We start from the raw sequence: 461,373 nt of genomic DNA, 5'->3' as shown, positions 1-461,373 counted from the left end.
GCACTGTTTGCAAGGTAGGAATCAATATCCCTGCGCCGACTCCCTGCAGAAGCCTGAAGCCGATCAGACTGCCAGGATTCCACGCCAGAGAGCAGAGAACGGAGCCTGCAAAAAATACAACGAGTGCAAACATATATACCTTTTTGCCGCCAAAACGATTGACAGCCCAGCCGGAAACCGGTACTGCCATGCCCATGGTCAGAATATATCCGGTAATTACCCATTGAATGACCGAAACAGTGCTGTTCAGATCATATCTGAGTGTGTCTATCGCCACATTGACCATCGTTGAATCAAACAGCGGCGCTAGAGCACCGAATACCAGTACAAGGGCTACTTTGAGTACATCAGGATCGAGCTTTTCAATCTGTGCTTTTTGAGGTTTGGCTTGAATATCTGACATGTAAAGACTCCTTCCATACACCTTTTAAGGTACGGTACGTACCGTACCTTATTGGTAATAAGGTATACTATCTTTACCTGAAATGCAATGAAAAAATGGTGAATATATATGAAAGAAGGAATAGCTATGGATCAAACACAAAATGATCTGTTATCTCCACCTGAGCAATCAAAGGGGGAGGAGGATCAGCCCAAGGGCGCACGCCGCCGTGGCGATGTCCTGGAGAATGCTATTTTGCAGGCTGCCTGGGAGGAGCTTGAAGAGGTTGGATATGCCCAACTGACGATGGAGAATATTGCGGTACGGGCAAAAACAAACAAAACCGCCATATACCGCCGCTGGCCGAACAAAGTCAAGATTGTGGTTGCGGCCATCGTCAAGCATGTGCCCCAACCGGATATTTTTGCCCCGGCAACAGGTGACCTTCGCAAGGATGTGATTAATCTGCTTCAGGGAATCTCGAAGCCCATGCAAAAGATTGGCGCGGAAACCATGCATGCTCTGATGGTGGAGTACCACGGCAATGACCTGTCCTCGCAGCTGATGCGTCCAAAAACTGAAGATAAGCTGAACATCGCCATGAAGAACATTTTAAAAAACGCGCAGAAGCGTGGTGAGGTCAGACTGGAACAAATCAATGAGCGGGTGATTTCTCTTCCTGCAGATTTATTGCGCTATGAAATCCTCACCACCCATGAGCCGGTATCGGATTCAACGATTTTGGAGATCGTGGATGATATTTTTTTGCCGCTGGTTCGTCAATAGTTGCTGCCGATAAGCTGTATATTTGAGTGGGAGCCTATTTCGGCAATAATTGTTAGGCAGCAACCATCATAGAGGACAACCAAACTCCATATGCATAACTGTAGATGATTCCATTTATGCAAGGGAGGAATAGCCATTGGATGAATTTGTGGCCCGGTCGCTAGATGAAATACGTTTTTGGTCCAGGATCATGAAGGAGCATTCCTTTTTTTTGGGTTTGGGGTTTAGGGCTGAGGATACGCAGCTCAAGAATGAAGCCAACCAGTTTTACGCTATTTTTGAGGAGATCGAGCGCAGGTCCTATGAATTCCAGATTGGGGTTGATCCCCACACCATTCAGGCTTTTAATACGGAGGTTCGTATTGCGGCGACCAATATCTGGGCGTTCAAAAGAAAAGTGCTGGGCCTGATCCTGCAATGCAAGCTTCCGGGACAAACGAATTTTCCTTTACTGGTGGATCATGTTAGCCGGGAGGCTAATTATTTCAGAAACCGCTTGGAGGAGCTGAATTCGGGAAGACTCGAACCGCTGCCTGATGCCATAATTGATGAGAATGTCTTTTTCCTGAAGATCATGGCTGATCATGCCAAATTCATTGGTCATTTGCTGGACCCATCAGAACGGAAACTGGTCGATCAAGCACGGGAATTCAGTAATGATTTTGATAAGCTACTGTTTCAGGCCATGGATTTGAGCCACATGCGACCGCAATCTCAAACACCTCCGCTCCTCAGCCAGTTCGTGGACGAAAATCGGGTATCTGTAAAATCATTGCGTGATTTCAAGAAAACCGCACGTGATCTAATCGATGAATGCCGGATCAAAAGCATCATTCACCCTTTACTGGCGGATCATGTATTCCGTGAAGCAGAACGCTTCCTCTTTATTCTCGATATGTTTGATCAATCGTTATCCGGTGTTAAAGTGAACAAACGGGAAATCCTGCATTAAATATTCCGAATGAAATTAGCTGCAAAGGCTCAAAACCGCCGGCAAAAAGTCTGCGGTTTTTTTGTTTTTTGTGGAGGAAGTATAAAATTGTTTTTTTACCGTAACGATTTATGGAACAATTTCTTCATTTTTGTAATCCAAAGCTCTGATTTAACCGTTAATATGAAAAAGGGATAAAGTGAAAATTTGAAGTTCGCAGGATCATAAATTTGAGTGTTACGGGGAGAAGTCATTATGGAGAATGTATCGGCCCAGGAAGTTACAGATGCCCTCGTTATTAGAGCTTTGGAAAAAAACCTCGCCTTGATCCGCTTTAATCTTGAGCGCAAAGTGGCCTATGTCAATGAGGTTTTCGCCAACTCAATGAAGTACAGATCACAGGATATGTACGGAATGCAGCACCGTGAATTTTGTTTTCCTGAATTCGTGAATAGTCCGGATTATGAAATGTTCTGGCAGGATTTACTCTCCGGCAAGAGCTTTCAGGATAAAATCGAACGGATGGACTCCGAGGGCAATCCGGTATGGCTGGAGGCTACGTATATGCCTATTTTTGATGAGACAGACAAACTGGTCATCGGTGTGACCAAGGTCGCAACTAATATTACCTCTAGGCAAATCAACATTAGCGATGTAGTGGAGCGAATGCAGGAGATGGCCGACAGTCTGAATCAGCGTGCAGAAAAAGGGATTGAGCGGAGCCAGGAGCTGCTGCTGAGCATTGACAAAATCGCCGGAGTCTCGAGTGAGAATACCGTGACGCTGGTCAATCTGCAACATAAAGCTGGAGAAATTCAAGGTGTGGTACAGACGATCCGTGATATTGCCTCGCAAACCCATCTGCTCGCGCTTAACGCGGCAATTGAAGCTGCACACGCCGGTGAATTCGGGCGCGGGTTCGATGTGGTGGCCAAAGAAGTCCGAAAGCTGTCGGCTATGGTTCAGGATTCTATCACTGAGGTACGTGACAGCGTAAAAGGTATTACAGAGGAGATTGGCAGAATGTCCTCAGGAATAGACCAGGTTCAAAATAGTGTAGAAGAAAGCCAGCGGCAGGTTGAGGTCGCCCTGCAGGAGTTCACCGGAATCGCAACCTCAGCGCAGGAACTGGATACCCAAGCCCGTGAAGTGCTGAATATTATCTGACCGGACTATATAAACAGCATGGACCTTTTTACGAAAGGTATCCATGCTATTTTTTTTGATTAATACTCCAGAAATGAACCTTTTACAGGGCTGGTTTGTTGAATACATAAGGAAACAAGAAAGGAGGGCGCATGAGTTGGAGAGCAACCGGGAAGTGTTCGAAACCTACAATAAGGATGTGTACCGGACCTGCTATTACATGGTGCATGATGCGGCGGATGCTGAGGACCTGTGCCAGGAGGTTTTTATTACGGTTTTTCGCAGCAATTGGCAGAGTATTGATTATCTCAAAACCTGGATCATGAAAATCACGGTGAATGCCTGTCTGAATCATCTGAAGCGCCGGCGCAGCCTGCAGCACAAGTTGGCGGACAATCTTCATCTGTTTCAGGGAAGAGGTATGGCGAAATCAGTAGAAGGGCTGATCGAGCAAAAAGAAACCTCGCAGGAGTGGGTGGTTCATCTCTCTCGGCTTCCTGTGAAGATCCGGGCGGTGCTGACCTTGAGGTACATGCACGACTTCAGCCTGGCTGAAGTGTCGGAGGCGCTGTCCATTCCGCTCGGAACAACCAAATCAAGACTGCACAAGGGCCTGAAGCTGATGAAGAACGTGCTGCTGGAAGCTGGGATGCCGGAAGAGGCGTGGAAAGGAGAACCTTATGAAGCAACTGGAAGATGCACTCAAGCGTCAATTAAATGAAGACCAAGCCATAACTTATCCTGATTTCGATGAGATGTGGACACACATAGAGCAAGCAGAAAGCGACTCCTCCTGGTTACAGGCAGGCAGAGCTTCTGCTATTCCCCGCCGTCCAAGAAGCTGGAGCAAAATTGCAGCTGTAGTTTCGCTTAGTGTGCTTGTGGCTGCGGCTCCTGTATATGCGGCGATTCACTATGATTGGGGTAACCTTTTACGCAGCAATGAGGGGATTCAGGCCGCATTGGATCAGAACCTTGGACAGTATTTGGGCCAATCCATAACTAAGGATGGGGTGACGCTTACGCTTCAGACAGCCATTGTGGATGAGAACCGAACGGTCATACTTTATAGTCTAGATGTTGGGAAGCATAGAGAAACCGATTTCTGGAATGTGAAGGGTATGACCTTAAAGGGAACGAATAGCAGCTACAAGGAAGGTGAATATAACTACGAGCAGTGGGATGAGGAAAATCAGCGGTATAACGGTTATTTTGAGAGTGATTGGACACCGGGTCAGGATACAGCGAAGATTATTTTAACTGCAGATGCAGTGACAGCCGTAAGTGTTCAGGACCTGGAGATTCCACTTGACATCAAATCCATGGAGATGCAGAGCTTTCCAATAGGCAAGGGGGGCATGCAAAAGGTAGAAGTCCAGCCCTTTACCCAAAGCAAAGATAAGCTGCTGCTTTCTTCGGCCGTTACTTTCGATGATCCTATGAACAAGGAAGGGATATTTCCGCAGATTGTCGCATACAACGGCACGACTAGGGTAACTGATTTGTCAGGTGGCACCTTTGGTGAACCGGGGGAACACGGGGAATACAAGATGAGGCAGTATTTAAAGACGGACGATATCACTGCAGGGCAGACTGCCTTCAAGCTGGAGTACTCTAAGCAGGAACAGAACATCTCCGGACCATGGTCCTTTGACCTGCAATTGAGCAAAAAGCAGATGGAGAGCGGAACGCATATAAAGGCACTGCAGCTTCCGCTGGAGACGGGCGATACAGAGAATACGATTGAAAAATTGGCGGTTACCCCCACGCAAATCCGTCTCTCTGTAAGAACTGAGGGCAAAAGCTTCAGAAGGCAGATGCCGTATAAAAAATATTTTTTAGAGGTAAGCGGCAAAACGCTTGAGGGGAAATTTTTTGGATATTTGAAGGACGACCCTACTTTACTCAATCTCCGTTTTGAGCGTCCTGCAGGACTGTTGGTTGACGAGGGCACACCGATCACTTTTGTTGGAAAATATAAAGTGACGATTCATACCGAAGATAAAGCTCCGACACTTTTAAAGAATATATCGACCCAGAAACAGACCTTGATCCGCGATGTTGGCGGTTATCCTGTGGAGTGGACGTATTACATGCAGGGAAAAGACCTGTACATTGAAACTGGCAGTGACGACCCTCATTTTGGCGGGATCAACCAGACTCATCTGGGCGAGAGCTACGACAAACTGCCTGGCAAACCCGTAACCGCAAACTTTAGCGGGGACGGGAATAATAAAGCCATTGATGTCTATAAAGACTTTAAAGACAGAGAGGTTTCCCTCTATATGTACTACTACACAACAGACGATCCGGACAAAGAGACGCGGGTACAACTGCAGCCTTAAATCCGCTGTGATTATTAGAAAAAATACGTAAACGATTTTTAGCATTGGAGGTGTCCAGACCCATTGGGGGGTGAGGGCACCTCTTTACTTTTGCAACGAATCCCCGCTGACTACGTATGGTAAGGGAGGCTTTTTACTGGAAAAAATAAGGAGGATCCCCCTATGAGCAACACCCCTTTTGCCGGCCCTGAGGTGCAGGGAGAGATCAAGTTTTCTATCTTAATTCCCGCACATAATGAAGAGAAATACATAACCAAATGCCTTCAGTCCATTGCGGCGGCGGCGGAGTCTTTTCCGGATCAGGTGGAGGAAATTGTCATTCTTAACCGCTGTACAGATACAACCGAAGAGATAGCGAAGTCTTATAACTGTATAGTTATTCACGATGACCGCAAAAATCTCTCACAGATCCGAAATGCAGGTGCCGCAGCCGCCAGAGGAGAAATACTGGTCACGATTGATGCGGATAGCCAAATGACTGCGGGTATGCTGACCGAGATGGACAGACTGCTCTCGCTGGGAACTTATATCATGAGGGGGCACAACGGCCAGATTCGAGCGAATGTCTCTGGGGATTGTGGTGTCAACGCTCATGTTGATGATCCCGCTCGTTTTTAAATACGGGGCTATATCTGTAGGGATCTTCTGGTGCTACAAGTCTGATTTTGAGGCTATTGGGGGATTTAATGAAGAGCTGCTGATGACCGAGGATGCCGATTTCGCCTTGCGACTGAAGAAGTGGGGGAAGCGGAACGGCAAGAAATTTGGTACGATTACCAAAGCCCATATGATTACCTCCTGCCGTAAATTTGACCAAGCGGGCGATTGGGTGCTGGTGAAGCGTCCAGGGCTGCTATTGGCTTATTTAAAAGGAACGGACCCCAAATATGCCGATGAGGCTTATTACGAGAATCATGAAAGATAACTGCCTGCCGCGGGAAAAAGGAGAGAGACTGATTTTGAATATTACACGTTGTGGCTGGGTCAATGAAGACCCGCTGTATATGGCTTATCATGATGAGGAATGGGGCAAACCCCTGTACGATGACCGGAAAATGTTTGAGCTGCTGATGCTGGAAGGGATGCAGGCCGGATTGAGCTGGTATACGGTTCTGAAGAAGCGGGAGCACTTCCGTGAAGTGTTCGACGAATTTGATCCGCAGAAGATTGTGCTGTATGACGAAGCGAAAATTGAAGCGTTGATGCAGGATACGGGAATCATCCGCAACCGGCTGAAAATTAATGCAATTATTCAGAATGCGGTAGTGTACCAGCAGATTTGCCGGGAAGAGGGGAGTTTCGCTAAATATCTCTGGACTTTTATCGGCGGAGAGCCAGTGATTAACGGGTGGGAAACACGGTCTGAAGTTCCGGCTACCAGTCCTCAGTCCGACCAGATGAGCAAAGCGCTGAAGAAGAAGGGAATGAAGTTTGTGGGCTCTACCATCTGTTATGCGTTTATGCAGGCCTCCGGCATGGTGGATGATCATACGACAGATTGTTTTTGTCACCAAAAAGGCCTGATGTCCGGGAGATAATCCGCAGTTTGGCGCTACGTGGGGAAGAAATGGTATACTGTTAAATATTCAATTGTTACAAAACTTTTAGGAGGACCCACACACATGTTATGGCACGAACTGACGGTACATACAACAGAAGAAGCACAGGAGATGATATCCAATCTGCTGTATGAAGCCGGAGCAGGCGGTGTTTCCATTGAAGAATCAGGAACGCTGAATAAGGTACGGGACACCCGTTACGGTGAACTATATGATGAACCGCTCAATGATATCCCTGAAGGGGAAGCGGTGATTAAGGGCTATTATGCCGAAACTGTCTCCATGGACGATATTATCCAAGAACTGGCTCCAAGAGTTGCGGAGCTGCGCGAGTTCGGGATTGACCCCGGCAAAGCGCTGATTTCCTGGAAAACGGTAGATGAAGATGAATGGGCCCATGCCTGGAAGCAGTATTTCAAGCCACTTCGTGTATCGGAACGGTTGACCATTAAGCCGACCTGGGAGGAATACACGCCTCAAGGCCTTGATGAAAAGATTATTGAACTGGATCCCGGCATGGCCTTCGGAACCGGAACACATCCAACCACGGCACTCTGCCTGCGCGCACTGGAAAAGCATATCCAAGGCGGCGAAGAGGTGATCGATGTGGGTACTGGCTCCGGCATTCTTGCCGTAGGTGCGATGCTGCTTGGCGCTAAATCGGTGTTGGCACTGGATCTGGACCCGGTAGCGGTAGAAAGTGCGCGGGAGAATGTGGCGCTGAACCGGCTGCAGCAAGAGATTACGGTAAAGGAAAGCGATCTTCTGTCGCTCTTGGGCGGCGAGCGGGCTTTGGATTCGGCGGCCGGAGAGATGTGGCCTTCAGCCAGACCCGGCCATGTGGCGGAACCTGAGGCTGCTTCTGCTGCTCCGTCTAACGAAGTGGGCCTTGGTGTTACCTTGCCGGTCAAAATTGTGGTCGCCAATATTTTGGCAGAGATTATTGTATTATTCACGGATGATGTCTACCGTGCACTTCAGCCGGGCGGAATCTATATTACCTCCGGCATCTATAAGGATAAGGAAGCGCTTGTTGCTGGAGCGCTGGCAGCTTCCGGTTTTGAGATTAGGGAAGTATCCCGTGAAGAAGATTGGGTGGCGTTTACAGCCGGAAAGAGGTAAAGATGGATTTCTTGCAAAGTATTATACGTATTCCGCTGCAGCAACTCCCGTTCTTTCTGATTACAATTGTAATTGCATTTACGGTGCATGAGTTCAGTCACGCTTATTTTGCCAATAAATTTGGCGATCCTACCGCACGGATGCTGGGCCGGATGACGCTCAATCCTGCGGTTCACTTTGATCTGTTCGGAATTATTCTGCTGCTCATCGCCGGCTTCGGCTGGGCCCGTCCGGTTCCCGTGAACCGCGACAACTTCAGCCGTCCCCGCCTGATGGGCGTGATCGTCTCAGCAGCCGGCCCGATTAGTAATCTGCTGCTGGGAATCTTGGGTTCCTTCATCTATGCCATATTGCTGGGAACCGGAATCATTGATTCCATTACAAACGAACAATTGCTTCGGGCGGTTGTCTGGTTTTTCGGGATTTTTATCCAGTTCAATTTCTTTCTTTTTTTGTTTAACCTGATTCCGCTGCCGCCACTGGACGGGTACCGCATTGTGGAGGATGTGGCGCCCCGTACTATCCGCGGAAGTTTGCAGCAATACGAACAGTGGTTGTCCTTTGTTTTTCTGCTGGTTATTTTCATTCCCGGGCTGCGTAACTATACAATTACCCCAATGAACAATTGGTCTATACAGATTGGGAATGATTTCCTCAAGCTGTTCCTGAAGCTGTTCGGAATGTGAAGCCTGTAACTGGGACTATTCACAGCCAGGCAAACGTTGTATGATGTAATGTGGCATTTTTAGAGGAATATAGGTGTACAGAGCGGCGGCAGGGAACCTGAGAAGCAGGAACGCTGCCGCTTTTATGCTGAATAAAGACAGGATGATGAGAAGATGCAGCGTTATTTCGTTACACCGGAGCAATTTCATCCGGAAACGGTGGTCATTAGCGGCGAAGACGCCCGTCATATCGCGAAGGTGATGCGCGGCAAGGCCGGGGACAAGCTGATTGTCAGCGATGGAGTGTCCCGTGAGGCGCTGGTGGAAATTGCCGGGATTGAAATAGGTGAAGTGAACGTCAATATACTGGAAATGCTGGATATGACGCATGAGCCGAGGATCAAGATTACCGTGGCCCAGAGTTTGCCTAAGGGAGACAAGCTAGAGACCGTGATTCAGAAATGCACCGAAATTGGTGCGGTGGGTTTTGTTCCCTTTCTCTCCGAGCGCACGATTGTTCAGTATGATGAGCGTAAGGAGAGCAAACGGCTGGAGCGATGGCGCAAAATCTGCAAAGAGGCTGCCGAGCAGGCACACCGGAACATCGTTCCGGAAGTGCACTCACCGCTCAGCTGGAAGCTGCTCTTGAAGAGCTTCAGTGAGTATGACGCCGTGTATTTCTGTTATGAAAAAGAAGAAGGCCTGCAGCTCCGAAGCGCTGCTGCTCCCTGGCTCTCCGGACTACCTCAGCAGTCGTCCGGCAAGGTGATGGTAGTCGTCGGCCCAGAGGGTGGTTTTAGTCCTGAAGAATGCCGTGCTGCCGAAGAGGCTGGAGCGGTTTCAGTCGGGCTTGGACGGCGTATTCTGCGCTGCGAGACGGCAGGCATGGTTGCCGCAGCCTGTATACTTTATGAATCCGGAGAAATGGGGGGAGTTTGAACAATGCCATCCGTAGCATTTTATACTTTAGGTTGTAAAGTGAATTTCTATGACACTGAAGCCATCTGGCAGCTTTTCAAAAATGAAGGTTACGAGCAGGTTGATTTCGAAGGGCCCGCCGATGTCTATTTGATCAACACCTGTACGGTAACCAATACGGGCGACAAAAAAAGCCGCCAAATGATCCGCCGTGCTGTGCGCCGCAATCCGGAAGCGATTGTTGCCGTTACCGGCTGCTATGCACAGACCTCGCCTGGCGAGATCCTTGATATTCCCGGTGTCGATCTTGTGATCGGCAACCAGGACCGTGAGCATATCATGACTCATGTGAAGAATATTCAGGAGTCCCGCGTGCCGGTGAACGCTGTCCGCAACATTATGAAGACGCGGGAATTCGAGGAGCTGGATGTGCCTGGCTTTGCCGACCGTACGCGGGCTTTTATGAAAATTCAGGATGGCTGCAACAACTTCTGCACCTTCTGCATCATCCCCTGGTCGCGCGGATTGTCGCGCAGCCGTGATCCGAAGTCGATCGTTGCCCAGGCGCATCAACTTGTGGAAGCCGGATACAAGGAGTTTGTGCTCACCGGCATTCATACCGGAGGCTATGGTGATGATCTGGACAACTACCGTCTCGCTGACCTGCTCTGGGAGCTGGACAAGGTAGACGGGCTGGAACGGGTTCGCATCAGCTCTATCGAGGCCAGTCAGATTGACGGGAAGCTGCTTGAGGTCCTGAACCGCAGCTCCAAAATGTGCCGACATCTGCATATTCCGCTCCAAGCCGGACATAACGAAGTGCTGAAGGCGATGCGCCGTAAATATACAACAGAAGAGTATTACGCCAAAATGGAGCTGATCCGCCAGGCGATGCCGGATGTAGGCATAACCACTGACGTCATTGTCGGCTTCCCGGGTGAAACCGAGGAAATGTTCCGCGCCGGTTATGACTTCATGAAGGCTGTCAACTACTCCGAAATGCACGTATTCCCTTATTCCAAACGGACGGGTACGCCGGCAGCACGGATGCTGAACCAGGTGGACGAAGAGATTAAGAACGCCCGCGTACAGCAGCTGATTGACCTCTCCGAAGAAATGCAGCTGGCATACGCCCGCAAGTTCGTAGGCAAGACAGTTTCCGTTATTGCTGAAAGATCAGCCAAAGACGCTCCAGAACGCAGCACCCAGCATGGCTTCAGCGATAACTATCTGCAGGTTTTCTTTGGCGGCGATGATTCGCTGCAGGGAGAGCTCTGCCAGGTGAAGATTACGGAAGCCGGAGTGAATGAATGCCGCGGTGAGCTGGTCAGTGTAAGCCGGAGCGGGCTTAGTCAGATCGTGTAGAGGGATTAGATTATGAACGGACATAGAAGAGTTCCGGTTAGTGTTACTTTTTCCAGCTTAGCTGCAGTTTAACTCTACGCCCCACTTTGTGGGGCTGTTTTTCTATTTGGGTAATAAAATCAGAGGGGCATATGCTTACGAAGTAAGTTTTGCCTGAAGCACAATCATGAAGTAATGCAGGCAAAACTTTTAGGAGGATGAATATGGCGTACAAGCAGATTTCAGCGGGCGGGGTAGTCTACCGGACTGGGGCTGCCGGTCTGGAAATTCAGCTTATTGTGGACCGTTATGGTAAAATTTCGCTGCCCAAAGGCAAGATGGAGCAAGGCGAGACCGTGGAGGAGACGGCACTGCGTGAGATTTGTGAAGAGACAGGGACGGTCGGAGTGATCAGAGCACCGATTGATGTTATTAAATACACGTTTCAGCATCCGGTTCACGGCATAGTGAATAAGGAGGTTCATTACTTTCTTGTAGAAGCTGTAGGCGGAGAGACCAAGGCTCAGACCGAAGAGATTAACGCTGTAGAATGGCATGAACCGGCGGTGGCCTGGACCCGTGGAACCGGGAATTCATACTCCAATAATATCCGTATTTTACGCAAAGCATTATCGATGTTAGGGATAAAGACAATATAGTTAGAAAGTCCTGAATTTGGCTTGAACTCAAAATAAAAGGAACTAAGGGTAAAGACTCGGGCTCTAATTGTCGATATAGTGGAAGAGTGTGGAAATCAAGCACTAATAATTTCAATGCCTAAGGAGAGAACAAATGACTGTGTACAGGAAAATGACGAAAATGCTCCTCATTATGATATTGCTGACTGTTGTAGCTCTTCCGGTAAACGTCTTCGCAGCTACTGGTGACATCAATTCCATTGAATTCGACAGCTCTGCAAAAATAGAGCTTACCGTAGGCCAGACACCTAAGCAGCTTAAGGTATATGCCAACGTGGAAGGCTCCTCCTCCAAAAGAGATGTGACGGCTGCGGCCACGTGGACTTCCTCCAATACGAGTGCAGTAAGTGTACTCTACGGACTATTGAAGCCCGAAGGTGCAGGTACGGCAATCATAAGAGCAACCTACAACAATGCAGTTGCTACGATTGAAGTATCTGTAAGCTATCCCTATAAGGAATTAACACTGGAGCGCAGCTCCGATGGCAACTATAAGCTGGGCGACACCCCAGAGACACTGCTGGTCAAAGCCAAAGTCGTTGGCGGAGATTCGGCCACTTCTGTAAAAGATGTGACTGCTGATGCGGACTGGACCAGCTCCAGTACCAATGTACTGACCATTGATGATGGCAAGATTACCCTTGTGGGTGAAGGATCGTCAACCATCACAGCGAAATACAAAGGCTTGACTGCCACCTTCAAAGCCGTGGTACAGCTGCCCTATTCGGCTATTGTCTTGAAGGCTAAAGACGCAGCTGTGAAAGAGCTAGAACTAGTCGTTGGAGATTCTCCGCTGCAATTGAGTGCAATGACCAAAGCCACAGAGAGCAGCCCGGAGAAAGATATTGCTAAAGATGCCAACTGGACAACCTCTAGCGAGAGCATTGCCAAGGTAGACAAAGGTATGATTACAGTACTCGGTCCTGGTAAGGCTGTTATTACAGCCAGCTTCCTGGGCGTGTCCAAATCGGTTGATGTCTATGTGCGTTCGCCGTATGAGGCGCTGCAGCTCACGCCGGATGGAGATCAATTCCTGTTCCTTGGGGAAAGTCTGAAGGTTAAATCATTTGTGCGGGATGCCGTGAATTCAACCAAAAATCAAACAGCAGGCACAATCTGGACTTCTGACAACCAACTGACAGCGACAGTAACGGCCGACACGGTAGCTTCTGAAAATGCTGTGGCAACACTAACAGCCAAAGCAGTCGGAACGGCTGTTATCAAAGGGGATTATCTGGGTGTCAATAAGTCGTTCAAGTTGACTGTATACCCGAATCTTACAGATATGACTGTAGAAAAAACTGAGCAGGAGCTCTACACGGCGGATACTGTAAGCCTGCCAAAAGTAAGCGGAACGAAATATGACGGAACGAAGCTCGACATCAGTGATCAAATAGAGTGGACTTCCGCCAACGAAGAAATTGCTCAGATCAAGGACGGAAAGCTTGTCGGCGGTAAAGCCGGTACGGTAACCCTTACAGGCAAGATTAAGGGGAATTCAGTAACTGCTCCTTCTTCTGCGATCCGGAGCAAGAGTGTTGAAGTCAAAGTGACCGTTCTGAATAAAGTGCTTGTATTGATCGGACCAGAGGAAGCACTGGGACTGGTTATTGGTGAAGAGGAGCCGCTGCCTGCGGTTCAGGCAGTGCTTGAGAACGGGGATGAGCTGGATGTTTCCGCGACGGTAAAATGGGAGCTTAGCGGCAGCAATGCTGTAATCAAGCAGACTACTGCAGGCAAAACCCTTAAGGGATTGGCCAAAGGATCTGCCACATTGAAGGGAACCTATTCCAACAAGACAATCAGTATTCCTGTAATAATTGAGCAGAAGGTCGTCAAACTGCTCATAGAGCCAAGCACACTTGAAATGAATCTCAAGTCCTCCAAAGCAATTAAAGTGACTGGAACCTTCTCTAACGGAAAAACAGCGAATTTCTCCGGTGCTATGGATTGGGTCTCCTCCAATCTGGAAGTGGCTACGGTTAAAGGAACATCTGTAAAAGCTGTTGGCGAAGGTACAGCAACACTTACCGGGTCTTACCAGGGAATCACGGCAACTGTCAAAATTACCGTGGTACCTAAGCTGACCAAGATTACCATCAGTGAAACCAGGCTGTATCTGGCAGCAGGTGCTTCCCAAGCTGTGGTAGTGACTGCTCTGTATGATACCGGCAAGACAGCCATTGTCACTGGAAGCACGGTTTGGACAAGCTCCAAGCCTTCCGTGGCCAAGGTGAACGATTCCGGAATGATCACTGCAGTTAGCAAAGGAACAACCTCTATCAAAGGCAAGTTCAACAATAAAACAGTAACAGTATCTGTTACAGTAAAATAGGATGTTTATCCGGTACAACCGGATCTTCTGACGCAGAACATCAAGACCTGTTAATCCGCCTTTATGAGGGGATACAGGTCTTTTTTCTTAGCGCTTAAACAAGCATTAGAACTGTAGGGCTGATTGAAGTATAATGGTACAGCGATAATGCATTCTGGACAGTTATCCCTGTAGCCGTTGCTCCAGCCGGGTCCATACCGGCAGGTAGCACAGCGGCAGCACGCCAAGTGAACAGACGACATTGAAGATCGTCTGGGCATGGGCGAGCTGAGCGGCAGGACCGCCGCCGATCCAGGCAGACAAGGATTGCAGCGGTTGAATGAAGGGCAGGAACAGCAGGGCGCCGCCGACATTCAGCACGACATGTGACCCGGCGACGAACTTGCCGGAAGCCGAGCCCCCGATAGCGGCGATGATGGCGGTGACGCAGGTGCCGATGTTGGCCCCTAGCACGACGGCGATGCCAAGCGTCGGCGGCATTACCCCGGAGCTTGCAAGGCCCATCGCCATGCCGATGACCGCTGCACTGCTGTGCAGCATCGCGGTCAGGCAGGCTCCGGCAGCCAAGCCCCAGAGCGCACTGGTTGCCGCATGGTCCAGGAACCAGCGGAACAGGCCGCTGGCCTGAAGTGCGGGACCGACAGACTGCATGACTGCAATGCCCCATAGGACCATCGCGAACCCGGCCACCGCCAGGCAGATGAACTGCAGGGGGGTGGAAATCCTGCGTATGGTGTCCGCCAACCTTGAGCCTTGGGACGGCCGCTCGCTGAGCATAACGGCTACCGCCCACATACAGAGTGATACGACCAGCAGCGGCGCAGCCATCGAGCTAAACTGCAGGCCGATCAGCTCTGTGGTCAGGCAGGTGCCGATGTTGCTGCCCAGGATGATACCCAGCGTCCGGGCATACGTCAGCAGTCCGGCGTTAACCATGCCGATGGTGAGCACCGTTACGGCAGTGCTGCTCTGCAGTAGTGCTGACAGCAGGCTGCTGGCAATCAGGCCTTTTAGGGGCGTGGAAGTTGCTTTGTGCAGACTTCTCGTAAGCAGAGGGCCGGCGAGCCTCGCCAGCGCAGCCTCCATCAGTTTCATGCCGGCGAGGAAAATGACAAGACCATATATGACAGGGAACAGCAGATCACGGATCATAGGGACAAGCTCCTTTGAACGGGGTTGTACACCAATATATGAATGCAATGAAGTGGACATGTATACAAATCAATAACAAGAACAGGGAGTTGAAGGTATTGGCATCGGTTATTCTGGAACGCAGCCGTAAAAAAAGACTGGAGCAGGGCCATCCGTGGGTCTATGCGAGTGAAGTCGCATCCGTAGACGGAGATCCGCAGGCAGGAGGATTGGTAGATGTACTTAATCATCAAGGCAGATTTCTCGGGACAGGGTATTACAATCCTGCTTCGCAGATCCGGGTAAGAATTCTAGCTCAGGGTCCGCTGGCGGCAATGGATACCGCTTTTTTTGCCGAGCGGTTTTCGAGCTGTCTGCACCATAGAGAACGGTTTCTGCCTGGAGCGGATGCGTACCGCCTGGTATACGGGGAAGCTGATTTTTTGCCCGGGCTGATCATCGACCGCTTCGGTGATGTCCTGGTAGTGCAGCTGCTGACGCTGGGCATGGACAAGTGCCGCGACCAGATTGTACAGGCGCTTGTAGAGGTTGTAGCGCCGCGAGGTATTTATGAGCGCAGTGATGTAAGTGTACGCGAGCTTGAAGGATTGGAACAGAGAACCGGCGTGCTGTACGGGGAGTGTCCGCGCCATATCACTGTGAGTGAGAACGGCCTCAAGGTGATTGTAGATATAGAAGAAGGTCAGAAGACCGGATACTTTTTTGACCAGCGGGAAAACAGGGCTTCCATTGCTCCGCTGATCCAAGGCTGGGGTGGACGAAGCGGCATTACCCTCCAGGAGGTTACGGCAGAAGATGGGACGCTTCAGACTCTTCCGGTTAACAAAAGCGGCAAACCGGTCACTTTCCCTTACTGGGACGGTGCAACAGTACTGGAATGCTTCGCACATACCGGCAGCTTCACTCTCCATGCGTGCAAATACGGGGCCAAGAAGGTCACCTGCCTTGATGTATCTGCCCATGCGATTGAGAGCGCCAAAGCTAACGTGGAGCTGAACGGCTTCACCGATCGTGTGGAATTTGTGGTCGACGATGCTTTTGCTTTCCTGCGCAACCAGGTCAAAGGCGTGGAAGAACGCTCTGAGCGGGCCACCGGCAAAACGGATACCGCCAAACCGATGACAGCCGGAGGTGGGCGCACCTGGGATGTTGTTATCCTGGACCCGCCTGCTTTTGCCAAGACCAAGAGTGCGGTTGCAGGCGCTTGCCGCGGTTACAAGGACATCAACCTGCACGGTATGAAGCTCGTCAACGAGGGCGGCTATCTCGTAACGGCAAGCTGTTCCTATCACATGCAGCCGCAGCTGTTCCTAGACACTATCGCGGAGGCCGCCAAGGATGCGGGTAAAGTGCTGCGTCTGATCGAGTGGCGGGCCGCAGGCAAAGACCATCCGCAAATTCTCGGTGTGGACGAAGGCCATTACTTGAAATTTGCCATTTTTGAAGTACACAGCAAATAGATCTGTATAGAAGAGCCTCTCCGGCTGCGGAGGGGCTCTTTGTGTAAAAAGGAGAATCCAGAATATCCTAGATGGAGATATGCAAAGAATGGCAAACGTATGTTCTTGCTGGAAGAGGTATGCTATAATATTGGGACGGATTCACTTGAATATTTTCGGATTATAGATGGAATATGAACAGAACCTGTTTGCATTCCTATACGCAGGTAGCACCTATAAAACTCGTATAGCATGTTATAGCTTTAACTATTTCTCCGCTACGGAAGGGGTTTACTGTGATGACAGTACACTTTTTGATTGGCCGCTCAGGTAGCGGCAAGACTACGAAAATATGGGAGGATATCTCCTCCCGTCTCGAAGCGGAACCACTGGGTGTGCCGATTATTGTGCTTGTCCCGGAGCAGGGCTCCTTCGGTGCAGAGCAAGGGCTGCTGAAGACGGGCAAGACGAAGGGCAGCATCCGTGCCCAGACGCTGAGCTTCTCGCGGCTGGCCTACCGGGTGAAGCAGGAGACCGGAGGCAGCGCGAGTCTGCCGATCAGCGAGGAAGGCAAGAAGATGCTGATCTACAAGATCATCAGCCGCCGCAAGGAAGAGCTGAAGCTGTTTGGTCAATCAAGCGACAGACCGGGCTTTGTAGAACGGCTTAGCCAACTGCATACGGAGCTGAAGCGCTGCTGCCTGGGCACTGCTGATCTGGAGGAGCAGATCGCCCGAATGCGGGACTCCATAGGGCGAAGTCCCATTCTCGCAAGCAAGCTGGATGATGTACATATGGTGTTCCGAGAGTTGGAACAGGAAATGTCCCGGCTGTACATCGATGAGGAGGATCGGCTGGCTGAGCTGGCTGAACATATTCAGGAGTCTTCTTATATTCGCGGTGCGGAAATCTGGGTGGACGGTTTTCACGGCTTCACAACACAGGAATTTGCCGTGCTGCGGGAGCTGATGCTATATGCCGCTAAAGTCACGGTCGCTTTGACACTGGACCGGATATATCCTGCGGGCATGCAGCCTCATGAGCTGGAGCTGTTTCATCCCGCAGCAGTAACCTGTATCAAGCTTCGCGGAATGGCAGAGGAAATGGGCCTGACGGTATGGGATGAACTTCTGGCACCACCGGTGCTGCCGCGTTTTGCCGGAAGTCCTGTCCTTGCCCATTTGGAGAAGGGGTTTGGCCGGCGAATCCGCTGGAACGGTGCCGCTTCAGAGGTTACAGATGCGATTACCCTTACTGCGGCAGCTTCGCGCAGAGCCGAAGTAGAAGGAAGCCTGAGGGAGATGCTCCGTCTTGCTCGTGAGGAAGGTGCAAAATACGGGGAGATGGCAGTATTTATGCGCAATATTGCCGACTATGAACAGCTTGTGGTTCCCCTGTTCCAGGACTACGGAATCCCATTCTTCCTTGATCAAAAGATGAATGAGCTGCATCATCCGCTAGTAGAATTTATCCGCTCTGCCTTTGATGTGGTACGCAGACGGTGGCGGTATGAGGATGTGTTCCGCTGTGTGAAGACGGAGCTGTTGCTGCCGATGGACTACAGTGTGACGCGCGCCGATATGGATGCACTGGAGAATTATGTGCTGGCTTGCGGTATTCAGGGCCACCGCTGGACGAATGGCCGGTCCTGGAAAGGAATTCCGAGTCTGTCGCTGGAAGGCGAGAGAGTCGTGGATGAAGTGCTCCTGGCAAGAATGGAAGCATGCCGGGAGATTATTACAGGTCCGCTTCAGGCTTTTGAGAAGCGGGTCAAAACAAGCCGCAGCGGACTGGAACTGTGCAAGGCGGTTTATTTTCTTCTGCAGGACACGGACGCCGCACGCAAGCTGGAACAGATGAGTGCCAAGGCGTTAGGGCTGGGGCAGCCTGAAGCGGCCCGCGAGCATACCCAGCTATGGGGAGCGGTACTGGATCTGCTGGATCAGATTGCCGAGATGATGGGTAACGAAAGAATGGAGTTTGACATTTTTGCCGGGGTACTGGAGACAGGCTTGGCTGAACTGAAGATGGGGCTGGTGCCGCCTGCGCTGGATCAGGTGCTGGTGGGAACTATGGACCGCACCCGGGTATCGGGAGTCAAATATGCCTTTTTACTGGGATTCAATGAAGGGGTTGTTCCCGCCCAATTCAAGGAAGACGGCATCCTCTCGGAAGGGGAACGTATGCTGCTGGAGAATGCCGGGATGGAGCTTGCTCCAGGTTCTTCCCGCAAGCTGCTGGATGAGCGTTTTCTGATTTACAATACACTCACTACAGCAAGCCGTAAGCTTTGGATCAGTTATGCGACAGCGGATGAAGAAGGCAAGGCCCTGCTGCCATCCGAAATGATCCGCCATTTGCACGGCATGTTTCCAGGGGCACTGAAAGAGCAGTTTGTTTCCGGATTTCCATCAGCTGCGGCTGAATCGGCAGAAGAAACTGAGGCGCTTGAAGCGCTGCATACGGGTTTTGTGGGTCACCCGGAACAGACGCTGCGCATGCTGATTATGCAGCTTCGGCAGTGGCGGCAGGGCGTGGACATTCCCGCACTCTGGTGGGATGTTTATAACTGGTTTATCACGGATGAGGAGCATGGATCGAAGCTGGTAAAGCTGCTCGGTTCACTGTTCTACCGCAATGACGGAATCCGGTTGAAGCAGGAGACCAGTCTGCGCTTATACGGCGGAACAACAGTGCGGGGCAGTGTATCTCGCATGGAAAAATTCGTCGCCTGCGCCTTCTCGCATTTCGCTTCCTACGGACTGAGACTGAAGGAACGCCAGCTCTACAAGCTGCAGGCCCCGGATATCGGTCAGCTGTTCCATGCCGCTCTCAGCGATATGGCTTTACGGCTGCAGAAGCAGGGACGCAGCTGGGGAAGTATGACGGCGGAGGAATGCCGCCGTGAGGCCGGGGAGACTGTGGACAGGCTCTCACCGCTTCTCCAAGGTGAAATCCTGATGAGCAGTAAGCGTTACGGATATATCTCCCGCAAGCTCAAGAACATCGTCGGCCGCGCCTCTGTGATCCTTGGGGAACATGCCAGACGGGGCAGCTTTGAGCCGGTGGGGCTTGAGCTTGATTTTGGACCGGGCAAGGACCTTCCGCCGCTTAGAATCACCCTGCCAAACGGCTGCGTGATGGAGGTGGTGGGCCGGATTGACCGTGTGGATATGGCCGAAGGCGAGCAAGGCATTCTGCTGCGGGTCATCGACTATAAATCCAGCCAGAAGGACCTCAAGCTGCATGAGGTCTATTACGGGCTGTCGCTGCAAATGCTTACCTACCTGGATGTTCTGCTCACCTATTCGGAGCAATGGCTCGGCAAGACTGCTCTTCCTGCCGGAACGCTCTATTTCCATGTGCATGATCCGCTCTTGACTTCAGCGAATGGCATGAACCGCGAGCAGGCAGAGCAGGAACTAATGAAGCGTTTCAAAATGAAAGGGCTGCTGACGGCTGACCGCGAAGTAGTCTCGCTTATGGATACCACTCTGGACAAGGGGCATTCCTCGATTGTACCGGTGGCACTGAAGAGCGACGGGAGCTTTTACAGCAGTGCTTCGGTCGCTACGCCTGAGCAATGGGGACATCTGCTGACCTCGGTACGCAGCACGATCACCGATATCGGGACACGCATTACCGAAGGTGATGTGGCCATTCAGCCTTACCGGATACAGCAGGAAACAGCCTGCACCTTCTGCTCTTACCGGCCGGTATGCCAGTTCGATGAGGCTGTGGAAGGCAATGCTTACAACATTCTCGGCAAGCCGGGCAAAGAAGTCATCTGGGACCTGCTATCCCGCGAAGGAGGAGAAAAGCCATGATACGAAAAGCGGAACTAGAGCCCAAACCGGAAGGAAGCCTATGGAGCGACGACCAATGGCGCGCTATCGCTGTGAGCGGTGATGATATCCTGGTCGCGGCGGCGGCAGGCTCCGGCAAGACTGCGGTGCTGGTCGAACGGATTATCCGTAAAATCAGCAGCGAAGAGAACGGGTTCAGTGTAGACCGGCTGCTGGTGGCCACGTTTACAAAGGCAGCGGCTGCTGAAATGCGGCAGCGCATCCGCGAGGCACTGGAACGAAAGCTGGAGGAGGAATCCGGGGATGAAGAAGGGAGCCAGGGCTATGAGCATCTGCGCCGCCAGCTTGCCCTGCTCGGCAAAGCTTCGATTACGACGCTGCATTCCTTTTGTCTGGAAGTCATCCGGCGTTATTACCAGCTCATTCCCATTGATCCGGGTTTTCGGATTCTGAATGAGCATGAAGCAGAGATGATGCGCCAGGAGCTGCTGGAGGAGTTGCTTGAAGAGAAATATGGAGAAGTGAGAGAAGACGGGGAAGATACTGTTTTTGTACAGCTGGCTGACTGGTTCAGCGGTGAACGCAGTGATGATGCTGTGCATGCGCTGGTACAGCGGCTGCATGATTTTGCGCGCAGCCATCCCTGGCCGGCGGAGTGGCTGCGGGGTACCGCTGCGGATTTCTCACTGCCGGACACGGAAGCCCTTAGCCACACGCCATGGGTCCAGAGTATTATGGCGGAAGCGAAGCTGACACTGGACGGGGCTGCGAGTCAGCTCCGCCAGGGCCGGGATATCGCTTTGCAGCCCGGGGGGCCCGCTCCTTATGCTGAGAATCTGGCTGCGGATCTGGAAATGGTGCAATCGCTGCAGGAAGCTCTGGAACTCCGTCCGTGGGCCGAGTTGTATGATATTTTTATGGAAATATCGTTTGGAAAGCTGAAAGCCTGCAAGAAGGACTCGACCGATCCCGGGCTGCAGGAGACGGTGAAGGATCTCCGTGACAGTGTGAAGAAGAACCTGCTGGAGCTGCAGAAATCCCTATTTGGGCGCCCGGCCGAGGCCTTTTTGGGCGAGCTGCATGAGGCGGCACCGCTGATGCGGGAGCTTGCGGAGACGGTAATCGAATTCGGTGAACGCTACCGGATTGAGAAGGCAGGCCGTGGCCTGGTTGATTTCAGTGATCTGGAGCATTACTGCCTGAAGATCCTGCGCCACGAGGATTCTGCACCTGGTCATTCCGTGCCATCGGATGCGGCGATGGAGTACCGGGACCAGTTCGACGAAGTGCTGCTGGATGAATATCAGGATACAAATAGCGTGCAGGAAGAAATTGTGCGCCTGATCTCCCGCGAATCCCCGGGCAACCGCTTTATGGTTGGAGATATGAAGCAGAGCATCTACCGTTTCCGGCTGGCGGAGCCGGGACTGTTTCTGGATAAATACCGGAGCTTTGGCTCAATCACAGGCAACAAAAGTGATGGCGTAACCGGGACTGGGGAGGATGCCAGGGGGGATGAAATCCCGGATCCAGGCAAGACGGAAGGCGGCTCGGTAATCGATCTGGCCCGCAACTTCCGCAGCCGCCTGGAGGTGGTTAATGCGGTAAATATGATTTTCCGGCAGATTATGGACAGTAAGGTTGCTGAAATAAGCTATGATGAGCGCGCAGAACTGGTCTACGGAGCACATTTCCCGGGGGCTGAGGAAAAAGGGCCAGATCTTTATTTTGCCCCTGAGCTGCTGCTAATCGACCGGGGGACATCGTTGTCCGGACGCTCAGAAGAGCTGGCTGAGGACGGGGAGCTTCCTCCGCAGGAGAATGAAGCGATTGAGAGTGAAACCGCACAGCTTGAGGCGAGGGCTATTGTGCGGCGCATCTCGCAGATGACCGGCATGAGCGGCGGTGAGCCGCTGCTTATTTATGATAAAGCCCTGAAGATCATGCGCCCGGTTGTTTACGGCGATATAGTCATTCTGCTGCGGTCCGCGCGGATCTGGACACCGCTGATGATCGAGGAGCTGCGTCTGGAGGGTATCCCGGCGTATGGTGACCAGAACAAGGGTTACTTTCAGGCTACCGAAGTAGAAATTGCCCTTTCGCTGCTGCAGATTGTGGACAATCCCCGTCAGGACATCCCGCTGGCTGGCGTGCTACGTTCACCTGTGGTGAATTTGCGTGAAGAAGAGCTGGCTTTGGTGCGTCTTTGCAGCAATGGTTCATTTTTTGATGCTGTCCTTGCGGCAGCCGGGGAAGAGAACAAGGCAGACTATTCTTCAAAATCTTTACATGCGGAAATACAGCAGGCAGCAACAGGACTGGCAAAGGCTGTTCAAGCCGAGAGTGCTGCTGCTAATGAAGCAAGCCTGGCACAAAGCGGTGGATTAGCGGAAGATAGAGCCGCTGCCGGAGGCACGCCGGAGATTCCTGTGCAGCTTCAGACGAAGCTGCAAGCTTTTCTGAAGCTGCTTGAGGGCTGGAGAAATGCCGCCCGGCAGGGCAGTCTCAGTACATTGATCTGGCGGATTTATGGTGAGAGCGGCTATCTGGAGTGGGTCGGCGGCCTGCCTGGAGGCTTTCAGCGCCAGAACAATCTGACAGCACTGTATGACCGGGCTGTACAATTTGAAAAAGACACCTCTGCGCGAGGATTGTTCCGCTTCTTGGTGTTCATGAACCGGCTGAGAGAAAACGGCGGAGACTTGGGCGTGGCCGGAGGAACGGGCGAAGAGGCCGGTGGAGTCAGAATTATGACCATTCACAAATCCAAGGGTCTGGAGTTTCCGGTGGTGTTTCTGGCCGGGATGGCGAAGCCGTTCAACCGTCAGGATTTGTATTCCCCGTTCCTGATGCATAAAGAGCTAGGATTCGGACCGCGTTTTGTAGAACAAGATACCCGGGTCAGCTACCCTACACTTCCTTATCTGGCCATTAACCGCCGTTCCCGGCTGGAACTGCTGGCAGAGGAGATGCGTGTGCTCTATGTCGGATTAACCCGGCCGCGTGACAAAATGATCCTTGTCGGCACGGTAAGAGATTTATCCCGCACCCTTGCAGGCTGGAGCAGCGTGCAAGCCCGTGAAGAATTACTGCTGGAGGACCATTTGCTGGCCCGGGGACGCAGCTATTTAGATTGGGTAGGACCGGCACTCATCCGGCATCCAGGAGCAGCTATTCTCCGTAAGCTGGCAGGAACAGAGGGATCTGTATCTGCGGTACTGCATAATGATGCTTCCAATTGGAGTATCTCAGCGGTGAACGCGGCAGAACTCAGTTCCGGCTCTCTTGCTGCGGCTGGTACAACGGATCAGAATGAGGAACGGTATACTATGCTCGAAGCATTGAAGTGCGGCCGCAGTGTGGCATTTAAGAGCACAAGTAGAGAGACTGATATCACCGCACGACTGAACTGGGTCTATCCTTATGCCGCCGCATCCGGGATTCCCGCCAAAACATCAGTCACCGAACTGAAATCGATGCTGTCCATGCAGGAGCAGCCTTCCTATGATTTGCTGGAAGAGTCCCGGCTCCCGGCTTCGGGGAACAGCCTGGCACGCGGGGTGGCAGGAACAGATAGTCTGCATCTGCGGCGCCCAAAATTTATGGAGAAACGTGGCTTGTCGTCTTCAGAGCGGGGAACGGCCTATCATACGGTCATGCAGCATGTTCCGCTGGAAGGTGTTGTAGACCGTGTTGTCCTGGAAGCCACAATAGCACGTCTTACACGGCTTGCCATTCTCACAGACGAGCAGGCTGAGGCAGTTGAGCTTGGTGAAATTGAGGCGTTTTACATGGGGGAAATGGGCCGGAGGCTAATTGGGGCTCCCTGGAAAAGAAGAGAACAGCCTTTCAGCTATATGGTTCCGGCAAGTGAGGCCTACCATGGACTCATTGATCTCAATGAAGCGGCAGCGGGACTTGAAGCTTCTGAAGTAAGCCCGGTCATGGGGGAATCCGTCCTGATTCAAGGTGTAATCGACTGCCTCTTCCGGGAGGAGGGACGGCTGATTCTGCTGGATTACAAGACGGATGCTGTTGTGGAGCATCAGGGCGGAATTGATTCTCTGAAAGAAAAGTACCGGTTTCAGCTGGAACTGTACAGCAAGGCGCTGCTGAATATTCTCGGGGAGCCGGTCAGCGAGATTTGGCTGTACTTTTTTGACGGTGGTCATGCTGTAAAGCTATAAATCGATCCATATTTTTGTTGATGAAACTATAAATCTATCAATTGAGAAATACCGCATGAGGGCGGGGAAAAGAGGACGACAATGCGCATATTGCATACGGGGGACTGGCATCTGGGCCGGACGCTGGAAGGAAGAAGCCGGCAGAAGGAGCAGGAGCAGTTCATCGATGAGCTGGTAGAGATTGCCGATGATTCCCAGGCAGATCTTATTCTGATGGCGGGAGATGTCTATGATTCCGTGAATCCACCGGCAGCAGCAGAGCAGCTGTTCTACGATGCTGCCGCCAGACTTACGGCAAATGGCCGTCCGCTGGTGGTCATTTCCGGCAATCATGATCAGCCTGAGCGTGTAGTATCCGTATCCCCGCTAGTCCGCAGACAGGGCATTACACTGGTGGGTTTGCCTACCTCTGAGCCGGTGACGGTCCATGCCGTACGTACAGGAGAAATCGCCAAAATCGCTGCCCTTCCATATCCCTCCGAAGCCCGGCTGGGCGAACTGCTCGCCGGGGATAGCGGAGAAGATGAGCTTCGTCTTGCCTACAGCGCAAGGGTAGGCAGGCTGATGAACATGCTGGGGCGGGAATTCACACCTCATACGGTCAATTTGGCGATGAGTCATATCTATGTCCTGGGCGGGGTAGAGAGTGATTCGGAGCGTCCTATTCAGGTCGGCGGGGCGTACACCGTTGATCCCTCAGCGCTGTCATGCGGCGCACAATATACAGCGCTTGGGCATCTTCACCGTGCCCAGCGTGTGAAAGGCGACGGCATGATCCGTTATAGCGGATCGCCTCTGGCCTACAGCTTCTCTGAAGCGGGTCAGGCCAAGTCCGTGGCATTGCTTGAGATTGCACCTAGCGGAGAACCTTCCTTTGAGGAAATCTATTTGCGCTGCGGCCGTCCTCTGGTGAACTGGAAGTCTTCCGGCGGGTTACAGGAAGTATACAACTGGCTGGACGAAGGCCGGGATGCAACAGCTTTTATTGATCTGGAGCTCCGCCTGACGGAAGCGATGTCGCTGAATGATATCCAGCGGCTGCGCAAATCCAGAGAGGGGATCATCCATATTCGTCCGGTGTATCCGCAGATGGAGCAGGAGCTTGAGGAGATGGCCCGCTCGCGCATGCCGGTGCAGGAGCTGTTCCGGAGATTCTACCAGCGGCAGACCGGCGGGGCAGAGCCTGAGGACAGCCTGATTGAACTGTTCCTGGAGCTGGCGGAAGAAGAGCGGCGCGAGCCTGCGGAAGGGGAGGACAACTGAAGTGAAGCCAATTCTACTAAAGGTAGCCGGGCTGCAAAGCTATAGAGAGCAGCAGGAGATTGATTTTGCGAGTCTGACCGAGACAGGACTATTCGGTATTTTTGGGCCGACGGGAAGCGGCAAATCCAGTTTGCTGGACGCGATCACACTGGCCATGTATGGCAAAGTGGAACGGGCAGTGAACGGGACACAGGGAATCATGAACCATTCCGAGGACCAGCTTAGCGTGGCATTTACTTTTGAGCTAACTTCCTCAGCAGGCCCCCGCCGTTACCGGGTCGAACGGAAATTCAAGCGGACCGGGGACCAGTCCGTGAGCAATACAATCAGCCGTTTCATCGAGGTTGCAGATGACGGTGATCACGTGATGGCCGATAAGCTGGCAGATGTTACACGCTGTGTAGAGGAGCATATCGGACTTAAAATGGATGATTTCACCCGGGCCGTTGTGCTGCCGCAGGGTAAGTTTGCTGAGTTTCTGTCACTGCGCGGTGTAGACCGTAGACAAATGCTCCAGCGTCTTTTTCATCTGGAGCAGTACGGTGACGGGCTGGCGCTGAAGCTTAGCCGCCGGGTGAAGGAGAATGAGGCTGCACTGCGCGCACTGGAGGCTGAGCAGCAGGGGCTGGGCAGTGCAGGCAAGGCGGATGTTGAGGCTGCTGAGCAGCGCCTGCAGGAAGCGGTCCTCCAGGCGGCAGATTGCCGCAAGCTGCTGGATGAGGCGGTGCTGCGGGCGGAACGCTATGCCCGCATCCGTGAGCTGCAGGACGAGCGATCCCGCCGTGAGGGTCAGCGGCAGGCTTTGCTTGCGCAGGAGGCAGATATCCTCCTGCTGGAGCAGAAGCTCGGCAAGGCTGACGAAGCCGAGAAGATGCTGCCCGCGCTGAAGGCCTGGCGCAGCGCAGAAGAGGGCTGGAAGAGCCGATTGGCCCGTGCGGAGGGCCAGGAGGTTCAGGCTGCCGCAGCCGAGCGGAAGGCGGCGGAGCTGGCCACGGCGGAAGCGGCGGCGCAGGCCGCGCTGGCCGCGGAGGAGCCCGCCCTCCGGCAGGGGGCGGATACCTACCGCCGCGCGCTCGAGCTGGAAGCTGAGCTGGGCGGACTGCGGCGCGAGCGCACAGCGGTGCTGGAGCGCCGCGATGAGGTCTCCCGCGGGCTCGCTGCCCGGCGGGAGAGCATGGCCCGGGAGCGTGAGCTTTTGGCCAAGGGCCAAAAGCGCCAGCAAGAGCTGCAGCAGAGCCTGCAGCCGCTGGCGGTCCGCTCCCAGGAGCGGCAGACGCTGCAGGAAGCCATGCAGCGTCTTCAGGGCCTGCGTTCCGCCTCCTCCCAGCGGGAGACAGCGGAACGGGAACGCGCCGAGCGCGCCGCGGTGCTCGCGGCGGCAGAGGCGCGGCTCGCCGCCGCCGGCGACCGGCGGCGCTCGCTTGAGGCGCAGCGCGGCGCGGGAATCGCCGCCGCAGCGCTGCACCTGGAAGAGCTGCGCGCCGGAGAGGCCGCAGCGGGAGCCGCCGCCGATCAGCTGGAGCTTCACGGAAGCACGCTTGCGGCGGTGCTCAAGGGCCAAGAGCGGCACCGGCTCTCTCTGTCGCTCGCCAGTGAACTGCAGGACGGGCAGCCGTGTCCGGTCTGCGGCAGCCAACATCACCCCACCCCTGCGCTGGCAGAGGACAGCGGGGAGCGGGAAGAGCTGGAGCGCCAGCTTGAGCAGTCCCGTGCGTTAGGCAGACGGGCGCTTGAAGCGCGTCATCTGTTCCGCAGCCTGCTGGAGCAGGATGTGACCTGGCTGGAGCAGGTGTACGGCGAAGGGGCAGCAGAATCCTTCGCAACACCTGCAGCTGCGGGTCTGGAACAAGGCAGCGCTATCGGCTCAGCCTCGTCTTGGACCTCGGCATCTTCAGATCGCCCTGTAGCCCTGGCCAATCCATCTGGAGCTTCGGCTCCTGCCGGTCTCTCTTCTGATCCTGTTTCATTCAGCACTAATACAGTTTTGGCTGAGCAGGCATTATCCGGATTGGAAAATGATTATTCTGCTCTAAAAATCCGCTCCGGCGAGCTTCGCCGAAGTGCGGCAGAATGGCAGCGCTCCTTGCAGGAAGAGCAGCAGCTGACTCACAAGGAAGCAGCGGCGGCGGAAGCCGAAGCAGCTTGGGTGCAAGGCATTACAGCCAAGGCCGCGGATCTGGCACGGCAGCTGGATGAGCTCCATAACGAATGGACGCGGCTCTTTCCGGAGCTGGCTCCGGATGATGCAGAGCATGCCTACCGTGAAATGCAGAAGAAGGATGAGCAAGCTGAAGAAATCAGGGGACGGCTGGAGATTAGCGTCAAGTTTCTGGATGACAAGAGCACTTCCGTACAGGTGCTTCAAGAGGAAATAGCGTCCTTAGACAAGGAACTGGCCCAGTGGAACGCACAGCTGGAAGGCAAAGAGGCGCTGGAGAGCGAGAAGGAGCAGCGCCTCCTGGAGTGGACTGGCGGCAGGTCTGCTGCCGTTTTGCTGGCGGAATGCGAGCAGCGCCTGCAGGCGCTGCAGGCGGGTCTGGACAGCAGCAGGCAGTCTCACCGGACAGCAGCGGAACAGGCACAGCATGCGGTGAAGGAAGCAGCTATCAGCCGCCAGGCGGCGGAGTCTGCCCGGGAGCATTATGCTGCGGCTGCCTCGTATTGGGAAGACAGTTTGAAGGCCTCGCTGTTTGCTTCAACCTTTGAGGTAGAAGGTGCGGCGCTCACCCCTGAAGAGCGGACGGAGGCGGGAGCCCGGGTGCGGGCCCACCGTGATGGTGAAGCAGAAGTTACGCTGCAGCTGCGGAATATTGAAGAGAAGCTGGGAGGGACTGTTCTAAGCACAGAGGAATGGCAAGAGAGCCAGGAAACCCTGCGCAGATGCAAGGATGACGATGAGGCCGCTTTGCAGGGCCGGGCACGTGCTGAACGTGATCTGGAAGACTTGCAGCACCGCCACGTCCGATGGATGGAGCTTGAAGGGAAGCGTGCGGAGCATGCTGAGCTTCAAGACCGGCTGTCCAAGCTGCAGACCGTGCTGAGGGGAAACGCCTTTGTAGAATATATTGCGGAGGAGCAGCTCATGCAGGTATGTCAGGCAGCATCACAACGGCTTCGTTTCCTGAGCAAGCAGCGTTATGCGCTTGAGGTGGATTCCGGCGGCGGGTTTGTCATTCGTGATGACGGGAATGGCGGAGTAAGACGACCTGTATCCACCTTATCCGGCGGAGAAACGTTCCTGACCTCTTTGTCCCTGGCACTGGCGCTTTCGGCTCAGATCCAGCTGCGTGGGCAGTATCCGCTGCAATTCTTTTTCCTGGATGAAGGCTTCGGTACATTGGACCCGGATCTGCTCGACACAGTAATCACATCACTCGAAAGACTGCATAACGACCAGCTCTCCGTTGGGATCATCAGCCATGTTCCTGAGCTGAGGGCACGTCTGCCCCGCAAGCTCGTTATCGTTCCGGCAGAGCCGGGAGGCGGAGGTTCGAGGATTATTTTGGAAAAAATGTGATGCCTGATATACAATGTGATAACTGTCACAGATACAGTATCATACCCTTGTTATAATACAGCTAAGCCGACATCATTTTGAAACACCTCGGCGGACGTATGACCGGGAGTTTTGCTCCTTTTCATACGTCCGCCGCCGAATCAGCTTTTTGAGCTGATAGGGTGTTTCTTTTTTTTTGTCTTTTTTTCATGGCAGAAATGTATAATGAATTCCCAGCAATCTGTATCTATAACAGAGCTGATGATCTTCAAATTCCATGATTTATATAAAATGAGTTTTTGAATTTTCTATTATGGATCTGCTGTGACTACAGACAGTCCACATTCCTACTCCCTATGCTTCCACATTCTCCCTGAGCCAACTCCCCGTTGCCACCGTTATCGTCACTGTCACAGTCACCTGTCTTTCCCAATCCGCAATTATCCTGTATGATAAGAGACATAAAAATAATGATGCCGCGAAGTAAGCCATTCTCGAGCACGGATTAGCACAAGCTGGATTCACCTGCTGGCTTTTCACCACAACTATAGGAGGAAGCGTCCCGATGGAAACCGTGTTTAGCAAAATCATTGAAGGTTCGATACCTTCCAAGAAGGTATTCGAAAATGAACGGATTCTGGCTTTTTATGATATTGAGCCTGCAGCTCCGGTACATGTGCTGATTATTCCAAAGAAGTTCATAGCTTCCATGAATGACGTTGCACCTGAGGACCTGCCGCTAATCGGTGAGATTCATGCCGTGGCACAGCAAATTGCTGTCCAGCTTGGGATTGCAGACAGCGGATACCGCCTGATTAACAATTGCGGACCGGACAGCGGACAAGCCGTGCCTCATCTCCACTATCACTTGCTTGGCGGGGCCAAATTAGGCGCACTTGTCGGAAATTCGGCATCTCACGCCTGACAGATTTTAAATACGGAAATACCTGGCCGAAAAAAAGAATAACACGAAGGTTGACACCATATTTCGCTTTGACCTATAATGAAATTTGATGAACCGTGTTGTTATGCTCTTGGACGGTCTGGTCGGAGGGAGGGAAAACTGGTGTCTGAAACGAAAGTTCGCAAAAACGAGACAATTGATGCTGCACTTCGTCGCTTTAAACGTTCCATTGCTAAAGATGGTGTCTTGGCTGAGGTGAAGAAACGCAAGCATTATGAAAAGCCAAGCGTAAAGCGCAAGAAGAAGTCTGAGGCTGCTCGTAAGAGAAAGTTTTAGGAGGATTACCCACGCATGAATCTTAGCGAACGATTAAACGAAGATATGAAGCAAGCGATGAAGAGTAAGGACAAGTTCACACTCTCCACGATTCGAATGGTTCGTTCTACAATAAAGTATCTTGAAATAGATTTGAAGAGAACATTAGACGACAACGAAGTGCTTGATATCCTTAGTCGTGAAATCAAACAGCGCAAAGATGCCCTCCAAGAATTTGAATCAGCGGGTCGCGACGAGCTTGCCGCGAGTACGAAGGCAGAAATCGAGATTATCATGAAATACCTACCTGAACAGCTTTCCGAAGAAGAAATTAAAGTAATTGTACAGCAGACCATCCAGGAAACCGGTGCTTCTTCGAAAAGTGAAATGGGTAAGGTGATGAGCGCACTGATGCCTAAGGTAAAAGGTCGCGCCGATGGTAAACTCGTGAACCAGGCGGTTCTGCAATTTCTGCAATAATATAACGCTAGCACCCCTTTATTAAGGGGTGTTTTTCATTTTTCGGGGAATTTATGCATGTATAGGTTTATAAGATTATGTTAGGGACACATTCTATGAATAGACTTTGATGTGTCTCTTTTTATGCTGCATTCTTTAACTTCGTTTGAAACGCTTGTGTCTAAGGGGCGTACTATGCTCTAAGAGCTGGAATTATGTGAAGAGGAGGTAGAACCTTGGACAGATTTCGTAAAATCGCGGTATCCAGTATTTCCTTTCTCCTATTACTGCTGCTGCTGATACCGATAACGGGTGTGGCAAGCGCAGATAAGGCTTCACCGCGTACATCGGCAGCTGCGCCTGTGTCCAAGAATGGACCTGTATTTATCATTCCGGTAGATCAGGAAATTGAACGTGGGCTCCAGAGCTTTCTGGAGCGGGGATTCCAGGAGGCGGCAAACTACGGGGCTGTTCTGATTTTGCTGGAAATAGATACACCGGGCGGACTCGTGGATTCAGCCGAACAGATCGGCATGATGGTACGCGACAGTAAAATTCCGACTGTAGCCTATATCAGGGGGGATGCCGCTTCGGCAGGCAGCTACATTGCGCTGAACGCAGGAAACATCATTATGAAACCGGGTAGTATGATTGGTGCGGCTTCCCTGGTGGACGGCAGAGGAAATAGTGTGGAAGACGCTAAGATCACGTCCTATTGGAAATCAAAAATGGTCGGTGCCGCTGAGCTGAACGGGCGTGATCCGGAAATAGCTGCCGGGATGATGGATAAGAATATTGTCGTCAACAAGCCCGAGCTTGGTGTGAAAAAGGCACAGGGCGAGATTATCGCACTAAGCAGCGATGAAGCGCTCAAAGCCGGGTACGCAGACAGCATCGCAAGTACGCCTGAAGAAGCGATTACCTCACTGGGCTATTCCACAGACGACATTTTTCGCGTGGAGCATACCGGTGCGGAAAAAATGTCGCATTTTCTGACCAATCCGATTGTGATGACGATTCTGCTCTTCATCGGAATTGCGGGAATTGTCATTGAGATGCTGGTTCCGGGCTTTGGTGTTCCGGGGATTATCGGCACATTGGCCTTTGCGCTTTATTTCTTCGGTAATTACGTGGCGGGCTTTGCCGGTGCAGAGACCTGGCTGTTGTTCATTCTGGGACTTGTGATGCTGATTCTGGAGCTGTTTGTCCCGAGCTTTGGCATACTCGGTATCCTGGGCTCAGTACTCCTCGTAGCGGGCGTAGTAAGGGCTGCTTACAGCTATACACATGCGTTGTTCAGTCTGGGCATTGCTTTTGCGGCAGCGGCAGTAGTCATTATTGCTGTGGCTGTCACTTTCAAGGAGCGGGGGATATGGAACCGGTTTATTCTGAAGGACAGTCTAACCAAAGAGCAGGGATTTGTGCCTGTATTGGAGAAGCTTAGTTTGATTGGAGCCTCTGGCGTCAGTATAACACCGCTTCGTCCGGCAGGAACGGCTAGTCTGAATGGGGAGCGGGTGGATGTGGTTACCGAGGGCTCCTTTATTGACACAGGTGTTTCCATTTCGGTGATCAAGGTCGAAGGCGGACGAGTGGTTGTGAAGGAAGCCGCGAAATAAGAATTGTGAAATTACATTTTAACGGAGGTTGGAAGAGGTATGATTGAAGCGTCTACTATTACGATTTTGCTGATCGCGGTTGTTGTAATTGTTGTATTGAGTGTGTTTTTCAGCTTTTTCCCGGTCATGTTATGGGTTTCAGCCTGGGCTGCCGGAGTGAAAATCAGTATTATTACCCTGGTGGCGATGAGACTTCGGCGGGTTACGCCAAGCCGGATCGTCAATCCGCTGATCAAGGCAACCAAGGCGGGGCTTGGCGTGAATATTAATCAGCTCGAAAGCCATTATCTGGCGGGCGGGAATGTAGACCGGGTTGTGAATGCGCTAATTGCCGCGCAGCGTGCAGACATTCCGCTGGAATTCACACGTGCCGCTGCAATCGATCTTGCTGGACGCGATGTGCTGCTGGCGGTGCAGATGAGTGTTAATCCGCGCGTGATCGAGACTCCGATTGTAGCCGCAGTAGCCAAGAACGGTATCGAGGTTAAGGTAAAAGCGAGAGTAACCGTACGCGCCAACATTGACCGCCTCGTCGGCGGTGCAGGTGAAGAAACCATTATCGCCCGTGTAGGGGAGGGGATCGTCACCACAGTAGGTTCAAGTGATTCCCATAAGGACGTGCTGGAGAATCCGGATTCCATCTCCCGGACTGTATTATCTAAGGGACTAGATTCGGGGACGGCTTTTGAAATTCTGTCCATAGATATCGCGGACATTGATGTAGGGAAGAATATTGGTGCCTATCTGCAGACCGAACAGGCTGAGGCAGATAAGCGCATTGCCCAGGCCAAAGCAGAGGAGCGCAGAGCAATGGCTGTCGCCCATGAGCAGGAAATGAAGGCCCGTGTCGTTGAGATGAAAGCACTTGTAGTCGAGTCCGAGTCCAAAGTGCCGCTGGCTATGGCGGAAGCGCTGCGCTCTGGCAAACTTGGAGTTATGGATTATATGAATCTCAAAAATATCGAAGCTGACACCCAAATGCGCGGCTCGCTTGGCAAACTAAACGACGGTGATGACAACACCCGTCCAACCAATAAATAAGGGGATGTGAGTCCCATGGGCAGCTTGATTTATGTAGCAGCGATTATCATCATCGCAATCATTTCGAGTCTGAATAAGGCGGGTAAAAAGAAGGGGGACCCCGCTCCGCGCGGAGGAATGCCTACTTTTGGCAGTGGAGGCGGGAATCCCCTTCAACCTTCCGGGCGAACGCAGAGCAAGCCGAAAAATGAGCGCAGTGGTTTTCCTGTTCCCGGAGGCGATTCCCCTAACCTTAGCAGGCCTTTGGCTTCCTTCCCGGAAACGGGGGATGAGGCATCTCCGGCATGGCCGGAATCTGCAGAGTCGCCATCCCCCGATTACCAAACCGGTGAAGGTGTTTCTTTAGAGCAAGCCTGGGGAGATGGCGTACAAGTCCGTGCAGAGCGGATGGAGCGGGAGTTGAAACGCTTGGAATCGCAATTTACCGGAAGTGCGTCCACCGTGAGCTCTGGAAACGCCGGTAAACGGCCTGATGCCGCCCAGGAGGTTGACCGGGATTTCAGGGCAGACCGCAAGGCGCTGCAGGACGGTCTTCGATGGGCGGAAATACTGGGTCCCCCGCGATCGCGGCAGCCCCGTACTTTTCGCAGATAACCTATGAGCTTCGGATTCCTATGAGGGGTCCGGAGCTTTTTTGCTTCATGTTAACCTGCACTTGTTATTCGCTTCCCGAGTTCTTCTCATAAACAAAAGCGCTCCCGCATAAGGTGTACAGAAGGCAGGAAGGGGGAGAAGTCTACTTATGACCCGTATAGGCCGCAGGCTGCGGGGATGGACAAACGGGGTGCTGGATCTTCCGCAGGACGTACTGCAGGAGCTGCCCCGAATCACCCTGATCGGCAATAAAGAACTGTATATTGAGAACCATCGCGGTGTGCTGCATTTTTCCTCCGGGCAGCTGAAGCTGGCGTTAGTTAACGGTTCGCTGGAGATTTCCGGCGAGGGGCTGATGATACGCAATATATTAGGCCAGGAGCTGACGGTAGAGGGAGTTATCGGAGAAATCAGATATAAGGGAAGCGAGGAGAAAACATGAAGGAACCGCCTCTGTCATCACTGCGGGGGTTCGTTACACTGCATGTGACGGGACCGCAGGTGGAAAAGTTTATCAACGCCGTAACCGAAGCAGGAATCGTGATCTGGGACGTGAGGCCTGCCGGCAACGGTGCTTCCCTGAACCTGTTACTGGATGACTTTTTTGTCCTTCGGCCGCTCTTGAAAAAGACAGGCTGCCGCTCGCGGGTCACAGCCAGATACGGACTGCCGTTCCGGGCGGCCAGGCTGTGGAAACGGAAGTTTTTTGCCGCAGGCGTGCTGCTGTTCGGAATTGGCCTGCTGCTGTTATCCTCGATGGTATGGACCATTCGAATTGAAGGCAACAACCGGATTGCTTCTGAGGATATCCTGCAGGCCGCACGACAAGAGGGGGTATACCCCTTCCAGTGGATTTGGCGAATGAATGATCCGGACAAGCTCTCCAAAGCGCTGACCTCAGAGCTTCCGGGTGTCTCCTGGGTAGGGGTGCAGCGGACTGGGACGAGCGTCAAAATCCAGATTGTGGAGTCCGACCAGCCGGAGAAAAAGCCTCTGCTCAGCCCGCGGCACCTGGTCAGCAGGACCGATGCAGTGGTCAGCGAAATCTACGCGGAGCAGGGCAGACCTGTAGTAAGCCGAAACACACGGGTTAAAAAAGGGCAGATATTGATCTCCGGCACACTGGGTGATGAAGAAAATATGGAATCTGTTGTTGCTAAAGGCGAGGTGAAAGGGCTCGTCTGGCATGAATACAATATAGAGGTACCGCTGAAAAGATCGGGAAGCTCCTATACTGGAGAACGGAAGGACCGCACCTATCTGGTGCTTGGCAAATGGGCGATTCAGCTGTGGGGATACGGTGTTTCCGGCTTTACAGAATCACGTACGCTTACGGAGCATGATCCGCTGACGTGGCGGTCATTCCAGCTGCCGCTGGGGCTGATGACCGAGAAGGAGATGGAGGTCCGTAGCACAACTGATACACTGACACCCGAGGCTGCGCGGCAAGAAGGGATTACGGGGGCGAAGAACGATATTTTGGCCCGTTACGGCACGGACAGCACCATAAAAAGTCAAAAAATTTTGCATGAGAAGAAAGACAATGGTAAAGTTTATATGAAAGTGCTCTTTGAAGTGGAAGAGAGAATCACGGAAGAACTTCCGATAGTAAACAACTGAGGAGAATGAGGCTACTTGTCAGAACAGACTGCAAGCATTCGTATATCTTTGCAAAATGCGGGAGAAGCGCAATCCCTGTTCGGCCCGCAGGATGGTTTTCTGAAAATAATCGAAAGTGAAATTCCTGCCGTGATTGACTCGCGTGAAGCTGAAATTACGGTTCGCGGAGCGGAGCGGGAAGTGGACATGCTGGAACAGCTGTTTGGTGTGCTGCTCTCCCTGATCCGCAGCGGCTACATACTCAGTGAACGGGATATTCAGTATGCGGTGGAGCTGGCCAAGGATTTCCGGGCCGACCAGCTGCTTGATTTGTTCAAAGGTGAAATCACGACCACCTTCCGTGGCAAACCTATCCGGGTCAAAACGATTGGCCAGAAGCATTACGTAACTACCATCAAAAAGCGGGACATCGTCTTCGGCATCGGTCCAGCCGGTACCGGCAAAACCTATCTTGCCGTTGTGCTGGCTGTTACAGCGCTGAAGGAAGGCTCCGTCAAACGTATAGTCCTTACACGCCCGGCTGTGGAAGCAGGAGAGAGCCTGGGCTTCCTTCCTGGCGATTTGCAGGAAAAGGTAGATCCGTACCTCCGTCCGCTTTACGATGCCTTATACGACGTTATGGGCCCCGATCAGGTCGCTAAGGCATTGGAACGTGGGTTGATTGAGATCGCTCCGCTTGCTTACATGCGCGGGCGTACGCTGGATGACTCCTTTATCATTCTCGACGAAGCCCAGAATACAACCCCGGAACAGATGAAAATGTTCCTGACCCGCCTTGGATTTGGCTCCAAGATGGTAATCACGGGGGATGTCACCCAGATCGACCTGCCGCGCGGCAAGAAATCGGGCCTGATCGAAGCCAAAGCGATTTTATCCGGCATTGATGAGCTGGGTTTTGTCTATTTCGCAGAACAGGATGTAGTCCGGCATTCCCTGGTACAGAAAATTATCGTCGCCTATGAACGCTCTGCCGAAAACCGCGAATAAAAAAGGGGACTGTCTTCATGGCCTCAAAGCAACCATCCAAATTAAGCGGATTTGTATACAGCAACAACGGCTGGAAGTATAGCGCGGTAACGCGCTATGCTCTTTTCCTGTTACTTGGGCTCATTTTCTACTTCAGCCTGTCGTCAGATCTGGTACCCAAGAAGTATGATATCAAAGAGGGAACCCACAGTGCCAAGGAAATCACAGCACCCAAGCAAATCCTAGACACCAAAGCCAAGCTTAAAGCCCAGGAAGAAGCGGCTGAGAATGTAACCAACCGTTATGCAATCATACCAATGAGAGCGGATAATCTCGTAACCTCCCTGCTCGACCGGATTGACCGGCTGAACCAGGATGATCTCATCTCGCAATCCGACAAAACGGCTATTTACCGGGAGGAGATTCCTCAGCGGGCCAATGATTTTATTTTGAATTTTGTGACCTCCAGCCGAAGTTCCGGTACCTATTCCGAACATCTGCTGGATGAAATGCAGTCGGTGATCAAGGATCAGACGTATGTTATTCCAGAAGAGACCTTTATCAAGATCCCGCGTCTGACCTCTCAGGATATAATCGAGATGAAGCCGGTTGCCCGGGATATCGTAACGAAGCTAATGAACGATCAGATTACAGACGCCCAGTCTGCACGTGCCAAAGTGGCTGAGCAGGTCAGCGTCAGTTCGCTTAGCCAGCGCACGGCCCGTGAGGTTGTGCAGGAACTGGTGCGGCTCGTGATTACAAGCAACAAGTTCTACGATGAGGATGCGACCAAAGAAGCCAAGGTACAGGCCCGGGAGAATACGCCTGATGTGTTCATTGAGCAAGGGGATGTACTTGTTGCCAAAGGGGAGCTAATCACTCCCGAGTTATATGCACTTCTGGATGACAACGGCCTGCTGAGCAACGAGGTTAATTATTGGCCGCAATTTGGTCTGCTGCTGCTTTCGGCTATGCTATCCTTTGGCCTTTTGACCTTCATCCGTTATAACGGGGGAACCTCCGGCTTTAAGTACAATAACTCCCAGCTGCTGATGCTGGTGCTGGTATTCATAATTACGATAATTACGATGAAGCTGGCTGCGTTCCTGCAGACAGATGTACGTTCTTATGTCGGTTTTCTGGCCCCGGTTGCTATTGGTGCAATGTTAATCACCATGCTGCTGGATATGACCCTGGCATACTTTTGTTCCATTTTGATCAGTATACTTGCCAGCATCATCCTAAATGTGCAGCAGAACACCGTGTTTGATTTCACCTTCGGGTTCTTTGCACTTATCGTTTGTTATGTCGCCATCTTTGCCACACACCGCGCGGGACAGCGTTCCACGCTCCTCAAAGGCGGGATCATGGTATCCTTGTTCGGCTGCTTGACTGTATTTATGCTTACGGTGCTTGGCGGAGGCGTCTGGAATCAGACGCAGACGCTCTATGCGATTGGCTTCTCTTTTGCCAGCGGTCTGCTGACTGCCGTGCTGGTTATCGGTCTGATGCCTTTCTTCGAGGCTACCTTCGGTATCCTGTCGGCGCTGAAGCTCGTCGAACTGTCGAACCCGAACCATCCCCTGCTGCGCAAGCTGCTTACGGAAACGCCGGGTACTTATCATCACAGCGTGATGGTTGGCAACCTGTCGGAAGCGGCGGCGGAGGCTATTGGAGCAGATGGACTGCTCTGCCGGGTCGGCTCCTATTATCATGATATTGGCAAGACCAAACGGCCGTTTTATTTCATAGAGAACCAGAACAACATGGAGAATCCACATGATTCGATCGAGCCGATGCTCAGTAAATCAATCATTGTGGCACATGCAAGGGATGGGGTGGAAATGCAGAAGGAGTACAAGCTGCCGAAGCCAATCCGCGATATTGCTGAACAGCATCACGGCACAACATTCCTGCATTATTTTTACCACAAGGCACTGAAACTGGCTGAGGAAAAGGGTGTGGAGCCCGATTTCACCGAAGAGGACTTCCGGTACCCCGGACCGAAGGCTCAATCCAAAGAATCCGCCGTGGTCGGAATCGCCGACAGTGTGGAAGCCGCCGTCCGCTCGCTCCGCAAACCTACAGTTGTGCAGGTAGAGACGATGATTGAGAAAATCATCAAGAGCCGGCTGGACGATCATCAGTTCGATGAATGCGACCTCACGATCAAGGAGCTCGATATTATCGCGCGGACACTGAAAGAGACGGTAATGGGGATTTTTCACTCACGGATTGAATATCCCGAGGATGTGAAAAAACCGAAAAAAGAGGAAGGGGCCGTAACAACATGAGTTTAGCAATCGTTTGGAACAACGAGCAGGAAGAGCATCTTATAAGCGATGAGCTGATCACCCTACTGGAGAATATTCTGCAAAAGGCAGGACAAATGGAAGGGATTGACGAAGGCGAAGTGGATCTTACTTTTGTCAATAATGAGCGTATTCACGAATTGAATATGGAGTACAGGGGGATTGACCGTCCGACGGATGTACTCTCCTTTGCCATGAACGAAACCGGAGAAGATGAGCCGGAAATTATATATGTTTCCCAGGACAATGGGGAAGGAGAGGATGTGCCTTATGTTCTGGGCGACATCATTATCTCTGTGACCCGGGCGCAAGAGCAGGCGCTGGAATATGGACATTCCCTGGAACGCGAGCTTGGTTTCCTGTTTGTCCACGGTTTCCTGCACCTGCTGGGCTATGATCATCAGGATGAGGCTTCGGAGGCTGAAATGATGTCCAAGCAGGAGCAAGTGCTGGTCCAGGTCGGGTTGACCCGCTAATGGTCAAGAATACAGCGGTAGGCCATAAAAAGTTCTGGCACTCTTTTCGATTTGCTGCGCATGGCATAGCTTCGGCGTTCAAATCTGAGCTGAATATGAAGGTGCACAGCACTTTAGCTGCATTGGTGCTTGTTGCCGCTGTTCTATTCAGACTTCCCCTGTCCAGCTGGATGCTGCTGTTGCTTGTGATTACGCTCGTTTTGACCGCTGAGCTGCTGAATACCGCCATTGAGGCGACGATTGATCTGGTCTCCCCTGAGATACATCCCTTGGCTAAAAAGGCGAAGGATACCGCCGCAGGTGCTGTACTGCTCACGGCAGTCTTTGCGGTCATCGCCGGAATCTATGTATTTTATCATCCTGTGATGGACTGGATCACCGGACTTATGTCATAATCAGTGTACAACTTGAGCTTATGGGAGAGGCGGACCCGCGTTTTGCGCTCCGTCTTTCATTGTCTTTACTTCAAAGCCAGTTTGTACGAAGTTATTCAGTGAAGTAATCCTAACAAACTCTTAGGAGGACAACTATGGAATCTGCCCTACTCTTACAAGAAGCGATCAAAGCTCGGGCCAATGCCTATATCCCCTACTCCCGTTTCGGTGTCGGTGCAGCATTGCTGGACCAGGACGGCCACGTGCATCATGGCTGCAATGTTGAGAATGCCGCCTTTGGGCCGACAAACTGTGCCGAACGGACTGCGCTTTTCCGCGCCATTGCGGACGGCCACAAGGCTGGAAGCTTCAAAGCGATCGCAGTCATTGCGGATACAGACGGACCAGTATCGCCTTGCGGCGTCTGCCGCCAAGTGATGGTAGAGTTATGCCCTCCAGATATGAAGGTCATTCTCGGCAACCTGAAGGGTGACATTCAGGAAACCACGGTGCGGGATTTGCTTCCGGGCGCGTTTGGACCCGCCGATCTGGAGCAGGGCCAGGCTCCCGAGTGAGCCGGGAATTACGGATCGATTCAGGGACTTACTAAGCGTATGCTACACTTCTTACAGCAGAGTTCGAGAATACAATAGATTGGTTAATCAGCCTTTTAAATGCGAATTCTAATGGGCAAAGTGCAGCAGAATAAGAATTGAGCTTCAAATGAACAGAAGTATTCATTTAGCACTTTAGTAAATTTGTTCCACAGTCAAGCGTGTTCCCGTAGGGAACTTAAGCGCTCCACCCTCTATCCCTTATTCCCATACGCCTACAGTTACTGCCACGCCCATTTCAGGGTGTCCAGAGGGCCGGGGCCCTTGGGGTCCCCCTTGGCTAAGGGGGATTTAGGGGGATCGAAACGCCTTTAGGGGGATCGAAAAAGCTTTTGCAAAAGGGTTAACTCATGAATTCAGGAAGGAAGATCATATGAAATTCAAATCAGGGTTTGTCGCCATTATCGGCAGACCGAACGTAGGCAAATCGACACTCATGAACCAGGTGATCGGACAGAAGATCGCCATCATGTCGGACAAGCCGCAGACAACCAGAAACAAAATACACGGGGTATACACCGCTAATAATTCGCAGATCGTATTCCTGGACACGCCGGGTATTCATAAAAGACAGTCTAAGCTGGGCGACTATATGAATCAGACGGCGATGAGCACACTGCATGAGGTAGAAGCTGTGCTGTTCCTGGTGGACGCTTCCGAAGGCATGGGCGGTGGTGACCGCTATATTGCCGAGCAGCTGAACGGAATCAAGACGCCGGTCATTCTCGTGATGAATAAAATTGACAAAATCGAGCCGGAAGCTCTCCTTCCGATGATCACCGAATACAACAAGCTGCATGAGTTCGCTGAAATTGTACCGATTTCAGCCAAGCTCGGCAGTAACGTGAATACACTGCTGGATCAGGTGGCGAAATATCTGCCGGAAGGCCCGCAGTATTATCCCGATGATCAGATTACCGACCATCCGGAGCAATTCGTCTGTGCGGAATTGATCCGTGAGAAAATCCTGCATCTGACCCGCGAGGAAGTGCCGCATTCCATCGCGGTTGCGATTGAGGACATGCGTGTCGAATCCAATGGCGTTGTACATGTTTCGGCTGTCATTTTTGTCGAGCGTGATTCCCAGAAGGGGATTATTATCGGCAAGCAGGGTGCTCTGTTAAAAGAAGTGGGCAGACGGGCCCGTACGGATATCGAGAACCTGCTGGGTTCGAAGATTTTTCTGGAGCTGTGGGTAAAAGTGAAAAAAGACTGGCGTAACCAGGACCGCGTTCTGCGTGATTTGGGCTTCCACAAAGACCTTTAAGATCCGCATCTGCGGCTTTTTTGAAATATACTTGGCAGGAATTGCAAGGATAGATCCTGGCCTATCGCACATCCTATTTCTGAAGAGACATCGTGTTTCCGAAGAAAGGATGAATACGAATGCGAGACTTTTCGTGGAAGTATTTTGCAATGACTGGAGATGTCGATGCTTATCTGCTGTACAAAGAAGCCGCAGATCCGCTTAGTGGCAGTATAGAGCTGCCCGCGGAGGAAGAGAAGGTCCTTGATGAAGAAGCACAATAAGGACTGGTTGCTTGCCGAGTGGTTGGGGGAAGAGGCATGCTATACAGGGTGGAAGGGATCGTCATCCGCAGCATGGACTACGGCGAGGGGAACGCGATTATTACGCTTTGCACCGAGAACGCCGGCAAAGTAGGCGTTCTTGTGCGTGGTGCCAAAAAGGTTAAGAGCCGCCATGCTGCCTTGATCCAGCTGTTCACTACCGGAGAATTTGTGTTTTTCCGCAACAATGGGGGACTCGGAACACTGAATGCCGGGGAGATTACGAAGTCTCACCATCCGCTTCGTGAGGATCTGGTTAAAGCGGCCTATGCTTCATATGCCTGTGAGCTGCTCGACCGTGTGCTCCATGATGAGGAAACCGGCAGCTTCTGGTACCGGCAGCTCTCGGCTTGTTTGAATGCGATCGAGGAAGACAAAGAGCCAGGTATCATTACTAATGTTTTTGAAATGAAAGTTCTGCAGGCAGCAGGCTATGGCCCGCAGCTGGATCATTGTATTGTTTGCAGCTTGGACAAGCCTGACGAGGAACTCCGGCTCAGCCCCCGCCTCGGCGGTGTCCTCTGCCGCAGTTGCAGGCATAATGATCCTCCGGCAATGGAGGTCTCCCCCCGTGCACTCAAGCTGCTGCGTTTATTCGCTGCTCTTGATCTGACACGGCTTGGCAGCGTAGATGTGAAGGAAGAGACACGGGCTGAACTCAAAAAGATTATGCGGGCCTTTATGGACCATCAGCTGGGGCTGAAGCTGAAGTCGCAGAATTTTCTGGATCAGCTTGATAAATACAAGATTTGACGAAATGCAAAAAATCCGTTACTATAGGTTCAGTTTCTTTTATAGTTGCGCCGTTATAGCTCCTAACATGGAGTAACGTGCAGTGATCGGGAAAGTAATGAGCAGCTTGTCGCTTAAGCGAGCCGGGGGTAGTGGAAGCCTGGCGGGACAACGTTCATGAACATGGCACCCGGGAGTACGCAAGCGGCCAAATGAAAGTGGATTTCGTCATTATGGATGAGATCAAGTAGGGTGGAACCGCGGGAGTAATTTCAAGCTCTCGTCCCTATGTCTGTATATCAGGCATGGGGGCGGGAGCTTTTTTGCCTTGTGATGAGCAAGGATAGAAAAGTGACGCCTCCATCGCACAGCAGGCAAGATGAACCATGGCAAGAGGCGCAGTTAAACTTGTGAAGCGAAGGAGTCGGTAGTATGAATTTTCAGCAGATGATTTTGACGCTGCAGCAGTTCTGGTCTGCACAGAACTGTATTCTCGTCCAGCCGTATGATACGGAAAAAGGGGCAGGAACGATGAACCCTATGACCTTCCTGCGTTCGCTCGGACCAGAGCCGTGGAAGGTAGCTTATGTGGAACCTTCACGCCGCCCGTCAGACGGACGTTACGGGGAGAACCCGAACCGCCTGTATCAGCATCACCAGTTCCAGGTGATTATCAAGCCTTCGCCCGACAATATCCAGGAGCTGTATCTGGACAGTCTGAAGGCGCTTGGGGTAGATCCACTTCTCAATGACATCCGTTTTGTAGAAGACAACTGGGAGAATCCGTCGCTGGGCTGCGCAGGCCTCGGCTGGGAAGTATGGCTGAACGGCGAGGAGGTTACACAGTTTACCTACTTCCAGCAAGTCGGAGGAATCGAGACCAAACCGGTTGCGGTTGAGATCACTTACGGAATGGAACGGCTGGCCTCTAACATCATGAAGAAAGAAAACGTGTTTGATCTGGAATGGGTGGACGGCATGACCTACGGTGATGTATTCCATCAGCCGGAGGTTGAGCACTCGACCTATACCTTTGAAGTCTCCGATGTCAAAATGCTGTTCACACTTTTTAATACCTACGAAGAGGAAGCACGCAGAGCTATGGAGCGTCATCTGGTGTTTCCGGCTTACGATTATGTGCTGAAATGCTCGCACACCTTTAATCTTCTGGATGCGCGCGGAGCCATCAGTGTAACCGAACGAACGGGATTTATTACCAGAGTCCGTAATCTTGCCCGCACCGTAGCGGCAACATATCTGGAGGAACGTGAGAAGCTTGGCTTCCCGCTGCTGAAGAAAGAAGGTGTTGATCTTGTCTAAAGATATATTGTTCGAGATCGGTCTGGAAGAGGTTCCCGCACGCTTTATCCGTGCTGCTATGGAGCAGCTTCAGGACAGAACATCTAAATGGCTGGAAGCTTCACGCATTTCCTATGGCGGAGTCAGCGCATATGCAACACCGCGGCGTCTTACGGTTTTGGTGAAGGATGTTGCCGAGAGACAAGAAGATATTAGCGAAGAGGTGAAGGGGCCTTCACGCAAAATCGCGCTTGACGCCAGCGGCGAATGGAGCAAGGCGGCACTCGGCTTTGCCCGCAGCCAGGGGGTATCCCCGGAGCAGTTAACCTTCAAAGAGTTGGCCGGAGTGGAATATATCTACGCCACCAAAAACAGTGTCGGTGTAAATACCTCCTCGCTGTTATCTGAAGGACTCAGCAGCATTGTCAACTCGATGACCTTTCCCAAAAATATGCGCTGGGGAGCGTATGATTTCAAATTCGTCCGTCCGATCCGCTGGTTGGTTGCCCTGTTCGGTCAAGAGATTATCGATCTTGAAATCACCGGTGTCAAAGCCGGAAATGTAAGCCGGGGACACCGGTTCCTGGGAACCGAAACAGTCATCGCCGAGCCGTCACAGTATGTGGAGACTATGCGCAGCCAACATGTACTGGTGGATGTGAAGGAACGTGAAGAACTGATTCTGAACCAGATCCACAAGCTGGCTGAAGAAAAGAACTGGACCATCGCGATCAAGGAGGACTTGCTGGAAGAAGTATTGTTCCTCGTAGAAACTCCGACCGTCTTGTTCGGTACGTTTGATGCTTCCTTCCTGAACATTCCGCAGGAGGTGCTGATCACCTCGATGCGTGAGCATCAGCGTTATTTCCCGGTTTTTGACGCGTCAGGTACGCTTCTGCCATTCTTTGTGACCGTTCGCAATGGTAATGCCCAGTCGCTGGACGTGATCGCCAAGGGAAATGAGAAGGTTCTGCGTGCACGCCTATCGGATGCGAAGTTCTTTTATGGAGAGGATCAGAAGCTGCAGATCAGCGATGCGCTGGCCAAGCTGGAAAACATCGTGTATCACGAAGAGCTCGGCAGTGTCGGAGACAAGGTTCGCCGGATACGGGCCATCTCTGATCGTTTGGCCTCTAAGCTTGCACTATCCGAGACAGCAACTGCTGAAGTAAGCCGGACCGCCGATATTTGCAAATTCGATCTGGTTACACAGATGGTCTATGAATTCCCTGAGCTTCAAGGCACCATGGGTGAGGATTATGCGCGCAAGGCGGGTGAACCTGAAGCGGTTGCCAGAGGGATCTTCGAACACTATCAGCCACGGTTCGCAGGAGATGCGGTCCCTGCCTCTGAAGTAGGAATGGTTGTCAGCCTTGCGGATAAAATCGATACCATTGTCGGCTGCTTTTCGATCGGTATTATCCCGACAGGTTCACAGGACCCGTATGCGCTTCGCCGCCAGGCGGCAGGTATTGTGCAGATCGTACTTGAGCATAAGCTGGCCATCTCTTTGCAGGAAATTTTTGATGCGGCGGTGGATGTGCATGAAAATTTACGCAAAGAGAAACATTTTACCCAAGACCTGCGTATAAACCTTTACGAGTTCTTCGGACTGCGAGTGAAACGTCTGTTATCCGACAATGTGCGCTATGATGTTGTGGATGCGGTGATTGCTGCAGGTTTTGATGATATCGTGGCTGTAGTAGGCAGAAGCCGTGCGCTTATGGATACTGTGAATGGTCAGGCTGATTTCAAAATCACCGTAGATTCACTGACACGGGTAAGCAATTTGGCAGCCAAAGCGGCTGAAGGAACCAGCGTAGATCCTACTTTGCTGAAGGAAGAAGCGGAGCTCACGCTTTATGAAACTTGGCAGGCTATACACAAGCCGTACCAGGAAGCGCTGAGTGACAGAAATGCAGAGGAAGCATTGCGGATTCTGTCCGGTCTGAAGGATGCAGTTACCGGGTTTTTCGATTCCGTAATGGTCATGGCCGAGGACGAACAGATTCGTGCGAACCGTCTGGCGCTGCTGGCTGGTATTGATGCGGACTCCAAAGCCTTTGCCGATTTTGGCAAGCTGGTGTGGTAATCTCTTCCTGAGAAGACCCTTATGTCTGTATCGGAACCGAAAAAATGTACAACTTTGTGCAGTTATGGTATAGATCGATGGTTTGGGGGATAAATATACGGAACGGTGCCAATGCGTAAGTTGACATCCGTTCCGTATTTATGCTTTTCAAAGCAGGATTTCTGTTCGGCAAAGCGTATATATATTACACGGGAAATTGGTGATGCTCATGGAAGGTTCCCAGGAAAGAAAGATCGTAGTTGACGGGGATGCTTGTCCGGTGAAGCAAGAAATCATTACGGTCGCCCGAAGCTTCAGGATCCCGGTAATCATGGTCTCATCCTACGATCATGTGCTTAAGGGTGAAGAGGGCGTCTCCATCGTTCAGGTGGACCGCGGGGCAGATAGCGCCGACCTGTATATCGCCAACCATATTTCTGCAGGAGACATTGTCGTTACGCAGGATTTTGGCCTTGCTGCACTTGCGCTTGGCAAACGCTGCAGGGTTTTGTCTAACCGCGGACAGGAATATGACGATTCCACAATGGATTTTATGCTGGAGGGCAGGCATGCCAGGGCCGTGGAGCGCCGGCGGGGACACTATTCCAAGGGACCTAAAGCGATCACCACGGAAGAAAAAATTTATTTTCAACATAAACTGACAAAACTTTTAACACTTTTGCAGGAGAATGTACAGCTATAGCGAATTATATTTACTTGTTAAGAGATGAAGGTGGTTGAAGTGGCTAGCGGACAAGGTAATATTCCGGAAGAGGTTATCGAGAGTGTGCTCGCACGGCATGACATTGTCGATACAGTCGGTAAGGTTGTTCATTTGTCCAAGCAGGGGAAATATTTATGGGGCCTCTGCCCGTTTCATTCGGAGAAAACTCCTTCCTTCACTGTAACCCCTGATAGGGGTGTCTTTCATTGCTTTGGCTGCGGTATGGGTGGAAATGCCATCAAATTCAGGATGGAAATCGAAGGATTATCCTTCCCCGAAGCAGTTCGAATCATGGCGGAAGAAAGCGATATATCTGTTCCCGAAGGAGCAGGGGGGATTCAGTCTCCTCCTGACCCTGAGCGTGACCGGCTGATTCAGGCCTATGAGCTGTCGGCAAAATTTTATCATTTTCTGCTGAAGAATACGGAATACGGCACTGCCGCCATGGATTATTTGAGATCCCGGGGCTTCAGCGACAAAATGATCGACCAGTTCCAAATCGGCTACGCACCGGACCGCTGGGATACACTGCTGCAGTTCCTCGAGAAAAGAAATTTTGATCTCGCTGAGATGGAAAAGGGCGGACTGCTGTCTGCCAGAGGCGAGGGGAAAGGGTACGTTGACCGCTTCCGCGGACGTGTCATTTTTCCGATTGCCAACCGCACAGGGAAGGTAATTGCTTTTGCCGGAAGAATTCTCGGAGAGGGTCAGCCGAAATATTTGAATTCCCCGGAGAGCAGATTATTTAACAAAAGCCGGATTCTGTACAATTTGCACCAATCCAAAGCATCCATCCGCAAAACGCGGCAAATCGTCCTTTTTGAAGGCTACGGGGATGTCATTTCGGCTTGGGAAGCAGGTGTGCATAACGGCGTAGCTACCATGGGCACCTCACTTACAGATGGGCATGTGGCGTTGATGAAGAGCCTGGGTGATGAAATTGTTCTGGCGTATGACGGCGACAAGGCGGGACAAGCTGCTGCGATTAAGGCGATCCCGATGCTGGAGGACAATGGCCTGCGGGTAAAGGTTGCCGTGCTTCCGAGCGGACTCGATCCCGATGAGTTCATCTCCCGTCATGGCGGAGAGCGTTTCAAGGATCAAGTCATTGATTCAGCGGTCTCATCGATTAAATTTAAGCTTATATATCTGAAAAAAAACCATATACTCCTAGAGGAAGACGGCAAAATTGCCTATGTCAAGGAGGCACTGGAGATTATTGCATCACTGCATTCCTCCACAGAGCGCGAGGTCTACCTGCGTGAAATCTCCTCTGAGCTGGAGCTGTCATATGATAGCTTGAAGCAGGACTGCAATTTACTTCGGGCTTCGATGCAAAAAAACATCCCCGAAGGGGATAATAACGACAAAAGGTGGAATAATGGTAGGCATAAAAAAGGGCAAGTGCAAACACCGACTTTGCTGCCGGCTTACCATGTTGCCGAAAGGCGCCTGCTGTCTTTGATGATACAGGACCCGGAAGCTGCCGCATATGTAGGCGAACGCCTCGGAGAAGAGTTCAACATTGATGATCATGCGGCAATAGCCGCTTATCTATATGCCTATTACGCGCAAGGCAAACCACCCGGCATCAGCCGGTTTCTATCATCACTTCAGGATGACCGTCTGGAAAAGACTGCAACAGCCATTTCCATGATGGACACTCCTCCGGACTGGAATACGCAGGTCCTGGATGATTGTATCCGTGAAGTGCGGAAATACCCCGTGCAACGCGGGATGGAACAGAAGCGTGAAGAGATGATTCAGGCTGAGAAATCAGGCGACTTTTTGCGTGCGGCACAAATTGCAAGTGAGATTATAGCCCTAGAGAGACAATGAGCAGTTGACAGGATGTACCTAGGGAGGAGGGAGTCGAATTATGGCGAACGATCAGCACACTGAACTGGAAGCGGAATTTACTCTGGATCAGGTGAAGGACCAGCTTATTGAGCAAGGCAAGAAAAGATCATCATTGAACTACAAAGATATTATGGAGAAATTGTCGCCGTTTGATCAGGACCCCGAGCAAATGGAGGAGTTCTACGAGCAACTGAGTGATTTGGGTATCGAGGTTGTGAATGAGAATGACGAAGAGGTGAACAGCCTCCGTCCAAGTGAGGATAATGAGGACAAAGACAGCGATGACTTCAGCTTCGACGACGATTTGTCACTCCCGCCCGGAATTAAGATTAATGACCCGGTCCGGATGTATCTGAAGGAAATTGGACGGGTGCCGCTGTTGTCGGCTGACGACGAGGTAGAACTGGCGATGAGAATCAAAAACGGGGATGAGGAAGCGAAACGCCGTCTGGCTGAAGCGAACCTGCGTCTCGTAGTTAGTATCGCCAAACGGTATGTCGGACGCGGAATGCTGTTCCTGGACCTGATTCAGGAAGGCAATATGGGTCTGATCAAAGCCGTTGAGAAGTTTGACCATAACAAAGGATTCAAATTCAGTACGTACGCGACCTGGTGGATTCGTCAGGCTATCACACGGGCGATTGCAGACCAGGCCCGTACGATCCGTATTCCGGTACACATGGTAGAAACCATTAACAAGCTGATCCGGGTATCCCGTCAGCTGCTGCAGGAGCTTGGACGTGAGCCGTCGCCGGAAGAAATTGCCGCCGAGATGGAACTGACAGTTGAAAAGGTCAGAGAAATTATGAAGATTGCCCAGGAGCCGGTATCGCTGGAAACACCGATTGGTGAAGAGGATGATTCGCATTTGGGTGATTTCATCGAGGATCAGGAGGCCCTTGCGCCTGCGGATGCGGCTGCTTATGAACTGCTGAAGGAACAGCTGGAGGATGTGCTGGACACGCTAACCGAGCGTGAAGAGAATGTGCTTCGTCTGCGTTTTGGCCTGGATGACGGACGGACGAGAACGCTCGAGGAAGTTGGCAAAGTGTTCGGCGTTACCCGTGAGCGGATTCGCCAGATTGAGGCGAAGGCCTTGCGTAAGCTTCGCCATCCGAGCCGCAGCAAACGTCTTAAGGATTTCCTCGAATAGTTGTTATGAACCGACCTTCTGCTGCACGGTGGCAGGAGGTCTTTTATCTTGAATAGAAGCAAGTGCCAGAGTCAAGGTCCGAAAGAGGGTTGAGCCGTTGAACTTGGAAAAACGTGAAATTATTTTAAGAGAAATTCAGTACTGGAGAAGAAGTAAAGTGTTGCCGGAGCAGTATTGTGATTTCCTGACCAACCTCTATGATGATGAGGCAGAGGTGAAGGACAGCAATCCGATTTCATTCCGCAATCTTCAGCAGGGAAGCATCAAAATTTGGCTGTTTGGTTTTGGAATTATTTCCTTGATTTTCTTGATTAGTCTTTATTTTAGCGTTTTTCCCTGGCCTTTGCAACTTGCAACAGCACTCTGTGTCCTAATTGTTTGTTATGGCTACTCCGCCATTTACCGGGACCGGAACAACATGATCAGTCTCATGCTCGCAGGGATAGGCAGCATATTAACGCTGGGATTCGGATTATGGCTGATTGCACTACATAACCTGGACCCGGACTTCTGGAGGCCTTTGCTGATTGCAGGCTGCGGACTGCTGTGGGTCGTTCTTGGTTTTCTCCTCCGCATTAGCCTTTTGCATTTTTGCGGTTTTGCTTTCTGGACCCTGCTCTATGCCGGATTCTTCGGTCAGGTGCGTCCGGATGCCTCTATTCTTGAACTGGAGCTGCTGTATCTGCCGCTGTGTGTGCTTATGGTATGGCTGAGCTGGCTGCTGCATCACCGGGTGAATGGTGTTTCAGGAGTCTACCTGGGCGTTGGTGTTTTGCTGTGGATTATGCCTGAGATCGACGCATTGCTGCTGAGACCTGATTTTCCACAGTGGGTTTCGCTAATACTGATATTGAAGATCGCGGCAGGTCTTGCTCTGCTGTTTATATTTCGTAAAAAATGGATACCGTGGGTGACTTCATGAATAACAATAAATTATCAAAACGGCTTCAGGTTGTACTGGAGCAAATTCCGCAGGGCAGCGTGGTCGCCGATATCGGATCGGATCATGCGCTTTTGCCTGTAGCGGCTGTTGGGAGCGGACGGGTACGGTCTGCTATTGCAGGAGAGGTGAACCCGGGGCCGTTTGAAGCTGCCCGAAGAGGGGTTGCAGAGGCCGGACTCGGGAAGGCGATTGCCGTACGACATGGGGATGGGCTTGAGGTACTGGAGCCTGGAGAAGTGGATTGCATTACCATAGCAGGTATGGGGGGAGCCCTCATTGCTTCGATCCTGGATCGTGGGTTGAACCTTGGCAGGCTGGAAGGTGTCAAAACCCTCGCGCTGCAGCCGAATGTGGGAGAGGATATTCTCCGCCGCTGGCTTTTGAACCACGGGTGGGTACTTACCGCCGAGCATATTCTGGAGGAAGACGGCAAGATCTATGAAATTCTGACGGCAGTGAGGGAAGCGGCGGCTGCCGGAATTACGAATGAACAGCTGTACCAGGAGCTTAGGTTGTCTTCCGGTGTGGTATGTGACCGTGAGCTGCTGCTGGAGATGGGACCTTGGCTGCTTCAGGCGCCCAATGAAGCCTTCTTCGCCAAGTGGCAAGGGGAGATTGATAAGCTCGAAGGTATTCTAACTTCTCTGTCACGCTCAGAGCTTGAATCTGCAGAGGAGAAACGCGGCAAGATCAAAGCACAGATCAGACGAATTACGGAGGTGCTGGAATGTTTGCCAAAGGCCAAACGGTAATCGGTTATATGGAGCAGCTTGCTCCCAAACATCTGGCGGAGGAATGGGATAACGTAGGCCTCCAGCTGGGATCTCTGCAAAAGGAAATTACCGGCGTCCTTGTGGCGCTTGATGTGAATGAAACCGTTGTGGACGAGGCTATCGTCCGGGGTTGCAATCTGATCATCGCCCACCATGCGATTATTTTCCGCCCGATCAAGGGAATTCAGACCGATACTCCAATGGGTAGGCTCTATGAGAAGCTGATCAAAAATGATATTGCCGTCTATATTAGCCATACGAATCTGGATGTGGCAGAAGGCGGCATGAATGATTGGATGGCTGAAGCTCTCGGCATTCAGGAAGGTTCTCCGATCAAGGATATCCATACTGAACAGTTGTCCAAGCTGGTGGTCTTCGTGCCAAAGGATCATCACCAGAAGGTGCTGGATGCCATCCTGAATGCCGGTGCCGGCTGGATTGGCAATTACAGCCACTGCAGCTTCAATATTGAAGGGTACGGCACGTTCATCCCGAGAGAAGGCTCTGATCCGTTCCTTGGGGAGCAGGGCAAGCTGGAGCATGCGGAGGAAATCCGCATTGAAACGATTGTGCCCCTGCCCATCCGGAACAAAGTTGTGCAGGCCATGCTGAAGGCCCATCCTTACGAAGAGGTGGCTTATGACCTCTATTCCATGGACCTCAAGGGCCGCAGCTTCGGACTGGGCCGGGTCGGGAAGCTTAAGGAGCCGATAACGTTAGGCCAATTCATTGAAACGGTCAAAAGCGGACTACAGGTGGACCATGTGCGCGTCGTCGGCGACTTGAACCGCCCCATCCGTAAAGCTGCCGTAATGGGGGGCTCCGGGGCAAAGTATTACAGCAGTGCCATCTTCAAAGGAGCAGATGTGCTGGTGACTGGAGACATTGACTATCATACAGCCCAGGACGCTGCTCTGGCCGGTATCGCCCTAATTGATCCGGGACATAATGCAGAGAAGATTATGAAAGTGAAGGTAGCCGAATGGATGACGGGCAAGCTGACTGAGCATAAATATGATACAGCTGTGCATGTCTCTCAAGTGAACACGGAGCCTTTTGCATTCCTGTAAAACCACATTTTTACACTTGTGCGCCAAGGTGCAAGTCTGTATAATATACAATGTTGTTCAGGAAAGTTTGACAGACAATCGCCGGTGCGCGTGAAGACGCCGCGGGAGGAAAGTCCGGGCTCCACAAGGCAGGGTGCTGGATAACGTCCAGTCGGCGCGAGCCGAAGGATAGTGCCACAGAAATGGACCGCCGATGGCCGCTTTCGAGCGGCACAGGCAAGGATGGAACCGAGGTGTAAGAGACCCCGAGGAACGCTGGTGACTTCGTTCCTGGTAAACCCCATCTGGAGCAAGACCTAATGAGACGCAGCTTCTCCTTACGGAAGAAGCAGCCTTCGCCTGAGGCGCGTCTAGGTTGGTCGCTGGAGCTGTGCAGTAATGTACGGCCTAGATAGATGATTGTCGCTTATGGTGGGAGGGTAGTTCCCGTTTGAACCACGACGAGCACAGAACCCGGCTTACGGCAAACTTTCCTAACTGACAACTTACAAGTATTGTTGAATTCAACTGGTTTAATCATAAGACAGCGGCCCTCCTCGGAGGGCCGCTTATTTGTATAAATATAGGACTTTATATGCTGAACTGTTGTTTAATCTGCTTGAGCAATCGGCTGCGAGGCTTCTGCACTTTGCCCGTATATGTTCAGGGCTTCATCCAGCCGCTGCACGGCAATTTGCATAAGCTCAGGCGGCGTATGAGTGAAATTGAGCCGCATTGTATTCCTGTGCGGCTGCTCGGAATAGAACACCTCGCCGGGTACAAAAGCTACGCCTTGCCGGACGGCATAAGGAAGCAGCTTAGCAGCGTTAATGTGTTCGGCCAATGTCAGCCACAGGAACATACCGCCCCGCGGCTTAAGAAAATGAGTGCCTTCCCAGCCACGGGATGCCAGCTCACCGGAGAGCAGTTTCATCCGTGAATGGTACTCGCGCGAAATCAGGCGGATATGCTCCTCAAGGTCAAAGTTATGCAGCAGTTCGGACAGCGCCCGCTGGTCAATAGCGCTTGAATGCAAATCTGCAGCCTGTTTGGCTTTGGTGATCACTTGGATCAATTCAGGAGGCCCGATGATCCAGCCGGTGCGCAGCCCCGGGGCGACGATTTTGGAGAAGGTTCCTGTGTAGACTACACAGGATTCGCCCTCACCGCTTCGATCAATCGCTGCAAGAGTAGGAGGGTATGCGCCTTGAGCATCATCGAAGGTAATTTCCCCATACGGATTGTCTTCAAGAATAAGAACATTGTAGCGCCGGCATAATTCTACTGTCTGTTCGCGGCGTTCCCTGCTCCAGGTGGCACCCGAGGGATTGTTGAAGGTAGGAACGGCATACAACAGCTTGGGCCGCTGGATGCGAAGCTGCTCCTCCAGATGATCCGGGAGCATACCGTGTTCGTCACTCTTGACAGTGTGGATGTCCGCACGGTAAGAGCCAAGCACCTGAAGCGCAGCCAGATAAGTAGGCGCTTCTACAAGCACACTGTCGCCAGGGTCGAGCATAATTTTGCATAGCAGATCCAAAGCCTGCTGCGAGCCTGTAGTCAGAATCATGTCGGAAGCAGACACAGCAATCCCCTGTCCGGTGAGTCTTGCAGCGATTTGTTCACGAAGCGGCAGATAGCCTTCGGTCAAGCCATACTGAAGGGCTGAAGTATCCGCAGCTAGCGCCCTGTTGTAAGCATCCCGGACCGCCTGCATTGGAAATAATTCTTCTCCGGGCAATCCCCCGGCCAGCGATATTATATTTTTACCTTGGGTTACCTTTAGTATTTCACGGACTGCCGAGGAACCCAAGTGTTGTGCCGCAGTTGAAAAATTAATCTTCATAAAAAAATACGCCCCCGCTGCTTTGATTTTGTTGTATCATAACGGCATAGCGGTATAACAGTAAAGCGCTGAATATAACAGTTGGGAGGACGGAAGAATGCATATCGATTTGCTCCGCAGCGGCAGCAAAGCCTTGCCGCAGCAAATCAGTGATACGCTGGCTCAGCGGATCACTTCCGGGCTCCTGCAGCCGGGAACCCGGCTCCCCTCCGTCAGGGGACTGGCAGTTACACTGAAAGTAAGCCAGGTTACGGTGAGCAAAGCCTACGCTGATTTGGAGAAGAGGGGACATATTGTATGCAGCCAGGGCAAAGGCTGCTTTGTAGCGGAGCATGAGCCAAGCGGAGCAGGGAACGGGACACGCTGGCAGGACAGATACGATGATTATTTGCCGCGTGCACAGCTGTGGCGCAATTTTGACTACACCGAGGTGGAATTCCCATTCCATCTGGCAGCGATTCATAGTGAACTGCTTCCTCTCGAGCCGATTGGTTCGACCATGGCAGCATTGGTAACGGGCCAGCCTGAATTGATGGCTTCCTACGGCAATTTTCAGGGTGATCCAGAGCTGCGTGAGATCATGCGCAGGCATTTGCAGCCGCGCGGCATACACATCAGTTCCGCTGATCTAATGATTACCAGCGGAACACAACAGGGGATCGATCTTGTAGCACGGACCTTTGTGGGTCCGGGGGATACTGTATATCTGGAAGCGCCTAGTTATACCGGGGCTATAGATGTTTTTGCCGGAAGAGGAGCGGAGATGATCTTTGTGCCTATGGATCATGAGGGGATGCGGGTGGATGTGCTGACCCGGCTGTGTGATGCCAGGCCGCCCAAACTGATCTATACCAACCCTACCTATCAGAATCCTAGCGGTGTCACTATGAGCATAACAAGAAGACAGCGGCTGCTGGAGCTTGCCCGCAGCTACCGCTGTCTGATTGTGGAGGACGATCCGTTCAGCGACCTGTATTTCCGCACACCGCCTCCCCCTTCAATCAAGTCAATGGATGAGGACGGGCATGTAGTATATATGAAAAGCTTCAGCAAAGTCATTGCCCCGGGCTGCCGGATCGCCTGTGTGGCTGCTGAGGGGAACATTCTGTCCAGGCTGATCGCTGCCAAGTCGGCCAGTGATCTGGGAAGTCCTCTGCTTACGCAGGGGGCTATACTCCCGTTCATTGCCCATAAATATGAGGATTATGCCCGCAAACTCCGGATTGCCCTCCGGAGACGAATGGAGAAGGCTGCCAAGCTGCTGAAGCAATATGCCCCACCGGGCGTGACATGGGTTCTTCCCGAAGGAGGATTGAATCTTTGGCTGCAGCTTCCTTCCGCATCCGGTATTAAGAAGCTCCATGAGCTGGCGGAGCAGGAGGGCATTTCTTTTCTGCCCGGCGATGTGTGTTATGCCGGTGATCAGCCTTCAAGACATATCCGCTTGTGCTATTCGCAAATGAAGGAAGCGGATATGGAGCGTGGCCTGAAGCTGTTCCTTATTTTGCTGGACAAGCATCTCCGCTCTTCGGATTAATGATTTTCGAGACTCTGCCGGAGACTGTTGAGCTGGCGGCCGACACGTTGCGGGAACAGCTGAAGCGGAACCTCGCCTCCCGCTGCTGCCTGCAGAGTCCTGTAGATATCCACTTGGCCTGAGCCGTAATATTTGTCATGGCCGGGATCACCCAGATCTATGGCGTTTGATGTCATCATTGCCATTACTTCCTTATTGGTCAGAGCCGGGTTCAGCGAACGCACCAGTCCGGCGAGTGCCGCAACATGCGGGCTGGCCATCGAGGTTCCGGACAGTGCCGCATACTGGTTGTCGGGATAAGTGCTCGCAATGCTCTCCCCGGGAGCGGCGACATCAATATATTCCCCGTAATTGGAGAAGGAAGCTCTTTCACCCGTGGCATTTGTTGCAGCAACTGCAAGGACCTCGGGATAGGCGGCAGGAAAACCAGGACGTTCTGTATTGTCATTTCCTGCAGCGGATACAATTACCACATCGCGGTCGTAGGCATATTTAATCGCATCATGCAGAAATTGCGAATCGGCATAGTTGCCCAGACTGAGGTTAATCACTTTGGCACCCTTGTCTGCAGCCCAGATAATCCCTTCGGCTACGGAATAGGTAGTGCCTGCACCTGAGTTGTCTAGTGCTTTTACCGGGAGAATCTTATTATACCAGCTAATGCCGGCCACACCTTCTCCGTTATTGGTTAATGCCCCTATAATTCCCGCAACATGTGTGCCGTGACCCACATCATCGTCAGGGGGGGACGTTTTCGTTATGGCATTATATCCGGCAAGCAGTTGGCCTTTGAGGTCCGGATGATTTGCCTGCACCCCGGTATCTACCACCGCGACAATGACATCTTTGCTGCCTTTGGATAGATTCCAGCCCTGTTCAGTTTCGATAGCCGGCAGATTCCACTGGTAAGCGGAAAAAAGTAAATCATTCGGTGTAATTACTGTGGCTTTATTTTCGCTGACGGCATCATTGGTTAAATACATATAGTGAGGTTCCGTATACTGCGGATGCCATTTGTCGTTGAAATAGGTTTTTAACTGGGTATAGTTCATCTTCCCCGAGCGGAAAATGTAGGCGTAACCGAGTTTGCGCGGCTCCTTACTGCGGATATCAGCGGCAATGGTCTGCAGCTGTCCTGCGGTAGGGTGACCATTTTTGAAGCGGACGACAATCTCATTTTCGTAATAATGGCTGGCATTCTCGTTGTCATGGCCAGTTTTGACGGTGAGATCCTTCAGAGTATCGGCGTGGACTGATTCGACGCGGTACTTGCCTTCCTTCGGATAGGGGATTAGCCGCAGATTCTTGAGCTGGTGCTCAGCCACCTTATCCAGGATCCTTTGATGAATCAGGGCGATGACCCCATAACGGCCTTGCTGATCGCGCTGGGCGGTGAAATAATATTTTTTATTGCCGATAATAAAAGAAGGGGATTCATAAGCCTGATGCCCCTTGATTGCGGCTTTTGCAGTATTCAGATATTTCAGTAGCTGTTTGTTTTCCTGGTCGCTTCCCTCTGGAAAGGATGATTTAAAGGTACTGGTCTGCTTCGTTCGGAAATCAATCCACATCAGCATGGTGATATGGCCGTGTCCCTGCTGTAGACGTTTGGCATATGCTGAAATATCCTCGGGCGTTTTGCCATTCGTCTCGAGGAGCATCGTTCTCAGATGCTTGCTGACATCTACCCGGTTCAAGCGGTCAGTGGCGATGACATCCTGAGAAAGTGTGGCCTTCTTAATCGTTTTTTCCTGTGAAGGATTAGGCACAGAGGCTTGCCCCGGCTTAGGCTCTCCATCGGAACGAAATGTGAACGTTAGAACTGCTATGGTAAAAGCGGCGGTGACCAGACCGGCAAGCATTACATTTTTGCGTGACATATTTTCCGCTCCTTCATGGAATCGTAATAGCTGTAGGTTTAGGAGTGAACACAGGTTTTATGCATTGCAGAAAAGGATACCGTCGTCCAAGGATTTATGTTAATATCAGAAAGTAAGTGCTTACTAAGTAAAACACTTGGAAAAACCTCGCTTAATTTAATTCAACTTTCATGAGCCAGGAATAATAAGGGGGAGCAATCGCCATGTCAGCAGCCAATGTGCAGAAACTGTGTGAAACGACGAGAGAAAAGCTTAAATCCGTAATCGGAAAAATGGAATTATTCCTGAATCAGCATGCGCTGCCGCAACTGGCTACAGAGGAAGATGAGGAAACGCTGCTCTTTTATCAAGGCTTTTTGTCCGATCTCCGCCATTTGTTGGTGTTCTCGGAAATGTCATATGAGAAGCTTGGGGTTGCTTTGCGGCGTGCCACATTCGATGAAGCCTTTGCGCAAAAAGCGCTATATAACGTATATCATTTTGGGGTAAACAACTTCTTTTATCCCAAGAATGAAAGCTATTCCGAAGATGGGCGTTATGCCTATACCGGCCAAGATGCCATCCGTTTCCGGAAAAAGCCGGTTCGTCCGGCCCGCGACATTATTATGGATATCACCAAGGTTTACGAAGAACTGCGGGATGACCTAAGCTACTATGAAAATGATTATTTGACCGAGAAACGCATGCAGAATCAGGTATAGCCTGAGCTGAATAGTCCCGGTACAACTGGACCGCATTTGCCATGGATATGGCAGATGTGGTCTTTTTTGCGTGCCCCGGCATCGGCGATAACTTGGCGGTGAAAGTCCGCTACAGGCTTGGCAGTAGGAGTGGCAGGCTTACCAATGGGGAAACTGAAACGGCTTCCGTCCTTATAAGGATTTCTATGCCGTTTCCACTTGATTGTTGGCGGAAGCTGGGGGGCGTGTGTTCAATTGGAAACCCTTTTTGCAGGATAGGTGTGGCCTTCCGCGGACATAATGAAGCCGAGGTGATAACGATGACAACCGCCAAACCACTTGTGAAATGCAGTGTGAGCAACTGTAATTATTGGGGAGAGCAGAACCTGTGCCGCGCAGATCAAATTTTGATCGAAATCGACAAACATTCGGGCAGTGCTTATCTGGAAGAGTATGCCGAAGAAATGACTGACAAGGGCCATCACGATCATGCGTCTACTTCTTCTGCCACCTGTTGTCTGACGTTCAAGCCGAAGGATTAGGAGGGCACCGCCATGGACAAGCGTAGTGATGATTCCAGTCTGGACCGTGATTCACGCCCAAAAATAATTCTGCGTCCGCGGAGAATAGATTATCCCCGGCGGGACAGGGCCCTAAATGAGGAATATGCAGCCGAGATCAACCCGTTGCCGGCTCATGTGCACAGAGGGCATATTAACGGGGCAGATGCAGAAGAAGCCAAAAAGGAAGACGGAACAAACACGGGGAGCCGTACGATTGGGTATGTCGGCTTGGGGTTTGGGATCGTTTCCTTATTTATCTGGTCTATTATTTTGGGACCCATTGCAGCAGTCCTTGGCTATTATGCCTATGCCAGGGGGCAAAAAACTGCAGGGGCGTGGGCCATGGGGCTGGGAATTGTATCCACACTCAGCTATTTTATTATGATTCCTTTTGCCCGTTAGCCGTATAATCCAATGTAAGAAGGGAATCGAAACAGGCTTTAAGACCTATCTATGCGGGTCTGAAGTCTGTTTTTTCGTGTCGGCATATAGCAATTACAGCGGAGAAATTGTAAAATAAAGGCGTATTTTAGAATTGAAATGAGAACCTTAACATATAAAACAACCTTGAAAGAAGGAATGCTCAGAATGGTGATTAATGCCGCAGCAACAGGAAGCGGAACCGGCCAGCTGAAATGGATCGATTTACGAAGCTCTTCCCAGGTTAAAAATGTGATGGTCAAAAATAAATCGGCAGCTTCGGGCAGCTCATCCGCAGAATTTGCGGCCCTCCTGCAGGAGAGTGCACTCAAGAATACCAGCGGGGACATCGGCAATGCGCTGGCCTCAATGGACAGTTCATCCTTAAACGGGCTGTTGTGGCAGCAAATTGGCGGGGGAGGAGAAGCCTATAACTCCATTTCCGGGGAAATAACGGAGACGAAACCTACAGATTATGAAGACCTGATTCAAACGGCGAGTGCGAAATACGGCGTTCCTGTTGATCTGATCAAAGCGGTTATTGATACAGAATCCTCTTTTAATCCTCATGTTGTATCTTCAGCCGGAGCCAAAGGGCTGATGCAGCTAATGGATGGAACGGCAAACGGACTGGGTGTATCAGATCCTTTTGACCCGGCTCAGAGCATCGACGGTGGGGTACGCTATTTATCCTATCAATTGAAACGGTATAACGGGCAGGAGAACATGGCGCTTGCCGCTTATAATGCCGGTCCGGGTCGTGTGAACAAGCTGGGTGTTAACAATGACCTGGAGCTGTTGGCCAATCTGTCGCAGCTTCCAAAGGAAACCCAGGCTTATATCACCAAAATAGAACGCGCCCGCGCGAAATACGCGGTATAATAAAAAGGATCAAACGGGTTACCCTTAGACCACAGTGGTGGCAAAGGACCGTTTGATCCTTTTTCGCCCTAGATGGGTTGCAGGAGATTCCTGCACGCTGCTAAGAAAGACACAAAGGAGACCTTCAATATATGCTTTATTGGGATTACGCAGCTGCTGCACCTCCTTACGATGAGGTGGTGCAGACCGTAGAACAAATCATGAGGCTGCATTATGCCAACCCCTCTTCCCTGCACCGCGCAGGGGTGGAAGCAGAGCGGCTTATCACTCGTGCGCGGGAAGTGTGCGCAGCTTCACTTGGCGTACAGCCGAATGAAATACTATTTACCTCGGGAGCAACCGAGAGCAATAACCTGGCTATAAAAGGTGCTGCCCTGCAGTATCAGGGCAGGGGGCGTCATATCGTAACAACACAGTTGGAACACCCTTCCGTGTTTGAGAGCTGCCTGCAGCTGCAAGGTCTAGGATGGGAGGTTACTTTTGTCGCGCCAAAAAGCTCGGGAATGGTGGATCCGGCAGCTGTTTCCGCTGCTGTCCGCCCGGATACGGTGCTTGTTAGTGTCATGCATGTCAACAATGAGATTGGAACAGTGCAGCCGCTGCGGGAGATTGGCGAGGGAATCAAAGCTGTGAATCGGCGGACCTTGTTCCATGTTGACGGGGTGCAGGGATACGGTAAGCTTGAAACTCAGCTGAAGGAGTGGCAGGCTGATCTGTACAGCTTGTCCCCGCATAAAATTCGCGGACCACGCGGTACAGGTATCCTGGTTGCCAGAGAAGGGGTAACACTGTTTCCGCTCTTGACGGGAGGCTCTCATGAGAATGGAAACCGTGCCGGAACCGAGAATGTAGCGGGGATTGTGGCTTCAGCCAAGGCTGTGCGAATGAGCGGTGAGAATCGGGAGGAGCTCAGCAGACGGCTGATTCCGCTTCGTAACCGGCTACTGCATTTTATCTCACGTATACCCGAGCTAATTCTGAACAGCAGAGAGGACGGTGCCCCTCATATTGTCCATTTCTCCTACCCGGGCATGAAGGGAGAGGTTCTCGCCCGAAAGCTAGAGGAGCTGGGGATGACCGTCTCGACCCGTTCAGCCTGCTCTTCGCGTCTTGCCGAACCGAGCCGGATCTTGCTGTCGATGGGCCGAGATGTCCCGGTGGCACTTGGCGGTATCCGGATCAGCCTTGGGGATAGCCATACGGAAGCTGATGTTGACAAGCTTGAACAAGCGCTGCTGGCTGCGGTACAGTCATTGAAGAAAGCTGAAGGAGGCATGAAGTAATACATGAAAGAGATAGAGAATGGATACGCGGTTGAACCCAGGGCAGGGATAGTAAGAAGTAGCGAGTATGCAGACATGTTGATGCTGCGGTTCGGAGAGTTTACTTTAAAAGGGAAAAACCGCTCGCGGTTTGAAAAAACAGTGTTACGCCATGTGCAGGAGATGGTCAAGCCCTTTCCCAAGGTCAGTTTAAGCAAGGAATTCGGACGCATTTACGTTCAGTTGAACGGAGAACCTGCAGAGGAACTGATCGCTGTGCTGCGCAACGTTTTTGGTATTGCTTCCATCAGTCCGGTCAAAGTTTCGCAATCGGAATTTGAGGATATATTATCCGTCAGCCGGACCTTTTTGCAGATTGCAGCGCCACCAGCCGGCACGACCTTTAAGGTGAATGCACGGCGGGTATGGAAGGAATTCCCTTATGGTTCAATAGAAATGAATAAGCTTATTTCAACACCGCTGCTACAAGGCTATCCGGGTCTGCTTGTGGATGTGAAGTCACCGCAGATGGAGCTGAGAATTGAAATCCGGGAAGGCCATACGTTTATTTTCTGTGAAAATATTGCCTGTGTGGGAGGCTTCCCTCTGGGCACCAACGGCAAAGCCATGCTGCTGCTGTCTGGCGGTATTGACAGTCCTGTCGCTGGCTGGTCCTCCATGCGGCGGGGACTCGAAATCGAATGTGTCCATTTCTACAGCTTTCCCTATACCAGCGAGCTAGCCAGGCAAAAAGTCGTAGATCTGACGCGGGTGCTGTCAAGATATGCGGGTGTCATTAAGCTGCATCTTGTTCCATTTACGGAGGTGCAGACCTCTTTTACCGGTATCGGACAGGATAATCTAATCGTTACGTTGATGCGCCGGGCCATGCTGAAGATTGCATCGCGTTTGGCTGAGCAGGAGGGGGCACTGGCTCTCGTTACAGGAGAAAGCCTCGGACAAGTTGCCAGCCAGACGCTTTCCAGCATGAATGTAATCGGCCGTGCGACCCCGCTTCCGCTGCTGCGTCCTCTCGTGATGATGGACAAGAGCGAAATTGTGGACATTTCCAAAACCATTGGTACCTATGAACTCTCTATCCTCCCCTACGAGGATTGCTGCACACTGTTTGTCCCCAAATCGCCGACGACTAATCCTAACCTGCGGATCGTGGATAAAATTGAAGCTACCCTTCCGGGTTATAGTAGCCTCCTGGATGCCGCGGTCGCCGGCACAGAGACGGTCACCATTACTCCTTACGGGGATGAAAAGCCAAGGGATATGGTCCCGGCGGACGCTGGGCTTCAAGAGGAATGGTTCTAGTCAAAAAGAAGGAGTGCTACCAGACCTTATGGTCAATGGTGCACTCCTTTATTCATTCGGTGTTATCCTGTGACGGGTTGGGAATTCCTTAGACAGCCGGTCCGCCATGTACCGATTTCCGGTGATCCCGGACCCGCTTCCAGTGTCCGGCTGCTAGGATCCCTGTAATCACCAGCAGAATAAAAAGAACACGCAGCAGCGGATGCTCTTCAACAAATGGACCGATCCGCTGCTCTTCGGTAATCATGCTTGAGGCCGTCAGTCCAAGTACGGCAGCGCCGATATAAATGATCCAGGGATAGCGCCCCATCAGCTTAATGAATAGGGTGCTGCCCCAGACGACAATTGGAACACTGATCAGCAGTCCCAGCACAACCAGCACTATATTATGATTGGCAGCCCCGGCGATGGCGATCACATTGTCCAGACCCATGGCAGCATCCGCAATAATGATCGTCCGGACCGCCGACCAAAGTGTCCCCCCGGCCTGAATATTTGGCCCCCCGTTATCTCCGGTCAGCAGCTTATAAGCAATCAGAATGAGCAGAAGACCCCCGAACAGCAGCAGCCAGGGAATCTTAAGCAGCCAAACTACCAGAATAGTGGCGATAATCCGTAGTGCTACAGCTCCGCCTGTACCCAGCAAGATCGCTTTTTTCTGTGTTTTTCCCTGTAAATTCCGTGCAGCGAGGCCAATGACTATGGCATTGTCACCGGCCAGAATCAGATCCAGAAAGATAATATTGAGCAGCGGCAAAATGAAATCCCAAACGGATGTGTTCAAGAGCGTGTCACTCCTAGTGTTTTGTTAGAATTACTTTTTGGATCAGCTTCGTACAAAACGTTCATCCTGAGTATGTGTATGCATTTTGGAAGTTGCCCTGAACCGTATAGTGTTGTATACGCTATAAAAACCCCGGACATTCGTACCTTGCAAAAAAGCCTGCCCAAGAAGCATAGCTTGCCCGGCTTGGACATACATGTAAATACATGCAGTTCGGGGAGGCTGAAGTCAAATGGATTCTTTATTGCTGCTTGGTGAAATACTGATGATCAATCTCGTGCTGAGCGGAGATAATGCAATGGTTATCGCAATGGCCAGCAAAAATTTGCCGGAGCAGCACCGCAAGCTGGCGGTTTGGTGGGGGGCTGCCGGTGCAGTTGTGCTGCGTTGCCTGCTGACGTTTGCCGCAGTACTGCTGCTGAAGATTCCTTATATCGAGGCCGGCGGGGGGATATTGCTGCTGTGGATCGCGTTCAAGCTGCTGCTTGAGGAGGAAGAGGATGTCCGGGTAGAAGAGAGCTCTACCATATGGAAATCCGTCCGCACCATTCTGCTCGCTGACTTTATTATGAGTCTGGACAATGTGCTGGCCATTGCAGGCGTGGCGAAGGGGGATCTTGCACTGATTGTGATCGGTATCGCTTTAAGCATTCCGATTGTAGTCTGGGGCAGCGGAATCATTGTGGGCTGGCTGCATCGTTTCCCAGTACTAATCTACATTGGGGCATATATTCTTGCATATACGGCGGGAGATATGCTGCTTCAGGATGCCAAATTTGGTGCGGTGATTTCCTTCCTGCTGCCGTCGATCCACTCGATGCTGCCGCTGCTGCTCGGAATCATTGTGGTGGTATCGGGCTTGTTCAAGCGCGGCACCTTATCGGTAAAGTAGAACTCTGAAAAGGATCCCTAGGCTGAGTCAGAGCTGTACAACAGCTTTGGCCCGGTCTTTTTGAAATATAAGAATTGATATGTTTCACGCTATAAATTATCCTTATATTTTTGGAGAAACGGCTGCAAGCCTCTTTCAGAGGACGGCGAAGTCGTTTCTTCTTAGCATGGGAACCAATAACAAGAAGAATGATGGTGTTTTATTTATTTTTCAGATAAAATATAAAGGGAATCCTGTCACATGCTTGTGTGTCGCAGTGGCGGGTCTGAGTGAAGAGACATGAATCTTGAAGGGACGGGTGGAAAATGTCTTCCAAAAATGACGCAAAACTGGGTATATTTATATTCGTTGCCGGCATAGTGATACTGTTCGGAAAGCTGGGGGTGTTCGGCTTTCTCGGGCGTGCGCTGTGGCCACTCGTGATTCTGGTTCCCGGCCTGTTCCTGCATGTGCTTTTCTTCAGCCGCCGGGCTCCCGCATCCGTGCTGCTGCCCGCTGGGATACTGACCGTATACGGTTTGCTGCTGGGTTTCTGCAATACCTGGGGCTGGGGACTGATGTCTCATCTGTGGCCGTTGCTGCTGCTGGGCATTGCTGTCGGACTGTATGAGTATTCACTCTATTCACCGGGACGAAACGGCGGACTTACGACTACAGCTGTCCTTCTGGGACTGCTCAGTCTTGTACTGTTGATCTTCAGCATGCTGGGAACGGGAGCACTCTATTTGCTCGGAGCTATTCTGATTGCAGCAGGTGCCTGGCTGATCTTTGGACGGGGCAAACCGGGGGGCCGTAAAAAGTGGAACGGAGGCTGGTAAAACAGCTATATCCTGCGAAACTAGATCAAAGAAGGAACGGGGAAATTGCCCGAATGCAACTTTAGCAAAATTAAACGGAGTTGGAAACCGTTTTTTCATAAAAAGACTTGCTTTTCATAGTACTTTCACTATAATATTAAGGATATGTTGAAGCGTCGGCTTTCTGCCTGGCGCTTCTTTTGTGAGACTGCCGCGACAAGCTATAAATTTAAACATTTTTAATTTGATAAATGAGAGGATTTGGATACAAATCATGCATTCAAGAAAAGATATCCGCAATATTGCGATCATTGCCCACGTTGACCATGGCAAAACAACACTCGTCGATCAGCTTCTGCAGCAATCAGGAATTTTCAGCGCTCACGAGCACCTGCAAGAACGGGCCATGGACTCGAACGATCTGGAGCGGGAACGCGGAATTACCATCCTAGCCAAAAATACAGCAATTACCTATAAAGAGTTCCTGATCAACATCGTAGATACCCCTGGACACGCCGACTTCGGCGGTGAAGTAGAACGCATCATGAAGATGGTTGACGGTGTACTACTAGTTGTCGATGCGTATGAAGGCTGCATGCCGCAAACGAAATTCGTTCTGCGTAAGGCGCTGGAGCAGCACCTGACACCTATCGTTGTCGTGAACAAGATTGACCGTCCGGCTGCACGTCCGAAGGAAGTTATTGATGAAGTCCTGGATCTGTTTATTGAGCTTGAAGCCAGTGACGACCAATTGGAGTTCCCGGTTGTTTATGCTTCCGCAATTAACGGTACATCCAGCATGGATCCTGAGAAGCAGGATGAAACGATGCTTGCACTGTACGAAACCATTACCCAGCATATCCCGGCTCCAACTGAAAAAATTGAAGAACCACTGCAGTTCCTTGTAACATTGATGGACTACAATGAATATCTGGGACGTATTGCTATCGGACGCGTGAACCGTGGCATAATTAAGCAAGGCCAATCCGTTACGGTCATCATGCGTGACGGCAAGAGCAAAACAGCCCGTATCGAGAAGCTGTTCGGCTTCCAGGGTCTTAAGCGTGTAGAAACAGAAGAAGCGGGCGCTGGCGACATCGTGGCCATTGCCGGTATCAAGGATATTAACATCGGTGAGACGATTGCCGATCCGGCGAACCCTGAAGCGCTGCCTGTCCTGAAGATTGATGAACCAACCATGCAAATGACGTTCCTCGTGAACAACAGTCCTTTTGCGGGTAGAGAAGGTAAATGGGTGACTTCCCGTAAGCTGCGTGAGCGGCTCTTCAAAGAGCTTGAAACCGATGTGAGTTTGCGCGTGATGGAAACTGACAGCCCGGATGCATTTATCGTTTCCGGACGCGGTGAGCTTCACCTGGGGATTCTGATTGAGAATATGCGTCGTGAAGGTTATGAAATGCAGGTATCCAAACCTGAGGTTATTGTCAAGGAAATCGACGGTGCCAAAATGGAGCCGCTTGAGCGTCTGATGATTGATATTCCTGAAGAAAGTATGGGAGCCGTTATGGAGAGTCTGGGTACTCGCAAAGCGGAAATGGTCAACATGATCAATCACGGTACCGGACAGGTTCGTCTGGAATTCCTGATTCCTGCACGCGGATTGATCGGCTATAATACGTACTTCCTGACGCTGACACGCGGCTATGGTGTAATGAACCATGCCTTTGACAGCTACGCTCCACTGATTGGTGGCCAGGTTGGCGGACGTCATCAAGGTGTACTTGTATCCAGTGAGACTGGAAACACTACTCTTTACGGCATGATGGGCGTTGAGGACCGTGGTATTCTCTTCCTGGAACCAGGTACTGAAATTTATGAAGGCATGATCGTAGGGGAGCATACCCGCGATAACGATATCATCGTTAACATCTGCAAAGAAAAGCAGTTGACCAACGTTCGTTCGGCAACGAAGGATGAAACGGTGAAGATGAAGACCCCTCGCCTGTTCTCACTGGAAGGTGCGCTTGAGTACCTGAACGATGATGAATATTGCGAAATCACACCAAAATCTGTCCGTTTGCGCAAAAAGATCCTGAATAAGGGCGAACGCGAACGTGTGGAAAAACAGCGTAAAGCGGCGCAAGCCAGCCAAGCCTAAGTTGTTCTGAACGAATGGTTGTTTGCTCTGCCACAGTACAGCATTCCGTTCTTCATTTAAGCCGCCGGATCATTCCGGCGGTTTTTGATTTAAATAAGCCGATTTTAATTCCCTCAAATTCTTAGGATTCTTGCGGTATAAAAGCGTGTTGAATGTTATAATGTAAGCGAACTTATTCCCGGAGGGAGTGACGAGCTTTGCAGATCTGGTTCGCTGAGCATCCTATTGTCGCTTACATTGTCATCTTTATTTTACTGACTTATGTGTACAACCGCGTTTTCCGCGTGAATCAGAAGCTGCCTATCGGCAAGGAAATTGTGTTATACCTGATGATGGCGGTGGGCTCGGGCATGTTGCTCATCTTCCAGCACGACAAGCTGCCCATTATCCAGTGCCTGTTGGTGGCTGTAGGGCTTATGCTGCTTGTACGGGTCCGCTACATGGTTGAGGCCCGGCAGAGACGTAAGGCGGCAGCAGCGGGCAAACGACAGTAATCGCAACTTTTGCCGCTTGAATTCGTCTAATTGAAAGAGTGAGCAATTGAATACCAGTTGATATGAAAAGGACCTTATTCCATTATGAGTACAAATAAAGGCAGTTTGCCTCCAAGATCGAGCGGGAATCAGAGAAGCGGCAGACCGCAGCCGAACAGCACGGTTAGACCCGTGCCAAAGAAAAATGTTAAGAAACGCGGAGCATTGGCGAGGATGGGAAGAATGCTTTTGGTTATTCTAATCATTGTCATTCTCGCTGTTCTGGGATATGGCGGCTTTCTGTATTGGAAGTTTGACCAAGGCAGCTTCGGTGTAGACCAGCCAGTAAAGGCGGGACATTCCGCCTCAGAGAAGCCCATCACAATGCTGCTGCTGGGGACAGACAATCGGCCGAAGCATCCTTCCAATCTGACCGATGTGATTATGGTCGTGTCGCTTAACCCCAAAACACAGTCCGCTACAGTAGTCTCGCTTCCCCGGGATACTTATGTGGAGCTTAGCGGGTACAAGAAGACCAAGATTAATGAATTTTATGCCCGGTTCAAAAGCAAGGAGAAATCCTCAGGTATTCTTGCTGAAGATGAGATGAAGACCATGATGGGCAAATACCTTGATGTTGATGTGGATTATGTGACCGTCCTTGATTTCCAGGGCTTCCGTGATGTTGTGGATGAGCTGGACGGAGTGGATGTCAATATTAGTGAAAATATGTGTTACACGGATAGTGTAGATGGTACGGATATCGACCTGAAGAAGGGGCCGGCAAAGCTGAACGGCGATGATGCGCTCGATTACGTGCGCTACCGCAAGTCGAACTGCAGCCCAAAGACCAAGGCTTCAGATGATTTTGACCGCAACAAACGCCAGAACGAAGTTCTGCATTCATTGGTTGGACAGATGCAGTCACTGGGCGGTGTTCTGAAGATCGGTAAGGTGCTCGACGCTGTGGATGACAATATGAAGACTGATATTGAGAATGAACAGATCAAGAATATGATCACTACCTATTGGAAGATTTCCAAGGAGAACATTGAATTCAAACCGGTAACCGGAACGTGGCGCAGCCCATATGTATATATTAACGATGAAGAGCTGGACGCAGCCAAGAAAAGTCTTCAAGACCGCATTGCCGGCATTGCACCAACATCCCAAAATTGAATGCAAGTTCGGGCATGTGCTATAATATAATAAATTGAATGCATCCAAGCTGCATAGGGGGCCTGTACTTATGTCCGAAGCCGTTGCACAGCTTAACGAAACATTGCTTACCATGCTGCAGTCGGAAACTTTTGTTCTACTGAACACTGTGGATGCGGAAACTGGCGGACCAACGTCCACCGCGATTTCCTGGATCTATGCAGTTAGCCCTTCTATTGTGCGACTGGCTGTCGACCACCGTTCCAGACTTGTGAACAACATGAAGGTAAATCCGATGGTCACCATCACGGTCTTTGGCGAGGGTACCGTTCATGCTATTAACGGTCGTGCTTCCGTCAGGCAGGATCCGCTGTCCGATGTTCCGTTCAAGATGTGCTGTTTTGATGTTGAAATTGAAGCGGTCCGCAATGCGCTTTTCTATGGCGCACAATTGGAGTCCGCACCAAAATATGCGAAGGTATACGATGCGCGTGCGGCTGATAAGCTGGACGGACAGGTGTTTGCCGCCATGCAAAAAGCCCAGTGATCAAGTCACTAGGCTTTTTTTGTCCAATTCTTTGAACCAAGACAGCTTCTATTGATTGCCTTTGGGCTTGGTATCTTTCGGAAGCTGCGGGATAATACGTCCGATAATGTCTGCCATCTCAGAGGCGAAACCAGACACCGGATGTCCCTTGCTGATGTGTTTGCCCATTTCGGCAAGTCTGCTGGATATATCCATGTCAGCGGTGACGAATGCTTTTACACTTCTTGGATCCTTGCTTCTAGGGTCCTTGCGGATGGCTTCTGCCACAGAATATTTAATGCTTCCGACTCGGGACCGGGTAAGAGATCCATCAACATCAATACCGACAACAGCGACATTGTTCATAACGACGCAGTGAGCGCCCTTTACACCGGGAACTCTTTTGGCAAGCCGCTCAAAATGGTCCTTGAGTACAACATCACTTTCACCTCTGCCGTCAGAAGGTTGTCCGGGCTGTGAATAAGGTATGGGGGCGGCAGTGGCTCCTTCACCCGATAAATTTTGCACTCCCTGGTTCCCCTGGCTGCTTAATGATTTTGCCGATTGTTTATCCTGAGGAGAGGGTGATGACTCTTTATTAGCGATACCGCAGCTTGTCAGCAGCAGCAGTACCAGCAACAGACACATTGATTTTCTCATATGCGTACTCCTTTCAGCGAAAGATCAGGTCTTTACCTTAGCTTACCCTCGCTGAATAGAGTTATGTATGACCAATCAAACCAGGCGCTGTGGAGGGGATAACATGAAAAAGATATTTGTACTAGACACCAACGTGCTTTTGCACGACCCCAATTCGATTTTTGCTTTCAAGGAGCATGAAGTTGTCATTCCGGCAGTAGTCCTGGAAGAAATCGACTCCAAGAAGCGCAATGCCGATGAAATCGGCCGCAACGCCCGCACCGTGTCGCGCTTATTAGACGGACTTCGTGAACTCGGCCACTTGCATAGCGGTGTGGTACTGGAGCATGGAGGCACGCTGAAGGTAGAGCTTAACCACCGCAGCTTCGTAAAAGTACAAGAAATGTTCGGTGAAGTCTCCAATGATAACCGGATATTGGCTGTCGCGCTTAATTATCTCCATGAGGAGAATGAAAAGGCTGAACCAAGTCCTGTGGTGCTCGTGAGTAAAGATGTGCTCGTCCGCATCAAGGCGGATGTGCTTGGCATAACACCGGAGGATTATTTATCCGACCGTACGGGTGATCTGAATGAGCTGTATTCCGGCTATCAATCGCTGATGGTCCATCCTTCGCTTATCGATGAATATTACAGCCACCGTTCCTTGTCTATCAAACAATTATCCTTGTCTTATCCGTTGTACCCGCATGAATTTGTTATTTTAAAGGATGAGATTGGCACCGGCAAATCGGCTCTGCTTAAAGTCAACAGCGATGCGTCCCGTCTGGAGCCGCTTTATCTAGGAAATGATGCGGTATGGGGAATCAGTGCCCGCAATGCTCAACAACGGATGGCGCTGGAGCTGCTGCTCAATGACGATATCCCGTTGGTCACTATCACCGGTAAAGCGGGAACAGGGAAAACGTTACTGGCTCTGGCTGCCGGACTGTTCAAAGTAGAAGATGAGCATAAGTACAAGAAGCTGCTGATTGCCCGTCCGGTGGTGCCAATGGGTAAGGATATCGGGTACCTTCCCGGCGAGAAAGACGAAAAGCTGCGTCCATGGATGCAGCCGATTTATGATAATCTGGAATTTTTGTTCGATACAAAGAAGTCCGGTGATATCGATAAAATTTTGATGGGTCTCGGCAGTATTCAAGTGGAAGCCCTCACCTATATTCGCGGACGTTCGATTCCGTCTCAATTCATTATCATTGATGAGGCACAGAACTTATCCCGCCACGAAGTGAAGACCATCGTCTCCCGAGCGGGAGAAGGCAGTAAAGTCATCCTTATGGGTGACCCCGAGCAGATTGATCATCCTTATCTGGATGCTGCAAGCAACGGACTCAGCTATATCGTGGAGAAGTTCAAGCAACAGGGGATCAGCGGACATATTACCCTTGAAAAGGGCGAGCGTTCACACTTGGCCCAGTTGGCTGCCGACTTGCTATAAGTATCGGGCTAACATACCAGCATCCTTTTCCAATTAGTACTCTTTCATCAGTCCAGCCGCAGAAGGGCTGCAATTTACAGCAAACAGCCGGGAGATCATTTCCGGCTGTTTGTCATTGCCCCCCCCAAAGGAACGGCGGGGGATAAATTTTTTTGTGGCAAAGAATGGAGAGGAAGTTTGGAACTGGAGAAGCGGCAGCGTTCGCCTTTATCCTCGAATTTCTACCGCAGCGGCGGTAATTCAAATCAGGAAATCTGAGGATAACAGCGATCGGAAGTCCAAATCTTTCTCGGAATGACCAAATGCCGCAAAGTTTTGGTCCTCGCCGTTCACACCTATATAATAGAAAGAGAACGTTTTCAAACCCGCAGACAAGCGGAGAATCATCTGGTAAAATAGGGGTGACGAGTCATAGGCGGGAGGAGAAAGAATCGTGCTGAGAAGGAGAAACTACTGGCTGTTGTTTGCTATATTATTGCTATCGCTGACAAGCCTGTCCCCCAGCATGGAGCTGGACACCAGTGATGATACCTATCCGCTGAAGCAGCCGCTTAACCCATCAGAGCATTCTGAATCTGGCGATAAAGACAATGTTGAAAGCTTGAGCATCCGGGTGTCCATGAGCAAAGAGGAATTTAATGAACTGGAACGGATCAGCAATAACTATAGCTTGTCGAGCGGTACCCGGGTAATCTTGAGCAATGTTGACAGCGCTGAAGCTAATGAGATTCTGCAGCAGGATCTGACGATTGGCCGGAGTCCGGATATTATTATGACCGACGGCCGCAGCATCACGGACTTGGCGACACAAGGCTATTTGCTGCCGGTAGATATTTACCAGAGTGTTCCGGGAAGTGCACCGCTGACCACCCTGATTCCGCAAATGCAATGGAATGGTTACGATTGGGGAGTTCCCCTTGATATTGACCCCTACGTACTTGTATATTCGCCGAAGCGGCTCGCGGAACTGGGAATTACAGGGTTGCCCAGAAGTCTGGAGCAGTGGAATGAGCTGCTTAAAGTAATTCGTGAACAGCCAAATAAGCAACGATACCTGCTGGCAATGGATACGCGTAACCCCTACGGCTATTCGGCAGTTCTGGAGAGCATGGGCGGAAACCTGGAATCGATCAGTCCAGCTCTGCTGGAATGGACACAATATGCAGGCAATTATTTCTTTCTCACCAGCCGTACGAACACAGACCTCTGGGATATGCTTCAGGATGGTAAGCTTGCAGTTGCTGCGCTTCCGCTCTCGGAATGGCAGAAGCACGGGAACTCTACCCTGTCCGCTGAAGCGCCGCTTACCGCCAGTAGCGGGTCAGGGTATGAGGCGATCTACAGCCGCTTCTTCGCACTCCCCGCACAATCCGGTAATCCGGAGGCAGCTGTCAATTGGCTGTCCTATGTCACATCCAGCACAGAACAGCTCGATTGGCTGGAGAATACGGGGCGGCTCCCTGCACTCGATGAGCTATACCGTACAGGGTTGCCGGAGAGCGTAAAGATTCCTTTTGACACCCGGCTGCTGCTTGTAGACGAAACGAATCTTGAGAGTAAATCAACAGGCGGTTGGACAGCATTGTCGCTGGCAGTAACACAACTGCTGACAGGAAAGCTTGATCCGGCGGGATATGCAGCCGCGGCTGCACAGGCCTCAGAATGAGAGGGAGAGCTTCACATGTAACACACCGTCCCGGCTGCTCACTTCAGTTGCACGGAGAAAAGAGACGATTTTTTCCGGATAGAAACCCAGGTCAAATTCTTCCTCCAAAGTCTTGCGCGTAGTATCGGGCAACTCAAGGCCATTAAATAATACATGATCGACATGGAATATCAATCCGTTGACCGGTTCCTCCTGAATGGTGTAATGGCCGGTCAGCGTCAGTGATAATCTGCCACTTTTACCGGAAGCCGTTATTTCATTATCATTGAAATGGAAGGCAAAATCCTTGAACAATTCATTCTGCGACAAGAGGAATTCATTTAGATCCTCTTCCTTTAGAGCCAAATTGTAGATCATACCTTTACGGGTCATGAGCCCATCATGACTCTGAACGAACTCTGGCAGATGCTTCATGGCAGAGGACAAAGCTTTGAAATAGGTTTTGACTTCGTGAACCCCAATGTTTTCCCAATATTTCGTGAATTCCTCCAATAAGGCGCTCATGCTGGCCGGATCACTGCTGGACTGGATGCCTTTATTAATATCTTCATGTAATGCCTCGATCCGATCCTTCTGCTGCACCAAAGCTGTTTTGAGCGTCGCAAGCTCTTCTGAACTGCGCTGTGCCGCGGAAAGCGTTGCTTTTAACTTTTTATAATCCACCTCATATTGCGACAGAATGTCTCGGTCTCTTCCAATAATGATTTCATAATAATCATACAAGGCCAGTAATCTGCCGATGCTTTTAGCCGAAAGTACTGCAGTCAGGAGTCCATCTCTCTCTCCCATATAATAAGAACGTATGATAGCGCCAGCCTGCTCCCGCTGATTCTGAATTGCACTTTGCTGAGAAGCTGCCCTTTTTTCCAGTAGCGATGTTTTTTCCTCAAGAGCCTGTTGCTCAGTGGTGATCCGTGATATCTCCTGCTCAATTTCTGCCGAGGATAACGTCTGTTCCAGCAGCTTGCGGGTGACCTCATTATCAGGCATGACAGGAGGAGAGCTAGAGGATAGACCCGTACCCGGATCTGCACTTAAAAAGTCTGGGGGCGTCAGCGGCAGCACAGTAAAGCAGAGAAGGATGAGAAGAACACAAGTATAACGGCTTCGATTATTGCAGGATCGCACCACTCCACCACCTTAAAAGAGATCAGAATATGTATGTACTAATAATATGATTAGCCCTGCTAAAATATCATACCCTCTTTTCTTTCCAAGACCTACTATGAATGCACAAAAAAACGGAAGCGCTCCTCAGAAGAAGGAATAGCCTCCGTTTCTATAAACTTAGAAAAACTTACAGCGGCAGACCCATTTCGAAGATCGTCCAGTAACTGAAGCCGGTAAATGTCAGAATCATATATCCCCAAAAAAGCAGAATATAGACTTTTTCTGTAAACTTCATATATCCGAGGATCACGAAAAAAGCGGTTTGCAGAAAGAACAGCAGAGCCATCTCCGTTAAATTCCCGGCAAAAGCCATGAGTCCAATAACAAGCGTAAAAAAACCCAAGACACGAAACATGCGGTCCAAGAGAACATCCCCCTCCTGTATGTATCCGGCAATTTCTTCTTTGTAGCTATATTATAACGGCTGGAATAAATGGTGTAAACGAATTCATTGAAAAAAAGCTGTTTTTTTGGAATTATTATGATTTTTGTTATAGACACGGCGTTTTATTTTGAAAGTAGAGAATTTATAGCATAGCAAGTATGAGGTTTAGCCAAAATGGAAATACAATTTAGTATCAAATAGATTCTATGAACTCTAATAGAGGCATAGAAATGGAGTAAGCAGCTTTTATCCTATTCACTATCCGGCGGAGCTGCCGGTTATGAAGATGGTTATTTCATGATGTTGTTAGGAGGGTTAGGCTTTATGACAGCCGTTAGACAGGATGCTTGGAGCGTGGAAGATGATTTGATATTGGCCGAAATAACGCTGCGTCATATCCGGGAAGGCAGCACACAGCTTGCTGCTTTTGAAGAGGTGGGTGAAAAAATCGGCAGAACCTCGGCGGCATGCGGATTTCGCTGGAACAGCTGTGTTCGCAAGAGCTATGAAGATGCAATTGGAATTGCCAAGAGCCAACGCCAAAAGCGGAGCTATTTGAAAAAGCAGCCCTCCGCTAGAGGCGCACAGGTAGCGGGGCTTATTCTCGGAAACATGGAAGAGGAGTACAGCCGCAGCGAGGGACTAGGCGAGAACACTTTGTCCATTGACGCTGTTATCCGCTTCTTAAGACAGTGGAAGGGCAGTTTTCAGGAAGCCGGCCGCCAGTTGAAAATGCTTGAGAGGGATTTGCGCGAGAAAGAAGATGAATTAACTGAGCTGAGGGTGGAAAATGAAAGATTGTCCAAAGAGGTCAATCTGGCCCAAAGTGACTATCGCGTAGTCAATGATGATTACAAAGCGTTAATTCAGATCATGGACCGGGCGCGGCGACTTGCTTTTCTTAATGAAGAAGAAGAGGAAATGAAGACAAGATTCAAAATGGATGCCAACGGTAATTTGGAACGGATTGAATAAACGAATTATGCTTCTTCAAATCCCGCATGCAGCGGCTTACCGCCAGCATTTGCGGGTTTTTTGTATAGATAGTGACTGTTTTTCTTTTACTGGAGAAAGGATATAATGAGGAAAAATGTGTACGAGATGGCGGGTGTCGGCATGAAAATGGATATTATCGGTGCAGGCTCACTCGGCCTTCTGCTTGCCGGAAAGCTGATTCTCTCTGGCGCAGAAGTTAGAGTGTGGTGCCGGAGCGAGGAACAAGCGGGGGAGTTAACCCGGTCTGGAATAACCATAAGTTACGAAGACGGGAGGGCTAGCCAGCACTTTCCGGGCACAAGCTTTCAAGCAGGACCAATAAGCAGGTTCTCAGAAACGATCCTCCGGCAACCGGGGGAATGGATAGCCATTATGCTCAAGCAGAATGCGTTTCACGCTACGCTACCAGAGATTCTGGCGCCTCTTCGGCATATTAGACTCCATGTGGTTTGCTTTCAGAACGGTAATGGACATCTTGAACTTCTTCAGGAGCTTTTGCCGGAGGCTTCAGTCTGGGCTGCAGTGACTACTGAAGCGGCCAAGAGGAAGACATTAACAGAGATTAGTCATACGGGGCATGGGGAAACATTTATAGGGAAGCGAGGAAACAAAACCTCAAATGTTCCAAAAGACACCTTAGAGGAGGATGACACCGCGGCAATTAGTTTGACACATGCTCTCACAGCAGCAGGATTCAGGGCATTGGTGTCGAAAGAAGTGGATACCATGATTTACCGGAAGCTGCTATTCAATGCTGTGATTAACCCGCTTACAGCGATCTGGCGCATTCAGAATGGCGAGTTGACCGCCTCCGGGGAGCGGATACAGTTAATGAAAGAACTGTATCTGGAGGCAACCTGCGTATATGATGCCTGCGGTATCAAGGTTGATACTCATGCGTGGGAGGGGATACTTGAGGTTTGCCGGGCAACTTCAGGTAACATCTCGTCTATGCTCGCTGATGTTCTAGCGTCCAGGGATACGGAAATACGCTGGATCAATGGGAGTATTGTGGCAATGGCGGATAGCGCTGGTATTGCGGTCCCTTTACACCGCTTGATTTGCCGGATGGTAGAAGGCATGAATGTGAAGGAGAGGTGAGGCTGTTTGGAATTTCTGCGGAATTCGTTCATTTCATTAAGCGTTATTCCGGTTGTTCCTTTTTTGATTGTATATTTCATAGGAATTGGCCTCAGAAAAGAAAAAAGAAATACGTTATTACTGGCTATGGATATTACTACTGTATTTTTATTTTTTTCCGTATCGGCCTTGTTCAATACCACTTTTAATTCGCGGTTCGGGTTTTACCTTATACTACTTATTGTATTAATATCCGCTGGACTGATTGGAGGCGCCCAAAATCGCCTAAAGGGAAATGTTGACGGGAAACGTTTACTTCGGGCAGTTTGGAGACTTTCATTCTTTTTTATGAGTACCATGTATGTGCTGTTTATAGTCGTAGGCCTTATCCATTACATATCACAAGCCATGTAATGTTCCATTGCTCCGGTGAAGCGTCAACGTCACAAAACTTTTAAGTTTTAAAAAAAAAGTGTTTTCAGAAAATATTGCTCTAGATTTTTTTGACCACTGGTTGTATAATCATAAACCATATACCACATTCTATTTAGGGGGAACTGCTAGATGAAGAAGAGTAAAAGTCTATTGCTCATGATTGCAATGGTTCTCGTTATCGGCACAGCACTTGCTGGCTGCGGCGGAAACAATGCAAACAAAGGCAACAACGCTGCCGCAACAAACGCAGCAGGCAATGAAGGCAGCACGAACACAGGCACTGCAACTGGTGACGAGAAATTGGCCGCTGACCAGACACTTAGAGTCAACCTGACTGCAGAACCACCTACTTTTAATCCCGCACTAGCTCAAGACAGCCAGGCAAATACGCTGTTGAAAACTATGTATGAAGGTTTGACCCGCATGAATGAGGAAACTGGTCAAGCTGAACCGGGAATTGCTGAGAAATGGGACATTTCTCCTGACGGTCTGGTATATACCTTCCACCTTCGCGATGCTCAATGGAGCAATGGCGACCCTGTAGAAGCAGCTGACTTCGTTCGCGCATGGAAAATCGTACTCGACCCTAACACAAACCCAACTGCACCATATGCATATCAATTGTATTACCTAAAGAATGCAGAAGAATATTACACTAAGAAAATTACAGATTTCAATCAAGTAGGCATAAAAGCTGTAGACGCGAAAACTCTTGAAGTTACGCTGAAAGCACCAACACCTTACTTCCTTGGATTGCTGTCCTTCTATACGTACTACCCTGTGCACAAATCTGTTGAGGGTAATCCGAAATGGGCAACTAACAAAGACACTATGATTACAAATGGTGCATTCACATTAACTGGATGGACTACTGGCCAATCTCTCGAAGTTACTAAAAATGAAAAATATTGGGATGCGGCATCCATTAAACTCAGCAAAATTGATTTCTCCATTGTTAACAGTGGTGCAACTGAATTGCTGAGCTATAAAAACGGAGAACTTGATCGTGCAGGTGCACCTCATGGTGAAATCCCGCAAGAACAGCTTCCTATCGTGAAAAAAGAGCTTCCTAACGAGTTTGTCTCCAAAGGTATTGCAGCTACTTATTACTATGAATTCAATGTTACTGAAAAACCATTCAACAATGCTAAAATCCGCAAAGCACTTGCCATGTCGATTAACCGTCAAGCTCTTATCGACAATGTAACATTGGGAGGACAGCTTCCTGCATTTGGTTATGTGCCACCAGGTATTGCTGGTGCTAACGGAGAATTCCGTAATGCAGTTAAAGACGATTACTTCAAAGAAGATATTGAACAAGCCAAAAAATTGCTTGCTGAAGGTCTGAAAGAAGAAGGTCTGACTACACTGCCTCCAGTGGAACTGTCTTACAACACAAGTGAAGGCCACAAGAAAGTTGCCCTGGCTATCGCTGATATGTGGAAACAAGCTCTGGGTATTACTGTTAACACAGTGAACCAAGAATGGGCAGTGTTTATTGATAACCGTCAAAACAAGAACTACCAAGTTGCACGTGCTGGCTGGACTGCAGATTACAATGATCCAATGACCTTCCTGGATATGTGGGTAACAGGCGGCGGTAACAATGATACTGGTTACGCTAATCCTGAATATGACAAACTGATTGCTGACGCAAAAGCAAGCTCTGACCTGGCTAAACGCCAAGAAGATTTTGCTGCAGCTGAAAAAATGCTGATCCAGGACGATATGGTCCTGATGCCAATCTACTACTACACAAACAACTCCCTGACTAAAGAATACCTCAAAGGTGTATCTCTTGACTTCAGTGGTGCAATTGACTTCACTCGTGCTTACCTGCTTGAGCACTAAGAATCAAACTTTAGAAATTCAATTAAATAGTTAGTCGTCTGAAGGTAGCTGTACACTTCGGGATATATATGTGGAATTCCATATATATCCCTTTTTTTTGTATTTACGGCTTTTTGTTAATGTTTTCACAAGCTTACAAAAATAGAAAATGGACAAATGGCCGTTTTTTGAATAGAATTCAATTGTATGTCTAAAAAATATGTCGAGGGAGGTGTTGATGGGGATGGTTCGTTATGTTGCCAATAAGTTTTTCTATATGATCGTATCGCTGTTTGTACTTATTTCAGCGACTTTTTTTCTGATGAAAGCAATTCCGGGAGATCCGTTTACTGCCGAGAAAAAAGTTCCGCCGGAAATTAAAGCGCGTTTATACGAACAGTATGGTCTGGACAAGCCGCTCTATCATCAGTATTTTAAGTATTTGGGTGAAGTTGCCCAAGGAGACCTGGGTGTTTCCATGAAACGTCTGAACCAGGATGTAACTCATTTGATTGGTCAGACATTTTCATCATCCTTGAAGCTGGGGATTTTTGCGATTATTGTGTCTGTTATTGTCGGTGTATTATTGGGTATGCTGGCAGCATTGTATCACCGGAAGTTCATTGATAGCGCTGCGATGGTACTGGCGGTATTGGGGATTGCAGTCCCGAGCTTTGTAGTCGCGTCACTGCTGCAGTATATGTTCGCTTATAAGTTTCATATGTTTCCGGTTTCAGGATTTAAAGGCCCTATGTATTATTTCCTTCCGGTAGCCGCGCTCTCGGCACAGCCGATAGCCTTTATTGCGCGTCTGACACGTTCAAGCATGCTTGAGGTGCTGCATGCAGATTATATCAAGACGGCTAAGGCTAAAGGCCTAAGCTGGTTCGCTATTTTGAGCCGTCACGTTCTTCGCAACGGAATTCTGCCTGTCGTTACATATATGGGACCCATGACAGCTAACATCGTTACCGGTTCTGTGGTTATCGAGCAGATTTTTGGTGTGGGCGGTATCGGGAAACAGTTTGTGGAAGCGATTGGTGTCCGTGACTATACCGTAATTATGGGGATCACTATTTTCTATGGTGTGCTGCTCATGTTGGCCCGCTTCATTACAGACATTGCTTATGTATTTGTAGATCCGCGTATCAAACTAACTGGAGGAAAGGAGGGCTAAAGATTGGCATCTGACAAAAATATGAGTTCGCTGGATGCGAACCTGAAACCAGAAGATTTTCAGAAAATTGGTATTGACGAGAAGCAGGCAGAAGTCATTCAACGTGAAAGTCTTTCAGCTTGGAAGGATTCCTGGGAACGGCTTCGTCAGAACAAAATGGCGATGACTGCTCTGGGTGTGCTTGCCTTAATTATTCTTGCAGCACTGATTGGTCCGTTGTTCTCAAAATACAACTACTACTCTAATGATTTGCTCAGCACCAATAAGCCTCCTTCAACCAAACACTGGTTTGGAACCGATGATCTTGGCCGTGATATTTTTGTCCGTACTTGGTACGGAGCACGTATTTCACTGATTGTCGGGTTGGCTGCAGCGGCAATTGACTTGCTGATTGGTGTTATTTATGGTGGAATCATGGGCTTCTTTGGCGGCCGTGTGGATAACATCATGAACAAGATTTCCGAAGTGTTGTACTCCATTCCTTATCTGCTGGTGGTTATCTTGCTGCTTGTAGTAATGGAACCAAGCCTGTTTACAATTATCGTTGCGTTGACTATTACAGGCTGGATCACGATGTCCTGGATTGTGCGCGGGGAGATTATGCAGCTGAAGAACCGTGAGTTTGTTCTGGCTTCGCGTTCCATGGGCGCAGGCTCCAAAAGACTCTTGTTTCGCCACTTGCTGCCAAATGCGGTAGGACCTATTATTGTAACGATTACTTTGTCCGTACCAAATGCCATTTTTGCTGAAGCATTCCTCAGCTTCCTCGGTCTTGGTGTACAGGCTCCAATCGCTTCCCTGGGTTCGATGATCAGTGATTCACTGACTGGCTGGATGTATTATCCATGGCGCTTCCTGTTCCCGGCTATCCTGATCAGCTTGACCATGCTATCCTTTAACATTTTTGGTGACGGTCTACGTGATGCACTGGATCCTAAGCTGAAGAAATAGGAGGTGAATATGATGGAACCCATTCTGCAAGTCAAGGATCTGCATGTTTCCTTTTTTGTAAAAGGCGGAGAAGTACAAGCTGTCCGTGGTATGAATTTTGAAGTAGGCAAAGGTGAAACAGTAGCCATCGTCGGTGAATCCGGCAGCGGCAAAAGTGTTACCGCACAATCGATTATGCGGCTTATTCCTACCCCGCCTTCCCGGGTGAAGAAGGGCGAGATTATTTTTCAAGGACAGAATCTGCTGGACAAAAGCATGAAGCAAATGGAAACGATTCGCGGCAAAGATATTGGCATGATCTTTCAAGACCCGATGACTTCTTTGAACCCAACGATCAAGGTGGGCAAACAGATAACCGAAGTTTTGATCAAACATCAGAAAATGTCAGCGGCCGAAGCGAAAGAGCAAGGTATCGAGATGCTGAAGCTCGTAGGCATCAAAAATGCGGAGGCTCGCTTTAACCAATATCCCCACGAATTCTCCGGCGGGATGCGCCAGCGTGTAATGATCGCTATTGCCCTGGCCTGCCGCCCGGCTCTGCTCATTGCAGACGAGCCGACAACGGCGCTTGACGTAACGATTCAGGCGCAGATCATGGAAGTTATGCAAGATATGCAGCAAAAGCTCGGGACCTCCATCATACTGATTACACATGACCTCGGCGTTGTTGCCGGAATGTGTGACCGGGTCATCGTCATGTATGCTGGTGAAGTAGTGGAAACCGGAACCAGATGGGAAATCTTTAAAAATCCGCAGCATCCGTATACCAAGGGGTTGCTGCGGTCGATGCCGCGTCTGGACCAAAAGAAGGGCGAGCCGTTGATCCCGATCATCGGTACTCCCCCGGATCTGATCAAACCGCCGGTCGGCTGTCCGTTCACAGCGCGCTGCAGTGAAGCGATGCATGTCTGCGAACAAATCGATCCCGGTGCAACAGAATTCAGTGAAACGCACATGGCGCGTTGCTGGAATCTGCATTCGATGGCCAAGGAGGTGCAGTTCGTTTGAGTAAGAACCTGATTGAAGTTGAAGGTCTTAAGAAGTATTTTAATGTAGGCAAGGGCAAAGTTCTTAAGGCTGTTGATAATATTAATTTCACGATTCGCGAAGGCGAAACCCTGGGTATGGTAGGGGAATCCGGATGTGGTAAAACAACTGCCGGCCGGACAGTGCTTCGTCTTTACGAACCCACTGCTGGCAGTGTGAAATACAACGGTACAGATATCTACAAATTGCCTCCGGGCAAAATGAAGGCTATGCGCCGTGATATGCAAATGATTTTCCAGGATCCGTATGCGTCGCTGAATCCGCGCTTTACGGTTTCGGATATCATCGGTGAGGCACTGGATATCCATGGTATGGCCGGAAGCCGTGCGGAACGCAAAAAACGGATTGAAGAGCTGCTGGATATGGTTGGACTCAACCATGACCATGCAACCCGCTATCCACATGAATTCTCCGGCGGACAACGCCAGCGTATCGGAATCGCCCGTTCACTGGCGGTTAATCCTAAATTCATCGTCTGCGATGAGCCGATCTCCGCACTGGACGTGTCCATTCAGGCACAGGTGGTCAACCTGCTGAAAGAACTGCAGGACCGCCTTGGACTAACGTATCTCTTTATCGCGCATGACCTGTCCATGGTTAAGCATATCAGTGACCGTGTAGCTGTTATGTACCTGGGTAAAATGGTTGAGCTGGCAGAGAGTGAAGAACTGTACGCCAATCCTATCCATCCGTATACGAAGTCGCTGTTGTCGGCGATTCCAGTACCGGATCCGGAGGTTGAAGCGAACAAGAAACGTATTCATCTGCATGATGAATTGGGTAGCCCCATTTATGCAGCAGGGGAAAAAACCAATGACAGTGATTTTGAATTGGTTGAAGTTTCGAAGGGCCACTTTGTGGCCAAGCAATACGCATGAGAATATACATGCAGTCTTACTGTAATATATTTTAGCGAAGTATACTTTAGGCGGGAGCGTTCAGCTCTCGCCTATTGTTTCGTCAGCAGCCGGCTGCTGGACAGGACATGAAATATGAGAGTATTGTAATTACGGCAGCAGGATGGTGTTGTTCTTTTGTTGCAAATTTGATGAACAGAGGGATTCTTTGACGCCACCCCTAACTTTGGATACAATCATAAAGAGTTTACCCGACTCAGTGATTACATATAGCATTACAGTAGAACAGGAGGCAATTGCACATGAATGTAAACCCCGAACCACTCCCGGGCGGATCGGCACTAGCCCGCGATTATATACATCATTATGAAAAGGTAGGACATTTGTATGGTGGAGATTTCCGTAATGTAGACAGCAGAACAGAACGTGCAGCCTGGCTGGACAGCACTGAAGAGCTCCGCGCTGACCGTGCAGGGATTGCTGAATGTTTACGACAATATAATCTGAAATTGAACCCTCACCCTGCAGTGATGGAGTCCCTGGCTCTTCTGGAACAGCAAGGGACTTTGGTTGTTACCGGCGGTCAGCAGAGCGGCTTGTTTACGGGTCCGTTGTTTGTGATTTACAAGGCAATTACTACGATTCAGGCCGCAAAGGAAGCCGCAGCGCAGCTCGGACGGCCTGTGGTTCCGCTATTTTGGATCGCAGGTGAGGATCATGACTGGGATGAGGTCAATCATACCTATGTATTGAACCGCACAGGGGAGATCACCAGACTTAAGCTGGATAAGGCAGATGAACTTCGTTCCTCTGTCAGCGCAATCAAGGTCGAGGAAGAAAGCTGGCTGCAAATCACCGGACAATTAGATAACTTGCTGCAGGAAAGTGAATTCAAGCCACAGGTTATGGAAGTGATCCGCGAATCTTCGGCTGAGGGATACAGCATGAGTGAAGCTTTTGCGAAGCTGATCGGTTCGCTGTTCGGCAGATTTGGTCTCATTCTGCTGGATTCCGCCGATCCGGAGCTGCGTAAGCTCGAAGCCCCAATGTTCAAATCTTTGATTGAACACAACGATGAATTGGAATCCGCGTATCATACGGCGGCAGGAAGGATTACGGATAGTGGGTATGAGCTTCAGGCTGCTGTGACGGCTGGCGGGGCCAATCTTTTCTATATACATCAAGGAGCACGCCTGTTGCTCCACAAAGAGGAAGGCAGATTCACCGACCGGAAGGGTATGGTTTCCTTTTCCCGTGAAGAATTGCTGGAGCAGCTAGAGACTCATCCTGAACGGTTTAGTAATAATGTGCTGACGAGACCGCTCATGCAGGATTATGTGCTGCCAGTACTTGCGACGGTGCTTGGTCAGGGTGAAATCGCCTATTGGGCCATTCCGCAGCCTGCGTTCGAGGTAGTGGGTGAACGGATGCCATTAATCATTCCGCGGATGTCGTTCACTGTCGTGGAAGGAACACTGCACAAGCACATGGACAAGTATCAGCTTGTCTTTGGCGATGTTCTTCAGGGCTTGGACGAGAAAAGAAAGAAATGGCTCGCCGCTCAGGATGAGCTGGAGCTGGAACGCCGGTTCGAAGATACGAAGGCTGCATTCACTGCAATGTACGAGCCGCTGATTGAACAGTTGGGTTCCATTCAGGCGGGACTTCTGAAATTGGGTGCCAACAATAAAGATAAGATTCTGGATCAGATTACATTCCTTCAGGCCAAAGCCCAGGATGCGATGGCTAAGCAGAATGAAGCTGCGCTCCGCCAGTGGGAGCGGATTGAACTGTCTCTTATGCCGCTGGGTAAGCTGCAGGAAAGAGTATATAATGTAATGTATTATCTGAACCGTTACGGCCCGGGCTGGCTGGATGAGCTGATGTCGATCCCTGTGGATTACAGCGGAACCCACCGCGTGATTTATATATAAGACGGAGCTTAGGCTATCAATACTTTTGGCTTATGCTTTTGAAGCGGATTTTGCTGTACCAGCTATTCAAAGAAGCGGTTTTTCCGCAAAAACTTTCAGGAGGTATCATAATGAGTTCATTGTCGAAGGAAAACAGTATTGTAACGGATATGTCGCTGGCTCCAGAAGGGCATCTTAAAATCGACTGGGTTCGCCAGCACATGCCGGTATTGAACCGGATCCGGGAGCAGTTTGAAGCGGAGCAGCCGTTCAAGGGTTTGAAAGTGTCGATCACGCTTCACCTGGAAGCCAAAACAGCTTATCTGGCAAAGGTTGTTCAAGCGGGCGGTGCCGAGGTAACCATTACCGGTTCCAATCCATTATCCACCCAGGATGACGTATGTGCAGCATTGGTTGAAGACGGCATTACGGTATTTGCCAAATATAATCCGTCACCTGAAGAATTCAAGGCTCTGAATATCAAAGCTTTGGAAAGTAAGCCGGATTTGATCATTGATGACGGCGGTGATTTTGCTACACTGCTGCATTCGGAGCGTCCTGACCTGATGGAGAATATCCGGGGTGGCGCAGAAGAGACCACTACCGGTATTATCCGGCTAAAAGCATTGCAGAAACAGGGGATTCTCAAATTCCCGATGGTGGCCGTCAATGATGCTTACTGCAAATATTTGTTCGATAACCGTTATGGTACCGGCCAGTCCGCTTGGGACGGGATTATCCGCACTACGAACCTGATTGTTGCCGGCAAAACAGTCGTCGTGGTTGGTTACGGCTGGTGCGGTAAAGGCGTAGCCATGCGGGCCAAGGGCCTCGGTGCCAACGTAATCGTTACTGAAGTGGACGCGATAAAAGCAGTCGAAGCCCACATGGATGGCTTTCACGTGATGCCGATGCTGGAAGCCGCAAAACGCGGCGATTTCTTCGTTACCGTGACAGGCAACCGTTATGTGATCCGCGGAGAGCATTACGATGTGATGAAGGATGGAGCGATTATGTGCAACGCTGGCCATTTTGACGTTGAAGTGAATAAACCTGAACTATCTGAAAGATCCGTATCCCAGCGGACGGTACGCAAGAATATAGAAGAGTACCAATTGAAAGACGGCCGCAAGCTGTATCTGCTTGCCGAAGGCCGCCTGGTGAATCTGGGTGCTGCAGACGGACATCCGGCTGAGATTATGGACACCACTTTTGCGCTGCAGGCACTTTCGCTTAAATATGTAAATGACAACTATAAGAGCATTGGCGTTAAAGTAGAGAATGTTCCTTACGATCTGGACGAGCAGGTGGCCCGCTACAAGCTGGAGAGCCTGGGGATTTCCATTGACAGCCTGACTCCGGCACAGGTCGAATATCTCGACAGCTGGAATCTCGAAGCATAACCTATAGAACGTAATACAAGGTGTCCGGGCCATGTAAATGGTTCGGGCACTTTTTTTTGAAATGTAAGACGTGTATGTGCTGCTGAGCACTATAAAGTATCTTTCCATTCCTCGCTTTAGCTGAAATTGCCTCTTGTACAGGAGGGCGAAACCATTTTGACTTGCCGACTTGACAAATAAGAAAAAATTACCTCACCCGTGAAAAAGGTTTTTGATTTTTAATGGCGAATCTATTATGCTTAGGTGGTGTAAAGTGGGGCAAAGTGGGGAATTAGAAGTTAGAGGTGGGGAATAATCATGTTTATGGGGGAATACCAGCATAGCATTGATGACAAAGGCCGTATCATTATTCCGGCCAAGTTCCGTGACATGCTCGGAACCTCCTTTGTGGCAACCCGCGGCCTCGACACCTGTCTTTTTGTTTATCCCATGGAAGAATGGGGAATCATGGAGCAAAAGCTCAAAAGCCTTTCACTGATGAAATCGGATGCCCGTGCCTTCAGCCGCTTTTTTTTCTCGGGAGCGACCGAATGTGTATGGGACAAGCAGGGCAGGGTTAATCTGCCGGGGAATTTGCGGCAATATGCCAAGCTGGACAAGGACTGTGTAATTCTGGGCGTTTCGAACCGGGTGGAGATCTGGAACAAGGAGCTATGGGAGCAGTACTTCGAACAGTCAGAGGAAACGTTCAACGAGATTGCCGAGAAATTGGTTGATTTCAACTTCGATCTATAACACATACAAATATTCGAATACTGCCCTGGAGGGATGCAGCTTGTTTCACCACATCACGGTGCTTAAGGAAGAAGCGACAGAAGGGCTGCACATCAAGAAGGATGGCATCTACGTGGATTGCACACTTGGCGGAGCGGGACATAGTTCTCTAATTGCCAGTAAGCTCAGCGGCGAGGGCCGATTGATTGGTCTGGATCAGGATGATTGGGCGCTGGAGAATGCTAGGGAACGGCTCGCTGAATATGGAGAGAAGGTAGTTTTGGTGAAAACCAACTTCCGCGATCTGGAGCAAGTGCTTAAGGAACTCCCCTTTGTTCCGCAAAAGGATGGCGTTCCCCAAGTAGATGGAATTCTATACGATCTTGGTGTATCCTCGCCCCAGTTTGACGAAGGGGAACGGGGATTCAGCTATAATCACGATGCTCCGCTGGATATGAGGATGGATCAGTCTGCTCAGCTGACTGCAGCCGAAATAGTGAATACCTGGCCTGAACAGGAGATTGCCCGGGTGCTTTTCCAGTATGGGGAAGAGAAGTTCTCACGGCGGATTGCCCGCAAGATTGTTGAGCGGAGAGAAGAACACCCTGTGGAGAGCACGGGAGAATTGGCGGAGCTGATCAAGGAAGGCATTCCGGCAGCCGCACGCAGAACGGGTGGACATCCCGCGAAACGCAGTTTTCAGGGACTCCGGATTGCGGTGAACGATGAGCTGGGTGCGTTTGAGGAAGGGCTTCACGCAGCAGTGCGCTGCCTTGCACCCGGAGGAAGAGTATCGGTGATCACCTTTCACTCCTTGGAGGACCGGATTTGCAAGCAGATTTTCAGCAGCTACTTAAGCAGATGCACATGTCCGCCCGACTTCCCATATTGTGTATGCGGTGCCGAAGGTACCCTGAAGCTGATTAACCGCAAACCGTTTGTTCCATCAGAAGAAGAGCTGGAGCAGAACACACGTGCACGTTCAGCGAAGCTGCGGATTGCAGAGAAATTGTAAATAACCATAAAGGAGAGTCAGAGATGGCCTATACCCGCGGCAACTTAGCAGTTCAACCCAAAAGAAAAGAAGAGGCAGACAGGCTTTACCGCGAGAAGACAAAAGTAGTCACAAGACGCATGGTGCTTCCGCTGCAGGAGAAACTTCTCTACATGCTGACACTAGGTGTGTTCGTACTGGTGGCTGTCACCCTGATTTGGCGTTATGTCCATATTTACGATTTGAATCTGCAGGCGCAGAAACTGGATGCCCAAATTGCTTCAACCAAGAAAGATATCGCAACGTTTCAGATGGAGAAGGAGAGCCTTGAGCAGACAGTGGCCCAGAGGGCTGCTGAGCTTGGATTTGTCAAACCTTCCGAGGATTCTACCATCTATATTCCCCTGAACAGCACGGCCACTGACGGAGACCATTAATCAGCGATTGGCGGCAATCGCAATAATAGAGTTGTGAGGTTGGCTTATGGTGAAAAGAATAAAACTTCGCACGCTGTTTATAGGAGGGTGTATTACCCTCTTTTTTCTTGTTTTAGTCGGCCGGGTGTTTTGGCTCCAGATTCTGGACGGTGAGTACTGGCAGAATAAGGCGGCCTCGCAGTGGGCCCACTCTGCAACCATCAAAGCAGTCCGCGGTGAGATTGAAGACCGCAACGGCAACGTCCTCGCCAGTGATGTTCCTGCATACACCGTTGTAGTTAACCCTGAGGTTATTGCAGAGCAGGGGATTGGCCAGGAAGTGATTGATGGTTTGCACAATCTACTGGGTAAACCGGTTGACGAGTTAAAGCCATTGATTGAGGCCAAGGATAATAAGACTGGCAAGTATCTCAAAAACCGCGAGATCCGCAATGAGGGCTGGAAGATTGATAAGGCGCTTAAGGATAAGGTGGTTGCCTTTTATGAGGAATTGGGCAAAAAACATGATATCCGTGAAACTGGTGTCGGGTATGTAACGGAGCAGAAACGCTATTATCCGAAAGGTACACTGGCCGCACATATATTGGGTTTTACCGACAGAGATGGCAAGGCGATCATGGGGCTGGAGAAGTATTTTGACAAGCAGCTGAAAGGCACTGATGGCAAACTTCACTATCAAAGTGACGGTAAAGGGGTCAAGCTTCCGAATTCCAAGGATACTTATCAGCCTGTAGTTAACGGGAGCAATATCAAACTGACGATAGACAGCACGATTCAATACTATATCCAAGAGGCTATGCAAAAGGCATATGACAAGTACAAGCCCAAGAGTATAAGTGTCATAGCTGCCGACCCCAATACGATGGAAATTCTCGGTTTGGCGAATATGCCTACCTTTAATCCCAATGAGTATTGGGATACTAATCAGAATGCCGCAGGCTTCTATAACCACGCGATCAAATCCAGATATGAGCCGGGCTCAACCTTTAAGATTGTTACGTTGGCCGGAGTGGTACAGGAGAAACTATTCAATCCAGATGATAAGTTTCAATCCGGTCAAATTTACATTAAAGGATACAGTAGACCGCTGCATGATATTAACAGAGTAGGCTGGGGGAAAATCTCATTCCTGGAGGGCGTTAAGCGTTCAAGTAATGTAGCTTTCGTTAAGCTTGGCTATGAGATGCTTGGTCAGGAGAGATTGCTGAAATACATTAATGAGTTTGGCTTTAATGAAAAAACCGGAATCGACCTGCCGGGTGAAACCATCGGTATCGTCAACCCTGACCCGAACAAGTCTGTCGAGAATGCAACCTTGGCCTACGGGCACGGTAAGGTGCTGGTTACACCGATCCAGCAGTTGACGGCAGTGTCCGCAATCGCTAATGGCGGCAAGTTGATGGTTCCGCATGTGGTCAAGGAAATCACCGACCCGAATACCGGCAAGAAGACCATTACCCAGCCTGAAGTGGTACGTCAGGTGATTTCGAAGGAGAGTGCCCGTGAAACTGGCGGCTACCTGGAGCAGGTGGTGGCGGATCAGGTTAAGGGAACCGGACGGCATGCCTACATTGAAGGGTATCGTGTAGCGGGGAAGACGGGTACTGCGATTAAGGTCAACGGTACGGATTATGACCGGAACAAGGTACTGTCTTCTTTTATCGGCTACGCGCCGGTTAATAATCCCAAGATTGCGGTGATCGTCATTATTGACGAGCCGCAGGGTGAAAACGGCGGGAATGGCGGTGGAGCGGTTGCTGCTCCGGTATTCCAGGAAATTGTGTCGCAGGCGCTGCCTTATATGGGAGTACCAAAAGTGAGCACGAATTCTGCGGACAGCACGTCCAAAACCGTTAAGTCTACTACTGCCGCACTGCGATCCACTCCGGATCTCACCGGCAAAACAGTACAGGCGGCTAGACAACTGCTGATTGATCAGGGCTTTGATTTTGAAGCTGTAGGTCAAGGAACTAATGTGGTCAGCCAGTATCCAGAGAAAGGAACTCTACTGGCAGTAGGTCAGCGCATCTATCTGCTGAGTCAGCAGGGAGATAAGCCTGTGATACCGGATTTGCGCGGACAGTCACTTCGTGATGCACTGGAAGTGCTCAGCCTGCTCAAGGTTGGTATTTCAGTGGATGGCGAGGGTTACGTGTCGGGGCAAACGGAAGGAACCAAGAACGGGAAGACACAGGTCACGCTGTCGCTAAAACCTATGAATGAACATGGTGAGAATATTCCTGCACCCGCTGATGAGGAAGAGCCACCCGTAAAGTAATGCCTTGGCATAGGCTTGTTCTAACCCCTGTTTGTCCTGAATAGTCATGAAGATAAGAGCTCATGTCTAGAACAGCGAAAGCGGGGGGACGGAATGAAGGTTTCGAAAGTCGTAACTCGTAGGAGAATGCTGTGGACGCTGCTGGGATTGGCCTTGTTATTTGGTGCGCTGGCTATACGTCTGGCGTATGTCCAGCTGTCCGAAGGAGAAAAACTGAGTGCCAAAGCGGAAAGCCAGTGGCGCCGCAATATTCCTTTTACCGCCAAACGCGGTGAAATATTGGACCGGGAAGGGAAAGCACTGGCTTATAATATCAGCTCGCCGACTGTGTATGCAGTTCCTGTACAGGTGAAGGAGAAGCAAAAGACAGCACAGACGCTGGCTCCACTGCTCGGCATGAGCGAGATGAAGCTGGTGACTCTCTTGTCCAAAAGTCAGTCATCGGTGAAGTTACAGCCCGGCGGCCGCAAAATTACGATGGAGCTGGCTGCGAGCATCCGTGATTTGCAGCTGCCGGGCATCGTTGTGGCCGAGGATAACAAACGGTTTTACCCTTACGGAGATTTGGCTGCGCATATTCTGGGCTTCACCGGTATTGACAATCAAGGCATTACCGGGGTGGAAAGCATATACGACAAGCTGCTCCAGGGCAGCGCAGGGGATATTTCCTATTTGTCTGATGCCGGAGGCCGGCTGATGCCGGGTTCTTCGGAAAAGTATTCAGCTCCTCAGGACGGCCTTAAACTGAAGCTGACGATAGACAAGCAGATCCAGTCCATAATGGAACGCGAGCTGGATCAAGCCATGGTGAAGTATCAGGCACAGGGCAGTTGGGCTATAGCTATGAACCCGAAGAATGGCGAAATTCTGGCCATGGCCAGCAGACCTGGATTTGAGCCTGGAGCCTACAAGGAATATGATGCTGAGGTCTACAACCGGAATCTGCCCATCTGGATGACTTACGAACCGGGCTCCACATTCAAAATTATTACCTTGGCCGCTGCGCTCCAGGAAGGCAAAGTGGATTTACAGAATGACCACTTTTTTGATCCAGGCTATATCGAGGTGGGCGGGGCCAAGCTGCGTTGCTGGAAAAAGGGCGGGCATGGTAGCGAGACTTTCCTGGAGGTGGTAGAGAACTCCTGCAATCCGGGCTTTGTAGCGCTGGGACAGCGGCTCGGTAAAGATACCTTATTCAAATATATCCGTGATTTTGGATTTGGCGCCAAGACCGGTATTGATCTGAATGGTGAAGCAAGCGGAATCCTCTTTAAGCCTGCGCAGGTGGGACCCGTGGAGCTGGCGACCACGGCTTTTGGCCAAGGGGTGTCCGTCACGCCGATTCAGCAGATAACCGCTGTCTCGGCAGCCATCAACGGCGGCAAGCTCTACACGCCGCATGTCGCCAAGGCCTGGATCAATCCGGATACCGGGGAGACCGTTTCGGAAGTGCAGCCGGAGATGGTGCGTCAGGTCATCTCAGAGGAAACCTCGAAGAAGGTGCGCGCTGCCCTTGAGAGCGTGGTTGCCAAAGGCACGGGCCGGCCGGCTTTTATTGACGGCTACCGTGTGGGAGGCAAGACAGGGACGGCACAAAAGGTAATTAACGGCCGGTATTCTCCTACAGAGCATATTGTATCGTTTATAGGCTTTGCACCTGCGGATGATCCGCAGATCGTAGTGTACACAGCGGTGGATAATCCTAAGGGCATTCAGTTCGGTGGTGTTGTGGCAGCTCCAATCGTGCAGAATATCCTGGAGGATTCCCTCCATTACATGAAGGTTCCAGAACGTAAAGATCAGCTTCCCAAAACCTATAAATACGGTGAAACTCCTATTGTGACAGTTCCTGATCTTACAGGGGCTACCGTACAGGATATTTATGAGGATCTGAACATGAACTTTACACTCGCCCGTTCCGGAACAGGCAATACCGTAATTAATCAGGCACCAAAAGCGGGGGCCAGAGTCGAGCAGGGTTCGACGATCCGGATATATATGGGCGCTGAAGATGGGAAATAATGTTTGAAGACGTCTTCTATTCCGAAAAATGCAGAGTGAGGGATGGCTATGAAAGTATATGAATTATCATCTTGTCTCGCGGCTTCGCGGGTACATGGAGATGGGGAGACGGAAATAACGGGACTCCAGGCGGATTCGCGCCGTGTCAAGCCCGGCGATTTGTTCATCTGCCTGCCGGGGTTTACGGTGGATGGGCATGAATTCGCTCCTCAGGCAGCCGCGAACGGAGCTTCTGCCCTGGTCTGTGAGCGGAAGCTGGAGATCGATTTGCCTCAGATCGTAGTGGATGACTGCCGGTTTGCAATGGCTGTATTGTCCAATGCCTTTTTTGGTTCACCGAGCAGCCGGATGAGAATGATCGGTGTGACCGGCACGAATGGAAAAACAACGACCACCTATCTGATAGAGCGTATTATGCAGGACCAGAATGTTAAGACAGGGCTGATTGGAACCATTCAGCTGAGATATGACGGACAGACCTATCCCGCTTCCGGTACGACGCAGGAATCCCTTGAGCTGCAGCGTACGCTACAGGATATGGTTCAGAAAGGCGTGCAGTGCTGTGTGATGGAGGTTTCCTCGCATGCCTTGGAGCAGGGACGGGTAAAGGGGACGGATTTCCGGACGGCCATATTTACCAATCTGACCCAGGATCATCTGGATTATCATCATACGATGGAAGAGTACAGGGCGGCTAAAGGGCTGTTCTTTTCCCGGATGGGAAATATGATCTCACCATGGAAGGAAGAACGAAAATATGCTGTCCTGAATGCGGATGACGAGGCAAGCACTTATTTTGCTGCACAGACTGCCGCAGAGGTGATTACATACGGCATCGATACTCCAGCGAATGTCCGGGCTTCGCAAATTTCCATCACCTCCAAAGGAACTTTTTTCCATGTAGATACGTTTAAGGGAGAGGCTGACATCTCATTGCGTATGGTAGGCAAGTTCAATGTGTATAATGCGCTGGCTGCGATCACTGCAGCGCTGTTGGAAGATATTTCGCTTGCGGACATCAAGGCCAGTCTTGAGTCTGTAGCAGGTGTTGCTGGACGTGTGGAGTCAGTGGATGAGGGCCAGGACTTCGCGGTAATCGTTGACTACGCCCACACACCGGATGGGTTGGAAAATGTGCTGCGGGCGGTATGTGAGTTTGCTTCCGGCAAGGTTCTTACCGTCTTCGGCTGCGGTGGAGACAGAGACACGACCAAACGCCCGCTGATGGGCAAAATTGCTGCGAAATACAGCGACCATGTCTTCGTAACCTCCGATAATCCCCGCACTGAGGATCCCCTCCTTATCCTTCGGGATATTGAAGCAGGGTTGCAGGAGGATGGAGTGGCACAGGACCACTATGAAATGATTGTAGACCGTAGGGAAGCGATTAGAAAAGCTATTGAAATGGCAAGCCCCAGCGATGTAGTATTGATTGCGGGGAAAGGTCACGAGACCTATCAACTGATCGGCGGAGTGGTTCATGATTTCGATGACCGCGTCGTCGCCAAAGAAGTTATAAGGGGCCGAAGCTATTGATTACAAGAACGCTGCGAAACATCGCTGCCATGTGTGGGGGAGAACTGTCCTCCGCTTACGATATGGATAAGAGAATTGCGGGAGTCGTTACCGACTCCCGCAAAATTACGCCTGCCTGTCTTTTCGTTCCGCTGGTTGGGGAACATTTTGACGGGCATGACTACAGTGCCGCATCTTTGGCGGCGGGTGCCGCCGCTACCTTGTGGCAGAGGGATAGGGGGGCTGCCCCTACGGGGGATGGCGTGATCCTGGTGGATGATACTCTTGCTGCACTGCAGAAGCTATCTTCCGCATATTTGTGCCAAATTGCTCCGCAGGTGGTCGCCGTCACCGGCAGTAACGGGAAGACAACTACGAAGGATATGATTACAGCCCTGCTGGAGGGACAATACAAAGTCCATAAAACTGCAGGAAACTTCAACAATCACATCGGTCTGCCGCTGACGATTCTCTCCATGAGTGAGGATATTCAGATCGCTGTGCTGGAGATGGGGATGAGCTCGCGGGGAGAGATTGCGCTCCTTGCTTCTTTAGCACCGCCTGATGTGGCGGTTATTACCAATGTGGGCGAGTCCCATTTGCTGCAGCTCGGGTCCCGTAAGGAAATTGCCCGGGCCAAGCTGGAAATTGCCGAGGGGCTGAAGCCGGGAGGTCTCCTGGTTTATAACGGTGACGAACCGCTGCTCTCCGAAGTTATGGCAGAGCCCGCCTTTCATACACCGGAGGGGATGAAAGGCTTCCGCTTTGGCTTGAACGCTGACAATGATGATTATCCCTCTGGAATGATGACCCATATCGGGGGGATGACCTTCACTTCCCATCTGCATGCGCAGCGCGCCTTCACGCTGCCGCTGCCGGGCCGGCATAATGTGGTTAATGCTTTGGCTGCGCTGGCGGTTGCCCGCCACTACAGCGTATCCGAAGACAGCATCGCAGAAGGCCTCAGCAAGCTTAAACTGACCGGGATGCGGATTGAAATGATGCTGGCAGCTTCGGGGCTTACTATGCTGAATGACGCCTATAATGCCAGTCCAACTTCTATGAGAGCAGCCATTGATGTGCTTCAAGGCATGAAATGCAGCGGCAAAAAAATCGCTGTGCTGGGGGACATGCTGGAACTTGGGCCGGATGAGGCGCTTTTCCATCAGGAGATCGGTGCTTACCTGGATCCATCCTTAACGGATCTGGTCTTTACCTATGGACCACTTTCTGCACATATCGCCAAGAAGGCAGAGGAGCGGTTTGGATCTGAACGCGTATTTGCTTTTATGGATAAAAAGGAGCTTACAGCGGCCTTGCTTAATAGAATCGATCCCAAAGATGTTGTACTCTTCAAAGCTTCAAGGGGAATGCGCCTTGAGGAAGTGCTGCACAGCTTGAATGAGCATTCTCAGACGGATCCAAACAAATAGGAGGGGGTGTACCCATGGATTATCAATTACTTCTGCTGACTATTGCTGTATCCTTTATCCTTGCGGTCATTGCCGCTCCGCTCTTCATTCCGCTTCTGCGGAGGATGAAATTTGGACAGCAGGTTCGTGATGACGGACCTCAGACTCACTTAAAAAAAGCCGGAACGCCTACGATGGGCGGAATTATCATTATGGTGGCATTCACGTTGTCTTTTTTGAAATTTTCGGTTGTAGACTCAGACTTCTATGTCCTCTTGGTAGCTACGCTCGGCTATGGGCTGATCGGCTTCCTGGACGATTATATCAAAATTGCGTTCAAGCGTTCACTGGGGCTGACACCGCGCCAAAAATTACTGGGGCAGCTGCTGGTTGGTGCCGTAATGTGCGGGCTTCTGATTAACGCCGGGCACAATACTGGAATCAGCATCCCGGGAACTTCGATCAGCTTTGATTGGGGAAGCTGGTTTTACTATCCGTTCATTATCATTATGATGATGGCTGTAACGAATGCAGTGAATTTTACCGATGGAGTAGATGGGCTGCTGTCGGGCGTCAGTGCGATTGCCCTAGCTGCTTTTGCCGTAGTAGCAATGCAGGCTACCTCGATTGCGGCAGGTGTTTGTGCGGCGGCAATGATCGGGGCGGTACTTGGCTTTCTCGTTTTCAATGCACATCCGGCGAAGGTATTTATGGGCGATTTCGGATCCTTCGGAATTGGTGGAGCTATTGGTGCGATTGCCATTGTTACCAAAAGCGAGCTGCTTTTTGTTGTCATCGGCGGTGTATTCGTCATTGAGATGCTATCTGTCGTGCTGCAGGTGGCCTCATTTAAAACCCGCGGCAAACGCATTTTCCGTATGAGCCCGATCCATCATCATTTTGAGCTTGGCGGCTGGTCGGAATGGCGGGTAGTTGTCTCCTTCTGGGCGGTGAGCCTGGTGCTGGCGGCAGTAGGACTAATCTTAAGCAAGGGGTTGTAAAGAATGAAGCATCCGGATGAATACCGAGGTGAAGAAGTGGTCGTCCTGGGCCTTGCCAAAAGCGGTGTCCAGGTGGCCAAGGTGCTGCATGAGCACGGCGCCGTTGTAACGGTCAATGACAAAAAAGAAAGAGATCAAAGTCCCGAAGCTTCCGAACTGGAATCTTTGGGAATTTCTGTTATATGCGGAGGTCACCCGGAGGGATTAATTCATCCGGGCGTGAGCCTGCTAGTGAAGAATCCGGGAATTCCCTATTCCGTACCTCCGGTGCAAAAAGCAATGGAGCTGGGTATCGAGGTAGTGACTGAGGTGGAGGTGGCGTACCACCTTTGCGCAGCACCTATGATTGGTATCACCGGTTCTAACGGCAAGACGACGACAACCACCTGGGTGGGGCGTATGCTGGACGCTGCGGGAATGAACCCTATTGTGGCCGGGAACATCGGCACACCGCTCTGTCAGGCCGCACAGGAGGCTCATGATGACAATTGGATGGTAGTCGAGCTTAGCAGCTTTCAACTCAAAGGTACTAAAGAGTTCCGCCCTAAGATAGGCTGTCTGCTGAATGTGGCAGAGACCCATCTGGACTATCATGGCGGTATGGAGGATTATATTGCTTCCAAGGCTAAGCTGTTTGAGCGGCAAGGGCCAAGCGACACAGCGGTGCTGAACTGGGATGACCCTGTCTGTAGAGAGCTAGTGCCTTATATCAAAGCAGGAATCTTGCCCTTTTCAATGACCGAAGAGCTGGTTCAGGGTGTCTTTGTCCGTCCTTCATTTGTCCAGGGTACCGAAGATGATCTCAAGCGGGTAATTGTCTATCGGGATTACTCCGAGAGTGAGACGGAAATTGCCGACGTTGATACTATCGGACTGCCGGGCCGCTTCAATGTGGAGAACGCCCTGGCTGCCTGCGGGATTGCAATCGCCGCAGGTGCAGACCCTGCCGGACTTGCCGAAGTGCTGGCAAATTTCAGAGGTGTCGAGCACCGGCTGGAATATGTAGCAGATAAAGCCGGAGCCGCTTATTACAACAACTCCAAAGCCACCAACTCCAAAGCCACCTCAATGGCGCTGGCCTCCTTCCGGAAGCCGGTTGTTCTGATTGCCGGCGGACTCGACCGCGGTTCCGATTATATGGAGCTATTGCCTGTCCTCGGCGGGGTCAAAGCGCTTGTAGCGCTCGGACAGACCAAGGACAAGCTCGCGGCCGTCGCAGGCATGGCAGGAGTAAAGCGCATCATCTCCGTCGATAATGGGGAGAGCGCCGCCGCCGTGCTGCAAAAGGCCGTGCGGGAGGCTTCCGCTCTGGCGGAAGCGGGGGATATTGTTCTCCTGTCTCCTGCCTGCGCCAGTTGGGATATGTTTACATCCTATGAGGAGCGCGGGCGTATTTTTAAAGAGGCGGTGCATAACCTTTAAGTAGGGGGGTGGATAAGCCCCTACTACAGATGCAAGAGGTGTGCTCCTGATGAACAAATCCCGTCATGCGCCCGATATCTGGATACTTATGGCTATTCTGTCCCTGCTGTTAATCGGCATGGTGATGGTTTACAGCGCAGGTTCTGTTTTGGGCTTCCGCAATTATGGCGATTCGTTTTATTTTGTCAAAAGGCAGCTGTTGTTTGCGGGGCTTGGGCTTGGCGCAATGTTCGTTACCGCAAACACCGATTATCTGGTGCTGAAGAGATTTGCCAGACCCGCGTTGATACTCTGCTTCATTCTGCTTGTCATGGTGCTGATCCCCGGTATCGGCGTTGTGCGCGGCGGAGCCCGAAGCTGGCTCGGCATCAGCTCTTTCGGGATTCAGCCTTCCGAATTCATGAAAATGGGGATGATCCTCTTTCTCGCCAATTGGCTGGGAAAGGATGATTATGATATCTCTGCCTTCACAAAAGGGTTGCTGCCCCCGCTCGCACTGATCGGCTCCGCATTTGCCCTTATTATGCTCCAGCCGGATCTGGGGACAGGCACCGTCATGTTCGGAGCTGCCCTCATGATGATTTTTACTGCCGGAGCGCGTATGAAGCACCTGCTCTCCCTGGGCTTTTTGGGAGTCGTTGGGTTTGCCGCGCTGGTTGCTGCAGCTCCCTACCGTCTGCAGCGGATTACAGCATTTCTGGACCCGTGGTCCGATCCGCTAGGGAAGGGCTATCAGATTATCCAATCGCTCTATGCAATTGGCCCCGGCGGCCTTGGCGGTCTGGGACTTGGCATGAGCCGGCAAAAGTACAGCTATGTGCCAGAGCCGCAGACCGATTTTATTTTTTCCATTTTGGCCGAGGAGCTTGGTTTCATTGGTGGGCTGATTGTACTGGTCCTATTCCTGATTCTGATCTGGAGGGGGATGAAGGTGGCAATGAGTCTGCCCGACCGGTTCGGCAGTTATTTGGCGGTAGGCATCGTCTGTATGGTAGCCGTCCAGGTCATCATCAACATTGGCGTTGTCATCGGCCTAATGCCGGTTACAGGCATCACGCTTCCGCTAATCAGCTATGGGGGATCATCGCTGACCCTAATGCTCACAGCACTCGGCATTTTACTCAACCTATCCCGTTATGCGAGGTGAAAGACATGCGTATCGTATTAAGCGGCGGCGGCACAGGCGGACATATCTATCCTGCTGTCGCTGTTGCAAGGCAACTGGAAGCGGAAGAAGAAGGCTCGGCTTTTCTGTATATTGGTGGAAAGCGTGGGCTGGAGAGCAAGCTGGTTCCGCAAGAGAATCTTCCGTTCAAATCGATTGATATCACAGGTTTCCGCCGCAAGCTATCTATGGACAATGTGAAGACTGTGATGCGTTTTCTGAAAGGGGTCAAAGCCTCCAAGGCAATGCTCAGGGAATTTAAGCCGGATGTCGTGATCGGCACCGGCGGTTACGTATGCGGACCGGTGGTTTATGCGGCCTCCAAACTTGGCATTCCTACCCTTATTCATGAGCAGAACGCGATACCGGGGCTGACGAACCGTTTTCTCAGCCGTTATGCCGATACGGTTGCCGTTAGCTTTGAAGGAACGGAGTCGGCGTTTCCCGGCGGGAAACATGTAATCTATACCGGGAATCCCCGGGCGACCACTGTAACCACTGCGAACCCCCAGCGCGGCTTTGCTTCACTCGGTATTCCTGAGGGCAGTACGGTGGTTCTGATGGTCGGCGGCAGCGGCGGAGCAAGAGCCATAAATCAGGCTATGATTGAGATGGCTCCATTTGTGGGTAAGGGTAATGGTGTTCATTATGTATATGTAACTGGTGAGTCCTATTTCGAAGAAACCCGCAAAGCTCTGCGCGAAAAGCTGGGGGGCGTGCCGAATTGGCTGCATCTTCTCCCTTACATCCATAATATGCCTGAGGTGCTGGCTTGTACTTCTCTTATTGTGAACCGGGCAGGCGCTTCATTTCTGGCTGAAATTACAGCACTAGGTATTCCCTCAGTTTTAATCCCGTCCCCTAACGTGACGAATAATCACCAGGAGGCGAATGCAAGACAATTGGAACGTGAAGGGGCATCTGTCGTGCTGCTTGAGAAGGATTTGAACGGCCAGACACTGATGGAGGCTGTACAGAAAATTATCAGTGTGGAGTCCGTTCGCAAGCAAATGTCTGAAGCCTCGCGGCGTTTAGGCAAAAGGGATTCTGCGGCACTTGTCGTTAGCGAGCTGCGCAGGCTGGCCGCAATGCGGAAATCGTAGTGGAGACTTGCTTCCAGCAGGCTGGAAGACGCTTCCTGTTATTGGTCTTCACTGTCACACACCCGAGGGCACGAACATAGGATAATCCTATAATCGTGACTATCACCCAGAGCACTTCCGGTCCATGAAATGCGGACACGGACAGCTTTTCCTGACCGTAATTGATTTTTGTATAGGAAGTGCTTGTGGTGGGTGAGCGGTAATCTCGGAGGTGATACATTGGACAAATTGGTGATTGAGGGTGGAACCCCCCTGTCAGGCACCATACGTATCCATGGAGCAAAAAATGCGGCACTGCCGATTCTGGCGGCTAGCCTGCTTGCCGAAGGAGTTCACTCACTGCATAATGTGCCGAAGTTGCTGGACATTGAGACAATGCTGCACATTCTGGAACGGCTGGGGTGCAGTTGCACTCACGAGGACGATACAGTAACGATGGATACTTCGTCTGTGGATACATCCCATGTTCCAGAGGATCTGATGCGGCAGATGAGATCCTCAATTTTTCTGATGGGGCCGCTGTTATGCAGATTTGGCGAGGTGACGATTTACCAGCCGGGAGGCTGTGCGATCGGTGAACGCAAGATTGACCTTCACCTCCAGGGGCTCAAACAGCTTGGTGCGGAGATTGAGGAAGTTAACGGACGGATCTCCTGCCGGGCTGCCAAGCTGACGGGAAGCGATATTCATCTGGATTATCCGAGTGTCGGAGCGACGGAGAATATTATGATGGCGGCTGCCATGGCTGAAGGCACTACAACGATATCGGGCGCAGCCAGAGAACCTGAAATTCAGGATCTTCAGAATTATCTGAATAAAATGGGTGCTCAGATCATAGGCGCAGGTACCGATACGATTACGATTCAAGGGGTCAAAAAACTGCAACCCTGCAGCTACGAGGTGATCCCGGACCGGATTGTAGCCGGTACAGTGATGATCGCAGCGGCTGCGACACGTGGAAATGTGACATTGACCCATACGAATGCCGGGCATTTAACCTCGCTTATTCATGTGCTCAGACGGGCTGGTGTTCAAATTACAGTGTGCAATGATATAATTAATATCAGCTGTATGGGACGTCCCCGTGCGGTAGAGAGAATCGTAACATCTCCTTACCCTTCCTTTCCCACAGACTTGCAGTCTCAAGTGATGGTACTGCTGTCACTGGCCGACGGATTCAGTGTGATCAAAGAGACTGTATTCGAGGGACGCTTCAAGCATGTAGAGGAAATGGCCCGTATGGGGGCGGATATCTCTATTGATCTGAACCGTGCATTCATACGCGGGGTGCAGAGGTTATACGGAGCTACGGTAGAAGCTACCGACCTGAGGGCAGGGGCTGCCCTGGTGATCGCTGGACTCGCAGCTCAAGGTACTACGGTAGTTGAGCAGGCGCACCATATTGACCGCGGATATGATGGCATTGAGAAGCTGTTCCAGAAGCTTGGAGCACGCATCAGCCGCAAAGTACCTGTGCCGGGTCCGTTAGATTTGGCCAATTAAAGCTCCCTGTCTCCTTCGGCTTCACGCGAGGGAAGGAGACAGGGCCTTATTACGGAGATATGAGAATGCCTAAAACCCGTTTACCTCTGCTTAAAGAGGACAAGCCAAGCAAAAAAATGAGCCGGAAGGTCACAATGATCCTGCTGCTGCTGTTTATTGCGCTGCTGGCTGTGATTTTTTTCCGTTCGTCGCTCAGCCGTATTACAGAGATTCACTTTCAGGGTAATAAGTACACGACCCGGGAAGAGCTGATATCCCAAAGCGGGCTTTCGGTCGGAGGACAGTTCTTTGCCGTTTCTAAGACTTCAGTGAAGAATTCCCTGAAGGAGCTTAAGACCATCCAGGAGGCTTCGGTAAGCAAAAGTTTCCCTGGCACGGTTACCATTACTATCAAGGAATATCCTGCAGTTGCTTATGAATTGGATCAGTCCGGTGAACTTGAAGCCATTCTGTCCAGCGGGGCGGCTGTAGGCGTGAATGAGTCCGGAATTGCGGTGGAGAAGCCTATTCTGACAGGCTGGGACGCTAAGGACCCTTATAAGGCCAAGCTCTGCCAAGTGCTCGCCAGCATTCCCAATGAATTGACCGGTGATATCTCCGAGATCGTACCTTCACCGACGCTATCCTTTCCGGACCGGATTAAGCTTTATACACGTTCGCATTTTGAAGTCATAACGGCGATTTCTCTGCTTAAGGATAAGGTGGAATATTTGAATCAGGTCATTGAGACCGAGGAGCCCGGACTGATTAAGATGCTGGAAGCCGATTCATATGTTCCGTTTCAAGCTCCACAAGAAACAAATGAGGACAAAGCAGACACACAAGAGTAAATAGTCCCTACTAATAGAGCGGGAAAAATGCTACAATCGGATTTACGGGCAATAAGCTGGATCCCTCTTTTTTCTCCGGATTTTTTGAACTAATGCCGTAAATATGGATGATGCTTCTTGAATACACTTATTTTAACTTTATAGTCTTCTAGTTTCATGGTTTTAGGAAAGCATCTATGTTTATGCGGAATGCTTGTTATATTATTCCACTCAAAAAATTTGTAGAAAAAAGAGGGAAAGGATTAGGTATGTTGAATATGTACAGAGAAGTTTCCCGGGACCGGGAGCAAACTGTTTTACTGGCTTCACCATCTATTTTGATCATAACAGGAGGTGCCATAGAGCTTGAGCAACAATGACATCATTGTTAGTTTGGACATCGGTACATCCAAAGTTCGGGCTATAATTGGGGAAGTTACCAATGGAACCTTTAATATTATTGGCGTTGGATCTGCTGATTCAGAAGGAATACGGAAAGGTGCGATAGTCGATATTGACCAGACTGTCCAATCGATCAAAAGTGCGGTAGACCATGCGGAGCAAATGGTAGGCATCCAAATTTCCGAGGTCTACGTCGGCATATCCGGCAATCATATCGGACTGCAGTCCAGTCACGGTGTTGTAGCCGTTCAGAATGAGGACCGTGAAATTGGTGAGGATGACATTGACCGGGTAATTAAAGCTGCGGAAGTCATCGCACTGCCTCCTGAACGCGAAGTGATTGATGTTGTCGCCAAACAATATATCGTAGACGGTCTTGAAGGTATCCAGGATCCGCGCGGAATGATCGGTGTCCGTCTGGAAGTTGAGGCAACGATCATTACCGGAGCCAAAACGCCAATACATAATCTGCTTCGCTGTGTAGAGAAATCAGGACTGAAAGTTAAAGATCTTGTGCTGATGTCTCTTGGAGCCGGTGGATTGGCGCTTTCCAAAGATGAGAAATCAATGGGCGCTGTACTGGTAGACATCGGTGCAGGTTCAACTACGATAGCCGTATATGAAGAGGGTTCCCTTTGTGCAACATCCACGATTCCGATCGGCGGAGAATTTGTAACGAATGATATTGCTTACGGACTTCGGACACTTACAGACCAGGCAGAGAAGGTCAAGCTGAAATATGGCTGCGCCTGGGTTGATGATGCCGCTTCGGATGTAGTATTCAAGGTGTTACGTATCGGAAGCAATGTTGAAAAAGAGTTCAACCAGGAAGATTTGGCTGCAATTATCGAGCCAAGAGTGCAGGAGATTTTTCATCTGATCCGCCAAGAAGTGAAACGGCTTGGTTACACGGAGCTTCCCGGAGGTTATATACTTACGGGTGGAACTGTATCCATGCCTGGTGTTCTGAAGGTGGCGCAAACTGAACTATCTGCCTCCGTACGCATAGCTGTGCCTGATTATATCGGTGTCCGGGACCCTGGTTTCACCGGTGGTGTAGGCATCCTGCACAATGTAGTCCGCAGTTACCGGGGACGCAACAGTGGCGGAGGAAACGGCAATAAGAAAACGGTCAACCGAAACAAGCAGAACGCCGTTCCAAGCCAAGATACCGGGAAGAAGCCCGGTTTGGTGGAACGTCTTAAGAATATGTTCAGCGAGTTCATATAAGTGTAAGTCCAGATATACTTGGACCGGCCATCCAAGCACTATTCTAGGGGGAGATGGAACAATATGTTGGAATTTGATTTTGAAATGGGGAGCTTGGCGCAAATAAAAGTCATCGGCGTAGGCGGCGGCGGAAGCAATGCTGTTAACCGGATGATTGAAAACGGCGTTCAGGGTGTTGAATTCATCACGGTTAATACAGATGCCCAAGCGCTGCATATGGCCAAATCGGAGCATAAACTGCAAATCGGGGATAAGCTTACCCGTGGACTAGGCGCTGGCGCCAATCCAGAGGTTGGCAAGAAAGCGGCCGAAGAATCCCGCGATCTGATTTCCAATACGCTCAAGGGTGCAGATATGGTATTTGTGACCGCGGGCATGGGTGGCGGTACAGGTACAGGGGCTGCACCTGTAATTGCTGAAATTGCCAGAGAATGCGGAGCGCTGACGGTTGGCGTTGTGACGCGTCCGTTTACTTTTGAAGGAAGAAAACGTTCCAACCAGGCAGAATTTGGTATTGAAGCGTTGAAGGAAAAGGTAGATACCCTTATCGTCATTCCGAATGACCGGTTGCTTGAAATTGTCGACAAGAAAACACCGATGCTGGAAGCCTTCCGCGAAGCGGACAACGTGCTCCGGCAAGCGGTGCAAGGGATCTCTGATCTTATTGCCGTTCCGGGTCTGATCAACCTTGACTTTGCCGATGTGAAAACGATTATGACAGAACGCGGTTCGGCATTGATGGGCATCGGAATTGCCACCGGTGAGAACCGTGCCTCGGAAGCGGCCCGCAAAGCCATTATGAGCCCACTGCTCGAAACTTCTATTGAAGGTGCGCGCGGCATAATCATGAATATTACTGGCGGTTCGAACCTCTCCTTGTATGAAGTCAACGAAGCTGCCGAGATTGTGAATTTCGCTTCTGATCCTGAAGTCAATATGATTTTCGGGGCCATGATTGAGGAGAGTATGAAGGATGAAATTAAAGTTACGGTGATTGCTACCGGCTTTGAACATAAGGCATCCCCTGTTGCGCCTAACCGACGCCCGGCAACTAGCAGTGAGCCTGCCGCTGACAAGAACGCCAACCTGCGTCCTTTTGGCAATCAGACAACCTCTGACCAGCTCGACATCCCGACGTTCCTGCGCAACCGCACACGCGGCAACAACGATTAGACAAAGAGACACATACACGTTTACGGAAGCACCGTATCCGGATAGCAGATTGCTATGGCCGGATACGGTGTTTTTTTGTTTTTTAAGCTGATATAATACGAATAACGGGAGTGGATATAATGGAATTGCTGGACCCCCGGGTGGATTTTGTATTCAAAAGAATTTTTGCAAGCGAGAGTAACAAGGATGTGTTGCTGGCGTTTTTGAACCGTATTCTTATGGATGCCGGAGACGCTCCCTTGAACGAAGTGGTGCTTCTAAACCCGTATACAGATAAAGATGACCCGCTGGATAAGCAGTCAATCTTTGATATCTGGGCAAAGACGGAGGACGGAAAGCTGATCAATATCGAAATGCAGCTGTTCAACAGATATGATATGGAGAAGCGGACCTTATATTACTGGAGCAAACGCTACTCCGGCCAGTTGCAGACTGGCGGCAGGTATACAGACCTCAAAAAATGCGTAACGATTAATATCTTGAATTATAAGGTATTACCTAATGAACACACTCACAGTGTCTTTCATCTACGGGAGGACATCAGCGGTTCACGACTGACAGATGACATAGAGATCCATTTCCTGGAGCTCCCTAAGCTGAATCAGCCGGCGGTTCCGGGTGAGAGCGGTTTGGTCAATTGGCTGCTTTTTTTGAAAGGGAGCGACAATTCGAATTGGGAGGTACTGCGGATGAATGAACCAGCTTTGAGAAAGGCAATGGAAACATTGGAATTTTTAAGTCAGGATTCTGAAGCCCGGCGTAAATATGAAGACCGTCAGAAGTTTTTGCATGATGAAGCCTCGCAAAGAGACGGTGCTCAAAGAGAAGGCTTTGCTAAAGGAATGCAAGAGGGAAAACAAGAAGGGATCAAGGAAGGGATTAAAGAAGGGATCAAAGAAGGGATCAAAAAAGGCAAGAAGGAAGGCAAGAAAGAAGGCAAGAAAGAAGGTTTGAAGGAAGGCAAACTCGAAGTAGCAAAGAACCTGCTGGCTATGGGGCTGGACCTCTCATCCATACAGGCTGCTACGGGTCTGACAGAAGAAGAAATACAATCTATCTAATGAAAAACAGTATACTTAACCGAAGTCAGCCTTACAAAGGCTGGCTTTGTACAAATATTAAGAATTTATATGCTTCGCGCTATTTCTCGCTGAAACGGATACCGTCCTTAAATGGATGGTATCCGTTTTCTACTTGGTTTAGGGATAAGTTAGTGAACGCGGGCCATTAGCTCCCTATATACCTTAGCTGTTTACGCTGCTTCCAGTAGTCGGACTTTGCGAATGAGTCGCTTATTACAGTTAAGGTAGCATATAACTGGCATGACGCTATAAACCGACAAAAAAACCTCAGGTTTGCCCCCCAAGTTTAGACAGACTTTGGATGGGAGTCTTTCTATACTAATCTTATCGTCCAAATAGAGAGCCGGAACCTTGGTCTTTCGGATAGATACCACCTTACAGGCAGGTGAATCCGCTGGTTGTTTATATTGACTTGATTTTCACCGCCAATTTACTGATCGATGGTATTTTGTTGTGGCTGACAGGCTGGCTGGTCAAGCAGAAGGTCTCTTGGTGGCGGCTCATTAGTTCGGCGCTGGTTGGCGCACTGTATGTGGTGATGATGTTTGTGCCGGAGCTCTCGTTCCTGTACACCTTTATCATCAAGTTTGGATTGTCGGTAGTGATGTTGTGGATTGCTTTTGGTTTCACAAGTCTGCAAAGCTACCTTCGGGCGTTAGGGGCATTCTATATCATTAATTTTGCAGCTGCCGGGGGGATTGTCGGCGTTCACTATTTGCTGCAGAGCTCGGGCGACATCTGGAACGGGATTCTATTCACCTCCTCGGGCGGCCAAGCTTACCGGCTGAAAATCGGGTTTTGGTTCGTGCTTGCGCTTTTACCTGTGGTGCTGTTTCTCTTCAAGATGATCCATTCCTCCCGAACCCGGAGAGAGCAGCTAGAGACTTATATAGGTGAAGTTTGCGTAGAGATCGAAGGGGTGAGCGTGTCATGTCCCGGCCTGCTGGACACCGGGAACCGTCTGAACGATCCATTGACCCGGATACCAGTGATGGTGATGGAGGCTTCACTGTGGGAGGGTCATCTTCCGGCCTCCTGGAAAGGAAGGCTTACCCAGATTAGTGCCGACCAGCTTCTTCTGGAAGCGGACGGGCAGTCCTTTGCCTGGCAGGACAGATTGCGGCTTGTGCCCTATAGGGGAATCAACCGCGGAGCATCCTTTATGCTTGCGTTGAAGCCGGATCTGGTGACGATAAAGCTTGGGGAGGAGACTTTTTTTAGCAAAAGGGTCCTCATCGGGCTGGATGGCGGAACACTGTCGGGAGACGGTGCGTACCGGGCGGTCATACATCCTGACCTGACCCAAAGAGAGTCCCCTGCAAAGGCGGCGGTGCCTTCCTGAGCTCGAACAGAGTTTGTGTGCAACAACTCCGTCGTGTTGGAACAGATGTGGCGGAAGGGTCAGGGGACAAATAACTACCTCAGGGCAATGGTGTACTTCTTGAAGGAGGAACAATAATGGTTAAATGGAAGATTGTGCTGCAGCTTCAATATTACCGCATGCTTTTTCTGCTGGGGCTGAAAAGTCAGGAAATCTATTATATCGGTGGAAGCGAGGCATTGCCCCCACCCCTCACGAGAGAGGAAGAGGAGTTTCTGCTGCAGCGGCTCTCAAGCGGTGACGCGGCAGTACGAGCCATGCTGATTGAACGCAACCTGCGGCTGGTAGTCTATATTGCCCGCAAATTCGAGAACACCGGCATCAACATTGAGGATCTCGTATCCATCGGGGCGATTGGCTTGATTAAGGCTGTTAACACCTTTGATCCGGAGAAAAAAATCAAGCTTGCTACCTACGCCTCGCGCTGTATTGAAAATGAGATTCTGATGTATTTACGGCGCAACAGCAAAACCCGGAGCGAGGTTTCTTTTGATGAACCGCTGAATATCGACTGGGATGGCAACGAGCTGCTGCTCTCGGATGTGCTGGGCACAGAGAATGACACCATCTACCGTAATATTGAAGAGCAGGTGGACCGCAAGCTGCTGCAGAAGGCGCTGGAAAAGCTCAGTGAGCGGGAAAGACTGATCATGGAGCTGCGTTTCGGGCTGCGCGGCGGGGAAGAAAAAACGCAAAAGGATGTTGCCGATCTGTTGGGAATCTCCCAATCTTACATTTCACGACTGGAAAAAAGAATTATCAAGCGGCTGCGCAAAGAGTTCAACAAGATGGTGTAAGGTGAAGAGGCCAAGGAATAAAATGCCCGACCGGGGAGATAATGTACAGTAATGTTTCTCCTTGGGAGGTAAATCATCATGACCCGAAATAAAGTCGAGATTTGCGGTGTGGACACCGCCAAACTGCCCGTTCTAACGAATGTGGAAATGCGGGAATTGTTCACTTCGCTGCAGCAGCAGGGCGAGCGATCCGCCAGAGAGAAATTGGTAAACGGTAACCTTAGACTTGTGCTTAGTGTGATTCAAAGGTTCAACAACCGGGGAGAGTTCGTTGATGATCTGTTCCAGGTAGGCTGCATCGGGCTGATGAAAGCCATCGATAATTTTGATTTATCGCAAAATGTAAAGTTCTCCACCTACGCGGTACCGATGATCATTGGTGAAATCCGCAGGTATTTGCGTGACAACAACCCGATACGGGTATCGCGCTCCTTGAGGGACATTGCCTACAAAGCATTACAGGTGCGTGACAGTCTGACCAATCAGAATTCAAGGGAACCGACGATTTTTGAAATCTCAGAGGCACTTGGGGTTCCCAAAGAAGATGTGGTATTTGCTCTTGATGCTATTCAGGACCCGGTCTCTTTGTTCGAACCTATTTACCATGACGGCGGAGATCCCATTTATGTAATGGACCAGATCAGCGATGACAAGAATAAGGATGTGTCGTGGATCGAAGAAATTGCGCTCCGTGAAGCGATGCAGAGGCTGGGGCAGCGGGAGAAGCGGATTCTGTCGATGCGTTTTTTTGAAGGCAAAACCCAAATGGAGGTTGCGGACGAAATCGGTATCTCACAGGCGCAGGTTTCTCGGCTTGAAAAGTCGGCCATACAGCAGATGCAAAAGCATGTTAAGTCATAAACACACATAGCAGGATTGTCACTGGGGTGGTCTGGAAGCGTGAAAAGCGCTCCCGGAGCATCCTTTTTATGTTGGATAGCACTATTGCTAATCAATCATTAGCATGTTGCCAAGCCCGCCGGGCATATATTGGACTATACGTCTGAATGTACAGGGGTGAGGAAGTGAACGACGATTCGTTAGGCAGCAGCAAGAAAATGAAAATCTCCGATTTTCAGACGAAGGATGTGATTAATATTGTAGACGGAAAGCGGCTGGGGCAGATCAGTGATCTGGAGCTGGATCTTCGCCGCGGCGTGATTGACGCGCTCATTATCCCGGGGTATACACGTTTTATGGGACTCTTTGGAGGAGGTACGGATCTGATCATTCCCTGGCGGAATATCGTGAAGATCGGCGCTGATGTCGTCCTCGTCAAGATGGAGGAAATCCGGATGCCGCAAAATCAGGAAGAGCGGGAGACCATGTATCTGGAACGGGGAGACCGCACCGATCGGCGCACTTATTGACTGGGTGCGTTTTAAACTGCATGTTCTAAAAAAAGAAGCCAAATCCGTTTCTACATGTTTATTTTGGGGATGTATGAAGTAGGGGATTGCCAAAGCTGTTTAGCCAGCAGTTTGACCCCACTCTGTGAGGGCACATGTGGTACACTTAGGCGGAGGTGAAGATATGGAACCGTTTATTCAAAAAGGCGGCACACCTATGCTGCTTCATCTGAAACCTTGGTATGCGGTGCACGCTGAAATTACGGCAGGCTTCACAGGGAGACAGGGTGGTATAGGCAAGATGCCTTATGACAGCTTTAATTGTGCCTTTCATGTTGGGGATGAACCGGAGGATGTGCTCGGGAATCGTAAAATTCTTGCCGAGAGCCTCGGGTTTACCCTTCAGGATTGGACCTGCGGAGAGCAAACTCATGGAAAAGATATAGCAGTGGTCAGAGAGGAAGACCGCGGCCGGGGCAGTCTGGACAGAACATCGGCTTTTCTGGCAACGGATGGTTTGCTTACTAATGTGCCAGGTGTGCTGTTGACTTCATTTTATGCTGATTGTGTTCCCCTTTATTTCTATGATCCTCACAAGCAAGTAGTAGGACTCGCACATGCAGGCTGGAAAGGGACTGTAGCGGAGATTGCAGCCGCAATGGTGGCCCGTATGAAGGAAGTGTATGGCAGCCAGGCAGAGGATATTCTTGCCGGAATTGGTCCTTCCATTGGCGACTGCTGCTATGAAGTGGATGATTATGTAATGGATCATATCCACCGTCTTGAGGGGGGACTGAAGCCCGTGACACCTTCCGCTGCTCGGCAGGACCTGTACAGAACATCGGAAGCGGATAGCCGTAAAAGCATGCTGAACTTGAAAGAAATGAATCGACGCATTATGATTAAAGCAGGAATATTGCCGACTCATATCGAATGTACATCATGGTGTACAAGCTGTAATCAGGATCTGTTCTTTTCATACCGGAAGGAAAACGGAGTTACAGGAAGAATGACGAGCTGGATCGGAATAAAGGAGAGCTGAACGTTGACACTGCAGGAAAGAATAGCCGGGGTAGAGGAACGTGTAGCACGGGCCTGTGCGGCAAGTGGCCGGGATGTGGCGGACGTCAAGGTTATCGCAGTGACGAAATATGTGTCTCTGGAAACGGTATCCGCTGTGCTGGATGCAGGCCTTGAAGATATCGCCGAGTCCCGCTGGCAGGACGCCGAACCGAAATGGAACGCCCTGGGGCATAAGGGAACCTGGCATTTCATCGGACATTTGCAGACCAATAAAGTTAAGGATGTTATCGGTAAATTTCAATATATACACTCGCTCGACCGCCTGACATTGGCGCGGGAACTGCACAAAAAGGCTGAAGCGGCAGGAATTACCGTCAATGTCTTTCTGCAGGTGAACATCTCAGGAGAAGACACCAAATTTGGTCTTGCTCCTGAGGAGGTGCCAGGTTTTCTGCGTGATATTGCTGCTCTGCACCGCGTAAAGGTCATCGGACTGATGACTATGGCGCCTTATGAAGCGGAACCGGAGCAGACTCGTCCTGTCTTCCGCGGACTTAGAGAACTCCGTGATGAGCTGAATCTGCTCGCTTTGACACCTGAGCCTATACAAGAGCTGTCCATGGGAATGTCGAATGATTTTGAAGTGGCGATAGAGGAAGGAGCCACCCGGGTGCGCCTGGGAACGGTATTAGTAGGTCATGAGGAGGGAGAATGATGGGCGTGATGAACCGTTTTATGAGTTTTTTGGGCTTGCAGGAGGAAGAGGAGATTGTAGAGCGGGAGCAAATATCTCGCGATGAAGATGAGTACGAGCCCGCCCCTGTAGAAACCCGCAAAAATCAGCGGGCGAACGTCGTCAGTATTCATTCCCAAAAGAATGTAAAAGTCGTGCTGTATGAGCCCCGCTCTTATGAAGAAGCTCAGGAAATTGCTGACCATCTCCGGGCCCACCGCACGGTGGTAATCAATCTGCAGCGTGTAAGAAATGACCAGGCGATGCGGATCATTGATTTTCTCAGCGGAACTGTTTATGCCCTGGGTGGAGGAATCTCCAAAATTGGGGGCAATATATTCATGTGCACCCCGGATACTGTTGAAATTCAAGGCTCCATTTCGGAGATTCTGGGTGAGGATCAAGACTACAACAGAATGAGGTGAACGGGCTTTGTCCCAAATCAATCTAATTATTGATATTCTATACAACATCTACTTTGTAATGATCATTTTCTACGTCCTCATGTCCTGGCTGCCGAATGTACGGGACAGCTTCATCGGAGAACTGCTTGGCAAGCTGGTGGAACCGTATCTGTCACCGTTCCGCCGGTTTATCCCGGCGTTGTTCGGCACAATTGATATCTCCCCGATTATTGCACTGTTCGTGCTGGAATTTGCGAAAACCGGATTGCAGTACATTGTGGCATATGTATTTTAGGCTGCTGCGATGAAGAATGAAATTTACGGACATTTCCACCCTGATGAACGACAATTTGTGGACAAGGCCTGGGAATGGGTTACCTCTGCAGGAGAATACCACGAAACCAAGCTGACTGAATTTTTAGATCCCCGCCAAGGTTTTATTCTGCAGACACTTGTGAACCGTCATCCCGATGTAGCCGTAAGGTGGGAGGGGGGAACCGAGGAAGCTGAACGGAAGCGTGCCTTGGTGGCTCCCGATTACCGGGACCTTGAGGAAGAGGATATGGAGCTGAGGGTGCTCGCGATTTCCTCGGGAGAACAGAAATTCCTCGAATTGGAACATGGCGACTATATGGGGGCAATCCTTGGCCTGGGAATCAAAAGAGGCAAAATTGGCGATATTCATGTGCTTCCGGATGGTTGCCATGTAGTCGTCGCTGAGGATATTGCCAATTATTTAGCGATGAATCTGATCGGTGTGCACCGGATCAATGTCAGTACAGAGATTTTACCGTTGTCCAGTCTGCGAAGTAGCAGTGTTAAGCTGGAGAAACTGGAGCTTACGGTAGCTTCGCTACGGCTAGACGGTATTGCTGCAGATGTGACCCGGCTTAGCCGGAGCAAAATTCTTGCTCCCATCAAAGCAGGCCGCGTCCGTGTCAACTGGAAGGTAGAGGAAGATCCTTCCTGCGGGCTTAAGGACGGTGATATGGTCTCGATTCAGGGTTTTGGACGCTTCAAGGTTCTGGAAATCGGGAGTCTGACCAAAAAAGGCCGTTACCGGGTGCAGGTTGGCAAATTTGTCTGAATTTCATGCAGGAATCCGGCACGGCTTGTCGAAATTGAATATCTCTATAGGGAGACAAACATTTTGCAAGCTGGACGCCGATACTTGTAGAAGAGGCGGACTGTAACCGCGGGTACCGGATGAAATTCGGCGATCCGCGAATACTTGAACTATATAAGGACATATAGTAATATCCTATGCCCGAACATATAGTTCTCGCAGATACGGATACCTGAAAGCGATACATCATATCGCTGCTTAGGGAGCATAAGCTTTTTAAAGGCCAGCGAAACCGTTCCCACTTGAATACAGTCTTTCCTCTTTGTCTTCGGACAAATTAAGGTTCAGGGGCACAAGAGGTCCGAAATTTCTAGGAGGTGCACAGCATGCCATTAACACCGCTCGATATACATAACAAGGAATTCTCCCGGAGAATCCGCGGTTATGATGAGGACGAGGTCAACGAATTTCTGGATCAGGTGATCAAGGATTATGAGAGCGTCATCCGTGAGAACAAAGAGCTGCACAATCAGCTGTTGTCCATTCAGGAGCGGCTTGATCATTTTGTGAATATTGAAGAGAGTTTGTCCAAAACCATTCTCGTTGCTCAGGAAGCTGCAGATGATGTGAAGAACAACTCCAAGAAGGAATCACAGCTGATTATCAAGGAAGCAGAGAAAAACGCCGACCGGATTATCAACGAAGCACTGTCCAAATCCCGCAAGGTAGCGATCGAGACTGAAGAACTGCGCAAGCAGGCCTCGATCTACCGTACCCGGTTCCGGACACTGCTCGAAGCTCAGCTGGAGCTGCTGTCCACAGATGACTGGAATGCCCTGGAAAGTCGTGAAGTGAGTGAGAATACGCTCTGAATAACAGACGGTTCTCTTCAAGATTGACATTTTCACTTAAAACGTCTATAACTAGAACATATCTGTAATCTGTTCATATCTATTCGATGACGGGACAAGTACGATGAGGTAACGTTCTCCAGAGAGTCGGCGATTGCTGTAAGCCGATGTTCATGCCTTGCTCGGAAGATCTTCCCCTAGAAGCTAAGCTGAAGCGTTAACCACGTGTGTAAGCTTAAGCCGTCTGCCGGACGTTATCCCGGACCTGCGTGGCTATCTTTACGCAGAACTGAGATTGTGCTGAATAACACTCCCCTTAAGGATGTGCATGAGGCGCAGAATTAGGGTGGTATCGCGAGCGTCGTCTCGCCCCTTTGGGGCGGGTCGACGCTTTATTTATGTTTACATCCCCCTAAATCCCCCTTCCAAGGGGGACCCCAAGGGCTGGCCGCCCTCTGGACACCCGCAACAAGGGATTATCGAGGAAAGATGGACGTCCGCGGAAGGGAAAGGATTTGTTCGGCGGGGGAACGGCCCTTCTTAGGCTCCCCATGCGGGGACGCCTGCAGGGCCTTACATGCGACCAGGGCGAAGAGCCAAACAAGCGCGGCGGGCTTCGCCCCACGCCGCCAAGGCTCCCGGCCAAGAGCTGCCCTACGGGTTCGCGGGCCGGAACGCCAAGAACTTCCGGCCCAGAGCTGCCCTACGGGTTCGCAGGCCGGAACGCCAAGAACTCCCGGCCCAGCGCTACCCTGCGGGTTCGCGGGCCGGAACGCCAAGGCTCCCGGCCCAGAGCTGCCCTGCGGGTTCGCGGGCCGGAACGCTAAGAACTCCCGGCCCAGCGCTGCCCTACGGGTTCGCGGGCCGGAACGCCAAGAACTCCCGGCCCAGAGCTGCCCTAACGGGTTCGCGGGCCGGAACGCCTGAGGTAGAGCGTGCCGCTTGCGGCGACAAGCGGGCACTACAGCCACATTAGATCAAAACCCGCCTCTCCCCTGGAAATAGACAATATTCCAGGTGTCCAGAGGGCGGAGCCCTTGGAGCCCTCCCTTGGCTAAGGGAGGGTTTGGGAGGGATCGAAAAGATTCGAAAAGGTTTAAGACCAAACCACGGAAGGATTGACCGATCATGCAAAAAGTAGATGTCAGAGAAAAAGCACGGGCCAGAGACGTCCGTATCTTGAAGAAATGGAGCGACGAAAATACGTTCCGCAGATCTATGGAGAACCGTGAAGGCCGCCCGAATTATGTATTCTACGAAGGTCCGCCGACGGCAAACGGTGTGCCGCATATCGGGCACGTGCTGGGCCGGGTTATCAAAGACTTTGTCGGCCGCTACCAGACAATGAAAGGCTACCGGGTGGTGCGCAAGGCGGGCTGGGATACTCATGGCCTGCCGGTAGAACTCGGCGTACAGAAGAAGCTGGGTATCTCTGGTAAGCAGGATATTGAAGAATATGGTGTGGAGAAGTTTATCAAGGAGTGCAAGGAAAGTGTCTTCGGATACGAGAAACAGTGGCGCGAGTTCACGGAAGCCATCGGTTACTGGACCGATCTCGATAATCCTTATGTAACCTTGGACAATACGTACATTGAAAGTGTATGGAACATCCTCGCTACGGTTCATGAGAAAGGGCTGCTGTACCGCGGACACCGCGTAAGCCCGTATTGCCCAAGCTGTCAGACGACACTAAGCTCGCATGAAGTGGCACAGGGCTACAAGACAGTCAAAGATCTCAGTGCAACGGCTAAGTTCAAGCTGGAGGGCAGCGGAGACTATGTATTAGCATGGACGACTACACCTTGGACCCTTCCAGCACATATGGCGCTGGCGATGAATCCGGATATGGAATATGTACGTGCCCAGCAGGAAGACGGCGTATATATCCTGGCGAAGAATCTTGTGGATGAAGTACTGAAAGGTGATTACACGGTCCTGTCCACACACAAGGGAACAGATTTCATCGGACAGAGCTATACACCGCCATTCGGATACATCAAGGCGGAGAAACACAATGTAATCGTAGGCGCATCTTTCGTTACAGATTCCAGTGGTACCGGGATCGTACACATGGCTCCGGCTCATGGGGAAGATGACTATAAGAGCTGCCGCGATAATGGTATCAGCTTCGTGAATGTGGTGGATACATCCGGGAAATATACCGATGTGGTTTCTGATTTTGCCGGACGGTTTGTGAAGGATTGCGATCTGGATATCGTGAAGGTGCTCTCTGAGAGAGGGCTGCTGTACAGCAAAGAGAAATACGAGCACAGCTATCCGTTCTGCTGGCGCTGCGATACTCCGCTGCTGTACTATGCAACAGATAGCTGGTTTATCCAAACGACTGCAATCAAGGACCAGCTCATCGCGAACAACAACAGTGTGGATTGGTACCCGGAACATGTGCGTGATGGCCGCTTCGGCAAATTCCTGGAGGAACTGGTGGATTGGAACATCAGCCGTAACCGCTATTGGGGAACTCCGCTGAATATCTGGGTCTGCCAGGATACAGGCAAGGAATTTGCGCCGCACAGCATCGCTGAGCTGAGATCGATGGCGATAGGCGAGGTGCCTGAAGATATCGAGCTGCACAAGCCTTACGTAGACAACATCAAGCTGCGCAGTCCGTTCAGCGAAGGCGGAGAGATGGTGCGGACCCCCGAGGTCATCGACGTATGGTTTGACAGCGGCTCGATGCCGTTCGCCCAAAGCCACTATCCTTTTGAGAATGAAGATAGGTTCGAGGATCAGTATCCGGCAGACATGATCTGCGAAGGGATTGACCAGACACGCGGCTGGTTCTACAGCTTGCTCGCCGTGTCGACGTTGTTCAAGGGCAAAGCACCGTACAAGGCAGTTATTGCCCACGGCCACATCTTCGATGAGAATGGTCAAAAAATGTCCAAATCCAAAGGCAACGTTATTGATCCTTGGGAAATCATGAACGAATACGGCACGGACGCATTCCGCTGGGCGATCCTCTCCGACAGCGCGCCATGGAATAATAAACGCTTCTCGCGCGGCTTGGTGGGTGAGACCAAATCCAAAATTGTGGATACACTGGTCAATACCCATGCATTCCTTACGCTGTATGCCGGCATTGACGGTTACGACCCGGCAGATCACCCGTTCAAAGTGTCAGAGCATAAGCTGGACCGCTGGATTCTCTCCCGCTTGAACAGCCTGATTCTCGTAGTGGACAAAGGCCTGGCTATTAACGATTTTGTCAATACGTCCAGGGCTGTTGAGAATTTTGTGGATGAGCTGAGTAATTGGTATATCCGCCGTTCCCGTGACCGTTTCTGGGGCAGCGGCCTGGGTGAAGAGAAGCTTGATGCCTACCGCACATTGACGCATGTCCTGCTGACTACAGCCACACTGATGGCACCTTTTACACCAATGCTGTCCGAGGATATCTTTACGAACCTGGGTGGCGGCGAAAGCGTGCATTTGGCTGACTATCCGGTGGCGGATGAGAGTCTGATTGATCTTGAACTGGAGCAGGATATGGAGAGTGCAAGACAAATCGTTGAACTGGCCCGCAATGTTCGGAATGAGTCGGGCATCAAGACACGTCAGCCGTTGTCCGAGCTGATTGTATCCATCGACCGCAGCTTCCACGTAGCCGATTATGAAGACATCATCAAAGAAGAGATCAACGTGAAAGAGATTGTGGTCGAGAGCAGCGACAGCGGATTCGTTGATTTTACATTGAAGCTTAACCTCAAGGTAGCCGGTAAAAAATACGGTAAAAATGTCGGCTTCCTCCAGGGCTTCCTGAAGGCACTGGACAGTGAAGCTACCCGCAAAACGGTACAGGAGGGTGTCATTGCCATCGTCTCTCCGGAAGGGGAGGAACTACAGATCACCGCTGAAGAGCTGCTTGTAGAGAAACAGGCCAAATCTGGCTTTGCCTCGGCTTCCGGGTACGGTCTCACTGTAGCGTTGAATACAGAGATCACGCCTGAACTGGTGCAGGAAGGCTGGGTGCGTGAGATTGTGCGGGCGGTTCAGGATTACCGTAAACGTCTGGATCTGCCAATCGATAAACGGATTGCATTGACACTCAAGTTAGACGACGAGCTCAAAGCTGCGGCCTTGGCATTTGAACATGTGCTTCGTGAGAATGTACTTGTAACTACGGTTGATTTTGATGGAGAGCAACCCTTTGAGACTGTAGATGCCGGCGGCAAATCGATCGGAATGCACATCGAAGCCTAAAGCCCTGCATGACCTGTCCCCAACTGGCATATACTAGCGGCAAAGGAAAAGGTTCTAGGGGTTAGCAGCAAAATGACGAGCCCGGTACTTAAGGAGAGTTTTCTCTCTTTTGACCGGGCTCGTTTGTGTGGACCCTGTAGGACGCTAGGGAGGAGTCAATGCCATGGAGGGACGGGAAGGGGACAAGCACCGGTTCGGGAGATCCGGGAGAATCTCCATCAGAACATCAGAGGCTGGCAGAAGTTCGAACGGCATCAAGGAGAATCCATATGACATTCCGCAGGAAGAAAAGCTGAATGCCATCTACCGGCTGACATCGGGATTAGTCCAGCAAATGGAGAAAGCGAGGATTGCTGAGTACACGCAGCTCCTGAATTCACCCTGGCGTCTGATTTGGCTGAATGTATTGTCGGGAACAGCGCGGGGACTGGGGATCGCGCTGGGTTTTACCTTTTTTGCAGCGACCATTATTTACGTGCTTCAGGTTCTTGGAGCACTTAATCTGCCGATCATCGGTGATTACATTGCAGATATCGTGCGGATCGTCCAGCATCAGCTGGAGCTGAAGACTTTCTAAGGAAGATCATACCTGAAAATAGTAAAGAGTAGCCCGCGGGCTACTCCCTTTGCTTTTTGGCCTGAGGATCAAGCAGGTAGCTTCCTTCTTCACTGTCCATATAATGGCGGTAGCTTGATCCCTTAATAACCATCGTATGGTTTCCGGCAATGTCGGTGGCGATAAAGTTTTCCCAAGGCTCTACGAAGCCCTCAGTTTCGTCAGCTTCAATCTCCATATCATTATAAGAGGAAATATCATTGCCTTCGGCCATGGCGGGTGAATTGGAACTGCCCCAGCTCTCCACGATCTGCCAGGCATCTTCACCGTCGAATCCGTTCTGCTCATGTTCATCCAGACTGGTGCGCCCGAACGGCGGGAATAGAAATTCCTCTTCTGCAGGCCTAGTAAAGGGCGAGCTTTGTCGGGGATTATGCTCTTTACAGAAGCGGGTAAGCGGTACGGCATCTAAACGTTCAAGAGGAATCGCTTCGCCGCAGACTGCACAGATTCCATATGTTCCTTTATCCATGGCAGCCAGGGCGGCAGCGATGTCATCAAGTTCATGCTCATCACGCTCCAGCAGTGAAATATCCATGGACCGGTGATACAGCTCCGTAGCGGCATCGCCTGGATGGTTGTCGATCTCGGTCAGGTCTCCCGTCATGTCACGCATGGAGTCCTGCAGCCCGTAATGCGCATTGTTTTTTAGTCTATGCTGGATATCTTCCCGCTGCTGAATGACCGCAGCCCGCAGCTTTGAGAGCTGCTCTGCTGACAGATGGCTCATGGGTGTTAGCTCCTTTCGTGTCGCTTCCTTAGCATCGTACATTTCCAAACGGTTTCGGATGCTTCTTGGATAGGTTGACCGGAGAGCCGGCTTTTTAGCGATGGCAAATCCTCCCCGGTTTGGAGAGAGTGGCTATGTCCTTGCAATAGACGGCTTCTTGAGGCCTGTGCTACAATATACAAGTCTTTATACAGTATTCGTACCGCTTTCAGCGGGGAAAATAAGAACGGAGTGACAACTTCTGTGGTGTACTATCTGATAGCGCTAATCGTATTTTTGGTGGACCAGGGTACCAAGTATTTAATTGCTACCCGGATGGAGCTCGCGGAGCAGATCCCGGTAATCAAGGATTTTTTCATCATTACCTCCCACCGCAATCAAGGAGCGGCTTTTGGTATTCTTCAGGGACAGCAATGGTTCTTTTTTCTAATTACCGTTATAGTGGTTGCCGGAATCGTCTGGTATTTGAACAAGGCCAGAGCGACCCGGAAGCTGCTGCCCACTGCACTGGCACTGGTGCTTGGCGGAGCCGTAGGCAATTTTTTGGACCGGCTGTTGAACGGAGAGGTTGTTGACTTCCTGATGTTCAATTTCGGCAGCTACACCTTTCCAATCTTTAACGTAGCCGACTCGTGCATTGTTGTCGGTGTGGCGCTGATTATTCTGGATACTCTGCGTGATATGAAGAGCGGAGATGAAATCACCGAAGTGAAGGAAACCAAGGAAGTTAAGGAAGGGAATGAATGATTTGAATAAGGACGTCAATGAGCAGGCGGCAACCGGCGCCTTCGAAGAAGATAAGGACGTCACCGAATGGATTGTTGCCGGAGCAAATGCCCGGGAACGGATTGATAAATATATTACGGAGTCCTGGGAAGAAGAGGTTTCCCGCTCACAGGTGCAGCTGTGGATCAGCGGCGGACATGTAACCGTTAACGGTGCCCCGGTCAAAGCGAATTACAAGCTGACCGAAGGTGATGTGGTTGGGGTTACTGTACCTGAAGCAGAGGTTACGGATCTGATTGCTGAAGATATTCCGCTTGAAGTAGCGTATGAAGACAGCGATGTTATCGTAGTGAACAAACCGCGCGGAATGGTGGTCCATCCGGCAGTGGGTCATCCTTCCGGGACCCTGGTCAATGCGCTGATGTACCACTGCAAGGATCTGTCTGGCATTAACGGCGAGATTCGTCCGGGTATTGTACATCGTATCGACAAGGACACCTCAGGACTGATTATGGCTGCCAAAAATGATGCCAGTCACGCCTCGCTCGCAGCCCAGCTTAAGGAGCATAGTGTAACCCGCCGCTACATAGCTGTAGTGCACGGAAATCTGTCTCATGACAAGGGTACGGTTGATGCCCCCATTGGCCGTGATCCGCATGACCGCAAGCTCTATATTGTAACGGAGAAGAACAGCAAACGTTCCGTGACTCATTTTACCGTATTGGAGCGTTTTGGTGATTATACTCTGCTGGAACTGCAGCTGGAGACTGGCCGTACGCATCAGATTCGGGTGCACATGAAGTTTATCGGTCATCCTCTGGTCGGAGATCCAATCTATGGACGCAGCAAAGGAACAACCATGAACGGACAAGCCTTGCATGCCGCTATTCTGGGATTTGTGCATCCTTCTACTGGTGAATATATGGAATACAGTGCGCCGATTCCGGCGGATATGGAAGAAGTGCTATTTACTCTGCGCAGCAGATAAGTACAAATCAAGTGATTATAAATCCATGGTTTTGAAGGCGGATTTACGTCATATTTAAGTCATGGGAACAAGCAGACACGGTTTTACTGTCCTTACAGAGAGCCAATGTTTTTATTTTAAAATTAGCCAGGAGATGAAACGTAAATTATGAGTATTGAACAATATCAGGAGACCTTCATTCAGACTAATTTTGCAGACCGCATCGGCGGCGCGAACTATGGCAAAGATACAGCCATCTATAAATTTGAAAAAATCAAACGCGCCAAAGCATCGGCGAAACAGGATTTCCCGAATATTGAGCTGATTGATATGGGTGTCGGTGAACCCGATGAAATGGCGGATGAAGGCATTGTTGCTAAACTCGCTGAAGAAGCAGCCAAAGAAGAAAATCGCGGGTATTCTGACAACGGGATTCCTGAGTTCAAGGCCGCAGCAGCAGCTTACCTTAAGGAAGTTTTCCGTGTGGACGGCATTGATCCTGTAACCGAGGTTGTCCACTCCATTGGTTCGAAGCCGGCGCTGGCGATGCTGCCGTCCTGCTTCATTAACCCGGGTGACATTACCATTATGACGGTTCCGGGCTATCCGGTCCTGGGTACCCATACCAAATATCTGGGTGGGCAAGTATTCACGGTGGAGCTCAAGAAGGAGAATCATTTCCTGCCGGACCTTAACTCCATTCCGGAGGATGTCGCCCGCAAGGCAAAGCTGTTATACCTGAACTATCCTAATAATCCAACGGGCGCTAGTGCGACTCCTGAATTCTTCAGCGAGGTTGTAGCCTGGGCGAAGAAATATGATGTAGTTGTAATCCACGATGCTCCGTATTCTGCTTTGACCTATGACGGGAAGAAGCCGCTCAGCTTCTTGTCTGTACCTGGCGCTAAAGATGTCGGTGTAGAACTTCACTCCCTGTCCAAGTCCTACAACATGACAGGCTGGAGAATCGGGTTCGTAGCCGGTAATCCGCTGGTAGTCAAAGCGTTCAGTGATGTGAAGGACAACAATGACTCCGGTCAATTCATCGCTATTCAAAAGGCAGCAGCCTATGGTCTGGCTCATCCGGAGATTACTGAAGCGATTGCCGCCAAGTATTCCCGCCGCCATAACATGCTGGTAGACGCGCTGAATAGTCTTGGCTTCTCCGCAGAGAAACCCAAAGGATCTTTTTTCCTTTATGTGGCTGCTCCAAAAGGGATCAAAGGCGGACGCCGCTTTGAATCCGGCGAAGACTTCTCGCAGTTCCTGATCCGCGAGAAACTGATCTCCACTGTGCCTTGGGATGATGCCGGCCCATTCGTACGCTTCTCTGTAACCTTCATCGCCAAAGGTGAAGAAGAAGAGAAACGTGTCATTTCCGAAATTCAAAGACGTCTTAGCGACGTTGAATTCGAATTTTAATTGATTTGGTTCCTGAAAAGCTGCCGTGGAGAAATCTGCGGCGGTTTTTTTGCTTCTATCTCTTGAACTAGAAAGACAAATTGTATGGTGTAAGTAGTGGATGGGAAGTTTGGAACTGTAGGAGCGGAGCGTCCGCCTTTAGGTTTGGATTTTAACCGCAGACAGCGGAACAAATTCAAAAAATCCAAACCTAACAGCGGCCGGAAGTCCAAACATTCCCTGCAGCTGCGGCCGTCACCATAACAAACTGTGTTTTTTATTCCTCCTCCCATTTGACACCCGACGCAACATCTGTCATAATTTCTGTAGTTGAATATGCGCCTTTAATTCAGTCCCGTGAGGCTGGCAAGGTAACGTGAATCGAGGTTCGCGACATGTAGAGAGGAATCCGTATGTGTACGGAGGGTCTTTATATACGCGCGGACACGCCATCTTTTTGAATCTGCGGATTTCACTCCTTGCCTGCTTCGGGCAAGGAGTTTTTTGTTATCCGCGGAACTTGAACAGGCGATCAAGCAGGAGGATGGCAGGGATGATGGTTACTGAGAAAAATGTGATTATGGACGAAACGGCAATCCGCCGGGCGTTGTCACGCATTGCCCATGAGATTTTGGAGAAGAACAAGGGTATTGAGAATTGCCTGCTGGTGGGAATCCGTACTCGCGGAGTGTATCTGGCGCAGCGGATTGCGGAGCGCATTAAGGAGATTGAAGGGATCGAGATTCCTTATGGCGAGCTGGACATCACGCATTACCGCGATGACCGGGAAGCCATGGACCGCACGGTGGTGAACAGCAATCTGACTTTCCCCGCCGGGTCCAACGGCATCCATGACAAGAAAGTGATATTGTTCGATGATGTTCTGTACACAGGCCGTACCATACGTGCTGCTATGGACGCACTGATGGATTGCGGACGGCCCCGGATGATCCAACTGGCGGTACTTGCTGACCGTGGACACCGTGAGCTTCCGATCCGGCCGGACTATATCGGCAAAAACGTACCTACCTCCAAACATGAGCAGATCGAAGTGGCGCTGACCGAGTTCGATGGCAAGGATGAGGTTTACATTATTTCCAACCGGGAGGAACGATAACAATGATGACCGCAACCAAGGTGAAGGAACGCAGTTTGCTGGGGATTAAGGAGCTGGACCGGACGGAGATTATGCAGCTTTTGAACAGAACAGCGTACTGGGACAATCAAGCCGAGAAGCTGACACCGGTGCTGAGGTCACATTTTGTAGCCAATATGTTTTTTGAGAACAGCACGCGAACCCGGTTTTCCTTCGAAATGGCTGAGAAACGCCTGGGCGTTCAGGTGCTCAACTTCACGGCTGCGGCTTCCAGTGTAGAAAAAGGCGAATCCATCTATGACACCGTACGCACGCTGGAGTCGATGGGGATTGACGCAGGAGTTGTGCGTTTGAAGCCCGCAGGGGTGTTGCAGCAGCTGGCAGAAAAGGTGTCGGTCCCGCTGATCAATGCGGGGGATGGCAATAACGAGCATCCGACACAGGCACTGCTGGATATGTACACCATGAGCAAGAATTTTGGAGAGTTAAAGGGCCTTAAAGTTTCAATTATCGGGGATATTATGCATAGCCGGGTGGCCCGCTCGAATCTATGGGGACTGACGAAGATGGGCGCCAAGGTGCAGTTCTGTGCACCAGATAACATGAAGGCTCCCGAGCTTGCGGAGTTCGTGCCTTATGTAACCATGGAAGAAGCACTGAAAGCAGATGTGGTCATGATGCTGCGTGTACAGCTGGAACGCCATGCTTCGGGTATCCTGCTATCGGCGGAGGAATACCGGAAACAGTTCGGACTTACGGAAGAGCGCGCTGCGAAGCTGGACAAGAGTACCATCATCATGCACCCTGCACCGGTGAACCGGAACGTCGAAATTGACGATGCCGTCGTGGAGAGCGACAAGTCGCGTATTTTCCCTCAGATGGCAAATGGTGTGCCTGTACGCATGGCAGTGATGGAAAGAGCAATGCTCTAAAAAACCTAACATAATCTCATTAATAAATATACACAAAGATGAATTTTTATTATATAATAATCACAGAGCTCGAGGCCGATCGCCTGCGGGTAGAAGGAGAATCATAACCGTGATCATCAAGAACGCCAGTGTACTGAATGAGGAAGGCGTGCTAGAGCGCAAACATATCGTAGTGCAGGATGGAATCATCTCAGCGATCAAGAACGACAACGAAGCCGTGGACGAAGCCGGGGAAATCATAGAAGCGGAAGGCAAGCTGCTGATTCCGGGGCTGATCGATATGCATGTGCATCTGCGGGAGCCGGGTTTTGAGCATAAGGAAACTATTGAGTCGGGGGCACGTTCGGCTGCCAAGGGCGGTTTTACCACCATTGCTTGTATGCCGAATACCCGGCCTGTAACGGATAGTCCTGAAATTGTGAAGTTCGTGAAGGATAAAGCGGATGAAGCCGGACTGGTGAAGGTGCTGCCTTATGCTGCAATTACGAAAAATGAGCTTGGGCGCGAACTGACTGATTTTGCCGCCTTGAAAGAGGCTGGGGCGATTGGGTTCACGGATGACGGTGTAGGCGTTCAGAACGCCCAGATGATGAAGGATGCGATGAAAATGGCGGCAGGGCTGGATATGCCGGTCATTGCCCACTGTGAGGATAATTCGCTGGTGGAAGGCTGTGCGGTAGCTGAAGGCACTTTTGCCGATAAGCACGGTTTGAAAGGAATTCCGAATGAATCGGAGGCCATTCACGTCGGACGTGATATCCTGCTCGCTGAAGCAACAGGAGTACACTACCATGTCTGCCATGTCAGTACAGAACAATCTGTCCGGCTCATCCGCCAGGCCAAAGAAATTGGCATTAAGGTAACTGCAGAGGTATGCCCGCATCATCTGCTGCTCTCGGAAGAGGATATTCCGGGCATGGATGCCAATTGGAAAATGAACCCGCCGCTGCGCTCGCGCCGTGATGTGGAAGCCTGCATCGCCGGTCTGCTGGACGGTACGCTGGATATCATCGTCACCGACCATGCGCCACACAGCGAAGAAGAAAAGGCTAAAGGCATGCAGCTTGCGCCTTTCGGCATCGTCGGGTTTGAGACAGCGTTCCCGCTGCTCTATACGGCTTTTGTAGCCACCGGCAAATGGGACCTGTCGCTTCTGGTACGGCGTATGACGGCTGATCCGGCCCGGGTATTCCGGCTGAATACAGGCAGCCTGACGGTGGGTTTACCGGCAGATTTGACACTGATTGATCTTACGGAAGAAAAAGAAGTGAATCCCGCTTCGTTTGCCAGCAAAGGGCGCAATACTCCTTTTGCCGGATGGAAGCTTAAAGGCTGGCCGGTTAAGACATGGGTAAACGGCACAGCCGTATGGACTGAAGAATAACGGACGGACTGGTAGAGCGAAGCTGCCGGCTGTATGGGGGCGGATTTAACATACGGCGGCATTTTCGCGCGCTTGCTCCGGAAATCCAGGCAAGATACAAGAACCAGACTACAGAAACAAGAAGGAGTGGAAGGAAATGCAGGCGAGATTGCTGCTTCAGGACGGAACGCTGTTCACAGGTACCGCATTTGGTGCGGAAGGTGAAAAGACGGGCGAGGTTGTTTTTAACACAGGGATTACAGGTTATCAGGAGGTTCTGTCAGACCCTTCCTACTGCGGCCAGATCGTGACTATGACTTATCCGCTGATCGGAAACTACGGCATTACCCGCGATGATTTTGAATCTGTGCGTCCATTCGTGCACGGCTTTGTCGTGCGCCGCCATGAGACGGTTCCGAGCAACTGGCGCGCTGAGTATAGTGTAGACGACTTGCTGAAGGAATATGACATTCCGGGAATCAGCGAGATCGATACACGGATGCTCACACGCATTATCCGCCACTACGGCACCATGAAGGCGATCCTCACCACCTCCAATAAGCGTGTGGAAGAGCTGATGGAAATGATGGGCGGCACCACTATTGAAGAACTGCGTAACCAGGTGGCACGCACTTCTACCACTAAGACCTACAGCAGCCCTGGCAACAAGGAGCGGATTGTGCTTGTTGACTACGGTGCGAAGACCGGTATTCTGCGCGAGCTGAACAGCCGCGGCTGTGATGTGGTTGTAGTGCCGCATGATGCAACCGCCGACGAGATCCGCAGACTGAACCCGGACGGTATTCAGCTGTCCAACGGCCCTGGGGATCCCAAAGATGTGCCTTACGCCGTGAAGACAATCTCTGAGCTGCTTGGCGAATATCCGATCTTCGGGATCTGCCTGGGGCATCAATTGTTCGCGCTGGCCTGCGGCGCAGATACAGAGAAGCTTAAATTCGGCCACCGCGGCGGCAACCATCCGGTCAAAGAACTCGAAAGCGGACGCTGCTTCATCACCTCCCAGAACCATGGCTACACGGTGAACGAGGAGTCAGTCCTGAAAACCGAGCTTGAAGTGACTCACATCAACAATAATGATAAGACCGTCGAAGGACTGAGACATACCCGCTACCCCGCATTTTCGGTGCAGTATCATCCAGAAGCGGCGCCGGGACCGCATGACAGCAGCTATTTGTTCGACCGTTTCCTGCAGATGATTGCCGATCACAAGGCCAAGACACCGGCAGGCTCGCGCCAGGCGCAGCTTGCGGCCAATGCCAGAATCACGGCACCGAACATTACACCGCAGCTTGAAGCCGTGAAAGGAGCTCTATAACATGCCAAAGAACGATAAGCTTAAAAAAATCCTCGTGATTGGCTCCGGCCCAATCGTCATCGGCCAGGCCGCTGAGTTCGACTATGCCGGAACCCAGGCCTGCCAGGCCCTCAAAGAAGAAGGCGTAGAGGTTGTACTGATCAACAGCAACCCGGCCACGATCATGACAGACACCAATATGGCTGACAAAGTATATATCGAGCCGATTACCCTTGAATTCGTTACCGCAATTATCCGGCAGGAGCGTCCGGATGGACTGCTGCCTACGCTTGGCGGACAGACCGGCCTGAATATGGCTGTAGAACTGGCACGCGCTGGCGTGCTGGAAACGGAGAACGTGAAGCTGCTGGGCACACAGCTCGAATCCATCGAGAAGGCGGAAGACCGCGACTTGTTCCGTGAACTGATGCGCGAGCTGGAGCAGCCGGTACCGGAAAGCTCTATTATTACCACTGTGGAAGAAGCCATGGACTTCGCAGCCGGCATCGGCTATCCGTTGATTGTTCGTCCAGCTTATACGCTGGGAGGAACTGGCGGCGGGATTTGTGACAACGAAGAAGAACTGCGCGAGACCGTAAAGGCAGGGATCCGCTATAGCCCGATCGGCCAATGCCTGGTGGAGAAGAGCATCGCCGGTATGAAGGAAGTAGAGTATGAAGTGATGCGTGACGCGAACGACAACTGTATCGTGGTGTGCAACATGGAGAACTTTGATCCGGTTGGCGTGCATACAGGCGACAGTATCGTCGTAGCGCCAAGCCAGACCTTGTCCGACCGTGAGTACCAGATGCTGCGCAGCGCTTCTCTGAAGATCATCCGTGCGCTGAACATCGAAGGCGGCTGCAACGTGCAGTTCGCACTCGATCCGCAGAGCTACCAGTATTACGTGATTGAAGTGAACCCGCGTGTCAGCCGTTCCTCGGCACTGGCGTCCAAAGCGACCGGTTACCCGATTGCCAAAATGGCAGCCAAAATCGCCCTAGGCTACACGCTCGATGAAATTGTCAATCCGGTTACCGGCCAGACCTATGCCTGCTTCGAGCCTACACTCGACTATATCGTGAGCAAAATTCCGCGCTGGCCGTTTGACAAGTTCATCTATGCCAACCGCAAACTGGGTACACAGATGAAGGCAACCGGCGAGGTGATGGCAATCGGCCGCACCTTTGAAGAGTCGATTCACAAGGCAATCCGTTCCCTGGAAATCGGTGTGCACCGTTTCCGCCTGCCGGGTGCTGAGCTGCTGGAGGATAGCGTGCTTCGCACAAGGCTCGCCAAACCGGATGATGAGCGTCTGTTCCTGATTGCTGAGGCCTTCCGCCGCGGTTATGGTTTGCAGGAAATTCAGGACATCACAAGTGTGGACTGGTGGTTCCTCTCCAAGATCGAGGGTCTCGTGAACTTTGAAGATGAGATCCGCAGCGAAGCAACACTGTCGCCGGAAATACTGTATCAGGCCAAGCGTAAAGGCTTCACGGACCGGGCCATTGCTGAGATCCGGGCGGAAGGACGTTCCGGTCTTGAACAGACCAAAGAGTCCGAAGTCCGCGTGATGCGTATTCAGCAAGGACTGGTTCCCGTATTCAAAATGGTTGATACCTGCGCTGCCGAATTTGAAGCCTCAACGCCATATTACTACTCGACTTACGAAACAGAGAATGAGGTTATTCATTCCGATAAGCAGAAGGTTATTGTGCTTGGTTCCGGTCCAATCCGGATCGGCCAGGGTATCGAATTCGATTACTCAACAGTGCACGCGGTATGGGCGATTCAAAAAGCCGGCTACGAAGCTGTAATTATTAATAACAATCCAGAAACGGTATCTACGGATTTCAATACCTCGGACCGGCTGTATTTTGAGCCGCTGTTCTTTGAGGATGTTATGAACGTGATTGCACAGGAAAATCCAATCGGCGTTATTGTCCAGTTCGGAGGACAGACAGCGATCAACCTGGCAGCACCGCTGGCTGCGGCGGGTGTGAATATTCTGGGCACCAGCCTTGCGAGCATCGATGAAGCCGAGAACCGCAAGAAATTCGAAGCACTGCTGGCGCGTCTGGATATTGCACAACCGAAGGGCAAGACCGTTATCAACATTGATGAGGCTGTCGAAACTGCTCAATCGCTCGGTTATCCGGTCCTGGTTCGTCCTTCCTATGTACTGGGCGGCCGTGCAATGGAGATTGTCTACAACGATACAGAGCTGCTGAGCTATATGGTTGAAGCGGTGAAGGTCAACCCGGAGCATCCGGTGCTGATCGACCGTTACATGCTCGGCAAAGAGGTTGAGGTAGATGCCATCTGCGACGGTGAGACAGTAGTCATACCGGGCATTATGGAGCATGTAGAGCGCGCAGGTATTCACTCCGGCGACTCCATCGCCGTCTATCCGCCGCAGTATCTGGATGAAGGCCTGAAGCAGAAGATTGCAGAGATTACCATCAAGATCGCCAAAGAGCTGAAGACCATCGGGCTGGTAAACATCCAGTTCGTGATCTATCAAAATGAAGTGTATGTCATCGAGGTTAACCCACGCTCCTCACGTACAGTTCCTTTCCTCAGCAAGGTGACCGGCATTCCGATGGCCCATCTGGCTACCAAAATTATCCTCGGCGGCAAGCTGAAAGAGGACGGTTATACAGAAGGCCTGTGGCCGGAGAGCGACTATGTTTCGGTAAAAGTACCAGTGTTCTCTTTTGCCAAACTGCGCAGAGTAGAGCCTACGCTCGGACCTGAAATGAAATCGACCGGAGAGGTTATGGGCCGCGACAAGTTATATGCCAAAGCTCTTTATAAAGGGCTGATCGGAGCGGGCATGAAGATTCCGGCAACCGGAGCCATCATCGTTACCGTAGCGGACAAAGACAAGGCAGAAGCGGTGGAATTGATGAAGGGCTTCCACGCCATGGGCTACAAAATCATTGCCACCGGCGGCACTGCGCTTGCGCTTGAACAAGCGGGCCTGAACGTGATGAATGTCAACAAGCTGGATGAAGGTGAGCCGACTATCCTCGATCTGATCCGCGGCGGTCAAGCCAACTTCGTCTTCAATACCCTGACCAAGGGCAAAACGCCGGAGCGCGACGGCTTCCGCATCCGCCGTGAAGCAGTAGAGAACGGTGTTGTATGTATGACATCGCTCGATACGGTAACGGCGCTCCTGAGAATGCTCGAGACGATCAATTTCTCATCGCAGTCGATGCCTGCTTTTGTCGGACAATAATCTATGAATGAACAAGGCAGCCCTCCGGGGCGGGCCACAGGGACGGTTTGCGTTAGCGCAGACCGTTCCGCTGCGCCCGGGGATAAATCCTAGTAAAGTGGAGGCTGCTGCTGAGGTTAAATAGCTCTAGGGCAAGGAGCGATAGACGATGACCAAAGGAGAGGATCGACAAGTGGATCAGACGGTTACACAGCACGGGCATGAGAATATCGGACAAGTGGAGAAGCGGGAGGAAATGGCGGGCCGCCTCATGGTTGCCCTCGATTATCCGGATGTCGCGCAAGCGAAGCTTTTGATCGAGAAGCTGGAAGGCATTCCGTGTTATATGAAGGTGGGCATGCAGCTGTTTTATGCGGCGGGTCCGGACTTCATCAGAGAGCTGAAGGCACACGGCTATTCCGTATTCCTGGATGTCAAAATGCATGATATCCCGAATACAGTCCGTGGCGGAGCAGAGAGCCTGACCATGCTGGGGGTAGATATGTTCAACGTGCATGCAGCCGGGGGGACGGCAATGATGGCTGCTGCGCTCGAAGGCGCGGCGAAGGCGGTCAGCCTGCATCCATCGCTGCATATTCCACTTATTATCGCAGTAACACAGCTTACGAGTACCAGCCAGGAGATCATGAACACTGAGATCGGCATCTCAGGTACGGTAACCGATACCGTTGTACGATATGCCAAGCTTGCAGCAGAAGCGGGCTTGCACGGCGTAGTGGCCTCACCGCAGGAAGCAGCGGTAATCTCCGCTGCCTGCGGACCAGAGTTCCGCACAGTAACGCCGGGAATTCGTCCTGCAGGGTCATCTATGGATGACCAGTCCCGTGTGATGACACCTGGGCAAGCCATCCTTCAGGGAAGCCATTTCCTGGTAGTCGGACGCCCGATTACGGCTTCGGCAGACCCGCGTCAGGCCGCACTTAACATTATTGAGGAGATGAGCCAAGCATGAGCCCATTATTGAATAAAAGTGAACAAGTTGCCCGTTACCTGCTGAAGATCGGCGCGGTGGCGCTGCGTCCGCAGGACCCTTTTACCTGGACCTCCGGGATTAAATCACCGATCTATTGTGACAATCGTCTGACGCTGTCCTTCCCTGAAGTCCGGGGCTACATCGCCGATGCCTTTGTAGAGACGATTGCCAGCACTTACCCGGATGCCGAAGTGATTGCAGGTACGGCTACCGCTGGGATTCCACATGCTGCCTGGGTAGCAGACAAGCTTAACTTGCCGATGGCTTATATCCGTGACAAGGCCAAAGGGCACGGCAAGCAGAACCAGATCGAAGGGCTGATCACCCCGGGTCAAAAAGTCATCGTGATCGAGGACCTGATCTCCACCGGCGGAAGCTCCATCAAGGCCGCTCAAGCCGTTCAGGAAGCGGGAGGCATACCGCTGGTTGTACTGGCTATTTTTAGCTATGAGCTGGATCGTGCTACCGAAGCATTCGCCGCAGCGGGTGTGCCACTACAGACCCTGTCCAACTACACCACCCTGATTGATGTGGCCCTGGCACAGGGAACCATTGCCGATACGGATGTGGAGCTGCTGCAATCGTGGCGCAAGGATCCGGCGTCTTTTGGCGTGTAAGATCTGAAATCATAAAGAGCTCTCTTCAAGTCCTCACCTGACGGTGGGGATTTTTTTGGAAATATAAGAATTTATATGTTTCACGCTATAAATTATCCTTACATTTTTGGAGAAACGAATGCCGCCTCTTTCAGAGGACGGCGAAGCCGTTTCTTTTTACATTCTATGAAGAAATCGTAGTGCATCTTTAAACTGCCTGTAACTTCCCCGCCCGCACAACTCTATATAATGCTATATAGGAAAGGTTCATTTCCGTTAAGGGAGAGAACGAATTTCGCCCAGGAGGGGATTAGCACATGAATAGTAAGGGAATCAGTACGGCAGCCAAACGCGGGCTGTTACTTGGCATCTGTACGGCACTCGCGCTGCCGCTGACATCAGCAGGAGGGATTGCCGCCGCCGAGGGTTCTAAGGTCTCTGAAGGGCAGCGGGTGCTGCGTATCGGAAACTTATGGAGTGGGGAGGACGACAATTATTTCCGCCAGCAGTTTACCGATCTCTATGAGCTGACGCATCCTGAGGTTAAGCTGGAGATTGTCCCAGCCATCGATACAGAGAAGCTCCGCTTCAGTACCTCAAATCCTCTGACAAGTCCGGATAATCTGGACGATATGCGGGCTATCATGGGCGGTGCTAAGCCGGTGGATGTGGTTATCGGCGATAATACACTGCTTAAGAGACTGGCCGACTACAATTTGGTGGACCCGCTGCAGCCGCTGATTGATCGTGACCATTACGACCTCAGCAATATGGCTCCCACTGTTCTGGACGGCATACGGGAGCTCGGCAATGGGGAACTGTATGCATTGACGCCTACCTTTTCTTCAAGTGCACTTTATTACAATAAAAAGATATTCGATGCTGCCGGAGTGGCCTACCCTGAGAACGGGATGACCTGGGAAAAACTGATCTCGGTCGCGGCAAAAGTTACCAAAGTATCCAAACAGGACAAAGGTCGTGTCTACGGGTTGGCCTTTAACCGTTATTTAAGCGATCCTTTCTGGGATATGCAGAATTACCTTTCTCCGCTTCAGCTCGCGATGTACGATAATAAAGGCGGGAAAATGACCGTGAACACTCCTGCCTGGAGCAAGGCTTGGACCGACTACAGCAGTCTGATAAAGAAACAGATCATTCCGGGAGCGAATGTGATTAATTACTTGGAAGAGGATGTTCCTTTAGCTGGTGACCTGTTTCTGACAGGCAAAACTGCCATGGCAGTTGGGGAATACAATTATATCAACGAGCTTATGGTAGCCAACAGGAATGCATCCCTCATTAAGAATTTCAAGCCTGTAGACTGGGGCATCGTTTCAGTACCTACTTTTGCAGAAAAGCCAGGAGTAGCTATGGGAACAACGCTTGGCAGCTTGATGGCGATCAATACCCTCGCACAGAACAAAGAGGATGCCTGGGATCTGATCCAATTCGTCAACAGCAATGAGGTTGCCAAAATTAAAGCCCATAACCGTTACGAGCTGACCGCACGCAAAGATTATAATGGATTCCCGGAAAAGGCGCTGGATCTTACCCCATTCTTCATCCAGAAGCCTCTACCGGCGAGTGACCCGGTCATGGACAGTCTGAAGGCGCGTCTTCCCGGAATAACCCAGATCAATGATGCCGGGCAGATACTATTCACCGAGGTGTATCAAGGCAAACGAACGGTTGCGAGTGCGCTTCAAGCTTGGGAGAAACAGGGGAATTTCATGCTGAAGGCACTGCAGAAAGACCCTGATCAATATTTTGATCTTCAGAATGGCTGGCCTGATAAAAGTGTAACGAAAAAATAAACATATCCAAAAATTACGCAACCGCCGCCGGAAACCGGCGGCTTATTTTTTGGGAAATGGGCATGATATCTTTAGAAACAGAGAGACCTTAATTTTGCGGAGAAGGAGAAGAAGGTATCATGAATTGGATATACTTCGCGAAGCTGTTCAGGACAAGATTTCAAGCCGGATGTCTGGCCAAAAGGCTCGAACAGGACGGCTGGATTTATGGCTATCATGACCCGCGTTTTGTGGAAATATACCGTTCACGCAAGGGCCGTTATGGGGTTCGTTTTCTTCCTTGAGCTTATTAACCAAAATCATCCTTGACTTTTGACCCGGATATGATGTATATTATCTATTGTCGCTGTTTGAATATGTTTACTGACGCGGGGTGGAGCAGCCCGGTAGCTCGTCGGGCTCATAACCCGAAGGCCGCAGGTTCAAATCCTGCCCCCGCAACCAATTTTATTTTCTCAGACAGCCATTGTATATACGGAATCCTAGATCCGGGCCCTTAGCTCAGTTGGTTAGAGCGGTCGGCTCATAACCGATTGGTCACAGGTTCGAGTCCTGTAGGGCCCACTTCTCAAAACCCCTTGCCTAGCAAGGGGTTTTTGCTATATGTAGGCTCGACGGAGCGTATGCGGGAGTAGGGAAAGGCCATATTTTTGAGCTTGCTAACGGATTTCTAACGGAGACTTTTATTCAACAGGTTCAAGCTGCTTTTCTGCGAATTTATTGAGTTCAACTTCAATTCTGTCAACGGCTTCTTCCTGCATAATGGGCAGGAGGTGAGAGTAACGCTCGTTGAACATAGCAGGAGTCATGCCCCCTTCAGAAAGGGACTCCTTTTATCCATTTTGTTTCCGCTCAATGCTATCCTACAAAAAATGGATCACTAAAACCTAATTAAGTAGCGGCCATCAATTGATAGAGGAGGTTAATGTTGAAAATAATTTCTTTTCTTATAAATTTATTGCTATTTTCGATAATTCCGGTATTAGGGAGGATAACCTGTAAATTTTTAATAGTAGTTGCACTTAGTACAGGAGAGGGGTTTGGTGATAATAATTCTTATGATCTATATACATCCTTGCTGTATTTATTACTTATTCTAGGCATTTTATATTTGATTATTCTCTGGTTCAGGAAGCAAAAACAGCCACTCTTATATAAAGCAAGTATAATAGTTTATTTTATATCTATAATTTACACATTTGTAAATCTCTAAATGCAAACATCCCGCGTACCTAGAAAGGTACACGGGATGTTTGTCTATGAATTATATAGGAAAAGGAAATGGCATAGGCAGGGAAACTAATGTGATACTTTGTTCGTTTGACAAAGTTTTGATGCCTTCACCGTCGGCATCCGCCGTGAATTTAATCAGATAGTTTCCAGCAGGGGGCATAACTTTTCCGTGAAGTTCAAACGAAAAATCATTTGCATTGTTGATACCTGTAATATGGATGGTATGTCCGTCTTCACTGATCTGATCGGAAGTGGGATGAAGCCACTGTGAGCTCACGTTATAATAATCATCAGTGGAGAAGGTCAATCCCTCCATGGTTACATTAATGAATCCATCAACAAATGGTTCAGATGTAATAAAGTCATAGCGAATAGAATTTGGAGTGCTTCCCTCAATTAATTCTTTGGTTATGCCACTATCAAATTCAACTATGCCAGGTGCAGTTTGTGCATAAATCGCCTGTTCAAAGGTTTTGGTAACGGGTTGGCCATTGGTTGTTCCAGTAGCAGCAACAGGTGTAACCTCGACTGTGATATATTTTCCGAAATCTTGCGCTGAAGGCGTATAATGATTAATGTCATTTCCAGGTATTAGTACACGATCCGTACCATCAATAGCTGAAGAGACAAACCATCTGTAATGAATAATGGACGGATAGTCCAGTTCTTCGTCTTCATAATCGAAATTAATAGAAACTACTTCACCGACTGCAGGAGCATTATATCCAGGTTCATACTCTAATCTAAGATTCTTAACGACAGGAGCATAATTAACCGGTGTTGGCTCTGGAGTAGGCGATGGTGTTGGTGCTGGTGTTGGTGATGGTGAAGCAGTAGGCTCTGGTGATGGTGAAGCAGTAGGCTCTGGTGATGGTGAAGCAGTAGGCTCTGGTGATGGTGAAGCAGTAGGCTCTGGTGAAGGTGATGCAGTAGGCTCTGGTGATGGTGAAGCAGTAGGCTCTGGTGATGGTGAAGCAGTAGGCTCTGGTGATGGCGCAACTGTAGGCACAGGTGTTGGTGCTGCAGTCGGATCCGGAACGTATACCGCTGTCGTGATTGGAGTAGGAGATGGTGTTGGCGTCGGAGTCTGCGTTGGCGTGCTTGAAGGCATTGCTGTTGGCTGATTACTGCTTTCATCAAGAGTATTCTTCTTCACCAGGAATTTGGCAGTAACCAAAGCCACATCCTGTCTGCTGGCGCTTATTGAAGGGCTGAATGTCCCATCAGGTCTGCCTACCATTAATCCATACTCTACAGCTGCGGCTACAGCATCCTTGGCCCAAACTGCAATAAGGTCCGAGTCGGGAAAGGTAAGATTTTTAGCTTTTCCTGCGGGATCTACTCCCAAGGCGTTCACGAACATCACTGCCATTTGCTCCCGGGTAATGCTTTGGAACCCGCCGAACAAATTCCCGCCCATACCTTTGACAAGGCCGGCTTTAGCGGCAGCTTCCACCGCGGCAAAGGCATAACTATCCTTCGGGATGTCTTTAAAGGTTGCTGTAGCTGGAGGTGCGGAAAGATTAAGGTTAAGAGCATTGGCAAGGACGATGGCAAAATCCTGTCTTTTAATATTCCCTTCCGCATTAAACTTTCCATCGCCGGTTCCGTTCATGATCCCTTTGGAGATAAGTTCCTGAATTGCAGCCTTAGCATAATTGTTTGGAATATCCGAAAGAGTGGGTGCAGCTGAAGCTGGGGACACGAGCGTTCCTAGTAAGACTGCTGTTGATAAAACGGACAAGGACTTAAATTTCAACTGTTGTTTTTTCATAAATTACTCCTTTTAGTGGTTAATTTCTCTAGTTGATGGACGAAGATATACTGATTCCAAAGAACCATTACTATCGTCTTATATTTATCGGATAAAGATACAACTTTATTAATATTATTAATTGATTAAAATTTATTAGTACGAACCTCAATGGATGCTTTCAAATACATGTTCACCGGAGGTATAATTTGAAGAATTTAGGGGTTATTTTTCCATTTCTGTTGTTCATGCTTACGGGTTTGTTTACGGTCTACAGTTTTGTGTTTCCCTTTGAGGCGGGAGAGAAGCTGCAAGGCGTTTGGGTTGTGATGATCGTCTTTTTGAGCCCGCTAGGGCTGGTATTGGCAATTACTAACAAGGGCAATACGCAGCCTAAGCTCAAAAAAGTCGCAATTGGCGGGAATGTGGCATTGATGCTGTTTCTTTTTTTATATATGACGCTAGGCGTTATCGTTCTTGGGGTTTAACGTTTGGTGTGGAGTATCTGTCATCAAGGAGGAGATTTGCGTCCCGGCATAAGATAAAGAGGCTGATCAGGGAGTCAGCAAGTGCACGTGAACTGCGTGAGCGGGGGGATGATGCAGATGTGATCTACTGCTGCCAACTCGACAAGTATGCTATGGTGCCGATGCTGTATGAGGAGTATTGTACAGAAGCAGATAACAGATGATTTCGGAAAAGAAGGCGGGGCCCTCCTATTCAGATATTTGGACCCTGCCGGATGCCGGCGGGGCCGCTTTTTTAACCGGGCAGCGTTATGGCATAAGTTACTAATCTTCTTGCGGTTCTTGCAGGAGAATGGAAAAAGTCTGGGTCTCGTGGTTCACTTCAATGGTTTCGATGCCCACAAAATCCGGAATTTCGGGGTGTACTGCGTCCACGCTGTAATCCGGATGGGTCAACAACAAGTGGATAACTTCGATGGCTTCCATACCGCTCCCCCCTAAGGGTAATTTCTTGATACCTATAGGCTCTGATCTCAGATAAATGCATGTCTGCATTATTATCTCCTCTGCATTTACCGAATATGTCTGTGGCTTAATTTTCTGTCCTCGTTTCGCTCCATCACAGCAATCAACTGGCCCTGGAACACACGCCGCTGAATTTGATCGATCCGCTGCAGAGCCAGCTCGCAGGGAACCTGAAAAGCAGCAGCAAGCTCCTGAATCGCATCTTCACGGAGTTCAGGCAGAGTCATCTTCGAAATCATGGAGTAAGGCATTGCCGCATACAGAATGAAGCGTTCCGATTCATCCCTCTCCGCTTGACTAAATTGCTCAGGCATCAGTGTGTGGCTGCCGGCATGACGGAGCAGATGGCAGAGCTCATGCAGAAATTCCAGGCGCTGAAGTTCATCCGGAAGCCGGTTGTCGATAAACATGCTATACATACCGGCAGAGGCCTCAATCCCTTTGCTCCTCACATCCAAATAATGGACCCAAATATTCAGGCGCTCGGCAATATATGCAATCGAAATTTGTGCCGGCTTACGGATATCCAACCGTTCATATAAATCTTCCGTCCACTTCTCCAGAGCCGTCATTTGATAGTAAGAATGCATTTGATTCACCTCAGATACAAGATCGTATGTTCGTATTTATGGCCAAAAGAAAAGCCCGAAGGGCTTAAGGTTGACGCGAACCTGTGTTCTTATGTATCTAAGCATAAAGCAATCAAACTCTAATATCAAGTGTTTTTCCCAAGTTAGGGTGTACGCTCTGTTCAAGCATTTGAGCCATATTCTGTCCCTGAACCTCTGCCTGATCCTTGGCAATGCTGAGCACTTGCAGACTTGCAGCCTGTTGCAGACTGGCCTGACCCAATGATACGGATAAAGCGGCGATATCCATTTCACACCTCCTAAAAGTTTTGTGAGCATGGCTTCCTGTCCTACTTCGTACAAAACTCACTTCGGAAGCATAGTCTTAAGTTTTGTGAGCATGGCTTCCTGTCCTACTTCGTACAAAACTCACTTCGGAAGCATAGTCTTAAGTTTTGTGAGCATGGCTTGAAGAGGAGCATTCCTATTGTATATCGACTTTCTTCACACAATTGATTAGGTGAATGGGATTTCTTTGCCAATTGGCCCATGCAGCACATTAGCCTGCAACATATTCTGTGCTGTAGTCAATATTTAAGAGGAGGAATTAACTATGGGAGCAGATTATGGTTGCGGTTGTGGTAATAATGTCGGTGGAGTAAATCAAGGTCCTCCAGTAGTGCCGGTTTGTAGCCCTTTTACTTCGACAGGTGCGATTCTGGTACTGTTCATTCTGCTGGTTATTATCACTAGAGCCTGTATATTCTAGAACGTATTATAGTATTTCAATCTGCAAATGTGGTCCTGTCTGGCGAATGCCGGATAGGGCTATTTCTTTAATAATGCGTCTTTTTCGCAGATCATCGAATATAGAACATCTGTTTGCATATAATACATACAAACGTTCTGTTTCTTCGAAGGGAGGGCCTTCACTTGCGCCCGAAGGATATAGAAAAGCTGATCGGTGAGGTGGTTGAAATTATATACGAAGATAAGGCAGGCAAAATTACACAGCGGAGAATAAAAGTTCACGGACACAAAGCCGGGCTTCTCAGAACAACTTGTTTTACAACCGGCGGACCCCGGGTTTTTCGGGTGGAGCGAATTCTGGCCTGGCGGCGGGATAAGGTAAGCCATGCCGGGTGATACAGCATGCAAGCTGATACGAATCATATATCACCAACGGCGGGTGCCGGGCTATTTGAACATGAACTCCACCCGCGTGCCGTCAGGCAGCTCATCCAGTTGATTGCCCACCCAGCTGCCGGCACCGCGGTTGTCCTTAGGCGTTATGTATTCGATGTCAGCACCGCTCCCGCCTTCCTCACACATGGCCATCGGCCATTCGTCGCGGTCATATCCTTTTTTGGTCGGGATCCCCTTCAAGGATTCTTTGCGGTTCTCTTCGGCTTCCTGCCGGTCGATGGTGCAAATGGACGACTCTCCACTTCGGATGGCATCCTGAATGTGCCTGGCTGTCTCCGGGTAACGGTCACTGGGGAACACCAGTTGGACAACATCAGTGTCTCCTGTAGTAGACTGACTGCTAGGCAGTGGCCCTTTCTCCTCAAACCAGTAAGCGGCGGCCAAGAGCAGCAGGACGATGATGAAACTTGGGATGAATTTCTTGGACTTCACTTTGCTGCCCCCTAAAAGTTTTGTTAGCCTATGCTTCTAAATACAGCTTCGTACAAAACTGCTTCGCAAGCATAAGCCTAAGTTTTGTGAGCCTATGCTCTCGCCAAACGTAGACTTAACCAGTATATCTTAAATCCCGCCCCATTTAGTATACTGAAAATCAGACGTTGATTGCCTGCGCACAGGAAATCATCAAGAAGCGCTATGAATGGGAGAGACATCATGTGGGAGCGGCTCTCCGGACCAAGACGGGGGAGATCTTCACCGCAGTACATGTGGAGGCCAGTCTATCCAGAGTTACCGTATGTGCGGAAGCGATGGTGATCGGAAAGGCAATATCCGAGGGATACAAGGAGTTTGATACGATAGTTGCGGTAAGACATCCCGATCCCGATAATGCTGAAGGGGAGATCCAAGTTGTCTCCCCATGCGGCATGTGCAGAGAGCTGATTGCCGATTACGGCAAGGATTGCAAGGTGATTGTTCCTGTAGAGGGAACTCTAGCCAAGGTGAGTGCAGTCGGGTTGCTGCCAATGAGGTATTCCAGATAGCTGAAAAGGAATATACATAGCTTGAATATGGTTTTTGGATTCCGTGCGGGTTAGGTATGCCGATTTCATGTCGATTCGCCGTGCACTTGTCCTACACATCCCCATATGATGTAGAAAAAAGGGATAGGATGGTGGAAAAGATGGAATCACGTATACTTCGGGATTTACTGGATTCCGCCTCACGGCTGGTAGGTGATGTGCAGTGGCAGGCAGCCTTTCGAAATGTGCTGATGGCTCCGGCAGATGCTGCGCTCGCTCCCACGGCAGTGAAGCTGTTGAAAACGTTATACCGGCTGCAAGGGCAAGGAATTCTCAGCGGGCAACATGATTATCTGGAGAGCCCCGATGAGTTCAGCAGCAAGCTGAAGATGCTTAGCGGTCAATATGCGGCAATCCACGGCTATGAGCTGGGAGCTATTGAGAACCAGACGGTACAGCAAATCGAAAGCCAGCGGCAGGCGGTGGTCGATAGCGCGATTAAGTGGAATAAAGCGGGCGGAATAGTGACGCTGACGTATCATGCCCATCTGCCGGGGACAGCTCCGGTGTGGCAGAATGTCCAGATGAGTCTCAGTGACGCAGATTTTGCCAAGTATATTTCGCCGGGTACTGTCCAGTACAATGCACTGATTACGGATCTGGACAAGACAGCCGAGTCGTTAAAAAAGCTGAATGATGCAGGTGTCCCGGTGCTCTGGCGGCCGTATCATGAGATGAATGGCGATTGGTTCTGGTGGGGGCAGAAAAGCTCGTTCAGCCAGTTGTGGGACATCATGTTCGAACGGTATACGGCATATCATAAACTTCATAATCTGTTGTGGGTGTGGAGCCCCAATGCCGAAAACCAATGGTCAGATGAACCGGGCAACTATTATCCGGGCAGCAGCAGAGTGGACGTACTGGCAATGGATATCTATGATGCGGATTTCAAGGTTAGCCATCAAGATTCTCTATGGGAGCTGGGGCGCGGCAAACTAATTGCCATTGGTGAAAATGGGGAGCTTCCGCCTCCGGCTGTGCTGGCCAAGTCCCAGAATAAATGGTCTTACCAGATGAACTGGGGCAAGCTGCTGTTTGAGAAGAACAGTGATGTGGCGATCAAGTCTTTTATGAAGGATTCCTTTGTGTTCACCCTGGATGAATATACGGCAAAGGCGGCAATATATGCCTCTATGCCTGAAGCAGCCCCTATGCCGGGGTTATATGGGCAATATTACAGTAATGCAACGCTTAGCGGAACACCCGCGGTTACGCGGACCGATGCAGATATTAATTTTGTCTGGCGGCTGTCAGCTCCCGATCCGGCACTTCCAGCCGATGTATTCTCTGTTCGCTGGAGCGGCAGGCTGAGTGCGGCTTACACAGAGAGCTATACGATATATTCGTCCTCAGATGATGGTATCCGGGTGTGGATAGACGGGGTGCTGGTCATTGATAGCTGGGTGAAGCAGAGCGGGCAGGAACGGAAGGGTATGGTGAATCTGATTGCCGGGAAGCTGCATGAATTGAAGGTGGAGTATTATGAAAACCAAGGTGATGCGCGGGCAGTTCTGATGTGGGAAAGCCCCAGACAGGTCAAAGGCGTCATTCCAGCCGGGGCATTCTATCTTCCCTAAAAGGCAGGGCGGTGTCTAGATTTGTTCGCGATAGCTGATATTATTGGCGATTTTTTCATCGCGCACAGCTTTGCGGAGCGCATCCTTTACGGTTTGGGGATGGCGGATTCTGCGCAATATCAACTGTGGCGATGAAGCATCATCCGAAAATACCGTAAGGATTCCAATGCCGAGAATACGCTGCATGATGGACTGGTCGACAGAGAAGTCATTCACCCGCAGCAATTCGATTTCTTCAACGTCTTTGCCAATCAGTCCGGTTTTGACCATAATACGCTGGCTGGTGATCGTATATGTAGTTGTGTTCAGGCGTATAATGCCTTTGAGGCGGTCGGAAATACCGGCCGGTTTGCCCTGCCACAGTTCGATTTCAGGTCCTGAACCCGATCCGGGTGCAGCTCCAGCCGAGGAACGGCGTATGGGTGCAGCTCCAGCCGAGGAACGGCGTATGGGTGCGGCTGAATCCCCCTCAGTACTTGCTCCACATTCTCCGCAATATTTGGCGCCTTGCTTGTATTCTGCGCCACAGCTAGTGCAATAAGGCATCGCAATCTTCCTCTCTATTAATCATGTTGCAATCATTATAGTATAAACAGAGATTTCCAGACACTGCTGGCGGTCTTTTTTTTTGGAATTTATATGCTCAACGCTATACATTATCCTTCTATTTCTCGCTGAAACGGTAGTTCCCTTAAAAGGACGAATCACCGTTTCTACTTGTTTTCACTGAATGGATACGCTTCAATTCCGCCAAATATACCATTCCTGCTATTTTTACATTATTTTCAGTTGCACTTTACAATACTCGATATTATTCTGTTAATTGGAGGGATTTAAATATGAGACAAGCCTTACTGGCAGTATTACTAATGGTAGTTATGGTTCTAAGCGCCTGCAGCAATAATTCGGCACCAGCTTCCCACGAAGAAGTGCAGGAGAAGGTACAAAGCTTTTATAATGAAATGACAAAATTTGATCAAATGGGAAAATCCTCGTTGGACGCATTCAACACAACCTTAACCTCATTTTCGTCAGGAAAAGCAACGGACAAGGAATTGGAAAAGGCAATAGATCAATTTCAGGACACGGCTTCGGATATCGCTGATGAAGTCAAAGATGTGAAAATTTCCAAAAGCCTGCCAGAGAATATTCAAAAGCTGCTAAAAGACTCAATGATTGCGTTTAAGAGCGCGTACTCCATCAAGGAGCAGGCCTCGAAAAGTGCGGCTTCCCCGGACGTTACAGCCGATGAGTTCAAGGATATGAACCAGCAAGCGGATGTGGCGATGTTGTACGGCATCTCCAAGCTGAATGAAGCCAGAGTAGCCGCAGGACTGATCGAGAAGGGGAGTGCGGCGGAAGAAACATTGTCTGGTACAGATACTAGCACCGCTGCAGACACACAAGCAAATACAGACACTACGGACAAGAATACAAAGTCCGGTTCAGGTACTTCGGTCACTGACGTTAAGTAAAAAAAGGAACGCCGCATAAGCGACTTCCTTACATTAAGGCACAAACAAAGGCGCTGCACAGAATAACTGTGAGCGTCTTTTTGTTAGCTATTGGGAACGTACCAGACAGAGATTCAAACGTCTGGACTTCACTCTTGTCATTCCATTGCGGCTGCATACATTATTTTGTGATTGATTAAAAAGCGGAGATGGGCGTATAATACAAACATACGTTCGTGTATGGTGGGGATGCAACCTGTAAAACGATTTAAGAACACCATGGAAGGAGGAACGGCAATGGGAGAAAAGCTGGAAGGGAACCGCCTATGGGAGAGCAGCCGGATGATGCTGCCGGAGCACAAGAGCCGGATTTGGAATGATAAGCGGGAAATGCTTCGCCGCATGAAGCCGGTTCTGAACGAGCAGAAGCTGGAGGAGATTGAGTTCACGCTGGCGCTATCGCTGCGGAGTCATGTCCGGGTAACGGTGGTGTTGTTTGATGCTTTTGAGAATAAGCAGCTGAACGGCTTTGTGACCTCCATTCACACCCACTCGCGCGAGATCAAGCTGCAGTGGGCGGAGGAATGGAAGTGGATTGATGTGGATGATATTGTGGAGGCATACATCGTCTGAGGGCCAGCCTTGACCCATTAGATGAAGCCCTATTCTCTATTTGTGGAATGGGCTTCTGTTCTCTCATAAGCAATCAGGGTCACTGGCTTATTGCCGTTCATTTGAGCAATTGCCGCTTCGGCCTGGCGGATGATCTCCACCGCATCCTCCTGTTCACTCAATGCCGCGACTTTGTAGCTGTCACTGTGGATGTCCATGCTGTTATCCCACCTTTCACTTTTATCTTAGCCTGTTTGGGTAGAAATCATCCCGGAAAGCGGCGGGCAGATGGTGGTAAACGCACACCCATATAGGCAAGATGCTCAGGCCCCGCATCGTTCGGGGTTTTTTCTTTTACAATGAAGTAAGAAGGTACAAGCAACGGCGGATTCTAGGGCATTTACTATATCAGGAGGGGATTCGATGCTGACTATAGATGAGTTGAAAAGTAAATCGGCAGACCGGATCGGCGGTCTTCATTCCGTCCTGCTGGCGGCTGCAAATGTCCTGATACAGCGATGTTATGCCAGAGGGATCTCCATTGTCATTACTCAGGGCATGCGTACCATAGCCGAACAGAATGCGCTGTACGCACAAGGGAGAACCAAGAAGGGCAGCATTGTAACCAATGCCAAGGGAGGCAGCAGCTATCATAATTATGGCCTGGCGATGGACTTCGCGCTGCTGCTGCCGGATGGGCAGAACGTCTCTTGGGACACGAACAGGGATGGGAATGGAGATAAGCTGGCAGACTGGCAGGAGGTCGTGCAGGAAGCGAAAAAGCTAGGACTCGAATGGGGTGGGGACTGGACTTCTTTTAAGGATTATTCGCATTTGCAGCTGGCTTTTGGCCTGACTATTGCACAGCTTAAGGAAGGTCAGCGTCCGACCGCCCAGCAGGTTAAGGAAACCTTAAGCCGGATCACCGGAGGTGAGCCTGAAGTGAACAAGGATGTGGAAGTTACCATTAATCTGAATGGGATGAAGCTTACGGTTGGGGTATTGGATAATGGAACCACCTATGTTCCCGTGCGGGCATTGGCTGAAGCGCTCGGGGCCAAGGTTTCTTATGATCCTGTCAGCAAGACAGTGAATGTGGTGACTGTGTAAAAATTACTTGCATAGTTTAGGCGCCTAAGGGGGAAATTATCAGCGACAAACCACACAAGGGGGTATCACATCTTGAACAAGCTGATAACAAGTCTTGCCTGCGGCACTGTATTGTCCATGAGTCTGCTGGGTGTAGGATATGCATCCAGTGCTTCCGGTACTACCGGTATGGGTGGAACGGCACCGGTATATAACGGTTCTTCCACCAATGACCATATGATGAATAACACCACCGGCACCCTGCGTAACAATGATACGATCATGAGAGACAAGATCCGCACTGGTGACAACACCACTGTCTCTCCACTGTCCAACACCACGACAACTGGCAGATACCGGGCCACAAGCACGACGACCAACGCAACAGACAACGACAACAACCGCTCCAATTGGGGCTGGCTCGGATTGGTCGGCCTGCTCGGTCTGGCTGGCATGAGAAGCAAAAGCGGCGAACGCGAACGCCGTTAGTCCTGCAATACAAGTGGCCCGCAGCAGCTCCGGCTGAGCGGGTCTTTTTGTTAAGCACAACTTAACGAAAATTTTGATTGCGTATTCACAAGTTACGTGATATCATATTTCTTGTCGCGTTAAACAACGCACCAACCATGCCGGGGTGGCGGAACAGGCAGACGCACAGGACTTAAAATCCTGCGGTACGTGAGTACCGTACGGGTTCGACCCCCGTCCTCGGCACTAGAAGAACAAGGGTTTCAGCTCATTAGAGCTGGAACCCTTGTTTGTTTTTAAGATGGATTGCTAACATTTTGCTAACGGTGCCTCTTTTTCGTGTAGATTCGAGGTTTCCGATACGCTTGGAATGATGCTTGTACCGACTTCACGACGAACGGTTCTTGTTCACTCTCTGCGTTCGATAATTCTGTCACGCTCCATTCTCAGTCGCAGGATTTCTGCTCTAATGACTTCTTTACGACAAGGTAAAGTATTCATGATCGGACCGGGTCCTACGCCAATCGAAACGGACAAGGGCTGGCTGCTGATTTATCATGGCGTAATTAATACCTGTAACGGGTATGTGTACCGCATGGGCTGCGCCTTGCTTGACATTGCTGAACCCTGGAAGGTTAAGGCGCGCTCGCGCAACTATATTCTCGGTCCTGAAACCCTGTACGAATGTGTGGGAGATGTCCCTAATGTGACTTTCCCTTGTGCGGCTTTGACGGATTCGGCAACAGGACGAATTGCTATCTACTATGGCTGCGCCGATACGGTGACCGGACTGGCCTTTACTACAGTGGAAGAGCTCCTCAATTATATGAAGTTGTATCCGTTAGAAGAAGCTTAAGAAAAGAGGAGGATAGACTATGACTAGCAAAAGAACGGCTCACATCGTTTCTCATTCACACTGGGACCGGGAATGGTATTTACCCTTTGAGAAGCATCACGTCCGCCTGGTACAGCTGATGGATTCGCTGCTGGATAAGCTGGAAGGAGATTCAGCGTTTAAAAGCTTCTATCTGGATGGACAGACGATTATTCTGGAGGATTATCTTCAGGTTCGTCCGGAGAACAAGGAAAGACTGGAGAGATGTATCACGGAAGGCCGTCTGCTGATCGGGCCCTGGTATATTTTACAGGATGCGTTTCTGACAAGCGGAGAAGCGAATGTACGTAACATGCAAATCGGACATCAGGATGCCAAACGGTACGGGGAACCGGCAAAAATAGGCTATTTTCCCGATACGTTCGGCCTGGTGGGCCAGACTCCGCAGCTTATGCTGCAATCCGGCATCACCAACGTTTTCTTCGGGCGCGGAGTGAAGCCTACAGGATTCAATAATACGGTTTCTGATGGAGATTATGAGTCCTCCTTCTCTGAACTGATCTGGGAAGGCCCGGATGGCTCCAAAGTACTCGGGATTTTGTTTGCCAACTGGTATTCTAACGGAAATGAAGTGCCAACGGATGAAGCAGAGGCCAGGGCTTTCTGGGACAGGAAGCTGGCAGATGCAGAAAAATATGCTTCAACAGATCAGCTATTGTTCATGAATGGCTGTGACCATCAGCCGCTGCAGCTTGATTTGCCAGAGGCTATCCGTACAGCCCAGGCCTTATACCCGAACGTGGATTTCGTTCATTCGAACTTCCCTGATTATTTAAGTGCCTTGATTGCGGAGCTTAACCATCAGCAGTCGTCTGTAGATCCCGGATTATCTACAGTCATGGGTGAACTTCGCAGTCGACGTACGGATGGATGGGGCACACTTGTGAACACAGCTTCAGCCCGCATTTATTTGAAACAGATGAACCAGGTAGGACAGTCCCTTTTGGAAAAGGTAGCGGAGCCGCTAGCTTCCATCGCGAATCTTGCTGGTAAAGTTTATCCCCACCATCTATTCACCTATGCTTGGAAGACCTTAATGCAGAATCATCCGCATGATAGTATTTGCGGGTGCAGTGTAGATGAAGTGCACCGTGAGATGATCACCAGGTTTGATAAAAGCCGCCACGTTGCTGAAAGCATCGTTAAAGATTGTGCAAAGTATATCGCTGATGCTGTAGATACATCGATTTTTACGGAATATGGAGACGATGCGTTGCCCTTTGTAGTGATGAATACGTCGGGCTGGAGACGTACAGGAACAGTAACTGTTGACTTGGATGCAGCCCGTCTTTATCTCCGTGAAGGCTTTACGTTGCAGGAGACCTGCCGAAGAATGCAGGAGATCGATCTCAGTGGACGAATGCTGGTGGATCAACATGGAGAAGCGGTACCCTGTACCTTAGAAGATCTGGGGCTGTAGTTTGGCTATGATCTGCCAGATGATAAATTCCGGCAGTCCTATATGTGCCGCAGGGTAAGAGTGACGTTCGAAGCTATGCAAGTGCCTGCGCAGGGACTTCGCAGCTATGCTTGGGTACAGTCGTCGCGGCCCACTCTTGAACATTTAAGCCTGCTATCCGGTAACCGAGTAATGGAGAATGACAGCCTCCGGGTAGAAATCGGAGAGGATGGTTCGTTTACTCTGATGGATAAGCTGAGAGGGATTTCATACCGTGATCTTGGGATTTATGAAAATACCGGAGACATTGGCAATGAATACATGTATAAACAGCCTGAAGGTGAGAGCACCTTGACCACACAAGGCCAGGCTGCAGAAATCCGTGTACTTGAAGATACAGCTTTCCGTGCTGCTATAGAGATCAAACATCATTGGGAAATCCCTTCTTCAGCTGATGAGAGATTAGATGCGGAGCAGCGTGCTTTGGTTTATTATCCGGAACGCAAGGCTCAGCGGAGCCGAGATACTGTGATCCTTAAGCTCCGGACTGTGATTACTCTGGAGCGCGAAGGCAAGGGGCTGCAAATTGTTTCGACCATAGACAATCAGGCTAAGGATCACCGAGTTCGGATATTGTTCCCGACCGACGTGCAAACGGCTGTACATCAAGTGGATTCGATGTTCGAAATAGTCAAACGAGATATTGAACCTGCACCGGAGTGGATAAATCCAAGTAATACGCAGCATCAGCAAACGTTCGTCGATATCAGCAATGATTATTAAATTGTGAAAAAATAAAGATGCCTAGGTACTTTTACTGGGTATTTTTATTTTTTACTGCTGGGTCTGTATAAAAGGTTAGGTACTTAATAAGTCTAGCTGAAAATCACAAGCGAGTTTTATATTCCAGCTTAGGAGTAGTACATGTAATTCTTGTTTTAAATAGAAAGGTTCAAGAAAAAAAAACCGACAATCGAATATAAAAGGTTAAAATAATAGGTCGAAATTGCGCCATGTCATGAATATCAAGGATTTTAACAAAAACTACACATTGAAATGAGATGTATTTAATCTAATTAGTGACTGAATTACAGTTGGCATGTATTTTTGTTGACTATCCAAAATGACATATTTACGAACAAGCGCCTGAGAACTAGTGTTTATGTAAGCGCTAGCAAAATTTAAATCCTGATACAGATCAAGTAGCTAGACGAAAAAGAACTTAGTTCTGAAGGGGGAGATACTATGCAGGGTACAAAAAGGTTGCTCATGAGCAGCCAGCTTCAGAAAAGGCGGAAAGAAAGTAATAAAACATGGAAGAGAATTATTCAAAACTGGGAACTTTATATATTTATCGCCCCGGCGTTCTTCTACTTCCTTATTTTTAGCTATGGTCCGATGTACGGTATCCAAATCGCATTTAAAAACTTTATCCCGACAAAAGGGATATTAGGAAGTGATTGGGTCGGTTTCGACCATTTTATCCGCTTCTTCGATTCTTATTACTTCTGGGATTTGCTGTGGAACACATTTAGCATCAGTCTATACGATTTGGCCATAGGGTTTCCGATTCCCATCATTCTTGCACTTGCGTTTAACGAAGTGAAAGATGGATTTTTCAAACGGTTGACACAGACCATTACGTATGCACCGCATTTTATTTCGGTAGTTGTTATGGCAGGTATGATTATTACGTTCCTCTCTTCTTCAACGGGTATTGTTGTTCATATCATCCAATGGCTTGGATTTGATGCTCCGCAATTCCTAACTGATCCCAAATGGTTCAAGACGGTATATGTATTCTCTGGCGTCTGGCAAAGTGCGGGATGGGGCACGATCATTTACCTGGCCGCATTATCAGGTGTTGATCCACAGCTCCACGAAGCGGCAATTATTGACGGTGCTACAAGGTTTCAACGTGTTCGTCATATCAACATTCCGACCCTAGTTCCAACGATGACAATTCTTTTGATTCTAAATATGGGTAGCCTACTTGGGGTAGGATTCGAGAAAATATTGCTGCTTCAAAACTCATTGAATATGGGAGCTTCCGACGTTATTTCGACCTTTGTATACCGCTCGGGTCTCGTCGATGCGCAGTACAGTTTCTCCACGGCAGTTGGCTTATTCAACTCCGTGATTAATGCAGTTCTGCTAATAGTTGTTAATCAGATTGTTCGTCGCACAAGCGAGAACAGTTTATGGTAGAAGAAGGAGGCTTCGACAGATGATATCTGGAGTAAGGGAGACTGGAAGGGATAAGGTTTTTTTAATAATAAATTATATTTACGTTTTATTAGCATTGGTTATTGTGGCTTATCCTGTGATTTATATGATAAGCGCATCCTTCAGCGATCCCAAATATGTTGGGTCGGGTGAAATGTGGCTGTGGCCAAGAGGATTTACATTGAAAGGATATCAAATCGTATTTGAGAATTCAAAAATATGGACAGGGTATGCCAATACGATATGTTATACCTTACTTGGAACAGCTATAAACTTGGTCGTAACGATGCCCGCTGCCTACGCCCTTAGTCGCAAAGATTTCGTTGGCCGCAATTTTTTTATGGGGATGTTTATGATTACAATGTTTTTCGGCGGAGGTCTGGTACCAACTTATATTCTTGTCAAAAACTTGGGGATGGTGAATACGGTTTGGTCCATTGTTATCCCTTCGGCAGCTTCGATCTGGAATATCATTGTGGCCCGGACGTTCTTTCAGTCATCCATTCCGAAGGAACTGCAGGATGCTGCCCAAATTGACGGATGCACCAACATGCGGCTATTCGTCAAAATCATTCTGCCTTTATCGATGCCGATCATTGCCGTCATGGCTTTGTTCTACGGTGTGGGCAACTGGAATAGCTACTTCTCGGCACTTATTTATTTGAATGACGAATCCAAATATCCGTTGCAACTGATCTTGCGTCAAATTCTTGTCCTGCAGGAAATGTCAGCACAGGCAGGAGGAGCGATGGATTCAGCGTCGGCGGCGGCTCTCAACAACAAGGCTGAAGTTGCATCACTCGTCAAATATGCTGTTATTATCGTTTCAACAGTGCCAATCATTGCTGTTTATCCGTTTCTACAGCGTTATTTTGTCCAAGGTGTCATGATTGGTTCCGTTAAGGGCTGATCTTGAACATATATAAAAATTAAAGGGAGGTTGTTAAAAATGAAAAAGCCTCGTAAATCATGGGCTCTGTTGTTGTGTCTCACAATGTTCGGCTCCATGCTGTCTGCTTGCGGTTCAACTAATGATGATAAAAATGCAGCGGGCAACACCAATGCCAATGCTTCAAAAACGGGCTCGGAGGTGAAAAAAGAGGGATTTCCGATCGTCGACAAGCCGCTTACCCTGAGCTTGATGGCACCGGATGTTGGAGTTCAGGATTGGGAAAAGATGGTTGTCTTGCAAGAGATGGAGAAGTTGACAGGGATCAAGTTTAACTATCAGAATGCACCCCAAGACAGCTTTGAAACCAAAAAGAACCTGGTATTCGCGAGTGGCGATGTCCCGGATATATTCTACGCTGCCGATCTTAAACCTGCGGATCAAGTAACATACGGCAGTCAAGGTGTACTTATTCCTCTTGAGGATCTCATTGATAACTACGCGCCGAACCTGAAGAAGATCCTGGACGATCACCCGGATATACGTAAGTCCATGACTACTCCGGATGGACATATCTATGCGCTTCGGACAATCGACTTGTCTGCGGTATGGTATCGGGGTCCAATGTGGTATAACGGCAAGTTCCTCCAAAAATTCGGAATGGAAAATAAACTGCCTGCTTCGACGGAAGAACTGTACACTTATCTGAAGCGCGTAAAATCTGAAGATGCGAATGGCAATGGCAAGGATGACGAGATTCCACTTACCTCTGTGAAACTGGATGATCTGCGCATGTTCTTCTTCGGCTTCTGGAATATGTACGATGAGCAAATCTATGCCGACAAAGATGGAAAAGTACATTTTTCACCTCAAGAAGAAGGTTACAAAGGGTATTTAACATTCTTGAACCGTCTATGGGCTGAGAACCTGCTGGATCATGAGACATTCTCACAAACCGATGAACAGAAAAAAGCCAAGGGTAAAAATAATCAAGTGGCCGTATTCAGCGACTACTACCCTTACTTCACATTAGGCGGTGAGCCAAGTGGAGACAATCCGTTGATGACGCCAGTGAAGAGTGATATTGCAGGATCACCGGTTTACGGCAAACACCCAGGTCTTTCTTCGAATGGTACATTTGCAATCACAAAAAGTAACCCGAACCCTGAAGCCTCGATGCGTTGGGTAGATTATCTCTACAGTTATGAAGGTGCTACATTGTTCTCTCAAGGTCCAGAGAATTTGCTGTGGAAATATACGGATAAAGAGAAGCATGTTAAAGAATGGCTTCCAGTTCCTGGCGGTAAAGACCGTGAAGAATTTAAAGGAACAATGACGCCGAACTACGGTATTTTGAATCCTGGTGTGAACGATAGTTCGTTCAGCTTGGGACTCAAGAGTGATTTTGACAACTGGATTGACAAGGAAAATGCAGAGAAGCTTACACCGATTGCCAAAGTACCTTTCCCAAGTGTATATCTGTCGGTGGATGAACAGTCTGAGGTGTCTGCTCTAATGTCCGATCTGAACACTTATGTGAAACAAATGGAGGCTAAATTTGTAACGGGCGCAGAATCTCTTGATAATTGGAGTAAATATACTGATCAGCTCAAAAAAATGGAAAGCGACAAAATCGTAAAAATCTACCAAGATGCTTATGACCGTTGGAATTCCACCAAATAACCAGGCTCTGTAGCTCATAAAAAAACAACTTCCCGATGATGTTAGATCATGGTCGGGAAGTTGCTATTATTTTGTGAGGTCATCCAAAACAGGAAAATGTGTCTTCTATCTGGAGGTATACCATGAGTGAGTTGAATGTGACGGAACAAGAGCAAGTTGTAGAGCAAGGGGTTCACAATTACAGCAGTGAAGAGCAGTGGGTAAAGCCGGAGAGTCCGCTTCTGCTTGAGCGTCTGGGATGGTTCAAGGATCAGAAGCTGGGACTCATGATGCACTGGGGACCTTACTCGCAGCTTGGTGTGGTAGAATCGTGGGTCCTTAGCGATAAGGATGAGGAATGGTCACGCGACGGGATCAATTGGAATGTCGATACGAATGAGCTGAAGCGTCAATACGTCGGTTTAAACAAAAACGTTCAATCCAGTGCGCTTCCAGCCGGAGCTGTGGGCAGAATTGGCTGCCGAGAATGGATTCAAGTACTTGAATTTCACGACCAAGCATCATGACGGCTTCTGCATGTGGGACACTCACACCACGGACTACCGCGTTACAGGTCCGGCTTGTCCCTTCCATGCGCACAAATATGCCGACATTTGCAAGCAGTTATTCGATGCGTTCCGTGCAAAAGGTTTAGGCATCTCTGCTTATTTCTCGAAAGCAGACTGGAACACGCCTACATACTGGGCACCTGGAATGGAGCGCGGTACTTTTACGTCGCGGGGGCCTTCCTATAATCCGAAGGAATATCCTTGGCTTTGGGAGCAATTTGTGAAATTCACCCATGAGCAGATTATGGAGCTGATGACCCGATATGGCCGCATTGAAATGTTATGGCTGGATGCGGGATGGGTCTGTGAAGAGAGCGGCCAGGATATCCGGCTTGGAGAAGTCGTCGAAAAGGCACGCGAAGTACAGCCTTGGCTGCTGTCCGCTGACCGGACTGTCGGCGGAGCCTATGAGAATGTCATTACACCGGAGCAGACCTTGCCTGAACAGCCGTTAAATGTCCCTTGGGAGAGCTGTATAACGATGGGAACCTCGTTCTCCTACCGTTATGAGGACAATTACAAGTCTGTACGCCAGTTGATTCATTTATTGGTTGAAATCGTGGCAAAGGGCGGCAATTTGGCGCTAAATGTCGGACCGCAACCTGATGGGAGACTTTCTCAGACAGCCATTGACCGGATCAAAGGCATGGGCACATGGTTGAACGTTCACGGCGAGGCGATTTATGGGACACGCGTTTGTGAGCCGTATTCGGTGGGGAACTATCATTTTACTCAAACCAAGGATACAACGTATGCCTTCTACTTATATAAAGATGAACATGAGACGGTGAAGGAGGAATTGCATTTACCTGTGCTCCAAGAATTCAGCCGGATTGATCTCGCCGGAGGAGAAGATAACCTGCAGTTTCATCGAACGGAGAATGGGATCATTGTTCGCCTACCGGAGAATGCGGTATCAGAGCCAGCGCCGATTACGCATGTATTTAGGTTGCACAAGCGAAGGGGGAAATGAGAGATGCAAAAGTGGTTCAAAGAAGCTAAACTCGGTATTTTTATTCACTATGGAATCTATGCAGTAAATGGAGTCTCGGAATCATGGTCTTTTTATAATGGGAGAATGTCTTACGAAGATTATATGAAGCAACTGGACGGATTCACGGCATCGAAGTTCGATGCCGACCAATGGGTTGAGTTGATCGAAAAGTCAGGTGCCAAATACGCGGTTCTTACGACGAAACACCATGACGGGGTCGCCTTGTGGGACACGCAATACAGTGACCTGAACGTTGTGAAAAAAACTCCAGCCCAGCAGGATCTTGTTCAAAAATATGCTGAAGCCGTGACAAAAAAAGGCATTCGTCTGGGCATGTATTATTCTCTGATCGACTGGTCGCACCCTGATTATCCAAGTGTATATGAAGACGGTAAAGTTCCTGAGGATTTGAGCAAAGTGAACAAATACTCAAGCCCTACAGACGGTATCCAGGATGAGGAGAAATGGAAGCGTTTTTTACAATTCAACAATAATCAGCTTAAGGAAATTTTAACGAACTATGGTAAGGTCGACCTGCTGTGGTTCGATGGAGATTGGGAACGAAGTGCCCAGCAATGGAACTTGCCCGAGTTCAAGCAATACCTTCAATCGTTCAACCCGGACATCATCATCAACTCCCGTCTGCAAGGACATGGGGATTACAAGACGCCGGAGCAAGGGATACCCATCACCCGGCCGGAGGGGCCATGGGAATTCTGCACGACGATCAACAGCTCTTGGGGATATGTGCCTACGGATAATCAGTACAAATCATTGAACCAGATCATCCGAATGTTCTGTGATTGCATCACTCTGGGGGGCAACATGCTGTTGGATATTGGGCCGATGGAGGACGGAACGATCGACAAGAGACAAGAAGATATTCTGCTGGGGCTGGGTGAATGGATTCGAACGCACGAAGAAGCTGTATTTGGAACAGATGAAGGGATTATGACCCGTTATTACTTAGGCGGCAGCACCATTTCAAAAGATAAAAAGACATTATACCTCTTTGTATATGACGATCCGAAAGAGAACCTATGTCTGAAGGGACTATGCAACCCTATCCAAAAAATCACCGTGCTTCATTCAGGAAAAGAGCTTACCCATGAAATTCACGGCGGGGTTCCCTGGTTCAACATTCCGGGAACAACGTGGATTCATATGACACCCCAAGATACACATGAGCAGGTTACGGTCTTGAAGCTGGAATTCAAAGAGGTGCTTGAAATGTATGGAGGATCCGGCGCTGTGGTTACACATAACTAAAATGCTTGAGCAGGTTGTCTAATTATTAAATGCATCAGATCTGGGATGAGATGAGTGCTCTCTATTTTAAGACATACACAATGAAACAATAGGAGGAGAAAAGATGAAGCTTAGCGGAGTACCAGAGCCGAATATTGAATTTGCTCCAAAGCATTATATTTGCAGGCGCGCTGCCGGGCCGCTCGTCCTGGATGGGCGCGTGGATAAACCATTCTGGGCAGCAGCTGATTGGACGGAGGATTTTGTCGATATCGAAGGGGATCTTCGTCCGCTGCCCGCGAAGCGGACCCGGGCCAAAATGCTGTGGGACGACGAATATTTCTATTTCGCAGCGGAACTAATGGAAGATCAGATCTGGGCGACGCTGACGGAGCGGGATTCGGTCATTTTTTATGACAATGATTTTGAGATATTTATTGATCCTGATGGGGATACACACCAATATTATGAGTTTGAGATCAATGCATTGAACACGGTATGGGACCTCTTCCTGGTGAAACCGTACCGCGACGGCGGACCCCCGGTCAACGGCTGGGATATTAACGGACTTCAGACCGCCGTGCATATTGACGGCGAGCTGAATCAGCCGGGCGCGGCGAATCGGAAATGGAGTGTTGAAGTGGCTATGCCGTGGACCAGCTTGCGTGAGTGCGCACCTGAAGGCCGTCCCCCGGTAAAAGGCGAGTTCTGGCGTGTTAATTTCTCCCGTGTAGAATGGCATATTGAGGTCAAAGACGGAGAATACCGCAAGGTGCTGAACCCGGACACAGGCAAGCCTTACCCTGAAGAGAATTGGGTCTGGTCTCCAATGGGCATTATCAATATGCACTATCCGGAGCTGTGGGGCTATGTCGTATTCGCAGACGAGGACGGCCCTGAATCGTTCCAGCTGCCACCCGATGAACGAATTAAGTGGGAGCTGCGCAAGCTGTACTACCGTGAACGCAATTTCTTCGAAACTTACGGTGAATTCACCTTAGATGAGAATATATTGATGAGAAACGAGCCGTGGAGCATCACACCGGCGATTGAGGCGACCCGCAGGCTGCTGCAGATTTCCGCACCGTCGTCGGACGGGAAGTCAAGCTACTGCATCAGGGAAGACGGAAAGTTATGGAAGGAGTGATTACCAATGACCCAACTGACGTCTGTGTTCTCATTGGATGAAGAAATGATGCAGCAGATTGAGCAGAAATATGATAAAAAAAGACAGATCGCCCAGCCGAGGGAACATGAGCTGTTCGATATCTTTCAGGAAGAATTGACCGAAGAAGAGACATGGGCGCTTAAGTACTTATTTGCGTATATGCCTCTGAATGATTTGGCTGATTATGAGGGTTCATTATTTCTAAGTCATGTGCGCCGAACGCTGGACATTCGCAATCAGGTTCCCTGGGGCAAGCGGGTTCCGGATCACCTGTTTCTGCATTACGTACTTCCGTACCGCGTAAATACCGAGAATATTGAGGATTCCCGCGGTATTCTGTATGACCAACTGGCGCCTCGAACGACGCAATTAAGCATGGCGGAAGCCATTTTGGAGACGAACTATTGGTGTCATGAAAAAGCGACATATATTGGAAGCGACATGCGGACGATCTCCCCGCTGACGATGATTCGCAATGCACGCGGCCGCTGCGGTGAAGAATCGACTCTGGCAGTTGCAGCACTGCGGAGCATTGGTATTCCTGCCCGCCAGGTCTACACGCCGCGCTGGGCTCATTCTGACGATAACCATGCCTGGGTGGAAGCCTGGGCTGACGGGCAGTGGTATTATATCGGCGCATGCGAGCCGGAAGCGCAGCTGAATCAGGGCTGGTTCAGTCCGCCAGCCCGGCGGGCAATGCTTATCAATACAAGGATTTTCGCCGATTACCCTGGGCCTGAGGACATCACACTGGCCGATGAGTGGTTCACGGAAATCAATCTGCTGGAGGGCTACGCGCGAACGCGGACCATCACCGTTCAAGTGAAGGATGAGCAGGATTGTCTGGTCAGCGGGGCCTATGTACATTTCCAATTATATAATATGGCTGAATTCTACCCGCTTGCTACACTGCCCACAGACGGAATGGGTGAGGCGTCATTCAAGACAGGGTTCGGTGATCTGATTATCCGCGTTGTAAAGGCAGGCCAGTGGGGAGAAAAGAGAGTCACGGTCTCGGATGGTGAAAACATCGAGATTGTGCTTGGACAGATATACCAGCCGGAAGGAACGGCAGACTTTGATATGATTCCTCCGCCGGAAAGGGAGGGTGATGTTTCGGAACCGGTCTCCCAGGAGAAGATGCAGCGGCATCAAGGCCGGCTCGAAGAAGGAACGATGATCCGTTCAAGCTATGAGGATACGTTTATGGATGAAATACAGGCATCAGAGTTGGCCCAAGCTGCCGGCCTCCCGCAGGACCGGGTATGGGATGTGCTGCGAAAGGCGCGCGGGAATAGCCGCGAGATTGCTGCCTTTCTGCGGGAGCGCTCTGCCGAATATGGAATATTGCCGCTGCGGCTGCTGGAGAGTCTGAATGAGAAGGACCAGATAGATACCGTATATTCTACGCTGGATGATCATTTGATAGGTGCTCTTGCACACCAAAGTAAACTTCCGGAAGAAGTATTTATTCAGTACGTTCTTTGTCCCCGCGTGATGTATGAAATGATTGCGCCCTATAAGCGTTTTTTTCAAACAGCGTTTACCGAAGCGGAATCCGAAAGGTTTAGAGCCGATCCTTCCGAACTTGTTCGCAGGATAGATGAGGGATGGGGCCTCTGGGAGGACCTGCCTAATTTGAAGGGCAAGGGAACGCCAGTAGGCACCTTCCAGATGAAGAAAGGGGACAGAGCATCCCTCGATATCCTCTTCGTGGCTATTTGCCGGAGCCTCGGTATTCCGGCGCGCCTGCATCCGAGTGAACATACACCGCAATATATGGCGGCAGGAAGCTGGGCAGATGCGGTATTCACGCCGGAATCTGTGCTGCCGGAGAAGAAGGGCACCGGAACGCTGCGATTCATTCAGGACAATGAAGCAGCAGCAGAAGCTCCGGCAGCCTCGTATTGGGAGAATTTTACGTTCGCGCGGTTGGAGAACGGTATTTATAAGACGCTGTTCTACCCGTATGGGAAATCGGATGTCTATGATGAACCTTTTGAAGTGGAGCAGGGCTCCTATCGAATGACTACGGGCATTCGTCTGAAGGATGGCAGTGTGCGGGTACGCTTTAATTATTTCAAGGTGCGTGCCGGGGAACAAATTGAAGTTCCGCTGACATTCCGGGAGGTGCCGCTGGACATTCCGGTCCTTGGCAAGTTTGACAGGGACAGAACATTCTCTTTGCCGGACGGAACTGGCAGGACTTTAGGAGAGTTGGTGGGCAAGAGAGGGGCCATAGTCACCTGGATAGAACCGGAACGGGAGCCTTCCAAGCATTTGATCCGCGAACTATGCGAGCTTACAGAGCCGCTTACTGAGCTTGGCGCCCCCGTTGTTCTTGTTGTCGGAGATGGTCACTGGACGTCTTCGTTCGATCCTTCCAGCTATACTAAGCTGCCGGAAGGCACCCTTTTTGTACGGGATACTGCCTATGACTCATTGCCGGACTTCATATCACAGCCTCCGGCGAATGAGGCGGGCTTCCCGCATCTCTTCGTGCTGGACGGCCAGGACCAAATCCGGTATACGGCGTCAGGGTACAAAATAGGATCCGGCAAAGAGGCATTGCAGGTGCTCTCCGGGGTATGGCAACCATTGACGGATAGGGGGGAATCGAGTCGATGAAGGAGAAAGAGAAGTACATTGTAGCGGGTTATGTGCTTGATTCCAAGCTTTCGGAGATGACACAGGAAGACCTGAATAAACTGACTCATCTGAATGTGGCGTTTGGACATGTCCGGAACGATGAGATCCGCACGGATCATATGAAGCATATGGAGGTTTTGGATGAGATCAAACGCGATCATCCCGAGCTGAACCTGCTGTTGTCTGTCGGAGGATGGAGTGCAGGAGGGTTCTCGGAAGCTGCCGCTACGGAAGATGGAAGAAAACGAATGGCTAATTCCGCACTCCGTGTATTAACAGACTTTCCTTTCGACGGAATCGATCTGGATTGGGAATATCCTTGTTATGGAGAGGCCGGCATCCATTCAAGTCCTGAAGACAAGACGAATTTTACGCTGCTTCTGAAGACGATGCGGGAAGCACTGGATCGTAAAGAAGCACAGGATGCACGGCATTATTTGCTCACCATTGCTGCGGGAGCGGATCAGTATTACGTCGACGGTACCGAGATGGATCAGGTCCAGAATTATATCGATTTTGTTCAATTAATGACCTACGATATGCGTGGAGGATTTCAAGTTCTGACCGGACACCATACGAATTTATATACTCCCACCGGTGATTTATTCCGCATTAGTACAGATGCCTCCGTGCATATATTCGTCCAAGCAGGCGTGCCAAGGGACAAAATCGTGATTGGCGCAGCATTCTACTCCCGTATCTGGAATCAGGTTCCCGATCGTAATCACGGGCTTCTTCAAATGGCCGGAAGCACAGGCGGCTATGGGCCGGATTTCACGGCCCTTACCTCGGATTACATCAACAAAAACGGGTTTACCCGATATTGGGATGAGGAGGCTTGTGCGCCTTACCTTTTCAACGGTTCAAGCCTCATCTCTTATGATGATGAGGAGTCGCTGCGGCACAAATGCAAGTACGTGAAGAACAACAACCTGGCCGGCATGATGTTTTGGGAGTACAGTTGCGACAAGACACACCGGCTGCTGAATGCCATCCACTCAGGATTGAAGGCAGAGTAGAACTGCTAACTAAACAGAAAAATAAAAATACCAGCTAATTGTGTGTCATGTATACGGTTTTGGATACCCCTAAAGTTAGTTATACTGTTGAACACATAACGAATGAACCTCCATTAAATAGAAGTTTATGAAACTAAAGAGTGTAGGATTACCCTTTCTGAAGATAGCGTACACGTGATCGAGTAACTTGTTGGCGCAATCGATCAATGCTATTTTAGTGGGGCTTTCCTTCACTCTTTTTCTGTCGTAATACTCCCTGAGACGAGGGTTCAATTCTCCTCCTAATCCGCATGTTACCGCTTAAAATATCGACTGTCGTAGTTTTTTGGAGCCTAGTTTCGTGAACTTGTTCTGAGTGGCATGTGTGCCACCAGTTGTTTGGGAGGATGAAACTGCGATGCATCTCCAATTTCAGAAACTATGGCCTTGGCGAATCTTGATTCCGACCCCCTGGGATAGATTCCACTGAACTTCAGCCAGAGCCTCTTACTTTTCCAGAATTACTTTTTCGAGTGCTGCAAGTTGCTTTTGAAATTCCCAAACAGGAGTCAGCAGACTTCGAACCGCCATCTCCAGATACTTTTTAATGTACGTGTACATCTTTCTAAATGAGTTTGAAACCCTTACTTGATCTGCGTAAAGACATTACGATTTAGGTGGAATTATTCCTACCAAAGCTCTCGGTAGAATGGTGACTATCATAATGACCATCATAAGTCTGATAAGGTGCCCGTCTTCTCTTCTGGTATATGCAAACTACGGTACTGACCTGGGGTATACCCGGTCTCTTTCTTGAATTTACGAATGAAATTTGGTGTGTCGAGATAACCGACCTGGACAATAATGTCTTTAAGAGAATCATTCGTTGTAATCAGTTTGTGCATAACTTCATTCATTCTTTTTTGCCAAATATATTGGATAAAATTAATACCTACCTTTTCCTTAAAGGATCTGCTCAGGTGTGAAGGCGAGATACTGTATTCTTGAGAAATAGTTTCCAGGCTAAGTGTATGCTCCCTATAGTGACTGTCTATATATAATACAATTTGATCCATAAGTGTATGTTCTTCATTCTTTTGATCATGCTCAACCTGCGAACAAATCCGCGAAGCCAGGTTTACGAAAGCCTGCTTGAGTTCCTCCAGTGAATTGTAGGTGATCTTGGGCGGAACTTCATGCATCAGATTATGAATTCCAAGCTCAGAGGCAGTCTTTAGCATCGTATTCAGAATATCGTAAACGATGAAGCGCAGGAGTTGTGAAGAGAGCAGAGAAGTTGGCAGTTCGCTGATAGCAACCGAAATAGTTCTCTCTGCAACTTCAAAGCTTCCCTGCTTCAGGCTTTGGGAGAGTTTTAGTAGTACATGATTTGGGACCCAGAAATCTTGTTCAGATGTAGAGAACAGCTTCTCAAAGAACGTAATGCTTTCATGAGATGAAATGTTCGTCTCCAGAGCTGAACAAGCTTCAATATAGGATTGATTTAGAAGAGAAATGCTTGAATAACACGTTCCGACACCAATCACTGGATGGATATCGAACATTTCCAATAAATTATTACGAGTTGCTTCAACTATATGTCTAATGTGATCAAAATTCTGGAGCTTACCGTCCGAATCATAACCGATAATGAGTGCTAGCTGGTTTGGTTGAGGCAGTTCGACACTGTAGGCCCTTGCGGATAATTCAGGGAAGCTAACTTGTGTGAATAGATGGAATATAGCCTGACGATTCTGGCTTTCATCCTGTTTGTTGGAAAATTCATCGCATTCGATAATCACAACAAAATAATGAGAACTTTCAAATGTAAAATCAAAACTGCCTAGAAGATCAGAGGACACACCTTGAGTATTTCCATATTTCAGCAACATCATGAGAACATGATTGCGCGCATAGGGCTCTTGGAGATCCGCACGCACGCTGTGTTCCTGCAGCAATATGCGTATGCCTTCAAGCTCGTTACCGAATGGCCGTTTCGATCTAGATGTTGAATTTGCGAACTTTACCAGTTCGGATATTGGTACATACTGCATTCTGGCCAGCATAAGAGCAATAGCCCCACCAACGGCCACACTGATCAATAACAGCATGATTATAAAGCTGCGTACTTGCAGAACATTACTGAATATTTGAGCGCTGGGCATTAGGGTGACATAAGACCAGCCGTTTTCGGAGGACTTTACGGATATAATGGAGTGCGACTTTCCGTTTAATACCTCATTATGAATACCTGGTTCCAGAATAAATAAGGACTTCACCTCTTGCGTGGACAATGATCTTTCATTACCATTAGAGGTCAATATTTGGCCGTTATTATCAAAAATGTAGGTTAACCCGTGGTAACTGCCCAGCACAGAGTCAATCATCCTGTTGAGTTCAGATTCGGGTATGAAGTACATAATAGTCCCGTGAGGGTTAGGGTTGTTTGGTGTGATTGGAACAATGTAAGCCAGAATTGATTGTTGGAGAGATGGGGTTCGGTTGACTAGATCTGCTGGACGCATCGCCGGAAATTTAACTTTGTTCAAATCATGGAATAGTGTATTCTTGGTCCAATTGTGGAAGCTGTAGTTGCTTGCGAATACCTCCAAATTGGACATGCCCCGGGAAGAATAAATCCGGTCATCATTATAATAATATAGAAACAATTCTCCTATGATCGAACTGGTTGCTTTGTAATTGTTCAATGCACTGATTGCCTCTCTACTGAAATAGGGATCATGCACCCGATATGGTGTTAAGCGTTCGTCATAGGAAATTCGGGAAGCCATATCATTCAATTCCTTAATCCGTCCGTCAATAATCGTTTTGGCTTGGTTCAATTGATTGATGTGGGATAGTTCAATCTCTGATTGGAGGCTTCGGGTCGCATTCCGATAAATGAATGCGGTTACAATAATGAGCGGAACCACCAATATCAATAAGTAAGAAAAGATGTATCTTAGGAAAAGTTTAGATTTAAAGTAACTGCGATTCATTGTAGACTCCCCCTAATTTCATCAACGTTATTTACATTAATCATATCATACCAAAAACTCAGGACTTGCATAGTGGAAATACGGAAATTACAGAGACTGGTCCGTTGCCGTTTGTAGGGGGATAGGAACGTGCTAAATGAAAAGAGATTGTATAGGTAGGGGACTGGAGGGCTCTAACATCCGGATTGGTCATGACCATACACATCGTCATGAGATAGAGAAATTGATCAAGATCTTAAGATTAATCAAGTGGCTCGCATACATTGTTTGCTGAAATGGGTTTTGTTTTGCAGCATCGAGTAACCGTTGAACTCGTTCGTTAATCCACCTCTCTGATCGACCACGTTTTGAAGATAGGAGAGCACTGATTGTATTTTTAAGTGTCTCTTCACTGACCTGTAGAACAGAGGATGAAGTCGGAAACTCGTGTAAGAACCGAAGGGATACTTTAGAATACATAGCCCCAAAAACACCTTTGTACACCGGGAAAACCTGATCTAGAACGGCTTGGAATTGCAGTTTCGTCTGCACGCACATCTTAGAAAAGGATTCGTATTGTCGCGTTAGATAACGCATATTAAGCAGTTGCGCACCTCTTTTTTTGAATGGTTCGATCCTCCCTATAGTAAAGTTCACCCAGAAGATAGGCATCTGCAGCATCCGTTTTCACTTTGCGAAGATTGGTTTTTCGAAGCCGATTAAAAATGAGCGGATTGATAACGATGAATAAATAGTGATGCTCCTCAAGGAACTGAACAACGGGGCTTTGATAGTGCCCGGTTGCTTCCAGGATTATTGTAGGTCGACGTCCTGATGCTTGTTCGACGTCCTGAATGGTTTGAAGCAATATCTTGAGACCATCTCTTGTATGTTCAAAATGAAAGGTTCCTTTGTATGGTTTCCCTCGATCTAAGATAACGAACGAGAAAATATATTTTACCCGGGTAATATTGATTTTATATTTTTACCCGGGTATAATTAGTGAGGCAATCAGAGAGGAGGTCAGCATGAGTAATTCGCTAATGCGCTTTTACTGCACGGCATTTTTGGGTGTGGGAGTCGTCGCCAGTGGTTCGTTACAGCACGTTGTTACTACAGTGAAGAATGCTCTAGATGACAAAGAGCTCACACAGTTGCTTTTATTTGACGATTCCACGGGGAAGCCAATAGATGTTGATTTTCGTGGGAAGACAGATGATGTGCTTAAACGTTTAGGAGAACAGTTTGGTGACTCATCCAGTACAGAAGTGACTCACCAGACTACACGTCGGGTCGGTCGACCCAAGCTGGGGGTTGTATCCGGTGAGGTTACGTTATTGCCTCGACATTGGGAATGGCTCAAGAGTCAACCTGGAGGGGCGTCTGTAACATTACGAAAGCTCATTGATGAAGCTCGCCGTGCTGGAGAGCAACAGAGCACAATCCGAGAGTCACAAGAAGCAACATATAACTTTATGACAGCTATGGCCGGGGACTTCCATCAATACGAAGAAGCTCTACGGGCACTGTATGCTGGTGATTTGGATCGTTTTTACCACTTCATCGATGACTGGGCACCTGATATCAGAAACCATGTCAAGCGATTAGCCGCTAATGCATTCCCCGAAGAGAACTTATGAATGAAAGCATATGAGGGCGTAAAGAATTAAAAAGGACTTGCGGAAGGAGTCACTATGACTCGTGATGTTGTTGATTACACAGCCAATCCTGAACTAACACCAGAGGTCTCTATTAGCGGTGCCGAAGCTTTCAACCGCTATATTGAGCACACCCTCCCATATCTCCGTGAAAGCGGAGGCAACATCGTGTTTCTTGGCGATGGCGGAGAGTTTCTTATCGGACCCGAAGACGAGAAATGGGATCTTGTCATGCTGATCCGCCAGAGTAGCGCGCAGTTATTCCTAGCTTTCTCAAGTCATCAAGACTACCTGGCCGGTATCGGTCACCGGACTGCAGCGATCGAAGATTCACGCCTTCTGCCTATGGCAGAACTTCCGAAACCGAATTAATTGAGGAGAACATGACCATGAACATTTTAAAAGTTAACGGTGTTGAGTTGGCCTATGATAGTTTCGGTAACGAAAATGACGAGGCTATTATCCTAATCGCCGGGCTTGGAACCCAGATGATCCGCTGGACGGTTCCGTTTTGTGAACTATTGGCAGCGCGGGGCTTTCGGGTAATTCGCTTTGACAATCGCGACGTGGGCTGCTCGACACACTATAGTCATTATCGGGCGCTGAATTTTGACGCACTGGCGACTGCTCTCATGTCGGGACAGCGACCGGATATCCCTTACACTCTCGATAACATGGCAGGCGACGCTATCGGACTGCTCGACGCCCTTTCCATTGACCGGGCACATTTCGTTGGCAGGTCGATGGGCGGAATGATCGCTCAGATTGCAGCCAGTGAGTACCCTGAACGGGTTGTATCACTCACCTCCATTATGTCTAGTTCCGGTAATCCCACCCTTCCGCAAGCTTCCCCGGATGTCATGGCGATGATGACTAAACCTGCGCCGAACCCCTTTGAGGATCAAGCAGGATTTTTGGCGCACAGCCTCTCTTTTGCCAAACACATCGCCGGCACCGGCTATCCGTTTGAAGAGGACGCTTATCGGGCGCTCATTCTGGAGGAAGTCCAGCGAGCCTACGATCCAGGCAGTGTCGGACGACAAATTGCTGCGATCGCTGTCTCCGGTGACCGTCGTCCGCGGCTGGCGACCATAAAAGTACCAGCACTTGTCATTCATGGGGTGGACGATCCCCTGTTCGTCCCGGCGTGTGGCGAGGACACGGCTTCTGCCATCCCGGGCGCCGAGCTAATGTTGGTTGACGGCATGGGACACGACCTGCCGCACCAACTGTACAAAGAAACAGTTGATGGCATAGTGCGAACGGCTCGTCGCAATTGACACGCGCTTCCTGAATAGCAACCAGCCGGAGTCTCACGCTATCCACTGGGGTTGAGTAGGCCTAAAAGCCATTGCTGATCAATTTGCACCTTTGGCGCATACGACACGGGTGGAAGCGGCGGTGCTCTTGGAACAGTTCCGATTCATCAATTAACGGTGCTTGCTAACAGAGCCTCCATTTTTACGTATATGTGTAATCGATCGAATAAGCGCTGGTTTCATGATACCATTGTGAGCCGGCGCATTTTCTGTGAGGATTTTTCAATTAGAAAAGCAGCGTGGAATAAAGCCATCTAGCTATATTTTATTTTCTGCTGACAATTTTTAGAGAATTAATTGTGGAAATTTAATCAATTTTTATGGCACTTATTGTTCGATAGCAATCATAATTTTGGTAATATATTGATCTGTATCTTGGACCGCAAAATCATCAATAACATTCTCTTCGTAAGCATCCCCCTTCAATTTTACAGCGTTCTCATAAACATAATCCATAATTTCTGTATACGCTTGGGGTAACGTTTCCCAACTGCCTTTCCAAAACATTTGCAGATAAGTGCCGTTCGGCTTTACGAATAGAAAAGGATGATCCAGCTTCGTAGGGACTTTAAGGAAGTAGCGCGCATAGCTGCTGAATTTATGATTCATCAAACTCCCATGCGGGATTACGCTCCCATAGGAATGACAATATAGGTGCCGATCGTGCAACTGCTTCAGGGATGAAGAATAAAAGATATCGCCGTTTTCTCAGAATCATCTGTAAGTATAGGGCTGACTATAAGATATTCTTCATCACACTTTTCCATAAAAATATTACTCTGATTTGGCAAAAGCGAAGACTCGACAGAAGCAGACTTTGGACTCAAATAATTTGAGCAATTTCTCTGGAGAACGATTCACCATATAATCCTTGATTTCTTTAATCGGCATATCTAGTCCTCGAAGTCCTTTATACAACAACAAAATAAGGGGCGTATATGGGATGGGACATAACCGAATTTTATAATGACTTAATGTTTAGAGTTCCGGCCACGGTTCAGGCATCCTCACATTCAAAGAATGGCGGCAATACTTATATGTACTACTGGACGTATCCATCCGCCAAAAAATATTATGGGGCTAGCCACGCAATGGAGCTTGCATATGTTTTTAACAATTTACAGGAAACGATTTATACTGGGAATAATACTAATGTTGAGCTTTCATCTGTAGTTCAAAACATGTGGGTGAACTTTGCCAAAACAGGAAACCCCAGCATAAGTGACATAGAATAGCCACGAATCGAAATTAGGCGATATATCGGAAAAACTGACGGGAAAGACGAGCTTCATTGTTCCTGGGGTAGAAACTACAGACGCGGGCGTCAAATCTGCAGGGGGCCGTGGCTAAAGGCAGCTTGGCTAAAATGATCGGATGGTTAGAAGAAGAGGAAGTTGCAGGATTGAATGTATTGAAAGGAGAAAAGAGGCAAAACGGAATCGTAAGGGGTACGGTTCCGAAGAGTGGGGAAGCTGGTGAATGTAAAAATTCAAGAGTTCGGAACCAATGAGCGAAGAACGGTTGATAAGGAGAATTAAATGAAACCACGTACTTTATACGCCAAAGCAGGGGAAATAGGGAGGAAGTCTTTCTTCCATGAACGCGAGTCTATATTTAGACCAATTACATCAACAAAATGATTAATATTATCTGCAGCAGTTTGACTTACTTCAGAAGCACCAACCCATTTATTCGTTTTGTCGAAGACAAGTGTTAATTTTGCATTCTAATCTTTACTGGCTGCTTTGTTACGGGTGCTGTCTTACGTAGTGTCCTGTAATTAAATAAAAAAAGAACACCTCATCCAAATCCATGGACGACGTGTCTTTTTTTGGTACTCATTGATATCTTTTATTTTATTTCATTCATAAATCTCCTGAAATTTTCCGCGATTTCTTTGGATCGGGTATAGTGCAAATAGTGCTCTCCTTCAAATGTCATCACTTTTCCATGTACTGAGTTTTTTATTTGCTCGTCATGAAGAGGTATCCAATTTTTCGTTTCGGTATCATTCGCTTGTAAAAAGAAAATAACAGGAAGCTCTTTGGGGAAGGACAAGTTCTCAGCTGCTTTGAAATTAGGACCAAAATTTTCGCCTTCATTCAGGTTGTTCGGATTAAACGTATTTTTGAGTGAAAGCATTCTAATTTGTTCTCTGGTTTCATCATCAACGTCGGGTGCAAGCAGTTGGTCAGGGGCCAGTTTCATTAACAAGCGGTAGAACCCTGATTTTTTAAGCAGTTTATACGTTCCTGCCGGGAATGGATCGTCCGTACCGCCTTGTGTTGGAACGCTGCTTTCAATTCCGACAAACGCACTGACTTCGTTTGGATATTTGTTCACATAATCCAGTCCGTAAATCCCTGAAATGGAGTGAACCATGAGCGTGTACCGATGAATATTAAGTTGCTGTAAAGCTTCATGAATTTCACTAACCATATTTTCAGTGGTACGCTCTTTTTCAGTTACGTCACTTAATCCATAACCGAAAGGCTCAATTACGACGACTTTGTATAAGGGAGATAGCTCATCAATTAACGGTTTAAAATCAAGGGCTGGAGCTGGTGTTCCATATCCGGGAAGCAATACCACCGTTTCTTCGCCTTTTCCTTGAATCAACACATTCATGTTTTTCCCGTCAACCGCTACAAACTGGCCATAGGGTTTTATTTTCCCTTCCTCCGATTTGTTACTAAATACATTAATAATAAAAACAGTGGCAATAAATAATACAGAAGCAATAACTATGGCTCCGAATATTTTGAGCAAAATGATTAATATTTTTTTCATTTACTTTTTAATAAAATTTCAAATTGGGAGCCAGCCTCACCTGCAAATACAATACGGCCGTTTTCTGGTAAGACAACTTCATTCTTACCGCTGACCACGCTGTGATTAATACAAATACCTGTCTGGTCATATACCGCAAATCCCCCATTTGCAGGCATCTTCACGGTCATGACTTTTCCTTTCACAGTAGCTGGTACCCAAAACCATTTGGCATATCCATCTGCTTGGATGGTTGTTGCGGATTGTTTACCCGAATAGATTGGTTTCACCATTTCCTCACTGGCGTATACATAACCTGAAAATGTAAGATACTCTCCTCCGTTCTTTTTGGAGAAATGAATGTCCATCGTATCCCGTCCGGCAGTACCAGGAATCTGCAATCGATTGGCTGCTTCGTTGGCTCCAATAATCTTATTATTGGACATATACCCTGGATTCTCTTTATTCATATGAATAGGCAGGATCGATGTAGCATTAAGATAGAGCATTGATGTGTATTTCTCATTCACCAGATAATATTTTTTACCATCGCGCTTTGCCCATGCAGCGTTAATCTCCTTGGATAATGTATTGGCTGTAAGCTTCTCCGCATTATATTCTGAGAAAGCCAGCTGTCCGAGTCCTGGAACGGATATATAGGATCGAGACCACAGGTAGGTACTCCCATTTTTCTCCACAACGAATTTTAACTTTTCTGTACCTTCGTCGTTAACAAAATTACCATCCGCAGTATATGTGTATTTTTGAACCGGATTACTCGGAGCTGTGAGTGAGGATATAGTCATTTGTCCGGCCGTATTTATATTGATCTTCGTAACCGAATTATTGCCACCATATATACCTGCATACTTGGAGATTTCCTTAGGCATATTTGCCTTCACTGGCACGACAAATGATTTTTCCGGCTTCCGTTCTGTAATCATGCCCTTTTCTTCAAGTGCGCTGAGTAATAATTCATTCGCAATGAATTGATTGGTTATGCTTGACCCGCCTGAAGAGATAACCGCTGCAGCCATGTTATATCCTGGAAGCACCACTAATGAAGAATGATAAGATAACGTATCTCCTCCTTTTATAACGGCCTGAATACCGTATTCGTTGAATGGGAACAAGTTCACGCTATCCCACCCTAATCCGTAAGACATAAGCGAATCGCTATCCTTAGGCCACATGCCTCTTTTATACTCTTCTTGTGCCATGGCTTTTACCGACTTACTTGAAAGAATACCCTTAACTTCTCCCGTGAAGATTCGTGAAAATTTGACCAGATCTTCAGCGGTGGAATACAGACCTCCAGTACCGAGGACATTATAATTCTCTTTTGGAAGTTGTCCTTTATAAAAAGGGGAATAGATTCCCGCCATTTCTGCCGGATCAAGCACATCCTGTGGTGTTTTGGTATGGTTCATGTCCAAAGGCTCCGTAAAATAGTTGTGTATATATGCGGTATAGCTGATACCGCTAACTCTTTCAACCAGAATCTCGGCTAACGTAAAGCCATCGTTGCTGTAAACTGAGTATGCGCCGGGATCTGCCTTCAGGTGTTGAATCGCCAATTGCTCCAAAAACGTATCATGTGAATACGTGTCATTATCTCCGTACAGTGTGGCATTGCTGGTTGAGGTGCCCAGAAGACCAGAGGAATGATTCAGCAACATACGGGGTGTAATCTGTTTGTATCGGTTATCTTTCATTGTAAAGTCAGGCATATAGTTCACAACAGGCACATCCAAATCGATCTTACCTTCGTCAACGAGCTTCATTACAGCGGCTGTAAGCATCATTTTACTGGTTGAACCGATGCCATAGATCGTATTCGAAGTAAGCGGTACCTTGTCGTTGATATCATTCTTGCCCGTTTGACCGGAGACCACAATCTCTCCACCATCGATGAGCGCATATTGCAGACTTGTCGTCCCGTACGTCTCGGTCAGTAATTTGGCTTTTTCGATCACGTTGTTCTTCGTTGTCTCATACGTAAGATTGCTGTTGTTATTCATGGCAGTCGGTGCGGCCATTGCAGACATTGGAGCAAGTATCGTCAGCATGAGAGTCGCAGCAGCTATAGTAATTCTTTTTCTTGTTGTCCCCATACTCATCTTTGTTACCTCTCCTGGTTTCACTCTCGCATCTACTCCTGTCTTCATCATTATGTTAGGCCACCTTAACGGGGGCGCTAAAGACAGTATAACCAACCAAGATGTCCCCCTAATGACTACAACATGAACGTAGGATGAACAGGCCAAAAAAGTTTGCATCATCACATGCAAGAAGGTTTATACATGGTGTCGTAGCCTAGAGAAGGCATGAAATCCAATTACCCTGCAGGTGTTGTGATTGGCAAGATGACTATGAAGGTCGTTCCTCTTCCGTATTCGCTCTCCACCCGGATGTCCCCTTGATGAAGCGATACGATCTGCTTTACAATAGCCAGTCCCATACCGCTGCCTTCATATTTCTGGCTGTGGGAACGATCAGCTTTAAAGAATCGGTCAAATATACGCTTTTGGTCTTCCGGGAGAATACCAATACCCGAATCCGATATGCGGACGGTCACGTTCTTGATATTCTGTTTGATCCTGACGCTAATTCGGGCACCATCCTTGGAAAATTTGATGGCATTGCTGAGGATATTGGTCCACACCTGATTTAGCTGGTCATGATCGGCCGTGATTTTGGTGGGCTGCAAATCAAGATCGAACTGAATGTTGCGGGCTGACCATTGGGGTTGAATAGCGACGATTACTCGTCTGATCTGTTCATCCAGACTGAGTGTGGAGAGCCGCATTTGCAATGAATGAGATTCAAGCAAACTCAGCTTTAGCAGACTATCACTTATTTTGGACATTCGTGCAGTTTCAGTGATGATAATATCGAGATAACCGCTTCGTTCGTCATCCGGAAGGTCTACCTGCTTGAGCGCTATAGCAAAACCGGAAATGGAAGTGAGCGGAGACTGAACTTCATGGGACACGTTTGTCACGAATTCCCTGCGCATCTGCTCAAGCCGCTGTAGATCGTGCATCATTTCTTCGAAGCTACGAGCCAAAGTACCTATCTCACCCTTTTGTTTAATATTAAGCTTGATGTTGAAATCTCCAGCAGCTATAAGCCGGGTCGCTTCTGTCAGCTTTTTGATCGGTCTCACCAGAAACATCGCGGAAATTAGAATCAATAGGCTTCCTGCTATTAACGAACAAATCAAAAAAGTTACAACAAACTTGATGAAAAATGAGGTGGAAGAGGAAGTGAGGGGCTCTACAAACATGGCTTTGCTGCCCATTTCAGTTTTTATCGGCAATCCCAAGAAGATCGTATCAATCCCATTGACTTGGACCTTTCCCCCCTCCAGCACTTTCTTCACTTGTTCCGTAGTCACCGGGAAAGGATATTGTCCTTTAAGTTCTCCGAAGGATTGGAATTGATCCGTTGCTTTATAGATTCGAATGTGGTAGGAATTGAGTTGCTTCATTTCACTTATAAATATTTCTGCTTCAGGTAACGGCAATGTCTCGTAGATGCGGACGATATCCTGGCCAAAGTCAAGCAAGGTGAGTTGCAGGTTTTCGTTTAATTTATCTTGAAATATCCAGGTTGCAACAAAAAAAGCAATGATTGTGCCCCCGATCACGGAGACCAGAAAGGTCAGGACTACGCGTGTATATAAGGAACTCATCACTCCTGCACCTCAAGCCGGTAGCCAAGTCCGCGCACCGTTTCGATACGAAAATCGGAGATAGCCGCGAAACGTTCGCGTAGGCGTTTAATATGCACGTCTATCGTTCGATCATCGCCAGTATAATTAATCCCCCAAACTTGATCGATTAATTGCTCCCGCGTATAGACTTGTCCCGGTAATCCAGCAAGTTTATACAATAATTCGAACTCCTTAAGCGGCAAGGTGAACGACTCTGTACCTCTCATGACTTTATAAGTCTGCCGGTTCAGAATGACGTTGCCTAACTGGATGGTCTGCGTTAAACCTATACGGTATCTTTTCAACAGTGCCTTGACGCGAGCCATCAACTCAAGTGGATCGAATGGCTTCGTCAAATAGTCATCTGTCCCGAGCTGGAATGCTTGTACTTTCTCCCAGGTTTCGCTTCTTGCCGTCAACATTAGTAACGGAAGATCAGGATTGGCTCTTCGAAGTTCCTCGCATAATGCCCAACCGTCCATGACCGGCATCATAATATCAAGAATGACCAAATCGACTGGCGTGGAGGTATAGATGGCCAGTGCTTCCTTTCCGTCTGCGGCGTTTATCGTTGCAAATCCGTCTTTGTGCAAAAATAAACAGATGAGTTTGCGAATGTTCGCATCGTCGTCAGCAACCAATATCGTAGGTATCGTTGCCACTCTCCTTAAAAAGAATAATTCTTCGGTTGTGCAAGAGCGAAGAATGTCTAAATTATGCTACCTCATTGGCTGGAATCATGCAACGAAATTGATGTGAGAAATGATTTAAGAGTTATAGACGAAAGGGGGTGTCCCAAAAGCCATGAAATGGCTACTTGGGACATCCCTTGTTTTTGGAGTCGGACAAACGTTGTGCTCCGTGAGGACGCTCCGCGAACGGACCGTTGTTCCAATCGCTGTTGTGTCCAGATTTTTTTAATTCCCCTTAGCGGTGAAAATCTGGGGACAAAGGCGAACGCTACCGCTTTTCCACAATCAGTCCGTCCTCTCCGCTGTTTAAGCGGAAATTAGTACAAAAATCGTTAAAAAACAAAAAAAGAAACCGTCCTTTGGTAAAATGGAGTTACCACACAACCATTTCATAAGGAGAGGTTTCTTTTGTACATTCAATATACCATGGACCAACTTTGCTTGCCAATGGATCTCGAAGAAGATATTCCTTCGACCCACCTCGTTCGTGTCGTCAATGCAGCCGTCAACCGGTTGGACGACGCCATCTTTGACGCGGCCTATCCCGGTGGCGGTCGTGACAGCTACCATCCTAAAATGCTCACCAAAGTTATTATCTACGCCTACACCCAGCGAATCTATTCCTCCCGGCAAATCCGTGTCCAAAACTGGGGTCAGATGCTACTCCAGCTCTCCGTTTTCTTTTGGGAACGGATCGGCCAGTGCTTACGCTAGTGTCGCGAATTCCCCTTCGGGGGAATTCCTTGCTAAAGAGTTTACACAAAATTATTGACAGACCCGTTTCCTCTTAAAAAATAATGATATTAATGAAATTGACCATTCAATACAGATAAGTCCAAATGTGCATGCACCGTTAAGACTAAGGCAAGTTGTTTCATTACTGGTGCGTGCTAATTTGAGCTTGGCATGTAACTATAAAATAAATGCTCCTCTTCAATCTGGATAATGGATTCTTGAGTGTCGTCCTGCATTTGAGCCTGGATCTCCGTCCGGTAATTTTTAGGGGAAGAGCCTTTTACCTTTTTGAACATTTTGGAGAAGAGCAGTGGATCATTATAGCCTACGGATCGGGAAATATCAGCGATCGAAAGTTCCGCATTCCCCATCATTTCACAGGCTTTGTTAATTCTATAATGAATTAAGTAGTTTTGAATGCTGACCGACATTCGCTCCTTAAATAATGAGCACAAATAGCTTCGGTTAAGTCCGATATATTGGGCAATGTCCTCAATAGTAATGCTCTGAGGATAATTCATTTCGATAAAATCTTTTACCTGTTCAACGTAGATTTCTGCCCGGGTCTCTTTAACTTCAGGGGATGCCACCGGGCCGTACTCCACCAGCTGCGATAACAATAAATATAGTAACCCTGTCAGCCTGGTTTCCCGGGCTTTATGGAATACTCTTGATTCGTTCATCAACTGTAAGTACTGGTAAATCATATCATCTCTATCATAGTGAATGATTGGAGATGCTTTGGTTAGCCCGGCTTGCTTGAGGAGCAGCTCCGCCGAGGTTCCGTTAAAGCCAACCCAGCAATAAGTCCAGGGATCCGCTGTATCGGCTTGATAATAAGTAATAATATCCGGAAAAATTAAGAACCCCTGTCCCTTCTTTAAGGAATACCTCTTTCCCTCGACTTCAAAAATCCCTTGTCCGCTTAATACATAATGGAGTAGATAATGACTTCTCACCGCTGGCCCAAAAAAGTGACCCGGTATACATTCCTCAATACCGAATTGAGTAGTATGCAATTCTGTGTGTTGTTTACTACGTGGCAAATACTCGAGCACAGTAAGCCTCCTGGGTATAATAATCTAGCATTATTATATATTTAGTGAGTACCAAGCCATGTACTAGACGGCTTATTTTATATATCATTTCTATAGAACTGACTGCTATATTATATAAGCTTATCAAGTATTAAGCCATGTATTAATAGTTGGAAGCAATAAACTCTTAATAGCATGAACTAGAAAGAAGGGGATTTTCAATGGGCATATTCGTACAAGAGCAGGAAGGGCTGTTTCATCTGCAGTCGTCCGGCATGAGTTATATTTTTCAGATCGTTAACGGGTATCCAGTACATGTCTATTGGGGAAGCAGGCTGATACACCGGGAATCTATGACTGAACTGATGCTTCATACCCCGGTAAATGCCGGATTAGACCGGCTGCCGCAAGAATACCCGCAATATGGGAGCGGAGATTTCCGGAATCCGGTATACCAGGTTGAACTTGAGGATGGAACACGCATCACAGAGCTTAAATATATGGGGTACAAGCAAATAAAAGGCAAACCGTCCTTAACCGGACTGCCGGCTGTTTATACAGAGGATGAGACTGAAGCGGATACATTGGAAGTGGAACTAAAGGATGCTTATTCGGGTCTAATAGTTGTGCTGAGTTACTGTATCTACGCAGACCGTAACGTCATTGTCCGCTCGGCCCGTCTATCCAATAAGGGAGACAAGAAGTTACGGCTTCGCCGTGCCTTGAGTGCCAGTGTCGATTTTCCGGGTAACCGCGATTTTGAGATCACTTATCTTTCAGGTGCATGGGCTCGGGAAGGTAATATCACCCGCAAAGGTCTTCATCAAGGGGAGACCCGAATCGATAGTAAAAGGGGCATGAGCAGCCACCAAATGAATCCATTTGCTGCGCTAGTCACTTCGGAAACGAACGAATACCAGGGGGAGGCTTTTGGTTTTAGCCTTGTCTATAGTGGTGGCTTTGAAGCAGTGGCGGAAGTGGATTCGTTCGGCTCTACCCGTTTTAGCATCGGTATAAATTCCTTTGACTTTACTTGGCTGTTAAGTCCCGGGGAGAGTTTCCAGACTCCGGAGACTGTTATGGTATACTCCGGACAAGGATTGGGAGAAATGTCACGGACGTATCACCGGTTGTACCGGACCCGCTTGTGCCGGGGGAGATACCGGGACGAAGAACGTCCGATATTGGTCAATAACTGGGAAGCTACCTATTTTGACTTCAATGCTGAGAAGCTGATATCAATAGCAGAAGAAGGCGCTAAGCTGGGGATCGAGCTTTTTGTGCTGGATGACGGCTGGTTCGGAAAACGGGATTCTGACAATTCGTCGCTTGGCGATTGGTACGAGGATCGTCGGAAGCTGCCAGGCGGTCTTGCCGATGTGGCGGAGCGCATCAACCAGTTGGGCCTTGAATTTGGGCTATGGGTTGAGCCAGAGATGATCTCGCCGGACAGCGAGCTGTACCGCAAACACCCGGACTGGTGCCTTCATGTTCCAGAGCGCAGACGCAGTGAAGCCAGATGGCAACTCGTTTTGGATTACACCCGCCAAGATGTACGTGATTATATTTATGACTCACTTTCCGCTATTTTCTCAAGTGTGCCTGTCGCTTATGTGAAATGGGATATGAATCGGTGTCTGACGGAAATTGGCTCGGCTGGCCTGCCGCCGGAACGTCAATCCGAGACTGCTCATCGTTATGTTCTAGGGTTATACGAGCTGTTAGAGCGTATTACTGCCTCATTTCCGCATATTCTGTTCGAAAGCTGCTCCAGTGGGGGCGGGAGGTTTGATCCTGGGATGTTATACTACATGCCGCAAACCTGGACCAGTGACAATACCGATGCGGTAGAACGGCTAAAGATTCAATATGGTACCAGCCTTGTGTATCCCGTAAGTGCAATTGGAGCGCATGTATCCGCTGTGCCGAATCATCAGGTTGGGAGAATAACCCCTCTTGATTTTCGGGGTGATGTCGCAATGTCTGGAAACTTTGGTTATGAGCTTGATTTGACGAAATTCACTGAAGAGGACAAAGTGACGGTCAAGCGCCAAATCGTAACCTATAAGGAGATACGCGGATTGGTACAGAGTGGGGACTTGTACCGTCTAAAGAGCCCGTTCGAAGGCAACGAGTCAGCTTGGATGTTTGTTTCCGGCAATAAAGAAGAAGCACTGGTTTACTACTTTCAGGTGATGGCCGTGCCAAACGCGCCTCAGAGATTTTTGCGTCTTGCCGGCCTTCATCCGGAATTGGAATATGAGATTCGTCCGGGGCACAGTGATGAACAGTACAACTATGGCGGAGACAGGCTGATGCAGATTGGACTACCGATTGTTTATGAACAAAAGGATTATGAAAGCGGATGGTTCAGAGTTAGGGCATTAAAGCCAACTATTGCTTGATTTATAGGATTAGCCAATCGCAGAAGAAATATCTTCAACCAATCAATACCCCTTTCTGTATGAATAGGGGTATTTGGTATGTAGCGGTTAACATTGGCCTGGGAGGGTTAACCATGTATTTTATCCGCATGATGAATGATATGAGAATGAAGAAAAAACTAGCGTTTACCTTTATTTCAGCGGCTATACTTCCTTTGCTGTTATCCGGACTTTATTTAACCGGAAAGCTCAGGGAGATCGTAATTAATAATGCCTTTATGCAAGTATCGGATAATGTAGATCGCGTTCGCAAGCGTACGGAGGAACTGATTAAGGTACCGCTGGACATTTCCTACCGTCTATCCGTGGATAACCGGATGAAGAAGGTAGCCTCGCGGGAGTATGCCAATTACGGTGAAGTTATTCAGGCTTACCGTGAATATACGGATATTCGCGATTATATCCAGTTGTACAAGGAGATATCCGGCATCCGGGTATATGTCGAAAACCCGACTGCACTGAATAACTGGGAATTTATACAGCCGGGCAAAAGCATTATGGACCAAACATGGTATAAGGAAGCCATCGATCAGAAGGGACTGGCCGGTTGGAATCTCATTAAGAATGAACAGAGTGATACAGAATCTATCAGTCTCATTCGCTCTTTCCCCGTGGATGCCATAGGTAAAAAGGGAGTATTGGTCATTAATGTGGATCAGCAGCAATTAAGCTCGATTCTGGATCAGGAATCATTTACTACCTTGATTGTGGATAGCCGAAACCGGATTGTCGGATCTAATGAAGCGGAACTGACCGGGATGAATCTGTCGGACATCAAGGTTGATGAACAGATCCTTTTAAATCAGGAGGGAAGCTATAACACGGTCGTTAAAGGGAAAGACTCCAAGGTGGTTATAGCGGATCTGAATCCGCCGAACAGCTGGAACGGGCTGCGCGTGATCTCTATCATTACCGTTGCCGGGATTACCCGTGAAGCCGATCAGGTTATTCTGCTGGGTGCAGTTGTGATCATGGTCAGCCTGTTGTTTGCTGTCCTGCTTATCTATGCTTCTGCTACACTGTTGTCCCGGAGAATGCTTCGTTTAAGCAAGCATATGGCCAAAGTGGGTTCGGGATCTTGGGAAACGTATATCCATATTGACGGTAAAGATGAAGTCGGCCTGTTGTCCAAGCAATTCAATACGCTTCTTAGAAGCGTGCATGATCTGGTCCAGGAAGTTCAGGAAACAAATGCCCAGAAGAATCTTATCGAGCAGAGACAAAGCGAGATCAAGTTCAAAATGCTGGCCAGTCAGATTCATCCGCATTTTCTCTTTAACTCCCTGGAATCCATACGGATGGAAGCCCATATCCGCAGGCAGGACGATATCGCGGAGGCTGTTTGGCTGCTGAGTACCCTGCTGCGGAGCAGCCTGGAGGCTGGGAGCGGCAATATTCCCCTTCGGGAAGAAATCGAGCGCGTACGCTGTTATCTCGATATGCAGAAGTTCCGGTATGAAGACCGCTTGGAATATCACCTAACGGTTGATCCGGTCCTGCAGGAGCTGCCGGTTCCTCCGTTAATTATTCAGCCCCTGGTAGAGAATTCTATTCTACATGGCTTGGATAACCGTGAAGAAGGAGCTGTCATTACTGTTGAAGTGAAGAAAATACCGGACGGAGCTTTAATTAAAGTATTTGATAACGGTGCTGGCTTCCCGCCAGAACGGCTGGCCGGGATTCGGGCGGAGCTTGCAGAAGACGTTCATGAACAAGAGAGTGAGCGGATTGGTATGCGAAATGTAAACGACCGGCTCGTTCTGATGTATGGGGAATCCAGTGCTTTAAGTATCGAAAGTCAACCGGAAACCGGCACCACGATTACATTCTTTATTCCTGGAGGCGTAGATAATGATTAAGGTTGTTATTGTGGACGATGAACCGAAGCTGAGACAGGGACTCCAGACACTGATTGCATGGGAAAACCTTGGTTTCACTATCGCCGCCACCGCAGGCAATGGCAGAGATGCATTGAAGATCATCGAGGATGAAGAGCCTGAACTATTAATCGCAGACATTCGGATGCCCGTTATGGACGGCCTTCAGCTTATTCAGCACTTGCGGTCGGCGGATCATCAGATGCAGTGCATCATTCTTAGCGGATATGCCGACTTCGAATATGCCAAACAAGCGATCAAGTACGGTGTAGCGGGATATCTCGTTAAACCAGTCAATATCGCAGAAATGACAGCTACGCTCAAGCTCGTACGCGGGCAGATCGAGAAAGAACGTTTGCGGAGGGACTGGAATAGGACGCAGGTGAATAACCCGGAGCTGTGTCTGCAAAAGCTGCTCAACCCGGAGAAGAATGAAGATCCGGCCACGCTGCGAAGCATGATCAGACAAACGGGTTTATTATGGAGCCACTACGAGATCGTAGTCATATCTCCCCGTGTATCTGAAGCCGACCGTTCGGAATCCTTAAGCCAGCTGTCTGCAGGACTGAAGCAAGGGATGGAGGAGCGGAATATGGGGATCGTGACTGAAAGCTCCCCGTATATTATTCTCCTGCTCAACGCGCCCTTACACGGAAGGCAGCGGCGTGATCAGCTATACGATGAGATCCGGTGCATCGCTGGCGATACCCGGTTTATTGCTGCGACCGGAGGAACTGTTACTGAACCCGAGCATATTTACAACGCTTATGTGAATGCAAGGCAAGCGGTTAAACAAGCCTTTTTTAGCTTTAATGACCGGCTTCTGGAGCCAGGCCTTATTCTGTTGTCTTCTCCCGAGTATCCCTGTCTGAGCGGTGAAGCTGATGAAAAGGTGCTGGATAATTTAATATTCCGCTTGTATTACAGCTTGGATGCAGGTAATAAATCCATGGTGATGCTGCTTCTCAAGGAGGCTGCTGCTTTATTTTACAGACAGGAACAAGAGGAGAAGTCGGTCAGGCAATCCTTCTTCTTCCTGACAAACGCGATTATTCATAGGCTCGCAGCCTCCTCCCGGATAGAACCCAAAGAAATGGAGTCCGTTTCACGCTTCTTAAACGGGATTTATCAGTATGATTATCTACTGGATCTTCTGGAAGAGACCCATCATTTCCTGTTGGAGTTTATGGAGGACTCCGGGCCGAAAGGCAAAGAACAGGAGATTAAGCAAATGATCGACTTTATTCAAAGACATTATGCAGAAGACTTAAGGCTATCAACACTGGCGGGCCTGCTGAACTACAGCACACCGTATCTGGGGCAATTGTTCAGGAGTAAGACCGGAGAGTACTTTAATACCTACCTGGACAAAGTCCGGATCCAAAAAGCCAAAGAGCTGCTGGCCCAGGGAATGAAAGTCTATGAAGTGGCTGAGCTGATCGGATACGCGAGCGTGAATTACTTTTTCAGCAAATTCAAAAAATACGAGGGCCGTTCTCCGTCCGAATATAAAAATCCATAGTTTGTGTATGATTTTTCCCGAAATCCGTAGTATGGGATACACCTCTCCTCTGAATTATGATGATAAACAAGAGAGGGGAGGAACTATGAAAACGATAACACTAGGAACGGAAAACGCATACAAAAAAAGAAGGAAGAGTGCGTGGAAGCAACTGAAGAATCAGAAATACCTGTATTACATGTCTATACCCTTTGTGCTGTGGGTCTTTGTCTTTCAGTATTTACCCTTATGGGGCTGGACAATGGCCTTCCAGAAATATAAGCCGGGAATCGGTTTTTTTGATCAAAAGTGGGTAGGCTTTGAGCACTTCCGAACATTGTTCCGGGATGAGCACTTCTATCAAGTGCTGCGAAATACGCTGGCAATGAGCTTTATGGGACTGATCGCCGGGTTCATCGTACCGGTCATCTTTGCCCTGCTTCTTAATGAAGTACGTGTGCAGAGTATGAAACGGTTCGTGCAGACTGTATCCTATCTTCCGCATTTTGTCTCTTGGGTCGTGGCTGCAGGGATTGTCAGTAAGATGCTCTCTACGGATGGCGGAGTAATCAATGATATCCTCCTTGGCCTGAATATTGTGGATCAGCCGGTTCAATTCATGGCACAAGGCCACCTGTTCTGGGGGATTGTCACCGGCGCGGATATTTGGAAGGAAACAGGCTGGAATGCGATTATTTATCTCGCTGCCATATCCGGCATTGGCCCCGAATTATATGAAGCTGCAAGGGTAGACGGTGCGAGCCGTCTTAGACAAATGTGGCATATTACGCTGCCGGGGATCCGGCCGACGATTATAGTCCTGCTGATTATGTCCATCGGACATTTGCTCGGAACGGGATTTGAGAAACAGTTTTTGCTGGGGAATCACCTGGTCATCGATTACTCTGAAGTGCTTGATTTATATGCGCTTAATTATGGTCTGGCCATGGGAAGGTACTCCTTCGGAACAGCAATCAACATCTTCAATTCTGTGATTAGCCTGATGCTGTTATTTGCGGCCAACGGAGTATTCAAGCGCTTTACGAATGAAAGCATTATGTAGGGAGGAAGGGTGACATGGGGGTTGTCAACAGCAATACGCAGGTCGGCAGGTTAAAACAAAGCCGTCAGGCGAAATCAGCACATGACCGGTTTCTTGAAATCATTGTTTATGTATCCATGATTGTTGTAACTGTTCTGACGATTTATCCGTTCTTAAACGTGCTGGCCATCTCACTTAACGATTCGGTGGATACGGTCCGGGGAGGTATCACCGTTTGGCCGAGACAGTTTACGCTGGAGAATTTCAGTCTGATTTTTACTTATGGAAGTCTGATTACCGGTTTTAAAATATCAGTTTTGCGGACGGTTATTGGTACAATAGCAGGCCTAATCAGCGGCTCAATGCTGGCCTTTACGCTGGCGAGGAGCGATTTTCAGGCAAGAAGATTTGTCTCCATGTTTCTTGCTGTCACGATGTATGTCTCAGGCGGGCTGATTCCGGGATTTATTCTGATGAGAGATCTTCACATGATTGATACTTTCGCTGTTTATATTCTGCCTGGTCTTGTAAGCGCGTTTAATGTCTTCGTCATCCGCTCGTTCATCGACGGTTTGCCGTTTGCATTGCAGGAATCCGCTAAGCTGGACGGGGCTAACGATTTCACGATATATTGGCGCGTTATTCTGCCGCTGTGCAAGCCGGCATTGGCGACCGTGGCCCTGTTTCTTGCGGTAGGCCAGTGGAACTCATGGTTCGATACGTATCTGTTTAACGGCAGTAATGAGTCCTTGACCACGCTGCAATATGAATTGATGAAAATTCTACAGAGTACGACTACAAGTGCAACTAATTCCCAAGACACTGCTAACATGGCTGAGCGGATGTCACAGGTCTCACCGGAGTCGGTGAAAATGGCGATTACTATTGTGGTTACAGTTCCGATTTTGATTGTGTATCCGTTTTTACAAAAATACTTTGTCAAAGGTATGACGCTCGGTGCGGTAAAGAGTTAGTACCTCTCAGCTGTGGTGTGTCCAGGCTAAGGCCTGTCTCATACGAAGTATGATCGAATTCATAAAATTAGGGGGTTGCTTCATGAAGCCGGAAAAAAAGAAGTTTGTTGTCTCTTCCTTGGTGGCGCTGACTATAGCGTCGACACTTGCGGGATGCAGCGGGAATAATGGCTCTACTGCCGGAGAGGGCAGCAACGCGGAAGATTCTTCGTCCGGGACAGATATAAAGCCAATCACGCTAACCTATTTTTCGGAGGACGGCAGCACGAATTGGAATAACATGAAGGATGAAGTCGGCAAGATTATTACGGAGAAGACGGGTGTAACCCTGGATGCAGAGTTTGCTGTCGGTGATCCGGTACAGAAGATCTCACTGATTGCCGCAACAGGCAACTATCCTGATCTGTTAGCTGCAAAGGCAGATGTCGGCAAGCTTGTAGACGCCGGTGCGGTCATCGATCTGACAGATTTAATCGACAAGTATGCTCCGAATATCAAAAAAATGTTAGGAGATAAGCTTGTACGGACCAAGTACAGCCTGGATGATGAGGCGATTTATGCCATACCAACCTGGTCAGCAGTGGATGAGAAGAAAATGAAAGCCGACGGCGGATTTGAACTCCAGCATCGTGTAGTTAAAGAGGCCGGTTATCCGGAAATAAAAACAGTGAAGGATTACGAAAAGGTTATTCAGGATTACATCGATAAACACCCGACGGACGAGAACGGAAATAAAAATATCGGGCTCTCACTAAACGGGGACGATTGGCATATGTATCAGGTTACCAACTCGGGATTCCAGACAACCGGGGGACCGGACGACGGCGAATATTACATCGATCAGGCAACGCATCAGGCAACTTATCATTTCCGCCGTCCGGAGGAAAAGGAATATTTCCGCTGGTTGAATCATATGAACGACATCGGTCTGCTGGATCCGGAAAGCTTCGTGCAGAAAACCGACCAGTTTAAAGCTAAAGTGGCTTCGGGCCGTGTTCTCGGGCTGGCGGATCCGGAATGGGATTACGGAGATGCACAGAATGCATTAAAGGCGGCAGGTAAGTTTGGTCAGACTTATGGTCATTATCCGGTTACCTTGAGTAAAGAGTACAAGGATACCAGCTTCTGGCCGGCCGGCTTCGACGGAGGGTATGGGATCTCGATTTCCAGCAAGTGTAAGGACCCGGTACGTGCCATTCAGTTCCTTGACTTTTTGGCCTCGGAAGAGGGTCAAATTCTCAATAACTGGGGAATCGAAGGGAAGCATTATACGATGGAAAACGGTAAACGTGAGGTTATTCCGGCAGTGCAGCAACGTATGGATAATGATAACGCCGCTTTCCAAAAAGAATCGGGTGTCGGACTTTACTGGAATATGATGGTTCATTACGGGGACGGGATTAAAGATTCAACCGGAAACTATTTCACCCGGAGTTTTCCGGAACAGCTGACGGCGAGCTATAGTGAAGCGGAAAAGGAAGTACTGAAGGCATACGGTGTGGATCATTGGAAGGAACTCTTCCCGTCAGAAGAGGAATTCGAGCCAAGAGCGTATGGTGCGGCTTATACGATGTCACTTGCCAGCGACGATCCTGCTGTGATTCTTGGAGCCAAAATGAAGGATATTACCTGGAAACGAATTCCGGAAGCAGTGATGGCTAAGCCGGAGCAATTCGACAAGATCTGGGACGCCTACATGGAAGATCTGGATAAGGCCGGAGTGAAAGAGATGGAAGAAGCCTATACCAAGCATGTCCAGGACCGTATTAAATTGTGGTCTTCAAAGTAATCTAGTTGCTCATCCGGGCCCGTTTCCAACGTCTGTGCGAGGGAAACGGGCCCATTGCTATGATGAGTGATAGAGATAGACTGTTCCGCCAGCGGCAACGGCTAAATTTATTGCCATATATGTAAGCGCTTTAATGTGTGGTGGAATCCTATTGCTATCAAAGATATTCAAGGAGGTACGTTAATGAGGCTGGAGATTAAGAGATTACTATTAGGCTTATTATGTTTTAGTTTGGTCTTCTCTTTACTGGTATATTCAGGTGCGAATCGTTCGGAGGCCGCAGCTTCCGCTGCAGAGTCGGACAGCCAACCAGGCGTTATCAAACTTACTTATGCAGATGCAGTATTAGATGGCTATGGCATCGAGAAGCGCGGAAATGTCTTTGAAGATCAGGATCGGCTTTATAATGGCGAAGGGTACCTCTCATTCTTTTTCGCTGAAAATGCGTCCTCTACGGAGCAGGCCGGAAGTGCAACCTTTACTGTAGAGGTTACAGAGGCTGGATTGTACAAAATGAGTATAGGCTACTATATTCCTGAAGGCTATGGCGGGAAAGCGACGAGCATTCAAATTAATGGGGTTGGCACTGGTGAGTTAACACTGGATGCACCTGCAGCAGGTATGGTTAGGGCTGAAAAAATGGTTAGCAAAGTGATGTTAAATGCCGGTAAGAATACCATCAAGGTCAACCGGGGCTGGGGGTATTATGGCCTTGAATATCTGAAGCTGGAAGCGGCCAGGGCATCTCAGGCAGGGGGCATGCTGGAAGCGGAGGAAGGTGTGATGAGCGGCGGCGTTTCAATAGAAACCCAAGGTGAAGGGTATTCCGGCCAAGGTTATGCGGCATTCCAGCAATCAGGTTCACTTACCTTTACTTACAAGGCACCCTCGGCAGGAATGTATAACCTTCTAATAGGCTACAGTGCTCCAAACGGTGAGAAGAAAACCAGTATGATTGTGAACGGGCAAACTTCGGAAATTTCTCTGCCGGAGCAGACAGGTTTCAGCGAAATTTCTGCCGGAAAAGCATTGCTGAAGGAAGGCGATAACACGATCGAGTTCTCAGCGAACTGGGGCTGGTATAATATTGATTATGTCAAATTGACGGCTGCCGATAAAGCGGAAGGCAATGCCGTGACGGGCAAACTAATTAACCCGGAAGCGACCTCTGAAGCCAAGGCGCTGATGAATTATTTGGCAAGCCAGTATAGCCATAAAATCATATCGGGTCAGCAAACATTGGAGGATGCCGAATGGATCGGACAGCAGACCGGCAGATTTCCGGCGATAATGTCCACGGATTTAATGGATTACTCCACTTCCCGTGTCGACAATGGCGCCACTTCAACTGAGGTCGAAAAAATGATTGATTGGTACAAACGCGGCGGTATTGTAGCTCTGTGCTGGCATTGGAATGCCCCCAAGGGGATTGGTGGGAATGAGCCCGGCAATGAATGGTGGAGGGGCTTCTACACTGAGCATACAACCTTTGATGTGGAATATGCGCTCGATCACCCGGATTCTGAGGACTACAGCCTGCTTATCAGGGACATTGATAATATCGCACTCCAGCTGAAACGTCTGCAGGATGCAGGTGTTCCCGTGTTATGGCGGCCACTGCATGAGGCAGAGGGCGGATGGTTCTGGTGGGGAGCAAAGGGACCGGAGCCGGCGAAGCGGTTATGGAAGCTGATGGTTGACCGGCTAACCCATTATCACCATCTGAACAATCTGATCTGGGTATGGAATTCCGAGAAACCGGAATGGTATCCGGGAGACGATGTCGTGGATATTGCCAGTGTGGATACGTATAACCCGGCAGGTGATTACAACCCCAGCATTGCAAAGTATGAGGGACTAAGCTCTTTGGTGAATAATAAGAAGCTAATCGGATTGGCGGAAAACGGGCCGATACCCGATCCGGATATGCTGCAGGCTTATGGTGCGTACTGGAGCTTCTTCAGCACTTGGACAGGCGATTTCATCAAGGATGGCACTACAAACGCTGCTGAACACTTGAAGAAAGTATATCAGAGCGACTATGTTGTCACACTCGACGAACTTCCGGCTAACCTGTATACCTTTACGGAATTTTCCGATCTCAGCGGCCATTGGGCTAAGGAGGATATTGAATTATTAGCGGATAAATTGCTGGTCAAGGGTGATGGCGGCCGGCAGTTCGCCCCCGGCCGTTTAACGACACGTGCTGAATTTACAGTGATTATTACCAGAGCACTGGGTCTAAACGCTTCAAGTACACCCGTCCAATTTACAGATGTTCCGGAAACAAAGTGGTATGCGGAGCCGATTAGAACCGCTGCTCAAGCTGGTTTGATTACAGGTTATTCGGACGGTACCTTCCAGCCGGACACACAGATTACGCGTGAGCAAATGGCAGTGCTGATCGTTCGCGCTGCGGCACTTGCTGGTCAGAAACCGGCAGCGGTAAAGAATGTTCTGAATCAGTTCGCGGACGCTTCATCTATTAGTACCTGGGCAATGGACAGTGTCAATGTAGCGGTTGCTTCAGGACTTATGAAGGGATTAACCCGCGACCATTTTGCGGCAAAGGATTCAGGAGATCGCGCACAGGCTGCAGTCATGATTAAACGTCTGATAGCATATGTGAACTAAATAATTAAATGCGGTTGATGATGTGAAGACCATCTTGCAATATTTAAGCGAATGTCCGGGAGCTGGATTAAAGGTTCTATACTTAAAATACATTATTGATGCCTCCCGGGCATTGGCGGCAGGAACAGATTAGTATATGTTGCTGCTGGCTAACAAGGATCACATGGCAGCTTGTTTAAGCCTTTCTGGTAGATGCGGATTCCCGTACCTATGGCGTCCCTTCCACGAATCCGAAGGGGAAAGTTCTGGTGAGAATTATAGTATTGAAACGTTTCCAAATTAACTGTTGAAACGTTTCCACTTTGGTGATATTATAATTTCCATAAGAGAGTTCGGGGGTGTTCAATGACAAGCATTAAAGATGTAGCCAACTTAGCTGGTGTTGCTGTAGGAACCGTGTCCAGAGTCATTAACAACTCTGGCGCTGTGAAACCTAATACACGCAGAAAAGTAGAGGAAGCGATACAAGAACTGAATTATTTCCCTAATGAAGTCGCTCGAAACTTTAAGATGCAGAAATCCAAGATGGTTGCTTTGTTGCTTCCAAGTATCTGGAATCCGTTCTTTTCTGAATTGGCTTATTACATTGAGGATGAATTGGATCGGGAAGGCTTTAAGCTTATGCTGTGTAACAGCGGCGGAAAGCCCGAGAAGGAATTGTATTATCTGGATATGCTGCGGCAAAATAAAGTGGCTGGTATTGTGGGCATAACTTACAACGATATCGAGAATAATATTAGCAACGACATTCCGATTGTAAGTATCGACAGACACTTCAACAAGAAAATCACTTGCGTCACTTCGGATAATTACGAGGGAGGACGATTAGCTTTAAGGGAACTGGTGAATGCAGGGTCGCGGAAACCAGCTTTTATTGGAAGTGTTACTTCTGTTTTCAGTGAAACCATGAACCGGAAAAAAGGATTCATTCATGAGGCACAAGCCTTGGGAGTCGATTATGTGATCTATGAGAAACCGGACCCCATTGTGGACGACAATGCCTATTTTAATGAGTTCTTAGATAAGCATTCTGATGTGGATGGTATTTTCGCTATTACTGATATGTTAGCCGCCAACTATATAGAAAGAGCACGCAGGCAGGGTATATGTGTTCCTGAAGATGTAAAGGTCATCGGTTACGACGGGATTCAGGATAATCCTTATTTTCATCCTATACTATCAACGATCAGACAGCCAGTGGAAGAAATGGCACGCATGACAATCAGATTACTCTTTAGCAAGATCGAAAATATTACCTTGGATCAGCAAGTGTATCGTATCCCCGTTATATTCAAGAAAGGTGAAACTACCTGATCTTCTTGGATCGGAAAAACATCAGCTCATCGATTTGGATGTACGATCTGAAGTTTTTCTTTTCTAAATTGGAAACGTTTCAATACTATTTTGGAAACGTTTCAAATGAATGATTACTTTTACATGAAAGGGAGTTTAAGGGTGAATTCAAGAACCAGCGGGACGGATCATTCTTTGATCAAACCAAATCGTAATCGATGGAGTCGAGTTAAACGCGACTATGAACTGTATCTGTTTTTGCTGCCGATCATTATTCTTTATCTCGTATTTAAGTATTATCCAATGTACGGTGTGCAGATTGCGTTTAAGGACTTTTCACCAAGCCAGGGGATCTGGGGGAGTGAATGGGTAGGATTCCAGCACTTTGTAGATTTTTTTAATTCCTATAACTTCTGGACGATCATCACGAACACGCTTACACTCAGTTTTCTGTCACTTTTGTTTGGCTTCCCGGCTCCTATCATCATCGCAATTATGCTGAACCAAATGCTGGGCAAGTCCTACAAAAAATTTGTGCAGACCGTGATCTATGCACCGCACTTTATCTCTACCGTTGTACTCGTCGGTATGCTCAATGTGTTTTTGTCTCCAAACAGCGGAATCGTGAATCACGTCATCACCTTGTTCGGAGGAGATCCCATTCTGTTTCTGGCTGATGCAGGTTGGTTCCGTCCTCTGTATATATTGTCAGGGATTTGGCAGGAGACAGGCTTTGCCACCATTATCTACCTTGCTGCTCTTGCGGGGGTCAATCCCGAACTGCATGAAGCTGCAATTATGGATGGAGCGAGTAAATGGAAACGTGTATGGTTTGTGGACATTCCAAGCATCTTGCCTACGATCGTTATCCTGCTGATTCTGGCACTCGGCAACATTATGAGCATCGGCTTTGAAAAAGCGTTCCTTATGCAGAGTGATTTAAATTATGCCACCTCCAATATTATTCCAACTTATGTGTATGAAATGGGGATTCAGAAGGCTCAGTACAGCTTTTCTACGGCAGTTGGCCTGTTTAATTCATTTATTAATATTATCCTGATTTTTACCGTAAACCGGATCGCCAAAAAGATGACAGAGACCAGTCTTTGGTAAGGAGGAGTTCATATTGAATCAATTATTGAAGAGAAAGAGCAGAGGAGACGCATGGTTTGACATCATCAACTATCTTTTGTTGACCGTAATTATGCTGCTCGTATTATTTCCGTTGTACTTTGTACTGATTGCATCATTCAGTGATCCTAATTATATCTACTCAGGTGAAGTTTGGTTGTTTCCTAAGGGCTTCACGCTGGATGGGTATGAGCGGATTTTCAGTGATTCGTCCATATGGATAGGTTATGCCAATTCAATTTTATATGCGACTCTGGGAACGTTAATTGGAGTTGCGGTGACAGTATTTGCGGCCTACCCGTTAGCTCGTAAAGATCTGGCAGGGAAATCTGTAATTATGTGGTTTCTGCTGATTACTATGTTTTTTAGTGGGGGGCTGATTCCAACCTATTTGCTGATTAAGGATCTTCATATGCTGAATACGATCTGGTCACTTGTGATTCCCGGAGCAGGCGGTGTATTCAATGTAATTATCGTGAGGACCTTTTTTCAGTCGTCCATACCGGATGAAATGTGGGAAGCGGCATCTATAGATGGATGTTCCAATACAAGATTCTTTTGGAGCATCGTCCTGCCTTTATCCAAGTCCATCCTGGCTGTAATGGTGCTGTATCATGTTGTTGGCTTCTGGAATGGTTTCTTCGACGCTCTGATCTATCTGAATGATGAAAGTAAATATCCGCTGCAACTGGTGCTTCGCAACATTCTTGTTCAGAATCAGGTCAACTCTGGCATGATGCTTGATGTAGAATCCTATGCAGCGAAGATGCGCGTTACCGAACTGATCAAATACGGTGTCATCATGGTATCCAGTCTGCCGCTGCTCATATTGTATCCTTTCCTTCAGAAGTACTTTGTTAAAGGCGTGATGATTGGCTCAATCAAGGGTTGATTTTGACATGGTGCTTGAAGGGGGGGATGTACAGCAGCATTCAGACAAATGCAAAGAAAGAGCAATGTGTAATTATCTTGCGGGATGAACTCAAGGGAGGTTATTTACAATGAAATCTTTATTCAAAGGTGCGGGGATTCTAGTGCTGGCCGGAGCATTTGCGTTAAGTGGATGTTCAGGAAACGGTAACGGCTCAAAGAATCAGGCTAAAAGTCCGGATCAAGAAGCGAATTTCAACAAAACCGGTCTTCCGATTGTTAAAGAAGTAGTGTCGTTAAGAATGGTATCTCCGAAGGCTGCATTGGCACCGGAATATTCGGAAATGGAAATTTTCAAACGACTAGAAGCGCAAACAAACGTTAAGATCAACTGGGAGAACATCCCAGACACTGATTATACAGAAAAGAAAAACTTGTTACTCGCTAGTGGAGATTTGCCGGATGCTTTTTACGGAGCTGGATTTACCGATTACGAGCTAATTAATTATGGCAAAGACGGAACCATTATTCCTCTGGAAGATTTAATTAATCAATATGCGCCTAACTTGAAAGCGCTTCTCGACCGCCGGCCTGACATCAAATCATCAATTACAGCGCCAGATGGGCACATCTACGGACTGCCGTCATGGGAAGAGAACAACCTCGGAACCAATCCCTTCTTTCACGTTATCAATAAAGCCTGGTTAGATAAGCTGGGGCTGAAAGTACCGCAAACACTGGATGAATACACGGAAGCTCTACTTGCCTTTAAAACAAAGGATCCGAACGGCAATGGTAAGCAGGATGAAATCCCATTAAGCTTTATGCACATGCAGTGGTGTATGGATATTGCCGGGATCTTCGGGGCATTCGGACTTCCGGATAATCTGGAGCACCGTGTCGTCCGCGACGGGAAAGTTATTTTTACCGCAACTCAGCCTGAATATAAGGAAGCTCTTAATTATTTTCATGAAAAATGGTATAAACAGGGCTTGATTGATCCGGAATCCTTCACCCAGGATGCAGCACAGTATCTGGCAAAAGGTAAAACAACGGATGAGACGCTTGGATCTTATATCTGGTGGGAAATTGAAGAGGTTGTCGGAACCGAACGCAGTAAGGATTATGTTCTGCTGTCTCCGCTGAAGGGACCGAAGGGTGATCAAATCATTGGACGTGCTAATGGCGGTGGTCCGGGCCGCGGGGCTTTTGTGATTACAAAAGAAAACAGCAATCCGGAAATCACCATGCGTTGGATCGATCAGCAGTACGAACCGTACATGGCTGCCCAAATCCACTGGGGCCCGCTGGATGTTGTATTCAAGAAAGACGAAAACGGAAAATTGGTGAATCTGCCGCTTCCTGAGGGAGCCTCTGCAGGTGAATTCCGTCAAAAAGTTGCACCAGGCGCAGGTGGACCAGGCGTTATTACCATCCAGGATCTGGGGAAAGTTGTAGATCTGGAGCCACGGGCCCAGCAGCGTGCTAAAGATCTAGAGAAATATTATGATCCTTACATGGAAAAGGAAAATTATCCAAGTATTTTCTTTGAGCCGGAGGAATTGGACAAAATCAATAAGATTGAGCCGGAACTGATTAAATATGTAAATACTCAAAGAGGTAGATTTATTGTTGATGGCGGTGCAGATGAGGGGTGGAACAACTATCTGAAGACTCTGGATAAGATGGGTCTGAACGAATTGATGAAGATCTATCAGACCGGACTGGATCGCTATAACGCAAATCTAAAAAAATAAATAGATGATAGGTGGGGAGAAGCTGTGCTTGATGTTATCGCTATCGGAGAAGTCTTAATAGACTTTACTCCAGCAGGTCGTACAGCAGGGGGGAACGAGCAATTTGAATGTAATCCAGGAGGGGCTCCGGCTAACGTGGCCGCTGCGCTATCCCGGTTAGGAGCCAAATCTGCACTCATTAGCAAGGTCGGGGAGGATCAATTCGGTTCCTTGCTGCACAATACCCTGCTAGACAGCGGTGTGGATGTGTCAGAAGTTTCTTTTACAAATGAAGCGAGTACAACGCTGGCCTTTGTCCATCTGGATGATACAGGAGACCGGTCATTCAGTTTCTTCAGAAAGCCAGGAGCAGATACCTTCTTACACTCGAAGGATGTCCCGCTTGACCGGATTGAAAGCTGCAGGGCTCTACATTTTGGCTCATTGTCCATGACCCATGAACCTGCCCGTACGGCAACAAAGACGGCAGTGCTTAAGGCTAAGGAAACAGGAATTTTGCTCTCATTCGATCCTAATCTCCGGTTTGCGTTATGGGACAGCAAGGAGGAAGCCAGACAGAATGTTATTTGGGGCATGAATTATGCCGATATCCTGAAAATATCGGAAGACGAGCTTTCCTTTGTAACCGGTACCAGCGATGTTGAACAAGGTTCACTAGAAATCCAGCAACAATTTGGTATTACACTAATCGTCGTCACTTTGGCGGAAAAAGGCTGCTATTACCGTTTAGCTGGTCAGGATGGATATGTGCCGGGTTTTCAAGTCAAGACCATTGACACGACAGGGGCCGGCGATGCTTTTCTGGGCTGCCTGTTGTACAAAATTCTAGAAGCCGGAAGTGCGTTGCATGATCTGACCAACCAACAGATCCTAAGCATGCTGACATTTGCCAACGCAGGCGGAGCGTTAGTTACCACTCGAAAGGGGGCTCTTGGGTCCATGCCGACGACAGAGGAGATTAACCGGATGATAGAGTCCACTAAAAAGTATAATGATGAGCGCTTCAGACCGGGGTTTCATTTCTCACCACCCTCCAACTGGGCGAATGATCCCAACGGATTAGTCTATTATGAGGGAAGCTATCATCTCTTTTATCAATATCATCCTTATAGCAATAAATGGGGTCCGATGCACTGGGGCCATGCCATAAGTGAAGATCTGGTTCACTGGCAGCATGAGCCTATTGCCTTATTCCCGGATGAACATGGAGCTATTTTCTCCGGTTGCTGTGTAGTGGACTGGAATAATAGCAGCGGCTTGTTCGAAGATTCTCATGGATTGATAGCGATCTTTACCCATGCGGATACAAGTCCAGTCACTGGCCAGCCGCGCCAGCGGCAGAGCTTAGCCTACAGCAGCGATAAAGGTCAAACCTGGAAAAAATATGCGGGCAATCCTGTACTTGCTGAGGAGGATATAGTGGACTTCCGGGACCCAAAGGTGTTCTGGCATCCGCAAAGTAAACGGTGGGTTATGGTACTTGTTGCGGGAGACCGTGCCAAATTTTATGGATCTGAAAATCTGCGTGAATGGTCGCTGACCGGAGAATTCGGCAAGGAGGAAGGCTCGCATGACGGCGTCTGGGAATGCCCCGATCTGTTTGAATTGCCGATAGATGACACCGGCCTTTCCAAGTGGGTACTCCTCATAAGCATCGGAGATCATCCAAGCTGTCCCGAAGGATCACGTACGCAATATTTTATCGGGGAGTTCGACGGAAATACGTTCATTAATGACAATCCGGCCGATCATATCCTGTGGCTGGATTATGGTAGAGACAATTATGCGGGAGTTACCTGGTCGGATATCCCTGAGCAAGACGGACGCCGTGTGATTATCGGGTGGATGAGCAACTGGAAATATGCCAACGAGACACCTACCGGTTCCTGGAGAGGTGCCATGACTCTGCCTCGCGTCTTGTCATTGACGAAGCAAAGCGGGAATGTGTCTTTGTCCCAAATGCCTGTCCGGGAAATAGAGCAGCTACGCAAAGAATCAATGGGCTGGAAGGGAATCACAGTTACTTCAGCGTCCTCTTTTATACAGAAAATGAATGAAGATCTGCTGGAAATAGAAGCGGATATCGATATCAGTTCCGGTGCAGAGGTTCATATTAGGCTGAAGTCTTCTGGGCGGAGTGAGATTGTTATCGGATATGATCCAGTTCAGCAATGGCTATTCATCGACCGCTCGAACTCAGGTGTGACTGATTTCCATCCTGCATTCGCAAACAAGCACGGTGCCAGACGGGTATCTAAGAATGGGAAGATCAAGCTGCAGATCTGGCTGGACCGCAATGCGGTTGAAGTGTATGCAGATCATGGCCTGGTTACATTGACGGATCAGATTTTCCCTGATGCTCCAATTGAAAAGGTTGAAGTAAGCACGCAATCAGGGCAAGCGGTATTGGATTCGCTTCAGATCCATATTCTTAAATCCATCCAAATTCCGGAGGGTGTCTCAGAATAGAACTAAGGGAGGAATGATGCATGAGCCGCATAAACGGTGATCAAGGATTGGTGATGCACTGGGCCTTTGATGAAGGTACCGGAGCAAGTACTCTGGAGAGCGTATCTGAGGTCCGGGATGACATTCAGTACGTATTTAATCAAGCAGAGTTTACTGAACAGTCCGGTCCGCAGTGGAGACCCGGAGTAGCGGGAAACGGACTCCTGTTCGACGGTTACTCTACTTCTATTGTCCATTCTGTCAATGAAGAAGATACACAACATGATCAGGAATCCACGTCAGCATTAAGTATCGGAGTATGGGTAGCGCCGCGCTTCTATGATTGGGGATATGAAGGTAAGTTGACTGCCATTGTGAACCGCCACCATATGGAGCGCAAGCAAGGTTATCTGCTAGGCATGTTCCGGCACGGGTCTTGGTCCTTCCAGGTTGGGCTGGAAGGAGGAGACTGGAGGGAACTCTGGTCACCAGACGGCCATGAATTGCCCAAGAACGAATGGTCATACGTGAATGCTGTATTTGATGGAACCCTTGGCACAATCAAACTGTATCTGAACGGCAGTGAAGTCGCTTCGACGGATTTGCCGAGCGGTTCCCGTCTTGCTGAAGCATTTGGCACGGATCTGCTCATCGGCAAGAATAATCACAGCAGCCTGCTGGCTGGAGTCTTCAGCCTTCAGATGTTCAGCGGGATCATCGATGAGCTTAAGATTTATAACCGGGCCTTAAGTGCAGAGGAAGTGGCCGCTTCCTATCAGCATGTGCTGGACTCTGCACATGGAGGCGTCCATCCGCACGTGCAATATGACGAGATCAAGCTGGACCGCACACCTCTGCTGACGGATCGGCACAGACCGCAGTACCATGTCAGCCCGCCTGCACATTGGATGAACGAACCTCATGCGCCGATCTATTTTGACGGGCAATATCATTTGTTCTATCAGCATAATCCATTGGGGCCGTTCTTTTATCATATCCATTGGGGACATTGGGTAAGTAAAGATCTGGTAGATTGGCGTGATCTTCCTGTAGCCCTGGCACCCGCTAAGGATCAGCTGGCACCGGACGGTATCTGGTCGGGGAGCGCGACTTATGATGCAGACGGCTTGCCTGTCTTGTTCTTTACGGCGGGAAATGACAGTGCTTCACCGAATCAGAGTGTTGCGCTTGCGCGGAGTACTTATGCTCAGGATGGAGACCCGGATCTGGTTCATTGGGTGAAACATCCTGAGCCGCTCATTGTACAGAAGCAGGGAATAGGCGCATTCGGAGATTTCCGTGATCCTTTTGTCTGGAAGGATGATGACGGCTGGTTTGCACTGGTCGGATCGGGGATCGAAGGCGAAGGTGGAGCAGCGCTTGGGTTTGCCTCACAGGATATGCTGAATTGGACGTACAAAGGACCATTTTATCAAGCAGATATTCAGAAGTACCCTTATCTTGGGCCTATCTGGGAACTTCCTGTGCTTCTTCCTCTGGGAACCGACAAACAGGGTCGACATAAACATCTTCTATTGGTCAGTCCCGTGGGAAAGGGAGCCGATGTCGAGGTATTCTATTGGATTGGACAGCTTGATACACACAATCTTTCATTTCTTCCAGATCAAGAAGAGCCGGAACTGATCGACGTCGGAGATTTCCATTTCACCGGACCGAGCGGCATGGTTGATCCGAAGACCGGCAGAAAGATCATATTTACCATAGCTCAAGGCGACCGGACGTCCCAGCTTGAATATCAATCGGGCTGGGCCCATAATGGCGGCTTGCCGTTAAGTGTCTTTTTGAGGGAAGACGGACGGCTGGGAATCGAGCCTATTCAGGAGCTCCAGTCTCTGCGCGGTACTCAACGTCTATCGATTCGTGACAATTCCTTGGCTGAGGCTAATCTGTCGCTAAAAGATGTTCGAGGTGACATGCTTGAGATTCAAGTGGAACTGGAGCCCCGCCATACTACACAACTAGGAATCAAAGTCCGGTGTACACCGGATGGAGATGAAGAAACGCTGCTGTATTATGATTTTAACGAAGCTAAGCTCTGGGTAGACCGGACAAAAACGACACGGCATCCGGGTGAAAAGTGCAGTGGGGTTCAAGGCGGTAAGCTGGAGCTGCTGGGGGAAAATTTGAAGCTTCACATCTATTTGGACCGCTCCATGGTCGAAGCCTATGCCAACGGTTTGAAAAGTCTGACGACCCGGGTATATCCGAGCCGTAAGGATGCCTTGGGGCTGGAGATCTGGGGAGATGGAGAACCGCTTATTAAATCTATGGAAATATGGAATATGCAGTCCATTTGGTAGCAGAAGCGCTATGGCGCTTCTTGCCATCTGGCTCAGGGAATAAATGATCAAGAAGATTTACATTCCTTTGATTTGGAAGCGCTTTATTTGGTATCTCTCCTTTCATCATCTTAACTATTCGTCCTTGTATAAGGAGAGCATCTCGAAATTAGGTTTGAAGGAGGCTCTTGAATGAGAAAAGTTAAAGGCAGAAAACCTTGGATTTCCAGAATGGTTGCAGGGGCGATGGTTCTTCAGCTTGCAGCTTCCGGAATCCCGGCCGCAGCCGAAGCTGGAACCCTGGAAGCAACTATTCCAAAGGTAGAAATAGGCTCAACAGTTACGGATACAGTCTATCAAACGCCAAGGGATGGTTTGGAATTATCAGCTACAGATGCGGTCTATCAAATTCAGAATCCAGGCTTTGAAACTGGGGATATGTTAGGCTGGACGGTTGTCAGAGGCCAAGCGTTCGGTCAAGATAGTGTATCGGACGAAACCACTTGGTGGGCAGAACAAATCCCGTACAATCAGGAAGGTGCTTATCATCTTAACGGCTGGAAGCATGACGAGGCTGCGACCGGCGTGCTTCGTTCCAGCACCTTCGAGCTGGGCGGCAGCGGCTGGATCAGCTTCAAGCTTGGCGGTGCGAAAAACCCTAACAAAGTATACGTGAATATCGTAGAAGCCCAGACGGGACAAGTCGTTGCCCGGTATGGCAATAGTGCTTTTGCCGACGTCGGCTTTCCGAACCCCGCTCAGGGTCTACGGCTTGCCAATATGGAGCAGTATAAGGCGGATCTCTCCGTCAATTTGGGCAAGAAGCTGTATGTGGAGATCGTCGATAATGCAACCTCCGATTGGGGATTGATTTTTGCGGACGCATTCTTGATGTACCATGAATCCGAGCCAGCCAAAGGCATTGTTGCCAAAGATATTAAGCCGGATTTCCAACGCTATCAAGTCCAGAATCCAAGCTTTGAAACCGGAGATTTGACAGGATGGACCGTTGTGGAAGGTGATGCGTTTGGTCCAGACAGTGTATCGGACGAAACCACCTGGTGGACAGAACAAATCCCGTACAACCAGGAAGGTACATTCCATTTAAACGGCTGGAAATACGCCGAAGCTGCAACAGGTGTGCTTCGATCCAGCACCTTCGAGCTGGGCGGCACAGGCTGGATGACCTTCAGACTGGGCGGAGGCAAGCATACGGAGCAGGCCTATGTAAGTGTTGTCGATGCAGATACCGGAGACTTGATAGCCAGGTACGGAAATACCGAATTTAACGAGTCCGGGTTTCCGGATCCGGCACAGGGCCTCAGACTCGCGAATATGGAGCAATATAAAGCCGATCTCTCGAAGTATATCGGAAAGAAGCTGTATCTAGAAATCGTGGATCATGCAGCCTCGGATTGGGGACTGCTCTTTGCCGACGCCTTCAATACCTTCAATGAACTTGTACCCGAAGAAGGAGTTATGGCGGATAATATTGTGCCGACGGAAATCCAGAATCCTAGTTTTGAAACCGGAAATTTAGAGAGCTGGGCCGTTGAAGGTAATGCTTTTCAAGTCACTAATGAAGCTGGGACCGGCAAAGAGGGTAGCTTCTATGCCAAGTCTACCTTGGAAGGTCAGGGTTCTATTACGTCTAATACCTTTAAGCTTCAGGGAACCGGAACGATCACCTTCACTGTTGTAGGCATCGATAATCCGCAGGAAGCCTACGTCGCATTATATGATGCCAGCACTAACACATTACTTGAGAAGACCGGGGATGTCAGTGCGAATGAGAAGATTTCCTGGGAAATGCAGGAGCATTACAATAAGAGGCTCTATGTTAAGGTTGTCGATCAATCCAATCAAGCCAGTATTGCTGTTGATGCTTTTCAAGCTCACGGTACGGGTAACATTTTTTTTATGAACTTTGATGAAGGCACAGGAAAGAAGGCACTGGAGGAAGTAAATAATCTTGAACATGACGTGAACTATGTGTTTAATAACGCCAGATATATGGCCTCGAAGGATCCAAGATGGACCTCACGCGGAGTAAAAGGAGGTGCCTTGCTATTCGATGGATACTCGAATGATGTTGAGGTCAAAGCAAAGGATACCATTCCTGTAAGCGACGCGTTAACGCTTGAAGCATGGGTCGCTCCGCGCAGCTACGAATGGGGGGACGGAAACAAGCTGTCTGGAATCGTGAGCCAGTCCGATCAGGACAAAGCAGAAGGATTCGCACTTGGCATGTACCGGCACGGAACATGGTCGATGCAGGTCGGGATTGGCGGCCAGTGGATTCAGGTATGGGTCAAAGATCATCCGCTCGAAAAATACAAGTGGAATTACGTAGCGGCAACGTTCGACAAAAAGGACGGAATCATTAAATTATATTTAAATGGTCAGGAAGTAGCTTCTGAGGCGACTCCTGTCAACGTTCCAATTACACCGTCTACGGAAAACCTGATGATCGGAAAAAACAATAGATCTGCAGAGTTTGCGGGATTATTCTCCTACAATATGTTCAGCGGACTTATCGATGAAGTGAAGCTGCAGAACAAAGCGCTCACGGGTCAAGAGATCCTTGCTGAATATGAGAGTGTGAAGACACTTCATGGCGGCGCGGTTCCACAAATTCCAAATGGCGACATTGATGAGGATCCTAGTGTGTTTGATGGTGATCAGCACCGGCCTCAGTACCATGCTATGCCTCCTCAAAACTGGATGAATGAAGCACATGCACCCATTTATTATAACGGCAAATACCATTTATTTTATCAGCATAACCCGCAAGGTCCATACTGGCATCAGATCCACTGGGGACATTGGGTGAGCGATGATATGGTACATTGGGAAAATGTGAGACCGGCTCTTGCCCCTGAAGCAGGCACGCTTGATCCGGACGGTACATGGTCAGGCAGCGCAGCCTATGATCGAAACGGCAATCCCGTTCTGTTCTACACTGCCGGCAATGACTCTTTGTCACCGAACCAAAGAACAGGTCGGGCGACTCCGTCTGATTTGTCGGACCCTAACTTAGAGCAATGGGATAAATATCCTGAACCAGTTACAGAGCAGAATGGAAACGGTATTCATAACGAGTTCAGGGACCCGTTTGTATGGTATGACAAAGAGACAGACAAGTGGTATCAGTTAGTCACTTCCGGTCTTCAAGACTTCAGCAGCGGCACAGCTTTGGTGTATGTTTCGGGCGATATGTACAACTGGGAGTATAAGGGGCCTTTATACGTAAGTGACAGAAGCCTGTATCCGGAGCTCGGTACCGTATGGGAACTGCCGGTATTACTGCCGTTAGGTAAGGATAGCACGGGCAAGCAAAAGTATATTTTTATGGTTAACCCCCATGAGAAACCGGAGCAAGTGCCTCCGGCGAACGATGTGCAAAGAGATGTTGAGGTTTTTTACTGGATTGGTACTTGGGACCGGGATCATTTCAAGTTTATTCCCGATCAGGATGCGCCTTCTAAAATGGATGTGGGCGACGGCTATTTAACGGCAGAGAGCGGTATGGTTACACCTGACGGTAGAACAGTCGTATACTCCATGGTGCAGAATGTAAGAACACCGCAAGCCGAATATCAAGCCGGTTGGGCTCATAATCTGGCACTGCCAGTTTCCCTAAGCTTGGATGAGCATGATCAATTGCGTATTGAACCGATTCAAGAATTGCAAAGTCTCAGGGGAGATAAGGTGGTTGATTTCTCGGACAAAAATTTGGCCGCCGCCAATCAGTTGATCCGGAGTGTCAAAGGCGACATGTTGGAGATCGTGATGGAAATTGATCCGGGTGAAGCCCAGAAATTCGGTCTTAAAGTGCGGCGCTCCGAGAACGGCCAGGAGGAAACGCTGATTTACTATGACAAAACAAATGGGACGTTCAATGTGGACCGGACCAAGAGCAGCATTGATCCGGATGTGCGCGTGGACGGTATTCAAGGCGGATACGTAGATCTGGACGGAGAGAACTTGAAGCTTCATATATTCCTGGACCGCTCGGTTGTTGAAGCTTTTGCCAATGATAAGGAAAAGCTAACAACACGCGTCTATGTAGGCCGATACGACTCCTTGGGCTTACAGGTCTGGGCCGACAAGGATATAACGGTCAAGTCGATGGAAGTATGGAATATGAATGCCTTGACGGGTGAGCCGGCGGCTCCAGTCGATGTGCCTGACAATTGGGATAACTCAGTGTATACCGATATTACAGATCTGCCCAATCATGATTTTGCCACAGGAGACTTAACCGGTTGGATTACAGAAGGAGATGCTTTCCAGGATATCCATGTGACCGACGCGCAGTTTTTCTGGGACACGATCTACTTCAATCCTTCGCATAAAATTCCAGGCGGCTATCATTTGTGGGGCTTCAACGAGGAAGCCGGCGGAGACAGCTTAACGGGAACAATGAAATCGCAGAATTTCGTCCTTGGCGGGAACGGCAAGATCAACTTCCTGGTCAGCGGCGGGCGTGATATCGATAATCTGTATGTAGCGCTGGTCCGGGCATCGGACGGGAAAGAACTATTTAAAGAAACCGCCACCAACTATGAGGAGTATCAACGGAAGATTTGGGATGCATCACAGTATATCGGCCAGAAGCTTTACATTAAGGTGGTTGACCAATCCACAGGCGGTTTCGGACATATTAACGTTGATGATTTCAATGTGCCGGTTAAGGTACAGAATCCGACGAATCCGAATGAACCGACCGACCCAACTGATCCAACTAGCCCTGCCGGTCCAACTGACCCAACTAATCCAAGTGGTCCAACTGATCCAACCGATACAGCTGTCCCAACCAGTCCTCCGAATCAGCCTGTGATTCCGGCAAGCAAACCTGAGAGTCAAAACAGTTTGTCATTCGAGATGGCAAAGGGAGAGCGGCAAGTGATGTTTCCGGTGTCCATCGCGGCAAATGACGGCAAGAATGCCCTGAAAGTTAAAAATACAGATGTGGAGATCGAAGTTCCAGCAGAGTTATTGAAGGAATTACAGGCACGGGTCACGGGCAGCGAGCTTGAACAGGCGAAGATCTCTTTTGAAATGGGAACTTTATCTTCAGAGCAGAGCAAAGAATTACTTTCGTGGGCCGGACAGAAGAATCATGCAGATATCTCTGTAACCGGGGAGGTCTACGACTTCAAATTGTCAATCGTGAAGGCCGATGGAACGGCGCTTACGCTTGAGAAGTTCTCCAAACCCGTCACCATCAGATTGGGTGCACAGGAGAATTCCCGCCAAGATTTAACGGGCATTTATTACGTCGCAGATGACGGCCGACTGGAATATTTGGGTGGAACCTACGCGGACGGTACATGGACGGTCAAGGTGAATCATTTCAGCAAGTATGCCGTCCTCACTTATGATAAATCATTTGAAGATGTGAATGCCTCCTATTGGGCCCATGATGTTATAAAAAGGATGGCAGCAAAGCAAATGGTCTTGGGTGTGAGCGATACAATATTTGCTCCAAAACAAAAGGTAAGCAGAGCTGAGTTCGCTTCTTTGATTACTCGTGTACTCGGAATAACAGGGATGAACTTAACTACATTCAAGGATGTAGAACCCACGAAGTGGTACGCTTCTTCCATTGCCGCAGCATACGAAGCGGGAATTGTCACCGGAAGAAACAAGGATACCTTTGCGCCGGAGGACACCGTAAGTCGTGAAGAAATGGCGTCCATGATTTACAAAGCCTATCTGCACCACACAGGACAGAACGCTGCTGCTAGTCGCTTGAGTAATTTCAAAGATGCCGGTACGATCAGCGGCTGGGCTGCAAATGCGGTCGCTGCTGCACAGGAGCTTGGCTTCATCAGCGGTCGCGGGAACCAGGTATTCATGCCACATGAACTTGTAAACCGTGCAGAAAGTGCACATGTCATCTCACTATTGCTTGACAAGCTCAATAAATAACTGCAAAAGGAAGGCCGGGGAAGCAAGGTGATGTCAAAGGGGAATCCAGTATTTACGAAAGAGTGTAGAACAGGAGGAATAAATTAATGAAGGAATTTTTTTATCGTCCGGAAAATGCATGGGTAGGGGACATTATTCCCTATTACGAAGATGGGGAGTTCAAGCTGTTCTATCTGCACGGGTGGAGAGGTAACTTCCGGGAAGGTCTCGATCATGGCTGGCATTTGCTTGGTACGAAAGATTTCGTGAATTACAGGGAAGATGGAGCTTGCAAGATCGAAGGCGGGACCGGCCATATTCTCAAAGTGGGCAATGTCTATCACATGTTCTATTGTATCTTTCCCGAAGGGAAACAATTGGCCTGCCACGCCATCAGCAAGGATCTGCAAACATGGGAACCGATTCCTGAAGACACTTTTGGTCCGGATGGTGAAATTTATGAGCTGGCAGACTGGCGTGATCCCTTTGTATTTTGGAATGAAGAAGAAAGCCAATATTGGATGCTGATTGCAGCCCTGGCAAAAGGACCAACGAACCGGAAAGGCTGCACCGGTCTCCTATCGTCCAAGGATCTCAAGCATTGGGAGTACCGTGAGCCGCTGTACGCACCGAACTTGCATGTAGGCGCACATGAATGCCCGGACTTGTTCCGCATGGGCGATTGGTGGTATCTGATTTATTCTTCGTATACGGGGCGTTTCGGGACCTTTTACCGGATGAGCCGGTCTTTAAAAGGGCCGTGGATGACTCCGCAGGAAGAGGCTTTTGATGGGCGTGCTTATTATGCGGCCAAATCGGTATCCGATGGGCAGAAACGGTATTTGTTCGGCTGGAATCCGACTAAGGATGACGATCTGTTCGGCTGGAATCCGCCAAAATCTCCAGGCAAGGATTATGATACCTGGGATTGGGGCGGTAATATGATTGTACATGAAATCATTCAACGTTCAGACGGAACGCTTGGTGTGAACGTGCCTGCAACGGTTGACTCTGCATTTGCCCAACAGGCACCCGCGAACTTTCAGAGAATCGCCGGGGATTGGGCGATCACAGACGATGGGCTGCTCTGTGAATCTCCTTATGCCTTTGCAGGTTGTATCACACAGGAGGAATTGCCTGATCAGTGCAAGATCTCTACAACGGTATGTTTCTCGGGATCAACCCAAGGTCTGGGATTCATGCTTCGGGCAGGCGAAACTCTTGATTTTGCCTACTATATCACGCTGGAGCCCCAGCGTAGCCGAATTACCTTCCGTGGGCCGATTATGCAATCTGAAGAAGGAGGTAAAACCTTCCCTTATGATGTGGAGCTCGAACGTCCACTCAAGCTGCTGCCGGAACAGGAATATGAGCTGAAAGTGTTTATAGACGGCACGATTTGCGAAATTTATGTTAACGGAGATGTGGCGATGAGTGCCAGAATGTACGACATTCAGCAAGGGAAGCTTGCCATATTCGTCAGTCAGGGTGCAGCGGAATTTCACCGGGTGAAGATTGAAACGTTAGAAGCCGATCCGGCCCTGCAATTAGAACAGAATATAAATGCATCCGGTTAACTTCATACTTTTCAGGTTTAATATAAGAACAGCCATTTGATTAGAATGGTTGTTCTTTTTACTGGCCTTAGATCATTCGGCTTTTCCTTTATGATAACCGGTTGACATAAAAATGTTAACCGGTTATCATAAAGTGACAATAGAAATGAATGCGCATTCAAATGAACTGCTGAAATACGCGCAGAATTCAAATATAAATTGGATTTAAAAACAAGGTGGTACATATGCCGAATCTTAAAGACGTCGCGAAAAAAGCAGGGCTTTCTATTAATACCGTTTCTAGAGTACTTAATAATAGAGGTTATATCAGTGAAAAGACGAAGGAAAAGGTCTACCGGGTGATGAAGGAGATGAATTATCAGCCGAACGAAATGGCCCGGGCCTTGTTCAGAAAAAGATCGAATATGATCGGTCTGATCATACCGACGATCTCGCATCCTTTTTTTGCTGAACTTACTTACCATCTTGAATATTACGCGCATCATAAGGGTTACAAACTATTGTTATGTAATTCCAACCGCGATGTCTCCAAAGAAATGGAATACATTGAGATGCTGAAAAAGAATCAAGTGGATGCCATCATCATGGGCAGTGCAGTGCTGGATGTCCAGCATTATCTACATTTGAACCTGCCGATTGTTTCATTCGATCGCGTGATTTCGGAGGATATTCCTGTGGTCACCTCGAACAATTTAGCAGGTGGTAAACTCGCCGCGAGATTATTAATCGACAAGGGCTGCCTTCATCCTGTCTTCATTTATCGTGGAATAGACGGTCCCCAGCATCGTTCGTTGCTCGCTGCCCAGAGAAGGCAGGGATATGAAGCTGAGGTGGAGAGCGCAGGCTTAGAGCCGCTGCAATTGCAATTGGATGCTGAAGGGAGCAAGCTCACCCGGAACTCTGCTGTAATGATCGCTTACTTTCAAGAGCATCCGGAAATAGACGGAGTATTCGCCAGCAGTGACGTGATTGCAGCAGAGGTCATTCAAGCTTGTTACCTGATGAAGAAGGATATTCCTTCAGAGATCAAAATTGTAGGTTACGATGACGTTCAGATCGCTTCACTGATCTCACCGCGTCTTAGCACGGTCAGACAGCCGATTCAGGAGATGAGCGACTCTATCATTCAGTTGATTGTTCAGCAAATCGAAGGCAAAGAAATTTCTATGGTTAACACGTTCCCGGTGACTCTTATCGAACGTGATACGACATAAAACAAATCGGTAGGAGATGAATTATCAGCCGAATGAGTGGCACCACTGCAAGTTTTGAAGCAAATTCTGAAAAAGGAAAGACTGGATTCAACTAAAAAATCATAATGGAGGAAACGTAGATGGATTTTATGAACCGAGTGGCTCCAGAGTTAAAACAAGGGGTAGCAGAATTGCCGCCACTTCATTTGCCGGGTGATCTGGATTCTGCCAGAGGATATATTCAATACCCTGCGGAAAAGTCGGAACACGTTCGTATTACAGAACGATCTCTGTCCGTTGCCGGTTCATACCAAATGCTGGTTAGAATCTACGAACCGGCTCAGAGAAATGGTAAGGCGCTGCCTGCTCTTCTCTGGACCCATGGCGGAGGATATGTGCTCGGCCATCCCAGTGGGGATGATGCATTATGTGAAAGCTTTGTTATAGCAGCCAACTGCGTTGTCGTTTCGCCCGACTACCGTCTTGCACCTGAGCATCCATTCCCGGCAGCAATTGAGGATAGTTACGCGGCGTTAGTGTGGCTGGCCGATATTAACAATGATCTCAATGTCGATTTGGCCCGGATTGCAGTCGGCGGAGCGAGCGCAGGAGGAGGACTGGCCGCAGCCCTGGCATTAATGGCGAGGGATAAAGGAGGTCCTGTCCTCTGCTTCCAAATGCCGCTGTATCCGATGATTGACGATCGCAATGATACGCTCTCCAGCCATGAGATTACACATTCTTCGGTTTGGAACCGGGCGAATAACCTGGCCGCATGGAAGATGTATCTTGGCGGACCTGCCGGCGGAGATACTTCTCCTTACGCTGCACCCAGCCGGGCGGATAATCTGTCTGATCTGCCTCCCGCTTATACCTGCGTCGGACAGCTTGATCCGTTTCGCGACGAAACCATCGAATATGTCACCCGATTGGCTCAGGCCGGCGTCGATGTGGAATTTCATCTCTATCCCGGCGGTTATCATGGCTTTGAGCACGCCGTTCCAACCGCCGGGATTAGCCGGCGTGCCAGAGAGGACTATATCAACGCTATGGCAAGAGCACTGAATCCGTAAGCACTGGCTCTGTTCCCGTGTTCTGTCTTTGAATTGAAAAAAAAGAACGTTTTTTTTGAAGTATTGCATATGCAGAAGCAATAGAATGTATATGACGAAAGGATATTGGAGTTTTAGGGGGAGTACGTGTGTTTAATCTCGGTGAGGCAATACCCTTTGAAGATAAAGCAAATGATGTGTTAACGGTTGGAGAACTTCTGGTTGACATGATTTCTAATGACTATGGCGATGCTTTTGAATGCAACGGATATACGAGATTTTTTGGAGGGTCACCTTCCAATATTGCCATCAATGTTAATAAGCTTGGCATCCGGTCTCAAGTGGCTTCGGCGGTTGGCCGGGATGGTCTTGGAGCTTTTCTGGTAAAGGGATTGCAAAGGGCAGGAATAGTTACCAGCGGAGTCCAGCGGGTGGATGAATCTACCAGCATGGTGGTGATCACGAAGAGTCAGGAAACGCCCATTCCGATCTTTTACCGCGGAGCGGATAGCGAATTGCTGTACAATGATGCTTTGGAACAAGCCTTGATCCATTCCAAAATTGTCCACTTTTCGTGCTGGCCGATCTCGAGAGTTCCATCGCGTTATACGGTTGAACGGGTTATCGGGATAGCAAAAAAACATAAGCTGCTGATTGGCTTCGATCCGAACTATCACCCCTTGATTTGGCAGAAGGGTGAAGATGGTGTCTCCTATGTCAAATCTATCATCCCCAAAGTTGATATTATCAAACCTTCGGAAGATGATGCAGAGCGTCTGTTTGGGCCAGGCACACCGGCTGAACAGGTCGGGAGGTTCTTGGAGCTTGGCGCCAAGCTGGTGGTGATGACCTTGGGCAAAGAAGGGGCGATGGTATCGAACGGCATAGAAACATTGAAGTTCGATACCAAAGCTACCGAAATCGAAGATACGACCGGAGCAGGTGATGCCTTTTGGTCCGGATTTTATGCGGCTGTCGTCAAGGGGCATACCCTCAGAGAGGCACTGGAGCTCGGCTTTGCCGTCAGCGCGTACAAGCTAAAATTCATGGGTGCGGTAGTGAATCTGCCAACTCTGGAAGAAATCAAACAACAATTTAACCTGTAGGAGGTTTCAGATGACACTGAAGAATCAAGTACAGTTGATTACGTATCCCGATTCGCTGGGCGGGGACCTGAAGAAGCTTCATCAGGTGCTGCGCAAACAATTCACCGGCCTCTTCGAAGGCGGAATCCACATCCTCCCGCCATTTCCTTCCTCCGGGGACCGCGGATTTGCTCCTCTGACCTATCTGGAAATCGATCCGGGCTTCGGGTCATGGGAGGATATCCGGGAGATAGGGGAAGAATTCGATGTGCTGGTGGACTTGATGGTGAATCACATATCCAGGCAATCTCCTTATTTTCAGGATTTCCTGAAGAAAGGCCGCGCTTCTGAGTATGCTGATTTATTTATAACCCTGGACAAGATTTGGGAGAATGGTAAGCCTGTCCGGGAGGATATTGAGAAGATGTTTTTGCGCAGGCCCCTGCCTTATTCAAGCTTTTCTATAAGCGGGAGCGGTGAGGAAGAGAAGGTCTGGACAACCTTTGGCAAAACAGATCCTTCCGAGCAAATTGATCTCGATGTCCATTCCCCGTTGACCCGGGAGCTGCTGCGGTTATTTTTTGAGAACTTCAAGCAACAAAATGTCAAAATAGTCAGGCTTGATGCGGTCGGGTACGTGATCAAGAAGCTGGGAACCAGTTGTTTTTTTGTGGAGCCGGAGATTTATGAATTTCTCGGCTGGATCAAATCAATGGCGGATTCGCTGGATATAGAGCTGCTGCCCGAGGTCCATGCGCACTACAGCATCCAAGCCAAGTTATCGGAATACGGGTGCTGGATATATGATTTCATCCTGCCTTACCGGGTGCTTGAGGCACTCACCGGCAGGTCCAATACGGAACTCTATTCCTATCTGAAGACCCGCCCGCATAAGCAGTTCACCATGCTCGACTGTCACGACGGTATTCCTGTTAAGCCGGATCTTGATGAGCTGATCGACACGAAGGAAGCGCGGGAGCTGGTTGATCTCTGTGTGGAGAGGGGAGCGAATCTGAGTCTGATTCTGTCGGAGGAGCATAAGGCGCAAGACGGATTCGATGTCCATCAGATACGCTGCACGTATTATAGCGCGCTAAATGAAGATGACGATGCTTATCTCGCTGCAAGAGCGATTCAATTCTTCACACCAGGTATTCCGCAGGTCTATTATGTGGGTCTGCTGGCCGGCAGCAATGATCTGGAGCAGGTAACCCTGACGGGTGAAGGACGCGAAATCAACCGCCATAATTATACCCTGGAGGAAATTGAGGAAGGGCTTGAACGGGATGTTGTGAAGCGGCTAATGAAGCTGATTCGCTTCCGCAATACTTACAGTGCCTTCGGAGGAACGTTCCAGGTGCTTGAGGCGGCAACGGATGAGGTCCGGTTGTTATGGGAACAAGGTGAGAAGTATTGTAAGTTGTTCATCAACCTGCAGACCTATCAAACCGTTATTGAATATGTGGATGAGCAAGGCATTGCTGTTACTTATCAGGTATAATTCGAATTCCGTTTTTAAGGAGTGGTTATTTTGGCTACGCTACAAATAAGCTTTCATTCGAAATGTCTGAAAAGAGAAGTCACGTTCAATGCATTAATGCCGGTTGATCTGCCTGAAGGATTAGGACTGCCGGTATGGTCGGGAGAACCTTTGAGGGCGCTATATCTGCTGCACGGCTTTTCCGGGAGCCATAACGATTGGATGAACTTCTCACGAATCCGGGAGCTGTCGGACAGATATCAGGTTGCGGTTTTTATGCCCGCAGGAGAAAATCACTTCTATCTGGACGATGAGAACAGGGGAGAATACTACGGGGAATATATCGGCAGGGAGCTGGTGGATTTCACACGCAAGCTGTTCCCGCTGTCTGCGGCGCGCGAGGATACATGGATAGGCGGTTTATCCATGGGCGGCTATGGGGCAATCCGCAACGGTCTGAAATATGCAGATCAATTCGGCCGTATTATAGCCTTGTCTTCGGCACTGGTGCCTTATAAAGTTGCCAATGTATCCCCGGATTACAATGACGGTATCGCCAGTTATAGTTACTACACAAGCACCTTTGGTGATCTGAGCCAGCTGCTTGGCAGTGATAAAGACCCGGAAAGGCTTGTCCTGGACCTCAAGGCGAAAGGACTTGAGCTGCCCAAGCTGTATATGGCCTGCGGGACAGAGGATTTCCTGCTGGACGTGAACCGCCGGTTCCATGATTTTCTTGAAGGGGAACAGGCCGTACATGTGTATCATGAAAGTGAAGGCGATCATAACTGGAACTTCTGGGATAAGTACATTGAGGCGGCACTGCAGTGGGCTGGAGAAGACAGCAACTCTATATAAACGCTTCAAGTCTTGATAACTGAAAGTCTAATACAAGTACGCCCCTGGGTCCGATTGAGAATATATCGGCTCAGGGGCTTGCTGAATTCCGGGGAGGAAGAAATGGTAATATGATTCGAACAAACAGTATCGTGTTCAAATTTTCGTTGCAGATGACAGTTATTCTTGCGATCCTGTTGTCCATCCTTGTTCTGAGTAATATTTACTCCCTGGAAGTTGTACGAAGCAATGCACTAACAAGCTCGCGTAATACACTTGCCCTCTATCAGGCCAACATTCATAATAACTTCAACAATTTCTCCAAAGATTTAATTGAGGTATTTGATAATAACATTGATGCCGCTGTGAATGTAGCCAACCTGGATGAGAGCAGCCGCTACTTCAAAGTGCAGGAGCTCAAAAATAACCTGCTGACAAAAATGGCGAACGATTATTCCAGTGATGGCATGTTTATCAGACTTTCCGGAGAGCTCGTGCTTGAACAATTCAGCAGCCGGATTCCATCTGCGGGTAAGCTGGCTCTGGTCGATTTCCTTAATACGCACAAGTTCAGCTCCAGTCCAGCGGATGAAAGTGATGAATGGAAGGTGTTCCAGATCCAGGGTGATTATTATTTGTTCAAATATATCACCTACTCACAAGTCAGCTTTGGAACGTTAGTCAAAGCGGACACTCTTTTATCGATGGTAGACAGGGGGAGCAATGATCATAACCGTTATGTATTGAGTAATACAGAGGGGAGCATTTTATCTGCAAATAATATCGTCCTGAAAAAGGCAGATACGACCTTGGGCAGCTTAACCAAAGAGTATCAGCGCAGCTTTCTGATTATTTCTGAACCGATTGAAGAGTTTGGCCAGATTACAAATATGGTTGCCAAGGGGGGCCTGTTCTCGGGATTGAAGCTTATTCAGTGGGGCATCGCCTTATTGGCGGTTCTTTCGGCTATCATTGTACCGCTCGTACTGAGGTTCTTAACAAGGGATGTGTTGAAGCCGATCCTCGAGTTGGTGAAGGCGGCCAAGGTGGTTGAGCAGGGGCAGCTGGAATACCAGGTTCCTCAGGGTGTACCGTACTCCCTGGAGTTTATGAAGCTGTTCCATGCGCTCGAATCCATGGTTAGTGAAATCAAGGATCTGAAGATTCAATCCTATGAAGAACAGATCGAAATCAGCCGCGCGGAAATCAAATATCTGCAGATGCAAATCAGGCCCCACTTTTTTCTGAATGCGATCTCGACAATAACCAGCTTGACGTATCACAATAAAAATGAAGAAATACGGCGGATGATTCACTGCCTCTCGGAACATCTTAGATATATGTTTAAGGGAGGTCTTGTGGAAGTCTCGATGGAGGAAGAGATTAAGCACGCCGAAAATTATATAAGGATGCAAGAAATCCGGTATCCGGACCAAGTGTTTTTCATGATAGAGATGGATGATAAAGCCCGCCAAGTGCCCATTCCGCAATTCATGATCCAGACTTTTGTTGAGAATACGTTCAAGCACGCGATGTTCTATAAAGAAATGCTATCGATCTTCATACGAGTGCGGTCAGAGACAAGAGACGGAAAACCATTTGTCAGTATTGTGATTGAGGATAACGGAGGAGGCTTCTCTTCGGAGTGGCTAAGCAAGGCGGAGATCGAGGAGGTAATGGAGGATGGGGGCAGGGTCGGCATTGCCAATATCCGCAAAACTCTGCAACTGCTCTACAAGCGTGACGACCTGCTCAAGCTCTCTAATGCAGAGACGTCTGGTGCAAGAGTAGAAATGTGGATACCCGTACCTGAATCCGGCCACCCAGAGTTGTAGGGGGGATAATATGCGTTGTATGTTGATTGATGATGATATACCTACAGTTGAAGCCCTGCTCGGTATTGTGAATTGGGATGAATTTGGAATTACCGAGGTGCAGACCGCTCATAATATACAGGATGCGAAACAATTATTCGAGAACGGCGAGCCTGATGTAATCATTTGCGATATCGAAATGCCGAGAGGCTCCGGTATTGATATGATCAAATGGGCTAGAGACCGCCAATATGAAGGAGGTTTTATATTTTTAACCTGTCATGAGAGCTTCAGCTTTGCTTCCAAGGCGATCTCGTACGACGCCGACTCTTATCTGGTCAAGCCGCTGGATAAGCAGGAGCTGGAAGCGGCGCTGCGGAAGTCCATGGATACATTGAAGAAAAAGATGATGATGGGCGAATACAGTAAGATGGGGCTTGCATGGCTGAAGAACAAAGATGTGGTCGAAAGAGGATTCTGGAGTGATGTGCTGACAGCCACTCTGTCTCCCCGAATTCATCTTATTCAGAGTGAAGTACAGAAACGTGAGTTATCATTGTCTGTCCATACGGAATATATTCTATTTCTCGTAAGTGTTCCGCGTTCCCAGATCGAGAGTGAGTGGGATGAGAGTATTTTCCAATATGCACTCTCTAACCTGATTTCTGAAATTCTCATCACTGAGGTCAGCTTAGGACGGATGATTGCCTACCAAGTCGATAAAGTGTTCTACAATGCAATCCTTATTGAGAGCCCACTCGATAAGAAGTGGCTGCAGGACAGCGCAGAGAATATTATTCTGATGTGCAGGCAATATTTGAAGTGTACGGCTACCTGTTATTTCAGTGAGAAAACAGCGGTCTCAGGACTTTCACAGGTCAAAACGGAGCTGGAGCAGCTGGATGAGTCCAATATCATTTTCAGAGGGAAAGTACATTTGCCGAATGAACCTTTTCATTATGATATTACGGACCGCTTTACCCTTGATATGGAGCTCTTCACCCTGTTGTTTGTCCAGAAGGAGAAGGTACAGATTGTTAACCGGCTGAAGAAAGAGCTGGAATTGCTGACAAGCTTGAATAAGCTGGATTCAACAACTCTCCATTCGATCCGGGAGGACTTCCTGCAAGTGGTCTATTCCCTTCTCTCGCGGCAGCATATTCAGGCGCATCGGTTATTTGCCGACGATGTGACTCAAAGCTTGGCCCAGAAAGCCGACAGCAGTGTGTTTGACTTCATGAAGTGGGCTCAGGCGCTTACGGACAAAACGGTGGATTCTATCAAAGAAGTACTGCAGTCCGAAGGGGTTGTCGAGAGAGCGAAGCGATTTATCCAAGAAAACTACAGACAGGACCTCAGTCGTGAGGATGTCGCTGCAAGCGTATATCTGACAGCGGATTATCTGGCGAAGGTGTTCAAGAACGAGACCGGGCAGACAGTCAAGGAGTACTTGAACGACTTCCGCATAAGAGCCGCGAAGCAAATGCTCATTGAGAGCACGGCGAGCATAGGCGAGATTGCTATGGACGCCGGATTTGATACGATTTCTTATTTCTCGACGGTATTCAAAAAGCTGACAGGGGAAACACCGATAGCCTATCGTTCAAAGCACAAAACTGCTAGATAGCAGGAAGCTCCGCTTTTCCACAGAGAAGCGGAGCTTCTTGCTGCAGTACGGTTTTTCGAAAAAACAGCCCGTCTTTTTGAAAGCCTGCAATCCTCCAAAGAAGTACAATGAAAGTGAAATTACAGAACAGGAGGCATCATCATGAAAAATAAAAAGGGGTTAGGCTCACTGTTGTTGTCCATGGTAGTATGCGGTTCACTGCTCTCGGCCTGCGGCAGCAATTCGAATACATCGGCCAAGAATTCCGGGAATGCCAATGCAAAAGTTGCTGAAATCGTATTTGCCCTGCCGTCCTTCAACCGGATTCCCGATGATTTGAGCAAGGTGACGAACGCAATCAATGCAATCACAACCAAAAAAATCGGAGTCAAAGTGGATTTCCGTCTATATGGTCCGGCGGATTATGCCCAGAAAGTCAACCTGGCGCTCCAGAGCGGAGAGAAAATGGATATCTTCACTACTCTCGGACAATTCTCCAACTATGTGTCCAAAAGTCAGGTGGCTCCGCTTGAAAAACTTCTTCCCCAGTATGGTAAAGAAATGACTGCAATTCTGGATAAGGATTTCGGACCGGATATTCTCAAAACCACAACGATGGATGGGCATATCTATGGGATTCCGGTAAATAAAGGGATGGCTTTGCCTACGAATATCATCTACAACGCCGATATGATGGCAGATGCAGGTGTTTCGGCTGACACTATTCAATCGGTGGAGGATCTGCCTGCCGTCTTCGCTGCCGTTAAGAAGAAGTCACCGGATGTGGTTCCGTTTGGCCCGATTAATGTGAATCCAACTGATACGGGACTTGTTAATCTGATGAAAGGTGCGAGCAAGGTAGATTACCTGACAGATACAACCGGAGTCGGTGTCGTAATCGGTGACAACGGAAAGGTCGTTAATTTCTATGAATCCGATGTTTTCAAAAACGGGGTTAAGATGATGAGAGACTGGTACAATGCGGGTTATTTACAGAAGGATACCGCAACAACTACCGTTAACGCCATGGAGATGGTATCTTCCGGACGCGGTTTCTCCTTCCTTGGCGGCTACAGCGGTATGGAGGTGGGCAAAACCCTGAGTGCGCAAGCCGGCAAAAAAATGGAGACCAAACGAATTGCCCCGTTCTATTTCGATACAAGTGCCGTTAATGCTGTAACTTGGATGGTATCCAGCACCTCTAAAGAAACGGAAGCCTCTGTTAAATTCCTGAACCTGCTGTATACCGACACAGATCTGATTAATACCATTCTCTATGGGGTTGAAGGGGAGGATTACCTGAAGGTTGATGAGCATCATGTGAAATTCCCGGAAGGCAAGGACGCTAATACGGTACCCTACACAGCGATGCTGAGTTCAGGAATCGTAGGTTCTGAGTCCCTTCAGTACCAGTTCGAGGGAATCAACTGGTCGGATATTGAACTGAAGCTTAAGGAAAACAAGGATACGGAACGATCACCTTATTTCGGATTTATCTTTGATCAAAGCCCAGTGAAAACGCAGATGAGTGCTGTGAACAACGTAGTAAGCCAATTTCTGCCTGCTCTTGTTAGCGGCTCGGTAGACCCGGAGACGATCATTCCAAAATTCAATAGTGCGCTGAAAGATGCGGGCGCTGAGGCGATCATTGACAGCAAGCAGGAACAGCTGGATAAATGGCTTGCAGCGCAAAAATAATTATTCCTATAAGCTTGTTGAAGGTAGAGCCGCCAATAGAAGCTCTGCCTTCAGCAATGGAGGTGAATCCAACATGACAGCCAAAGCTAAATCAAAGCCTCTCAAAAAAACACTTCCTTTATTGATTTTAGCTGCTCCAGGTTTGCTTTACTTTATCATTAACAGCTATTTTCCCATGTTCGGGGTGTTTATCGCATTCAAGGATGTCAATTACGCAAAAGGTATATTCGGCAGTGACTGGATCGGTTTGAAGAACTTTACCTTTCTGTTCCAGACCAGCGATGCCTGGATTATGACCAGAAATACCCTTCTCTACAACCTGGTCTTTATCGCGCTCGGGACGATTGTTTCGATTATCATTGCCATTCTCATGTCAGAGCTGCTGAATAAAATGTACTCGAAGTTTTTTATGACAGGCTTGATCCTTCCAAATCTGATTTCGATGATTGTCCTTTCTTTGCTCGTCTTCGCTTTTCTGAATGCAGATAGCGGTTTTGTGAATCATTCTATTCTTCGTCCGCTCGGTCTTCCAGAGATCAACTGGTATTCGGAGCCGAAGTATTGGCCGTATCTGCTGGTTTTGATTCAGATCTGGAAAACGGCAGGCTACGGCTCCATTGTTTATTTCGCATCCATTGCCGGAATCGATAAGAGCATTTATGAGTCTGCCAAAATTGATGGCGCTGGCAAGCTGAAGCAGATCCGTATGATTACTTTGCCGCTGCTGAAGCCGACAGTCATTGTACTGGTGCTGATGTCCATGGGACGGATTTTCAACTCTGACTTCGGACTGTTCTATCAGGTTCCTATGAACTCTGGAGCGCTGTTCAGCACCACACAAACGATTGATACGTATGTCTACCGCGCCTTGATGCAGCTGAATGATATCGGAATGTCGGCCGCAGCCGGCTTGTATCAATCACTGGTTGGCTTTGCGCTTGTTCTTACGGTCAATACCATCGTCAAGAAGGTTAATCCAGAAAACGCATTGTTCTAGGAGGAAATACGGATGATACAAACAAGAGGAGAGCGAACGTTTACTGTTTTTTCTGCGATCGTGATGATCTTGCTGACGGTTTTTGCTTTTTTACCATTCCTTCTGATTGTGATTGCATCGTTCACCGATGAAACGACTTTGATTCGAAACGGATACAGCTTTTTCCCTGAGCATATGAGTTTTGAAGCGTACCTGTATATCAAATCCTCAGCATATATTTTCATTAGGGCGTATGGGGTATCATTTTTCGTTACGATAATGGGAACTGTGATTGGACTTCTGATAACAAGTATGTTAGCTTATCCTATGTCCCGAAGAGATTTCAAATACCACAATGTGCTGGCGTTTATCGTGTTCTTCACCATGCTGTTCAGCGGAGGAATCGTTCCATCATATATTATGTGGACGCAATATTTCCATATTAAAAACACCCTGCTCGCGCTGATCCTTCCCAACCTGCTGTCCAACGGCTTCAATGTACTGCTGGTGCGGAATTATTTCAAAAACAATGTACCGCTGGAAATCATTGAAGCTGCCCAGATCGATGGCGCGTCAGAGCTGCGGACCTTTTTTCGGATCATGCTTCCCTTGTCTATGCCGGTTATGGCAACTGTCGGTATGTTTATGGGACTCGCTTATTGGAACGACTGGATCAACGCGCTGTATTTTGTATCCAAACCGCAATTATACGGGATTCAAAATCTGCTGATGCAGCTGATGAACAATATTCAATTCCTCAACTCCGGTCAGGCCAGCAGTGTGCTCGGGGCGCAGGCAGCACAGCTGCCAAGCACAGCTGTGCGGATGGCAATGGCGGTTCTGGGCATTGTGCCGGTACTGTTCGTACTGCCCTTTATGCAGAAATACTTGACCCGTGGTGTTGTGATTGGTGCAGTCAAAGGCTGAGGAGAGAAATGAAAGGAGAACGAGCTTATGAAAGTGCAGGAAGTTATTGACCGGATTTTGCTTGATTGCTGCGGCGGCCGCAAGCTGGAGCAGACGTGTGATGTGCTCGCGAGCGGCCATGAGGACATGGAAGTAACAGGAATCGTTACTACGTTTATGGCGACCGTTGATGTCATCCGGGAAGCTATTGCCATCAACGCGAATTTGATTATCACCCATGAGCCCACCTATTATACCGGAATGGACACCTTGGACTGGCTTCAGTCGGACCCTGTGTATCTGGCCAAACGGAAATGGATTGAAGATAACGGGATTGTGATCTGGAGATTTCATGACCACATGCATTTAGCGGATACGGACAGGATTTATGATGGTCTTCTCAAGGAGCTGGAATGGGAGGACAAGAAACTTGACGGGAACGATTCCTGGGGGTATCAGATCGAAGAGACCACGGTTGGAGCGCTGGCAGGCTTCCTGAAACAGAGACTGGGAATGAAGGTCATTCAGATCGTAGGGAATCCGGAGGCTGCTTGCGCCCGCATAGGGATATTGGTTGGAGGCGGAAGCCTCGGGCTGGGCAGGGAACAAATGCCAATGGAGCTTATGCAGGAAAAGGATCTGGATGTGATGATTTGCGGTGATATCACGGAGTGGACGTTATGCGCTTACGTGAATGATGCCTCTATGCTCGGCATGAACAAAGCAATGATTGTGATTGGCCATGAGAGGTCCGAGGAATGGGGCATGAAGTATATGGCGGAATGGCTGAAACCACTGGTCGGCAGCCTCACGGTTACCTTTGTAGATGCGAAGGAGCCATTCATATATTTGTAATTTTTGTAACGGGGCTGTCCCAAAAGTGGGTTTTCTATTACGGGAGACCGTTCTCATCATTCTTAAAACTACAATAAGTGAGCAAGGCAGCGATTCTCCCGTTATTGGAGGATCGCTGCTTTGCGTTAAATTTCCCGCTGGAACAACGGTCCGTTCGCGGAGCGTCCTCACCAAGCACAACCGTCTATCCACTACCCAAAGAGGAAGTGTCCCAGCCATTTCTGATGGCTTATGGGACAACCCTGTTTCTGTCTCCTTCGAAATTCTTGCAAATCTTATTTCCGTGAGATTTTAAAATAAATCGTGCATCGCTCTTATATGAACTTCAATTCATAATTGTTACTATAACGGTGTAGCAAGACAATACAGACTTCAATTGGAGGGTTAAAGATGTTGAAATGGAAGCGTTCTCTTACAGTCTTGGCCATGACAGCCTTGCTGGGGACGATGACAGCATGCGGCGGGACAAAAAACAATGCGGAATCTACCGCTGAGCCTGCCGGCACTAATACTGCTGCAACGGCTGCGCCAAGCAATGAACCTGTCAAGCTGCGTATTATGTGGTGGGGATCCCAGCCGCGCCACGAGGCTACTCTGGCAGCACTGGACTTGTATACAAAGAATAACCCGAATGTTACGTTTGAACCGGAGTATTCCGGTATGGATGGATACTTGGACAAATTATCTACTCAAGCCGCAGCGAATAATGCACCGGATATCATTCAGCTTGATCCGGGCTGGATGCCGGACTGGATGTCACGCAAGCAATTAGCTGAGCTGGCTCCAGAGGTTGATGTAAGTAAGTTCGATGCAAAATTACTGGCCGGTGGCCAGCTTGACGGCAAGCAATATGCTGTTCCTCTGGGTTCGGTAGCGTTCGGTATGGTGTATGATAAAGCCGCTATGGATAAGCTGGGGATTGCGAATCCGGCTAATGGATGGACATGGGATGATTTCTTCGCTTTAGCCAAGGAATCCAAATCCAAACTGCCAAGAGGACAATATTTTACCTTGGACTATGCAGGCAACTATTTTATGTATTCGGCCTACCAATATGCCAAAGGTAAAGGTCAGGTTATCACGGATGAGGGTCACTTTAACGTAGATCAGGCTACCTTCTTGGACTGGACCCGAAAATTTGAAGAGTTGCGCAAGGATGGGCTGGTGCCTCCGGCGGACGTAAACGCATCCGACAAGGAAAATGATCCGCAAATGGACTTGATGGCAGCAGGCAAAGTATTATTCCGGTACAGCTTCTCCAATAACCTGGGGACTTGGGACAGTATTAAACCAGGCGCTTACGCGCTTGTAACCATGCCGCGTGCTGAACAAGCAGGCGGATGGCTGAAACCATCGATGTACCTGTCCGTTTCCAAAAACTCCAAGCATGCTGAAGAAGCTAAAAAATTCATCAATTGGTTCGTGAATGCCCAGGAGGCGGGGAACATTCTGCAAACATTCCGCGGCCTGCCGGCGAACAAGGAAATCTCTGCCGCCCTGGAAGCAAGTATGAGTGATCTGGATAAGGTTGGGTTAGAACTCCTCCGTGCTACTGAAAAGGATGGCCAGACCTGGTCGGCTGGAGCAGGCGGCTGGACAAACTTTATTGACAAAGACTGGGTGCTTGTCCGGGATCAGCTCAGCTTTGGAAAAGTCACGCCGGAGAAAGCCTTTGAGCAGTTGAAAGAAGCATCGCAATCTTACGAAAAATAATTCAGCAAGCAAGGCCCGGAACAACCTTGTTCCGGGCCTTGCATGATATCGGTAGGGATAGGGAGGATTATAGATGAGTAATTCTAAGTTGAATCACCCGGGAGACGGATATCTGGCCTGGCTACAGTACCGCCGGGTCACACCGGAGGCAAATGTCAATCCATATGCGGGATATGAGCATATTGTTGTGGCTGAGGGAGATGATGTCGTTATTCGTTCCGCAGTGAACGAGTTGACTCAAGGCCTGGAGGGAATCACAGGAGGAAAAGTGTCTGTCTCGGGGAAAACTCAGAAAACTCGTAGTGTCATCATAGGAACCTTCGGGACTGGGTCAGGGATAGATGAAGCATTCAGTGAAGAAGTAAGCAGTGCGATTCAACCGGAGGGCTACGCGATTCATACGGACAGTCTTACTGGTAACATTACCATCGGAGCCGCTACATCCCAGGGGATATTATATGGAGTATTTCATCTGCTGCGGATCATGGGTACAGGGGGCTCTGTCCACAATTTGAATATTCTTGAGAACCCTGTAAATCAGCTGCGTATGATCAACCAGTGGGACAATATGGACGGGAGTGTGGAGCGGGGATATGCCGGGGAATCGATATTTTATGAGAATAACCGGATTACGGATAATCTTCAGCGTATCCAGGATTATGCCCGCCTGCTGGCCTCCAGCGGAATCAATGCCATCGCGATTAATAATGTAAATGTTCACCGGGTGGAGAGCCGCCTGCTAACGGAATTCCTGCCGGATGTGGTGAAGCTGGCCGCGGTCCTTCGCGCTTATGCCATCAAGCTGTTCCTGAGTATTAATTATGCCAGCCCGATTGAGCTTGGCGGCCTGTCATCGGCAGATCCGCTGGATGCCGGCGTGCGTGAATGGTGGACCGCTGCGGCCTCGGAAGTATATGCAGCCATTCCTGATTTCGGAGGATTTCTGGTCAAAGCCGATTCGGAGAACCGTCCGGGACCGTTCACCTACGGAAGAGATCACGCCGACGGCGCCAATATGCTGGCTGAAGCGCTGAAGCCGCATGGCGGCATCGTCATCTGGCGCTGCTTCGTGTATAACTGCAAGCAGGACTGGCGCGACCGTACAACAGATCGTGCGCGGGCTGCTTATGATCATTTCCAGCCGCTGGATGGCCGCTTCATGGACAATGTCATTCTCCAGGTGAAGAATGGGCCCATTGACTTTCAGGTCAGAGAGCCTGTCTCTCCGTTGCTGGGGGCCATGCCGCATACGAATCAAGTGATCGAATTTCAGATTGCCCAGGAATATACCGGTCAGCAGCGCCATGTGTGCTATCTGGTGCCGCAGTGGAAAGAGATTCTGAACTTTGATACGCATCTTCGTGGAGAAGGAACTACGGTCAAGCGCATTGTAGATGGAAGTGTTCACGGCAATGGCTACAGTGGCTTTGCCGCCGTATCCAATATTGGAAATGACACCAACTGGACAGGCCATCTGCTGGCACAGGCAAATCTGTTCGGTTATGGCCGTCTGGCCTGGAATCCGGAGATGTCTGCCGAGAAAATGGCTGTGGAATGGATTACACTCACCTTTGGCACCAATGAGCTGCTGGTTCAGACCTTACTAGATATCCTTATGAACTCCTGGGAGATTTATGAATCGTATACAGCCCCGCTGGGCGTCGGGTTTATGGTCAATCCTGACCATCACTACGGCCCTAATGTGGATGGATATGAATATTCAATGTGGGGTACTTATCACTTTGCAGACTGTTATGGTATTGGTGTTGACCGCACCTCAGCAACCGGGACCGGGTATACCTCCCAATATGCCCGTATGAACATGGAATGCTACGAGTCGCTTGAGAGTTGTCCGGATGAGCTACTGTTGTTCTTTCACCATGTCCCTTATACTCATGTTCTGCATTCCGGCAAAACGGTGATTCAGCATATATATGATACACATTTTGAAGGTGCGGAACGGGCAGACGGGCTGGCGGCTGCATGGAAGCTTATGAAGGAACATGTAGATGAACAGGCGTATAGGCAGGTAGCAGACCGCCTGGCGGAGCAGGCGGATCATTCTAAAGAGTGGCGGGATAGAATCAATACGTACTTTCTCCGGAAAAGCGGAATTGCCGATCAATGGGGAAGAACCATCTATTAAAGATCATTGTAGTGTAGAAGCGGTGGATACCGCTTCTTCTTTTTTGTCGTTATATTTTGAAAGAATTCGAGCATTCCCCTCCTTTAGCAGGCGATGAGCGGATTATATACTTAAAGTATAAAAATTGACCACAAGAGGTGACCACAGATGAACCATTCCACAGCCACTGTAGCCCAACCTGCTGTCAAGTCGAAAAAAAGCTCGTATTTTCGAAGCAGATGGAACGCTCCGCTTGCAGGCTATATGTTTATTTCGCCCTGGCTGATCGGGTTTCTGGCGCTTACGGCGTATCCGTTATTCTTATCCCTGTACTATTCGTTCACCGACTACACTTTAATGCAGCCGATGAAGTGGATCGGGACCCGCAATTATGAGCGCATCTTTACAGCGGACCCCAAATTCATTCAATCCGCTAAGGTAACCTTCACTTATGTGCTGGCTTCCGTGCCTCTAAAGCTTATAGCGGCGCTCTTGGTTGCGATGATCCTGAGTAAGGCGGTCAAAGGAATCAGCTTCTACCGCACGGCGATTTATTTTCCTTCACTTATCGGAGGGAGTATAGGGGTATCGCTGCTCTGGCGCAACATTTTTGGTGTTGACGGAGTCTTTAACAAACTGATTGGCGTCTTTGGCTTTGAAGGGAAGGGCTGGATTACAAGCCCTGATACAGCGCTTGGTACGCTGATTCTGCTGACGGTCTGGCAATTCGGGTCCACCATGGTTATTTTTCTGGCAGGCCTGAAGCAGATTCCAAACGATCTGTACGAGGCGTCTTCTGTGGATGGGGCTAACAAGGTAACCCAATTCTTCAAAATCACCCTGCCAATGCTGTCGCCCATTCTCTATTTCAACCTGATTATGGCCGTCATCGGCGCCTTCCAAATGTTCACTTCCGCATTTGTAATTACGAACGGCGGTCCAATGAACTCCACTTATGTATATGCAATGTACTTGTACGAACGGGCGTTCAGCCGTTACGAGCTGGGTTATGCTTCGGCTCTGGCATGGATTATGCTGGTTGGAATTATTGCAGCAACGGTTCTGATCTCGTATACCTCGAAGTATTGGGTATTCTATGAAACAGACACTGGAGGGAAAAAACGTAAATGACAACCCTACAATTCAAGCCGGCTCTCCGTCATCTGTTCATGATTCTCTTCAGCCTTATTATGGTCTATCCGGTTCTTTGGTGGGTAGGTGCTTCTCTGAAAAACAGCACAGAGCTTGGCTCGGCGTCCATTTTCCCGGCTGCCCCGCAATGGAGCAATTTCACCAAAGGCTGGAATTCGGTTCCCGGACATACGTTTACGGATTTCTATCTCAATACTTTTGGACTTGAATTTGCTGTAATCATAGCAACGCTGCTATCCTGCACATTGGTTGCCTTCGGTTTTGCCAGATTGGATTTTCCGCTTAAGAACTTCTGGTTCTCCATCTTGATGCTGACTTTAATGATGCCTGGACAAGTACTGATAATCCCTCAATACGCACTGTTTTACCAATTGGGCTGGGTGAATACGTATCTCCCGTTTATCATTCCCCATCTGCTCGCTGGAGGGGCAGGCGGCAGCTTCTTCGTCTTCCTGCTGATTCAATTTATACGCGGTGTTCCAAGAGAATTAGACGAATCGGCTAAAATTGACGGGTGCTCCTGGTTCGGTATCTTTTGGCGAATCGTAATGCCGCTGGCCTTTCCGGCTATCGTTACCGTGACGATTTTCTGCTTCCTGTGGAATTGGGACGATTTCCTGGGGCATCTCTTGTACATCAATACCGTAGACAAGTATACGGTCGGGCTGGCGCTTCGGATGATTAATGACTCTCAATCCGCTCAGGAGTGGGGGCAACTGCTTGCCATGTCACTGGTATCTATTGTTCCGGCAACCATCGTCTTCATGTTCCTTCAGAAGTATTTCGTTGAAGGGATTGCGACAACAGGAATTAAAGGATAAGATGTAAAAAAACATCCGTCCGTTAACGGTAAAGCGCCGAATGCCCTTCGCAGCTTTACCGTTTGCTGTGTCTGAACAGGAGCCCGAAGGAAGGTAGAGCAGGTGACCAACCCTTTTAAAAAATATAGAATCGACCGTCTGTTTTTTCATAGCTTTGCCATCGTCCTTATTGCGGTTATCGTTATTACTGCATGGACGAGCTACAGCAATTCCTCTAAGGCGCTCGTACAGACTACCTCCCATTACCAGCAGCAGCTGCTGGATGAACTGAATAATGAAATTACGACCCGGCTGGTTATGATTGAGCAGATTTCACTGTCCAGCTCCCGCGACGGCGAGCTGATTAATTTTCTCTTGAACAGGCAGGATGAATTTGAGAGATACCGCAGCCGTGCAGGTGTAGAAAGTGCGCTCGCCAATTTGACCTATGCGATTCCGCTGATTCAAGGGATTGACCTGTATATGGATAATCCTATTCAAAGTGAACGGCAAAGCTACATCCAGTTCCGGAACCTTGCGGATCTGAACAAGCAGGTAGGGGCCGGTTGTCTGGCGAAAAGCGATTTTTGCTGGTCCAAAGAGTATAATTTCCCCAGCGCGCAAGGTGAGGTTCCGGTGCTCAGCTTTTCCAGAAAAATAATAGATGAGAATGACTATCTAGGTGTCCTTGTCGTCCACATCAAGGCCAATGAGATCCGGAAGCTGCTAACCGGCAATTCTGACGGCTCTAACCGGATCATGGCGGATAGTGAAGGACAGCAAATTATGAAAATAGGCGATACGCTGGACCCGAATAACTGGTCCCGGTGGATTGATCTGAAAAGCAATAAATCGGGTTATGTCCATATCCCGGCAACCGGTGGGTCCCGCGACACACTGCTCGTCTATTCCAGAATGGATAATTCCATCTGGACCCTAATCGAATTTACGTCCTGGAAACAGATCACGGCAAGCAGCCTGAAGCTGGCAGAGTGGATTGGTCTGATCGGTATCGCTGCAGTGCTGCTGGTATTGCTCCTGACCCATTTTTTAAGCAAGCAGTTTACAAAGCCGATCAAGAATCTGGTCACCGCGATGCGTATGTATTCCGTAGGAGGCGATAATGTCGAACTTCCGGTGGATTATGAGAATGAATTCGGTTATTTATTCTCCGGCTACCGCAAGCAGAACGAACGGATTGAAGAACTGTATCTCTCACTTGAACGTCGTTACGAACAGCAGCGGAAAGCCGAAATTGAGGCGCTTCAGGCCAATATCAATCCCCATTTTCTGTATAATATGTTGGATCAACTCAACTGGATGGCCATTGAGGCCGGACAAAATGAACTTAGCCGCATACTGGAGCTGATGGGCCGTATGTTTCGGATCGGTTTGTCCAACGGCAACAGCTTTATCAAGATAGCAGATGAACTGCACCATATAGAGTGTTACCTCGAAATTCAGCAGCTGCGCTGGGGGGATGGATTGGATTACCGGATTATGGCGGTGCCCGAGCTGCAGGAATTATACATCCCGAAGCTAACGCTGCAGCCGTTCGTGGAGAATTCCATCGTTCATGGATTCAACAAGCAACGCAGCGGCTATGTATCTATCGAAATGGAGAGAACCGGAGATGCTCTGCACATTGTCATTGAGGATAACGGAGCCGGACTGAAGCAGACCGATCACAGCCCTCATAAACGTCATACAGGCGGCTACGGTATACGCAATGTGAGAGAGAGGGTCGCCGGGTATTTCGGAGAAAGTTATGGTATAACGCTTAGTGAACGTGAAGAAGGGGGAACAAGGGTGGAAATGTTGCTGCCGCTGCTGATAGAACCTCCTAGCAAGAACGATTAATTCTGAAAATTCCGTTTAGAGCAAATATCGTCATGCTTCGGTACTTACCGAGTTTAAGGAGGTAGCGGGAATGTGGAAAATTGCAATCATTGATGATGAGCGCCAAGTCCTGAGGGGGATGAGACGGGCGATTCCCTGGGATGACCTGGGAGCTGAATGGGCTGGGGAGGCTTTGAACGGGGAGGATGGGCTGGAAATGATCCGCAATGCCTGTCCGGATATTGTGATCACTGATCTTTATATGCCCGTAATGAGCGGCCTGGATATGATGGAGCAGCTAAGGCAGGAAGGTTTTCAGGGGAAAATCATTATCTTTAGCGGTTATTCAGACTTTGAGCATGCCAGACAGGCGCTACGGTTTCAGGTGAGCGACTACGTCTCTAAGCCGATCAGTCTGCCAACGCTTAAGTCGATCTTAACCAAAGTCATCCAGGAGCTTGAAGCGGAGGAGGAGAAGCGGGCCAGGCAGTGGGAGCTTGAGTGTAAAATGACGCTGTATGAGCCTTTTGTTGAAAAGGAGTGGGTTCGTTCAGCAGCTGTCGGAACCCTGGACCATGCCTACAAAGACAGCACGCGTCTTCCGCCGTCATACCTGTATTGGCAGGAACGCAAGCATGTCACGGTCGGTATCGACTTGATCCGTGATGAACGGGCCAGATGTTTATCCGTCTCCGACTGGAACCTGTTCCGGTTTGCAGTAAGCAATATTGCCTGTGAAGTAGCACGTAAGCTGTTCCCGGAGCTGGAATACACAGAACTGCATAGTACCCGGTCATTATTGATTATTCATCCGGGTCCAGAGCATCCGAAAGAGTTAGAGAATAAACTGGAGGAACTGGGGATCAGGCTGAATGACAGTATCGGCGGTTATCTTAAGCTGGTGACACGGATAGGGATCGGGGGAGTGAAGGATACCTGGACGAAGCTCTCCGACTCGACGGAGGAAGCCTTCCGCGCGATGGATCAAAGAGTATTACGGGTCGCTTCCGCACATGAAGTGTATAGATACCGGGAGAACAGCAGTGAACCGGGAAGTGTCGCCCTCTTTCCGGTCAAGTTCTCCTATAAACTGGCAACAGCAATGAAGACATCGCAGGAAGCGGAGGCCCATCAGCTTGTACTGGAATATATAACGGAAATGAAAAAACAAGAGGGGATGTCACAGGGATACGTACAGATGCTTGGAAGTGAGCTGTGGGGAATTATAACTTACTCGTTATATGAATCCGGGTTTGTACTGGATGACCTATTCACCAATGACCAGATTGCCAAGGAGATCAGCAGCCTGATCGTACCGGATCAGCTGGCTAACTGGCTGATGGACAAAATCACCAGGATCTGCAGCAGCAGGCAATGGAAAGGGAGCAGCAAGCATAGACAGGTTGTCGACTTTATGACCAGTTACATTCATGAACACTATGCGGAAGAACTGACACTCGCCGAGCTTTCGGATAAGGTATTCATTTCGCGGAACCATTTATCCATTATTTTCAAAAATATTACCGGTGAGACCTTCAATAACTATTTGACCCGGGTTCGCATCGAGAAAGCACGGGAGTTGCTTATAGAGCGAAAAATGCTGGTCTATGAAGTGGCGGAACGGGTCGGCTATAAGAACATTCCATACTTTAGCACACTGTTCAAGAAAATAACCGGCATGAACCCTACAGAGCTTATTAAAAGCTAATGCCTGGAAGCACAGCCTTCCCATTATGGGCATCCTCATTTTCTGTAACGCAAGTCTTCTGCTCTAAGAAGGCTTGCGTTTTTTGTATAAGAAAACCTTCAGTTCGGCTGGAGGTTACGGAAGCCTATAAGCCACAATTGCCCTGCGTGCTCTATAGTATTGACAACCTTTTAATACAGATGTAATATGCATTCGGTCTAACACACAAACGGAGGTCTCACTAATGCCACGGATATTTTTGGTTGAGGACGATAAGGCAATCGCCAAAAACCTTGTACTGCTGCTTCGCTCGGAGGGATTTACAGTTACTCACGCCCCTACGCGGAGTGAAGCCCTTGCCGCGCTTTCCGGGAATAAATTTGATTTGGCGTTGATTGATATTTCTTTGCCTGACGGAAATGGCTTTACGGTTTGTACGGAAATCAAAGAAACAGGGGATATTCCCGTTATCTTTCTGACGGCTTCCGGTGATGAAGCGAGTGTGGTTACCGGTCTGAACATGGGAGCGGACGACTATATCACCAAGCCCTTTCGTCCGCGTGAATTGATTGCGCGAATTGGAACCGCCTTGCGAAAAAGCGGGCGTTCCGGGTCGGATTTTGAAATTCGCGGGCTTCACGTCGACATGGCAAGCGGCATTGTGAAAAAAAACGGCAACGAGGTTTTTCTGTCAGCATTAGAATACCGCTTGTTGCTGGTGTTTATTAGCAACCCTAAAAGTATTATCACGAGGGGCAGGCTGCTTGACGAATTGTGGGACGCGGCGGGCGAGTTTGTTAATGACAATACCTTGACCGTGTACATCAAACGCTTGCGGGAGAAGATAGAGGACGACCCGGCCAGCCCGCAAATCATTCTGACCGTTCGCGGGACGGGGTATAGATTGGGTGGCGAATATGCTTCGAAATAAAGAGTTCGGGCAGTTTGTCATTTGGTTCTCCTTGCTGGCTGCCGCCGCTGTAATAGTGGGATTTACAATCAATACAGCGGCGGGAATCCTGTCCATTGCTTCTGCCGCTGCCTTTGGTACAGTGTTTTTCGTGTTTACCCAAGCCCGATACATAAGCATTGCAAGAATTTCAAATCAAATCGACCGTGTCCTTCATAATGCTGACCACCTGTATATTGGTGAATCGGATGAGGGTGAACTGTCTATTCTGCACAGCGAAATAACAAAAATGACGTTGCGAATCCGGGAGCAGAACGACGCGCTGACAAAAGAAAAAGAACATCTTGCCGATTCGCTGGCCGACATCGCCCACCAACTCCGAACGCCGCTCACATCCGTGAACCTCATTCTGTCGTTGTTAGCGAATACCCCTGATGATAACGAGCGGAAAGCATTTGTACGGGAAACAGAGGAATTGCTTGTGCGGATGGATTGGCTGATTACTTCCCTATTGAAATTATCCCGCTTGGACGCGGGCATTGTGGTGTTCCAAAGCGAGCCGATAGATATAAATAACTTGATCTGCACCGCGCTTCGCCCGCTCCTAATCCCAATGGAACTGCACGGTATGGATGTACAAATAGATGCACCGCAAGGGATGACAATTCAGGGCGATTCAGGTTGGATTGCGGAAGCGATTCAAAATATCCTCAAAAATTGTATGGAAAGCGCAGGAGAGAACGGGAAGATTGAGATTGTCTGCACGGACACCCCATTGTATACCGAGATTGGCATTCACGACAGCGGTGCGGGCTTTGAAAAAGAAGATTTACCTTGCCTGTTTGACAGGTTTTATCGTGGAAAAAGCTCAAACGCTACAGGATACGGGATTGGACTTTCTCTCTGCAAGATGATCATAACACGGCAGGGAGGGACGATTACCGCAAAAAACCACCCGCAGGGCGGCGCGATATTTGCCATTCGTTTCCCAAAGTGACGAATCTCTCACCTGAAAGTCACAGAGATGTAAGTTGAAGGTTCTATTATATGAGTAAAGCATGAGAAGGGAGACTCACATAATGGAGTTTTTAAAAATTGAGAATTTATGCAAAACCTACGGCAAGAGCGAAAATCAGGTTACCGCACTTGACCATGTTTCGCTTACCATCGAAAAGGGGGAGTTTACCGCAATCATCGGCTCCTCCGGTTCCGGCAAATCGACATTGCTTCATATCATCGGGGGCGTGGACGTGCCGACAAGCGGAAAAGTGTATCTGAACGGACAAGATGTATATGCCCAAAACAATGAAAAACTCGCCATTTTCCGCAGACGGCAGGTCGGGCTGATCTACCAGTTTCACAACCTTATTCCCACTCTGAATGTGGTGGAAAACATCACCTTGCCGATCCTGATGGACAAGCGGAAGGTTAACGGGGAACGGCTGAATGACTTGCTCGAACTGCTTGGGCTAAAAGACCGGGAAACGCATTTACCCAATCAGCTATCGGGCGGTCAGCAACAGCGCGTTTCCATAGGACGTGCTTTGATGAACGCCCCGGCGGTCATGCTTGCCGACGAACCCACAGGCAGTTTGGACAGCCGGAATGGACATGAAATCGTCAAACTGCTGAAGGAAAGCAATAAAAAATATGGGCAGACCCTGCTCCTCGTCACCCATGACGAAAATATCGCCCTGCAAGCAGACCGTATAATCGGCATTTCGGATGGTAAAGTAGTGCGAGACGAGAGGGTACGACCATGAATATTTTCAACAAAGTGACCCTGCAAAGCATGAAAAAAAGCCGTACCCGGACGATTGTCACGATCATCGGAGTTATTCTGTCCGCCGCCATGATCACGGGCGTAGCCACCTTCGGCGTTTCCCTGCTGAACTATATGGCAGACGGCGCGGCCCAGAAGTACGGCGGCTGGCACGTCGAATTTGAGGATGTAGATTCTTCTTTCGTAGCGAAACAGGCAAGTAACGACAAAGTTGCAGACACCGCAACCTTTGAAAATATCGGCTACGCAACACTTGACGGCGGGAAAAACCCCAACAGGCCGTATCTTTTTATCGCCGGATACAACGAGGAAGCCTTTGATACCTTGCCCATCACGCTGCTTTCCGGCAGGCTGCCGAAAAACAGCGGGGAGATTCTTATTTCGGGGAGCGTCATGACAAAGGGCGGCGTTCAATATGCGGTGGGCGATACGCTTTCCCTTGCTGTGGGAAGCCGCATGAATGGAAAGGAAAAGCTCGGCCAGAGCGATCCGTACACATCCGGGGGTGAAACTCTTGTGCCGCAGGGCGAGAGGACTTACACGGTGGTCGGCATCAGCCAAACGCCCCGCTTTGAGGAAGATTCCGCGCCGGGATACACCGTAATCACAACCACAGATGCTGCAGACACGGCGGACGATCTCAGCTTATTTGTCACGCTGAAAAACCCGCGTGAAGTTCATGCTTACGCAAAAAGTACAGCTGGAAGCCATGCTTACATCTTGAATAATACTGTGCTGCGCTTCATGGGTCTTTCGGACGATTCGGGCGATAAGGTGTTGAACGCGCTTCTGTACTCAGCCGGGGGTATTGTAGTCCTCATCATCATGCTTGGTTCGATTTTTCTGATTTACAATTCCTTCAACATCTCCTTGAACGAGCGCACACACCAGTTCGGGATTCTCTCGTCGGTGGGAGCCACCGCAAAGCAACTGCGTCATTCGGTGCTGTTTGAAGGGTTTTGTATCGGCGCCATTGGCATCCCGATTGGTGTTCTCGTCGGCATAGCCAGCATCAGACTTGTGATTGGCGTCGTCGCCAAGAACTTCGCAAACGTTCTCTACAACAGTGTTCCTTTGACCTTGACGTTGTCCGCTCCCGCAATCCTCGCGGCGGTGGCAGTCAGCACGATCACAATCCTGATTTCGGCCTATATCCCGGCCAGGAAGGCCGCAAGCACTCCCGTAATGGAGTGTATTCGCCAGACGAACGAGGTCAAAGTGGAAGCCAACGCAGTCAAAACCTCAAAACTGGCACAGCGCATCTACGGTCTGGAAGGTACGCTTGCGCTGAGAAACTTCAAAAGAAACAAAAAGCGCTACCGCAGCATTGTGCTGTCACTTGTTTTAAGCGTAGTGCTATTTATATCGACCAGTGCCTTTGTAACAAATTTGAAGCAGGCGTCGGCGGGTGCAACAGAGGTTACTACTTATGATATCGGTTTTGGCACACGTGATATGGACGACAGCGAAATGTTGCGGCTTTACGACAAACTAAAAACCGCCGATGGCGTTTACGAAAGCTCGTATCAAGTTATTATGAAGTATTTCTGCGCTGCCAAAGGCAGCGACCTTTCAGACGCTTACCGGGAATCCGCGGGGACACATTCGCCGGACGAAACGGTGAATCTGCCAATGACAATCCAGTTTTTAGATAACAGCACCTATCTGAAGATTGTCCAGGGCTTGGGCTTGCCCGCGGAGGAGTATACCGGGCAAAACGTGAAATTGATCGGCGTCGCCAAAGTGGAAGGCCGCGGCAATCAGGAGGAGGCCGACCAGATTCCCGATGTGTTCACGAGTTCTTCCCTGAATCTTACCATCGAGCCCGAAACAAATGGCGAACCAAAGCCGGAACAGGGGAAAAACGTAAGCATTACGTTTGTCAACGCCGCGCTGCCGGATACGCCTCCCATCTTAGGGAGCTTCAATCAGACGCCAAGTGTGCTTCAGGTGATTGCCCCCTATTCGCTCAAAGAAAAGTTTGAAAACCCCGACACCACTGTAGATATTCAGGGTAAAGGCTTGACCTTTCAGTCAAAGAATCCTTCGCAGTCGATGGCTAAAATGGAAGCGATGATCAAAGGTTCGGGAATTACAGCCTCGTACAGCATTTTAGATATGACGAAAATATTTGATGAGAACCGTAATATGATATTCATTGCCAACGTGTTCGCTTATACTTTTATCATTATGATCTCGTTGATTGCGGTTGCCAATGTATTCAACACGATTTCCACGAATATCAAGCTGCGCCGGCGGGAGCTTGCCATGCTCCGCTCTGTGGGGATGTCTGAACGTGGTTTCCAAAAGATGATGAATTTCGAGTGTGCCTTTTATGGTATGAGGGCGCTAATCTTCGGGCTTCCCATAGCGGTAATCTCTTCTTGGCTGATTTACAAAGGGATGGGCGGCGGGGCGGATCGATTTTGTGTTCCCGTGGCGCAGTATTGGAATCAGCGTGTTCGGCGTGTTCTTTGTAGTGTTCATTACAATGCTGTACGCCATTAGCAAGATAAAAAAAGAAAATATTATTGACGCGCTTCGGGATGACATGACTTGATCAGGGCAGGTACTGACTGATATACAATCAGCCGGGGGTTATGACTTGGCGAACCTGCCGGGTGATATCCCCACGGTCTTGGTAAAACTGCGGATAAAATTCGCATAGTCACTGAAACCGGATTGATAACAGGCTTCGGTAATGCTGAGCCCCCCGGAGAGACAGGATTTAGCGAGTGCGATACGGCGGTCTAGGACATGGCTGCTATGGCATACTACATCTGGCTCACCGGGGACAGAACGCATCTGGAGGGCCTGAAGCTCAGTGAAGAGCATTACTATGAAACCTATGTGAAATGAATGGAATGCTACGGTGCGAAAAAAGCAGAGATTTTCCGTTAACCGGAGATTCTCTGCTTTTTGGATTGAACGCGTTGTCCCGTAGCATGCGTATATTCAAAAATGACAACGCTTTCTTAAGAATGTTGGCTTATGCCGTCGTTGTTCGGGAGGTACACTACATATAGAAGGAGGGTCGCATATGCAACTGGAGACGCAGCTTACTAGCCCGCAGACCGACAGCGGCAGATTATGGAAGCGATTCAAAAGACAAAAGATGCTTCATTTATTTGTCGGACTCGGTATGCTGTTCTTGGTGGTTTTTTCGTACACACCAATGTTCGGGATCTTGATGGCGTTTAAAGACTACAGTATTTCAAGCGGCATTAAGGGGATTTTTACAAGTGATTGGGTGGGACTGAAGTATTTCGATGAATTTATACACGACTATCAGTTCGGCAAGATTGTCCGTAATACACTGGTACTGAGCTTTCTGAAGGTCATCTTCGCTTTTCCGGCTCCGATTCTACTCGCCATTATGCTTAATGAAGTGAAGAACATGGCCTTCAAGCGGTTCGTTCAGACGGTCAGCTATCTACCGCATTTTATCTCATGGGTCGTGGTGGTCGGTGTTTCCTATGCCTTTCTGTCCGCAGACGTAGGTATAGTCAACAAAGCTTTGATGAGCCTCGGCTTCATCCACGAGCCGCTCAATATTTTGACAAGCCCGAACTATTTCTGGGGACTTGCAGTTGGAAGCGCTGTCTGGAAGGAAATGGGTTGGTGGACGATCATTTTCCTGGCAGCCATTACCGGAATCAATCCGGCACTGTACGAAGCGGCCGAGATCGACGGGGCAGGAAGACTTGCCCGCATCCGTCATATCACGCTGCCGGGGATGAAGGGAACCATCGTGGTGGTGCTGGTGCTCACGATCGGCAGTATTCTTGGAGGAGGACTGGTGGGCTCCAATTTCGAGCAGGCGTACCTGTTCGGCAACAGCATCAATAATCCGACTTCGGAGATTGTGCAGACCTATGCGTTCAAGGTGGGGCTGAAGGACGGCCGGTTCTCTTACGCAGCGGCTATTGATTTAATACAGTCGGTTATCTCGGTTGTATTAATATTTTCCAGTAACTCTATCGCAAAACGGATGTCAGGCTCAAGTTTATTCTAGGGAAAGGAGGAAGAGTCGTGCTCAAGAGTCAAAGACAAAAGGATCTGCTTTTTGAAGGCTTTATTTATAGCGTCCTTTTCATTATCACGCTCGTCATGCTGTACCCGTTCTATTATGTTCTGATCGCCTCATTCAACAAAGGATCGGATTCTCTTCTGGGGGGCGTCTATCTCTGGCCGCGAAGCTTTACTCTGGAAAATTATAAAATGTTTTTGGACGACCCTAAGTGGTACCGTGCCTTCATGGTCACGGTTGTCCGAACGGTTTCGGGTACAGCATTAGGGCTGCTGCTGACAAGTCTGGTAGCTTACGGACTTTCGCACCGCGATCTGATGTTCAGCAAATTTTATTTTGCAATCATCATTTTTGCGATGTATTTCTCCGGCGGCCTGATCCCTTACTACGTAGTGCTGCGCTCGATCGGTCTGCTTAATTCGTTTGGTGTCTATATCATACCGTCGATGCTTAGCACGTTCTTCCTGCTCATTGCCATCTCGTTCTTCCGGGAAATTCCCGGTGAGCTGAAGGAATCCGCACACATTGACGGCGCGGGCGAATTCGTTATTTTCTTCCGGATTATCCTGCCGGTCTCGATGCCGCTTCTTGCCACAATGGCACTGTTCATGGGTGTAGGCCAATGGAATTCCTGGCTGGACTCTGCCTATTTCGTTCAGTCGGAGAACCTGCGGACGCTTGCCTTCCGCATGATGGAGGTCATTAACAAGAGCAATGCTCCTATGGATGCGATTGCCGCTGCTAACAGTGCTTCGGCAGGCGTTACCAGCTTCTCATTGCAGGTAACGGCGATGGTAGTCTCCATAGTTCCGATCATCTGTGTGTATCCATTCCTGCAGAGGTATTTCGTGCATGGCATTATGCTTGGTTCTGTAAAGGGCTAAGAAAGCAGTTTCAATATTAAAGCGCTTGCTTTAATATATTAAATTACAATGGGGGAGTTTTGTTTGAAAAAAATCAGAAGCTACAAGATGCTTGCAGTAGTATTGGCGGCCATCATGATGATCTCGCTCTTGTCCGCTTGCGGCAACGGCGGCGGGAATGAAAGCCAGGGCAGCAAAACGAACAATGCAGCTCAGGGGGACAAAGCCGGCACGAGCAATTCGGGCAGTGGCGAAGTGAAGGAATTATCGCTGTTCATCGACGCTCCCTGGTATCCGGTGAAAGAATGGAAAGGACCCGTTGCAGATAAAATCACGGAGAAAACAGGTGTGAAGCTGAAGGTTACCGTCGCTACGGATGACAAGCAGCTTCCGCTGATGATCGCTTCCGGCGACCTCCCGGACCTTGTTTTCACCTATTCGAACATAGACCGGCTGTCGGATTCGAAGCTGTCCTATCCATGGAATGAGCTGATCGAGAAATATGCGCCGGATTTCAAGATCGACAAGACGAGAATTGCGATCCATACTATGGACGACGGCAACTTCTACACGATTCGAAATTCCTTCGCCACTCAGGAAGAAATGGCGAAGAACAAATTTTCGATCGGCAGCGACGGCCATCCGGGGATTGCTGTGCGGGAAGATATCCTGAAAGAGCTGGGCAATCCGCCGATCAACTCGCTGGATGATTTTGTGAAAGTGCTGGGTATGGTCAAGAAGAAATACCCGGATATGGTGCCGCTCATCATGGACAAAGACTGGCTGGAGCAATATTTCCTCCAGCAGTTCGGCACAGGCGTCCTCCTGGATGGCTGGTATGAAGAGAATGGAAAAGTCGACTATTCCATTAGACAGCCCAAAATGCTGGAGTTCTTCAAGTTTATGAACAGTCTGTACCGCAACGGATACATTCTGGCAGAAAATTTCGCGCTGGCGAACGATCAGATTGATGACCAGTATGCGACCAACGGAAAAGCGTTTGCCCACAGCCATACGGTTGCCACAGCGGATACGGATAACATAAAGATCAAAAGCAGCGGAAGCGGCTCATTCACGTTCAAAATGCTGCCTAGTGCCTTGTCGAAAGATGCAAAGGTTGTAAGTTCAGGGCTTGGGTTTGCGGGAACGTTCATCACCAAGAAAAATAAAGATCCGGAAGCCTCGATCAAATTTCTTCAATATCTGGCAAGCGATGAGGGCAAGAAGTTGACAATGTTCGGCGTCGAAGGGGAGCATTGGACCTGGAACAATGAAGGGCATCCGGATCTGAAATACAACCCTTCTGATGCGGATTTCGTTAACAGCAACGGCATCAAGTGGTGGTACCTGTACAACGACGGGGTTACGGAAGGCATGCTGTCCTATGTTCCCGGTTTACAGAAGACAAAGGCCTTGATGGAAACCAAAGCCATCACTGTTTATAAGCCGCAAATCGGCTTAATCCAGGCACAGCCCGATTCTGAGGAGAAGACGATTAAGACCAAGATTGACGAGATGGTCAAAAACGAGAAGGTGAAAATTTACCTTGCGAACTCTGAAGAGGAAGCAGTGGCGAATTACAACAGTATGGTTAAGAACGCAGAGGATATGGGGCTGCAGAAGCTGGTAGATTGGGCCAACACAGTCTATCAGAAAAAGAAGGATTTGTTCAAGTAAGCAAACCAAGGACAACCGGTAGAGGTGCCATGCCTCTACCGGATTTTGCTTGTTCATGGTACGTTTAGAAGTAATCAATCCGGGATTCAGGAGGATTCGTCACCTTGAGCATCGTTCGTAAGATCACTTTGGGATATGTCATCCTGATTTTTATTCCAGTTGTCATATTCGGTTACTACTATTATTCACAAATCTACGGCAACCTGACCAATCAATTCGTCCAAAGCCGTCAGAAAATACTGGAGCAGGCACATGCCAATATGAAGATGGATCTGACCCGAATCGACTCTATCCAGCGTATGCTGCAATATAACCCGTATGTCACGGATTATCTGGACGGAGTGTATGAATCCGATTCGTACAGCATTTACACCTATAACCGTTATATCAGTCCGGTTATCACTCAATCGCTGTTTATTAATCCGGAAATTGAAAGCTTTCGGATCTATAAAACCAAACAGCGGGTGCTTCCGATTACTGACCGGTTTCTGGATATCTCAGCTTTGGATTCGCGGGGCAAGGAGGTCGCGCGTACGCTGAAGCCCGGTCAAGGAATATGGAAGATGGCCGATCCGGGGGAGGCTGTGCCTTCGCTTATGTTCTACCAGAACATTTACAATTCTAACTTTACCGAGAAAATTGGACTTCTTGAGCTGCGCATCGGCAGCGGTTTAATCCGGAAATTGTACGAGGCTGCTGGGGGGAGAGACAATTGGCAAGCCTTCCTGCTTCCCGAGCAGGGGGTGCCTGCGTCTGCGGAAGGCGCCGCCGCAGGCATTGATAAGGCAACCTGGAAGCTGCTTGGTTCAAATGATACCCGGCCCTATTTCATCAACAATAAAACCATTGTGAATCAGTTGTATATTGAGGAACTGGACGTCCGGGTCGTCGTGACCGGTAAGGTTGACGATGTGTTTCGCACAATTAAGCGCAAGGAGATCATCCTGGTCTTTACCATCATTGCGCTTCTGGCGGCTTTGTCATTTGTTTATTATGCGCTCGCATCGACGATTACTAAACGCATTCTGCTCCTTGCAAGGCACATGCGCAATCTGGACGATGACAATATGAAGCAGTTTATCAGCAAGCACGATAAGCCTAACCGCCAGGATGAAATCGGATTTTTGACCTCGACCTACAATTCGATGATCAAGCGCATGGATGAGTTGATCAACAACGTCCACCGGTCCGAGCTTCGGAATAAAGAAGCGGCGTATAAAGTGCTTCAGGCCCAGATCAAGCCGCACTTTCTCTATAACACTCTTGAGACGATCCGGATGCTGGCTGAGTCCAATAATGACAAGGAGGTAGCGGATATTTCGTTCTGGTTCGGCAAGCTGATGCGTTATAGCCTGTCCTCGGAAGGGGACCGGACCGTTCTGGCCAGCGAAATCGAAACGGTTATCTTCTATTTGAATATTCACAAGATGCGGCTCCAGGACAGACTGACCTACGAGGTCGACGTCTCCATGGATGCGAAACAGCTTGTCTGTCCAAGATTCATGCTCCAGCCTCTGGTCGAGAACAGCATCGTTCATGGAGCATCCGCCATCCTTCGGCCCGTCCATATTAAGCTCCAAGTCCGGGAAACCGGAGACGAAATCTTCATCTCCATTACAGACAACGGAACAGGCATTCAGGAGGACAAGCTGGCGGCAATACGCTCCCGGTTGGCAAGGGGGGGCGGCGGCAGAGACGTCGCGGAGAACATGGGAGGCGTGGGTCTGTTCAATGTCAGCGAACGAATCAAATCGTTCTACGGCGGTTCCTCGCAACTGGTCATTGACAGCGGGCCGGACCGTGGAACATGCCTGACTATCATCATCGCAACAGGAGGGACAGGTCGGATATGAGAGTATTGATTGTAGACGATGAGCCGCTGATCCTTAACGGACTGGTCAAGATTATCGGTGAAGCGGCTCCGCTCGGGGCAGAGGTATTCAAGGCGAACAACGCTTTTGAGGCACTGGATCTCATGAAAGACTACATGCCGGATGTGACGGTTACGGATCTTCATATGCCGGAGAAAAATGGATTCGAGCTGATCAAGGAGGCCAGAGACAGCGGGCTGTGCGACCGTTTTATTATCCTTACAGGTTACGATGAATTCGAATATGTACGGAAAGCGCTCCGCACAGGAGTCGTGGATTATCTGTTGAAGCCGATTGACAAGAATGAGATTGCCGCTCTGCTGGCGCATGTTGAACAGGAGCTTCCCTCCGAAGCCGATCCGGAGTGCTCAGGGCATGCCAAACGCATTCTGGCTTATACCAAAACCCATTATATGAACGATCTGTCCCTGGACCATCTTGCCGAATTGATGAAACTTCATCCGAACTACATCAGCAGCCTGTTCAAGAAAGTAACGGGCGACACGTTTGTCAGTTATTTGAACGCATTCCGCATCAAGGAAGCACAGAAGCTGCTCAGGTCGCAGCGCCAGCTATCCGTGAACGCCATCGGAAAGAAGGTCGGTTTCGAAAATAAGCATTATTTTGCCAAGGTGTTCAAAAAGTATACTGGCATTACGCCGGGCTCTTACCGAGATGAGGATGAAGTGGAGGGGAATGCCGATGATGACGGCGCACCCGGCGGGCCGGACTTGCCGGAGATGCGTGAATGAAGCGTAGTCCCCATTCTTGTCAATACGGGAGAAGTGAAGTAAAAATGTGAGCGTTGTCAATACATATGGGCTCCCTCATAATGAAAGCGTAACCAAAAATACGAATACATTTGAATTGGGGTCAATCCCTCCTATTTGTCCCGTCTGTTCGCTTGCTGCTTCCGAAGAGAATACAAAAAAGAAATCGCTCCTTTGGGGATGGAAAGCGGTGCTTCCATTATATCCAAAGGGCGATTTCTTTTTAGGTATTTAAGAATAGATACGGAAGGTTCCGCTTAGGGCCAGCAAGCTGAAGAAGTATAAGCAGTTGTCGTAATACCGGCGGTCACCGGTGCGCAGTGGCGTATTCCAGAGCAGCTTGACGTAATGTCCGGCATCCGGTCCATCGGCAGCGAGCGAGGCCATGGCCAGCGTTGCCAGAAGGCCGATCGGATGCAGGGATAGCTCCTCAAACGGCTGGCCGTCAATGGTGTAGCGCCGGTAATCGGTTACTTCAATGTCCCGGAAAAAGGCCTGAATCCGGTTGGACTGCCCCACCTGCCAAGGGTCGCTGCGGAACCATTCATAATCAAGCCCGATGTTGGCCGCCACCCGGTATGCATCACTGAAGAAGTGGCGGAAGTCTCCATGCGGCTGGGGTTCAGCCGGAGTTCCGTCATAGTTCGCATATTCGGGGGAGAGGCCGGTTTCCGGATGGCAAGCCTTGTGCAGATAGGCTCTGCTTTGGGCTGCGGCTTCTTTCCAAAAAGCTCTATCCTGTTCATCCGCCTGCAGGGCAAATAATTCATAGAAATGCGGCAGATGGTAGGAGGGATCGCTGAAAGGGGTTTCAGGAACGAATTTGATCAGCTTGGTCGCCGGGTCCCACATTGGATCGCCTTCTCCGTCTTCCCCTTTATGAACACAAGCGCGGAGAATAATTCTAGCCTGCTCGGAATAATTGAACGGTTCGGCCCCGTCACCCCAGCGCTTGGAGGCAAAGAACAGCGCCATGGCAAAAAACTCTTCTCCGTCCGGCGCCGGACCGGGTGACAGCCGAGTTCCGTCCAGTTTACAGTGCCAGGCAAAATAATCCTTGTAACGGCCCTCTGTATGCTGCATATAGACCTTGGCGAACTTCCACAGCCGGTCGAACTCTTCCTTCTTGTTCATCTGAACAGCCATCATCATCCCGTAGGACATGCCCTCTGTCCGCACATCTGTATTGCCGGTGTCCACGATATATCCCTTATCGTCACCCATAGGATGGTAGATTCGGACATCGGGCGCGCCGTAGAACAATTCGTTCCAGGTGTCGTCAAGTCTTTGATGGATGGCCTCTTCCGACAATCCGTTCTCTTTGAACAGGTTTCTGTATTCTCCCGTATAAAAGGAGCCTTCTTTGAAGCTATTCATAATAATCCTCCAATGGATAGGGTTTTGCCCAAAGTATAACATAACCGGAACTATAGAAATTAAAGCGTTTTCCTTAAAATTTATAGACGATTCGGGCCTGGTTCTACGCTCCGCAAATCATTTTAGGAACATCTAAGAATAGATCAATGTTAAGTGGCTATATGTCATGGACTTCGGTCAAGGCGCTTCACTATACTGTAAGGGATAAACCGCGAAGCCAAAAAATTGTAAGGGTGATGCTGTTATGAGCATAGTGCAAAATCATATGAAGCTTACAGTCTATACACGCAAACCTAACCAGGACTACACTGAGTCTCTCAGCAACAGCGTACATTTTGCCTGCTCGGATGAGAATAACGAATTTCAACCGTTGAACCGGAACTATGGCATACTGTTCGCTATGGCAACCGTCGATAAGAACAGCGTAATTCACGAAAAAGGGCTCAAAAACCCGTATTTGTTCCGTACGGCTGACGGCTCTTTCGGCATTGTCGCGGTAAGAGTTGATGCACTCGGAAATGATGACGAAGAAAGCAGAGGGCATATTCTTCTGTGGACATCCCCGGATCTGGTTACCTTTCATCATCATGGTTTGGTGCAGCTGCACAGTGAGCTGTTCGTCAAAGAAGCCGTTTGTGGGCTTAGCGGATCGGGTGAAGAATATGAAATTCGCTGGCAGGACAATGGAGGGAACTTTTATTTGAGCCGGTTGTCCGACCTTATGAAACCGGACCTTATTTCGCCGCCGGAGCAGGCGGAAGCCTTTTCGGTAGTACGGCCCGACAAGCCGCTGCCCGGAACGAATCCAGGAAATGCAATCTCGGTAGACAGCCGCACCGGCCGCTCGGTGCAGGCTTCCTGGACGCCGGTATACAATACTGAAATTCGCGTGCCGGACACTGTAAGCGTTACATCCGCAGATCAATTGAAAGCGGTTAAAGCCACGGCTGTCTATTCGGACGGCTCCACTGCAGACAAGCAGGTGGTGTGGGACGATGAAAGTATTGATTTTGCCGCGCCCGGAACGTATTCTGTGCAAGGCAAAGTGGTCACGCAAGAGTATCCATTCCCCTTGGTAACCGGCTATGCCGACCCGGTCATTCTGCCATGGCACAACAAGTATTATTTCCTGGCGACCAATGACAATGTAAATGATATCGGCATCTATGTCCGCGAGGCGGATACTCTATCCGGATTATTCGCTTCCGGACATAAAGAAACTGTCATTCTTGCTCTGAACGAGGAGAAGAACTTCATTCAGACCTTTTGGGCTCCCGAATTTCACATTATCGGCGGGGAATTGTACATTCTGTTTGCCGTAGGCGGCACAGTATGGGGTCCGCAGTGCCACATGATGAAGCTGAACAAGGGCGGTGACATCCTGAAGGCAGCGGATTGGAGTACACCGGTCCGTGTGAAGCGGGCGGACGGCGCTTATTTGGCGGAAGAGGGCATTACGCTGGATATGACTTACTTCAAGGCAGACGGTACTTCATGTCTGGTCTGGTCCTACCGCAAGGGCATCGGAACGCCGCTTGACACCGGCTCCATGCTCTATATTGCGACAATCAATGAAGATAACCCCACGGTATTGACCAGCGAGCCGGTGCTCCTCTCGCGTCCGTTGTTCGGCTGGGAGAATATTCAGGGGACTATCAACAATGAAGGTCCATATCCTCTTATTACGAAGGACATGGTGTATATCGCTTACTCCGGCGGGGCCGCGACGGGTTACACCTATGCCGTGGGGCTTTTAAGCATTCCGCAGGGAAGCAATTATTTGGACATCAACGCCTGGACCAAGGCAAGTACGCCTGCATTGTCTTATTATTCGACCGAAGGCATATATGGGCCGGGCCACAATTCTTTTTTCAGAGATTATGATGGCAATGTACTGATGCTATACCACGGAGAAGAACAACTGGTGAAGCATGGCACGAGATGCTCCGCTATGCACAGAGTCCATTTTAACCGTTCAGGCGTACCGGTATTGGATGTGGCTAAAGAAAGAGATGTGCACCCGGATTATGCCGGTTGCTCCATGCAAGTGATTGTGCACGCATAAACAGACATCAATATTAAATGACAAGGGTGAAATTGCAATGGCAAAAAAACAAGGATTCAATCCATATCTCCCGTCTTCAGAATATATCCCCGACGGCGAGCCGTATGTTTTTGAAGGCAGAGTATATGTGTATGGCTCGCATGACCGATTTAACGGACACGCTTTTTGCTTAAATGACTATGCCTGCTGGTCTGCGCCGGAGGATAATCTTGCGGACTGGCGGTATGAGGGTGTAATCTACCGGACTACAGATGATCCGCTTAATCCTGAAGGCAGCATGTGCCTGTATGCTCCCGATGTCACCGTGGGGCCGGACGGGCGGTACTATCTCTACTATGTGCTGGACAAAGTTCCCGTTGTTTCGGTGGCTGTCAGCGACAAGCCGGGCGGCAAGTATGAGTTCTACGGTTATGTCAGATACGCCGACGGAACACGCCTTGGAGAGCGGGAAGGCGACGAGCCGCAGTTTGACCCTGCTGTGCTGACCGAAGGGGGGAAAACCTACCTGTACACCGGATTCTGCGGGTATGGAGACCGTTCCAGACATGGCGCAATGGCAACGGTGCTTGGCCCGGATATGCTCACGATTGTTGAAGAGCCTGTATTTGTTGCGCCGAGCCAGCCATATAGCAAGGGGAGCGGATTCGAAGGTTACGAGTTCTTTGAAGCGCCTTCCATCCGCAAAAGGGGAGATATCTACTACCTCATCTATTCCTCGATCTCCATGCATGAGCTGTGCTATGCAACCAGCAAGCATCCGACCAAGGACTTCAAGTACCAGGGAGTCATTGTAAGCAATTGTGATCTTCATATCGATACGTACAAGCCGGCGAATATGCCGATGTATTACGGCGGCAATAACCACGGCAGCATTGCCCAAATTAAAGGTGAATGGTACATTTTTTATCACCGGCATACTAATGGGACCGCATTCTGCCGGCAGGGCTGTATTGAGCGGATTGAATTCCGCGGGGACGGCACTATTCCTCAGGTGGAAATTACATCCTGCGGCCCGAACGGAGGGCCGCTCGAAGGCCGGGGAGAATATCCGGCATATCTGGCCTGCCATTTGTTCTGCAAAGACCAGGAAATGTACACCGGAGGCTTCGGCCCGATGGGTGCGTGGATGGACAGCCGGTTTCCGAAGATTACCCAGGATGGCAGAGATGGCGACGAGGAAATCGGCTATATTGCCAATATGACGGATTCGGCTACCGCCGGATTTAAATATTTCGCGTGCAAGGGAGTCAACCGGGTCAAAATCATGGTGCGCGGGTATTGCCAGGGTGAGTTCGAAGTGAAGACGTCCTGGGACGGACCGGCACTGGGGCGGATACCGGTAGGTTTTACGAATGTCTGGAAGGAATACGCAACGGAAGTGGCTATTCCCGACGGTGTACAAGCACTGTATTTGACGTATACCGGCAATGGCGGCGCCAGTCTGGCTTCATTTACTTTGGAATAACCGGAAGCGAAATCTAAATATGCCTTGAAAAAGAAAGCAGCACTCGGAGATCCTCTGGTGCTGCTTTCTGTATGGCCCATATACCATGGCTAAAGACCGGAAGAATGACGGGTCTTGTATTCCGAAGGCGTCATATTCATATAAAATTTGAAGCATTTAGAAAAGTAGCTGACATGCTGATAGCCTGACTCCAGCGCGGCTTCCAATACATTGTACGATCCGCTGCGGAGTAGACTGGCCGCTTTGTTGATGCGGATATAGTTCAAATATTCCATCGGCCGCATTCCAGTCAGCGTTTTGAAAAAAGTACAGAAATGGGAGCGGCTAAGCGATACAACGGATGCAAGCTGATCCAGCTCCAGCTTCTCGCTTGAATGTGTCTCCATATAAGACAGTACTTGCTTGATCTGCCGGTTGTATTCTCGTCCGTGAAGGCTTCCTGACTCATTGCTGCTCTCTATCAGGCCGTACTGGTAAATATCTGCAATGAACTGCAGAAGGAGGCCCTTCAAGCTCATTTCGTAAGCGGTGGATTGGCGCTCATAGCGGCTCAGAACCTCCCGTACGCTAACGAGCAACTTAGAGTGGATTTCGTCTGCAGCAGATAACAGGGCGGGCAGCTTGGCAGTTCCCTGCAGGATGGGTTCAAAGAATAATTCCTGAACCCGGTCCGATTGCGGGGAAGACAGCCAAGATAATTTGAACACGATAGAATAATAGCAAGTGCCGTCAGAGGCAGAGCCAATCCCCGAATGGAGTTCTCCGGGATGAACGATCAGGCACTCTCCCTTCTGAAAGGCAAACTCCCGGTTTTCGATATGAAAGGTAGCCGTACCTTTTGCCAAATAGATTAATTCTATCTCATTATGCCAATGCACAGGAAGGATGGAATGAACGCTGGCCGGATGCTCCACTTGGTAGATATGAATCGGAAATTCGGGCTGGCCGTGCAGCTTGACCTCCCGGTAACGGTGTTCGTACATAATGCCTCCCACAAATCGAAATATTGTGTCAATATCTCGCAAATATGTGCTAGATATTCGGTTATCAACAATAATATCATTATACTATAGCGAAATCATAAGGAAGGGTAGGGATAAACTGTGAAACTGAAGCATGTGGATTCCGGTTCGGATGGCGTCAGGTTGGAGACTACAGAAGGAATCATGCATATCTCCTTTTGTACTCCGGGCATTGCCAGAATTCGGTATACCCTGGATTCGGAATTAAGCGGGAAACAGAGTCTTGTAGTAGTGAGCCGCCCAGAGGCGGAGGGCGTTCTCTGGACGGTTGCGGACCATCCCGGCTATCTGGAAATTTCGACTGCTCTCCTCACTATTCGGGTGGACAAATGGACCTGTGCATTCAGTTATTGGGATGCGAATGGGAGATTGTTGACGAGAGAACCATCCAGAGGCGGGAAAACGCTTGAAAGAACGGATGTATACCGTACACTCTTTGATGCTTCTGCGGATAAGGTTGAAACCGATCAGGGGGCGGATGGTCTTCGTGCAAGAGCGGAAGGAAGAAACCTCATGTTCGACAGACAAGCCTATCATACAAAGCTGGAATTCGAATGGCAGGAGGATGAGGCCCTGTATGGACTTGGCTCACATGAAGAGGGAATGATGAATCTTCGGGGCCAGCACCAGTATTTATATCAGCAAAATATGAAAGCGGTTGTTCCGGTCCTTGTATCCACGCGCGGTTACGGAATTCTGGTAGACTCTAATTCGTACATGACATTTCATGATGATGCATTCGGTTCATATCTCTGGACGGATGTGGATGAGGAGATGGATTATTATGTGATTTACGGCCCGGAATTCGATCAGATCATTGGCGGAATCCGGCATTTGACGGGGGAAGCGCCGATGCTTCCGAAATGGTCTTTCGGCTATGTGCAATCCAAGGAACGCTACGTTTCCCAGGAGGAATTGATTGCTACAGTTCAAGAATATCGTGACCGCTCGCTTCCCCTGGATTGCATCGTACTGGATTGGCAGTCATGGACGGGCAATTTGTGGGGACAAAAAACATTTGATCCGGAGCGTTTTCCGACCCCCTCCGAAATGATGGATAGCTTACACGCTCTGAACGCGAAGCTAATGGTATCTATATGGCCGATCATGGGGGCCGGCGGCGATAATCACCAGGAAATGAATGAACACGGCTTCCTGCTCGGCAATCAGGCCACATATGATGCTTTCCGGGAAGAAGCGCGGGAGTTGTACTGGAAGCAAGCCAATACCGGACTGTTCTCCCATGGGATTGACGCCTGGTGGTGCGACTGTACCGAGCCATTCGAGGCCGACTGGAAAGGCGAGGTGAAGCCGGAGCCCGAGCAGCGCATGCTGATTAACACGGCAGAATCCAAGCGTTATCTTGATCCGGGGGTTATTAATGCCTATTCGCTGCTGCATTCCAAGGGTATCTATGAAGGCCAGCGTGCTGCGACCGCTGACAAACGGGTCGTGAATCTGACACGTTCGGCTTACGCCGGGCAGCATCGTTACGGCACGATTACTTGGTCGGGAGATATAGCGGCCAACTGGGAAACGCTGAGGAAGCAGATTGCAGACGGCCTTAATTTTTGCGTGACAGGTTCCCCTTACTGGACACTGGATATCGGCGCATTCTTCGTTCACAATCACAAGGACCAATGGTTCTGGAACGGGGATTATGACGAAGGCGTTGCAGATCTGGGGTATCGTGAGCTGTATGTACGGTGGTTCCAACTAGGGGCCTTTCTGCCCATGTTCCGTTCCCATGGAACAGATACGCCAAGAGAGTTGTGGCGATTCGGCGAAGAGGGCGAGCTGATGTACGATACGCTGGTGAAGTATCTGAAGCTCCGCTACAAGCTGATGCCCTATATCTATTCTATGGCAGGGGCCGTCGCACATCGCAAATATACGATGTTTCGTGCGCTGGCTTTCGATTACCGGGAAGATGTGCGGGTCCATGATATTGCTGATCAGTTCATGTTCGGTCCGGCCTTTCTGGTTGCACCCGTCACAACTGCGATGTATTATGGTCCCGGCTCCCGCGAGCTTCAGGGGGTCGGCATGCAGCGCAGTGTCTACCTGCCGGACGGAGAATGGTACGATTACTGGAGCGATGAACGGATCAAGGGCGGCTTGATATTTGAAGCTACAGCCGATTTGGAGACGCTCCCTCTCTTTGTCCGCGCTGGCTCCATTATTCCGGTTGGCCCGGATGTCCAATATGCGGATGAACAGCCCGAAGCATTGATTGGCCTGAAGGTATATTCTGGCCTGGATGCTTCATTCACACTGTATGAAGATGAAGGGGATAACTATAATTACGAGAACGGTTCGTACGCCACGATAGAGATGAAGTGGAGTGAAGCGGACCGTACCCTAACGATCGGGAAGCGCAGCGGAAGCTATGCCGGTATGCCGGCGGTCAGACCATTTGCGGTAGAATTCACCGGGAATGCCGGAAGGTGCATCGTTACTTATCAAGGTGAACCTATAGCTGTCAGGGAAGTAGATTTGAAGCGGTGAATAAAGAACAAGGAGTGCTTCAGTGTGGCCTGCTGCCTTTCCGGTAAGCGGCGGGAGTCATGCCCGTATATTTTTTAAACGTGCGGTAAAAATGGGGCATGCTCTCAAAGCCGCAGGTCATGGCAATGTGCTCAATTTTGTCCTTGGACTGGAGCAAGCCATCCTTGACCGCAAAAATCCGTTTGGTCGAAATATAATCAGTCGCATTCATGCCCAGCCGCTGCTTGAAGACACGGCTGAAATGGGCCGGAGATACGGCCGCCCGTTTTGCCAGCGCGCTAAGCTCCAGCGGCCCGTTCAGATGGTCATTGATATAGGCAAGCGCTTCGCGAAACCAGTCCGGCACCAACGCGTTAGGGGCGTCCAGCCCGGCGGACTGCGGCAGGCAGTACCGGTTTAAGTGAAGCAGCATGAGATGGAGCTGCAGCGTCATAGCCTGGCCGCCGTCCGGATATTTCTGTTCCCATTCGCCGTGGATGGCATCAATATCGTTTTGCAATATTTTGGCGTGTTCAGGAGACAGATTGTATTTGTACTGCTTGTTCTTCTTGGCTGTATCAAACAGCTTCAGATAGGTGTATACCTCACTGAATGCGTGATTATGAACAAGATCCGGGCTGAAAAAAACGGCGGAGGACGTCACAGGCTCCTCTTTGTCGGGAAATCCCCGGTGCACTGTATTTCCGGGAACGACGATGACATCACCCTGGCGCATCTCGTAAAACGTCTGATCGATAAAAAACGTCCCTTTTCCCCGGTAGACGTAGACGATCTCGTACCAGTGATGCTGATGGTCGGGTAGCTCGCGCTGCTGGCTTTTCGTTTCCTTGTAGTCCAAAAGCAGAGACAACGGCAACTCGTTGTCAAAAACCTTACGGATCGGTTTCATTGAACTGCCTCCTTGTTTGAACTATAGATTCTTACAGTCATTATATCAAAATAAGGTATAAATTTGCTTGTTTAGGCTATTTTTATTCTTTTATCGGATGTTAGAATGAGATGAAAAGGAGGTGGGGTGATGCATATTGATGCTCATCAGCATTTTTGGAAGATAGACAGAAACGATTACGGATGGATTACACCCGAAATTCCGGTGCTTTTCCGGGACTATCTGCCCTCCGATCTTGAGCCGCATTTGCAAAAACACGGGATCAGCCACACGATTGTGGTACAGGCTGCGCCTACGGTGGAGGAAACCGAATTCATTCTTGAATTAAGTGAGAAAACCGATTCCATAGCTGGCGTGATTGGTTGGCTGGACCTTGAGAACGAGTCTTTCAAAGCGCAATACCGGCAATTCTGCGGGCATCCAAAATTCACGGGGATTCGCGTGATGATACAGGAGATGGACGATCCCGGCATTCTTTTATCTACCCCTTATGTAGAAGCGCTTTCATTCTTTGCGGAAGAGGGCCTTCCCGTCGACCTGCTTGTTCTGGCGGATCAGCTTCCGCAGCTTATAGAGCTGCTGGAACGGGTACCCGGACTCAGAGGCGTGATTGACCATTTGGCGAAGCCGCCGATTGCTTCGGGCAGTTTAGAACCATGGAGAAGCTATATGGCAGAAATTGCGCAGCATCCTGGTATTTACTGCAAGCTTTCCGGGATGGTGACAGAGGCTGATCCTCAGGGCTGGACGCAAAAGGATTTCACTGCCTATGTTCATGGAGTACTGGATCTGTTTGGACCCGAAAGGCTGATGTTCGGCAGCGATTGGCCCGTGTGTCTCATGGCTGCAACTTATGATGAGGTAATTGAGGGATTGCGGCAGGTTCTCCGGGAGCGGCTGTCGCCGCAAGAGATGGAGCCAATCTTCGGAGCGAATGCTGCAAGATTCTACAAAATAAAATGATAGTAACCATGGAGGTTCAATGCGATGAAATACAGAAAGCTGGGAAACACCGGGCTGGACGTTTCTGTGCTAAGTTACGGGGCGTCTTCGCTTGGAAGCGTATTCCGGGAAGTTCCGAAGGATGAGGGAATCCGCGCGGTCCATACCGCTATCGATATGGGGATTAATCTCATTGATGTATCTCCGTATTACGGGTTGACCAAAGCGGAGAAAGTGCTGGGCGAGGCACTGCAGACGGTTCCGCGGGACCGGTACATTATTAGCACGAAGGCCGGACGTTACGGTCAGGATGAATTTGATTTCTCCAAAAAACGGGTAATCCGCAGCGCGGAAGAAAGCATGCGCCGGCTGGGAACGGACTATCTGGATATTTTGCTGCTGCACGACATCGAATTCGGTTCAATGGAGCAGGTGATGGAAGAAGGAATTCCGGCTCTGGAGGAATTGAAGCAATCCGGGAAGATCCGCTTCTTCGGCGTGACTGGCCTGCCTTTGAATATCTTCGAAACGGTGTTGTCCCGTACAACGCTGGATGTGATCCTGTCATATTGCCATTATTCCCTGAACGATACCACGCTGCTCCGCCTCCTCCCAATACTGGAGCGGCAGGGAACCGGACTGATCAATGCATCGCCTATTTCCATGGGCCTGCTGAGTACCCGCCAGGTGCCTGACTGGCATCCGGCGAGCGGGGACATCCAGGCTGCTTGTAAGCGTGCCGCCGAATATTGCCGGGACAAGGGAGAAGACATTGCGAAGCTGGCAGTCCAGTTCTCTACAGCGAATGAACAGATTCCGACAACATTGGTAAGTACGGCGACACCGGCCAATATCCGCAACAATATTTTGTGGACAGAAGAGCCGATGAACGAACAATTGCTGGAGGAAGTGCTGGAAATTCTGAAGCCGGTTGCTGGGGCAACATGGCCGAGCGGCCGGCCGGAGTGGAACGAAGGACCAGATCAGAACGGGGAGCGATTATAATGAAGGGAATTATCTGCGAGGAAATCGGAAAATTCGTGTATAGGGAGGATCTGCCGGAGCCGCAGCTTCAGGCCGGCGAAGCGATTGTAAGGATTCGCCGAATCGGCATTTGCGGAACCGATCTGCATGCATATCGGGGGAATCAGCCTTATTTCACTTACCCGCGCGTGCTTGGGCATGAGCTGTCTGGAACGATTGAGCAAATCGGCGACAACCCGGAAGGGCTGCGGGTAGGCGATCAGGTCAGTGTCATTCCCTATCTTCATTGCGGTGAGTGTCGGTCCTGTCTGAGCGGCAAAACCAACTGCTGTCAGAATATGAGGGTGTTCGGCGTTCATTTGGACGGCGGGATGCGGGAGCGGGTAGCCTTGCCAGTACACAACCTATTGAAAACGGAAGGGCTGACGCTGGACCAGGCGGCGATGCTGGAGCCGCTGGCAATCGGTGCGCACGCCGTCCGTCGCTCGGGTCTTGGCACCGGCGATCAAGTGCTGGTGATCGGAGCCGGACCGATTGGGCTTGGAGTGATGGCGATGGCCAGATACGCCGGTGCGAAGGTGATAGGTATGGATGTAAACGACGAACGTTTGGACTTTTGCAGGGAATGGGTGCAGGTTGAGCATACGGTGAGCGCTCTACGGGAGCCGAAGGAGCAGTTGTCCAAGCTTACTGACGGCAATTTCCTGCCTTATGTCATCGATTCTACCGGCAACATCTCATCCATGGAAGGTGCTTTTGGGCTTGTCGGCCATGGAGGAACGCTCACCTATGTCGGATTGGTGAAAGGCACGATTACCTTCAGTGACCCCGATTTTCATGCCCGAGAAATGACGGTGCAGGGCAGCAGAAATGCCACCCGGGAGGACTTTGAGCGCGTGCTTGATGCCATCCGGGACGGATATATTGATGTCGGCAGCTACATTACCCACCGCAGCGGGTTCAAGGACATGATCGGCCAGTTCGAGGATTGGCTGAGGCCTGAATCTAAGGTAATCAAGGCACTAGTAGAGCTGGACTAAGCACAATACCGATATCGGTAAGTTCATATTATGCGGATTGAAGGAGCGTAACAATCATGACAAGCATGGAACATAAGCAGCAGTTATGGTACAGGCAACCGGCGCTGGAATGGAATGAGGCCTTGCCGATTGGAAACGGGCGGCTCGGTGCCATGATTTTTGGCGGTACAGCCGAGGAGAAGCTGCAGCTTAATGAGGATTCTGTATGGTACGGCGGTCCGAGAGACCGCAACAACGAAGATGCCCTGCCTCATTTGCCCGAAGTTCGCAGGCTGATTCTGGAGGGAAGGCTGCGGGAGGCTGAGGAATTGGCTGCCATGTCGATGGCAGGTCTTCCCGAAGCGCAGCGGCATTATTTGCCGCTGGGAGAGCTGCTACTGTCATTCGGCAGCCATGGACAGCCTGCCGAGGACTACAGAAGAGAGCTTGATTTGGAGAACGGCATATCCCGGATCAGTTACCGGATCGGTGAGGCTAGGTATACCCGCGAGATGTTTGCCAGCTTCCCGGACCAGATGATTGCCATCCGAATAACTACCGACTGTAAGGACGGGATTTCCTTAAAGGCGAGGTTTAACCGCCACGACTGGAGATACCTGGAGAAAACAGGGAAGTGGCAGAACAGCGGCCTGGCGATGAGCGGAGATTGCGGCGGCCATGGAGGCAGCTCCTTTGCTGCTGCCTTGAAGGCAGTCACAGAAGACGGCATCTGCCGGACCATTGGCGAGTATTTGCTTGTGGATGGGGCAAGCTCGGTCACGCTGCTGCTTGCCGCAGGAACCACATTCCGCTATCCCGATCCAGAGCTCTACGCCAAGAGACGGCTGGACGAGCTGATCCTGGTTCCTTATGAAGAGCTGAAGGCACGGCATATCGGAGATTACCGCGGACTGTATGGAAGGGTTGCACTGACGCTGCCGGAGAACCCGCACCAGAACGCACTGCCGACTGACGAGCGGCTGAACTGGTTTCAGAAGGGAGAAGAGGATAAGGGTCTGATAGCGACCTATTTCCAGTACGGCCGTTATTTGCTTATTTCCTCCAGCCGTCAAGGCTCTTTGCCCGCGAATTTGCAGGGAATCTGGAATGACAGCTTCACTCCGGCCTGGGACAGCAAATTCACGATCAATATCAATGCGCAAATGAATTATTGGCCTGCGGAGATCTGCAATCTGGCTGAATGTCATGAGCCGCTGTTTGATCTGATTGAGCGGATGCGGGAGCCAGGGAGGGTCACGGCCAGGGTCATGTACGGCTGCCAAGGGTTCACGGCGCATCACAATACGGATATCTGGGCAGACACAGCTCCGCAGGATACCTACCTTCCCGCTTCGTTCTGGCCGCTTGGTGCCGCGTGGCTGTGCCTGCATCTGTGGGAGCATTACAGCTTCAGCCAGGATCGTTATTTTCTGGTGCAGGCGTATGAGACGATGAAGGAGGCAGCCCAATTCCTGCTCGATTATTTGATGGAGGACGCCGAAGGCCGGCTGATTACCTGCCCGTCAGTATCCCCTGAGAATACCTATAAGCTGCCTAGCGGTGAGTCAGGAGTACTCTGTGCCGGGGCGTCGATGGATTTTCAGATTATAGATGCACTGTTTGGGGCCTGTATCCGAAGTGCGGAGATTATCGGCAGGGACGAAGCGTTCCGCGAGGAACTCGCCGCTGCTCTGGAGCGTCTGCCCAAACCGCAAATCGGGAAATACGGCCAGATTCAGGAGTGGATGGAGGATTATGAAGAGGTCGAACCGGGGCATCGCCACATCTCCCATCTGTTTGCATTATATCCCGGGGATACCTTCACCGTGGAGCATACGCCAGAGCTAGCCGAGGCCGCCCGGACGACGCTGGAGCGCAGGCTGGCCAGCGGCGGCGGCCACACCGGCTGGAGCCGGGCCTGGATCATCAACTTCTGGGCCAGACTGCAGGACGGGGGCAAAGCCTATGCGAACCTGCGCGCTCTGTTGGAGCATTCCACGCTGCCGAATCTGTTCGATAACCATCCGCCGTTCCAGATTGACGGCAATTTTGGAGGAGCGGCGGGGATAGCCGAGATGCTGCTGCAAAGCCATACCGGGAAAATCAAGCTGCTGCCGGCATTACCGCTAAGCTGGAGCGAAGGGAGCGTCAAGGGCCTGCGGGCGAGAGGCGGTTATACCCTCGATTTTACCTGGACGGAGGGCCTTATTACGGAAACTGTTGTGACTTGCACGGTATCCGGCCCTTGCTGCCTGGAAGCCCCCGGTTTGGACTGCATTTCGTTCACCGGAGAAGCTGGAAGCTCCTATACATTCACCCGGTAAGTAAACAAGCCAATCACCCGTGGGGTGATTCTATCTGTATAATAGTACTGTGCTGGCAGGGGTTGGCGTATTAACGCCAGCCCTATTTTGCTTGGAAGGGGCTTCACCTAAGAAAAATTATTTTTTGTAATTCAGCAGGGACAAGCCGTGTATTTTAGCAAGACTAAGGTGCATACCAATAGCAAGCGTTTTCATTTTATCGTATTTTTAGGGGGGAAGAACTATAGTTTATGAATTGGAAGCGCATTCTTGAAAGGTATAATTAAGTTGTCACCAGGTGATTGATAGCAAACAAAAAGTAACTAGCCAAAAAGGGGAGGCATAACAAAATGCATAAAACGGCAAAACGTTCCGCCCGGGCATTAGCAGCTGGTACATTCGCGCTTGCACTTGCACTGGCAGGCTGCAGCTCGAACAACGCGAACAACAGCGCGGCCAATGTTAACAGCAACACGGCCAAGGGGGGAACAACAGCAAGCCCAGCGGCAAATGGAGACGACAATGCTCCGGCAACATTCTCGGTATTTTTGGCCAGTCCCGGGCAGACGCCTACGGAGGACAACAAGATTCTCAAACTGATTAAAGAAAAAACCGGCGTCAGCTTCAAAACGGAGCTTCTGGTGGGCGACCTGCAGCAGAAGCTGGGGGTTATGATTGCCGGAGGAGACTACCCGGACATTATGTCGGGCGATGACAAATTACTCAATGCCAAGGCGTACATTCCGCTTGAAGATTTGATTGAGAAGTACGCTCCCAACCTGAAAAAGCATTATGCCGCGGTCTGGAATCAGATCAAGGATGAGACCGACGGACATATTTACGTTTTGCCAAGCTATGGTGTATATCAAGGTAAAATTACCGAACCGACTTACCAGGGACCAGGCTTCTGGCTTCAAAAGTCTGTGCTTGAGGAGATGGGATATCCGACTCCCAAGACTCTGGATGAGTATTTCGATATCATTGCCAAATATAAAGAAAAGCACCCGGATATGATCGGATTTGAATCGCTCAACTTCGACTGGCGTGTATTCCCGCTTCAGAACGCTCCTGAGCACTTGGCGGGCCATCCGAATGACGGGGGCGTTATTGTAGACAACAACAAAGCGCAGATTTTTGCCGATAAGGACATTTCCAAGACCTATTATAAGAAGCTTAATGAAATTAACGCTCAAGGTTTGATGGATAAAGAAGCTTTCGTACAAAACTACGACCAGTACCTGGCCAAAATCGCAAGCGGTAAGGTCATCGGTATGTTTGACCAGCACTGGAACTTCCAGGATGGAGAAACCTCTTTGATCTCTCAAGGCAAAAGAGAAAATACGTATATCGGCTTCCCTCTGCTCTATCCGGGCGCTGAGGAATGGTATCGTGACCGCGGAGCGGTCGGCACCAACCGCGGATTAGGTATTTCGATCAATGCCAAGGACCCTGTCCGGATTATCAAATTCTTGGATCAGATGATTACAGAAGATTGGCAGAAAACTCTCCAATGGGGAATCAAAGGCGAAGACTATGAAGTGAAGGAAGACGGCACGTTCTACCGGACGCCGGAAGAGCGGACGAACGCAGATCAAACAAGCTGGCAGTTGGCTAACAAAATCACGACTATGTTTGGTTATATGCCGAAAATTCAAGGTACCTACAGCGACGGGAATGCAGCTGATGCCGGAACTCAGCCGCAGGAATTCTTCGACAGTCTGAAACCTTCTGATCAGAAAATCCTGAAGGCGTATAACAAGAAAACATGGTCCGAATTCTTCAAGGAACCAAAAGAAAATAATATCTACTTCCCTGCTTACTCCATCGTTCTTAAGGACGGTTCGGCAGCCAAGCTTGCGCAGTCCAAACTGAATGACCTTCAAATTAAATATTTGCCGAAGGCTATTATGGCCAGTCCGGCTGAATTTGATGGGGTCTGGCAAGATTATGTCGACCACATTCATAAGCTGGACATCAAGGCTTATGAAGACCGCATAAATGAAGGAATCCAGTCGCGTATTAAAAACTGGAGTGTGAAGTAGTCGATTTTAAGACAAAGAATAGAGCGGGAAATCGTATTTCCCGCTCTTCATTAATCCGGATAGTATGGAGAGAATGATCTTACAGGAGGGGAACACTACATGTCTGATACCGTACTGGACAAACCGGTCAAAACCCAGAAGACCAGACAACGCAGAGTCGATCCGGAAATCGGTGTGAGTCTTAGCTGGAAGACGCTAAAAACGCAGAAGCAGCTTATTTTCATGTCCGTGCCGATTGCCATTTATTTAATTATCTTTAACTATGCTCCCATTTGGGGCTGGGTAATGGCCTTTCAGAACTACCGCCCGGCGCTATCCTTCGGCAAGCAAGAGTGGGTAGGCTTGCAGCAGTTCAATTTTCTATTTTCAGATGAGACCTTTATGATGGTGCTGCGCAACACGGTCGCCATGAGCTTTATTAACCTTGTGCTTGGTACTGTTACGGCAATCGGCTTGGCTTTGCTGCTAAATGAGATCAAAGTCAAGTTTTTCAAGCGTATCATTCAGTCTATTTCGTATTTGCCGCACTTCTTGTCCTGGGTTATCGCAGCGGGCATCGTTGCCACTTCGCTGTCGATTGATGACGGAATTGTCAATATCATCTTAATGAAGCTTCACTTCATTAAAGAACCGATTATGTGGCTCAGTGAAGGAAAATATTTCTGGGGCATTGTCGGGGCTTCGAACGTGTGGAAAGAGGTGGGCTGGGGTACCATCATTTATCTGGCAGCCATTACCTCGATCGATCCTTCTCTGTATGAGGCAGCGTCCATAGACGGCGCCAAGCGTTTTCAGAAGATGCGCTATGTCACTCTTCCTGGGATTAAAGCCACATTCGTTATCTTGCTCATTATGAACATCGGACATATTCTGGATGCCGGCTTTGAACTCCAATATTTGCTTGGTAACGGGCTTACTGTGGACTGGTCGCAAACCATTGATATCTTTGTAGTGAAGTATGGTATCTCTATGGGGAATTATTCTCTGGCTACGGCGGCAGGGATCTTCAAAACCATCGTCAGTGTCATTCTCGTATTCATCGCAAATTATATCGCAAAACGCCTCGGCGAAGAGCGATTAGTATAGAGGAGGAAGCCCATATGAAAGCTGTGACGAAAAGTTCAGGACGCATTGAGCCGATTGTCTTTCATACAATCAACACGATATTTATGCTCTTTGTGGTTGCCATCACGCTCTATCCATTCCTCCACACGCTGGCGGTTTCTTTAAATGACGGCAGTGACACTCTTGCCGGGGGAGTATATTTCTGGCCCCGTGCCTGGACCTTAGAGAACTACAGAGCCGTCTTTATCACAGGGACGATCTATCATGCCGCTTTTATCTCCGTGTCCCGCACGCTGCTCTCGACAGTATTAGGCGTTTTTCTGACTACGATGCTAGCGTATACACTGGCGCAGAAGCAATACATTTTCCGTAAAAAAATAAGTATGCTGTTCATCCTGACCATGTATTTCAATGCCGGACTGATTCCGAATTACTTCCTTATTAAAGAGTTAGGCCTACTTCATAGCTTTATGGTCTATATTCTTCCAAGCATGGTCAGCGCGTTCAACCTGATTATCCTCCGGACGTATATCCGGTCCCTTCCAGGCAGCCTCACAGAGTCGGCGAAAATCGACGGGGCGGGAGAATTCAGAATCTTCTGGAAAATCATCTTCCCGCTGTGTACTCCCGTGCTGGCAACCGTAGCTTTATTCATCGCCGTAGGCGCATGGAACTCATGGTTTGACACGTTCCTGTACGCATCATCGGATATCAAACTGAGTACACTGCAATATGAAATGATGAAGCTGCTCGGTTCCACCATGAGCACGAACAACGATCCTTCTGCGCTGGCAGGCAATCAGCACAATCAGATGCAGGCCCTGGTGACACCGGCTTCCATCCGTGCAGCCATCACAATTGTTACGGCAGTGCCGATTTTGTTCGTTTACCCTTTTTTGCAGAAGTACTTCGTGGTAGGATTAAATTTGGGTAGTGTTAAAGAATAAATGGATAATAATTATTTAAATGGTTAATATAAGGGATTATACCGTTTCGGCAGCAGCCGAAGCGGTTTCTCCTGTTCCACAAGGCTTAGCTTTCTGTAATCAAAAAAATTAGAAATAAAGAGGGTGATGCCAATGCTTAAGGTGCTGTTTGCCGACGATGAGCCGCTGATGCTTGAAGGATTGCGACTACTGGTCGACTGGGAGGAACTGGACTTTGAAGTGTGCGGCGAGGCCCTGGATGGCGAAGATGCGCTGCAGCTTATTCATAGCACACGGCCTGATTTGGTCATAACCGATGTACGTATGCCTGTGATCGATGGCCTTGAACTCATTAAGATATTTGCTGAAAGCGATTTCCAACCGAAGTTCATCATCTTTAGCGGTTATGCTGACTTTGAGTATGCCAAGGAAGCCCTTAGATACGGTGTGTCCAATTATTTGACCAAACCCTTGGATGAAATAGAATTGACAGAGGCACTGCAGACTGTAGCCGAACAAATACGCACGGAGCGTAAGCTTGCTTCACGACAGGAATTGGTTTCCGCCTTTATACAGGCGGAAACCATATCCCGTCTTCTCATGCGGGAGAACACTGCAGAAGAAGCGGAAGAGGCATTTAAGGCGCTGGATATATACCCCGGCTCCCGGATATGCTGTGTATTGGCCCAGGGGGTTTCGCTCGACAGCTCACAGTTGCGAAGACAAGTCTATTCCATGAGCCTCAAGGAAACGTTCCGCAATATAATCGCGTACCCTTTTTTGGCTGGAAGCCATAAACATGGCTATTTGCTGGTTTCTCCGCCGGAAGGCCCGGAGCTTGACCCGGTGATGCTGGCAAGCTGGATCAATGAAATGCGGACTGAGTATAGCGGTCTGGTTCTTTTCTCGGCAAGCCTTGAGCATCGCGGTACCGCATTTCTGAATGCTGCGTATCATGAAGCGCTCGCAGCTGAACTATACCGACCGGATTTGAACACCCGCGAAATTGGTTTCTTCCAGGAGCAGGACAAGGATCAAATGGCACTGCTTCCGGCGGGGCTGAAGAAATCGCTGCTCCAATCGGTTACCGAAGGGAAGCTTGACCCATTAAGCTCCCAACTGAGCGATGTCTTTAAAATTTTCTCGGCGGATAGTACTTCAAGTGCATGGATCGATGCCTTCTTGAGCAACATCAAAGCTGAACTGCTCCGTGAAATCGATGTAAGGGGAGGAGACTCGGCAAGTTGGGCGGATAAATGGTTTCCACCCCGGGTAACCGCTTGCTGTTTGCCGCTGCTTGAGCAGCAGACGAAGGAGGATCTGTACGAGGTTGCCGAATGGTTCGCCTCAGTGGACAACCATCAGGAGGACCTGCTCGTTACAGCGGCGATCGACTATGTCCGGGAGCACTATCAGAAGAAGCTGAAGCTGCAGGACATTGCGAAGCATTTACATGTGAATTCTGCCTATCTGGGACAACGGATCAAGAAACGTTATGGCATCTCTTTTAACGAATTTCTTCATGAATACCGGATTGAAAAAGCCAAGAAACTGCTGCGCCGGACGGATATGTGCATTTCGGATATCTCGGAGCGTGTGGGATATTCGGATGCGGATTTGTTCGCTGCCAAGTTTAAATCGCTGAATGGTGTCTCACCTTCGGTGTACAAGAAGGGCTAATTCAAGGGAGAGGAGGAGGGGAGCAGCATGAAGGGCAAAAGGAAACCATCAGCCATCGTCAATGATATCCCGCTCAAATACAAATTTCTGTTTATCTATTTGCTATGCGTTCTTGTCCCTATACTCAGTATTAACGCCCTCTTCTATGTCCAGATCAGCCGTAATGTGGATGCCCGTGAAAGAGAGAACCTTGAGATTTCCGTAGACCGGGTGGTCTATGATTTTATGCAAATTGTGAATGAATGTGTGGCGATAAGCAACACGGTTGCAGCAGACCGTGCCTACAATGAAATCATGGATTATACCTATCCCGATAACGAGGCTTATTATGATGCCTACAACAGTGTTCTGAGGGATAAGATGTGGCAATATAACAACCTGCATTCCTATATTTATTGGATGGGCGTCTATACTACCAATCCGACGATTCAGAACGGCGGCAGTTACTTTATTCTGTCAGACAACGATAAGAAGAGTGAATGGTACCGTAAAATAACCAGTGGCTCGGACAAGGTGCTATTAACCTCTTATCAGGGGACTAACCCGCTCAATCCGCCTCAGCAGGAAGTGTTTGTCAGCCTTATCCGCAAGTTGGATAACTTTACCGGACAGCCCTACCGTAAGTATCTGCGAATCGATCTGAGGTTGAACAATGTGCAAGAGCTGTTCAAGAAGGAACACGACTATTTGCAGTTCAAGCTCCTGGATGAGAAGAACCGTGTGGTGCTGGAATCGGATCATTCCTATTATTCCATGGATAAAAACGTTTTATTAAACATGGATACGGATGACAGTCAATCGTCCAAGCAGATTGTCCGTACTTTGGGCAATGCGGGATATACGAAAGGCTGGAGGCTGATCGGAACTCCGGAAGGCAGAGTGGTCAATCATGAGATGAGCCGTGCGCTACGGCTTTCGCTGATTTTTGCTGTGCTGACCGTAATTATTCCAACTCTGCTGATCATTGTGATTATACGATCCTATAATCTGAGGGTGAGATTGCTCTACAGACATATGAAGCTTGTCAAATATGAACAGTTCGAGAGCATTGATATGTATGAGGGAAAGGACGAAATCGGCGGTCTCATCCGCAGCTTCAATCTGATGACGGAGAAAATCCGCAATCTGATTAATGATGTGTACAAGCTGGAAATTCAGAAAAAGGACCTCGAGCTGGAGCAGGTAAGAGCTGAGTTGAACTATCTGGAAAGTCAGGTGGACCCGCATTTCCTTTTTAATACGCTGAACGCCATACTGGTCATTTGTAAGAAATACAAGTATGAAGAGGTCACCGATGTGATCCGGAATCTGGCCCTTATTATGCGCAGGCTGCTGAGCTGGAAGGACGATCTGATTACCGTCGGGGAAGAAATATCTTTTATTGAAATGTATCTGCAGATTGAAAAATTCCGCTTTCAGAGCCGGTTCACGTACGACATTGATATCGACCCTTCTGTACTGAATTGCCGGATTCCCAAAATGAGCGTCCAGGCACTGGTGGAGAATTCCTGCAAGCATGGTCTGCAATCGGTCAAAGGTGCAAGGAAGATTCACGTGTCTGCTTCCATGAACGACGCATCTTTAATCATTGTTGTGACTGACAACGGAAAGGGAATCGGCAACGAGAAGCTGGAATGGATCAAGTCCCACCTGCAATCAGACCAGGACTCCGGACAAAATGTCGGGCTCCGAAATGTCTATAGACGCCTGATGATGTATTATGACAGCCGCGCCGGCTTTACCATTGAGAGTACCGAGTATGAACAGACGTCGATCACAATTCAAATCCCCATAGACTTGGCATTAGACCCAAAAGTGGAGGAATCCCATGTTTAAAGTGGTTTTAGCGGATGATGAAACGATTGCATTAGAGGGATTAAGAACGTTGACCGATTGGGAGGAGCTGGGCTTTGAAATCTGCGGCGCATGTGAGAACGGGGAAGAAGCGTTAAGCATGGTGGAGGAGTGTTCGCCAGATCTTGTGATTACAGATATCCGCATGCCCGGCATCGATGGATTAGAGCTAATCAAGCAAGTACGCGATTTGGACATAGAGCAGCCCATTTTTATCGTCCTCAGCGGTTACGGCGAGTTCGAATACGCACGGACAGCACTCCGTTATGGGGTGAGACACTATTTGCTGAAGCCTGTCATTGATGCGGAATGGGAGAAGGCGCTTGCTGACATTACGGATGAGCTGGAAATGCGTGCCAAGCACAAGATGCAGCAGGACATGCTGGCGAGCCGGCTTCTTCCCGTTGCGATCGCCCGTATGCTCGAAGGACAGTGGACGGAGCCGGAAGAGGAGATTGCCGAACTCATGGATCGTCTGGACGAGGCGGTTTCGGGTTGGACTTATATACATGTGAATGGCCCCAAATGCAATATCACGGAAATCTGCCGGAAGTTCGCTGGGGTGGTGGGTGCCTTGTTCATTGATTTGCCCGGCGATCAGGCGGGGCTTGTTGTGGAGAGCTCGGCGCGGGCAGCGGAGCTGGCTAGGCGGGTATATACCGAATTGTCTAGGAACAGTGTAAAGGGATATGTGAGCATCGGGCCGAATGTGCAGTCACTACGGGAGCTGCCCGTAGCCTATATGCTGGCTGCTGGGGCTGCCGCCCGCCATCTTTTCTATTCGGAAGCCAGCGGCCCCATTGATGCAACCATGGATGCCCGGAGCCAGCTTAGCTATCGTCTGCCTTCCGCAGATCTGACAGAGGAACTGATGGGCGCAGTTGAACGATTGCAGGAGCAGAAGGCTTGGGACCAATTGAAGGAAATGTTCAGTATGTTTGAACGGAATAGAACTGCGCCTGAGGTTGTACAGATGACCAGCATCGATATCATGCTGAAAAGTATGGAGCTGGTGAAGGAGTTCGGCGGGAAGGCTGAGCAATGGAGTGATTCTTTTGAGTTTTTTAGAACCAAGCCCAAGTCGCTCGCAGTGCTGGAAGACATCCTTAGGCAATTGTTGAATTCATGTATGGAATATATCAAGCAGCATAAGGAGCGCGGATCCGAACATCCGCTGATACAGGTGGAATACTTTTTGAAGGACAATTATTCCAAACCATTGACTGTAAAAGAGATCGCAGAGCACTTTTATATCAATCCGGTATACCTGGGCCAGGCGTTTATTAAAAAGAATAATATCAGCATCCTTGAATATATTCATAATTTGCGCATCGAACAAGCCAAGAAGCGGCTAATTGAAACGGGCGAGACCGTCAGGAAGATTGCAGAGAATGTGGGTTATGTTCATTACCATCATTTTTTAAGAGAGTTTGAAAAGCGGACCGCACTGAAACCAGTCGCTTACCGCAACCAGGCTGAAGCTGAAAAAGGATGAGTATGCTTCTTTAATTTGGTAATGGTAAACGCATACAAAAGCGATATTATAGACTTAACTGTCTGTTCAACATTCAAATTAGGAGGTTATACAAGATGACACAGGCAAATAGCGGGTTACCCGCATTGCATGAAGTGTTCCGGGACGCCTTCAAAATGGGCGCTGCGGTCAGCATGGATGTTTTATCTGCTCAAGCGCCTTTCATTGCTAAGCATTTCAACAGCATTACAGCTGAAAATGTGATGAAGCCTGAGGAAGTCCAGCCGCAAGAAGGGATCTTTACCTTTGATGCAGCCGACCGTATTTTTGAGTTCGCTAAGGCCCATCAAATCGCAGTCCGGGGCCATACACTTCTCTGGCATAACCAGACAGGAGATTGGATGTTCCGCAATTCAGAGGGGGAGCCGTGCACCAGAGAGCAGCTGCTCGGCCGTCTGCAAACCCATATCAACGCTGTTGTGGGCCGGTACCGCGGGCAGGCTTATGCCTGGGATGTAGTTAATGAAGCCATTGAGGATAAGTCGGACCAATACTTGAGGGATACGAAATGGCTCGAAATCCTCGGAGAGGACTATCTCCGTGAGGCTTTTGAAATGGCCCATCAGGCAGACCCGGGCGCCTTGTTGTTCTACAACGACTATAATGAGACCGATCCTGTTAAACGCGACAAGATCTTCAAGCTGGTCCGCAGTTTGCTCGACCAGAATACACCTATTCACGGGATAGGTATGCAGGCACACTGGAACATCTATGGCCCAACCATTGACGAAATCCGCAGTGCGATTGAATTATATGCTTCTCTTGGCCTTAGAATCCACATTACCGAGCTTGATCTCTCCATGTTCCGGTTCGAAGATCAACGGGCTGATTTGAAAGCGCCAACAGTTGCGATGCTGAAGCTTCAGGAAGAACGTTATGCGGAGATTTTTGCCGTTCTGCTGGAATACAGAAAGGTCATTGATTCCGTTACGTTCTGGGGTGTAGCGGATGATTATACCTGGCTGGATGGTTTCCCGGTTCGCGGGCGTAAAAACTGGCCATTTCTGTTTGACGTACACCAGCAGCCCAAAGCTTCGTTCGGACGGCTTGCCGATCTGGCTGCTTCGATATGATAATACTTGATGAAGTTCGGGAAATTCAAAAAATGGAGGACATAGAATGGTATTTCAATTGAATCAAGCCATAGGAAAGGTTCCGCCTAACGGGAATCCGGTGGTTGCGAACCGATATGGGGCCGATCCGTATGCCCTGGTATTTGGAGACCGGGTCTATTTGTACATGACCCATGATGCACTGGAGTATGACGGGAACGGTACGATCAAAGAAAATACTTATAGCAGTATCCGTAAGATTGCGGTAATCTCCTCCAGTGATCTAGTCAATTGGACTGATCACGGCGAAATTGCAGTAGCAGGGCCGGACGGAGCGGCCAAGTGGGCTACCCAGTCCTGGGCGCCTGCAGCAGTCCATAAGGTAATCGGAGGCAAGGATAAATTCTTCCTGTACTTCGCCAACAATGCCAGCGGTATCGGTGTTCTGACAAGTGACAGTCCGGTGGGACCATGGGTTGACCCTATTGGTGAGGCGCTTATTTTGCGGTCCACTCCTGGAGTTGAAGAGGTTACCTGGCTGTTCGACCCGGCAGTACTGGTTGATGATGACGGCCAGGGCTACATCTATTTCGGAGGCGGAGTCCCGGAAGGACAGTTCACCGAGCCTGGCACAGCACGGGTTATGATGCTGGGGGAGGATATGACCAGCGTAGCAGGTACTGCTGAGGTTATTCCCGCACCATTCATGTTCGAGGATGCCGGGATACATAAGCGGAACGGAGTCTACTACTATACCTACTGTTCGAATTTCTATGACGGGGAACGTCCGGAAGGCAGTCCTCCTGCGGGTGAGATTGCCTATATGACGAGTGACAACCCAATGGGTCCCTGGACATACCGTGAGACGATACTAAAGAACCCTGGGCATTTTTTCGGAGTGTCAGGTAATAACCATCATGCGATATTCCAATTTCATGATGAATGGTACATCGCCTATCACGCGCAAACCTTGTCCAAAGCACAGGGCATTGCGAACGGCTACCGTTCAACGCATCTGGGCCGCCTTTTCCATAATGGGGATGGTTCCATTCAGCATGTGGAAGCAGACTATAAAGGTGTACAGCAAATCAAGTCTTTGAGTCCGTATCAACGTGTTCAGGCGGTGACGATAGGATGGAGTGCGGGCGTAATGACGGAATTCGAGGCGGCAGTGGGAGACCGGATTGTAACGGATATTGGCAATGGCGACTGGATCGGATTATCCGGGGTCGATTTCGGAAGTAAAGGTGCCGGAGCATTCAGTGCTTCTGTCATATGCCTAGAGGGCGGCGGTACGATTGAGCTGCATCTGGATGAACCGGCAGGTCTATTCATTGGCGAACTGCCTGTTCCCGCTGCGGATGGGCCGGAGAATCAGATAGAGTTAAAGGCGGAGGTTAACGGAGCGGAAGGAATCCACGATCTGTATCTGGTGTTCACAGGAAAAACAGGGGTTCCATTATTTAAGCTTGTATCATGGCAGTTCGTGGAGTAGAGGAGTTCATACAGGGAGGGCTGTACAGTGAATACCGCTATTATAACCAATCCTATCATGTGGGCAGATGTTCCCGATGTTGACGTCATCCGGGTTGGTTCAATATTCTATATGGTCAGCACGAGTATGCATTCCATGCCGGGCTGTCCGATTATGAAATCAGTTAACCTAGTGAATTGGGAAATTGTAAATTATGTATTTGATACCTTTGAGGATAACGATGCCCACCGGCTGCTGGACGGAAAAGGTATTTACGGAAAAGGCTCCTGGGCGGCATCGCTCCGTCACAAAGACGGGGTATTCTATGTTTGCTTTTCATCCAATGACATGGACCAGTTCTATATCTACCGCACGGAGGATATTGAACATGGAATATGGGAGCGTTCGGTGATACCGGGGCTTCACCATGACCCGGGCCTTCTGCTGGATGACGATAGCCGCAATTATGTGATCTATGGTAATGGGGATATCCGGATTAAGGAGCTGACAGAAGATCTTACGGCTGTAAAGCCGGGGGGAACCGATCAATTGCTGCTCGAAGGCGACCGGACTGACATCGGTCTGCGGATTGAAGGCTGTCATGCGTACAAGCTGAACGGTTATTACTATTTGTTCTTTATTGAATGGCCGAGAACCGGAAATATGCGCAGGCGTCAAATATGCTACCGTTCACGGGAACTTCTGGGTCCCTATGAACGGGAAATTATTCTGGATGATGACCTCGGCTACCATAATAATGGTGTGGCTCAAGGCGGTATTGTTGATACCCCGGATCATGATTGGTATGCTGTGCTGTTCCAGGATCATGATGCTGTCGGGCGGATTCCCTGCGTGCTTCCTGTGAGCTGGGAGAACGATTGGCCGGTCATCAGGAATAATGGCTCAGTACCTCAAGGTATTGAGACAAAGCTTCCTGTTGCGGAACCGAAGCCTCTGGTCATCAGTGATGAGTTCGACTATGAGAGCAACCGGCTGGCCTTGAACTGGCAGTGGAACCATAATCCTGACCATGGGCTGTGGTCTGTGACAGAGCGGCCGGGCTATCTGCGGCTCCGCACCGGTCCATTCACAGACAGTATCCTATTTGCCCGCAATACGCTGACGCAACGTACGGAAGGTCCGGCCTGCAGTGCGGAGACAGTACTGGAGATCTCGGGAATGAAGCCCGGTGACCGGGCAGGAATGGTAGCGCTGCAGAACGGGTTTGGCACGGTTAGGGTCGCAGCCGGGGAGCGAGGACAGTTCAGCATCGATATGTGTGTTAACGGCGGCGACGGCTGCGAGGAGGCGGTGGAGAGTATCGTGTTCACCGGTGAACGGGTGTATCTCAGAATTGACTTCAATTTTGAGGATAGCCTTGACCAGGCGCAGTTCTTCTATTCAGAGGACGGAACAGCGTGGAAGCCAATCGGCCGGACGCTGCAAATGAAATTCACGCTGGATCATTTTATGGGTTATAGAGTTGGACTCTTCAATTACGCGACCCTTCAGTCCGGCGGTTATACTGATTTCGATTATTTTCATTTTATTAAGCCCTAAAGATTGAAAAGGAAACAGCCCGCTATGGTCAGATAAAATGCGTTATGTAGACGCTCGGAGTCATAGCGGTGATCCTTTTGAACATCCGTCCAAAGTACGTCAGGTTAGAAAAGCCGACTTTATAGGCAACTTCCTGGATAGAGTACCGGTTAAGCTGAAGCAGTCTGCAGGCTTCATGTATCCGAAGCATATTTACATATTCGATTAACGTTTTTCCAGTGGTTTTTTTGAATAAATGACAGAAATAATTGGGTGTTACACAGCATATCCGGGCAGCTTCCTCTACCGTCAGCGGTTCATGAAAATGGTTGCTAAGATGGATCAACACAGGCTGAATTCCTGTCTCCCCGTGCGCTGCCCTTGAGTTTGGAGAGGTGAATTGCGCCAGTGGATAAGCGAGGCCCAGGGAGGAGAAAAGATCGCCTTTTATGCATAGTTCATAGCCAAAGGTTTTGTTCTGATAGCTGAGAATCATCCGTTCCATACATTCCCTGATCGACTTGGTAACCGGTTCATGGATGAGGTAGAAGCCGGGCAGCAGAAGCTCACCGGCCAGAAGCGGACGGATGTACTGGATTTCAGTATAATCCCTCATTCCATTTAGCAAGGCTTCGTTAAAGACGATTGCATACAACTCACTGCCATCCTCTGTTGGATAAGCCGCATGAATCTGGGGCTGGCCGACAAAGGCGACCTCTCCCCTCACTAATTCTCTGGAATTAGGGCCGACTTGGACCCGGAAGCTGCCTTTGGTAATCAGAATCCATTCGAGATGGTTATGCCAATGGGGCGGAATAATGCTCCGGTCCGGAAAGTAGATATGAAAAACGTTGATCGGAAACAGATTCTCCGGAATGTCAGTGTGCTCTTTTTTCCACGGATAGGGCTGGTCTTCGAAAGATTCCACGATTATACACTCCTCCAATAAAACGTAATATCGTATGATAGATGCGTACTTTTATGTGTAGTATGGCGGTTCTGCACTCTTTATAATGTGGTTGCAACCTTATTATAGAACTGTTGGAGGTATCGTGCTATGTTTCGTGAAGAGAATGGAAGACTGATTAGAGAATATGACCATGAAAGAGTCTGGATCGAACCTTGGGGTGAACATGCGCTGCGTGTCCGGGCTTCCTATTCGGAGATCACCGATGATGATTGGGCGCTCTTGCCTGCACCGGCGATTAAATGTGAGGTAACCATCGATAAGGGGAAAGCGACGATTGTTAACGGAAATATCAAGGCGGAGATCACTGACAAGGGGCAGATTTTCTATTATAACCAGCATGGCAAACTATTGCTTAACGAAACGGAAGATACCTATCAATTAAAATATGGAGGAAGAGAACTCCGGGCCATTCCCGGCGGCAGTGATTATTCCGTGAAGCTCCGGCTGGAAGCGGATCCTTCCGAGAAGCTGTATGGCATGGGGCAATACCAGCATCAATTCCTGAATTTAAAGGGCTGCTCCTTGGAGCTGACCCACCGCAACAGCCAGATCAGTGTTCCGTTTGTACTCTCCAGTACCGGTTATGGCTTTTTGTGGCACAATCCGGCAATCGGGCAGGCGCATTTCAGTCTGAATGTTACAGAATGGACGGCCCCCTCGGCCAAACAACTGGATTATTGGATCACGGCCGGTGATACTCCTGCCGAAATCGAGGAAGCCTATGCCAAGGCAACCGGAACGGTACCGATGATGCCGGACTACGCCATGGGTTTCTGGCAATGCAAGCTTAGGTACCGTACCCAGGAAGAATTGCTGGAGGTGGCCAGGGAGTATAAACGCCGGAATCTGCCTATCGATGTTATCGTAGTAGACTTTTTTCACTGGACGAATCAAGGGGACTGGAGATTTGACCCCGATTACTGGCCTGATCCTGAGGGAATGGTGCAAGAACTGCAGGAGCTGGGGATAGAGTTAATGGTCTCCGTATGGCCGACCGTACAAACAGAGAGCGAGAACTATCAGGAGATGCTGGAAAAGGGATATCTGCTCCGCTCCGACCGCGGTGTCCGCACCCAGTTCCAGTTTCTTGGACAAAACTCCATTTTTGATGCAACCAACCCTGAAGCCCGCCAGTTTCTATGGGGATTGATTAAGCAGAACTATTATGACAAAGGCATACGGGTATTCTGGCTCGATGAGGCAGAGCCTGAACTGACTGTCTACGACCACGATATTTACCGTTACCATATCGGCTCCAGCAAGCAAATTGGAAATATTTATCCGGTGAAGTTCAGCCAGACCTTTTACGACGGAATGTCCGCCGAGGGACAATCGGGCATCATCAATCTGGTGCGCTCCGCTTGGGCGGGAAGCCAGCGATATGGTGCTCTCGTATGGTCCGGAGATATACACTCCAGCTTCAGAGTTCTGGGCATTCAGGTGAGAGCTGGCCTAAGTATGGCTATGGCGGGCATTCCTTGGTGGACAACGGATATCGGCGGCTTTCATGGCGGCAATCTGGAAGACGCTTCGTTCCGTGAGCTGATGGTGCGCTGGTTCCAATACGGTGCGTTCTCTCCGGTTTTTCGGCTTCATGGCGACCGCCAGCCTTTTGTTCCGCCTACCGGGACGAAGGGGGGCGGCGTATGCGGCAGCGGCTCGGATAATGAGGTATGGAGCTACGGGGAAGAGGCATACGACATATTCAAGGAATTCTTGCAGGTCAGAGAGCGGCTGAAGCCCTATATCTCTGGTTTGATGAGGGCTGCTCATGAGAAGGGGACACCACCGATGCGTCCTTTGTTCTATGATTTCCCTCAGGACCCGGAAGCCTGGGAAGTGGAAGACCAGTATATGTTCGGTCCCGATCTCCTAGTCGCCCCAGTGCTGTTCGAAGGTGTAAGGGAGCGCAAGGTATATTTGCCGGCAGGATCCCATTGGACCCATGCCTATACCCGTGAAAAATTTGCAGGCGGCCAGGTCATCCTGTCGGATGCGCCGCTACATCAGATTCCCCTGTTCTTACGTGATGATGCGGCGCTGCCTGTCCTTGGTGAACCCGGAAAATAGAGAGGGGCTACCCAAGCTGAACCTGGGAGCCGCTCTCAAATCATTTGTCAGCCGGTTCCTTCGGTTCCTTGGAGGCGAGTGTCTCCCGGTAAGCCTTGGGGGAGTAACCCGTAAGCTGCCGAAACTGTCTGCAGAAATGCTCCACATTGGCATACCCGCAAAGCGTTGCAACTTCGGCAATTTTATGCGGACCGAAGCCAAGCTTTTCTTTGGCCAGCCGAATCCGGCAATGAATGACATCTTCCATGCAGGAGATCCCGAAGGTAGATTTATATATCGTCTGCAGATAGCCTGCACTGATATGCAGATACTCTGCCATTAGGGAAACGGTCCAAGGATGGCCGGGGTTATTGTAAAGCGTCTTACGCAAACTTAGTAGATTATAATACTGCGGGTTCAGCTTATCCTGGGACGCTTCACACAGCTTATTGAAGATAATTCGAAACAGGTAGTCGATGGACAATTCCCTGTAATCATTCTGAAAAGTATGCTCAAAGGTCAACAGTTGAAACAGCTGATGGCAATAGCTGGGGTCCGGCAGCGAGAATGGAACACCAACAGGCAAAGTGGTTTCAGTGATGTAGGATTCGTCCGCATCGAAACGGACCCAGTCGTTAACGTACTTATTGGAACAAGCACGATAATAGATAGTGTGCTTAGGAGGATAAAGAATAACAGAGTGGGCCGGATACTCTTTCAATTCCCCGTTCACTTCAAACAACGCCGCAGTTTGTGTGAGCACCAGAAGCCAGGCATCATGGCCATCGGGAATACTGAAGACAAAATCGTCAGGATGAGTAGCGTCAAATTCGACATAATGAATCTTGGGCATTGGCTTCTCCTTTCTTCGGATACATCAATTAATGAGCAGGATATATCATTGTTTGGGATTTAGTATTTTTCTATAATTTATATTGTGTATTAAGGGCGTTTGGGGAAACATTCTGAATTTCAATACTCAAATGGTAGTTAATGGTCATTAGGATTTATCAATAATGGAGGGGGTCATTTTTTAATGATACCACAACAACACGAAGATCGGAATTATATCCTTTGCTATACCCGGATACCTCAGGAGGATATGGTATATGCTCCGAAGCTGGCGCACAGCATGCATTTGGCTTATTGCAACGACGGGCTTCTTTTTCAGGAATTAAACCATAATTCGGGGGTCTTATTCGCGAAGGCGACAGAGAATGAGGATGGTACACTCCGGGCCAAGAGCTTGAAGAATCCGTATCTGTTCCACACCTCCGAGGGGGATTTCGGGGTCATCGCAGTCCGTACGGAGGCAGAAGGCGAAGCCGATGCAGAGAGTAAGGGGAAAGTGCTGGTGTTCTCCTCCGGTGACTTGCTGCAATACAACGAAGTTGGACTGCTGGAGCTTAAGGCGGATACTTATGTAAGCGATGTCTCCTGCGAGTACGATGCCGGTCGGAAAGGCTACCTGATCCGCTGGATCGATGATCGGGGGAACGGTTATCAGAATTTTATAGCCGATATCATGAGTCTGAAGGAAATCTCAGCACCGGAAGCGGCGCAGCCTTTTACCCTGGAGGCAGTGCTTGCCGATATTGAGGGGGTCCTGCCGCGTAATTACATCCCGGTATCGAAAGAAATAGCCCGCAGGCTCTACTGCAAGCTTACGGTTCCAACCAACATTGCCATTAAAGTTCCAGACCGCGTGACAGCCGCATCGGAAGAGGATTTGGATGAGATCCGGGCAACGGCTCTCTACAGTGACGGCACCCAAGCGCTGAAAAGAGTGGATTGGAATACGGAAGAAATCCATTGGGACAAGGCTGGAACCTATAGAATTTCCGGTGAAGTCCATCAGGATCATTACCCGTTTCCGGTTGCATTCGACCGTGCAGATCCCTGCATAGCGAAATGGAAAGGGAAGTATTATTTCATTGCTACCAACGATGCGGACCAAAATCACACGCTATATATGCGGGAAGCGGATACCATCCCCGGGCTGGCAGATGCCGAGGAAGTATTGATTCTGGATTCGAACACCTATGAACAGATCGGCGGACTGCTGTGGGCACCGGAATTTCACAGCATTGAGGATGAGCTATATCTCTTTCATGCGGCAACACCGGGGGAGTTCCTGCATGAAGAGTCGCATGTCATGAAGTTACGTGCAGAAGGAAATCCGATGTGTGCTGCTGACTGGTCCATGCCTAAGCGTGTAGTGAAGAAAGATGGTACATATTTATGCGAAGCAGGCAAAACCATTTCCCTCGATATGACTGTCATTCAATGGAACGGGGAGCATTACGCCGCATGGTCGGAGCGCCAGTTCGTGCCTGCCGATCTTGGAGCCTGGATCTATATCGCCACCATTGACCCGCAGGAGCCGTGGAAGCTGACCAGTGATCCGGTACTTCTGACCAGACCCGATTACGGGTGGGCCAATAATCATACTTTTGTAGATGAGGGGCCGTTTGCCCTCTACACCGAAGACAAATTATTTTTGACCTTTGCCAGCGCGGCAGTGGATGCAACCTATGTTGTGGGTCTCTTGACTGCCGATAAGGATGCAGATTTGCTGGACACCCGCAGCTGGACCAAAGGGAATTATCCGCTGCTGACCTCCAGAAGTGTTCCCGGAGAATATGGGCCGGGCCACAACTCCTATGTGACAGATGATGATGGGGTCATTTGGAATGCTTATCATGCAAGACCGGGGATTGACGGACCGAGAAGTTCAGGCTTGCGCCGCGTGCATTTTGATATTGACGGTGTTCCGGTTTTGGATCTGACAGAAGATAAAGATCTGAACCGGGAGCTAAAGAAGGTATTTATGGAAGTAGCCGTGAGGTAAATGCGGGTTGCTTAAACAGAACAAGCTGATTCCTGTGTGCTTAAGCGCTGATATCCAGAGAGGAGTAATGGCATGTTAAGAGCGGTGTGTGTTGAAAATGGTATCGTTCAGGGGTTGCCGGCAGCTGATCCACGTATTACCAGCTTCAAAGGAATTCCGTTTGCGGCCCCGCCTGTAGGGAAGAACCGCTGGCGTGCCCCCCAGCCTGTGCGGAACTGGGAAGGGCAATTGAAGGCATATGATTTTGCCCCTATTTCGATGCAGGCCCCGACAGTCATAGATGTGAATAATATTTATACCCGCGAATGGTCGGTCGACCCGGATCTTCCGATGGATGAGGACTGTCTGTACCTGAATGTCTGGACACCGGCGGTTAGCGCCGATGAGAAGCTTCCTGTCTTTGTATGGTATTTTGGCGGAGGACTACAGGTTGGCCATACTGCTGAAATGGAGTTTGACGGCGAACGCATTGCCCGCAGGGGGATTGTCGTTGTGACTGTGAATTACCGTCTGAACGCATTTGGCTTTCTGAGCCATCCTGAGATTACTGCAGAATCCCCCGATGCTCCCGCGAATTTTGGACATCTGGATCAGCAGGCTGGCACACAGTGGGTGAAACGCAATGTCGCTGCTTTTGGCGGAGACCCGGACCAAATCACAATCGGCGGACAATCAGCCGGCGGCGGAAGTGTGCTGAGCCAACTGACCTCGCCGCAGAATGAAGGGTTGTTTCAGCGGGCCGTGATTATGAGCGGGATCTTTACTCCGCTGTACCCGGACAACCCGGTGCCTCCGCAGCACCGGACCTTGAAAGATGCTGAAGAGGAGGGCGCAGCGTTCTTTGAATTTATGGGAGTGTCGACGCTGGAAGAGGCCCGCAAGCTGGATGCCGTCTATATCCGCGATAAAATGCTGGAGTACGGCAGCTTCTGGGGCACGGTCATGGACCAGTTATACTGTCCGGGCGACCCGTATGACCTTTTTCTAAAGGGGCAGCACCATAAAGTGCCGGTCATGCTGGGAAATACCTCATCCGAATTTTTTGCTGTTCCAGGTGCCGGCAGCGTGGATGAATTCAGAGCCATGGCGGTTGAAATGTTCGGCGGCGAAGCGGAAGAGTACCTTAAGTTATGCGGCGTTGATTCAGGAAAGCTGGAAGAAATGATCCAGAAGGCTTCCGTAAGCAATATTGAATATGCGGTCCGTGTTGCCGTTAAGGCCAATAGCGATTCCGGCAGCGGCGTTCCGATGTATTATTACACGTTTGATGCCGACATTCCCGGATGGGATGATCCGGGAACCTTCCATTCGGTGGATCTGTGGTTCCACTTCGAAACGCTGGCCAAATGCTGGCGGCCTTTTGTGGGCAAACATTATGACCTTGCCCGCCAGATGTGCAATTATCTTGCGTATTTCATTGGCACGGGTGATCCTAACGGCAAGGATTCCACCGGTGAGGAGTTGCCTCTCTGGAGACCGTGTACGCCGGAAACGCCTTACGGCATGGCTTTTGGTGACAAGGCAGAATTTGAGGAGAAACCTCCAGGTGAGGTTATGCAATTTCTGGTCGGGCAATATTTCAAACGGCAATCCATTCATATCTAAGAGAGGAATGAACGGCAATGAACGACAGTATTCCAGATTATACGATGCAAACGGCACCAGCCGGATATGACAAGGAGAGGGAAGGCATTGCCCGGGGAATAATCCATACCGTAGAATATCCCTCTAGAGCGGTAGGCAACACCCGGAAGGCAATGGTCTATACACCTCCCGGCTATTCCGCTGAGCAAAAATATAGCGTTTTGTATCTGCTGCACGGGATTGGCGGAGATGAGACAGAGTGGTACAATCACGGCAAGCCTCAGATCATTCTGGACAATTTGTATGCGGATCAAATGCTGAAGCCCATGATTGTGGTACTTCCGAACGGCCGGGCGATGTTGAATGACCGGGCAGAAGGAGATCATTTTGCTCCAGACAAGGTACAGGCGTTCGAAACCTTCGAATCGGATTTGCTCCATGATCTAATCCCCTATATCGAAGCGAATTATCCGGTTCGGACAGAACGGATGCACCGTGCCATTGCCGGATTATCCATGGGCGGAGGTCAATCCCTGAATATCGGTCTGAACCATCTGGACCGTTTCGCCTGGATCGGGGCGTTCTCTCCGGCTCCCAATACGAAGCTGCCTGAGCTGTTGTTTCCGGAACCGCAGAAGGCCGCCGAGCTGCTCAGTCTGCTCTGGTTATCGTGTGGGGATCTGGACAGTCTCAAGAATGTCAGCGACCGGACGCATGCTTATTTGTCGCAGCATTCCGTGCCGCATATCTGGGTAGAGGAGAACGGCGACCATGATTGGCCGGTCTGGAAGAACGGGTTGTATCAGTTCTCCAAGCTTATTTTTTAGCGGACCGGTTCAAGGATTAAGTAGAATATTCTAGTATGGGACCGTTCTTGGGTCTAAAAACCGAAAACGATAGCCCCCTGTTTTTAAGTAGGATCAACGTGAGCACTTGGGTGGACGCTGCGCGAACGGACCGTTGTTCCAATCGCTGTGCTCTCCAGATTTTTTTCATTCCCCTTAGCGGTGAAAATCCGGAGACCAAGGCGACCGCTGCCGCTTTTCCACAATCAGTCCGTCCTCTCCGCTGTTTAAGCGGGATACGAATTTTCACTCTTCAATAACACGAAAAAGAAATCGTTCTTTTGGTAAAATGGAGGTACCACCCAACCATTCCAAAGGAGCGATTTCTTTGTACATTCAATATAGCATGGACCAACTTTGCTTGCCAATGGTTCTGGAAGATGACATTCCTTCTTACCACCTCGTTCGTGTCGTGAATGTCCAAAGATAAGCCCCTGAAAAAAGCCGTTTGGCAGCTCCGCAAGGATCTGCTGCCCAGACTGCTGAAATATGAGCAATACCAAACCCTGCTGGGGGACCGAAACAGCTTCAGCAAGAAGGACCCGGATGCAACCTTCATGCGGATGAAGGCTACGGCAGTGAAGAGAACTTGACGTATTTGGAAAACGAACACGTGTAGGCCGTGGTCCAATACGGCAGCTACCATAAAGAAAAGAGCAAAACCTGGAAAGAGAATATCGGAAAGATTGAGAACTGGACGTACGACGAAGCCGGGGATACATGAGCATGTCCAGCCAGACAAACGCTGCATTTCCGCAAAGAAAGCAAGGAAACGTTGGAGAGTGTGTTTGGACAACTGAAGAACAACCGGGGCTTCCGGCGATTTCTGCTTCGAGGGATGGGAAAAGTGACCCTCGAAGTCGGGTGGCTTTTGCTTGCCCATAATCTGCTAAAGCAAGCCACAGTGGACCAAAAACACAAAGCAGCGCTTCTCCAAATACGGGAGAAGCGCTGCTTTGCTCACTTTTTGTGGTTTTAAGAATGAAGAGAACGATCCCCCTCCATAGAAAATCTACTTTTGAGACAGCCCCTTGCGTTTTAGCCCCTTTCCACTTAGTTAGAACAGAAGAGATGCATGTGCTTGAGCAATAATAATCTATTTGTTGGCGATTGCATCGGCACGCATTTTTACGATTTTTTGTGCTCTTTCTGTATCTACGGCAAGAACGTCATTCCAACCGAGACCCACTACATCGGACTGCAGCTTAGTCCAGAGCTTATCGAATTCTGCCTGATCCTTGGCGAATATCATTTTCCAGGAAGTGTTCTTCACATCATCCGAAATCTGACTGCGTTTATTCTTGATGTCCGAGGAGTCCGACCCGAGACTGGTATTAATGTTCGGCACGATATCGATCATATTGTTTTTCTGATAGTACTCTGTCGGAGTGGTTGCATTGTAAGCCTTCTGCCATTCCGTAGTCAGAACCGTCTTGTTTGCCTCAATCGTTGAGCTCCAATAGGTGCTGTTGTAGAATTCCTTCGTATCGGGATCTACTACAAAGTCACTCATAATCATAGTATTGAGCTTACTCTGGCCGTCTTGATATCCTCCGCCGCCGTATTGATCTGGAACAGGGGTATTATCTTGGAAGGCCGTTTGTCCTACTTTGGTCAGCTTAAACTTGCCGTCAGCTGTCTTTTCATAGTTGAAGCCTTCAAATCCATTGGTATAGTAGCGCAGGCCTTCCGGTGAAGACAGCCAATCCATGAATTCAATGATTCTTTCCGGATTCTTTGCTTTTGAACCAATGGCAAATACTCTTCCGTTCCCGAAGTAGGCATCACTATTCTGGATAATATGGGTATCCGCGATTGGAATGGCCACATTGCCGTCACCTTTATTGCCTCTTTCAATGGTATTGTAGAAGCCTCTTTGCCATGAATACCATAAGAGCAGGACCTGTTTGTTAGTCAGCTTTTCAGAGACTTTATTCCAATCCTGGGACGGTGAGTCAGGGTCAACGAGACCCATCTGATTGGCGTCATAATAGAACTGGAGGATCTTCTTGTACATACTGTTGTCGTCAACGAGAGGAACGATGTCGCCTTTTGCGTTTAACTGTAAGGTTGAGGTTCCGTCTGGCTGTTCATAACCGTACCAGTTACTCAGCCAACGAACATTTTCCATACTTCCGTTATCCCAGTCCTTCCACAAGGTAATTGGAACGATCGGTTTGCCGTCAGGTGTCTTGGGATACTTCGCCTGCATCTGCTTCAGGGCATTCAGAAGATCGGTCAGATTGTTCAGTTTGGGAGCCCCGATTCCCTTGTAATAATCCCAAGGCATTAGCGGACTGGAGTAAGGGAGTTCTTCCGAGAATGTGGTCGGTGAAGTGTCCGATGTAAAGGTTGGCAGCGCATAAATTTTGCCGTCTGGATTAATGCTTTCGAATGCAGTATTGAAGGGCTTGAAGTGATTGTCCACATATTTGGACAGGTACTCCGTATTCTTGATCTTATCCGTGATATCCATAATCATACCCGCCGGAATTAATTCCTCGAGCTGACTGTTATCAATAATCAGGAGGTCTCCCAGATCTCCCGATGCCGACCTTGTCTTGTATAGCTGATCGCCGGCAACCTGCGGAGATAGAATATTTAGAGTGATATTGAACTTGTCCTTAATCAGTTTTCCGTACCATCCGGTCTGCTCACCCTGGTAATTTGCGGCATTGTCAAATACGTTAATGGTCAAAGGCTTGCTGTGATCAATTCCTGTACCCGGATTGGATGATTCGGTGGCTGTACCCGCAGCAGGTGATCCCGTTGCTGTACCCGCATTATTAGCGTTGCTGCTGCATCCGCTCAATATCGTTGTTACCAGAAGCAGGGTGGTGCCGAACAGCATTGATGATGTTCTTGCCAGCTTATTGTGTTTACTCATTTACAGCCCCCCAAATGATTAATTTATCATAATGGTGCAATTTAACCTTTGACTGCACCAATGATAATTCCTTTTACAAAGAATCTTTGGAAAATTGGATAAATCAGCAAAATAGGAGCGACAACGATAATGGTAACAGTCATCCGAATAGATGTAGTGGTTTGCTTGGTGGACAGACTGGCCATGGCGGTAGATCCGGCATTCTGCAGATTGACCATGGTGGATAAGGAACTGGCCTGATTGATGTAGTTATACAGAATAAACTGCAAGCTGTATAATTTACTGTCGGTAACCAGCAACAGCGTATCCTGAAAGGAGTTCCACTGGTTGACTGCCGAGAATATGGCGACTGTCGCCAATATCGGTTTGCTTATGGGCAAGATAATTTTGTAAAAGATCGTCATAATCCCGGCACCGTCAATGCTGGCCGCCTGCTGCAATTCCTTCGGCGTGGATTCTACGAACGTTTTTACAAGTATGATGAAGAACGGGGCTACGATGGACGGCAGGATGTATGCCAGGAAATTGTTGGTCAGATGCAGCGATCGCATGGTCAGATACCAGGGGATAATGCCGGCACTAAAGAACATCGTAATAATGGTGAAGCGGTACCAGAATTTTTTCCCCCACATATCCTCTTGGGCAAACATGAACCCCAAAAAGGCAGAGGCCCCGACAGTCAAAAGTGTACCTATTACCGTTCTCCCCAAAGAAATGACAAATGCATTCCACAGTCCCGGTATTTTGAACACATCAACATAGTTCTGGAAATGGATCTGCCTTGGCCAAAACACAATTTCACCTTTGGCACTGAGATCGTTGGCGCTTATGGTATTGATAATGATGGAGTAAAACGGATAGACACACATAAATGCAAAGAGAGAAAACAGCACGTAGATCACAACAGAAATCAGTTTGTCGGTTGCACTGACCTGCATTTTAATTTTGGGGGAGATGTTATTTTCTTTGGCATTCGGCGTCAAACCGGTCTGGTTGTCACTCATACGATGCCCTCCCCTCTTAACAATTTGGACAGCCCGTTTACGGAAAAGAGAAGCACAACACTAATCAGGCTTTTCAGCATACTGATCGCGACGGAAACGGAATAGCTGCCGCCTCCCATAGCCAGGTTGTATACATATAGATCCAATACCTGGATGGTGTCTTTGTTGAAGGCATTCTGGAAAACAAAATATTGCTCCAGCCCATTGTTCAGGAAGCTGGCAATCTGGAGCATCAACAGCACAAAATAAGTCGGCAGCATACTTGGCAGAACTACATGCCGGATGACCTGCATTCTTGTTGCACCATCTACATAAGCCGCTTCGTACAGGGACTCATCAATACTCATAATCGCTGCTATATACAAAATGGCCGACCAGCCCAGTGACTTCCAGGTGGCCCATATCCACATCGTAATCCAGACATGGTCCGAGTTCTGAAGAAAGAGTATAGGAGAGTCACTCAGCCCCATCTGGCTCAAAAAACCATTGACGACCCCTTCACTGGAGAACATGGAAAATGCCAGGGAATAGACCAGTACCCAGCTGATAAAGTTCGGAAGGGTGGTTACGGTCTGGATAAATTTGCGGAAACGGACGGCTTTGATCTCTGTCAGGAAAATGGCAAAGATCATGGGGAGCCAAGAGAAAAGTATGCTCAGCCCGCTGATGCCGAAGGTGTTTTTGATGACCTGAAGCAGCTGATCGACCTTTACCTGGTTCTCTACCAGGGAATGAAACCATTTCAACCCGACAAAAGGCGATTGTGACAGCGGAATCGGCGGCATATAGTCAAAGAATGCATATACCCAGCCATAGAGCGGATAGTATGCAAAGACAGCAAGTAAAACCATAAAGGGCGAAATATAAAGAAATTTACGAATAGAATTGCTTCTCATGCTGTGACTACGCATCGGTTCACTCCCCCTTTGTATAATTGGAGCCTTTCACAGGACTGCTATACCCTAAGCCTACTGGCTGACAGGCACTCCTCCTTCCCTGAACCATTTGCGGCTTGGCCGTGGGTTAATCCTAATGCTATTTACCCTAACCCCCTTTTACATGTTAGCGCTTACATAACCATGCAACTATAATAAATTATCGTTTTCGTTCAAACAATGACCGATCCTCACGACTTATTGATCTATTATTAGATAAAACTCATTTGTGATAACAGTTAAACTTTAAATATTAAAATAATTAGTATAAATGGAAAATATTTATGAATAAAAGCTGCGTTGTCCACTAAAGGACGAGCAGCCGTTTGATTATTTTCCGTCTGAAAAATTGCATAAGCCATCCAGCTCAGGCCGTGATGAAGCATTGCTTTCGGTATTCGTTTGCACTCGTCCCCGTATATTCTCGGAACTTTTTGTAGAACCAGTCCATTTCCGTATACCCGACAGCGTCCGCAATCTCGTAGATTTTCATATCGGTGGTTTCCAGCAGCAGCTTCGCCTTCTCCATGCGCTGCCTCAGCAGGTATTCGTTGAAAGACATGTTCTCGTGCTGCTTGAATTTTTGTCCGAGATAAGCGCAGTTGAAATTCAGGGAATCGGATATCCGTTTCAGGGTAATATTCTGGTGCAGCTGCTCATCCACGTATTGTTTTATCGTATTAATGATCGAACAGGAGGCGGCGGAGTCTCTTTCCCCGGCTGCCTCTCCAACGGCTTGAGACGGAGTGTTGGATCTGCTCAGGGGTCCAAGTTTCCGTTTGACCGCTTCCAGGCTTCTAGCCAGCTCTTCAGGGTTAACGGGGTCGGTCAAGTAATCGCTTACATCAAACATCAGCGCTTTGCGCGCCAGATCAAAATCACTGCTGCCTCCCAAAAGAATGATTGGAACCGGACTTTCCCTGCGAATTTGCTCACAGAGTCCCATTCCCGTCAAATGGTCGTTCCTAATATTAAGAAGTATGAGCGAAATGTCTTCTCTCCGGATTAACGGAAGGATAGCGGACGAATAATCGGCATGCAGGTGTATGCTGAAATCCGTAATCAAGCCACCCGCCATATACGAAGCGATCTCTCTCAATTGGCTGTTTCGCTCGATACATAAGATTCTATACAATATGAAGACCCCGCTTTCCAGAGGAATTGAATGGATTAACAATCAAGTGACTGGCTTCCAGGAATGATGACCAGGCTCATAAAATAGTGCTTATAATCCATTATGTGCAACAGACGAAAAGGCTACAATGTGCATTTCTTGAGGCAGGTACCATTTGTTTACCAGATAAATGAAGTCCTTGAACAAGTGTACAGGGCTTGTGACCGGACCTATAATCTGTCGGGTGAACTGCTGAAGTTAGGCAGGTTGTTGCATGGAAATGTAAGCGCTAAACTTTCGAGGTAAGTCATTCATACTTGGGGGGGCACATAATGCGAGCAAAGAAAGTAATGTCAGTATTCACTAGTTTGATGTTGGTTGCTGCGATGACTGCATGCAGCGGGGGCTCCGGTAAGAGCACCAATGCCGGCGGCGAGGCGTCAGCCAAACCTACAACTGCGGCGAATACGCCGGGGACAGAGGTCAGCCCGGAAGCATCGGCTAGCGCAGAACCGACAAACGCCACACCGGAAATGGATTTTGATATGGGGGGCAAAACGATCAAGATTGTCTCCTGGTGGGATATGACGATTCCAGAGGACAACCCGGATAATATCCAGCGCCAGAAAAACCTGAAGGAGCTGGAAAAGAAGCATAATTTCAAGGTGAAGTACGTTGCGCTCGACTTCGGTGAATACCAGAAGAAGGTTGTAGCTTCACTGGTAGCCGGCGAGCCTCTTGGAGATATTGTCAGAATGGGCAAGGCCTACATGATCCCGGCATTGACCAAGCAGGACTTGTTCTGGCCGGTTGACGAGTATACCAAGAATGAGAATGCTTTCAACCAGGAGATGACCAGTGATTTCTCCCAATACAACGGCAAGGGGTATGGCTTTTCAGAGAACACTGGCAATCTGATTAGCGGTATTTTTTATAACCGGACCCTGATGAAGAAGCTGGGAATGAAGCCACTCCAGGAATATGTAGATGAAGATAACTGGAACTGGGATACCTTCTCTCAAGTAGCGAAAGAGGCCAATAAAGATACCGATAACAACGGAAAACTTGATGTTTGGGGATTGGCCTCCTCCGGTTTCCTGGATATGGCGCTTGCCTCGAATGAAACCGATCTTACCGTGGATGACAAGCAAAATCTGGATGATCCCAAAACCCTTGAGGTCTTCAAGTTCATCTCCAAGCTGGGAGCGGAGAAGGTGGCAAGACCGACAGAGGGCGGTGACTGGAAAGAACCGGCTCAATTCTTCCGGCAGGGCAACACACTGATGTATGCCGGAGCGGACTATGAAGCCAGCGGGTTCAAAACGGATATGAAGGATTATGATATCGGCTTTGTTCCTTTTCCCAAAGGGCCAAGCGCTTCCACCTATCACAGCGTGGAATCCAGTGTCCAGTTCCTGACCATTCCTAAGAAATCGGAGCACCCGGAATGGCTGCTCTATATCTGGGAGAAGATCAACGACATCGAATCGATCTACGAATATCCGAAACAGGCATCACTGGAAAGCACCTATGACAATGAGGAAGATATCAACAATGCGAAGCTGGTAGAGAGCGGCATGAGGCTTACGAACCATAACACATTCTCGACGATGCCTTACTACGACTTGCTGGGCGAGCTTAATAAAGGAACGTCAGCGTCCACTGTCATCCAGAAATACAAAGCGAAGGTTCAGGCTTCTGTGGATGCTGTCTACAAAAAATAAACAGATAGCCTTATAAATTAACAGTCCCCGGTTGGCTGCAAACACCAGCCTGGCGGACTGTTAATCCCAATGATGATCCATCGCTTAAGGGGAGGAGAACGTTGAATATTCGAAATAGGAGCACAGCGATTATATTAGTTGTTGCACTGCTGGCCGGGGCGTTCTGGATGCTTAATTCCTCGCAGCCTCCCGTTCATTCCGATTCGCCACAGGAAGGCAAGTTTGCTGCGGTCTCGAATGATCTGGCTGAAGGCGGCTATGAGGCTTACCTGAAGCAATATAAGAATGCTGAAAGGCCGGATCAGGATATCCGGATCGAGGGAGAAGCTTTCTCCCTGACCCAGGGTGAGCCATTTGAAGTCAAAGAGCAGTTTGAGGGGCTGAGCGGTGCCGCAGTCATTACTCCCGAATCGGGAACGATCAGCTGGGATGTGCCGATTACCGAAACCGGCTTGTACAACATACGCATTCATTATTACCCGATAGAAGGAAAAAGCTCATCGATTGAACGCTCCTTCGCCATTAATCAGAAGACGCCGTTCAAGGGCGCAGACTCTTTATTGTTCGATCGGGTCTGGGGCAACCGGGAGGCCGAAGTCAAAAGGGATGACCGCGGCAACGACCTCCGCCCCAGACAGGTGGAGAAGCCGGTATGGCAATCCTCTGTGTTCGCAGACAGCGAAGGTTTCTATGAGGAGCCGTATTCCTTCTATTTGGAGAAGGGGAACCAGAATCTGTCGCTTACCGCACTCCGTGAGCCTATGGCAATTGATTATATTGAGCTGTTTCAGGATCAGAAGGTCAAATCCTATTCAGAAGTCAAACAGGATTATGAGGTCAAGGGGTTGCAGCCTGTAACTGAACCCTATATGGAGGTTCAGGCGGAAGCAGCGTCTGCCAAATCCTCACCGACCTTATACCCGTTGTCAGACCATTCCAGTCCGACAGTTGTTCCTTACCATGTCTCCAGTATAAGGATTAATACGATCGGGGGTGTGAACTGGAAGCTGCCCGGTCAATGGATAGAATGGCAGGTCAATGCGCCTGAAGACGGGCTGTACCAGATTGCACTCAAGGAGAAGCAGGATCAGCTTCGGGGCGTCTACGCCAACCGCAGTCTGACGATTGATGGTGAATATCCGTTCAAGGAAATGAAGCAGATCCGCTTCAATTACAGCCCCAGCTGGAAAATGAACGTGCTCGGCGGGGAGGAGCCTTATCTGTTTCATCTCACGAAAGGGACGCACACGTTAAGGCTGACGGTCACACTAGGCGATATCGCGCCTCTGGTCCGTACGATCCAGTCCAGTGTACTGACCCTGAATGAAATGTACCGCAACATTCTGGCAATTACCTCCAACAATCCTGACAAGTTCCGCGACTATCAGTTGGAGAAACGGATTCCGGATATGACCAAAGTGTTCCGGGAACAGGCGGATATCATTCGAAGTGTCGGCAATTATCTGGAGCAGGCCACCGGGGAACGCAGCGACAAGGTGTCGATTCTATACTCTATGGTGACCCAGCTGGAGGATATGGTGAAGAATCCGGGCACGGTTGCCAAACGGCTGACTTCGTTCAAAACCAATGTAGGAGGACTCGGAACATGGATACTTACCGTGCAGGAGCAGCCGTTGACCCTGGATTCCCTAATCGTGTCGGCTCCAGGCAAGAAGCTTCCCCGTGCACAGGCCACCTTCTTCCAGAAGCTGAAGCATGAGCTGGGTGCGTTTACTGCTTCGTATACCGCGGATTATGACAGCATCGGGAACGTGGCGAAGAAGCAGAAGTCGATCACGGTCTGGATTTCAACCGGCCGGGATCAGGCCCAAGTGATGAAGAGCATGATTGACGATACGTTCACACCGGATACGAACATCTCCGTTTCTCTAAGACTAGTGCCGCCCAATATTCTGCTGCCTGCGACGCTGGCGGGTGAAGGGCCGGACGTAGCCATGCAGATTGGAGAGGATCTTCCCGTCAACTATGCAATGAGAAAAGCAGCGGCGGATTTATCCGGGTTTGCTGATTTCAAAGAGGTCACTTCCAGATTCCGTGACAGCGCTCTGACGCCATACAAGTACAACGGAAACGTCTACGGGCTTCCCGAGCAGCAGATATTCCCTATGCTGTTCTACCGGAAGGATATTCTGCAGGAGCTTGGTCTGGAGCCGCCCAAAACCTGGCAGGATGTATACAATGTGGTGTCCGTTCTGCAAAGGCATAATCTGGAGTTCTATCTTCCGCTTGAAGATACGCTGAACAATGCCACGCTGGTGCCGAATGCGGCCTTCACCATGCTGCTCTATCAGAATGGGGGGCAGTTGTATACGGACGACCAGAAGCAAAGCGCCTTGGACTCAGAGATCTCCATGGCAGAATTCAACAAATGGACCCAGTTCTATACCAATTACAAGTTCCCGGTCAAGGCGGACTTTCCGAACCGCTTCCGTACAGGGGAAATGCCGATTGGGATTGCCGATTACACGATCTATAACAGCCTTACCGTTATGGCTCCCGAAATCCGCAATCTATGGGAATTCACCCTCGTTCCAGGTACGCCTCAGGCGGACGGTACGGTTGACCACAGCGTGGCCAGCCATACGACCGGAGTCATGCTGCTGGAGAACGCCAAGGACAAGAATTCCTCCTGGGAGTTCATGAAATGGTGGACAGACAAGGCAACCCAGGTCCAGTACGGACGTGAAATGGAAGGTCTGATGGGCGCGGCAGCCCGCTACCCGACTGCCAATATCGAGGCGCTTGAGGAATTACCATGGCCGGTGAAGGATTATATCAATCTGGAGAGCCAGTGGCAATGGGTGAAAGGCAACCCGCAGGTTCCCGGCGGCTACTTCACAGGCAGACATCTGGACAATGCGTTCCGCAAGGTTGTGAACGGGAACGTGAATCCGCGCGAAGCTTTATCGGATTATCTGATCTATATTAACGATGAAATTCAGATCAAGCGGAAGGAATTTAAACTCCCGTATTAGTTTGGAGGCTGTAAGCCGATGGTACACATACAAAATGCCACTGAACCAGCCTTACATGGGCTGGCCAGTCCCGTCAAGAAGTCCCGCTTGGCGCTATTATGGAAAGAAATGAAGAAGAGCAAGCATTATTATCTCATGATGAGCCCCTATATGATTATCTTCTTCTTGTTCACAGTCATTCCGGTGGTCGTCTCCTTGGGGTTAAGCTTCTTCTACTTCAATATGCTGGAGACGCCCCGCTTCGTAGGCTGGGAGAATTATTCAAGGCTGTTTCTGGGCGACGATGTTTTTATGATTGCGCTCAAAAACACCTTTCTGTTCGCCGTCATCACAGGCCCGTTAAGCTATATCGCCTGCTTCCTGTTCGCTTGGCTGATCAATGAATTGTCGCCCTTTGTCAGAGCGCTTATGACCCTGGTATTCTATGCGCCTTCCATTTCGGGCAATGTGTTCTTTATCTGGCTGATCGTCTTCTCAGGAGACAGCTACGGCTATCTCAACGGCTTCCTGATGAAAATCGGCGTGCTGCTTGAACCGGTTCAATGGCTGCAGAATGAGAAATATGTTCTTGCTATTGTGATTATCGTTCAGCTCTGGCTCAGCCTGGGCACAAGCTTTCTGGCCTTTATCGCCGGGCTGCAGACCGTTGACCCATCACTGTTCGAGGCAGCAGCAATGGACGGGATCAAGAACCGCTGGCAGGAGTTATGGTTCGTCACGCTGCCATCCATGCGGCCGCAACTGATGTTCGGTGCCGTCATGCAGATCACCGCCTCCTTCGCGGTGGCTGATGTATCTATAGCACTTGCGGGGTTCCCGAGCGTCAACTACGCGGCGCATACGGTCGTAACCCATCTGATGGATTACGGGACGCTCCGCTTTGAGATGGGCTATGCCTCCGCAATTGCGACCATACTCTTCGGCATCATGCTTGGAACCAATATGCTGACCCAGAAACTGCTGAGAAAGGTGGGTGAATGACCCTGTATGCAAGAGTTATAGGGGCTTTTCGCCCTCAAAAAAGGCTGAACCGATCTTTTATTGTCAGCTTTATGCTATTTGGGCTGCTGCTGATGTTCGGCTCGTTCATGGTCCTTCCTTTGGTCTATGCCGTGAACAATGCATTCAAACCGCTTGACGAGCTGTTTATCTTCCCGCCGCGTTTCCTGGTGAGAAACCCGACGATGGAGAATTTCACGGATCTTGTATTAATTATGGGGAATTCTTGGGTGCCTTTCTCCAGATATGTGGCGAATACACTGCTGATTACGCTGGTGGGGACCGCAGGGCATATCCTGCTGGCATCAGCCGCGGCCTATCCCCTAGCCAAGTTCAGATTTCCAGGCTCCGGTATGCTATTCAAGATTGTGGTGCTGTCACTGATGTTCTCGCCGCATGTTACGGCCATTCCCAACTATCTGGTGATGTCCCAGCTGGGGTGGATCAATACACAAGCGGCGATTATCGTACCTTCACTGGCGTTCTCCCTGGGATTGTTTCTGATGAAGCAGTTTATGGAGCAGATTCCGGACGCACTGATTGAAGCTGCCAAAATTGACGGGGCGAATGAATACCGGGTGTTCTGGCAAATCGTGATGCCTAATGTCAAACCGGCATGGCTGACGCTTATGATCTTGCAATTTCCGGCGCTGTGGGGCACGGATGGAGGCAATTTCATCTACAGTGAGAACCTGAAGACCCTTCATTATGCGTTAAGCCAGATTATTCAGGGAGGAATTGCGCGTGCCGGGGTAGGGGCGGCGGTGGCTCTGCTGCTCATGACAGTGCCGATTCTATTGTTCATTATTTCACAGAGCAGTGTCATCCAGACGATGGCCACTTCCGGTATGAAGGAGTAGAAAGGAGGAACGGTAACCAATGGTCGCAAGCATGAAGAAACGAAAAGCCGGTCTGCTGGCCTTGTGCTGCCTGGTCAGCCTGGGGCTTGGAGGAGAACTTGTCCAGGCGGAGAGCGCGGCCCCTTCCTACAATTATTCATACTGGGGGGATAATGTGGCGGCTCCGTCCGCCTATGAGGCAACCACGCTAATAACGGGCATAAGCTCCGGTGCAGGTGATTTCAAGAATCCGCAGGATATTCAGGTGACGTCCGACAGGCAGATTTACTTGCTGGATACAGGCAATAACCGGTTTGTTGTACTAGATCAGAACTATAAATTCGTCAGAACCGTGGACTCGTTCCTGCTCAAAGGGAAGGCGGAGCATTTCAACAATCCGCAGGGGATTTTTGTGACAGACCAAAAGGAAATTTATGTCGCAGATACGGGGAATAAACGTATCGTTCATTTTGACAGCCGGTTCAATGCGGTAGGTGTCATCGAATCGCCGAAATCCGAATTGCTGCAGGCGAACTTTGATTTTCAGCCTGTTCGTGTAGCCGTGGATAAGGCTAACCGAATCTATGTCATGTCTGCTGGTGTTTTCGACGGATTTATGGAGTTCGGTTCGGACGGCGCTTTTAAATCGTTCATGGGCGCGAACCGGGTGCATGTGGATCCCGTGGATTACTTCTGGAAATCCATATCGACCCAGGCACAGCGCGAGCAAATGGTCATGTACACACCAACCGAATTTACCAATCTGGATATGAATGATGAAGGCTTCCTGTATGCAACTAATGGTGACGAATACGGTGACCCGATCAAGAAGCTGAACGCGCAGGGCGCGGATATCCTGAGAAGAGAGGGCTACTATAAGCCCAGCGGCGATATCATGTATTCGACGCTCTCGGGCGGCGCTCCCCGTCTTGTGGATATTGATGTGGGCGACAGCGAGATGTATTCGGTGCTTGACGCCAAACGGGGCCGGGTCTTTACCTACAATGGCGATGGATACCTGATGTATATTTTTGGCGGACTCGGCAACCGTCTGGGTGAATTCAATACCCCTGCTGCCATTGAGCATAACGGCGATGACATCCTTGTGCTGGACCAGACGCTTGGGGAAATCACGGTATTTCAGACCACCGATTACGGGAGGACGCTGAACGACGCTGTTAGAAGCTATTACAGAGGCGATGAAGAACAGGCTTACCAGCTCTTCAGCAAGGTTGTGAACATGAACGCGAATATGGAGTATGCCTATGCCGGCATAGGCAAGGCTCATCTCCGGAAAGGCGAATACAAGGAGGCGGTTCAGTATTTCAAGCGAAGTATGGACCGGACTAACTATTCCAAAGCGTTCCTGCTCTACCGTAAAGAAGTGCTACGCGAACATTTCTCCACCATAATGACCGTTGTCATCGCCCTGGTGATTATATGGCAGATCTGGAGAATGTACCGGAAAATGAGGGCAAGAAAGAAGGTTGTACTCCATTGAACAGAGAAGCGTTGCACACTCCGCTGTATGTCATTGTTCATCCGTTCAACGGATACTGGGATCTCAAATATGAATGCAGTCAAAAAAAGAGCCTGATCCTGTCCTTCGGTATATTGTTTATGCTTATTTTGACCAATATACTGGGCAGCCAGTACAGCGGATTTCTGGTGAATCTGAACAATCCCAAGGATCTGAACAGCCTGCTGGAAACAGCCTATGTGCTGGTTCCCGTTCTCTTCTGGTGTGTGGCGAACTGGTCGCTGACCACGCTGATGGACGGGGAAGGGAAGTTCGTGGAAATTTTTATCACCACTTGCTTTGCCCTGATTCCGATCGTGCTTATCAACTTTCCGTGGATTTGGATCAGCAATATCATTACTGCGCAGGAAAGCTCTTTTTATTATTTTTTCAAAAACTTTGCCGTGATATGGTCGGGCCTGCTGCTGTTTGTCGGAATTATGACGGTTCATCAGTTTTCTCCGTCCAAGACGATCGGAACGATTCTGTTAACAGTAGTGGCTATGGCTTTTATGGCCTTCCTGGCCTTGCTTTTTTTCAGTCTGATTCAGCAAATTGTTGAATTTATCTCAACCATAACCCAAGAAATTGTCTTGAGAGGATAGGAGGAGGACCGGGAATGAGAAAGCCGTTAATCATACTGCTCTCGATTCTCTTAAGCATGAGTATGCTGGCAGGTTGTACATCGTCCGGTTCAAGCAGCCAGACGAGCGGGCATGAACCGGATCTTGAAGTGTCCTTTGATAAAGGGGACCGTCTGAAATCCGCCTTTGACGATACGCGTGTGGACGGCATGAAAGGTGTTCTGGAGAATGAGCACCTCCGGCTGTTTATGGATGAAGCCACGGGCGGCATAGCCATTAAGAAGCAGTCGGACGGAACGGTCTGGTACAGCAATCCGCTCAAACGGGAAGCAGATGCACTGGCAAGCGGAGACAATAAAGACCTGTTGTCCGCGCAGATCAAGCTGGATTTTTATAACTATCTGGGACAGGTCAGCTCTGTCAATTCGTATACGGACAGCGTTGCCAATAAGCAAATGAAAATGGAACAGACGCCAGAAGGCGTCAAGGTCTTCTACCAGTTCGGAACTACTGCCAAAACGGCCGAAGATCTGCCGATGAAGATGAGCAAGGCGCGGTTCGAGGAGAAGATCATGAGCAAGATGGATAAAACCGGGTTGCGTACCATGAAAATCGCCTACACTCTCGATGAGGAGAAAGGCGTGTATACCCGCAACGATGAAGCGCTGAAGGGGCTTCAATTGGACCGGACACTGAAGGGCTTTGAAAAAGCGGGGTATACGGAGGAAGATTTGCAGCAGGATATTGCCGAGAACCACTTGAGCCAAACCAAGCCGGTGCCCCGTATCTTCCAGCTGTCGATTGAATATTCGCTCGACGGGGATCAACTGGTGGTGAAGGTTCCGACGGCGGATATCCGCTATCCCGCAGACTATCCGGTCAATGATATCTCGGTCCTGAGCTTCTTTGGAGCGGGCGGCCGTAATGAACAAGGTTCACTGTTTGTGCCGGATGGCTCCGGGGCGCTGATTCATTTCAACAATGGCAAAACCAAATATCCAGCCTACAAGCAGGCCGTTTACGGGAAGGATGGAGCAACGGAAACAACGGACGCCTACGCGCAGCAGCAGGAAGTCAAGCTGCCGGTGTTCGGCCTGATCCGGAAGGAAGGCGCGTTGCTGGGCATTATTGAACAGGGAGCGCCGTTTGCCACCATTAATGCCGATACCAGCGGAAGAGTGAACAGCTATAACTATGTGTATCCGAGCTTTACGCTAATTGCCAAGGGAGATGTCACCTTGACCGCGTCAGACCAGAACCGCACATTGCCGAGATTTCAGCAGGAAATGCCCAAGACGGATTATGTAATCCGCTATGCGTTCTTAAGCGGTGCGGATGCATCCTACCAGGGCATGGCACGTTATTACCAGAATTATCTGACAGACCATGGCGGACTGCCCAAAGCGCAAACGGCGGAAGCTCTGGTGAACACGCCCTTTTACCTTGAACTGGTGGGCGGCATTACCAAGACGAAGCATGTGCTCGGCATCCCTTATCAATCGCTGGAGCCGCTGACCACATTTGAGGATGCCCAGTCTGTGCTGGAGCAGATGAAGCAGCGCGGCATTGAAAATATCATGCTTAAATATGCAGGCTGGTTCAATCGGGGACTGGATCATAAAGTGCCCGATCAGCTGTCTGTTGACAAGGCGCTCGGCGGCAGCAAGGGTCTAAACCGCCTGGCGGCATTCGCCAGGGAACAAGGGGTTCAGCTATTCCCTGATGTTGCGCTCCTGAAGGCAGGCCAGACCTCGGGCTTCAAGATTAACCAGAAAGCTTCCAGAATGCTTAGTGAAATCCCGGCAGCCGTATATCCTTACAATATGGCACTGAACAGGCGGGACCGTACCCGCACCCCTTCTTACATTATCTCACCAGATAGGGTCGGCGGTTATGTGGATGCCACGCTGAAGGGAATGAAACCGTTTGATACCGGTGGCATCGCATTAAGGGATATGGCCGATGAATTGAATAGCGATTTCCGCAGAGATCACGAAATCGACCGGGGGGAGTCCGAGCAAATATCCATTCAGTCCCTGGACCGGATCTCCAAGCAGTCCTTGCACATCATGGCCGACGGAGGAAATGCCTATGCGCTTCCTTACTTGTCCGACATCACGGATGCGCCGATGTCCAGCAGCCGGTTCAAGCTGGAGGATGAGGAAATTCCGTTCTATCCAATGGTCGTCCGGGGATATGTGAACTACACGGGCAAGCCTTACAATCTGTCCACATATACCAACTCGAAGCAATATATCCTGAAGAGCCTGGAATATGGCTCCGGCGTCTATTATGAATGGATTTATGAGCCGAACCACAAGGTGAAGGACACGGAATTCGATGACCTGTATGCGGTCAACTATGAACAATGGATCAACCAGGCCGCCGAAATGTACCTGGAAGTGAACGGGGTTTTGAAGATCGTTCAGAATCAGAGGCTGACCGGACACGAGAAGCTGGCAGACGGCGTTTATAAAAGCACCTACGAAAACGGCGTATATGTTGTTGTTAATTATAATCGTACCGCAGTGCTTGCCGAAGGCCGGACGATTGAGGCCGAAAGCTATATTACGGGTGGTGAGCAATTTTGAAATCCATACTGAGACTGAATCGCAGAACCTACAACGAACAAAAAGCGCTATTGGGCTTTTTCTATGTGCTGCCCTGGCTGCTCGGATTCATTTTCTTCTTCCTGATTCCGCTTTTATCTTCCCTGCGCTACAGCCTAAGCTCGGTACAGGCCAATTCCGACGGCTTGATTGTTCATTTCAGCGGCTTTAAAAATTATTTGGAAGCTTTGACGGTGAATACCGAGTTCAACCGCTCCCTGGCGGATTCGATTCTGAACATGATCATCAATGTGCCTCTCATTGTGATCTTCAGTCTGTTTCTGGCAGTGCTGCTGAATCAGAAGTTTATCGGGAGATCACTGGCCAGATCCATTTTCTTTCTGCCGGTTATCCTGGCTTCCGGCGTGATTCTGAACCTGGAGAGTACCAGCCTGATTCAAGCCGTCAACGAACAGAATGCCGGGGCTGGAGCCATCCACGGAATGGGCACCTTTCAGTTGGAAAGCCTGATGCTGGACGCGGGGCTGAGCGAATGGGTTGTCGACTATTTGAGCAACGCGGTAAGTCGCATTTACGACATTGTCAGCCAGTCCGGTGTGCAAATCCTAATTTTCCTGGCCGGTATCCAGACCATCTCACCGCAGCTGTATGAAGCCTCCAAGATGGAGGGGGCGACCGGGTATGAGGCTTTTTGGAAAATAACCTTTCCCATGGTCAGCCCGCTCATTCTGGTGAATGTCATCTACACCATTATCGATTCCTTTTCGAATAACAAAATGACGGATCTGATTCGGGAAACGGGCTTCACCCAGTTCAATTTCGGTCTTAGCTCCGCGATGGCCTGGCTATATTTTGCTGCCGTGACGCTGATTCTGGTCATCAGCAGCTTCCTGATTTCCAGAAAGGTCTTCTACTATGATTAAAAGGGGGATGGGCCTAATGTTTGCGACCCGGCTGCTGTCGCTGGAACGCTGGAAGAAATGGATCTGGTCCTTAGTGCGGCTGACCCTGCTTGCGGGCTTGTCGTTCGTTATCCTCTATCCGATTCTCCAGAAGATATCCACGGCCATCAAAGATAAGGGCGATCTGTATTCGCCGATCGTCATCTGGCTTCCCGAGCATTACACGCTCGATAACTTTATCAAAGCGATCGATATCATGGATTACTGGCAAGCGTTGCTCAATACGTTTACCCTTTCAACGCTGACCACGCTGCTGACAGCCATTTCCTGCGCGCTTGCAGGATACGGGTTCGCCCGGCTCAAGTTCAAGGGAAGGTCGGTTCTGTTCGCTGGGGTTATTCTTACCATTCTCGTACCGCCTATCACGATTCTGATTCCAGTCTACCTGAATTTAAAAGATTTCAGCCTGCTTGGACTGGTCCCGCTTCTGACCGGCAAGACGGTCAATTTGCTGAACACGTACTGGCCGTTTATCTTAACATCAGCCACTGCCAACTCGCTGAAGGCGGGGTTGTACATCTTTATTTTCAGGCAATTTTTCAGGGGAATCCCGAAGGAGGTCGAGGAAGCGGCTTATATCGACGGAGCAGGCGTGGGCAAAACCTTCTACAGAATTATGCTCCCCAATGCCATACCTTCCATTGTCACGGTACTGCTCTTTTCGTTTGTATGGCAGTGGAACGACAGCTTCTTCACGACAACCTATCTGACTTCAAGCAAGGTGATGGCAACCCAACTAGGCTCATTACCTTATAATCTGGCGATTATGCTGGAGGACGGAGCCAATTCCAAGGCCGATCCGTTCTACTTGAGCATGGTCCAGGATACAGGGATACTGCTTGCGATTCTGCCGCTGATTATCATTTACCTGTTCGTGCAGCGCTACTTTGTTGAAAGTATAGAGCGCACCGGCATTGTCGGTTAAAAGGAGGGCTATAGCTATGAATAGTAACCGCAGGCGCGGGCTTCTCGCCATGCTCGCCCTAATTCTTGTACTTGCCGCAGCGTTCCTGTTGCCTTCCGGCCGGCCCGACCCGGCGGAAGGCAACACTCCGGCTTCTCTTGTGCCGGGACCGCAGGGAGACCAAGCATTCTCCCCAACCCCGGAGCCGGCCACGCTGCCGGAAGCTGTATCGGAGCAGCCATCCGGTGAAGCGAAGCAGACGGTTGGAGCTGTATCCGCAGAAGATTCGTCTGAACCCCCGGTTCAGACGGGTCTTCTGTCGCTGTCTGCAGTCTATGCTGATTACTTCCGCATGGGAGCAGCAATTGAACCTGAACAGACGGAAGGACGGACAGTGGAGCTGCTGAAGCAGCAGGTCAATTGGATTGTTGCCGAAAATGCAATGAAGCCGGATGCGATTGAGCCAGCAGAAGGCAGCTTCACCTGGGAACGGGCCGACAGGATCGTTGCCTTCGCCAAGGCGAACGGCATGGGGCTGCGTTTCCATACCTTGGTCTGGCACAGTCAGACGCCGGAGTGGTTCTTCAGGGATGAAGCAGGCCAAGCTATGGCCGATGAGACCGACGCGAAGAAACGCGAAACGAACAAGAAGCTGCTGCTTCAGCGGCTCGACACCTATATCAGCACCGTTGTCGGACGATACAAGCATGATATTTCCTCCTGGGACGTTGTGAATGAAGTGATTGAGCCGGGAGACCCGGAAGGAATGCGGGCCAGTAATTGGTACAAGATTACCGGTACCGGCTTTATCGAGACGGCTTTCCGGGCTGCCCGCAAGGCCGGGGGACCGGACATCAAGCTGTATATCAATGATTACGGAACAGACAATCCGGTTAAACGGGACAGATTGTACGATCTGGTGAAGGTAATGCTGGAGAAGGGTGTACCGATCGACGGGGTCGGGCACCAGACCCATATTAATCTGGAGTACCCTTCCACCCAGAGTATTATAGAATCCATGCAAAAGTTCCACGATTTGGGGCTCGATAACCAGATTACCGAGCTGGATATGAGTCTGTATGTCTATAATGACCTAAGCGATGTAGGCGCGGATGTTCCCGGGGATATTCTGCAGCAGCAGGCGGAACGGTACGGAGAATTGTTCGACGCGCTAAGAACCCGCAAGGAGCTGCTAAGCGGGGTAATGTTCTGGGGGATCTCGGACGACCATACCTGGCTGAGCACATTTCCCGTCGTGCGCACCGAGGCTCCGTTGCTGTTCGACAAGCAGCTCCAGGCCAAACTCGCATTCCAGGCGGTCACAGGGTTCCAGATAGGCTTCAAACCGGCGATAGTGAAAAAGTGGTAAAGAACAGGTAAGCTAATCAAGAAATGCACCTTACATTTCCCTTCGACTTGCTTGGATAATATAATATTCCGGTAGATTTATATTCTTGCAAAGTGAGGGTGCAACTGGTGCCGAAAACAATCATGAACCGAGTCCATTGGACTGTCACAGCATGTATCGCCGTTCAACTGTTGACCGCTTGCGAGGGAAGCGGCAACCTTCCTTCCGAGCATCCAGTCTCAGATGGAATAGAGGAGAAATCGTCTTTGTACCAGGAGCCTGGACTAAGCAAATACGAGCAGCCCATTCAGCTTTCTTTCGTGCGTGAAAATAACGATGCGCTTGAAGAAATGCTGAGTCAACTGCCCGGGGAGACGCTGGAGGATAACCGCTGGACACAGCTTTACGAAGATGTGCTGGGTATCCGGATTAAGTATGACTGGACCGCCTGGAGCTCCATCTATTCCCGAAAGCTCGGCGCTTCCCTGGCCTCCGGCGATATCCCGGATATTGTCCGGGTGAACGCTTCACAGCTCAGAGTGCTCAGCAATGCGGGATTGATTCAGGATCTTACCCAGGTCTACAACGATTATGCAACTCCGCTGACCCGAAAAGTGCTGAGCCAGGAGGGCAGCGGCCCATTCGACACCGCAACTATTAACGGCAGGCTGATGGCGATACCGGAGACCACTTCGTCTATTGAAGGGGCCATGTTTATATGGATCCGCACGGACTGGCTGGACCTTCTAGGGCTAAAGCCGCCGCAATCGATGGATGATGTTTTGGCAATATCGAAAGCGTTTACAGAGAGGGATCCTGACGGGAACGGTCGGAGGGACACGTACGGCCTCGCTTTAACCAAATATTTGTGGGACCCGGTAATGGGGCTTACCGGGTTTATGGCAGGGTATAACGCCTATCCCGGTATTTGGATCAAGGACAAGAGCGGAAAGCTTGTCTATGGAGGGATTCAGCCGGAGGTTAAGACCGCCTTACAGGTACTCCAGGAGATGTACCGCACGGGACAGCTGGACAGAGAGTTTGGTTTCAAAGACGGTGTGAAGGCCAGTAAGCAGATTGAGAATGAACAAATCGGCATGCTGTACGGAGAGCAGTGGAGTTCGTTTCTGGTTCAAACCAGCCGTGAACACAATTGGCAGGCGGAGTGGAAAGCTTTTCCGCTTGTTTCCGGGTCTGGATCAGCTCCTAAAGTTCCGCTTCCGTTCAGCACCAACCAATTTCTGGCTGTCCGCAAGGGGTATGAGCATCCTGAAGCACTCGTCAAGCTGTTCAACCTGCATCTCGAAAAAAACTGGGGAGTGACCGGTGATTATGAGACGTACTATAATGCCCCTCAGGCGGTATGGAAGCTGTCGCCCGTGACTCCATATCCGGTCTTGAAGAATCTCGAGGCCTTCCGCCAGCTTGAAGAATTCCGGCTCACCGGGAATGCCGCCGTGCTCAAGGATGAAGCGAAGACGATTCAGAAAAGAATCGCCGCCTACGAAGCCGGCGGCAAGGAAAGCGAGACGGGCTGGGGATGGAATTTGACTTATGGAGCTTCGGGGGCATTCTCCATCCTTGACCAGTATGAGAAAAATAATCAGCTTCTGTACGAGAGCTTTGTCGGAGCCCCTACGGAAACGATGATCGAGAAGCAGAATATTTTATACAACCTCCAGATCAATGCTTTTCTGGATATCATTCAGGGACGACCGATCGGCCAATTTGATGAATTCGCCGCACAGTGGAACAAGCTCGGCGGTGAACAAATAACGGCTGAGGTCAATCAGTGGTATGCGGAGAAAGGCGGGGCTGGAAAATGAACAGGAACCCGGAAGGCTACGGAGGCGGATGGCTTGCTTAAATTCCCTGCCGAGTCCATGCGCCATACCATTTTTATCCGGATGGTTGTTACTTATCTCGTTATTATTCTTCCGATTCTGCTGCTGGGTCTCTATCTATACAATTGGAGCTATAAAAATGCAAGCCAGGATTTATCAAGAGCCACTTTGTCGCAATTAACTTATTATTTGGAGGCCCTGAACCGTGAGATTGAATGGATGGAAATCCAGCAATATGATCTTGCCCAGGACACCGAGCTGAACAAGATTGCTGTGACATGGGAATTCATGGACGATGTCCAAAAGAGAGAGAGCCTGAATTACATTACCCAGCGGGTCACTTCCCTAAAGAACAGCAGTGCCTACATCAGCGATGTATATGTCCATATTCGTACGATTGATAAAACGATTTCGGCTATGAATGCCATCGATGATTTGGACAGCGGGAAATATAATTTCTTCCAGTCCGTTGATCTGAAAAAAGAAGGCCGGCTCATCAACTGGAACAACTTCCTGGAGCTCAGCGTCGCCGAGTCCAGCGGCAGAATGGGGGAGCCTCCGCTCTTTATCATTCAGATTGAACTCGATAACGAGAAGCTGAAGGACTCCTTGAAGCAGATCAACGCCTACGCTGAGAGCGGATCGCTGCTGGTTTCGATGCAGTCGGGTTATGCGCTTGGGACTGGAAGCAACGCTCAGGAGATGCTTCAGAGCTATAACCAGGCCATGCATGAAGGGAAGCTTGAGAAAACCAGGGTACTGGACGGTATGAGATACCATGTCGACAGCTTCTCTTCAGGCAAGCTGGGAATGGCGGTAGTTACCTACTTGCCGGAAACGGCTGTCAAACGGCCGTTAACCAAATTTGTACTCTGGGCCTGGCTGTTCGCCGCAGCATCTTTTCTGGCAGTTCTTATGTATTCCTATGCTACTTACAAGCTCGTTCAAAAGCCATTGCTTGTGCTGGTACGAAGCTTCAAGAAGATGGAAAGCGGTTCGCTGGATATTCAGATTGTCCATGCCCGCAAAGATGAATTTGGATATTTGTATCTTCGTTTTAATCAAATGCTCAGCAGGCTCAGAATGCTTATTGATCAGGATTACACACAGAAGCTCATGATGCAGCGTGCAGAACTTAAGCAGCTTCAGTCACAAATTAATCCCCATTTTCTATACAACAGCTTCTTTATCCTGAACTCGCTGGCCAAGCAAGGGGATATTACGCGGATTGAGGCGTTCTCCAATATGCTGGGCGAATATTTCAGATTTATCACCCGAAACGGAGAAGATAATGTCCGGCTGGCAGAGGAGACCCGTCATTCACAAATGTATACGGAGATCCAGAAAATGAGGTTCTCCAGGCGCATTCATGTCCAGTTTGACGAACTGCCCGAAGAGTTGGAGAACATCCGGGTCCCTCGTCTTATTCTTCAACCCATTATCGAGAATGCCTATGAGCACTGCCTGGAGAAGCAGGCGGATGAGGGAGAGCTTCGTGTTTCTTTTGAGAAGGAGGAAACGGAAGTCAGAATTATTGTGGAGGACAACGGCAGCGGGATCACCGATGACGGAATCGAAACTTTGCGAAAACGGCTGGATCAAAAAAACGAATCGTATGAGATCACCGGTATGATTAATATCCACCGGCGCATCCAATTGATCTACGGGGAAGGCAGCGGCTTGTTTGTGGATAGAAGCGGGCTGAACGGCCTCAAAGTCGTGATTAGAATCAGGCTGACAGGAGGCGAAGAGCTTGTATAGACTCTTGATCGTTGACGATGAAGAAATAATAACGGACGGCTTATACGAAGTGTTTAACCGGCTCCTTCCGGACAAGCTGGATGTATATAAAGTATATTCCGCGAAATCGGCACTGGAATGGCTCTCACGTACACGAATAGATATTGTGCTTACGGATATCCGGATGCCAGGGATGAGCGGGCTCGAAATGTCTGAGCACATCCGCAAATATTGGCCGCGCTCCAAGATCATTTTTCTGACCGGTTACAGCGAGTTCGATTACGCCTACAGTGCCTTACAAATTCCTAATGCCCGTTACTTATTGAAGACAGAAGGCTTCGACAAGATTGTCGAGACAGTTCAGGAGGTGCTGCTGGAAATCGAACAAGGCAACAAGCTGAATGAGCTTCTGGAGAAGTCACAGGAACAACGTCATGCGATGGAAGTTATTGCGCAAGGCAACTACCTTCATCACCTGCTACAGGACAGCCATACCTTATGCGCGGATACAGAAGTGCTGAAGAATGATTTCCGCAAGCTCAAAATAAGTCTGGATGCGGAATCCCCGGTTATGCTGATTCTCGGACGTCTGACGTATCCCGGGGGGATCTCTTATCTGGATCGAAGCGAGATTGTAACTTCTTCCAGAGTCATCTGGAATTCATTTCTGGCGGAGATGGCAAGGCATACCGGGATTCTCGACAGACACGGGGATGTCTTATGGCTGCTTCAACCCTTCGATCATGCGGCAGCCGCATTCAATGGCCATTTTTCGCGGTATCTTGAAGGGACGCTGGAGCTTATCCAGGATTCCTGCCGGCAGACGCTCGGGTTGACCATCGCTTTTGCCGTTAGTGGCTCAGCCTGTGAATGGAGGGGAATCAGCCGGCAATATGACAGGCTCCACCGGCTTCAGCAAGTGAAAATTGGAGACGGCATCTCTATGGTGCTGATTGATCGGACGGGCCGGCTGGAGCCTGATGGGGTGAAAGAGGAGGCAGGCGTCCGGCTCAATCAGCGGGTGGAGAATCTGGCAGCGCATCTTGATGCCGGGAGGCAGGAACGATTCCTGGAGACGTTGGGTGAAATCAAGGAAGGTCTTCATAGGGCGGTTAGTGTAGAAGCAGCTACGGAGATGTACTATACGGTCGCCCTTGTACTTCTATCCTATATGAACCGTTGGAATATCCACGGCCTCGTCAATGATTATGGCAAGCTGATGCGGCTTGACGAGCATTTGTCCTTGAATGAAGGCATGAATGAACTGGAGAAGCTTGCCGCCGATATCTTCCGGCTTAGGAGTTCTGCTGAAAAGGAACGGTCTTCGGAGGTGATCGAACGGATATGCGATTATATACGCAGCAATTTGAGCGAGGACTTGTCATTGGTTCGGCTGGCAGAGCTGCATTATTTTAACCCTACGTATCTGTCCAGGTTTTTCAAACAGGAACAGGGGATCAACTTATCCGAGTACATCGACAACTGCAGGTCTGTTAAAGCGAAGGAACTGTTAGGCAATGAAACGCTGAAAATACGCGATGTAGCGATGTGTGTAGGCTATGAGGCCCCCCACTCCTTCACCCGTTTCTTCAAGAAGACAACGGGCATGACCCCCCAGGAATACCGGGAGTCTCTGCTTAAAATATAAGAATTGACGGTGAATCCGTTTCTGCATGCCAATCTATAATTTGACAGTCGAACAGCTATAGTTACACAGGTTGTTAACCCGTTTCCAGAGAGAGTACAATTTATTTGTATACGTTTACAATAATTACAATTAAGTGCTACTCTACAAAATTAAGGAGATGGGTATCTATGAAAAAGAGGAAAATGAATGGGTCGATCAAGCTGCTGCTAATGCTGGCGCTTATTCTGTCGCCTATGCTCTCCAGCGGCAAAACCGCACAGGCATGGGAGGGCATGCCTGTGTCCAAGCTCCATGTGAGCGGTAATCAACTGGTGAACAGCAGCGGACAGCCGGTTTTGCTCAGCGGCTGGCATCAGCCCAGCGGTGCTTACTGGACCTATCAGAACAGCAGCTATTATTTGGACCGCAACGGAGGGAACCGGCATGCGGCAACCCTTGCGTATTTGAAGGACATCACTGACACCTTCACCAGCACCTCGGCCAAGTACGGCAACAGCCACGGCTGGTACATGAATCAGGTTCGCCTGTTCATTGACCGCGAAGACATGGGCGATGTGGCGGCGGGTACGTATAATTTTGCCGGTCTGCAGTCGGTTACCCAGGACGTTATCATCCCTTATATCAATTACGCCAAGACAAAAGGTCTGTATGTCACACTCGGCCTCGACTTCACGCTTAAGGACAACAAGGCGACAACTCAGGGCAATCTGGACAAATTCAATCAAATCTGGGGTTATCTCGCTTCCCAGCCGGCCATAAAAAGTGCGGACAATGTGATGTTCGAGCTCATTAATGAACCGGTACTAAGCGATGTGAACGGCGAATGGGGAGGAAATCCCTCCCAGCCTAATTTTCCGGCCTTTTGGAACTCCCTTAAAAACTTCCAGAACTCCCTGATCTCCACTATACGGAGCAAAGGGGCGGATAATGTGATTTGGGCTTCGGGCCTTGGATGGGATCAGCATTATCAGTTGACCGCATCCGATCCGCTTACGGACCCTCTGAACAATTATGGTTACGCCGTGCACTGGTATCCGGGTTACGGCGCCTATGACAATTACACGCCGCTGCAGGAAATTTGGGACACTAGTATCAAGCCTTGTGCCGATAAATACCCGATTAATATCACAGAGACGACCTGGTTCAAGAAACAGCCGGGGGATTCTTCTTATTGGGATCTGTTCAACGGATCGAATGCAGGATTTGGCAAGAATACAAAAGCCATATTTACCGCAGCGGGAAATGTCAGCATTGCCGTCCATATGAACGGATTCCTGCTGGAGCCCGGCACAAGAAGCTCCTTCGCTGACCCGACAGCCGGGCTGCTCTATGACGGAAATACCGCCCGGGACGGAATGGCCCGGTTTATATTCGAATGGTACTATGAGCGGGCGCAGTTTAATCCCTGGAACGGGATCTGGAATGGAGTGACCAGCGGGGCGACATACAAAATCGTCAACCGGGCATCGGGCAAAGTGATTGATGTCCCCGGCGGACAGAATACCAATGCGCTTCAGCTCCAGCAATGGACGGACAATAATGTGCCAGCACAGCAATGGATTGCCACGGATCTGGGCACTTCCAACAATTATTACCGTCTGCGAAGCGTCAATTCTTCCGACAACAAGGTAATGGATGTCCGCAACGGATCGAAGAATAACGGGGAAGCGATTCAGCTTATGCAGGATTTAGGCATTACCGCCCAGCAGTTCAGATTGATCAGACTAAGCAATGGCTATTGGAGCATCCTCAACATGAACAGCAACAAGGCTGTTGAGGTCACGGGAGCCTCCAGTGCTGACGGCGCGAAGCTGCAGCAGAACCTGTACCGCGGCGATTTGAATCAGCAATGGCAGTTAGTTAAGGTGAATTAGCCGGAAGCGCCAGGAAAGCCTGCAGTGAGATGAGATTATTTGGAATGGGGAAAGGTCGTATGGCATTCATGTAATTATGCGCCATACGATCTTTTGTGTTGTCCGATACCATGTTGATATCTGCAATCTGCCGGTAGTCCTGCAATAAACGTGTAAGATTTATAGGGAGAATTCTTTACTTTTGGTATGGGTGACGGCTGGAAGAGTACAGTACAATATGTATTGTAAGCGGTTGCTGGATAGGCTTCTATTCTTCCTGCTGTCTTAGTTTCAGTACGAAGAGATGTTCTTTCAAGCCAATATACTCAAGAAGAGGAGATTTATACATGAATCAGTTGCCCAAACCCAACGAGCCACTCGTAACCCACATCTACACAGCGGACCCGTCCGCCCACGTATTTGAAGGCAAAATTTATATTTATCCTTCCCATGACCTGGATCATAATGGACCGGACAATGACAACGGTGACCAGTATGCAATGGAAGACTATCATGTCCTATCCATAGAGAATTTTGAATCCCCTGTGACAGATCACGGGCAAGTGCTTCATCTGAGCGAGATTCCCTGGGCGTCGCAACAACTATGGGCGCCTGATGCCGCCTATAAGAACAATACTTACTATTTATTTTTCCCGGCCCGCGACCGGGAGGGGGTGTTCCGTCTGGGTGTGGCGACGGCTTCATCTCCGGCAGGTCCGTTCACGCCGCAGCCGGACTATATTCCCGGCAGCTTCAGTATCGATCCTGCTGTTTTTGTGGATGAAGACGACCGGGCGTATATTTACTTTGGCGGCCTCTGGGGAGGCCAGCTTGAACAATGGCAGACCGGCACCTTCCGCCCGGGGGCGGAAGGGCCGGCCCTTGACCAGCCTGCACTAGGGCCGCGTGTGGCGCTGTTAAGCGAAGATATGCTGTCTTTACAGGAGGTGCCGCAAGAAATTTCCATTGTGGATGAAGAAGGAAATCCGATTCTTGCTGGTGATGAGGACCGGAGATATTTTGAAGGGCCATGGGTTCATAAATATAATGGCTACTACTATTTGTCTTATTCGACAGGCACAAAGCATACCTTGGTCTATGCGGTCAGCAAGCATCCGGCAGGTCCTTTTACCTTCAAGGGTGAGATTCTGTCACCGGTTATCGGCTGGACTACGCACCACTCCATCGTTCAGTTTGAAGAGAAGTGGTATCTGTTCTACCATGACAGCTCCCTGTCTGAGGGTGTCAATCATAAGCGCTGCGTCAAATATACGGAGCTACACTATAATCCGGACGGCACCATTCAGAAGATTCATCCATACCCTTCTGGGGAATAGGGATCTGCAATCCACAACAGCTATGCTGTCCAGTAAAGGACGGTGTAGCTGGATTACACGAAAGGATGAATACTTTGATGAACAAACAACAACTCGGCTTGACACCGCCCATGGGATGGAATTCATGGAACACCTTTACATGGGACATTAATGAGCAGCTTATCCGGGAAGCCGCCGATACACTTGTTGCAGAGGGGTTCAAGGATGCGGGATATGAGTACATTGTTATTGATGATTGCTGGAGCCTGAAAGAAAGGGACAACGATGGCAAGCTGGTTGCTGATCCGGTCAAATTCCCGAACGGAATGAAGGCGCTTGCAGATTACATTCATGCCAAGGGATTAAAGTTTGGGATGTACTCATGTGTAGGAACACATACATGCGCAGGATATCCGGGGAGCTTTGAACATGAATTTCAGGATGCGGAATTGCTGGCAGAATGGGGCGTAGATTTTTTGAAGTATGATTACTGCTTCAAGCCCAGACATATATCGGGGGAACTGCTGTACAAACGAATGAGCCTGGCGCTCAAAAACTGCGGAAGAGACATCCTGTTCTCAGCATGCAATTGGGGTGAGGACAATGTATACCATTGGATTCGTGAATCCGGCGCTCATATGTACCGGTCCACAGGGGATATTCAGGATAGCTGGGATTCCATCAAGAGTTTAGCTTTGTCACAGCTTGATAAGGCCTGCTACACAGGAGCATATTGTCATAATGATATGGATATGCTGGTTGTCGGCATGTATGGAGGCAGCAACAGCGACTTTATCGGAAGCCAAATCGGCGGTTGTAGTGATGTGGAGTACAAGACCCATTTTTCTATATGGAGCATGATGGGATCTCCGCTGATGATTGGCAGTGACATCCGGAAAACCAACCAGGCCACCAGAGATATTCTGATGAACGGGGATTTGATTGCCATTAATCAGGATGTGGAGGGCCGCGGTGCTTATCGCATCAAGCCGGAACCGCAATGGTTTCATGCAGATGATGTATTTATGCTGGTAAAAGTGTTAACTGACGGAGACGTGGCGATAGGTTTCTTCAATTTAAGTGATGGTCAAAGGGAAATGTCGTTGCAGTTCTGGGATATCGGACTCCCCTATGCTTCCGGAAAATCGCTGTCGCTGTATGACTGCTGGGAGCATAAAGAAATCGGCGTATTCAGAGAAAGATATGCTCCTGTAGTTCCGGCTCATGATTGTCTGATTGTGCGGGCGAAATTGGTGTAAAGGATCACATGAACATGAATAGGAATAGGACATGCAGAACATGCGGAGTCCCTTTAATGACGGATGATGTGGCGATTTACCTGAAGCTTGTTACGCGCAACGCCCAAGACTTCCTGTGTATAGACTGTCTCGGCGAGCAACTGAAATGCGGGCGCAGTCCCATTGAGAAATTGATCAAATATTTCCGGGAATCCGGGAATTGTGTGCTGTTTCGATAAGCTGGACTAGGACTGGAGGAGTAAAAGAATGACAACTGCGATTGAACACAATTCCGTTACTTATAATAACCCGATTATGCCAGGTTTTTATCCGGACCCTTCAGTATGCCGGGTGGGGGAAGACTATTATTTGGTGACATCGACATTTGCTTATTTTCCTGGGGTGCCGATTTTCCATAGCCGTGATCTTGTCCATTGGAAGCAGATTGGCAACGTGCTTAACCGCCCCTCACAATTGAACTTACAGGGGGCCAGGCACTCAGGGGGGATTTTTGCCCCAACCCTACGCTACCATGAGGGCATGTTCTATATGATTACGACCAATGTAACCCATGGCGGAAATTTCGTTGTTACAGCAACCCATCCTGCGGGGCCATGGTCGGAGCCCTATTTTATTCAAGGAGCGGTAGGGATTGACCCCACGATTTTCTTTGATGATGACGGAAGAACCTACTATTTGGGTACAAGGCCTAACTCAACTGGAGTACGTTATGACGGCAACTGGGAAGTATGGATTCAGGAACTGAACTTGGAGACCATGGCGCTTGCGGGGGAGAGCTATGTCCTTTGGAGAGGTGCCATGACAGATGTGATCTGGCCGGAAGGGCCGCATCTGTACAAGAAAGATGACTTCTATTATTTAATGATTGCCGAGGGGGGAACAGGGCCGAATCACGCGGTGACCGTCGCACGCAGCCAGAAGCTGACAGAAGGCTATACCGGGAATCCGAACAACCCGATCATTACACATCGTCATCTGGGCAAACATTATCCGGTTATCAATGTGGGGCATGCCGATTTAGTTCAGGCTGAAGACGGTCAATGGTATATGGTGATGCTCGCCTCACGTCCTTATGGAGGTAGCTATAGTAATTTGGGGCGGGAGACGTTTCTTGCTTCAGTGATTTGGGAGGATGGATGGCCAGTAGTCAATGAGGGCCGGGGAATTCTGCAGGAGCAGGGGGTCATAGGATTGACGCCGGTTCCGGTGGAGCCGCAATTGCGCTGCGACCATTTTGACAGTGATAATCTGGCACATAAATGGATGTTCTTAAGGAATCCGCAGGAGGATTTATATTCTTTGACAGAACGTAAAGGATATTTGCGGCTAAAGCTAAAACCTCAAACGTTCAAGGATCAGGATAATCTCAGCTTTGTCTGTTTGCGGCAACAGCATTTTGACTATACGGCAGCAGCAGTGATGGAGTTTGCGGCGCGGAGCATCCATGAATCGGCAGGTTTGGCTGTCATTCAAAATGAAATGTATCATATCCGGTTTGAGCGCGTGTTGCAGGATGACAGACAAGCCTTACGTGTTGTGACCTGTATCAATGGCCTGGAGACGAATGTTGCACAGGCAGAGGTAGATGCTCGGCGGTTGTATTTAAAGATAGCTGCAAGAGGCCAGGAGTTGAGCTTCTATTACAGCACGGATGGAGATCAATATCAGTTGGTTGCAGAACATATAGATACGAGTAGTTTGAGTACCGAAGTGGCAGGCGGATTTGTGGGCTGCTGCATAGGAATGTATTGTACGAGTAACGGTACGGCCTCTGACAATGCGGCAGATTTTGACTGTTTTGAATATGGCGCGTATTAAAGCATATGATTGATGTGGCCGCGGCCAGGCGGCGGGAATCGGAATGACATGCGGCAGGATATTGCATATGCATCTAGAATCATAGTTATAGGATGGGAGTTAAATACTTACACTGAAAGGGTAGGGCAAAATGGTTAAATACAGAACGGCAACTCCGAATGAGCGTGAGGAATGCATAGATTTGGCCAACTATGCTTTTCGCTTGGATTTTGAAACCCTGATGCCCAAAGCCTATAACAAGAACGTGGATTCTTCAGCTATGCATAAGGTTGCTGTGGATGAGAAAGGCAGGCTGCGCGCACAGGTAGCCGTTTTTCCAGAGCCTCTGACGGTATGTGATTATACGCTGCGAACCGGCTATTTGGGTACCGTATCGGTTCATCCGCGTGCGCGTGGCGAAGGGCATATGAAGGCGCTCATGGACATGTGGCTAGAAGAACTGCGCAATACGTGTGATATGGTTGTGTTATATGGTCAGCGACAGAGATATGAGTATTTCGGCTTCACGCTTGGCGGTGTAAAGTTCAAGTATTTCGTGGGAGAGGCCAATGTGCGCCATGGCTTAAGACATGTGAACGACACTGGAATATCCTTTAGCCCGTTATTCGGGATTGAAGGAGCAGAAGCCTTTGCGCATAGCATGAACACCTCGCGGCTGGCTTATATTGAACGTAACTTACAGCAATTGCCGCTTATTTTCAACAGCCTCCATCAAAAGGCCCTGGGTGTCCTGGATAAAGGCAAGCTGATCGGGTATCTGATTGGAAACGAAGCAGGCGATGAAATATCTGAATTCGCAGTGGCAAATGCGGACGATATTGCACGGACGATCAAGGCTTACAGGGGATATAGCAGAGCAGAGCGAATCACTATTGTTACGCCAGAATATGACATTTCTCTAAATACAGCTCTTGGCAGCATTGCTGACGACTATGTTATCGAGAACTCTGATATGTATCATATTCTGGATTTCGCCAATGTATTAGAGGCTTATCTGACGCTTAAGCTTAAGACGACAGGGATTGTCCAGGGGGAGTTCTCCGCAGTCATGGACGGTCAGCCGGTTACTGCACGGGTGGATGCGGATGGCGTGACTGTTGAGCGGTCTGCTAAGCCGGATGCAGTAGTCCTTAATAAGCAGCAGGCTCAGGCGCTTCTTCTTACACAGCACAGTCGCTATATGGCAGTGGATGTGCCTACAGGGTGGTTCCCGCTGCCCTTATTCTGGTACAAGATTGATAAATACTGATTAATCTACTACTCACAATAACCCCGAATTAGACAAAAAAAGCCAAAGGCGAACTTAAGTTGCCTCTGGCTTTTTTTCTTTTTGGTCCTGTGCTAAGAGCTGAAAGAGCCTCTCAAGCCTGTATAACCGCTTTATATTTTCCCGGGGGCATGCCGGCTATTTTTTTGAAGCTCCTTATAAAATTAGCATAGTCGCTGAACCCGGACAGCTCACAGGCTTCGGCAACGGTCTTGCCTGCGGCCAGATGGCTCATAGCCAGCGTGATGCGCTTGTCCACAATGTAGGAGCGTATCGTAAGTCCGGTATGCTCTCTGAACAGCTGGCTTATATATTTGCCGCTGTAATGAAACTCCTGCTCCAGCTGCTCAGATGAAATAGATTCGACCAGGTGCTCCTTGATATAGGTCATGGTCTTGCTGACCAGCTCCGGCATGAGATTGTTCGATTGGTATGTGGCAGACGGATACAGGGTATTGATGAACACAAGCAGTTGGGTTGCGTAGGATTCCGCCAGAAGATCCTGTCCATATGCCTCCGAGCTAAGGCAGGAGATCAATTTCTCTGCAAGCCCGCAATACATCACAATTTGGTCCTGGGAGATCCGGATTAGATTGTTTTGTCCGAAGGGATGGGATTCGAAACAGGATAATAGATTCGAGCGATGACTTGAAAGCTTCTCCAAGGCAGATTTCTTGATATTCAGCCCTATTCGTTCATACATTTGATTGTCGATACAGATACAACGGTGCATTTCGCTGGGGCTGATGATGATTAAATCGCCAGGGGCCAGTTTGTAGCAGGACTGTTCAAGATACATGTAAGCATTGCCTCTTAGGAACAAATATATTTCGTAAGCATCGTGGCGGTGATAAGGCAAGGCGGGGTTGATCAGCTCCGTATCTGTTGTTTTATGAAAGCAAATCAATTCTTTTTTAATAGGTGCGAAAATATAGTTTGTCTCTTGATCCATAGCATCCAATCCTTTTATTGTAACTTTTGGGATTATAGGTATTCGCGCAATATAGTAGCGTTTATTTGCAAGGATTATACAGCAGATACTTATTATAATACAGGAAAAGGAAGCGCTTGCAAGTACTGCAAGAAGTAAGGACAAGCTTAGATGAGATACGGCTGCCGCTTCGATCAGACAGGAGGTGACAAGAGCAGGGTTTGGCGGAAATTACACGATGAGGAGATGAGAAAAATGATTTCAGGGGTAAAAAAATCACTGTGTACATTATTGGCATGTATAACTGTGCTGTCGGTAATGATGGTACCTACGCCTCCTAAAGCTTCAGCAGCAAACGATGTGACCGTTAATTTATCAGCAGAGAAACAAGTGATCCGCGGGTTTGGAGGCATTAACCTCCCGGCTTGGGCTGGAGATTTGGCCGCAGCGCAAAGAGAAACGGCTTTTGGCAATGGACCGAACCAGTTAGGGTTTTCTGTCCTGCGAATCTATGTGGATGACAATAAAAATAACTGGTACAAAGAAGTGGAAACTGCAAAATCTGCAGTCGCACACGGAGCCATAGTTTTTGCTTCGCCCTGGAATCCTCCCGGTGATATGACGGAGACCTTCAATCACAACGGCGATACGTCCGCCAAACGGCTCAGGTACGATAAGTACGCCGCGTATGCGCAGCATCTGAACGATTTCGTTACGTATATGAAGAATAACGGTGTGGATCTTTATGCGATTTCTGTTCAAAATGAACCGGATTATGCACATACCTGGACCTGGTGGACTCCAGCAGAAATGCTTACTTTTATGAAGAATAATGCGGGGTCGATTAACTGCCGGGTTATAGCACCTGAGTCGTTCTCTTATTTGAAGAATATGTCGGACCCTATCCTGAATGATTCACAGGCACTTGCCAATATGGATATTCTGGGTGCGCACACCTATGGCACTTCGTTTAATGACTTTCCTTATCCGCTTTTCAAACAAAAAGGGGCAGGGAAAGAGCTCTGGATGACAGAAGTGTATTATCCCAACAGTGACAATAACTCTGCGAACCGCTGGCCTGAGGCACTGGAAGTTGCTTATCATATGCACAATGCTATGGTAGAGGCGGACTTTCAGGCATATGTATGGTGGTACATCCGCAGACAGTACGGTCCGATGAATGAGGATGGTACGATCAGTAAGCGCGGGGATAGCATGGCTCAGTTCTCCAAATTCATCCGTCCTGGATATGTAAGAGTTGACGCTACAAAGAATCCAAATACGAATGTATACATTTCAGCATACAAAGGCGACAACAAAGCTGTCATAGTAGCCATTAACAAAAGCACTTCAGCTGTAAGCCAGAACTTTGTCCTGCAGAATGGTACGGCATCGAGCGTATCCACATGGATCACGGACGCCAGCCGAAAAGTTGCCTCCGGAGCATCCGTGAATGTGTCGAACCGTTCCTTTACAGCCCAGCTTCCCGCCCAAAGTGTGACCACCTTTGTAGCTGCACTCGGAAACGACAGTGGTACAGACACTGGCACCACTTATGAAGCTGAAACAGGCACAACATTAACGAATGCCGCGGCAGAAACTACCAATTCGGGCTATATCGGTACCGGGTACGTTAACTTCACTGCCTCAACCGATGCCTCCATTCAGTGGAGCAGCGTCTACTGTGCTATTGCGGGGACGAAAAATGTGAAATTTCGCTATGCACTGGAAACAGGCACAAGAAACCTGGATGTGTATGTGAACGGAAGCAAGGTCATTAGCAATACCGCCTTTGCAGCAACTGGCAGTTGGTCAACCTGGGGAGAAAAAACCATTCAGGTTCCCATGAATACCGGAACCAATACGGTTAAAGTGGTGACTACCGGTACGGAAGGACCGAATGTGGACAGTATTAATGTGTCGGCCCAGTAGGGTTATGTAGTTCCGTAAATGACATATCGGAATTCACTGATGTGGATAGTGTGCTACGTCCAAGTGTCCTGGGCTTTGTCGTTCGACCAGTTCTCTATCTTATCGATTTCTATCCAATTCCCATAAAAACACGGGGTGCTCATAAGCCAATTACATGGCCTCATGAGCACCCCGTTGCATGAGCGTTATTAATGAATCAAGAGGATCTGTCGCTCTCGGCATGGAGCTTGGCGATTAGCTTATCACCCTCGACGTCAAGGTTCGGAAGCAGACGGTCCAGCCATTGTGGAAGCCACCAGGCCTTGTCGCCGAAGACCGCCATAACGGCCGGAACGAGTGTCATACGAATGATGAAGGCATCGATCAGGATGCCGAAGGCCAGCGCGAAGCCAATCTGTTTGATCATCGCGTCAGGTGCAAAGATGAAACCGGCAAAGACGGAAACCATGATTACACCTGCGGCCAGCACAACGCGGCTGGCGAGATCGTAGCCGTGAACTACGCTATCGTTGCCATGGCGTCCGTGGACGTAAGCCTCGCGCATGGAGCTGACCAGGAATACCTGATAATCCATCGCCAGCCCGTACAGAATACCGGTGACCAGAATCGGCATAAAGCTGAGCAGCGGTCCTCCCGTGTCAAAACCAAACAGGGAGTGCAGCCATCCCCACTGGTAGACCGCTGTAGTCAGGCCGAAGGTAGCGAGGACGCTGAGAATAAAGCCGACCGTTGCTTTGACCGGAACAATGACCGACCGGAAAACGAGCAGCAGGATGATCAGGGACAGGATCACAATGATGCCGATATACAGAGGGAAGGCGTCGGAAAGCTTGGAAGACATATCGATGTTGATGGCGGTGAAGCCGGTCACACCAAGCGTTATATTATTCCCGGAGGCGAGAGTGGAAGCGGGATCGCGCAGATCCTGCACCAGATTCCTTGTCTCCGTATCCGTAGGGCCGGTTTTCGGGATCAGACTGATAATGGCGATATTTCCGGTCGCGTTGACGCCCATTGGGGACACCAGCGTAACGTTATCATGCATTTGCAGTTCCTGAACCAGCTTGCCCAGCGTCTGCATTGAAATTTTATCGGACGGGTTCTTCGGTTCAGCCACTAGGAGCAGCGGTCCGTTGAAGCCCTCGCCGAAGCCTTTGGAGATGATGTCATAGCTTTGGCGAGCTGGAGTGTCCAGGTTGGCTGAAGCGCCGGACGGAATGCCCAGCTCCATTTTCGTTACCGGAATCGCCGCTGTTCCAAGAACCAGAATCACCAGAATAATGATGACCCAGCGGTATTTCACTGTAGTGTTTGCCCAGCGGTGGGAGAATTTGTGGCTGGCTTTATTTCCGGAAGCCGTGCTTTTTGCGCGGGCTTTGGCGGTGCAGATCTTTTCACCGACCAGACCGAGCAGCGCAGGCAGCAGGGTTAGCGCCAGCAGGACGTTGATCAGAACACTGGCAGCAGCAACGAGAGCCATGGTCGACAAGAAACCGATACCGATGACCAGCATGCCGCACAGGGCGATAATAACAGTCAGGCCGGCGAAGAATACGGCGCTGCCGGCGGTGCCGAGTGCGCGGCTTGCCGCTTCACCCGCGCTTAACTTCTCATCAAGAATGAGCCGCCGCTGCCGGTTAACGATGAAGAGCGAGTAGTCAATACCGACCGCCAGACCGATCATAATAGCGAGTACCGGTGTAATGTCATTCATCTGGATTACACTGGAGAGGGCAAAAGCACCGCCGACACTGATACCGACGCCGAGGAGTGCGGTAATCAGCGGCAGACCGGCGGCAACGACAGAGCCCAGCGTCATGAAGAGTACAACCGCAGCGACGACTACGCCGACTGCTTCGGTCGAGCCTATAGCCGGTATACTCTTCAGTGAATCGCTCGGAATGGCTGTGATGCCGGAGCCTGCCTGTTCGACTTCAGTCACGGTTTTGATGATGTTATCCGGTACGGAAGATGGCAGTGACGTCTGTTGAACGGTGAACTGGAACTGGAACAGGGCGATGCTGCCGTCAGCGGACAGCATTACTCCGGGAACCGGAACGCCGTCAGCCATCAGCGGGCCGTAAGGAGCGGCCTGGGCAGCCGCGGCAGATTGCCCCGCCGCACCCGTCTGTCCGGCAGCAGCAGATGGGTCCGCTGCGGCTGCTTGCCCCGCCGCGCCCGTCTGTCCGGCAGCAGTTGTTTGGCCTGCTGCCGCTGACGGGTCTGTACCCCCAGCTTGAGCAGCCGCAGCAGCTTGGGCGGCCAGTTCTACGGGGTTAATGATATAGTCCATACTGTAGACATCATGGATAGCTTTCTGGAGCAACGCTACCCGCTGGGGTGTGTCCAGACGTTCTCCGTCCGGTACGGTAAAAGCGACGCTCGCCTGGCCGCCGGCAGCGGCGGGAAGCTCTTTAGCCAGCATATCCAGCACTTTTTGCGATTCGGTACCTTCAATTTTCATTTCGGAGCTGGACTGTATGCCATTAACGCCTAACAAAGTGCCAACAACACCGAGAACGACGATCCAGGCTGCGAGGAAATACCACGGCTTGGAATAAGCCGATTTACCCAACCGATATAGAAAAGTAGACATGTGATGGTTTCTCCTTTTTATCTCTGTTTTAAAAGCCGTTGCGTAAATAAGCAAACATGGAATTCAAATACTGATCGAACGGCATGGCACCGGAGCGTTCATCCCCTGCTTCTCCCGGTAGCAGCACGTTCATCCGTCCGTCCAGTATGGGCACGAACGCTCCGTAGACTGCACCGGCAAGGAGATGGGTGTATCCGTCGGCATACCGCCCATGGGAGAAACGCTCTAGGACCTCCTGTGCAGCGATCTGCAAGCGGCGGAATACGCTGAGGATATATGGCTCCAGGGACGGATACTGATTGGCGAGCGATACGAACTGCCGTAATTTATGCAGGAACTCAGAGGTGAATTGCAGCTTAAGCAACTTGTACAAGGCATCCAGCGGAGTTGCGTCCGGAGGCAAGCCCGCGAACAGCATATTCTGATCCTCTTTCGAAGCGCTGCCCATAAAATACTCCGCTACCGCTTCCTCTTTGCACGAGAAGTAATTGGCAAAGGTTCGCCGGGAGTAGCCGGCCTGCTGAACAATATCGTCGACGATAAAACCATCCATGCCTTGCTTCAGCGCCAGCTCAAAGGCAGCTTCAGCCAAGGCATAGGCGGTGGCTTCCTTTTTTTTATCACGTAGTGTCGGGTTGGGGTTCAAGTTCCAAGCGGCCTCCTTTCTTGAGACAGAACAATCTGCGCTCTATGGTCTAAAATACATTATTGCACAATGGGCAAAATTGCACAATGAGCATCGAAAAAAGAACTTGAAAATAGATAGGGGTCATCATGGCGAAACCGCCTTGATTCACAAGACATTCCGCAATGATGAGCTACCGTTCTCAAATTCACGTTACATAAGATTATAAGGATAGAGCCTGGTGGTTGGGACTTGGTACACAGCGGGAATTCAACTGGACCCACTAAATAAGCACATAGGTTGCTCTCAAGGGGCCGTGTACCCCGACAACGAGCTGCATTTCAATATCAGCGGAATTTGAAGGACCGGAGATGAAATTGATAGATGAACCCAGCGGCTCACCCGCCTCTATCCTACGGTTCAGATCTGCTGCAGCTTGGGTGGAGCGGAGCACGAGCCGCTTTTTTTCAATCACCGCAATATAGTGGGCGGGCAGAAAATGGAGGGAGCGCCCCTGATCCGGGCGGCTCTCCACAACAATCGTTCCTGACTCGGCTAGTGCGTAGTCAGCGAAGATAATTGCCGTATTGGCCGATTCGGAGCGCATAATATTCTGCTCTCTTACTGCCGCTTCTTCCCAGACGAGTCCATCCGCGAATTTCAGGCCATATTCGGTAAACCGGACATCTCCGGAAGTGATTACAGCCCCTCCGCCGTTGGCATCGATCAGATCATTTAATGTTCTCTGTAAGATCTCCGGAGTCGATTCAATGAACTGCGTATGGATGAAGAAGCATTGCTCCTTAAGGATGTCTACCAACTCACCGGTTGTTAAACTGCTGGAATTGCCCGGCATCAGGTCCTGCATATCAGGACGCTGAACGTCATAGATTCTTTCCCGTCCCAGCTTGGAGGCAATTGTATTCAGAAAAGAGTCCCTGTTCGATGCTGTCATTGATCCGAGCCTCCTTTGCGTTGTTCAAGCCAGACCCGGAAGCTGTCCTGCTGCCTGACCGGCTGGCTTAGATCACGGGTATTGATCCAGCCGCGGATGAGTCCCGGTCCTCTCACAATGCGGCCATGTCTGCTGATCAGCCGGCTTGCGGGGTTCGCAAAACGCAGCGCTTTGCCGAATAAAGCCTGGGAGGACAGCAGCCTTCCTGCCGTCTTCATCTGGAATCTTTCCGCGGCACCGGTGCGATGCTCCTTCACGATTTTTTGACGGTGCAGAATCAACTGCTCATGCAGTGGAATTTTGACCGGACAGACATCCGTACAAGCACCACACAGACTGGAGGCAAAAGGCAGCTCTTGATAGTCATCGTATCCGCCCAGCAGCGGAGTGATTACCGCTCCAATCGGACCCGGATAAATGGACCCGTAGGCATGCCCGCCAATATGACGGTAGACCGGGCAGACATTAAGACAGGCACCGCAGCGGATACATTGCAGGGCTTCACCAAACTCGCTTCCGAGAATATCGGACCGTCCGTTGTCCACTACAACTAAATGGAACTCTTCCGGGCCATCGGTCTCCCCGGCTGCCGAGGGTCCCATCACCGTGATATAGCTGGTCAATTTTTGCCCTACCGCGCTCCGGCAGAGCAGATTATCCAGAACCTCCATCTCTTCAAGCGTCGGCACAATTCGTTCCATGCCCATTACCGCGATATGTGTTTTCGGTATGGCGGCTGTGAGATCACCGTTGCCTTCATTGGTCACCAGATTAATGGCTCCCAGGTTAGCGATAGCAAAGTTGCAGCCTGTGATCCCGACATCCGCCTCCAGAAACTTCTGCCGCAGGACCGTCCGGGCAAAACGGGCGAGGTTCTCGGGAGTATCATCGCCGGTATATCCAAGTTTCTCTGTGAACACTCTGCTAATCTGTGTCCGGTCTTTATGCAGCGCAGGGGCTACAATATGCGAAGGCGGGTCCCAATCATCCATTTGGAGGATGTATTCACCCAGATCGGTCTCGATCAGCTCACAGCCGGCCTCCATCAGAACACGGTTCATTTCAATTTCCTCGGTGACCATCGATTTGGATTTGACGATTTTTTTAGCTTTTTTTTGTACGATGATGTCCCGGATATAACCGCTTGCTTCCTCTTTGGTTTTGGCAAAATAGACATGCCCGCCCTTGTCCTCAACGTTACTGGCCAGTTGCTCCAGGTAATAATCCAGATGTTTCAGCGTATGCTGGCGGATTTGCTGGCCGAGGGTACGCCATTGTTCCCAATCTCCGAGAGCGGTGGCGGCAGACAGGCGCCTGGTCTTCAAGCTATCCTGCGCTGAACCTACTGCGCTCCTCATGAATAGGTCATCAAGGCCATCTGAAGTCCGTGTGTTGAAATCCCGTTTATCCGTTTGCAGGCTCAAGTCTGGTTTCCTCCTCTGGCAACAGCAGCATGGCTATGGTTCAGCACTTCTGCAATATGCATGATCTTTACGGGTTCGCCCTTGCGGGATAGGCGTCCGCCGATGTTGAGCAGGCAGCCCATATCTGAACTGATCAGAATATCCGCTCCGGTTTCCACCACACAGCCGCATTTTTCATCGACCATTTGCCCGGAGATTTCCGGCATTTTTACTGAAAAAGTTCCGCCAAAGCCACAGCAATTATCACTGTTCTTGAGCGGTTCCAGCTGGAGTCCCTTTACTTGTTCAAGCAACAGGAAGGGGGTTTCCCGTTCGCCCAGCAGTCTTGTCATATGGCAGGAACGGTGGTAGGTGGCAGTTCCGTCCAGCCTTGCACCCACATCAGTGATGCCAAGCACCCGTACGATGAACTGCGTAAACTCATAAGCTTTCTCTTTTATAGCAACCGCTTTCAATTCCCACTGTGGATCACCTTTGAAAATTTTCGGGTACTCATGGAACATAGCGATACAAGAGCCGGACGGACCTACGACATAATCCGAGTGTTCAAAGGCAAGCATCATGTTCTTCATGGCAAGCTTGGAATCCTCCAGATAACCGCTGTTATAAGTGGGTTGACCGCAGCACACCTGCGAGGCCGGAAAATCAATTTCACAGCCCAGCCTTTCGAGAACTTCAACCATAGCCATTCCGACATTCGGGGTAATGAGGTCTACTAAACAAGTGGAAAATATACTGACTTTCATTCCTGCCCCTCCAATCATAACCTTCGTGATAATAGCTTAACTCAAAAAGTCAATGAAAAACAACACAAAAACAAATAATAAATGTGAATGTTGTTGACAAAAAATAATGATAACGTTTACACTATGGTAGGGCAAATGGAACAATCTACCTTAAGGGGGAGAAACAGTGGAAAAGCATTTGATGTACATCAACGGCCAATTTACCGAATCTGAAAGCAAAGAGTGGATGGATGTAACTAATCCGGCAACAGATGAAGTCATTTCACAGGTTCCCAAAGCTACAAGGAATGATGTCGTGCGTGCTATCCATGCAGCGGATGAGGCCCAGACTGCCTGGGAAGAAACCCCTGCGGTGGAGAGAGGGAAGTATCTTCATGCCATTGCCGAGGGGATTCGGGCGGAAGCGGATACCCTTGCCAGACTGATCTCCGAGGAGGTAGGCAAGACACTGGAATTGTCCACGGTAGAGGTTAACTTTACAGCGGACTATATGGATTACATGGCAGAGTGGGCACGCCGCTATGAAGGGGAAATTGTTCAGAGTGACCGTGATAATGAGAATATTTTTGTGTTCAAACGGGCGATTGGGGTAACTACCGGCATTCTGCCCTGGAATTTTCCATTCTTTTTGATTGCCAGAAAGATGGCCCCTGCGCTGATTACCGGCAACACGATTGTAGTCAAGCCCAGCGCCGAATCTCCGAACAATGCGGTGGCCTTTGCCAAAATTGTCGACAAGTCCGGTCTTCCCCAAGGGGTATTCAACCTTGTCACGGGCAGAGGCGCAGAGGTCGGTAATGAATTGGCCAGCAACCCTAAAGTCGGGATGGTCAGTCTTACCGGCAGCGTGCCGGCTGGACAAAAGGTGATGCAGGCGGCTGCCGAGAATATCATCAAGGTCAGTCTGGAGCTGGGCGGCAAGGCCCCTGCGATTGTTATGGACGATGCCGACCTGGATTTGGCCATCCGGGCGATTGTGGCTTCCCGGGTGATCAATACCGGGCAGGTCTGCAACTGTGCGGAGCGGGTCTATGTGCATGAGAAGATCAAAGACGAATTCACCACCCGTCTGGTTGAAGCCATGAAAGCGGTGAAGTATGGCGATCCGCTGAAAGACAAGGATATTCAAATGGGCCCGTTGATTAACAAGGCGGCGCAGGAATCCGTACAGCAAAAGGTGGACCGCGCCGTAGAAGAGGGGGCTGAAATTGCCCTTGGCGGTAAAAAAATTGAGGGTGCAGGCAGCTTTTTTGAGCCAACGGTCATTACCGGTGCCACCAATGAAATGGAGATCGTGCAAGAGGAAATCTTCGGCCCGGTCATCCCGGTCATTTCATTCTCGAACCTGGATGAAGCGATCGCACTTGCCAATGACAGTGAGTTCGGTTTGACCTCTTCTCTGTATACCCGGAATCTGAACGTTGCCATGAAAGTCATCAAGCGTCTCAAATACGGGGAAACCTATATTAACCGGGAGAACTTTGAAGCCATGCAAGGCTTCCATGCAGGCTGGAGAAAATCCGGCATCGGCGGCGCAGACGGCAAACATGGCCTGAACGAATATCTGCAAACGCATGTTGTCTATCTTCAGTACGATAAGTCGGTGAATTAAAACGGGCTTCAACACAAAGACCGCAAGTCTATCTTAAGCAGATAGGGCTTGCGGTCTTTGTGTGATGCGAGGCGTTCAGGAGGGAGAATCAGTCGCCACCTGCACCGTGTCCCATAATTTCAATTAACATTTGAGTATTATTATTTACTGCTGGGTCAATGGTAAACACAGGTACAATAATTGCGACAGCCAGGCTACACGAAGCTAGAAGTACGATAAGTTTTCTTTTCATTTAAGACCTGCACCTTTCTAATTAGAAGTTTGTACTGCTCTTTTTCTTCTTCATCTGTTTGATGCCGGTGTTGTTCAAATAGATCAACACATTTGATGACATTACTATCGTTATTGATTCTAGCAGATGATTCCAAACTTTGAAGGATCAAGGAAATCCCTTTCTTACGCTTGTTATGTAAATGATAGACTGCTAATTCAATGAGAAATCGAGCGTATTGATCCTCCATAACCTGCTGATTGTATTCGCCGAATTCTGTTAGGTTTGTCCGGTAAGGAATATAGGCGGCAAACCGTTCAAGAATATGATCGACATTCCAATCATAGCGGTTAGCCGATATGATGATATTATATAAAGCAAGAAAAATTTCATTTTTTTGAGGAGCAATATATTCCACATATTCTGGCAGTATTTCATGCTGCCCTGACATTAATCCATAGAGCATGGTATTCGCGGTGCCCCACTCCTGATACTGGGCTACAGTCCTCTTGGCATCTTCATCGTCTTCTTGTACCCAGCTTCCATCCATATAGCGAGCTACGAATTGAAGTGCCGACTTGTAGTCCCTGTTCTCCTCGTAGACAGTTGCACGCATCAGATGCGAGTAGAGGATGTAGCGATAGAGTGGTTTAACAGGTTTTTTCTCGTTACTCTGTTTGCGGTTAGAGTGCTGCTGAAGGTTATAACGAAGAGTGGCTAACCGGAGCATTTCCTGCGAGAGTTCGTCCACTTTTTGCCACTTGTGAAGAGAATAATAAACATTGATCAAGTGGTTCAACCCATCCAATTGATCCGCTTCATCCAGCCGGTCCACATAACATTCAAAGAGTAGAGCAGCCTGCAGATTAAGAGTCTGATCGTCTCCCAAGGCAATCCGAAACAAGCGGAACTGACATACCGCGAGCCGCTCGGAATTCTGATATTTCTCACTTACACTCACATTCTTATACAACAAACCAGCGGCTTGCCACTGCCCCTGCTCGAACAGCCCTTCTGCTACTTCAAACAGCATGGGCGCATAGGTCAGATTCTCAAGCAGATGATGAACTACCTGTTCAATACAGTCAAGGCGGTCCAATGCCGCTGAACGCAAAATAAATGGCCGCAACCGCCGCCAGGTCGGTGATGAATGATAGAAGCATTCGTCCACATACAGGCTGAAGAAATGGTCCTCCGGTAATTGCATTCCTTTGGTGATACGCTCCAGGTGATTCATGGCAATCGGCTGTTGACTGTTAAGCACCCGGCTGAGCGTTCCTGAATTAATGCCGGATTGACTCGCAAATTGATTAATGGACATTGCCTGCTGCGACAGATACACCGTTAAATGATCGCGAATCGTGGATGTAGTAGGGACCAAGGAAGCACCACCTGACTGAATTCCAGTAATTTGAATTTATTTATAGGTGTAATAATATGTGACAATATTCCAATGGTCAATAGTGCAGATTAGGAGAAACAGTGAACATGAGAATGGGAATATAAGGTGCCTCTGTGCCTGATTATAGATGTTAATGGGGAGAATTAACAACTGAGCCAAAACCTATGCAGCAGTGGTCTGATCAGCAGAATTCCTGACCTTGGTGCGGTGGCTGAGCAGAAAACCTGCGAGTGAAGCCAGCAGCTGCTGGAACACCATGCCGAGCACGACGGGGACAGCCACCGGAGCGGGGAAATAGGACACTGCCAGCACAGCGCCGGCGCTGATATTGCGCATGCCTCCATTGAAGATAAGGGCGACCTCGTCTGCTTCATTCCAGCGCAAAACCCTCGCCGTGAGAAAGCACAGCATGTAACCGGTGGAAGCCATAAGCACAATGACGAAGGCCAGGCCAACCAGATGCAGATTGATGTCCGCCAAGTAAGGGGAAATCACAGACCCGTTAATGATGATAACCACTGCCATGAAGAGCTTGGAGACTGGATTCAGCCGCGGACTCCACACGGGCGCAATAGTGCCCTTGGTCCATTCATTAAGCACCATGCCCGCCAGTGAAGGGACAACAATCATCCAGAACAGACTGCTCATCATTGCGCCCGCGTCAAGTTCTACGCTAGTTCCAATCAGCAATGACAATACGCCCGGTACGATAAAAGGAGACAGCATAGTGTCGATCAGAATGATGGACAGAGTGAGTGCAGTATTTCCTTTGTAAATGCTAACCCAGATGAAGCTGCTTACCCCCGTTGGAATGACTGCGGCAAGTACAAGGCCTGTGATTGTAAATTCATCCGTGTGATACAGCACATTCCCAATCCCTGCGGCAACCAGCGGCATGGCGACGTGCAGAATGAACAAACAGGCGAACAGGGGCAGTGGTTTTTTGAGTACGTTCACGAAATCTTTGAATCCGAGACTGATGCTTCCGGCAAACGTCATAAAAGCGAACAGCCAGGGAGCCAGATAGGTATAAGAGGAAAGTGAGCTTCCGCAGAGTACCCCGGTCAAGACACTGAGCGGAGTGATTAGCGGCATCATTCGGTTAAGCGTCCGGTTCACAGCAAGAAGCATCGTATGACATCCTTTTAAAATAAGTTGTTACTATTATACACCCTTTGATAAATATTCTGAGAAGTTCTCCTGGAAGTCCAGCGAATGGATATCTTCCCGGAGATGATGGTGGATCAGCGGGCCGATCTTCTCTGTCTCCTTGTGTACCAGAAGCTCGAGAAGGGTCTGGTGTTCCTTCCAGATTCCCTCCAGCTTCTCGGTCTTCAGCATGTGCAGCCTGCGGTAGCGGAGGTAGTGTACATTGGACTGCTGAATCAAATTCCATAGAAACTCACGTCCGGCAAGCCGGTACATCGCCCGGTGGAACGCATCATCCAGATTCAGAAAGGAATCGATGTCGTTTTCTTTTCCGATGACCTCTTTTTGCCTCTCCAGAATTTCTTTAAGCTCATGCAGTCCTGTCAGCAACAGCTGTGAAGAGAGATCCTTAAGAATTTCTTTCTCCAGTGTGCTGCGCAGATAAGTGATCTGTTCAACGGATTCAAGATCTATGTAGGACACAATATTCCCCTTTTTGGGATAAATATCGGTATAGGATTCCAGTGCAAGCTGTTTCAGCACATCACGCAGCGGCGTCCGCGAAATCTGAAAACGTTCGGAAAGGGCGGTTTCACTCAGAATGGTGCCCGGCTTCAGGGAAAGGGTAAGAATCTCGTGCTTCAGTGTATTCATGATTTCAGCTTTGATCGACATATCTCTTCCTGCTTTCAATAGTTAATGAAGGATAACACTAGTATACATGATGTTCGGAAATAATAAACGTTAATGTGCGTATATACGCTTGATTATATTGTGTTGACAACAGATGGTTCTTATCTTATGATCAAGAAAATCTTGTATACAAGATTAATGAGGATGACAACCATAGGAGGGTATATCAATGAACATGACGTGGAGATGGTATGGTGAGGGCAATGACAATATCACGCTTGACCATATCCGGCAGATTCCGGGGGTTATGGGTATCGTCTGGTCTTTGCATGAGAAAGTAGCCGGTGAAGTGTGGGAAATGCAGCGGATTCAGGAAGTCGCCGATCAAATCACCAGCAAGGGCTTCAGCACGGCTGTGGTGGAGAGTGTCAACGTTCATGATGATATCAAAATCGGCTTGCCGAGCCGTGATAAATATATCGATATTTATATCGACACCATCCGCAAGCTGTCCAAAGTCGGCGTAAAGGTAATCTGCTATAATTTCATGCCGGTGTTTGACTGGACCCGTACGGAGCTCTACAAGGAATTGCCCGACGGCTCCAATGCCCTCTTTTATGAAAAGGCTGCCATTACCGATAACCCGCGTGAGATGGTCGACCGGATTCTTAAAGGAGCCGGGAAGTTCACCATGCCGGGCTGGGAGCCTGAGCGTCTGGCGAAGCTGGATGAGCTGTTCGCAGCCTATGCGGATGTGACCGAAGATAAGCTGTTCGAGAACCTCAAGTATTTCCTGGAACGCATTATTCCGGTGTGTGAAGAAGTGGATATTAAAATGGCCATTCACCCTGACGATCCGGCCTGGCCGATCTTTGGGCTGCCGCGCATTATCCGCAACCGGGAGATGATCCGCCGCTTCTTAAAATTGGTGGACAGCCCGTACAACGGTCTGACCTTCTGCACAGGATCACTTGGCACGAATCCGGAGAACGATCTGCCGGCGATGATCCGCGAGTTCCATGACCGTATTCATTTTGCCCATATCCGCAATGTGAAGGTGTATGAGAATGGCGATTTCATTGAGGTGTCGCATCGCGGGCGTGACGGAAGCGTCGATGTGGCGGAGGTTGTCAAGGCTTACCATGAGAATGGTTACACCGGCTATGTCCGTCCGGACCACGGGCGTCATCTCTGGGGCGAAGAGAAAAACTGTCGTCCAGGCTATGGGCTCTACGATAGAGCGCTGGGTATCATGTATTTACTTGGCGTCTGGGACAGCCTGGACAACGTCAAGGGGGCGAAATAAATGCTGCGCCTGAACAGAAGCAGTATCCAAAGGGAAGAGGCGGCCTGGACCGCTGCGGGAGTAAAGCTGCCGCTGTTCGACTATGAGCAGGTGGCGAGGAATACGGCGCAGAAGCCAGAGTGGATTCATTTCGGTGCAGGCAATATCTTCCGGGGATTTGTAGCCAATGCCCACCAGAAGCTGCTGGATAGCGGTAAGGCGGATACAGGTATCATCGCGGCGGAAACCTTTGATTTTGAAATGATCGATAAGGTTTACAAGCCATTTGACAATCTGACTCTGCTGGTGCTGATGAATGCACGCGGCGGTTTTCAGAAAAGAATCGTCAGCAGCATTGTAGAGGGAATTGCAGCGGACAAGAGCCGTGAAGCAGATTCCCGCCGGCTCACGGAAGTGTTCGAGAACCCCAGCCTGCAAATGGCCAGCTTCACCATCACGGAGAAGGGCTACTCGCTCACGGGTCCAAACGGAAAGTATCTGGGTATCGTGGACAAGGACATCGAGGGCGGACCGGAGCAGCCGGTTCATGCCATGAGCATTGTGGCCTCTCTTGCATACAAGCGTTATTTGAAGGGTGCTTATCCGTTGACCTTTGTCAGCATGGACAACTGCTCCCATAACGGCGACAAGCTGAAGAACGGTGTGGTGACGATTGCCAGGGAATGGGCGGCTAAGGGTCTGGTCGAGGCAGGCTTCGTGGCTTATCTGGAGAATGAGCAACTGATTGCTTTCCCGCTGTCGATGATCGACAAAATCACACCGCGCCCTTCGGAATCGGTGCAGGCGGCGCTGCTGGAGCAGGGAATCGGCGGTATGGATGTAATCATTACCTCCAAGAATACCTATACTGCCCCCTTCGTCAACGCGGAGATCAGTGAATATCTGGTGATTGAAGACAAGTTCACGAACGGCCGCCCTCCACTTGAGGAAGCGGGTATTATTTTCACCGACCGGGATACGGTCAATAATGTGGAGACGATGAAGGTCACTACCTGCCTCAACCCGCTGCATACTGCGCTTGCTGTATCCGGCTGTCTGCTTGGTTATACTCTGATCGCGGATGAGATGAAGGATGATACCCTGCGGAAGTTCGTGGAGATTATCGGCTATAAGGAAGGTCTGCCGGTTGTTGTAGACCCGGGCATTCTCAGTCCGAAGCAGTTCCTGGACGAAGTGCTGACCGAGCGTTTCGCCAATCCGTTCATCCCCGATACGCCGCAGCGAATTGCGACCGATACCTCGCAGAAGGTGGGTATCCGGTTCGGAGAAACGATTAAATCATATATCCGCCGGGAGGATCTGGACCCCGCGCAGCTGACAGCCATTCCGCTGGCCATTGCGCTCTGGTGCCGTTATCTGCTTGGAGTGAATGATGAAGGCGAAGCCTTCACACTGAGTCCTGATCCGCTGCTGGAAACACTGCAGGGACATCTTCAAGGGGTTGCCCTCGGAGACGGAGCCGCAAATGTGCGCCCGATTCTTGAAGATGAGCAGCTCTTTGGTGTCCCGCTCTATGCGATTGGCCTCGGAAGCAAGATTGAGGGCATGTTCCTGGAGATGCTTGCGGGTCCTGGAGCCGTGCGGAGAACCTTGGAGAAGTATTTGAGATAAGGGGAGGGGAGCCTGACGATGAAGGCTTTTATTCATGAGGATTTTCTGCTGCAGTCAGAAGAAGCCCGGGTACTCTACCATGAGTATGCCGAAGCTTTGCCCATTATCGATTATCATTGCCACCTCGACCCGGGGGCAATCGCTGAGAATAAGCGGTTTGGTAGTATAACTGAAGTATGGCTGGGCGGAGATCATTACAAATGGCGGGCGCTCAGAACGTTCGGAGTTGAAGAGAAATATATTACAGGCAATGCTTCAGAAGAAGAGAAGTTTGCCAAGTGGAGCGAGGTGCTGCCTTATACCGTAGGCAACCCGTTGTATCACTGGTCGGCGCTGGAACTGAAAGCTTACTTTGGCGTGGAGGAGCAGCTGAATCCGCAGAATTGGCGGCGGATTTATGACCACTGCAATCACTTGATTGCCCAGGACGGCTTCACGGCGCAAGGGCTGATTACCCGTTCCCGTGTGAAATGGATCTGTACAACGGATGATCCGGCTGACGATCTGCACTACCATGGGCAAATCGCCGGACAAAAGGAATTCCAGACCGGAGTCACACCGACCTTCAGGCCGGATAAAGCGCTGCAGATAGATTCGGATGCTTTTCCGGATTATGTGCGCAGTCTGGAGCAAGCTGTAGGCTATGCTATCACTTCTTATGCACTTATGGAACGCGCTTTGCTGGAGAGGATTGAATACTTCGACAAGCAGGGCTGCAAGGTCTCCGACCATGGATTCTCGCATCTTCCCTTTGCGGAGGCAGCGCCATCCGTTCTGGAAGCCATCTTCAGTAAACGCCTGAGCGGAGGAGCCTTAAGCCGCCTGGAGTCGGATCAGTATGCAACAGCTTTGTTCCTGGCAATGGGGCGCAAATACGCTGCCTGCGGATGGGCGATGCAGCTGCATATCGGAGCGATCCGCAACCCGAATTCGCGCAGGTTTCGAGAGCTGGGGCCGGACACGGGCTTCGATACCATCGGGGATGGCAGCTACGCGGACAGCTTGTACAAGCTGCTCGACGGACTGGAACGGACCGGAGAGCTTCCGCGGACGATTCTATACAATCTGAATGCGGTACAGAATGATGTGCTGGCTGCTATGGCGGGTTCTTTTCAGGGGGACGGAATCAAGGGGAAGATCCAATTCGGCTCGGGCTGGTGGTATAACGACCAAAAGGACGGCATGCTTAAGCAATTGACATCGTTGTCGAATCTGGGTCTGCTGAGCTGTTTTGTAGGGATGCTCACGGATTCCAGGTCCTTCCTGTCCTATACGCGGCATGAGTATTTCCGGCGGATTCTCTGCAATCTGGTCGGGGGCTGGGTCAAGAGCGGGGAAGCCCCAAGGGATCTGGTTTTCCTCGGAGGTATCATTCAGGACATTTGCTATCATAATGCCGAGCGGTATTTCGGGTTTCCTCTAGCCAAGTAACAAAATTTTCATCATTACTAAGGGGCTGGCAGTCTTTCCAAAGACCGCCAGTCCCTTATCTTGTTCCTACGCTTCGATTCCGTGTAGCGGCGTGAACAACAAAATCTCGGACTTCCTGTAGTGTTGGCAAGGCCGCAATTGCTGGTGCTCCTGGTCAGTATTGGCGACAATGACCAATTGAATCACGGATCACGGACGCAGTATTTCATCGGTTCCTTTGACGGATCGGTCTTTATGCCGGAGCACACTGATATCCGTTGGCTGGATTACGGCAAAGACAATTATGCGGGGGTCAGCTTCTCGGATATTCCAGGGGAATAAAGACTTGACAGCATTTTTGAAAGCGGTTATATTTATCTCGTAAACAATACGTTATATAACGTTATATAAAAAGGAGAGAGTTAAATGAACGTAAATCAAGTTGTTCAAAGTATCCGTGAAAAAGTGGCTGAAGGAATTTCAGAGATCTATTTTGTAGCTTGCGGGGGTTCACTGGTTGATATGTACCCAGCCAAGTATTTTCTTGATAGTGAAGCGAAAAAGCTGGTAGCAGGACTATACACGGCGAATGAGTTTGTTCATGCGTTGCCTAAACGTCTGGGTGCGCAATCCGTAGTCATCGTTTGTTCTCATGGCGGAAATACGCCGGAATCGGTAGCTGCGGCGCAATCGGCCAAAGAGCATGGCTCCCACACCATTGGTTTAACCCACAACAAGGAAGCCGCGTTGCTTAATTACTCCGATTATTCCTTCCTGTATGAATGGGGAGATGACAGCAACGTCATCAACAATCCGATGGCAATCATTTTGGATCTCGCCGCTCAATTGCTGCATGTGGTCGAGGGCTATGCGCATGTTGAGGCTTTTCAAAAAGGCCTGGAAACAATCAACGGCATCATCAACCAGGGGAAAAAGCAGGTTGCTCCACGTGCCCGTGTTTTTGCCGATAAGTACCGCAATGAGGAGCTTTACTATATCTTGACGAGTGGAGCTTCGTACGGACATGCTTATGGCTTTGCCATCTGCTCTTTGATGGAGATGCAGTGGGTTCATGCTGCTGCTATTCACTCCGGTGAATTCTTCCATGGTCCTTTTGAAGTGACGGATAAAGAAACACCTTTTATCCTGATGATCAATGAGGGGCGCACCCGTGAGCTGGATGAACGAGCCCGGACATTCCTGAACCAGTATGCGGCGAAAGTCGAAGTGATTGATGCCAAAGAGCTTGGAATTGGTACGATTGCTGATGAAGTTGTAGAATTCTTTAATCCGGTATTATTCTACAGTATTATTTGTGTCTATCGCGAGGCTCTTGCCGATGTGAGAAATCATCCGCTGGAAACCCGACGCTATATGGGAAAAGTAGCCTACTAAACGGGAGGTACAACCATGAAAGTCTTAGGGATTGGCGATAATGTAGTAGACAAGTATGTTCATCAACGTACAATGTATCCCGGCGGCAATGCGCTCAATTTCAGTGTTTTTGCCAAAGGGGAAGGTGTAGAGGCGGCTTTTCTCGGGGTCTTTGGCGATGATGACGAAGCACAGCTTGTGGAGCATACACTGCAGCAGCTTGCGATCGATATCTCACATTGCAGGCATTTCAGCGGAGAGAACGGTTGTGCACGTGTAACGCTGGAGAATGGGGAACGGATATTCCTGGGCAGCAACGAAGGCGGAGTGACCAGACTTAATCCTATTCTACTGAGCGAAGCCGACAAAGAATATATCTGCGGGTTTGACATTATGCATACAGGGCTGTACAGCCACACCGGACATCTGCTTGCGGAGCTGAATGAACTGGGGGTTCCCCTCTCTTTTGATTTCTCCGATGACTTTGAGGATGAGCAGGTAGAACGGTATATCGGGAATGCGGATTTTGCTTTCTTTTCCTGCAGCCATATGACAGACGAAGAGACGCGGAATTATATTGAAGCCAAACGCAGAAGAGACGGCCAGATATTGGTGGCAACACGCGGCGGCGACAGATCCATTGCCTATGATGGGGCATCCTTTTATTATCAGACCCCGGAGCTTATTGAGGCCGTGGATACGATGGGAGCAGGAGATTCTTATATTACAGCCTTTTTAATCAGTATGATCAAGGATGGGAATATTCAAACGGCCATGCAGGAGGGCTCCCGATTAGCGGCCAAGAGCTGTATGGTAGAAGGTTCCTTTGGATTCGGGGCCCGTTACTAATAACGGCAGCGTTCTGATCTTTGCTTGTGAATAAGAGAATCGTTTGTTATTCTAACCATAGAGTAATATAACGTTATATAACAAGTGAGGGTAAAGGATGTTAAATTCAGAAAAGGTAGAGCCCCTATATATACAATTGAAAAAAGCAGTCCAATCTGCCATTGCGAACGGAACCTTTAATCCCGGAGATAAAATCCCTACTGAAATTGAGCTTAGCGCGACTTACAATGTCAGCCGGATTACAGTAAGGAAAGCTATCGAGGAATTAGTGAGTGAAGGCTATTTGACGAAACGCCAGGGTAAGGGCACCTTTGTCAATGCGCTCAAGATTGGCCGCAAGATTGAGCATATTATCAGTTTCACGGCAGCCTGCAGTGCCAATGGAGTCTCTTCGCACAGCATCATTACCGAGAGGAAGAAGATTAGGGCCGACCAAGAAACCGCGGAGCGGCTGCAAATTCAGCAGGGTGAGCCGGTGCTCTATATTCAACGCAAAAGATATGCCGGTGAAAGACCGCTAATGCTGGAAAATAACTATTATCCGTTTGACAGGTTCTCATTTTTAATGGAAGAAAATCTGGAAGGCTCGGTGTATAATCTGCTGCGGGACCGTTATCAGATTGATCCCAACCAGCCGGGAGAGACGGTATTGCAAATTACCTTGGCCGATGAGCAGCAGGCTCAATTACTGGAGATTCCGATTGGCCAGCCATTGTTCTATATGAATACCATTATTTATGATCAGCACAGTCAGCCTGTTCATGTGGGCAAGCAGTATATCATCGGCGACCGTTATCAATTCACTTTGTAATTCATTCTGCTTCTTGCGGTAAGCGAGGAGCAGAAGGATTTATATAACGTTATAAGTCGTATTATTATTCGGCAGAAAGGCGTTGAAATCATGGATGCAGCTGCACATGGTTTAGCAGATAGAGTCCTGTTGTCTAATGCAGTATTTACAGGAAAAGAAAATAGCGCTTCACCGGCATTTATTGCCCTGAGAGGTGACTGTATCGTAGCGGTTGGCCATCCGGCAGAAGCGGAAAACTGGATTGGGCCTGCAACATTTGTTCACCATCTGAAGGATGCTTTCATTATGCCTGGCGTGCATGATAACCATGTGTTTTTTACCGGTTACATGTCTATGCACCGTGGTGTCGATCTGACAAATGCGGCTACGGTTGACGAAGCCCTGCAACTGCTTAAGCAAGAAGCAGAAAAAAGTCCTTCAGGTCAAAATGTATACGCTTACGGATGGAGCGGAGAGGATTGGGGACAGTCTCCGGAGCAAAGCTTATTGGACGAAGCCTTTCCTGAAAGGGTTGTAATCGCCATTAACCGGACAAAAAGTTATTGTTGGATGAATAAAACCGCCCAGCAGAAATATCAGTTTGCGCCGGATCAATGCAGTGCAGAATCACGTGCCCGTCTGCTGAATGACATGATGCAGGACAGGGCATTAGTCAGACAAGAGTTTTTGGACTTCGCCCGGATGCTTGCCAAGCGGGGCGTCACTTCTATAAAAGATATAGGCTTTGACAGGCACAGCGGTTTGCTGCCGGTCCTTGAAGAGCTGGAAGCAGCAGGGGAGCTGCCGCTGCGGGTTCATTTTGCGCTTGAACCTGTATTGCAGCCGATTGATATTCCTGCAGGGTTGCAGTACAAAGAGCGGTATCAAGGGGAGTTTCTTCGTTTTCAGGGATATAAGCTGATGATGGATGGTGTAGTAGCCGATCACACGGGAGATATGCTGGAGCCTTATGCTGATATGCCAGGTGTCACAACCTTGCGGCCCGTTGACTACGAAGCCATTGAAGCGGCTGTTCAAGCAGCGGACAGTCATGGAATAAAATGCTGTCTTACGGCTGAAGGGGATGCAGCGATCCGCAAGGCAGTAGACCTGATCGAAGGCTGTAACCGCAAGCGGGGAGAGCAGCGGATAAGACATTCAATCAGCGATTTGGAATATCCTCATCCTGATGATATTAAGCGAATGGGGAAAAATGGGATATTTGCCGAGGTATATGCTCAGATCCTGCTCTTAAATCCTTCCTACGAGGATGCTTACATGGCGGCCGTAGCCGGAAAAGAAAATGAAAGCCGGTTTTATAATTATATGTCCATGCTTGAAGCCAATGTTCCGATTACGATTGGTACGGATTTACCACTTTTCCTTACTAGTGTTCCTGATTCGCTATATGCGGCTTCTTATCGGTTGTTTCCTGATGGATCGCCGCCAGGAGGGTGGAATCCCGGGCAGGGAATGCCGGCATCTGAAGTCTTGAAGGCCTGGACTGTTAACGGTGCCAGACATTGCGGCATGGAAGAGTGTACAGGAACTCTGGAAGTCGGAAAAGCAGCTGATATAGCAGTATTTGACCGTAATCTACTGGATACAACAGCAACCGGGATTAGAGACACACATGTGATTTTGACAATTAGCGCGGGTAGAATCACCTATGATGCTTCCAGGAACGAGGGATAGAAATGGAAACGGCTAAACGTAAATTTAAATGGTCCCTTCCTCATAGTTATACATTGATTTTTCTGATTATAGTGGCAATTGCCGGTTTAACCTGGATTGTCCCGAGCGGCCAATTCGACCGGCAGGAGGTTATGGTGGACGGGTCTTCCCGGACAGCCATTATCCCGGGAACCTATCATACCGTTCCCAAAATCAGTGAGCAAGGGGATTTGAGGCAAGGATTTGCCCAAATTGCCAGTGCGCCGATGGAAGGCATTATCAATGCTGCCGATGTTGTTGCCTTCGTCCTGATCGTAGGCGGAGCCTTTGGAATCATTCTGCAGACTGGGGCGATTGACCGAGCGCTCATGGCTTTAGCCGGCAGGCTCAAAACTAAAGGAATATTGTTGATTCCGATCGCCATGGTGATTTTCAGCCTGGGGGGTTCCACCTTTGGGATGAGTGAAGAGATCATTCCGCTGTACGCTATTTTTATCCCGCTGATGTTTGCCCTGGGCTTTGACTCCATGACGGCGATCCTCATCCTTTTCCTCGGAACACAGATCGGCTATGTCGGATCAACCGTCAATCCGTTCTCTGTATTGATTGCACAAGGTGTAGCAGGCGTGCAGGGTAATCCGCAGTTATGGCTGAGATTTATTGAATGGGTTGTTTTTACGGCGATCTCAATCGGTTTTACCATGTGGTATGCACATCGGGTGAAGAAGAACCCGGAGAGATCGGTAGTCTTCCAGAACGATATTCTTAACCGTCAGCATTTTATCAAGGATACCGATGGGATAGTCGTTAGTTTCTCGAACCGGGATAAACTCATTATTGGGGGCTTTATCGTCACCCTGGGGCTTATTGTATGGGGGATATTGAACAAAGGCTGGTATATGACTGAGATTGGCGCACTTTTCTTTGCACTTGGCATTTTTTCGGGTATTGTCACCCGGATGAACCAGAAGGAAATCGCCGAGAATTTTGTCAAAGGCTGTGGAGAATTTATCTACGCTGCTGTAATCATTGGCCTGGCCCGGGGAATTCTCGTCGTTGCAGAGAACGGGATGATTATCGATACTATTCTAAACGGGCTTGCAACCATGCTTGAGGGGTTGCCGAATTACCTATTCACCACCATCATGCTGATTGTTCATAATATTATAACGTTCCTGGTCCCTTCTTCATCGGGGGAAGCAGCTTTAACGATGCCTGTGCTTGCACCTTTAGGCGATCTTGTAGGCGTTAACCGCGAAGCGGTAGTAACCGCATATCAGTTCGGAAACGGATTGACGAATCTGATCTCTCCAACGGGCGGGGTATTGCTGGCAGGTCTGGCCATCGGTCGTATCAATTTTGGACAATGGCTGAAGGTGATTCTCAAGCTGTTTCCGATTCTCTGGCTGGTGGCGGCGGTTTTTGCTGCAATTTCCTCAGCTGTGGGCATGTAGTGAATAATATGAAGCACGGGTGCCCCAAAGCATGAAATGACTTTGGGGCACCCCATGTTATTTTGAGCAGGATGGGCTTAAAGCGATGGACGCCGCCCTTTGCTGGTGTACTCTGCTCTTATTTACCGCTCCACAATGCAACACGGTCCTGCACAAATTTGGTATAGCCCTGTTCCATTTTTTTCACTCCGGCTTTGTCTAGATCTGCCATGTAGGCATCCCAGATTTTATCGAAGTCAGCCGGTTTGGCCAGGATGGCTTGAGGAATGCGCTTCCACGTAATGTCTCTCATTTTGTTGCCCAGAATGGAGACCTCATCCTCGCCCGGAATGGCGATGTTCCATGCGGCTCCATATGCTTTTTCCTTGAATTCTTCTTCTTTCGGGAAGAGATCCTTCCAGGTGGTGGCTTTGTAGGCCGTTAAGGTTTCCTTTTCAACGTCACTGTAGCCGAGCACCAGCTGTTCAGGGAAGTTCTTGGTGTAATAGTTGCCGGTCGAATCCTTGGCTCCGTCTCCATAGTGGACCATCATATTCCAATAGAAGCCGATGCCTGATTCCTTGGTGAATGCTGTATTGTCATTGTTAATCCGGTCCTGAACATCGGCAGGAACCACCCGTTTGCCGTTCTCGACCTTATAATGCTTGCCTTCAATGCCCCAGTTATTCAGAATTTGTCCTTCGTCGGATGCAAGGTAGTCCAGGAACTTGATGGTGCGGACCGGATCAGGGTTGGTGCTGGAAATCGAGATCCCGTAACCGCCCATGAAGCCGGTAGGCCAGAAGCTGGTTTCTTTATATTCTTTCTTTAGTGTTACCGGATAGTGACCGTAGGTCTGCTCAAATTTGCCTGCTGTCTTCAGTGCCTGCTGGGCGTCATTGAAGTCCCAGTCCTGGTCAATCAGGCCAAGTACACGTCCGGTGGCGACTTTGGCTTTGTACTGGTCATACTTCTGCACAAAGCTTTCCTTGTCGAGCAGGCCGATGTCATTCATGTGGTTCAGCCAGCGGAAATATTCTTTCTCTTCCGGACGGCGGAAGTGGTAGATCGCTTCATGTGTTTCCTGATCAACATAGTATTCCCCGTCATCCGAGCCGCCCGTTGTGGACACGGCAGGGTTGGTTACAGAAATGTACATATGCCAGTCATCCGCGTTCAGGGAGACCCCAATGTTTTTGTTGCCGTTCTCATCGGTCGGATGCTTCTTCAGGTAGGCTTTGATCACATTTTCATAATCCGTAACCGTCTTGATCTCCGGATATCCTGCTTCCTTCACCACCCGGTGCTGCAGCTCGAATCCGCCGCCGGCCACGAATTTCTTCTCATCTACCGCTGCCCAGGTCGGGATGGCATAGATGGACTGGTCTTCATTGGTATACTTCGCCCGGGCGAGGTTGTCGCCGAGCACACGCTTGATGTTGGGCGCATATTTATCGATAAGTTCCGTCAGATCGATCACCGCTCCGGCATCGACCAGTTTGCCGATATCGGCTTTGGCGGAGATGATGTCGGGATATTCACCGCCTGCTGCGATCAGGGCGATTTTTTGCTGCGGGTCGCCCACAGCAAATTCCGCATCGAGAGTAACGCCAGTTTTTTCAGTGATCTGTTTACTGACATCGTCCTTCATATTATTCCAGTTCGGATTCGGATCTTCTGCGAAGAAGGAGAGTGTGAGAGGGCTTAAATCTTCGGCTTTCGCCGTAGCCTCTGCAGTTGGACTGGCATTGCCTCCATTAGCAGCCTTAGTAGCCTCGGCATTGTCTGCCGTATTCTTCTTATTGCCCGAACCGCTGCAGCCTGCCAGCACACTGAGGAGCAAGGTCAAGACCATCAGCAGCACGTACGGTTTCACTTTCTTTCTTGTCATGAATAGAAACCCTCCCTTTTTCTCGTCAAAAATGTATTGTATACACAGGCAAAGCCTGATGATACCGCAAGCGGACTAGCTTTTTACTGAACCCAGCGTCATGCCCTTGACGAAGTAGCGCTGCAGAAACGGATAGATGACCAGGATAGGAACGGTAACCACGATCGTGATCGCCATTTTGACGGATTCGGGGGAAATTTGCGCCATCACCTCGGTCATATTGCGGCCGCGGAAATTATCCGCATTGGTGGTCGTGCTCTGGATGACCTTCATCAGCTCAAACTGCAGGGTAGTCAGCCCGTCCTTGGAACCGTTGTAGAGATAGGTGTCGAACCAGGCATTCCACTGGCCGACGGCCAGGAACAGGGCAATGGTCGCCAGCGCCGGTTTGGTCAGCGGAAGAATGACTCGCCAGTAAATGGTGAAGTCATTGGCCCCGTCCAGCTTGGCGGATTCCTGCAAGGCGTAAGGCAGGCCATCGATAAAGGAACGGATGACGAATACATTGAATGCGCTGACAAGACCGGGGAGGACATATACGCCGAAGGTCCCCATCATATGCAGATTCTTGATCAGAATGTAGAAGGGAATCAGACCGCCCGAGACATACATTGTCAGTGCCAGAAAAGTAGAGACGAGCTTGCGTGCCTGAAAGTCCACACGGCTCAGGGTGAAAGCCAGCATAGAGGCGCTGACCAGTCCGAGGATCGTGCCGATGACTGTACGCAGAACGGAAATCTTGAGACCGGTCATCAGCCCGGAATAGGCAAAGATCGTCTCATAGTTCTTGAACGTAAACACGCGGGGAAACACGGTAATCCCGCCTTTGATGCTGTCCGTAGAGTCGTTAAAAGAAATCGCCAGCACATTCAGAAAAGGATATAACGTGGCGATGGTCACCACGGTAATCGCAACATAGACTACCAAATCGAAGATACGGTCCGACCAGGACGCGGCGGCCAGTTTATTATTCAGCATAAGGGCCTCCTAAATGATGCTTTCCTTGGTTATTTTTTTGAAAATACCGTTCGCGACGAACAGCAGAATCACACTCACCACAGAGTTGAAGATGTTGATGGCTGTACCGAAGGAGAAGCGTCCCATGCCGAGCCCGTAGTTCAGTGCGTACAGGTCCAGTGTCTGGGAATAGTCACGCACCAGATTGTTGCCCAGCAGGAACTGCTTCTCGAACCCGATACTGATTAAGTGGCCGATGGAAATGATCAGCAGGATTACAATCGTCGTCCGGATACCCGGTAAGGTAATGTTCCGCACCTGCTGCAGCCGGCTGGCACCATCTACTCTTGCTGCTTCATACAGCTCCGGGCCGATGCCCGAGATGGCCGCGAGATAGATGATCGTGTTCCAGCCGGTTTCCTTCCAGACATCGGAAGCGGTGACGATGCCCCAGAACATGTTGCCTTTGGCCATGAATTGGATAGGTTCGCTAATCAGATGCAGACTCATCAGCAGGTCGTTCACCGCACCATTGTCGGTAGAGAGCATTTTGGTAATAATCCCGGCAGCAACCACCCAGGACACGAAGTGGGGCAGATAGGAGACCGTCTGTACAAAACGTTTCAGAAACATCAGCCGCAACTCGTTCAGGAGGACGGCGAAGATAATGGGAATAATGAATCCGGCCAGCAGGCCCATGATACTCATTGCCAGTGTGTTCCGGAGGGCGTTGAAGAACTGCTCATCCTGGAACAGCTCCTTGAAGTACTTCAGCCCGACCCATTTCTGCTCGAAAAAGGATTTACCCGGCTTATATTTCTGAAACGCCATCGTCCATCCCCACAAAGGCAGGTAGTTGAATACAAATGCCCAAAGCACAAACGGAACAGACATCATATAGAGATATTTCTGCTCCAGGAACTTTGGCCAAAAGCGTGAGGCAGGCTTCTTAGGCACCGGCTCGACTTTAGCGGTAATCGCTTTCATTTATGTCCCTCCTTCGATATGGCCTTATCATAATCCACGGGCAATCCGGGAAACACCCGAACATTTGATTTAAAAAACCGGGAGGAATCCGCTTTTTTCGTAAGCGTTTTCTGAAAAAAAGAGTTCATACAGAGCTTTTTCTGCGGTAGTCGGAGGGGGAAACGCCTTCAACCTTCTTGAACTTTTCCCGGAAATAATCCACATCGCTGAAGCCGACTTCGCTTGCGGCCTGATGGATTTTACAGCCCTGGTCCAGCAGTTCTTTGGCTTTTTCGATGCGGACTTTGTCCAGATAGCTGTTGAAGGAGAGGCCCGTGCTGCTCTTGAAAAGCTTGCCTAGATAGGCGCTGCTGTAAGTGAACACTTCGGCCAGTGTATCCAGCTTCAGATTCTCATGGGAATGGCGGTGGATGAGGTCCAGCATCCGTTTCATTAAGACCTCCATATCGTCATGGGCTATTCCGCCTGCATATTGCTCCAGAAGATGTATGACATGCGCTTGCAGCCTGGACAGGGAGGTGTGCTTGTAGATTTGCTCAATTTGCTCATCCATTCCGCTATGCAGCTGGTCCAGCTCCCTGTAATGGAGTGAGAGCTTGTTGATCAGATAGGTGACCAGGCGTACATAACGCGATTTTATCGCCATTTCTGAATAACAGGCGGCGATCATCAGCTCTCCGGCTTCCCCGATCAGAGAGGATAGGACCTCACGGCTCCCGATATCCATGGCAAAAAACAGCCGTTCCATCACAGACGTGAGGCTGGATTCCACTTCCTCGCTGTTTACAGGCAGCCCTTGCTTCAGCTTGAGGGAGTCCGGTCCGATCATCCCCGGCTCATCGTAGAAAAAATGCTCCTTCATCCGGGCCAGCGCCGACTGGTGGGAGCGGGGGACTTCCTGCAGCGTGTCCACCATATCGCCCGCGGCTATGATACAGTCGAGCCCTTGGGCGGTTACAGCTTCCTGAATATTCTGGACCATCAGTTTGCGTACAAGCTCCTTCTGAAACGAAGGCTGCAGCAAAACGCCTAAATAAGAGTCCAGTGAGAAGACAATGCCCCACTCCTGTTCTTCGAAGCTGGCCGCAAGCCTCGTCTTGACAGCCGTTGAAGGGCCGTTGTCCGCGTGGTCCTGAAGCAGCAGCCGGATCAGGACGACCTGATAGGAATCCCAGAGCAGGCCGGATTCCAGCACCGATGCATCCATGGAGGGCGATGCCTGCGGGTTGTTCTCCATCAGCAGGGACTGGACCAGCATTTCCCGGCTCCATATTTTGACGGCGGCATGCTTCTTCCGGTGGACGACCCGTGCGGCAAGCTCTGCGGACAGAGTGGACAGATAACGATGCAGTTCATCCTCGTCCACCGGCTTCAGCAGATAATTGTCGATCCCAAAAGTCATCGCACGCTTGGCATAGCTGAAATCCGCATACCCGCTGAGGATGATGATGTGCATCTCCGGGTCATCTTCCCGCAGCTCCTGAATAAGCTCCAGACCGTCTCTGCCGGGCATCCGGATATCGACAATCATCAGATCCGGGGAATAGAGCTCATATTTTTGCTTCGCTTCTATGGCGTTCGCTGCAGTATCAACGACCTGATAGCCCAGGCTCTCCCAATCCAGCAGTGCCGCAAGTCCCTCACGGATCGCCAGCTCATCATCCACAATCAGTACACTATACATAAGAATCTCTCCTCAGGGGAATCGCAAAGCTGATCTGCGTGCCGAAGCCGTTCTGGCTTGCCAGGGTCAGCCCGTATTCCGGGCCGTATGTCAGCTTGAGCCGCAAATGAATATTGCGCATCCCGATATTATTGGTTTCATAGTCATCCTTGTCCTTAAGCATCTCCCGGATTTCTTGCATCCGCTCTTTGGAAATGCCGGTTCCATTGTCTGAGACCTGGACTTTGAGCTGCTCGTCTTCAATACGGATATCCACCCGGACCATGCCGCCGTCGATCTGATCTTCCAGCCCGTGGACCACGCAGTTCTCCACCAGCGGCTGAATAATGAGCGGGGGAATCTGCACAAGGTTTGCGTTGGGATCTACGTGAAGCTCATAAGCGAGCCTGTCATCATAGCGGAATTTCTGGATAACCAGATAGCAGCCCACGGTTTCCAGCTCGCTTTGCAGGCTGATCATCCCGTTGCCGACCTCCAGGTTCTTGCGCATCATCTTCCCCAGCAGCCGCACAACCTGCGAAATATCAGCCTGTCCCCTGACATGGGCCTTCATCCGGATGGATTCCAGGGCATTGAACAGAAAATGGGGATTGATCTGGCTGGCCATCATTTTGAATTTGATCTCATTCTGCTTCAGCAGGGTGGCATTTCTTTGCCGGTTGGATTCCTGGACCTCACGCATCAGGTCGTTAATGTTCCGCACCATATGATTGAATTGTCTGGCCAGCTGGCCGATTTCATCTTTACCGTCAATCACAAGGGTGGCCTCCAGATTGCCGGACCCGACTTTGGAAATATGCTTGCTTAGGTGCAGCATCCGTCCCGTGAGCAGCCGCGAGAAATAGTAGATCAGCAGAACGGCCATAATTAATGCGGAGATAATCACTGAAGAAGCCAGCGAAATAATCCGGTTGGGCTCCCTGACAATACTTTCCACGGAGAAGATCGAGATGATGCGCAGGCTGTTCAGGCTTCCTCCCGGCTGCCAGTCATCAATCAGCATTTTGAAAGGTTTGCCGTCAATCGATACGTCATAGGGCCCTTGTCCGGCAGCGGATACGGCCTTGAAGTCAATATCATTCAGTGTTTTGCCGAGGGTATCCGTGCGGTTGGAGGCCACAATGTGATCGTTCTCGTCCACAATGAGGGTTTCAAAGGATTCCTGGTTCAGGATGCTGTTAAGTTTGTCCGTATTTACGTTCACAACCAGAACCCCGGAGGTCCGCTGCTTAAAAAAATCAACCTTGCGGATCAGGCTGAGATAATTTTGGCCATCACGGGTATCGAGAATATAATTCCAGCAGACGAGCCCCTTCTGGGCCATCGCGATTTGGTACCAGGGCTCCTGTGTGACCTGCTCATCCGCCTGTAGAAACTCCCAGTTGTCCAGAACCGTCGGGTTATCGATATACAGGCGGATACTGGAGATTTCACGGTACAGCCGGACGAATTCACGAAAATCGGGGTAGTTCCAGTAGGCTTGCACCACATCGTATACTGACACGTACCGGTGGTTGGCGGCCTCCTCCAAGCGGCTGTCATTGGACAGACGGTAAGCGATGTCGAGGGGGACATTCAGCATTTCGCCGGTCCGCTTCTTCACCCGGTCTACATTGGCTGTAATCTGTTTCAGGGCATTGCCCATCGCCATATTCCGCAGCTCACTCGTCAGGAACACCCCCACAATCAATACCGGAACCAGCGCGACACAGCCAAAGGACAAGAATAGCTTGGTTCTGAGCCGCAAATTGTTCATCAGGGTAATGATACGGGCATACAAGAAAATAACACCTCCATCTTTATGGTTGATAACGCTTACACGAAAGTATAACGTGAAATGCAATCCCAATATATGTAACCATTTATGCATTTATTGTCCTTAGTTATGATCTTTATGTAAAAAAACAGGACAACGGGTCTCATTTCCCGTTGTCCTGTTTCTAGCTGTGTTGCAGAACGCTTTCCAACTGTACAAATTTTCTGAATATGGCTTAGTTGCTGCGCTGCAGGCTTTGACCATTCGTGGCGATGACATCCTTATACCAGTGGAAGGATTTCTTGCGGTATCGCTCCAGGGTGCCTGAGCCATCATCGTGACGGTCAACATATATGAACCCGTATCGCTTGCTCATCTGGGCTGTAGAGGCGCTGACCAGGTCAATGCAGCCCCACGATGTATATCCCATGACTTCAATGCCATCTTCAATGGCTTCACCTACCTGAACCAGGTGATCGTTCAAATATTGAATCCGGTAATCATCCTCGACCGTCGGTAGGCCATCTTCACCCGTAACCAGCTTGTCCACGGCGCCCAGTCCATTCTCTACAACAAACAACGGCTTCTGATACCGGTCATGGAACATATTCATGACATAGCGCAGGCCCTGCGGATCAATCTGCCAGCCCCATTCACTGGCCTTCAGATATGGATTGGCCACACCGCTGAACAGATTGCCTTCCAATTCCGCACGTTTGCTGCTATCCGCTGTTTCACAGAGGCTCACATAATAGCTGAAGGAGATGAAATCCACCGTGTGCTTCAGAATATCAGCATCTCCCGGCTCCATATGAATCTCAATGCCATTCTCTCTGAAGAAACGTTTCATGTAGCCTGGATAGATGCCCCGTGCATGTACATCGGCAAAGAAATAGTTCTTGTGCTCGGCTTCCATGACTGCAATCACATCATCCGGATTCGGTGTGAGCGGATAGGTCGGCATACTCAGCACCATACAGCCGATTTTGGCCTCGGGATTAATCTCATGACCCATCTTTACCGCCAGGGCGCTGGCAACGAATTCGTGATGTATAGCCTGGTAGAGGTCCTGCTTGCTAAGCTCCTTCTTCGGAGTATAGATCCCTCCGCTCATGAACGGCTCTTCCAGAATCGAGTTGATCTCGTTGAAGGTCAGCCAATACTTCACTTTATCCTTGTAACGGGTGAACACTGTTCTTGCATAACGCTCATAAAATCCCACCAGCTTGCGGTTGACCCAGCCGTCATATTGCTTAGACAAATGCAGAGGTGTTTCATAATGGGAGAGGGTGACCAGTGGTTCAATGCCGTATTTATGGAGTTCGTCGAACAGGTCGTCATAGAACTGCAGCCCCTGTTCATTCGGCTCGGTTTCATCGCCATTCGGAAAGATCCGTGACCAGGCAATGGAGGTGCGGAACACCTTGAAGCCCATTTCGGCAAAGAGCCGGATGTCTTCCTTATACCGGTGGTAGAAATCTATGCCGGTGAGCTTCAGATTATCTTCGGTAGGCACCTTCGTAACCGGGCCTTTGATGCCTTGCGGAGCCACATCCTGGGTGGACCAGCCTTTGCCGTCTTCTTGATACGCACCTTCACACTGGTTCGCGGCTACGGAGCCGCCCCACAGAAATCCGTCCGGAAATTGTACACTCATTTGAGATCCCGCCTTTGATAGGGTATTGGATGATTTATGGTAAGCTAATATTGTTTCCTTCAGGTTGAATGCTAACCGTTGTAACGCGTTACATGTCAAGTGTTATTTTGAAAAGATTATGGGTGTAAGGAGATAGATCATGTCGAATCTGGATCAAATTGCGAAGCTGGCAGGCTTCTCCAAAGCAACAGTCTCCAGGGTTCTGAATAACTCCCCTCATGTCAGTCCGGAGACAAGGGATACCATTCTGGCCATTATGAAGCAGCTGGATTACGTTCCAAACGGCAATGCCGTCTCCTTGTCGAAAGGGCGAACCCTGCAGATCGGGATGTGTGCGGAGGGGATCAACGAAGCGATGCTGCCTTTTCTGAACAGCTTTGTGGAGACGGCCAGCCAGAACGGTTATCAGACCATTGTCTATACCTCGGGCGGAGATGCGAAGCAAGAACTGAAGGCCTTTGAGGATCTGCGGAGAAAAAGAGTGGATGCGCTGGTCATAATCACCTGTGTCAACGATCATGCCCTGTTAGGCTCTTATTGCAAATACGGCCCGATTGTCTCCTGGCAGCGGATGGAGCTTCCGGAGATCCGCTCGGTCGCCATGAATCAATATGACGGGTACAAGCTGGGTGTGGAGCATGTCATTGAACAAGGGTGCACCCGTATTGCTAACGCGCTTGGCCGGCCTAGCAGCATGAATACGCTCAGCCGGCTGGAGGCGTATGAGGAGATGATGAAGAAGCACCATCTTCCTATACGGCACGAATGGTCGCTTACCGGCATCTATTCGATCCGCGATGGAGAGCGGGTGGTCCGGGAATTGCTGCTTGGCGGCGGAGAACGTCCGGATGCCGTGCTGTGCGCCAACGATCTGGTGGCGGCCGGGCTCTTGAATGAAGCGCGCAGGCAGCGGATCAGGGTCCCGGAAGACTTGGCGATTGTCGGCTTTGACAATACGGAGCTCGCGCATACGCTGGGGATCACCTCTATTGACAACCCGATTGCCGCCCAGGCGCAGAACGCCTTCTATCTGCTGCTGGAGAAGCTGAACCAAGCAGAGTCCGTGCAGCAGAAGCTGCAGTTCAGTCTGGTCAAGCGGGTGACTACCTGAGCTTGATCGTGGGGTTGCTGCGGGGCGAATTCTTTTATAATTCTCAAAGATGAGACGGGCCATTTAAATGGTCTGCCTCATCTTTCTTTTTATTTCTTTACGAGGAAACTATGCCATGACAAAAAAGCAGGAATAACTTGGGAGCATCAGATGATAAGTTGTAGGCGTTGCAAGAGCAATCGGGCCCGTCTGCAGAATGAAGCGGACAGAGAAGATGTTATTTTGCGAAAAATTCACCTTCTCCGGTTGATCTGCTGATCCGCCCCTATATCGGATCTCCTGTCCGCATCATCGCAGATTTATAGTGTATGGACCACGTAAAGTGCTCACAGAGGAGTCGGGCGAAATGCGCACAGCGCTGCAACAACGGCAGAAATGCCGTTGTTGCAGCGCCGGCGGTTGGTTCCTCTTAAAAATCCCTATCCTATCAGCCCCAAGGAATCCCAGCGTTGCTGAAAATTTGTTTCAATTGCCGTTCTTTCTCTTCGTTCCATGGGGTTGCCGGGGCATGGCTGAAGACAGGAACCGGAACACCCGAGAGACGCACTGCTTCTTTGATTGACGGGATAAAGGGATCATCTAGCGTATACAGCGGCGGAATCTGAATCACTCTCCGGTGGTATTCAAGCACCGCTGACAAATCATTATTCTGAAAGCTCTTATATAAGCCCAGCATAAGCTGCGGAGCAAAATTGGCACTGGCTGCAATCGCCCCGGCTCCGCCTGCTGCAAGGGTGGGCAGCAAATATTCATCAAAGCCGCAGAACACAGCAAATGCCGGATTCACTTCCTTAACCTGCAGAATCATCTGCCGGATATGGCTTAGCTGGTCCACCGTTTCCTTGATGCCAACCACCTGGGAGTAGCGGGCCGCAAGTTGGCTGACAAAGGCAGGACTCAAATCCTGGCCGGTAAGGGCCGGGAAATTGTACAGCATCAGGGGCAGCCCGGAGGCTTCGGCAATAGAGGCATAATGTGTAAACAAACTTTGCCCGCTTAGCTTACAGTAGTAAGGATTGATAACGACAACGCCGGTAGCCCCGCTGCGGTCAGCATGCCGGGTGAGGCGGATGGCTTCGGAGGTCGTATTGCTGCCTGTTCCAATCCAGACCGGGAGGCGGCCTGCCGTATAGTCAATGCAAAACTCCGCAATCTCCTCCCGTTCCCCCGCATCAAATTGGTTGAACTCCCCGGCGGTTCCCAGGAAGAACAAGCCATGAACACCTTTGTCGACCAAGCTGTCGATCAGAAGCTGCATTCCAGAACGGTCAAATTTCTGCTTATCATTCAATATGGTGGGAACAGGGGGGATAATGCCTGCATTTGCATGAATAATATTCATTTTATTTCGCCTCCAGGTTTGATACTATAAACACAAGGTTATTATATTGAACCTGATGGGGTTTATCAATTATTGTTTTATAGAGAGGGGATGGATGGGTTGGAGCGTAAATATTGGGTTCCTGCTTTGGAACGGGCCGATTTGATTCTGAATGCGATTTCCCTGAAGCCGGGGGAATGTAAAATGACCGATCTGTGCGATGCAACGGGCATCAATAAAAGCTCGATGTTTTCCTTGCTGCGGACGATGGAAGTTCTGAAATGGGTGAAACGGGATGAGAAGGAAGCCTATGCGCTCGGGGAAGGGGTCGCGTATCTCAATACAGTGTTCAATGAGTCGCATAAGCAGAATTACAACCTGGTGGAGCATTTTCTGAAGGCTTCCTCAGAGAGTGTTAAGGCTGTTGGCGAAACCTTTCAGCTGTCGGTACTGGACCGGAGTGAGATTATCTATCTGGCCAAGCAGGAAGGGCCATCACTGGTGAAGCTGGAGTCAAGCCCGGGGATGAGGTTTCCCGCTCATGCGACAGCAATGGGGAAGATGATGCTTGCACTGCTGCCGCCGGATGAGTTAGACAAGCGGTACCCCGACAAGATCTTATCTCAGGTCACGCCACAGACCTTGACAGACTGGAATGAATTTACGGGAGAATTGGCCGAAATCCGCAGCAGCGGATATTCCATAGATCAGGAAGAGATTATTCAAGGGATCTGCTGTGTGGCTGCGCCTATCCTCGATGCTTCCGGGAATGCGGCAGCAGCAGTAAGCGCCTCCATGCTGCGACATGCTTATGCCGATAAACAGGAAGCTGTCACTGAAGCGGTTATCCTTTTGGCAAAGAAGCTGTCTTTATCTTAATGCCGGACATCCAAACAAGAAGAAAGAAGGGTTCAGAATGGAAATAAGCCTGGAAGAGATCATGCGTGAGGCACCGGAACAGTCAGCACCTGTACATACAGCTGCGGCAGGGCCGCTAGGCAGACTCCCTATAACGGGTGATATGCTGCGAAGTGCCCCAAGCGGTGAAATATTCGGAATGACCCAGAATTCGGGCATGGGCTGGAATCCGCTCCATTTGAATCGGCCTCAATATCTCATCCTGGGCACGATGGGGGGGATTCGGCGCGAGGATGGCAGTCCGCTGGCTCTTGGCTACCATACCGGGCACTGGGAAATTGGCCTGATGATGGAGGAAGTTGCACATGAAATTACTGCACATCAGGGGATTCCTTTTGCGGGTTATGTCAGCGATCCCTGCGACGGCCGTTCCCAGGGAACGTCGGGCATGTTCGATTCCCTGCCATACCGGAACGATGCGGCGATGGTCCTGCGCCGGTTGATCCGTTCTTTGCCTACACGAAAAGGGGTACTGGGGGTAGCTACCTGCGATAAAGGGTTACCTGCGATGATGCTTGCGCTGGCAGGCATGCGGGATCTTCCCGGAATAATTGTACCCGGGGGAGTCTCTTTGCCTCCTGTTCAAGGAGAGGATGCCGGTAAAGTGCAAAGCATCGGAGCCAGATTCAGCAATGGAGAGCTGTCCCTGGAAGAGGCGGCGGACCTCGGATGCAGAGCCTGCGCAACACCCGGCGGCGGATGCCAGTTTCTGGGGACTGCCGCGACGGCCCAGGTAATTGCCGAGGCGCTCGGCATGTCGGTCCCGCATTCTGCGCTGGCCCCCTCGGGGCAGCCTGTGTGGAAGAATATGGGGCGCCAGTCTGCCCGTGCGCTTTTGCATATGGAGCATAGCGGTATGGTCATGAAGGATATTCTGACAGACCAGGCGATCAGCAATGCCATGGTGGTTCACGCGGCGTTCGGAGGGTCCACCAATCTGCTGCTCCATTTGCCTGCCATCGCCCATGCCGCCGGGCTGCGCGTTCCAACCGTTGAAGATTGGAATGAAGTCAACCGAAAGACCCCGCGCCTGGTCAGTGTGCTGCCGAACGGACCTGTTCCGCATCCGACGATCCGCGTGTTTCTTGCGGGAGGTGTTCCTGAAGTGCTGCTCCATCTGCGCCGGCTGGGACTGATTGACGATTCGGTTCGGACGGTAACAGGAAGGACGCTTGGAGAAAATCTGGACTGGTGGGAAACCTCGCAGAGACGGCAGGATATGCGAAGCCGTTTGAGAGAGGCGGATGGCATTGATCCGGATACTGTTATTATGAGTCCCCGGGAGGCTGCACGGCAGGGACTTGCCTCCACAATGACTTTTCCGACAGGTAATCTGGCTCCAGAAGGCTCGGTCATCAAATCGGCAGCCATTGATCCCTTGGTTCTGAACAGTGAAGGCGTATACAGGCATGTGGGGAGAGTTAAGGTCTTTACTGCGGAAAGGGACGCGATTAAGAGCATCAAGGACGGACTCATCCAAGCCGGGGATATTCTTGCCGTCATTGGCCGCGGACCCAGTGGAACCGGAATGGAGGAGACCTACCAATTGACATCCGCACTGAAGCACTTGCCCTTTGGCAAGTACGTTACACTGATCACCGACGCCCGCTTTTCCGGTGTGTCCACGGGGGCCTGCATCGGACATATCGGTCCGGAAGCGCTGGCGGGAGGACCGCTTGGCAGACTCCGGGATGGCGACTGGGTAGAGGTCATTATCGATACAGTCAAGCTTGAAGGAAGTGTGAATCTGGTAGGGGATGGCGAACAGCCGGGCTCACCGGAAGAAGGAGTGGAGATTCTGGCCTCCCGGACCGCCCATCCGTTCCTTGCTGTCGATCCGGGGTTTCCGGACGATACCAGACTGTGGGCAGCGCTGCAGGCCGCCAGTGGCGGAACCTGGCAAGGCTGCGTGTATGATACCGACAAAATCATTGCCGCGCTCGAAGCAGGCCGGCAGGCATTGGGGTGGAAATGATGAGCAGAAATCTGATTCAGAATCCGATTCTCTGCGGGTTTCATCCAGACCCGTCCGTCTGCAGAGCCGGGGAGGATTATTATATTGCCACTTCTACATTTGAATGGTTTCCCGGTGTCCGAATCCACCATTCCCGTGATCTGGTGAATTGGCGGGTGCTCACGCATGCGCTGACCCGCAAATCGCAGCTGGATATGGAAGGAGACCTGGACTCTGGCGGAGTATGGGCACCGTGTCTTAGCTACGACAATGGAATCTTTTATCTGATATATACCGACGTCAAGAGCAGACAGGGAGCCTTCAAGGATACTCCCAATTATCTGGTTACCGCCCCGGATATCGAAGGTCCCTGGTCTGAGCCGGTCTATCTGAACAGCAGCGGCTTTGATCCGTCCCTGTTCCATGATACGGACGGGCGTAAATGGCTGGTTAATATGCTGTGGGATCACCGGACACACAAGAACAGCTTTGCCGGAATTGTTCTACAGGAGTATTCGACAGCGCTGAAACGGCTGATCGGGCCGGTAATTCCTATCTATAAGGGTACAGAGCTCGGGTTGACGGAAGGCCCTCATTTGTACCGGAAAGACGGCTGGTATTACCTGATTACGGCTGAGGGGGGCACTCAGTATAACCATGCTGTCACAGTTGCCCGGTCACGGAATATGGAAGGACCCTATGAAACCGATCCCCGCAATCCGGTGTTGACTTCAGCAGGCAACAGGGACCTGGAGCTTCAAAAGGCAGGGCATGCCTGTCTGGTCCATACGCATACAGATGAATGGTATATGGTTCACTTGTGCGGCCGTCCGGTGAAGGAGAAGTACTGCAATTTGGGCCGGGAGACAGCGATTCAACGCTGTATCTTCACAGAAGATGAATGGCTGGCCCTTGCGGATGGAACGAACCAGCCCTCCCTTACAGTGGAAGGCCCGGATATTCCGGCTCAGCCCTTTCCGTCACCTGTGGAGAGAGATGATTTTGACAAGCCGGTGCTGGATATCCGCTGGAGCACCTTGCGTGTTCCTGCCGATGAATCCTGGCTTTCGCTCAGGGAACGGCCAGGGTTTCTACGCTTGTTGGGAAGAGAGTCCATGAGCTCCCTGCACCGCCAGAGTCTGGTTGCCATGCGCCAGCAGGCTTTTTGCTGCAGTGCTGAAACCGGGATGGAATTCGAACCGGAGCATTTCCAGCAGATGGCCGGTCTGATCATCTACTATGATACGAAGGATTACGTGTATTTACGGATTACCCATGATGAGGAACTGGGCAAGTGTCTGGGCATCGTCCGATCTATGGACGGCGTTTTTGATGATTCTGTTTGTGCGCAGATTCCTTTGCTGCCTGGAGCAAGCTGCCGGCTGAAGGTAATCATCCTACGGGAGTCCGCTCAGTTTTATTACAGTGCAGGCAATACAAGCTGGGAGAAAATCGGCCCAAGCCTGGATCTATGTCATTTGTCCGATGATTTCCCGGCGTATATCAGGTTTACGGGAACTTTTATCGGAATGTGCGTTCAAGACCTCAGCGGAACCTTTCAAGCTGCGGATTTTGATTATTTTGAGTACAAGGAGATTTCAGGGGATTAAGTGTCCTTCCCGCCAGCCGTTATTTTGCCGCAATTATTTACTCTTCCCTGTACTCCCGCGGCGATTTGCCGTACCAGCGTTTGAACTGGCGGCTGAAGTGGGCAATGTCGCGGTAACCCAGCAGGCCTGAGATTTGGCTCACGGACAAGCTTGAATCATCAAGGAGCACCTTGGCCTCGTGAAGCATTTGTTCGGACAGAAATTCTCTGGGCGACACCCCGAACACCTGCCGGAATACCCGGTAGCAGTGGGAGGCGCTGATCCCCAGCTCTGCAGCAATATCATCTATACCGTAATGGCTGTCGTAAGGCAGCTCCAGTTGAAATTGCTGATAGACCAGTCCCTGCAGGCGGCTGCGGATCTGGTGGGCAAGCTCCACCTTTTCATAAGTGCCCGAAGCGGGTAAATTGGCCTCGATGGAGAAGGCCTCCCACAGCTGACCGAACAGCTCAAACACCGCAGACTGCAGCCTCATCCGCTGGGACATCGTGATGTCTCCGGAGATGGTACCTGAGATCTCTACCAGCCTGGTGAAGACGGGACCCAATTTATGGGCGATGGTGCTTCCGGATTCGAAGAGAACATGGTCAAGCCGGCTTAACAGTGAGATCAGAATCTTGTCGTCGATATCAAAATGAATGCAAAAATAAGTAAAGGGTTTGCCATTGCCGCTTTTGCTGGAGTGGGAGTCGCCCGGTCTTAATAAGACCAGATCTCCGGCCTTCTGCGTATAGCTATGATTGTTGACGACAAGCAACTGCTCTCCTTCGAGTACATAATTAAATTCGTATTGCGGATGCGCATGAACGGGATAAGCCCACTCGCCGCGCACCTTCCGTAGGTGCATTCCGAATAAATTCAGTGTTGTCTTCACATCGGGTATGATCGTTTCGCTGATGCTGTGCCCGAGTACAGGCGGAATAAAGGCTGAAACCATGGAGTCTCCCCTTTCAAAACTATATATTTGAACAAAAGTGTATCTATTAGTATAGCAGGCCTCCAGCTTGATTTGGGTAAATATTTGCTTGATTTGACAATGTTCTCACCCCGGAGGGCCATGTTAGGATGAACCTATACAATGGAAGCAAGCAGATATGAAACTGAAGATCCAGAAAGGAGTCTTTATGACGAAAACTAATGTATTCTATAATGTTCAGCACTCTCCGATTGGGGCCTTTGCGAGTTTCACTTTGGGGTTCAAGGGGAAGAATGGGGGACTTGGACTGGAGCTGGGCAAGCCGGCGGACCAGAATGTGTATGTTGGATTCCAGTCCGGAGATGGCGAAACCTATGAAGTCCTGCCCTTTTTCGAGCATGTGGAGGATGCAGGCGCCAGATATGATATCGAAAAGGCCGACGAAACCGCCAAGGAATTGCAGGAGGTGTTCCCTGCTCCGCCGGGAGGAAATGATAAGGATAAACCTAGCGGCTGGTATCAGCCGTCCCCGATTGTTTTGAAAGCGTTTGAAGACCAGGCGATAACCCGATCCTTGCGTTCAGCAACAGACACCTGGAAGGCGGGGGATCTGACTTTTACCATCTACTCGCCTGTCCGCTCCGTTCCGGATCCGGCTTCCGCTGATGCGGAGGAACTGAAAGCAGCCATTCTTCCGGCCGTTTTCGCTGAACTGACACTGGATAATACCCAAGGAACCTTTGCGAGAAAAGGATTCTTCGGTTACGAAGGCAGCGATCCCTACAACTCCATGCGCAGGCTCAGTGACACCAGCGGCGGGGAATTCGAAGGCATCGGCCAAGGCCGGCTGACAGCCATTGCCTGTAAGGATGCAGGGGTGCAGACTGCCCTCGGGTTCACCATGGAGAAAATACTTGAAGCCAAGCTGGAGCATAACCTTGCTTTTGGGCTCGGTGGAACCGGTGCGGTTATGATGGAGGTTCCTGCGGGTGAGAAGCGGACGTACCGCTTTGCCATCTGCTTTTACCGGGGCGGGCTGGTTACAACAGGAATAGATGCCAGCTATGCGTATACCCGTTATTTTAGAAATATTGAAGCTGTTGCAGGGTACGCCCTGGAGCATTTTGACGAGTTGATCGATTCCTGTGAATCCGGCAATGACTGGATCGGTTCTGCCCGGCTTACCGAAGACCAGTCCTTCATGCTCGCGCATGCGATTCACAGCTATTATGGCAGCACCCAGCTGCTGGAAGCAGACGGGAAGCCCATTTGGATCGTGAACGAAGGCGAATACCGGATGATGAACACACTGGATCTGACGGCGGATCAGCTGTTTTTTGAACTGGTTATGAATCCCTGGACGGTCAGAAATGAACTGGAATTGTTCGTGGAGCGCTACAGCTATAAGGATAAGGTTGTATTTCCTGGCGGAACCGAGGAATATCCGGGAGGCATCACCTTTACCCACGATGTCGGCGTAGCCAACGTATTCTCGCGGCCGCAGTATTCTGCTTATGAGATGGCAGGGCTGGATGACTGCTTCTCGTATATGAGCCATGAAGAGCTGGTTAACTGGCTGTGCTCGGCGCTGGTCTATATCGAACAGACTCAGGACCGCGAATTCATCGGCGGTATGCTGCCGACGCTTCGTGCCTGCTTCGAGAGCATGCTGAACCGTGACCATCCCGAGAGTCATTTGCGCAATGGCCTGATGGGTCTGGACAGCAACCGCACACAGGGCGGGGCTGAAATTACTACTTACGACAGTCTGGATACCTCACTGGGTCAATCGCGCAATAATATTTATATGGCAGGCAAGTGCTGGGCGGCTTACGTGGCACTGGAGAAATTTTTCAAGCAAGAGGGATGGGCTGAACTGTCGGCTTCAGCCGGACAGCAGGCGGACAAATGCGCTGCTTCCATAGCTTCCAAGCTGAACAGTGAGGGGTACATTCCAGCCATCATCAATGAGGACAACGAGTCCTGTATTATTCCGGCGATCGAAGGCCTGGTGTTCCCACTGTTCACAGGCTGTGAAGAAGCGCTTGACCGGAATGGCCGATTTGCCGGCTATCTGAATGCGCTGAACACTCACTTGAGCAACGTGCTGGTTCCCGGAGTCTGCCTTTTCGAGGATGGCGGCTGGAAGCTGTCTTCGACCAGCAATAATTCCTGGCTCAGCAAAATCTATCTCTCCCAGTTCATTGCCCGCGAGATCCTGGATGTGCCTTGGGACGCACGCGGCCTTGCAGCAGATGCGGCACATGTCCGCTGGCTGCTCCATCCGGAGCTGTCTTACTGGTGCTGGAGTGATCAGATTCTCTCCGGCCTTATCGGCGGCAGCAAATATTATCCGCGGGGTGTTACGGCCATTCTGTGGCTGCTTGAAGGCACAGGCAACCGGTCGCTGACCAAGATCAAAGAGAAACCCTTTGCATGAGTCATTCCAAGGCTATTCATAATAGAATCGCTGACGGTGGTTATGCTGCATGGTTAAGCTATCCTTCTTTGCCGTCCGGGCGCCTCCAGGATCAATATGTGAAATGGTGCGGGGCAGTACAGGCAACCGATGAGAACGATACGGTTCAGGCTGCCCTCCGGGAATGGCAAAGAGGCATTGAATCTATGCTTGGCATACACGTAGTGTCTGAAGTGAAGCAAAAGGGTTTATCTGTGGCATTCGGCACCTTCCAGGGCGGAAATGCGCTGATTGGTAGTATGTTCGGGGAGGAAACGATCCGTAGGGTGGGCCCTGAGGGTTTTGCAATCCGCACCAGCGAAGAAAAGGGTTGTATTGCTATTGGAGCCGCATCACAGGCAGGTGTACTCTACGGAGTATTTCATCTGCTGCGGCTGATCGGCAACCTGGAGGAAATCGAAGGGCTGGACGAAGTCATTAACCCGGTGAACGGGCTGCGGATGATCAATCATTGGGATAATTTTGACGGAAGCGTGGAGCGGGGATATGCGGGAAGATCATTTTTTTATGATAACAACCGTTTTACAAACGATGTGGAGCGAATCCGCGATTATGCGCGGCTGATGTCCTCTGCAGGAATCAATGCCATTGCCATCAACAATGTGAATGTCCATGCGCTTGAAACGCTGTTCATCTCCAAGTATCTGCCCGAGGTTGCAAGCATTGCCGATCAGTTCAGGGTATATGGCATCAGGCTGTTCCTGAGCGTGAACTTTGCTGGTCCGATGCATGAAAGGGAAGTGTGCACCGCTGATCCGCTGGACCCTGGAGTACGGAAGTGGTGGCAAGACACAGCAGCAGGGGTGTATGCGGCGATTCCCGATTTTGGCGGATTTGTGGTGAAGGCCGATTCCGAAAACCGTCCGGGGCCGTTCACCTATGGCCGGGACCATGCCGATGGTGCCAACATGCTGGCTGAAGCGCTGGAACCGTTCGGCGGAATTGTCATCTGGCGCTGCTTCGTATACAACTGCAAGCAGGACTGGCGTGACCGCAAGACGGACCGGGCCAGAGCGGCCTATGACCATTTCAAACCGCTCGACGGCAAGTTTAAAGATAACGTCATTCTGCAGATCAAGAACGGTCCGATGGATTTCCAGGTCAGAGAGCCGGTATCCCCATTGTTTGGGGCACTTGAACGGACAAACCAGGTCATCGAATTTCAGATTGCCCAGGAATATACCGGACAGCAGCGCCATGTCTGTTATCTGGTTCCGCAGTGGAAAGAGGTTCTGGAATTCAACACGTATGCCAAAGGAGCGGCGTCTCCGGTGAAACATATCGTGGACGGATCGTTGTGGGGCAACCGTTACAGCGGGATTGCGGCGGTGTCCAATGTGGGCAATGACCGGAACTGGACCGGTCACCTGCTGGCTCAGGCGAATCTGTACGGATATGGCCGTCTGGCCTGGAATCCGGAGCTGACGGCAGAGGAAATCGCCTGTGAATGGATCTCCCTGACCTTCGGTACAGATCCAGACGTTTCAAGTGTGGTCAGCCGGATATTGCTGGATTCGCTGGAAATCTATGAATCCTATACGGCACCGCTTGGCGTAGGCTGGATGATTAATCCCGAGCATCATTACGGGCCGAATGTAGACGGCTATGAATATTCGCAGTGGGGCACCTATCATTATACGGACCACCAAGGGATCGGTGTAGACCGTACCGTGAAGACCGGAACGGGCTACAGCGCCCAATATATAGGCCTGAATAGCGAACGTTATGATTCTCTGGAGACATGCCCGGACGAATTGCTGCTGTTCTTCCACCATGTTCCGTATACCCATGTGCTGCATTCCGGCAAAACCGTGATTCAGCATATCTATGATACTCACTTTGAAGGGGCGGAACGTGCGGCAGAGCTGCTGGCTTCCTGGAGCAGCCTGAAAGGAATTGTCCGGGAGGATTTGTACATGCAAGTGGAGGAACGTCTGAGGGGGCAGGCCAATCATGCCAAGGAATGGCGTGACCAGATCAATACGTATTTCTACCGCAAGAGCGGTATTGAGGATACCGGCAAACGCACTATTTACTGAGGGGGAACAAGGGACATGAATACTGATACTCAGGCCACAGTAGACGATAAGCCTCCATTGATGAAGGCGTAACTTAACTTGAAAGAGATTCGACATCGTATAGAATCAGTATCAGTATCTTCATAGACCCGCTTGCTTTCACCCATTATTTTCAGGTCCAACTTATACAGGAGGGAATATGACACTCACCTTCGGAGACATCATCGATCACTTAACCAAAGGAATCACCAGGCTTGAACAGACCGTAGACAAGCTGGAGCCGGGAGACCCGGAGACTGGCGTGCAGGGAATCGTTACGGCCTTTTCCGCCTCGCAGTCTGTGATTGAACAGGCGGTGGCGCTAGGAGCGAACCTGATCATCACGCACGAAGGCGTATTTTACAGCCACCAGCCTCACGCAGACGAACTGGAACAGGACCCTGTCTATCAACAAAAAGCCGAGCTTATCGCCTGTTCAAACCTTGGGATTTACCGGTTTCATGATTACCTGCACCGATATACACCGGACGGGATCGTGGAAGGGCTTATCCGGGAGCTGGGTTGGCAGGCATATGTTACCGAGCACCGGCCGTCTGTGTCTATTTTGACCATCCCGGCTATGAAGGCTGAAGAAGTTGCGGAATATTTGAAAAAGCAGCTGCAAATCCCTTATGTGCGTGTTGCAGGCAATCGGTCTACTTCATGCGTGAGAGTCGGTATTCTGGTCGGCTACCGGGGGGGCGGCTCCTCGGCAATCCCATTATTTGATCAAGAATCTCTGGATTTGATCATCGCCGGGGAAGGGCCGGAATGGGAGACGCCGGAGTATATAAGAGACGCTGCCCGCCAGGGGCGGGACAAGGCACTGATTATGCTGGGTCACGCGGAGAGCGAGGCGCCCGGCATGAAATATCTGGCAGAGCAGCTGGCAGCAGAGTTTCCGGAAGTGCCGGTACATTTCGTGAAAGATCAGCCGGTATTCCGTGTAATGTAATTGTTTAAAAAGGGTGTTATGGCAGAGCATTGAAAGGCTGGCCGATGTCATTCTCTTAAACCATGCACAGGAGGAACTTTATCCATGAGCATCAAAAGAAAACTGAACAGAGGCTGGCACTTCGCCAAGCAGCCGCTGGGTTCAGAGCTGGCTAACGTGCTTGCGGACGCGGACTGGATGCCGGTAACGCTGCCTCACGATTGGCTGATTTACAACACGCATGCGCTTTATGAAGACGGAGAGGGCAAATTTTTAGAATTTAGTTCTGTGATTTGTGAAGGGCTGGTGAATAATACTCTATTAAACGATTGGAAAGTATGAGTTATCTTGACATTGAAGGTGTTCTTCCTCAAGGTCATTCTCTAACTTTAACTAGTGCCGAACCTGCGGAAAGTTTCTCAAGACTACAACCCACATTATTCTTATAAAATTCTAAGAAGGTGATGTATTACCTTTCAGATAATAATGGAAATGTGATTAAAAAAATTCCCTCAATGAATCTTGCCTACTTTGCATCAGCTAAACTTAATGGGTGGGAAGTACAACAATGGTTCGGTACAGACATTCAACTTTGGTAGCTCGGTATTAACAAGATATATTCAGGTCTATGAAACAAAGCTGGGAAAAGATAATGTTGGGAATTATTACTTCCAGTTGGGTGAAATAAAAACGAATTTAGTAACTGCCAATACTAACTAATGGACCTGGTAAAGAAAGATAGTCATGAGAGGGTAGCTATTAAATTCATCATTATGGCTTGACTTTTAGATTATCTAAGATATCTTGGACTAAAGTTGAGAGATTGTTTGTTTAAATCATCCGATCCCCCACCAGATTGTTATTATACAGGAAAACACGATGCCCCTTTTTTCAGAAATGAGGTCAATTACCCTGCTATAAAATTTGAATCTTTCAGCAGCCTGGACAAAATAGGCTGCTTTTTTCTTTGAGTACGGATTTTCAGTCTTTTTCGACAAAGATACTCTTCAATCGACAAAATACCACCGTTTTAAAAGATGAGATAGTAACTTATGATTGTTGAGGACGTATTAGAGGTTTGACTTTAGATTACATATAGGAGTGTGTTTCATTGAAGGGAACAAAGTTTCATATCTATCTGCTGCAAACCATTTTTATAATCACAATGATTGCAGTTTGTCAGAGTAAAGTATTTGCTGCAGAAAATATCATCGTTGCCAAAGAATCCTTCGAGAATGGGACATATTCGGGTACGAGTTATCTTCCGGTGAAAGGGACGATTACAAATGATCCGCAAAAAGTTATCAGCGGGAAGTATTCCACCCTGCTTACCTCACAGGCAACAGAAACCTGGAAAGAGTTTAACAATACGGATTCCAGTAAAGTGAAGTTTGAGAAGAATACCACGTACACAGTGACATTTTCCTACAAATCCATTGATATGCAGCCGCAGGACCCTAACCGATTTTTTTATTTTCTTGCTCGGAGTACGGATGGTCAAGAGGATCAGGGTTATGTCTCCTGGAATGACGCAAGTGGAAGCACAGGTATAAGAACAATGACGTTTACGACTGGAAATAAAGAGAACTATTATTTGATTTGGGGCATTCATGCAGGAGGAAGTTTGTCTGTCGATGACATTCAGATTGTAAAAGCTACTTCTTACAGCAGCGAATCTTTTGAACAAGGCTCCTATAATCAAACTAACTTTTTGGCGGGTGCCGGGACGATTACAAAAGACCCAGGGAAAATAGTCAGTGGACAATATTCAGCTTTTCTTAGCTCATTGCAGACAGAGGTGTGAAAAGAATTTTCATACACAGATTCAAATAAAGTGAAATTCGAAAAAAACACTACATATAGAATAACTTTTTCTTATAAATCAATTGATATGGTGCCAGCGGGTAGCCCACGCTACTTTTATTTTTTAGCAAGGAGCACAGATAATGCTGAAGATAAAGGCTGGACCCCTTGGAATGATGTCAGTGGGAATAAAGGCAGCAGAACCATAACTTTTACAACCGGAAATAAAGAGAACTATTACTTGATATGGGGCATTCATGCAGGGGGAGCTCTTTCACTTGATGATATAGAGATTGCAAAGGTAAGTGAATCTTTCGAAAAGGGTTCCTTTACTGATACTAATTTTACGGCGGGCTCTGGAATCCTTACAAAGGAACCTGCGAAAGTAATTAGCGGGCAATACTCAGCCTATCTTATATCACAGTTGAATGAGGACTGGAAAGAATTTACGTACACTGATCCCAATAAAGTGAAGTTCGAAGCGAATACGACGTATACGGTAAGCTTCTCCTATAAATCTATCGATATGGATACTCTTAATAATAGCCGTTTCTTTTATTTTTTAGCGAGAAGCACAGATAATCAAGAGGATAAGGGTTGGACCACTTGGAACGAGGCTACTGGGAATAAAGGGAAGCGAACCATAACTTTTACGACTGGGAACAAGGAGAACTACTATTTGATATGGGGCATTCATAAGGGTGGAGCTCTATCACTTGATGATATCACCATTCGAAAAGTCAGTGAATCCTTTGAAAGAGGAACATATAGTGATACTGGTTTATCACCTGTAGCTGGCATTATTACAAATGATCCATTAAAGGCAGTAAACGGATTATATTCTGCCTATTTGAGTTCTCCCACAACCAAGGAATGGATTGAGTTTGCCTCTACGGACACTAATAAAATGAAATTTCAAAGCAACACAACCTACACGGTGAGCTTTGCCTATAAATCGATCGATATGCAGCCTGCTGATTTAAACCGGTATTTTTATTTCTCCGTTCGTGGTATCGATAATACCGAAGTGAAGGGCTGGACTCGTTGGAACGACACCGCAGGTACGAAGGGATTAAAGACAGTAACGTTCACGACCGGTGATCAGGATAACTATTACATATTCTGGGGAATCCATGGTGGCGGGGCACTTTCGTTGGATGATATTGTCATTCAGCAATTAACCACTTATCAATATGATAATAATGGAAGATTGGTTCAAGTTAGATATCCAGACAATAGTGTTGTTCGGTATTCTTATGATCTGAATGGGAATTTGATAAATACTACAAAGAATTAGAGCAAAGTGGATCTGTAGAAAATATGATAATCCGAAGACATGGAGATGCATTTTATGAAGAAATATATATCTATTATTTCTATTCTCATTTTAATTCTGGTTCATTCCCAAACAGCTGCTGCGTTAAAATACACCTATACCAAAACAGAAGCTTTAGGTCTGGTCAGTGTGTCAGAAGGAAAATATGTGGATTATCAGTATGATAACAATGGTAACTTGATCGGGTAACGGAACAGATGCGCAAAGGTGGTTGCTTTGTACTGCTGGAAATGAATTCTATAAGATTATCAATGTTAATAGTGGAAAAGCGCTCGATGTAGCTGGGGGAGAAACAACAGATGGGACAAAAGTTCAACTATGGAACGATAACGGAACAGAGGTTCAAGCTTGGCGCATTGTTGATAATGGTGACAGTACATATGAATTTGTAAATATCCATAGCAACAAAGTTCTTGATGTGGCAAACGGAGAAACAACGAGTGGAACATCTGTGCAAATATGGACCAGGAATGGAACGGCGGCTCAGAAGTGGAGACTCGTAAAAGCGATATCAAATGGAGCTGAATTTAAGATATTAAATGCGGGCAATGGGAAAGCGGTAGATGTCGCAGGAGGAAATACTGTAGACGGAACACCGGTACAAATTTGGACAGATAACGGTACGACTTCTCAAAGATGGCAGGTTTACGATACTGGGGGCAATAAGTATAAATTGATCAGTGTAAATAGCGGGAAGGCCTTGGAAGTATCGGCTGGGGGCACAACCAATGGATCAGCGGTTCAGATCTGGACAGACAATGGGACATCGGCTCAACAATGGTTAATCAGAGAGAATGCAGACGGATCATGTAGCTTGATAAATGTGAATAGTAACAAGTTACTGGATATACCCGGAGGAAGCAGTACGGATGGTACACACTTGCAGATCTACACAGACAACGGAACAAGCTCGCAAAATTGGAAACTGGTTAAGTAAAAAAGATAGAATTCAAAGGAGACTCTTATGTCTAAAAAATATTTCTCATTTTTGGTATGTTTCTTGTCAATCCTTGTATTTAGTTCATCAGTCTTGGCTGATAAGATAGAAACCTTCTATTTTTACAATGCGGCAGGACGATTAATAGAAGTCAGCAACTCTAGTGGAACCACAATGAACCAATATGATAGTAATGGGAATTTAGTAAATAAGTATAGAACAAATAATTTATTGGCTAATTCTAATTTTGAAGCTTATAGCGGATTAAACGGAATTGCAGATGGATGGAACAAAAGTGTTAGTCAAGGTGTGAGTGGAGGCTATGAAGTCGTTACATCCCCAATAACTCAAGGAAACAGAGCGCAAAAAATAACGGCAGTTTCCTTGCCAAACACCGGAGATGGAATGAATGTTTGGAAGGATGTCCCTACTTCAGGAAACACATTATATCGTATAAAAGGACGTCTAAAGCTGGAGAACATGGTGAATACCCAGCTATCCATAATTATTTTATTTTACGATAAAAACAATCAAATGGTTGGTGGTCAGACTCCTGTGGAGTATTCACAAAATACGATGGATTGGGCGACTTTTTCAGGTAACTTTACAACGCCAATCAACGCCGTTACTTCCAGGCTCCATATTCATTTACACGCTACTAGCAATAATGCAAAAGCAACAGTCTATGCAGACGGGATATCTATTGAATTAGGCGAAGTAGCAAATCTACTTTTTAATGGAGAATTTAAGGGGAATTATAAACCAGATGGTACAGCTGATGGATGGAACAGATATGTGGGTCAAGGAATAAACGGAGAATATAAAGTAATCAATTCACAGCAGACCCCAAATAGGATGTTACAACAAATAAAAGCGATTATGATACCGAATAAAGGGGACGGGATGAATGTTTGGCAAGATATTTCCACGAGTGGAGGGAAACTTTTTAATCTAACAGGATACCTGCAACTTGAGGATATGTTGAATTCAAAATTATCGGTAATTGTATATTTTTACGATAAGAATAACGATTTGATCGGGGGACAGGCGCCAACAGAATTTTCTCAAAGTACAAGTAGAATCTCATTTTCAGGAAATTTCACAACACCTGCCAATACAACTACAATGCGAGTTCATTTTCATTTGTATGCGACAGCTAACAATGCCCGAGGAACGGTCTATGTTGACAGTATATCACTTAATCCAAAGTGAGAACTCACTCTTGATATCACCTAAAGGAGCCAAAAGTGCGGAATTAGTTTCAAATGTAATGAAAGGGTGAATGTAATGGAACATAAAAAAATTTACATGGGATCAATTTTAATTATTATGTTATTTCTTTTTATAGGATATGACTCAAATGATAATGTAGTTTCTGCAGAAAATACCAAGAGTCAAGAATTAAAATATTTTTATGACCAGAATCGAATTGACTATATTTATTCGGAAGATGATTCATATGTGGATTTCTACTATGATCGGAACGGAAACCAGATAAAAAAAATACAAAGAGAGGCTGAAGGCTTTGAAAAGGGAGACATTACGAAAACCAGTTATATTCCATTAATGGGTACACTATCCATGGCCCAAGAGTCAAACAAAGTCATAAATGGGGCATATTCCGCATACGGAGTCGGGGCAAAGGATGTGGAATGGACCGTATTCATGATTTCAAATATGAATAAAGTCAAGCTAGAACCAAATACGTCATACAGCGTAACCTTCAACTATAGAGTAGTAGATACACCTGCAAGTGGAGGATATTTTGACTTTTTCGTAAGAACACTCACAGGTGGAAATAAGGATGTGGGATGGGCTACATGGAATGAAGCGCTTGGAAGTAAAGGAAGTAAGCGAGTAGAGTTTGTAACCGGTGCATATAGTGATTATTTTCTAAACTTTGGGATGCACTATGGTGGGGCTATTTCTATAGATGATATTAAAATAACTAAGGAAGGGGAATCGTTTGAAAAAGGAGACATTACAACAACCAGTTATATTCCATTAATAGGTACACTATCCATGGCCCAAGAGTCAAGTAAAGTCGTAAATGGGGCATATTCCGCATACGGAGTCGGGGCAAAGGATGTGGAATGGACCGTATTCATGATTTCAAATATGAATAAAGTCAAGCTAGAACCAAATACGTCATACAGCGTAACCTTCAACTATAAAGTAGTAGATACACCTGCAAGTGGAGGGTATTTTGACTTTTTCGTAAGAACTCTCACAGGTGGAAATAAGGATGTAGGGTGGGCCAAATGGAATGAAGCGATTGGAACTAGAGGAAGTAAGCGAGTAGAGTTTGTAACCGGTGCATATAGTGATTATTTTCTAAACTTTGGGATGCATTATGGTGGGGCTATTTCTATAGATGATATTAAAATAACTAAGGAAGGGGAATCGTTTGAAAAAGGAGACATTACGACAACCAGCTATATTCCATTAATAGGTACACTATCCATGACCCAAGATTCAAGTAAAGTCGTAAATGGGGCATATTCCGCATATGGAGTCGGGGCAAAGGATGTCGATTGGACAGTATTTATGATTTCGAATATGAATAAAATTAAGCTAGAACCAAATACGTCATACAGCGTATCGTTCAACTACAAAGTAATTGATACACCTGCAAGTGGAGGATATTTTGACTTTTTCGTAAGAACACTCACAGGTGGAAATAAGGATGTGGGGTGGGCTACATGGAATGAAGCAATTGGAACTAGAGGAAGTAAGCGAGTAGAGTTTGTAACCGGTGCATATAGTGATTATTTTCTAAACTTTGGGATGCATTATGGTGGGGCTATTTCTATAGATGATATTAAAATAACTAAGGAAGGGGAATCGTTTGAAAAAGGAGACATTACAACAACCAGCTATACTCCATTAATAGGTACACTGTCTATAACCCAAGAGTCAAACAAAGTCGTAAATGGGGCATATTCTGCATATGGAGTCGGGGCAAAGAATGTGGATTGGACAGTATTTATGATTTCGAATATGAATAAAATCAAGCTAGAACCAAATACGTCATACAGCGTAACCTTCAACTACAAAGTAATTGATACACCTGCGAGTGGAGGATATTTTGACTTTTTCGTAAGAACACTCACAGGTGGAAATAAGGATGTGGGGTGGGCTACATGGAATGAAGCGATTGGAACTAGAGGAAGTAAGCGAGTAGAGTTTGTAACCGGTGCATATAGTGATTATTTTCTAAACTTTGGGATGCATTATGGTGGGGCTATTTCTATAGATGATATTAAGATTTCGATGCAGTAACAACTATCATTGAATAGTGGAATTAGAAGAGCGAAATCAACGAACGATAGAGTAAACATTAGAAAATGGAGATTTTCAATTTTACCTTTCTACAAAGTGATCCTAGAAGGCGTTGCTCAAATGGTTAACGTAGCTCAAACCTTAATTCATACTTCGATATACGACAAGACGTACACTCGTTCATATGGTAGGGTGTACGTGATAATTGACAGGTTTATGACGTGACTCAGACCTTGCTAATCAATTCAATTCTAGGAGAAATGGAGAAATGATCAAATTGAAATTAATAAGCAGGGCATCTCTACTGGTTACTTCCCTTATACTGATTTTTTATTTTTTAGGAGCTTTTGTGGATGAACTATATCCAAGCATTAATCGTACAGCCTCAGCAGCGGAGGTCAATGGTTTAAAAGGGGAGTACTACGACAATCCGGATCTCACTGGACTTAAACTCACACGCACAGATGCCAGTATTAATTTTAATTGGGGTGAAGGTTCTCCGAGTACCACAATAGGTGAAGATACATTTTCAGTAAGATGGGCCGGCACCATTAAACCCAAATATAGTGAGATCTACACGTTTTATTTCGCTGCAGATGATGGTGTTAGGCTGTGGGTAGATGGTCGATTATTAATTGATAAATGGGAGCCACAGGCTAGCGAATTAACAAGTCTACCAATAGCACTTACCAGTGGGAAAGATCATGATATCCGAATAGAGTATTTCGAAAATGGAGGTGGAGCAACAGCAATATTGCAGTGGTCAAGTACTAGCCAAACTAAGCAGGTTGTTCCGCAAACTCAGTTATTCCCACCAGTGGAAACAATGGGGGGTGGTTTAAAGGGTGAGTACTTTAACAACGCGGACCTAAGCGGGCTCAAGCTGACACGAAGTGATGCGACTGTTAATTTCAACTGGGTTTTAGGTTCCCCAGAAGGTTCTATTGGGGTGGACACGTTCTCCGTAAGATGGACAGGTACCCTAAAACCCAAATATAGTGAAAGTTACACCTTTTACATAAGTGCAGATGACGGTGTCAGACTGTGGATAGACGGTAAGCTGTTGATCGATAAGTGGGTAACGCAGGCAAGTGAACTAACAAGTCAACCGATTACACTGACTGCTGGACAAAACTATGATATCCGAATGGAATACTTTGAAAATGGTGGTGGCGCAAGAGCCATATTACAGTGGTCGAGCGCCAGTCAGGTTAAGCAGGTAGTACCCCAAAGTCAATTGTACTTGCCTGCGGAAGTTCAGGGAGTAGGTCTGAAAGGGGAGTATTATGACACTCTGGGTTTGAATGGATTAATGCTTACACGTACAGATCCTAGCGTTAATTTTAATTGGGTAGTTGCTTCTCCGAACAGCTTGATAGAGCCAGATACCTTTTCTGTTCGGTGGACTGGAACAATAAAGCCAAAGTATAGCGAGACCTATACATTTTATTTAACTGCAGATGATGGGGTACGTTTATGGGTCGATGGCAAACTAATTCTCAATCGGTGGGTGAATCAAGCAGGTCAATTTCAAAGCAGTAACATTCAACTCATTGCAGGAAATCAGTATGATATTCAGATTGAGTATTTTGAGAATCTGAGTGGAGCAGCCATTGGACTTTTGTGGGAAAGTCCTACCCAAAGGACAAGCAGGGGGTAGAACATCCCAATTAAAGGCACCATCGCCTACGATGATTCCATCTATCCAGAGCTTCATCAGATGCTAATAGTCACCACCGGAGACGCAATCTACTTCAGAGTCAATAATAATAGCGAAAGCAGCTGTGGAGGGATAAGTTGAGTCCTGTGATCATGTATTTAGATTAATATGTACAAACCAACCCTAAGGAGAGATTTTTTTGATAAAGCGTACAGCATATAAACTTTGCCTCATCCTCTTAATAGTATGTCTACTTACACCGGGCTACACGGGTAATGTATTGGCTGCAACGGATACGAGTAAAACATTAACAGCCGCTAAACCAAAAGATGTGGTACAGCCGTCACCTACGCCGTGGAATCCGAACACCGTACAGAAAGTGTTGGAACAACCCGTGCCGACACCGACACCGAGACCGACACCGAATATGCTTTCGGTTCCTGAAGTCGTTTATTCGGAAGCTAAGAGTCAGTTGCCGGATGGACTGATCCTTACCCCCGAAGAGGCTGCGGCTTATTCGACACGCCTTTCTACTGAAGATAGCGAACAAGCACGTATCAATGCGATCAAGGCTAAATATGCAAAACCAAGCCTGAAAATGAAAAGAGTTGTTGCTGAGCCGCTCCTTAGTAAAAAGGACATTCGTGAGCTGATGATCCAAGGCGCAAAAATTGAAGATATCTACGAAATTGCTTATTTAAGTGCTGAAACCGGTCTCGATCCCTTCGAACTGCTAGCGCTCTATACGAAAAGAGGAATAAGCTGGGATGAACTTCGGCAGAACCTGAAGGCGAAAGGTGGGTCCACCAGTGTTACAGAGGAAGCTTACGGGGTGACGGATAATGTCTACTCGAAGCTGGAAGATCTTATTATCAATCCAACTTCTTCCTTAGCTGCTCTTTCCACGAAAAGTGTATCGACGCTGGACATGGCAATTACCAGTGTGATCGACGATTTTAAAATGGAAGCCATCAACCAAGTCGGTAAACCGCAATTTTCTGACCGGAGCCTAAGTAGTGAAAGTGTAGACCCCGCTTCCGGTACTTTGACTTGGAAGGATACGCAGATCAGTTTGCCCGGAAGAGATGGCCTGGATTTGAACATTGGCGTTATGTACGATTCCAATGATTCCGAATTCATTAGTGATTCTAATATCCCAAATCTAAACCGTAACGTTCAATACGATTTAGGTACAGGGTGGAGTTTCCAGTTCCCCTCCATTACTTCTGAATATTACCATGATGGGGAAGGCGGCACATATAAATATTTCACGGATGCGATCCATGGTATGGAGGGAGGCTTTTACCAATACAAAGGCAAGGACAAGCGTATTTTTTTAGATAATGGTTCGTTCAACAACGGAGATTTTTTGTCTAACACATATGTTGAATATGCGAATGGAAAAAGAGAATATTTCGGAGAGCCTGGTCTATTGGGAATAGTGGATCGTTTCGGAAACACCATTACTTTTAAATATGGATTGTATTGGCATACGGATAACTGGCAGTCCAAATATTTGATAACCCAGATTATTGACAGCGTTGGGCGAGTCGTTGATTTTAATTATGACTGGATTAATTCTAGGAAAGCTGAAGCCAATATAGATCTTCCAGATGAGAATTTGACGATTACTGTAAAAGATCTGAACAATACGGTTAGTCAGAAGGTAGTATATACTCGTGCTAGAGTAGGGTATTGGTATAAAAAATATTTGGGAATCATTGACGGTGTGGATAAATTTTATGGAGAATGGGAAGAAAGAACCTCACCGGAGCTCAAATACATCACATTGCAAAACGGGGAACAGCTTAAGTTCAATTATGTTCGTGAAGATTATGTATATAACACCAAATTCAAGCCGGAAAAGCTGGATATCAAACAGAATTACAGCTATGAAGCTGGAAACGAATTGCTATCCTCGATTGAATATCCGCATTCCCGTACGGTCTATGAGATGGGGTATCAAGCAAGAAATATGGGTCCCTATGGAAGCATTGATACTCCCATTGTCAAAACAAGATATGACCAAGTGCTTAAATCCGGTGGGTATAGCGGAAGATACAACGAAACAACTTACAGTTACAACGGTAGTTATGACGGCTACACAACATATTACGGACCTGATTTAGTCCCGGCGTCGCACACCTACTCCAGCGTTATGCATAACGTTTCTGACAATTTAAATGTCACCCGAACCTTTAATGGCAAAGGGCAATTCCTGTCTGCAGTGAGTCAAGCAGCGAATGGTGAAAGAAAGGTGGAAAAAAATACGGTATTCCACTCCGTGATTACTCAGTTGCCCACAGCAACAGAGACTTGGGAGTATGGGCCGGGTGACACGGACAGCACAGCGAACAAGCTGTACAGCGAAACCAGTTATGATGATTGGGGGAATGTCTTAACAGCCACTCGCCCCATGCTGGACAACCAGTGGAATAATCCTACGTTGAAAGCGAAAAATACGACTGCCTATACCTATGAGCCTAATTATCATTTGCTGAATTCGAAATCATGGTATGCCAGTGAAAGTGATCCATCCGCCTTATCCGAGAGTTATTCATATAATGGACAAGGACGTGTATTAAGAACCACGAATGCGGCGGGGGAAACGACGAGCTTTACGTATGAAAATGCACCGGACGGGACCAAACGATTGTATAAGACGACTGCCGAGAAAACATCGGGCGGGAAAACGGTCACCAAAAGTGTCGTTACCTACGGGGTCGAAACGCAGTATGCCTATCCAACCGTTGAAGAGGCTTATTCAAATATTGGACAATCCAATCAGCAGATCGTCAAAACATCGACGGCGTATGATATGGGGACTGGCAGAGTAATTGAAAAGCGGGACGGGAATCAAAATGCAACACTCTATGCCTACGATGCAGCAGGCCGTCTGAAAAAAGAAACGCAACCCAACCGAACCAATGCAAAGGGAGAACTCTATAGTGAGGTGACCGATTACAACTACTATAATCAGACCTCCGGCAACTTTGATTCCGTAAATACAGGAACAGAGGTCTTAAAAGTGGACTCCATTCACACGCTCACCAACCTGTCCAACCAGAATGCGGTCAAGACTTATGCCAATGTGCTGTATAACGGGCTGGGACTCACGCTGTTGGAAGAGCACTTTGATGAGAACACAGGGAAATGGGTATTTACTCAATATCATTATGACGATCAGGGTCGACCGGTATACTCTATAGATCCGGCTGCAAACACCTTAACTGTTAGCTATGATGCCTGGGGCAGACAGAACCGGGCGACGAATGCGAACGGGGATCTCATCGTGAATGACTATTCCCTTAAAGCGCGCACAAGTACAAGCTACATCCAAGATAAGTCCACGGGTGAGAAGCTGAACTATGTTCAGGACAGCTATGATGCTTGGGGGAATAAAATATCGGCCTCCACCTACAAAGATTGGCCAACGAATAGCAACAAGATTACAGAATCCTATCGCTATAATATTTCGGGCAATGTCACAGGCTATACAGATCCCAATCAAAACCTGAACGAGGACGGGGTTACCACCACCTACGCTTACGATGTCTTAGGCCGGTTAGCTGCCGTCAAAGATGCACTCAACCAAACCACAAGCTACAGCTATGATGGGAATGGGCTGTTATCCAAGGTGACCATTCAAGCGAAGAACGGTACACCGCAAACGCTGAATACGAAGACGTATAATGAACTTGGCCTACCGACCGTGAAACAGGATGGAGCTTCACAAAGTGAAAGCTATACCTACAACACCTTAGGCCAATTGGCCGCTAAAACAGACCGCAATGGCAGCACGTTTGGTTATACGTATGACGAAAGCGGGCAACTGAAAAAGAGTACCATCCGCGGGATGATCAACAACGTGGCGCAAACGCAGGAAACGAATGTGATTTTCGGCGATGGCACCCCGAAGCAGCAAACGATCCAAACGCTCATGAACAATGCGGTCACGGCAACCCAAACACAGACGCTGGATAGTCTGGGCCAAGTGCGTAATAGGTACTCGTTGGCTGGAGATCACTCCGCGAACATCGGGAATCAGTTAGATGTCGTGGGAAGAATGACACAGATCAATGACAGCTATATGGGCTTTTACTCGAATTATCAGTATGATAAGCAGCGATTGGATAAGGTACAGACTAACGGGAGTTCGACACTCACAAGTGCCGCTTCCACCAATGTGCAGTATAGCTACTTCGCGAATAACTTAGTTAATACCATTGCGTACCCTACTCTTATAGACGGAAGTAAAATAGTAACAACATATACGTACAATAAAGCACTGGGCTGGATTGAGAGTATGACGAATACGAAAAGGAGTTCCGTGCTTTCAGGGTATAGCTATAGCTATGACAACAATGGAAATCAGATAACGGTGAGTGAGTCGCGCAACGACGGCGCAGCGCAAACGACAAGTTATGGGTACGACTCACTGAACCGTCTCGTGTCGATTACGCGTCCAGATGGCGGGAAAACGACCTATACCTATGATGTGCGAGGCAATCGGCAAACCATATCCGACACCAGCAATGTGAGTCTGGACACAGTGGATACGGGCTACACCTATGATTTGCAGAATACGTTAACCTCGGTGACTAAGGGAGCGAGTGCGACCAGCTTCAAGTATTACGCGGATGGTATGCGTTATCTGAAGACGAATGGCAATACACAGACCCAGGTGAACTATAATTTCCAGGGTCAAGTCATCTCCGAAGAGAAGATCGTCAGTGGCGTGTATACAGAACAAGCGAACTTTGTCCGGGGTGACAGGGTGCTAGTGAAGAAGGACAAGAAGGCGTCGAAGGATTACTATTACCTGTATAATGGTCATGGTGATGTGGTGCAGATGGTCGATACGAGTGGAGCGGTGGTCAATAATTATACCTACGATGAGTGGGGGAACATCACCAGCCAGTTGGAGGGAACTTCGAACTCATTTAAGTACACCGGGGAAGTATACGATGCTGAAACTGGACTGTACTATCTGCGTGCACGGTACTATGATCCGAGTATGGGGCGGTTTTTAAATGAGGATACGGTTGAGGGGCAGATTGATAATCCGCTGAGTCAGAATTTGTATACGTATGTGCATAATAATCCATTGATTTATTCAGACCCAAGTGGTCACATGATGACTAGAGGGGCTGACAGTATTGGTTCAGATGGAGGTTCAAGTGGCGATGGTTTAGAGTTCGTACATTTCTCTGATATGAATCAGATTGAGCTAACCCAGATCATGGGAGACGAAAGGTATTCCAGTGGTGTAAGAAGCGCAGCCGCAGCTGAGTTTGTAAAAAGAAATTTCATGCTTGTGGAAAATGGCGCTGTTAAAGCCGCTTCAGGTATCAAAGCATTAATTAATAGTGCAAAAAAAGCATTGAAAGCAGAGGATGTTGTTAAGGCGACGAGTAAAACTGGAACTGTATGGGATAGCATCAAAGCCACTCAATCTGCTTATGAGGGGACATCAATTCCGAAATCATTTAATATTAAAGTCGGTGATCAAGATTTTTGGGTCAATCCGAATGGTACAAAACATATGCTTGAGTATATAACAAGCGGAGGAAAGAATATTGGAACAACAACCTCTTCAGTTAGTAGTCAATCGATTTTGACAGAATTCCAAAGTGCGTTCACTGAAGCCATCAAAAATAACGGGGTTGTTTTTGATAAAATGATACGAGGTGGTAACTGGGAATTTATGCTTTCAGCCCCACGAGAACCCGGGTTAAATGTTGTTGTGAAGCATGCTAGGTATAACCCTTAATAATAAATTGTTAATTGGAGGAAAATATGAATTTACTCAGATTATGTGAGATAGCAGAGAGTAGAGGATGTCAAATTGAGATAGACTATTATGTTCCTTTTAGTGCCCAAATTGGAGATTGTTATGATTTAGTAAATGAAAATATTGTGTACTGGAGAACGGGGGATATAGAAAGTTCATTAATAGAGTTTGGGATAGGTTCTAATACAGGAGTACTGAAAAAAGTGACGTTAACAGCAGTTGGAAATGCGGTATTGAGTGATGTAATCATAAAAAATAATAAGATTGAGGATGGTACTTCTGTTTTTGATAATAGTATTATTCCTCAAAAAGGGATATATGATTATATTAAAGATTTTCAAGTATTCTTGGGTAAAAGTACAATTACAGCTATTATTGGGAAAATAGATGAATGCAATCAGATAGTTAGGCTTGGCAGAATGAATATTGGGTTCGATTATGAGAAGTATGTAACTCATGTTTCCATTAATAATTTAACAATAGAGGAACATAAGGATTTGAAGGAATCATTGAAATTATAGGATCGTAATGCTGTTAGAAGAAAGTTATGAACTAGGTTGAGAAAATAAAGTAATAGACTAACTGCTCTCCAACAGCGCTAAAACCTAGCTGGGGGATGTAGTGTTTGATTAAAAACTTATTCTCGATTTTCTAACCACATGGGAGCGCCCCATGTGGTTTTTCTTCTGCCTCATGGCACATATCCCCCCCCATTGGTAATATATAGTTGCAATATACAGTTGGAATGTATATAGTATGACTATACAGTTGAACTATACAGTGGCTTGCCACATGTACAGTTTGATATCCAAAGGAGAAGAGATATGGGGAGAGACAAATATCTGCCGCTTACGGAAACGGTCTATTATATCCTGCTCGCCCTGCATGAGCCGGCGCACGGGTATTTGATCCTGCAAAAGGTTGAAGAGCTTAGTGGAGGACAGGTAAGAATGGCTGCGGGCACGCTATATGGTGCGATTGAGAATCTGATTAAGCTTAGATTCATTGAACCTGTCGGCACGGTAGATAACCGGCGCAAGGTCTATGTGATTACAGAAGAAGGGCGGGCGGTCATGTTCCGGGACTATGAACGGATGAATCACATGATGGAGATCACGCGAAGAATTTGGAACTCAGACGGGAGGGAACCTCATGCGGAAATGTAAGTGTTTTACGAATTTAGAACATGAAGAGAAATGGCTGAATGATATGGCTGGGCGGGGCTGGCGATTTGTCAGAAAATCTTTGTTCAGCTACGAATTTCACGAAGCCGTACCGGAGGTTGGCCGAATAAAGATTGATTACCGTGCTTTTGTCAAGAAAGAGGATTTCGAGGATTATCGTGCCCTCTTCGAGGATAGCGGCTGGAAGCACATCCAGGGTTCGAAAAGTTCGGGATATCAGTATTTTAAGATGGTGAATGATCAGGGAAGCGAGGATATTTTTTCGGATGCCGATTCCAAAGCCGGGCGGTATAAACGTTTGTCAGAGATGTGGTTCTCGATTTCCTTGTCTTTTTTTCCGATTATTGTAGCACTGATGTCTACAGGTACTCTCAAGCCGGCGGCTCTGCTCGATCCCGAAGCCCTCTATTTGACCCCTGGGTTATGGGAGAAGACTGGAGTTGGGTTTTGGCGGGCCTTTCTGTTCGAAACGCCGTTTGCACTTCTTCGGGGATTGAGCGCTTGGCTCCTGCCCCTGGTGATTATGCTCTATCTGATCTTCGCCTTCAAGGCGAACCGGCAATATAAGCGATCTCAGGGAGAGAGCCTGTCCGATTAACGAGTGGGGTTATGCTGCATACCCGCTAAAAATATATTTCATTGAAATTACAGCTTATGGGAAAAACACTTGACACAGATATGATAAAATTAGTGAAATAGCGTTTTTTTGCTCATATTCTAGCTTATTATTATCGGAGGAAAGACATGTACCAGTACAACGACCGGGAATTTGTGGATGTCCGTTTTGACGGGCATGATTTACGTTATGGCGAGCTGATCCGCTGCACATTTACTAACTGCACCTTCATGAACACCTCATTGGAAGAAATCGATACCACCCATTGCCGTTTTATCGAATGTGATTTTAAAGGCGCAGCCCTGAATGCCTCGATCCACACCGAATCTGCGTTCGAAAATTGTAAATTCAGCGGTGCGAATCTCTTTGTAAGCAAGTTCATCTCCTGCAAAATGACCGGTTCTGATTTCGCGGGCGCTCAGATGGATGGCATTACACTAAGCGGGGGAGACTGGTCCTACACCAATCTGAGGTATACCAAGCTTGGCAAGCAGGATTTGCGGGGCATCCGTTTTTTTGAAGCGGATCTGTCGGAGAGTGATTTGGCCAAGGCTGACCTGAGAGACTGTGATCTGACAAGAGCCATGCTGGGCAAAGCCATCCTGACCGGGGCTGATCTGCGGGGGGCTAAGCTGGAAGGTGTGGATATGAAAGCGCTGATGGTAAAAGGAGTGCGGATGGACAGGGAGCAAGCCGTTGTGTTCCTGCGTTCCTATGGTGCGAAGGTGGATTAAGTTCAGCAAAGCGTATGAAAAGTCAGCAATCGGATAGGATGTACACAGAGCGGAGGCCTTGGTGGCCTCCGCTTATTCGTGTGCCGTGAAATGGCTCAAGTTGTATTTCTACAAATCCCTTTTATTGAAAAAAACATAAGTCACGGCGACAAGCACCACAATGAGCGCTGCCGACAGAAGCACGAAAACGACATCCAATCCTCCGCCATACATCACATTTTTGGCTTCAAAATACTTAAACGGTGTGATGTATTTCAGGCTTGCAAGCCTGTCGTTCAAGTCGATCGCAATCGACAATACAAAGGTGAGCAAAAGAATTCCTGTGGCAAGGGATGCGGCGGCCTTGGATTTTTTTTGCACAGCTGCAGTTGCCGTTCCGATGGACATGAACAGGAGCTGTAGAATAAACATGGCAAGCATGGTCATGGTGATATCCCCAGCAACGGGCTCCCCCTTGCTGTACTTTCCTACAATAAGTAGAGAAGCCCATAAAGTAACCAGATTAAATATAATGATATTGACTAAGGCTGCCAATAATTTGGAGGTGATGATGTGATGTCTGGAAACCGGCTTAACAAATAGAAATTCCGAGGTTTTATCCCGCTCTTCCTTAGAGATGATATTCGCCCCCAGCATGGCGGCATGAATCGTGGCCATCAATAGCAAATAGACGAATAACATTCCGTAATATCCGCTGGCTGTATTCAGATCCAGGTTTCCAATCCCTAATATCGCCTGCAGTGATTTGGGCATGTCCGCCATCATCTGGCCCATGGACTGTCCGGAGGCGGATAACCCCGCGTATTTACCCATGCCGGAGGCTACCATGAGGAACACACCGATGCTCCAGAAGATTAAAGATTTCCGGTACGATTTCATTTCTCTCCAAAATATATTCACAAATGATCCCCCCTTTTACACCGCATGAATATCTTTTTTGGCATACACGTAGTAGCTGGCTGAGATGGCAATCCCAATAATAACGGCCCCGGTGATTACATAGGAGAGCTCGTATCCTGAATGTTTTAGGATTTCGGACGGATCAAAATATTTAAAGGGGGACAGGTAGCGCAGGCTGGCATCCCCGGTTGTTGCTCCGATCATCCCGATAAAGTAAAAGGAAAAGACTGTAGCCAGTGAAACCGTCAGCACCGATTTGATCTTGCGGATCATGACCGACATCACGATTCCGATGGCCAGAAAGAGTAGCTGAACCCACAAGATGCTTAAGCTGAGCAGGAGAAACATCTTCAAGCTATAATCCTCCACCTTCACCTGTGAAGCCATCCCATAGGCCGCCGCTCCATAAATAATATTGGTAATGACTAAGGACACGAATGCTGCCATCAGCTTCGCCGTAATAACCGTTGTACGTGTAACCGGCTTGGTTAACAGGAAATCCGCTGTTTTCTCCCGGACTTCTTTAGATACAATCGAAGTGCCCAGATTCATAGCCTGGATGGCTCCGACCAGAACGATGAACGTCAAAGAATACGTATAGAAGCCCATAATCGTAAAGAGATTGTTCAAATCGAGCCCGATTGCTTTTCTTAATGATTCGGGATAGCCTTCAAGCAGCTTCGTGAATTCCCCGGCATCTTTGTGGAAAGAAGGGAATAGGGACATGAACAGCACCATGATTGCGATTAAAGAAAGTAACCAGATGATCGTGGATTTCCGGTAAGCCTTCAGTTCGTGCAGGAAAATATTCATCAGTGCTCTAATCCTCCTTTACATAGTAGTGCATAAAGATCTCCTCCAGATCCGGCTCCTCGATCCATACATTGGTGATGTCCGTTTCTGCTATTTTTTGGAGCACCCCATTGAGGTTGCCCCGGAACAGAAAGTGAACCAGGTGATCCTTAACCTCTAATTGACTGACGCCCGGCAGATCGAAGTACTCCTTATCGAGTGCTGTTTTCGTGTGGATTTTGAATTTTTTATAGTTGTTTTCCTGTAAGGTGCTGATCTTTTCGACCGTAACGATAGCCCCTTCTTTGATGATCGCAACGCGGCTACAGAGTCTTTGAACTTCACTGAGAATATGGGATGAGAATAAAACCGTTGCGCCTTTTTGGTTCTCCGTTTCCAGCAGTTCAAAGAATTTCTGCTGCATAAGCGGGTCCAGGCCGCTGGTAGGCTCATCCAGGATGATCAGCTTGGGCTCGTGGAGCAGCCCTTGGACAATCCCCACCTTTTTTTTGTTGCCGAGCGACAAATCATCAATTTTCTTCGTCAAGTCAAGGTCCATGATTTCCGCCAATTCCTTGATTCGTTTCGTACAGTCCTTTTTGTAGAAGCTGGCCGAATACTTCAAGAGATCGAACACCTTCATATTGTCATAATAAAAGACTTCCGAAGGCAGATACCCGATTTCCTTTTTGATGTCAGGAGCGAATTCAATGCAATCCTTGCCGAAAATCTTGGCGTTGCCGCTAGTCGGGTAAATCAGGGACAGCAAGGTTCGGATCGTAGTCGATTTTCCCGCACCGTTTGGCCCGATGAATCCGAATATCTCCCCCTCTTCTACATTAAAGCTGATATCCGTGATGCCTCTGGACTTACCGTACGTTTTGGTCAGATGATTAATTTCAATCACATTCATGGCAGAACCTCCCGGAACTATTGATAAAAAGAATGTCTAAGCATCTCACTGTAGACGTCGAGCTCGGCAATGATATCCTCTAGCTGAATTTGACTCACAGGTACTGAAGCCGTCTGCGCCTGCAATCGGTAGGCGAACCCTTCCATAGTCCAATAGATAATGTTTACCGCTTTTTCGATATCGATTCCCTCTTTGAACGGGGTGAGGTCAATATCACCGAACAAATCTTTATAGCCCTTGTTCAAAAACTCTTTTTTCCGGTTCTCTAAATCGGGCTTCACCTCACTGGAATCCTCAGGATACACTCTTTTTATGAATTCAAAGGCATTCGGGTATTTCTGAAATAATCCAAATTTAAGGATTGCCACATTCCTGTATTTGATAAAAATATCACGCTGATCCCAATCGATGTGTGCGTGTATTTCCTCCATTAGCATTTCTATAAAATAATCAAACAAAAATAAGTACAGGTCCTTCTTATTATTAAAATAATGGAACAGCAGACCTTTGGAGATTCCCGCCTGCTTCACGATTTCATTGGTGGAGGCATTCTGGTACCCTTTAAGCGCGAATTCTCGTAAGGCGGCATTTATGATGCGGTCCTGCTTATCCTTACTTAGATTTAGAAACTTGGAGAACAATGGTATCACCTCAGGGGTATCACTATATTAACCATAAGCATCGATCATTCCAATGATATTGACCAATGCGGTCAAATTGATTGTAATTCTCTTGACCGCATTGGTCAATACTGAAAATCTAAAGCATTTTCCTTAACCCCTTAGATCTTTTTTGCGGGGAGCTGTTGTTTTTTGGTGGTCTGGGATTAAGGTGCGATGTGGACAGTCTTGTCGAGCTGCTCAAGGAAGCCGCCGAAAAAAATACCTCCGGCATTATTTTTCTGGCCAATGACGAGATGACATCCGAAGTGATACAGTACCTGAAGCCGTATGCGGACAATTTGCGGATGCCAGTGTTCGAGCTTCCCCGCGAATCCATTATCGTTGAAATCACCAAAGAGATTTCCAGCAAAATATTAGAAGAGGAGAGCAGGACTTCTATCACTGAACATTTGCTTGAGCGGCTGTGCTTCGGGGATGCGGAGTCCGTTCACGAATGGGTGAGCAAGGCAGGATACTACGGCATCGACCTGAGCGGTTATTTGGACCGGATGAATATGGAATGGGACCATTCGTTGATATATGCAGCAGGGACTAGTACACCCTCAACTGCCCAGCGCAAAAAAACTTCTGTTCACCGCTTGTTTTATCACAACGCGTTGAACAGAAGTTTTTTTGGGTTTGCGGCGACTGCATTGTATGCTGAACAAAGGTTGGTAACATATGCGCTCAAGGCTGGTTTCGGTAAGCTTCCGGTGTGAGACCGGTGCTCTTTTTAAACAGACGGAAGAAATATTTCTCATTGTCAAAACCAAGCGCGCCGGCAATGATATATACTTTATCATCCGTAGTTTTTAACAAAGTTTTGGCGTGTTCAATCCGCAGTTTGTTGATGAAATCCGTGAAATTCTCCCCGGTCTTCTCCTTGAACAAAAAGCTTAAATAACTGGAGTTCATAAAAAATAAAGAGGAAACCTTCTCCAAGGTCAGATCCTGCAAATAGTTTCTGTGAATATAAACTTTCACGTTATCGATTACATTCGGTGAAGAATAAGGTGTGCTGTCTTTAAGCAGTTCCGCCAAGTCTGGCAGCACAGCCATGAAATACTGCCGGATTTCCTCCGGGTCAAATGATGTATTAAGTACAGCCTCCATGCTGGAAGAAGTCGTTTGATAGGTAGTAGCCGGAAGACGTAATCCGAGTAATTGTTTGATTTCCGCAGCCAGTTCCTGGCATTGGTGTTTGAGCTGGAATAGTGTGGCACTCGGCAGTTGCATATAAAAAGTAATGAAATCGACGACACTTTCCCTAACCTTAGAGGAATGTCCGGCTTCCAAATAGAACATCAAGTCCCCGGTTTTATTCCATAAAGGCATTTCCGAAGGACAGTCTTCGGCGTTGTAAACGAATATGGAGCCATAATCCATGATCCCCTTGCTGTTCATTGCGCTTAAGCATTCCTTCTGCGCCTGATACAGTTCGGCCATATTGGACTTAGCAGCGCTGAGCCCCGCAAATACTTTATTATAGGGAATGGCACAAAGCGGCTCGAAAAATCTATCGGCGGACTGAATCGCGAAGCTAGCGTCCATTCCTTTATAGGAAACCCGCTCATAAGAAGCGAATACCACGAATAACAAATGTTCGTTCACAGGGTGCGGAACTGAAATGTAATCTTCATGAACGCCACCTTCAAATAGATCCGGATTGATCTGCGTGGAACTATATACGGTCAGCAGAACATAGAAACTTGCAGCCCCGAAACGGTTCATCTGTTCAGAATGAAAAGAAACAGGTTTGCCTGTTTGCTCATCCAAGATGAGATGCAGCAGTTTTTGCTGATCCAATTGGCGAATCATGGCTTCATTTTCACTTTTGGATAATGCAGCCTGTTGCTTGGCGGCACGTTCCGATGCTAACGAATCAATGGCTTTGCGCAGCGCTTGATGGATTTCTTCGCGGCTGAACGGCTTGAGTACATAACTGACTACTCTGGCGGAGATCGCCTCCTGCATGTATTCAAAATCGGAATGTCCGCTGATGACAATGATCTTTTTAAGAGGATATCTCTCCTGCATGACCCGCAGCAAGGATTTGCCATCCATCACCGGCATCCGCATATCGGTCAGAATCAGGTCAGGATCAGTTTGCTCGATGAGCTCCAGCGCATCCTCTCCGTTCTCTGCCTCCCCGAGCAGGACGAGCTCCTGTTCAAAGGACTGGATCTTCTTGATTAGCCCTTTTCGAACGAGGTATTCATCGTCGATCACAATAAAAGTATGCATTTGGATCCGTCCTTTTCTTTAATTTGCCGGGATGGTGATTTTCACTGTGGTACCCAAGCCTTCCAGACTCTCAAAGGTAAGTCCATATCCGGGACCGTAGTACAGCACAATCCGCGAATGGACGTTTTTAATCCCGATGCTCCGTTTATTTCTTTGTCCAAAGCCGCCAAATTCCGGGGGTTCGGCCAGCAGGGCTTGAATCTCGGTAACTTGGGCTGTCGTCATGCCGATCCCGTCGTCGATAATTTCAAACACCAAATCGTGTCCTTCTCTACAGCCGTTCACGGTAATGCTGCCTTTACCTTTTTTATTTTCAAGTCCGTGATAGAGCGCATTCTCCACCAGCGGTTGCAAAATGAGCTTCAGGATTTTACTGCTTTGCACCCGCTCGTCAATTGTCTTGTGAAAAGAGATTTTGTCTCCGTACCGGATTTGCTGGATTGCCATATAATTGTCCACATGCTGCAATTCCTCAGAGGCCGGGACCAGCTCGCTTTCCGTCTTGATACTGTACCGGAACATATCGCCAAGTGCTTTGGTCATAATAGCGATGCTTTCCACTTCTTCAATCTCGGCTATACTGTTAATGGACTCAAGCGTATTGTACAAAAAATGTGAATTGATCTGCGCTTCCAGTGCCTTCATCTGCGAATCCAGGGTCAGGATACGGTTCTGGTAGCTCTCCCGGATGTACAGGTCGATGTCCTGCATCATCTTGTCATATTCCGTGTACAGAATGCCGATCTCATCGTTTCGTTTGTATTTGGCTTTGGAGGGAATGAATTTTTGCGATTTATTTTTGCGCATGGTACGGCTGAGCTCGATAATAGGCCGTGTAATCCATACGGACAGAAGAATGGAAAGGATCAGGAATAGCACACCGCAGGTGGCGGAAATATAAATAATCAGCTTCTGTGAAATGCCGTATTCCTTATACAGCTTGGAGGTCGAAAGATTGGCAATGACTTTCCAGCCGTTGCTGGGGAAGGCTTGTATTACCGTTATATCATCGGAATTATAGTATTTTGCTTGGTCGCCGTTCATGTTTTGGGCCTTGGTCCACAGTTCGGCAGGCAGCGTAGAACCCGCAGGATTCTGGGACCCTTCAAAGAGGAGTGTCCCGTCCTCATTCACCAGATAAATGTTAGACAGGTTCGTTGCCAGATTGCGGTTCAATCCGCTGAAAATGTCCAGACTGCAATCCAGCATAAAGACGCCAAGAAATTCCCCCGTGTTCATATCGTAAACTGCACGAGAGAAGGAAATAGAGGGTTTGGCATTGATGAAGTAAGGCTTTATTTTATTATCCCCGATGTAGAGCTCCCCTTGTTTAGCCAGCGTCTTCTGGTACCAGGTGTCTTGCAGCGGATTATAATCTGCCTTGAGGTCGCTTACCGAACCATAACTGATAAATTTACCATCCGGCGTAAAGAGGTACACACCATTGATATAGTCGTAACCCAGCAGCACATTCTGAAAAATCAGCTTCAGCTTGTTGCGGATCGTATAGATTTCGAAAGAGTCATTTGTCGCCTGGAGCTGCTTCAATTCGTCACTGACGGTTCTATACTCCGTTGAACTGGAGGATTGCTGCTGGAAGGTGATCGAGATCCGCTCAATATTTTGCAGGACGCCCTCAATGCTCTCGACCGCATTTCCAATGGTTGTCGCTGCCACTAAGGAGGTCTGCTTATTCACTAGTTCGGTATAACTCCGGTAGGAGCTAATAGCAATTACAATAATCGGGATAAGGGAAACGGCAAGCAGCACCAGAAACAGTTTGGTTTTGATATTAAAGAATCGCAATCCAATTCTTCCTTCCGCTGAAAACGTTAATGAATGCAATCTAAAAATAGTGCACTCAAATGACCAAAGTAAGTATACCTCCTCTGATAGTAAAATGAAAGCGTAAACAGTAGTGCACTTTATAAACGGAAACGAAAGAGGGGTCTTAATCTATGAAAGCTAGAAAATCACTTTGGGCCGGTCTCACCGCTTTGATTTTATCTGCGTCACTTCTTGGCGGCTGCGGTTCCAGTTCTAACAACGAGCCGGCTGCTTCAAACGGCAACACAGCGGATACAGGCGGTTCCAGCGCTAAACCGGTAACGATTACTTTAATGATGTCAGGGACTAAGGCACCGGACGGTCAGGATTTTGTATTAGACATTCTTCCTAAGCTGGTTAAGGAAAAATTCCCGAATGTAACGCTGGAAACTTCAAAATACCCGGATGAGCAGTATATTACCTCTGTACGTACGAAGCTGGCGGCAGGACAAGGACCCGACATCTTCCTTGTGTTCCCGAGAAATGCATCGCTTGCTGTGAACGATATGGCGAAAGCAGGTTTTACCGCTGATCTGTCTGACCTGACCTTCCTGGACAATATCAGCACCGGCGCGAAGGAAGACATGGCGTATGAAGGGAAACAGTATGCGATTCCATCGGGTATGGATATGCTTGGGGTTTACTATAATCAGGAGTTGTTCAAGCAGGCAGGGATTACCGAGCAGCCCAAGGATTGGCCGTCCTTCCTCGAAGCCTGTCAGAAGCTGAAGGATGCGGGTATTACGCCAATCGTCCTCGGGGATAAAGACCCTTTCTTTATTCAATTCGGGATGTATCAAATTGCGGCGAATACCGTATACCCGGATGACAAAGAGTTTGACACCAAGCTGCAAACCGGAGAGACTTCACTGACTGACCCTAAATGGGTGAAGACGGTTTCCATGTTCAAGGAGCTTTATGATAAGGGATATGTCATTAAAAACTCACTTGGACTAGGAAGCGCTCAAGCAGCCCAAAATTTTATTGACGGCAAAGCTGCAATGGTGTTTGACGGAACCTGGGATTATCCGACACTGACGGCTAAAGGCGCATCTGAGTTCACACGCGGGTTCTTCGCGCTTCCGGCTAACGATGCCGGCAAGCCTACTTATATTGCTGCGGCTACATCCGCCGGTTACGCCGTTAATGCCAAATCGGAGAACATGGATGTGGCCAAGGAGATTTTGAATTACTGGTACGATGGTCAATCCGACTTGTTCAAGGAGTGGGTGAAGTCCAATACTTCCATCAGTGTATACAAAGATGTTCCGCTCAATCATGAACTGTTCAAACCGGTATTCGACGATTACAACAACAACGGAAATTCCGTTTATTTCCCCAATCAGATGTGGATGACGGGCGTCGCTGAAGAAATGGAAGCGAAGTTTGCCAACATTATCGGCGGACAGAAGACGACGCCGGAGGAAGTGACTGCGGCAATGGACAAAAAGTATAAGGAATTGGCAAAGAGCAAGAAATAGACATACAACTTTAAAGGATCACCGGCCATAAGTAATGGCCGGTGCATCCGGGATTAAAAGGGAGATGAGAGAAATGAACCGGACTGTAATGAAAAAAACGATGTACTTTTTTGCCATCCCTGCTTTGGTATTTTACCTGATATTCTGGATCTTTCCGATTCTGAAGCTGTTTCAATACAGTGTTACCGACTATAACGGGTTTTCCACGGATTTTAATTATATCGGCTTGGACAACTTTAAAGACTTGTTCGCAAGCGGAACACTCGGAACCTCGCTGTGGCACACTATATTGTATACAGTTATCAGTGTCGGCTTAGGCAACTTGATTGGATTAGGACTTGCTTTGATGCTCAATATGAATATTCGCGGAAAAGGTTTTTACCGCTCTATCTCTTATATCCCAACCTTGTTCAGTGCAATTGTCGTAGGTTTTATCTGGAGTTATGTGTACATGCCTGATACCGGAATGATTACAACCCTTTTGTCGAAGATAGGCTTTAATACTGAAAATATCAATTTTCTCGGCAATTATTCCACCGCCTTGTACTCGATTATCTTTGTGGAAATCTGGAAGAATATTGGCACGACCATGATTATCTTTCTGGCCGGTCTGCAGACCGTTCCCAAGGATTTGCTGGAAGCGGGTGAAATTGACGGCTGCGGCCCGTGGCGTCTATTGAGAAATATCAAGCTTCCGCTGCTTGCCACTTCGGTGACGATCAATATTACACTTAGCTTAATCAATGGTCTGAAAGCCTTTGACTTCCCTTTCATTATGACCAGCGGCGGTCCCGGAACTTCGACTAACACCCTAATTTTCTCAATTTATAAAATGGCCTTCACGGAGCAAATGTTCGGCAAAGCCTCTGCGCTTGGCATCCTGTCCTTCTTATTTATTATGGTAATCACAGGAATCTTCGTGCTCAATATGAACAAACGGGAGGTGTCGGCATGACGTCGGTAACCAAAAATATGTTTGCATCCGATCCGAAGCGGGAAGAGGTGAGACGGCCAAGCGGCCGGACCTTAGGGAAAAAGGCACTGGTTCAACTGCTGGTTATTGCCGTAATGGTGCTCAATCTGATTCCGCTGGTTATCGCGTTGTCCACCTCGCTGCGTTCCCCGGACAATATGAGCAATCCTGTCAACTTGTTCAATGAATTCTCGCTGTCCAGTTACCGCTCCGCTTTTGAACGGATGCATTTTTCGCAGGCCTTTATGAACAGTCTAGTCCTGACCGGCATTTCCGTGATCGTCGTAGTACTGATTGCTTCGATGGCTGCCTACCCGATGGCCCGGATCAAGAGCAGAACCAGTCAGTTTCTCTATCTGTTCTTTCTTTCGGGACTTGTGGTTCCCGGTCAAATGGTTCTGATTCCGATTGTGCAAATGTTGAACAGCCTGCATATTCCGAGCACGCAATATACACCCATTCTGATGTTCATTACGTGCAGCCTGCCATTCTCCACCTTCCTGTATACCGGGTTTATCCGCAGCGGAGTACCGGAGGAAGTGGAAGAAGCTGCGCATATCGACGGGGCCGGACTGTTTTACCGGTTCTGGAAAGTCGTATTTCCACTGCTGATTCCGGTTACTGTATCGGTTATTATTACGCAGGGCGTATGGATCTGGAATGACTACTTCTTTAATATGATCTTCATTACCAAAGCTTCGCAATCACCGCTGCCGCTGGCAATGCTCGGTTTCATGGGTGACCAGCAGAACCCTACACAGTGGAACGTGCTGTTCGCCGCCTGCATCTTGTGCGCGCTGCCGCTGCTCATCGCATTTACCTTCCTGCAAAAATATTTCGTGGGCGGGCTTACCGTTGGTTCGGTAAAGGGTTGATCTGCTTAGTGATAAATCTAGATTAGGAGGTTGGATGATGTCCCAAGCTATTCAACAGAGTGTAGCAGTGAACATAAAGAAGAATGAAGCTTTTGCCGCAACGGCAGAGCGGCTTATTCCTGAATTATTCTATGAGGTTTGCCGTCCGCAGCATTTGATTAAAGTCATAGCCTCTGAGGAAGCTGTTCATGGCTGGAGAACTGAGGTTGTACAATCGGCCGATGAACTGCCTTCGCTTGCCCTTGGAAAAGGGGATGAGGTCATTTTGGATTTCGGCAAACACCTGGTGGGCAAGTTGTCGCTTCATATTGGGCCGGATGGAAGTCCGCCTGATGCGCCGCTTTTTTTAAAGGTTACCCTGGGAGAAATGCCGGTTGAAATGGGGGAATCCTTTGCCGAATACAAGGGCTGGTTAAGCCGTTCCTGGCTGCAGGAGGAAACCTATCATTTGGATGTATTGCCTCACACACTGCATATGGAACGCCGTTATAGCTTCAGGTATTTGAAACTTCAGGTACTGGACACCTCCGTGAAGTACAAGGTGACCTTCGATGATGTCTCCTGTACAACCGTCACTTCGGCCTCAACTGAAATGATTGTTCCGCTGAAGCATCCAGACGGGGAGCTTGCGCGGATTGACGAGGTCAGCATCAAAACGTTGGAAGACTGCATGCAAGAGGTTTTTGAAGATGGTCCCAAGCGGGACCGCAGACTTTGGCTTGGTGATCTGCGGCTGCAGGCGCTCGCCAATTACGAAACATTCAAAAATTACGATTTGGTCAAACGCTGCCTGTATCTTTTTGCCGCGTATCCAACGGATAAAGGGCTGATTTCGGCTAACCTGTTCATGAAGCCTGTGGTCATTCCCGATGATACGTATCTGTTCGACTATTCGCTCTTTTTTGTTGCTTCGCTGAGTGACTATTATGAAGCTACGCAGGATATGGACACGCTTCGTGAGCTGTGGCCAACCGCATTTCGGCAGATCGAATTGTCGCTGGAACGGTTGGATACGCGTGATATCGTACAAGACGATAACTCGTGGTGGGCATTTATTGATTGGAAGGATCAATTAAGTAAAGTAGCCTCCGCCCAGGCGATTCTAATCTATAATATGAAGTCTGCATTGCAGCTTGCGACAATACTGGAGGATCACAATCAGGAGTTCCTGCAGTTGAGAATTGAACAGCTCACAGCGGCAGCATTGCAATTTCTGTGGAGTGATAAACTGCACTACTTCGTGAGCGGAGAACAACAGCAAATCTCCTGGGCCTCGCAAATCTGGATGATACTGGCCGGTGTAATAGATGAAGCGAAAGGGAAAGAGCTGCTTGTGCGTCTGCTCGAGGAGAAACCCGGTTTATCCTTGTCTACTCCTTATATGATGCATCACTTGATTGAGGCCTTGATCCAGGTGGGCGAGCGGGAAAGAGCAACGCTGGAGATCAAAAAATATTGGGGACAGATGGTTAAAGACGGAGCTGATACCTTCTGGGAGCTGTACGATCCGGAGAACAAAAATTTCTCTCCTTATGGAAGTTACTTAATTAACAGCTATTGTCATGCCTGGAGCTGCACACCGTCTTATTTCATCCGTAAATATCATTTGTAAAAGCAAAAAGGAAATCATGGTTTTGATTATAAAAGCCCCTGTTCATTGCTTGTCTATCACAAGCTCTGGGCGGGGGTTTTTTGGGTGCATCTACCGCATTTGCCGGCAGAATAAAGGTTGGAAATATATAAAATTACATTCAATTCAAGCCGCTGAGAAGCGGCTTCTTTGATAATTTAAGAGCTGAAGTCTAAAACGGTTACATTGTCCAGTGAAGGACGGTGTAGCCGTTTTATTAAGAAAATTTTTTAAAAAAAGCTGTAAATCAACTCCTGAAATTACCATTACTTGTATACGGAATATTCAGGGAGTGACCCTCTATGTCAAGCAAGATTGTTGTACAGAAGCCAGCAGAGCAGCAGACTGAGATAAAAAAGAGTTCTGCACAAGCTCCACTCGCTGACAAAGCGGCATTGAAGCCGCAAATACGAACCCCGCTTGAGCTCAAACGGCTAACCAACCGCCTCTTAACCGCCCCGGAAACGGTAACTTCCGGTGAGTTCGCTATGCTCACGGGTGTCATTGGCCTTCGGAGCGCTCTTATGCTGCTTGACCAAGGCAAGCGGAACAAGGGAAAGGCAGAGGCAACGGACATAACCTCGGATACAACACCGAAAGAATCTCAGAACTTACCTGCCGCTTCACGAGACTCTTCAATACAGCAAGCGTCACCGTCAACACATCAGTCAGAGGTTTCGGCCCAGCCTGTTTCAGCACAAGCTGCAAAGCCTGAAAAGGCTGAAAAGACCAGCCCAAAAACTGAAAAAGACAACAGGAATGCAACAGAATTTAAAAAGGGTGTTGAAGGTAAGCTATCGCCACTCACAAAAGCGGAGGCAAGCGCAGATGCCACGTTAAAAGGTAAATTGGAAGCTCAGGCGGAGGCCAAGTCAGGTGCAAAGCCAGAAGGCAAAGCAGGAGCAAAGGCGGAAGCCAAGTCAGGTGCGAAGCAAGAAACCAAGCCGGATGGAAAGACCGCAGCCAAGCCAGCTCCGGCCCGGCCTAAGTCTGCTGCTTCTGGTCCGCTGTCTGCTAACCTGCCGCTGCAAGCCAGAAAGGCACCAGCAAAAGCTCCTGTTGTAAATATTAAAGGAGATAATCCGGGCAGTGTGATCCAGCAGCTTGGCAGCATTGCTCCGTCAGAAATCGTGGAGGCTTACACTCAAGCGGTGAATGTCTCGGGGGGAGCGTTAGAGCAGCAACGTCAGCAGGCCGAGAAGGCGCTGCCTGCAATTCCGACACCAACCGGAATCGCACCCGGCAAGGATACTGAAGCTGCTGATTCCCCGAAGCAGGCAGCGGCCGGTCCGGTGCCCGCTTCCGAACTGCCCGTTTTTCAGAGCGGGAAAAAAGGCGGGGATACCTCGACAGGGATGGTTAGCTTTCCCCAAAGCCCGGAGGAGGCAGATCCTGACCAGATTATGGCGGAAGCAAGCCGATTTGCAGCAACTCCGCCGGAGATTGGTCTGACGGGTGAAGCGGACCCCTCTCAGGTGGAGAGCCATCAGGCAGAGGCCACGCAGCATATGCAGACTGTACAGGACTCCGAGCTGGAGCAGACCCGGCAGGATTTCGGAGAGGACCGGATCCTACCCAAGCCGGACGATGCCATCCTCAAATCCGGGCTTGCAATCCGCTCCGTGGCTCCGCCAGCTTTTCAATTGAAATCCACTGGTGTGATCCCGCCCGATGTTGCCGGCTACCTCAACCCTCAGCTGGATGGCCCGCTTCAGACCTATATGGAGAATAGCCAGGCGGAGTATCAAAAAGGGAAGGAACCGTTTGACAGCGGACTCACAACTGCCAAAAGTGATACAAAGGCCGAAGTGGAACGGCTGAAAACTGAAGCTTCAGAGAAGCAGCGAAGCGAACAGGCTGCAGTCAAAGCAGAGGTCTCTGGGTACCGAAGCCAGTGGCAGGAAGAGATCAAGGCCACCAGCGGGGAGTTTGACCGTGAAGCGGGTACAGCCGCAGCAGAGAAGAACAAGGAGATTAGCGGGATCAAGGATGAGAAGGAAGGCGAGGTCAAGAAAAAGCTGTCCGAAGCCGAAAGCGAATCCCGGCAGGAATATAAGACCACGAAGACCCAGGCAGAGGAGAAGCAAAAGGAAGGTGAAAACGAAGGCGAGCAAACAAAGAAAAAAGCTAAAAACCCCTGGGAATGGATCAAGGAAAAAGGAAGGCAGGCCGGGGAAGCCATTCAAAAAGGCATGAACTTCCTCTTCACCCAGCTGCGGAAGGCAGTCAAAACCATTTTTGATAAAGCCAAGCAAGCCGTTGTGGGGCTGATTGAAGCAGGCCGAAAGCTGATTGTCAGCGCCATTAAAGGTTTCGGGAACGTGCTGAAGGGCTTAGCCAATAAAATATTCGCCCGTTTTCCAGGCATTGCCAAGAAGATCAACGGCTGGATCGACCGTGCGGTGAATAAGGCGGTTCAAGCCGTCAATGCTGCCGCAAGCCTCCTGAAGAAGGGGGTCAGTACCGCCCTGGACTTCATGGGGAACACGGTGGATAAGCTGTTCGCCGGTGTCCAGTCGCTGTATAACGGCATATTGTCGGGAATCGGGAAATTCCTGAACGGGGACTTTAAAGTGAATTTCGGCAAGTTCCTGGAGATTGCACAAATTTCTGCTGAAATTGCTGCCGCTTTTGCGACAGGCGGAGGCAGTATTTTGGTTCAAATCGGCATCTGGCTGACATCGACACTCCCTAAGCTTCTGCGCCAGGCGAACTCGGTCATGACTGTGGTCAACACCTTGCGGAATTTCAAAGTGCAGAATGTGAAGCAGTTCCTGAATCCGTCGGGAATGGGCGGTTTTCTGGTCAAGGGGCTGTTCGGTGAACTTCAGCCGCTGCAGACGGGCCAGGAGGACGATAAGGAGAAGGACAAGGACGCTGGCAAGGCTCCGAAAAGCGGAGGCCAGGAAAAAGGGCTGATGAAGGTGCTGCAGCTCCTTGAGGGAGTGTTCGGGATTCTGCAAAAGACTGTAGGCAAGGTTGCCGGGGCCATCAACAAGGCTCTTCCGGTTATCAACATATCGGACAAGTCGTGGTTTAATCCTTTCAGTATGGCATATGCCGGTGCTGTTCAGGCGCTGGAGGTCGTGAAGAATCCCGCTGAGGCCCTTAATGAGGGGGCCGACAAGCTTAAGGAAGCAGCCGGAGGCTTTTTTAGGGGGATTCGGGAGAAGGTAACCGAAGCCGCTGGCGGGATTAAAGCAAAGGTGCAGCTGCTCGGGAAACCGGCCCAGCTCATGACGGTCCTGGCCAACAAAGGCGTGGATATGGTACTGAATTTTATCATCACCAATCCGCCGTCAGCACTGATTAAAGCCGTGTTTAAGGGGATTGAAGCTGTGGCAGGCCAATCGCTGGTTGACCTGATTCGCCAGCATATTCCCTTCGCGGACAAACTGATCAACAAGATCGCAGCGTCCGGCCCGGTCCAGGGCCTGATGCAGCCGCTTCAGGGACCTGTGGAAAAGGTAGGCGGGATGATCGACGAAGCCACCGGCGGAGCGACGTCTCTTGTCGATGAAGCTGAATCGCAGGCGAGTAGTGTCTTCGGCAACGGCACGAAGCTGCTGGCTAATCTGTCCGGGACCTCAGGCGGAGGCAGCAAAGACAGCCCAGGCCAAAAAGAAGAGCAAAAAGCCGGCGGAAAAGCAGGTGCTGCCAAAAAAGAAGCCAGCGGCGGTTTCCTCGGCACGGTTAAGGGAGGCGTTCACTCCCGCCTTTTAGCCTTCGGCAAGCAGCTGTTGAAGTCCGGAGTCAACCTCGCGGTGGCCGGAGCTGGCAAGCTCAAGAATGCCATCTCCGGCCTGCTGGTCAATTTCAAAATCGGCAAAGAAAGCCACAAGCTCTGGGTCGAAAAGAGTGGCAGCGGACATGTGGTGATGATGGCTAGTGATCCACAAACCTTAGCAGTAATCATAAAGGGATTTGAGACTCGGATAGAGAAATTAAAGGAGTATGGAGCTGGAAACGATGGATCTGAGATAGAAGATCCTGGAATAGACATTGGCGCACTTATAATTCAGCTTAAAGGACTTCATACAAAGATAGGGGCAACACCGCTAGACAAATTAGCGAGTTCAGATCTCAATACTGTAGTGCCTGTGATCAAAGCAATAGAACAGTATCTGGAGAAAAAGGAGGGTGCTGCTGAGGGGACGGGTGAACCTAATCAACAAGCTGAATCCTTATGGCGACCAACAGAGAAGTTAGCTGATTTATGGAGTAAGGGGAAATTAAAAGTGCACTATGAAAAACATGGTGATGAATTTGGGGCAAAATCCTCAAAAGAATACTCAAACATGGCTTATGAATTTGGAACTAGTAAATCTGATAGTATTATACAAGTGAATGATGGAGCATTTATATATAGATATGAGCCGTCTACTAAATCTATATTCGTTGGGACTGGCATAGGAGGTAAAATCAAGTCATTTTATAAATGGGATGGTCGTTCTGATGATGCTGTAATCTTAATGTTAAAAGGAAAGGGATTAATTGAATGAGAAATATATCCAGGGAAAATTTCTTTAAATTAATATGCTCAGTACGTGATATTGTTGAAAAAGAGATAGATTTGCCAAAGTATTTTGAAGAAGGTTCTTCAAAAATTAATATGGAACTAAGTGAGGTGGATTTTCAAGGTGTTAGTAATGGATTTTTATCAGAAATAGTTTATGCTATTACAGGATATGATGTTGAAGTTATTGGTGAAGTGGAAGAATTGTTTACTTGCCCTTGTTGTGGTTTTAAAACTTTAACAGAACTTTATGATAAGATTGAAGGAACAGGTTATGATATTTGCCCATATTGCAAGTGGCAAGATGATGGAACTATGGACATAAATTCTTATAGGTCTATCAATAAAGGAAGTATAGCAGATCATCTTAATAAACTCCGCATAAATTCTAATAAGTACTATATAAACAAATGGCTAGATGGGAAAGATTAATGATTAATGTTTATCCAGCAGATGTTCCAAAGTAACCTTTTGCATGGGGATATACAGCTATTAGTTAAACTTTTTTTGGTGGGGCTACCCAGTATCGAATAAATCCGTCATATCTTGAATTAAAAGAAACAGCTTGAGAGTTACATATCTATCTTTTGCTGTATGGTATGTAGATCAATAAGGTGACGCCACTACTCCATGTCATTAAGTTAAGGCGTAGGGCCAAAAATCAAGAAAAAGAGCAGGTTATCAAAAAGATAGCCCGCTCTTTTTGCACGAAAAAATAGAACTTGACAAGCAGGTGGAAATGTGTGGCTAAGCTCCTTGAAAAAACGAGGAGGTTACGCCAGTGGAAATTCTTTTGAAAGTAATCATACGAATATTCCTCCTAAAGCAAAGCAATTCATCGCCTGGTTTCCCTTTTTTATTCCCTATTTGCTTGCCTAGCGTTTCTGAATGAATTTGCTGCGGAAGCCGGAGGGAGATAACCCCTCCTTCTTGGAGAAGCACGAGGAGAAATGGGAAACGTGGTGGAAGCCCACCTCCTCGGCGATCCGGGTAACGGACCAGGAGGTCTGCAGTAGAAGGCGCTTGGACTGTTCCACACGGTAATTCTGCAGATATGCCATGGGGGTCATGCCATAGGTTTTGAGCATGCTTTTGGCCAAATAATTCGGATGATAATTGAGTTCCTTCTGCAGCATGGGATTGTTGATGTCACGAGTATAGTTATGGCGGATGAACAATTCCACCTTTTCGGCAAGCTGAATGGCAGTAGCATCGGAAGGGGAGGCCAGGTCACGGTCCAGGTGCTGGAGGAAGGATTGGAAGGAAGCTTGGCGTTTCCAGTTGCGCAGGGATTGCGGCTCATGCTCCTGCTCAAAAAACAGGTCCAGCACCTCCATCGCCTTCCTGGAGATTTTCATATGCTTGGGAATATAAATCGAGCAGACATCGGCATGATTGAGGTAGGCTTTTTGCTTATGGCTCTCGATCAGTGTGACCTGAGATTCCAGACATTCATCCATACTCATACATTCCTTCCAGCTGCCAAAGGTCTGAAAATGAATCCAGATGATCTTCGTATCCTCGGTGCAGGGTGCAGAGCCGTAATGATGGCCGTCCGGACGGAGAATGAGGATTTCACCTTCATGCAGCTTCCACTCCTTGCCGTCCTCACCGACGGGGAGGATTCCCTTCAGCACAACGATAAGATCAAATACGCCGATACAGTTGCGGTTGATGTGAACATCCCCTGCGGCATAGGTGGCATGTCCGCAATCGACGAAGTAGGGAATAGGCGGAGAGATAAAATGGAGAATAGGCGAGTTCATTTTATTTTTCCTCCAAGCAGGTTGAAATGATTAAAAATAAGGTTGGAATCCTGCGTTTTTTTTCATGATACAACATGTATTATTATTAATAAAGCGCTTTCTAAAAAGTTGAATAGCTAAAAGTTGAAGTTGTTTTTTCTGACGGATGAAATGCAAAATACTGGCTTATTCCCGTAAAGGGCTAAGTATATATCGTTCAAGGAGGAAGCTGAATGAAAAAAGCATTTCTGTGCACGACGGTATTATTGTTGATTCTGGTCATGGGGCTCAGCGGCTGCGGTGGTAACGGGAATAAAGAGACATCCCCTACGAACCAGCCGGCAGCAAGCAACAACGGCAGTAAGGCAACTGAAGGCAGTGAAACAGCAAAACCTCCTGCTCAGGCGGAAAAAGTAGTATTCTGGACCTTTGTTGACGCGCATCAGAAGTTCTATGAGAGCATGGCGGCAAGCTGGAATGAGAGTCATCCGGATAAAACCATTGCGCTGGAAGCGACCACCATACCTTATGACGATATGCACACCAAGCTGCTGGTAGCCCTGCAATCGGGTGTAGGCGCACCGGATCTGGTTGATATCGAGCAGAGCAAGTTTCCGAACTTTATGAAGGGAACGCCGCAGCTCGTGTCCTTGAACGACATTGTGGAGCCTGAGCTTGGCAACATTGTGAAGTCGAGAGTGGAAATCTACAGCAAAGACAAAACGTACTATGGTATTGATTACCATGTGGGTGCGACCGTCATGTATTACAACAAAGAAATGCTTGACCAGGCAGGAATCAATCCTGACACCATCAAGACCTGGGCTGACTTTGAGACGGCAGGCAAACAGATGCTGGATAAGACAGGTAAGCCGATGATCACATTTGAAGGCAACGGCAACTGGTCCTGGTGGCCGGCGATCAGCCAGCAGGGCTCTGATCAGGTGGATGAGAACGGCAATGTTACTGTGGATACACCGGTCAATGTGAAAACGATGGAATTCTTCCAGAAGATGGTGAAGGAAGGTGTCGCTGCTGTCGCTCCTGGCGCCGGCCATGATACAGAAGAATATTTCGGCTATATGGATTCGGGCGGCGCCGCTTCGGTCTTCATGCCATTCTGGTTCATGAACCGTTTCACCGACCATATCCCGGATCTCAAGGGAAAAGTCATCATCCGTCCGATGCCGGCTTGGGTAGAAGGCGGCAACCGCTCCGCAGGGATGGGCGGGACCGCAACCTCGATTACCAATCAGGCGAAAAATCCTGATCTGATCAAGGAATTCCTGGCTTACGCCAAGCTGTCCAAGGAAGGCAACCTGCAGATTTGGAAGCAGCTGGGCTTCGACCCGATCCGCACGGATGTCTGGAGTGATCCGGCCATGAAGGAATCGAACAAATTCACCGATTATTTCGGTACCGATATCTTTGATACGCTGCTCAGCGTCAAGGATGAAATTGCTCCGGTCCATATCCGCGAGAAATCGCCTGAGGTATTCGATGCCATCCGCAACAAAGCGATGCCGCAAATCTTCATTGACATGAAGGACCCGGCCAAGGTCCTGAAGGAAGTGCAGGACAGCCTGAAATAAGATTTCCCCACATATGAAAGCGCACACAAGCTGTGAAGGGGAATGGAACATTCTCCTTCATATCCATACATTTTCCGGAAATATTCACAGCACAAAAGAGTGGAGGTTTGGTTATGCAGATAGAAAGAGAGTTGACCAAAAACCCAAGAAGAAGGAGTTACCAGCTGGGGAATTCTCAAAAATTGGCACCCTATGTGTTCGTACTCCCGTTTCTCTTGTCATTCGCCGTCTTCTTTGCGTACCCGCTGATTAATGCAGGGGTCATGAGCTTTCAGGAAGTGCTCCCGGGAGAGGTGTCGTTTACCGGACTTGATAACTACAGAGGACTCTGGAATGAGGATTTCGGAGCGGCACTCTACAACAGCAGCCGATACACTGTCTGGACACTCCTGCTGCTGATACCGGTGCCCATGATTCTGGCTGTTCTGCTCCATTCGAAAAAGATGCCGTGGAGCAATTTTTTCAGATCTACCTTGTTTATTCCGGCGCTTACGTCTGTAGTCGTTGCAGGTGTGGTGTTCCGTCTCATTTTTGGTGAACTTGACGGCGCGTTGATGAATACGATTCTGCATCTATTCGGGATATCCAGCCAGCGCTGGCTCTACAGCTCCAGTCTGGGAATGTTCGCCCTGCTTGTACTGGCCGGCTGGAGGTGGATCGGCATCAATATTCTATATTTCCTGTCTGCACTGCAGAGCATTCCCGCCGAGCTGTACGAAGCGGCTGACATCGACGGGGCTGGCGCTTTCCGGAAATTAATCAGAATTACGATCCCCCTGCTGAAGCCGATCACGATTTATGTCGTGACGATCACTATATATGGCGGTTATGCCATGTTCACCGAGAGCTATATGCTATGGGCAGGCAAGCCTTCGCCGCAAAACATTGGACTGACCATTGTCGGATATATCTATCAGCAGGGATTCCAGTATTTCAATCTTGGTTTTGGTTCGGCCATCGGGATCACCTTGCTGGGGATTACCTTATTGGTCAGCCTGGTTCAATTAACGCTCACCGGCATGTTTAAGAAGGAGGACTAGAGCATGCGGACTATAGAAAAATCCAAATTCAGCTTCTCCTCTCTGCTGCTTGTGCTTTTATTTGTGATTCTGGCGGCCCTGATGTTATTTCCGTTATATGCCTTGTTCCTTGCTTCCCTGAAGCCTGCTACAGAATTGTTCCGCTACGGCCTGAATGTCCGGCTGGATTTCAATTTGATGAGTCTGGACAATTACAAAAGCATCTTTTCGGGGCAGGGGGCGGCCGGCAATTATTTTGGCTGGTATAAGAATAGTCTGCTTATTACCACGCTGTTCACCCTGCTGAGTCTGCTGTTCTCTTCAATGGTAGGCTACGGGCTGGGAATGTACCGTTTTCGCGGCCGGAATTTTATTTTTACTCTGGTGCTCGTGGTGATGATGATTCCTGTGGAGATTATTCTGCTGCCGCTCTATAAGCTAATGATTTCGCTGAAGCTGATCAACACCATCTGGGGGGTTATTCTGCCCTTTGTGGTCTCCCCGCTGCCCATCTTTTTCTTCCGCCAATTTGCGCTTGGTCTGCCCAAGGACTTCATGGATGCGGGCCGGATGGACGGATGCTCGGAGTACGGAATCTTCTTCAGAATCATGGTGCCGCTGATGGCCCCGGCGTTTGGGGCGATTACCATCCTACAGGCCATGAACAGCTGGAATAACTTCCTGTGGCCGCTGATCGTGCTGCGGACGACCGAGCAATTCACCTTGCCGATCGGGCTCGCTTCCTTTGTCTCTCCCTTGGGCAATAACTATGAAGCGCTGATCGCGGGAGCCGTCCTGGCCATTTTGCCTATTCTGGTTCTGTTCTTATTTTTCCAGCGCTTCTTCATGGAAGGGTTAACGGTTGGCGGAGTCAAGGGGTAAGGTTGTAAGGCTGCCACGGGCAGGTGATCTGTAACAGAGATGAGAGGAGAGTTCCATTAATGAATGATAATACCACACCGGCTTCAGGCAGGGTTCAGATTCATGATCCGTTCTGGTCGGAATATATCCGTCTGGTCCGCGAGGTTATGGTTCCTTATCAGTGGGAGGCGCTGAATGACCGTGTTGAAGGGGCTGAGCCCAGCCATGCAATCCGTAATTTCAAGATTGCGGCGGGCCGGGAGGCAGGCGAGTTCTACGGAATGGTCTTTCAGGACAGTGACGTAGGCAAATGGCTGGAGGCTGTGGCGTACCTACTGGAGACTAAGCGGGATTCTGCGCTTGAGGAGATTGCGGACGGCGTCATTGAGCTGCTTGCTGAAGCCCAGAGGGATGACGGTTATCTGAATACCTACTTTATGCTAAAAGAACCGGGCAAGGAGTGGACTAATCTGGCGGAATGCCACGAGCTCTATTGCGCTGGACATTTAATTGAAGCGGCAACAGCCTATTTCAGGGCCACCGGCAAAAGAAAGCTGCTCGACGCGGTGAGCCGGTATGCGGATTACATTGCAGCCGTATTCGGAGCGGAGCCCGGCAAGCTGCAAGGCTACGACGGGCATCAGGAGATTGAACTGGCGCTGGTGAAATTGTTCCAGGTCACAGGTGAAGAGAAGTATCTGGAGTTAAGCCGCTATTTCCTGGACCAGCGGGGACAGCAGCCCCATTACTTTGAACAGGAATGGAAAAAGCGCGGCCGGACCCTGCATTTCCCCCAGCTGTCCATGGTTCATGATCATCTGTACAGCCAATCGCATCTGCCTGTCAGAGAGCAGACCACAGCGGAGGGGCATGCGGTACGTCTGGTCTATATGTGTACGGCGATGGCCGACATTGCCCTTGAGACCAAGGATGCCGGGCTGCTGGAAGCCTGCCGGAAGCTGTGGGACAACATTGTGAACAAACGGATGTACATTACGGGCGGCATCGGGTCCATGGAGCAGGGGGAATCTTTTACCGCGGATTATGATTTGCCGCCGGACCTGGCCTATGCCGAAACCTGTGCTTCCGTGGGGCTGATCTTTTTTGCCCGGCGCATGCTGGAGCTGGAGCACACCAGCAAATATGCGGATGTCATGGAGCGGGCGCTCTATAATACCGTAATCAGCGGAATGTCCCTGGATGGCACCAAATTTTTCTATGTGAATCCGCTAGAGGTGTATCCGGAAGTACTGGGTAAGAACAAGAACTACAATCATGTAAAAGCTGTGCGCCAAGGCTGGTTTACCTGCGCCTGCTGTCCGCCGAATGTGGCCCGTCTGATCGCCTCGCTCGGAGACTACATTTATTCAACAAAAGGCGATACCTTATACGTTGAACTCTACATCGGGGGCCGTACCGCAAGGATAATGAATGGCATATCCGCCGTTATTGAACAAATCTCCAGCTATACTTCGGATGGCAAAGTCCGCTTGAGCGTTACTCCTGAACAAGCCAGTGAATTTACGATTGCGCTGCGTATGCCGGATTGGTGCCATGAAGTCCAGGTTTCGCTTAACGGCCAATCCCGGACGCATCATGCAGGAAATGCGGACGGATATATTCACCTGACCCGCAAGTGGGTATCCGGTGATACCCTTGAGCTGCAGTTTGCGATGCCGGTCACGCCGATGAAAGGTCATCCGCATATCCGCCAGACCTTTTCCAAAGTAGCCCTGCAGCGCGGTCCTTTCGTCTATTGCCTGGAGGAGGCCGATAACGGCACAAGACTGTATCAGCTGCGGCTGCCGCAGGGCAATGAATATTCACTTGCAGAGGAAGCTGGTTTCCCTGAGGGCATCCGGACGATTTCAGTTTCCGGTAGACGGATGCTGCCGGAAGCAGGCTGGGGGGAGGAGCTGTACAGCAGTGGACCCCCCTTGAAGAGCAGGGAGGTGCAGCTGAAGTTCATTCCGTATTTTGCCTGGGCCAATCGCGGGGAAGGGGAAATGTCCGTCTGGATTGGGGAAGAACAGTAGTGCTGAATACAGTTGAATACGTATAACAACGATAATAACATACATCGAAGGGGATGATTCAAGCATGATATTCAAGACTTCTGATGCAACACAGCAGCCAAGATTAACACCGAATAGGATACTTACAGGAGCGGTCTTCTGGACGCTGGCGGTGCTATCCATTATTCTTCTTCCGTCGAAAGCCGGCGCGTATGAACTGACAAGCGACAAGCTGCTCATTGAAACCGGGCAATACGGTGAAATTTCATCGCTGAAAATCAAAGGCGACGCCTTCCCGACCGAGTATGTGATGAACAAGACAGTAACACCCGAGCAGGATACAGCAGATCATCAGTGGCTTGGCGAGCTGCTCTTCACCTATCGCCTGGATGGAGGCGAATGGACCAAGGCATCTACCAATCAATCCGGGGATGTCCGGACCATAGACCAGGACGGCAGTAAGGTGACAGTCACCTACGAAAACTCCGCAAACGCCGGCGGAATACACGATTTCAAGCTGGTTGAAACCTATACTATGGAAGCAGATGGCTCACTCCAGTGGGATATTCATGTCGCCAACACCAGCGGCAAAAGCCTGGAGTTCGGAGATATTGGGCTTCCGCTTCCCTTCAATGAACAGTGGACGTACGGGGACGCCATTTACGAGACTCGTGTGGTCACCCACTCCTTTGTTGGGGGCAGCGGTTCTTATATTACAGCAGGCAGACCCAGCGGGATTGGCTCCTATCTGATGCTGATGCCGGATGCCGCTACCGGTGCGGGCTTTGAGTATCAGGACCGCTGGCGCAATGAAGAGCATCCGGGCAGCAAGTGGGCCTGGAACCCCGAGAATGAAGGCAAATGGATCGAGGGCTTGAATGTCTTTTATATTCATTCCAATGTGATCAAATCGACCAACCGGGGTTATCTGCCACATACCAGCCTGACGCTGGCTGCCGGGGAGAGCAAAACCTACGGCTTTCAGCTGCTTGCTGTAGCGAATGAGCAGGAAGCCAAGGACATGCTGGTTCAGGAAGGGCTGATAGACGTAACCGTTGTCCCGGGCATGATTGTGCCGTTGAACCAGAAGGCCAAGTTCGATCTGCGCACCAAAGCTGACATTCACAGCGTGAAGCTGGATGACGGGACCGATGTTCCCCTGCTTGAGCAGAAGAGCGGAGATCATCACATTTATGAATTCAGTCTGGGCAAGCTGGGGCCGCAGCATGTTACGGTCCAATATGGAAGCGGTCTCACAACCGTGCTGCAATTTTATGGTATCGATGCGGTTGACCGGGCGCTGGAGGACCATGCGAACTTTATGGTTGAACAAACCCAGTGGAATCTCCCAGGGGATATACGCGACAAAGTGTTTGACGACTGGATGATGAACACGAAGTCCAAACGGAATAACTTCAGCGGCTACTGGGGCTGGGGCGATGACTGGGGATTGACGCATGGACAGTTTTTAGCCGAAAAAAATGCCCTGAGTCCTGTAGCTTCGGAAATCACGGCAGTGGATGACTATCTGGAAACGGCCATCTGGAACCAACTGATGAATGGCCATCATGAGGATTATCTGATTCATGACTTCCTGATGAAGGAGCCGAATACAACACCTACCTATCGTGGTTACGCCTATCCTCATATCTATAATACGTATTTCAGCATGTACAAAATTGCCGCCAATTACCCTGAGCTGGTTGCCTATAAGCATTCCAAGGAGACCTATTTGCTGCGGGCTTATAATATTTTGAAGGCGCTGTATGAAGGCCCCGTTTCTTACAACTGGGAGACTGGACTTATGGGAGAGCTGACCACACCGGATATCATTCAAGCGCTTGACAATGAAGGCTATGTGGACGAAGCCAATGATATCCGGGCCAAGATGCTCCGCAAATATAATAATTTCAAAAACAATAAGTACCCTTACGGTTCGGAATACAGCTATGACAACACCGGGGAGGAAGCGGTATACACCCTGGCAAAGATGCAAAAAGACAATGACCTGGAACAGGCCAAAGCGCTGGAGATGATGGGTAAAATCAATGCCAAGACGCGGGCCTCACGTGGACAGATGCCTGTCTGGTACTACTACGCTGATCCGGTAACCATTACAGGAGAAAGCTGGTGGAACTTCCAGTACAGCGTGTCGCTGGCCGGATATGCGATGGACGACTGGATCCGCTATCATTCCACAGCCAACCGGGAAGAGGAGCAGCGGTTGTCTTATGCGGCCAAGCTGGCTAATCTCAGTGCCATCAACTCCGGGCAGATCAGCGATGATCCGGAGAATTACGGAGCTGCAGCCTGGACCTACCAGGCCGAGAAAGGAAATAACGGCACCAATGGAACCGGCGGCGGACGGAATGTTCCGCTTCTGAACGGATGGAAAGGTATGACCGGGGAAGCGGATCTGGGATTGTTCGGTACGCTGCAGATTCTAAGTGCGGACATTGCCGTCGATCCGATCTTCGGGGTAACAGGCTACGGGGCGGATGTTACAGTGACGGATTCTGTCTATTACGATATCACGCCTACAGACGGTCTCTTCAAACGGATCAATCTGATTACCGAAAAGCTCTATACCGAGCTGGATAAAGATCAGTTTACCGAAGCGAGACTGTCTGCCAATAAGGACTATGCCAAGTTCAGCCTGCGTAATTTGACACCTGGCTATGCACATGAAACGACGCTTACCCTGAACGGTCTGGTAAAAGGAGCCTATCTTATCACCATCGATGGTGAGCCTGCGGGCAAGCTGAATGCGTTCGGGGATGAAGCGAAGCTGACGATTGAAGCCGGACCGGCAGTTGCATATACGGTAGAACTGAGTGCCACAGAGCCGGATGACAATCAGGTCCCCTCGGTTGATGCGGGAGCAGATTTCACCTACACGCTGCAAGTGGACGATGCCATGCTTCGCGGTACAGCCCAAGACGATGGTCTGCCGAAGGGAACGCTGACCCCGGTATGGTCCCTGGTGTCCGGACCGGAAGACGGTGAGGTTGTGTTTGGCAAAAGTGCGGCGCTATTCACTTCGTTCACGGCAACGAAGCCGGGAACTTATGTGTTTAAGCTGATTGTAAGCGATTCGGAGCTTGAGGGCAGTGATACGGTTACGGTGACAGCCTTGGCACCGCCGCCGCTGCCGGAGCTGCTTGTGCATTATGACTTCGATGAAACATCCGGTACAGTGGCAGCCGATGATTCCGGAAGCAGTAAGGACGGCAATGTGCTGGGAGCTGCCTCCTGGCTTCCGGGCAAACTCAATCATGCGCTTGAGCTGAGCGGCCAGGATGCCTATGTGAAAATGCCCGAAGGCCTGCTGAGCCGTGCGGATGCGGTTACCGTGTCAGCCTGGGTGAAGATGGACAGCGTTGGAACCTATTCGCGGATCTTCGATTTTGGCACCGGAACAAGCACCTATATGTTCCTGTCACCCAAAGCCGGCTCCATTACCCGGTTCGGTATTTCGACCGGCGGGAATGCCCCGGGTCAAGAGCAGACCATTGATGGTCCGGCTCTCCCTGCCGGCGAGTGGAAGCATGTAGCCGTGACATTGTCCGGCTCTCTGGGGGTCTTATATATCGACGGTGTGGAGGCGGGCAGAAATGACCATATGACGCTCAAACCGTCAGATCTCGGTAAAACCAAAAACAACTACATTGGCAAATCGCAATTTGCCGACCCGTATATGGATGGGTTGGTCGACGACTTCCGGATCTACAGCAGAGCGCTGAGTCCGGATGAAATCACTGCGCTGCTTGCCCCTGCAGGCCACATTATCTCGGTAGAGGATGTAGTGCTTACAACACCGGCCAAGCAGGCGCCGAAGCTTCCGTCAACGGTTACCGCCAGCCTGGAGGATGGAAGCCAGTCTGTAGTTTCTGTACAGTGGGAGACGGTAACTCCTGCACTGTATGACAAGGAGGGTTCTACATTTACCGTAAACGGAACCGTTATCGGAACACAGACGGCGGTTCAGGCTAAGGTTACCGTAACTAAGAGGGTGATCCCCCCTTTTCCTGAGCTTGTGCTGCGCTATAACTTCGATGAAGGTCAGGGTACTGCCATTGCTGATGCTTCGGGAAACGGACATGAAGGAACGGTTCTTGGCAGCCTCGATTGGGAGGCTCAAGGGCATAAGAATGGAGCGTTGACCTTCAGTGGAGCGGGCGGCAATTATATCTCTGCCGGCACTGATCCTGCCCTCCAGCCAGGCAGTATGACGCTGTCCTATTGGGTCAAACGCACCGGTGCCATGAATGACAAGGAGAATGTGCTGCTGTGGTTCAAGCCTGAGGGCAACTACGCGGGCAACGGATTTTTTATCACCTATAACGGCAACTCCAGTATTGTATACGTAGATGGAGCAAACGGCTTCTATGTGAAACAGTCGCCTGAGGCGTTTTTGCCGCTGAATGAATGGACCCATGTGGTCTTCACGTTCGATGCGGTGACTAAGACCGGAGTCATCTACAGAAACGGCGTGGCCCAGCAGGTGGACACCGATGGTTCGCCGGGCACCATTACAGCTACTAACGATGTGAAGCGAATCGGTGTCTCCGGTTATGGCAACGGGGCACAGCTGAATGCCGGGCTTGATGATTTCCGCATTTACAGCGGGGCAATGGACGCTTCACAGGTAAAAGCATTGTATGAAGACAAGGACATTCAAAGCGTGGAACCGGTCAGCGTAACGACGGCGGCAACCGTTGCACCTGTCTTGCCGGACACGGTTCAAGTGAAATATGAGAACGGAAGTGAAGGGACTGCTGAGGTCAGCTGGAACAGTGTGCCGGAAGAGGACTACGCACGGCCTGGAGAGTTTGTGGTTTCAGGACAAGTGGAAGGCACTACTTGGCCTGCAGCAGCCACGGTAACCGTAACTGAAGCTGTGAAACGAACGATTGTGGAGCTGAAAGAGGTACACATTACCACAACAGTAGGGGTCGCTCCGGTGCTGCCAACGGTAGTACAGGCAACGTACTCCGATCATACGATTGGTGAAACCTCCGTCATCTGGCAGGGCATTGACCCTGTATCGTATGCGGTGCCGGGAGGCTTCACCGTGACTGGAACCGCTGGCGGAACAGATCAGCACGCGGTGGCCAAGGTTACCGTGCTTGATTCAGAGGCCCCTGTCATTGTGAGCCTTCAGGATGTGGAGGTCGTGACAACAGCTGGGAATGCACCGCTGCTGCCGTCGGTAGTTACGGCAGTATACAGCGATTCAACTTCCCGGACGGTCCCCGTAGTCTGGCAGACTATCGCCCCGCATCAGTATGCCGGTGCCGGAAGCTTCACAGTGAGCGGTGCAGTGGAAGGTACGGATTTGGCAGCCAGAGCGAAGGTTACCGTGACAGGTCCGACGGTCACACCAACACCAACACCAACACCAACACCAACACCAACACCAACACCAACACCACCAACACCAACACCAACACCAACACCAACACCAACACCAACACCAACACCAACACCAACACCAACACCAACACCAACACCAACGCCGGCATCGTCAGCTGCTCCGGCTGCCGGATTGAAGGTGGTTGGTGAAGCAGCATTCGCTTCTGGGCCGGTGGCTGCTGCTGTGGAGATCACGCTGGGTCCAGGACAGACCCAGGCTTCACTGCCTGTTCATGCCGGAGCACTGCTGGGCAACAGAGCCTTGGTGATCCGGGATGGCGAAGCCTCTATTCAGATTCCGGCGTCTGTTCTGACAGAGCTTGGAACGAAGCTGGCAGAGGCTAAACGCAGCGGAGCAGCAATTCTGATTACGCTTGCGCCTGTTCCCAATGGAGCAGTCCCGTCCGGGAATGGAAGCGGCATCTACCGTCAAGAAGGGACGGCCTATGAATTCGGGCTGGTGCTGCGTACAGCGGACGGATCGGAAATCACACCGTCTACCTTTTCCCAAGGGGTCCGGGCCATGCTTCCCTATGCAGCTTCGGCTGTAAATGAGGAATGGCTTGGGGTGTACCTGAAGAACGGAGACACCTCACAATGGAGCTATGTGGGAGGGACAGCAGACAAGGCCAGCAAGAAGCTGGTCCTGATGCTGGATCATTTCAGCACCTACGCCGTGTTGTCTTATGACGCCACATTCATAGATGTTGCCCCTGACCACTGGGTGTATACAGCACTGAAATCGCTCAGTGCCAAACATGTGGTTACGGGGCTCACGGACAGCCGCTTTGCTCCAGCCCAAACGACAACAAGGGCTGAGTTTACTGCGATGCTGGTCAGAGCACTTCAACTGAAGGACACGGGTGAAGGGCTTCCGTTCCGGGATGTGCCAGCCGGAAGCTGGTACACCAAATCCGTGGCAGCAGCTTATGCTGCCGGGCTGATTGAAGGGGTAACAGCAACCGCCTTTGCACCGGATGCCGAGATAACCCGTGAGCAAATGGCAGTGCTTCTCATTAAGGCTTACGAATACAAGGCAGGAAAAGCGGCTTCCCGCGGCGGATTACAAAATCTGACGGACAGTGCCTTAATCTCGGTCTGGGCGAAATCACAAGTGGCTCAGGCAGTGGCTCACGGCATTATGCAAGGGATAGGAGACGGGCGGTTTGACCCACAAGGACTCGTGTCCCGGGCGCAGAGCACCCAGGCCATGTATAATTTTTTACGTGCTATGAACTAAATAAAAGAGTAAAGAAGGTGCACTTGGGTCCGGTCCAGGCACCTTCTTTTTTCTACCCAACATCCGAAAATAATCCACCATTATTAAAAATTTGGAATTTCATAATGTAAGCGCATTCCCTATGATGAGAACAGGAACCCAATCAACACATTTAAGCATTCGATTTCGAAGCGGGTTTAACGAAGTGATTCAAGGAAGCGTATGCTACAAAATTTTTAGGGAGGGTTATGATGGAGCTCAATGGAAGAGGGCGGGGAAAAGTATTATATGGGCTACTGACCGTAATTTTGCTGATGGTCACCCTGCTGGCGGGATGTTCAAACGCTGGCGGCAAGAATGAAAGCGATAAGGGAAATGCAGCGAAGGATCAAGGAAACGCAGAGCAGTCAGGGAAACCCGTAACGCTGAAATTCACCTTCTGGGGCAGTCCGCAGGAGAAGGCGGCTATTGAGAAGGCAACCCAGGCCTTCACAGACAAATATCCGAACATCAAAGTAGATGCCATTCATATCCCGGAAGCGGATTATGATGCCAAGATTACGGCTATGGTAGCCGGGAATGAAGCACCGGATCTGGGCTATATGCATGGCGAGCTGGCAGACCCCTGGCAAAAGGACGGCAAGTTCGTCAATATGTTTGAACTGCTGGATGCCGATAAGGACCTGAAGCGCAGCGACTTTTTGGATTATATCTGGTTCAAGTCATCCGAGGATTTCGCATACGGAATCAGTACGGCCGGAGAAACCTTCGGGCTGTTCTACAACAAGGATCTATTTGATGAAGCCAAGGTGGATTATCCTCCTGCCAAGCCGGAAATGGCCTGGAGCTGGGATGAATTCGTAAAAGTCGCCCAGCAATTAACCCTCGACAAAAACGGTAAAAATGCCGCCGATCCCGGATTTGATAAGGATAATATTAAGCAGTTCGGCGTCTCTTTTGAAACTTGGCATGGACCTGTTCATGCGGCAGTGATTAACAATGAAGGTGAATGGGTGACCAAAGACGGGAAATTCGGGTTCAGCCAGCCGGAAGCGGCGGAAGCGATCCAGCGTCTGGCGGATTTAATTAACGTGTATCATGTGGCACCCTCTCCGGTGCAGATGAAGTCGATTCCTTCCCAGGCGGTTGCCCTGCAATCGAAGCTGGCAGCGATGTCGATGCATGGCCAATGGATCAATCTGGACCTCGGTGCCGCCAAAGTCAATTATGATATCGGTGTGCTTCCGAAGATGAAACGCAGCGTTCCCATGGGAATCAGCGGAGCTTCTGTCATCTATACATCCAGCAAGCATCGGGAAGAAGCCTGGCTGCTGACGAAATTTCTGGAGAATCCGGAAGGCGCCATAGACCTCTATAAAGGCGGATTGTGGATGCCTACGATGACCAAATGGTATACCGATCCCGGGCTGGTAGCCAAGTGGGCAGAGAACAATCCGGCTCATCCATCAGGCTTTAAGGATGCGATGATGAACAATCTGCTGAACAACGGGGTTCCGAACGGGTCGTATTATATTAAAAACTTTTCCAAAGTGAATGCGATTACCTTCTCCGGTATGGATGAGGTATGGCTCGGCAAGAAAACCGCCCTGGAGGCGATGAAGGAGGTTGAGGCAAAGATTCAGCCGGAAATCAGAGGACGTTATGATGTCTCCCCTTGAGGATGCTGTGAATGGGGTACAGACCCTGAAGCCGGTCCGGCATTCAAGCAAAAGACACCAGGCTGCCAAGGAGCTGCGTTACGGACTTTTGTTTGCTTCGCCGGTACTGGCGGGATACCTGCTGTTCGTGCTTGTTCCAATTGCTGCAAGCATATATCTGAGTTTTACCAACTATAGTGTAGGGATGGTACCGGAGTGGATCGGCATTGCCAATTACAAGACCCTTTTTACGGGTGCCGACCCCTTCTTTTATCCAGCGGTCAAAGCTACCTTCTATTATGTATTTGTCAGTGTGCCTCTGGGCATTATCATTTCCTTTTTTGCTGCAGTACTGCTGAATCAGAAAATTGCAGGCAGAGCCTTTTTTCGCGGAATATTCTATTTGCCGGTCATCATTCCGTTAGCCGCTTCTTCCATGGTATGGATGTGGCTGCTGCAGCCGGATTTTGGCATTGTGAACGCCATGCTGAAGCAGCTTCATCTGCCTACTTCGCAATGGCTGGGGGATACAGGGTCGGTAGTTCCGACCTTGATCCTCTTTAGCTTTTGGACGCTGGGCAATACCATCGTGATTTTTCTGGCTGGACTGCAGGGCATTCCCTCCCAGTTGTATGAAGCGATAGAGATCGACGGGGGGAATAGGCTCCATAAGCTGTTCTATATTACCATCCCCATGACCTCGTCCATCATCTTTTTTAACACGGTTATTGCCTTTATTAACGGGTTTCAGGCGTTTGTCCAGCCTTCGGTAATGACGCAGGGCGGACCGAACAACAAGAGCCTTTTTTATGTACTGTACCTGTTCAACGAAGGGTTCAAATCCTCCCGGATGGGTAGCGCCAGTGCGATTTCTGTGCTGCTGTTTCTGGTGATCGCCCTGTTCACCGCTTTGATTTTCTTCTTCTCCAAATCGTTGGTGTATTACGAAGGGAAGGGGGAGCAGCGGTGAAACAGCAATCGTGGATAAATAAAGCAATGATATACCTGCTGCTTGGTATTGGAAGTTTGTTTTGCCTGTTTCCAATCTTTTGGATGGTCCGGACGTCACTGATTGATATGGGGGAGCTGTATCAGATTCCGCCGGGGTTTATTCCGAAGGTTTTCAAGTGGGATAATTTCCGTACGGCTCTGGATGCGTATCCGTTTGGCCGTTTCTTTCTGAACAGCGTCATTATTACTTCATTGGCGATCCTGGGGGTTCTGCTCTCCGCCTCGTTGTGTGCCTACAGCTTTTCGCGTATCGACTGGAAAGGGCGGGACCAGGTATTCGGGGTGATATTAACCGGACTTATGATTCCGTTCTTTGTAGTCATGATTCCGCAGTACGTATTTTGGAACGCACTTCACTTAACGGACACTTTTGTTCCGCTGGTGGCACCTGCCTGGTTCGGCGGAGGGGTGTTTAATATTTTTCTGCTGCGGCAGTTCTTTCTGGGCATCCCGCGCGAGCTGGACGAGGCGGCCAAGGTGGATGGTGCGGGACATGTACGGATATATGCAGTGATTATCGTCCCGCTGGCCAAACAGGCGATGATTGTGATCGGCTTGCTGACTTTTTTGGCGAACTGGAATGATTACCTGGGACCGCTGGCGTTCATTACCTCCGAGAAAAACTATACGTTAATGCAGGGACTGACCTTATTTCAGGGCTCCTACTCTGCACAGTGGAATCTGATGATGGCTGCGACTACAGTCATTGTGATCCCTTCGCTGGTGATCTTTCTGATTGCGCAGCGCCACTTTATTGAAGGGATTGCCATGACCGGAATCAAGGGTTAATAAGGGGGTACAGCTTACAGCATGTACGATATTCTGTTAGTAGATGATGAACCTGCTCACCTCACCGGACTCTCCGGCATGCTGCGCCGCTTGCGTCCGGAATACGGGATCGTTACAGCCAGGAATGGCCGGGAGGCCCTTGAGATCTGCAGCGCCCGCTGCTTCCAGATTATTATCACCGACATTAGGATGCCGCTCATGGATGGACTGCATTTCCTGGAACAGCTTACGCCTCAGCCTGCTCCGCGGCGGGTCATTTATTTAAGCGGATACAGCCGTTTCGAATATGCGCAAAAAGCGATGAGTCTTGGATCTTCCGAATATATGCTGAAGCCGCTTGACCCGCAGAAGTTCATTGCTGTTCTGGAGAAGACGGAAAAGAGCCTGAAGGAAGAGTACGCCACCCGGCAGGAATATGAACGGCTTGCCGTCCGGCTGGATGTGGCAGAACCCGCCTACCGGCATCGTCTCCTGAACCATTGGCTGGAAGGGAAACTAAGGACCCCGGCAGACCGAGAAGAAGTGTTGACTATTCTTGGATTCAGCGGCTCCGGCAGCTTGCTGGTGGTCTATATAAACGGGGAAAGGGCTGCGGAAGAGGTGATGGCATCCTTGCGGCCCTTTGGTTTCCATACGGGTTTTACTTCCCGGCAGGACTCCGGTCTGCTGGTGGTGGCAAGTAGCGTACAACCTGACTCCGGCATGCTCCAGATGCTTGTAAGGCTCGGGCTGCCTGTGGGGATCAGCGCTCCTTCAGAGCATTTATACGATGATGTTGCCCGTGCGTATACCGAAGCCCGCTATGCGGCTGCATGCTGCTTTTATGCACAGCCCGGGGAGCCGCAAGTATACTTAGCGGCAGATGGGGGGCTGGACACCGGCCGGATGCTTACCTCTGATCCCAGGATTCCAGGCAGGTTAAAGGAGTTAATCGAAGGCTGGGATGGGCTTTCAGGTTTCGGGCCTGCAGCAGAGGAAGCGGTCTGCCGGATGCTTGGAGAAGGGGCCCTGCCTTTACCGGAGGAATTGGTGCGGGAGGTCAAGCACCTTCTGTCCAGGGTGATTTATGACCTCGAAAGTATAAGAGAGGATGTGCAGGAAGTTCTGCTGCAGCGCGCCTCCTGCTTGGGCGACGGCATTCGATGCTGTCCGGAATTGATTGCGTCCGCAGCCAGGCTTTTGGAGGACATTGCTCATAGTGTGGCGGAAGCGAAGCGGGAACGGAAGGAGGGGGTGATGTCACGGTGTCTTGATTATATTGACAGGCACTATAGGGAGGACCTTTCCCAGGAAGCGGTCGCCGCCATGTTTCACTTTAGCTCCAGCTATTTCTGCCAGTTTTTCAAGAGCCGGCTCCAGCTGACCTTCAATCAATATGTGACCCGGCTACGGTTGAATGAGGCCAAAGAAATGCTTGGGAGTTCTAATGAGAAGGTGTACCGGATCGCTGAGCAGCTAGGGTATCATGATGTCAAATATTTCAACCGAGTCTTCAAAAAGGAAACGGGTCTCACACCGGAAGAATACCGCGCCTTGACGCGCAGATTGACTGAAGTCTAGATGGTTTTTATGGAGGAATTATGGCTGGATACCGGTATATCTACCGTGACAAACGGGATCTGTGGAAAAATATGAAGCTGAGAACCAAGCTGATCCTCTGTTTTGTGCTGCTGATTTCGATCCCTTCGGTGACGAACGCTGTTATCAACTATAAGACGAGCTCGGACATCATAGTCAGCAATGCCGAAGACAGTATCCTCGAGATCGTCAAAAAGAAAACAGAGATCAGCGATTTGATGCTGAATCATATCGAATCCAGAACCATTGACCTCATTTCAGACCCGGACTTATTCACCCTCTTTGACCGGCAGAAGCCCCGGACCGATGAAGAGCTGCTAAGAATGGACCGCAAAGCAACTGAAATTCTGAACAAGTATTTCCGTAACGAGCAGGACTTCTATTCTGTGCAGCTGGTTACCAGTTATTACAGCTTCGGGGGAGGCGCTACGGGCTATACCACCAATTCACCGTTTATCTCCGTTCCGCCGTCCGGGTTCGTACACTCCTATATATACCAAAAGATAGCGGAGGTGAAGGGGAGCCTGCTGTGGTTCCCCACCTACGATTGGACAAGAATCTACGGACAGCCTCAATTAGGTGGAATGGACGCCAAATTCCGCATGGTTTTCTCTGCAGGGCGGCTGCTGAATATTTCACCCGTCATCGACGGCATGAGCCGCAGCTGGCCTCAGCGTGTGGAACGGCCGGTGCTGCTGATTAATTTTAATGAAGAGTATTACCGGCAGTATATGGCTCAGACGCCTGCTGTGCAGGGATCCTATTTCTATGTGGTCTCCAGAGAGGGACAGATCGTCACCTATCCGGACAATTCACTTCTGGGGATGACGGATGCGAACGGATGGTATAAGGACCAGTTCACATCTGTGTCAGGGACTGCTCTGGTCAAGCAGGGAAAAGAGGATGTGTTGATTGGTTATGCTGCTTCCGAGATCACCGGATGGGTAACCGTATATGTTGTCCCGTACCGCCAATTGGTCCGCAACCTGCCGACCGTCAGCTATACGGATTTGGGGATTACTCTGGTCCTGCTTCTATTGTCGGTGGGTATTGCCTATGTGATTTCCAGCCATTTGACAAAGCCGATTAAAAAAATGATGGCTGCGATTCAATTAACCGGGGCCGGTGATTTTTCCACCAAGATTCCGGACCAGCCGCAATTGGAATTTCGCATTCTCGTGAAGAGATACAATCAGATGAACGAAAGGATTCTTGAGCTGATCGAGGAAAATTACAAAAGCACCAGACGCGAGAAAGAAGCAGAGATGCTGGCGCTTAACCTCCAGCTCAATCCCCACTTCCTATACAACACGCTCAATATCATCAACTGGATGGCCCTGGAGCGGGAGGAGAGCGAGATCAGTCAAATGATTGTCAGCCTATCCACTATGCTCCAGTATACTGTGAACAACGGCCAGGAGGAGGTTCTGCTCGAGGACGATTTGAACTGGCTGAAGAGCTACACACATATTATGGGCAAACGTTATGCCGGAGTGTTTGAGGTGGAATACGATATAGAGAATCTGCCTCCCGGGACGGTGGTTCCCAAGCTGTTCCTCCAGCCTATTGTGGAGAATGCTATTATCCATAGTATGGAGGCGGTTGTGAGCGGGGGACGGATTATGATTACAGGACGGAGATCCGGAGAACGGCTGTATTTTACCGTTTCAGATAATGGGGTAGGGATGTCCAAAGAGCATATCGAGGACATGCTGATTCACGACGCCGGAGGTATTGGACTGCGAAATGTCAAAAAACGGCTGAATTTGATGTACGGAGGTCTGGCGGAACTTCAGATTCAATCGGAGCCTGGGGTAGGAACGGTTGTGACCGTAATCATTCCTTATTGAACTGTCTTGTTCATCATTATTATTTTTTTGAAAAGTAATCCATCACTAAGGTATACCTTTCCATCTTGGATAAAGGTTCTTGGGTATAAGTTATATACTATGGTGATTAGATTCAAAATCATAAATAGAAGGGGGAGAAAATAATTTTCTTCACTACCAATTCCAAATAAAATGTAGGTAATACAAATAATAAAAATCTGAAAGAATACCCCTCCGAGAGCAAAAACAGAAAGACGCAGCTTGCTGATCTTAACACGGGTACCTGGAACAGTTAACCCGCCGAAGCCGTAGCAAAATATAAATAATGTTCCAAAGACGACTACACTAAAAATGGGTTTCCGATCTCCGATTACTACACGTTCTATTTCATACCCAACCAGCTTCCCTGCAAAAAAATGCCCAAATTCATGCAAAAATGTGTCTATATATTTGAATGATGTGATCATGATAGCCATGAACAATCCCATCTTAACGGAAGGCTCGATTATGGATAGCAAGATAAGAATTATAATGAAAAAGATTATATAAAAGGATGTTCGGTTCAGCATCAATGCCCTTCCTTCATATTACAGCGTAAATGTTGGTGCTAGGTTATTCTATGATCTTCCCAAGAATTTGTTCTTTGCTAATCGTACCGAAGGACCTGCTATCCAAACTATTGCTATAATTATCTCCAATTACAAAATATTGATCTGCTCCTATCGTGTATTCACCAACATTTGGGTTGTCTACCATAGCAACCGGCAATACGATTTGAACATCATTGATTAGTATTTTGTCTTTCATTACTTCTATTTTTTCGTTGGGCAACCCTACAACTCGTTTAGCATACTTTATATTTTTCGGATCCATATGAAAGTATATAAGATCATTACGTTTTATTTCATGCTGAGTATAATAATCCGTTTCTACCTTAACTATTTGACCCTCTTTATATGTCGGTTCCATTGAGGGACCCATTATTTCGACAGTTTGATAGTTTGTACTTTTATTACAAGCGCTTATAATCATGAAACCAAATAACACTAGTATATATTTCTTCATATCTACCCTCTTTTCTGGAGTTTCCACGGGTCGAACTTAGCCGCCCAGGATTGCCTGCCCTTGCCAATTCTCCGTATTTCCCTCTGGTAGCCCAAGGACTGCATGGCCTATAGCGCGAATACGGTGTTAGATGATGGAGGCGATGTCTTCAAAATACTAAAAAAGTCTCCTTAATTCAATCATATAGTTTTCATAATTCACTTCGTCAAAACACACAAATAATACCTTGTTTATTTTTGATTTTTTACCTAGTAAGTACTTCGTCACTTCATCTACGGCAATACGACAAGCAAGATCCTTCGGATAATTATATATTCCGGTGCTTATATTTGGGATAGCAATACTAGTTACTCCATTAGCGTCAGCTAAAATCAATAAATTCTTATAGCAGTTCCTTAGCATATCTTCTTCATTATGCGTTCCACCATTCCAAACAGGACCAACGGTATGAAATACATATCGACATTTCAAGTTTCCTCCAGTTGTTATTACCGCTTCTCCAACCCCACAACCGCCTCTTTGGTTACGGATCTTCATACAATCCTCTAATATTGCTTTTCCTCCAGCTTTATGGATGGCTCCATCTACACCACCTCCACCCAACAAACTTGTATTCGCTGCATTGACTATTGCATCCACTTCTAATGTTGTTATATCTCCCTGAATCAGCTGAATCATTGTGTTATTTATTACTACTTCCAAAGCAATCCCCCCCATATATTATGATTCAGTCCCTTTCGGATAATGTCTGATTCACCAACCTCATAAATACTCCCATGTAGATTATTCGCGAAATGAATTGGACTATCCTGCCGATTCATGACGAATTGCCAGTTCATAGACTGTTCAACCATTATAGGTTGAAATGATTAAAAATAAGGTTGGAAATCTCGATTTTCTTTTACAGCACAGACTGTAATATGGTAGATGAATTACAACAATTTTAAAGCAATACGATGGAGGGCAAAGAGATTCTGAAAGGGGGGAGATAGGTTTAGAGAGGGATCAAGCGTAGTGGAGGAGTAGAAAAATACTGTACATTCCGCTTTAACCAGGAGGTTAAATTTATGCTGGAGAAGATTCAGGTCCGTTCTGTAAGAAGGACAGTTTTGAGTGCAGTCTTCACTGCCGCCGCCGCAGGATTTCTGTGGTTTGCCCAGCCTGCCTTTGCCTATGATTTGTCGAACAGCAACTTCCAGGTCAGTACCGGTTCCAATGGCGATATCTCCAGTCTGAAGCTGACCGGAGATAATTTTCCTACCAACTACGTTATGAACGCTACAAATGCTCCCAACCAGAATACGGCAGACCATCAATGGCTGGGCGAGCTGATGTTCACCTACCGGCTGAATAACGGTGCCTGGACCAAAGCCTGGACCAATAAGTCGGCCGATGCCCGTACACAAAGCCAATCCGGCAACACTGTCAACATTACCTATCAAAACTCAACGAATGCCGAAGGAATCCGCAATTTCCGCGTGAATGAAAGTTATAGTCTTGTAAGCGATTACTTGCTCTGGCAGATTCAAGTGACCAATACCAGCACACAGACTCTGGAGATCGGAGACTTTGGCCTGCCGCTTCCCTTTAATGAATTCTGGACCGGAGGCAGTAATGAGCAGATTTATGAAACACGGGTAGTCACCCAGTCCTTCATCGGAAATAACAGCTCTTATGTCACCGCCCAGCGGCCCAGCGGTATCGGTCCGTCTCTCCTGCTTGTCCCGGACAGCACAACCGGCGCAGGCTTTGAGTATATGGATAACTGGCGCATTCAGCAGCATCCCGGCAGTAAATGGGCTGGCGATCAAGGCGGCTGGGTCGAAGGCCTCTCGGTCTATTACATCCATTCCAATGTGATCAAAAGCACCGGCAGCGGATATCTGCCGAACAGCAGCCTGACCCTGGCACCAGGAGCAAGCAAGACCTATGCCTTCAAATTTTTCAAAGCCGCCAGTGAGCAGGCCGTCAAAGACCGGCTGTATTCCGAAGGGATGATTGATACCACCGTGGTCCCCGGGATGATCGTGCCGGTCAATCAGACCGCCAAATTCGATCTCCGCACCTCCAAGACCATTACCTCCGTGACCGCACAATATCCGTCTGAAACCACCGTGACTTCACTTGGCACTGCATCGGGTGACCACAAGCTGTATTCACTCCAGATGAATCACCTGGGACCCAACAATATTACAGTGAATTATGGCAGCGGTGAAAAGATAACCCTGCAGTTCTACGCCATTGAAGCTGTGGATGCCGCACTTCAGCGTCATGCGACCTTTATGGTGAACAACCAGCAGTGGAATGTGCCCGGAGATATCCGGGACAAAGCGTTCGACGACTGGATGATGCAGTCGAACACCAAACGCAACAACTTTGCAGGGTACTGGGGCTGGGGAGATGACTGGGGATACACACACGCTCAATTCCTTGCCGAGAAAAATGTCCAGAAACCCGTCACCTCAGAAATCACAGCACTCGATCAGTATTTGGATACCACGATCTGGAACAACCTGATGGCTGGACATCACACCGATTATCTGGTGCCGGACTTCCTTATGGCCCCTCCGAATGATACTCCAACGTACCGGGGTTATGCTTACCCTCATATTTACAACACGTATTTCAGCATGTATAAGATTTCTAAGCTGTACCCTGGCCTGATCAGCTACAAAGAGCCGAGCAGCACGTATCTGCTGCGGGCCTATAACATTATGAAGGCTCTTTATGACGGGTCGGTCGCCTATAATTGGAACACGGGTCTGATGGGAGAAGTAACTACTCCGGAGATTATCAAAGCGCTGCAAGATGAGGGATACACCTCCCAGGCGAACGATATCATCGCAAAAATGAACACCAAATACAACAATTTCGCAAGTACGGCTTACCCGTATGGTTCGGAATACAACTATGACAACACAGGTGAAGAAGCCGTTTATATGCTGGCCAAGATGAAGAATAACAATACGATTAAAGGCAAAATCAATACCAAAACCCGTGCAGTCCGCGGGAAAATGCCTGTCTGGTACTTCTATACCGATCCGGTGACTATCAACGGGGAACCCTGGTGGCAGTTCCAATACACAGCATCGCTGGCTGGAACCGCCATGGACGATTGGGTGCGGAGCAATTCCACTGCGCCTGAGGTAGAGCAACGGCTCAGCTATGCTGCCAAGCTTGCAAATGTAAACGCCATCAACTCGGGCCAGATCAGCTCCGATCCGGCGGATATTGGGGCGGTGTCCTGGACGTATCAAGCCATGAAAGGCAACAATGGCGCACTCGGTCTGGATGGCGGCCCATTGTTCAACGGCTGGCGCGGCATGTCCGGCGAAGCCGACCTCGGATTGTTTGGCGCGATCAAGATTCTTAGCTCCGATGTGGCGGTCGACCCGATCTTTGGCCTCTACGGTTACGGCTGTGATGTAACGGAGAGCGGCGGTAATTATATTATTGTTCCGAAGGACGGCGTATTTCAGCGCCTTAATCTGATCACGGAAAAATGGGGCATGACCCTGGGACGTGACAGATACAGCCTGGCAACAGTCGCCAAAGCGAAGAACGGCGTCAGCTTCACACTCAGCAATGTAACACCCGGAACTGCCCACATCACGAAAGTGGACTTTAGCGGACTTGCCGCCGGAACCTATAATGTAACCGTCAATAACGTAGCTTCCGGAAGTTTCACGGCAGTGAACGGCCAAACGGCAACCGCCAGTCTCAATATCGGTACAGCAGCATCCTACGAAGTGAAGATTGAGCAGGGGACGGTTACACCGGTACCGAGTATAGTCGTCAATTATAAAATGAACCAATCCTCAGGCACAACAGTGACCGATTCCTCATATGGTGCCAATCATGCCGTTCTGACGGGAACAGCATCCTGGGTTACCGGCCGTACAGGAGCAGGGAATGCGCTGGGCTTAAGCGGAACCAGTGCTTATGCTTCTCTGCCAGCCGGAGTGCTCAGCCAGCTGAACGATTTTACGATCTCAGCCTGGGTACGCATTACCGCGAATAATGACTGGGCGAGAATCTTTGATTTTGGCACTGACACGACTACAAATATGTTCCTGGCTCCCCAGACAGGTGGAGGAGGCGGCATGCGATTTGCGATTACAAACGGCGGCAACAGTTCAGAACAGCAGCTTACGGCTTCTGCCCCGCTGGCCGCCGGGCAATGGAAGCATGTCGCTGTGACGTTGTCCGGTATGACGGGCCGCCTCTATGTTGATGGCGTGCAGGTTGCTGTGAATACCGCCATGTCGCTGAAGCCTTCAAGTCTTGGCGTTACGACTCAGAACTATATCGGCAAATCCCAATATGGCGATCCCAATTTGAACGGTGCCATTGATGATTTTCTGATCTATAGCCGGGCACTAACTGCAGCTGAAATCACCTCATTGTTCAATGGAACGATGATTCAGGGGGCTGCCGCTGAGGAATCTGATTTGCTCCAGCAAGAGAACCCTCAGCCCGAACTGCCACTTGAACCCGGTGGGCAACAGCAGGCAGTTCAATAGCAGGTAGTTTAGGACGGGGATTTTCAGCAGAACCTGATGCAATAATGGCGTGTTAAATGGGGTAACCATTTGCACGCCATTTTGCATGGATTCATTGTCGAATAACGATATTATTTGTTGTATGATGGATTTATGTAGTTTTCAGAAATCAAGGAGGGTTTATCGTTTGCTTACACTGAGAAAGGCCGGGCCACGTCAAAGGAAGAAGCTCAGTCTGACATCGCTGCTTACAGGCCTTGTGACGCTGGTGGTTCTGCTAACCTCAACCATTATGCTGGTTGGCTCTTATGACTCCAAAAGACAATCTTTGATGGAGACGACGCTCCATCTGAATTTCACTAATGCGGACCGCATGTCCAGGACGATGGATTCCTTATTTCAATCCATTGGCGGCAGTCTGGCCTATAATGCACAGATGCTTTCCGATATGGACGTTAGGACGCCTGAGCAAGTGGAACATCAATTGAAATTGATGCGCAACAGCAGCAATTATTTTAATTCCATCGTAGTAATAGGTGCAGACGGGGTTGTCCGCAACGTAGAACCGGCCACCATAGGAACCGCAGGCAAGCATATTAGTTCTCAATCTACTAAAGAAGCTTTGGCACTCAGACAGCCCTACATATCCGCTCCATATATGACTGCGACCACCAAAAGACTGATTGTGTTCTTAAGTCAACCTATCTTTAGCAGGAACGGTACATATCTAGGTATACTGGGCGGCACGATTTATCTGCAGGAGAATAATGTGCTTTCCAGGATATTCGGAAATAACAGCGTGGACGATTTGGGCTCCTACTATTATATTGTCGATTCCGATGGGCATTTGCTGTATCATCCGGACAAGCAGCTCTCCGGGATGGATATTAGCAGCAACAAGGTTGTGCAGAAGCTGATGAAGGGAGAGAGCGGGGAACAGGAGGTTCGTAACCTTCAGGGTACCGATCTGCTCGCCGGATACTCCAGTGTTCCGGCGAACGGCTGGGGAATAGTGGTCGTCTCGCCGATGAGTCTGATTCATCGGCAGCTGATCGGGCACATTGAGACCATTATTGGCTATTCACTGGTTCCGTTTATTGTACTGCTGATTGGTGTGATCCTGGTGGCGCGCAGGCTGGCCCGGCCTTTTGCCTATCTGGCGGACCTGGTAAGCAAGATGGGCAAGGAGAAGATTGTCATTCCGGAAGCCAAGCCGCACTGGAGCCGGGAGGCCGATTTGCTGACCAAGGCTGTCTTTCTGGCTGTGACAGACATTCAGGAACATACGGATCAACTGACGCAGGAAGCTGCGACAGACGCGCTGACCGGGCTTAAGAACCGGAGATCCCTGGAGTACACGCTCAGTCAGTGGATCGATTCAGGGACTCCATTTTCACTGATTGTGCTGGATGTGGACCGTTTCAAGTTCGTGAACGACACCTATGGCCATGTTACCGGTGACGAAGTGCTGAAGCATGTAGCCGGTGTGATTGTCTCCTCGCTTCGGCCGGATGATGTGTGCCATCGCTACGGCGGTGAGGAGTTTGTGATTCTGCTGGCCCGTACCCGCCCGCAAGAAGCCTTCAAGGTTGCAGAAAGAGTCCGCAGGGCACTGGAACAGAGCAAGGGTCCCATTCCGTCGCAGGTTACGGTGTCTCAAGGCATCGCCCATTACCCGCTGCATGCTTCAGAGCAGGAGGGATTGCTGAAGACGGCGGATCAGGCGCTATACCAGGCGAAGAGCAACGGCAGAAACCGGACGATGATCGCTGAAGACAAACCGGCAGCCCCATCAGCATAATGGCTTGATTAGTAACAACGTCACAATTATCACCTGCCCAGGCTTGGCTAACCCCAAACCTGGGCGCTGGCTGTGTGTCTGGCTAATTTGGGATCCGCAATCTATTAAGTCTACTATCTGGACAAGAAAAGCGATAATTTTAAGGGCTTCTTAAAGTATTACAGAATCTCTCTGAAGGATAAGCTGGAAATATATAAAATCGGGATCTCAGAGCTGCTGGCTGCTTTTATGATTGTAACTACGCTGCTGCTGAACAATTACTCTATCCAGTATGGAGAAAGTGTGGTGGCCGGATTCGGGGTTGCACTGAGAATTGTGCAGGTTCCTGAGTTTCTGTCGATGGGCTTGTTCCTTGGCCTGATTCCGCTCTTCGCCCATAACTATTCCAGCAACAATATTAACAGACTCCATATATTCAGAGATCCGGTCATTCGTTTCGACGCTGTTCAATGGCTTCACCGGATTGTTCACCAGCATTTTTCAGGCTACCGGCCAAGGAGTTCCGACCGCAGTCATGTCGATTACCCAGGGCGTGTTGTATATCCCCGTGATCATTCTTTTGCAAAAGTTTTTCGGACTGCATGGCGTGATCTGCTCTATGACCGTAACCGAAGTGATTACGAGTGTTATGGGGCTTGTCCCGTTTATTCTGTTTAGCCGGAAGCTAAAAAATATGGAGCCGGAGGAAGAGATTAAGGGAGTACCAGGAACTTCGCCGGGTATCTAAAAAATATCTTCACTGCCGGGTTCCCTTGCTTAACTACGCACTTCAAGAAGCAGCTTATGCAGCCAGTTGATATCATTTTGAACAGAATGATAGGCATGATCTGAAATCAGCCGGACGGGGATTTTTTGGGAATCGGGAACGGTTGACAACTCGGGATCGCTGTTTTCAATCAATAGCTTTCTTTTATTCAACCGCTCAATGGCTTCCTCAATCAGATAAGCGAGCTTCTTGCGGTCCACCTTATCCAGGAATAAGAGAGAGGAGTACAAGGAAGTGACATTCGTGAAGTTTTGAAAAATGGAATAAATCTCTTCCACCAGCGCTTCACGGCCCTTTTCTGTGATTCCATAGGTTGTTTTTTCGGGACGGTTGTCGCTTTGCACGACCTTGATTTTACGAATAAGCCCTTTTTTATTTAGTATTTCAAAATTATAGTAAAGAGTTCCGTCATTGATCGGAAATGAATTATCGATAGGCTTTAGAACTTGCTTCTTCAGGTCGTAAGGATGATGCTCTCCTTCGCTCAGGATGCCAAGGATGAATATTTGAAGCGACATAAGACTCCTCCTAGAAGATATATGAAAAGAGCCGGCTGCCGGAATTGGCAGGTCGGCTCTTTCTATTTTACATGAAGAGTGGCTGCGGTGCAGCATTAGGACTTAATTTGCTGTACGGCTTGAAATGGTGGATCACTGCGTTAATGGTGAGAGCCGAAACGGCGACGAGGACCAGACCAAGCAGCAGAAATGCAGAGTTCCCTCCTCCAAAGAGCAAATTATAGTCCAGCTGAACCGTGTAGAACATCACGGAAATATGGCTGATGGCTTTGAAAAACCCTGGCATCATCACCTGTGGCACCACCGACCCATTGGCGATGGTCTGAATCAGCAAGAGCGGTAGATTCAGCATCATGCCAGCTTGTCCAAATAGCAGGCAGAAAATACTGGTGAACTGAATGGCTGCGAATAATTCCAGAGCGTGCAGCAGCCACATATGAACAAACGTGCTAGCCCCATATCCGTGTATGGCGAAATAAATGCTAAGCCCGATCAATGGGACGATCAGAGCTATCATTGCATTGGTACCTTGCAGCGAAAGGAAGGCTTTCCATTTTCCAAGCTTGCCCTTTAACTGGTTTAATGCACCGATGGCCATCATGGAGTAGATCATAGCCCCGACATAAGAGGACATCGTCAGAAACATCGGAGCCATCTGGTTATGCATCCCGGCTGGCTGGGGATTGGAGGCCACCACATTGGCATGCACTTTATTCACAATGTCTGCGGCAACTTCCTTGGCCTGTGCCTCGGGCATCTTCACGTTTTGCAGCACGCCTTCAATGCTGTTGGTCTGCAACTGGGCGCTGATTTTGTCTGTGATTTGCGTTACTACATTTTGCACCGTGCTGTTGGTGGTAGCCGGATTGGACTGGTTAATATAATAATTCAGTTGAACTTGCTGGTCTGGAGCAGAAAGCTTCTGCGTAAAATCCTGAGGGATGTGCATAATCAGATAAATGTCCCGGTCCTCTAGCTTTTGCTGAGCCGTCTTTAGATTGGTATTCGTCTGAACATGAAACGGCAGATCCTGCTCAAGCTGCTTCGCAAATTCCACCCCGTACTGCTGATCTTCATTCACGATTGCCACCGAGAGATCGCCGATATTCTTCGGAATCGCACTATAACCGGAAGTAAAGACTCCGATCATTATGATCTGGTAAAAAATCATCATGAACACACCACTCATGACCGCTTTATTTTTGAAAAATAACTTCATCGCTCAACACCATCCAAATACTTTATTTAGAGTACTTTAATTAAAGTATATCTTTTCATGAATCTTGTCAACATTATTAATAATACCTTCAGCAGGTTTCCAGACAATCGGAAATGACAAAAAGCTCATTGACAGCATCTATCTCAACTTGATACCATAAACTATATCATCATGATATACAACCTTCTGGCCTGAATCCTATATTCTAAGAAGAATGGAATGTGATGAAGCATGCGGCAACAAAAGACTCGAAAGACCCTCTTGCTGATTTCAATGCTGCTGTTCCCGGTTACCTTGAATTATTTCTCTCCTTATCTGATTGTCCAAGGCAGCTTTGCCGGTATTGCCACCGGAAGCTTTCTGCTGTTTGGCGCACTTTTTGGTTTCTCGCTGGTGTTTGGCAGAGCCTTTTGCAGCTGGTTGTGTCCGGCGGGAGGCTTGCAGGAGGCTTGCAGCCAGGTGGTGAACAAACCTGCAAGCCGCAAACAGAACCTCATTAAATTTCTGATTTGGGTGCCGTGGGTGCTGTCCATTCTGGCCGGGTTTATGAGTGCAGGCGGGATCAAAGACCTCAATCCGATTTATTTTACCGACTATGGAATCTCGGTTTCTGCCCCTCCGGCTTTCATTACGTACTTTGCCGTCGTATTATTAATAGTAAGTGTGTCTCTGGTCTTCGGGCGGCGATCCTTCTGTCATTCCCTCTGCTGGATGGCTCCGTTCATGGTCCTGGGCAATACCCTTAAGAACAAACTGGGTTATCCCTCACTTCATTTGGAGACCAGAACCGAGGATTGCATCAGCTGCAAGAAGTGCGACAGAGCTTGCCCGATGAGCCTGAAGGTCCAGGAAATGGTACAGAATAGAGACATGAACAGCAATGAATGTATTCTGTGCGGCAGCTGTCAAAGCGTATGCCCGAAAAAGGCGCTGCGGGTAGGCTTCGGTGCGCAGAAGGATTCCGTTTCAAAAAGGAGCTACACGGAGGGAGCCTAAGGAAAGATCATGCCCAAGGAAAATACTACGGTCTATATCATATTGGGCCTGCTGAACCATGAGGATCTTAGCGGATACGATATTAAGAAAAAGATAGATGTGATGATCAGCGGCTTCTGGGAAGTAGGCTATGGGCAGATATATCCGACCCTGGCGAAGCTGGTAACCGAAGAGCTGGTGCTTAAACATAAGGGCGCCGGCTCCAAAGGCCCGGAGAAAAACATCTATTCCATCACGGACAAAGGGCGGGAGCTTTTGAAGGAGTGGGTCATGCTTCCCGAGCAGAAGGAGTATACAAAATATGAGATCCTGCTCAAGCTCTTTTTCGGAAGCCTGGTTCCGGACGAGAGCAATCTTGCGAGGATTGAAGATTTCAAGGAACGGCATACACAGAGTCTTCAGCAGATTCAGATGTTCAAAGGGAATCTGGAGCGCGTTCTCCATACCGAAAAGGACCATTTGTATTTCTACCTGACCGTCCTGTTCGGAGAGCATGTCTACAAGGCTTACCTGGACTGGGCGGAGGAAGCCAAGGAACTGCTTGCGGGTAAACCCGACGAGGAACTGAATCAATGAAGTTGAAAAACTTAATAAAAAGGGTAGTAGTGGAGGGGAAGTTTGGAACTGGAGGAGCGGTAGCGACCGCCTTTATGTTTGGATTTCTACCGCGATCAGCGGTTCCAATCAGAGAAATTCAAACATAACAGCGGCCGGAAGTCCAAACATTCCCCGAAGTTACGGCCAAAACCCCCAAGCAATAAGATTTAAGCCTCTGTTTATTCAATTCCGATAAACCAAGAAAAACTATTGTACTGAAAAATAGTTTTATGTTATTTTATCTATAAAAACGTTTTTATAGCGAAGGAAAATGGATGATGGGAAAAATAACAATCAGGGACGTCGCCCGGGAGGCCGGCGTCTCAATCTCAACGGTATCAAATGCATTAAATGATGTGGATGTCCTGAATCCGGCGACCAAATCGCATGTGCTTAAGGTAGCGCAGCGGCTGAATTATGTTCCTAACCTGAACGGCAAGCAGCTGAAGTCGGGAAAAACCATGATGCTGGGCTTTTTTACAACCAGTGTGACAGGCCCCTATTTCTATAAGCTTGTAGAGTCCATGTCCAGGCAGTGTGACCGGCTGGGCTACGGGCTGAACGTATTTGTTACCAAAGATAAGCAGGTCGTGATGAGTAATATCCTCGGCAGGCGTGTGGATGGCGTCATTATTTATGAAGAACTGGGAATTAACGATAAAGACATTCATGCGATGAATAAGGAGAATATCAAAGCGGTTTTTCTGGACCGGGTGCTGCAAAAAGAGAGCATGGGCAGCATCATTTTTGACTCCTTTGAGGCGGGGTATGAAGCAACCAAGTATTTAATCGGGCTGGGCCACAAAAAAATAGCCTATATTTCCGGCGTGGATACGATGTTTGACAGTGTGCAGCGCAGAGAAGGGTACCTGGCGGCATTGCGCCAGTACAGTCTGCCGGTGAGTGAGGATTATATTTTGCAAGGCTATTTCGAGGAAGAGAGCACCTTTAATGCGGTGAAATCTTTTATTCGGGCGTTTCCCGAGAAGCTGCCAGATGCTTTTCTGGCGGGCAATGACCTCAGTGCAATCGGCTGTATCCAGGCGCTCAAAAGCCATGGATACGAGGTTCCGCTCGACATTAGTGTAATGGGCTTTGACGATATTGATATCGCCCAGTACTATTCCCCTCCGTTAACTACGGTGCGGAATCAAATCGCCAGGCAGGGAATATTGACGATCGACCACCTGGTCCGCATGATACAGAAGAAAGAACAAGGCAACGCCCAGAAGCTGAAAGGCGAAATTATCGTCAGAGGCTCAAGTCATGTGAAGTTTGACCGGAATGACCAGATGTAAGGTGCAAGGCTCATTGAAACGGATAACGCCTCTTTTTTCTGGACGGCGAAGCTGTTTCTAGCCAAAAATAAAAACGTTTTCATTGAGTTGAACCTAGTTACGAAGAAAATCAAAGAATGGAAGACCTTAATTTCGGTTTATATAAAACATCTATGGAGGGAAACCACATTGCAGAAACTAGTCATTTACAAGTCCACAGGCGAAGACGGGTTATTCATAGAACAGCCGCCAGAGCCGCTGGAAGCAGCAGCTGCGGAGCAAGCGACCGTCACTGTTACCCTTGACGAGAGTCAAACCTATCAGGAGATGGACGGTTTCGGGGCTTCTTTTACCGATTCGGCGGCATATCTGATCAACCAGGTGCTTAACCCGGAGCAGAGAACCGAGCTGATGGTGAAGCTGTTTGATCCGGTGGCGGGGATTGGTTTATCGGTCCTGCGGAATCCAATGGGCGCCTCGGATTATGCCAGAACGGTCTACAGCTATAATGATCTGTCTGAAGGGGAAACCGATATGAAGCAGAACCGGTTCTCCATCGCCCATGATGAAGAGGATATCATCCCGCTTCTGCAACAGGCGCTGTCACTGAATCCGGAGGTCAAGCTGATGGCTTCGCCCTGGAGCGCTCCAGGCTGGATGAAGACCAGCGGGTCGATGATCACCGGAGAGCTGAAGCCGGAATATTACAGTGTGTACGCTGACTATTTTGTAAGGTACATTCAGGCTTACAAAGAACACGGGCTGCCTGTATATGCTGTCACTCCGCAGAATGAACCGCTGTTTGAACCGCAGCATTATCCGAGCATGCTTATGCTGCCGGAGGCGCAGGCATCTTTTGTACGGGATTACTTGAAGCCTGCATTTCTGAGGCATAACATCGATAGTAAAATTCTCTGCTATGACCACAACTGGGACCGCCCGGATTACCCGGTGTCCGTGCTGGAAGCTGCCGGGGAAGAGGTGGATGGGGTAGCCTGGCACTGGTATGGTGGTGAACCCTCGGCGCAGACACAGGTGAAGCGTGCTTTAGAAGGTAAAGAGGTGCACTTCACTGAGGGCTCAGGCGGCGAATGGATTCCGCCTTTTGAACAGGCCTTCTCGAATGTGATCCGCACAGGGATTGAGATTCTTAGAAATCACAGCAAGTCGTTCGTCTTGTGGAATATGGCACTAGATGAACATAACGGGCCGACAGTGCCGGGCTTCGGCACAAGCACCTGCCGCGGTATCGTTCGGATCGACCAGCAGACCCGTGAACTAACCTATACGCTGGACTACTATGCACTGGCGCATTTCAGCACAGTGATCCGGCCCAAGGCCCTGCGGATGGATTCCGCGTCAAGCCATGAGTGCATCCGTTCTGTTGCTTTCCGCAACCTGGACGGATCGATTGGGGCGGTGCTATTCAATGAAGGCGAAGAAGAAGAGATCGTAGCTGTAAAATTGCCGGGCGGTGAGCGGCTAACCTTCACCATGACGCCCAAAAGCGCTTTGTCACTGAAAGTGGAATAAGTATGGACTGACGGCAATATAGAAACAGCGGCAGCCAGGGACGAGAACATAATGTCCTTGGCTGCCGCTGTTGTATTGAACATTGAACTATCGCACACGATTCGAATACATTTGACCGTTTATTTACTCTTAAATGTCTTCATCACTTTTGTATTCCAGAATATCTCCAGGCTGACATTCCAAAGCCTTGCAGATCGCCTCTAAAGTGGATAATCGAACCGCTTTTGCCTTTCCATTCTTCAATATGGAAAGGTTAGCCATTGTGATTCCCACCCTCTCCGAAAGTTCGGTTACACTCATTTTCCGTTTTGCCAGCATCACATCAATATTAATTATAATCGCCATGGATTTCACCTCAGACTGTTAAGTCATTTTCTATTTTTAGATCAATGGCCTCTTTTAATAGCTTTTGGAGAACTGCAGCAAAAACGGCAATCACCATGGAAGCGAAAATCATGAGCAATCCGATAACTATGATCCCTGGGGCATCGTCCATATCCGCCATGAGATAGAAGAGAGGAAGGCCTGCTACATACAAAATGCTGAATGTGACTGCACAGTATTTTATATTCTTTAAGACCCGCACAGATAATTCAGAGAAAGCTTTGTTCTTGTCAATGTAGCCTAATAGTTTGAAGGCTTGATACAGAGCCAAGTAAAAGGGGATTACCGACGCATACAAATCGGTGAGTACCAGATATTTAATAGAAGTCATACCGGGATACAGCTCTGCTGCAAAATTCCCAATCTCAGGCACCGCAAAAATACACAAAGCAAGAACCGGGAGCCCAATTACAATAACAGCTACCTTTAAAAAGAGTGTGGTTCCTCGTTCCATAAAATGCACCTCATTTAATTAATGTTAAATCAAATTTAGCACATGGTTTATCGTTTTACAATATATTTTGATTGTTATTTGATTTATTTTGATTGTTTTGCGAAAAAGAGAACGACAGCTGTCCTCCTTCCGGCGTAGCTACTTCAGATATATTCAGGTGGGGAGGGTTAGGTGACAGCCCAGGACGGCCTATCTATGCCAGGATAAGTTGAAGCCTTTTACAATTAGCCATACGGCAAGGATCATTTCATTGGCGGCTACTGGCAAAGACAAGAGGGCCCCCCACACGGATAGTTGAGGAAAGACTCCGAACATTTCAAAGATGCCTGCACTTAACACCAGTATGGCTCCGGTAATGCCTAAGATGGATATGAACCTGGGCACCAGCTTGGTTTGATAAAAAATATAGCTGTATATCAGCGTATTAATACCCAGCATGACATTTGGCCCCAGCATAAACGTCCAGTCGTGGATGGCTTTTAATAGTGTACCTGAAGCTTCAAAAGAAGATATATCCACAGCAGCAGAAGTTGTGAATTCCCGGCTTAAGGTCAGTAAGGACAATACACTGATGATGCCCACAGTGATGATAACCGCCTCAAGAAATCGGAAGCATAGATGTCCAAGGGCTAATGTCTCATTGTATTTTCTCAAAAGCGGGAACATGGTAATCGAAGTGCCGACAGCTGAGACGACAAGAATCAACTCCATAACCGCCCCCAGTATCACCTGGTTGGCATGTTCAGAACCTTTTAATAAATAATCGGGGCCGTTCAGGATCGGATCGTATAAAAGAAGACCAGCTATCGATGAAACCGCTGCTAGAATAAACAAGACACCCGTTATTTTCGCTGCTGTGTGGTTTGAATTCATTCTGTCATCTCCTCATTCATTATTCTTTCGTGCCATCTCCGTAAAAGAATACCTCTTCCAGAGATAAGTTGAAGGCGAGGGCAATACGGAAGGCCAGTTCCAGGGATGGCGAGTAATTGCCCTTTTCCAGAGCTACGATGGTCTGTCGCGTTACGCCCACCTTGTCAGCCAATTGCTGCTGTGTCATTTCATCGTGGTCGAACCGTAATCTGCGGATGTGATTGCCAACAAGATTCTTACTCATCCTAGACTCCTTTCCGATAATGATAAAGTTTCGTGATAGAGCCGGTTACATCAGAAATGAATCCGCCGGCGATCAGGATCACGAACATCACCTGTGATGACTGATCGTTGACCAGCGCCCCCATTGCAGCAAGAAAGCCAAGGACAAAGACAAAGAAAGAATTCCGTGTGGCCTTCAAGTTAATGAGTTTATCCAGTTCATCTGCAAATGCCGGTTCCTTTTCTCCGGTCGTTATCCTAAAGGCAATATTGAAAATAATGCTGATCAGGATATGCGCTGCGATTGAAACCAAAGTCAAAATGATCACGAACGAACCCCAATAATGAAAGCTTTCCGTTGAGTCAGCCCCCTCCGGTGCCTTTGGAAACATGTAAGCACAATAAGATCCGAAAATAAGTATTGCCGTGATCAGAGATACAATGCTCTTCTTTTCTTGATACGTCATCGCTACACCGCCTACACTATATTTTGATAACAAGTTAAGTTTGATGTACATAATGTATTATAAACCATTCATGGTGTCAAGTTTATTATACATTTTACAATTTCTCAATGAAAAATCAGACAAAAAAAAAGAGGCCAGGCCTCTCTCAGATAAAATATTAACCCTACATTCTCATCCTACAGGCTGGCTGTGCTGCTCCTTTTTATACTCGTTAGGAGACAGGCCGACCTCTTGCTTGAACAGCTTGGAGAAATAGGAGTAGTTGGTGTAGCCCACCTTGCTCGCAATGGTGTACACAGACAGCCGGGTGGTTGCCAGTAGCTGCTTGGCGGCGGCAATCCGGACCTGAATCACATAGCTGCCCAGGGCAATGCCGGTTTCTTTCTTGAACAGCCGGGCGAGATAATCCGGGTTCAGATAGACAATCTCCGCCAGATCGTTTCGCGTCAGCTCATCCCCGTAATGCGTATGAATATACTGCTTGATCTCTTCGGCAACCGATTGGGGCTGTGCGGTGAGATCCCGGTATTTCATGGCGGTATTCACCAGGTAATCCAGGTATTCCTGCATGTCCTCGATGGACGTCAGAGACTGCAGCTGCAGGCGGTCATTCGCCTTACCGCTGTATAATTTATGTACCTGAATGCCTTTCATTTTGAGAAAAGAATACACGAGCTGCACAATATCCAGCCGGAACAGGCTAAGGATGGAGGTGTCGACGGTCCGGTTAACCAGCAGCCCGAGGAGATAACGGCTTACTTCCTCCAGAAAAGCGGCCAGTTGGTTCTGATTCAGCAGTTCTTCCAGATGGGCCAGATTCGGAGGGAGATAGACTGCTTTGCTCTGCTTCTGGTACATTTCCACCGTAAAGGTATGATTTCGGGAGCGTGTGATTTCTTCATCCATCCGGAGCAGGTTTTTCAGAACAGTGCCGATCTCATTCAACTGACCGTGTAAGCCAATATTGCAGCAGACATCGCATTTGAGATAAGGGTTTGTTTTCTGGATCAAGGAGGCACAGATTTCCTCAAGCGTTCCGGTGTCCGGCGCATCGTTCCATTTCAGGATAGCAATCCACTGGTAGTCCTTGATCTCCAGAATACTCTCGATCCCAAAGCCGGGGTGCTGGAACAGCTCATACAGAACGTTCAGCAGGGCAAAATCAAAGAGATCCTTCTCTTCTTTACCCATGGTGCCATTATAGGGAAAAACATTGAATAACAGCGGCTGCAGCGTGTCGTCCATCTGATAGGAAAGATTCTGCTCTTGGATCGCATGAGTGAGGAAGGACGGTTTGATGGGGGATGAGGTGCTTACACTCACGATCCTGCGCCAGAAATGCTCCAGATTCTTCGATTGGTTCTTTTGCCAATAGTAGCCTTCCTGAATGGCCTTTTCGTTATGCTGCTGTTCGTTGGCGCGTACAATCGCTTTCTGGATAATAAGCATCAGCTTGTCAAATTCAATAGGCTTGAGAAAATATTCGAAGCTTTGTAACTCAATGGCTTTCTGTGCGTAATTGAAGTCGGCATAATTGGTGAGGAGGATGGTTTGAATCGGATATTGATTTTCCCGGATCCAGGCCAGCAGTGATAGTCCGCTTCCCTGTGGCATTTCAATATCTGAGATCAGAATTTGCACGGAATAGTTCTCCACAATTTCACGGGCTTGGGCAACATTGTTGGCCGTATATACGGTTTCGATATTCAGTGCTGCCCAGTCAATTCTCTTCTGTAAAGCCGCCACTACATAATAGTCGTCATCTACAAGCAGTACGTTCATAGAAATTCTCCATTCATGTTGAAGTACTCGGAAGATCCGGAAGAGTTAAGATGACAGATGCACCACCTCCCTCTATATTGGAGAAGTGGACCACCGCTTTTTTGAAGTACAGGTATTCGAGCCGTTTCAGCGTATTCATAATGCCGATATGCGTCCCTTTGCTCTGATCCAGCGACTGGCCCCGCACCAGCTTCTCGAGAACCTCGGGGGCAAAGCCGGGTCCGCTGTCCGAAATTTGAATCACCGTCACCTGCTCCTCCGCCGCTTCGCGGCGGTGGACCGTCAGTCTGATCTGCACCTCGGGGTCCCGGGAAATCGCGTATTTGATGGAGTTCTCTATGAAGGTCTGCAGTACGAGCGGCGGGATCAGCGTATCTTTGGCTGCTTCGTCCTGCCCGATATGATATCTGAAGGCATCCCGGTAGCGGCTTCTCTGGATTTCAAGATATGTGCGGACATGCTCGAATTCATCCTCCAGCCGGACAAAATTCTCACCGCTCTGAAAGGTATAGCGGAAGTATTTGGACGTCGACATCGCCATATTTTCGATTTCCTCGTACATTTGGATCTGGGCCATGCTGTAAATGCTGGTCAGGCAATTCAGGAAAAAATGGGGTTTAATCTGCTGCTTCATATAATCCAGCTGAATGCGCTGTTTCTCCAGCTCCTGCTCATAAATAGCGATTTTAAAGGTTTTGATCTGTTTCATCAGGTCCTTGAACTGTGCGTTCGCCTGCTCCAGCTCGATGATTTTGCTGCTTTTGAAGTCTACAGGCTGGCCTTCTTCACTCAAGTGAGCCAGATTCTCCGAAAAGTTCTGGATCGGGCCAAGCACCCTTTTATTGAAGAAGAGCATCACAGCGCAGATGGTGGAGGTCACCATGAAGAACAGCAAGAGGATCAGCAGCTGGGCAATCATGATTTTCTCAAACGCTCCGAATTGAATGATCATATGGGCACTGAATGTTGTATTGGAAAATTCGCTGCTGATCGTTGTACGTGACTGAAACAGATCTGGCCCCTTAGCCTCCTGCTGCACCAGCTTCCCGCTGGCAGATAAGGGACTTGAGATGCGTGTGCCTTTCTCATCCACCAGTGAAGCATACCCGTTCGCCCCCAGATTAAGCTGGCGTAAAGGGTGGATCAGGTTGTCTGCGGAGATCAGTCCGATCAGATAGCGGTTGTAGTAGGGAACGATATTGATAATATAGTAGTTTCCGTTGACCAGGATGGGTGACCATCTGGAATAAAAATGGGCATACACATCCTTGTCCTCGATATAGGAATTGATCTGCTTTTTTAGCTCCAGATAATCCGTATACGTAATACTGATAGGTGCGCAGTTGAGGAAGAAAGACTGATTTTTCAAATAAAAGAAGAAGTTGAATTGCTGCCCGTAATTTTTTTGCAGCTCCGAAAAACGTTTGTATAGGTTATCGTTTGATTTGATGAACTCGCTGCTGTCCGGATCATAAGCGTTCATCATATTCAGGCTCTCATCGTTCGCAAGCGTCCAGCCCATATAATGGTTAATATAAGCAAAATCGTGATTAATACGGTCAATGTACAGCTTGGCGGTATCTTTCAAATAACGTGTGGACTGCTGCTTTACTATGGAAATGGAGGCGAGGCTGATGACAAGGTCCAGCACCAGCACCACTAATGAGACCAGCATCATGATTCGTACATAGTGTCGGATGGGATACGGTCTGTTTCCTGCTGTATTCTTGGTCATGGCTTGCACGCTGAGTCCTTTCCTGCGCTTTCATCTGGATGAAGGCGGTTCTATAGGCTAACAAAGCCATTATAAAACCTCTCGGAGGAATTTACATGCGAAATTCCTGTCAGTCCGCCGCAAAGTCTGGATACTGCCAGCAAAAGTCTGAATACTGTCATCCCTGTGCACAAAAATAAGCCATGTAGTCTTCAAAATAATGTAAGCGGATGCAGAGGTCCGAATACCGCCGCCAAAGGGTCCGGAATGCAAGGACCCCGGGAGCTATCATTAAGCGTGTAAGGCGGATACACACATGAAATGGGGGATCACAGAATGAGTACACACAGTAAAAGCAGATTAATCCAAAAATGGCCGCTGCTGCTTATGTCGGCCGCAATGGTAATGGGAATGGCCGGCTGCAGCGGCAACAAGGAGAATGCGAGTACTCCAAGCGAAGCAAGTAACTTCAACAAGGAAGGACTGCCGATCGTCAAGGAGCCGGTAACCCTGAAGGTGCTGACTGTACGCTGGGGAAGCATGGGGGATACATTCACCCGGAACCAGTGGCTGAAGGATCTGGAGAAGAATTCGAATGTCAAAATTGACTGGCAGGTGATGTCCTCCAATGACTGGGCGGAACAGAAGTCCATTCTGCTGGCAAGTGGTACACTTCCGGATGTGGTTCTGGGAGACCAGACCTTTTCTGACTCCGATATCGTTAACAATTTAAGCTATTTCCGGCCGCTGGATGAGTATATCGATCAATATATGCCCAATCTGAAGGCGGCGATGAAAGAAACACCGGAAATGAAAAAAATCAGCACCTTTCCCGACGGAAAAATCTACTCGTTGCCTACCCGGTTGCCGTCGCGCCCCAAAAGCTCGCGCCAGCCGGTCATCAACAAGACTTGGCTCGACAAGCTGGGTCTGAAGACGCCGGAAACACTGGATGATCTGTACAATGCCATGAAGGCTTTCAAGGAAAAGGACCCGAACGGAAACGGCAAGGCGGATGAAATTCCGTATATCGAAGTCAGCAATGACCTCATCAGTCCATTCGGCATCACGGACCTTAATAGTAATAATATGTTGGTCAAGGACAATAAAGCGATCTACTACCCTACTTCCGATGAGTACAAAGAAGGCCTCAAATGGGAAAATAAATTATACACTGAGGGCTTGCTGGATAAAGAGCTGTTCACCCAGGACGCCACAATGATATCAGCCAAATTCCAGAATCCGGACGCTCCAATCGTCGGCCTCTCGTACCAATGGACACCTGATGCTGTATTCGGCAAATGGAGCGATCAGTATGAGACCATTCCGCCAGTGGCCGGACCGGACGGCAACCGCTATACCATCGGCAATCCGATCGGGATGAATCTTAACCGCAATGAGCTGCTGATTACTACATCCTGCAAAAACCCGGAAGTGGCTGCCCGTTGGGCCGACCAGTTCTATACCAATGAAGCCAGTATACAGAATTTCTGGGGAGCGATCGGTACTGTAATCAAGAAGAATGATGACAGCACCTACACATTGATGGACCCGCCAACAGGAACCAGTGCCGATGCCTGGTATTGGGACCAGTCACTGCGCGATTTCGGCCCTAAATATGTAAGCCCGTCTTTTGAGAAAAACATCGTGCTGAGTCCTAACAGTGGTGACGGACTGAAGCTGCAGCTGGATAAGCTGGGCAGCAAGTATGTTACTACGCCTTTTCCTAACGTTATGTATACCTCGGAGGAATTCCAGGAGCTGCCTACGTTGACCACGGACATCGATAGCTATGTGACTACTATGCGTGCCCAGTTCATCACCAAAGGCGGTATTGAAGAGGGCTGGGCTGCTTATGTTAAGAAGCTGAACGATATGGGGCTGGAAAAGCTTCTCAAGATCCGTACCGATGCTTATGGCCGCTATATGAACGTGAAATAAACTCCTAAGCCTGAGAAATACAGCGACCCGCGAGGGAGGATAGGAGTCCCGATTCGTGCTTGTCGGACGAAGTGACTGATTGATAGATTCTTCATCGTGTGATAAATGCCGTCCCGCGCCCAGCTTTGTGCAGGACGGCATTTCTGCGCAGTGAACCGGATACGGACGGTGTAACTTATCCTGAATGTCCGGATAACATCAGTGAAAGTCCGGATGAGCTGTGTCTTGCCGCTGCTGCCGCCGGCCCCCTTCAAATGCTAGGGGAAGTAGGGGCGGAAAGTCCGGTTAAGACCTTCAATAGGTCCGTAAGGCATGAAAATGTAGCGATATACTGAGGGAACAGAGAGGCTTAGTTTACACAATACTTTTTAGGAGGGGTTTCATGAAATCCGGTCATAGCCATCCAGGTCGGACCTTGGGACAGATCAAGCGGAACTGGGGGCTGTATGCACTGCTGTTTCCGGCAGCGGTCCTTACGTTATTATTCGCGTATAAGCCGATGTATGGGGTGCTTATTGCCTTCAAGGATTATAGTCCGGCGCTTGGAATTACCGACAGCCCTTGGGCGGGCTTCAAGTATTTCGAGAAATTTTTTCACTCGTATCAATTTTCGGCAACGATCAAAAATACACTGATTATCAGCGTTTACAGCCTTATAACCTTTCCCATTCCAATCCTGCTGGCGCTGATGGTGAATCAGATGCGTCCGAACCGGTTCAGACGTTTTTTCCAGACTGTATCCTATATGCCTCATTTTATTTCCACGGTGGTTATGGTGGGCCTGATGATGATTCTGCTCTCCCCAAGCACCGGACTTGTAGGCAATCTGTATAGTCTGTTCGGCAAAGAAGCCCCGGATCTTATGGGCTCAGCCGGCTGGTTCAGCAGCGTGTATGTCTGGTCCGATGTGTGGCAGCATGTCGGCTGGGACAGTATTATCTTCATAGCCGCGCTGTCGGCGGTTGATCCGAGTCTGTATGAAGCTGCAACCGTGGACGGGGCAAGCCGCTGGCACAAGGTCCGTTATATCGACATTCCGATGCTGATGCCTACAGCAATTACGCTGCTGATCCTGCGGGTCGGTGGTCTGCTGGGCGTCGGATTCGAAAAAGTGTATCTGATGCAGAATGACTTGAATGCCACCTCCAGCGAAATTTTATCTACCTATGTTTACAAAATCGGGCTGCTAAGCAGCCAGTACAGCTTTTCCTCGGCCATCAACCTGTTCAATACAGTGATTAACTTCATTCTGCTCATCATGGTCAACCAGATATCCAAAAAACTCAGCGAAAACAGCTTGTGGTAGAAAGGGGAGCAGCAACATGGGAGTACTACAACAGCCTGCGGCTCAAGAGAAGATAGGGAAGATCAAAAATAACCGCTCCTCGGATACAGTGATGGAAGCCATTATGTATATCATTGCAGCAGTGTTTCTGCTGATTCTGATCTACCCGCTGTTCTTTATTATTATCGCTTCATTCAGTGATCCATCTGCGGTGGCGGGGGGGCAGGTCTGGCTGTTTCCCAAAGGGTTCACACTGGACGGCTACAAAGAACTGCTGCGCCATGAGAACATCTGGATCGGGTACCGGAACACCATTCTGTACACGGTCGTGGGCACCATAATCGGTCTGGCTGTGAACATCTCTGCAGCCTATGCATTATCCCGGAAAGATCTTGTAGGGCGCAAATATATCTCGCTGTTCTTTATCTTCACCATGTTCTTCAACGGCGGATTGATCCCTACATTCCTGACGATCCGCGATTTTCATATGTACGACACGTTTCTGGTGATGGTGCTGCCCTTCTCTGTAGGCGTGTACAACATTATCGTGGCCCGGACTTTTTTTCAGTCGAGTATTCCTGGAGATTTGTGGGAGGCGGCCCAGATTGACGGCTGCGGCAACCTTCGCTACTTCGCCAAGGTTGTACTGCCGCTGTCCAAGGCAATTATTGCGGTGCTGGGCTTATGGATTGCCGTCGGCTACTGGAATTCGTATTTCAACGCCTTGATCTACCTCAAAAATCCTAACATGTATCCGCTGCAGCTGATCCTCCGCAACATTCTGATTACCAATCAGATGCAGTCTGGTATAGGTACGGGGGAAGCTGCGCAAATTGCGCTGCGCCTGGCGAATATGATGCGCTACTCCGTCATAATTGTGGCTACGGTTCCGATCATGTGCGTATATCCTTTTGTGCAGAAATACTTCAATCAAGGTGTGATGATCGGTGCCGTGAAGGAGTAGCCTTCACCCTGACATTCTGAGAAAAGAGGTTACAAAATGGAACAAATCCCTCCAAAACAACAACCTTTTCCGGATTACTTGAGGCTCCCTTCGGAGCCTTGTGCGGATCAAGGAGCCGTCATTCAGGGAGAATGCTACCGGCTCACCGTGCTAACCCCGGAGCTGATCCGTCTGGAGTATAGCGGACAGGGAGTCTTTGAAGACCGGGCGACCCAAACGGTGTTGAACCGTGATTTTCCTGTTCCTTCATTCAAGGTCATCGATCATGGGAACAAGCTGGAAGTGGTGACAGACCGTCTGCATCTAACCTATGACAAGCAGCCGTTCTCCCGGCACGGGCTGAGTATTCGGGTCAGAAATGCTTCGGGGCACCTAATGAGCGTCTGGTACTTCGGCGATACACCGCAGGATCTGGGTGGTACAGCCCGCACACTGGATAATGCCGACGGGGCCATTCCGCTGGAGCATGGACTTCTGTCAAGGCAAGGGTACACCCTAATAGACGACAGCCGTTCGCTGCTGCTGGAGGTAGACGGGAGGGTGGAGCCGCGCGGTCAGGAAGACTCAGATCTGTATTTTCTGGGCTACGGCCACGATTATCTGCAATGTCTGAAGGATTTCTACCGTCTCTGCGGCCGGACGCCGCTGCTGCCCCGTTATGCCTTGGGCAACTGGTGGAGCCGGTATTACCGGTATTCCGAAGAAGAATATAAAACGCTGATCCAGCGGTTTGCCATCGAGCAGATTCCCTTCACCGTAGCGGTCATGGATATGGACTGGCATCTGGTCCATATTGATCCGCAGTATGGCAGCGGCTGGACCGGTTATACCTGGAACCGTGAGCTATTCCCGGACCCCAAGTGCTTCCTCGGCTGGCTGCATGAACAAGGGCTTCGGGTCACGCTCAACGTCCATCCCGCTGACGGGGTACGGGCCTTTGAAGATCCTTATCTGGCGATTGCGGCAGAGCTTGGCATGGACCCTGAAAAAGGTGATGCCGTGGAATTTGACATCACCGACCCGCAGTTTTTGCTCGCCTACTTCAAGTACCTGCACCATCCGCTGGAGGAAGAAGGCGTGGATTTCTGGTGGATCGACTGGCAGCAGGGCGGGATCACCCGTGTCCCCGGACTTGATCCGCTCTGGATGCTGAACCACTACCACTATCTGGACAGCGGGCGGCGTGGGGCGCGCCGGATGACCTTTTCCCGATATGCCGGTCTAGGCAGCCACCGTTACCCGGTGGGCTTCTCCGGGGACACGATTGTCACGTGGGAATCCCTTGATTTCCAGCCTTATTTCACGGCTAATGCTTCGAATGCAGGATATGGCTGGTGGAGCCACGATATCGGAGGCCATATGCTGGGCTATCTCGATGATGAGCTTGCGCTGCGATGGGTGCAGCTTGGTGTGTTTTCCCCGATTCTACGTCTGCATAGCTCAGCCAGCCCGTTCAACAGCAAGGAGCCATGGCGCTTCAACCGGATGGCCGAGGAGGCGATGAAGGACAGTCTGCGTCTGCGCCACCGTCTGCTTCCCTATCTGTATACCATGAACCGCTATGCTAGCCGGGAGGGGCTGCCGCTCGTCCGGCCGATGTATTACCATCATCCGGAGCAGCATGAAGCTTATGAGGTGCCGAACGAATACTATTTCGGTACAGAGTTGATGGCCTGTCCGATTACACAGCCAGTACATCCTAAGACGGGGGTGGCGGAATTCAAGGCATGGCTGCCTGAAGGAGTATGGATCGATTTTTTCAGTGGAAGAGTGTATGACGGAGGCAGAAGGCTGTCGCTCTACCGCAATCTGGAGCATATTCCCGTGCTGGCGAAGGCGGGGGCAATGGTTCCGATGGCGGACCTGACGGAGTATACCTCATCGGCCGCTAATCCGGGGCAGCTGGAGCTGCGGGTATTTGCCGGGGCCAGCGGCAGCTTTCATCTCTGGGAGGACGAAGTGGATAGTGCCGAAGACCGGGACGAACAGTGGTGCGATACCGGAATTACCCTGGAATGGGGAGAAGCGGCAGTTCTCACGATTCAGCCTGCCCGGGGGAACAAGGCAGCCGTGCCGGAGCGGCGGAGCTGGAAGCTGTACTTCGTAGGCTGTGCCGATACGCAGGTGCAGGTCGTCACTGGAAGCGGGCCGTTTGGGGTTGAAACTGCGTATGATGATGCTGCTCACACGCTGACAGTCACCGTTCCGGCTGTGGCTGTGGCTGAATCCCTGAAAGTAACCCTGGCCGTAGCCCGGATTGCTGCAGGCGATATAGCTAACGAAGTCTTCGCGCTGCTGAACCGCTCGCAGATTCATTTCCAGCTGAAGGAGCAGATCCTCCGGCTGGTGACGGAACTGGAGGTGCCAGCAGCGGTGCTTGCAGCGCTGGCTTCTATGGATCTCGAGCATTCTCTATATGGTGCATTGTGTGAAATCCTGACTGCGCGGCTATAAGGGCGACTATAGGTGTAGGAAGCACCGGAAGTACTAAGGTATGTAGACGGCACGTATGATTATACCTCTCAATGACTTGCACACCTGCGATTGTCCATCCTCTCGGCCTTGCTTAGCCAGAATGTATGGAAAAGCTCGTCATCACCCGCCGTAAAATGGTAAACTAGCAAGTATAGTATTTTACGGGGAGTGAACTTCTTATGAAAAAGCTTGCTGCCGGCTGTCTTGCCGGTGCGGTACTGATGATTAGTACTCAGGCGATTGGAGCCTCTACAAGTCTAGTAGGCAAGACCATTCAAGCAGAATACACCGTAAACGTATACGGCAAGAAGCTGGCCGACAAGGCCATTGTCATTGATGGAAAAAGCTATGCACCGGTGCGGGCCATCGGAGAGCTGGCAGGCTATAAGGTCTCCTTGTCCGGCAAGACCATAAGTCTGGACGAGAAAGAGATTATATCTTCGTCTTCACTGGCTAAGGCCGAGAGCATCACTATTGGACCCCTGCCCACGATGGCACCAGATTCTGCAGTAGCAGTGACCAAAAGCAAAATCAAGGCGATTGACAGCCAAATCGATAATGTAGTCGATAACATTCTGTCCACCAGCAGCAAGCTGAAACTGGACCCGTCCAATACCGAACTGAAGGACAAGCTGGAGGAGTATAAAGCGGAATATGGCGACCTGCTGAAGCAAAAGGATGCGGAGCTGCAGAAATAGGACATAATATCTCATAAAAGATGCCGCCCCGTCATTTCTTTACGATGACACAGGGCGGCTTTTTGACTCACGGCAGCACCCATTCTTATAATCTATTATTATCTGCAGGCCACTGCTATTATTGTCATCCGCTGGGAGTAGCGTCATTGGTGGCTTCTATCGTCTGTGGTTGCGCTCCGGTGCTTGCCGCCTCCTGCCGGTACCCGCCGGGCGGTTTGCCAATGATCCGTTTGAAGACCAGGTTGAACGTTTTGGTATCGTGGTAGCCGACCTGCTCCGCAATGAGCGGAATGGGGGAGTGTAGCTGCTGGATCAGCAGAACGCAGCTTTTTTGAATCCGGACATTTTGCAGGAAATGATGGAAGGTCTGGCCGGTGTGCGTTTTGAACAGCCGCTGAAGATGCCGCTCGCTCCAGTCAAAGGTCCGGGCAAGATGGGACAAGGTAAGGTCTTGGGCATACTCCTGCTGGATATAGTGGAGAATTTGCAGGAATTGCGTCGGTCTGGTCACCGGAAAGTGCAGCTCATTATGCTGTAACCTGTACAGGGTGACAACCAGCTGAATGAACAGGGTCAGCAGATAACTGCCGGAACCGGTCTGCGGGAGATTGTACTCCCGGTGCAGCGAGAGGAAGAGGTTCTCGATGGAACCATTTTGGTCGGTCATGGAGAATGCGGGCACCTGCTGATTCTTGATCTGTTCGAGGTACGCTGCAATCGGCGCATCCGGAATCACGAAAGCAAGGTCATCCAGAAGCGCTGTTGTAAATAAACAATTATAGACGACGAGCGGTTCTTTAAGCGAATGGGGCGACGAAGGCCGGAAAACATGGGAGACGCCAACGGGAATGAAATACAGCTGCCCTCTGCAGGCTTTCTGAACCTCTTGTTCTGTATAATGAAACCCCTTCCCTTCGGCAACGAAGGCCAGCTCGATGAAATCATGGGAATGAAGCGGAAGCTGGTAAGTCTCCGTAGCACGGTTAACATAGAGCAGCAGATTCTTTTGGAAAAAAGCTTCGCCTTTAAGCACATGCTCTGCAGAATTCATCCGTCCATCCCTTTCTTAACGGAACTAAAAGTCCTTATTACGCAGGTGAAATGTCCTTTTCACGGGTCATGCGAAGTCATTTGATTTCTATAATTGTAATAGAAAGCGCTTCGAAATCACAAGATGAATCCAAGAAAAGACGGGGTGGCCATGGATGTTAAAGGTACAAAAATTACGTGTGGAGTATAAGGAGAATCTGGTCGGACTAGATGTGTGCCATCCAAGAATCAGCTGGCAGCTTCAATCGGAGGAGCGGAACGTGATGCAGCAGTCCTATGACATTCAGATTTCCGCAGAGCCGGATTTCAGCACTCTCCTGTGGACCTCCGGCAGAGTCTATTCGGATCAATGTACTCATGTGGAGCTGGTGGAACCGGAACTCCGTTCACGGCAGCGGTATTATTACCGCGTGAAGGTGTGGGACCGGGAGAACCGGCATACGGATTGGTCAGAAGCCGCGTTTTGGGAAATGGGGCTGCTGAAAGCGGAGGAATGGAAGGCCGGATGGATTAGCGCCCCGCTTTCTCTGCTGGATGTAGAGGCGGAGCAATGTCCGCTTGTACGCCACACTTTTCACATCGATGGCACTCCGCTTCAGGCCAGAATGTACGTGACTGCCCTGGGTCTGTATGAAATGGAATTGAACGGCTCACGGGTGGGCGACGGTTATATGACCCCGGGCTGGACCAGCTACAATCACCGGCTGCAGGTGCAGACCTATGATATTACGGGGCAGATTGCAGCGGGAGACAATGCGGTGGGTGCCTGGCTCGGGAACGGCTGGTACAAAGGAAACCTGGCCTGGGATAACCGCAAGCATCTGTACGGCGACCGCCCGGCATTGCTGATGCAGATACATCTGACTTTTGCGGATGGGGACGAACAGATCATCACCACCGGTGAACATTGGACGGTTGCCGCCGGTCCGATTCTAATGTCGGAGCTGTATCACGGTGAGACCTATGACGCCCGGCTGGAGCAGAGTGGATTCAGCAGAGCCAGTTATGATGACAGCAGTTGGTCCCGTGTAGAACTTGTCACCCATCCCAAGGAGGTTTTGGTGGCACAGGAGAATGTTCCGGTAAGAAAAATTGAAGAGATCCAGCCGGTTCAGCTACTTAAGACGCCAGCAGGTGAAACCGTACTCGATATGGGGCAGAACATGGTCGGCTGGATGAATTTTACCCTGGAGGCCCCTGGAGGAACTCAGGTACAGCTGCTCCATTTTGAGGTCCTGGATCAAGAAGGAAATGTGTATACGGATAACCTGAGACGAGCCAAGCAGACCGTTACGTACATTGCAAAAGGCGGAGGCCCGGAAAGCTACGAGCCGCGTTTTACCTTCCAGGGATTTCGTTATGTGCAGCTGCTTGGGTTTGGCGCGAACGTAGCTCTGCAGGATTTCACAGGCATTGTGCTTCATTCGGATATGGAGCCTACCGGCTCCTTCACCTGCTCCAATCCGCTGCTTAACCAGCTGCAGCATAATATCCGGTGGGGTCAAAAGGGCAACTTTGTCGATGTGCCGACCGATTGCCCGCAGCGGGATGAACGGCTCGGCTGGACCGGAGATGCGCAAATGTTCATCCGCACTTCCGCGTATCTGATGAATGTAGCGCCTTTCTTCACCAAATGGCTTAAGGATCTGGCAGCCGACCAGCTGGACCATGGGGGTGTTCCGTTCGTGATCCCGAATGTTCTGGGAGAAAATGAGCATTCCTCTGCGGCATGGGGGGATGCTGCGGTCATCTGTCCCTGGACGCTCTACCAATGCTACGGGGATAAGCGTATCCTCGAACAGCAGTACCCGAGCATGCAGGGCTGGGTTGAATATATCCGCCAGCAGGGAAGTGACGAATTTTTGTGGAATACCGGCTTTCATTTCGGCGACTGGCTGGGCCTGGATGCCAAACCGGACAGCTACAGCGGCGCTACGGATACCGATTATATCGCAACGGCTTTCTACGCGTATTCCGTTCAGTTGATGCAGAAGACAGCCCATGTTCTCGGAAAAACAGAAGACGCCCAGCGTTACTCAGAGCTGTACAGCCGTATTGTGACAGCCTTTAACCGGGAATTCATCACCCCCTCCGGACGGTTATCCGTGTCCACACAAACCGCCTGTGTGCTGGCGTTAATGTTCGGGCTGGTGGAAGGAACGGCAAAAGAACGTACCGTAGGCAAACTCCTGAAGCTCTTGGAGGAGAGCAACTATCATCTCACAACCGGTTTTGTCGGTACGCCGTACCTGAATCTTGTGTTGAGTGAGGCGGGGCACACAGATGTGGCTTATCAACTGCTGCTGCAGACGGATTATCCCTCCTGGCTGTATCAGGTGACCAAGGGAGCGACAACCATATGGGAGCATTGGGACGGGATGAAGGAGGACGGCAGCTTTTGGAGCAAGGACATGAATTCCTTCAATCATTATGCGTATGGGGCCATCGGGGACTTTCTGTACCGCCATGTCGCCGGTATTGAGCTGGATGAAGATTTCCCCGGCTACAAAAAATTTGTGATTCAACCGCAGCCGGGCGGAGATTTAACCTGGGCCGCAGCCGAGCTTGAAACGATGTACGGGCGTATCCGCTCGGAATGGAGAACAGCAGCGGATCGGCTGGAGATTTCTGTTTCAGTGCCGCCGAACGCCACCGCTGAGCTGTATCTCCCAAATGCGGGGCTGGCCCAGGTGCGGGAAAGAGATGGATTGCTGGGGCTGGCGACCGGTGTCCATTCGGCAGAACAACTGGGGGATAAAGTGAAGTTAGAGCTGGGCTCGGGCGACTATAGTTTCACTTATGCGGTGGAGCCGCAACTGTAATGAGCTGGAACCACAACCTCAATTAGCCGAGTAGGGATCATGTTATGGGAGCAAAGGGTTTTCTACAGCGGAAGGCTGTGGAAATCCTTTGTTTGCTTTTTACTTATATAAACGCTATTATAGACTAATAAAGTCTTTGATTGAGGTGGAACGATGAAGTATTCGAAGGCAACCAATTACGCGCTGCACACGATGCTCTTTCTGGTGTCTGCCGCGCCGAATAAGCCCATAGGAGTTCAGCAGCTCGCGGAGCGGCAGGGGGTATCTCCCACGTATCTGTCGAAGATCCTGACCAAGCTGGTGAAGGCGGATCTCATTGAGTCCGCATCCGGCGCGAACGGGGGATACCGGCTGAAGCGCAAGCAAGAAGAGATTTCTTTTCTGGATATCATTCATGCGATTGAAGGCACGGCTTCGTTGTTCGATTGTACGCTTAATCACTCCAGCATGTGTCCGATTCAGCAGGAGATGATCGAAGCGGAGCAGCAAATGGAGCGGTATCTGCAGAATAAGAAAATGTCCGAGCTTGCCGTGAAAATAACGGTGGACTAATCATCCGCCGTTATTTTGCGGCATGATTATAGACATAGTAAGTCTTTTAAATCTATGAAGAGAAAAATGAGCATTTAGAGAGGGATGAGCTGATATGACAACCGATTTATTCAATGCCAGCGTATGGGAAAAGGCCTGGAAAGAGGACCCGGAAGCGATGGGCAATAAATTCAGGAAGGCGGGCACGGATCTGGCACGCTCCTTTGACCACAAGGCGAAGACATTTAACGAAGAAGTGTTCAGTGAAGGGGGAAGACGCAGAAGTGAGCGGATTATCGGCTGGCTGGAAGGACAGGGGGTATCCTTTGAAGGGCTGTCCGTATTGGATGTAGGCGCGGCTTCAGGCGGGTTCACGGTTCCTTTTGCCGATAGAGGGGCGAAGGTCACAGCGGTAGAGCCGAACATTCCATTAGGCGAGCTGTTCATAGAGAATACAGCCAGGTTCCCGCAGGGTCAGGTGGAACTGGTACGTGACTTGTTCGAAAATGTGGATCTTGACGCAAAGAGCTGGAAGGGTGCCTTTGATCTTGTGTTTGTATCCATGTCTCCGGCGGTTACCGATTGGGAAAGTGTGGAGAGTGTGCTCAGCTGCGCGCGCAAGTATTGCTACATCAGTCTCAATGCAGGGGGCAGGGAGCACAGTCTTATGAATGAAGTTCTTCCTTTGCTGTCCGGACAGGAAGTGCATGCGAAAAGCTCGGATATGGCTTATTTAACCCATTTGCTCTATTTAAAGGGCTATTCGTTCGAGTCACTGATCACGCGGGAGATGAAGAGCATGGAGCTGCCACGCGATGAGGCGATTGAAGAGACCCTGCAGATGCTGAAACATCATGGATATACAGCAGATGAGTCTGCGCGGAGAATCGTTACCGAGTATGTACGCCGTACTTATCCAGACGGCAAGGTATTGATTAAGCAGGGAGGACGTTATGGCAAGGTGCTCATCCGGTTGCAGGAGCTGAATATGTATAGCAGGGCTGAAGCTGGAAAGAGCTGAGAACAGAGCGCTGAGAGCAGAGAGCTAAGAGCTAAGTGCTAAGTGCTAAGTGCTAAGTGCTAAGAGCTAAGTGCTAAGTGCTAAGTGCTAAGTGCTAAGTGCTAAGTGCTAAGTGCTAAGTGCTAAGTGCTAAGTGCTAAGTGCCAAGTGCCAAGTGCCAAGTGCTAAGTGCCAAGGACTAAGTGCTACACGAGTGGAAGTAAGGTGTATGCATGGCGGGAACAGAGTTATTAACCAGTGACCCATGGAGCGGTGAGCATCGCGGTCAGCCGGGCATTGTCTTTCTGACAAAAGATGTTATCCTAATAGATAGATCCCCACTGAGGGATCTATTTTACTATGTGGAAGGATTGATGGAAATGAGAGGGCAAGTACAAATTTTTGAGCAGGAACTGATGAAGAGAGCGGGTGAAATCTACTATGAGCCATAGTCTGGTTACGGATTCACTGCGTGAGGAACTGGTGCGGCAGCTAGTATATTTGGATGAGAATACCTTTGGCATCCTGGATCGGGTAGCATTGGAATCACCTGCGGACAGGGCGGAGATCCGTGGATTGATTCAGACGTATCAAGAGCGTGTACAGGGCATATTGACTGGGACGGGTGATGAGCTTAGGCGTTCTGCAGTGCTAATCGGCTCCTGGGTTTCTCTAAAAATTGGTCCGGAAACGCTGAAGGATGCGTATCGCATTGTTATCCCCGGTGAATCCGATCTGGATGAGTACTGTATTTCACTCTGGTCCCCGATGGGTAGAGGGCTGCTCTTGGCCGAACCCGGTCAGACGGTAACGGTCCATACCCCCCTTGGCAGCGACCAGGTGCTTGTACTGAATAACGTCTATGACTATGCATCAGCGGATGAAAAGTTGGGATGAAAAGAATGAACTCTGCAGAGTGTTTTTGCAGGGGAGATCACTGAGGTGCTGGGACGGCTGCCACTGAAAGCTAAGAGCTGGTTACCGATCGATAATTGCTGGTGAACGTAAGCGAAGTGCTGGTGACCGAAAACGATGTGGAATTTGTGCCACTAAATCTGCTGAAAACCGTCCTGACGCGGCGTTAGTGGGATTTTGTACACTTATTTTATACGGAATGACCAGTTTTGGAGCAAATCGGCCTGAATAGGTTTACTTTTTCCCACTTGCGGTCGTTTGGAAGATGGCTGGCTGGGATTAGGTTTACTTTTTCCACTTGGGTTCGCCTTATAGCCCATGCAACTTAAGATTAGCTGACAACCTTGGTCCCCTGGCGGCATAAAAAATGTATTTTACACTAAAACGGCTGCGCTGTCCTTATAGGACGGCGCAGCCGTTGCCGGTTGTATGCTATGAATGGTTGAATTGTTGAATGGCTGCGGTTAAGCGGCTGCCGCCTAGAGTTCTTCCACTTCACGCAGCCATAGAGCGGCAGAAGCATCGCTTGGCATGCGCCAGTCGCCGCGCGGTGAGAGGCTGACCGTTCCCACCTTCGGTCCGTCCGGGAGGCAGGAGCGCTTGAACTGCTGGGTGAAAAAGCGGGTGATGAATACCCGGAGCCAGCTCAACAGCTGCTCCTTGGGATAGGTATCGCCAAAAGCATGCTGGGCTAGATAGAACATTTTGGCGGGAGAAGCGCCGGTCCGCAGCATGTAATACAGGAAGAAATCATGCACTACATAAGGCCCGAGAATATTCTCCGTGAGCTGGACAATCTCTCCTGTAGCGGATGGCGGCAGAAGCTCAGGGCTGATTCCCGTGTCGATGATGTCGTAGAGCAGCTTGTTCACGGTTTCGTCCGCCTCGTGATCCGCATACCAGGCGACGACATATTGAATGAGCGTCTTCGGAATGCCTGAATTAACGCCGTACATGGACATATGATCTCCGTTATAGGTGCACCATCCGAGGGCAAGCTCTGACAAATCCCCAGTGCCGATCACAATGCCGCCGTTCTTGTTGGCCAGATCCATCAGGATCTGGGTGCGTTCCCGGGCCTGAACATTCTCATAGGTCAGGTCGTGAACATCCTTGTCATGGCCGATATCCTCGAAGTGCTGCAGGCAGGCGTCTTTGATGTCCACTACTTTGAGCGAAGCTCCGAGCGCCTTAATAAGGCCGACTGCATTATCATAGGTGCGGTTCGTCGTGCCGAAGCCTGGCATCGTAACAGCCAGTACATCGCTGGCCGGACGGCCGAGCAGCTCCATTGCCCGAACGGCGACGAGCAGCGCCAGCGTGGAGTCCAGGCCACCGGAGATGCCGATCACCGCCTGCTTGGTGCCGATGTGGCGGATGCGCTTCATCAGGCCGGAGGTCTGGATCGAGAGAATCTCCCGGCAGCGGTCGTCCCGCTGCTGCGGATTGCCGGGCACAAACGGATTCACGGCGATGCTGCGGACCAGCTTTCGTCCTGCATGATGGACGCCCGGAGCGGTATAGAACACCTCGCGGTAATTGCGTCCGCCCTTGCCGGCCCGGAAGGTTCCCATCACCGTACGGGAATACTGGATTCTCGGCACGTCGATATCGGCAATGATGATCCGGCTCTCATGGGTAAAGCGCTCGGATTCAGCGAGCATCTGCCCGTTCTCGGCGATCAGCGAGTGGCCGCCGAATACGACATCCGTAGTCGATTCGCCGGTATTGCAGCCGGCGTAGACGTAGCCTGCGACGCAGGAGGCGGACTGGCTGGTGACCAGCTGGCGACGGTAGTCGGCTTTGCCTACCAGCTCATTGCTGGCTGAAGGGTTGAACAGCAGCGTGGCTCCGGCCTGGGCGAGCAGGCTGCTCGGAGGAACCGGAACCCAGAGATCCTCGCAGATTTCCACGCCGAAGGATAGCCCGCCGCTGCTTTCACAGGTGAAGATCAGGTCATTGCCGATGGGGACAACCGCTGTACCAACCCGCAGTTCGGATATCTCGAGTTCCTCAGCCCCGGCAAACCAGCGGGGCTCATAGAATTCACTGTAACCTGGGATGCAGGTCTTCACGACAAGACCCAGAATTTGGCCTTGCTGCAGCACGGCAGCACAGTTGAACAATCTGCTCTTTATAGCAATAGGCAGACCGGCAATGACGATCAGATTGCGCCCCTCAGTAGCTGCGGTGATCTTCTGCAGTGCTGTAAGCGCAGCCTGCTGGAGCATCGGCTGCAGGAATAAATCCGCACAGGTATAGCCGGTAATAGACAGCTCCGGCAGCACCAGATATTCGACCTGATTCTCATCCGCCTGCCGGATGACATCTATAATTTGCGCTGCATTAAACTCGCAGTCGGCAACCCGCAATTCAGGGGAAGCGGCAGCGACTCTTGCGAATCCGAAATTCTGCATTTGTTTCACCTATCCTTTGTATGAATGACACGTACTAATAATTAATTGTACCCATGATGAGGTATGCATAACAAGTAGGAATGGCCGAATGGGACGTAGGATTGGTATTTTTCGCTATGGACAAAGGAGAATCCTTTGCGGAATGGGCCGGAGAAGTCACAGCATTTTATTGCAAATGAGAACGATTATCATCTATAATCACGGTATGAAAGAATGGGAGTTGATAGAGGGCCATGAATCTGAAGGACCACATTTTACTGTGGAATCACTCGTTCATAGAAATTATAGATATCCGCCGCAGTTCCTTCAGCGGCAGCGCTGCGGATGTGAGGTACAAGCTGCCGGCCAGCGCTTTTCTATATGTCATCCGCGGCAGTGGCAAGGTGCTTGTAGACGATTATATCTATGAATTCCAGAGCGCAACAATCATTCATGGCGGCAAGGGTATGGTGATAGAGATATTGCGGATAGCGGAGGCGTTGGAGTACTACTTAGTTCTATATAAATCTGTCCCAATACTTCCTGATCGCAAAAATCTGCTTCCACTTTTGGAGCGCAGCAATCCCTTTAATCACCAGTACACCTTCGTTCCAGGCAATCCACTGACATTATTCGATAAGCTGAACACCATGCATAAGGAGTGGCAGAAGGGCGGAGCGCTTGAGCACTTACAGGTCAAAGCCCTGTTCTATCAATGGGCACACGAGCTGCTCTGGCAGCTGCATGCCCAGAACCTTGAGCCGCTGAGACCAGATCCGCTCGATCTGGCCATCCGGTATATGCAGAATCACTATAGTGAGCCCATCACACTGGAAAAGCTGGCTGAATCCTTAGGCAGCAGCCGCAGAACGTTGTCCAGACTGTACAGAATCCTCCTTCAGACCAGTCCAGCACAATACTTAATTCGCATCCGCATGGAAAAAGCGCTGGATTTGCTGTTGAACACAGAAGCCAGCCTGCATGATATTGCAATCGCTGTGGGGTATCCGGACGGATACTATTTTGGGCGGATGTTCAAGAAATTTTATGGAGCCTCACCTGTAAAATACAAAAATTCACTCCAGAATACGGAGCGTTGGCCGGAAATGTCATCCGTAGTTGCCAGATATGACATTGCCGATGATGTTTTCCTTCGTTATATTGATTATGATAATCATTATCAATATAATTCAGAAGGAGCATTATCCATGTTCAGAAATACGAAACCCTCTCTTTTACTAACCCTGTTGGTATGCTTCGCCCTAGTATTAAGTGCCTGTTCTTCAGGAACAGGAAGTTCATCCGCTTCCGGCACCCATGCTCCGGTTACTTCTCCATCCGCTTCAGCAGGCGCTGCCGCCGCCATGGAAAGTCCTGTTGCCGATGCTGAGACCCGCACGATTTCCACTGTAAAAGGAGATATTGAGGTCCCGGCGAATCCGCAGCGTGTAGTCGTGCTCTATCTGCTGGGCGATGTGCTGGCACTGGGCGTGAAACCCATAGGCGTATCCGACGTGTACGAAGGAGCCGCATTCGAGGCGGAGCTGAAGGATGTGCAGAAGCTGGGAAGCTGGTTCGAAGCGAGCCCTGAAGTCATTCTCTCGCTGAATCCTGATCTGATTATCGTTCCATCGGAGGATACTTATGAAGCGCTTCATGACATTGCTCCAACCGTGGTGGTACCTTTTGAGACGATGACCGCTGAAGAACGGGTCTCCTTTATTGGACAAGTGCTTGGTAAAGAGGAAGAGGGCAAGAAGCTGTTCGAAGGGTTCCACGCCAACGTAGAGGAAAGCAAGCAAAAGCTTCAGGAAGCCGGCATTCTTGACCATACCATATCGATTATGGAAGGCGGCAATGACCGCAGCATGGCCGTGGTCACACGCAAACAGTTCGGCCGCGGCTCGCAGGTGATCTATGAATACCTGGGAATGAAGGCGCCGGAAATGGTTCAGCAAAAGATCGATTCCGCCACCGGTGGAGACGGCGAACCCGTGTCCTTTGAAGTGCTCGCGAAATACAGCGGGGACTATATCTTCCGGTCTTCCTATAAAGGGATGGCAGATCTGACCCAGGATCCGATCTGGAACAGCATTCCTGCGGTCAAGGAAGGCCGGCTGATGGAGATTGATTTTGGACTTTCCTACTACAGTGATATTTATTCGCTCAACGCCCAGCTCGATTATATTGTGGAGAGCTTGCTTGCAGCCCCGAGAGTGAAATAATGAACCGGGCTAATATTTAAGGAAGGGGAACGCATAAGCCGTTAAAGGCTGATGCTGTTCCTTTTTGCTGCATTCCGATTGTCTGCCGGTGTTGGATGAATACCCGTTCAGTCCTTTTCCATAATGAGGGTATACAATGAATATAACACGTGTTATACTCTTGCCGAGGTGCTGATATGGGCAAAAAAAGAGTGACCAGCTACGACGTTGCGAAGCTGGCCGGAGTATCCCGCAGCGTAGTCTCTGCGGTACTGAATGATACGCCGGGCATCGGCGTCAGCGCGGAGACCCGCGAGAATGTGCTGGCGGCAATCCGCGAATTGAATTACCATGTGGACGCCCAGGCGCGGAGTATGAAGACGGGCCGCAGCATGAGTCTGGCTGCGTTCGGCGACACACGGCATCCGCTGTTCATGCGGCTGCTGGAGGGCATGCAGCAGGAATGTGAGACGCATGGCTATCACATTCTGCTCTGCTCGCCGGGCCACCGGCCGGACGGCGAAGCGAGAGATGAGCTGGTGGATCTCTACCGCCAGCGGAAGATTGATGGCATCGTGACGCTGGATGATACCAGCTACCACGATGAGGAATGGGCCGCCAAGGTCAGCGAGGCGGGCGTTCCGTATGTTTCCGTGGAAGGCTATGCTGAGGCGGAAGGAGTATGCTCTGTACTGGCCGATTACAAGGGCAGTGTGGAACTGGCTCTGGAGTATTTACTTCGGCCGGGAACCCCGCAGCTGCTGGCTCCGGTGTATGCTGAGGTGTATCATAACGGCGTCCGCAGCTGGGCGGAGCGGACCCGCAGGGAAGCCTATACAAGCTGGTGTGGCGAACGGGGCATGAGCCCTTTTTGGTTCCGGCTTCCCGAGCTGAAAGGGCGGGTGGATTGGGAGGAATGGCTCCTGAAGCTGTCGGAGATCGGGAAGCCAATGCCGCCGCTGCTGGTGAATTGGTCCAGCGGAATTCCTGATTTGTACCGGGCAGCAAGTAAGCTGGGTCTGCACATCGGTGAAGAGCTGCGGGTGATGGCGGCAGACAACACAATCCAGGGCCACCGTCTGAGCCTGCCGGCCTTAAGCTGTGTGGAAATCCCCTACGTAGGCATGGGGCAAGAAGCGGTCCGCCGTGTGCTCAAGCTGATTGAAGCCGGAGCTGCCCCAGAGAAGGCCGGAAAGATATGGCTGCCAGCGGTGTTAAGGGCAGGCGAAAGCGCGTAAACGGTTAGCTGTCCTTTGACAAGGGCGGCGCAGCCGTTTCCATTAAATATAACACGTGTTATAAGAGGAGGATGGGCAAATGTTTTGGACTGAGGAGAAGCTGGCTGCCCGGCTACGGGAGCTGGAAGGATATCGTTACCGTGAGATTGCCAAGCTGAATGATTGGCTGGCGGTGGAGGATAAGGATGGGGCGAATGGGATGTACCCTCCGCAGCTCGAAGGAGACAGCAAGCTTCAGCACGGGGATTACTGGACCGGACGGGATGTGTACATCTGGCTCCAGCGGACCGTGGAAGTGCCTGTCGGGTGGAAGGGGAAACGTGTGGTCGGAATTTTTGACTTCGGCCGGACCGGAGGGGGCAATAATAGCGGCTTCGAGTCGCTGCTATATATTGATGGCAAGCCTTTTCAGGGCGTGGATTCTAACCACCAGGAGGTCTTTCTGGAGAAGAATGCCGCAGGGCAGACGCTGGACTTCACTTTCCGCTTATGGTCGGGACTGGAAGGCGGAGGACGTCCGGTTCCCCAGGAGCACCGGATCGTGCGCGCAGAGTTGGCTTGGCTGGATGAGGCAGCTGATAATTTGTATTATACCGGCCGCGCGGCCCTCTCCACATACAAGCAGCTTGCGGATAATCAGCCGGAGAAGCAGGAGCTGCTGATGGTGCTTAACCGGGCATTCCACAAGCTGGATTGGTCCAAACCGGGCAGCGCAGACTTTTACATTTCCGTCCAGGAGGCGGAGTCACTTCTTCTGGAGCAGCTGGCACTGATTGAGCATAAGCATCCTGTAACCGTAACCGCAATCGGCCACACCCATATCGATGTGGCGTGGTTGTGGCGGCTGACCCATACCCGGGAAAAGGCGGCACGTTCCTTCTCCACCGTACTCCGGCTGATGAAAGAGTACCCGGAATATATATTTTTGCAGACCCAGCCTCAGCTATATGCCTACATCAAGGAGGATTACCCGGAGATCTATGCAGAAATCCGCAAGCGGGTTGAAGAAGGGCGCTGGGAAGCCGGTGGCGCAATGTGGCTGGAGGCGGATTGCAACCTGACCAGCGGGGAGTCACTGGTGCGTCAGATTCTGTACGGGACGAAGTTTTTCCGGGAGGAGTTTGGTGTGGACTGCAAATATTTGTGGCTGCCGGATGTCTTTGGCTATAGCTGGGCGCTGCCGCAGATTTTGCGGAAATCGGGAATTGATACATTTATGACCACCAAAATCAGCTGGAGCCAATATAACCGGATGCCCCATGATACGTTTCACTGGAGAGGCATTGACGGCAGTGAAGTGCTCACTCATTTCATTACCACACCTGAAGGGCCAAACTCCGGCGCCTGGTATTACACTTATAACGGGCTGATTGAACCTTTTTCCGTTCAGGGGATCTGGGATCAGTACCGGGACAAGAATCTCAACCGCGAATTGCTACTCTCTTATGGATACGGCGATGGGGGCGGGGGGGTTAACCGGGAAATGCTTGAAATGCGCCGTCGGCTTGATAAAATGCCGGGGATTCCCGCAGTCCAGACGGGCCGGGCAGATGAGTATTTTGAGCGCCTGAATGAAACGGTCCGCAGTACCGACCAGTATGTTCATACCTGGGACGGGGAGCTGTACCTGGAATATCACCGGGGAACGTATACGAGCCAGGCCTACAACAAACGGATGAACCGGAAGCTGGAGCTGCTGTACCGCGAAGCGGAGTGGCTGCAGGTGCTGCTTGCTACCGAAAAGGGTGGCTTCGGCAGCTATCCTGCGAAGCCGCTGCTGGAAGGCTGGCATACCATCCTTCGCAATCAGTTCCACGATATTATTCCCGGCTCCTCCATCCATGAGGTGTACGAGGACTCCCGGCTGGAATATGCAGAAGCGGAGCGGATTGGCCGCGCGGCGGCTGATGCTGCGGCAGAAGGGCTGACCGGGTTATCCGATTCACGGCAGGCAGTGCAGTACACGGTATTTAATGGAGCCTTCTTCGAGCGGACTGAGCTGGCAGCTATTCCTTATGAAGCAGCGGCAGGGGATTTGGAGTGGAGCACTGCGGACGGCCAAAAGCTAACTTCCCAGCGTGCAGGGGATGAATGGCTGGTGGAGGTTCCGTCCGTTCCGATGCTGGGCAGTACGGTTATCACTTCCCGGTCCGTAGCAGACCCCGCTCAACTGCCGTATGCAACAGATTCTGCTGATACTGCTGATACTGTTGGAGGAAAGATTGGCGCTCCGGAAGGCCAAGCCTTAATGCCAGACCGTCCGGTTCCGTTCGAATGGGAGGATTTGCGGCTTACAACGCCGTTTTATGTGTTGGAGTGGAACGAAGCCGGGCAGCTGAGCCGGATCTATGACCGGCGGGAACAGCGGGAGGTGCTGGCTCCAGGTGAGAACGGCAATGTGCTTCAGGTCTTTGAGGATAAGCCGAAGATGTTCGATGCCTGGGATATTGACCTGTTTTATCAGGAGAAAATGCGCGTAATCACCGACCTCCGCTCCGTTGAACGGATAGAATGCGGCTTGATTGCCGCGGTGCTGGAATTTACCTGGAAATATATGGACTCCACCATCATCCAGAGGGTTAAAGTGTACAGCAGAAGCGCACGGATAGATTTCGAGACCTGGGTGGACTGGCATGAGCAGCATCAGCTGCTGAAGACTGCTTTTCCGGTTGCGGTGCGGGCTACGGAAGCCACCTACGATATTCAGTTCGGCAACGTAAAGCGGCCTACACACTGGAATACAAGCTGGGATTATGCACGTTTTGAAAGTGTGGGCCATCAGTGGGCTGATTTGTCGGAGCGGGGTTATGGAGTCAGCTTGCTGAACGACTGCAAATACGGCTACGACATCAAGGATCATGTGATGCGGCTGTCGCTGATTAAGTCGGCAACCGAGCCCGACTGGCAGGCGGATCAGGGGGAGCACCGCTTCACGTATGCTCTGCTGCCGCATAAGGGGGACTGGGCAGCGGCAACCACAGTGCAGGAGGCCTGGTCACTGAACAATCCGCTGCATGTGGTTAAGGGCGGTTACTCTAACGGGGCTGGCAAATCGCTGATCAAGACAGACAGTTCTGGCATAGCCGTCGATGCCGTCAAAATGGCGGAGAATGGCGACGGCTTCATCGTCCGCTTGCATGAGTATACAGGCACTCGCAGCACCGTAACACTTAGCAGCGATTATCCGCTTCATTCCTGGCAGGAATGCGACTTGATGGAGCGGCCGCTCGGCGAAGCTAACATTGGGCAGGCGGTTACCCATGAAATGAAGCCTTATGAGATCAGTACTTTTATCGTCAGATTCTCCGGTTAGACTTCATCATACAGCTTCCGCAGAAAATCTGCGCTCTCCTGCACATACTCTTCGGGCGTACTCTCCAGAATGCCTTGAATATGCGGCCGCTTATATTTCATGTAATGGAGCAGTGGAGCAAAGTTCAGCAGGCCTTGGCCTACAGGAACAATCACGACCTGACCGTCTCTGATGGTGTAATCCTTCAGGTGTATGACGGCAATACGATCGCCTAGCAGCTCCAGCGCTTCCGCAATCACGGCATCCTGCTGCCGGTAATTGTCTACGGTCATCAGATTGGCGCAATCGAGAATGATCTGCAGATTATTGGAGGGAACCTGCATGAGCAGACGCAGCGCTAGCTGTGCGGTATGGAGCGGGTGATTGATCCCTGCTTCAATGCCTACCGTTACACCGAAGCGTTCGGCTTCTGCCACCATTGCCTGCACGGAAATGACTGCCTGCTGGAAAGCTTCCTCCGTAAAATTAGCGGTTGTGTATCCTTTGCCCACACTGCCTGTTTCCGTACCTACCAGGCTGGCACCGAAATCCCGGGCCAAACGGAGGTGGGTACTAAATGCATCCAGGGCCAATGTTCTTTGGGCGGGGTCAGAATCAACGATATTCACATAGCAGCCGAGCACAGCAATACGGATACCGGCCTGCCGGAAGGCATCACCGAAATGGGCAGCGGTACCGGGACTTAAACTGGATATCGCGGGGACACTCTCCGGAAAAGACTTATGTACAGCGAACTGAATGTGTGTGAAATGGTACCGGCAGAGCTTGGCGGTTAGCTCCGCCAGAGGGTTCTGGCCAAAATCATGGGCGCGTATCCCCAGGTGAAGCGGTGCAGTCATGATAGTCCCTCCTGTTTATTAATAAATAGAATCTATATTGAAGCACATAAGCCGCAAGCGGGTCTGCTTGCGGCTTATGGCCTATGGTTCCATGCGATCAGATCCATCCATTTCCCGGTCAGCGGCAAGACTTACGGCTTGGAGACGACCTCTGCTGCTCTAAGCCCTGACCGCCGCAAATATACACTCAAGGCAGTCAGCTCTGCAGACTGCCGGATCGCCCCGGCGACCAGGTCAGCCACGCGGGCAGCGCCTTCCTTGGAGAAGTGCGTATCATCCGTGATGCCCACCGGATAGTTGGGATGATCGTTCGCGGGCAGATGCATGAACAGCTGCCGCGAGCCTTCTTCTCCCAGCGCGCGATATAGCTGCTGGGATGAAGCAAAAATATCGAGCAGCGGCGTACCGGTCTGTGCTGCGACCTCGCGTACCGCTTCCGGGTACGGCCCGATAGCGAGCGGGTCAGGCTCGCCGCCTGAAGTAAACCGGCGGCGGCTGACCGAAGTCAGCAGAACAGGATATCCGCCGTAGTTGCGGGCGAAATCAATGAACGTGAGCAGATTTCGGCGGTACTCTGTAGCGGGATCGGTATAACGGGCAGGGTCCTCTACCTTCTGGTCATTGTGTCCGAACTGGATCAGCAGGTAGTCGCCTGACCGGAAATCCTTGGCGATATCCTCAAGCCGGCCTTCTGCCAGATAAGAGCGGGTACTGCGCCCGTTAACCGCCCGGTTGTCTACGGTAATCTCAGGGCCAAAATGCTCCTGAAAGAATTCACCCCAGCCTGTCATTGGCTTCTCGCCCCCGCCTTTCTGAGCGGCGGTAGAGTCACCGGCAATGTACAGTGTAGGCATAATCGGCTTCCTTTCCCGGTTCAAGAGTGTACAGCGCTGCGGGCTTCGAAGCCGAAGTATCCTGCGGCATTACTGTAGGATATTCCTTCCACCAGCTGTCCCAGCAGTGTCTGATCGTCCGGTGCTTCACCGCGCTCTGCCAGTTCACCCAGCAGCTCGCAGAGTACGCGGCGGAAATACTCGTGGCGCGTGTAGGATAGAAAGCTGCGGGAGTCGGTCAGCATGCCGACGAAATTACCCAAGAGGCTGTTATCAGCCAGTAAGGTCAATTGGCGGCGCATGCCGTCGCGGGTATCGTTGTACCACCAGCCGGAGCCAAGCTGAAGCTTGCCTGCGGTATCCTTTTGATAGCAGCCCATCAGAGCCAGCAGGGCAGGATAGTCTCCCGGGTTCAGCGAATAGAGGATGGTCTTCGGCAATCCCTTGCCGCATTCGGCCCGGTCCAGCAACTGCGAGAGTGCCTCAGCCAAAGACAGATCGTTAATACCATCGTAACCCGTATCCGGCCCAAGGCGCTGGAACATCGGCGTATTATTATTGCGGAAGGCGTGCAGGTGCAGCTGCATGGTCCAATTGTGATCATGATACATTCCGATCAGCGCCGACAGCAGCTCTGTCCGATAGACAGTGATCTCTTCCGGTGTCAACATCGTACCTTCCAGCCTTTTGGCAAAAATCCGATCCACCTGTGAGGCATCACCAGCCGCCTGATAACGCAGCACGTCGAGTGCATGGTCAGACAGCCGACAGCCGTTCGCGTGGAAAAATTCCACACGGCTCCGCAAGACTTCGACCAACGATTCATAATTGGCTACAGGTACTCCTGCTGCTTTCTCCAGCCGGGCCAGCCAAGCCGGGAATCCTTCGGCGTCGATATTCAGCGCTTTGTCGGGACGGAAAGTCGGGAAGACCTGAAAGTCATGCTCCGACTCCTTAAGCAGCCGGTGATATTCCAGCGAATCTGCCGGGTCATCTGTGGTGCAGATGATTTTGACATTCGAATTCCGGATCAGGCTTCGCCGGGTATAGGCCGGTTCAGCCAGCTTGCGGTTCACTTCCTCCCAGATGGCATGAGCGGAAGTTTCGTTCAACAGTTCATGAATTCCGAAGAATCGGCGCAATTCCAGGTGGGTCCAGCTGTATAGCGGGTTGCCAATTGCCTTTGGAAGCGTACGGGCCCAAGCCAGGAATTTGTCATAATCGGAAGCATCACCGGTAATATGGGATTCAGGAACCCCGTTGGCCCGCATAAGCCGCCATTTGTAATGATCTCCGGCCAGCCAGGCTTCCGTCAGGTTATGGAATGCCTTGTCTTCATAGATTTCCTTCGGGTCGAGATGGCAGTGATAATCGATAATCGGCATGGTTTTGGCATGATCATGGAAAAGCTTGCGCGCCGTTTCGCTGGTCAGCAGAAAATCGTCATTTAAAAACATCGTGATTCTCCCTTTACTTGGATTAGATAAGGATTAGAGCGTAACTCCGGTTTTGAAAATCGCCAGCTCGCGCACTTCATTCTGCTCGTTGCGCGTTTTTTGTCCGCTCGCTACATCGATGATGTAGGCGATGAATTCCTCCAGCACATCGGCCATCGGGCGTTCCAGCAGCGGTCCGGCATTGAAGTCCATCCAGTGGCCTTTTTTGGCAAAAAGATCATTGTTAGTCGCCACCTTGACCGTTGGCACAAAGCTGCCGAACGGTGTTCCCCGGCCAGTTGTAAAGAGCACGAGCTGGCAGTCCGATGCGGCAAGGGCGGAGGCCGCCACCAGATCATTGCCCGGGGCCTGCAGGAGACTTAAGCCTTTGCGGCGCAGCTTCACGCCATAATCCAGCACATCCACAACGGGCCAGCTGCCAGCTTTCTGGGTGCAGCCTAGTGATTTGTCTTCCAGCGTACTGATCCCGCCAGCCTTGTTGCCGGGAGAGGGATTCTCATAGACCGGTTCCCCATAGGAGAGAAAATACTGCTTGAAATTATTTATCAGAGAGACGATGTCTTCATAGACCTCACGGCTCTCCGCACGTGCCATCAGCATTTTCTCGGCACCGAACATTTCAGGGACCTCTGTCAGCACAGAGGTTCCGCCCTGGGAGATAATGAAATCCGAAAAGGCACCCAGCAGCGGATTGGCGGTAATGCCGGAGAATCCGTCGGAGCCGCCGCATTTCAGTCCGACGTTCAGCTCGCTGAGCGGAACCGGCTCGCGGGCATCATTTCTCGCTGCCTCGTATAGCTCTTCGAGCAGAGTGAGGCCTGCCTCTACCTCGTTGCCTACCTCTTGGGCAACGAGGAATTTGACCCGGCTCTCGTCATAGTCACCCAGCATACTGCGGAACTCGGAGACGATATTATTCTCGCACCCGAGACCGAAGACCAGCACGCCGCCGGCGTTCGGATGATTCACGGCATCCAGCAGAATGCTCCGGGTCATGCGGTGGTCATCGCCAAGCTGCGAGCAGCCGTAAGGATGCTTGAGTACGGTAAAGTTATCGAAGCCGCCCAGATCCGGGTGTTCTGCCTTGAATTCCTGCAGCATCTGCTCGGCAATGCCGTTCACACAGCCGACCGTGGGAATGATGAACAGATCGTTGCGGATACCCACCTTGCCGCTTGCGCGGCGGTAGCCCTGAAAGGTCAAATCACGTTGCGGATAAATGACCGGATGAAGCTCGGGAAGATATTCATATTCTTCTTCTCCTGCCAGATTGGTCTTGATGTTATGCGTATGGATCCAGTCACCTGCCCGGATCGCTTCGACCGCATGCCCGATGGGGTATCCGTATTTAGTAATAACGTCGTTCACGGCAAAGTCGGTTAATGCGATTTTGTGGCCCTGCGGGATATCCTGGGCAGCCTCCAGAGTGAGTCCTTCCAAAGAGATCTCTTCACCAGAAGCAATCGGGCGCAGCGCAACAGCTACCGTATCGCGGGGATTCATTTTCATTAATTGTTTCATGCTGTCCCTCCTTATGGGCAATGATGATTAGGCTTCCGAACCTACCAATTGCTGCAGCGCCGCACGGGTGTCGGAGCTTTGAAGCTGGCGCAACTGGGTGTTAACCGCTTCCGTAAGACCCGGCACCTTGGTCAGATCTTGACCCCACAGGCTATCTTCCTTCAGGATCGCTGCAGCGAATGTGGAGGGATTGCTCCACGCCTGATCGAAGACCGCCAGCACTTCAGCACTGTCCTGACGCTTCACGCGGTCTCCACGGTAACTGAGCAGCAGTGCGGCGAAGGCTAGCGTAATCAGCGGCGGTAGCTGGCCGCGTTCCTGCTGATACCGGAGCAGCACAGGGAGGAGGCGGGTTTTGAATTTGGAGATGCTGTTCAGGGAAATCGAGGCCAGCTCATGGCGGATGAACGGGTTTTTGAACCGCTCAAGCACAGCGTCTGCGTAGGAGAGCAGCTCCTCCTCGGGAAGATCCAGCATCGGAATGAGCTCTTCATCCAAAAGCTCGCGCACATAGCGGTAGAACGTTTCATCATTCATCACGTCCTCCACGGTTTCGAGCCCGGCCATCATGGCAAGGGGAACCATGGCCGTATGCGGGCCGTTCAACAGATGAACCTTCCGCTCACGGTAGTGGGTCATGTCATCTGTAACGACTACGTTCAGCCCGGCCTTGGCCAGGGGCAGCCGTTCAGACAGCCAGGACGGGCCTTCAATGACCCAGAACAGAAACGGCTCTGCGGTTACCATCAGCTTGTCGAGGTAGCCCAGCTCGCATTCCAGTTCAGCGGCCTTGTCACGCGGATATCCCGGAACGATCCGGTCAACCAGACTGCAGCAGAAGGTGTTCTCATCACTGAGCCACTGCAGGAAGGCTTCACCCAGATTCCACTCATTAGCGTACTGCCGCACAATTTCCTCCAGCTTCTCGCCATTGCGGTCAATCAGCTCGCAGGGGATGATCACGAAGCCTTTTTTGCCCAGCTCAAACCGTCTGTGCAGTAGGGCGGTCAGCTTAGCAGGGAAGCTTGCAGGCGGCGCATCCTCCAGCTTGTCTCCGGGGTGATAGGCGATGCCTGCCTCTGTCGTATTGGAGGTGATGAACTCCAGTTCGTCATTCTCGGCCAGAGCCAGATAAGTCTCATAATCGCTGTAGGGATTGATCACCCGGCTAACGCTGGTGATGATCTCACGTGAATTGACAGGCTGCTGCTGCATGATGCCGTTCAACAGCACCGTGTAAAGATGATCCTGCTCGGCCATCAGTCCGCCGAGTCCCTGGCCGATAGGCACAACAACGGCCGCGCTTCCGTTAAACAGGCCTTGCCGGTTCATCTGCTGCAGCTGCCAGTCAACAAAAGCACGCATGAAATTCCCTTCCCCAAATTGGATCATCCGTTCCGGATATTGCGGCAGGCCGGGCTGAGTGGTTCTGGATAAACGCTGTGTCATAAGTGTTCAATAATCTCCTTTATAAGGTATTGTAATAGTGCACACGTGAACATTTTATCTAAAAAAAGAGAGGCTCTTTTTTTAACCGGATGGAGCTGGCAATGAGTACTCTTCTTATCCCTATAGCTCTTAACAGCGCTTGGGAAGTCAGATTACGCTGATCCGCAAGTATAAGTGGAAATAGTAGAACTATTTCGCAGGGAAATACTCGATTACAGAGATTAGTGGGAATATGTACACCTAAATCGCCCAAAATCTTCATAAATGAGCAGATACCACCGAAGTAAGTTTACTTTTTCCAACTATTACATCTCGGACCCTCTGACATAGCTGATTTAGTTCTACTTTTTCCACTTCATATAGAGTAACTTATACTTTCAGAGTGGGGTGAGTGGGGTGAGTGGGGTGAGTGGGGTG

At 49.4% G+C, this 461,373-nt stretch carries 347 protein-coding genes, 3 tRNA genes, 1 other RNA gene, 10 pseudogenes and 1 other annotated feature (1 of these 362 only partly in view); of the genes and pseudogenes, 284 read left to right on the top strand and 77 right to left on the bottom strand.

The genetic code is table 11. From position 1 onward, the window contains the following. A protein-coding gene (locus A3848_RS15065; RefSeq protein ID WP_074085725.1) for an MDR family MFS transporter crosses the window boundary here: on the bottom strand, nt 1-403 show its beginning. Its footprint begins 1,034 nt before the window's first position; only the first 403 of its 1,437 coding nucleotides appear in the window; it begins with the start codon at nt 401-403; its stop codon lies beyond the left edge, outside the window. Between the two features lie 126 nt (nt 404-529). On the opposite strand from A3848_RS15065, the gene A3848_RS15060 reads away from it, so the two are divergent. From A3848_RS15060 to A3848_RS15000, 13 genes and pseudogenes are all read left to right on the top strand, one after another. After that, on the top strand, nt 530-1,168 hold the full coding sequence (locus A3848_RS15060) for a TetR/AcrR family transcriptional regulator (protein ID WP_074085724.1): 639 nt from the start codon (nt 530-532) through the stop codon (nt 1,166-1,168). A 136-nt stretch (nt 1,169-1,304) separates the two neighbouring features. Beyond that, nucleotides 1,305-2,120: a DUF2935 domain-containing protein gene (locus tag A3848_RS15055; protein ID WP_074085723.1), complete on the top strand. Its 816-nt coding sequence runs from the start codon at nt 1,305-1,307 to the stop codon at nt 2,118-2,120. A gap of 234 nt (nt 2,121-2,354) precedes the next feature. Further along, a complete protein-coding gene (locus tag A3848_RS33310; protein ID WP_074085722.1) occupies nt 2,355-3,266 on the top strand; it encodes a methyl-accepting chemotaxis protein in 912 nt (303 codons plus the stop codon). Between the two features lie 136 nt (nt 3,267-3,402). Then, entirely contained in the window at nt 3,403-3,966 is a 564-nt protein-coding gene (locus A3848_RS15045; protein WP_074085721.1) for an RNA polymerase sigma factor, read from the top strand. Further along, nucleotides 3,926-5,590, top strand: a complete 1,665-nt coding sequence (locus A3848_RS15040; protein ID WP_074085720.1) for a DUF4179 domain-containing protein — start codon at nt 3,926-3,928, stop codon at nt 5,588-5,590. The genes A3848_RS15045 and A3848_RS15040 overlap by 41 nt, the downstream gene beginning before the upstream one ends. Nucleotides 5,591-5,752: 162 nt before the next feature. Further along, nucleotides 5,753-6,515: pseudogene (locus A3848_RS15035) on the top strand (glycosyltransferase). Between the two features lie 34 nt (nt 6,516-6,549). Then, nucleotides 6,550-7,128, top strand: a complete 579-nt coding sequence (locus A3848_RS15030) for a DNA-3-methyladenine glycosylase I (RefSeq protein ID WP_074085759.1) — start codon at nt 6,550-6,552, stop codon at nt 7,126-7,128. Nucleotides 7,129-7,212: 84 nt separating this feature from the next. Beyond that, nucleotides 7,213-8,271: a 50S ribosomal protein L11 methyltransferase gene (gene prmA / locus A3848_RS15025; protein ID WP_074085719.1), complete on the top strand. Its 1,059-nt coding sequence runs from the start codon at nt 7,213-7,215 to the stop codon at nt 8,269-8,271. 2 nt (nt 8,272-8,273) lie between these two features. Further along, nucleotides 8,274-8,957 (top strand): site-2 protease family protein, encoded by a 684-nt coding sequence (locus A3848_RS15020; RefSeq protein WP_074085718.1) that lies wholly within the window; start codon nt 8,274-8,276, stop codon nt 8,955-8,957. A 153-nt stretch (nt 8,958-9,110) separates the two neighbouring features. Next, on the top strand, nt 9,111-9,875 hold the full coding sequence (locus tag A3848_RS15015) for an RsmE family RNA methyltransferase (protein ID WP_074085717.1): 765 nt from the start codon (nt 9,111-9,113) through the stop codon (nt 9,873-9,875). Between the two features lie 3 nt (nt 9,876-9,878). Further along, entirely contained in the window at nt 9,879-11,219 is a 1,341-nt protein-coding gene (mtaB, locus tag A3848_RS15010) for a tRNA (N(6)-L-threonylcarbamoyladenosine(37)-C(2))-methylthiotransferase MtaB (RefSeq protein WP_074085716.1), read from the top strand. Between the two features lie 203 nt (nt 11,220-11,422). Beyond that, nucleotides 11,423-11,857: an NUDIX hydrolase gene (locus A3848_RS15005; protein ID WP_074085715.1), complete on the top strand. Its 435-nt coding sequence runs from the start codon at nt 11,423-11,425 to the stop codon at nt 11,855-11,857. A gap of 133 nt (nt 11,858-11,990) precedes the next feature. After that, entirely contained in the window at nt 11,991-14,231 is a 2,241-nt protein-coding gene (locus tag A3848_RS15000; protein ID WP_074085714.1) for an Ig-like domain-containing protein, read from the top strand. A gap of 162 nt (nt 14,232-14,393) precedes the next feature. Here A3848_RS15000 and A3848_RS14995 read toward each other — a convergent pair whose 3' ends face one another. Next, nucleotides 14,394-15,383 (bottom strand): Na/Pi cotransporter family protein, encoded by a 990-nt coding sequence (locus tag A3848_RS14995; protein WP_074085713.1) that lies wholly within the window; start codon nt 15,381-15,383, stop codon nt 14,394-14,396. A 98-nt stretch (nt 15,384-15,481) separates the two neighbouring features. On the opposite strand from A3848_RS14995, the gene A3848_RS14990 reads away from it, so the two are divergent. From A3848_RS14990 to rnpB, 30 genes are all read left to right on the top strand, one after another. Then, complete coding sequence (locus A3848_RS14990) at nt 15,482-16,843, top strand: class I SAM-dependent rRNA methyltransferase (protein WP_074085712.1); 1,362 nt, start codon at nt 15,482-15,484, stop codon at nt 16,841-16,843. A gap of 278 nt (nt 16,844-17,121) precedes the next feature. Continuing rightward, nucleotides 17,122-20,649: a helicase-exonuclease AddAB subunit AddB gene (gene addB, locus A3848_RS14985; RefSeq protein WP_074085711.1), complete on the top strand. Its 3,528-nt coding sequence runs from the start codon at nt 17,122-17,124 to the stop codon at nt 20,647-20,649. Then, nucleotides 20,646-24,815 carry a UvrD-helicase domain-containing protein gene (locus A3848_RS14980; protein WP_074085710.1) on the top strand — a complete coding sequence of 1,390 codons (4,170 nt, stop codon included), beginning with the start codon at nt 20,646-20,648 and terminating at the stop codon, nt 24,813-24,815. Before addB ends, A3848_RS14980 begins: the two co-directional genes overlap by 4 nt. 81 nt (nt 24,816-24,896) lie before the next feature. After that, nucleotides 24,897-26,078, top strand: coding sequence for an exonuclease SbcCD subunit D (locus tag A3848_RS14975; protein ID WP_074085709.1), 1,182 nt, complete (start codon nt 24,897-24,899; stop codon nt 26,076-26,078). Between the two features lies 1 nt (nt 26,079). Then, the gene (locus tag A3848_RS14970; protein ID WP_074085708.1) at nt 26,080-29,595 is read left to right on the top strand and encodes an AAA family ATPase; all 3,516 of its coding nucleotides are present in this window, start codon (nt 26,080-26,082) and stop codon (nt 29,593-29,595) included. A 544-nt stretch (nt 29,596-30,139) separates the two neighbouring features. Next, complete coding sequence (locus tag A3848_RS14965; protein ID WP_074085707.1) at nt 30,140-30,499, top strand: histidine triad nucleotide-binding protein; 360 nt, start codon at nt 30,140-30,142, stop codon at nt 30,497-30,499. Nucleotides 30,500-30,640: 141 nt separating this feature from the next. Continuing rightward, on the top strand, nt 30,641-30,814 hold the full coding sequence (gene rpsU, locus A3848_RS14960) for a 30S ribosomal protein S21 (RefSeq protein WP_005547957.1): 174 nt from the start codon (nt 30,641-30,643) through the stop codon (nt 30,812-30,814). A gap of 15 nt (nt 30,815-30,829) precedes the next feature. After that, a complete protein-coding gene (locus A3848_RS14955) occupies nt 30,830-31,273 on the top strand; it encodes a GatB/YqeY domain-containing protein (protein WP_074085706.1) in 444 nt (147 codons plus the stop codon). Nucleotides 31,274-31,488: 215 nt separating this feature from the next. Beyond that, nucleotides 31,489-32,871 carry an NfeD family protein gene (locus tag A3848_RS14950; protein WP_074085705.1) on the top strand — a complete coding sequence of 461 codons (1,383 nt, stop codon included), beginning with the start codon at nt 31,489-31,491 and terminating at the stop codon, nt 32,869-32,871. Nucleotides 32,872-32,910: 39 nt separating this feature from the next. Then, nucleotides 32,911-33,912: a flotillin-like protein FloA gene (gene floA / locus A3848_RS14945; protein WP_074085704.1), complete on the top strand. Its 1,002-nt coding sequence runs from the start codon at nt 32,911-32,913 to the stop codon at nt 33,910-33,912. 15 nt (nt 33,913-33,927) lie between these two features. Beyond that, on the top strand, nt 33,928-34,506 hold the full coding sequence (locus tag A3848_RS14940; protein WP_074085703.1) for a hypothetical protein: 579 nt from the start codon (nt 33,928-33,930) through the stop codon (nt 34,504-34,506). Between the two features lie 148 nt (nt 34,507-34,654). Continuing rightward, complete coding sequence (gene yqfC, locus A3848_RS14935) at nt 34,655-34,948, top strand: sporulation protein YqfC (RefSeq protein ID WP_074085702.1); 294 nt, start codon at nt 34,655-34,657, stop codon at nt 34,946-34,948. Then, complete coding sequence (yqfD, locus tag A3848_RS14930; protein ID WP_074085701.1) at nt 34,945-36,126, top strand: sporulation protein YqfD; 1,182 nt, start codon at nt 34,945-34,947, stop codon at nt 36,124-36,126. The genes yqfC and yqfD overlap by 4 nt, the downstream gene beginning before the upstream one ends. A gap of 15 nt (nt 36,127-36,141) precedes the next feature. Then, entirely contained in the window at nt 36,142-37,113 is a 972-nt protein-coding gene (locus A3848_RS14925) for a PhoH family protein (protein ID WP_074085700.1), read from the top strand. A gap of 17 nt (nt 37,114-37,130) precedes the next feature. After that, nucleotides 37,131-39,386, top strand: a complete 2,256-nt coding sequence (locus A3848_RS14920) for an HD family phosphohydrolase (RefSeq protein WP_074085699.1) — start codon at nt 37,131-37,133, stop codon at nt 39,384-39,386. After that, a complete protein-coding gene (gene ybeY / locus A3848_RS14915) occupies nt 39,383-39,880 on the top strand; it encodes an rRNA maturation RNase YbeY (RefSeq protein ID WP_074085698.1) in 498 nt (165 codons plus the stop codon). Before A3848_RS14920 ends, ybeY begins: the two co-directional genes overlap by 4 nt. Then, nucleotides 39,880-40,275 carry a diacylglycerol kinase family protein gene (locus A3848_RS14910; protein WP_074085697.1) on the top strand — a complete coding sequence of 132 codons (396 nt, stop codon included), beginning with the start codon at nt 39,880-39,882 and terminating at the stop codon, nt 40,273-40,275. Before ybeY ends, A3848_RS14910 begins: the two co-directional genes overlap by 1 nt. Before the next feature lie 134 nt (nt 40,276-40,409). Continuing rightward, nucleotides 40,410-40,829: a cytidine deaminase gene (cdd, locus tag A3848_RS14905; protein ID WP_074085696.1), complete on the top strand. Its 420-nt coding sequence runs from the start codon at nt 40,410-40,412 to the stop codon at nt 40,827-40,829. Between the two features lie 412 nt (nt 40,830-41,241). Further along, nucleotides 41,242-42,135 (top strand): GTPase Era, encoded by an 894-nt coding sequence (gene era / locus A3848_RS14900; protein ID WP_074085695.1) that lies wholly within the window; start codon nt 41,242-41,244, stop codon nt 42,133-42,135. A gap of 119 nt (nt 42,136-42,254) precedes the next feature. Further along, complete coding sequence (locus A3848_RS14895; protein ID WP_074085694.1) at nt 42,255-42,398, top strand: YqzL family protein; 144 nt, start codon at nt 42,255-42,257, stop codon at nt 42,396-42,398. Nucleotides 42,399-42,434: 36 nt separating this feature from the next. Further along, the gene (gene recO, locus A3848_RS14890; RefSeq protein ID WP_074085693.1) at nt 42,435-43,190 is read left to right on the top strand and encodes a DNA repair protein RecO; all 756 of its coding nucleotides are present in this window, start codon (nt 42,435-42,437) and stop codon (nt 43,188-43,190) included. A gap of 411 nt (nt 43,191-43,601) precedes the next feature. Then, complete coding sequence (gene glyQ, locus A3848_RS14885) at nt 43,602-44,489, top strand: glycine--tRNA ligase subunit alpha (RefSeq protein ID WP_074085692.1); 888 nt, start codon at nt 43,602-43,604, stop codon at nt 44,487-44,489. Continuing rightward, nucleotides 44,482-46,560: a glycine--tRNA ligase subunit beta gene (gene glyS / locus A3848_RS14880; protein ID WP_074085691.1), complete on the top strand. Its 2,079-nt coding sequence runs from the start codon at nt 44,482-44,484 to the stop codon at nt 46,558-46,560. The genes glyQ and glyS overlap by 8 nt, the downstream gene beginning before the upstream one ends. Before the next feature lie 208 nt (nt 46,561-46,768). Next, nucleotides 46,769-47,242 carry a YaiI/YqxD family protein gene (locus tag A3848_RS14875; RefSeq protein ID WP_074085758.1) on the top strand — a complete coding sequence of 158 codons (474 nt, stop codon included), beginning with the start codon at nt 46,769-46,771 and terminating at the stop codon, nt 47,240-47,242. Nucleotides 47,243-47,266: 24 nt separating this feature from the next. Continuing rightward, nucleotides 47,267-49,102: a DNA primase gene (gene dnaG / locus A3848_RS14870; RefSeq protein ID WP_256701879.1), complete on the top strand. Its 1,836-nt coding sequence runs from the start codon at nt 47,267-47,269 to the stop codon at nt 49,100-49,102. 40 nt (nt 49,103-49,142) lie between these two features. Then, the gene (gene rpoD, locus A3848_RS14865) at nt 49,143-50,276 is read left to right on the top strand and encodes an RNA polymerase sigma factor RpoD (protein ID WP_036683799.1); all 1,134 of its coding nucleotides are present in this window, start codon (nt 49,143-49,145) and stop codon (nt 50,274-50,276) included. 97 nt (nt 50,277-50,373) lie between these two features. Then, a complete protein-coding gene (locus A3848_RS14860) occupies nt 50,374-51,198 on the top strand; it encodes a hypothetical protein (RefSeq protein WP_074085690.1) in 825 nt (274 codons plus the stop codon). Beyond that, nucleotides 51,174-51,971, top strand: a complete 798-nt coding sequence (locus A3848_RS14855) for a tRNA (adenine(22)-N(1))-methyltransferase (RefSeq protein ID WP_256702377.1) — start codon at nt 51,174-51,176, stop codon at nt 51,969-51,971. The genes A3848_RS14860 and A3848_RS14855 overlap by 25 nt, the downstream gene beginning before the upstream one ends. Next, entirely contained in the window at nt 51,947-53,062 is a 1,116-nt protein-coding gene (locus A3848_RS14850; RefSeq protein ID WP_074085688.1) for a Nif3-like dinuclear metal center hexameric protein, read from the top strand. Before A3848_RS14855 ends, A3848_RS14850 begins: the two co-directional genes overlap by 25 nt. A 62-nt stretch (nt 53,063-53,124) precedes the next feature. Further along, nucleotides 53,125-53,538: RNase P RNA component class A (gene rnpB, locus A3848_RS14845), an RNA gene on the top strand. 113 nt (nt 53,539-53,651) lie between these two features. On the opposite strand, the gene A3848_RS14840 is transcribed toward rnpB, so the two are convergent. Then, nucleotides 53,652-54,887: an aminotransferase-like domain-containing protein gene (locus A3848_RS14840; protein ID WP_074085687.1), complete on the bottom strand. Its 1,236-nt coding sequence runs from the start codon at nt 54,885-54,887 to the stop codon at nt 53,652-53,654. 97 nt (nt 54,888-54,984) lie between these two features. Here A3848_RS14840 and pdxR point away from each other — a divergent pair, with 97 nt between their 5' ends. Next, nucleotides 54,985-56,424 carry a MocR-like pyridoxine biosynthesis transcription factor PdxR gene (pdxR, locus tag A3848_RS14835; RefSeq protein ID WP_074085686.1) on the top strand — a complete coding sequence of 480 codons (1,440 nt, stop codon included), beginning with the start codon at nt 54,985-54,987 and terminating at the stop codon, nt 56,422-56,424. Here pdxR and A3848_RS14830 read toward each other — a convergent pair. After that, on the bottom strand, nt 56,421-58,304 hold the full coding sequence (locus tag A3848_RS14830) for a S8 family peptidase (RefSeq protein ID WP_074085685.1): 1,884 nt from the start codon (nt 58,302-58,304) through the stop codon (nt 56,421-56,423). The genes pdxR and A3848_RS14830 overlap by 4 nt on opposite strands. A gap of 203 nt (nt 58,305-58,507) precedes the next feature. Between A3848_RS14830 and A3848_RS14825 the strand changes: the two genes are divergently transcribed. From A3848_RS14825 to thiI, 6 genes are all read left to right on the top strand, one after another. Continuing rightward, nucleotides 58,508-59,005 carry a YpuI family protein gene (locus A3848_RS14825; RefSeq protein WP_074085684.1) on the top strand — a complete coding sequence of 166 codons (498 nt, stop codon included), beginning with the start codon at nt 58,508-58,510 and terminating at the stop codon, nt 59,003-59,005. 41 nt (nt 59,006-59,046) lie between these two features. Then, nucleotides 59,047-59,526, top strand: coding sequence for a DUF1540 domain-containing protein (locus A3848_RS33305; RefSeq protein ID WP_305953430.1), 480 nt, complete (start codon nt 59,047-59,049; stop codon nt 59,524-59,526). Nucleotides 59,527-59,538: 12 nt separating this feature from the next. Continuing rightward, complete coding sequence (locus A3848_RS14815) at nt 59,539-59,949, top strand: hypothetical protein (RefSeq protein ID WP_074085683.1); 411 nt, start codon at nt 59,539-59,541, stop codon at nt 59,947-59,949. A gap of 138 nt (nt 59,950-60,087) precedes the next feature. After that, nucleotides 60,088-60,849, top strand: a complete 762-nt coding sequence (locus A3848_RS14810; protein WP_371916091.1) for a lytic transglycosylase domain-containing protein — start codon at nt 60,088-60,090, stop codon at nt 60,847-60,849. A 131-nt stretch (nt 60,850-60,980) separates the two neighbouring features. Next, entirely contained in the window at nt 60,981-62,132 is a 1,152-nt protein-coding gene (locus tag A3848_RS14805) for a cysteine desulfurase family protein (RefSeq protein WP_074085681.1), read from the top strand. Nucleotides 62,133-62,207: 75 nt separating this feature from the next. Continuing rightward, the gene (thiI, locus tag A3848_RS14800) at nt 62,208-63,434 is read left to right on the top strand and encodes a tRNA uracil 4-sulfurtransferase ThiI (RefSeq protein WP_074085755.1); all 1,227 of its coding nucleotides are present in this window, start codon (nt 62,208-62,210) and stop codon (nt 63,432-63,434) included. A gap of 88 nt (nt 63,435-63,522) precedes the next feature. Here thiI and A3848_RS14795 read toward each other — a convergent pair whose 3' ends face one another. After that, nucleotides 63,523-64,218 carry a TerC family protein gene (locus A3848_RS14795; protein ID WP_074085680.1) on the bottom strand — a complete coding sequence of 232 codons (696 nt, stop codon included), beginning with the start codon at nt 64,216-64,218 and terminating at the stop codon, nt 63,523-63,525. Nucleotides 64,219-64,450: 232 nt separating this feature from the next. Here A3848_RS14795 and A3848_RS14790 point away from each other — a divergent pair, with 232 nt between their 5' ends. From A3848_RS14790 to A3848_RS14765, 6 genes are all read left to right on the top strand, one after another. Beyond that, the gene (locus tag A3848_RS14790; protein WP_074085679.1) at nt 64,451-65,110 is read left to right on the top strand and encodes a TerC family protein; all 660 of its coding nucleotides are present in this window, start codon (nt 64,451-64,453) and stop codon (nt 65,108-65,110) included. A 305-nt stretch (nt 65,111-65,415) separates the two neighbouring features. Then, complete coding sequence (locus A3848_RS14785; protein WP_074085678.1) at nt 65,416-65,928, top strand: hypothetical protein; 513 nt, start codon at nt 65,416-65,418, stop codon at nt 65,926-65,928. A gap of 253 nt (nt 65,929-66,181) precedes the next feature. Further along, complete coding sequence (gene typA, locus A3848_RS14780; protein ID WP_074085677.1) at nt 66,182-68,026, top strand: translational GTPase TypA; 1,845 nt, start codon at nt 66,182-66,184, stop codon at nt 68,024-68,026. A gap of 197 nt (nt 68,027-68,223) precedes the next feature. After that, complete coding sequence (locus A3848_RS14775) at nt 68,224-68,520, top strand: YlaH-like family protein (protein ID WP_074085676.1); 297 nt, start codon at nt 68,224-68,226, stop codon at nt 68,518-68,520. Nucleotides 68,521-68,604: 84 nt separating this feature from the next. Then, entirely contained in the window at nt 68,605-69,678 is a 1,074-nt protein-coding gene (locus tag A3848_RS14770; RefSeq protein ID WP_074085675.1) for an LCP family protein, read from the top strand. Between the two features lie 70 nt (nt 69,679-69,748). Further along, nucleotides 69,749-70,204, top strand: coding sequence for a pyridoxamine 5'-phosphate oxidase family protein (locus A3848_RS14765; RefSeq protein WP_074085674.1), 456 nt, complete (start codon nt 69,749-69,751; stop codon nt 70,202-70,204). Nucleotides 70,205-70,252: 48 nt separating this feature from the next. On the opposite strand, the gene A3848_RS14760 is transcribed toward A3848_RS14765, so the two are convergent. After that, complete coding sequence (locus A3848_RS14760) at nt 70,253-70,843, bottom strand: YhcN/YlaJ family sporulation lipoprotein (protein ID WP_074085673.1); 591 nt, start codon at nt 70,841-70,843, stop codon at nt 70,253-70,255. Between the two features lie 103 nt (nt 70,844-70,946). Between A3848_RS14760 and A3848_RS14755 the strand changes: the two genes are divergently transcribed. After that, nucleotides 70,947-72,278, top strand: coding sequence for a PhoH family protein (locus A3848_RS14755; RefSeq protein ID WP_074085672.1), 1,332 nt, complete (start codon nt 70,947-70,949; stop codon nt 72,276-72,278). Between the two features lie 433 nt (nt 72,279-72,711). Continuing rightward, on the top strand, nt 72,712-73,944 hold the full coding sequence (locus A3848_RS14750) for an extracellular solute-binding protein (protein ID WP_074085671.1): 1,233 nt from the start codon (nt 72,712-72,714) through the stop codon (nt 73,942-73,944). Here A3848_RS14750 and A3848_RS14745 read toward each other — a convergent pair. Then, complete coding sequence (locus A3848_RS14745; protein ID WP_256701876.1) at nt 73,936-74,934, bottom strand: coiled-coil domain-containing protein; 999 nt, start codon at nt 74,932-74,934, stop codon at nt 73,936-73,938. The genes A3848_RS14750 and A3848_RS14745 overlap by 9 nt on opposite strands. Before the next feature lie 307 nt (nt 74,935-75,241). After that, nucleotides 75,242-75,478 carry a DUF2626 family protein gene (locus tag A3848_RS14740; RefSeq protein ID WP_074085669.1) on the bottom strand — a complete coding sequence of 79 codons (237 nt, stop codon included), beginning with the start codon at nt 75,476-75,478 and terminating at the stop codon, nt 75,242-75,244. Nucleotides 75,479-75,823: 345 nt separating this feature from the next. Here A3848_RS14740 and A3848_RS14735 point away from each other — a divergent pair, with 345 nt between their 5' ends. The 38 genes from A3848_RS14735 (at nt 75,824) to A3848_RS14545 (ending at nt 119,852) form a co-directional block, all read left to right on the top strand. Continuing rightward, nucleotides 75,824-76,474, top strand: a complete 651-nt coding sequence (locus A3848_RS14735; RefSeq protein ID WP_074085668.1) for an RsfA family transcriptional regulator — start codon at nt 75,824-75,826, stop codon at nt 76,472-76,474. A 105-nt stretch (nt 76,475-76,579) separates the two neighbouring features. Then, nucleotides 76,580-77,596, top strand: coding sequence for a ketopantoate reductase family protein (locus A3848_RS14730; protein ID WP_074085667.1), 1,017 nt, complete (start codon nt 76,580-76,582; stop codon nt 77,594-77,596). A 6-nt stretch (nt 77,597-77,602) separates the two neighbouring features. After that, on the top strand, nt 77,603-77,989 hold the full coding sequence (locus A3848_RS14725; RefSeq protein ID WP_074085666.1) for a DUF3397 domain-containing protein: 387 nt from the start codon (nt 77,603-77,605) through the stop codon (nt 77,987-77,989). Between the two features lie 150 nt (nt 77,990-78,139). After that, nucleotides 78,140-79,861: a peptide ABC transporter substrate-binding protein gene (locus A3848_RS14720; protein WP_074085665.1), complete on the top strand. Its 1,722-nt coding sequence runs from the start codon at nt 78,140-78,142 to the stop codon at nt 79,859-79,861. Nucleotides 79,862-80,084: 223 nt separating this feature from the next. After that, nucleotides 80,085-81,017 carry an ABC transporter permease gene (locus A3848_RS14715; RefSeq protein WP_074085754.1) on the top strand — a complete coding sequence of 311 codons (933 nt, stop codon included), beginning with the start codon at nt 80,085-80,087 and terminating at the stop codon, nt 81,015-81,017. Nucleotides 81,018-81,038: 21 nt separating this feature from the next. Continuing rightward, nucleotides 81,039-81,968: an ABC transporter permease gene (locus A3848_RS14710; RefSeq protein WP_074085753.1), complete on the top strand. Its 930-nt coding sequence runs from the start codon at nt 81,039-81,041 to the stop codon at nt 81,966-81,968. 12 nt (nt 81,969-81,980) lie between these two features. Continuing rightward, complete coding sequence (locus A3848_RS14705; protein ID WP_074085664.1) at nt 81,981-82,976, top strand: ABC transporter ATP-binding protein; 996 nt, start codon at nt 81,981-81,983, stop codon at nt 82,974-82,976. Continuing rightward, entirely contained in the window at nt 82,973-83,893 is a 921-nt protein-coding gene (locus tag A3848_RS14700) for an ABC transporter ATP-binding protein (RefSeq protein WP_074085663.1), read from the top strand. Before A3848_RS14705 ends, A3848_RS14700 begins: the two co-directional genes overlap by 4 nt. A gap of 281 nt (nt 83,894-84,174) precedes the next feature. Beyond that, nucleotides 84,175-85,806, top strand: coding sequence for a bacillithiol biosynthesis cysteine-adding enzyme BshC (gene bshC, locus A3848_RS14695; protein WP_074085662.1), 1,632 nt, complete (start codon nt 84,175-84,177; stop codon nt 85,804-85,806). Nucleotides 85,807-85,916: 110 nt separating this feature from the next. Next, the gene (locus A3848_RS14690) at nt 85,917-87,188 is read left to right on the top strand and encodes an adenosylhomocysteinase (protein WP_074085661.1); all 1,272 of its coding nucleotides are present in this window, start codon (nt 85,917-85,919) and stop codon (nt 87,186-87,188) included. Nucleotides 87,189-87,485: 297 nt separating this feature from the next. After that, nucleotides 87,486-87,923 (top strand): division/cell wall cluster transcriptional repressor MraZ, encoded by a 438-nt coding sequence (gene mraZ, locus A3848_RS14685; protein WP_020427850.1) that lies wholly within the window; start codon nt 87,486-87,488, stop codon nt 87,921-87,923. A 40-nt stretch (nt 87,924-87,963) separates the two neighbouring features. Beyond that, nucleotides 87,964-88,917 (top strand): 16S rRNA (cytosine(1402)-N(4))-methyltransferase RsmH, encoded by a 954-nt coding sequence (gene rsmH / locus A3848_RS14680; RefSeq protein WP_074085660.1) that lies wholly within the window; start codon nt 87,964-87,966, stop codon nt 88,915-88,917. 23 nt (nt 88,918-88,940) lie between these two features. Continuing rightward, nucleotides 88,941-89,333 carry a hypothetical protein gene (locus A3848_RS14675; RefSeq protein ID WP_074085659.1) on the top strand — a complete coding sequence of 131 codons (393 nt, stop codon included), beginning with the start codon at nt 88,941-88,943 and terminating at the stop codon, nt 89,331-89,333. 124 nt (nt 89,334-89,457) lie between these two features. After that, on the top strand, nt 89,458-91,611 hold the full coding sequence (locus tag A3848_RS14670) for a penicillin-binding transpeptidase domain-containing protein (protein ID WP_256702374.1): 2,154 nt from the start codon (nt 89,458-89,460) through the stop codon (nt 91,609-91,611). 93 nt (nt 91,612-91,704) lie between these two features. Further along, nucleotides 91,705-93,633 (top strand): stage V sporulation protein D, encoded by a 1,929-nt coding sequence (locus A3848_RS14665; RefSeq protein WP_074085657.1) that lies wholly within the window; start codon nt 91,705-91,707, stop codon nt 93,631-93,633. Nucleotides 93,634-93,681: 48 nt separating this feature from the next. After that, on the top strand, nt 93,682-95,169 hold the full coding sequence (locus A3848_RS14660) for a UDP-N-acetylmuramoyl-L-alanyl-D-glutamate--2,6-diaminopimelate ligase (RefSeq protein ID WP_074085656.1): 1,488 nt from the start codon (nt 93,682-93,684) through the stop codon (nt 95,167-95,169). Then, the gene (locus tag A3848_RS14655) at nt 95,166-96,581 is read left to right on the top strand and encodes a UDP-N-acetylmuramoyl-tripeptide--D-alanyl-D-alanine ligase (protein WP_074085655.1); all 1,416 of its coding nucleotides are present in this window, start codon (nt 95,166-95,168) and stop codon (nt 96,579-96,581) included. The genes A3848_RS14660 and A3848_RS14655 overlap by 4 nt, the downstream gene beginning before the upstream one ends. A 14-nt stretch (nt 96,582-96,595) precedes the next feature. Further along, nucleotides 96,596-97,561 carry a phospho-N-acetylmuramoyl-pentapeptide-transferase gene (gene mraY / locus A3848_RS14650; protein WP_074085654.1) on the top strand — a complete coding sequence of 322 codons (966 nt, stop codon included), beginning with the start codon at nt 96,596-96,598 and terminating at the stop codon, nt 97,559-97,561. Between the two features lie 3 nt (nt 97,562-97,564). Next, nucleotides 97,565-98,983 (top strand): UDP-N-acetylmuramoyl-L-alanine--D-glutamate ligase, encoded by a 1,419-nt coding sequence (gene murD / locus A3848_RS14645; RefSeq protein ID WP_074085653.1) that lies wholly within the window; start codon nt 97,565-97,567, stop codon nt 98,981-98,983. A 49-nt stretch (nt 98,984-99,032) separates the two neighbouring features. Next, nucleotides 99,033-100,130 (top strand): stage V sporulation protein E, encoded by a 1,098-nt coding sequence (gene spoVE / locus A3848_RS14640; RefSeq protein WP_074085652.1) that lies wholly within the window; start codon nt 99,033-99,035, stop codon nt 100,128-100,130. 5 nt (nt 100,131-100,135) lie between these two features. Continuing rightward, nucleotides 100,136-101,251: an undecaprenyldiphospho-muramoylpentapeptide beta-N-acetylglucosaminyltransferase gene (gene murG / locus A3848_RS14635; RefSeq protein WP_074085651.1), complete on the top strand. Its 1,116-nt coding sequence runs from the start codon at nt 100,136-100,138 to the stop codon at nt 101,249-101,251. Nucleotides 101,252-101,470: 219 nt separating this feature from the next. Then, nucleotides 101,471-102,754 (top strand): UDP-N-acetylglucosamine 1-carboxyvinyltransferase, encoded by a 1,284-nt coding sequence (gene murA / locus A3848_RS14630; RefSeq protein WP_074085650.1) that lies wholly within the window; start codon nt 101,471-101,473, stop codon nt 102,752-102,754. 65 nt (nt 102,755-102,819) lie between these two features. Then, the gene (locus tag A3848_RS14625) at nt 102,820-103,584 is read left to right on the top strand and encodes a cell division protein FtsQ/DivIB (RefSeq protein ID WP_074085649.1); all 765 of its coding nucleotides are present in this window, start codon (nt 102,820-102,822) and stop codon (nt 103,582-103,584) included. A gap of 345 nt (nt 103,585-103,929) precedes the next feature. Continuing rightward, a complete protein-coding gene (gene ftsA, locus A3848_RS14615) occupies nt 103,930-105,195 on the top strand; it encodes a cell division protein FtsA (RefSeq protein WP_074085647.1) in 1,266 nt (421 codons plus the stop codon). Nucleotides 105,196-105,258: 63 nt separating this feature from the next. Further along, complete coding sequence (gene ftsZ, locus A3848_RS14610; RefSeq protein WP_074085646.1) at nt 105,259-106,368, top strand: cell division protein FtsZ; 1,110 nt, start codon at nt 105,259-105,261, stop codon at nt 106,366-106,368. A 119-nt stretch (nt 106,369-106,487) separates the two neighbouring features. Then, a complete protein-coding gene (locus A3848_RS14605; protein ID WP_074085645.1) occupies nt 106,488-107,429 on the top strand; it encodes an Rpn family recombination-promoting nuclease/putative transposase in 942 nt (313 codons plus the stop codon). A gap of 406 nt (nt 107,430-107,835) precedes the next feature. Next, nucleotides 107,836-108,792: a sigma-E processing peptidase SpoIIGA gene (gene spoIIGA, locus A3848_RS14600; RefSeq protein WP_178382003.1), complete on the top strand. Its 957-nt coding sequence runs from the start codon at nt 107,836-107,838 to the stop codon at nt 108,790-108,792. Nucleotides 108,793-108,905: 113 nt separating this feature from the next. Then, nucleotides 108,906-109,628 carry an RNA polymerase sporulation sigma factor SigE gene (gene sigE, locus A3848_RS14595; RefSeq protein WP_074085644.1) on the top strand — a complete coding sequence of 241 codons (723 nt, stop codon included), beginning with the start codon at nt 108,906-108,908 and terminating at the stop codon, nt 109,626-109,628. 78 nt (nt 109,629-109,706) lie between these two features. Continuing rightward, a complete protein-coding gene (sigG, locus tag A3848_RS14590) occupies nt 109,707-110,489 on the top strand; it encodes an RNA polymerase sporulation sigma factor SigG (protein WP_019909334.1) in 783 nt (260 codons plus the stop codon). Between the two features lie 197 nt (nt 110,490-110,686). Next, a complete protein-coding gene (locus A3848_RS14585; protein WP_074085751.1) occupies nt 110,687-110,998 on the top strand; it encodes a YlmC/YmxH family sporulation protein in 312 nt (103 codons plus the stop codon). Between the two features lie 163 nt (nt 110,999-111,161). Next, nucleotides 111,162-112,019: a peptidoglycan editing factor PgeF gene (gene pgeF, locus A3848_RS14580; protein ID WP_074085643.1), complete on the top strand. Its 858-nt coding sequence runs from the start codon at nt 111,162-111,164 to the stop codon at nt 112,017-112,019. Nucleotides 112,020-112,022: 3 nt separating this feature from the next. Beyond that, nucleotides 112,023-112,715, top strand: a complete 693-nt coding sequence (locus tag A3848_RS14575; protein ID WP_074085642.1) for a YggS family pyridoxal phosphate-dependent enzyme — start codon at nt 112,023-112,025, stop codon at nt 112,713-112,715. Beyond that, nucleotides 112,715-113,158 carry a cell division protein SepF gene (locus A3848_RS14570; protein ID WP_074085641.1) on the top strand — a complete coding sequence of 148 codons (444 nt, stop codon included), beginning with the start codon at nt 112,715-112,717 and terminating at the stop codon, nt 113,156-113,158. Before A3848_RS14575 ends, A3848_RS14570 begins: the two co-directional genes overlap by 1 nt. 7 nt (nt 113,159-113,165) lie before the next feature. Next, on the top strand, nt 113,166-113,432 hold the full coding sequence (locus A3848_RS14565; protein WP_074085640.1) for a YggT family protein: 267 nt from the start codon (nt 113,166-113,168) through the stop codon (nt 113,430-113,432). A 9-nt stretch (nt 113,433-113,441) separates the two neighbouring features. Further along, nucleotides 113,442-114,224: a YlmH family RNA-binding protein gene (locus A3848_RS14560; RefSeq protein ID WP_074085639.1), complete on the top strand. Its 783-nt coding sequence runs from the start codon at nt 113,442-113,444 to the stop codon at nt 114,222-114,224. Nucleotides 114,225-114,589: 365 nt separating this feature from the next. Then, complete coding sequence (locus A3848_RS14555; protein ID WP_074085638.1) at nt 114,590-115,075, top strand: DivIVA domain-containing protein; 486 nt, start codon at nt 114,590-114,592, stop codon at nt 115,073-115,075. 77 nt (nt 115,076-115,152) lie between these two features. After that, nucleotides 115,153-115,431: a binding site (T-box leader), on the top strand. 751 nt (nt 115,432-116,182) lie between these two features. Continuing rightward, nucleotides 116,183-119,275 carry an isoleucine--tRNA ligase gene (gene ileS, locus A3848_RS14550; protein ID WP_074085637.1) on the top strand — a complete coding sequence of 1,031 codons (3,093 nt, stop codon included), beginning with the start codon at nt 116,183-116,185 and terminating at the stop codon, nt 119,273-119,275. A 163-nt stretch (nt 119,276-119,438) separates the two neighbouring features. After that, a complete protein-coding gene (locus A3848_RS14545) occupies nt 119,439-119,852 on the top strand; it encodes a DUF5665 domain-containing protein (protein ID WP_256701872.1) in 414 nt (137 codons plus the stop codon). 40 nt (nt 119,853-119,892) lie between these two features. Here the strand turns inward: A3848_RS14545 and A3848_RS14540 are convergent, their stop codons facing one another. Continuing rightward, on the bottom strand, nt 119,893-120,621 hold the full coding sequence (locus A3848_RS14540) for a TraR/DksA C4-type zinc finger protein (RefSeq protein WP_074085636.1): 729 nt from the start codon (nt 120,619-120,621) through the stop codon (nt 119,893-119,895). A gap of 243 nt (nt 120,622-120,864) precedes the next feature. On the opposite strand from A3848_RS14540, the gene lspA reads away from it, so the two are divergent. The 14 genes from lspA to A3848_RS14475 all read left to right on the top strand — a co-directional run bounded on the left by lspA (nt 120,865) and on the right by A3848_RS14475 (nt 135,612). Continuing rightward, nucleotides 120,865-121,368, top strand: coding sequence for a signal peptidase II (gene lspA, locus A3848_RS14535; RefSeq protein WP_074085635.1), 504 nt, complete (start codon nt 120,865-120,867; stop codon nt 121,366-121,368). Further along, complete coding sequence (locus A3848_RS14530; protein WP_074085634.1) at nt 121,361-122,335, top strand: RluA family pseudouridine synthase; 975 nt, start codon at nt 121,361-121,363, stop codon at nt 122,333-122,335. The genes lspA and A3848_RS14530 overlap by 8 nt, the downstream gene beginning before the upstream one ends. 147 nt (nt 122,336-122,482) lie before the next feature. Beyond that, complete coding sequence (locus tag A3848_RS14525) at nt 122,483-123,736, top strand: LL-diaminopimelate aminotransferase (RefSeq protein WP_074085633.1); 1,254 nt, start codon at nt 122,483-122,485, stop codon at nt 123,734-123,736. A gap of 535 nt (nt 123,737-124,271) precedes the next feature. After that, nucleotides 124,272-124,832, top strand: a complete 561-nt coding sequence (gene pyrR / locus A3848_RS14520) for a bifunctional pyr operon transcriptional regulator/uracil phosphoribosyltransferase PyrR (RefSeq protein ID WP_074085749.1) — start codon at nt 124,272-124,274, stop codon at nt 124,830-124,832. A gap of 2 nt (nt 124,833-124,834) precedes the next feature. Continuing rightward, nucleotides 124,835-125,743, top strand: a complete 909-nt coding sequence (locus A3848_RS14515) for an aspartate carbamoyltransferase catalytic subunit (protein WP_074085632.1) — start codon at nt 124,835-124,837, stop codon at nt 125,741-125,743. Nucleotides 125,744-125,846: 103 nt separating this feature from the next. Then, on the top strand, nt 125,847-127,127 hold the full coding sequence (locus tag A3848_RS14510; RefSeq protein WP_074085631.1) for a dihydroorotase: 1,281 nt from the start codon (nt 125,847-125,849) through the stop codon (nt 127,125-127,127). A gap of 136 nt (nt 127,128-127,263) precedes the next feature. Continuing rightward, nucleotides 127,264-128,442: a glutamine-hydrolyzing carbamoyl-phosphate synthase small subunit gene (gene carA / locus A3848_RS14505; protein ID WP_074085630.1), complete on the top strand. Its 1,179-nt coding sequence runs from the start codon at nt 127,264-127,266 to the stop codon at nt 128,440-128,442. Nucleotide 128,443: 1 nt separating this feature from the next. Then, nucleotides 128,444-131,665 (top strand): carbamoyl-phosphate synthase large subunit, encoded by a 3,222-nt coding sequence (gene carB / locus A3848_RS14500; RefSeq protein WP_074085629.1) that lies wholly within the window; start codon nt 128,444-128,446, stop codon nt 131,663-131,665. A gap of 235 nt (nt 131,666-131,900) precedes the next feature. Beyond that, nucleotides 131,901-132,617: an orotidine-5'-phosphate decarboxylase gene (gene pyrF / locus A3848_RS14495; protein ID WP_074085748.1), complete on the top strand. Its 717-nt coding sequence runs from the start codon at nt 131,901-131,903 to the stop codon at nt 132,615-132,617. Further along, nucleotides 132,614-133,255: an orotate phosphoribosyltransferase gene (gene pyrE, locus A3848_RS14490; RefSeq protein ID WP_074085628.1), complete on the top strand. Its 642-nt coding sequence runs from the start codon at nt 132,614-132,616 to the stop codon at nt 133,253-133,255. Before pyrF ends, pyrE begins: the two co-directional genes overlap by 4 nt. A 296-nt stretch (nt 133,256-133,551) precedes the next feature. Then, nucleotides 133,552-135,048 (top strand): ABC transporter substrate-binding protein, encoded by a 1,497-nt coding sequence (locus A3848_RS14485; RefSeq protein ID WP_074085627.1) that lies wholly within the window; start codon nt 133,552-133,554, stop codon nt 135,046-135,048. Between the two features lie 119 nt (nt 135,049-135,167). Further along, nucleotides 135,168-135,332 (top strand): hypothetical protein, encoded by a 165-nt coding sequence (locus A3848_RS32330; RefSeq protein WP_019909365.1) that lies wholly within the window; start codon nt 135,168-135,170, stop codon nt 135,330-135,332. Between the two features lie 83 nt (nt 135,333-135,415). Then, nucleotides 135,416-135,492: transfer RNA gene (locus tag A3848_RS14480), tRNA-Met, on the top strand. Nucleotides 135,493-135,538: 46 nt separating this feature from the next. Further along, a tRNA-Ile gene (locus A3848_RS14475) sits at nt 135,539-135,612 on the top strand. A 700-nt stretch (nt 135,613-136,312) separates the two neighbouring features. Here the strand turns inward: A3848_RS14475 and A3848_RS31330 are convergent. Next, a complete protein-coding gene (locus A3848_RS31330) occupies nt 136,313-138,055 on the bottom strand; it encodes an S-layer homology domain-containing protein (RefSeq protein WP_083612151.1) in 1,743 nt (580 codons plus the stop codon). Between the two features lie 188 nt (nt 138,056-138,243). Between A3848_RS31330 and A3848_RS14445 the strand changes: the two genes are divergently transcribed. Continuing rightward, nucleotides 138,244-138,522: a hypothetical protein gene (locus A3848_RS14445; protein ID WP_256702373.1), complete on the top strand. Its 279-nt coding sequence runs from the start codon at nt 138,244-138,246 to the stop codon at nt 138,520-138,522. Nucleotides 138,523-138,825: 303 nt separating this feature from the next. Here A3848_RS14445 and A3848_RS32325 read toward each other — a convergent pair whose 3' ends face one another. The 3 genes from A3848_RS32325 to A3848_RS14435 form a co-directional block, all read right to left on the bottom strand. Then, nucleotides 138,826-138,987: a hypothetical protein gene (locus A3848_RS32325; protein ID WP_167374626.1), complete on the bottom strand. Its 162-nt coding sequence runs from the start codon at nt 138,985-138,987 to the stop codon at nt 138,826-138,828. Between the two features lie 86 nt (nt 138,988-139,073). Then, nucleotides 139,074-139,598, bottom strand: coding sequence for an ImmA/IrrE family metallo-endopeptidase (locus A3848_RS14440; RefSeq protein ID WP_256702372.1), 525 nt, complete (start codon nt 139,596-139,598; stop codon nt 139,074-139,076). A 130-nt stretch (nt 139,599-139,728) separates the two neighbouring features. Then, nucleotides 139,729-139,905 (bottom strand): YjfB family protein, encoded by a 177-nt coding sequence (locus tag A3848_RS14435; RefSeq protein ID WP_074085624.1) that lies wholly within the window; start codon nt 139,903-139,905, stop codon nt 139,729-139,731. Between the two features lie 623 nt (nt 139,906-140,528). On the opposite strand from A3848_RS14435, the gene A3848_RS14430 reads away from it, so the two are divergent. Beyond that, nucleotides 140,529-140,741 (top strand): hypothetical protein, encoded by a 213-nt coding sequence (locus tag A3848_RS14430; protein ID WP_143186142.1) that lies wholly within the window; start codon nt 140,529-140,531, stop codon nt 140,739-140,741. A 51-nt stretch (nt 140,742-140,792) separates the two neighbouring features. Here the strand turns inward: A3848_RS14430 and A3848_RS14425 are convergent, their stop codons facing one another. Next, nucleotides 140,793-141,233 carry a NucA/NucB deoxyribonuclease domain-containing protein gene (locus A3848_RS14425; RefSeq protein WP_074085623.1) on the bottom strand — a complete coding sequence of 147 codons (441 nt, stop codon included), beginning with the start codon at nt 141,231-141,233 and terminating at the stop codon, nt 140,793-140,795. Nucleotides 141,234-141,400: 167 nt separating this feature from the next. Between A3848_RS14425 and A3848_RS14420 the strand changes: the two genes are divergently transcribed. Together A3848_RS14420 and A3848_RS14415 are read left to right on the top strand one after the other, a co-directional pair. Next, the gene (locus A3848_RS14420) at nt 141,401-141,784 is read left to right on the top strand and encodes a cytidine deaminase (RefSeq protein WP_074085622.1); all 384 of its coding nucleotides are present in this window, start codon (nt 141,401-141,403) and stop codon (nt 141,782-141,784) included. Nucleotides 141,785-141,924: 140 nt separating this feature from the next. Further along, complete coding sequence (locus A3848_RS14415) at nt 141,925-143,400, top strand: glycosyl hydrolase (protein ID WP_074085621.1); 1,476 nt, start codon at nt 141,925-141,927, stop codon at nt 143,398-143,400. Between the two features lie 15 nt (nt 143,401-143,415). Here the strand turns inward: A3848_RS14415 and A3848_RS14410 are convergent, their stop codons facing one another. Further along, a complete protein-coding gene (locus A3848_RS14410) occupies nt 143,416-143,946 on the bottom strand; it encodes a PH domain-containing protein (RefSeq protein ID WP_074085620.1) in 531 nt (176 codons plus the stop codon). Between the two features lie 293 nt (nt 143,947-144,239). Between A3848_RS14410 and A3848_RS14405 the strand changes: the two genes are divergently transcribed. Both A3848_RS14405 and A3848_RS14400 read left to right on the top strand, forming a co-directional pair. Further along, nucleotides 144,240-144,875 carry a hypothetical protein gene (locus A3848_RS14405; protein ID WP_074085619.1) on the top strand — a complete coding sequence of 212 codons (636 nt, stop codon included), beginning with the start codon at nt 144,240-144,242 and terminating at the stop codon, nt 144,873-144,875. Nucleotides 144,876-145,151: 276 nt separating this feature from the next. After that, a complete protein-coding gene (locus A3848_RS14400; protein ID WP_074085618.1) occupies nt 145,152-145,487 on the top strand; it encodes a YolD-like family protein in 336 nt (111 codons plus the stop codon). A 29-nt stretch (nt 145,488-145,516) separates the two neighbouring features. Here the strand turns inward: A3848_RS14400 and A3848_RS32320 are convergent, their stop codons facing one another. Next, entirely contained in the window at nt 145,517-145,684 is a 168-nt protein-coding gene (locus tag A3848_RS32320) for a hypothetical protein (RefSeq protein ID WP_167374625.1), read from the bottom strand. A 205-nt stretch (nt 145,685-145,889) separates the two neighbouring features. Between A3848_RS32320 and A3848_RS14395 the strand changes: the two genes are divergently transcribed. From A3848_RS14395 to A3848_RS14335, 13 genes and pseudogenes are all read left to right on the top strand, one after another. Further along, nucleotides 145,890-146,576: a M15 family metallopeptidase gene (locus tag A3848_RS14395; protein WP_074085617.1), complete on the top strand. Its 687-nt coding sequence runs from the start codon at nt 145,890-145,892 to the stop codon at nt 146,574-146,576. A gap of 72 nt (nt 146,577-146,648) precedes the next feature. Beyond that, nucleotides 146,649-147,044, top strand: a complete 396-nt coding sequence (locus A3848_RS32975; RefSeq protein ID WP_074085616.1) for a WGxxGxxG family protein — start codon at nt 146,649-146,651, stop codon at nt 147,042-147,044. Nucleotides 147,045-147,183: 139 nt separating this feature from the next. Further along, nucleotides 147,184-147,269, top strand: a tRNA-Leu gene (locus tag A3848_RS14385). Between the two features lie 256 nt (nt 147,270-147,525). Next, a pseudogene (locus tag A3848_RS14380) lies at nt 147,526-147,879 on the top strand (glycoside hydrolase family 130 protein); the annotation flags it as partial. A 19-nt stretch (nt 147,880-147,898) separates the two neighbouring features. After that, nucleotides 147,899-150,088 (top strand): annotated as a pseudogene (locus tag A3848_RS14375) (alpha-mannosidase); the annotation flags it as partial. A 498-nt stretch (nt 150,089-150,586) separates the two neighbouring features. Further along, a complete protein-coding gene (locus A3848_RS14370; RefSeq protein WP_244169690.1) occupies nt 150,587-151,525 on the top strand; it encodes an ABC transporter permease in 939 nt (312 codons plus the stop codon). A gap of 19 nt (nt 151,526-151,544) precedes the next feature. After that, nucleotides 151,545-152,453, top strand: a complete 909-nt coding sequence (locus tag A3848_RS14365; protein WP_074085614.1) for a carbohydrate ABC transporter permease — start codon at nt 151,545-151,547, stop codon at nt 152,451-152,453. Nucleotides 152,454-152,492: 39 nt separating this feature from the next. Beyond that, nucleotides 152,493-154,115 (top strand): extracellular solute-binding protein, encoded by a 1,623-nt coding sequence (locus A3848_RS14360; protein WP_074085613.1) that lies wholly within the window; start codon nt 152,493-152,495, stop codon nt 154,113-154,115. Between the two features lie 122 nt (nt 154,116-154,237). Then, nucleotides 154,238-155,636: pseudogene (locus A3848_RS14355) on the top strand (alpha-L-fucosidase). Nucleotides 155,637-155,639: 3 nt separating this feature from the next. Beyond that, on the top strand, nt 155,640-156,926 hold the full coding sequence (locus tag A3848_RS14350) for an alpha-L-fucosidase (protein ID WP_074085612.1): 1,287 nt from the start codon (nt 155,640-155,642) through the stop codon (nt 156,924-156,926). Nucleotides 156,927-157,029: 103 nt separating this feature from the next. Continuing rightward, the gene (locus tag A3848_RS14345) at nt 157,030-158,052 is read left to right on the top strand and encodes a carbohydrate-binding family 9-like protein (RefSeq protein WP_074085611.1); all 1,023 of its coding nucleotides are present in this window, start codon (nt 157,030-157,032) and stop codon (nt 158,050-158,052) included. A 6-nt stretch (nt 158,053-158,058) separates the two neighbouring features. After that, on the top strand, nt 158,059-160,701 hold the full coding sequence (locus A3848_RS14340) for a transglutaminase-like domain-containing protein (RefSeq protein ID WP_074085610.1): 2,643 nt from the start codon (nt 158,059-158,061) through the stop codon (nt 160,699-160,701). Then, entirely contained in the window at nt 160,698-161,741 is a 1,044-nt protein-coding gene (locus A3848_RS14335; protein ID WP_074085609.1) for a glycoside hydrolase family 18 protein, read from the top strand. Before A3848_RS14340 ends, A3848_RS14335 begins: the two co-directional genes overlap by 4 nt. A 710-nt stretch (nt 161,742-162,451) precedes the next feature. Here the strand turns inward: A3848_RS14335 and A3848_RS14325 are convergent. Both A3848_RS14325 and A3848_RS33565 read right to left on the bottom strand, forming a co-directional pair. Further along, nucleotides 162,452-164,719 carry a helix-turn-helix domain-containing protein gene (locus tag A3848_RS14325; protein WP_074085607.1) on the bottom strand — a complete coding sequence of 756 codons (2,268 nt, stop codon included), beginning with the start codon at nt 164,717-164,719 and terminating at the stop codon, nt 162,452-162,454. A gap of 222 nt (nt 164,720-164,941) precedes the next feature. Next, a pseudogene (locus A3848_RS33565) lies at nt 164,942-165,674 on the bottom strand (IS110 family transposase); the annotation flags it as partial. A 52-nt stretch (nt 165,675-165,726) separates the two neighbouring features. On the opposite strand from A3848_RS33565, the gene A3848_RS14315 reads away from it, so the two are divergent. The 3 genes from A3848_RS14315 to A3848_RS14305 are packed head-to-tail and all read left to right on the top strand — an operon-like array spanning nt 165,727 to nt 167,636. Further along, nucleotides 165,727-166,338 (top strand): DUF2239 family protein, encoded by a 612-nt coding sequence (locus tag A3848_RS14315; RefSeq protein WP_074085606.1) that lies wholly within the window; start codon nt 165,727-165,729, stop codon nt 166,336-166,338. A gap of 54 nt (nt 166,339-166,392) precedes the next feature. Beyond that, nucleotides 166,393-166,728, top strand: a complete 336-nt coding sequence (locus tag A3848_RS14310) for a hypothetical protein (RefSeq protein WP_074085605.1) — start codon at nt 166,393-166,395, stop codon at nt 166,726-166,728. Nucleotides 166,729-166,745: 17 nt separating this feature from the next. Beyond that, on the top strand, nt 166,746-167,636 hold the full coding sequence (locus tag A3848_RS14305) for an alpha/beta fold hydrolase (protein ID WP_074085604.1): 891 nt from the start codon (nt 166,746-166,748) through the stop codon (nt 167,634-167,636). A 366-nt stretch (nt 167,637-168,002) separates the two neighbouring features. On the opposite strand, the gene A3848_RS14300 is transcribed toward A3848_RS14305, so the two are convergent. After that, nucleotides 168,003-168,287 (bottom strand): GyrI-like domain-containing protein, encoded by a 285-nt coding sequence (locus A3848_RS14300; RefSeq protein WP_178382002.1) that lies wholly within the window; start codon nt 168,285-168,287, stop codon nt 168,003-168,005. Between the two features lie 326 nt (nt 168,288-168,613). On the opposite strand from A3848_RS14300, the gene A3848_RS14295 reads away from it, so the two are divergent. Together A3848_RS14295 and A3848_RS33425 are read left to right on the top strand one after the other, a co-directional pair. Then, nucleotides 168,614-168,910, top strand: a complete 297-nt coding sequence (locus A3848_RS14295; RefSeq protein WP_074085602.1) for a carboxylesterase family protein — start codon at nt 168,614-168,616, stop codon at nt 168,908-168,910. 131 nt (nt 168,911-169,041) lie between these two features. After that, nucleotides 169,042-169,185, top strand: coding sequence for a hypothetical protein (locus A3848_RS33425; RefSeq protein WP_483874430.1), 144 nt, complete (start codon nt 169,042-169,044; stop codon nt 169,183-169,185). 341 nt (nt 169,186-169,526) lie between these two features. On the opposite strand, the gene A3848_RS14290 is transcribed toward A3848_RS33425, so the two are convergent. From A3848_RS14290 to A3848_RS14275, 4 genes are all read right to left on the bottom strand, one after another. After that, nucleotides 169,527-170,465 carry an alpha/beta hydrolase gene (locus A3848_RS14290; RefSeq protein ID WP_074085601.1) on the bottom strand — a complete coding sequence of 313 codons (939 nt, stop codon included), beginning with the start codon at nt 170,463-170,465 and terminating at the stop codon, nt 169,527-169,529. Continuing rightward, nucleotides 170,462-172,612 (bottom strand): serine hydrolase domain-containing protein, encoded by a 2,151-nt coding sequence (locus A3848_RS14285; protein ID WP_083612159.1) that lies wholly within the window; start codon nt 172,610-172,612, stop codon nt 170,462-170,464. The genes A3848_RS14290 and A3848_RS14285 overlap by 4 nt, the downstream gene beginning before the upstream one ends. 170 nt (nt 172,613-172,782) lie before the next feature. Continuing rightward, nucleotides 172,783-174,144, bottom strand: a complete 1,362-nt coding sequence (locus tag A3848_RS14280; RefSeq protein WP_074085600.1) for a sensor histidine kinase — start codon at nt 174,142-174,144, stop codon at nt 172,783-172,785. Continuing rightward, nucleotides 174,141-174,815 carry a response regulator transcription factor gene (locus A3848_RS14275; protein WP_074085744.1) on the bottom strand — a complete coding sequence of 225 codons (675 nt, stop codon included), beginning with the start codon at nt 174,813-174,815 and terminating at the stop codon, nt 174,141-174,143. Before A3848_RS14275 ends, A3848_RS14280 begins: the two co-directional genes overlap by 4 nt. Before the next feature lie 447 nt (nt 174,816-175,262). On the opposite strand from A3848_RS14275, the pseudogene A3848_RS14270 reads away from it, so the two are divergent. Then, nucleotides 175,263-175,490, top strand: a pseudogene (locus A3848_RS14270) (transposase); the annotation flags it as partial. Nucleotides 175,491-175,744: 254 nt separating this feature from the next. Here A3848_RS14270 and A3848_RS14265 read toward each other — a convergent pair. Further along, nucleotides 175,745-176,647, bottom strand: coding sequence for an AraC family transcriptional regulator (locus A3848_RS14265; protein ID WP_083609648.1), 903 nt, complete (start codon nt 176,645-176,647; stop codon nt 175,745-175,747). 200 nt (nt 176,648-176,847) lie between these two features. Here A3848_RS14265 and A3848_RS14260 point away from each other — a divergent pair, with 200 nt between their 5' ends. From A3848_RS14260 to A3848_RS14070, 36 genes are all read left to right on the top strand, one after another. Further along, nucleotides 176,848-179,031, top strand: coding sequence for an alpha-galactosidase (locus A3848_RS14260; RefSeq protein WP_074085598.1), 2,184 nt, complete (start codon nt 176,848-176,850; stop codon nt 179,029-179,031). Nucleotides 179,032-179,144: 113 nt separating this feature from the next. Continuing rightward, nucleotides 179,145-180,929, top strand: a complete 1,785-nt coding sequence (locus A3848_RS14255; RefSeq protein WP_074085597.1) for a sensor histidine kinase — start codon at nt 179,145-179,147, stop codon at nt 180,927-180,929. Further along, complete coding sequence (locus A3848_RS14250; RefSeq protein ID WP_074085596.1) at nt 180,922-182,469, top strand: response regulator transcription factor; 1,548 nt, start codon at nt 180,922-180,924, stop codon at nt 182,467-182,469. Before A3848_RS14255 ends, A3848_RS14250 begins: the two co-directional genes overlap by 8 nt. Nucleotides 182,470-182,554: 85 nt before the next feature. Next, nucleotides 182,555-183,511, top strand: a complete 957-nt coding sequence (locus A3848_RS14245) for an ABC transporter permease (RefSeq protein WP_074085595.1) — start codon at nt 182,555-182,557, stop codon at nt 183,509-183,511. 14 nt (nt 183,512-183,525) lie between these two features. Next, the gene (locus tag A3848_RS14240; RefSeq protein ID WP_074085594.1) at nt 183,526-184,464 is read left to right on the top strand and encodes a carbohydrate ABC transporter permease; all 939 of its coding nucleotides are present in this window, start codon (nt 183,526-183,528) and stop codon (nt 184,462-184,464) included. Nucleotides 184,465-184,546: 82 nt separating this feature from the next. Further along, nucleotides 184,547-186,253: an ABC transporter substrate-binding protein gene (locus tag A3848_RS14235; protein WP_074085593.1), complete on the top strand. Its 1,707-nt coding sequence runs from the start codon at nt 184,547-184,549 to the stop codon at nt 186,251-186,253. A 183-nt stretch (nt 186,254-186,436) separates the two neighbouring features. Then, nucleotides 186,437-188,887, top strand: a complete 2,451-nt coding sequence (locus A3848_RS14230) for a glycosyl hydrolase (protein WP_074085592.1) — start codon at nt 186,437-186,439, stop codon at nt 188,885-188,887. A gap of 345 nt (nt 188,888-189,232) precedes the next feature. Continuing rightward, nucleotides 189,233-190,201 carry a LacI family DNA-binding transcriptional regulator gene (locus A3848_RS14225; protein ID WP_074085591.1) on the top strand — a complete coding sequence of 323 codons (969 nt, stop codon included), beginning with the start codon at nt 189,233-189,235 and terminating at the stop codon, nt 190,199-190,201. A gap of 141 nt (nt 190,202-190,342) precedes the next feature. Then, nucleotides 190,343-191,293 carry an ABC transporter permease gene (locus A3848_RS14220; protein ID WP_371916009.1) on the top strand — a complete coding sequence of 317 codons (951 nt, stop codon included), beginning with the start codon at nt 190,343-190,345 and terminating at the stop codon, nt 191,291-191,293. Nucleotides 191,294-191,306: 13 nt separating this feature from the next. After that, nucleotides 191,307-192,203, top strand: coding sequence for a carbohydrate ABC transporter permease (locus tag A3848_RS14215; RefSeq protein WP_074085590.1), 897 nt, complete (start codon nt 191,307-191,309; stop codon nt 192,201-192,203). A 109-nt stretch (nt 192,204-192,312) separates the two neighbouring features. Beyond that, nucleotides 192,313-193,938, top strand: coding sequence for an ABC transporter substrate-binding protein (locus tag A3848_RS14210; RefSeq protein WP_074085589.1), 1,626 nt, complete (start codon nt 192,313-192,315; stop codon nt 193,936-193,938). A 24-nt stretch (nt 193,939-193,962) separates the two neighbouring features. After that, nucleotides 193,963-196,407: a PfkB family carbohydrate kinase gene (locus A3848_RS14205; RefSeq protein WP_074085588.1), complete on the top strand. Its 2,445-nt coding sequence runs from the start codon at nt 193,963-193,965 to the stop codon at nt 196,405-196,407. A 20-nt stretch (nt 196,408-196,427) separates the two neighbouring features. After that, nucleotides 196,428-198,707, top strand: coding sequence for a GH32 C-terminal domain-containing protein (locus A3848_RS14200; RefSeq protein WP_074085587.1), 2,280 nt, complete (start codon nt 196,428-196,430; stop codon nt 198,705-198,707). A 171-nt stretch (nt 198,708-198,878) separates the two neighbouring features. After that, nucleotides 198,879-204,623 carry an S-layer homology domain-containing protein gene (locus tag A3848_RS32965; protein WP_083612149.1) on the top strand — a complete coding sequence of 1,915 codons (5,745 nt, stop codon included), beginning with the start codon at nt 198,879-198,881 and terminating at the stop codon, nt 204,621-204,623. A gap of 86 nt (nt 204,624-204,709) precedes the next feature. Further along, on the top strand, nt 204,710-206,179 hold the full coding sequence (locus tag A3848_RS14175) for a glycoside hydrolase family 32 protein (protein ID WP_074085586.1): 1,470 nt from the start codon (nt 204,710-204,712) through the stop codon (nt 206,177-206,179). A gap of 224 nt (nt 206,180-206,403) precedes the next feature. Beyond that, nucleotides 206,404-207,393, top strand: a complete 990-nt coding sequence (locus A3848_RS14170; RefSeq protein WP_074085585.1) for a LacI family DNA-binding transcriptional regulator — start codon at nt 206,404-206,406, stop codon at nt 207,391-207,393. 119 nt (nt 207,394-207,512) lie between these two features. After that, nucleotides 207,513-208,445: an alpha/beta hydrolase gene (locus tag A3848_RS14165; protein ID WP_074085584.1), complete on the top strand. Its 933-nt coding sequence runs from the start codon at nt 207,513-207,515 to the stop codon at nt 208,443-208,445. 128 nt (nt 208,446-208,573) lie between these two features. Further along, nucleotides 208,574-209,530 (top strand): carbohydrate kinase family protein, encoded by a 957-nt coding sequence (locus A3848_RS14160; protein ID WP_074085583.1) that lies wholly within the window; start codon nt 208,574-208,576, stop codon nt 209,528-209,530. A 10-nt stretch (nt 209,531-209,540) separates the two neighbouring features. Then, nucleotides 209,541-211,010, top strand: a complete 1,470-nt coding sequence (gene gtfA, locus A3848_RS14155) for a sucrose phosphorylase (protein WP_074085582.1) — start codon at nt 209,541-209,543, stop codon at nt 211,008-211,010. Nucleotides 211,011-211,040: 30 nt separating this feature from the next. Beyond that, complete coding sequence (locus tag A3848_RS14150) at nt 211,041-211,847, top strand: alpha/beta hydrolase (RefSeq protein WP_074085581.1); 807 nt, start codon at nt 211,041-211,043, stop codon at nt 211,845-211,847. Nucleotides 211,848-211,957: 110 nt separating this feature from the next. Beyond that, a complete protein-coding gene (locus A3848_RS14145; RefSeq protein ID WP_074085580.1) occupies nt 211,958-213,661 on the top strand; it encodes a sensor histidine kinase in 1,704 nt (567 codons plus the stop codon). Between the two features lie 10 nt (nt 213,662-213,671). Continuing rightward, entirely contained in the window at nt 213,672-215,267 is a 1,596-nt protein-coding gene (locus A3848_RS14140) for a response regulator transcription factor (protein WP_074085579.1), read from the top strand. 141 nt (nt 215,268-215,408) lie between these two features. Continuing rightward, nucleotides 215,409-216,944 (top strand): ABC transporter substrate-binding protein, encoded by a 1,536-nt coding sequence (locus A3848_RS14135; RefSeq protein WP_074085578.1) that lies wholly within the window; start codon nt 215,409-215,411, stop codon nt 216,942-216,944. Between the two features lie 73 nt (nt 216,945-217,017). Next, nucleotides 217,018-217,941, top strand: a complete 924-nt coding sequence (locus tag A3848_RS14130) for an ABC transporter permease (RefSeq protein ID WP_074085742.1) — start codon at nt 217,018-217,020, stop codon at nt 217,939-217,941. 12 nt (nt 217,942-217,953) lie between these two features. Then, nucleotides 217,954-218,847 carry a carbohydrate ABC transporter permease gene (locus A3848_RS14125; RefSeq protein ID WP_074085577.1) on the top strand — a complete coding sequence of 298 codons (894 nt, stop codon included), beginning with the start codon at nt 217,954-217,956 and terminating at the stop codon, nt 218,845-218,847. 27 nt (nt 218,848-218,874) lie between these two features. Next, a complete protein-coding gene (locus tag A3848_RS14120) occupies nt 218,875-219,681 on the top strand; it encodes a Nif3-like dinuclear metal center hexameric protein (protein ID WP_074085576.1) in 807 nt (268 codons plus the stop codon). 390 nt (nt 219,682-220,071) lie between these two features. Further along, entirely contained in the window at nt 220,072-221,394 is a 1,323-nt protein-coding gene (locus A3848_RS14115) for an ABC transporter substrate-binding protein (protein WP_074085575.1), read from the top strand. A gap of 73 nt (nt 221,395-221,467) precedes the next feature. Beyond that, on the top strand, nt 221,468-223,540 hold the full coding sequence (locus A3848_RS14110) for an alpha-glucuronidase family glycosyl hydrolase (protein ID WP_074085574.1): 2,073 nt from the start codon (nt 221,468-221,470) through the stop codon (nt 223,538-223,540). Between the two features lie 147 nt (nt 223,541-223,687). Further along, nucleotides 223,688-224,650 carry a carbohydrate ABC transporter permease gene (locus A3848_RS14105; protein ID WP_074085573.1) on the top strand — a complete coding sequence of 321 codons (963 nt, stop codon included), beginning with the start codon at nt 223,688-223,690 and terminating at the stop codon, nt 224,648-224,650. Continuing rightward, entirely contained in the window at nt 224,647-225,492 is an 846-nt protein-coding gene (locus A3848_RS14100) for a carbohydrate ABC transporter permease (RefSeq protein WP_074085572.1), read from the top strand. The genes A3848_RS14105 and A3848_RS14100 overlap by 4 nt, the downstream gene beginning before the upstream one ends. 102 nt (nt 225,493-225,594) lie before the next feature. Beyond that, the gene (locus tag A3848_RS14095) at nt 225,595-227,331 is read left to right on the top strand and encodes a cache domain-containing sensor histidine kinase (RefSeq protein ID WP_074085571.1); all 1,737 of its coding nucleotides are present in this window, start codon (nt 225,595-225,597) and stop codon (nt 227,329-227,331) included. Between the two features lie 70 nt (nt 227,332-227,401). Next, entirely contained in the window at nt 227,402-229,018 is a 1,617-nt protein-coding gene (locus A3848_RS14090) for a response regulator transcription factor (protein WP_074085570.1), read from the top strand. 223 nt (nt 229,019-229,241) lie between these two features. Beyond that, complete coding sequence (locus A3848_RS14085; RefSeq protein WP_074085569.1) at nt 229,242-229,928, top strand: response regulator transcription factor; 687 nt, start codon at nt 229,242-229,244, stop codon at nt 229,926-229,928. Beyond that, nucleotides 229,915-230,904 (top strand): sensor histidine kinase, encoded by a 990-nt coding sequence (locus A3848_RS14080; protein WP_074085568.1) that lies wholly within the window; start codon nt 229,915-229,917, stop codon nt 230,902-230,904. The genes A3848_RS14085 and A3848_RS14080 overlap by 14 nt, the downstream gene beginning before the upstream one ends. A gap of 82 nt (nt 230,905-230,986) precedes the next feature. Beyond that, entirely contained in the window at nt 230,987-231,670 is a 684-nt protein-coding gene (locus tag A3848_RS14075; protein ID WP_074085567.1) for an ABC transporter ATP-binding protein, read from the top strand. Next, nucleotides 231,667-234,198 (top strand): ABC transporter permease, encoded by a 2,532-nt coding sequence (locus tag A3848_RS14070; protein ID WP_256702368.1) that lies wholly within the window; start codon nt 231,667-231,669, stop codon nt 234,196-234,198. Before A3848_RS14075 ends, A3848_RS14070 begins: the two co-directional genes overlap by 4 nt. A gap of 90 nt (nt 234,199-234,288) precedes the next feature. Here A3848_RS14070 and A3848_RS14065 read toward each other — a convergent pair whose 3' ends face one another. Further along, the gene (locus tag A3848_RS14065) at nt 234,289-234,495 is read right to left on the bottom strand and encodes a helix-turn-helix domain-containing protein (protein ID WP_244169688.1); all 207 of its coding nucleotides are present in this window, start codon (nt 234,493-234,495) and stop codon (nt 234,289-234,291) included. 235 nt (nt 234,496-234,730) lie between these two features. Between A3848_RS14065 and A3848_RS14060 the strand changes: the two genes are divergently transcribed. From A3848_RS14060 to A3848_RS14040, 5 genes are all read left to right on the top strand, one after another. Beyond that, a complete protein-coding gene (locus tag A3848_RS14060; protein WP_074085565.1) occupies nt 234,731-235,705 on the top strand; it encodes an ABC transporter permease in 975 nt (324 codons plus the stop codon). 17 nt (nt 235,706-235,722) lie between these two features. Continuing rightward, nucleotides 235,723-236,604 (top strand): carbohydrate ABC transporter permease, encoded by an 882-nt coding sequence (locus A3848_RS14055; RefSeq protein ID WP_074085564.1) that lies wholly within the window; start codon nt 235,723-235,725, stop codon nt 236,602-236,604. Nucleotides 236,605-236,667: 63 nt separating this feature from the next. Continuing rightward, nucleotides 236,668-238,260 (top strand): extracellular solute-binding protein, encoded by a 1,593-nt coding sequence (locus tag A3848_RS14050; RefSeq protein WP_074085563.1) that lies wholly within the window; start codon nt 236,668-236,670, stop codon nt 238,258-238,260. A gap of 104 nt (nt 238,261-238,364) precedes the next feature. After that, nucleotides 238,365-240,113, top strand: coding sequence for a sensor histidine kinase (locus A3848_RS14045; protein ID WP_143192402.1), 1,749 nt, complete (start codon nt 238,365-238,367; stop codon nt 240,111-240,113). After that, on the top strand, nt 240,110-240,883 hold the full coding sequence (locus tag A3848_RS14040; protein WP_074085562.1) for a response regulator transcription factor: 774 nt from the start codon (nt 240,110-240,112) through the stop codon (nt 240,881-240,883). The genes A3848_RS14045 and A3848_RS14040 overlap by 4 nt, the downstream gene beginning before the upstream one ends. Nucleotides 240,884-241,132: 249 nt before the next feature. Here A3848_RS14040 and A3848_RS14035 read toward each other — a convergent pair whose 3' ends face one another. After that, the gene (locus tag A3848_RS14035) at nt 241,133-242,278 is read right to left on the bottom strand and encodes a family 8 glycosyl hydrolase (protein ID WP_074085561.1); all 1,146 of its coding nucleotides are present in this window, start codon (nt 242,276-242,278) and stop codon (nt 241,133-241,135) included. A 244-nt stretch (nt 242,279-242,522) separates the two neighbouring features. Between A3848_RS14035 and A3848_RS14030 the strand changes: the two genes are divergently transcribed. Further along, nucleotides 242,523-244,343, top strand: coding sequence for a family 43 glycosylhydrolase (locus A3848_RS14030; protein WP_074085560.1), 1,821 nt, complete (start codon nt 242,523-242,525; stop codon nt 244,341-244,343). Nucleotides 244,344-244,380: 37 nt separating this feature from the next. Next, on the top strand, nt 244,381-245,808 hold the full coding sequence (locus A3848_RS14025) for a family 43 glycosylhydrolase (protein ID WP_074085559.1): 1,428 nt from the start codon (nt 244,381-244,383) through the stop codon (nt 245,806-245,808). 89 nt (nt 245,809-245,897) lie between these two features. Here the strand turns inward: A3848_RS14025 and A3848_RS14020 are convergent, their stop codons facing one another. Then, a complete protein-coding gene (locus A3848_RS14020) occupies nt 245,898-246,791 on the bottom strand; it encodes an AraC family transcriptional regulator (protein ID WP_074085558.1) in 894 nt (297 codons plus the stop codon). Between the two features lie 120 nt (nt 246,792-246,911). Here A3848_RS14020 and A3848_RS14015 point away from each other — a divergent pair, with 120 nt between their 5' ends. Then, nucleotides 246,912-249,338 carry a glycoside hydrolase family 31 protein gene (locus tag A3848_RS14015; RefSeq protein ID WP_074085557.1) on the top strand — a complete coding sequence of 809 codons (2,427 nt, stop codon included), beginning with the start codon at nt 246,912-246,914 and terminating at the stop codon, nt 249,336-249,338. Between the two features lie 19 nt (nt 249,339-249,357). Here A3848_RS14015 and A3848_RS14010 read toward each other — a convergent pair whose 3' ends face one another. After that, a complete protein-coding gene (locus A3848_RS14010) occupies nt 249,358-250,227 on the bottom strand; it encodes an AraC family transcriptional regulator (RefSeq protein ID WP_074085556.1) in 870 nt (289 codons plus the stop codon). 129 nt (nt 250,228-250,356) lie between these two features. Here A3848_RS14010 and A3848_RS14005 point away from each other — a divergent pair, with 129 nt between their 5' ends. The 13 genes from A3848_RS14005 to A3848_RS13945 all read left to right on the top strand — a co-directional run bounded on the left by A3848_RS14005 (nt 250,357) and on the right by A3848_RS13945 (nt 268,662). Continuing rightward, nucleotides 250,357-251,190, top strand: a complete 834-nt coding sequence (locus A3848_RS14005; RefSeq protein ID WP_074085555.1) for an amidohydrolase family protein — start codon at nt 250,357-250,359, stop codon at nt 251,188-251,190. 24 nt (nt 251,191-251,214) lie between these two features. Beyond that, on the top strand, nt 251,215-252,174 hold the full coding sequence (locus A3848_RS14000; RefSeq protein WP_074085554.1) for an aldo/keto reductase: 960 nt from the start codon (nt 251,215-251,217) through the stop codon (nt 252,172-252,174). Continuing rightward, nucleotides 252,174-253,193 (top strand): zinc-binding alcohol dehydrogenase family protein, encoded by a 1,020-nt coding sequence (locus A3848_RS13995; RefSeq protein ID WP_074085553.1) that lies wholly within the window; start codon nt 252,174-252,176, stop codon nt 253,191-253,193. The genes A3848_RS14000 and A3848_RS13995 overlap by 1 nt, the downstream gene beginning before the upstream one ends. A 56-nt stretch (nt 253,194-253,249) precedes the next feature. Further along, entirely contained in the window at nt 253,250-255,496 is a 2,247-nt protein-coding gene (locus tag A3848_RS13990; RefSeq protein WP_074085552.1) for a glycoside hydrolase family 95 protein, read from the top strand. Nucleotides 255,497-255,825: 329 nt separating this feature from the next. Then, nucleotides 255,826-257,517: a type 2 periplasmic-binding domain-containing protein gene (locus A3848_RS13985; RefSeq protein WP_074085551.1), complete on the top strand. Its 1,692-nt coding sequence runs from the start codon at nt 255,826-255,828 to the stop codon at nt 257,515-257,517. 99 nt (nt 257,518-257,616) lie between these two features. Further along, nucleotides 257,617-258,603, top strand: a complete 987-nt coding sequence (locus A3848_RS13980; RefSeq protein ID WP_074085550.1) for an ABC transporter permease — start codon at nt 257,617-257,619, stop codon at nt 258,601-258,603. A gap of 14 nt (nt 258,604-258,617) precedes the next feature. Then, a complete protein-coding gene (locus tag A3848_RS13975) occupies nt 258,618-259,529 on the top strand; it encodes a carbohydrate ABC transporter permease (RefSeq protein ID WP_074085549.1) in 912 nt (303 codons plus the stop codon). A gap of 132 nt (nt 259,530-259,661) precedes the next feature. After that, entirely contained in the window at nt 259,662-261,188 is a 1,527-nt protein-coding gene (locus A3848_RS13970) for a response regulator transcription factor (protein WP_074085548.1), read from the top strand. Nucleotides 261,189-261,215: 27 nt separating this feature from the next. Then, nucleotides 261,216-263,024 carry a sensor histidine kinase gene (locus A3848_RS13965; RefSeq protein ID WP_074085547.1) on the top strand — a complete coding sequence of 603 codons (1,809 nt, stop codon included), beginning with the start codon at nt 261,216-261,218 and terminating at the stop codon, nt 263,022-263,024. Then, a complete protein-coding gene (locus tag A3848_RS13960) occupies nt 263,017-264,537 on the top strand; it encodes a response regulator (protein ID WP_074085546.1) in 1,521 nt (506 codons plus the stop codon). Before A3848_RS13965 ends, A3848_RS13960 begins: the two co-directional genes overlap by 8 nt. A 95-nt stretch (nt 264,538-264,632) precedes the next feature. Further along, the gene (locus tag A3848_RS13955; protein ID WP_074102354.1) at nt 264,633-265,649 is read left to right on the top strand and encodes an endo-1,4-beta-xylanase; all 1,017 of its coding nucleotides are present in this window, start codon (nt 264,633-264,635) and stop codon (nt 265,647-265,649) included. Between the two features lie 46 nt (nt 265,650-265,695). Further along, nucleotides 265,696-267,123, top strand: a complete 1,428-nt coding sequence (locus tag A3848_RS13950; RefSeq protein WP_074085544.1) for a glycoside hydrolase family 43 protein — start codon at nt 265,696-265,698, stop codon at nt 267,121-267,123. A 27-nt stretch (nt 267,124-267,150) separates the two neighbouring features. Then, the gene (locus A3848_RS13945) at nt 267,151-268,662 is read left to right on the top strand and encodes a glycoside hydrolase family 43 protein (RefSeq protein WP_074085543.1); all 1,512 of its coding nucleotides are present in this window, start codon (nt 267,151-267,153) and stop codon (nt 268,660-268,662) included. 28 nt (nt 268,663-268,690) lie between these two features. Here A3848_RS13945 and A3848_RS13940 read toward each other — a convergent pair whose 3' ends face one another. Further along, nucleotides 268,691-269,569, bottom strand: coding sequence for an AraC family transcriptional regulator (locus A3848_RS13940; RefSeq protein ID WP_074085542.1), 879 nt, complete (start codon nt 269,567-269,569; stop codon nt 268,691-268,693). A 129-nt stretch (nt 269,570-269,698) separates the two neighbouring features. Here A3848_RS13940 and A3848_RS13935 point away from each other — a divergent pair, with 129 nt between their 5' ends. Further along, entirely contained in the window at nt 269,699-271,681 is a 1,983-nt protein-coding gene (locus A3848_RS13935; protein ID WP_074085541.1) for a glycoside hydrolase family 31 protein, read from the top strand. Between the two features lie 40 nt (nt 271,682-271,721). Here A3848_RS13935 and A3848_RS13930 read toward each other — a convergent pair whose 3' ends face one another. Further along, a complete protein-coding gene (locus A3848_RS13930; protein ID WP_074085540.1) occupies nt 271,722-272,513 on the bottom strand; it encodes a helix-turn-helix transcriptional regulator in 792 nt (263 codons plus the stop codon). Between the two features lie 183 nt (nt 272,514-272,696). Here A3848_RS13930 and A3848_RS13925 point away from each other — a divergent pair, with 183 nt between their 5' ends. The 4 genes and pseudogenes from A3848_RS13925 to A3848_RS33560 form a co-directional block, all read left to right on the top strand. After that, entirely contained in the window at nt 272,697-274,511 is a 1,815-nt protein-coding gene (locus A3848_RS13925; RefSeq protein ID WP_074085539.1) for a family 43 glycosylhydrolase, read from the top strand. 72 nt (nt 274,512-274,583) lie between these two features. Next, nucleotides 274,584-276,116 carry a carboxylesterase/lipase family protein gene (locus A3848_RS13920; RefSeq protein WP_074085538.1) on the top strand — a complete coding sequence of 511 codons (1,533 nt, stop codon included), beginning with the start codon at nt 274,584-274,586 and terminating at the stop codon, nt 276,114-276,116. Between the two features lie 17 nt (nt 276,117-276,133). Then, nucleotides 276,134-276,922 carry an alpha/beta hydrolase gene (locus tag A3848_RS13915; protein ID WP_074085537.1) on the top strand — a complete coding sequence of 263 codons (789 nt, stop codon included), beginning with the start codon at nt 276,134-276,136 and terminating at the stop codon, nt 276,920-276,922. Nucleotides 276,923-277,362: 440 nt separating this feature from the next. Next, nucleotides 277,363-277,919 (top strand): annotated as a pseudogene (locus A3848_RS33560) (transposase); the annotation flags it as partial. A 117-nt stretch (nt 277,920-278,036) separates the two neighbouring features. Here A3848_RS33560 and A3848_RS13905 read toward each other — a convergent pair. The 4 genes from A3848_RS13905 to A3848_RS13890 form a co-directional block, all read right to left on the bottom strand. Further along, nucleotides 278,037-279,827 carry a type 2 periplasmic-binding domain-containing protein gene (locus tag A3848_RS13905; RefSeq protein ID WP_074085535.1) on the bottom strand — a complete coding sequence of 597 codons (1,791 nt, stop codon included), beginning with the start codon at nt 279,825-279,827 and terminating at the stop codon, nt 278,037-278,039. A 41-nt stretch (nt 279,828-279,868) separates the two neighbouring features. Then, nucleotides 279,869-280,831 (bottom strand): carbohydrate ABC transporter permease, encoded by a 963-nt coding sequence (locus A3848_RS13900; RefSeq protein WP_208619393.1) that lies wholly within the window; start codon nt 280,829-280,831, stop codon nt 279,869-279,871. Continuing rightward, the gene (locus tag A3848_RS13895) at nt 280,828-281,727 is read right to left on the bottom strand and encodes an ABC transporter permease subunit (RefSeq protein WP_256702366.1); all 900 of its coding nucleotides are present in this window, start codon (nt 281,725-281,727) and stop codon (nt 280,828-280,830) included. The genes A3848_RS13900 and A3848_RS13895 overlap by 4 nt, the downstream gene beginning before the upstream one ends. A gap of 406 nt (nt 281,728-282,133) precedes the next feature. Beyond that, a complete protein-coding gene (locus A3848_RS13890; protein ID WP_074085740.1) occupies nt 282,134-282,901 on the bottom strand; it encodes a helix-turn-helix transcriptional regulator in 768 nt (255 codons plus the stop codon). A 311-nt stretch (nt 282,902-283,212) separates the two neighbouring features. Between A3848_RS13890 and A3848_RS13885 the strand changes: the two genes are divergently transcribed. The 19 genes from A3848_RS13885 to A3848_RS13795 all read left to right on the top strand — a co-directional run bounded on the left by A3848_RS13885 (nt 283,213) and on the right by A3848_RS13795 (nt 310,052). Continuing rightward, a complete protein-coding gene (locus tag A3848_RS13885) occupies nt 283,213-284,604 on the top strand; it encodes an ABC transporter substrate-binding protein (protein WP_074085533.1) in 1,392 nt (463 codons plus the stop codon). A gap of 101 nt (nt 284,605-284,705) precedes the next feature. Continuing rightward, nucleotides 284,706-287,600: an extracellular solute-binding protein gene (locus A3848_RS13880; RefSeq protein ID WP_074085532.1), complete on the top strand. Its 2,895-nt coding sequence runs from the start codon at nt 284,706-284,708 to the stop codon at nt 287,598-287,600. Between the two features lie 18 nt (nt 287,601-287,618). Beyond that, nucleotides 287,619-288,581, top strand: coding sequence for a carbohydrate ABC transporter permease (locus A3848_RS13875; protein WP_074085531.1), 963 nt, complete (start codon nt 287,619-287,621; stop codon nt 288,579-288,581). Beyond that, nucleotides 288,578-289,459, top strand: a complete 882-nt coding sequence (locus tag A3848_RS13870; protein ID WP_074085530.1) for a carbohydrate ABC transporter permease — start codon at nt 288,578-288,580, stop codon at nt 289,457-289,459. Before A3848_RS13875 ends, A3848_RS13870 begins: the two co-directional genes overlap by 4 nt. A 19-nt stretch (nt 289,460-289,478) precedes the next feature. Next, nucleotides 289,479-290,939: an NHL repeat-containing protein gene (locus tag A3848_RS13865; protein WP_074085529.1), complete on the top strand. Its 1,461-nt coding sequence runs from the start codon at nt 289,479-289,481 to the stop codon at nt 290,937-290,939. Further along, a complete protein-coding gene (locus A3848_RS31735; protein ID WP_074085528.1) occupies nt 290,936-291,562 on the top strand; it encodes a YIP1 family protein in 627 nt (208 codons plus the stop codon). The genes A3848_RS13865 and A3848_RS31735 overlap by 4 nt, the downstream gene beginning before the upstream one ends. Before the next feature lie 14 nt (nt 291,563-291,576). Beyond that, the gene (locus A3848_RS13855; RefSeq protein WP_074085527.1) at nt 291,577-294,132 is read left to right on the top strand and encodes a DUF5696 domain-containing protein; all 2,556 of its coding nucleotides are present in this window, start codon (nt 291,577-291,579) and stop codon (nt 294,130-294,132) included. Continuing rightward, a complete protein-coding gene (locus tag A3848_RS13850; RefSeq protein ID WP_074085526.1) occupies nt 294,129-295,034 on the top strand; it encodes a carbohydrate ABC transporter permease in 906 nt (301 codons plus the stop codon). The genes A3848_RS13855 and A3848_RS13850 overlap by 4 nt, the downstream gene beginning before the upstream one ends. Nucleotides 295,035-295,050: 16 nt before the next feature. Then, nucleotides 295,051-295,998, top strand: coding sequence for a carbohydrate ABC transporter permease (locus A3848_RS13845; protein WP_074085525.1), 948 nt, complete (start codon nt 295,051-295,053; stop codon nt 295,996-295,998). A 16-nt stretch (nt 295,999-296,014) separates the two neighbouring features. After that, a complete protein-coding gene (locus tag A3848_RS13840) occupies nt 296,015-297,346 on the top strand; it encodes an endo-1,4-beta-xylanase (RefSeq protein WP_074085524.1) in 1,332 nt (443 codons plus the stop codon). Nucleotides 297,347-297,468: 122 nt separating this feature from the next. After that, entirely contained in the window at nt 297,469-299,151 is a 1,683-nt protein-coding gene (locus A3848_RS13835; RefSeq protein ID WP_074085739.1) for an extracellular solute-binding protein, read from the top strand. Between the two features lie 33 nt (nt 299,152-299,184). Further along, a complete protein-coding gene (locus A3848_RS13830; RefSeq protein WP_074085523.1) occupies nt 299,185-300,930 on the top strand; it encodes a sensor histidine kinase in 1,746 nt (581 codons plus the stop codon). Then, a complete protein-coding gene (locus A3848_RS13825; RefSeq protein ID WP_074085522.1) occupies nt 300,923-302,557 on the top strand; it encodes a response regulator in 1,635 nt (544 codons plus the stop codon). The genes A3848_RS13830 and A3848_RS13825 overlap by 8 nt, the downstream gene beginning before the upstream one ends. A 167-nt stretch (nt 302,558-302,724) precedes the next feature. Beyond that, a complete protein-coding gene (locus A3848_RS13820; RefSeq protein WP_074085521.1) occupies nt 302,725-304,431 on the top strand; it encodes an RICIN domain-containing protein in 1,707 nt (568 codons plus the stop codon). A gap of 326 nt (nt 304,432-304,757) precedes the next feature. After that, nucleotides 304,758-305,747, top strand: a complete 990-nt coding sequence (locus tag A3848_RS13815) for a glycoside hydrolase family 43 protein (protein ID WP_074085520.1) — start codon at nt 304,758-304,760, stop codon at nt 305,745-305,747. 77 nt (nt 305,748-305,824) lie between these two features. Then, nucleotides 305,825-306,985: a glycoside hydrolase family 27 protein gene (locus A3848_RS13810; protein ID WP_074085519.1), complete on the top strand. Its 1,161-nt coding sequence runs from the start codon at nt 305,825-305,827 to the stop codon at nt 306,983-306,985. Nucleotides 306,986-307,041: 56 nt separating this feature from the next. Next, nucleotides 307,042-307,203: a hypothetical protein gene (locus tag A3848_RS13805; protein WP_218618688.1), complete on the top strand. Its 162-nt coding sequence runs from the start codon at nt 307,042-307,044 to the stop codon at nt 307,201-307,203. Nucleotides 307,204-307,231: 28 nt separating this feature from the next. After that, nucleotides 307,232-308,803, top strand: a complete 1,572-nt coding sequence (locus A3848_RS13800) for a glycoside hydrolase family 43 protein (protein ID WP_074085517.1) — start codon at nt 307,232-307,234, stop codon at nt 308,801-308,803. A gap of 130 nt (nt 308,804-308,933) precedes the next feature. Beyond that, entirely contained in the window at nt 308,934-310,052 is a 1,119-nt protein-coding gene (locus A3848_RS13795) for a GNAT family N-acetyltransferase (RefSeq protein WP_074085516.1), read from the top strand. A gap of 112 nt (nt 310,053-310,164) precedes the next feature. Here A3848_RS13795 and A3848_RS13790 read toward each other — a convergent pair whose 3' ends face one another. After that, complete coding sequence (locus A3848_RS13790) at nt 310,165-311,022, bottom strand: AraC family transcriptional regulator (protein WP_074085515.1); 858 nt, start codon at nt 311,020-311,022, stop codon at nt 310,165-310,167. A 234-nt stretch (nt 311,023-311,256) separates the two neighbouring features. On the opposite strand from A3848_RS13790, the gene xynC reads away from it, so the two are divergent. Further along, nucleotides 311,257-312,933, top strand: a complete 1,677-nt coding sequence (gene xynC / locus A3848_RS13785; RefSeq protein WP_074085514.1) for a glucuronoarabinoxylan endo-1,4-beta-xylanase XynC — start codon at nt 311,257-311,259, stop codon at nt 312,931-312,933. A gap of 196 nt (nt 312,934-313,129) precedes the next feature. Here xynC and A3848_RS13780 read toward each other — a convergent pair whose 3' ends face one another. From A3848_RS13780 to A3848_RS13760, 5 genes are all read right to left on the bottom strand, one after another. Then, complete coding sequence (locus A3848_RS13780) at nt 313,130-315,529, bottom strand: MMPL family transporter (protein ID WP_074085513.1); 2,400 nt, start codon at nt 315,527-315,529, stop codon at nt 313,130-313,132. A gap of 28 nt (nt 315,530-315,557) precedes the next feature. Further along, entirely contained in the window at nt 315,558-316,175 is a 618-nt protein-coding gene (locus A3848_RS13775; protein ID WP_074085512.1) for a TetR/AcrR family transcriptional regulator, read from the bottom strand. Between the two features lie 262 nt (nt 316,176-316,437). Next, nucleotides 316,438-317,109, bottom strand: coding sequence for a LutC/YkgG family protein (locus A3848_RS13770; protein ID WP_074085511.1), 672 nt, complete (start codon nt 317,107-317,109; stop codon nt 316,438-316,440). Beyond that, nucleotides 317,106-318,533, bottom strand: coding sequence for a LutB/LldF family L-lactate oxidation iron-sulfur protein (locus A3848_RS13765; RefSeq protein ID WP_074085510.1), 1,428 nt, complete (start codon nt 318,531-318,533; stop codon nt 317,106-317,108). Before A3848_RS13765 ends, A3848_RS13770 begins: the two co-directional genes overlap by 4 nt. Continuing rightward, the gene (locus A3848_RS13760) at nt 318,530-319,279 is read right to left on the bottom strand and encodes a (Fe-S)-binding protein (protein ID WP_074085509.1); all 750 of its coding nucleotides are present in this window, start codon (nt 319,277-319,279) and stop codon (nt 318,530-318,532) included. Before A3848_RS13760 ends, A3848_RS13765 begins: the two co-directional genes overlap by 4 nt. A 166-nt stretch (nt 319,280-319,445) precedes the next feature. Here A3848_RS13760 and aldA point away from each other — a divergent pair, with 166 nt between their 5' ends. Beyond that, nucleotides 319,446-320,891: an aldehyde dehydrogenase gene (gene aldA, locus A3848_RS13755; RefSeq protein WP_256702362.1), complete on the top strand. Its 1,446-nt coding sequence runs from the start codon at nt 319,446-319,448 to the stop codon at nt 320,889-320,891. Between the two features lie 194 nt (nt 320,892-321,085). Here the strand turns inward: aldA and A3848_RS13750 are convergent, their stop codons facing one another. From A3848_RS13750 to A3848_RS13740, 3 genes are all read right to left on the bottom strand, one after another. Further along, a complete protein-coding gene (locus tag A3848_RS13750; protein WP_083609643.1) occupies nt 321,086-322,483 on the bottom strand; it encodes a helix-turn-helix domain-containing protein in 1,398 nt (465 codons plus the stop codon). A gap of 183 nt (nt 322,484-322,666) precedes the next feature. Next, a complete protein-coding gene (locus A3848_RS13745) occupies nt 322,667-323,635 on the bottom strand; it encodes a bile acid:sodium symporter family protein (protein WP_074085508.1) in 969 nt (322 codons plus the stop codon). A 33-nt stretch (nt 323,636-323,668) separates the two neighbouring features. Continuing rightward, nucleotides 323,669-324,328, bottom strand: a complete 660-nt coding sequence (locus A3848_RS13740; RefSeq protein ID WP_074085507.1) for a GntR family transcriptional regulator — start codon at nt 324,326-324,328, stop codon at nt 323,669-323,671. Between the two features lie 187 nt (nt 324,329-324,515). On the opposite strand from A3848_RS13740, the gene uxuA reads away from it, so the two are divergent. The 9 genes and pseudogenes from uxuA to A3848_RS13695 all read left to right on the top strand — a co-directional run bounded on the left by uxuA (nt 324,516) and on the right by A3848_RS13695 (nt 334,754). Then, nucleotides 324,516-325,592, top strand: coding sequence for a mannonate dehydratase (gene uxuA / locus A3848_RS13735; protein ID WP_074085506.1), 1,077 nt, complete (start codon nt 324,516-324,518; stop codon nt 325,590-325,592). Further along, complete coding sequence (locus A3848_RS13730) at nt 325,593-327,203, top strand: mannitol dehydrogenase family protein (protein ID WP_074085505.1); 1,611 nt, start codon at nt 325,593-325,595, stop codon at nt 327,201-327,203. Nucleotides 327,204-327,221: 18 nt separating this feature from the next. Then, a complete protein-coding gene (uxaC, locus tag A3848_RS13725; protein WP_074085504.1) occupies nt 327,222-328,634 on the top strand; it encodes a glucuronate isomerase in 1,413 nt (470 codons plus the stop codon). Between the two features lie 144 nt (nt 328,635-328,778). Continuing rightward, a pseudogene (locus A3848_RS13720) lies at nt 328,779-328,946 on the top strand (glycoside hydrolase family 32 protein); the annotation flags it as partial. A 93-nt stretch (nt 328,947-329,039) separates the two neighbouring features. After that, the gene (locus A3848_RS13715; protein WP_074085503.1) at nt 329,040-330,008 is read left to right on the top strand and encodes an SIS domain-containing protein; all 969 of its coding nucleotides are present in this window, start codon (nt 329,040-329,042) and stop codon (nt 330,006-330,008) included. A 15-nt stretch (nt 330,009-330,023) separates the two neighbouring features. Beyond that, a complete protein-coding gene (locus A3848_RS13710; RefSeq protein WP_074085502.1) occupies nt 330,024-330,836 on the top strand; it encodes a fructoselysine 6-kinase in 813 nt (270 codons plus the stop codon). Between the two features lie 136 nt (nt 330,837-330,972). Continuing rightward, nucleotides 330,973-331,647 carry a GntR family transcriptional regulator gene (locus tag A3848_RS13705; RefSeq protein ID WP_256701865.1) on the top strand — a complete coding sequence of 225 codons (675 nt, stop codon included), beginning with the start codon at nt 330,973-330,975 and terminating at the stop codon, nt 331,645-331,647. Between the two features lie 90 nt (nt 331,648-331,737). Continuing rightward, nucleotides 331,738-333,321, top strand: coding sequence for an amidohydrolase (locus tag A3848_RS13700; protein WP_074085500.1), 1,584 nt, complete (start codon nt 331,738-331,740; stop codon nt 333,319-333,321). Nucleotides 333,322-333,323: 2 nt separating this feature from the next. Then, nucleotides 333,324-334,754: a YfcC family protein gene (locus A3848_RS13695; protein ID WP_074085499.1), complete on the top strand. Its 1,431-nt coding sequence runs from the start codon at nt 333,324-333,326 to the stop codon at nt 334,752-334,754. A 118-nt stretch (nt 334,755-334,872) separates the two neighbouring features. On the opposite strand, the gene A3848_RS13690 is transcribed toward A3848_RS13695, so the two are convergent. The 6 genes from A3848_RS13690 to A3848_RS13665 form a co-directional block, all read right to left on the bottom strand. Then, a complete protein-coding gene (locus tag A3848_RS13690) occupies nt 334,873-336,624 on the bottom strand; it encodes an ABC transporter substrate-binding protein (RefSeq protein ID WP_074085498.1) in 1,752 nt (583 codons plus the stop codon). Between the two features lie 75 nt (nt 336,625-336,699). Continuing rightward, nucleotides 336,700-337,602: a carbohydrate ABC transporter permease gene (locus A3848_RS13685; RefSeq protein WP_074085497.1), complete on the bottom strand. Its 903-nt coding sequence runs from the start codon at nt 337,600-337,602 to the stop codon at nt 336,700-336,702. A 9-nt stretch (nt 337,603-337,611) separates the two neighbouring features. Then, nucleotides 337,612-338,568: an ABC transporter permease gene (locus tag A3848_RS13680; RefSeq protein ID WP_074085496.1), complete on the bottom strand. Its 957-nt coding sequence runs from the start codon at nt 338,566-338,568 to the stop codon at nt 337,612-337,614. Nucleotides 338,569-338,692: 124 nt separating this feature from the next. Continuing rightward, nucleotides 338,693-340,252, bottom strand: coding sequence for a response regulator transcription factor (locus A3848_RS13675; RefSeq protein ID WP_074085495.1), 1,560 nt, complete (start codon nt 340,250-340,252; stop codon nt 338,693-338,695). Next, nucleotides 340,245-342,032, bottom strand: a complete 1,788-nt coding sequence (locus A3848_RS13670) for a sensor histidine kinase (protein WP_074085494.1) — start codon at nt 342,030-342,032, stop codon at nt 340,245-340,247. The genes A3848_RS13675 and A3848_RS13670 overlap by 8 nt, the downstream gene beginning before the upstream one ends. Before the next feature lie 211 nt (nt 342,033-342,243). Next, nucleotides 342,244-343,665, bottom strand: a complete 1,422-nt coding sequence (locus tag A3848_RS13665; RefSeq protein WP_074085493.1) for a glycoside hydrolase family 1 protein — start codon at nt 343,663-343,665, stop codon at nt 342,244-342,246. 139 nt (nt 343,666-343,804) lie between these two features. Here A3848_RS13665 and A3848_RS13660 point away from each other — a divergent pair, with 139 nt between their 5' ends. Then, on the top strand, nt 343,805-344,776 hold the full coding sequence (locus tag A3848_RS13660) for a LacI family DNA-binding transcriptional regulator (protein WP_074085492.1): 972 nt from the start codon (nt 343,805-343,807) through the stop codon (nt 344,774-344,776). A 427-nt stretch (nt 344,777-345,203) separates the two neighbouring features. Here the strand turns inward: A3848_RS13660 and A3848_RS13655 are convergent, their stop codons facing one another. Then, nucleotides 345,204-346,118, bottom strand: coding sequence for a dihydrodipicolinate synthase family protein (locus tag A3848_RS13655; RefSeq protein WP_074085491.1), 915 nt, complete (start codon nt 346,116-346,118; stop codon nt 345,204-345,206). A 99-nt stretch (nt 346,119-346,217) separates the two neighbouring features. Between A3848_RS13655 and A3848_RS13650 the strand changes: the two genes are divergently transcribed. Genes A3848_RS13650 through A3848_RS13640 form a run of 3 tightly spaced genes read left to right on the top strand, consistent with a single transcriptional unit; the run spans nt 346,218 to nt 350,579 of the window. Next, entirely contained in the window at nt 346,218-346,976 is a 759-nt protein-coding gene (locus A3848_RS13650; protein WP_074085490.1) for an IclR family transcriptional regulator, read from the top strand. 37 nt (nt 346,977-347,013) lie between these two features. Further along, nucleotides 347,014-348,990, top strand: coding sequence for a YjhG/YagF family D-xylonate dehydratase (locus tag A3848_RS13645; protein WP_083612142.1), 1,977 nt, complete (start codon nt 347,014-347,016; stop codon nt 348,988-348,990). Next, nucleotides 348,990-350,579, top strand: coding sequence for a glycoside hydrolase family 43 protein (locus A3848_RS13640; protein ID WP_074085489.1), 1,590 nt, complete (start codon nt 348,990-348,992; stop codon nt 350,577-350,579). The genes A3848_RS13645 and A3848_RS13640 overlap by 1 nt, the downstream gene beginning before the upstream one ends. Nucleotides 350,580-350,616: 37 nt before the next feature. On the opposite strand, the gene A3848_RS13635 is transcribed toward A3848_RS13640, so the two are convergent. After that, on the bottom strand, nt 350,617-351,516 hold the full coding sequence (locus A3848_RS13635) for an AraC family transcriptional regulator (protein WP_074085488.1): 900 nt from the start codon (nt 351,514-351,516) through the stop codon (nt 350,617-350,619). Between the two features lie 187 nt (nt 351,517-351,703). On the opposite strand from A3848_RS13635, the gene A3848_RS13630 reads away from it, so the two are divergent. The 16 genes and pseudogenes from A3848_RS13630 to A3848_RS13560 all read left to right on the top strand — a co-directional run bounded on the left by A3848_RS13630 (nt 351,704) and on the right by A3848_RS13560 (nt 374,311). Further along, nucleotides 351,704-353,935, top strand: a complete 2,232-nt coding sequence (locus tag A3848_RS13630; protein WP_074085735.1) for a glycoside hydrolase family 52 protein — start codon at nt 351,704-351,706, stop codon at nt 353,933-353,935. Beyond that, nucleotides 353,932-356,013 carry an alpha-glucuronidase family glycosyl hydrolase gene (locus A3848_RS13625; RefSeq protein WP_074085487.1) on the top strand — a complete coding sequence of 694 codons (2,082 nt, stop codon included), beginning with the start codon at nt 353,932-353,934 and terminating at the stop codon, nt 356,011-356,013. The genes A3848_RS13630 and A3848_RS13625 overlap by 4 nt, the downstream gene beginning before the upstream one ends. A gap of 178 nt (nt 356,014-356,191) precedes the next feature. Further along, entirely contained in the window at nt 356,192-356,986 is a 795-nt protein-coding gene (locus A3848_RS13620) for a Nif3-like dinuclear metal center hexameric protein (protein ID WP_074085486.1), read from the top strand. Nucleotides 356,987-357,070: 84 nt separating this feature from the next. Beyond that, entirely contained in the window at nt 357,071-357,307 is a 237-nt protein-coding gene (locus tag A3848_RS13615; RefSeq protein ID WP_074085485.1) for a hypothetical protein, read from the top strand. A gap of 769 nt (nt 357,308-358,076) precedes the next feature. Beyond that, nucleotides 358,077-358,769 (top strand): hypothetical protein, encoded by a 693-nt coding sequence (locus A3848_RS13610; protein ID WP_074085484.1) that lies wholly within the window; start codon nt 358,077-358,079, stop codon nt 358,767-358,769. 30 nt (nt 358,770-358,799) lie between these two features. After that, a complete protein-coding gene (locus A3848_RS13605) occupies nt 358,800-360,065 on the top strand; it encodes an RHS repeat protein (protein WP_083612140.1) in 1,266 nt (421 codons plus the stop codon). Nucleotides 360,066-360,119: 54 nt separating this feature from the next. Next, entirely contained in the window at nt 360,120-360,293 is a 174-nt protein-coding gene (locus A3848_RS32310; RefSeq protein ID WP_178382001.1) for a hypothetical protein, read from the top strand. Between the two features lie 19 nt (nt 360,294-360,312). Continuing rightward, nucleotides 360,313-361,041: pseudogene (locus tag A3848_RS13600) on the top strand (RICIN domain-containing protein); the annotation flags it as partial. A gap of 27 nt (nt 361,042-361,068) precedes the next feature. Next, nucleotides 361,069-362,253: a carbohydrate binding domain-containing protein gene (locus tag A3848_RS13595; protein WP_074085481.1), complete on the top strand. Its 1,185-nt coding sequence runs from the start codon at nt 361,069-361,071 to the stop codon at nt 362,251-362,253. 75 nt (nt 362,254-362,328) lie between these two features. After that, a complete protein-coding gene (locus A3848_RS13590) occupies nt 362,329-364,323 on the top strand; it encodes a hypothetical protein (protein ID WP_074085480.1) in 1,995 nt (664 codons plus the stop codon). Nucleotides 364,324-364,591: 268 nt separating this feature from the next. Beyond that, nucleotides 364,592-365,983 (top strand): PA14 domain-containing protein, encoded by a 1,392-nt coding sequence (locus A3848_RS13585; protein ID WP_074085479.1) that lies wholly within the window; start codon nt 364,592-364,594, stop codon nt 365,981-365,983. Nucleotides 365,984-366,182: 199 nt separating this feature from the next. Further along, nucleotides 366,183-371,756, top strand: coding sequence for an RHS repeat domain-containing protein (locus tag A3848_RS13580; RefSeq protein WP_143192400.1), 5,574 nt, complete (start codon nt 366,183-366,185; stop codon nt 371,754-371,756). A 26-nt stretch (nt 371,757-371,782) separates the two neighbouring features. After that, nucleotides 371,783-372,298 (top strand): hypothetical protein, encoded by a 516-nt coding sequence (locus tag A3848_RS13575; RefSeq protein ID WP_074085477.1) that lies wholly within the window; start codon nt 371,783-371,785, stop codon nt 372,296-372,298. 303 nt (nt 372,299-372,601) lie between these two features. Further along, nucleotides 372,602-372,943 (top strand): PadR family transcriptional regulator, encoded by a 342-nt coding sequence (locus A3848_RS13570; RefSeq protein WP_074085476.1) that lies wholly within the window; start codon nt 372,602-372,604, stop codon nt 372,941-372,943. Beyond that, complete coding sequence (locus tag A3848_RS13565) at nt 372,930-373,559, top strand: DUF2812 domain-containing protein (protein ID WP_074085475.1); 630 nt, start codon at nt 372,930-372,932, stop codon at nt 373,557-373,559. Before A3848_RS13570 ends, A3848_RS13565 begins: the two co-directional genes overlap by 14 nt. Nucleotides 373,560-373,705: 146 nt before the next feature. Further along, a complete protein-coding gene (locus A3848_RS13560) occupies nt 373,706-374,311 on the top strand; it encodes a pentapeptide repeat-containing protein (protein WP_074085474.1) in 606 nt (201 codons plus the stop codon). 108 nt (nt 374,312-374,419) lie between these two features. Here the strand turns inward: A3848_RS13560 and A3848_RS13555 are convergent, their stop codons facing one another. The 4 genes from A3848_RS13555 to A3848_RS13540 are packed head-to-tail and all read right to left on the bottom strand — an operon-like array spanning nt 374,420 to nt 377,566. Further along, nucleotides 374,420-375,211 carry an ABC transporter permease subunit gene (locus A3848_RS13555; RefSeq protein WP_074085473.1) on the bottom strand — a complete coding sequence of 264 codons (792 nt, stop codon included), beginning with the start codon at nt 375,209-375,211 and terminating at the stop codon, nt 374,420-374,422. A 15-nt stretch (nt 375,212-375,226) separates the two neighbouring features. Continuing rightward, complete coding sequence (locus tag A3848_RS13550; RefSeq protein WP_074085472.1) at nt 375,227-376,024, bottom strand: ABC transporter permease subunit; 798 nt, start codon at nt 376,022-376,024, stop codon at nt 375,227-375,229. A 7-nt stretch (nt 376,025-376,031) separates the two neighbouring features. After that, nucleotides 376,032-376,916 carry an ABC transporter ATP-binding protein gene (locus A3848_RS13545; protein WP_074085471.1) on the bottom strand — a complete coding sequence of 295 codons (885 nt, stop codon included), beginning with the start codon at nt 376,914-376,916 and terminating at the stop codon, nt 376,032-376,034. A gap of 17 nt (nt 376,917-376,933) precedes the next feature. Continuing rightward, the gene (locus tag A3848_RS13540; RefSeq protein WP_305953396.1) at nt 376,934-377,566 is read right to left on the bottom strand and encodes a TetR/AcrR family transcriptional regulator; all 633 of its coding nucleotides are present in this window, start codon (nt 377,564-377,566) and stop codon (nt 376,934-376,936) included. Nucleotides 377,567-377,721: 155 nt separating this feature from the next. Here A3848_RS13540 and A3848_RS13535 point away from each other — a divergent pair, with 155 nt between their 5' ends. After that, nucleotides 377,722-378,297, top strand: coding sequence for a PucR family transcriptional regulator ligand-binding domain-containing protein (locus A3848_RS13535; protein WP_074085469.1), 576 nt, complete (start codon nt 377,722-377,724; stop codon nt 378,295-378,297). Here A3848_RS13535 and A3848_RS13530 read toward each other — a convergent pair. Further along, nucleotides 378,266-379,822 (bottom strand): response regulator transcription factor, encoded by a 1,557-nt coding sequence (locus tag A3848_RS13530; RefSeq protein WP_074085468.1) that lies wholly within the window; start codon nt 379,820-379,822, stop codon nt 378,266-378,268. The genes A3848_RS13535 and A3848_RS13530 overlap by 32 nt on opposite strands. 18 nt (nt 379,823-379,840) lie before the next feature. Further along, nucleotides 379,841-381,628, bottom strand: coding sequence for a sensor histidine kinase (locus A3848_RS13525; protein WP_074085467.1), 1,788 nt, complete (start codon nt 381,626-381,628; stop codon nt 379,841-379,843). A 152-nt stretch (nt 381,629-381,780) separates the two neighbouring features. On the opposite strand from A3848_RS13525, the gene A3848_RS13520 reads away from it, so the two are divergent. The 6 genes from A3848_RS13520 (at nt 381,781) to A3848_RS33420 (ending at nt 391,556) form a co-directional block, all read left to right on the top strand. Continuing rightward, nucleotides 381,781-383,130: an ABC transporter substrate-binding protein gene (locus A3848_RS13520; RefSeq protein ID WP_074085466.1), complete on the top strand. Its 1,350-nt coding sequence runs from the start codon at nt 381,781-381,783 to the stop codon at nt 383,128-383,130. 73 nt (nt 383,131-383,203) lie between these two features. Next, complete coding sequence (locus tag A3848_RS13515) at nt 383,204-384,085, top strand: carbohydrate ABC transporter permease (protein WP_074085465.1); 882 nt, start codon at nt 383,204-383,206, stop codon at nt 384,083-384,085. Next, entirely contained in the window at nt 384,082-384,978 is an 897-nt protein-coding gene (locus A3848_RS13510) for a carbohydrate ABC transporter permease (RefSeq protein ID WP_143191991.1), read from the top strand. The genes A3848_RS13515 and A3848_RS13510 overlap by 4 nt, the downstream gene beginning before the upstream one ends. Nucleotides 384,979-385,015: 37 nt before the next feature. After that, the gene (locus A3848_RS13505; RefSeq protein ID WP_074085464.1) at nt 385,016-386,590 is read left to right on the top strand and encodes an alpha-L-rhamnosidase-related protein; all 1,575 of its coding nucleotides are present in this window, start codon (nt 385,016-385,018) and stop codon (nt 386,588-386,590) included. A 320-nt stretch (nt 386,591-386,910) separates the two neighbouring features. Then, nucleotides 386,911-391,110 carry a hypothetical protein gene (locus tag A3848_RS32670; RefSeq protein ID WP_074085463.1) on the top strand — a complete coding sequence of 1,400 codons (4,200 nt, stop codon included), beginning with the start codon at nt 386,911-386,913 and terminating at the stop codon, nt 391,108-391,110. Then, on the top strand, nt 391,107-391,556 hold the full coding sequence (locus tag A3848_RS33420; protein WP_074085462.1) for a CPCC family cysteine-rich protein: 450 nt from the start codon (nt 391,107-391,109) through the stop codon (nt 391,554-391,556). The genes A3848_RS32670 and A3848_RS33420 overlap by 4 nt, the downstream gene beginning before the upstream one ends. A 443-nt stretch (nt 391,557-391,999) precedes the next feature. Here the strand turns inward: A3848_RS33420 and A3848_RS13490 are convergent, their stop codons facing one another. Then, nucleotides 392,000-392,890 (bottom strand): AraC family transcriptional regulator, encoded by an 891-nt coding sequence (locus tag A3848_RS13490; protein ID WP_074085461.1) that lies wholly within the window; start codon nt 392,888-392,890, stop codon nt 392,000-392,002. Between the two features lie 212 nt (nt 392,891-393,102). Between A3848_RS13490 and A3848_RS13485 the strand changes: the two genes are divergently transcribed. The 11 genes and pseudogenes from A3848_RS13485 (at nt 393,103) to A3848_RS13440 (ending at nt 411,876) form a co-directional block, all read left to right on the top strand. Continuing rightward, a complete protein-coding gene (locus A3848_RS13485; protein WP_074085460.1) occupies nt 393,103-394,461 on the top strand; it encodes an ABC transporter substrate-binding protein in 1,359 nt (452 codons plus the stop codon). A 113-nt stretch (nt 394,462-394,574) separates the two neighbouring features. Further along, the gene (locus A3848_RS13480; RefSeq protein ID WP_074085459.1) at nt 394,575-395,501 is read left to right on the top strand and encodes a carbohydrate ABC transporter permease; all 927 of its coding nucleotides are present in this window, start codon (nt 394,575-394,577) and stop codon (nt 395,499-395,501) included. A 3-nt stretch (nt 395,502-395,504) separates the two neighbouring features. After that, a complete protein-coding gene (locus A3848_RS13475) occupies nt 395,505-396,362 on the top strand; it encodes a carbohydrate ABC transporter permease (protein WP_074085458.1) in 858 nt (285 codons plus the stop codon). 59 nt (nt 396,363-396,421) lie between these two features. Next, nucleotides 396,422-398,377, top strand: a complete 1,956-nt coding sequence (locus A3848_RS13470; RefSeq protein ID WP_074085457.1) for a glycoside hydrolase family 127 protein — start codon at nt 396,422-396,424, stop codon at nt 398,375-398,377. Nucleotides 398,378-398,528: 151 nt separating this feature from the next. Beyond that, a pseudogene (locus tag A3848_RS32950) lies at nt 398,529-402,332 on the top strand (DUF5695 domain-containing protein); the annotation flags it as partial. Between the two features lie 36 nt (nt 402,333-402,368). Beyond that, a complete protein-coding gene (locus A3848_RS32945; protein WP_256702378.1) occupies nt 402,369-405,011 on the top strand; it encodes an Ig-like domain-containing protein in 2,643 nt (880 codons plus the stop codon). A gap of 230 nt (nt 405,012-405,241) precedes the next feature. After that, nucleotides 405,242-406,669, top strand: a complete 1,428-nt coding sequence (locus A3848_RS13460) for an ABC transporter substrate-binding protein (RefSeq protein WP_074085455.1) — start codon at nt 405,242-405,244, stop codon at nt 406,667-406,669. Beyond that, entirely contained in the window at nt 406,656-407,618 is a 963-nt protein-coding gene (locus tag A3848_RS13455) for a carbohydrate ABC transporter permease (RefSeq protein ID WP_083609703.1), read from the top strand. The genes A3848_RS13460 and A3848_RS13455 overlap by 14 nt, the downstream gene beginning before the upstream one ends. Then, nucleotides 407,615-408,448 (top strand): carbohydrate ABC transporter permease, encoded by an 834-nt coding sequence (locus A3848_RS13450; RefSeq protein WP_074085454.1) that lies wholly within the window; start codon nt 407,615-407,617, stop codon nt 408,446-408,448. Before A3848_RS13455 ends, A3848_RS13450 begins: the two co-directional genes overlap by 4 nt. Before the next feature lie 21 nt (nt 408,449-408,469). Beyond that, complete coding sequence (locus A3848_RS13445) at nt 408,470-410,008, top strand: response regulator (RefSeq protein ID WP_074085453.1); 1,539 nt, start codon at nt 408,470-408,472, stop codon at nt 410,006-410,008. Nucleotides 410,009-410,028: 20 nt separating this feature from the next. Beyond that, a complete protein-coding gene (locus A3848_RS13440; RefSeq protein ID WP_074085452.1) occupies nt 410,029-411,876 on the top strand; it encodes a histidine kinase in 1,848 nt (615 codons plus the stop codon). On the opposite strand, the gene A3848_RS13435 is transcribed toward A3848_RS13440, so the two are convergent. From A3848_RS13435 to A3848_RS13425, 3 genes are all read right to left on the bottom strand, one after another. Beyond that, nucleotides 411,870-412,331: a hypothetical protein gene (locus A3848_RS13435; protein WP_178382000.1), complete on the bottom strand. Its 462-nt coding sequence runs from the start codon at nt 412,329-412,331 to the stop codon at nt 411,870-411,872. The genes A3848_RS13440 and A3848_RS13435 overlap by 7 nt on opposite strands. A 136-nt stretch (nt 412,332-412,467) precedes the next feature. Further along, on the bottom strand, nt 412,468-412,947 hold the full coding sequence (lepB, locus tag A3848_RS13430; protein ID WP_143186345.1) for a signal peptidase I: 480 nt from the start codon (nt 412,945-412,947) through the stop codon (nt 412,468-412,470). 129 nt (nt 412,948-413,076) lie between these two features. Next, nucleotides 413,077-413,598: an O-acetyl-ADP-ribose deacetylase gene (locus tag A3848_RS13425; RefSeq protein WP_074085732.1), complete on the bottom strand. Its 522-nt coding sequence runs from the start codon at nt 413,596-413,598 to the stop codon at nt 413,077-413,079. Between the two features lie 389 nt (nt 413,599-413,987). Here A3848_RS13425 and A3848_RS13420 point away from each other — a divergent pair, with 389 nt between their 5' ends. The 3 genes from A3848_RS13420 (at nt 413,988) to A3848_RS31730 (ending at nt 419,880) form a co-directional block, all read left to right on the top strand. Then, nucleotides 413,988-417,443, top strand: a complete 3,456-nt coding sequence (locus A3848_RS13420) for a DUF5695 domain-containing protein (protein WP_074085449.1) — start codon at nt 413,988-413,990, stop codon at nt 417,441-417,443. A gap of 166 nt (nt 417,444-417,609) precedes the next feature. After that, nucleotides 417,610-419,223: a sensor domain-containing diguanylate cyclase gene (locus A3848_RS13415; protein ID WP_074085448.1), complete on the top strand. Its 1,614-nt coding sequence runs from the start codon at nt 417,610-417,612 to the stop codon at nt 419,221-419,223. Nucleotides 419,224-419,451: 228 nt separating this feature from the next. Further along, nucleotides 419,452-419,880 carry a hypothetical protein gene (locus tag A3848_RS31730; protein WP_143191990.1) on the top strand — a complete coding sequence of 143 codons (429 nt, stop codon included), beginning with the start codon at nt 419,452-419,454 and terminating at the stop codon, nt 419,878-419,880. 99 nt (nt 419,881-419,979) lie between these two features. Here the strand turns inward: A3848_RS31730 and A3848_RS13400 are convergent, their stop codons facing one another. Together A3848_RS13400 and A3848_RS13395 are read right to left on the bottom strand one after the other, a co-directional pair. Next, entirely contained in the window at nt 419,980-420,507 is a 528-nt protein-coding gene (locus tag A3848_RS13400; RefSeq protein ID WP_074085445.1) for a PadR family transcriptional regulator, read from the bottom strand. Nucleotides 420,508-420,574: 67 nt separating this feature from the next. Continuing rightward, nucleotides 420,575-421,726 carry a YhgE/Pip domain-containing protein gene (locus A3848_RS13395; protein WP_074085444.1) on the bottom strand — a complete coding sequence of 384 codons (1,152 nt, stop codon included), beginning with the start codon at nt 421,724-421,726 and terminating at the stop codon, nt 420,575-420,577. Nucleotides 421,727-421,987: 261 nt separating this feature from the next. Here A3848_RS13395 and A3848_RS13390 point away from each other — a divergent pair, with 261 nt between their 5' ends. From A3848_RS13390 to A3848_RS13375, 4 genes are all read left to right on the top strand, one after another. After that, a complete protein-coding gene (locus tag A3848_RS13390; protein ID WP_218619002.1) occupies nt 421,988-422,722 on the top strand; it encodes a 4Fe-4S binding protein in 735 nt (244 codons plus the stop codon). A 9-nt stretch (nt 422,723-422,731) separates the two neighbouring features. After that, nucleotides 422,732-423,298, top strand: a complete 567-nt coding sequence (locus A3848_RS13385; RefSeq protein WP_074085442.1) for a PadR family transcriptional regulator — start codon at nt 422,732-422,734, stop codon at nt 423,296-423,298. Nucleotides 423,299-423,597: 299 nt separating this feature from the next. Further along, the gene (locus tag A3848_RS13380) at nt 423,598-424,617 is read left to right on the top strand and encodes a LacI family DNA-binding transcriptional regulator (RefSeq protein ID WP_083606662.1); all 1,020 of its coding nucleotides are present in this window, start codon (nt 423,598-423,600) and stop codon (nt 424,615-424,617) included. A gap of 168 nt (nt 424,618-424,785) precedes the next feature. Continuing rightward, nucleotides 424,786-426,129: a glycoside hydrolase family 30 protein gene (locus A3848_RS13375; RefSeq protein ID WP_074085440.1), complete on the top strand. Its 1,344-nt coding sequence runs from the start codon at nt 424,786-424,788 to the stop codon at nt 426,127-426,129. Nucleotides 426,130-426,258: 129 nt separating this feature from the next. Here the strand turns inward: A3848_RS13375 and A3848_RS13370 are convergent, their stop codons facing one another. From A3848_RS13370 to A3848_RS13340, 7 genes are all read right to left on the bottom strand, one after another. Beyond that, nucleotides 426,259-426,474: a helix-turn-helix domain-containing protein gene (locus tag A3848_RS13370; RefSeq protein ID WP_074085439.1), complete on the bottom strand. Its 216-nt coding sequence runs from the start codon at nt 426,472-426,474 to the stop codon at nt 426,259-426,261. A 10-nt stretch (nt 426,475-426,484) separates the two neighbouring features. Then, a complete protein-coding gene (locus A3848_RS13365) occupies nt 426,485-426,967 on the bottom strand; it encodes a DUF2975 domain-containing protein (RefSeq protein ID WP_074085438.1) in 483 nt (160 codons plus the stop codon). A 189-nt stretch (nt 426,968-427,156) separates the two neighbouring features. Further along, complete coding sequence (locus tag A3848_RS13360) at nt 427,157-427,840, bottom strand: DUF4386 domain-containing protein (RefSeq protein ID WP_074085437.1); 684 nt, start codon at nt 427,838-427,840, stop codon at nt 427,157-427,159. Between the two features lie 19 nt (nt 427,841-427,859). After that, nucleotides 427,860-428,084, bottom strand: coding sequence for a helix-turn-helix transcriptional regulator (locus A3848_RS13355; RefSeq protein ID WP_074085436.1), 225 nt, complete (start codon nt 428,082-428,084; stop codon nt 427,860-427,862). Between the two features lies 1 nt (nt 428,085). After that, complete coding sequence (locus tag A3848_RS13350) at nt 428,086-428,529, bottom strand: hypothetical protein (protein WP_074085435.1); 444 nt, start codon at nt 428,527-428,529, stop codon at nt 428,086-428,088. A gap of 171 nt (nt 428,530-428,700) precedes the next feature. Then, entirely contained in the window at nt 428,701-430,311 is a 1,611-nt protein-coding gene (locus A3848_RS13345; protein WP_074085434.1) for a response regulator transcription factor, read from the bottom strand. 13 nt (nt 430,312-430,324) lie between these two features. Continuing rightward, nucleotides 430,325-432,046, bottom strand: a complete 1,722-nt coding sequence (locus A3848_RS13340) for a sensor histidine kinase (RefSeq protein WP_074085731.1) — start codon at nt 432,044-432,046, stop codon at nt 430,325-430,327. 315 nt (nt 432,047-432,361) lie between these two features. On the opposite strand from A3848_RS13340, the gene A3848_RS13335 reads away from it, so the two are divergent. The 5 genes from A3848_RS13335 to A3848_RS13315 all read left to right on the top strand — a co-directional run bounded on the left by A3848_RS13335 (nt 432,362) and on the right by A3848_RS13315 (nt 439,388). After that, nucleotides 432,362-433,966, top strand: a complete 1,605-nt coding sequence (locus A3848_RS13335; RefSeq protein ID WP_074085433.1) for an extracellular solute-binding protein — start codon at nt 432,362-432,364, stop codon at nt 433,964-433,966. Nucleotides 433,967-434,348: 382 nt separating this feature from the next. Next, a complete protein-coding gene (locus tag A3848_RS13330; protein ID WP_074085432.1) occupies nt 434,349-435,272 on the top strand; it encodes an ABC transporter permease in 924 nt (307 codons plus the stop codon). Nucleotides 435,273-435,288: 16 nt separating this feature from the next. Further along, complete coding sequence (locus A3848_RS13325) at nt 435,289-436,215, top strand: carbohydrate ABC transporter permease (RefSeq protein ID WP_074085431.1); 927 nt, start codon at nt 435,289-435,291, stop codon at nt 436,213-436,215. Nucleotides 436,216-436,251: 36 nt separating this feature from the next. Continuing rightward, nucleotides 436,252-438,669: a glycoside hydrolase family 31 protein gene (locus tag A3848_RS13320; RefSeq protein ID WP_083612138.1), complete on the top strand. Its 2,418-nt coding sequence runs from the start codon at nt 436,252-436,254 to the stop codon at nt 438,667-438,669. A gap of 200 nt (nt 438,670-438,869) precedes the next feature. Further along, nucleotides 438,870-439,388: a stalk domain-containing protein gene (locus A3848_RS13315; protein ID WP_074085430.1), complete on the top strand. Its 519-nt coding sequence runs from the start codon at nt 438,870-438,872 to the stop codon at nt 439,386-439,388. Nucleotides 439,389-439,512: 124 nt separating this feature from the next. On the opposite strand, the gene A3848_RS13310 is transcribed toward A3848_RS13315, so the two are convergent. Next, complete coding sequence (locus tag A3848_RS13310) at nt 439,513-440,439, bottom strand: AraC family transcriptional regulator (RefSeq protein ID WP_074085429.1); 927 nt, start codon at nt 440,437-440,439, stop codon at nt 439,513-439,515. Nucleotides 440,440-440,593: 154 nt separating this feature from the next. Here A3848_RS13310 and A3848_RS13305 point away from each other — a divergent pair, with 154 nt between their 5' ends. From A3848_RS13305 to A3848_RS13285, 4 genes are all read left to right on the top strand, one after another. Beyond that, nucleotides 440,594-443,260 (top strand): glycoside hydrolase family 78 protein, encoded by a 2,667-nt coding sequence (locus tag A3848_RS13305; protein WP_074085428.1) that lies wholly within the window; start codon nt 440,594-440,596, stop codon nt 443,258-443,260. Between the two features lie 153 nt (nt 443,261-443,413). Beyond that, nucleotides 443,414-443,812 carry an RrF2 family transcriptional regulator gene (locus A3848_RS13300; RefSeq protein ID WP_074085427.1) on the top strand — a complete coding sequence of 133 codons (399 nt, stop codon included), beginning with the start codon at nt 443,414-443,416 and terminating at the stop codon, nt 443,810-443,812. A 94-nt stretch (nt 443,813-443,906) separates the two neighbouring features. Further along, nucleotides 443,907-444,812 (top strand): class I SAM-dependent methyltransferase, encoded by a 906-nt coding sequence (locus A3848_RS13295; protein ID WP_074085426.1) that lies wholly within the window; start codon nt 443,907-443,909, stop codon nt 444,810-444,812. Between the two features lie 420 nt (nt 444,813-445,232). Beyond that, nucleotides 445,233-445,688: a GreA/GreB family elongation factor gene (locus tag A3848_RS13285; protein ID WP_074085424.1), complete on the top strand. Its 456-nt coding sequence runs from the start codon at nt 445,233-445,235 to the stop codon at nt 445,686-445,688. Between the two features lie 497 nt (nt 445,689-446,185). Here the strand turns inward: A3848_RS13285 and A3848_RS13280 are convergent, their stop codons facing one another. Beyond that, complete coding sequence (locus A3848_RS13280; protein ID WP_074085423.1) at nt 446,186-448,123, bottom strand: NAD(+) synthase; 1,938 nt, start codon at nt 448,121-448,123, stop codon at nt 446,186-446,188. 233 nt (nt 448,124-448,356) lie between these two features. Between A3848_RS13280 and A3848_RS13275 the strand changes: the two genes are divergently transcribed. The 3 genes from A3848_RS13275 to A3848_RS13265 all read left to right on the top strand — a co-directional run bounded on the left by A3848_RS13275 (nt 448,357) and on the right by A3848_RS13265 (nt 454,857). After that, entirely contained in the window at nt 448,357-450,327 is a 1,971-nt protein-coding gene (locus A3848_RS13275) for an AraC family transcriptional regulator (protein ID WP_074085422.1), read from the top strand. Between the two features lie 176 nt (nt 450,328-450,503). Further along, entirely contained in the window at nt 450,504-451,544 is a 1,041-nt protein-coding gene (locus tag A3848_RS13270; protein ID WP_074085421.1) for a LacI family DNA-binding transcriptional regulator, read from the top strand. A gap of 79 nt (nt 451,545-451,623) precedes the next feature. Then, complete coding sequence (locus A3848_RS13265; protein ID WP_074085420.1) at nt 451,624-454,857, top strand: alpha-mannosidase; 3,234 nt, start codon at nt 451,624-451,626, stop codon at nt 454,855-454,857. Here the strand turns inward: A3848_RS13265 and A3848_RS13260 are convergent. The 5 genes from A3848_RS13260 to A3848_RS13240 all read right to left on the bottom strand — a co-directional run bounded on the left by A3848_RS13260 (nt 454,854) and on the right by A3848_RS13240 (nt 460,956). After that, entirely contained in the window at nt 454,854-455,696 is an 843-nt protein-coding gene (locus A3848_RS13260; RefSeq protein WP_074085419.1) for a sugar phosphate isomerase/epimerase family protein, read from the bottom strand. The genes A3848_RS13265 and A3848_RS13260 overlap by 4 nt on opposite strands. A gap of 131 nt (nt 455,697-455,827) precedes the next feature. Then, nucleotides 455,828-456,550, bottom strand: a complete 723-nt coding sequence (locus tag A3848_RS13255) for a rhamnogalacturonan acetylesterase (protein ID WP_074085418.1) — start codon at nt 456,548-456,550, stop codon at nt 455,828-455,830. Between the two features lie 20 nt (nt 456,551-456,570). Further along, nucleotides 456,571-457,986, bottom strand: coding sequence for a glucuronate isomerase (gene uxaC, locus A3848_RS13250; protein WP_074085417.1), 1,416 nt, complete (start codon nt 457,984-457,986; stop codon nt 456,571-456,573). A gap of 33 nt (nt 457,987-458,019) precedes the next feature. Further along, nucleotides 458,020-459,507: a UxaA family hydrolase gene (locus tag A3848_RS13245; RefSeq protein WP_074085416.1), complete on the bottom strand. Its 1,488-nt coding sequence runs from the start codon at nt 459,505-459,507 to the stop codon at nt 458,020-458,022. 27 nt (nt 459,508-459,534) lie between these two features. Then, nucleotides 459,535-460,956: a tagaturonate reductase gene (locus A3848_RS13240; RefSeq protein WP_074085415.1), complete on the bottom strand. Its 1,422-nt coding sequence runs from the start codon at nt 460,954-460,956 to the stop codon at nt 459,535-459,537. Between the last annotated feature and the right edge of the window lie 417 nt (nt 460,957-461,373).

The sequence above is a fragment of the Paenibacillus sp. P32E genome (assembly GCF_001909085.1).
Lineage (GTDB): Bacteria > Bacillota > Bacilli > Paenibacillales > Paenibacillaceae > Paenibacillus_AQ > Paenibacillus_AQ helianthi.
This window is presented reverse-complemented; position numbering and strand designations above follow the sequence as displayed.

What these genes read in the sequence shown, in the direction of transcription:
- A3848_RS14755 (WP_074085672.1), top strand. Translation starts at nt 70,947, where the DNA reads ATGAAAAAGATATTTGTACTAGACACCAACGTGCTTTTGCACGACCCC.
- A3848_RS14400 (WP_074085618.1), top strand. Translation starts at nt 145,152, where the DNA reads ATGGGAGAAAAGCTGGAAGGGAACCGCCTATGGGAGAGCAGCCGGATG.
- A3848_RS14745 (WP_256701876.1), bottom strand. Translation starts at nt 74,934, where the DNA reads ATGCCTGATAATGAGGTCACCCGCAAGCTGCTGGAACAGACGTTATCC.
- A3848_RS13810 (WP_074085519.1), top strand. Translation starts at nt 305,825, where the DNA reads ATGAACAAACAACAACTCGGCTTGACACCGCCCATGGGATGGAATTCA.
- A3848_RS13335 (WP_074085433.1), top strand. Translation starts at nt 432,362, where the DNA reads ATGAGTACACACAGTAAAAGCAGATTAATCCAAAAATGGCCGCTGCTG.
- A3848_RS14285 (WP_083612159.1), bottom strand. Translation starts at nt 172,612, where the DNA reads ATGAAGACAGGAGTAGATGCGAGAGTGAAACCAGGAGAGGTAACAAAG.
- A3848_RS13835 (WP_074085739.1), top strand. Translation starts at nt 297,469, where the DNA reads ATGAACCGAGTCCATTGGACTGTCACAGCATGTATCGCCGTTCAACTG.
- A3848_RS14310 (WP_074085605.1), top strand. Translation starts at nt 166,393, where the DNA reads ATGACTCGTGATGTTGTTGATTACACAGCCAATCCTGAACTAACACCA.
- A3848_RS13320 (WP_083612138.1), top strand. Translation starts at nt 436,252, where the DNA reads ATGGAACAAATCCCTCCAAAACAACAACCTTTTCCGGATTACTTGAGG.
- ftsZ (WP_074085646.1), top strand. Translation starts at nt 105,259, where the DNA reads ATGTTGGAATTTGATTTTGAAATGGGGAGCTTGGCGCAAATAAAAGTC.
- A3848_RS14325 (WP_074085607.1), bottom strand. Translation starts at nt 164,719, where the DNA reads ATGAATCGCAGTTACTTTAAATCTAAACTTTTCCTAAGATACATCTTT.
- yqfD (WP_074085701.1), top strand. Translation starts at nt 34,945, where the DNA reads ATGAAGGAACCGCCTCTGTCATCACTGCGGGGGTTCGTTACACTGCAT.
- A3848_RS13310 (WP_074085429.1), bottom strand. Translation starts at nt 440,439, where the DNA reads ATGAATTCTGCAGAGCATGTGCTTAAAGGCGAAGCTTTTTTCCAAAAG.
- A3848_RS13800 (WP_074085517.1), top strand. Translation starts at nt 307,232, where the DNA reads ATGACAACTGCGATTGAACACAATTCCGTTACTTATAATAACCCGATT.
- A3848_RS13260 (WP_074085419.1), bottom strand. Translation starts at nt 455,696, where the DNA reads ATGACTGCACCGCTTCACCTGGGGATACGCGCCCATGATTTTGGCCAG.
- mraY (WP_074085654.1), top strand. Translation starts at nt 96,596, where the DNA reads ATGGATTATCAATTACTTCTGCTGACTATTGCTGTATCCTTTATCCTT.
- A3848_RS13920 (WP_074085538.1), top strand. Translation starts at nt 274,584, where the DNA reads ATGTTAAGAGCGGTGTGTGTTGAAAATGGTATCGTTCAGGGGTTGCCG.
- A3848_RS13770 (WP_074085511.1), bottom strand. Translation starts at nt 317,109, where the DNA reads ATGACAGCATCGAACAGGGACTCTTTTCTGAATACAATTGCCTCCAAG.
- A3848_RS14710 (WP_074085753.1), top strand. Translation starts at nt 81,039, where the DNA reads ATGAGTTCGCTGGATGCGAACCTGAAACCAGAAGATTTTCAGAAAATT.
- A3848_RS14965 (WP_074085707.1), top strand. Translation starts at nt 30,140, where the DNA reads ATGGAAACCGTGTTTAGCAAAATCATTGAAGGTTCGATACCTTCCAAG.
- mtaB (WP_074085716.1), top strand. Translation starts at nt 9,879, where the DNA reads ATGCCATCCGTAGCATTTTATACTTTAGGTTGTAAAGTGAATTTCTAT.
- A3848_RS14405 (WP_074085619.1), top strand. Translation starts at nt 144,240, where the DNA reads ATGAGACAAGCCTTACTGGCAGTATTACTAATGGTAGTTATGGTTCTA.
- A3848_RS14730 (WP_074085667.1), top strand. Translation starts at nt 76,580, where the DNA reads ATGAGGAAAAATGTGTACGAGATGGCGGGTGTCGGCATGAAAATGGAT.
- A3848_RS14410 (WP_074085620.1), bottom strand. Translation starts at nt 143,946, where the DNA reads ATGCCTTATTGCACTAGCTGTGGCGCAGAATACAAGCAAGGCGCCAAA.
- A3848_RS14240 (WP_074085594.1), top strand. Translation starts at nt 183,526, where the DNA reads ATGGGGGTTGTCAACAGCAATACGCAGGTCGGCAGGTTAAAACAAAGC.
- A3848_RS14340 (WP_074085610.1), top strand. Translation starts at nt 158,059, where the DNA reads ATGACCCAACTGACGTCTGTGTTCTCATTGGATGAAGAAATGATGCAG.
- A3848_RS13280 (WP_074085423.1), bottom strand. Translation starts at nt 448,123, where the DNA reads ATGCAGAATTTCGGATTCGCAAGAGTCGCTGCCGCTTCCCCTGAATTG.
- A3848_RS13340 (WP_074085731.1), bottom strand. Translation starts at nt 432,046, where the DNA reads ATGACCAAGAATACAGCAGGAAACAGACCGTATCCCATCCGACACTAT.
- A3848_RS14165 (WP_074085584.1), top strand. Translation starts at nt 207,513, where the DNA reads ATGGATTTTATGAACCGAGTGGCTCCAGAGTTAAAACAAGGGGTAGCA.
- uxaC (WP_074085417.1), bottom strand. Translation starts at nt 457,986, where the DNA reads ATGTTTTTAAATGACGATTTTCTGCTGACCAGCGAAACGGCGCGCAAG.
- pyrE (WP_074085628.1), top strand. Translation starts at nt 132,614, where the DNA reads ATGAGCCCATTATTGAATAAAAGTGAACAAGTTGCCCGTTACCTGCTG.
- A3848_RS13970 (WP_074085548.1), top strand. Translation starts at nt 259,662, where the DNA reads ATGCTTAAGGTGCTGTTTGCCGACGATGAGCCGCTGATGCTTGAAGGA.
- floA (WP_074085704.1), top strand. Translation starts at nt 32,911, where the DNA reads ATGATTGAAGCGTCTACTATTACGATTTTGCTGATCGCGGTTGTTGTA.
- A3848_RS14365 (WP_074085614.1), top strand. Translation starts at nt 151,545, where the DNA reads ATGATATCTGGAGTAAGGGAGACTGGAAGGGATAAGGTTTTTTTAATA.
- A3848_RS13855 (WP_074085527.1), top strand. Translation starts at nt 291,577, where the DNA reads ATGAGAAAGCCGTTAATCATACTGCTCTCGATTCTCTTAAGCATGAGT.
- A3848_RS13680 (WP_074085496.1), bottom strand. Translation starts at nt 338,568, where the DNA reads ATGAAAGCGATTACCGCTAAAGTCGAGCCGGTGCCTAAGAAGCCTGCC.
- cdd (WP_074085696.1), top strand. Translation starts at nt 40,410, where the DNA reads ATGGAATCTGCCCTACTCTTACAAGAAGCGATCAAAGCTCGGGCCAAT.
- A3848_RS13820 (WP_074085521.1), top strand. Translation starts at nt 302,725, where the DNA reads ATGAAAAAGAGGAAAATGAATGGGTCGATCAAGCTGCTGCTAATGCTG.
- A3848_RS14530 (WP_074085634.1), top strand. Translation starts at nt 121,361, where the DNA reads ATGAATGATTTGAATAAGGACGTCAATGAGCAGGCGGCAACCGGCGCC.
- mraZ (WP_020427850.1), top strand. Translation starts at nt 87,486, where the DNA reads ATGTTTATGGGGGAATACCAGCATAGCATTGATGACAAAGGCCGTATC.
- bshC (WP_074085662.1), top strand. Translation starts at nt 84,175, where the DNA reads ATGAATGTAAACCCCGAACCACTCCCGGGCGGATCGGCACTAGCCCGC.
- A3848_RS13420 (WP_074085449.1), top strand. Translation starts at nt 413,988, where the DNA reads ATGCTGGAGAAGATTCAGGTCCGTTCTGTAAGAAGGACAGTTTTGAGT.
- A3848_RS13440 (WP_074085452.1), top strand. Translation starts at nt 410,029, where the DNA reads ATGGCTGGATACCGGTATATCTACCGTGACAAACGGGATCTGTGGAAA.
- A3848_RS14715 (WP_074085754.1), top strand. Translation starts at nt 80,085, where the DNA reads ATGGTTCGTTATGTTGCCAATAAGTTTTTCTATATGATCGTATCGCTG.
- A3848_RS14315 (WP_074085606.1), top strand. Translation starts at nt 165,727, where the DNA reads ATGAGTAATTCGCTAATGCGCTTTTACTGCACGGCATTTTTGGGTGTG.
- yqfC (WP_074085702.1), top strand. Translation starts at nt 34,655, where the DNA reads ATGACCCGTATAGGCCGCAGGCTGCGGGGATGGACAAACGGGGTGCTG.
- A3848_RS13365 (WP_074085438.1), bottom strand. Translation starts at nt 426,967, where the DNA reads ATGGAACGAGGAACCACACTCTTTTTAAAGGTAGCTGTTATTGTAATT.
- A3848_RS14235 (WP_074085593.1), top strand. Translation starts at nt 184,547, where the DNA reads ATGAAGCCGGAAAAAAAGAAGTTTGTTGTCTCTTCCTTGGTGGCGCTG.
- A3848_RS14760 (WP_074085673.1), bottom strand. Translation starts at nt 70,843, where the DNA reads ATGAGAAAATCAATGTGTCTGTTGCTGGTACTGCTGCTGCTGACAAGC.
- A3848_RS13715 (WP_074085503.1), top strand. Translation starts at nt 329,040, where the DNA reads ATGAACGTAAATCAAGTTGTTCAAAGTATCCGTGAAAAAGTGGCTGAA.
- A3848_RS14850 (WP_074085688.1), top strand. Translation starts at nt 51,947, where the DNA reads ATGTTTGCCAAAGGCCAAACGGTAATCGGTTATATGGAGCAGCTTGCT.
- A3848_RS14525 (WP_074085633.1), top strand. Translation starts at nt 122,483, where the DNA reads ATGAGTATTGAACAATATCAGGAGACCTTCATTCAGACTAATTTTGCA.
- A3848_RS32330 (WP_019909365.1), top strand. Translation starts at nt 135,168, where the DNA reads ATGAATTGGATATACTTCGCGAAGCTGTTCAGGACAAGATTTCAAGCC.
- A3848_RS14025 (WP_074085559.1), top strand. Translation starts at nt 244,381, where the DNA reads ATGGCAAAAAAACAAGGATTCAATCCATATCTCCCGTCTTCAGAATAT.
- A3848_RS14370 (WP_244169690.1), top strand. Translation starts at nt 150,587, where the DNA reads ATGAGCAGCCAGCTTCAGAAAAGGCGGAAAGAAAGTAATAAAACATGG.
- A3848_RS13875 (WP_074085531.1), top strand. Translation starts at nt 287,619, where the DNA reads ATGGTACACATACAAAATGCCACTGAACCAGCCTTACATGGGCTGGCC.
- A3848_RS14200 (WP_074085587.1), top strand. Translation starts at nt 196,428, where the DNA reads ATGAGCCGCATAAACGGTGATCAAGGATTGGTGATGCACTGGGCCTTT.
- A3848_RS14140 (WP_074085579.1), top strand. Translation starts at nt 213,672, where the DNA reads ATGCGTTGTATGTTGATTGATGATGATATACCTACAGTTGAAGCCCTG.
- A3848_RS13395 (WP_074085444.1), bottom strand. Translation starts at nt 421,726, where the DNA reads ATGAAGTTATTTTTCAAAAATAAAGCGGTCATGAGTGGTGTGTTCATG.
- A3848_RS14255 (WP_074085597.1), top strand. Translation starts at nt 179,145, where the DNA reads ATGTATTTTATCCGCATGATGAATGATATGAGAATGAAGAAAAAACTA.
- A3848_RS14105 (WP_074085573.1), top strand. Translation starts at nt 223,688, where the DNA reads ATGAACCATTCCACAGCCACTGTAGCCCAACCTGCTGTCAAGTCGAAA.
- A3848_RS33305 (WP_305953430.1), top strand. Translation starts at nt 59,047, where the DNA reads ATGGATATGGCAGATGTGGTCTTTTTTGCGTGCCCCGGCATCGGCGAT.
- ybeY (WP_074085698.1), top strand. Translation starts at nt 39,383, where the DNA reads ATGAGTTTAGCAATCGTTTGGAACAACGAGCAGGAAGAGCATCTTATA.
- A3848_RS13330 (WP_074085432.1), top strand. Translation starts at nt 434,349, where the DNA reads ATGAAATCCGGTCATAGCCATCCAGGTCGGACCTTGGGACAGATCAAG.
- A3848_RS13655 (WP_074085491.1), bottom strand. Translation starts at nt 346,118, where the DNA reads ATGAATATTATTCATGCAAATGCAGGCATTATCCCCCCTGTTCCCACC.
- A3848_RS13480 (WP_074085459.1), top strand. Translation starts at nt 394,575, where the DNA reads ATGCAGATAGAAAGAGAGTTGACCAAAAACCCAAGAAGAAGGAGTTAC.
- A3848_RS14115 (WP_074085575.1), top strand. Translation starts at nt 220,072, where the DNA reads ATGTTGAAATGGAAGCGTTCTCTTACAGTCTTGGCCATGACAGCCTTG.
- A3848_RS13285 (WP_074085424.1), top strand. Translation starts at nt 445,233, where the DNA reads ATGAGCCATAGTCTGGTTACGGATTCACTGCGTGAGGAACTGGTGCGG.
- A3848_RS14810 (WP_371916091.1), top strand. Translation starts at nt 60,088, where the DNA reads ATGAGAACCTTAACATATAAAACAACCTTGAAAGAAGGAATGCTCAGA.
- A3848_RS13690 (WP_074085498.1), bottom strand. Translation starts at nt 336,624, where the DNA reads ATGACAAGAAAGAAAGTGAAACCGTACGTGCTGCTGATGGTCTTGACC.
- A3848_RS14030 (WP_074085560.1), top strand. Translation starts at nt 242,523, where the DNA reads ATGAGCATAGTGCAAAATCATATGAAGCTTACAGTCTATACACGCAAA.
- A3848_RS15015 (WP_074085717.1), top strand. Translation starts at nt 9,111, where the DNA reads ATGCAGCGTTATTTCGTTACACCGGAGCAATTTCATCCGGAAACGGTG.
- A3848_RS14130 (WP_074085742.1), top strand. Translation starts at nt 217,018, where the DNA reads ATGACAGCCAAAGCTAAATCAAAGCCTCTCAAAAAAACACTTCCTTTA.
- A3848_RS13370 (WP_074085439.1), bottom strand. Translation starts at nt 426,474, where the DNA reads ATGGCGATTATAATTAATATTGATGTGATGCTGGCAAAACGGAAAATG.
- A3848_RS13685 (WP_074085497.1), bottom strand. Translation starts at nt 337,602, where the DNA reads ATGCTGAATAATAAACTGGCCGCCGCGTCCTGGTCGGACCGTATCTTC.
- prmA (WP_074085719.1), top strand. Translation starts at nt 7,213, where the DNA reads ATGTTATGGCACGAACTGACGGTACATACAACAGAAGAAGCACAGGAG.
- A3848_RS13490 (WP_074085461.1), bottom strand. Translation starts at nt 392,890, where the DNA reads ATGAACTCGCCTATTCTCCATTTTATCTCTCCGCCTATTCCCTACTTC.
- A3848_RS14540 (WP_074085636.1), bottom strand. Translation starts at nt 120,621, where the DNA reads ATGAGCCATCTGTCAGCAGAGCAGCTCTCAAAGCTGCGGGCTGCGGTC.
- A3848_RS14765 (WP_074085674.1), top strand. Translation starts at nt 69,749, where the DNA reads ATGTCCGAAGCCGTTGCACAGCTTAACGAAACATTGCTTACCATGCTG.
- A3848_RS13545 (WP_074085471.1), bottom strand. Translation starts at nt 376,916, where the DNA reads ATGAATGTGATTGAAATTAATCATCTGACCAAAACGTACGGTAAGTCC.
- A3848_RS14515 (WP_074085632.1), top strand. Translation starts at nt 124,835, where the DNA reads ATGATGACCGCAACCAAGGTGAAGGAACGCAGTTTGCTGGGGATTAAG.
- A3848_RS13885 (WP_074085533.1), top strand. Translation starts at nt 283,213, where the DNA reads ATGCGAGCAAAGAAAGTAATGTCAGTATTCACTAGTTTGATGTTGGTT.
- A3848_RS14785 (WP_074085678.1), top strand. Translation starts at nt 65,416, where the DNA reads ATGTCTTCCAAAAATGACGCAAAACTGGGTATATTTATATTCGTTGCC.
- A3848_RS32325 (WP_167374626.1), bottom strand. Translation starts at nt 138,987, where the DNA reads ATGGAAGCCATCGAAGTTATCCACTTGTTGTTGACCCATCCGGATTAC.
- A3848_RS13730 (WP_074085505.1), top strand. Translation starts at nt 325,593, where the DNA reads ATGCTGCGCCTGAACAGAAGCAGTATCCAAAGGGAAGAGGCGGCCTGG.
- A3848_RS13265 (WP_074085420.1), top strand. Translation starts at nt 451,624, where the DNA reads ATGTTTTGGACTGAGGAGAAGCTGGCTGCCCGGCTACGGGAGCTGGAA.
- A3848_RS14995 (WP_074085713.1), bottom strand. Translation starts at nt 15,383, where the DNA reads ATGATCCGTGATCTGCTGTTCCCTGTCATATATGGTCTTGTCATTTTC.
- A3848_RS13565 (WP_074085475.1), top strand. Translation starts at nt 372,930, where the DNA reads ATGCGGAAATGTAAGTGTTTTACGAATTTAGAACATGAAGAGAAATGG.
- pyrF (WP_074085748.1), top strand. Translation starts at nt 131,901, where the DNA reads ATGGCGGGCCGCCTCATGGTTGCCCTCGATTATCCGGATGTCGCGCAA.
- A3848_RS14665 (WP_074085657.1), top strand. Translation starts at nt 91,705, where the DNA reads ATGAAGGTTTCGAAAGTCGTAACTCGTAGGAGAATGCTGTGGACGCTG.
- A3848_RS14855 (WP_256702377.1), top strand. Translation starts at nt 51,174, where the DNA reads ATGGATACCGTGGGTGACTTCATGAATAACAATAAATTATCAAAACGG.
- A3848_RS13840 (WP_074085524.1), top strand. Translation starts at nt 296,015, where the DNA reads ATGAATAGTAACCGCAGGCGCGGGCTTCTCGCCATGCTCGCCCTAATT.
- A3848_RS13635 (WP_074085488.1), bottom strand. Translation starts at nt 351,516, where the DNA reads ATGGTTTCAGCCTTTATTCCGCCTGTACTCGGGCACAGCATCAGCGAA.
- uxuA (WP_074085506.1), top strand. Translation starts at nt 324,516, where the DNA reads ATGAACATGACGTGGAGATGGTATGGTGAGGGCAATGACAATATCACG.
- A3848_RS14975 (WP_074085709.1), top strand. Translation starts at nt 24,897, where the DNA reads ATGCGCATATTGCATACGGGGGACTGGCATCTGGGCCGGACGCTGGAA.
- A3848_RS13255 (WP_074085418.1), bottom strand. Translation starts at nt 456,550, where the DNA reads ATGCCTACACTGTACATTGCCGGTGACTCTACCGCCGCTCAGAAAGGC.
- A3848_RS13470 (WP_074085457.1), top strand. Translation starts at nt 396,422, where the DNA reads ATGAATGATAATACCACACCGGCTTCAGGCAGGGTTCAGATTCATGAT.
- A3848_RS13805 (WP_218618688.1), top strand. Translation starts at nt 307,042, where the DNA reads ATGACGGATGATGTGGCGATTTACCTGAAGCTTGTTACGCGCAACGCC.
- A3848_RS13485 (WP_074085460.1), top strand. Translation starts at nt 393,103, where the DNA reads ATGAAAAAAGCATTTCTGTGCACGACGGTATTATTGTTGATTCTGGTC.
- A3848_RS15000 (WP_074085714.1), top strand. Translation starts at nt 11,991, where the DNA reads ATGACTGTGTACAGGAAAATGACGAAAATGCTCCTCATTATGATATTG.
- A3848_RS13625 (WP_074085487.1), top strand. Translation starts at nt 353,932, where the DNA reads ATGAGTCATTCCAAGGCTATTCATAATAGAATCGCTGACGGTGGTTAT.
- A3848_RS13700 (WP_074085500.1), top strand. Translation starts at nt 331,738, where the DNA reads ATGGATGCAGCTGCACATGGTTTAGCAGATAGAGTCCTGTTGTCTAAT.
- A3848_RS31730 (WP_143191990.1), top strand. Translation starts at nt 419,452, where the DNA reads ATGATTGTAACTACGCTGCTGCTGAACAATTACTCTATCCAGTATGGA.
- A3848_RS13640 (WP_074085489.1), top strand. Translation starts at nt 348,990, where the DNA reads ATGAGCAGAAATCTGATTCAGAATCCGATTCTCTGCGGGTTTCATCCA.
- A3848_RS14350 (WP_074085612.1), top strand. Translation starts at nt 155,640, where the DNA reads ATGCAAAAGTGGTTCAAAGAAGCTAAACTCGGTATTTTTATTCACTAT.
- A3848_RS14065 (WP_244169688.1), bottom strand. Translation starts at nt 234,495, where the DNA reads ATGCGTTCTGTCCCCGGTGAGCCAGATGTAGTATGCCATAGCAGCCAT.
- A3848_RS14805 (WP_074085681.1), top strand. Translation starts at nt 60,981, where the DNA reads ATGCTTTATTGGGATTACGCAGCTGCTGCACCTCCTTACGATGAGGTG.
- addB (WP_074085711.1), top strand. Translation starts at nt 17,122, where the DNA reads ATGACAGTACACTTTTTGATTGGCCGCTCAGGTAGCGGCAAGACTACG.
- A3848_RS13950 (WP_074085544.1), top strand. Translation starts at nt 265,696, where the DNA reads ATGGTATTTCAATTGAATCAAGCCATAGGAAAGGTTCCGCCTAACGGG.
- A3848_RS13665 (WP_074085493.1), bottom strand. Translation starts at nt 343,665, where the DNA reads ATGAGTGTACAATTTCCGGACGGATTTCTGTGGGGCGGCTCCGTAGCC.
- A3848_RS14770 (WP_074085675.1), top strand. Translation starts at nt 68,605, where the DNA reads ATGAGTACAAATAAAGGCAGTTTGCCTCCAAGATCGAGCGGGAATCAG.
- A3848_RS13955 (WP_074102354.1), top strand. Translation starts at nt 264,633, where the DNA reads ATGACACAGGCAAATAGCGGGTTACCCGCATTGCATGAAGTGTTCCGG.
- A3848_RS32670 (WP_074085463.1), top strand. Translation starts at nt 386,911, where the DNA reads ATGTCAAGCAAGATTGTTGTACAGAAGCCAGCAGAGCAGCAGACTGAG.
- A3848_RS14110 (WP_074085574.1), top strand. Translation starts at nt 221,468, where the DNA reads ATGAGTAATTCTAAGTTGAATCACCCGGGAGACGGATATCTGGCCTGG.
- A3848_RS13790 (WP_074085515.1), bottom strand. Translation starts at nt 311,022, where the DNA reads ATGGATCAAGAGACAAACTATATTTTCGCACCTATTAAAAAAGAATTG.
- A3848_RS13385 (WP_074085442.1), top strand. Translation starts at nt 422,732, where the DNA reads ATGCCCAAGGAAAATACTACGGTCTATATCATATTGGGCCTGCTGAAC.
- A3848_RS13585 (WP_074085479.1), top strand. Translation starts at nt 364,592, where the DNA reads ATGATCAAATTGAAATTAATAAGCAGGGCATCTCTACTGGTTACTTCC.
- A3848_RS15060 (WP_074085724.1), top strand. Translation starts at nt 530, where the DNA reads ATGGATCAAACACAAAATGATCTGTTATCTCCACCTGAGCAATCAAAG.
- A3848_RS14010 (WP_074085556.1), bottom strand. Translation starts at nt 250,227, where the DNA reads ATGAAACCGATCCGTAAGGTTTTTGACAACGAGTTGCCGTTGTCTCTG.
- A3848_RS13455 (WP_083609703.1), top strand. Translation starts at nt 406,656, where the DNA reads ATGTCTCCCCTTGAGGATGCTGTGAATGGGGTACAGACCCTGAAGCCG.
- A3848_RS13915 (WP_074085537.1), top strand. Translation starts at nt 276,134, where the DNA reads ATGAACGACAGTATTCCAGATTATACGATGCAAACGGCACCAGCCGGA.
- A3848_RS13275 (WP_074085422.1), top strand. Translation starts at nt 448,357, where the DNA reads ATGAATCTGAAGGACCACATTTTACTGTGGAATCACTCGTTCATAGAA.
- A3848_RS14080 (WP_074085568.1), top strand. Translation starts at nt 229,915, where the DNA reads ATGCTTCGAAATAAAGAGTTCGGGCAGTTTGTCATTTGGTTCTCCTTG.
- spoVE (WP_074085652.1), top strand. Translation starts at nt 99,033, where the DNA reads ATGAACAAATCCCGTCATGCGCCCGATATCTGGATACTTATGGCTATT.
- pgeF (WP_074085643.1), top strand. Translation starts at nt 111,162, where the DNA reads ATGGAACCGTTTATTCAAAAAGGCGGCACACCTATGCTGCTTCATCTG.
- A3848_RS13845 (WP_074085525.1), top strand. Translation starts at nt 295,051, where the DNA reads ATGTTTGCGACCCGGCTGCTGTCGCTGGAACGCTGGAAGAAATGGATC.
- A3848_RS13630 (WP_074085735.1), top strand. Translation starts at nt 351,704, where the DNA reads ATGACGAAAACTAATGTATTCTATAATGTTCAGCACTCTCCGATTGGG.
- gtfA (WP_074085582.1), top strand. Translation starts at nt 209,541, where the DNA reads ATGACACTGAAGAATCAAGTACAGTTGATTACGTATCCCGATTCGCTG.
- A3848_RS14100 (WP_074085572.1), top strand. Translation starts at nt 224,647, where the DNA reads ATGACAACCCTACAATTCAAGCCGGCTCTCCGTCATCTGTTCATGATT.
- A3848_RS14955 (WP_074085706.1), top strand. Translation starts at nt 30,830, where the DNA reads ATGAATCTTAGCGAACGATTAAACGAAGATATGAAGCAAGCGATGAAG.
- A3848_RS14545 (WP_256701872.1), top strand. Translation starts at nt 119,439, where the DNA reads ATGGAGGGACGGGAAGGGGACAAGCACCGGTTCGGGAGATCCGGGAGA.
- A3848_RS13995 (WP_074085553.1), top strand. Translation starts at nt 252,174, where the DNA reads ATGAAGGGAATTATCTGCGAGGAAATCGGAAAATTCGTGTATAGGGAG.
- A3848_RS13760 (WP_074085509.1), bottom strand. Translation starts at nt 319,279, where the DNA reads ATGAAAGTCAGTATATTTTCCACTTGTTTAGTAGACCTCATTACCCCG.
- A3848_RS13710 (WP_074085502.1), top strand. Translation starts at nt 330,024, where the DNA reads ATGAAAGTCTTAGGGATTGGCGATAATGTAGTAGACAAGTATGTTCAT.
- A3848_RS14555 (WP_074085638.1), top strand. Translation starts at nt 114,590, where the DNA reads ATGCCATTAACACCGCTCGATATACATAACAAGGAATTCTCCCGGAGA.
- A3848_RS13900 (WP_208619393.1), bottom strand. Translation starts at nt 280,831, where the DNA reads ATGAGTGACAACCAGACCGGTTTGACGCCGAATGCCAAAGAAAATAAC.
- A3848_RS13245 (WP_074085416.1), bottom strand. Translation starts at nt 459,507, where the DNA reads ATGAAACAATTAATGAAAATGAATCCCCGCGATACGGTAGCTGTTGCG.
- A3848_RS14570 (WP_074085641.1), top strand. Translation starts at nt 112,715, where the DNA reads ATGGGCGTGATGAACCGTTTTATGAGTTTTTTGGGCTTGCAGGAGGAA.
- A3848_RS13560 (WP_074085474.1), top strand. Translation starts at nt 373,706, where the DNA reads ATGTACCAGTACAACGACCGGGAATTTGTGGATGTCCGTTTTGACGGG.
- A3848_RS13660 (WP_074085492.1), top strand. Translation starts at nt 343,805, where the DNA reads ATGTCGAATCTGGATCAAATTGCGAAGCTGGCAGGCTTCTCCAAAGCA.
- A3848_RS14825 (WP_074085684.1), top strand. Translation starts at nt 58,508, where the DNA reads ATGTCAGCAGCCAATGTGCAGAAACTGTGTGAAACGACGAGAGAAAAG.
- A3848_RS14720 (WP_074085665.1), top strand. Translation starts at nt 78,140, where the DNA reads ATGAAGAAGAGTAAAAGTCTATTGCTCATGATTGCAATGGTTCTCGTT.
- A3848_RS14135 (WP_074085578.1), top strand. Translation starts at nt 215,409, where the DNA reads ATGAAAAATAAAAAGGGGTTAGGCTCACTGTTGTTGTCCATGGTAGTA.
- A3848_RS14660 (WP_074085656.1), top strand. Translation starts at nt 93,682, where the DNA reads ATGAAAGTATATGAATTATCATCTTGTCTCGCGGCTTCGCGGGTACAT.
- A3848_RS13905 (WP_074085535.1), bottom strand. Translation starts at nt 279,827, where the DNA reads ATGAGTAAACACAATAAGCTGGCAAGAACATCATCAATGCTGTTCGGC.
- A3848_RS14815 (WP_074085683.1), top strand. Translation starts at nt 59,539, where the DNA reads ATGGACAAGCGTAGTGATGATTCCAGTCTGGACCGTGATTCACGCCCA.
- A3848_RS13695 (WP_074085499.1), top strand. Translation starts at nt 333,324, where the DNA reads ATGGAAACGGCTAAACGTAAATTTAAATGGTCCCTTCCTCATAGTTAT.
- A3848_RS13645 (WP_083612142.1), top strand. Translation starts at nt 347,014, where the DNA reads ATGGAAATAAGCCTGGAAGAGATCATGCGTGAGGCACCGGAACAGTCA.
- A3848_RS14090 (WP_074085570.1), top strand. Translation starts at nt 227,402, where the DNA reads ATGTGGAAAATTGCAATCATTGATGATGAGCGCCAAGTCCTGAGGGGG.
- A3848_RS14145 (WP_074085580.1), top strand. Translation starts at nt 211,958, where the DNA reads ATGATTCGAACAAACAGTATCGTGTTCAAATTTTCGTTGCAGATGACA.
- pdxR (WP_074085686.1), top strand. Translation starts at nt 54,985, where the DNA reads ATGCATATCGATTTGCTCCGCAGCGGCAGCAAAGCCTTGCCGCAGCAA.
- xynC (WP_074085514.1), top strand. Translation starts at nt 311,257, where the DNA reads ATGATTTCAGGGGTAAAAAAATCACTGTGTACATTATTGGCATGTATA.
- A3848_RS14225 (WP_074085591.1), top strand. Translation starts at nt 189,233, where the DNA reads ATGACAAGCATTAAAGATGTAGCCAACTTAGCTGGTGTTGCTGTAGGA.
- A3848_RS13380 (WP_083606662.1), top strand. Translation starts at nt 423,598, where the DNA reads ATGGGAAAAATAACAATCAGGGACGTCGCCCGGGAGGCCGGCGTCTCA.
- A3848_RS14790 (WP_074085679.1), top strand. Translation starts at nt 64,451, where the DNA reads ATGGATTCTTTATTGCTGCTTGGTGAAATACTGATGATCAATCTCGTG.
- A3848_RS13960 (WP_074085546.1), top strand. Translation starts at nt 263,017, where the DNA reads ATGTTTAAAGTGGTTTTAGCGGATGATGAAACGATTGCATTAGAGGGA.
- A3848_RS14910 (WP_074085697.1), top strand. Translation starts at nt 39,880, where the DNA reads ATGGTCAAGAATACAGCGGTAGGCCATAAAAAGTTCTGGCACTCTTTT.
- carB (WP_074085629.1), top strand. Translation starts at nt 128,444, where the DNA reads ATGCCAAAGAACGATAAGCTTAAAAAAATCCTCGTGATTGGCTCCGGC.
- A3848_RS13780 (WP_074085513.1), bottom strand. Translation starts at nt 315,529, where the DNA reads ATGTCTACTTTTCTATATCGGTTGGGTAAATCGGCTTATTCCAAGCCG.
- A3848_RS14230 (WP_074085592.1), top strand. Translation starts at nt 186,437, where the DNA reads ATGAGGCTGGAGATTAAGAGATTACTATTAGGCTTATTATGTTTTAGT.
- A3848_RS13615 (WP_074085485.1), top strand. Translation starts at nt 357,071, where the DNA reads ATGAGCATCAAAAGAAAACTGAACAGAGGCTGGCACTTCGCCAAGCAG.
- A3848_RS15040 (WP_074085720.1), top strand. Translation starts at nt 3,926, where the DNA reads ATGAAGCAACTGGAAGATGCACTCAAGCGTCAATTAAATGAAGACCAA.
- A3848_RS13620 (WP_074085486.1), top strand. Translation starts at nt 356,192, where the DNA reads ATGACACTCACCTTCGGAGACATCATCGATCACTTAACCAAAGGAATC.
- A3848_RS14125 (WP_074085577.1), top strand. Translation starts at nt 217,954, where the DNA reads ATGATACAAACAAGAGGAGAGCGAACGTTTACTGTTTTTTCTGCGATC.
- A3848_RS13445 (WP_074085453.1), top strand. Translation starts at nt 408,470, where the DNA reads ATGTACGATATTCTGTTAGTAGATGATGAACCTGCTCACCTCACCGGA.
- A3848_RS13460 (WP_074085455.1), top strand. Translation starts at nt 405,242, where the DNA reads ATGGAGCTCAATGGAAGAGGGCGGGGAAAAGTATTATATGGGCTACTG.
- recO (WP_074085693.1), top strand. Translation starts at nt 42,435, where the DNA reads ATGCTATACAGGGTGGAAGGGATCGTCATCCGCAGCATGGACTACGGC.
- A3848_RS13240 (WP_074085415.1), bottom strand. Translation starts at nt 460,956, where the DNA reads ATGACACAGCGTTTATCCAGAACCACTCAGCCCGGCCTGCCGCAATAT.
- A3848_RS13520 (WP_074085466.1), top strand. Translation starts at nt 381,781, where the DNA reads ATGAAAGCTAGAAAATCACTTTGGGCCGGTCTCACCGCTTTGATTTTA.
- A3848_RS13475 (WP_074085458.1), top strand. Translation starts at nt 395,505, where the DNA reads ATGCGGACTATAGAAAAATCCAAATTCAGCTTCTCCTCTCTGCTGCTT.
- A3848_RS13550 (WP_074085472.1), bottom strand. Translation starts at nt 376,024, where the DNA reads ATGAATATTTTCCTGCACGAACTGAAGGCTTACCGGAAATCCACGATC.
- A3848_RS13325 (WP_074085431.1), top strand. Translation starts at nt 435,289, where the DNA reads ATGGGAGTACTACAACAGCCTGCGGCTCAAGAGAAGATAGGGAAGATC.
- A3848_RS14360 (WP_074085613.1), top strand. Translation starts at nt 152,493, where the DNA reads ATGAAAAAGCCTCGTAAATCATGGGCTCTGTTGTTGTGTCTCACAATG.
- A3848_RS13270 (WP_074085421.1), top strand. Translation starts at nt 450,504, where the DNA reads ATGGGCAAAAAAAGAGTGACCAGCTACGACGTTGCGAAGCTGGCCGGA.
- A3848_RS14305 (WP_074085604.1), top strand. Translation starts at nt 166,746, where the DNA reads ATGAACATTTTAAAAGTTAACGGTGTTGAGTTGGCCTATGATAGTTTC.
- A3848_RS33420 (WP_074085462.1), top strand. Translation starts at nt 391,107, where the DNA reads ATGAGAAATATATCCAGGGAAAATTTCTTTAAATTAATATGCTCAGTA.
- A3848_RS31330 (WP_083612151.1), bottom strand. Translation starts at nt 138,055, where the DNA reads ATGAAAAAACAACAGTTGAAATTTAAGTCCTTGTCCGTTTTATCAACA.
- A3848_RS14000 (WP_074085554.1), top strand. Translation starts at nt 251,215, where the DNA reads ATGAAATACAGAAAGCTGGGAAACACCGGGCTGGACGTTTCTGTGCTA.
- A3848_RS14290 (WP_074085601.1), bottom strand. Translation starts at nt 170,465, where the DNA reads ATGAAAAAAATATTAATCATTTTGCTCAAAATATTCGGAGCCATAGTT.
- A3848_RS32965 (WP_083612149.1), top strand. Translation starts at nt 198,879, where the DNA reads ATGAGAAAAGTTAAAGGCAGAAAACCTTGGATTTCCAGAATGGTTGCA.
- A3848_RS13980 (WP_074085550.1), top strand. Translation starts at nt 257,617, where the DNA reads ATGTCTGATACCGTACTGGACAAACCGGTCAAAACCCAGAAGACCAGA.
- A3848_RS13515 (WP_074085465.1), top strand. Translation starts at nt 383,204, where the DNA reads ATGAACCGGACTGTAATGAAAAAAACGATGTACTTTTTTGCCATCCCT.
- A3848_RS13305 (WP_074085428.1), top strand. Translation starts at nt 440,594, where the DNA reads ATGTTAAAGGTACAAAAATTACGTGTGGAGTATAAGGAGAATCTGGTC.
- A3848_RS14085 (WP_074085569.1), top strand. Translation starts at nt 229,242, where the DNA reads ATGCCACGGATATTTTTGGTTGAGGACGATAAGGCAATCGCCAAAAAC.
- A3848_RS13985 (WP_074085551.1), top strand. Translation starts at nt 255,826, where the DNA reads ATGCATAAAACGGCAAAACGTTCCGCCCGGGCATTAGCAGCTGGTACA.
- A3848_RS14070 (WP_256702368.1), top strand. Translation starts at nt 231,667, where the DNA reads ATGAATATTTTCAACAAAGTGACCCTGCAAAGCATGAAAAAAAGCCGT.
- A3848_RS14415 (WP_074085621.1), top strand. Translation starts at nt 141,925, where the DNA reads ATGGAATCACGTATACTTCGGGATTTACTGGATTCCGCCTCACGGCTG.
- A3848_RS14440 (WP_256702372.1), bottom strand. Translation starts at nt 139,598, where the DNA reads ATGACGGCTCTGGAGAAGTGGACGGAAGATTTATATGAACGGTTGGAT.
- A3848_RS14625 (WP_074085649.1), top strand. Translation starts at nt 102,820, where the DNA reads ATGCCTAAAACCCGTTTACCTCTGCTTAAAGAGGACAAGCCAAGCAAA.
- A3848_RS14395 (WP_074085617.1), top strand. Translation starts at nt 145,890, where the DNA reads ATGCTGACTATAGATGAGTTGAAAAGTAAATCGGCAGACCGGATCGGC.
- sigG (WP_019909334.1), top strand. Translation starts at nt 109,707, where the DNA reads ATGACCCGAAATAAAGTCGAGATTTGCGGTGTGGACACCGCCAAACTG.
- A3848_RS14485 (WP_074085627.1), top strand. Translation starts at nt 133,552, where the DNA reads ATGAATAGTAAGGGAATCAGTACGGCAGCCAAACGCGGGCTGTTACTT.
- A3848_RS14295 (WP_074085602.1), top strand. Translation starts at nt 168,614, where the DNA reads ATGGGATGGGACATAACCGAATTTTATAATGACTTAATGTTTAGAGTT.
- A3848_RS13975 (WP_074085549.1), top strand. Translation starts at nt 258,618, where the DNA reads ATGAAAGCTGTGACGAAAAGTTCAGGACGCATTGAGCCGATTGTCTTT.
- A3848_RS33310 (WP_074085722.1), top strand. Translation starts at nt 2,355, where the DNA reads ATGGAGAATGTATCGGCCCAGGAAGTTACAGATGCCCTCGTTATTAGA.
- A3848_RS14585 (WP_074085751.1), top strand. Translation starts at nt 110,687, where the DNA reads ATGAAAATCTCCGATTTTCAGACGAAGGATGTGATTAATATTGTAGAC.
- A3848_RS14020 (WP_074085558.1), bottom strand. Translation starts at nt 246,791, where the DNA reads ATGTACGAACACCGTTACCGGGAGGTCAAGCTGCACGGCCAGCCCGAA.
- A3848_RS14005 (WP_074085555.1), top strand. Translation starts at nt 250,357, where the DNA reads ATGCATATTGATGCTCATCAGCATTTTTGGAAGATAGACAGAAACGAT.
- A3848_RS13895 (WP_256702366.1), bottom strand. Translation starts at nt 281,727, where the DNA reads ATGAGAAGCAATTCTATTCGTAAATTTCTTTATATTTCGCCCTTTATG.
- era (WP_074085695.1), top strand. Translation starts at nt 41,242, where the DNA reads ATGAAATTCAAATCAGGGTTTGTCGCCATTATCGGCAGACCGAACGTA.
- A3848_RS15020 (WP_074085718.1), top strand. Translation starts at nt 8,274, where the DNA reads ATGGATTTCTTGCAAAGTATTATACGTATTCCGCTGCAGCAACTCCCG.
- A3848_RS13505 (WP_074085464.1), top strand. Translation starts at nt 385,016, where the DNA reads ATGTCCCAAGCTATTCAACAGAGTGTAGCAGTGAACATAAAGAAGAAT.
- A3848_RS13595 (WP_074085481.1), top strand. Translation starts at nt 361,069, where the DNA reads ATGTCTAAAAAATATTTCTCATTTTTGGTATGTTTCTTGTCAATCCTT.
- A3848_RS14830 (WP_074085685.1), bottom strand. Translation starts at nt 58,304, where the DNA reads ATGTCACGCAAAAATGTAATGCTTGCCGGTCTGGTCACCGCCGCTTTT.
- A3848_RS14245 (WP_074085595.1), top strand. Translation starts at nt 182,555, where the DNA reads ATGAAAACGATAACACTAGGAACGGAAAACGCATACAAAAAAAGAAGG.
- A3848_RS13400 (WP_074085445.1), bottom strand. Translation starts at nt 420,507, where the DNA reads ATGTCGCTTCAAATATTCATCCTTGGCATCCTGAGCGAAGGAGAGCAT.
- A3848_RS13935 (WP_074085541.1), top strand. Translation starts at nt 269,699, where the DNA reads ATGTTTCGTGAAGAGAATGGAAGACTGATTAGAGAATATGACCATGAA.
- murD (WP_074085653.1), top strand. Translation starts at nt 97,565, where the DNA reads ATGAAGCATCCGGATGAATACCGAGGTGAAGAAGTGGTCGTCCTGGGC.
- A3848_RS14335 (WP_074085609.1), top strand. Translation starts at nt 160,698, where the DNA reads ATGAAGGAGAAAGAGAAGTACATTGTAGCGGGTTATGTGCTTGATTCC.
- A3848_RS13530 (WP_074085468.1), bottom strand. Translation starts at nt 379,822, where the DNA reads ATGCATACTTTTATTGTGATCGACGATGAATACCTCGTTCGAAAAGGG.
- A3848_RS13925 (WP_074085539.1), top strand. Translation starts at nt 272,697, where the DNA reads ATGATACCACAACAACACGAAGATCGGAATTATATCCTTTGCTATACC.
- A3848_RS14735 (WP_074085668.1), top strand. Translation starts at nt 75,824, where the DNA reads ATGACAGCCGTTAGACAGGATGCTTGGAGCGTGGAAGATGATTTGATA.
- A3848_RS14035 (WP_074085561.1), bottom strand. Translation starts at nt 242,278, where the DNA reads ATGAATAGCTTCAAAGAAGGCTCCTTTTATACGGGAGAATACAGAAAC.
- A3848_RS13575 (WP_074085477.1), top strand. Translation starts at nt 371,783, where the DNA reads ATGAATTTACTCAGATTATGTGAGATAGCAGAGAGTAGAGGATGTCAA.
- A3848_RS13815 (WP_074085520.1), top strand. Translation starts at nt 304,758, where the DNA reads ATGAATCAGTTGCCCAAACCCAACGAGCCACTCGTAACCCACATCTAC.
- A3848_RS13965 (WP_074085547.1), top strand. Translation starts at nt 261,216, where the DNA reads ATGAAGGGCAAAAGGAAACCATCAGCCATCGTCAATGATATCCCGCTC.
- A3848_RS14075 (WP_074085567.1), top strand. Translation starts at nt 230,987, where the DNA reads ATGGAGTTTTTAAAAATTGAGAATTTATGCAAAACCTACGGCAAGAGC.
- A3848_RS14840 (WP_074085687.1), bottom strand. Translation starts at nt 54,887, where the DNA reads ATGAAGATTAATTTTTCAACTGCGGCACAACACTTGGGTTCCTCGGCA.
- A3848_RS14875 (WP_074085758.1), top strand. Translation starts at nt 46,769, where the DNA reads ATGGAAGGTTCCCAGGAAAGAAAGATCGTAGTTGACGGGGATGCTTGT.
- A3848_RS14120 (WP_074085576.1), top strand. Translation starts at nt 218,875, where the DNA reads ATGAAAGTGCAGGAAGTTATTGACCGGATTTTGCTTGATTGCTGCGGC.
- A3848_RS13345 (WP_074085434.1), bottom strand. Translation starts at nt 430,311, where the DNA reads ATGAACGTACTGCTTGTAGATGACGACTATTATGTAGTGGCGGCTTTA.
- A3848_RS14210 (WP_074085589.1), top strand. Translation starts at nt 192,313, where the DNA reads ATGAAATCTTTATTCAAAGGTGCGGGGATTCTAGTGCTGGCCGGAGCA.
- A3848_RS14940 (WP_074085703.1), top strand. Translation starts at nt 33,928, where the DNA reads ATGGGCAGCTTGATTTATGTAGCAGCGATTATCATCATCGCAATCATT.
- A3848_RS13295 (WP_074085426.1), top strand. Translation starts at nt 443,907, where the DNA reads ATGACAACCGATTTATTCAATGCCAGCGTATGGGAAAAGGCCTGGAAA.
- A3848_RS13870 (WP_074085530.1), top strand. Translation starts at nt 288,578, where the DNA reads ATGACCCTGTATGCAAGAGTTATAGGGGCTTTTCGCCCTCAAAAAAGG.
- A3848_RS14040 (WP_074085562.1), top strand. Translation starts at nt 240,110, where the DNA reads ATGAGAGTATTGATTGTAGACGATGAGCCGCTGATCCTTAACGGACTG.
- A3848_RS13425 (WP_074085732.1), bottom strand. Translation starts at nt 413,598, where the DNA reads ATGATTCAGCTGATTCAGGGAGATATAACAACATTAGAAGTGGATGCA.
- A3848_RS14690 (WP_074085661.1), top strand. Translation starts at nt 85,917, where the DNA reads ATGAGTTCATTGTCGAAGGAAAACAGTATTGTAACGGATATGTCGCTG.
- murG (WP_074085651.1), top strand. Translation starts at nt 100,136, where the DNA reads ATGCGTATCGTATTAAGCGGCGGCGGCACAGGCGGACATATCTATCCT.
- A3848_RS13315 (WP_074085430.1), top strand. Translation starts at nt 438,870, where the DNA reads ATGAAAAAGCTTGCTGCCGGCTGTCTTGCCGGTGCGGTACTGATGATT.
- A3848_RS14250 (WP_074085596.1), top strand. Translation starts at nt 180,922, where the DNA reads ATGATTAAGGTTGTTATTGTGGACGATGAACCGAAGCTGAGACAGGGA.
- A3848_RS14895 (WP_074085694.1), top strand. Translation starts at nt 42,255, where the DNA reads ATGCGAGACTTTTCGTGGAAGTATTTTGCAATGACTGGAGATGTCGAT.
- A3848_RS13795 (WP_074085516.1), top strand. Translation starts at nt 308,934, where the DNA reads ATGGTTAAATACAGAACGGCAACTCCGAATGAGCGTGAGGAATGCATA.
- A3848_RS13990 (WP_074085552.1), top strand. Translation starts at nt 253,250, where the DNA reads ATGACAAGCATGGAACATAAGCAGCAGTTATGGTACAGGCAACCGGCG.
- A3848_RS32320 (WP_167374625.1), bottom strand. Translation starts at nt 145,684, where the DNA reads ATGGACATCCACAGTGACAGCTACAAAGTCGCGGCATTGAGTGAACAG.
- A3848_RS14920 (WP_074085699.1), top strand. Translation starts at nt 37,131, where the DNA reads ATGGCCTCAAAGCAACCATCCAAATTAAGCGGATTTGTATACAGCAAC.
- A3848_RS13510 (WP_143191991.1), top strand. Translation starts at nt 384,082, where the DNA reads ATGACGTCGGTAACCAAAAATATGTTTGCATCCGATCCGAAGCGGGAA.
- A3848_RS13930 (WP_074085540.1), bottom strand. Translation starts at nt 272,513, where the DNA reads ATGCCCAAGATTCATTATGTCGAATTTGACGCTACTCATCCTGACGAT.
- A3848_RS14435 (WP_074085624.1), bottom strand. Translation starts at nt 139,905, where the DNA reads ATGGATATCGCCGCTTTATCCGTATCATTGGGTCAGGCCAGTCTGCAA.
- A3848_RS33425 (WP_483874430.1), top strand. Translation starts at nt 169,042, where the DNA reads ATGATCGGATGGTTAGAAGAAGAGGAAGTTGCAGGATTGAATGTATTG.
- A3848_RS32310 (WP_178382001.1), top strand. Translation starts at nt 360,120, where the DNA reads ATGAAGAAATATATATCTATTATTTCTATTCTCATTTTAATTCTGGTT.
- dnaG (WP_256701879.1), top strand. Translation starts at nt 47,267, where the DNA reads ATGAAGGTGGTTGAAGTGGCTAGCGGACAAGGTAATATTCCGGAAGAG.
- A3848_RS13355 (WP_074085436.1), bottom strand. Translation starts at nt 428,084, where the DNA reads ATGAGTAAGAATCTTGTTGGCAATCACATCCGCAGATTACGGTTCGAC.
- glyQ (WP_074085692.1), top strand. Translation starts at nt 43,602, where the DNA reads ATGAATTTTCAGCAGATGATTTTGACGCTGCAGCAGTTCTGGTCTGCA.
- A3848_RS13570 (WP_074085476.1), top strand. Translation starts at nt 372,602, where the DNA reads ATGGGGAGAGACAAATATCTGCCGCTTACGGAAACGGTCTATTATATC.
- A3848_RS14345 (WP_074085611.1), top strand. Translation starts at nt 157,030, where the DNA reads ATGAAGCTTAGCGGAGTACCAGAGCCGAATATTGAATTTGCTCCAAAG.
- A3848_RS14560 (WP_074085639.1), top strand. Translation starts at nt 113,442, where the DNA reads ATGAAGAATGAAATTTACGGACATTTCCACCCTGATGAACGACAATTT.
- A3848_RS14060 (WP_074085565.1), top strand. Translation starts at nt 234,731, where the DNA reads ATGCAACTGGAGACGCAGCTTACTAGCCCGCAGACCGACAGCGGCAGA.
- A3848_RS13590 (WP_074085480.1), top strand. Translation starts at nt 362,329, where the DNA reads ATGGAACATAAAAAAATTTACATGGGATCAATTTTAATTATTATGTTA.
- carA (WP_074085630.1), top strand. Translation starts at nt 127,264, where the DNA reads ATGCAGGCGAGATTGCTGCTTCAGGACGGAACGCTGTTCACAGGTACC.
- A3848_RS14705 (WP_074085664.1), top strand. Translation starts at nt 81,981, where the DNA reads ATGGAACCCATTCTGCAAGTCAAGGATCTGCATGTTTCCTTTTTTGTA.
- uxaC (WP_074085504.1), top strand. Translation starts at nt 327,222, where the DNA reads ATGAAGGCTTTTATTCATGAGGATTTTCTGCTGCAGTCAGAAGAAGCC.
- A3848_RS14170 (WP_074085585.1), top strand. Translation starts at nt 206,404, where the DNA reads ATGCCGAATCTTAAAGACGTCGCGAAAAAAGCAGGGCTTTCTATTAAT.
- A3848_RS13745 (WP_074085508.1), bottom strand. Translation starts at nt 323,635, where the DNA reads ATGCTTCTTGCTGTGAACCGGACGCTTAACCGAATGATGCCGCTAATC.
- A3848_RS13865 (WP_074085529.1), top strand. Translation starts at nt 289,479, where the DNA reads ATGGTCGCAAGCATGAAGAAACGAAAAGCCGGTCTGCTGGCCTTGTGC.
- A3848_RS13350 (WP_074085435.1), bottom strand. Translation starts at nt 428,529, where the DNA reads ATGACGTATCAAGAAAAGAAGAGCATTGTATCTCTGATCACGGCAATA.
- A3848_RS14980 (WP_074085710.1), top strand. Translation starts at nt 20,646, where the DNA reads ATGATACGAAAAGCGGAACTAGAGCCCAAACCGGAAGGAAGCCTATGG.
- rpoD (WP_036683799.1), top strand. Translation starts at nt 49,143, where the DNA reads ATGGCGAACGATCAGCACACTGAACTGGAAGCGGAATTTACTCTGGAT.
- A3848_RS14175 (WP_074085586.1), top strand. Translation starts at nt 204,710, where the DNA reads ATGAAGGAATTTTTTTATCGTCCGGAAAATGCATGGGTAGGGGACATT.
- A3848_RS13360 (WP_074085437.1), bottom strand. Translation starts at nt 427,840, where the DNA reads ATGAATTCAAACCACACAGCAGCGAAAATAACGGGTGTCTTGTTTATT.
- A3848_RS13675 (WP_074085495.1), bottom strand. Translation starts at nt 340,252, where the DNA reads ATGTATAGTGTACTGATTGTGGATGATGAGCTGGCGATCCGTGAGGGA.
- typA (WP_074085677.1), top strand. Translation starts at nt 66,182, where the DNA reads ATGCATTCAAGAAAAGATATCCGCAATATTGCGATCATTGCCCACGTT.
- A3848_RS15005 (WP_074085715.1), top strand. Translation starts at nt 11,423, where the DNA reads ATGGCGTACAAGCAGATTTCAGCGGGCGGGGTAGTCTACCGGACTGGG.
- thiI (WP_074085755.1), top strand. Translation starts at nt 62,208, where the DNA reads ATGTTGATGCTGCGGTTCGGAGAGTTTACTTTAAAAGGGAAAAACCGC.
- A3848_RS13435 (WP_178382000.1), bottom strand. Translation starts at nt 412,331, where the DNA reads ATGGCTATCATGATCACATCATTCAAATATATAGACACATTTTTGCAT.
- ileS (WP_074085637.1), top strand. Translation starts at nt 116,183, where the DNA reads ATGCAAAAAGTAGATGTCAGAGAAAAAGCACGGGCCAGAGACGTCCGT.
- A3848_RS14605 (WP_074085645.1), top strand. Translation starts at nt 106,488, where the DNA reads ATGGAATTGCTGGACCCCCGGGTGGATTTTGTATTCAAAAGAATTTTT.
- pyrR (WP_074085749.1), top strand. Translation starts at nt 124,272, where the DNA reads ATGGTTACTGAGAAAAATGTGATTATGGACGAAACGGCAATCCGCCGG.
- A3848_RS14260 (WP_074085598.1), top strand. Translation starts at nt 176,848, where the DNA reads ATGGGCATATTCGTACAAGAGCAGGAAGGGCTGTTTCATCTGCAGTCG.
- A3848_RS13740 (WP_074085507.1), bottom strand. Translation starts at nt 324,328, where the DNA reads ATGTCGATCAAAGCTGAAATCATGAATACACTGAAGCACGAGATTCTT.
- A3848_RS14675 (WP_074085659.1), top strand. Translation starts at nt 88,941, where the DNA reads ATGGCCTATACCCGCGGCAACTTAGCAGTTCAACCCAAAAGAAAAGAA.
- A3848_RS13300 (WP_074085427.1), top strand. Translation starts at nt 443,414, where the DNA reads ATGAAGTATTCGAAGGCAACCAATTACGCGCTGCACACGATGCTCTTT.